We start from the raw sequence: 389,715 nt of genomic DNA, 5'->3' as shown, positions 1-389,715 counted from the left end.
TACTTCGGCGAGCGCCAACGCACCGTCGGCGACGGCCGGCGCTTTCTGGCCGACGCGATGTTCGATGTGTTCGGCGCCAACGATGTTGCGACCAGCGTGATGCTGCGCGGTATCGCCAGTTTCGGGGCAAGCCATGAGCTGCGCACCGACTTGTCGTTGAGCCTGTCCGAGGACCCTGCGGTCGCGATCGCCGCGGTCGACGTCGAGCCCAAGATTCGCTCCCTGGTCGACGAAGTCGCCGCACTGACCGGCCGCGGGCTGCTGACGCTGGAACGCGCGCGGCTGGTGACCCGGCAACGGGGTACCGACGCGCTCGGGGACTTCGGCGCGCACAACGGCGACGCCGCGAAACTGACCGTGTACGTCGGCCGACAAGAACGCGTCGCCGGGAAGGCCGCCTATTACGCGGTCTGCGACCTGATGTATCGACACGGGTTCGCCGGTGCCATAGCGCTTCTCGGTGTCGACGGCACCGCACACGGGCAGCGCCGCCGGGCCCATTTCTTCGGCCGTAACGTCAATGTCCCGATGATGATCATCGGTGTCGGGTCGACCGAGCAGGTTTGCGCTGCCGCGACGGAATTGGCCGATGTGTTGGCCGAGCCGCTGCTGACGGTCGAACGGGTGCGATTGTGCAAACGCGACGGCCAGATGTTCGCACGCCCACAGCAGCTGCCGATGACCGACGACCAGGGCCGCACCCTGTGGCAAAAGCTGATGGTGTACACGGCCGAGGCGACTCGGCACGACGCGCTGCCGATCCACCGTGCGCTGGTGCACCGCCTGATCCGGTCGGGAACGGCACGCGGCGCAACGGTGCTGCGCGGCATGTGGGGATTTCACGGTGACCATAAACCGCACGGGGACAGGCTATTTCAGGTCGCCAGGCGGGTTCCGGTGATGACCGTCATCGTCGATACACCGGAGTCGATCGCGCGCAGTTTCGATATCGTCGACGAGCTGACCGGTCGCCACGGACTGGTGACCAGCGAAATGGTTCCGGCGGTGCTGTCGCTCGATGAGACGCGACGCCTCGGCGACATCTCACTGGCACAGCACGACTACTAGGGCCAAACCCGTTCGCGGACAACCTCTTAACGGTGCGGATGACACGGCGGAATGAGCGCTTTGTCCTCATCGATCAGACGACCGACGAGGGTGTGGTACGCGGTTTGCCGCGTAAGGATTTCGTCGGTAGAAGGGTTTGCGAACGAGTCTCCGCGCGCCTCGGTCACCACCGATACCGCATCGGTGGAGATCTTGGCGATGCGTTGCAAGTGCGGCGCGAGATCGGGCGCTGACACCTGCCGCGAATAGCCGACCAGCCGATCTGACCAGTCCCGGTACCTGTTCAGGCCGGGGCCGCCCGGGGCGATCAACGAGGCGTCGAGCATCTCGGGATTCGCGTGGATGTAGTTCACGACCGCGTCGGCGGTGCGGCAGTCACGGCTCGGCTGAGCCTGCTGATACACCGCGAAGACTCCGGCGAACACGGCGACGATGACGACCGCCGCAAGGGCCAGACGAAACCGCAGACCTGGCGGCGGGGCGGCGGTGTCGTGCGCCTGGGCCAGCACCGCGAGTGCCTGCGGGCTGGCATCGGCCGCGGCACGCAGCACCTCGAGGCGTCCCGGTAGGCGGCGCGCTTTATCGATCACCCGGGCCATTCGAGCCGCCACCAGCAACGCCAATCCACTCCAGGTCAGCCCGGCCCGCATGTCGTTGCCGACGAACTCCAGCACCGCGGCCACCACCCACAGGACCGGCACGGCCCATGCCACCCGTCGCTGCCACACCGGCACCCGGCGCCGGTACGCCATCGAAAGGTCGCCGATGCGGATGGCGGCCGCCAACACGGCCGGGTCCGACGGCACCTCACCACCCCGCAGCGCCTTGACCGCTTGGGAGCGTTGGGCCAGGTCCAGTCCGGTCACGGTCCGCGCATAGCTTTGCTGAATCGGACGCCGGGCGGGGGTCGTCAACGCGGTCACGATCACGCTGAACATCAGCACCGACAGCAGCGGCCAGATCCATCCGGAGGCGGCAAAGCCGGGCAGTCCCAGCCCGCAGATCACCGAAAGTGCGATCGTGAACGTCGCGGCATTCACCAGCCACAGCACCCACCACGGCGCCACCACCAGCCGAGCCCACATGGCTACTCACTTTCGCGTAAGACAGCTCAGCTCTCGCGGGCCCGGGGCACGTCGTCGGGCGTACGCGGCAAGACGTACAAAGCCATCCGCCGGTTGGACATGTCGTGCTCGCCCAGAAAGACGCAGCCGCCTCGCTCACAGAACTTGCGCGCCAAGACGTTGCGGTGGTCGGGATCGAACATGATTCGGCGACACTGCGGTTCAAGGTTGAAGATGCTGACCAACAAGTGCGGCAGCAGATAGCTGACGTGTCCTTGACTCAGGTAATCCAAATCGGCCACGGCGACGTGCAGACCCAAATCGTGGGGGTGGTACTCATATCGGGTCGCGATGGAATCCTTTGCTGCCCGGTAGAGTTCGAGGTAGCCGCGGTCTATCCCGTCCAGGCTGGCCACCAACGGGCGAGAGAAGCTGCTCTCGAGTTGCGCACACAGGTAATGACGCCAACGCTTCGCCGGCCAGGGGTACTCCCACGATTCGGCCAGATGCGGTCGGTTCATCCACTCGGAGATCATCTCGGCATCGGTGTCCGGATCCGCCAGCCGCAAGCCGTACGGCTCGGGCAGTTGCGGCATCGGCGGCGGCGCGACATCCCGGACTTCGGCGCTGATGTCGGTCAGTTGCCGGGGCAGGATGGCTTCAGAGTCTGTCATGTCTTCCGCGCAGCCTACCCCGATCGTCGCAGGCCTAACTGCGATTCTCGATCCACCGATCGGCAAGCGCGGCAACCCAGTCGGCGACCGCATCGGCGCGCTCCGGCGGGATGACCACCAGGACCAGTTCGTCGACGCCCAGTTCAGCCAACGCGTTGACGTCGTTTTCGCGCGGATCCCGAAGCGCCACGGCCAACCGCAGCTCGGCACGATCGCGACCTGCCTCGTCGCACAACCGATCCAGTTTGGCGAGGCACTCGCGCACCGCCGCCACATCGTCGAGGTTGAACCCGTACCAACCGTCTCCCCAGGCCGCCACCCGCCGTAGCGCAGGATCACTGTTGCCGCCCAACATGATTGGGATGCGGCGGTCGCGAACCGGTTTGGGGTACACCCGAATCGAGTCGAAGCCGACGAACGTGCCATGGAAGGACGCGACGTCGTCGCGCCACACCGTGCGCATCGCGGCAACGTATTCGGCCGTGCGCGCCGCGCGATGCTCGAATGGCACTCCAAGAGCGGCGAATTCTTCCTTGGACCATCCGACGCCCACGCCAAGCGTCAGCCGCCCGCCGCTGAGCCGATCCAGGCTCGCGGCCTGCTTGGCCACCACCACCGGATTGTGCTCGGGCAACAGTAAGACGCCGGTAGCAATCGTGATCCGAGACGATGCGGCCGCGGCGAAAGCCAGCGTGACCATCGGATCAAGCCAATCCGCTTGTGCCGGAACGGCAATGACACCGTCATCGGAGTAGGGATAACGCGATGCGGATCGATCCACCATGACGACGTGCTCGCCCGCCCAGAGTGTGGCGAAACCGCATTCGTCCGCACGGGAGGCGACGGCGTCGATCACCGCCCGCTCGGCCCCGGCCCCGATTCCCAATGCGTGCAATCCGACCTGCATCGCACGATCGTCTCACGCCGAGTTTCAGCGGCCCTTGAGTAACTTCGCCAGGACCGCCGCGTGGCTTCCGTCCAGGTCGCGGGTGGCGCTGACCAGGGTCACGACACCGCGGTCGGCCAGCTTGCGCAGCTCGTCGAGCGCGGTGTTGGCGGCCAGTTCGGCCCGGTAGCGCGACGCGAATTCGTCGAAACGTTCCGGCCGGTGGTGGTACCACTCGCGGAGTTCTTTCGACGGCGCGACGTCCTTGCACCAGATGCCCACGCGGGGGTCGTCCTTGCGGATACCCCGCGGCCAGATGCGATCGACCAGGACGCGCTGACCGTCGTCGGGGTCGACGTCTTCATAGATGCGCTCGACCCGGATACGGCTTTTGGCGCCCATTCCACCAGCGTAGCTATTGCGAAAAAGGCTTGGTGATCAGCGTACCGGCGTTTATGTACACCTCACCCGGGTACGCATGGTTGGACGGCGCCCAGCCCGGCGCCGATACTTTTCCCTCACCTTGATTCCGGAGGTACCCGTGACCGACATGATCATCGAATCCCCCGACGAAGTCGTCGCATTCCTCAAAGCGCAGCACAATCTGATCGAGGACATGTTCGACGAGGTGTTGTTTGCGTCGGACCCCGCAGCACGCGGGGAACCGTTCACGGCTTTGCGTCAACTGCTGGCCGTCCATGAGACGGCCGAGGAAATGGTGGTGCATCCCCGGGTGCGGCGCGACGCCGATGCCGGCGACGCGGTCGTCGACGCTCGACTCGAAGAGGAGCACGAAGCCAAACAACTGCTGTCAAAAATCGAAGGGCTGGACATCACTTCCGACGAGTTCATCGACGAACTCGCGAAGTTGCGCGAGGCCGTTCTCGACCACGCCGAAAACGAGGAAAACAACGAATTCCCTTATCTGGAAAAGGTGCTCGATGCAGACGATCTCAAGCACATGACGATAGCGGTGAAGGCGGCCCAGGCGATTGCCCCGACGCATCCCCATCCCGGGGTGGAGTCGGCGAAGCTGAATTTCGCACTCGGGCCATTCGCGTCGATGCTTGACCGCGCCCGCGATGCGCTCCGCCACGTCATCGGCTGACTGGATGCTCGTAGTCTCGGTGGGGTGAGTGTTGCTTCGGAGATCCACGTCCCCCTGCAAGACCGCTTCGCCCGCGAACTGCCCGAGCTGGGCATACCCTGGCGATCCGAGACGACCCCGAACCCGCGGCTGCTCGTCCTCAACGAGCCGCTGGCCACCGGCCTCGGGCTCGACGCGGCGTGGCTGCGCAGCACCGACGGCCTGCGATTTCTCGTCGGTAATCTGCTGCCGCCCGGCGCGGCTCCGGTGGCGCAGGCCTACGCCGGGCATCAATTCGGCGGTCTTCAGCCCCGGCTGGGGGACGGGCGCGCGCTGCTGCTGGGCGAGCTGTCCGACGAGCATGGACGGGTTCGCGACATCCACCTGAAAGGCTCCGGCCCGACGCCGTTCGCCCGCGGTGGCGACGGCCTCGCGGCGGTGGGCCCGATGCTGCGCGAATACGTGATCAGCGAGGCGATGCACGCGCTGGATGTGCCGACAACACGCTCCTTGGCCGTGGTCGCCACCGGGCGACCGGTGCAGCGCGAGACAACCCTGCCCGGCGCCGTGCTGGTGCGGGTCGCCAGTAGTCACCTACGAGTCGGCAGCTTCCAATACGCCGCCCTCACCCGCGACCACGACTTGCTGCGGCGCCTCGCCGACCACGCGATCGCCCGTCACCACCCCGCGGCCGCGGAGACCGAACACCCGTACCGCGCACTGTTCGAAGCAGTGGTCCGGGTCCAGGCTTCGCTGATCGCGCGATGGATGCTGATCGGGTTCGTCCACGGCGTAATGAACACCGACAACACGACGATCTCCGGCGAAACGATCGACTACGGTCCGTGCGCGTTCATGGAGGCCTACGACTCCGACACGGTTTTCAGTTCGATCGACCACTGGGGGCGCTACGCCTACGGCAATCAGCCCGCGATCGCCGGATGGAATCTGGCCCGGTTCGCCGAGGCCCTGCTTCCGCTGCTGGCCGACACCATCGAGGAGGGAATCGCGTTTGCCGAGGAGACATTCGGCGTATTCCAAACCGAATACGACGCCACCTGGTCGTCGGGCATGCGCGCCAAGCTCGGCTTACCCACGACCGTCGAATCCGGGACGCTGACGTCATTGGTCGACGACTTGCTGGCCCTGCTCAAGGAAAGCCGTGTCGACTACACCTCGTTCTTCCGCCGGCTCGGCTTGGCGGCGCGCGGGGATGCCGAACCCGCCCGTGGCCTTTTCATCGACCTGGCCGGTTTCGACGAGTGGATGTCGCGCTGGCGGGCATGGGGTCCCGACGCCGAGTCGATGGATCGCGTCAACCCGATCTACATTCCGCGTAACCACCTGGTCGAGGAAGCCCTGGCCGCCGCGACGGCGGGCGACCTGGGTCCGGTGCAGCAGCTGCTCGGCGCGGTGGGGGCCCCGTATGACGAACGACCCGGACTGGAGCGCTATGCGAGTCCGGCGCCAGAAGACTTCGGTAACTACCAAACCTTCTGCGGCACTTAGCTTTACGCTATCTTGGCGACCTCGGCCCGCAGCTCGTCCAAGTGGCGGAGCGTCTCGTCGCGGGATGCGGTGGGCAGGTCCAACAAGACGTGTTCCAGCCCCAAATCGCGACAACCCGTCAGCTCTTTGGCGGAGGGTTCGCCCCCGTGGAAGTGGACGATCGGTACGTCCTGGCCGGCCACCTCGCGCAATTGGTCAATCTGCGGCGCGAGTTCCTTCGCTGATTGCGTCATCGAGAGCCAGCCGGCATTGAGCCGGGCGATCCGCTTGAAGCCCACCGGTCCCCCGCCCAGATATAGCGGCGGATACGGGTGCTGTATCGGCTTGGGCCAGCTGTAGATCGGGTCGAAGTCGACGAATTTTCCGTGGTATTCCGCTTTCTCCTGTGTCCAGATTTGGATCATCGCATCCAGTCGTTCGTCGACCACCCGTCCGCGCATCGAGGGATCGACCCCGTGGTCCGCAATTTCTTCGCGCAGCCAGCCCACGCCCACACCGAAGCGAAATCGCCCTTGCGACACCGCATCAAGCGATGCGACCTCTTTGGCGGTCTGAATGGGATCGCGCTGCACGACCAGTGCGATGCCGGTGCCCAACAGGAGGTCGCGGCTCGCGACCGCCGCCGCCGTCAGCGCCACGAATGGATCCAGCGTGCGGTAGTACTTATGCGGGATCGGGCCACCGCTGGGGTAAGGGGTTTTGGCATCGACCGGGATGTGCGAATGCTCGGCCAGATACAGCGACTCGAATCCGCGCTCCTCGAGCGCGCGGGCCAGCTCGACGGGGCCGATTCCCTCATCGGTCACGAAAGTCAGGACACCGAAACCCATGTTCGCTCCCCTCGTCGCAGTCATCAGTCAACCGCATCCGGGCTCGCGTGTCACTTGATCGGATCCCGGGTGGGCCGAAGTCGTGCGACAGTTTCTCCGATGACGAAAAATGTTGCGGTGATCGGCGCCGGGCCGAGCGGACTGGTCGTCGCGCGTTGGCTGGTACAGCAGGGATTTGAACCGACCATCTTCGAGCAGGGCCCGATGCTGGGTGGGCAATGGGCGGGCCTAAACGGGCGAAGTGGGGTGTGGCCGAGGATGCACACCAACAGCAGTCGCACCGTCACGGCCTTCAGCGACCTCGAGCACACGACGGACCATGTCTACCCGTCCAACCGCGAGGTCCTCGATTACTTGCGCCGCTATGCCGACGCGTTCGGGCTCACGCCGCGCGTCCGGCTGGGCACCCGGGTCGAACTGATCGACCGGGATGCAGCCGGCTGGGTTGTGACTAATGCCGGCGCGGCCGAACGCTTTGATCGAGTTGTGGTGGCCAGCGGGCGGTTTCACTGCCCCGCTATTCCCGCCGTGCCGGGGCTGGATACCTTTTCCGGCGCGGCGGAGGCCATCTCCACCTACCACTACCGCGACGGGTCGACGTATCGCGGGAAGCGGGTTCTCGTCGCGGGCTGCGCGATCAGCGCCCTGGAAATCGCGGCAGAAGTCGCCGAGCTCGGTGCGGCGCAGGTCGTCGTGACCCAGCGCCGGCAGCGCTATATCGCACCGAAGTTCGCCGCGGGAGTCCCCTCCGACCACCGGCTCTTTACCCGATACGGCGCCCTGGCGGCCGAGACTCTGGCCGCGGCCGATGTCGACCGAATGCTCAAGGAGATCGTCGTCGGCGCCGCGGGCAGCCCGGATCAGTACGGCGCGCCCGCACCCGACCCGTCGTTGTCCAAGGCCGGCGTGACGCTGTGCCAGCACTACCTTCCGCTCGTGGCCGAGGGCCGAATCTCGGTGCGCCCGTGGATGAAATCCGTCGCGGGCCGGATCGTGACTTTCGCCGACGAGCATGCCGAGGAGTTCGACGGGATTGTGTTCGGCACCGGCTACCAACTGTGTCTGCCGTTCCTGAGTGACGACATCCGGGCGATTCTCGACCTCGATGCGGTGCACATGGATGCCGACCGCTACACCTTTCACCCCGAGCTTCCCGGGCTGGCGTTCATGGGCCTGTGGGACCAGTCGGGCGGATACTTTGTGCCGCTGGAACTTCAGGCCAGATGGATCGCGTACACGTGGGGCGGCGCGATCCCGGCGATCCGCACGAGCGACCAAAGGTCGGCGATCGATGCGTACCGCGCCAATCGAGGGACGCCGCAGAAAACCCGGATGGATCTCGCGGCACTGACCTTCGCGCGCGCCGCCGGGGTCGAGCCCAACCTGGACGACTGGCCGCAGCTGCGCCGCGCCCTGCTGTTCGGTCCGCTGACGCCGAGTTGCTTTCGGCTCGAGGGACCGGATGCCCTGCCCGACGCGGCCGAGCGGTTCGCCCGCGATGCCGCCCGCTTCGGCGCGATCACGTCGAACGAGATGACTGAGCGCGAAGAGAGCGATTGGTCGCGGGTCCAACGCGCTGACCCGGTGCTCAGCCCGCCGGCGTCTCCACCGCTTTAGACCCGGGCCGCGCCGCGCCCCACAACCCGACACCGATGCCGACGACGGCGCCGCCCAGGCCGATCAGCCGTTGTGAGAGCTTGAGCTCGTTGTGCACACTCAGCCCGCCCAGCAGATCCGCCGCGTCGGCCCCGCCGGACGCCAGGAACCAGCCGCGAGTGTTCTTGCGACGCAACGCAGCCGACAAAAGCAGCCCGCCGATCAAGGCGTCGCGGTAGCCCATCGATCGCAGCAGCAGTCGCGCCGTCGGAGTCGGCTCCCCCGGGTCGCCCCAGAGCTTGTTCGCCCCGAGGGGATCGATGAGGAAATGGACACCTGAGGCGAGTCGGATACTGCCCGCGATAAGTGCGGCACGGTCGATCGGCATGGCCGCAGCCTATCCCTGCCTCACCGGGCCGCGGAAACCCCGCCCGCCTTCGCGCCGACGGCGTGTTTCGCAAGGCAGGCCGCACCGGGAACACAGCTTTCAACGACCGCTTGCAGTTCCTCGGCGGACAGCCGAGCAGAGGCGCCGGTGTACTTCGGGTCGATGACGCCGGCGCCGAATTCGAGCCACTTCGGATCCACCTCGACATCCAGAAAACTTGCCAGCTGCGCCAGCGACGAGCGGGTGTCCGCTACCAGATCCGCGTAAGACAGCGGAAGGTAGCGGTCCGCGGACAGGTCGGCGAGCTCGGCTTCGCCGGTGACGATCAGCTCGCTCCACATCCGGCCGAAGCGGGCGATGGGCAGGTTCTGACCCATCAGGGTGTCGACCTCGCAGGTGTCGCCGACCAGAGACGCGAGCTCGATCGGTATCGCCGTGGGATCCAGCCGCAGGCCAGGGTGTCGACGCTCCGGGTCGAGATCGAGAAGCTCCAGCGCGTCTTGAATGAGCGCCATCAAACGGAATCCGGTGTGTTCGCTCATCGACACCGCCGTGTCCGGACCGTTGCGAAACAGGTGCACGAACTTCGCGTCCGGGAAGGTCTCGCGCAGCCACGAGACACTGCTCAGCGACATGGCTGACCGCTCCACCATGACAGTCCCGCCGAAATGCTTTGCAAGCCAAGCGAAGAGCTGCTCATAGTGCATCCGCGACGTTTGCCCCGGCCACGTCGGAACCTCTGCCGCAAGCGCGTCGAACACACCGTCGGGGTCCGAGGACAGATGCGGCAGCGTCATCATCGAGATCGCGGGAATCCCGGTCGTGTTCGCGTCGAACCGGGTTCCCTGCAGTCGCGGATAAATGAACTCCGGCATGGCCGAGCCACCACGGACCATCGAGTCGAAAATCGGGTGCGGTTCGGCCAGCATCCGCCAGAACTGTTCGCCCGACAGTGGCTGGTCGGCCGCCGACGACGCGCGCACCGATAGGTAGAACTCGTTGAGGCTGAGCACATCTGGGTGAGCGGTGAGGATTCGCGACAGCGCGGTCGATCCGCTTCGTCCCACCGTGACTATGAAAGTCAAACCCCGAATCGGGCGAGCCGGGTCGGCGCCGTGCGCGGTGACGTCGAATGGACTCCCGACCGAGACCAGGGGTGCGACCGTCTCCCGGGGTTGGTGCTGCTCGGGTTTGAACGTGAGGTAGCGCTTGTACCGGCCCACGCTTCCCAGCAGATAGTCGAAGTCGACGATGGTCTCGCGGTGCGGCTCACCGATGACGGCTCGCGTACCGGTCGTGTCGTAAGTCCGGCTGTGCGCCAGGTAGGGAAAGAAGCCGCTGGCCCACCGCAGGCGTCGTTCCAGCAGATTGGGGTCCTCGATCGGGCCGTCGACCAACGTCAGCGGAATCGGCGAGAGCGCGTTGAACAGGTCCACCAGCGTTTGCACCGCGACGTCGTGGTGGTGGACGACGTGGTAAGTGCTCAGGCCGTCGGGGGCCAGCCGCATCAGGCGGACCATCTCGTCGGCGGCTTCGTCAGCGGGCATGTAGTTCAGATGGCCGTTGAGATCGCCCCTGAGCCTGATCGACATCTTGGTGCGCATTGGCCGCCCGGAGACGGAGAACAGGCGCATGCCGCTGTCCGCGGACGTCGATAGAAAGGACAGCGGATGCAGCGGGAAGTCCGGATGCGGCGGGCGGTCGACGATCAGGGCGCTCGGCCGCAGCACCACGACCCGGCGCCCGGTGCGCTGCGCCCAGTCCCGCACCAGCGACTCGGCCTCGAATTTGGACTGCTCGTAGTTGTTCTCGAAACCTTCGCCGTCCGCCAGCTCCGTCTCGCAGATGAGACCCGACCGGCGCTTCCCGGCGACGAAGGCGGTCGACACGTGGAACAGATCCGGTGCCCGTGATCCGGCCTCGGCGAGTTCGAGAATCCGGGTTGTTCCGCCGACGTTGGTTCGGCGAAGGTCGGCGAGATCCGCGTCCAGCTCAATGCTGCCGGCGCAGTGCAGGATGGCATCGGCGCTGTCGGCCAGCTCCCGGAATCGCTCGTCGGATAGCCCCAGGTTGGGCGCAGCGAGGTCCACCGCCACCACGGTGAACCGTTCGCGCAGCTCCTCCTCGGTCCACACCTGCCCGTCGGTGACAGCGAGCGGGAGGGCCTTGCCGATGCGGGTGATCGGGTCCAACGGCGGCCGGGACAGCAGGGTGAACGTATCGTCCCCGCGGAGGAGTTCACCCAGGATGTGAATACCGAGAAACCCGGTCGCGCCGGTGATCGCCCAATGCATTGACACCCGTCCTTGCGCGAAACTCCGCGCCGAAACAGCCCGATTGCCCCCCTCGCGAACTTACTGGCACATCACAGCTGCCGCCATCTGGCACCAAAGCTTGAAGCTATTACCGCAGTTCACAGGCCTAATCGGTGCGATCGAGCGCTGTCGGTGGCCGCAGGCTGTAATAGGTTTCCTGTCGCCGTCGATTCATCAATGAGAGACTTTGGAAGCGTTGCCTGGACACCACCTGCTCTCGCGGCGGGTCGACGCACCACCAGAGGAGACGAGAACTAGTGACAGCAGCTGCTGGCGCACCGGGGAGGACGGCGTGGTCCGAAGGGAGCACGCTTGATGTGAACGCCGACAACTTCTGCTGGCCGAGGGCCGCATGAGCGATCCACGGGTGGACGGCGAACGCCGCACGCCTTTCGTCGCGCGGACGATCCATCGGTTGTCTGTGGCCATCGTCTTGGCGTGGCTGGCCCTCACCGTCATCGTGACGATGGGCGTCCCCTCGCTCGAGAAAGTCGAGCAACAGCGTTCGGTATCGCTGAGCCCCAAAGATGCGCCGTCGATCCAGGCCATGCAGCGCTTGGGCCACGACTTCGGCGAATCCAATTCCGACGCGTTGGCAATGATCGTCCTGGAGAGCCAGCAGCCCCTGCGCGACGATGCTCACCACTACTACAACCAATTGCTGCAGCAATTGGCCAGCGATCCGGAGCATATCCAGCACATCCAGGACCTGTGGGGAAACCCGGTCACGGCCAGCGGCGCGCAAAGCGACGACGGTAAAGCCGCATACGTGCAGCTGAAGCTCGCCGGCAACCAGGGCACGCGCCTGGCGAACGAATCGGCTGACGCCGTGCGCGACATCGTGAACAAGATTCCGCCACCGGCAGGGGTCAAGGTCTACGTCACCGGACCCGCACCGCTGATTTCCGACCTGAACCACAGCGGCCAGAAGACACTGCTCAAGGTCACCCTGGTCAGTCTCGCGGTGATCTTCATCATGCTGCTGCTGGTCTACCGGTCACTTAGCACCGTCATTGTGCTGTTGCTGATGGTCGGCATTGAACTGCAGGTGGCGCGCCAAATCGTCGCCTTCCTGGGCAGCATCGGCGCCATCAGTCTCTCTACGTTCGCCGTCAATCTGCTGGTCACGCTCGCGCTCGCGGCGGGAACCGACTACGGAATCTTCTTCGTCGGCCGCTATCAAGAGGCACGGCAGGCCGGCGAAGATCCGGAAACGGCTTATTTCACGACGTACCGCAGTACCGCCAAGGTCGTCCTGGCTTCCGGCTTGACGATCGCCGGATCGGTGTTCTGCCTCAGCTTCACCCGGATGCCGTATTTCCAAACGATCGGTATCCCTTGCGCGGTGGGCATGTTGGTCGCGGTGGCGATTGCCCTCACGTTGGTTCCGGCCGTTCTTGCGATCGGTGGCCGGGTCGGCCTGATGGAACCCAGGCGCAGGCTCACCGATCGGCGTTGGCGGCGCATCGGCACGGCAGTCGTCCGGTGGCCCGGACCCATTTTTGCCGCGGCATGCGCGGTCACGCTGGTGGGCCTGCTCGCCTTACCGGGATATACGACCAACTACCACGACCGGGTGTATCTCCCCGACGACCTCCCGACCAACCAGGGATACGCGGCCGCGAGTCGGCACTTCCCGCTGGGCCGGATGCTGCCCGAGTTCGTGTTGATCGAGGCCGATCACGACATGCGCAACCCGTCGGACTTCCTGATCTTGGAACGGTTGGCCAAGGGTGTTCTCGCGGTTCCGGGTGTATCCCGGGTGCAATCCGTCACCCGTCCTTCGGGAACTGCGATGGCGCACACGACGATTCCGTTCCGGTTCGGCGTGATGAACGCAAGCCAATTGGTGAACCTCGAATATCAAAAAGCTCGCATGAACGACATGCTCAGGCAGGCCGATGAGCTGAACAAAACCATCGCAATCACGACGACGCTGTATCACCTGATTTTGCAGATCAACGGTGTCACCCACGACCTGGCCCAGAACACGCATGAAGTTCAGGCCATCACCGGCGAGCTACGCGATCAGATCTCGAATTTCGAGGACTTCCTGAGGCCGTTTCGCAGCTACTTCTACTGGGAAAAGCACTGCTACGACATTCCCGTCTGCTTCGCGATCCGGTCACTGTTCGATTCGTTCGACGGTATCGACGCGATCAACGACAAGCTGGGCGAACTGGTGATCAACATCGACAAAATCGATGTGCTGCTGCCGAAACTGGCCGCCGAGTTGCCGATTCAGATCGAAACCATGAAGAGCATGCGCACCATGATGCTGACCATGCACTCCACCATGACCGGGATCATCGGCCAGGCGGACTCGCAGGGCAATATCTCGACGGAGATGGGTGAGGCGTTCGACGCGGCGAAGAACGACGATACGTTCTACCTGCCGCCGGAGGTTTTCAAGAACCCCACCTTCCAAAAGGTCATGGGACTGTTCCTCTCGCCGGATGGCAAGGCCGCGCGGATGACCATTTCGGACCGGGGCGATCCCGCGACGCCCGAAGGCATCGCGCGCGTCCAGGCGATCAAGACCGCCGCCGAGGAAGCGCTGAAGTCGACTCCGCTGGAGAACACCAGCATTTATGTCGGTGGTGTTTCCGCGACCTACAAAGACCTGCACGACGGGTCCCGATATGACCTGATGATCGCCGGAATCGCCTCTCTCTGCCTCATTTTCGCGATCATGCTGATGATCACGCGGAGTTTTGTGGCGGCAATGGTGATCGTCGGCACCGTGGTGACTTCGCTGGGGGCATCCATCGGATTGTCGGTGCTGCTCTGGCAGCACATCATCGGGCTCGGGTTGGAATGGCTCGTGTTGCCGATGTCGGTCATCATCCTGTTGGCGGTGGGTTCCGATTACAACCTGCTGCTTGTCTCCCGAATGAAAGAAGAACTCGGCGCCGGAATCAACACCGGCATCATTAGGGCGATGGGCGGTACCGGAAAGGTCGTCACGGCCGCGGGCCTGGTTTTCGCCGTCACGATGGCCTCGATGGTCGTCAGCGATCTGATGGTGATCGGCCAGATCGGAACCACGATCGGTCTGGGCCTGCTGTTCGACACCCTGATCGTGCGCGCGTTCATGACGCCATCCGTCGCCGCGCTGCTGAAGCGCTGGTTCTGGTGGCCGTTGAAAGTGCGGCCGCGACCGGCCAGTTACCTGCTGCGGTCCGAAGGGACCCGTCCGCAGGTGCGCGAACTGCTCGGCACCCGGGCGCCCGACTAGCACCCCGAGTCGTCGCCGGCGGCCCGTACCATGGCCGTCATGTCCGAGCCGGTGCCTGCTACCGACAAGACCGTCGGGCTCGACGGCAGTGAGACCGTCGCCGCGCCCACGGCTGCGGAACCCGAGGCGGCCACATCGGCGAACTCGGCCGGTTACGCGTGGTCACGCGACGATGCCGACGACGATGTCCCCAGCGACGCGGCCAACCCGCGTCAATCGTGGCGTGCTACCTGGCGCACGGCCGCCGCGCTGCTCGCGGCCGGGCTGGTGATCGCCGGGGCGATCGTCCTTGGGCGTTCGCTGTTGACCAGTCATCCCAAAGCCGCGGCGCCCCCACCCACGGCGGCACCGACATCCAAGACGGCCCCGGCCCCCGCAACGGCATCGACGGCCGCCCCGTCTTCGATCGTGTCGACACCGGCTCAGGACAACAAGTACGTCCAGGATCTCAACGACCAGGGAATCTCCTTCGCCAACCCGGACGCCGCGATCTACAACGGAAAGATGGTGTGCGAGAACATCCGTCTGGGCATGACGGTGCAGCAGATAATCGCAGATTTCCGGGCGAGCAATCCCGCGCTGGGCGGCCACGCCGAGGCATACGTGACCATCTCGGTCCACGCATACTGCCCGCAGAACAGCAACCTGGTCGGCAGCGGGCCCTAACCGGCTCGCCGGGCCACGGACGGGAAGGCTACGACGTCGCGGTGAACTCGATGTGCAGTGCGTCCAGCCCGCGCAGGATGTAGAGCGGCACATACCGGAAACGACGGTTCCCCGGCGGACCATGCTGGCCTTCGTCGATCCGAATCTCGTTGAGCCGGTCCAGGATCCGCTCGATCGTGACGCGGCCCTCGATCCGGGCGAGCGGGCCCCCGGGACAGCTGTGCACACCTCGCGCGAATGCCACGTTTTGACGTGCGTTGGGCCGGTCTACTCGCAGATCGGCCGGGCAGTCGAAGTGCCGCGGGTCTCGGTTGGCGGCACCGGGCAACAGCATCATGGTGGTTCCCGCGGGCAATTCGACGCCGCCCAGCCTCGTCGAGGTGCGGGTCAGCCGGAAGTCGCTCTTGATCGGGCTCTCCAGCCGCAACATCTCCTCGACGAAATTGGGAATGCGCTCGCGGTTGCCGCGCAACGTATCCTGCAACTCCGGATCCTCGGCCAAGACGCGTAGCGCGCTTGACAGCAGCCGAGCGGTCGTCTCGTGGCCCGCGATGAACAGAAACGTGGCAATACGGACCAGATCGACGACGTCGGGTAGCGAGCCGTCCGGGAAACGTTGAGTGGCCATCTCGGTCAGGATGTCCGGGCGAGGAGCCGCGCGCCGGTCGCTGATGTACGCGGTGAACCACTTATCCAGGTAGGCAAGGGGATTCATGCTCACTGAACCGTCATCATCACGCTGGGCCCAATCCGGATCCTCCGCGGGCCCCCGGCCTGCCAACAGGTCACGGAACATCGAATGGTCGGCCTCGGGCACTCCCAACAAATCGGCGATCACCAGCAGCGGAAACGGTTGGCCGAACGCCGAGGCGAATTCACACCGCCCGTCGGCGACGAACTCGTCGATCAACTGGTCGGCGAGGCGCCACATGAACTCTTCGTTCTCCTTGAGCCGCTTCGGGGTGAACAGCCCGTTGAGCAACGCGCGATGCGCGGTGTGCCGGGGCGGGTCGAACGAGACGAGGTGCTCACTCATCGGAAATTGATCGCGGTGGGATTCGATGAGGTCCGAGATGTCGTCGCCGGCCACCTTGAACGGCAACGGGAATGGCCCCAGAGATGAGTTCACCGCGGAGTACGTGGCGCTGTCCCGGTACACCTCGACAAGTTCGTCGTAGCCGGTCACCGCGACGACGCCACTGCTGGGCACGGGCACGACCGGGCACTGTGCGCGCAAGTACTCGTAATAGGGGTACGGGTCCGCGGCCACGCCGGAATCGGTGAAGAAGTTGACTTCGCTGAAGTCCCGCATGGCGTGACGTTAACACTGCTTACAATTAGTGTAAAGTCTGTAAATGTGAACGGTCTCGGCGCGGCGGACCCGATGCGCGAACGCATCCTGAGGGCCACCTTCAAGGTGCTGTGCCGCCACGGGTACAGCAAGCTGAATTTGTCCGACGTCGCGGCCCAGGCCGGCATCTCGCGCCCGACGCTCTACAAGTTCTTCTCGTCCAAAGACGACCTGCTGTCCGCCTTCAGCGTCTTCGAATTGCGGCTGCTACGTGAGGATTTGGGCCACGCGATCGCGGACCGAAGCGGTGCCGAGAAAGTCGAGGCCCTGCTGCAGTTCCTGGCCGGCTTCCACGCGTCGTATCAGATGCGGGGACTCATCGAAATAGAGCCTGGCCTGGCACTGGGCCAGATGGCAAGAGCACTACCGGCATTGGTCGAGCTGGTCACCCCCGCGCTAGCGGGACAGGTCCGCGACCCCGAGGTGGTGGCGATGACGTTGGTGCGTCTGGCGGTATGTCACTACCTCGTTCCCGGCCACGACGATGCCCGGCTGCTCGATCAACTGCGTGCCAGCGCGGGTGTACGGTAACCGGCCATGGGCAGAGCGGGACGAGTTGAGGGCAAGGTAGCGCTGGTCACCGGCGGGGCTCGCGGCATGGGCGCTTCCCATGCGCAGGCGCTCGTGGCCGAGGGCGCGCGAGTGCTGATCACCGATGTTCTCGACGACGAAGGCAACGCGGTCGCCGAAAAGCTCGGGGAATCAGCCGATTTCGTGCATCAAGATGTTGCGGATCCCGATCAGTGGGACCGCGCCGTCGACGCGGCGGTGAAGCGATTCGGCCGACTGGACGCGCTGGTGAACAATGCGGGAATCGTCAAGCTGGGCTCGTTGCGTGGCTCCTCCGTGTCCGACTGGCACCAAGTCCTCGACGTCAACCTCACCGGCGCGTACCTGGGTATGCGCGCCGCGATCGAACCGATGATCACCGCGGGCGGGGGGTCGATCGTGAACATCTCGTCGGTCGAGGGATTGGCCGGCAGCGCCCACTTGCATAGCTACGTGGCCGCAAAGTTCGGCTTGCGCGGCATCACCAAATCGGCCGCGGTGGAATTGGCGCAGTACAAGATCCGAGTCAACTCCATCCACCCGGGCCTGGTGCACACCCCGCTGAGCCAGGGCGTCACCGAGGAATTCATGCAACCCATTCCGCTGCGCCGCGGCGCCGACCCGGCCGAGGTCTCCACCTTCGTCGTGTTCCTGGTCAGCGAGGAATCCGCGTACGCGACCGGAGCCGAGTTCGTCGTCGACGGCGGCCTGACGAGTTACGTGCCCGCCAAGATCTAGAGCACCGCGCGCCCGCGGCTCGTCGGGGCGACCGAGGCTCGCTTGCCGCGTCGCGCTTACCGCGTTCTGCCGTACGGTGAGGAATGGTTGTGTCGCGCCTAGGGATTACCCGTACCGCGCGTGCTACCAGGCCACGGTGATATGTTCCGGCCACGACGTCGCGGCCCGCCCAAGGAGGATCGTTATCCGGACGAGCATCTGGTTTCGCTGGATGGCGAGGTACGGTGCGCCGCGCGCATTCTTGGCGGTGCAGGCTCGCCGCGGACAACCGTTGGCCCGGTTTCTGCTGGGCCGGGCCCGCGGAGACGAAATGTATCGGCTGGTCGAGGACATCAGGCAACAGGGCCGGCTGGTCCGACGGCCGTTCGTGTGGGTGAGCGCCGACCACGAGATTTGCCGAACGGTGTTGCGCGACGACCGGTTTGGGGTCACCAACATCGTGAATGCGCCTCTGCCGCAGCCAGTTCCGGCCTTGCTGGACCGAACGGATCCCGGCCTGCCCAATCCGGTGGAGCGTCCGGCGATGGTGATGTCGAACCCCCCGGATCACACCCGTTACCGGCGTTTGTTCGCCCAGAGCTTCACGCCTCGGGCCATCGACAGGCTCGGCGCCCGCGTCGAAGAAATCACCGGTGAACTGCTCGACGGCTTAGAGCACAACCCGCGACCCGACCTGGTCGCCGACTTCGCGACGGAACTGCCGGTGGCCGTGATCGCCGAGATCCTCGGGTTGCCAGTCGATGCGCGCCCGCAGGTGCGCGAATGGGGCTACAGCCTGGCTCCGCTGCTGGATTTCGGTACCAGCTGGAAAACGTTCCTCCACGCCGTCGAGCGGCTGCGCGAAGTCGACCGCTACGCCGCGCAATTCATCCAGCGAGCCCGCGAGGGTGATTCGCGCGACGATCCGTTCGGCCGGGTGGCCGCCGGCGGGGAGCTGACCCATCGCGAATTCGCGGCCAACGCAGCACTTCTGGTGGGCGCCGGGTTCGAGACGACGGTCAACTTGATCGGCAACGGGATCGTGCTGCTGCTGCGGCATCCCCGTCAACTGGCCCTGCTGCGCGACGACCCGTCGCTCTGGCCGGCGGCAGTCGAGGAGATTCTGCGATTCGAAAGCCCGGTGCAGATGCTCGTGCGCACCGCACGCCGCGACGCCGACATCGCCGGGGAGCACATCCGCGCCGGCTCGATGTTCGTGCTGTTGATGGGCGGCGCCAACCGCGACCCGCGCGTGTTCAGCGACCCCGGCCGGTTCGACATCACCAGGCCCAATGCGAAAGACCACGTGGCGTTCGGCTCAGGGATCCACGGTTGCCTCGGCGCCGCCCTGGCACGAATCGAGGGCGCCATCGCCCTGCGCAGCCTGTTCGAGCGGTTCCCGGACCTGTGCCTGCACGAGCGGCCCGAACCACTCGAGCTGGTCACCTTGCACGGATTCAAACGCCTACCGGTCGAATTGCGAACCCGGCCGGCCGGAGAGGCGCGGTCCGTCAGATAGCGCCGGCCACGAAGTGCCGGGCCAGATCTACGATGACGCCGGCGGCTGGGTAGTCAGTTCCCCCGCGTGTTGGGGGCAATAGGCGTCGACCGCGATCCGGGTGAACTGGACGGGGCTGTCCCCCTTGAATGCGGGATTGCTCTCCTCCAGGTCCTTGATGACCTCGGTCTCGGACATGCCTTCATCCATCAGCTTGCATTCGCTCTTGCCTACCCCGATGGCGACGCTCGGCGTCTGGAAGGTGATGCCGGCGTTCTTCAGCTCGGTCAAAAAGTTCGAATCCGGACCCGGATCGGCCTGTGCCGGTGCGGCAACGGCGATGACAGCGGCAAAACTCGCAAAAACGATAACCCCTCGCATCGCTTCATCCTCCTACAGGCGCGCGCCCTTGTCCTGCCGACGTTTTTTGGGATCGGTAGTCGCTCCGGGTCGATGTACTCGTCGCAATCGCAAGGCCACCTAGGCGGCGAATGTGCAACAAATCGGCACAACACGAAAGGAGCCCAGCCGTGACCAGCCTCTACGCGCTCAAGCCGTGGTTCACCAAGCGACTGACACCCGTCGTCGACGCCGCCGTTGCCCGGCGAATCTCCCCGGATGTGTTCACCGCTGCCGGTGTGACCGCGGCCGCTGCGGCCGCAGTTGCGGTCGCGTTCGGATGCTGGCCGCTCGCGGCGCTGTTCATGGTGCTGCGGCTGGCCGGAGCCAACCTCGACGGCGCGGTGGCCCGCGCCCGTGGCGTGAGCCGGCCGTGGGGGTTCGTGGTCAACGAGCTCGGCGACCGCACGGCTGACCTGCTCGCGTTCGCCGGCCTGGCGGTGTGGGCGGCCCGGCAGCACGGTCCCGGGCTGCACTGGCTGTCCTGGCTGGTGTTTCAGGTCCTCGTCGCCGCGCTTGCCGCGACGCTTCCGACGTTCGCGTCGCTGGCCGCGGCCGCAGCAGGCGCAACGCGGCGCAACGGTGGCCCGCTCGGCAAGACCGAACGTTGCCTGTTCGTCGTGCTGGCCACGGCCTTTCCGGTCATCATGCCCGCACTGCTGGCGCAGCTGGTGAACGGTTCACTGATCACCACGGTGCTGCGGCTACGAGCGGCGCGCCGCGAGCTGAAGGCCCAGCGCGTCGTCTTGGTCGAGCACTTCGATGCGGTCACGCAGCCGATCAACACGATCACCCAACCGCTGAACCTCGTCACGCAACCTCTCACGGCAGTGGCGGCATGACCGCGAACCGGATGCCGAGTGTGCTTCGGCACTGGCTCTGGCGGACCGTGTGCGCCGCGTCGGGCGGCCTGAGCGTGAGCGGACGCTTTCGCGCCACCGGTGGTTGCGTGGTCGTTGCCAATCACAGCTCGCACGCCGACACCGCGGTGCTGCTGGCGGCGCTTCCACCGTCGGCTCGGCCGGTGTTCGGCGCGGCGGCCGACTACTGGTTCGACGTACCCGCGCGGCGGTTCGTCGCGACTTCGCTCGCCGGGATCCTGCCGGTACGGCGGTCCGGTGACGGCAACTATGCCGCACTGCTCGCGGCGGCCGGACCCGCGCTGAAGGCCGGCCGGACCGTCGTCATCTACCCCGAGGGGACCCGGTCGACCGACGGCACCATCGGCGCGTTTCGTTCCGGCGCAATACGATTAGCGCGCGATTGCGGCGTGCCGATCATACCCGTCGCGATCGCGGGGACCGCCGACGTGCTACCCAAGGACGGCCACTACACCCCCGCCCCGATGCACGTCCACGTGGGCGCACCCGTCGACCCGCACACCACGTCCGCGCCGCAGCTGCGGGCACGGGTGCTGGCATTGCGCGCGGACCGCGCGGCCGACGCCGCCGACCGGTATGCGCTCGCATCCTGAAATGGCGATCGTCGAGAACTACCTGTCGTTCGTCCGCCGGGATCGGCGGATGCCGCTCAATGTCGACCTCGGTCCGCTGCACATCCACCTCTACTCCCGCGCCGTGTTTCTGCTGTGGGTTACCGTGGCGATCCTGGCCTTGGCCGGCATCGTCGTACTCGTCTCCCGCAAGCCGGAACTGATCCAGAAGTGGCGCACCTGGGCGCTGATCGCGCCCGCGGTCGGCATCCCGGTGTGGATCGGTCACGCCACCACCGCCGTATTGGCGGCGGCTCTGGCCGTCGTCGCGGTGACCGAGTACGCGCGACTGGTAAGACTGCGCCGCGCGGATACCTACCTACTGATAGCAATGGCCGTGCTCTACCCGGCCGCCGCGTGGTTGCGCCCGTCGCTGCTGCAGCTCGCGCCCGTCGTCGCGCTGCTGTGCGCGGCGCCCTCGGTCCTTGGCGGCGATGTCGAACACGGCTCCAAGAGAACGGCTTTCGCCGGGTTCGCTTCGTTGTGGATCTGCTGGTCGCTGTCTCACCTCGTCATGGTGTGGCCGGACGCCTATCTGCTGTGCTTTGCCGTCGCGGCCACTGACGTCGCCGCATGGTGTGGCGGAAAGGGGTTGCGCCGCATGGCTTGGGCACGTCGGCCGTTGTCCCCGTTGAGCCCCAACAAGACCGTCGGCGGGATGGTCGGCGCGATCGTCGGCGCGTTCGTCATCCTCACGCTGTTGGGCACCATCTCGATCGGATTGCTTGTCGCGGTGTCCATCGGTGGTGTCTTCGGCGACCTCCTGGAATCGATGTTGAAGCGGCAGGCCCAGGTCAAGGACGCCGGCTGCTGGCTCCCCGGCTTTGGAGGTCTGCTCGACCGGATCGACTCACTGCTGGTGGTGCTCCCCCTGGCCTACTTAATCGGATGAGGACTCAGATGACCTGTGCTACAACTGTGATCGCCCCCAGGATCCCACCGGCAGCCACGGTCGGCGGCCTTGACGTACGCGACGTGAGCCTTACTCTCGACGGCAATGTCATTGCACTGGACCGAATTTCATTCACCGCTCGCCCGGGTACGCTGACGGCCGTGATCGGCCCGTCGGGAGCGGGCAAGTCCACTCTCGCCAAGGTGATCGCCGGAGCTACGAGGCCGACGGCCGGGGCGGTGTCGCTGGACGGGACAGCATGCGTGTTGTCGCACAACCGGATCGGGATGGTGCCCCAGGACGACGTCGTGCATGGTCGGCTGACCGTCGGGCAGGCGCTGGAGTTCGCCGCGGAACTGCGGATGCCCGCCGCAACCCCAGCCTGCGATCGCCGTCAGGTGATCGCGGCGGTACTCGAGGAACTCGAGCTGACACCCCACGCCGCGACCCGCATCGAGAAGTTGTCGGGCGGGCAGCGCAAACGGGTGTCAATTGCCTTGGAGCTGTTGACACGTCCCTCCCTGCTGGTGCTCGACGAGCCGACGACGGGGCTGGACCCGGCGCTGGACCGCACCGTCATGGCAATGTTGCGCCGGCTCGCCGATGCGGGTCGCGTGATTGTCGTGGTGACGCATTCGTTGACCTTCCTTGACGTGTGCGACCAGGTGTTGCTGCTGGCGCCGGGTGGCAAGACCGCGTTCTGCGGTCGCCCCGACGAGATCGGATCGGTCATCGGAGCCGTCGACTGGGCCGACATCTTCAGCATCGTCTGCGCCGACCCCGCCGGTGTTCAGCGCCGCTTCATGGCAAGTGCCGGATCACAAGCTGATATGACGATGGTTCGGCTCATCTGGCCCGCGGAGCCGACGGAACCCGCACGCGCCGGCCGATGGCGCCAGCTGTCGACGCTCGCGCGCCGGCAGGTCCGCCTCCTCGTCGCCAACCGCGGCTACTTGATTTTTCTCACCGTACTGCCGTTCATCGTCGGGCTGCTGCCACTGACCGTGGCCGGTCACGCCGGACTCGGTCACGCGGATGCCTCCGTGCCGTTCGAGGCCAAGCACGTGATCGCCTTGACGAGCTTCGCCGCAATCCTGATGGGCATCACGCTCACCGCGCGCGATCTCGTCGGTGAGCGTGCGATCTTCCGCCGCGAGCAGGCGGCCGGATTATGTTCCACCGCATATCTTCTCGCGAAGATCGCGGTCTTCGGCGGAGTCGCGATGACGCAGTCGGCGATCCTGGTTCTGATCGTCACGGCACCCGGGATCGGCAAGCCGGGGCCGACGGGCGCGGCGATCCTGGGTGGCCCGATGTTGGAATTGTTCGTCGGCGTCGCGGCAACGTCGGTGGCTGCGATGGTTGCCGGGCTTGCAATTTCGGCGTTGGCGCGGACCAGCGATCAGGTGATCGTGCTGCTGGCGATGACACTGATGGCGCAACTGGTGCTCGCCGGCGGGTTCATCCCAGTGACGAATCGGCCGTTGTTCGAGACCCTGGCCTGGTTCACGCCCGGGCGGTGGGGCTTCGCGGCCACCGCGTCGACGGCGGATCTGACTCACCTGGTCGCGGGAATTGCCGACGACACCCACTGGCACCGCACCGCGTCGACCTGGCTTTTCGACATGATCATGTTGGGGGTGCTGGCCGTGCTCTTCGCCGGCGTCGCGTGGTGGAGGACTCGGCGCGACGAACGCGCCTAGACGACTCAGGACCGCTGGGTGGACGGTAGCCCGCCACCACCTCCACACTGATTGAACGGCGGGGACGACGAAGAATGTGGCGGGTGTAGACATGCCCTTTGAAGATCCAACTGCGTCAGGCGTTTCGGCTGCCGAACACGCGGATTCGCTCGTCGCCGCCGCGCGCAACGACCCGGCGGCGCGGCTGGCGCTGCTACGCCGGCTCTACGAGGTCCCACGCGGTGTGGATCGGGGCTACCTGCGTTACCGGCGTGCGGCCTCGGCGTTCATGGGATGGCAGCTGCGGCGAGGGCTACTTAACCCCGAGGGCGTCTCGTGCCCGGGCAGCCCATGGTGGCGTGCGGTGAACGAAACCCTGTTGCGCGACACGGCCGAAGCTCGGGCGTTCGCATTCGGGCATCCGGGCGAACGCAGTTCAGCCGCGGTCAGCACGCACCTCGACTTCATCCGGCAACCAACCGCGCGCAATTGGTATCGCGCACACAACGCCTCGATCGCCTCAGCCTATTTGTCCAACGAGGAACTAGCCCGTCGGGAAACGCGGGTGGAACGGTTCTTTATCAACGTCGTCCTGATCCGGGTGCTCTATGCCCATGCGCTTGTCGCCGCGCCGCGGCTGGCGATGGGCTGGCTGGCCCCGTTTGCGCGCCCGCTCGGCGACCCCCGGTTGGGCATGACCGGGATTTTCTTGTCGCTTTCGCGCATCCTTCCGGACCGCTATCCGCTGGGCGACGACGTGGAAACGTACATCGCGCTCGAGCACGGCTTCGGTCACTTGCTCGACGTCGGAGTCATCCAGCCCAGATGGGGCCGCCTCTATGACTGGTCCTCGGACGAGCTGGGCCGGCCGGGACTTCGCGACCTCCTGACTGATAACACGCCCTCGTACGCGTGGGATATCGAGGACGAAGTCTGGCGATTTGCTCCTTCCCGGCTGGCCCGTGCCGCGCGGCGGATCGTCCCAGCCTGAAACCGCGGTTCTGCCAACCGTTTTCGGATCGGGCGTCACGCCTTGGCGAAGCAATACATCCGGTAGTCGGTGGAACCGCCACTTTTCATGTCCTGGTGAACCCTCCACACGAGTACGTATCCATGGACCAACAGCCACCTGTGCAAGACGGCGGGCACGAGGCGTTCGACGGCGCGTACCCACCACTGCGAATTTTTCTCCATGCCGCGCACGACCTGCTCATTGATCGTCGTGTGCGAAAGCATCCTCATCGGCGCGTTGGCGAGCTGCGCCTCCCAGTCGGCGACGGTGTCAGCGAAGCGGAAGTCGGCGTATAGGAAATGCCCGCCCGGGCGGAGCACCCGGCCCACCTCGTCGAGGAAACGGGGAAACTGTCGGTAGAGATGCGAGGATTCGATATTGATCACCGCATCGAAGGATTCGTCGGGAAAGGGCAGGTTCTCGGCGTCGCCTTTCACGAATTCCAGGCCGGCCAGCCGGTGCCTTTGTCGGCAGAAGTCGATACCGACCGCATTCAAGTCCAGTCCGGTGTAAGAGGCCGGGTGCGCCGTACGCGTCAGATAGGAGGCCCCGCCGCCGTGGCCGCAACCCACCTCCAGCACGCGCTTGCCGGTGAGGTCCACTTGGGTCGCGGTGCGGTGGTAGAGCTGGATGAAATACCGGTCGTGCTCGTCGGAGGCCCCCAGCGGCACGGCCATCGGCGGATCTTCCTCGTACCCGTAATTGAGGAACAACACATCATCCGAGCGAAGCCGACGGGTCAAGTAAGGATAAAAATACTGGTAAACGAACTGGATGAACTTCGCTTTGAGCGTCCAAAGCGGCGACGGACGAAACTCTCGGGCCTCGAGTTCCATGGACGGAGTGTAGTGCCATCGATCACCGAAATACGCGAATTCATCCGAATTCGGGTATCGGCCGCGGGGACCCGATATCCAAGCCTCAGCCGCTGTAGCTACTCACCTTCGTGGCGTATTCGTCGAGCAACCGCAGCGATTCGTCGAGGGGCCGGCTGGGCAACAGCAGTGCGACTCGCTCGAAACCCAAGCCGCCCAAGGCGTCCCAATAATCGGGGTCGGCCGGCGTGCCGAACGTCGCGAGTGCAACCTCTTTTCCGCCGCCCTCACGCATTTGATCAATCCGCTTGGTTAACCGCTCCACCGGAAGTGGGTTGGCTATCCATCCGGCGTCGTGGCGGATGACTCGTTTGACGGTGGCGTCCGAGTCACCACCGATGAAGATCGGCGGGTGCGGTTTCTGAACCGGCTTGGGGCGCTGGTAGGAAGCGTCGAAGTTGACGTACGTGCCGTGATACTCGGCGGGTTCGGTTGTCCACAGCGCTTTGATGGCCTCGATGCGTTCGTCGAGCAGGGCGCCACGGGTCTTCGGATCGGTACCGTGATCGCGTAGCTCCTCGATGTTCCAGCCCGCGCCCACACCAAACACAAAGCGGCCGCCGGAGATCAGGTCGATGCTGGCGGCTTCCTTCGCCGTAATGATCGGATCGCGTTGGATCAGCAGGGCGATCCCGGTGAACAACTCGATGGACGAAGTCACCGCGGCTGCCGCGGCCAGCGTCACAAACGGATCGAGCGTGCGGTAGTAGATCGACGGCAGCTTCCCGCCCTGCGGGTAGGGAGACTCCCGACTCGCCGGAATGTGGGTGTGCTCGGCGATCACCAGCGAGGCGAAGCCGCGCTCTTCGATCGCGCGCGCCAACGAGATCGTGTCGATGGTGTCGTCATTGACGAATGTCGAGATCCCGAACTTCATGGTCACCCCTGTCTGCCGCCGTTGGACTGCCCTCTCTCGAGAAGGGCAACACCCGCACCCACGCCGCTAATTCCTATACCCCGCGGGGGCGGTGGTCGCTGCCCGTCACACCCGCCCCACTGGTCTCTGCCGCGAGTCAGTCTCGTGCTGCCCGCCCCCGAGCGACAAATTGCAACTAACTGTCGAGGAAGGGACTCAGGCGAGGGGGCTACAGCGCCTCGCCGATTTCGGGCAGTAATGCAACTTGGAACAGGTCTTCATCGTTCCCCGACTATTGCTGCATGCGCCGAGTCGAAATACCGATCTATACGCTCTCTTTTGATCCATTCGAGCCACTTGGCCGTCGTCTCAAAATTTGCGCATTCGTCCCGACGCTGCCGCACCAACTCTTCCAGGGACGATTTGGGTTGATTCGCAAAGTCGTTGAAGTAATGCCACTTTCCCGATCGATCGTATTGGCCGTGCTGATTCGGCGCGTCTAGCGGACCGATCATCGCGTTGATCTCACCTTCCCGGGACGAATAGTAGATCTGTATCTTGCAATCATGCGAACGGAAGAACACCATGGACGCCTTTCTCCCTTGTTCAACCACGTCACGAACTTCGTCTAGCTGGAACCCCAGCTGAACAAGTCGAGGTTCGATAATACGCTGGACTAACGCCAAGAATTCGTCTGTCATTTTCGTCGTCCGGTCTTCATGCCATTACTCCGCAACCCTCGACCGCAGTGCCTCACGGGCAGCCGCGAAATGCACATTGAAGAGTGCCTCGAGCCAGGACATCACTTCATTGTCGTCCGCATCCAGCACGGGCGTCGCCAAGCCATCATGGACGTTACTGAGCAGCAACATGAACCGCCATTTCTTCGATCGGTTCAGCAAGCCGAATTTTGTTTCATCCGAAGCGTGAGACGCTCAATCTACAAACTTGAGTTCCAATACTCAGGCCCGCCCATTTCCAGAATACCTTCGTGCGCAATAGGAAAATACTTCTCGATTCGGTCACGGACAGATTCAAGCAGTTGGGACGTCGTAGGAAAATCCACGGTTAGATCGTCTTTCTTGATTTCCTCGAGCGGGACGCCCTTCCGGATGGCAAACCTGGGAAGATACTGCCACTTTCCCGACCGATCATGCGGGCCGAAGACGTTCGGGGAATTCAGCGCGGCAATCATGCAGTTGATCGTGCCGTCTCGGATCGAGTCGTAGATTTGGATTCTGCAATCTATCGAACGGAAGAACGCAACAGAACCCTTTCGTCCCCATTCATCCACGTCATCGTCGATCTCATCAAGCTGAAAGCCAAGTTCAATCAATGTAGGCTCCACGATCGACCGAACCCCTGTCAAGAACTCTTGTGTCATCCCCGGTCTCCTGCGATAAGTATCCATGAATCCCCGACTTGCCGATAGCCATACATCTCCGCATTGCTCTTCAAAAACGCAATTTCTTTAGCGGAATAAGAGTATGGATCTAATGTCATCAACTCCTCGACACTACTAACCCCCTGCGGTAAATGGTATTCAATCCGAGGGATGGCCCTCTCCATCTGGTTGCGGAGAAATTGTTCGTTGACCGGCCAGACGAGGCTGTGCTCTTCAGCTCTGCTAAGCCCGTAGGTTATCGCATCCCAAGCTGGATCGCCGGTGCTGAAATAGATTCCGCCTTGACCTCTGGCTTCGCCGATGTAACCGCCCTCCAGACCGCCGAATTTACCCAAGACGACCCGATCTGGATCGTCACCGACGTAGTGAGTCGACATATCAGCGAGTATCCGACTCAAATCTGCTGTGGGCTCTCGATGTGCGTAGGCGGCAAAAAGATCTTGCCCGGCTTGGTCTGCAAACGGGTGGAAGGGGATTGGGTGTTCGAAACCGACCGGCGTATGTGGCAAGTGTGTCGGGCCGTAATCGATTGCGGCGGCGGCATCAATGTCCGCCAGTCTGCCTACGCCTGCGACTTCCGGACCAAAGAGCATCGCGGGCAAGGAAACCGCAGCATCGGAGGCTTTACCGCCCAGGTAGTAGGCCGCGCTGGGCGAGTTCATGGCATTCTGCACTTCGCCGATCGCCGCCCCCGCCGGGTTTTGGACAGTCTCGACGGTGCCTTGGATCATTTGCTTCCACGCGTCGAGCGCACCCGGTAATCCGCGATTTCCCACCCCGAGCAGGTTGTGAACGCTCTCTTCGGTTGCAAACCAGCGGTCAGCGAACCCTTCACCAAATCCCGGCGCCGGCAACGGCTTTGGCTCGGGAGGCAGATAGGGAGGAATTCCGCCCTGGTCGATCCACCGCTGCGCGCCGGCCACGACTTCGTTCACGCGTGCCTCGATCTGATCCGGCGGCACGCCATCGCCAGCCATCACCTTGCGTAACAACGACTTAGCGCTCTCCATCTCTGCCGGGCTCGGCGCAGGCAGCGGAACGGGGCCACCGGGCAACAACATGTCCTGCAGTGACCGCGGCTTGCCCCCTTGGGCGGGAGCCGACGGGGCCCTCGGCGGCGTGCCGCCCGGCGCAGCGGCGGCGCCGGGCGGCGTCAACATCTCTTGCCACGTCTTCGGCTTACCTGCGGGCGCAGGTGGACCCTGCGGCGCCGGGGCACCCGCTGGGGCGGATTCCGCGGCATCCAGGGGGACTGCACCGACGGCGGCGCCGATCGCCGTGGCGAGCTCGTGATCGGCGGTGTGCGCGTGCGCCTTGCAGGCGTTGAGCTCCGCCTGCAGGTTCTGCAGCTTGGTCGCTAGATCGAGCCGATTCGCGGGAATCCCCCCGGGACCAAGGTCGATTCGCCAGTCCGGCGTGACGGTCCAGCCGCTTGCCTGGGCGGCCCCTTCGATGGTGTCCAGCTCGTGCTTGCAGGCGGCTATATCCGCCTCGGCGCGCGACACCGCGGCGGCCACTTGTTGGGATTCCGCGCCGTCCGCCTCGATGTCGCGGCGAATCTTGCCGATGTCGACGCGGAAAGCGTCGCCTGCCTCGCCCTGCCACTCGGCGAGCACGTTGTGGGCCTGTTGCAGGCTTTCCCCCAAGCGCTGCAACGTATTAGCGCGGCCGGTGGCTGTCTCGAACACCGCGTGAATGGCGTTCAGATCCCAGCGCTTGACATCTGCGGGAGTCAGCGACCCCACTCGCTACCCCTGTTCCCGCACCGACCTGATCATGCTGGCCGAATCGTCCTCGTTGGTGGAGTAACCGATCAGCGCTTCGGCGACGTGCGTCCCCAACCCGCCTACCTGGAGCCTGTGTTGGCTGTGCCGGGCCTCCCACCGAGCCGCGAGCCGAGCCAACGCGAGCTGCGAGGTTCCGACCCAACCCGGCGCCGCATCGGCCAGGCCGTCTTCATGGCCGACGAAGTCCACGGCGGCCTCGCCGATCCCGTTGAGCACATGGTTGCTCCCCATGTGCAGCGCGACGAGATCGACATCCAACTCATCAGCCACGATGACCCCCCTTCCGGTCCCCGGCACGGTGCCGCGAAGCTTAGCCGGTTTCGCGAAGCCACGCCCTTCACCCGGGACTATTTCCTCACTTGACTAAATATTCGGGGTGCATCAGGATGACACCAGACCCAAGAGCGAAGGAGCTCCGCCGATGCGCTTCACGTTCACGGATGTGATGACGCGTTCGGAGTACCTGCCGCGGCTCGCCGTGGCCGCCGAGGCAGCCGGCTATGACGGGTTCACGATCCCCGATTCCATTGCGTATCCCGAACATTCGGATGCCGTCTATCCCTACACGGCCGATGGCGACCGCAGCTTCCTGGAGGGCAAGGAATTCATCGAGCCGTTCGTGCTCGCGGCGTCCCTGGGAGCCATCACCGAGCGCATCCGCTTCAACACCTTCGTGGTGAAGTTCCCGCTCCGCGCACCCGTCTGGGTTGCCAAGCAAGCGTTCTCGGTCGCCAAGCTGACGGGCAACCGGTTGGGCCTCGGCATCGGTCTCGGAACCAGCCCCTACCCGGATGACTATGTGATGGCCGGTGTCGACCCGGCGCACAAGGGCGCGCGTATGGACGAGGCCATCGATGTCTTCCGGGGGCTGGAGTCGGGCGAGTTCTTCGAGTTCCACGGACGCTTCTACGACGTCCCCGCACTGAAGGTGTGTCCGGTGCCAACCCGGCCGGTGCCACTGCTCGTCGGGGGCCACTCGGATGCCGCCTTGCGACGAGCGGCGACTAAAGGCAACGGATGGATGCATGCGGGCGGACCGAGCGATGCGCTGGCGTCGATGCTCGGAAAGCTGCAGGCCTTACGCGCCGAGGCAGGAAACACCAACGAGCCCTTCGAGATTCACGCGGCCAGCCCGGACGCGCGCACCGTAGACGGGTGCAGGCGCCTCGAGGACATGGGCGTGACCGATGTCGTGGTCGGCTTCCGCAACCCCTACATCAAGGGCGACGACACGCAGCCGCTGGCCGACAAGCTAGCCAAGTTGCAGCGGTTCGCCGACGCCGTCATCAGCAAAGTCAATCCGTAAGGCGCCTCGTGAGGGACTACTTCTACTTCGACTTCCGCACCTGGTGGACGTTGGTGCGCTTGGTCCGCCGCGAGCAGAACCCCGAGCGCCGTCGCCGCCAGTACCGCACGCTGTGTGTCGTGGTGCCGGCCATGGCGCTGTTGCACGCGGTGACGTTCGCACTCGACCCGATCTTCTTTCCCGCGCTGAGACGCGCAAAGGTCGTTCAGCCGATCTTCGTAGTGGGCCACGCACGTAGCGGCACAACATATCTGCACCGCTTGCTGGCTAACGATCCCCGATTCTCCTACGTGCTGCTCTGGGAGATGTTCTTCCCGTCGCTGATCGAGAAGAAGGTGTTGCGGGCCGTGCTGCGGTGGGACCAGCGGCTGGGCGGCCGACTTCGCCGGCGCATCGACCGCCTCGACGAGCGACTGTTCAGCAAGAGTCAAAGTGTGCACGAGTCAGGGCTTTTCGCACCTGAGGAGGACGAATTTCTGCTGACGATGTCGTGCGCGTCGGGCTTTTGGATCGTGCAGTACCCGTACGTCCACGAACTCGACTTCTACTACGTCGACGATCGGTGGCCCGCCGCCAAGCGGGAGCGCGTCATGCAGTTCTACAAGGACTGCCTGCGCCGCCAGCTCGTCCTCAACGGTCCTGAACTGATACACCTTTCGAAGGCCCCCGTCCACTGCGGCCGGGTCGAAAGCCTCATTCGCACCTTTCCCGACGCGCGTTTCGTCGTGCCGGTCCGAAATCCCTACGAGACGATTCCGAGCTTGCTCAAGCTGATGCAGTTCGCCTGGTCGGCACGCAAGCGGGCGGAGGCAGATATACGGGCGTCGTTCCGGTACTTCGCGGACTCGTCGTACCACTACTACCAACACCCGCTGGAGGTACTGGCGGCGCACCCCGAGGTACCCAGCGCGATCGTGGATTACAGCGACCTCGTGACGGACCCGGCCGGCACGATGCGCCGTGTGTACGACGAGATCGGCATGGACATGGTGCCGGAGCAACAGAAGGCACTGGCCAGCGAGAAGGGCCGCGAGTACCGGTCCGGACACACCTACAGCCTCGGGGAATTCGGGCTCGACGCGGACGAGATTCGCACTCGTTTGGCGCCGCTGTTCGATCGATTCGGATGGGAGTCAGGCCATGTCGGATGAGCACGCGGACGCCCTGCGCGCCGCCTGGGACGAGATGATCGAGCAGCTGGGCCGGGCGCGCGATGCCCTCGAGTCCCCCGAACTGTACGCACCGCCGACGGCCGGACCGCGCGAGCTTGCCGAGGGCTATCGGTACCTGCTGGGCTTCGTGTACTCGGCGGTCGAGCGGGCGTTCTTCGGGGATCCCGCTTTTCCGTATTTCCGTCGCAGCCTGCAGGTTCTGGACAAAGCCACCATCGACAACAGCGACGCGATGTACCTCTCGACGCCGATCGACGGCCGCCACACCTATTCGATCACCGGCCTGGTGCAGGACTGGCGACATTGGCGCGGGCAGGCACCGGCACCGTCGGGTCCCACCGCGCCCCAGTACGTCATCGTGGAGGCGCACACCGGCTACGCCGGCGACAGTGGCGACCTCGCCGAACTGCAACCGGGCGCGCGCGGCAACACCGGCAAGCTCGACTCCTCCGAGCTGGTCGTCGGCGAGGACGGGCGCTTCGAAATCTTGCTGGCCCCCGAGCCCCCACCGGGACACATGGGCAACTTCATTGCCACACAGCGCATCTCGCGGAGCGCTGGCACGGCGTTCTACGCCGAACACGTGACCGTGCGGTTCCTGTTCCACGACTGGGAACGCGAGCAGTCGCCCGAGCTGTCGATCCGCCGCCTCGACAAGGTCGGCGAGCATCCGCCCGCGCTCGGGCCGGCCGCCGCGGCAGCGGCAATGCGGCGTGTCGGCGAAATCGTCGACAACCAGACCCGCTTCTGGAACAAGTTCTACGACGTGGTCCTGGAAGCCTACGGAGACCGCAACGGAGACGGCGTCTGCTTCATGCCGCGCAACGACCTCAACGCCCCCGCCGCCGCATCGCTGGCCACCGGCGGCGGGCAGAGCACCAATGTCTACTCCGGCGGGGTTTACGACCTGGCCGAGGACGAGGCCCTGCTCATCGACACCGAAGTGTTCGAGTCGCCGGCGTACCTGGGCTTCCACCTGGCCAACGTTTGGGGTGAGTCGCACGACTACGCCAATCACGTCAGCAGCTTGAACGGCACCCAGGCCGTCCGCGACGACGATGGCCACTACCGGTACGTCGTCGCCCACCGCGACCCCGGCGTGAACAACTGGCTGGACACCACCGGACTCCGCCAGGGCTTCATGGCCATGCGTTGGACCTACCCGCAGCCAACCGACCGGCTTCCCACGGTGAGTGTGCGAAAAGTACTGTTCGACAAGATCTTCGATCACCTGCCGGCCTCGACGCCGCGAGTATCGCCCGAGCAGCGTCGCGAACAGGTGCGCATCCGCCAGGAGCACGTCCAGCGCCGCTACCGACAATACTGACGACAGGGAACTCACCTTGAGCGACACCCTTTCCCGCCCCCGGAACCCGCTGGCTTCGTGACGCAGCAGGCAAAGAAGCGCCGCGGACCCCGCAACGACGTCGATGTGCGCGACGTCATCCTCGACGTCACCGAGGCAATGGCCGGGCACACCAACCCCGACGCCGTGTCCTTGCGCGCCATCGCCCGGGAGGCGAACGTCGCGCCCCGCGCATTGTCGTACCACTTCTCGACCAAGCGCAGCCTGCTTGAGGCCGTAATCCAGCGTCGCTCGGGCATGATCTCCGAAGCCATCAAGGAGCGTCTGGTTCCGCTGCACGACCGGGAGGGCGCCGTCACCATCCGCGAGGCCGTAGACACTGTGCTGCTGCCCGTCGTGGAACTCATCGAGCGCGAACCCGTCGCGGGCGTGCGGTGGATGCGGGTCTTCTCGACGCTCAGTCAAACCGAGGATCCCTCGCGAGTTGCGTTGGCGGGCTTCGACCCTGAGGTGATCGGCATGCTTCGTGAAGTCATGGGGCGAGCCCTCGGCGGCGCTCCCGACGCCGGTGCCCGGCACCGGATCATGCTGGGCATGCTGGGCATGCTCGAGGCGCTCACCCGCGTCGACCGGCCCGTTTACGGGCAACCACTGCGCGATTCGGGTCTCGATCCCGACTTCGTGGAACAGCTCGCCATTTTCACCAGCGCCGGCATCGCCGGACGGATATGACGCCGAAAGGGACATCATGAATTCAGAATCGGCGCTGGAGGGCCGGGTCGCCCTGGTGACCGGCGCCAGCCGGGGCATCGGGGCCGCCATCGCGAAGCGATTCGCCTGCGAGGGCGCCGTTGTCGCCGTGGCCGCTCGGAGCTTGGACCTGCCCGCCCAGGGTGTCATTCCGGGTACGTTGCGCGAGACCGTCGCCGACATCGAGGCGGCGGGGGGTCGCGCGGTGCCGTATCAGCTCGACCTCACCTCGCCCGAGTCGCGGGCCGAAGTGGTCGAGCGGGTGGTCGCCGACCTGGGACCGATCGACATCCTGGTCAACAACGCCGCGACAGCGTTTTTCATGCCGTTCACCGAGATCACGGAGAAGCGCCTGCGGTTGGTCACGACGGTCAACTATCTCGCCCCGTTCGACCTGTGCCAGCGCGTGATTCCGGCGATGCGCGAACGCGGCGGCGGTTGGCTACTGAACATCAGCTCCTATGCCGGTGACATCCCGACGACGCCTCCGCCGGACCCGACCTACCACTTTCAGGCGGCGTACGGTTCGGCGAAATCGGCCCTGAACCGGCTTACCGAGGCGCTGGCCACGGAGTTCTACGCCGACTCGATTGTCGCCAACACCCTCGCCCCGGTGAAGGCGGTGCTGACCGAGGGCGTGAAGGCGACGCTCACCGAGGAAACACTGTCTGACACAAGCATTCTCGAGCCCATCGAGGCTATGGCCGAAGCCGCCTTGGCGCTGTGCACCAGCGACCGTGACGGGCTCAACGGCGGGATGTACAAGTCCCTGACCCTGCTCGAGCGGCTGGGCGGTACTATTCGCACGCTGGACGGGAAGTCGCTTCTGGAGGTTTCGTGAGTCGGCACCATCCCCTTGACCGATACGCCGGTTCCTGGGCACTGGTCACCGGCAGCGCCGGCGAGCGTGGACTGGGCTTTGCCTATGCGCGCGAAATCGCCAGTCGCCGTGTCAATCTCGTCCTAGTGGACATCCTGGCAGAGGAGCTCGAGGTCCGGGCCACGGCGCTTCGAACCGAGTACGGCGTCGAAGTCCGCACTATCCCTGTCGATCTCGGCGACTTGTCGGTCTATCCGAAAATCATCGACCAGCTTGCCGACGTCACCGTCGATGTTCTCGTCTGCAATCACATGTACACCCCGAAGGACACACCGAAAATTCTGGACATGGCGTTGGAGGTCCACAACGCCATGATCGACATCAATGCCCGCGCGTACGTAAACCTCATCCACCCTTTCGCGCATCTGATGACGAAGCGGGGTCGAGGTGCCATCGTGATCGTTTCGTCGGGCGCCGGCCTGATTCCGGCGCCGTACACCGGCGCGTACGCGGCCAACAAGGCCTTTCAGATCGTTTTCGGTGAGGTGCTGTGGTACGAAACCCGCGACACCGGCGTCGACGTACTGGTCATGTCCGCTGGTCTGATGGACACACAGGGAGACGCATTTTCGCAGTATCCCCGGTGGCAGATCGCAGACCCGCGCGACGCGGCGGCGGAAACGCTAGGGGCCATCGGCCGCAAGCACCTCGTCATGCCCGGACGGCCGAATCGCCTCGTTACCCTGCTCTCCACCCGGATGATGCCGCGTCGCCGCGCCGTGCTGACCATGGGGCGCTTCATGGAACGTGGGCTGGGTAAGAACCCCGCATAGCCTGAATCGCGGAAAGCCAACGCCGTTGTGGTGTAGGCAATTCCGGCTATCCAATCTTGTGAATCGCACCATCCGCTAGATGCACCTCGGCAGCCGCGTGGGTGCCGTAACTGGGACGAGTATTCGAAGAACTCGATGCCAGGCGCGTCACCTGGACATGCTGGATTGGGGCCATCGAGCCGTCGAGCTGGTTGAACTTCTCGTAGAAATCTCTTAGCTGAGTGGCGATTTGCGCACGCACGCCGATGAGTTCGTCCAACTTGGCCTGCGCCTGCATCAGCTGGCCGTCGATATCGCGCTGCACGCTGGTCAACATTTCCTCGGCCGCTTCTTCGGCCTCCCGCACGATGTCCGCGGCATTGAGAGCGGCCTGCTCCCTGAGCCTGGCGATATCAACCCGCATTTGCTTGCTCTGCGTCTCCAAATCGGCTCGCAGCGAGGTCGCCGAGTCATACTCCAGTTGGGCTTCACTGATAATCCTGGCCGCACGCTCTTCGGCTTCGATCTGAACGGTCGCCGCAAACTGACGCGCCTCCGCCCGGGTCTCCTCTGCGTCGGCGGCTGCAGCATTGAGAATCCGGGACAGTCGATCGCTGAGACCCGCGATGTCGGCAGGGATCTCACCGGCCAGCTCGGTGAAGCGCGCTGAGGTCGATTCCAGTTCGGCTTGAGAACTGCACAGCTGTTGGCTGAGCGCACCGATGTGCGATCGCCTTCGCTGGGCAGACGCGTGCAATTCGTCAAACTGCTCGTCGTGCATTTCGACATGGAAACTCGAACTTTCCGAGTCCGGATTCTTGCGCAGTTTCCGGGCATAACCGTCCGGGTCCACCTCAATCGACGTCACAGGCGGGAGTGTATGGCGCACCGAGGCACGTTCATTAGCCGATGCAACAAATATTTGCCGCCCGTTAGAACAGTTGTCATAATTTACAGCTGCGTAAACGTCGTGCCCGGTTTCGCCGAAGCCGGGTGCCGCTTGACCTCAAACCTGTTCTGAGTCTTGAAATTTCGATACTTTCGCGCAGAAAGATGGCTAGCTGGGGATCTTGGCGATCTGGGCGTCGGACAGCTTCGCGACGCCACCCGGCAGGGGCCAAACGTAGGCATGAACGGATTCCAGGAACGAGGGGCTGCTGCCGTCGGTCACCGCCCAGTGGAGGAACGCCTGGAGCGTCTGCGCCGTGGTGGGATCCTTCTGGTTGCCGTAGACGATCGCGTAGAGGTAGTTCACGATCGGGTAGCCGCCGCCGGCGGGCCCGTTGACCAGCGAGATCGATTGGTTCGGCGGGGTCTGCGAGGCAAAGCTGGCGGCCTCGGCCGCAACGCTCTGGGCGTCGGCCAGCAGGAAATTGCCGGCAGCGTTGCCCAATTGGGCCTCCCCCAATCCCTTCTGGTGGGCCACGTCGATGTAGCCGGTCCCGTGGTAGGTGACACAGCCGGGGCTCGCGGCGCAGCCGTTCAGCATGCCGGCCCTGCCGTCGGCGTCGTCTTGAGCCTGCGCGCCCGGTACCGCGGGAAACTCGACGGTGGTGCCGACGCCCGGCGACTTGCCCCAACCGTCCGGATCTTGCTTCGCCAGGTACTGGGTGAACAGGAACGTATCGCCGGATCCGTCGGAACGGTGTAGCGGAATCACCGGGGTAGCAGGCAAGTTCACGCCGGGGTTGAGGGCGGCGATCTGCGGATCGTTCCAGGTCTTGACGGCGCCCCGGTACATCGCCGACAGCACTTTGCCATCCAGCTTGAGGTGCTCGGTGACGCCGGGCAGGTTGTAGCTGATGTGCAGCGCCGAGACGGCCACGGCGATGTTCATCAGCCCCGGGTGCGCAGCTAGATCATCCTCGGACAGGTAGGCGCCGGAGGCGCCGATGTTGACCGCCCCCATAGCCGCTTGCGAGATTCCGAAATCGGATACGGTGCCGTCCGTGGTGATGGTGATGTTCGGATATTTCAGGTGATAGGCCGCGGCCCACGCGTCCATCAAGGGGTAAAGATCCTTGGATCCGGTCTCCCACAACGTCACGCTTGATGTCGGGGGTGCCGTAGCGATCGTCCGGGTGGGAGCACCCGACGTACCGCCGGGCTTGCCTGACGCGCAGGCCGCCACGACCAAGACTGCCGACATAACAACCAACACCGTGCGAATTTTCACACCCTCACCATCGTTTTCAAGTCGTTGCGGGACACCTAGATTCTGCTCCGCCGGAGTCCGGAATGCGTCGCGAACCAAGGTGGCTGCGCGACACGGCCGGAATCGCCAACCGCCTCGTTTGTCGTCGCTCGTCCCTATCATCGGCTCATGCATCGGGCGCCATCGATCATCGCTTCCGCCACATACGTCGGAAGCCCGCGAGACGTTTCCACGGCATGAAGACCGCGTTCGTTTTCCTCCCGCTGTACTTCGGGCTTCTCCTTGGTTTCTTCACACACCGCGTCGCTCTAGGCCTGGTGGGTGCGGGCTGTGGCCTGCTGCTGGCGGGCTTGATACAGCCCGCCTACCGTCGATCGCGGTGGCGGCTGGGGACCGTTGCGGGAATCGCGGAGATCGATGCGATGGACGGCGTGGAGTTCGAGGACTATGTCGCCACTCGCATGCAGCGCGCGGGCTGGGAGGTCAGCTTCACCCCTGCGGTCGGCGACTATGGCGTCGACCTGATCGCGCAAAAGGATGGCCAGTACGCGGCGGTCCAGTGCAAGCGGCACGGCAAGACGGTCGGCGTCGCCGCCGTCCAACAGGTGGTTGCTGGTGCGCGTCATCACGGATGCACGCGAAGCATCGTGGTGAGCAATCAAGAGTTCACCACTGCGGCAAAGCAATTGGCTTACACACACGGCTGCCAATTGATCGGCCGTAAGGCACTGCAAAGCTGGGTCCCCGCGCCCGCTGGAAGAGCCCTGCGCGGCTGAGGGTCTACATCCCACGTCAAGGCTTTGCCACGCCATGCATAGCCACGATCCCCGGCATTTTTGGGGCGAATGCCTCATGTGCCGCCATGACGGACGGCGGACGATCACTGCATCGAAGATTCGAGACCGAATGCGAAGCCGCTCTTGCACACCGGCGGCTTCACCGCGAACGAGCTTGGGAGGCAATTGTGTTCACCATCGAGGAGTTGGCCGCTATTCCGCTGTTTTCGACACTCGGGGAAAAGGAACTCGAGTATCTTGCCGGCACCGTGGAGGACATCCGCCTGATCCCCGGAGAATACGTGGCCCACGAGGGCGAAGGCCGGTCCCTGGCAATCATGGTCGAAGGTAAGGCCGAGCTGACGAAGCTGGTTAACGGCGTCGAGCAGGTGATCGGCGTCCGGCTTCCCGGCGAAGTCGGAGGCGAGATCCCGATGACACTCGGTACCCCCTTGCCGGCCAGCATGCGAGCCGTCGAGCCTTCGCGGGTAGTGAAACTGACGGTCGAGGTGTTCCACACACTCGCCGCCATGGCGCCCCAAGTCTCCGAAACGGTCGGTGCGGCGGCGCTGGAGCGCATCGAGATGCTCAAGACCGCCACCGGGCGCCCACGCGAGCCCGCGATGTACGTAATCGGCCCGCGTGTCGACCCGGGCGTGCACAGCTGCGACAGCTTCCTCCATCGCAATCAGATTCCCTACGAACGCCTAGATCCGGACGATCCCGCGGCTCATGCACTCGCTGGAGGCCGAATCGCCGCCTACCCGATGGTGGTGGTACGCGACGGCACCCGGCTGACCAACCCGTCGATGCGTGCCGTTGCCACGGTGGCCGGACTGACGTCAGCGCCCGGGCACGACCACTACGACGTCGTGATCGTGGGCGGCGGACCGGCGGGTCTGACGGCGGCGGTCAACAGTGCGTCGGAAGGCCTGCGGACGGCGTTGATCGAGTCGTTCGCGCCCGGCGGACAGGCCGGTACCTCGACCCGGATCGAGAACTACACGGGTTTTCCGTTCGGCGTTTCCGGCGACGAACTCGCCAGCCGGGCGCTGCAACAGGCGAAGCGGCTGGGCGCCGAGATCGTCGTGACCCGCCGGGTCGAGGCCATCGACCCCGCCGATCTGACCGTCGCGCTGGACGGAGGCGATGTTCTGCGAACGAAGTCGATCGTGCTTGCGATGGGCGTGGAGTGGCGGCGTCTCGAGGTCGATTCGATCGATCGATTCGTCGGCTCCGGTGTCTACTACGGTGCGGCACGCAGCGACGCCAGCCTGGCGCAGGGCAACGATGTGTACCTGATCGGTGCCGGCAATTCCGCCGGCCAGGCCGCCATCTTCTTCTCCAACCACGCCCGATCGGTGACGCTGCTGGTACGGGGCGAGTCGCTCGCGGCAAGCATGTCGCACTACCTCATCGAGCAGATCGCAACGAAGACCAACATCCGGGTGGAAACGCGATCCGAGGTTGTCGCGGTCCACGGTGACGACCAACTCGAGGCGATCGACATCATCGATCGCAAGGCCGGCACGGTATCGCGACGGGATGCGCGGGTGCTCTTCGTCCTCATCGGTGCCGAAGCGGCGACTGACTGGCTCCCCTGCGAGATCTCCCGCGACGAGCACGGCTTCGTGTTGACGGGGACCGACGCGATGAAGGCGGGACAGTGGAAACCCGACCGCGAGCCCTTCGCGCTCGAAACAAGCGCCCCAGGGATTTTCGCGGTCGGCGATATCCGCTCCGGATCGGTCAAGCGCGTGGCGGCCTCCGTGGGCGAAGGCGGCATGGCGATCGCCCACGTGCATCGCTATCTCCAGCTGACCCGCTAGATTAGCCCGCCTCGATGGCGGCAACGGTTGCCGCCGCGTCGGGCCCACAGATGTGTTGGAGGTTGACGGGTCCTGCGGCCACCAGATCGTCGACACGGCGCTTGAGGTCCCCCGACGAAAGATGGGCGTACAAGTTCGCGCCCGGGCACGAGGTTTGGGCCAGGTCGCGATGGCCGGCCAGGGTGTTGCTGGCGACGTGAAAGGTTTGGGCGGCCCAGGCGAAAGCGAGCGCGGCGCCGTGAAGTTGGGCCTCGGAGACTACTTCTTGGTCGAAGTCTCCTTCGCACAGGACCAGGAAGTGCCCCGTCGTGTCGTAGTCCGTTGCCGTGTCGCCGGCGATCTGTGGCGTTCGCAATTCGTAGATGTTGCCGTCGCGGTCGATGCCGACGTGGTAAGCGATGTCGACCCATCCCTGCTTGTCCTGGTGGTAGCGCTGATCTTGGCGGAGGCGGCCCGGGGCATTTCGGTTGTCTCCCAAGACGACTGCTTCGTGGTGAAGCGTCATACGAGTGATGGTGTGGGGCCTGCCGCCGGCCCGGGCGGGGCGAGCGCCCCACGCATCTCGACACAACATGACAGCCGACGCCGAGTTGGGCGGCAGTGCTGATGCAGTCGCCGATTGTCCGCAGCCGCTCACGATCGCTGCTGCTCCTGCGCCGCCGGCCAGCTGGAGCAGCCGGCGACGACTAACGGGGATGACGTCGTCCATGCTCAACACCATACGAAATGTGCCGACCACTCGGGCCTAAACATGTCGGCGTTACGGGCTCGAGCGATTGGGATGCGCGTCGATCCAGTCGGAGTATCGGGTAGCGAAGATGGTGGCGTCCGCGTCGGGCGCCAGGGTGTGATCGTCGATCACCGCACCGAAATATGGTGCCTGCGCGTCAGTTACGACCCGACGTCGATCACCAACGGCGGCAAGGCCCCTGCGGACAAAGTCGTCCATCCCCATTGCTTCGGGTCCGGCTATCTCGGTTACTCCGTTGGTCGGGTGCCCGACAGCCGCGCCGGCCACGGCGGTCGCGACATCGTCGGCGGCGATGGGACGGAACAACGCGTGCGGCAACCTGACAACGTCTCCGTCTGTCGCCGAATCGGCCAAGCCAACCGCGAATTCGTAGAACGGAGTTGCTCGCACGATCGAATACGGCCGGCCCGAACCTGTGATCAGGTTTTCCTGAGCCGCTTTCGCGGTGTTGTAGCCGCTATCCGGCATGACCTGCGCGCCCACCACGGACAACGCCACATGGTGGTTGACTCCCGCTTCCTGTTCAACGGACAGAAGATTCGTGGTCGTTGTCGTGAAGAAGTGCATCACGGGTTCATCGTCGAACAACGGCGAATCGGCCACGTCGACAAGGACATCCGCGCCGGCGACGGCGTCGGCGAGACCTTCACCGGTAAGTGAATCGACACCCGACCGGCGGGATGCGGCGATCACGTCGTGTCCCTGTGCGCTGAGCTTGGACGCCACTTTCGAGCCGATCAGCCCACGACCGCCAATGACCACGATCTTCATGATGAACCTTTCAGAGTTGTCTTCGACTGGGATTTAGAACGCCGCCAGGCATTCTCAAATCGGTTCACCGGGGAATTTCGCGTCGAAGCGTTCGCAAAGCGCGGGGACGGTCTCGACATCCATCTCCAGCTGGTACCTCGCGCAGAGTTCAACTAGGTCCTGTGTCGATATGTTGCCCACACCGCCGAGGTCAGCAAGCTCGTCGAAGAACTGCTCAAATCCTGCCGGGGAAATGATCTCAAGGATGCGGGCGGGCTCATCGCCCGCGTTCCAGAAGGTATGCCACTGGCCTCGTGGCTTGAAAATGAAGTCGCCGGGTCCCCCGTAGAGCTCCTCATCGCCGAGCAAAGCGCCCACGCGCCCCTCGATGATCCAGCTGTACTCGTCCTCGTTGTGGTGGCGATGAAGCGGTGCGGCTAACGCTCGGGGTGACATCGGATGCTCGAGGACGGAGAAGCGCCCTTGCGCCCGAACCTTATCGACGATGTGGCGCACACCGACCGTCCCAAGGAACACCGACTTGCCTTCGGTGCGGCCGACAGATTCAGCCGGCGGGCCGCCTGGCCTCAAGATGTCGTCTACCGAGCGGGGCGCGGTTCGGTCGTCATTGCTGTAATCGTTTGGCACGGTCGCTCCTTCGTTGAGTGCGTAATCATCGTCCAGCACGCCAGAATCTTCCGGTCCGCCTCGCTACCGAACGATGATCCGGTCGGGTTAGTTGCGGCCGGCCATGATGCCACCGTCGGCGTTGAGAATTGCGCCGGTCACCCAGCCGGCCGCGTCAGAGAGGAGATAGGTGACCGCATCGGCGATGTCGGCAGGGGTGCCGACTCGTCCTAGAGGATGGATCGGCGCGAAAGCGTCGAGCGTGGCGTCGATCTCGTCCTTTTTGACCCACCGCTCGAGAGCGGGGGTTTTCACGGCAGCCGGTGCCACCGCGTTGACGCGGATCTTGTGCCCGGCAAGCTCGATGGCCAGGTTGTGGGTAAGCGCATGCAGGCCGGCTTTTTGCATCGAGTGCCCGGTGGATGGGGTCACACCAAGCGCCTGATGTGCCCACATGCTGCCGATGTTGACAATGGAGCCGCCCTCCCCGCGGGCGATCATGCCCGCAACCACGGTCTGCGTCAAGAAGAACAAGGCATAGTTGAGGTCCATGTACGAGTCGTAGTCCTGCGAGTCGTACTGGAGAAACATCTTCGGGATGAAGAATCCGGCCGCGTTAACCAGCAGTGTCGCGTCGCTGTGATCCGCGGCAAGAGCCCGCTGCACATCCGCTACAGCAGCACGATCCGTCAGGTCGGCGGCGATGCCCCATGCTGCGCCACGCCTGATCGTCAGCTGACCTAGGGTGTCGTCGACACGCGATTTCGAGCTTCCAATGATCACGGCGCTCCCGCCACGATCGACTATGTCGATCGCGACCTGCCGGCCCATGCCAGCACTGCCACCGACGACAATGACCTTCTTTGCCTCAAAGTGCATTCGGGGACCCTTCCTGGTTCTCCTGAAGCTCCGACCCTTCTTGGCGGTCAAGCGCCCGGAGCGATCGCACAGGCTGCAACACAGACCCAGGTGCCCTCACGCTTCTGATATGCGTCCGTGTACAGAGCTTCTTGATGCACGCCATCGGCAAGCGTGGTGTAGGTGGCCCGGGCGTGGATCAGAGCAACGTCACTGAGGATGCGGACGTTGACGTCGTGGGTAGCGAGATCCTTGAACGGACGCGGCTTAGCGATGTATTCGAGGAACTCTGCACGGTTCCGGGTAACGCCCGGAGTCTGCACGATGAAGTCCTCGGCCAGGAACTCGCTGAACCGCTTGACATCGTTGAACTGGTCGGAGTGGATGAAGTCATTGTTGAGCTGCTCGAGAATCGTCAGATCTTCGGTGGACTGCTTGGTGTCGATCACACTCTTGTTCCTTCGCTGTGCGGTGTAAGTGTTCACCCGGATCTGGTTGTACTGAGATTGCAGCAAGGCAGGATGGACTGTCATCACCCCAGACACATCTTCACCCGGGTGAGAAATGCGCTGGCGGACGTCAGCGTCGGATGCGCTCTGCCACAACCTGACTCGTGCTCACGCGAAGTTTCAGAGGCCCCGCACCCGGGGTCCGGCGGGTTCGGGGTAATCCAGGTCCGCAGCGGTAAGGCGGTAGACCTGCAGCGTGAGGCCGTAGTACTTGTCGGTCTCGCCCACCCATTCCATCCCGACCCGTCGAGCGGTGGCGACGCCACGCGTGTTGCCGGGACGCACGACGGCGAAAACTTCACTGACGCCTCTGTCGAACGCCTGGTGGGCGATCGCGTGGCCGGCTTCCGCACCGTAGCCGTGGCCCCACGCCGCGGGCGCAATCTGCCACCCGATCTCCAGGTCGTTACCGCCCGGCGGCAACGGCAGCAACGATACCGCCCCGACCACCGCCTTCGCGCGATCGTTTTCGACGGCCCAACGCCCCATTGGCAGGCCTGTCTGATCGTGCTCTGTGATCCAGCGCCCCAACACCTCTGCCATCGCGTCGCGATCGATCACGGAGGCCAACGCGGGCGCCAGCCAGCGCGTCACCTCTGGCTGGCCGAAAATATCCAGCGCGGCGTCGACGTCGCCGCGCGTCCACGGCCGCAGCCGCAGCCGTGCGGTGACCAATTCCCGAGTGCCAGGCACTCTATGCACGTGCTCGTCGCTTCTCATCGCATAGTCACCGCCTATTCGCTCCCCGCGCCCGCCGCAGCGGCTTCGTGCCTCGAATCGGGAACAGCCGGGGCGACAATCCCACCCATTTCTGCTCGTATTGAGCCTGCGGCCAGACGGGGTGAGCTGTCATCGCCCCAATCGCGTATTCACCCAGGTGAGTCATGCGATGTCGATGCGAAATCAGCAACGATTTATGGGCCCAGGGCGCGTAGCCTGACCGGTATGGCTAGAACTAAGGCCAAGACCAGGACCTGCATACATTGCGGCCACACGTTCGACCCGAACGAGCCGCAGCGCGACCTGTCCGATCCGGACTGGCAACCGGGAGCATCGGTCTATTGCTCGCACGAATGCAGTGACCAGTTCCATTGCAATCTGGGGCATTCCTGCTCGACGCACGTCAAAGAGAAAGCCCGGCGCGAAGCCGCCAAGGCGGCGCAGCGCGAACCCTAGGGCATAACGGCGCTAGGCCGGATGCTAAGTCCGCGGGGCCGCGTGCCGCGGCTGGTGCAATAGTGCGCGAACCAGCGGGCGGGGCCCGACGGACCGAAGCATCTGACTGGCCGGGCGGACCCGCACCCGCTTCGGCCACCAGAACCAGCGTCCCATCACCGTCATGATCGACGGCGTGATCAGCGATCGAACGACGAAGGTGTCGAACAGCAAGCCGATGCCGATCGTCGTGCCGAACTGTCCGATCGCGCGGAGATCACTGGTGATCATCGTGCCCATGGTGACGGCGAACACCACACCGGCGGCGGTCACCACCGGGCCGGTGACACCCATCCCGCGGATGAGTCCCGTTTTCAGGCCCGCTCCGATCTCCTCCTCGATGCGAGACACCAGCATCAAGTTGTAGTCGGACCCCACCGCCAAGAGCACGATCAACGCGAATTCGGTTGCTACCCAGTGCAACTGGAAGCCCCCGAGATGCTGCCAGATCAGTGTCGAGAACCCGAACGCGGCTCCTAGCGACATCACGATGGTGCCGACGATGACGCCCGCTGCGACCAAAGCGCGGGTGACGATCACCATGATGATGAAGATCAGCACGATCGAGGCCACCCCGGCGATCATCAGGTCGTACTTGGCGCCGTTGGCGATGTCGTAGAACGTCGCGGCCGTACCGCCGAGGTAGATGTCGGCATTCTCCAGCGAAGTGAGTTTCAGCGCCTCCTTGGCCGCCTGACGCTCTTGGTCGACGGACGCGATCCCCTTCGTCGTCGCCGGATCCACGGCGTGGGTGATGATGAAGCGAGCGGCTTTGCCGTCCGGCGACACCATCAACCGCAACCCCAGCTGAAAGTCCGGGTTCTGGAAGATCTCCGGCGGCAGGTAGAACAGGCTCTCTGTCCGAGAGTCGTTGAACGACTTGCCCATTACGGCGTTCGTGTCGGTCAGCCGGTCGAACTGATCGATCAGGCTGTCGAACGAGCTGTAGATGGTCAGCGTCGTATCGCGGATCGCCTTCGTGACCGCGATGTTCTCAGGAATGATCGCCAGCAGTTCGCGCGTGGCGGTGGCCGTGTTGTTGAGGTCGCCGGTGAGGGCGTGGAACTTTTCGGCCAGTTGATCGAACCCGTCCAAGGCGTCGAACAGGCTTCGTAGCGACCAGCAGATAGGGATGTCGTAGCAGTGCTTCTCCCAATAGAAGTAACTGCGAATCGGTCTCCAGAAGTCGTCGAAATCCGCGATATGGTCTCGGATCTCGTCCGTGATGGCCGCCGTCTCCCCCGTGGTTCTCGAGCTGTCGTCCGCGGCGTTCGCCAGCTTCTGGGTCACCACGTACTGGCGCTCCAAGAGGGCGATCTGGGTGTCGAGGAAACCCGTGATCTTCTTGATGTCGCCGACGCGGGCCTTCAGGTAATTGAGGTTGTCGCGAATCGGTGCGCTTTGCACACTGAGCTGGAACGGAATGGATCCGTCTTCAATCGGCGGGCCGAGCGGTCTGGTAATGCTCTGCACCCGCTCGATGCCGGGCACCCGGAAGATGGCGCCGGCAATCTTGTCCAAGACCAGCATGTCGGTGGTGTTGCGCAGGTCATGGTCCGATTCGATCATCAGCAGGTCCGGATTCATCCGGGCCTGGGTGAAGTGCTGATCGGCCGCGGTGTACGCCTTCACTGAGGACGCGCTCTGCGGGAGGTAATACAGATCGTTGTAGCGCGGGGTGAAACCCATCAAGCCCAGGGCACCGACGATCGCCAGGATGACAGAAGTGGCGAGGATGGGTGCGGGCCACCGCACGATGGCGGTCGCCAAACGGCGCCACCGGGTGTAGTTGAACTCGCGCTTCGGGTCGAACAGGCCGAAGCCGCTTGCGAACGCGATCAGCGCCGGCGTCAGCGTGACCCCGGCGGCCACCACCACCAGCAGGCCCACGGCGCACGGAAACGCCAGCGAACTGAAGTAGGGCAGCCGAGTGAAATGCAAGCAGGCCAGCGCACCGACGATCGTCAAGCCCGAACCCAGCACCACCTTGGTGACCCCGACGAACGTGTCGTAGTAAGCGGCTTCGCGGTCCAGCCCCCGTTCGCGACCCTCTTGATAGCGACCGACCATGAAGATCGCGTAGTCGGTACCGGCCGCGATGGCCAGTGCCGTCAGCAAGTTGACCGCGAAAGTCGACAGCCCCATGATGCCGGTTTCGCCCAGCAGGGCTACCACGCCTCGGCCGGTGGCCAGTCCGACGAACAGGATGACCATCGTCAGCAGCACCGTGCCGATAGAGCGATAGACGAACATCAGCATGATCGCGATGATGATGATGGTGATGATCGTCATCTTGGCCAGGCTCGCGTCGCCGACGACGATCGTGTCGGCGGTCAGGGCCCCTTGACCGGCGACGTAGGCCTTCACCCCCGCCGGTGGCTTGGAATCCGCCACGATTTTGCGAACCGCGGCAACCGACTTGTCGCCGACGGCTCCGCCCTGATCACCGCGCAGGTTGACCTGAACGTAGGCGGCCTTGTGGTCGTAGCTCTCGACGCCCGAGGACGTGAACCGCTGCCCCCAGAAATTCAGCGCATGCTCGACATGTTCGTGGTCCTGCTGCAGCTTCTTGACCAGATCGTCGTAGTACCGGTGAGCGTCCTCGCCGAGAGGCCGGTCACCGACCAGGGTCACCAGGACGAGGTTGTCGGAGTCGTACTCCTTGAATTTCTCCCCGATGTGCTTCATCCCGGTCACCGACGGCGCGTCGGAGGGCGAGAGCGGCACCGAAACATCCTCGGCAACCTTCTCCAACTGTGGGACGAAGACGTTGACGCCGACCGCGATCAACAGCCAGACCACGACGATGGGCAGCGCCAGCACGCGGATGGTGCGGGCCAGCCGCGGCTTCCGCTCAAGCTCGTAGTGCGGCACGACGGGGATTTCGTCCGTGTCGCTCGTGCTGTCGGTCACGCGGATTTGTCCAAACAGGAAACCTGCGCGTCGCGGGTGTTGACCTGTTGTTGATCGACCAATTTGCCGTCGACCGTGATCCGGCACCCGATGAAGGAACTGTCACCTTGGGCGACGACGTAGGCGAAGATGCCGGGCATCTCGGCGACGATCGTCTGCGACCACGGCAATGTGGTGAAGTTGGCCTTCTGCGGTAGTGACTCCGCGTCCATCCAATTGACCACGCCGGTCGTCCCGGGTGGTCCAAAGATTTCGTAGATGGCGGTCTTGGCCGCGTATGGCGGGGTCGCATCCCGGGGATCGGGCTTGGCCAGGCCGGGTCCCGGGAAGACGCCGTGGAGTCGGTCCACTGCAACGCCGCCGATGATTAGTGCGACGACCACGACCAACGGGACCCATGCACGCTTGAAGAGTCTCAGCACCGCGCCCCCGTTCACCAGTTCTCGATCGGCTGATATTAAGACATTCCGTTGCGTCCGCCACCGCTAGCGAACGCCATCGCGGTCGAATTGATTCCCGCGCTGACCGCCGGATCGATCGTTGTGTGGGCGCACGATTACTCCGGAGGGGACGGTTCGGTCGCGGTCGAGGGGCTGCTGGCGAGGGCGGGTTGCACACCGGGCCGGTCGCGGCACAACGCCGCGATGTCGCAGGGCACAGGTTGGCACCCGGCAGGGGGATTGGTTATCAACAGCGCGGCGCACAATGCGGCCAGGACGAATAGCGCGGCGCACACCTCTAATACGTGGGCGAAGCCGGCGGCGCTCGGTACGCCAACGCTGATCAGGCCGATGGATCCGATCGACACCAGCGCGGCGAGCCGCGAGACGGCGTTGTTGATCGCCGACGCCAGGCCGCTGTGCTCGGTCGGCACCGAGGCCAACGTCACCGACGTCAGCGGTGTGATGGTGGCGGCCAGCCCGATCGCCAGCACGGTCATCCCGGGGACCAGGTCGGTGATCGCGTGGAATCCGTTGGGTTTCGGGCGGATCAGGAGCAGCCCGATCCCCGCCAAGGCGGGGCCCGCGATCAGGAACGCACGCGGCCCTATCCGCGCGGCGGCGCGGCCGACATGCCGGGCGAACACGAACGACACCACGGGAATCGGCAGGGTCGCCAGTCCGGCCGCGGTGGCTGAGTATCCGCCGACCTCTTGGGTGTAGAGGGCGATGGCCAGCGATCCCAGCGTCAACGCACCGTAGACGAACGCGGTGACGAGGTTTGCGGCAGCGAAGTTGTGAAAGGTGAACAGCGGCAACGGAAGCATGGGCGACGAGCTCCGGCGCTGCCAGGCCACGAAGCCGGCCAGAGCGGCGATCCCGATCACCGATGGCCCGATGACCATTGGGTCGGTCCAGCCATGGCGTTGCGATTCGATCAACCCATATACGGTCGCGGCGAGCCCTACCGCCGACAGGCCCGCCCCGGCGGCATCGACGCGGGCGCCTTCGATCCGCCCCGACATCGGGCACAGCCAAAAGGTGAGCGCATACCCGACCGCCATGGGGATCGCTGACAACACGAAAATCCAACGCCAGCCAAGTAAATCGACGCACATACCGCCCAACAGGGGGCCCAAGGCGAAGGCGGTTCCCGTCCACCCGGTCCAGACGCCGATCGCCGCGGATTGGCGCGCCTTGTCGAACACCGTGTTGATCAGGGCCAGCGAGCCCGGGACGAGGAACGCCGCACCAAGGCCCTGGGTGAGGCGCGCGGCGATCAGCATTGCCGGCGAGGTGGCGACCGCCGCCAAAACCGAGCCCACCCCGAATGCCAACAGCCCGAACCGCATCACCGGAACGCGCCCGAACTGGTCCGAGATGGATCCGCCGGGCAGAATCGCGGCCGCCATCGCCAACAGGTAACCGTCGACAATCCATTGCTGCAGCGCCAATCCGCCGCCGAGGTCGTGCTCCGTGGCCGGCAAAGCCAGGTTGATCACCGTGGAGTCGAGGAAGGCGACCATCGACACCATCACCGCGACCACCATCGCGCGGCTGGTCGGCGCCGCGTCACGCAGCGTCACTGCGGGTCCCTTCGGGCGTGTGACGGTGGGTGAGCGGCAGACCCGTTTCGTGCGTTGGTCATCGGCGTTGTCTCAGAGCGCCTTTCGCAACAGCTTCAGCTGCACCAACGCATCGATGTCGCGGCTGGTAATCGGTTTCTGCCCGTTGTCATTGCGCCCGTCATCGGAATCGCGGGATCCGCTGCGACCCAGGGTATTACCGGGCCGCGATTCGCCGTAATCGCCGTTCATGATGGTCCTCCTTGAAATTTCGGTCGCGCTTGGGGTGATCGGCACCACCTCGGCTTGGCGGACCCGGTCACCACCGGTCGAAATGCAACACGCAGTCGAGCGGAATCCGTCTGGCGCGGCGGAATGTCGTGCCGGTGCAGTAGGCGGTGGGGATGGTCGTGGCCTCGGTCGTCCTTTCTCGTAGGCTGATTGGCGCGCTCCGACCGCTTAGGTCGGCAGGATTGCGATAACTTCTACTTCCACGCGCAGGTTGGGCCACACCAGTCCGTCGATGATGGACAGCATCGCGGCGGGTTCGTGGTGGATGATCTCTTTGCTCACCGCCAGGTAGGCGGCCACATTGTCGCGGCTGGTGAGCCATTGGCGCATGTACACAATGTCGGTGAGCTTGGCACCGGCCTTGGCGAGCGCGTTTTCGACGTTGCCCCAGCACTGTCGGGCTTCGTCGGTGAAGTCCTCAGGCGTGGAGCCGTCTGCGCGCAGCCCGGGTGTTCCAGAGACGAAAATCTGTGTGCCACTGCCGGATACGCCGATAGCGTCGGCGTATCCCGGAGCGATGTGAGCGCCCACTCCGGTAAAGATGCGAGTACTGGTAGTCATCTCAAGACTCCTTCATGTTGTTAGGCGGTGGCGGAACTAGAGGGCGCTGAGTGCTTGGAGGTCGTCATCGGTAAGGGCCACCGCCGCGGCAGCGATGTTTTCGTCGAGATGCTCCACCGAGGACGTGCCCGGGATCGGCAGCATCATCGGTGAGCGCGCCAGCAGCCAGGCCAGTGCCAACTGCGATGGGCTGGCACGGTGTGCGGCAGCGATCTTGCGCAACGGACCGTCGCTAGCAGCCAGCGGGCCGGCAGCCAGCGGAAACCACGGGATAAACGCAATACCGTACTGGGTGCAGGCGTTCACCAGAGGCTCGGCGTCGCGTGCGGTGAGGTTGTACATGTTCTGCACGGAGGCGATCGGGGTGATGTTCAGCGCCGCCTCGAGCTGATCCACGGTGACCTCGGACAGACCGATCAGCCCGATCTTGCCTTCGGCCTTCAGGTCGGCGAGCTCGCCGACCTGGTCTTCCAGGGGATAGTCGGGATCGATGCGGTGCAGCTGGAACAGCTGGATGCAGTCGGTGTCGAGCCTGCGCAGGCTCATCTCGACCTGTTGGCGCAGATACTCCGGTTTGCCCAGCGGAGTCCAGGATTCCGGCGACGGTGTGTTCGTCGGATCAGGGCGGGTCCGCAGGAATCCGGCCTTGGTGGCCACGACGAGGTCGGAGGGGTAGGGATGCAGGGCGGTGCGAATCAACTCCTCGGCGATGAACGGCCCGTAGGAGTCTGCGGTGTCAATGAATGTGACGCCCCGCTCGACCGCGCGGCGCAGGACCGCTAGCGCCTGAGCAGGGTCGCGGGGCGGCCCCCAGTTGCCGGGCCCGGTTAGTCGCATCGTTCCAAAGCCCAGTCGGTTGACGGTGAGGCGGCCACCGAGCTCCAGGGTGCCCGCGGACGCGGCGGTTGGGCGATCACTTCTCATGCAACGACCTCTCTCGATGGAATCGGGGCCGCGTCGATGCCAGCGGTGACGCGGTCATCGCGAGGCTCCTGGGGGTGATGGCTACTCCGTTGGACTCGTGTCCTGCGACGACGTCCGTGAGGGCGTGGACGGCCTGATCCAGGTTGCAGCTGCGCGGGGTTGGCATGCGCAATCGATGGCAGTCCAGTAGCGCGGTCAGGCGGTTGAGTTGAGCGCCGTCGGAACGGACGTAGACCGCGGTTACGCTGATACCGCGAGTGGGTGCGGGTGGATCGGGCGTGATGGTGGCCAGCCGGCCGCCGTCGGCAAGCGCAGTCATCGCCGCGGCAGCACCCCCGGGTGCCGCGTTGGCGACGGCCTGGATGGAGTCCTTCGCTAACGCCCTTGCGAGTTGTGGCCAAACTGGATCGCGGTAGTCGATCACCTCGCGGGCGCCATACCCGCGGACCCGGTTTCTGCTGCGCGGGCTGGCGGTGGCGAGCACATCGAGTCCGCGCATGGCGGCCAGCTGGACTATGAGCCCGCCGGTGATTCCGCCCGCGCCGTGAACGAGCAACGTTTCTCCACCACGAAGCGCCAACGCCTCGCCGACCACCTGCTCGGCGGTCAACGCCGGCACCGGAAAGATCGCTGCGGTCTCCCACGGAATCGCGGGCGGTTTGTGGGCAAGCGATCCCGCGGGTGCGATCAGTTGCGGTGCCCACGTGCCTTGGTCGCGCAGCGGCACAGGGTGGCACAGCACCGCATCGCCCACACTGAATCCGCTCAGCCGGTCGCCAACCGCCTTGATGACCCCGGCAGCCTCGACGCCGAGCGCCATCGGCGGCCTCGTGCCAACGTCCCACCCGCCGGCGCGAATGATATTGTCCCAGTTGCCAATCCCAGCGTTACGAACCTCGATGAGCACCTCGTCGGCCGCCAACGGGCGCGGATCGTCCACGTCAAGCGTCTCCACTTTGCCGCCGAGCGTGCGCACACCCGCTACGAGCATGGTCACAGCGAGACGACCGGCCAGTCGTAGGTCATTGTGGTTCCTCTCCAAGGTCGAGGCCTAACGAGATTGATAGACAACGCGATTCGCCTGAGCGTTCTCTTGTACGTTCTGTGCCCCGTTTTTCATAAGGGGGGCGAGTTCGGATTCTTCCGCGAGAAGCGGATCCCAGACCTGATTGACCGTTGGTTGTGGAGCGACAGCATGGCGTAGCAGACTCACTGGGATTTTCGCGACGATAGCCAGGGTGGCGGCTTGAACCAGTTCGGAGAACTCCGGCCCGACAAAGGTCGCTCCCAGCAGTGTGTTGGTCTCGGCGTTAATGACCAATTTCGCCCATCCATCGAAGCCATCCCGGTAAAGCGCGAGATGTGACACCGCGTCGGGATAACGAGCAGTTCGCGTTCTTACCGCGAAACCTTCTGCGCGAGCCTGACTTTCCGTGCGTCCCGCCCGGGCCACTTGGGGCTCGGTGAAGATAACCTGCGCAAGACTACCGGCATCACGGGCAGCCAGCTCGTTGTCGCACAGTTCCCGTCCCGCGGCCCGGGCCGCGATGATCTCCGCCACGAGACGGCCGTGGTACGTGGAGATATGAGACAGCCGCGCGCGTCCGGTGGTATCTCCCAGGGCGTAAAGCCAACCGCCCGTGAGGCCGACCGACTGGAGATGATCGTTCACAGAAACGATCCCGCCTGGCAGCCCAACGGTTTCCAGTCCGATGTTGTCGGTATTCGTGCGACGGCCGGCGGCCAGGACGATCTCGTCTACCTCGATGGCCTGGCGGTGGAAAGTCGCGGTAACGGGCCCGCCCGGCACGGGACGGGCTACCGCCGACAGCTCCGTCTCAAAGTGAATCGTGACGCCCTTGCTTCGCAGTGACCGCGCGACTAGCTCGCGCGCTTCGGGTTCGAAGTTAGGAAGCAGGGCGTTCCCACGCACCAGAAGTGTTACCGCGGATCCCAAACCGCTCAGGATGGTCGCGAACTCGACACCGACCGGGCCGCCACCCACCACCAGCGCGCGAGGTGGCACGTGTGTCATCGTCGTTAAGTCCCGATTGGTCCACGGGCGTGCTTGCGCCAACCCAGGTATCGCCGGCACGTTAGGACGAGTGCCGGTCGCCACAACGACCGCGTGTCGTGCAGTCAAGACGGCCTCGGTGGTATCTCCCGGGGCATAGGCCACCCGTACTCTTCGTTCGCCGCTCAACCGGCCGAACCCATGAAACACTGCTACACCGGCTTGCCGCAGTGATGCTGTTCGGTCTTCGTCCGAGAGGTGTTCTACGATGGCGTCACGTTTCGCGAAGACGGCCGCGACATCCGGTCGTTCGCCCGAACTGGCTTCTCGCACACCAGGGACCGCCTTCGCAAGATTGAACACCTCGATCGGGCGAATCAGTGTCTTGCTCGGGTTGCAGGCGAAGTAATGGCACTCGCCGCCGACCAGACGATCCTCAACGAGCGCTACCGAAAAGCCTGCGGACGCAAGCTTTCGCACGGCGGCCACACCGCCCACCCCGCCGCCTACGACGACCACGTCGAACTCTTTGCCGGTCACGTCTACTCTCATTTCCGATGGTCGGTACGTCCAGCTGCGATTGAGTGCGGATCACCCGTCACAGCGAGCCGGCTCGCGTCGGATTGTCAGTGGCCGCACCGGCTTTCGGCAGATCATTTTCTTGGGTTGTCGTCCGTGGTAAGCGGCCCGTCTCCGGTATCGAGCAGGAAGACGGCGAGTAATTCAGCGGGCTCGGTGGCGCTGGCATTCTCACTGATCGTGTGGTGCGCGCCGGGGGCTTCACTCCACGTCTCGCCGGCGTGATAGACCCGTTCCGGCTCAGCGTCGACTTGGCTTCGGATTGCTCCGGAGATCACGTATGCCATGATGAAAGCTGATTTCGCGTGGTGGTGAGCTCCGCTCTTAGCTCCGGGCGCATAGCTGACGGTCACTGCTTCAAGTGATTTGCCCGGAAGATTGGTAGGTTGATTGAAAACCTCGCGGACACCTGGGTTTTGATCCGAATTCTTTGGCGCTGGCTCGGCGTGCGCCGCAGGTGCGAGCATCACCGCAACTGTCAGTGCGGCGAATGGAATTTTTAAGGCCATTTTTGGCCGCCTTCCCTTGGGGTGTTCGACGACTAGCCGATGTGAAAGACCGATCCGGAATTACCGCACGGACCTACCGTCGAGTCATGTTGTGCGCCAGCAGGTTCGACGGATCGTTTCAGTCTTCGGCTACGCGCAGGATCGTCTTGCCAGGGATGCGCTTGCCGGGCGCGAATGCGGCGGCAGCTTCGGCGAGTGGCAGCACGGCGCCCACCACCGGCTTGAGGCGCCCATCGCGTACTCGCGCGACGAGGTCGGCGAGCCGAGCGCGATCGGGCTCGACCAGGAAGAAAAGTGCCCGCCCGTCGTGCGGCTGGTGCTTCGGTGGCTCGGCGATGGTGACGAGCGTTCCGCCGGGCCGCACCAGATCGGCCGACCGATCGAGGACCTCGCCGCCGATCACATCGAACACCAGGTCGACTTCGCCTGCGTCCTCCAGCTTTTCGGTGTCCAGGTCGAGGAACGTGTGGGTGCCGAGTTCCAGCGCGCGGTCTCGATCCGCGGCCCGGCCGGTGCCGATGACGCGCGCACCGACCTCACGAGCCAGCTGCACCGCGATCGACCCGACCCCGCCCGCGACGCCGTGGATCAGGACTGTCTGTCCGGCGGCGAGGCGGCCGTGGTCGAACAGGGCCTGCCAGGCGGTCAATCCGGAGATCGGTAGCGCCGCGGCCACCGTGTGGTCAACATCGATCGGCAGCGGTGCAAGATTGCGGGCGTCCACAGCGGTGTACTCCGCCAGTGAGCCATTGCGAGCCCAGTCGGCGAGCCCGAACACCCGCTGCCCCACGGTCAAACTCGTGGTGCCGTAACCCAATTCGGCCACGACCCCGGACAGTTCGTGGCCGGGGACGCTCGGCGTCCGGTCACGACCCGCGTGGTCGATCCAGGTGTGCGGCCAGTCAAGCTCTCCGCGGGTGAAACCCGCGGCGTGTACCCGCACGATGACGTCGTTGTCGGCCGCTTGCGGGTAAGGAAGCTCCGTCAGCGAGAAGCCGGCGACGCCGGCGTCATGATCTGAAACAGTGATGGCTCGCATTACAGGTCCTTTCTGATGTGAGTTGTTGTCGTCGGGTCGGCCGCGGGCTGCGGTTGTACGCTGACGAGCTCGAGGCCTAGCTCGCGGACCAGGTCGAGAAGTCCATAAAGCTGTGACTGGTCGCGGATTTCACCGGTGAACACGGTTTCATTCGCGCCAGCCTCGAGGCGCATCCCTTCAAATGCGCATCCGAGCCGGTCGGTCAAGCGGCCTTGAATGCACATCCGGTACGTCGTCGGCTGCATTTGTCCTCCGCTCGCGAACTGCTGAACCAGCATTTATCGTCGCGAGATGAGTCGTCATCACCCGGCGAGCTAATTCACCCGGGTGAGTACAACGCATCACTGGGCGGATCGGCAGGCAGCAGGGATTTACCTGGCAACGCCAAGAAATCCAGCTTCGAAAACCTTAGGTTTCTTGGCTATCCGGTTGCTTCGCGGATGTAGCGGCCAATCTGGCGCAGCGAGCGGATGGCTTCGGGGATCAGCGGCGCGGCGAATTGGAACACATGGATTTGGCCCGGCCACACCTGCACTTCGACTGGCACGCCTGCGGTGGCCAGTCGTTGGGCCGCCAGCTGTGCGTCGTGGAGCAGTACCTCACTACCGGACACATGGATCAACGTGGGTGGAAGGCCGGGTTCGATGTGATCGAGTGGCTCGTAGAGCGCATCGGGATGCCCAGTGGCGTCGCGGTGTGCTGCGGCGCGGGTGATCAAGCCGTGGAAGGCGTCGAAGGCTCTGGGCGCAAACATCGCATCCGAGCCGATGTTGGGGTGGGTCGTCTTGGGTTGTGTGGCCAGTTGCAGCAGCGGTGACATGGCCACCAGCGCCGCCGGTTGCTCATCGCACTCGAGCAGGCGTTGGGCCAGCGCCAGCGCCAGGTAGCCGCCGGCGGAATCGCCGGCCAGCACGATCTGGTCGGGTTGATAACCTTTTCGGCGCAACCATCGGTAGCCGTCGTAGCAGTCGTCGATCGCGTCGCTGATCGAATGTTGCGGAATCTTACGGTAATTGGGTACCAGCACAGGGCTGTCGGCGAACCTGGACAGCGTGCTCACCAGCCGGCCATGCGAGTAGGCGCCGCAGGTGAGGAAGGCCCCGCCATGCAGATACAGCACGACCCGGCGGGTGCCGTCGGCCGGTAGCACTCCGGCGGCGCGGATTAGCTGCGCGGTGCAATGCGCCAGCGCGATGCCGGCGCGCACCGTGCCCGGTGGCGGCGTGACGGCGCGGGCGGCGATCTCGACGACGCCCCAGGGCCACGGCGCCGAGGGCAGGTAGCTGCCCACACTCAAGGTGGGCCGGATCATCAGGCGGGCGCTCAGCCAGGCGATGCGACCGGCCATGCTCGGACCGTCCTGGACGACGTCGACGACGGCGCCCGCGCGGTATGAGTGCCGGCGAGCTTTTCGTGCCCCGGCTGCTCTTAGACCGGGGCGCGGTGAACCCCACGCCGTGGCGGGTGCGCTCATGTCAATACTTCCGGACCGGGCTCATCGTGCCCTCCGTTAGTTGAGGGACGGCCCGCATGCCTCGCAGAGGCGGGCGCTCTGCAGGTCACGGCGCTCCCAGACGGCGGCTCGTCCCCGGGCCAAAGCTCTCCGGCTTCGCCTGCCCGCGTAGGCCATCGCCCCGGCCGCGACCACGGATCCCGCACAAACGGCGGCGGCGATACCGAATTCGACTGGCTGACCGTTGATCAACATGAGGGCCGCGTAATCTCCGGACACCACGGCCGCGAATAGCGAGGTAACCCGTATTCGGGTCATGATTTCGGCCCCTCGGGCCCGATCGGCCGCACAGCGAAAACGCTGCGCAGGTATCCAGTGGGGCGCCCGCAGGTGGTGCAGACCGGGCGGGTGCCCCATCTGGACGCCACAGCCCGTTTGTCGCCCACATAGGTCGCCATCGCCCATTGCACGGTAGCCAGACAGTCTTGACAGAGCGTCTCGACGAGGTCGCCATCTGGGCTTAGCCCCATCTGGTCGCATCCGTCGACGGCGTGGATCTCGGCGATGGCCACCGCCGGCGCACCGCATGTACTGCCGCTCGGCACCCGCTGGGCGCTACAGATGGGCTGTAGCGCATGAAGTTGATCCTCGATCGCCGGGATGGCGTCCATCGCGGCATCTCCTTTCCAATGCGCCCAATGCCGTAGAAAGGCGGCCGCGTCACGCAATCGATGCGGCAGCCGCGCTGTTCGCGCGGGGGCTGAGCCGTATTCGGCAGGCGCGCGTTGAAATCGTCGACGCTTCATCTGGTATCTCCAATTTGTTGCGATGGCGTTCCGCGGTGATCAACGCAGCCACCGGCATCGCGACCCGTTGCTCGCTTGTGGGGACCCGAACGCAGATTTGAAAAACATGGCCGGCTCCACCCGTCCGCTCGACATCTGTTAAGCGAGCATCAAGCGATGTGGGATGAGCGGTCATCACCCGGCGAACTGATTCACCCGGGCGATTTGGCGCACGACCAGCGAGGGAGGACTCCATTTATTGTTTCGGCAACGGCGATCAGAGGAAGAAACGCCCGGAAACCGGGGCCGCTAGGAAACGAAGCCGCAAATGTTCACGCGCTACCTTGAAAGCGATTGCCCTTTCGACAAAGAGGTGCCTGCAGATGGGCTGCCCGCAATGGCACCCGCGGTGGGCCGAGTTCACACGTGGCGCCCGATTTGTCGAGACGGCGGGCATGCTGCGAATCGGAAGCGGTCAGCGGTTCATCGCGCTGCCTCAGAGACTTGCGCGACGGTTCGCGAGAATGATCGTCAGCCAATGCTTTTGGACATATAAACATAGCGGTGCTATGCCATAGCGTAGTCAAGACTCTGGGCGCCCGTCACCAAACCGCTTGGCAGATCAGGCGATTCCGTAATCCCGCATCTTGCGATAGATCGTCGCCCGCGACATCCCCAAGGCTATCGCCGCCTGCAGCTTGTTGTTGGCGTTGTCCTCCAAGCTGCGGACGATGGCGTCTCGCTCAAAGCGCCTCCAGCTGGGTGAGCTTGCGCTTCGCAAGCGATCGACACTCCGGCGGCAGCTTGTCGGCACCGATAACGCCTGAACGTTGTCGCGCAACGGTTTCCGCGACAACCCGCCGCAACTGTGCCACGTTGCCCGGCCAGGGAAGCTTACTGAGTTGACGCATCGCATCGGCTCCAAGGCGCACATCAGCGCCGGAGGTCAGCTCGCGCAACAGGAACGGCACCAGTACTTCGATGTCCTCAATCCGGTGTCGCAGCGCGGGCACGGCCACGGTGTGGGTAAACAGTGGCAGCAGCAGCTCAACCTTCGGTGAAGGCGCCGACGAACTCATCGTCGCTGCGATCCATCCGCGACTCGCACGCGATTGCAGCACCGGAACGACCGCTGCCAGCGTTCCCTCGTCGATGCAATCCACGTCGGAAATCACCGCGGCAAAGTCGTCGCCATCGGTTTGCGTCACGATCTCGGCGACGAAAAGCGCTGGCGTCGATATTGTTTCAGCCCGGATTACCCGCACCGTCTTTGTCGGATGGACGTACTGTGCGACGGCTTGAGCCAACTTGGCTCGTCCCGATCCCCTCTCGCCCTCGAGCAGTACCCAATCTCGGTCTCGACAACATCGCTCGACCTGCTCACAGCTGCGTCGCCATGCGCTGCTGCGCCCAACGAGGCCAGGAACGTGCGACGCGACCGATTGGCGAATCCCGACACGGGAAGCCGTCGCTTCGGTCGGCAGGTGCACATGGAAAACGACGTTTGTCCTGCCACGGACCTCCGCATGGTCGACGACAGAGATGTTGGCCGTAGTTCCACTCGGCAGCACCGCCAGCGGCTGTCGCGTGGCCGTGGTGTGAAGCAGATCCGAGGCGTGTTCGAGCAGAGCGATTTGGTCATTGATGTCGAGTGTCTGGCGCAGGAACCGGTTCATCAGCAACACGTCGCCACCGATCGCCAGCACACCGAGCGGGAACCGTCGCGCCTGGTCGCGATACGCCCGCAGAAGAGCGATCTCACTCGCGTGGGCCGACTCTTGCAGCCGGTCCTCGATCTGGCTGCCCAAGCTCTTGACCAACGGCAACAAGACCGGATTCGAGCGGCTGGCCCAGCAGGTGAGATCAACGATTCCGACGATCTTCTGGGTTATCGGGTCACGGATTGGCGCACCAGCGCAGGCAAGCTCGGCCAGCGGCCCAACGAAATGCTCGCCTCCACGAATGAACACGGGGCGCCCGATCTCGAGCGCCGTGCCGATCCCGTTCGTACCGGCGAATTCCTCGGCGTAGCTGTAGCCGGGGGCAAGGCTCACCGAATCCAGTGCCTCCATGAAGGCCCCTTCGGAAGCTGAGCGTTCGATCACTACGCCGTCGGCCGAGGTGAGGATGACCGACATTGCCTCGGTGGTCACGTCCTGCGTGATCCCCCGTAGCACAGGCTCTGCGGCGTGAACTAGTCGCGAGCCGGTATCCGGCTGCCGAACAAAGGGCGAATCGAGCCGGTCGGGGTGAACCCGCATCGCCTGGGACCGACGCCAGGAGTCCAGCACGCCGGAGGGCAAGGCATCCGCCGCCAAGGACCCCTCGCACAGAAACCGTTCCCGCACCCGCCGAACGTCGGTTTCGACGTCGGCCCGCAAACTCATCGACGCATGCACCTCGCTCCGACCGCGCGGTGCAGCCCGCCCCCGAATACCGGCGTCCTTTGGTTGAAACGCGCAAGCCTGCTCAGAATGAGGTGTTCAGTATACGTCCGCGGCGGTGTCATGTGTCACGTCAGTTAATCACCGGACCGGACGACATGACGGGTACGCAGGCAGCGGCATCTGGGGATCTTCCACAACTCCGTTGCGGAGAAAGATGCGACCATCTGCGTGCCATGGACCTGATTGGCCAGTATCACCTGAGCAAAGTTTTTACCAAGCTTGGCGTCAGCTGACGCAGCCAGCTGCAGACGGCATTTCGCTAGCGTCGCCGCAGCGCAGACGCACGTCGCGGGCTTTGGCGCGGCCCGGCTCAGCGAAGAGCGCGCATTCGTCAGCGGCGGCGACTAGTGCGACTATTTGGGTGAAATGGAGCTGATCGACCGATTCGCCGAGCGCACCCTGCTCGACTCAGTGCTGCACGACGTCGGGTCGGGCCAAAGCCGGGTACTGGTCCTCCACGGTGATCCGGGCGTCGGCAAGTCGGCGTTGACGGACTATGTGGCACAGCAGGCCGGGGGCTGCCGAGTGGTCCGCGCCGCCGGCGTCGAATCCGAGATGGAACTCGCCTATGCTGCGCTGCACCAGCTGTGCGCGCCGCTGCTGCATCGCCTCGACCACATCCCGGCACCGCAGCGGGATGCACTGAGCATCGCATTCGGGATGAGCGCGGGCCCCGCTCCCGACCGGCTGGTGATCGGGCTCGCCGTGCTGAGCCTGTTTTCCGATGCCGCTGAGGACCGGCCTTTGGTCTGCTTGATCGACGACCTGCAGTGGCTCGATAACGCCTCAGCGCAGATACTCGGATTTCTGGCCCGACGACTGGCCGTCGAACCGGTGGCTTTGATCATGGCGACACGCGTCATCAAGCCAGAACTGGCCAAGTTGCCGAGTCTGGAAGTCGGCGGACTACGCGACGGCGATGCCCGGGCGCTGCTGGACCGAGCGTGGGCCGCGCCGTTGGATGAGCGGGTCCGTGATCAGCTGGTCGCAGAGACGCGCGGCAATCCGCTTGCACTCATGGAGCTGCCTCGCGGACTCGCAGATAACGAGCTGGCCGGCGGATTCGGGATGCCCAGTGCGCTAAGGCTTTCCAGTCGCATCGAAGAGAGCTTTCAGCGCCGCACGGCCGCTTTGCCCGAGGAGACCAGACGACTGCTGCTGATCGCGGCCGCCGAGCCGACCGGCGACCCGATCCTATTGTGGCGAGCGGCCGGCCAGCTTGACATTGGCACCGACGCCGCCGCACCCGCTACCGAGGATGGGTTGGTCGACTTCGGTACCCGAGTGCGATTCCGACATCCGCTGGTGCGTTCGGCCATATACCAGTCTGCGCCCGTTCAAGACAAACGGACGGTGCACCGCGCCTTGGCCGATGTGACAGATCCGGATAGCGAACCCGACCGCCGCGCCTGGCATCGGGCCGAGGCGACCGCCGGACCGGACGAGGACGTCGCCGAAGAACTCGAGCGCTCGGCCGACCGCGCCCAGGCACGCGGAGGATTCGCAGCGGCGGCCGCTTTCCTCGAACGCGCGACCATGCTGACGCTGGAACCTGCTCAACGGAGTGCGCGGGCGTTGGCCGCAGCGTCGGCAAAGGTGCGAGCGGGTGCCTTCGACGCGGCGGTGCATCTTCTCGCCGTGGCCGACGCCGGGCCGCTCAGCGATTTGCAGCACGCCCACGCCGACCTGATCCGCGCACAGTTGGCCTTCGTCACCAACCGGGGCAGCGATGCACCACCACTGCTGCTCAAGGCCGCCCAACGGCTTGAGCCCATCGATGACGCGCTCTGCCGCGCGACTTACCTGGAGGCTCTGGGCGCGGCGATGTTCGCCGCCCGGTTGGCAGTAGGTGGCGGCGTTCTCGAAATCGCGCGCGCGGCTGAAGCGGCTCCGCAGCCGGCAACCCCGCGCCTGGCCGACCTGCTTCTCGATGGTTTTGGCGCATACTTCACCGGCGGATATGCGGCGGGTGTGCCGCCTTTGCGCCGTGCGGTCAAGGCTGCCCGCCGAAAAAAGTCTGCCGACGACGAGCTGCGTTGGCTTTGGCTGGCTGGTATCGCCGCATTGCACGTCTGGGATGACGAGAGCTGGGATATCGTCTCGGCGCATCACATCGACCTGGCCCGCGCCGCCGGAGCGCTGACTGAGCTGCCGTTCGCGTTGATTTCGCGTGCGGTGATGCTGCTGTTTGTCGGCGAATTGAGCGCTGCCGAATCGCTGATTCACGAAACTGAAACGATCACCGAGGTGACTGGCGACACCGTCGTCGCTCCCCGCGCCGTGTTGGGCCTCGCCGCGTTTCGCGGCCGCGAAGGCGAGGCATCGATGTTGATCGGCGCCATCACGAAAGACGTCATACGGCGCGGCGAAGGGGTCGGGCTGACCATTGCCGAGTGGGCGGAGGCGGTCCTCAACAACGGCCTCGCCAACTACGACAAAGCGATGACCGCCGCGCAACGCGCCGCCGAACACCCTACTGACATCGGCGTATCGGCTTGGGGAACGGTCGAGCTGGTTGAGGCTGCCGCGCGCAACGGTGCGCCGGACATCGCGGCTGGCGCCCTCGCGCGGCTCTGCGAAATGACCCGCACCAGTGGCACCGATTGGGCGCTGGGCATCGAGGCACGCTCCCGCGCGCTACTCGCCGCCGACGCCGAACCGCTGTATTGCGAGGCGATTGAGCGCCTTGCCCGCACCCGCCTGCGCGTCGAACTGGCCCGCACCCACCTGCTCTACGGCGAATGGCTGCGACGACAGCGCCGCCGCACCGACGCACGAGTACAACTACGCACCGCCCACGACATGTTCGACACCATGGGCATGGCCGCCTTCGCCGAACGTGCCCGCCGCGAGCTGCTGGCCACCGGCGAAACCGCTCGATCACGCACACCCACCACCAGCGCCCAACTCACCCCGCAAGAAGAACAGGTCGCGCGGCTCGCCGCAGCGGGACTGACCAACCCCGAAATCGGCGCGCGCCTTTTCATCAGTGCCAAAACGGTCCAATATCACCTGAGCAAAGTCTTCACCAAACTCGGCATCACCTCACGCAGCCAGCTTCCTTGACCTGCCTAGGGATACACGTGGGCACGGGCGCGCCGCCATTGACCAGCCAGTCTGGCGGACGGCGACCAATGACTAGTCAATGTGCTAGGTGCACCGACTAGGCATCGGCCGATGCGAACGCGGAACACCCTGTCGCATCCTTTGCTCATTAACGAAATCCTTGCTCGAGACGGGCCGACGAATCGTCTACTACGCCGACGTCGAGGCCAAGGGAGGAAACGTGTCTCAGTTTGAGACGCTCACTCACCTCATGTTGAGACGCTCACTTGCCGCCCGCGGCGGTGTCATGGATCTCGACAGCTAATACACCGGACCGGATCGGAAGAGTGACGGGGAGGCAGCGACGGCACACGCCGTCGATCACGAAGGCGGCTCGGCTGTAAGGAGATCCGACGCCGCCCATCCCGGCAAAAGCACCCGATGCGGCGCAACAACCAAACGTGACCAGCGAAAGGCATGGGGGAATGACTGTCTATCAGCTGACCGATCGCCTACATGGCCGTACCGTACGCGTCCAAGCAGATCGCATCGCGCCGACGGTGGCCTCATGGCTGGCCGAGTTGGGCGCCTGCAGTCCATTGGCAGAAGAACTCAGCCGAGCCGTGCGCGACGGTGACTGGCCTGCAACATACGGCATAGCCGACTATCTGTCGGTCAAAGTCCAGGTAGCAGCATGACATCGCGGTCGGTTGCTGCCGAGTTGGGATGGGACAGGCCCAAACGCGCTGTCCACGAGACTCCATTCGGGTTGCGGCAGTCTGGGACCACCGATGTCCGGTACTGGGTGGGGCGCGATCTGCAGACGCTTTTTGCCCTCATGCTGCGACGCTTACTCGCCGCCCTGGGCGGTGTCATGGGTCGCCGGAGCCAATACACCGATGCAAAAAGGGGAGAAATACGGTGAGCGGGCACGGCGTGAGCGCGGCTCACGAAACAAACATTGAGCCGTTGGCGGGATGCGAATCGGCAAGCCCAAACGGCCACCGCCAGCGTGCGCCGGAGATAGTGGCAGAGAACGCGTCTGATTCAATGGGGTCGGCGATCACCAGTTCACCCAAGGCAATTGGGAGTCCTGCCCGATCGCAGCGCAGAACGAGCCCGCCCGACTCCGCAGAGAACAACTGGGATGCCGAGAAGCCAGCGGCGGCGACCCAGGGCGCGATGCCGAATGTTTTCGCTCAGCCGCTGGGTTCAACGAATTCCTGGAGTTCGGACATGACCGGCTCAGATGGACGCACCGGTAGCGGCGGCGGAGAAGGCGCTGCGCGAGCAGTTTTGCTCGCCACCAAGCTGCATGTCCCGGCCGTCGGGGCCCAGCTCGTTCAGCGGGCCGCCCTGCTAGACGCACTGTCGGCGGGACGCCTGCGCAAGCTGACCCTATTGAGTGCGCCGGCGGGATGGGGCAAGACGACGCTACTGGCGCAGTGGGCCCTGGGTGCAAGCGAGGACCAGCGATTCGGTTGGCTTTCGCTTGATTCCTCCGACAACGACCCGGTGTGGTTCTGGATGTATGTGTTAGCCGCGCTGCAGAAGATCAGTCCCGGGGTGGGGGCTCGCGCGGTCGAACTCCTTGCGATGGGCGCCGATCCGGTGCAGGTCGTGCTGCCTACCCTGTTGAACGATCTGGACACGATCGCCAGCCCGATGGTGCTCATCCTCGATGACTACAACCTGGTGGTAAGTCGAGCGGTCCATGAGCAGCTTGCATTCTTCATCAGCCGTATTCCCGAAACTCTTCACCTGGTGTTGTCCACCCGATCGGATCCGATATTGCCGTTGGCTCGGCTAAGGGCCAGCGGCGAGCTCGTCGAGGTCCGAACCGACGATTTACGTTTCGGGGCTGTTGAGTCGGACCAGCTGCTGAACGATGTCCTCGGGCTGGACTTGCCTGATGCGGATGTTCAGCTTCTGCACCGACGCACCGAAGGGTGGGCTGCCGGCCTCTATCTCGCCGCCCTTTCGCTCGCCGGGCGTGCCGATGCCTCGGCGTTCATCAGAACCTTCGCGGGCGATAACCGTCATATCGTCGACTACCTGATGGCCGAGGTGCTCGACGGCCAGCCACCGCCGCTGCGGAGTTTCTTGCTACGTACCTCGGTTTTGGGACGACTCAGCGGTGAGCTGTGCGACGCGATCTTGCAAACGTCCGGCTCGGCCTCGGTTTTGCAGAAGATCGAACGCGAAAACCTGTTTGTGGTGCCCCTGGATACATCGCGGCATTGGTATCGCTATCACCAGCTGTTCCGGGAACTGCTGCGCACCGAGCTGCGGCGCAGCGAGCCCGATCTCGTCGCGGATCTGCACCGACGAGCCGCGGCCTGGTTCGAGACCGAGGGACTGATCGATGAGGCAGTCCGCCACTTGGTCGCCGGCGGTGACATCGCGCGCAGTGCCGATTTGATCGCCGCGGACTGGGTCGACGAATTCAACGGGGGCGGCGTGTCGACGGTCTCCGGCTTGCTGGATTTGCTTCCCGAAAAGGCCGTTTTACAGGATCCGCGGCTGAGCGTGGCCCGCGCCTGGATCGCCCTAAGCCTGGGTCAACTCGATGACGCCGCCGAGTGGATCGAGGCAGTCGAGACCGGATCCCCGCCCGATGATGATGCCATCAGCGCTCAGGTTGTCGTGTTGCGCGCGGTTCACTCGTTCAAGACGGCAAAGGTTGCCACGGCGCTCGAGGAGGGTCGCCGGGCGATCACCCTCGATCTCGGGGAAGCGCCGCCTGGCCGAGCAAGCGCCTACTGCATTTATGGGTCCGCGCTGTACTTCTCGGGCAACACCCACGAGGCACAAGCCGCTTTCCGGCGGGCCGCGGAACTCGCAGAAAAGGCGGGCGATCGTCGCGCCCGCATCTACGCGTTGGGTCATCTGGCGCTGATTTCGGCCGAACATGGCCAGCCCGCAGCCGCCGAACGTGACATCCGCCGCGCCTCCGGCAGCTCCCGGGACCTGGCGGATGCTGAACACCTCGTGGACACGATGGTGTCCCTTGCTGCGGCCAAACTCCTTCGTATACAAGGAAATTCGGTCGCGGCAGCGGCCGCCGCCGACACAGCCGCCAGGTCGGCCCGCCAAGGCGGGGCAATTCTCGAGGTCGCCAAGACGCTGTTGGTCAGGGCGGAGATCGCTGAGCACCTCGGCGACCACGACACCGCAGAGGCCATCCTCGAAGAAGTCGGCACCCTGGTGCGCGGGTGCGCGGACGCCGGCATCGACTCGACGCTGTTCGGTTCGGCCGAGCGGGGCACGGGCGTCACGGTGACTTCGCGCAACGACGTCGCGGTCGTCGAGGAGCTGACTCCCAAGGAGCTTGAGGTTCTTCGCTTACTTCCCACCAGGTTGTCGCGACGTGAAATCGGTGCGCGGCTATACGTTTCGCTCAATACTGTGAAGACCCACCAGCGCGCCGTATACCGCAAACTCGGCGTCGAGCACCGCAGCGCGGCGGTCAGCCGGGCGCGAGAACTCGGCCTGCTGTAATCCGCCTGCCGGCAGATATTGTCAGTGTTTGGACGTGCCTGCGCTCCACGCAGTTCTGCCGGTAGAAACAGGGAAGTCCGCGATCAGGTGCAAGCTCACCCAGGTGAATTGCGCGCGCGGATGAGGACAACTCACCCCCTGCGCGGAGATAGTAGTCCGCGATCGCGAACCGCCTGAATCACCGTCTCGACCAACCGTGCCGCCATCGAAGGCAGTGCGAGTTCGGCAGCCGATGCGGTGAAAGGACACACATGCACAAAAAGGAGACCGCATGTCACAGAAAGAGGCCACCGCCATGACGACTGATGGCCCAGGGAAGTCTCTAACGACCGGCATCGCGCCTCTGCTCGCACGGTACGGTCTAGTCATAGTCCTGGCCTGGTTCGGCGCCATGAAGTTCACTTCCTATGAATCCCACGGTATTTCGCACTGGGTGGCCAATAGCCCCCTTTTGAGTTGGGTTTACCACATCATGTCCATCGACGCCTTTGGTCGATTGAACGGATCAGTAGAATTGATTACTGCCGCACTGCTGGCCGTCAAGCCGTGGTTCCCGAAGGTTTCCGTGGTGGGCGGCATCTTCGCCTCCCTATTCTTCCTGACCACACTGAGCTTCATGATCACGACACCCGGCACCGGCGAGGCGTCGGCTGGTGGCTTTCCCGTGTTGTCCGCCGACGGGGAGTTCTTGATGAAGGACATTGCGCTCCTCGGCTTGGCGCTGTGGCTGCTGGCGGACGCGATAGACGCAACTCGCAGACAGGCGACGCTCGCCAAGATCGACTCACGCCCCCGCTGATGAGGTTGCGTAGGTTCCGTCTTTGCCGCGACATGGCGGCCGGCTGTTACGACATGGAAGGGACACTTGATAGTGAGTGAATCACCAAGGCCCATGGGCAGTATCGAACGCAGTGCCCACGATGGGCTGCGGACGATCATCACCGACAACGCTCAAGAGTGCCGGTTCGAAGCCACGGTAGGCGGCCAGGTGATCGGTCGGCAGCCCTACCGGCGCTACCGCGGCCATATCGTGTTGATGGCCACCGAAGTCGATACGCAATGGCGTGAGCGGGGCGTTTCCTCGGCGATGATCAGTGGTGTGCTCACGCTGATCCGGCAGGCCGGACACACGGTCATTCCGCGGTGCAAGATCACGGGTGACTACATTCTGCGCCATCCCGAATACCAAGACCTGGTGGCCGGACAGTATCAGGGATTGCTGCGACCCGTGTCGCGGCCCGCTGCGCCGGCGGATCCAGACAGCACCTGATCGGGGCCTTCCGACTCGACGCAATTCGAAAGGGCGGACATGCCTGAGGTTTGTCGGGTATGCGGGCCGACGACTTGCTTGTAACGCTGACCGCCGACCGGACTTCGACTATCCCGAACGTCGGCAGCCATCGAACCGAGCTCAAGGACCATGCCGATCACCCGCTCCCATCCATTACCAGAACGGAAATCGCGCCTTTGGCTTCGAAGACCGCGAGGTGAATCCGATCGGAGGTTTCGTGTCCGTGCTGTCGCAGCACGGCTTCGAGATCGGCACTGGTTAGTCCGCACCGACGCAGGTTGCGTCGGTCGACGTGTCCGTTGCGGATCAGCACCTTCAGCGGTGGATCGATGAAACGCCGAATCCCCGGAATGAAGCGCAATCTCGCTAGTACCGCGTGGGCCGCGAGAAGGCAGATGAGCGCCGTACTTGCGTTGAGCCACGAGGTGTCGCTGGCGGTAGCAGCCCGACCGACGATGGCTCCGGCGGCGACCGCAGCGATCCAGTCGAATGGAGCGAATTCGGCGAGGGTGCGGCGCTCCATGAAGCGAAACAGGACTGCGGCCGTGAGGAACAGCGCCGAGGTTTTGACGGCGGCATCGACGGCCCCGGTCGGGTTACCGATCAGGACATGAAGTATTCGATCCACGGGTGCCTCCGTTTCAGGAGTGAGCCATCGATTCTTGCCGCCTTTGCCGTCGGCGTGTCGGCTGTACTGGGGTCAGGTAACCAATGTGGAGACGTCCAAAACCATTGGCAATCGGCTCATTCGCCGACGACGTGCACGGCAGGATAGCAATGTCGGTGTCCACTTCGCGTCGTCACGAGGCGCCTCGGTGCCTCGGGACGACGCTTCACTCACCGGATCTACTTGCCGCCGGTCTCGACGATGGCGACGACTTCGATCTCGACGCGCTGGTTGGGCAGTGCGAGCGCCTCGACGCCCAGCGCGGTCCACAGCGGCAGACTTTCGCCGAATCGCTTGCGGAACTCATCCACCATCACCGACATGTGTTCACCACCAATGGAATCATCGTCCGTGGGAACGTGGTAGGAGTGGACGTTCACGACGTCGCGCCAGCTAGCGCCCGCTTCGGCGAGAGTCTTTTCGACGTTGTCGCACGCCTTGACGATCTCGTCCTGCAAAGATGTGGGCGACAAGGTGAAGTCCGCGTCCCAACCGCCTTGGCCGGAGATTTCGATGCGGTCGCCGATGCGTAGGGCTTGCCTGTAGGAGTTGCGGGTACGGGCGATCTCACCGTATCCGGGGGTGTCGAAGAATTCGGTCTTGGTCATGCGAGCGTTTCCTCTCATTTCGTGTTAGATGTGTTGTGCGCGAAGCGCGGTCGGCCAGTGCGCCAAAACTGGGTGCGCTAGCGGTTGGCCCGTCAGTTCTCATTGCCTCCCGGTGTGGTTGGGGTTTCGCCTCTGATGGCGACAATGGCCGCCGCGTCCTCCACTGCGACGTGGTTGGCGGCGCAAAGTACGGCGCGCACGTCGCCGGCGGGTACGACCGCGGCGCCGGAGGCATCGGCGAAGACGTAATCGCCGGGACGGACCGCCACCCCCGCGACCACGACCGGACGGTTCGCCTCGTAGGGCGTGACGACGTCGCCGCCCCACCGCGTTGTTTCGCCTCGGCAATAGACGGCGAGATCGTAGAGTTCGAGCTCGGCGAAGTCGCGCAGCCGCCCATCCGCGAGAATGCCGGCGAGCCGGTGGTTTCGGACACGCGACAGCTTTGCCCCACCGCCCAGTGACGCATCGGTGTGGCCGTTGCTGGCCAGCACCAGCACGCGCCCGTCGGAGCCGCCTTCGATGGCGTCGTAGAACAGTTTCTTGAAGTTGTAGCGCTCCGGGGGGAGAGCTTCCCGGCATGCCGGGAAGTAGGAGATGGTCACGGCAGGGCCGAAAAGCCGGCGTCCGGGTGTGGGGCTAACCAAGTCGAGTAGATGACACCGATGTTGGTGACGGCGCCCCATGGCGTCCACGATGTCGGCGGTGCGCACGCGCCCGGCGAGCGCGTCGAGGGATTCCATCAGCGGGCCGGGATCGGGACACGCCATGATTGGGCGCCGCGGGAGTCGAGCCACACATCGGTGGACGTTTGCACCAGCTGGGCCAGGACGTCTTCGCCGACCGGGCAGCGTGCCACGATGCCGCGCCTGCGGTGGTAGACGTGACTCTCGGCGAATGCCATTGCGCGACAAGATGTCCCGCGGGACGGCGTCGCGGTGGTGACATCAAGTCCCAGCACCTCTGCAAAGGCGCCGGCGGCCGCATTACCGTCGAGGTGCGTTGGTCCGGTCATCATTCCTCGTTCCTAGATCAGCTGCTCGGCCCGAACCGTTCGGTCCGAATGGCTGACGGCGGATGCCCCTGCTCGATCAGCTTCGTGGTCACCGATTCCACGAATCCCGTCGGACCGCAAACGTAGACGCGGGTGTCATGATCGGGGGTCCACCCGGTCCGTGCGAGGTCGCCGGGGGTGACCCGGCCGGGCGGCCGACCGGTCTCCGGTGCGGCCGTGCGGGTGTAGACCAGCGCGACCTGCAGCCACCCGCATTCGCGCTCGAGCCGGCCCAGTTCGTGGGCGTAGTACACATCGGCGGGACTGCGCACCGAATAAACCAGCCGAAAGTATGTGCTGCCCACTATCTTTCGCTGTCGTAGCATTGCCATCAACGGCACGATTCCCGATCCGCCGCCGACGAGCAGAACCCTCGCCTTTTCGTTCGGCCGCCAAACGAACCAGCCGCCGATGGGTCCGCGAAGTTCGATCTCTTCCCCAGCGGGAATCCCGACGAGGTAGGGCGAGACCTCCCCGTCGGTGATTCGCTGCACGGTGAGCTCGATGCGCTCACCGTCGACGGGTCTGCTCAGTGAGTAGCTGCGCTGCGCGCTGTACCCGTCCTCAGCGGTCAACCTGAGATCAATGTGCTGGCCGGCTAAGTGGCCGCTCCAGCCCGGCACGGTCAGCCCGATCGTTTGCGCAGAGTCGGTCTCGGGTTCAGAGTCCACCACACGCGCGACCCGCCAGCGCAACTTCGGTGTCATCCGGGTGTACACGGCCGTCCTCAATCCCCCGCGTACCGTTGTTCTTGCCACGGATCGCCGTGGTTGTGATAGCCCAACCGCTCCCAGAATCCCGGTGCATCGCTGTCGCGCAGTTCTATCGATCTCACCCACTTGGCGGACTTCCAGAAATACAGGTGCGGCACGAGCAGCCGTGCTGGGCCGCCGTGCATCGCGCTGAGCGGCTCGCCCTGGTACGCGTAAACGATCCAAGCCTTACCACCGCGAAGGTCGCTCAACGGAAGGTTCGTGGTGTAGCCGCCGTAGGAACCGACCAGTGCGAATTGGGCAGCGGTGCCGGTCGATTCGAGCAGTGTGTCCAGAGAAACGCCCTCCCACTGGGTATTGAGCTTGGACCATTTGGTGACGCAGTGGATGTCCACGGTGAGCCGCTCGCTGGGCAACGCCCTCAGCTGGGCCCAGGTCCATACGCGTTCGTCGCCACGCGGGTCGCGGACGGTGAACCGCCACTGATCGAGATCGATCCGTGGAGTCGGTCCTGCCTGCAGGACAGGGAAGTCCGCGGTCAAATGCTGGCCAGGAGGCAGCTCGAAGGCCGACTGAGCGCCGCGTCCGCGAAAGCCTTTGTTGACGATGCTCATTGGTGCTCCGCGTCGTGGTGACGATCAGACGGTGCGGCGGCCGCCAGCACAACAATGGTGTCGTTGACTGTCATTGTGCGCCTGCCGCCTCCGGTAGCCGGAAGAGTTCGCTGGCCGCGAATTCGGCGTTTGCACCGCACACGAATCCCATTGACAACACGGCGCGGGGGAAGAAGACGTCGGTGAGATATGCGAGTGCGACCGCCCAGCGGTTGACGAGCCGTGGCAGCGCGTACAGGTGATAGGCGCGGGCGACAAGCTTTGCCGGATAGCCGGATAGGTGCACGCCCAGCGGGTTGGCGACGGCGTAGCGGGGACCCAAGTCGACGACCAAACCCTGGTCGCTGTGGCGGTAGTCTTTGCGCTTGCCGTAGCCGAGGCTCGCGGCGACGTTGCGGGCCAACGTCTTACCTTGTCGGGTGGCGTGCTGGGCGGTGGGCGGGGCGATCGTGCCCGGCTTGGTCAGGTCCGGAACGGCGGCGGCGTCGCCCGCGGCAAACACTTCGGGGTGACCCGGTACCTGCAAATCGGTCCGCACCTTTAGCCGGCCCCGCTCGGTTTCCAAGCCCAGCGTGGCGATCAGCGGTGACGGGGTCACGCCAGCCACCCACGCCACCGTGTGGGTGTCGATGCGCGAACCATCGCTGAGCACCACGTGATCGGCGTGAACTTCCCTGACGGTCGTGCCGAGTCGGACATCGATTCCGCGAGCGCGCAACACGCGCATCGCCGCATCGCCGAGCTTCTGCCCCAGCTCGGGCATGACGTGGTCGGCCAAGTCCAGCAGCACAAACCGCACCGAAGCCCGATCGAAGCCCATCTGCTTTGCCGCCGCGTCGGCGAGCGCGCGCAGCTGCGCCGCCAATTCGGAACCGGAATACGACGCGCCGACAACGACAATCGTGCGCCGGGCTGCCGCGCGTGCCTCGTTTTCATCGACGTGAGCCAGTTCCAACTGCTCGATCACATGATCACGCAGATATAGCGCCTCGGCCGTCGACTTCAGCCCGTGCGCGTGGGTAGCCAAACCGGGCGTATCGAACAGCCGGGTCACCGAGCCCGGCGTCAAGACGAGTCGATCCCACGATAGCGTCCCTACCCCGCCCTCCGGATCGTTGAACGAGAGCGTATGCCGATCAAAGTCAACGCTGTCGACCCGGCCACGCACCGCCCGAACGCCCTTGAGTGTTCCGGCCAGCGGAACACAGACAAACCGCGGGTCGACCAGTCCACCGGCCACATCGGCCAGCAATGGCGTGTACTGCATGTAATCAACCGGTGAAACAATGGTCACCCGCACATCCGAAGCGCGCGCCCTGTCGAACCGCCGGGCCAGTCGGCGCGCGCACTCGAAAGCGGCGAACCCGCTGCCGACGATCACAACCGAGGTGGTCGGTTCCGTCTTCTCCGGTCGACTGTGAGCTGGGACCGCGTTCATATCTCTTCTCCTGCATTGGATTCGGGCATCCACATGGTTCCGGGGATCGATCGCACGAGGTCGCAGTGTTCCTTGGTGGCCACGGCGTCCTGGACTGCGCGCAGGTCCCGGTCCCTTCCGATCTGGGTCGTTTGCAACGCCTTTCGCGACGGCGCTCAACATGTTCTTCGTTGCAGAGGTTGGTCGGTAGTGAGCATCGCCCGACCCCGGTCCATCCGTCATCATCCCTCAAGACAATTCACCCGGGTGATAACGCTCAAGCCGCGATGGCGATGGCTGCATCAAAGCGGCTCATTGGATCCGGGGGTGCAACTTCCACGGCTATAGCCACCAGAGGATCACCGGCATTCCGACGATCGCAATCGCTCGTCGGGCGACGCGATGCGGCATCCCCACCACCGGAACCACGAGGCGTCATCGGCCTAATCGGTTCGTGCATCAATTGAGTTCATCGCGGGCTATGAGTCGGCGGGCCGCCTCGGTGATCGAGCCGGACAGCGACGGATAGATCGCAAGCGTCTGCGCCAAATCGTCAACGGTGATCCGGTTTTGAACAGCCATCGCGATCGGCAGTATCAGTTCCGAGGCGATCGGCGCGACCACTACACCACCGATAACCACGCCGCTGTCTTGCCGGCAAAATAGTTTGACGAAGCCCTGACTCAGCCCTGACATTTTCGCCCGCGCATTGGTTTTCAACGGCAGCATGATGATGCGCGCCTGAACCGAGCCGTCGTCGATCGCATCCTGCGAGACGCCGACCGTCGCGAGCTCGGGGTGTGTGAACACCGTCGCCGCGACAGTGCGCAACCTGAGCGGGTTAACGGCTTCACCGAGCGCGTGGTACATCGCGATCCGGCCTTGCATCGCTGCAACCGAGGCCAACGGCAGCTGACCAGTGCAGTCCCCCGCCGCGTAAATGCCCGCGACGGGTGTCCGCGATACCCGGTCGACGGCAATGTAATTGCCGGGCCCGGGTTCAATGCCCACGCGCTCTAGACCTAGCCGGCCGGTGTTGGGCAGTGACCCAAGAGTCATCAATGCATGGCTGCCCTCGACGGTGCGGCCGTCGGTCATTGTCACTAGAACCCCGTCGTCGGTGCGCCGTACGGATTGTGCCCGGGCCTTTTTGATCAGTTTGACCCCGCGTCGGGCAAACGATTCCTCGAGCACCCGCGCGGCATCGGCGTCCTCGCACGGCAACACCCGGTCGCGGCTGGCTACTATGGTGACGGTCACACCCAATTCGGTGTAGGCGTTGGCGAATTCGGTGCCGGTCACCCCGCTACCCACCACGACGAGGTGGTCGGGCAGCGAGTCCAGGTCGTAGAGCTGACGCCAGGTCAGGATGCGCTCGCCGTCGGGATGCGCCGACGGCAGGATCCGAGGCCTGGCGCCGGTGGCGATCAACACCACGTCGGCCTCGCGGATCGTGGTGCGGCCGTCGAGTGCGGTCACCTTGACGTGGTGATACGCCAGACCGGGAGCGGCATCAACTAGCTCGCCGCGGCCCGCGATCAACTCGACGCCCGTACTCAGCAGCTGGGCGGTGATATCCATCGATTGCTCGGTAGCGAGCGTCTTGATCCGCTGATGTATTTCTGCCAAACAGACTTTGGCGTCGTCGATGTGGATGTCGAACCCCAGGCGGGTTGCCCGTCGCAGTTCGGTGCGCAGCCCCGTAGAGGCGATAAAGGTCTTCGATGGCACGCAGTCACACAGCACCGCGGCGCCGCCGACCCCGTCGGAATCGACGACAGTGACGCGGGCGACGGCGGGACCGCGTGCGGCGGCGACCAGTGCCGCCTCGTATCCGGCCGGGCCGCCGCCGAGGATCACAATGCGGGTCACCACAGCTCAAACCTCACCTAATGGCCGCACGACAGGTCATCAGAGACGCCATCCCTCGCCGGCGCCGATGTCTTCGTCGACGACGATATGCATGGCAGCTTCCTCAGCCGAGGCGGCGCCGCCGTCGATGCCGACGTCGTGGGCAAGGTAATCCGCACCTGGATCCGTAGGGTCGACGTCGTAGGCGACCAGCCGGCCCGCGCGCATGTCGCCTACCTGATCGTCGATTCGCTCGCCGTCGCTGTCGGCGCTATCACCGATTCCGTCGCCATCCCACTGATCGGTCACGTCGGGCACCTCACGGGCCAGTCGACGGGCCAGACTTTCATGGGTACGCGCTTCCCTCGCGGTCAGACCCCACGCCAGCAGTTCACGCGGGCGTTCCGGCGGTGAGTAGCCTTCGTCGAAGTTGATGCCGGTCTGTTCTGAGTCCAGGCTTTCTTCTGGTTCGAGCAGATGGGCCTGCACATCATCGAATTCGGAAGTCCCCATCAGCGCCGTCTCCATTCCGCATCGGCGAGGTCTTGTTCGCGCCGCGACGTCTCGCGCCGCCTCGACGGTTGTCTCAACCGAGCGCCTCAACAAGTTCGCGGCAGGCTCGTTCACAACGACGGCATACGTCGGCGCATACGCGGCAATGCTCGTGCTTCGCCGCATGCCTGTCGCACTCGTCTGCGCTTGTCCTACAGGCGGTAGCGCAGGTTTGGAGCACCGTCGCAGTCAAGTTGGCGTCGTAACCCGTGTGTCGGGACAAGACGCGGCCGGTTGTCGCGCAGACATCCGAGCAGTCAAGGCAAGTACGAATGCATTTGGTTAGGTGATTGACGTCGTCTTCACTGAGGCAAGCGTCTGCACACGCTGTGCAGGCTTGGTCGCATTCAATACACGCGTCGATACATGCGACCAGCTTGGCTGTATCAATCTGGCCTAGATCTCGCGGATACGTCTCCAGCATTCTACTGGCGGCGCTCACTGTGTCCTCCTTGTTCAGGGCGATCGTTGTCTTACACCACAGAACGCGGCTGGGCGCGTGTAGATGTTGAGAGCATGGCGCCCACAGGGGTGAACTGTCGTCGCCCACCTCCGTCACTCACCCGGGTGATGGACGACAGCCTCGACCACGCGCCGGCCGCTCTTTGTGCGCAAAAAACCCAACAGTTTTCGTCATCGAAGCGCCCACCCCGGCCCCGCTCGTGAATGTTCCGGCGGCAGTTATCGCGTGTTCGCTCCTGCGCGCAGGTGGGCCTCTGTGCGCATCCGTTCGATCATGTGCGGATAGTGCAGTTCGAAGGCGGGCCGCTCAGAGCGGATGCGGGGCAGTTCGGTGAAGTTGTGCCGCGGAGGTGGGCTGCTCGTTGCCCACTCCAGGGAGTTGCCATAGCCCCACGGATCGTCGACGGTTACCGGTTCGCCGTAGCGCCAGCTACGAAACACATTCCACACAAACGGCAGTATCGAAGCCCCGAGGATGAATGCCCCGATCGTTGAGACGACGTTCAGCCCGGTGAACCCGTCGGTGGGCAGGTAGTCGGCGTATCGCCGCGGCATCCCCTGATTGCCAAGCCAGTGCTGAACCAAAAATGTTGTGTGAAAGCCGATCAGCGTCAGCCAGAAGTGCAACTTGCCCAGCCGTTCATCGAGCAGCCGCCCGGTCATCTTAGGGAACCAGAAATACACCCCGGCGTAGGTGGCGAACACGATGGTGCCGAACAGCACGTAGTGGAAGTGGGCGACCACGAAGTAGGTGTCGGTGACATGGAAGTCGATCGGCGGGCTGGCCAGCAGCACACCCGACAAACCGCCCAACAGGAATGTCACCAAAAAGCCTGTCGCGAAAAGCATTGGGGTTTCGAAGGTCAGCTGGCCCTTCCACATGGTGCCGATCCAGTTGACGAACTTGATTCCGGTGGGGACCGCGATGAGGTAGGTCATGAACGAAAAGAACGGCAGCAGCACCGCGCCGGTGGCGTACAGATGATGGGCCCACACCGCAATCGACAGTGCGCCGATGCTGATGGTGGCATACACCATGGTCGTGTAGCCGAACATCGGCTTGCGGGAGAACACCGGGATGACCTCGCTGATGATGCCGAAGAATGGCAGCGCGATGATGTAGACCTCAGGGTGGCCGAAAAACCAGAACAGATGCTGCCACAACAGAACTCCGCCGTTGGCCGGGTCAAATACGTGTGCGCCGAGGTGGCGGTCGGCGGCCAACCCGAACAGTGCGGAGGTCAGCAGCGGAAAGGCCACCAGCACCATGATGCTGGTCACCAGGATGTTCCAGGTGAAGATCGGCATCCGAAACATCGTCATGCCCGGCGCGCGCAGGCACACCACGGTGGTGATCATGTTGACCCCGCCCAAGATGGTGCCCAATCCACCGACGATCAGTCCCAGGATCCACAGGTCACCCCCCGGCCCCGGCGAGTGGATCGCGTCGGACAACGGGGTGTAGGCGGTCCAGCCGAAGTCCGCGGCGCCGCCGGGTGCGAGGAAGCCTGCCAGGGCGATCAGTGCGCCAAACACAAAGAGCCAGAATGACAATGCGTTGAGCCGGGGAAACGCGACATCGGGGGCACCGATTTGCAGGGGCAGCACCAAGTTGGCGAACCCGAACACGATCGGAGTCGCGTAGAACAGCAACATCACCGTGCCGTGCATGGTGAACAGCTGGTTGTACTGCTCGTTGGACAAAAACTGTAGCCCGGGTGCCGCCAATTCCGCGCGCATCAACAGCGCCATCAGGCCGCCGATGAAAAAGAAGCTGAAGCAGGCAACGAGGTACATGATCCCGATCAGCTTGTGATCGGTCGTCGTGATCACACGATAGATGAAGGTGCCCTTGGGGCCGATGCGCGCCGGGAAAGGCCGACTGGCACGAAGCCCTCCCAACGGGGGCGCCGAGGTGGACATGGGTCGGTCTCCTAGCCGGGTGAAAGTTGATGCCTCACGGAATCTCTAGCGTTGAAGTGCCCGCGACCAGGAGGATGCGAACTTGGACACGCCTTCATGTTCAAGTACAACGAACACATCGGGCAGATCGATACCGACAGCAGTCAGCCGGTCAACGACTTCGTGCGCCTGCGTCGCCTTGCCCGTCACGTTGTCACCGGCGGTGACACCGCGCTCGGCCACCGCCTCAAGTGTCGCCTCAGGAATGGTGCTGACCGTGTTGGGCGCGACGAGTTCGGTGACATACATCGTGTCGGGGTACGCGGTATTCTTGACGCCGGTAGAGGCCCATAATGGGCGTTGCACGCGAGCACCCGCGGCGCGCAGCGCGGCGTAGCGTGGCTCGGCTTCGAAGACCTGCCGGTAGGCGGCGTAGGCCAATCGCGCGTTGGCGACGCCCGCCTGTCCCCGCAGTGCGAGCGCCTCATCGGTGCCGATCGCCTCAAGTCGCTTGTCGACCTCGGTGTCCACCCTGGACACGAAAAGTGATGCTACCGAATGTATTTGAGATAGATCAGCGCCGGCGTGCCGGGCGGCTTCGATGCCGGCCAGGTAGGCATTCATCACCGCTCGGTGTCGCTGTACGGAAAAGATCAGCGTCACGTTGACGGAGACACCTTTGGCCAGCGCCGCGGTGATCGCAGGCAGTCCCGCCGCGGTGGCCGGTATTTTGATCAACACGTTGGGCCGGTCGACGATCTTGGACAACTCGACGGCCTGCGCGACCGTCGCATCGGTGTCGTGCGCCAGCGACGGATCGACTTCAATGGACACTCTGCCGTCGACGCCGTCGGAGGCCTCCCACTGCGGGCGCAGCACATCACAGGCCGCCCGGACGTCGTCGGTGATCGCGGTGCGGACCGCGGTTTCGAGGTCGATTCCGCGGGCCGTCAGCCCAGCGAGCTGGGCATCGTAGGAGCGGCCGTGGGTTAGCGCGCGCTCAAAGGTGGACGGGTTAGTGGTCACGCCGACAACGCTTCTCGTGTCGATCAGCCGCTGCAGCTTGCCGGATTGCAACAGGTCGCGAGACAAGTCATCCAGCCAGACCGACACCCCGGCCGCCGACAATCTAGCCAGATTCGGGCTCTGCGTCATCCGTTCACCGCACGTTATTGAGTGGGCGTGGCATGTTCTGCCGTAGCTGCCCCCGCGCCGGCGCCGTCACCGCGGCCAGGCAACGCCCACTCGGGGCGGACGTAGTGGCAGGTGTAGCCGGATGGGTAGTGTTGCAAGTAATTCTGGTGCTCGGGTTCGGCTTCCCAAAACTCGCCGGCCGGGTTGACTTCGGTGACGACTGCGCCGGGCCAGCGCCCCGAACCCTCGATCTCGGCGATGGTGTGCAGTGCGGTCTGCTTTTGCTCGTCGTCCAGATAGAAAATTGCAGACCGGTAACTGGTCCCGACATCGTTGCCCTGACGGTTCTTGGTGGTCGGGTCGTGGATCTGGAAGAAGAATTCCAGCAGTGCCCGGTAATCGGTCTCGTCTGGGTCGTAGGTGATTTCGAGCGCCTCGGCGTGGCCGGGGTGATTGCGGTAGGTGGGGTGTCTGTTGCTGCCGCCGGTGTAGCCGACACGCGTGGACACGACACCGGGCTGCCTGCGGAACAGATCCTCCATGCCCCAAAAGCACCCACCGGCGAGAACGGCAATCTTGTTGTGGTCAGTCATGATTTCTCCTCCCCGACGCTATGGTGTTGCTCCGACGCATCTTTGGTGAACAAGCCCAGATATCGCCCATAACCCTGGGCTTCCAGGTCGTCGCGGTGGATGAATCGCAACGATGCTGAGTTGATGCAGTAGCGCAGCCCGCCGGCTTCGGTGGGACCGTCCGGGAATACATGCCCCAGATGGCTGTCGGCGTGGGCTGACCGCACCTCGACCCGATCCATGAAGTGGCTGCGGTCGCGCCGCTCAACAAGGCTGTCGGCGTTGATCGGCTGGGTGAAACTGGGCCAGCCGCTTCCGCTGTCGAATTTGTTCACCGAGGCGAAAAGCGGTTCGCCAGACACAATGTCAACGTAGATGCCGGGTTCGTGGTTGTTGCAATGCTCACCGGTGAACGGAAGCTCGGTACCGTTCTCCTGGGTGACGTGGTACTGCTCGGGGCTCAGCGCGTCAACCGCGGCAGGGCTCTTGCTGTATTGGTGTGACACGGATATTCCTCCAGCGGGTTAGTTGCGGCCGGCCATGATGCCGCCGTCGACGTTGAGAATGGCGCCGGTGACCCAGCTGGCCTCATCAGACAGCAGATACGTCACGGCGTTGGCGACGTCGGCGGGGGTGCCCACTCGTCCGAGGGGATGAATTGGCGCGAAAGTGGCCAGCGTGGCGTCGATCTCGTCCTTCGGGATGAAGCTCTCGTAGAGCGGGGTCTTGACGACGGCCGGCGCCACCGCATTGACCCGAATCTGATGCCCGGCAAGCTCGATCGCCAGATTGTGCGTCAGCGCATGCAGCCCAGCCTTTTGCATCGAGTAGACCGACGAGGGGGTCAGACCGATCGCCTGATGTGCCCACATGCTGCCGATGTTGACGATAGCCCCGCCCTTGCCGTTGGCGATCATGCCCGCGACGACGGTTTGCGTCAGGAAGAACAGCGCATAGTTGAGCTCCATGTAGGAGTCATAGGACGCGGCGTCGTACTCGAGAAACGGTTTGGGAACAAAGAATCCAGCCGCGTTGACCAACAGTGTCGCATCGCCGTGCTGCTCGGAAAGCGCACGCTGCACATCGGCGACCGCGCTTCGATCCGTCAACTCGGCGGTGATCCCCCAGGCCTGGCCACCCCCGTCGGTCAGTTCGGTCACGGTGTCATAGACACGTTCTTTCGACCGGCCGACGATCACCGCGCTCCCGCCGTGAGCGACCACGTCGATCGCGACCTGTCGGCCCATACCGGCGCTGCCGCCGACGACGATGGCTTTCTTGGAATCGAAGTGCATGGTGAAACCCTTCTGCTGATCGACTTCTGCTGGCGACATCTCAGTCGCTGAACTGGCGCCAGTCTGCTGCCCGACGGGGCGGGCTGTCATCACCCCCACGTTGTTTCACCCGGGTGAGCTCTGGCGCGGCGCAGCGGCGCCTCGGGAGATAGGCGCTGCGCCGCTTCTCTGAGTTGCGAACGTGCAGCGTGGGATTGGGGCAGTCGCAGTCCTACGCGCCGATTTGGGCCTTCCCTGTCGATCGGAAGCTAGTGTCGTGAGTCGTCAATCCGCAAGGCAACGTCGAGCGTGGGGGATATGCGCGCAATTCCAGCACTTTTCGTGCATATCCCCCACGTTCGGCGAGCCAAAGCAACGCGCAATGCGAACTAACGACTGATGAAGCTAGCCTTGTCGCAACGGTCTTAATGATGGAAGCAAGCGGTGAGGACTCATCCCAGTTGACGTCCATGAAGCGTCGGGGCGCCCTGCTGGCGGAAATGCTCGCAGCGGTCGTCGTGCTGGTGCAGTGCACCTCCGCGCCGCCACCGCCCCCGAACACACCATCATCGTCTGCCACACCGTCGCCGCCGGCCGCGTCGTCGGCCAGCGCGACACCGGCACCTGCCGCTGCGACAGTAGAGCCGGTCACTGCCGCCGAACTCGGCGCGACCTGGCGGCCGGAATGTCCCGTCGAGCCGGGACAGCTGCGACGGGTCGACGTCGCCTACATCGGTTTCGACGGCCAGACCCTCCGCGGCGACCTGATCGTGCACGAAGACCTGGTGCCCGACGTCATCGCGATCTTCGAAAAGCTTTACCGGCTGCGCTATCCCGTCGAGAAGATCCGCACGGTCGATCACTATTCGGACGCCAATGACGAGCTATCCATGGAGGACAACAACACGTCGGCGTTCAACTGCCGACGCATCCCAGGTAGCGACGAATGGTCTCCACACGCTTACGGCCGGGCCATCGATATAAACACGCTTCTCAACCCGTGCCTCTACGCCAGCGGGTATTTCGAACCGGTGAACGCGGCGGCCTACCTGGACCGCAGCCGCACCGATCCGGGTCTCTTACACAGCGGCGACCCAGCGGTGCACGCGTTCACAGATCGTGGCTGGCGGTGGGGTGGCGAATGGGCGGCTCCCCTTGACTACCAACACTTCGAGCGGCCCTGAGCCCTTAAAGACCCAGAGCCCGGGCCGTCGCCGTCGCAACTTCACCTCGCAGATCCGATATCGGTGGACTGCCCCGCGTGTGGATCGAGTTCGAGAGCAGAACTAGATACGTATCCGAGCCTGGGTCTATCCAGATCGAGGTCCCGGTGAATCCGGTGTGGCCGAAGCTACCGATCGGGAAAACCATGCCCCGTGCGGAAAGGGCCGTATCGATGTCCCAGCCAAAGCCGCGCAGGTTTTGCCCGGGGATCGCCGGATAGCGCGGCGCGAGCATCGAATCCCTGGTATTCGGTCTCTTCGCGACGGCTTCTCGGGTGGCTTCGTTGGCTGCTTTGAGTTGGCCAGGGGTGTGTCCCGGCTGCTGCGGAGCCGTCATCAACTCCAAAGTTGGTTGTGCCAACGGGAATTCGCTCGGACGGCCTGCGAGCCGGTCCAGCAAGGCTTGGGCAAAGACGCCGACATCGTGGGCCGTCGAGAACACGCCGGCATGCCCGGCCACTCCACCCATGCGCCGCGCCGTCGTGTCCTGCACGGTGCCCCGGAGCAGGCGATCGAGATCGGGATTCCTATTCGGATCGGCTCTGCCCTCTTCGTCGCGTGCCGTCGGCGCGATACGGGGCAACAGGCCGGTGCTCCAGGTACCCGCGGGGCAAGCGTCCGGCGCGCCACCGGTCGGCGCGGGGGCCCAGGCGATCGCAGACCCGATCGTCGTGTGCGGACCACACGCCGTGGCGGGGGGAAGGAAGTGCGTGTCTGCCATGCCCAGCGGCTCGAATACGTGTCGCTGAGCGTAAACGTCGAGCGCCTCACCGGTGACCTTCTCGATCAGCGCACCAAGCAGAATGAAATTGATATCCGAGTAGCGAAAAACCTCACCGGGGCCCGACTCCAGCGGCGTGGTGAGCGCACGATGAATGCCCTCTGCCTTGTCGGCTCCATCGAGCCCCCACGGATCTCCCAGATTGACATCCCCCGGTTCGCCCGACGTGTGGGTGAGCAACATGCGAACGGTCACCTCTGCGCGCCGTGGGCCGTCCGCCCTGACGAAGTCGGGCAGGTATCGCTGGACGGGGTCGTCGAACTCGACCTTGCCTTGTTCGTAAAGCTGCATGACCGCGGTCGCCGTGGCGAGGCTCTTGGTCAACGACGCCAAGTCGAAGATCGTGTCCTCGGTCATGGGCTCGGCGGGTGCAGGCAGTCCGTCTAGCCCGGGTTCGCCGGCCAGCTTGCGCGAGCCATAGGCATGGCGGAAGACGACCTTGCCGCCGTGGCCGATGACAACCACCGCGCCCGGCAGCTTGTCCGCGCCGATCGCATCATCGATCAGCGTGGAGACAGGTGCGAATTCGGCTGCGGTTCCCGCGTCGGGCAGCTCGGAAAGTGTTGCGGAGTACGGTGTTTGAGCCGCCGCCGGCGTCTGCGTTGCACCCTGGGTTTGGCTTACTGTCGAGTGCGCCGCATCACCGCGCGAGCAACCCGCAGTGAGTGCAAGGAACACAGCTCCTACGGCAGCGGCTTTTCGCAAGGTCTTTCGCATCGGTCCACCGGAATCATGGCTGCTAGCCGGATGCGCGACGTCGTCACTCGGTATCGCCCGGCGCCGCCGGGGTTGCGGAACTCGTCGGCGTCGTGGAACTCGTTGTGGCCGCACGACTCGTGGTGGTCGTGGGGCTCGTTGTGCTCACGGGGCTCGTCGATGTCGTCGGTCGCACGGAGCTGGTAGGACTCGTCGGGCTGGTGGCGCTTGTCGGAGTCGCAGGAGTCGTGGGCGTGGTGGTCGCAAGTCCGGGCCCGACGCCACACCAGTCCGCCACGTCTTTCGGGTACTGCTCGAGCGGTGGCGGACAACGCTGCCCCGGCGGAAAATTGGCGCCGGCGTTGAGCAGATCACAGGGCACGTAGACCTGCTTGCCCGTTTGAGTGTTGGTCAGACACTTCGTCGGCGGTTGACCGTGGGCCTGGACGGGAATGACAGCCGCCGCCACCACCGCGGCGAGCGCCCAAGCAAGACGGCGATACGTCATGAGAGCTCCTCATGCTGGCTGCGAAAGTTCGTCACTGGAGTTGACTGGTGGTAATCCAAGCAAACGAAATACCGGCTGCGCGACACGACCGCTCATGTTATGACGATTTATGCCGATAGAGCTTAGGACGCTCCATAAATCGCGCTGACCAGCAAGAATGGGCGCCCACACCGACGTTCATCCCGCGCCGAACGCAAAGACCGTTGTCGATTCGTACGTCCGGCCCGGGTTGAGCGCGGTGGTCGGGAAGTTCGGGTGATTCGGCGAATCCGGGTAGTGCTGGGTCTCCATCGTGAATCCCGCGCCCTGCCGGTAGACATGCCCGCTGGTGCCCGCGAACGCCCCGTCGATGAAGTTGGACGTATAGAACTGCACACCGGGCTCGGTGGTGGAGACCGTCAGGGTGCGCCCCGTCTGCGGATCCTCGGCCCTGGCCGCCTCCACCAGCCCGGTGTTGTTGCCGCGGTTGATCACCCAGTTGTGGTCGTAACCGTGCGCCGACAACAGCTGCGGGTCATTCGCGCTGATACGCGCGCCGATCGGGGTCGGCGCGGTGAAGTCGAACGGCGTGCCCTGCACCGGGGCGATCTGGCCGGTCGGGATCTGCGTGGGGTCGGTCGGCGTGTAGTTGTCGGCATGGATGGTGACCCGCTGGCCGTAGATGTCGAGCGTGTCCTCGCCCGCCAGGTTGAAGTAGCTGTGATTGGTCAGGTTGATCACGGTCGGCGCATCGGTGGTCGCATGGTAGTTGATGCGCAGTTCGTTCCTCTGGTTCAGGGTGTAGGTGACGGTGGTCGTCAGCGTTCCGGGATAGCCCATTTCGCCTGCGGGACTGACATATTGGAGCTTCAGGCCCACGCCGTCGCTGGTGTTCCGCTGACTGGCCTGCCACACCTTCGTATCGAAGCCCGCGGTGCCGCCATGCAGGCTGTTGCCGTTGTTGTTGATCGGCACGTGATACTCGTTGCCGTTCAACGAGAAAGCTCCCTTGGCGATCCGGTTGCCATAGCGGCCGACGATCGCGCCGAAATAGGTCTTGGCAGATCCGGTGTTGTTGAGGTAACCGGCCAGGGTCGGAAAGCCCAGCACCACGTTGCCGACATGCCCGGTGCGATCGGGTACCTCGATCGACTGAATGATGCCGCCGTAGGTCAGGATTCGCACACGCATACCGTGGCCGTTGGTGAGCGTGTAGCGGGTCACCGGGGTTGCATCCACCTGACCGAACGGCTCGCTGGCGATCGACGGCGGCTCCGCGGGTGTGGTGGCGGTGCTGCTACATGCCGTCAAGCCCGCGACACCGGCGAGGACGATCAGCCGAAGCAGTCGATTGCCGCCCACGGGCGCTCCTCGCATTCGTTCATCGTGCGGTAAGGATCGCCCATTCGGAGCACCGGGTCGAGGCATTCCTACCCAGTCAAACGAAAAGGCCGCATCGCTGCGGCCCTTTAGTGGAGCTGCCGGGAATCGAACCCGGGTCCTACGGCATTCCCTCAAGGCTTCTCCGTGCGCAGTTCGCTATGCCTCTACTCGGATCTCCTGGTCACGCGAACTAGCCAGGATGACGATCCCAGTCGCTGTTGGTGTCCCGATGAGTCCCGCGACCGGACTCATCGGTGGATCCCTCTAGCTGATGCCGGGGTCCGGGGCGAGGGCGTTCCCGGTCCGACAGACTAGCTTCGCTTAGGCAGCGAGAGCGTAGTCGCGCTGATGTGAATCGGCGCTTATATGGTTGCAACGACGCTTACGGTGGTCTCTTGCCTGCACCGGCACGCTTCCCTTGATTCGATGCGCGAAGTCGAAACCGTTCAGCCCCTCGCACACCCTGCCGATTTTCGGCAGGACACTCCATTGTACGGCCCCATCAACCAGCGGCAACGGAATTATGTTCCCTGCCACGGCGAGCGTCGACTTGTTGGGTGCACAGCGCCACATCAGCCCAACAACTCGACGTTCGCGCGGAAATCTACCGCGGTCAGATCACGAAGTTGAGCCGCTCCACGATCCGGCCGGCGACGTCCTCGTCACCGCCGAGTTCGACGTCCTGCGGACGCGCCGGGCACATCGGCCGCCCGCCGGCAAGCCTGGTGAACTGCAGGGCATCCACCCGGACCGTCGCCGTCGGTTCCTGCCCGCCGAAGTCCTCCACCACCTGGGCGCGCCCGTCGACGCTGACACGGATGCTGCGCGCCAGCGGACCGGTCAGGTCGAAAAGGATGCGGGACCCGTCCGGCGCTTTCGCGAGTTTGCCGACGACGAAGCCCAGGGTGGCCGCGACCTCATCCAGAGACAGCCGCGAGGCAGCACCTTCCAGCTCGGCGTCCGACGACGGCCGCTGAATCGCCAGGCGGATGTCTTGCTCGTGCATCCAGCAGTCGAAGACCCGGATCCGCATGAACCGCCCATAACTTTCCGGACCCGCGGGCGTGAACGTCTCGGCGTTCCAGTCTGCCTCCGACATCGCCTGCAGGACCTTGCGACGATCCCCGGTCACCTCGCGGTAGCGCTCCAGCACAGCGCCGCTGGATTGGCTGCCGAGGTGGCGAACCCAGCACTCGTTCATCGCCCCGATGTCGTTGCGCACATGGTCGAGCGCCTTGACGTCGATGTCGGGTTCGGGCGCGGCGACGCCCTGAAGGAACGACTCGGTGCCGATGATGTGCGACACCACGCCCTGCACGTCCCAGCCCGGCAGCGGCGTCGCCGCCCGCCACTGCGCCTCGGGCAACCCGGCGAGCAGCGCATCGATCGAGTCCCAGACCGCGAACAGACCGTTCAGCACATCGGACTTGTCGAGAATGGTGACAGCACGCGTAGTCATGGTCGGATGCTAGGCCGATTAGCGGCCGATCGTCAGCCCCACTCGCGTCAGAACCAGACCGACGATCCACAGAATGCCCGACGCCGCGATCGTCCAGATCAATCCTCCGAAGGCGGTAACAAACGCTCCGAGCCCGATCACCAGCACCGCATGAACCAGGCGGGCAACGACAAAGCCCCGCTCCCGCAGGACCGACACCAGAACCGTGCGGGGTATCGCATGCAGGAGTCGGCCGAGAATGACGATCAGCGCCGCGGTGAGCACTCCGGTCGCCACGCGTAGCACCACCGTCGGATGACCGTGGTTGAACCCGACGATTTGGATCAGAACCGCCAGCACGGTGGCAACGACGGTCAACCGGCGCAGCATCTTCGCCAGCACCGCGCCGATGTTCCGGCGGACCAGATCGCCCAGCGTCGGGTCGCTGCCCGCGGCACCGAGAAACCCCCGCAGGGCGTGGCCGAACTTGCCGCGCTGCAGCCGATTGACCGCCATGTTGTTCAGCGCCGCGGCATGGTTTGCATCCAGGGCCAACGCCTGCTGGTACGACTCCGTCGATTCCGGGATGCGACCCAGATCATGCAGGATCGAGCCGCGCAGGACGAGCCCGTCGGGGCTGGCGGGGTCAAGCCGCAACGCCTCGTCGACGACCACCAGCGCCGAATGCAATTGGCGGGACTTCTGCAGCAGTCGCGCGTAAACCCGATGTTGCAGAGGCTCATTCGGGTGAGTCTTCACTCCCTGCCACGCCATCCACAGCGCATCCCCGTAACGGCCGAGGCCATCGAGCGACAACGCATAGATCCGCATGGCCAACTCGTGCTGCGGCGCGGCGGCCAATGCGGCGTATGCGCTGCGCGAAGCGCCGTCATAGTTGTCGAGCAAGTATTCGGCGCGGGCGTGTTGTGCCAGTAAGCCAGGATCGTTCGGGTTCTGCGACAACGAACGGCGCAGAATATCCCGCCCGCGTTCGTAATTCTCGGTATCGAAGTACGCCTCGGCAACGTGGATGGCTTGGTCGACACCGGGCTCCGATGTCATCGGCGGCTACCGAATTTTCCTGCGCCGCAAGTATTTCGCCAGCTCGTCGTAGGTTCCGTCGTTGTTGGCGAATTCGACGATGTTGCGGGCGGCCTCGAACCAGGGCCCGGTGCTGGGCCGGATCTGTGCTGCGGCTTCATCCACATCGGCCATCGTCACCGGACGGACCTGCCCGCTGCGCATCGACGCCGACATCGCCAATTGCGTTGCGCTGTCGCACACATGCGCAAGGTCTGCGCCCGAAAAGCCATCGGTGCGCTTGGCGATCGATTTCAAATCGATGCCCGCCACCGGCCGATCTTTCAGATGCGAGCGCAGAATCCCCGTCCTGGCGTCGGCGTCGGGCAATCCCACGAAAATCATCCGGTCGAACCGCCCGGGCCGCCGCAGCGCCGGATCGACATCCCACGGAGCATTGGTCGCACCGAGCACGTACACCCCGTCGTTGGTCGAGGTGGCCGAGTCCATTTCCTCCAGCAGGGTATTGACGACCGGCCGCATCCCGGAGCTGCCGCTCAACGCCGAACGCCGGTGTCCCAACGCGTCCAGTTCGTCGAAGAACAGCACGCAAGGTGCGTTGCGGCGCGCGCTGTCGAAGACCGAGCGGATGCTGCGTTCGCTCTCGCCGAACCAATGGTGCAGCACGTCGGCGATTCTCACCTGGTAGAAATTCGCCCCGAGTTCACCCGAAATAGCTTTGGCGATATAGGTTTTGCCGCAGCCGGGCGGCCCGTACAGCAGCAGGCCGCCGCGCGCCGAAACCTTGTAAGCCTTCATCAGCTCGGGATTGCGGATCGGGCCGAGCAGCGAAAGTTCAATCTGCCGTTTGACATCGGTCATGCCGGCGACATCGTCGAGCCGGACTCCGCTGCGCTCCAGCACGTCGAAGTCGCCCTCGTTGACGACATCGGGTTCGACGAAAGCCGGCTCGATGATGTCGGCGACTTGCCGCTCGGCGCTGGACCAATCGAACTGGGCGTCGGCGGCGGGGCGCCCGGTCGCGGGTGCATTCTCCGCTGCCGGCTGCGCCGGCGCCGCCAGCGCCGTGCTGCAGCGCTGCACCAGGCTCAAGGCGTTGGCGTTGCCGGCATCTTGGCTCAGCGCCGCGCTGCAGTGACCAAGCGCCTCCGCGTAGCGTCCGCGGTCCGCCAGCAACCCCGCCAGGTGCAACCGCAACTCCACCACGTCGGGGCTGCGTTCGACGGCAGCGGACAACTCACGAATAACCGGGTCATCACCCAACGTTTTCTCCCGACCTAGTCCCGCCCGGACCATAGTAGGTCGCGAAACAGAAGTTAGTTGGCGGCGATCATGGCCACAGATCCCATGGCCATCACCATGCCGATGCCCTGCCAGCGACTCACTCGCTCGCGCAACACCATCATCGCCAGGACGACGGTGGCGGCGGGATACAGCGAAATCATGATGCTCGCCAACGACAGCAGCCAGGACTGCAGCGCGATCAGCTGGGTTACCAGGGCGCAGATGTCCAGCAGCGCAATGGCCAGCGCCAGCTTCATCGACTTGCCGCGCGGCAGCCGCAAGGTACGTCTCGAGGCGGCGAGCGCGGTGATCACCACGGTCGCCGACAGCCGCGCGAACATCAACGGCCACAGCTTGGAATCGTGCGGCGACTGGTGCAGGAACACCAGGTCCAGTCCGAACGCACACCCGGCCAATATGGTGAGCCAGGCCACTTTGGGCGTGAACCGGAACTGTGTCTTGCCCTCGACGCCGGCCTCACGGCTGACCAGCATCACCGCGATGATGGCCAGCACGACGCCTATCGAGGCCGCGGAGCCGGGTCTCTCCCCGAAGGCGACACCGACGGCCACGGGCACGGCCGCATTGAGTACGCCCGCCAGGGGCGCGACCACCGAGATGGGACCGGAGCCCAGCGCCGCGTAGAACGCCCACATGCCGAACGCCTGACCGATGCCGTACAGGCAGCCCCAGAAGATCGCACCGGAATGGATCGGCCCGCCCGCGCACAATGCGATCAGCCCGAGCAACACGGCCTCGACCGGGTACGCCGCCAACATCACGCGCAGCGCGGCCACCCGCCGCGCTGCGACGCCGCCCACAAAGTCGCTGACGCCGTAGGACACGGCAGACAGCTGGGCGTAGGCGGCTCCGATCAGTTCATACCCTTTGCTCGTCGCCCCAGTTCGCGAACAACTTCACGCTGGGCGTCACGGCGGGCGAGGTCCTGACGTTTGTCGTACGCTCGCTTACCTCGTGCCAGTGCGAGTTCGACCTTGACCTTGCCCTCGGAAAAATACAACGACAGCGGCACCAAGGCGAGGTTACCATCGCGGATTTTTCCGATCAGTGTGTCGATCTGTCGCCTGTGTAACAACAACTTCCGATTGCGACGAGGATCATGGTTTGTCCAGCTACCGTGCTCGTACTCGGGAATGTGCAAGTTACGCAACCACACTTCGCCGTCGTCGACGGTTGCGAACGCGTCGGCGAGCGAAGCCTGGCCCAGCCGTAGGCTTTTGACTTCGGTGCCGACTAAAGCCACTCCTGCCTCGAACAACTCCTCGATCGCGTAGTTGTGCCTGGCCTTGCGATTGGTGGCCACGATCTTTTTGCCGTCTCGCTTGCCACCGCTCGTTTTGCCCCCACCGGACTTTGCGGCCACAGCTAACGCCGCACGTAGAGGCGCAGCGTCGCGTACGCCGTCAACCCGGCCATCGACACGCCGAGCAGGAACAGGATCGGAGAGATGTAAAGGATGTCGGCGTAGTCCACGCGGGCGATCAAATTAGCTTGGTAGAACTGATTTAACGCGTTGTCCAGGAACAGGGCGCGCACCACGATCAGGCCGCCGACCGCAATCGCCACGCCAAGAGCTGCCGCGAGCATCGCCTCCACCAGGAACGGAAGCTGGGTATACCAGCGACTGGCCCCCACCAGCCGCATGATCCCGATTTCGGTGCGCCGCGTGTATGCCGCTACCTGAACCATGTTGGCAATCAACAGGATCGCACCGACTGCCTGCACCAATGCGACGGCGAACGCGACATTGCTCAGGCCATCCAAGACCGCGAACAGCCGGTCGATCAGATCTTTCTGATTGAGCACCGAGAGCACTCCGGGCTGGCCCTGCATCGCCACGTCAAAGTCCTTGTGCTGCTCGGGATTGTTCAACTTGACGATGAACGAGGCGGGAAACGAATCCTTGCCCGCAACGTCCTTGTACTGCGGGAACTTTCGGATCGCGTCGTCGTAGGCGTCCTGGCGATTAAGAAAGCGAACCGATTTGACGTCATCGCGGCCCTCGATCTTCGTGCGCAACCCCTTACACGGATTGGTGCTGCACGCCGGATCGTTCGCGGAGACGTCTTCGGTGAGAAACACCTGCGTCTCGACGCGGTCGAGGTAGATAGCGCGGGAATGCTCGGCCAACCGCACCACCAGCAGGCCGCCGCCGAACAGGCCGACGGAGATCGCGGTCGTCAGGATCATCGCGACCGTCATCGTCACATTGCGGCGAAGACCGGTCAGGACCTCGTTGAGCAGGAAGCCGAAGCGCACTAGCGGTCCATCCCGTAGACGCCGCGCTGCTCGTCGCGAACCAGCCGGCCCAGCGACAACTCCACGACGCGCTGCCGCATCGAGTCCACGATGTGGTGATCATGCGTGGCCATCAACACCGTCGTCCCGGTGCGGTTGATCCGCTCCAGCAGATCCATGATGTCGTTGCTGGTGTCGGGGTCCAGGTTCCCGGTGGGCTCGTCGGCCAGCAGTACCAGCGGCCGGTTGACGAACGCCCGCGCGATCGCCACCCGCTGCTGCTCACCGCCCGACAGTTCGTGCGGCAGCCGGTTGGCTTTGCCGGACAGGCCGACCGTCTCCAGCACGTCGGGCACGACCCGGTTGATCTGATCGGCACGCTTGCCGATGACCTCCAACGCGAAGGCCACGTTCTCATACACCGTCTTTTGCTGTAGCAGACGAAAGTCCTGGAAAACGCAGCCGATCACCTGGCGCAGCTTGGGCACATGCCGACCGGGCAGCTTGTTGACGTGGAACTTCGACACCCGCACATCGCCGGTTGTCGGCGTCTCCGCGGCCAGCAGCAACCGCATGAACGTCGATTTGCCCGAGCCCGACGGGCCGATCAGGAAGACGAATTCACCCTTGTCGATTTTGACGTTGACGTCGTCTAACGCCGGACGCGCCGACGCTTTGTACTTCTTGCTGACATGGTCAAGGGTGATCATCACGGCACGCCAGTGTAGCGGTGAATTTCGCTGGACCGCGGAGATCAGCCCGCGGGTGGCGCCGATGTGGGCGCCGGCCCCGGGCCCGGCATCGGTTGCTGTTGGGGTGATGGCGTCGGGCTTGGGCTGGGCGGACAGAAGGGCGGCGGCAGCAGGCAGGGCAGCTGGAACGGCGGCGGCGACGTGGTCGTCGGGCTCGGCGGGGGTGGCGGCGGTGTGGTGGCCGTCGGGCTCGGCGGCACCGTGCTGGTCGGCGACGGAACGTAGGTGTTGGCCGGCGGCTGCACCCTGGTGCGCGGCACCCAGGTGTAGTTCGGGTCGGGCACAAAGCCCGGCGGCACCACCTGCGAAGGCGGTGCCTTGGGCGCCGGCTCCGGGCGGTTGGCGTCATACACCCACCAGACGGCGAGGAAGGCGAGGATCAACGCCACCGTCGAGGTGCGCATCCGGCCCCCGAACACATAGCGCGGCCAGCGGCGATCCTCGTCGCGGTGCTTTTCGAGGACGTTGAGGGTCAGCTTCACTTCTTCACCGACTCGTGCGCGATCTCACCCGATGCTTGGGCGGACTGCTCGACGCCGGCGTCGTCCTGAACGACACTCACCGTTGCGTCGGCCGTGGTGACAATGCCGGCGCGGGCCAGTGCCCGCATGACCAGCACCCGCAGCTGCCGGCCGGCCTCGAACTGTTTGCCGGGCAGCGTGCGGGCCACCATGCGCAGCGTGACGGTGTCGACTTCGATGCTTTCCAGGCCCATCAGGGTGGGTGCGTCGAGCAGCAGCTCACCGAGCAACGGGTTGTCCATGGCGTGGTCGCAGACGTCGTGCAAGACCTCGTTCACCCGGTTGAGGTCGGCACTGGTCGAGACGGGGATGTCGATCACCGCTCGCGCCCAGTCCTTGGACAGGTTGATGGTCTTTACAATCTGGCCATTGGGGATGGTGAACAGCTCGCCGTCCGACGAACGCAGCCGGGTCACCCGCAATGTCACGTTCTCGACCGTGCCGCGCGCCTCGGCGTTGATCCCGGCGACGGTCAACGACACCAGGTCACCGAAGCCGTACTGCTTTTCGACGATGATGAAAAAGCCCGAGAGCAGATCCTTGACCAGTTGCTGAGCACCGAAACCCAGTGCCGCACCGATCACGGTGGCAGGCGCGACCAGACCGCCCACGGAGAAGTTGAGCACGTCGGCGATCTGGACAACACCCCAGATCGCGATCAACACGATCGACACCCACTGGATCACCGACGCTACGGCCTGGCGGTGCTTGGTCGCTTCGGAGCGCACCAGGGCGTCGCTTTCGGCGAAGCCGACGTCGAGCTGCCGGGTGACCTGCTGAGCCACCCAGGTCACGAAGCGGACCGCGAGCACCGCCGCGATCAGCAACATGACGATGTGCAGACCCTGGTCGAGAATCCAGCCACCAATATGGCCGCGCCAAAAGTTGTGCCACGGCTGCGTCATCGCGGTAGCAACAAAAGTTGTATTAATCGTCATCTTTTCGGTTGCGCCACCGGATCCCCGCTTCGAGGAACCCGTCGATGTCCCCGTCCAGGACGGCCGCCGGATTGCCGACCTCGTATTCGGTCCGCAGATCCTTGACCATCTGATACGGATGCAATACGTAGGAGCGCATCTGGTTACCCCAGGAGCTACCGCCGTCACCTTTGAGCGCGTCCAGCTCGGCTCGTTCTTCTAAACGCTTGCGCTCCAACAACTTTGCTTGAAGAACCCGCATCGCCGCAACCTTGTTCTGCAATTGCGACTTCTCGTTCTGGCAAGTCACGACGATACCGGTCGGGATGTGGGTGAGTCGAACCGCCGAGTCGGTGGTGTTCACCGACTGGCCACCCGGACCGCTGGATCGGTACACGTCAACACGCAGATCGCCTTCCGGAATGTCGATGTGGTCGGTGGTCTCCACCACCGGCAGCACCTCGACCTCAGCGAACGACGTCTGGCGGCGACTCTGGTTGTCGAACGGGCTGATGCGCACCAGCCGATGGGTGCCCTGCTCCACCGACAACGTGCCGTAGGCGAACGGTGCGTGCACGGCGAAGGTGGCGCTTTTGATCCCGGCCTCTTCGGCGTAGGACGTGTCGAACACCTCGACGCCGTAGTTGTGTTGCTCGGCCCACCGGATGTACATCCGCATCAACATCTCGGCCCAGTCCGCGGCGTCCACCCCACCGGCGCCGGAGCGGATGGTGACCAGCGCCTCGCGCTCGTCATACTCCCCCGACAGCAGGGTGCGCACCTCGGCGGCCTCGATGTCGGCACGCAGGGCCTTCAGCTCGGCATCCGCTTCGGCCAGCGCGTCGGCCCCCGCTTGTTCGGAGCCTTCCTCGGCGGCCAGCTCGTAGAGCACCGGCAGGTCGTCGACCCGCTGCCGCAACTGCTCGATGCGGCGCAGCTCGCCCTGGGTGTGCGACAACTCGCTGGTCACCCGCTGCGCGTTGGCCTGGTCGTCCCACAGTTTGGGATCGGACGCCTCGTGTTCGAGCTTCTCGATGCGGCTGCGCAAACCGTCCACATCGAGCACCCTCTCCACCGTGGTCAGGGCGGAGTCGAGGGCGGCGATATCGGCTTGACGGTCGGGTTCCACAGCCGACCACGTTACCGGCGCGCCGGTCGGCGGCGAATGCTCAGGTCGCGACGCGCAGCACTTCGACCACCGGCGTGGCTTCACCGTCTAGCATCGAATCACCATCATGTGCGCCCGCGACTGCGACGCCCAGCCCGTTCTCAGCCCCTTGCGTCGCAGCCGGGCATGAACAGAAGGCTTGAGTATGCGTCGATTCCATGTCGCCATCGTCGGCTCCGGACCGTCGGGGTTCTTCGCCGCGGCCTCTTTGCTGAAGGCCGCCGATACCTCCGACGAGATCGACGTCGCGGTCGACATGCTCGAGATGTTGCCGACGCCGTGGGGGCTGGTGCGCTCCGGTGTCGCGCCCGATCACCCCAAGATCAAGTCGATCAGCAAGCAGTTCGAGAAGACGGCCGCTGATCCGCGCTTCCGGTTCTTCGGCAACGTGGTGGTCGGCGAACACATCGAGGCCGCCGAACTCGCCGAGCGGTACGACGCCGTGATCTATGCGGTCGGCGCGCAGTCCGATCGTTCTCTCAACATCCCCGGCGAGGAACTGCCCGGCAGCGTCGCCGCCGTCGATTTCGTCGGCTGGTACAACGCCCACCCGAACTTCGAGCAGATCTCGCCCGACCTGTCGGGCGCCCGGGCCGTGGTCATCGGCAACGGCAACGTCGCACTCGACGTCGCTCGCATTCTGGTCACCGCGCCCGACGCACTGGCGGCTACCGACATCGCCGATCACGCCCTGGAATCGCTGCGCCCCTGCGGCGTGGAAGAAGTGGTGATCCTCGGCCGGCGGGGACCGCTGCAGACCGCGTTCACCACGCTGGAGTTGCGCGAGCTCGCCGACCTCGAGGGCGTCGACGTCATCGTCGATCCCGCGCAGCTGGAAGGCATCACCGACGAGGAAGCCGAGGCCGCCGGCAAGACCACCAAGCAGAACATCAAGGTGCTACGCGACTACGCCGGCCGCGAGCCGCGCCCGGGACATCGCCGCATGGTGTTCCGCTTCCTGACCTCGCCGATCGAGATCAAGGGCGACGAGCGGGTCGAGGGAATCGTGCTCGGCCGCAACGAGTTGGTCGCCGACGAGAGCGGGCGGGTATCGGCCAAGGACACTGGGGAGCGCGAAGAGCTACCGGCGCAGCTGGTGGTGCGTTCCGTCGGTTATCGCGGCGTGCCCACCCCGGGCCTGCCCTTCGACGACAAGAGCGCGACCATCCCCAACACCGACGGCCGGGTCCACGGCCGCCGCAACGAATACGTGGTCGGGTGGATCAAACGCGGACCGACCGGGGTTATCGGCACCAATAAGAAGGACTCCCAGGACACCGTCGACACCCTGATCAGCGATTTGACCGGCGGGCAAGATCTGGCCGAATCCCCCGCCGATCGTGCCGATCAGTTGGCCGACTGGCTGGCCTCGCGCCAGCCGAAACTGGTCACCTCGGCCCACTGGGACGTCATCGACGCTTATGAGCGTGCGGCCGGCGAGCCGCACGGGCGTCCCCGCGTCAAGCTGCCGAACCTCGCCGAGCTGTTGCGCATCGGCCACGGCTGACTCGGTTCAGCGTCGCAGCACGATGAGGCCGGCGCCGGCCAGTAGCCCGACAATGGCTGCCGCGATAGCCCACCCGGCGCCGGCGAGCCACCAGATGACCCCCAGCACCGCGAGCGCGGGCGACACCGCGAACAGCGTCAGAACCGGGTGCTGCCGGATCACCGCAAGCGCACTTCTCGCCCGGATCGGGTCGATCTCTTTGCCCGCCATGGCTAAAGAATGCCACCTGGCAACCGCAATGCAAGCAATCGCACCGATTTCCCGGTGCCCGGCGCAGAGCGAATTCCAAAGCGTGACTCCGGGTACGGGTTATTGATCAAGCCGCGGTAATGGGCCGAATAGGGCCCCGCCACCAGCTGGTAATTTTCCGTTTTCCGGCATCGGAAATTCACTTGGCAGCTCCGAGAAATTCACTCCAAACCGCGATGGGGCGCCCCACGGCTTGGGATTTTTATGGCGTTCAGTTAGCAAAGGCGGCCCCGAATGCCCTGTGCGCACGCCCCACCGACGATTCGGTGACTGCGACGCTGCTAGCGTGGCGTCCCGCGCCGGTCACCAAAACAATTGCCGCACAAAATCTTTGCGTCTGAATCCGCCAATCGACTGTCCGAGACCACGACAAACGGCACCGACTGCCGATTGCCGTGCGGTTCATCGCGCTTACCAACGAAGGAGCTGCCACACAATGGATTTCGCGTTTCTTCCGCCGGAAGTCAACTCGGCGAGGATGTACTGCGGCCCGGGGTCAGGCCCGCTGCTGGCCGCTGCGGCCGGATGGGATTCGCTGGCCGTCGAGTTGACCACGGCCGCCGACAGCTATGAATCGGTGCTGTCGAACCTGACCAGTTTGGACTGGCAGGGTCCCGCGGCGGCCGCGATGGCGGCCACGGCCACGCCCTATGCGGATTGGCTCAGGCAGACCGCCCGGCTGGCGAAGCAGGCGGCCAGGCAAGCCTGGGCGGCCGCGGCCGCGTACGAACAGGCGTGGACGTCCATGGTGCCTCCGGCAGCGATCGATGCCAACCGCACGCTGCAGAGGTTGTTGATCGCAACGAATTACGCCGGACAAAACACCGCCGCGATCGCGGCGACCGACGCCCAGTACGCCGACTTCTGGGCCCAGGACACCGCCGCGATGTCGGGATATGAAACGTCCTCGGCCGCGGCCGCGGCGCAGTTGGCGCCGTTCCCCTCCCCCGACCCGACCACCAACGCCGACGCGCCATCCGTGCAGAACGCCGCGGTGGCCCGAGCCGTCACCGACGCCGCCTCGGCGAGTTCGACTCAACAGGCGCTGTCTGCGGTCGGGCAGACGGGATGGCTGCCCGAGAATGGATTCGTCCCCAGCGACTTCACCGCGCTCGACGGCATCCTGGCGGGCTACGGCGCGATCAACTCGACCTACAACCTGGAAAGCTTCGCCACCGGAATCATCGGGGCCGAGAGCAATTTGGGTCTGTTGCCCGGCGCGGCGACGGCGGCGCCGGTCGTGGCCCCCGCCGCACTCAGTGGGGCCACCGAAGGAACCGCCGCCGCTGCCAGCCTTGCGGGCGGCGCGGGGCTGGGTAACGTCAGCGCATCGGTTGGCGGTGCCGGCTCGATCGGGCCGATGTCAGTACCGGCGAGCTGGTGCCCACCGTCGACCGCCCCGGTCCCGCGGTTTGAACCGCTGGGCATGGTGGCGATCCCGGGAACCGAAGAAGCGGCCGCGTCCGGCTATCCGGGCTATCCCGGGATGCCGGGAGCGGCCGTCTCCAAGGGCTCGGCCCTCGGGCCGAAATACGGCATGCGGCCCACCGTGATGTCGCGCCCACTCGCAGGTGGGTGATGCCCGCCGCTGCCGACGTTGCCTGCATCGGGCCTGTGAGATGGTGGATTTCGTTCTTCTGCCGCCAGAGATCAACTCTGCGCGGATGTACAGCGGGCCGGGCGCGAGCCCGCTTCTCGCTGCCGCGGGAAGCTGGGACGCGCTGTCCGCGGAGCTGCACAACACGGCCGAGAGCTATGGGGCGGTGCTGTCCGGTCTGACCAGGCTGCACTGGCGAGGTCCTGCGGCGCAGTCGATGTCGACCACGGCCGCACGCTATGCGACATGGCTGACATGCACCGCCGAACAGGCAATGCAGACGGCTCGGCAGGCGCGAGCCGCGGCCGCGGCCTACGAATTGGCATATGCGATGACGGTGCCCCCGGCGGCGGTGACGGCCAATCGCGTCCAGCTGGCTGCGCTGGTAGCGACCAATTTCTTCGGCCAGAACACCGCAGCAATCGCGGCCACCGAGGCACAGTACGCCGAGTATTGGGCCCAGGACGCCACCGCGATGTACGGCTATGCGGCGTCATCGGCGGCCACGACGCGGTTGACGCCGTTCAATTCCCCGCGCCCGACCACCAACCAGGACGCGGCGAGCGCTCAAGACGCTGCGGTGGCTCGGGCCGTCAACAGCACCGCGTCAAACCTCTTGGCGCAGAATACTTCTGGCGCTGGCGCGCCAACGAACAGCACGTCTGCTCCCGCCGACTTCGACTTCACCGACGGCGCCCTGGCCCTCTTTGCCTCGACGGACAACATGGCGAGCCTGGAGTCTTTCCCTCAGGACATCATCGGAGCCTGCCGCAGCGCCGGCCTGCTACCCGGCTCGCGCGCGCTGCCCGCCGTGAGCGCCCCGTTACCCGCTCTTGCCACTGCCACGCCGAACGTCGGCCGCGGGTTGGGCGCTGTATCCGCGACTCTCGGCGGCGCCGGTTCGATCGGCTCGATGTCCGTGCCGGCCGGCTGGGCCGGGCCGGCAACCGGCCCCGCTGCCGTACTGCCAAGCCCGGGTTCGCCGACACTCGTGGCCACCGGCGAGCTGGTCAACAGCGGTTACGGGCTGCCGGGCGTCCCTGGCATGCGGCCGCCCTATCGCGCCACGCTGTTGGTCCCGCGGTACGGCGTTCGGGTCAGGGTGCTGCCACCCGCGCCGGCGACATGGTGACCCGAGCGTCGTTGCGCGTTACGCAAGCGACCGACGGTGATGTCACGTTCACCCGCCGCCGGGGAACCGAACCTCCGTCAGCCCGCGGACGGAGCGAACTTCCAGTTGTCGGGATTCTTCGAGGAATACACCACCTCGTGCAGTTCGCCCATGCTCGGCCACTGCTCGACGTCGACCGCCATCCGCCAGTAGACGGGGTATTCGTTGACGGTCGGTCCGTTGATCACACCGGCGATGGTGACGTATTGCTCGCCGGTGGCGTCCGGTCGCGGGCTCACCCCGGTCACCAACAACGTGCCGCTCAGCAGCTCACCGCGCGGGCCACGCGGGATGAACCGCTGGGCAATCAATCCGCCCAACACCGCGACGAGCAGAAGTAACAGAGCGAATTCCCACACGTCGCCATCGTAGGACGGCCGACGCTGCGTTCGGCCGAGTTGACCTAGGACCCTACTGTCGCACTCGGATTCGCCGTAGCGTCGTGGGTACTGGTGCGCCGACGGAAAGGTGAGGTCGATGACGGATGAGCCCGCGGTCGTCTTGTCAGAAGACGAGAGTTGGCGCAGGTTGGGCGGCGTCGCCCTGGGCCGGCTGGTGACCAGTTTCGCCGGTGAGCCGGAGATCTTCCCGGTGAACTACGCGGTGCAGAACCGCACGGTGCTGTTTCGCACCGCCGAGGGCACCAAGCTGTTTTCCGCCGTGGGTCACAGCGTCGTGCTGTTCGAGGCCGACGACCACGACGTCGCCCAGGGCTGGAGCGTGATCGTCCGAGGCCGCGCAAAGCTGCTGCGGACCGCGGCGGAGATCGAAGATGCCGCGCGCGCCCAGCTGATGCCGTGGACCGCGACGGTCAAGAAGCATTACGTCCGGGTGATCCCCACCGATATCACCGGTCGCCACTTCACATTCGGCCCGGAACCCGACCCGAACGCGAGCTTTGCCTGACCCGATCAGCTCGCGAGCAGCGCGTCGAGTTCGTCGGCGTCCACCCCGGTCAGGCGCCGGTGCATCGCCCACGCGATCCGGGCGGCCTGCACCTTGGCCCGCTCGGCCGCCGGCCCGCGATACATCTCGTCGACGGTGGCGCGCCAGATGGTCAGCCAACGTACGAAGTGCTTGCCGGACAACGGGGTTCGTTGGTGTATGACGCGGTGCACCGTGAGCGCGCTGCCTCGGTAGCGCCCGGCGCGGAAGAGCACGGTCTCCCAGAAGTCGCACATGATCGGGATGTGGGTGTCCAACCCTTCGGACCGCAACTCGGCGAAGGGCTCGATCAGAACGTCGTCGGTCAGCGCCCGGTTGTAGAAGCGACGCAACAGCGCCTCGACGTCGGCGCGGTCGACCAGATCGTTCATCGTCACACGACCAGGGATAAGGGTCCGCGGGCGTAATGATCCTTGCGCCGTTTGCTGATGGCCACCAGGCGAGCCACCGCGGCTTCGATCCCGCGCGCCAGCTCGTCAACGTCGGCGAGTCCGTCGTAGTCCGCGAGGACTCCGATGAACAGATCGTCGGCATAGCTGAGCATCGCGACGCCGGTTCGCAATTGCATCGCGATCGGCGGGACCGGGAACACGGCCAGCACCTTTTTGCCCATCACTCGCAGGGTCCGGCGTGGACCGGGGACGTTCGTGGCCACCGTCACGACGCCGCGTTGCGGCAGCCGCGTCAGCAACCCGAGCGCCCACCCGGTGAACGCGAACGGGATGTGATTCGCCATGGACACCAACGCATTTCCGGCCTGCGGTTGTCCGCCGGCCTTCGACCGGTCCAATCGCGAATGCACGATCCGCAGCCGTTGCACCGGGTTCTCTTCGTCGATCGGCAACTGCGGTAGCATCATCGAAACCCGGTTGTCGGTCTTGTCGAACGCATCGGTAGACCGCATCGACACCGGCACCAAGGTGCGCAACGAACCAGGCTGCAACCGCTCGCCGCGCTTCACCAACAGATTGCGATAGCTTTCCGTAATTGCCGCTAGTGCAACGTCGTTGATCGTCACGTCGAACGTCGCGCACACGTGCTCGACATCGGCCAGGGACACCCGCGCGCCGCTGTATCGACGCAACCCGCCGATCGGCCCGTTCAGCGAAGATGCGGCCGGACACAGCAGGCCCAGCGCGATTTCCGTGGCGCCCTGAGCAGCTCGCGCGGCGGCCGCGGCCACGGAGGTCGACATGTGCCACAGCCCACCCAGTATGGCCAGCGGATTAGCCTCCACTACAGGCATTTTCGGCACCTCGGCGACCCTGACGTGCCGGGCAAAACTGTGTCCGACGCCGTCGTCGCACAACCCGGCAAGCATATGGGCGGCCGCGATCCCGTCGGCCATGCAGTGGTGGATCTTGGTCAGGATCGCCCATCGCCCATCGGCGAGACCTTCGATGACCCAGATCTCCCACAACGGTCTGGCCCGGTCCAGCCGCCTCGCCATCAAATCGGCGACCACCCGGAACAACTCCTGGTCGTCGCCGGGTTGCGGCAGCGCCACCCGGCGCATATGCCGGCCGATGTCGAAGTCGAGATCATCCACCCATTGCGGAGCACCGAGGTCGAACGGCCGCAACCGCAACCGCTGCCCAAACCGCGGGCAGGCGCGTATCCGCTCGGCGAATGCAGACATCAACGCGCCGCGCTCGGGGGCCGGGCCTTCGATGACCGCCAGACCGCCGATGGCCAGGCTGACCCGTGGATCGGCGTCTTCGGCTTTGAGGAAACCGGCATCCAGCGTGGTCAGGCGGTTCATGATGTGCGACCTTCCGAGCTACGTGAGGCTTACTGCAACCCGCAGTTACATGATCCCGCCGCGCGGCCATGCGACGTTAGGGCCGAAAGTCCCTTCATCGCCGGGCCCCGGTTCCGTACGGTGTCGGCCCCGAAGCCGGTGTCCCCCACTGGTATTGGCCCCGGATCGGTGCCATTGGTCCCTATTGGTCAGATTCGTCGGCCAATACTGTTGCCTGCGCGGAACAACGCGCATCGGATATGCATGTGGCGTCGCCACGCGATCGAAGCCGGAACAGCCCCTCGTCCGACAGGAAGGTCGTCGAAATGGCTATTGACCAGAGCGTTCAACAGAGTTCGTCGCAACCCCTGATCGGAAAGGGCTGGCTTCAGGGTGTGGCACTGGTCATGATCTTCGGTTTTCTCGTGATGGGCATCCTGGCCTATCGCACCTACACCGCGGCAATGCCCATGCCGGACAAGGTGGTCAGCGAATCGGGCCAGTTGTTGTTCACCGGTGACGACATCACCCGGGGCCAGGAACTCTTTCAATCCCGCGGCCTGATGCAGTACGGGTCGGTCCTGGGGCATGGCGCCTACCTGGGGCCCGACTACACCGCCGAATACCTGCGCATGGCAACCAATGACGTTGCCGACCAACTGCGCGGGCAAGGGGTGACCGATCCGCGCGATCGGGTGGTCACCGAATTCCGAACGAACCGCTACAACGGCGACACCAAGACACTGGTATTCACCGACCGCCAGGCCGCGGCGTTCGACCATATCCAGAACCACTACGCCGCTTACTTCGGCGAGAACTCAACGAAATACGGGCTGCTGCCGCAGTTCATCACCGACAAGGCACAGATCCGCGACTTGACCGCCTTCTATGCCTGGACGGCGTGGGCGGCCGCCGCCGAACGCCCCGGCCACAAGTACAGCTACACCAACAACTGGCCGGCCGAACCCCGGGTCGACAACGGTCCCACCGCCCCGGTGATCGTCTGGTCGGCATTGTCGCTGATCGCGCTGCTGGGCGGCATCGGCGTGATGTTCGCGGTCTACGGGCGGTGGAGTCAGCAGGTCGGCTGGCACAGCGCCGAGGCGTCCAACCTGTCCTTCCGCCAGCCCGGTGAGGTGAGCCTGACGCCCGCGCAGCGGGCCTGCATCTGGTTTTTCGCGGTGGTGTCGGTGCTGTTCCTGGCGCAGACCCTGCTGGGCGCGGCCGCCGAGCACTATCGCGCCGACTTGTCGACGTTCTTCGGTCTGGATCTGGCCCGGGTGCTGCCCTACAACCTGGCCCGCACCTGGCATCTGCAGCTGGCGTTGTTCTGGACCGCCGCGGCATTTCTCGCGGGCGGCATCTTCCTGGTGCCGTTCATCGCCCGTCGTGAGCCGAAACGTCAGGGGCTGTTGGCGTATGTGCTGCTGGGTGCGGTCGCCGTGGTCGTGTTCGGCTCGCTGATCTGCGAGGCGCTGTCGATTTACGGCGTGATCCCCCAGGGCGGGCTGTTCTCGCAGCAGTGGGAGTACCTCGACCTGCCGAGGCTGTGGCAGATCCTGTTGGTCCTCGGGTTGTTCGTGTGGATCGCGATCATCTGGCGTGGCATGCGCGCCCGGCTCAAGGGCGAATCGAAGATGAACATGCCGTGGCTGTTCTTCTTCTCGGGGCTGGCGATCCCGGCGTTCTATGCCGTGGGGCTGCTGGCCGGCAGTGAAACCCATTTCACGGTCGCCGACTTCTGGCGGTTCTGGGTGGTGCACCTGTGGGTCGAAGACTTCCTCGAGTTGTTCACCACGGTGATGGTGGCCTACATGTTCGTGCTGCTGGGCGTGGTGCGCGAGCGAATCGCGTTGGGCGTGATCTTCCTTGACGTCATCTTGTATTCGGCCGGTGGCGTCATCGGCACCATGCACCACCTCTACTTCTCCGGCACTCCGGTCGAGCACATGGCGCTGGGCGCATTCTTCTCGGCGGCCGAGGTGATCCCGCTGACCTTCCTGACGGTCGAGGCGTGGGCGTTCCTGCAGCTGGGCGCGCGCCAGCAGTCGGGTGACGCGAACCCCTTCCCGCACCGCTGGGCGGTGATGTTCCTCGTCGCGGTCGGCTTCTGGAACTTCTTGGGGGCAGGCATCTTTGGGTTCTTGATCAACCTGCCGGTGGTGTCCTACTACCAGATCGGTACCGCCCTGACCGCCAACCACGCGCACGCCGCAATGATGGGGGTTTACGGCATGCTCGCCGTCGGCCTGGCGATGTTCGCGTTCCGCTATGTGATCCCGCCGGACAAGTGGCCGGAGCGACTGGCCCGAATCTCGTTCTGGGGCATGAACATCGGCTTGGCGTGGATGGTGTTCGCCACCCTATTGCCGCTCGGTGTGCTGCAGCTTTATCACTCGGTCGGCGACGGGTACTTCGAGGCCCGGTCGCTGGGCTACATCACCAAACCCGGCAACGCGGTCCTCGAATGGCTGCGCCTGCCCGGCGACGTCATCATGATCCTCGGCGGTGTCCTGCCCTTTGTCTGGATCGCGTGGACCGCGTTGCGCAACTTCCGTTCCGGTACGACGGTCGAGGAGTTGCCGGAGCACCCGCTCTACGCCGAGGTCGGTTCTACCGCGCCGGCGAAGGACTGACCGATGCCACCGCCGGCCACGTCGGTGTGGCTGATCGCCGGGTATTCGCTGGCATTGGTGGCCATCGGATGGGGTTTCGACACCATGGCCCGCCACGCGTCGGCACGTGCGGCGCGATGGCGCACAGGCCAATTCGTGTATCGGCCCGACCATGACGCCTGGGTGTGCCCACAGGATCATTGGCTGTGGCCGAGCTCGTTCGATCCGAAACACCGGGTGATGCGGTATCGCGCACTGCCCGTCGTGTGTAACAGCTGCCCGGTCAAGGCCCGTTGCACGACGTCGGAGCACGGCCGCGAGATCAGTCGCGACGTCGATCCCTGGCCGCATTCGGACGCCGGGCGGTTTCATCGCGGGATCGCTTGCTGCGTAGCCGCCTTGGGAGTGATCCTGCCGCTGGCAACCTCGGTCACCAACCATTCCCCGAGCGACCTGCTGGTCCTGACGGGAGCGATGCTGGTGGTGGTGGCGCTGGGTCTGCCCCTTGCCCGTCACCTGTGGAACACGCCGTCCAACGCACCCGAGCACCTGCCGCACCGCACCGCGATCGAGGACCAGGTGGCCGCCGCGATCGACCGGTATTCCACCCGCTGGGGCAGCTGGGAAGTCAACAAGGAGAAGGCAAAGTGACTGGAGTAGCAATTGCGGTTCTCGTCGCGCTGACCGTGGTGCTGATCGTCGTCGCGTGGTGGTCCCTGACGGTGCTGCGCGAATACGAGCGTGGGGTGGTGTTCCGGATGGGCCACGTTCGCCCGCTTTACCACCCCGGCCTTCGGCTGCTGATCCCGCTGGCGGACAAGATGATTCGGGTCGACCAACGACTGGTGACGTTGACCATTCCGCCGCAGGAGGTGATCACCCGCGACAACGTCCCGGCCCGGGTGAACGCCGTCGTCATGTTCCAGGTGGTGGATCCGCTGAGGGCGATTCTGGCGGTGGAGAACTACGCGGTCGCCACCTCGCAGATCGCCCAGACGACGCTGCGCTCGCTGCTGGGCCGCGCCGATCTCGACACGCTGCTGGCACACCGCGAAGACCTCAACAGTGATCTGCGCACCATCATCGAGAAGATGACCGAACCCTGGGGTGTCGAGGTTCGGGTGGTGGAGATCAAGGACGTCGAGATACCCGAGTCGATGCAGCGGGCGATGGCCCGCGAGGCCGAAGCCGAGCGTGAGCGCCGCGCGAAGGTCATCAACGCTCGCGGCGAGCTGCAGGCCTCCGCGGAGCTGCGCGAAGCGGCCGAGACCCTGTCGAAGAGCCCGGCCTCATTGCAATTGCGGTATCTGCAAACGCTGTTGGAGCTGGGCGCCGACCAGAACTCGACGGTGGTGTTTCCCCTGCCGGTCGACATCATCACGCCGTTTCTGCGTAACCCCGATGCGTTGAAGGGCGTCGTCGACAACTTCAATCACCGGGGATGACAGGCGCGGCACCCGCCATGGTAGGACTGCTGGCATGAGTCAGGACGATCTCGCACTGGCGCTGACACTTGCCGACCGCGCGGACATGCTGACTCGCGAGCGGTTCGGCGCGCTGGACCTGCGCATCGACACCAAGCCCGACCTGACCCCGGTGACCGACGCCGACCGGGCGGTCGAAGCAGAGGTGCGTGAGGTGCTGGGGCGCGAGCGGCGCGGCGACAGCGTCGTCGGGGAGGAATTCGGCGGGACCACCACCTTCACCGGCCGGCAATGGATCATCGACCCGATCGACGGCACCAAGAACTTCGTGCGCGGGGTTCCGGTGTGGGCCAGCCTGATCGCGTTGCTGCACGACGGCGTCCCGGTGGTCGGCGTCGTGAGTGCGCCGGCGCTGCACCGGCGGTGGTGGGCGTCGCGCGGTCAGGGCGCCTTCGTCTCGGTTGACGGCGGTCCGGCGCGCCGGCTGTCGGTTTCCTCAGTGGCGCAACTGGATTCGGCGAGCCTGTCGTTTTCCAGCCTCTCGGGGTGGGCGCAGCGCGGCCTGCGGGACCGCTTCATCGAGCTGACCGACGCGGTATGGCGGGTGCGCGCCTATGGCGACTTCTTCTCGTATTGCCTACTCGCCGAGGGTGCCGTCGATATCGCGGCCGAACCGGAAGTTTCGGTGTGGGATCTGGCGGCGCTCGACATCCTGGTGCGGGAGGCGGGCGGAACGTTCACCGGCCTGGACGGCACCGCGGGCCCGCATCGCGGCGACGTCGTGGCGACAAACGGCCTGCTACACGAGCGCGTACTGCGCAGCCTTGGTGTGAATTAGCTAACAAGCGCTCTTTATCTTACTCCGGAGTAAGATAGGCTCCTGACTGCATCGCCCCAACTACAGAGGCTGCTGAAATGACGGACACTGTCTCCGGCTCAAACACTTCACGGCCGCGCGGAAAACGGCGTGGCCGCAACACCGGCGTCGGGATGCAACCGCACCGCCGCACCGGGATCGACATCACCCTGGCGCTGCTGACTCCGCTGGTCGGCCAGGAATTCCTGGACAAATACCGTCTGCGCGATCCGATGAACCGGGGCCTGCGCTACGGCACCAAGGCGATCTTCTCCACCGCGGGTGCGGCTTCCCGGCAGTTCAAGCGGGTCCAGAGCATCCGCAGCGGACCCACCCGGCTGAAGTCCAGCGGCAAGGACTACTACGACCTGAGGCCCGACGACGAGCAGAAGATGATCGTCGAGACCCTCGAGGAATTCGCCGAAGAGGTGCTGCGGCCCGCGGCGCCCGACGCCGACGAGGCGGCGAGCTACCCGCCCGACCTGATCGCCAAGGCCGCCGAACTCGGCATCACCGCGATCAACATTCCCGAGGACTTCGAGGGCATCGCCGCACACCGCTCGAGCGTGACTAACGTGCTGGTGGCCGAGGCACTCGCCTACGGAGACATGGGGTTGGCGTTGCCCCTCCTGGCGCCTGGCGGTGTGGCGTCGGCGCTGACCCACTGGGGCAGCGCGGACCAGCAGGCCACCTATCTGCCCGAGTTCGCCGGCGAGAATGTCCCGCAGGCCTGTGTGGCCATCGCCGAACCGCAACCCCTGTTCGACCCCACCCGGCTGAAGACCACCGCGGTCCGCACGCCGAGCGGATACCGGCTGGACGGCGTGAAGTCGTTGGTGCCGGCCGCGGCCGACGCCGAGTTGTTCGTCGTCGGCGCGCAACTGAACGGCAAGCCGGCGCTGTTCATCGTCGAATCGGGCGCCAAAGGCCTTACCGTCAAATCGGATCCGAGCATGGGTATTCGTGCCGCTGCCCTGGGCCAGCTTGAGCTCTCCGGGGTCTCGGTGCCACTGAACGGCCGGCTGGGCGAAGACGAGGCCACCGACGAGGACTACTCCGAGGCGATCGCGCTGTCCCGGCTGGGCTGGGCGGCGCTGGCCGTCGGCACCTCGCACGCGGTCCTCGACTACGTCGTCCCGTACGTGAAGGAACGCGAAGCATTCGGCGAGCCCGTCGCCCGCCGGCAGGCCGTTGCGTTCATGTGCGCCAACATCGCCATCGAGTTGGACGGGCTGCGGCTGATCACCTGGCGCGGCGCCGCCCGTGCCGAGCAAGGGCTTCCGTTCATCCGCGAAGCGGCCCTGGCCAAGCGCCTCGGCGCCGACAAGGGCATGCAGATCGGCCTGGACGGCGTCCAACTGCTCGGCGGCCACGGCTACACCAAGGAACACCCGGTCGAACGCTGGTACCGCGACCTGCGGGCCATCGGCGTCGCCGAGGGTGTCTTGGTTATTTAGAAGTCATCTAGCTCCGCACTTCACAAGCGAAAGACCAATCATGGCAATCAATCTGGAACTGCCCCGCAAGATGCAGGCGGTGATCGACAAGGCGCACCAGGGCGCCGCGGAAATGATGCGCCCGATCGCCCGCAAGTACGACGTCCACGAGCACGCCTATCCGGTGGAGCTGGACACCTTGTCCAACCTGTTCTCCGGAGCCGCTGAATCCAACGCCATGGGACTCGCCGGCGCCGAGGCGTTCCGCAGCAGCGAGAGCAAGGAAGAAAACCGCAACGGCTCCAACATGGCTGCCGTGCTGCAGACGCTGGAGGCCAGTTGGGGCGACGCGGCGATGATGCTGTCGATGCCCTATCAGGGCCTGGGCAACGCGGCGATCAGCGGTGTGGCCACCGACGAGCAGCTGAACCGGCTCGGCCGGGTCTGGGCCGCGATGGCGATCACCGAACCGAGCTTCGGATCCGACTCGGCCGCGGTGTCCACGACCGCCAGGCTGGACGGCGACGAATATGTGATCAACGGCGAAAAGATCTTCGTCACAGCGGGTTCGCGGGCCACGCACATCGTGGTGTGGGCGACGTTGGACAAGTCGCTGGGCCGCCCGGCGATCAAGTCGTTCATCGTGCCGCGTGAACATCCCGGCGTCAGCGTCGAGCGGCTCGAGAAGAAGTTGGGCATCAAGGGCTCCGACACCGCGGTGATCCGGTTCGACAACGTGCGGATTCCCAAGGACAACCTGCTGGGCAATCCCGAAATCGAATCGGGCAAAGGGTTTTCCGGCGTCATGGAGACCTTCGACAACACCCGGCCGGTCGTCGCGGGCATGGCCATCGGTATCGCCCGGGCAGCGTTGGAGGAGCTGCGCAAGATCCTGACCGAGGCCGGAGTGGAGATCTCCTACGACAGGCCCGCGCACGCCCAAAGCGCCGCCGCGGCGGAGTTCCTGCGCATGGAGGCCGACTGGGAGTCCAGCTACCAGCTGACCCTGCGCGCGGCCTGGCAGGCCGACAACAAGATCCCCAACTCCAAGGAAGCGTCGATGGCCAAGGCCAAGGCCGGCCGGGTGGGCACCGACATCACCCTCAAGGCCGTCGAATTAGCCGGCACTACAGGCTATTCGGAGCAAACACTCTTGGAGAAGTGGGCACGCGATTCGAAGATCATGGACATCTTCGAAGGCACCCAGCAGATTCAACAGCTGGTTGTCGCCCGCCGCCTGCTGGGCCTGTCGTCCGCCGAACTCAAGTAGCGATCATGGCTTAACGCCGAACGTGCAACCATGGCGTATTTTTCTCTCCTCTTCCCCGCCAGAGTGTACGTTCGGCGAGGGTTAACCGGTGATCGGACGCGGCGGGTCGCCCCCGTCGTCGGGCCCGAGCAAATCGAGCTGCCACCACTGGACGTCGTGCCATGCGCCGAGTTTCCACCCGACGCGCTCGTAGTGACCCGCCGGCCGAAAGCCGAACGCCGCGTGCAGCGCATTGCTTGCGGCGTTCGGCTGCGCAATACCGGCGAATGCCCGCCGGTATCCACGTTCGGCCAACCGGCGTAGCAGTTCGGTGTAGAGCATCCGGCCGCCGCCGGCGCCGCGCCCGTCCTTGGCGAGGTAGACAGTCATCTCGACCGACCACAGGTAGGCGGCACGCGGATTGAACTGTTGCGCATAGGCATAGCCGACGACTCTTCCGTCCACTTCGAGCACCAGCCATTCGTGTGTCGCAAGCGCCTTGTCGATGCGTTCTGCCATCTGCGGCACCGTCGGCACGTCGTTCTCAAACGTGATCGCGGTGTCGAGCACGTACGGGCGGTAGATCTCGACGCATGCTGCGGCATCAGCTGCGGTCGCGCGTCTGACGACCGGCGGCATCAGGCAGCGACGGCGTTCAGCTGCTCCCGAGTCTCGTCATCGAGATCGATGGAAGCGACGTCCAGGTTCTCCTCGAGATGGCGCACCGACGAGGTGCCCGGAATCAGCAGCACATTCGGCGCCACGCTCAACGTCCAGGCCAGCGCGACCTGAGCGGGCGTGTGCCCGAGTTTCTCGGCGGCCGCACGTACCAGCTCGTGACCGAGCACCGGGTTGGGCTGCACGAACGAAGCCCCCAACGGAAAGAACGGAACGAAGGCGATTCCGCGCCTGGTGCACTCCTCCAGCACGGCGATCGAGTCCCGCTGAACAAGATTGAAAGCGTTTTGCACACAAGCGATTTCGGTGCGCTCTACGGCATGCAGCAGATGCTCACGGTTGATGTTGCTCAGCCCGATCCCGCCGATCAATCCCTGATCCCGGGCATCGATCATGACCGAGATCTGGTCGTCGAACAGCTGGTCGGGGCCATCGCTTTCGAAGAGCCGCAGATTGACCGCGGCCAGCCGATCGACACCGAGCGTCCGCAAATTCGTCTCGATGTCGCGGCGCAGGTCGGCCGGCTCGCTGACCGGCAGCCACGCGCCGGCCTCGTCGCGACGCCCGCCGACCTTGCTCACCAAGGCCAGGTTCTCCGGGTAGGGGTGCAGCGCCTCGCGGATGAGCTCGTTGGCCACGTCAGGGCCGTAGAACTGGGCGGTGTCGATGTGGTTGACGCCGCGTTCGACGGCCCTGCGCAGCACCGCCAGCGCCTCGTCACGATCGCGCGGCGGCCCCATCACGCCGGGCCCGGGCAGTTGCATGGCCCCGAAGCCGACACGGGCAACCGAATAGCGACCAAGCGGAAAGGGATCCATATCGGTGAGGTTAGCGTCGTGCTCCGGGTCACGAGGCGCGGCGTCGGCCGATGACACCTTCGGTCCACGCCCGCTCTTCGGTGTAGAGCGCTTCATCTTCGGTTTGCACACGCTTGCCCTTGCCGGCACCTTGGCCCTGACCGCCGGCACCACCCATCGGCATGCCGCCGCCCATACCGCCGCCTGCCCCATTCAGCTTGGCGTACGCGGCCGGGACCGGGATCCCACTACCCGCCCCCGCTGGTGCGGCGGCAGGCCCGGCGCTGGCTCCGGTGTTCGCCCAGGGTTGCAGAGGCGTCTTCGGAAGAGCTCCTCCACCGATGCCGCCGATGCCGCCGCCGAGTGACGCCGGCTTGACCGGCGCCCCTTTCGGCAGGCCCTTACCGGCCGCGGGCAGCGGCGGCACCACGGCACCGCTGGGCAGGGATGCGTTCGGCATCGTCGGCATCCCGGCACCCGGCATCGCGGGCATCGCCGGCAGTCCGGAAAGGCCGTCGCCCGAAGGCAGGCCGTCGGGCAGGTCCCCGAAATCGATGCCATCCGAGCCACCGGAGCCACCGTCGACTGCTTCTGCGGCCGCGGTCGCGGTCGGGAACATCGGCGGATTCAGCGGCGCCAATACGGTTTTGTCGCGATAAAACTTCAGCGCCGTCTCCGACTTCTTCTGCAGAATGGCATACCACTCAATCGACGTCTGAATAAGCGCCTCCATGTGGTCTTCCACACCAGCCTTGTAGGTGTTTTCGACAAACAAGATGTCACCGGGCCCCGGGTGCTCTTCAGGGATGAGGTAATTTCCGTTGAAATCTTGCGTCGCCGTCCCACTTGCAGGCCGGATTCTTACTTGAGCCTCGACGATGTCGTTGGCCTGGTCACGAAGCGTGCAGCACAGTTGCACCATCGACGCGATCCACTGCCGGTGTAGTTCGAAGTTTTGCTCGACGGCCATCCTCGCCTCCCCCTCCCATGCGGTAAACGGGCGAAACCGGCTGGCGATCTGCTGCAGCGCAAACTGGAAGGTGTGCCATTCCTGGGCGAAAGCCTTGCAGGCCGCGCCCTGGTCGCCGGCTTCGATCGCCATCGTCGCCTGCCTGACCTCGTAGTAAGGATCGTCGCCGATCGGCGGCGCAGGCAACGGCGCCGGAGGGTCCCAAGGCATGTCCGAGTCGTCGAGCGCCGATATTTGGCCATTGCCGTCCAACGCATTCGGCGTCTCGTTGGTTATGGCGTCCGCGGCTCCCTCGTCGACCTCTTCGTAAGCTTTTGCCGCTTTCCGTAGGGACTTAGCGAGTGCTTTCCATTCCCGCTCGCAGCCCTTCAGGTAGAGCCGGATTGAGTCCGCAGAAATGCCGAGTTGCGTGACGGCGTCAGAAGCCCTCGACAGAGCGCACGGAGGCTGCGGGTTGGTGGCCGGAATAGGAGGCAGCAGTTCCTCGATTTCGTTGGCCCGGGCAATCAATTCGGCATATTCCACATTGAGCGTCTGCGGCTGAGTCATGGCGGATCATCTCCCCTGCGCGAGTCTTTGGAATTGGCGTTTCGGCTTCTTCGCCGTGATCACCTATGACTATTCCGGCGCGACCGGGCGAGGTCTCTCGCGCAAACGTCGGGTTCGGTGGATGAGGTGCCCTCCCCCAATAGGGGGAGAAGGACGCTGGTGCCCGACGGCCCGGCCCGAAGCGATGCCGGTGTGGTTGGCGCAAACGCCCTCCGGGCCGATTCGGCCAAGGGAGAATGGGACGGCGCCGGTCGCGGGACGGGCGCGCCCGAGATACCCAACGGCCTGGGGAGCGCAACCGATGTCGTCCCAGTCAGAACGTGTCAAGGTCGTCGTCGCCGACGATCACCCGGTAACTCGCGAAGGCGTCGTGCGCGCCCTGAAGTCCAGCGGGCGGATCGAGGTGATCGGTGAAGTGGCCGATGGTAGGGCCGCGCTGACGGCGATCCGCGAGCTACGGCCCAGGGTGGCTTTGATCGATTACAAAATGCCCGAGCTCAACGGGCTCGACGTGGTCCGAGCGGTGGTGCGGGACGGTTTGGACACCTGTGTCGTGTTACTCAGCGCTTTCGAGGACAGTGCTGTGATCTACCAGGCGCTTGCCGAAGGCGCCGCGGGCTATTTGACGAAAGACTCCGACAGCGACGAGATCGTGGCCGCCGTGCTCAAGTGCGAGAAGGGTGCGACGTATCTGCCGACGCAGTTGGCCGGGGCGCTGGCGGGCGAGGTGAAACTTCGAGCCCGCGGCGAGGCGGCGTTGTTGACACCGCGCGAGCTCGAGGTCGTCCGGATGATCGCCGAGGGCCTGTCGGTACCTCAGATCGCGGCACGGCTTTTCGTGGCGCCCAGCACAATCAAATCGCATGTGCAGAACCTGTACGAGAAGCTCGGTGTGTCCGACCGGGGCGCGGCCGTCGCCGAGGCGATGCGGCGTCGGCTGCTGGAGTGACCTCAGCTCTGCAGCGGCCATTCCACGGATATATGTGCCCCCGTGGGAACGTCGAGGATTGTCAAGCTGCCGCCGGCGGCTTCCACCCGGGCCCGCTGCGAGGCCAGACCGATGTGCCCTTCGGCGAGGCGGCGCATCATCGCGTCAGCAGTGACCCCGATGCCGTCGTCGGTCACATCGAGACGACATGTTCCATCGCGGACCTTGAGCTTCACCGACGCCTCAGTCGCTTCGGAATGGCGGACCACGTTGGACAACAACTCGCGAACCACTCCGAACACCATCGGATCGATGGCGTTGCGGCCCGAGTGATCAACGTCGGTGGTGATCGTGATGCCCGCGCGTTCCGCGGTGAAGGCGGCCAGCTTCTCGACCGCGGCACCCAAGCCGACTTGCTCGAGTACTGCCGGATGCAGCTCGAAGGTCGCCTCCCGCAGTCGCCGGGAGGCGTCGTCGAGGCTGGCGACGGCCCGCTGCAGCGGCTCGGCGGGTGACTTCTTGGCGAAGTCCACCACGTCGCGTCGGGCCGCGAGCACATCCTGCAAAGGCCCGTCATGGATGGCTTCGGAAATTTCTCGCCGTTCGCGCTCCGAAGCGGTCATCGTCTCGGCGAGCAACGCATCTCGTGACGCGGTGATTCTTGCTATCTCGTTGACATAGCGCTGCCGAAAAATGACTGCGAACAAGGCTGTGCCGCATAGGAATCCATAGATCAGCACGAGTAGCAAGGTCTTGGGCCAACCCAGTTGGCGTGGGATGACGGGGTCTTGCAGGATCGACGCGGTGAACGCGACGAACGCGCAGCTCAGGCCGACGGTGGCGCGCCGTCCGGACAGATCCAGGGCAACCATGCGCGGCACCAGCACCATCAACAGCAGTGGGATGTGCCCGCCTGGCGACAAGAGTTTGAAACCGACGATCGCCACCACGTCGACCATCGCCAGAATGAACAAGGCACGGTCGGGGACCATCACTCGACGCGCGGGCGAATACACGAGGATGACGACGCCCAATGCGATGAGCGCGTACACCACGACCACCGCGTCGTCCGGAGCCCATCTGGGGGCCCGGTAATCCGTGTGGACCAGGACCGCCCCGATCATGATGAAGACGACGACCAACCGCTGCACCGACGCGACCCGCAAGGAGCGCCACCGGTGGATGCGGAAAACTGCGTCCAGCTCCGTGTTGGTGGTCTCGGTGATCCCGTTGCCGGGGGCTTCGCGACTGATCGCGGACTCTGACACGTGTGACGGCTGCACTGCCATCCTTAGATCTCCGCAGCGGCCCGACTCGGGTGGGGACTCGCCAAAGCCTATACGGGTTACCGAAAAGCGACCAAGCGAAAGCCAGCGCTAACGTCGGGTCAGTGTCAGGGTGAGGTTGCCGCGTAGAGCGGTGGTTGGATCCTGATCACCTGGTGTCTGGCTCGTAGCGTCGCTGCCGCCCTCGGGTTGGCGTTCATGGGTTTTGTCGGCATCAGGTGTGAAGGACCGGCCGGCGTGACTTGATAGGAGCGTGGCACCGCCCCCGACTGAGATGTGTCCGCCGACCGGCCCAACCGTCACCTCACAGTGAAGGAGGCAACCTCCATGGTTGTTGTTGGAGCCGATGTCCACAAGCGCACCCACACGTTTGTCGCCGTGGACGAGGTTGGCCGAAAGCTCGGCGAGAAGGTCGTTGCAGCCACGACTTCAGGTCATCGCCAGGTGGTGCGGTGGGCCCGCGATCAGTTCGGTGTGGAGCTGGTCTGGGCGATCGAGGATTGTCGGCACCTGTCTGCTCGTTTGGAGCGCGACCTGTTGACTACCGGTCAGAAGGTGGTGCGGGTACCACCGAAGTTGATGGCGCTGACCCGTAAGTCGGCGCGGACCCGGGGTAAGTCCGATCCGATCGACGCGTTGGCGGTGGCGCGGGCGTTCTTACGTGAACCGGATTTGCCGGTGGCCTCTCATGACGAGACATCGCGGGAATTGAAATTGTTGGTGGATCGGCGTGAAGATCTTGTGGCACAGAGAACCTCGACGATCAACCGGCTGTTGTGGCGAGTTCACGAACTCGATCCTTCCCATGCACCCAAGGCCGCTTCGTTGGATCTGGCTAAGCACCGCGACGTGCTGCGGGCGTGGTTGGACACCGTGCCCGGCTTGGTGGCCGAATTGGCTCGTGATGAGCTGGCCGACGTCACCCGACTCACCGAAGCCATCAATGCCTTGACCAAACGCATCGGCGAACGCGTCCGTGCGATCGCTCCGGCACTGTTGGCGATGCCCGGCTGCGGCGAGCTGACCGCAGCCAAACTGGTCGGCGAAACCGCCGGCGTAACCCGATTCAAGAGCGAGGCCAGCCTTCGCCCGCCATAGCGGCGTGGCACCGATCCCAGTGTGGTCGGGAAACACCGCCGGTCGGGTGCGCATGACCCGCTCGGGCAACCGGCAACTCAATGCCGCGCTACATCGCATCGCGGTCACCCAGATTCGCATCGACGGACTCGGCCAGGCCTACTACCGCAAGCGACTGACCGACGGAGATTCCAGCACCGAGGCCCTGCGCTGCCTCAAACGCCGCCTGGCCCGCGTGGTGTTCCACCACCTCCACACCGACGACCAAACCCGCAATCAGCCTTGCCAACCGGCAGCGGCTTGACATAGGAGAAACTCATGGACAGTTTTCAGGCGCTGGTGGCGCGCCAAGATGGTGACCGGATCACCGCGTCGGTCGAAACGCTCGGCCCATCAGACCTACCGCCCGGTGACGTGACGATCCGGGTGCTGTTTTCCAGCGTCAACTACAAGGACGCACTGGCGCTGACGCCCAAGGGCGGCGTGGTGCGCGACTACCCCATCGTGCCCGGCATCGACCTCACCGGCGAAGTCGTCGAGTCGCAGTCACCGGAATTCAGCGTCGGCGACCAGGTGCTGGCCCACGGGTATCAGATCGGCACCGGCCACCACGGCGGCTACGCCGAGTACGCGCGGCTGCCCGCCGATCAGGTGGTGGCACTCGGCGCGCTTAGCCCGCACGAGGGTGCGGCCATCGGCACCGCCGGCTTCACCGCCGCGATGAGTGTGCAGGCGCTGATCGATTGGGGCATCACACCCGATGCCGGGCCCGTCGTCGTCACCGGGGCTTCCGGCGGTGTCGGCTCGGTCAGCGTCGACTTGCTGGCGGCCGCCGGCTACCAGGTGGTCGCCTCCAGCGGTAAACAATCGGCCGCAGGAATGCTGAAAGATCTTGGTGCCGCAGAGGTTATCGGCCGGCTGCCCGCCGATCCGGATGCCAAGCCGCGACCGCTGGCCAAGGCGCGCTGGGCGGGCGCGGTGGACTGCGTCGGAGGCGCGACGCTGGCCGATGTGCTCAGCACCGTCGACTACGGCGGCGCGGTCGCCGCCAGCGGCCTCACCGGCGGGCCCGCGCTGCACACCACCGTGATGCCGTTCATCCTGCGCGGGGTCTCGCTGCTCGGCATGGACTCGGTGCTGATGGCGATCGCCCGCCGCCGCGAGCTGTGGGCGCTGCTGGGCAACTCGCTCAAGCCGCGACACCTGGACGCGGTCAGCAACGACGTCGACGTCAAAGACGTCGTCGGGGTATTGGATCAACTGCGCGCGGGTAGCTACTCGGGCCGTGCGGTGGTACGTGTCGCCGGCGGATTCTGAGGTGGCAGTAGGCTCGTCGACCATGCGCGCAGCACGGGTTACACGGCTAGACGGTCCGGACGCGATCGAGGTGGGCGAGGTCGACGAACCCACCGGCGACGGGATCGTCGTCGAGGTGCATGCTGCCGGTGCCGCCTTCCCCGACGCGCTGCTGACCCGCGGCCTCTACCAGTACCGGCCAGACCCGCCGTTCGTGCTCGGCGCCGAGATCGCCGGCGTCGTTCGATCGGCACCGGACGGCTGTCACGTGGGTCCCGGCGACCGGGTCGTCGGCCTGACGATGCTGACCGGCGGCATGGCCGAGGTCGCGGTGCTCTCCCCCGACCGGGCGTTCAAGCTGCCGGACAACGTCAGCTTCGAGGCGGGCGCCGGCCTGCTGTTCAACGACCTGACGGTTTACTTCGCGCTGACGGTGCGCGGCCGCCTGCACCAGGGCGAAACCGTGCTGGTGCACGGCGCTGCCGGCGGGATCGGCACCTCGACGCTGCGACTGGCGCCGGCACTCGGGGCGTCGCGGACCATCGCGGTGGTCAGCACCGAGGAGAAGGCCCAGATCGCCACCGCCGCCGGCGCGACCGACGTGGTGCTGGCCGACGGCTTCAAGGACGCGGTCAAGGAATTGACGAGCGGCCGCGGCGTGGACATGGTCGTCGACCCGGTCGGCGGTGACCGGTTCACCGATTCGCTGCGCTCGCTTGTTCCGGGCGGACGGCTACTGGTCGTCGGGTTCACCGGCGGCGAAATACCCACCGTGAAGGTGAACCGGCTGCTGCTCAACAACATTGACGTTGTCGGCGTGGGTTGGGGCGCCTGGACGGCGACGCATCCCGGCGCGCTGGACGAGCAATGGGCCGGACTCGAGCGGCTGCTCGCCTCGGGGCAGCTGGCGGCCCCGCAGCCGGAGGTCTACCCGCTGGACCAGGCCGCCGCCGCCGTCGCGTCCATGGAGAATCGCACCGCCAAAGGCAAAGTCGTCCTGCGCGTCCGCGGTTAGCCGCCGGCACGGCCTGCGCTTTGTTCGCGACACTAAAACGTCAGCGAAGACACGCCGTAGCGGGTCGCAATGGATTAAGTCTCGCGGATGACTCGGCCCGCCCGCGATTGTCTGCGCGCCCTTGCGCGCGCCCTTGCGCGCGGCCTTGTGCGCGCCCTTGCGCGCGGCCTTGTGCGCGCCCTTGTGCGCGCCCAAAAGAGAAAGTAATGTCACTTTCAGTTTTAGCGATCTGACCACCCCCACTCGGGAGTCACCATGGAATCCTTCGTTCACCTGCGCAAAGGCAAGACGCCGCATCGCCTGCACGCCGATCTCGACGGCCTCAAGGACGACGAGCTGGGCCGGGGCGGCTTCACCGGACGGACGGCCAACATCTACCGCCGCCACGACCCCACCGCCTACCGGTCGTCGGGACCGCTGCGCCCGGTCGACGTGCTGTCCAGCGAGCTCAAGCCCGGCGACGCCACCGACGCCCACGGCGGACCGCTGCTGATGTTCAGCAACGACGACTGCCGCATTCTGCTCAGCCGTCGCCACGAGCCGATGCCCCACTTCGCCCGCCACGTCGACGGCGATCTGCTGTCGTTCGTCCACCAGGGCACCGGGCTGCTGGAGACCGAGTTCGGTCCGCTGCGCTACCGGGAGGGCGACTGGGTCTACCTCCCCAAGGCATGCACCTGGCGCCAGGTGCCGGATCGCGAAACCACGCTGTTGATGATCGAGGCCACCGACGAGTTCCGGGTGCCACCGCCCGGCCCGCTGGGCCGGCACTTCCCGTTCGACCCGTCGCAGGCCACGATCCCCGAGCCCGCGCCGATCGAGGACGACGGCCGCGACGAGTACGAGGTCCGGCTCGTCCACGAGGGCGGGCCGACAACCCTTATCTACCAACACAATCCGCTCGACGTCGAAGGGTGGCGCGGCGACAACTTCGCGTTCACCTTCAATATCGACGACTACAACGTGATCACCTCCGACAGCGTCCACCTGCCGCCGACGGTGCATCTGTTCATGCAGGCCACCGGCGTCTACGTGATGAACTTTCTGCCCAAGCCCGCCGAGGGCGTTCCCGGCACCGAACGCACACCCTGGTACCACCGCAACGTCGACTACGACGAAATCGCGTTCTTCCACGGCGGCTCGCTCTACGGCATCCCGATGCCCCCGGGCCTGATTACCCATGCGCCGCAAGGGGTTCACCACGGCGCGGCGGAGAAAGCGCGCGAACGTGCCCGCCGCAAATTCGACGAGCATTCGCGCGTCGACTGGCAGGTCATCGCCGTCGACACCCGCAAGCGACTGACACCGTCACCCGAAGTACTGGCCCACGATCTAGGACAACACTGATGAGTCAAGCCGTGAGACAAGCCGTCAAGCACGACTACGAACGAATCCCGTATCTGGTTGCCTTCCAGAACAATTCCGGCGTCCGTGACGTCTACGGCGGGCTGGCCGAGATCACCGTGCTGGAGAGCTATCTGCTCAAGCCGAAAGACAAGCCGTCGGACACCGTGCTGGTGTTCATGCACCCGATCGGCGGCGGGGCGTACCTGCCGATGATCAACGCGCTGGCCCGGGCCGGCCACCACGTCATCTACTGCAACAGCCGCTTCCGCGGCACGGATTCGGCGCTGCTGATGGAGAAGGTCGTCGAGGATCTCGGCGAGTGCATCAAGGACGCCAAGAACCGGCTGGGCTACACCAAGGTGGTGCTGGCCGGGTGGAGCGGCGGAGGCTCGTTGTCGGTGTTCTACCAGCAGCAGGCCCAGCACGCGACGATCACGTCGAGCCCGACCGGCGACGGCCCGGACCTGACGAAACTGGAACTGCCCGCCGCCGACGGCATCATGCTGCTGGCCGCCCACATCAGCCGGCACGGCACGCTAACCGAATGGCTCGACGCGTCCATCCTCGACGAATCCGATCCGACCAAGCGTGATCCGGAACTGGACCTGTACAACCCCGACAATCCCAACCAGCCGCCCTATACGCAGGAATTCCTGGACCGGTACCGTCAAGCGCAGATCGACCGCAACCGCCGCATCACCGCATGGGTCAAAGAGAAGCTGGCTGAATTGACCGCTCAGGGTCGCCCCGACGACGAGTTCGGATTCGTCGTGCATGGCACGATGGCCGACCCCCGCTGGCTGGATCCCGCCGTGGATCCCAATGAGCGCACGCCGGGCACCTGTTACCTGGGTGACCCGCAGGTGGTGAACATGAGCCCGGTCGGGCTGGCCCGCTTCTCGACACTGCGCGGCTGGCTGTCGCAATGGAGCTACGACGAGGCCCGCGGCGACGGCGTGGAGTGCGGGCGCGACATCGCGATCCCCGCGCTGGTGATCGGCAACCTAGCCGACGACGCCTGCACACCCAGCCACACCCGGCGGCTGTTCGAGGCGATCGGGCACCCCGACAAGGAGATGTACGAAATCCCCGGCGCCACACACTATTACGCCGGTCCCTACCAGCGCGACAAGTTGCGCGAAGCGGTCAACGTCGTCACCGATTGGCTGGTCCGCCACGATTTCGCGAGCGCCGAATGAGCGTGAGCGGACCGCTGGATGGCATCCGGGTGCTCGAACTGGGCACCTTGATCGCGGGTCCGTTCGCCGGCCGCTTGCTTGGGGACATGGGCGCGGAAGTCATCAAGGTGGAGCCGCCGGGCGCCCCGGACCCGCTGCGCAACTGGGGCCAGGCCGAACACGAGGGACACCACGTGTTCTGGACCGTGGCCGCGCGCAACAAGAAAGCCATCACACTCGACCTGCGCCGGCCGCACGGCCGCGAGCTGTTCCTCGAACTCGTCGAGAAGTCCGACATCGTGGTGGAGAACTTCCGTCCCGGCACGCTGGAAAAGTGGGACCTGGGCTACGACGTGCTCAGCGCGCGCAACGCCGGCATCATCCTGGTCCGGGTGTCCGGCTACGGGCAGACCGGGCCCGACGCGCACAAGGCCGGCTATGCCTCGGTGGCCGAGGCCGCCAGCGGACTGCGGCACCTCAACGGTTTTCCCGGCGGACCGCCGCCCCGGCTAGCGCTCTCGCTCGGTGACAGCCTCGCCGGCATGTTCGGCTTCCAGGGCGCGCTGGCCGCGCTGTACCGCCGCAGCGTGACCGGACGGGGTCAGGTCGTCGACGTCGCGCTGACCGAATCATGTTTGGCCATCCAGGAATCCACGATCCCCGATTACGACGTCGGCGGCGTGGTGCGCGGGCCGTCGGGCACCAGGCTGGAAGGCATCGCGCCGTCCAACATCTATCGCAGCGCCGACGATTCCTGGGTGGTGATCGCCGCCAATCAGGACACCGTGTTCGCCCGGCTGTGTACCGCGATGGGGCGCCCGGAGCTGGCCGGCGACGACCGCTTCGCCACGCACACCGCCCGCGGCCGCAACCAGGACGAACTCGACAAGATCATCGGCGCGTGGGCCAGCGAGCGCGAACCGGCCGACATCGTCGAAACTCTTAGCGCCGCAGGCGTGATCGCGGGCCCGATCAACACCGTCGCGGAAGTGGTCGACGACCCACAGCTGCGGGCACGCGGCATGCTGGTCGAGCACTACGACGAACGCATCGGGCGCAATGTCCTCGGGCCCGGCGTCATTCCGGTGCTGTCCGAATCGCCGGGCAGCGTCCGCCACGCCGGGCCGGCCTGCCCGGGACAACACAACGACGAGATCTACACCGGGCTGCTGGGCAAGACCACCGACGAGCTCGAGGCACTGCGCGGTGAGGGGGTGCTATGAATACCCACGTCGACATCCGTGAGGTGGCGCTGCGCGACGGGCTGCAGATCGAAAAGCCAATCCCGTTGTCGGCCAAGCTGGAACTGCTCGCCGCGGTGGCCGCCACCGGGGTACGGGAAGTGGAGGCCACCGCGTTCGTGTCGCCGACGAAGGTGCCGTCGATGGCCGACGCCGCCGAACTCGCCGCGCAGCTGCACAACTATCCCGACATCGAATTCTCCGCCCTGGTCGCCAGCCCGAACGGCGCCAAGCGCGCCGTCGCCGCGGGACTGCGTTCGATCGAATACGTGGTGGCCGCCGACGACACGTTCAGCAAGGCCAACGTCGGGCGCACCAGCACGGAGGCCACCGACCAGATCGACGACATCGTCGCGATCGCACACAGTAGCGACGTGACCGTCGAGGTCGTCATCGCCACCGCATGGGACTCGCCGTTCGAAGGTCCCACGCCGCCGCGGCGGGTGCTGGAGATCGCCGCGGCTGCCCGCGACCGGGGGGCCGACCGCCTGTCGATCGCCGACACCATCGGCACCACCACTCCGGGACGGGTGAGTTCGCTGATCGCCCAACTGCGTCCGGTGATCGGCGACCTGCCGCTGGGCGCGCACTTCCACAACACCCGCGGCGCCGGGCTGGCCAGCGCCTACGCAGCCGTCCGCGCGGGCGTCACCCGGCTGGACGCCTCGGTCGGCGGCCTGGGCGGTTGCCCGTTCGCACCGGGCGCCACCGGCAACATCGCCACCGAGGATCTGGTGTACCTGCTGACCGACAGCGGCATCGGCGTCGACGTCGACCTGCAGGCCGCGATCGCCGCCGCCGACGTCGCGAAATCGGCTGTGGGCCACGAGCTGCCGAGCGCGCTGCTGCGCACGGGCGACCGGATCCGGGACTGATGGGTGTGTCCGCCCCCGAGCCGCTGACCTCCAAGGGCCGCCAGACCAGGGAGGCCATCGAGACCGCGGCGCGAAAACTGTTCGCCGAACGCGGCTTTCACGGCACCACGCTGGCCGACATCACGTCTGCCGCCGGAAAGTCACCGGCGGTGTTCTACCGCTACTTCGCCGACAAGGAAGACCTGCTGGCCGCGCTGGCGGAGTCTTTTTTGCACGATGTCGTGGCCCCGTCCGGGTTGAGCGTGCACCTGCCCGACTCTCCCGCCGACGACGACGCGTTCTTCACCTCGGTGGTCACCGGCTACTGGAACATCTTCAAGCAGAACATCGGCATCATGATCGCAGTCGCCCAGCTGGCCACCACCCAGCAGCGATTCGCGGCCGTGCAGAACGAGTTTCGGCGGTTCGGCATGGACATCGTGGCCGCCTCGGTGCGCCGCGCCCAGGAGCAGGGCTACGGCCGCGAGCTCAACCCGCAACACACCGCGGCGGCCATCGCGCTGCTGTTCGAGAACTTCACCACCGTCTTCGTCGGGCAGTCCGGTCTCGGAATGCAAATCAGCGACGAGGACGCCATCACCACCCTGTCGACGGTGTGGAAGAAAACTCTCTACGGCGTGTAAGGAGATCGACGTGGATTTCACCCTCCCGGAACATCTTCCGGGTGTGCTGGCCGAGATGGATGCGTTCATCGAGGCGGAGATCAAACCGCTGGAACGGGAAAACATCCAGTACTTCGACCAGCGCCGAGAGCATGCCCGCACCGATTGGGACAACGACGGCATCCCGACGCAAGAGTGGGAGGAACTACTCGCCGAGATGCGACGGCGCGCCGACAAGGCTGGCTGGCTGCGCTACGGACTGCCGGCGTCGCTGGGCGGGCGCGACGGCACCAACGTCGACATGGCAGTGATCCGGGAACATCTGGCGCACAAGGGGCTTGGGCTGCACAATGACTTGCAGAACGAGTCGTCGATCGTCGGGAATTTCCCCCAGGTGATCATGATGGAGCGCTTCGGCACCGACGAGCAGCGGCGGGTGTGGTCCGAGGCGTTGATCACCGGGGAGCGGTCCATGGCGTTCGGGCTGACCGAGCCGCAGCACGGATCCGACGCGACCTGGCTGGAAACCCACGCACGCCTCGACGGTGACAGCTGGGTGATCAACGGCGCCAAGCGATTCAACACCGGCGTGCATCGCGCCACGCATGACCTGGTCTTCGCCCGGACGTCCGGCGAGCCGGGACAAGCCCGGGGCATCACCGCGTTCCTGGTCCCGACCGACACCCCCGGATTCACGGTCCCCTACTACTGGTGGACGTTCAACATGCCCACCGATCACGGCGAAGTCGAGCTAAAAGACGTCCGCATCCCCGCCGACGCGGTGCTCGGTGAGGTCGACCGCGGACTGGAGGTCGCGCAAACGTTCCTGCACGAGAACCGGATTCGCCAAGCCGCGAGCAGCCTGGGCGCCGCGCAGTACTGCATCGACCGTGCCGCCGAATACGCCGCCAAGCGCACCGTCTTCGGCAAACCGCTGTCGGTCAACCAGGCCGTGCAATGGCCACTGGCCGAGCTGCAGACCGAAGCGCAGATGGTGCGGCTGCTGGTGCAATTCGCCGCCTGGCACTTGGACCGCGACCACCATATGGAGGTCTCGGACAAGGTGTCGATGGCGAACTATCGTGCCAACCGGCTGGTCTGCGATGCCGCGGACCGCGCGATGCAGGTCTACGGCGGCCTCGGCTACAGCCGTCACGAGCAGTTCGAGCACATCTACCGCCACCATCGCCGCTACCGGATCACCGAGGGCGCCGAGGAAATCCAGATCCGCCGAGTGGCCCAGCGGCTGTTCAAGTTTGGCAAGCAGTGACCGAGGAGCTGAACACCAAACTCCAAGCGGTGCTGGTGCCGGTACTCGGCGCGGGCACCACGATCGAGAACCTGCGCGCGCTCACCGGTGGTGCCAGCCGCACCACCTGGGCGTTCGACGCGGTTACCGGCACGGGGCGCCGCGCGCTGATCCTGCGCACCGGCCCACCCGACGACGTGCACGCCGGCATGGAGCTGGAAGCTCGCGCGCAGGCCGCGGCCGCGGCGGCCGGGGCGCCGGTCCCCCACATCCTGGTCGCCGACGATTCGGTTGCCGCACTGGGCAATCCGTTTCTGGTCTGCGACGAGATCAAGGGCGAAACCATCGTCCGGCGCATCCAGCGCCAGCTCGACGCCGACGGGCACACCCGCCGAACCGAGCTGTTGCGGCAATGCGCGCACGCGTTGGCCGCCATCCACCGGGCCGACCCGCAAATCGAAGGCCTGGCCTACGAGGACCAGCTGGTGGAATACCGCGAGCGGCTCGACGCGATGAACGACACCACCGCCACCTTCGAATGGGCGTTTCGCTGGCTGGCCGCCCACCGACCGCAACCGACGGCGACTGTGCTGGTGCACGGGGACTACCGGATGGGAAACCTCATCGTCGACGGATCCGACTTGGCCGCGGTGCTCGACTGGGAGCTGGTCCACCTCGGCGAGGCCTACGAAGACCTGGCCTGGTTCTGCATCCGCGCCTGGCGGTTCGGCGCTCCGGCCAGCCTGGGCGCCGGCGGCCTCGGCAGCATCGAGAGCTTCGTGCGCGACTACGAGCAAGCCAGCCAGACCACCGTCGACCGGGCGGCGCTGCACTGGTGGCTGGTGCTGGCCACCCTGCGCTGGGGTGTCATCTGCCGATTCCAGGCGGAGCGGCATTTGAGCGGTCAATCCCGTTCGGTCGAGCTGGCGACGATCGGTCGCCGGGTGAGCGAGACCGAGTGGGACATCCTCAATTTGCTCGAGGAGGTCCCGTCGTGATCGGTGCTTACGGGCGCCCACTGGCAGCCGAACTCGTCGCGGCGGTGGCCGAGTTCCTGGAAACCGACGTCCGGGAGGCGACCACCGGACAGGTCAACTTCCACTCCCGGGTGGCCGCGAACGCATTGCGGATCGTCGAGCGCGAACTGCTCGACGAAAGCGAGGCGGAATCTCGAGCCGCGCTGGCCGGCTTGGGTTTTGCAGACGAGGAACAGCTTGCCGCCGCCATCCGGGCCGGCGAGCTGGACGAGCGTGCCGGCGAGGTGCTCGCCGGCCTGAGAATCCTGGTGCGTAATCGGTTGGCGGTTGCCCACCCCGGATACGACAGCGAATAGGAGCCTGCCATGCCCGCCGCAACCGCTGAGGTCGTCGTCGACACCGCCGACCAGCTGTTCTCGTCGATCGTCAACGGCGACAAGGCCGCCGTCGATCGGTTGTGGAGCGACGACATCGCGGTGTGGCGGGTGGGCGCCGGCCGGGACCCCTTCAGGACGGATGACAAGACCCGCGCGCTGAAGGTCATCGACTGGTTCATCGGTGCGACCACGCAGCGCCGCTACGAGATTCTCGATCGCCGACTCTTCGACGACGGGTCGATCAGCGGCTTTGTCCAGCAGCACGTCCTGCACGCCACCGGTCATGCCGGCCAATCGATCTCCATGCGCGTTTGCATCGTGATCAGGGTGGGCACCAATGGTCTGATCGACCGGATCGACGAGTATTTCGACCCCGCCGAAATTGCGCCGCTGATGAGGTGAGATCGACGATGACGACGCTGGAAACACTGCTGAACGATCCCGTGCCGGCCGGGGTGTGGAACATCGTTGCGGACCGGTCGGCCGTCACCTTCAGGATCAGAAACATGTGGGGCCTGCTGAACGTCAACGGCCGTTTCACCGAGTTCTCCGGCGACGGACAGCTCGCCGGCGCCGGTGCGGTGTCCGGTCGCCTCGACATCAGCACCGCGTCGGTGGACACCGGCATCGGCCGCCGCGACAAGCATCTGCGCTCGGCAGATTTCTTCGATGTCGAGCGTTTTCCCGAGATCAGGGTCGTCGTCAGCGCGGTACACCCGACCGCGGGCAACGCCGCCGAGCTGCGCGCCAGCTTCACGATCAAGGGCGTCACCGCGCCGGTGGAGCTGCCGGTCACCGTCACCGAGAGCGGCGACGGTTCGATCCAGATCTCGGGCGAAACCACGATCGATCGATCCCGGTTCGACATCGGCTGGAACAAGTTCGGCATGATCGCGCCGACGGCCACGGCGGCGGCGCAGGTCGTTTTCGTGCGGTCCGCCCCATAAAGCCAGTCGCGCACCAGTAGCATCTGCACCGTGCCCGACGCCACCATCGCTCTGCGGATACTCGTCTACAGCGACAACCCCAACACCCGCGACGAAGTGAAGCGGGCACTGGGCACACGCCTGCACCCGGACCTGCCCGAGTTGAACTACGTCGAGGTGGCCACCGGTCCGATGGTGATCCGCACGATGGACGAGGGCGGCATCGACCTGGCCATCCTCGACGGCGAAGCGACGCCGACCGGCGGCATGGGAATCGCCAAGCAGCTCAAAGACGAACTCGAAACCTGCCCGCCGATCTTGGTGCTCACCGGTCGCCCGGACGACGCGTGGCTGGCGACATGGTCGCGCGCCGAGGCCGCGGTGCCCCATCCGATCGACCCGATCGTGCTGGGTCGCACCGTGCTCGGATTGCTGCGCGCTCCCGCGATCTAGCCCGCCCGCACTGCGCGCGGAGGCCGGCCGAGCATTGCCGGCTGCCCGCCGATGAGTTGTTGTCTAAACTCGGCGAAGATCACAGCCGAGTGATTACCATCACCCCGAGCACGCGTCCCAGCCACCTCAACGCTATGTTGAAGATCACTGTGATGGGCTACAGACCCAGTTCGTCACAGCAGCCCGGTCGCCGCCTGGTCGCTTTATAGGCGGCCCACGACGGATCTTGGAGCGAGTTGAACGTCTACATACCCATCCTGGTGCTAGGCGGAATCGCCGCCGCCTTTGCTGTGGGCTCGGTGGTGATCGCGAGCCTGGCCGGCCCGTCGCGGCACAACAAGTCGAAGATGGCGGCCTACGAATGTGGAATCGAACCGACCGAAACGTCGGTGAGTGGTCCGCATGCGACGCCCGGGCAGCGGTTTCCGGTGAAGTATTACCTGACCGCAATGCTGTTCATCGTCTTCGACATCGAAATCGTGTTCCTGTATCCGTGGGCGGTCAGCTACGACGCACTGGGAACGTTTGCTCTGGTCGAGATGGTGGTGTTCATGCTCACCGTCTTCGTGGCCTACGCCTACGTGTGGCGCCGCGGCGGCCTGACATGGGATTGAGGTAACTCATGGGCCTGGAAGAACAGCTACCCGCAGGCATCCTGCTCGGGACCGTCGAGAAGATCGCCGGCTACGTCCGCAAGAACTCGCTGTGGCCGGCAACGTTCGGGTTGGCGTGCTGCGCGATCGAGATGATGGCAACGGCCGGACCACGGTTCGACATCGCGCGGTTCGGGATGGAGCGCTTCTCGGCGACACCGCGCCAGGCCGATCTGATGATCGTGGCGGGACGGGTGAGCCAGAAGATGGCCCCGGTGCTGCGCCAGATCTACGACCAGATGGCAGAGCCGAAATGGGTACTGGCCATGGGTGTCTGCGCGTCCTCCGGCGGGATGTTCAACAACTATGCGATCGTCCAGGGCGTGGACCACGTGGTTCCGGTCGACATCTACCTCCCCGGCTGCCCACCCCGCCCGGAGATGCTGTTGTACGCAATTCTCAAGCTGCACGAGAAGATTCAGGAAATGCCGTTGGGTGTGAACCGCGAGCAGGCCATCGCCGAAGCCGAGCAAGCGGCGCTGGGCGCCCGGCCCACCATCGAGATGCGTGGGCTGCTGCGATGAGCTCACCGGAACACGACCCGAAGGTAGCCGCCAGCGAAGTGGGCGGCCCGGTGCCCTCCCCCGACGAAGAAGTGATCAACGTGCGCCGTGGCATGTTCGGCATTTCCGGCTCGGGTGATACGTCCGGATACGGGCGGCTGGTGCGGGAGATCACACTGCCGGGCAGCAGTCCCCGGCCCTATGGCGGCTATTTCGACGACGTGGTCGACCGGCTGACCGACGCGCTGAAGGCCGGCGGCATCGAATTCGAAAACGCCGTAGAGAAAGTCGTCGTCGACCGCAACGAACTGACGTTGCACGTGCGCCGCGAGGCACTGCCACACGTGGCTCAACGGCTGCGCGACGAACCCGAACTGCGCTTCGAGATGTGCCTCGGTGTGAGTGGCGTGCACTACCCACACGAGACCGGCCGCGAACTGCACGCCGTCTACCCGCTGCAGTCGATCACGCACAATCGCCGGGTCCGGCTGGAAGTGTCTGCGCCCGACGGTGATCCGCACATCCCGTCGCTGTATGGCATCTACCCGACCAACGACTGGCACGAGCGCGAAACGTATGACTTCTTCGGCATCATCTTCGACGGGCACCCCTCGCTGACCCGCATCGAAATGCCGGACGACTGGCACGGCCATCCGCAGCGCAAGGACTACCCGCTCGGCGGTATTCCCGTCGAGTACAAGGGAGCACAGATACCCCCGCCCGACGAGCGGAGAGCGTACAACTGATGAGCACAATCACCGACTCGACGCACGATGGCGGCGCCGAAACTGTCGTTGTCGCCGGCGGACAGGATTGGGGGCAGGTCGTCGAGGCCGCCCGCGCCGCGGATCCCGGTGAACGCATCGTCGTCAACATGGGGCCCCAGCACCCGTCGACGCACGGGGTGCTGCGGCTGATCCTCGAGATCGAAGGCGAGACCGTCACCGAGGTCCGCTGCGGAATCGGCTACCTGCACACCGGAATCGAGAAGAATCTCGAATACCGGTACTGGACGCAGGGTGTCACATTCGTGACCCGAATGGATTACCTGTCACCGTTTTTCAACGAGACCGCCTATTGTCTCGGCGTCGAGAAGCTGCTCGGTATCACCGACGAGATCCCGGAGCGGGTCAACGTCATCCGCGTCCTGATGATGGAGCTCAACCGGATCTCCTCGCACCTGGTCGCACTGGCCACCGGCGGCATGGAACTGGGCGCGATGACGCCGATGTTCGTCGGCTTCCGGGGACGCGAGATCGTCCTGACCCTGTTCGAAAAGATCAGCGGTCTGCGGATGAACAGTGCCTACATTCGCCCGGGCGGGGTGGCGCAGGACTTACCGCCGGGCGCCGAAGCCGACATCGTCGAAAGCCTCAAGGGGCTCAAGCAGGTGCTGCGCGAAATGGGCGATCTGCTCAACGAAAACGCCATCTGGAAAGCGCGCACCGAGGACGTCGGCTATCTCGACTTGACGGGCTGCATGGCGCTGGGTATCACCGGGCCGATCCTGCGTGCCACCGGCTTACCGCACGACCTGCGCAAGAGCGAACCCTACTGCGGGTACGAGAACTACGAGTTCGACGTGATCACCGCCGACACGTGTGATGCGTACGGGCGCTACATGATTCGCGTCAAGGAGATGTGGGAGTCGATCAAGATCGTGGAGCAGTGCCTGGACAAGCTCAAGCCCGGTCCGTACATGGTCGAGGACCGCAAGATCGCCTGGCCCGCCGACCTCAAGGTAGGCCCCGACGGCATGGGTAATTCGCCGGAGCACATCGCCAAGATCATGGGCGGTTCGATGGAAGCATTGATCCACCACTTCAAGTTGGTGACCGAGGGTATCCGGGTGCCGGCCGGACAGGTGTACAGCGCGGTGGAATCACCCCGCGGAGAGCTCGGCGTGCACATGGTCAGCGACGGCGGAACCCGGCCTTACCGAGTGCATTATCGCGATCCCTCCTTCACCAATCTGCAGTCCGTCGCAGCGATGTGCGAGGGCGGGATGGTCGCCGATCTGATCACCGCGGTCGCCAGCATCGACCCGGTCATGGGCGGAGTCGACCGATGACGGCGCCCATGGGAGGCAACGGCTCTGGCGAGCGGGTGTTCATCCGGCTCGGACCGCCGCCCGAAGAACCCAACCAGTTCGTGGTCGAAGGTGCGCCGCAGTCGTATTCGCCGGAGGTCCGGGCACGGCTGGAGGTCGACGCCAAGGAGATCATCAGCCGCTACCCCAACAAGCGCTCCGCGTTGTTGCCGTTGCTGCACCTGGTCCAAGCAGAGGATTCCTACCTGACACCGGCGGGCCTGGAGTTCTGCGGCGAGCAGCTCGGGCTGAGCGGCGCCGAGGTGTCGGCGGTGGGCAGCTTCTACACGATGTACCGCCGCGGCCCCACCGGTGATTACGTGGTCGGCGTCTGCACCAACACGCTGTGCGCGGTGATGGGCGGCGACGCGATATTCGATTCGCTCAAAGAACATCTCGGCATCGGCAACGACGAGACCACCGCCGATGGATCGGTCACCCTGCAGCACATCGAGTGCAACGCCGCGTGCGACTTCGCGCCGGTGGTGATGGTCAACTGGGAGTTCTACGACAACCAGACGCCTCAGTCCGCGCGGGAACTCGTCGACTCGCTGCGGGCCGGCAAGCCCAAGGCGCCCACCCGCGGTGCACCGCTGTGCAAGTTCCGCGAGACGTCCCGCATCCTGGCCGGCCTCCCCGACGAGCGCCCCGACGAAGGGCAGGGTGGCGCCGGCGCAGCCACTTTGGCCGGGCTGCAGGTGGCGAAGGAGAAGGGCATGGAAGCCCCACCGGCTCCCGGAGGCAAGTCATGACCACCCCGCTGACCCCGGTCATCAGCCGCTACTGGGACGACCCGAAGTCGTTCACGCTGGAGACCTACCAACGTCACGACGGTTACCAGGCGCTGAAGAAGGCGCTGGCGATGGAGCCCGACGCGGTGATCGGGGCCGTGAAGGACTCGGGCCTACGCGGTCGCGGCGGCGCCGGCTTCTCGACCGGAACAAAGTGGTCGTTCATCCCACAGGGCGACTCCGGCCCGGCCGCCAAGCCGCACTACCTGGTGGTCAACGCCGACGAATCAGAACCCGGTACGTGCAAAGACATTCCGCTGATGCTGGCGACGCCCCACCTACTGGTGGAGGGCGCCATCATCGCCTCCTATGCCATCCGGGCCAGCCACGCCTTCATCTACGTGCGCGGCGAGGTGGTGCCGGTGCTGCGCCGGCTGCAGAACGCGGTCGCCGAGGCTTACGCCGCCGGTTTTTTGGGCCGCGACATCAACGGATCCGGCTACGACCTGGAACTGGTGGTCCACGCCGGTGCGGGCGCCTACATCTGCGGTGAGGAAACCGCGCTGCTGGAGGGTCTGGAGGGCCGGCGCGGCCAGCCCCGGCTGCGCCCGCCGTTCCCCGCCGTGGCAGGGCTTTACGGCTGCCCCACGGTGATCAACAACGTCGAGACCATCGCCAGCGTGCCGTCGATCATTCTCAACGGCGTTGAATGGTTCCGGTCGATGGGCAGCGAGAAATCGCCGGGCTTCACACTGTATTCGCTGTCCGGGCACGTCACCCGCCCCGGCCAGTACGAGGCCCCGCTGGGCATCACGCTGCGCGAGTTGCTCGACTACGCCGGTGGGGTCCGCGCCGGACACCGGCTGAAGTTCTGGACACCGGGCGGATCGTCGACACCACTGCTCACCGACGAACACCTCGATGTGCCACTGGATTACGAGGGCGTCGGCGCCGCCGGCTCGATGCTGGGCACCAAGGCGCTGGAGATCTTTGACGAGACCACCTGCGTGGTGCGCGCGGTGCAGCGCTGGACGTACTTCTACAAGCACGAGTCGTGCGGCAAATGCACACCGTGCCGCGAGGGCACGTTCTGGCTCGACCAGATCTACACGCGGCTCGAGACGGGTAAGGGCACCCACGAGGATCTGGACAAATTGCTGGACATCTCCGACGCGATCCTCGGAAAGTCGTTCTGCGCGTTGGGCGATGGTGCGGCCAGCCCGGTGATGTCGTCGATCAAGTATTTCCGCGACGAGTACATCGCCCACGTCGAAGGAGGCGGCTGCCCGTTCGACCCCCGAGACTCCATGCTTACGGCGAACGGAAAGGCGTGAACGCGCTCATGACACGCGCCGGCGACGATGCAGAGCAAAAGAGCGATGTGGGGGCACCTCCCGCTCGCGGGGGAGAGGAGCGGCGCTCATGACCACAGCGGCCAAGACCCAGACCGGCGACGAGGTGACGCCGCCAGATATGGTGACGCTGACCATCGACGGCACCCAAATCTCGGTCCCCAAAGGAACTCTGGTGATCCGCGCGGCCGAGTTGATGGGGATCCAGATTCCGAGGTTCTGCGACCACCCGTTGCTCGACCCGGTCGGAGCGTGCCGGCAGTGCATGGTCGAGGTGGAGGGGCAGCGCAAGCCGATGGCGTCGTGCACCATCGTGTGCACCGACGACATGGTGGTGCGCACCCAGCTCACCTCCGAGGCCGCGGACAAGGCCCAGCACGGCGTGATGGAGCTGCTGCTGATCAACCACCCGCTGGACTGCCCGATGTGCGACAAGGGCGGCGAATGTCCCCTGCAGAACCAGGCAATGTCCAACGGCCGCACCGATTCTCGTTTCGAAGATGTCAAGCGCACCTTCGCCAAGCCGATCAACATCTCCTCGCAGGTGCTACTGGACCGCGAACGGTGCATCCTGTGCGCGCGCTGCACGCGGTTCTCCGAGCAGATCGCCGGCGATCCATTCATCGACATGCAGGAGCGCGGCGCCCTGCAGCAGGTCGGCATCTACGCCAACGAGCCGTTCGACTCCTACTTCTCGGGCAACACCGTGCAGATCTGCCCGGTGGGCGCGCTGACCGGCACCGCCTACCGATTCCGGGCCCGCCCCTTCGATCTGGTCTCCAGCCCCAGCGTGTGCGAGCATTGCGCCGGCGGCTGCGCCGAGCGCACCGACCACCGCCGCGGCAAGGTGCTGCGCCGGCTCGCCGGTGACGACCCCGAGGTCAACGAGGAGTGGAACTGCGACAAGGGCCGGTGGGCCTTCCGCTACGACACTCAGCCCGACGTGCTCACCACTCCCCTGGTCCGCGACGCCGACGGCACGCTGCAGCCCGCGTCGTGGGCCCACGCGATCGTGGCCGCAACGCAGGGCCTCGAATCAGCCCGCGGTCGCACCGGTGTGCTGGTCGGCGGCCGCGGTACCTGGGAAGACTCCTACGCTTATGCCAAGTTCGCGCGAATCGTGTTGGACACCAACGACATCGACTTTCGCGCCCGCCCCTCCTCAGCCGAAGAGGCGGAGTTTCTCGCGGCACGCATCGCGGGCCGGCCGCTCACGGTCAGCTTCTCCGATCTGGAATCGGCGCCAGTGGTCGTGCTGGTCGGCTTCGAGCCGGAGGACGAGGCACCGATCGTATTCCTGCGGCTGCGCAAGGCCGCACGCAAGCGCGGCGTGCCGATCTACGCGGTCGCGCCGTTCGCCACGCGTGCGCTGACGAAGATGTCGGGCCGGCTGCTCCAAACCGTGCCCGGCGCGGAACCGTCCACCCTGAACAGCCTGGCCACCGGCGAGGTGGGCGAGCTGCTGTCGAAGGCCGGAGCGGTCATCATGGTCGGCGAACGCCTGGCCACCGTACCGGGCGGATTGTCCGCGGCCGCCCGTCTGGCCGATGCCACCGGCGCGCGACTGGCCTGGGTGCCGCGACGCGCCGGCGAACGTGGCGCGCTCGAAGCCGGCGCACTGCCCGGCCTGCTGCCCGGCGGTCGTCCGGTGGCCGACGACACCGCCCGTGCCGAGGTGGCCGCGGCCTGGAATGTCGACGAATTGCCTTCTGCCCCGGGGCGTGACGTCGACGGCATTCTGGCCGCCGCGACGGACGGAAGCCTGGGCGCGCTGCTGGTCGGCGGTATCGAGCCGGCCGACTTCGCCGATCCGGATGCGGTGCTGGCCGCGCTGGACGCCGCCAACTTCGTCGTCAGCCTGGAACTGCGGCACAGCGAGGTCACCGAACGCGCCGATGTCGTGTTCCCCGTCGCGCCCACCACACAGAAGGCGGGTGCATTCGTCAACTGGGAAGGCCGATTCCGGCCCTTCGAGCCAGCGCTACGCGGCACCACCCAGCGAGCCACCCAATCCGATCACCAGATCCTCGACACGCTGGCCGACGAAATGGGTGTCTACCTCGGGATGACCGGCGTGCAGGCGGCTCGCGAGCAAATCTCGGCGCTGGGCAACTGGGAGGGCGAGCGCGCCAGCGGCGCAACGGTTCAAGCACCCGAGCCGCCGCGGCCCGGCCAGGGCGAGGCCGTGCTCACCGGCTGGCGGATGATGCTCGACAACGGTCGCGCACAAGACGGCGAACCGTATCTGGCGGGCACGGCACGCAAACCCGTGGCCCGGCTGTCGGCCGGCACCGCGACCGAGATCGGCGCGTCCGAGGGCGACACGGTCACGGTCAGCACATCGCGGGGATCAATCAGCTTGCCGCTGAACATCACTGACATGCCCGACCGAGTGGTGTGGCTACCGCTGAACTCGCCGGGCTCGGCGGTGCAGCGGGACCTGGGGGTCACCGTCGGCAGCGTCGTGAAGATCGGAGTGGGCTCATGACGACCACCTTGACCGCCTTCGGACACGACACCTGGTGGCTGGTGCTCGGCAAGGCGCTGGCGATCTTCGTCTTCTTGATGCTGAACGTCTTGCTCGCAATCCTGCTCGAGCGCAAGATCCTTGGCTGGATGCAGCGTCGGCCCGGCCCCAACCGGGCGGGCCCCTGGGGGGCCCTGCAGAGTCTGGCCGACGGAATCAAGCTGGCGCTCAAGGAGAGCATCACTCCCCGCGGCGTCGACTGGTTCGTCTACATGGCGGCGCCGGTCATCTCGACGATCCCCGCGTTCACCGCGTTCGCTTTCATCCCGTTCGGCCCCGAGGTGACGGTCTTCGGTCACCGCACGCCCCTGCAGCTGACCGACATGCCGGCCGCGGTGCTGTTCATCCTGGGACTCTCCGCGATCGGCGTCTACGGCATCGTGCTGGGCGGCTGGGCATCCGGCTCGACCTACCCGCTGCTGGGTGGGGTGCGGTCCACCGCGCAGGTCATCTCCTACGAAGTGTCGATGGGGCTGTCGTTCGCGGCGGTCTTCCTGTTCGCCGGCACCATGTCGACGTCCGGAATCATCAAGGCACAGGACGGCGTCTGGTACATATTCCTGCTGCTGCCGTCGTTCATCATCTACCTGATCTCGATGGTCGGTGAAACCAACCGCGCCCCATTCGATCTGCCGGAAGCCGAGGGTGAACTCGTCGCCGGCTTCCACACCGAGTACTCGTCACTGAAGTTCGCGATGTTCATGCTTGCCGAATACGTCAACATGATGACGGTTTCGTCGCTCGCCACGTTGATGTTCTTCGGCGGCTGGCACGCCCCGTGGCCGCTGAACATGTGGGACGGTGCGAACACCGGCTGGTGGCCGGTGCTCTGGTTCACCGCGAAGATGTGGGTGTTCCTGTTCATCTACATGTGGCTGCGTGCCAGCCTGCCCCGGCTGCGCTACGACCAGTTCATGGCCCTGGGCTGGAAACTCCTTATCCCCGCGTCGCTGGTGTGGGTGCTGATCGCGGCGGTCATCCGCACACTGCGCAACCAGGGGTACGCGTATTGGACTCCGCTGCTGGTGGTCTGCAGCCTCGTCTTCGCCGTGGCGCTGGTGATGTTGCTGCGCAAGCCGTTCAGCACACCGGGCAATCGCGCACTGGCGCGCGAGCTGCGCAAGCGTGCCGACGCCCTGCCGCCGCCACCGGCATTCCCGACACCACCGCTGCCGGGCAAAGTGCTGACGCCGGCAGTCAGTGCGAGCAAGGAGGAAGCACATGGCTAAATTCCTCGACGCCGTGGCCGGATTCGGCGTGACATTCGGGGCGATGTTCAAAAAGACTGTCACCGAGGAGTATCCGGAGAAACCCGGCCCGGTCGCCCCGCGCTATCACGGCCGTCACCAACTCAACCGGTACCCCGACGGCCTGGAGAAGTGCATCGGCTGCGAGCTGTGCGCCTGGGCCTGTCCTGCGGACGCGATCTACGTCGAGGGCGCCGACAACACCGACGAGGCAAGGTTTTCGCCGGGAGAGCGCTACGGCCGGGTGTACCAGATCAACTATCTGCGGTGCATCGGCTGCGGTCTGTGCATCGAGGCCTGCCCGACCCGCGCGCTGACGATGACCAACGACTACGAGATGGCCGACGACAACCGTGCCGACCTGATCTACGAAAAGGACCGGCTGCTGGCGCCGCTGCTGCAGAACATGCTCGCGCCGCCGCACCCGCGGACCGAGGGCGCCACCGACAAGGACTACTACCAGGGCAACGTCACCGCGGATGGTCTGCGCCGGAATCAGAACGCAGGAGACGCCCGGTGATCACCAACCTGGCCAGCGACGTCATCGCTCGCACCTCCACCGGCGAAGCGGTGGCCTTCTGGCTGCTCGGCGCTCTCGCCGTGATCGGCGCGATCGGGGTGGTCACGGCCGTCAACGCCGTGTACTCGGCGATGTTCCTGGCGATGACCATGATCATCCTGGCGATCTTCTACATGATCCAGGACGCACTGTTCTTGGGCGTGGTTCAAGTCGTGGTCTACACCGGCGCGGTGATGATGCTGTTCCTGTTCGTGCTGATGTTGATCGGCGTGGATTCCGCGGAGTCGCTGAAGGAAACGCTGCGCGGTCAGCGCGTCGCCGCGGTGATCACCGGAGTCGGCTTCGGCATCCTGCTGGTCGCCGCCATCGGCAAGGTGACAACCGGTGGCTTCGTCGGACTGACCACCGCGAATGCCAACGGCAACGTCGAAGGCCTGGCGGCACTGATCTTTTCGCGCTACCTGTGGGCGTTCGAACTGACCAGCGCCCTGCTGATCGCCGCCGCGGTCGGGGCGATGGTGCTCGCGCACCGCGAACGTTTCGAACGCCGCAAGACACAGCGCGAACTTTCCGAGGAGCGGTTCCGCTCCGGCGGCCGCCCGACCCCGCTGCCCAGCCCCGGCGTCTACGCCCGCCACAACGCGGTCGACGTGGCCGCGTTGCTGCCCGACGGTTCCTACTCGGACCTGTCGGTGTCGAGCATGCTGCAAACCCGCGGCGCGGACGGCAAACAAACTCCCCGCGCCCAAGCCATCAAAGGCGGTACGTCGTGAATCCGGCTAACTACCTTTACCTTTCGGCGCTGCTGTTCACGATCGGGGCCTCGGGTGTGCTGCTGCGCCGCAACGCCATCGTCATGTTCATGTGCGTCGAGTTGATGCTCAACGCCGTGAACCTGGCGTTCGTCACCTTCGCGCGCATGCACGGCCACCTGGACGGGCAGATGATCGCGTTCTTCACGATGGTGGTGGCCGCGTGCGAGGTCGTCATCGGCCTGGCCATCATCATGACGATTTTCCGTGCCCGCAAATCGGCGTCGGTCGACGACGCGAACCTACTCAAAGGCTAAGAACGCCACGATGACTGACTACACCTGGCTGCTGGTGGCGCTCCCACTTGCGGGTGCCGCCATCTTGCTGTTCGGCGGCAGACGCACCGACGCGTGGGGGCATTGGCTGGGCGTCCTCGCCGCCCTGGGAGCGTTCGGGGTGGGCGCCACGCTGCTGGCGGACTTGCTGAGCCGCGACAGTGAGCACCGCGTCATCCACCAGACGGTGTTCACCTGGATTCCGGTCGACCAGTTTCAGGTCGACTTCGGGGTCCAGATCGACCAGCTGTCAATCTGTTTCGTGCTGCTGATCTCCGGCGTGGGATCGCTGATCCACATCTATTCGGTCGCCTACATGGCCGACGACCCGGACCGCCGCAGGTTTTTCGGATACCTCAACCTGTTCCTGGCTTCGATGCTGCTGCTGGTCGTCGCGGACAACTACCTGGTGCTCTACGTCGGCTGGGAAGGCGTGGGTCTGGCGTCCTACCTGCTGATCGGTTTCTGGTACCACAAGCCGTCGGCGGCCACGGCCGCGAAGAAGGCGTTCGTGATGAACCGGGTCGGCGACGCCGGCCTGGCCGTGGGCATGTTCCTGATGTTCAGCACGTTCGGAACCCTCTCGTATGCCGGGGTTTTCGCCGGCGCCCCCGCCGCCGGCAGCGGCGTGCTGACCGTTATGGGCTTGTTGCTGCTGCTGGGCGCCTGCGCCAAGTCCGCGCAGGTCCCGCTGCAGGCCTGGTTGGGTGACGCGATGGAGGGCCCCACCCCGGTGTCCGCGCTGATCCACGCCGCCACCATGGTGACCGCGGGCGTGTACCTGATCGTGCGGTCCAACCCGCTCTACAACCTGGCTCCCGGAGCGCAACTCGGCGTCGTCCTGGTCGGCGCCGTCACCCTGCTGTTCGGGGCATTCATCGGCTGCGCCAAGGACGACATCAAGCGGGCACTGGCGGCGTCGACGATGAGCCAGATCGGCTACATGGTGCTGGCGGCGGGACTCGGCCCCGCCGGTTACGCGTTCGCGATCATGCACCTGCTCACCCACGGCTTCTTCAAGGCCGGGCTGTTCCTCGGGTCGGGCTCGATCATTCATGCGATGCACGAAGAGCAGGACATGCGCCGATACGGCGGGCTGCGCGCGGCCCTGCCCATCACCTTCGTCACCTTCGGCCTGGGATACCTGGCCATCATCGGCGTTCCGCCGTTCGCGGGCTTCTACTCCAAGGACGCCATCATCGAGGCGGCGCTGGGCGCCGGCGGCGTCCGCGGCTACACCCTCGGCGGGGCCGCGCTGCTGGGCGCGGGCATCACCGCGTTCTACATGACCCGGGTGATGCTGATGACCTTCTTCGGCGAAAAGCGTTGGGCGCCGGGCAGTCACCCGCACGAGGCGCCCGCCCTGATGACCGGTCCGATGATCCTGCTCGCCTTCGGCTCCGTGTTCGCCGGCGGCCTGTTCGCCATCGGGGGCACCCTGCCGCACTGGCTGGAGCCGGTCGTCGGTGCGCACGAGGAAAGCGCGCACACCATTCCGGCCTGGGTCAACACCACGCTGGCACTCGGGGTGGTCGCGGTCGGAATCGCGGTGGCCTATCAAAAGTACGGCAGGGCCGAGATTCCCAGAGTTGCTCCCGTCCAGGTGTCGGCACTCACCACAGCCGCACGCAGAGACCTGTACGGCGATGCCTTCAACGAGGAGGTATTCATGCGCCCTGGCGCGCAGTTGACCGACGCGCTGGTCGAAGTCGACGACGCGGGTGTGGACGGCTCGGTCAACGCGCTGGCCGCCCTGGTCAGCCGGACCTCGAATCGCTTGCGGGGGCTGCAAACCGGTTTCGCCCGCTCCTACGCGCTGTCGATGCTGGCGGGCGCCACCCTGCTGGTCGCGGCGATCCTGGCGGTGCAACTGTGGTGAGCTCGCGCGCCGCGACGATGCAGAGCGAAGCGATGAAGAGGAGCGGCGCTCATGACTAACGTGCCCTGGCTGAGCGTGCTGTGGCTGGTGCCGCTGGCGGGTTCCATCCTCATCATCCTGATGCCGCCCGGCCTGCGTCAGCTCGCGAAGTGGACCGGCCTGGTCATCAGCATCCTGACGCTGGCGGTCGCACTCGTCGTCACGCTCGGCTTCAAAACCGGCGGCGCCCCTTACCAATTCCTGGAAAAGCATCCCTGGATTCCGGCCTTCGGCGCCGGCTACAACCTCGGCGTGGACGGCATCGCGGTGATCCTCGTGCTGCTGACCGCGATCCTGGTTCCGCTGCTGCTGGTGGCGGGCTGGAACGACGGCGGCGAGGGCACCCGGGGCGTGCACGCCTACGTCGCCTTGACGCTGGCCATCGAGTCGATGGTGCTGATCTCGGTGATCGCGCTGGACGTGCTGCTGTTCTACGTGTTCTTCGAGGCCATGCTGATCCCGATGTACTTCCTGATCGGCGGCTTCGGCAAGGGCACCGCCCGGTCGCGCGCGGCGGTGAAGTTCTTGCTGTACAACCTGTTCGGCGGTCTGATCATGCTGGCGGCGGTCATCGGGCTGTATGTGGTGACCGCGCAGCACGGCGGGGGCACGTTCGACTTCCGCGAAATCGTGACCGGCATCTCCACGGGCCGCTTCGCCGGCGTCGACCCCGCCGTGTTCAAGGCCCTGTTCGGCGGCTTCATGTTCGCCTTCGCCGTCAAGGCCCCGCTGTGGCCGTTCCACCGCTGGCTGCCCGACGCCTGCGTCGAGGCCACCCCGGCGACCGCGGTCCTGATCACCGCGGTGATGGACAAGGTCGGCACCTTCGGAATGCTGCGCTACTGCCTGCAGCTGTTCCCTGATGCCTCAACGTATTTCCGGCCGCTGATCGTGACGCTGGCCATCATCGGGGTGATCTACGGCGCGATCGTCGCGATCGGACAAAAAGACATGATGCGCCTGATCGCCTACACCTCGATCTCGCACTTCGGGTTCATCATCGCCGGCATCTTCGTGATGACCAGCCAGGGGCAGAGCGGGTCGACGCTGTACATGCTCAACCATGGCCTGTCCACGGCGGCGGTGTTCCTGATCGCGGGATTCCTGGTGACGCGGCGCGGCAGCAGGTTGATCGCCGATTACGGCGGTGTGCAGAAGGTTGCGCCGGTTCTGGCCGGCACCTTCCTGGTCTCGGCCATGGCGACCCTGTCGCTGCCCGGGCTTGCGCCGTTTATCAGCGAATTCCTGGTCCTGCTGGGCACTTTCAACCGGTACTGGCTGGCGGGCGCGTTCGGGGTGACCGCGCTGGTGCTGGCCGCGATCTACATGCTGTGGCTCTACCAGCGGGTGATGACCGGGCCGGTGGCCGAAGGCAACGAGGGAATCGGCGATCTACGGCTGCGCGAGCTGGCCGTCGTCGCACCGTTGATGGCGCTGCTGTTCGTTTTCGGCATCTATCCCAAGCCGGTGCTCGACATCATCAATCCCGCCGTGGACCACACCATGATCACCATCGGCCAGCATGATCCCGCGCCGAAAGTGACTCGTCCGGTTTTAAGGGCGACCCCCGGTACAGCCGAAGGACCGCACCAATGACCCTTCCCACCCCCAGCATCGAGTACTTCCTGCTGTGCCCGATGCTCATCGTCTTCGGTGTCGCCGTGATCGGGGTACTGGCGGAAGCGTTCCTGCCCAGGAACATTCGCTATGTGTCCCAGGTGACCCTGGCCCTCGGTGGCTTGATCGCGGCGTTCGTCGCCGACATCGCGGTCAGCCGCTCCCTGCCGGCATCCGGTCGCAGCGGGGTGCTGGGCGCGATGGCCATCGACCGGCCGACGCTGTATCTGCAGGGCACCGTGGTGCTGGTGGCCATGATGGCCGTCATCTTCATCGCCGAACGCAGCAACATCGCCGCAACCGCCAACAAGGTAAAGGTCGCGGCGGGTGTTTCCGGCAATGCCTCCGGGTTGGACGCCTTTACCCCACAGGCTTCCGCGGTCCCCGGCAGCGACGCCGAGCGTGAGGCCGAACGAGCCGGAGCCGCCCAGACCGAACTCTTCCCGCTGCTGATGCTGTCGGTCGGCGGCATGATGGTGTTCCCCGCGGCCAATGACCTGTTGACGATGTTCGTCGCGCTGGAGGTGCTGTCACTGCCGCTGTACCTGATGTGCGGGCTGGCGCGGCACCGCCGGCTGCTGTCGCAGGAGGCGGCGATGAAGTACTTCCTGCTGGGCGCCTTCTCGTCGGCATTCTTCCTCTACGGCGTGGCACTGGTCTACGGCGCGACCGGAACACTGCTGTTGCCCGGCATCCGGGATGCGCTTGCCGCGCATGGCGATAGCTCGATGGCGTTGGTCGGGGTCGCACTGTTGTCGGTAGGCCTGTTGTTCAAAGTCGGTGCGGTGCCTTTCCACTCGTGGATACCCGACGTGTATCAGGGTGCCCCCACCCCGATCACCGGCTTCATGGCCGCGGCCACCAAGGTCGCGGCGTTCGGCGCGCTGCTGCGCGTGGTCTACGTCGCGTTGCCGCCGCTGCACGAGCAGTGGCGGCCCGTGCTGTGGGCGATTTCGATCCTGACCATGGCCGTCGGCACCGTGACCGCGGTCAACCAGGCCGACGTCAAACGAATGCTGGCCTATTCGTCGGTCGCCCACGTCGGTTTCATCCTCACCGGCGTGATCGCCGACAACCACGCCGGCCTGGCCGCCACGTTGTTCTACCTGGTCGCCTACAGCTTCAGCACGGTCGGCGCGTTCGCGATCGTCGGCCTGGTCCGCAACTCCGACGGTGTCGAAGATGCCAAGCTATCGCACTGGGCCGGGCTCGGACAGCGTTCTCCCATTGTGGGCGTGATGCTTTCGATGTTCCTGCTGGCCTTCGCCGGCATCCCATTGACCAGTGGATTCATCAGCAAGCTCACGGTGTTCAAGGCCGCCGCGCAGGGCGGTGCCGTGCCGCTGGTCATCATCGGTGTGATCGCCAGCGGGGTCGCCGCCTACTTCTACGTCCGCGTGATCGTGCTGATGTTCTTCACCGAACCGACCGACGACACCCCTCAGGTCGTCGCGCCGGGCATCCTGAGCAAGATCGCGATCGCGCTGTGCGCCGCGATCACCGTGATTCTCGGGGTCTTCCCGCAACCGCTGCTCGACCTCGCGGATCACGCCGCACAGTTGCTGCAGTAACTCGGCGACTCACGGGCGCCCCCACCATCAGATCGGATGCCTTCTCCCCGATCATGATTGCGGGTGCATAGGTGTTGCCGGTGGTGATCGACGGCATGACCGACGCGTCGGCGACCCGCAGTCCTGACACCCCACGCACCCTGAGATCCGGTGCCACGACGGCGTCGTCGTCGACGCCCATGCGGCACGTCCCGACTTGATGGTGGTAGGTGCCGACGGCACGCCGCACGTATGCGCGGAGCTGATCGCGCGTACGTGCTGCCGGTCCGGGTGCGACCTCGGCGTAGCGCCACTCGTCGAAGGCGGAACCGGCCCCTATCTCGCGGCCGATCTCCACCGCGTCGACCAGCGCTTCGACGTCATAGGGTTCGGCCAGGACATTCGGATCGCACTGCGGTGCGGTCGCCGGATCGGCCGAAGCAAGCCGAAGTGTGCCCCGCGACCGGGGACGGATGATGCCGGGCGCGATCGTATATCCGTTGCGCGGCACGGGATAACCCTCGGCCGGGTACACCAGGTGCATGAACAGCGGCTGCAGATCGGGGCCCGGACCGCGCCAGTACGCGCTGGAGGTGAACAGTTGGCACTCAAGCAGGTTGTGGTGTGGCGGTTCCATCGGCCGAGCGGCCTCATAGACGTTGCTCACCAGCAGGTGGTCGTGCAGGTTCTCGCCCACCCCGGGAAGATCGACAGTAACCTTCACGCCGATTTCGGCTAGGTGCTCAGCAGGCCCAATGCCACTGAGCATCAACAGCTTCGGTGACCCCACGGTGCCCGCACACAGCACCACTTCACTCTCGGCGGACGCCTGAAGAATCTGCCCGCGCACCGAATACTGCACCCCGACCGCGCGGCCACCGCGGACGATGACATGGTGCACCAGCGCGCCGGTGGTCACGGCCAGCCGCGGGTTTCCCCGCACCGGGGCCATGAAACTGCGCCACGCGCTGGCCCGGCGCCCGTTGCGGGTGGTCACTTGGTTGTAGCCGACACCGACCTGCTGCGGCCCGTTGAAATCATCGAGCACCTGGTGCCCGAGGGCGCTCGCCCCTGCGACGAACGCGACCGACGTCGGGTTCGGTCGGGTGATCCGCTCGACCGGCAGCGGTCCGCCCGCCCCGTGCCACCGGCCGGCGCCGTCCACGTGGTCCTCCGAGCGCAGAAACAGTGGAAATATGGTCTCGAAATCCCAGCCCTTACAACCGAGTTGGGCCCACTCGTCGTAGTCGCTGCAGTGCCCACGTATGTAGATCTGGCCGTTGAGGGAGCTGCTGCCGCCCAACACCTTTCCCCGAGGCCAATAGAGGCGCCGATTGTTGGCGTGTCGTTGCGGGGTAGTCATGAAAGCCCAGTCCTGTCCGCTGCGCAATAACGCGGGCCATCTGGAACTGGTGTGGATATCGGGGTTGATGTCGGCGGGGCCGGCCTCCAGCACATGCACCGAGTAGCCGCGGTCCAGCAATCGGCGCGCGACCACACTGCCCGACGCGCCCGCGCCCACCACGATGAAATCGGTTGTGTGTGTTCGGTGGCTCACTATGGCTCCCCTTGTCCTACGGCATCGTCTCGTCGACACCGGGTGCCACCACATCCTGCTTATCGGCGCAGCGCGCGGCCAGGACAAAAATCCTTGCAGGTGCGTCGAAGGACCTACGAAAGCGGCCGAATCCAGCGCAAACTCGCGATGACTCGCGGCGTTGTCAGGCCCGATGCGTGATCAACCCAAGAACGGGCGAGTGGCCAACACGTAGATCGCCAACACCGCGAGCGGCGCCGCCAGCGGTACCCACGGCAGCTGCAGCGGGAACGATATGGCCACCACGCCTACTACGGTAAATCCCACGGCGCCAACAAGTGTCGGCCAGCTCACCATGACGACCGCGTCCGGCATCCCGGCTGCGTGGCGCGAGACCAGATAGCCGGCCGCGCACAGCCCCGAAAGTACCGCGAACACATAGGGGCGATCGGAGACGACGATCACAACGACACACAGCAACACGGCAACCGTTGCGGCCGGCCGCAACACGACCCCGACGCCCACGGCGGCCAGCGCCGCCATCCCGGCGGCCACCGCCGCCCCGTGGCCACCCACCGCGGCCAGGCCGGTCATCAGCAGACCGAATGTCGTTGCCAGAGCATGGACCCCGAATCGCGCGCCGGTTGACATCGCTACCCCCGCAGCCGTCCACGCACCCGGCGGCGGCGATCCGGCATCACACCCATCGACTGCTCGAGGGTGTGATCGCCCCGCCAGGAGACGATGTCGACGCCGATCGTTGCCATGTCGCGATACATCGCCGAGCGCTGCATCGCCCACAGCCGATCCACCAGCGGGTCCTGTTCGTCTTCGAACGGCGAGACGTCCAGGGTGTCGACCGCGATCACGACGTGACCGCGCTTGCGCAAATCGATCAGCGCCAGCGCGAATTCGGTGTCCAGCAGGGTGGAGAACGCGATGACGATGGCCCCGGCCGGAACGGCCGCGCGCGGCGCCAGTGTGCCGGTGGTGTTCTCGAATCGGTCCCCCGCGCCGAGCACGGTATCCAGGACGCGATAGAACTGGCGCTGACCGATGTCCGCGCCGAGCCATCGCGGCCGATTTCCTCCGAGCGCGACGATCCCGGCGCGGTCGCTGTAGCGCAGTGCGGTCTGCACCACCTGAGCCGCACCGCGCACCACTCGTTCGGTGGCGTCGGTCGCCGGGCCCGCCGGCTGCCGGTACCCGTCGATCAGCACCACCACGTCGGCGGCGCGGTCGGTCAGACGCTCCGTGACGTGCAGTCGGCCGCGACGCGCGCTCACCGGCCAGTTCACCGCTCGCAGTTGATCACCCGGAACATACGGACGGATGTCGGCATACTCGACCCCGGGGCCGATATGCCTGGTCAGGTGGGCGCCAAGCCGGTCGAGCAACTCGGTTCGCGGGATGGGCGTCGACTGCGGCGGCGTCAGCGGAAACACGATCACATCCGCGGCGTCGACGATCGCGGTGCCGGTGACCAGCCCGCCGCGCGCGACCGCGTCGATGCGAGCGGGGATCGAATATCGACCCCACCGCTGCGCCACGGCCGCAACCGTTTTGGCGTGCGGGGAAGCCGAATCGAGGACTTCGAGTGACATGCCCTCGACGGCGGGAACCGTGAGTTCGACTGCCCAGGTCCTCGCCGCACCGGCGTGCTCGGTCACCGACAGCATCACCCGCACCCGCTCCCCTTCGAAGCATCGCAGTGACTCCGGTTCCCCATGCACGTGGATCGTCGGCACGGGATGCTGCCAGCTGATCGAACACAACACGCCGAGCAGAGGAGCTGCGAACGCGATGAGCTGCCAATTCGCGCCGATCACGGCGGCAACGAGCGCGACACCCGCACAAGTCGCGACGGCCCGCGTCAATGGCGCCGCGCGCCAGCGGAACTCGGCTACGCGGCCGTTCACGGCGAACTCATCCGGCGCCCTCGTTGGCGCGAGGTACCGGCAAGCGCCGCAACAGTTCCCCCACGACGTCGGCGCCCTGAATCTTGCGCACCCACATCTCCGGGCGCAGCGTGATCCGGTGCGCGACCGTCGGGATGGCAAGAGCCTTGACGTCTTCGGGGATCACGTAGTCGCGGCCGAGCAGCAGCGCACGAGCACGAGCGAGCTGAACCAGGTCGAGTTCGGCACGCGGGCTGGCACCGACGGCGACCTGCGGATGGCGCCGGGTGGCGGTGGCCAGCGATACCACGTAGTGCAGGACGTCCTCGTGCACCGTCACCTGCTCGACGGATTCGCGCATCGCCAGTAGATCCTGGGCTTCGACGACCTGGTTGACCGTCGGCTCGGCCGAGCCACGTTCGAGGCGGCGACGCAGCATGGCCGTCTCGTCGCGCTCGGACAGATAGCGCAGCTCCAGCCGCATCGCGAATCGATCCAGCTGCGCCTCCGGTAACGGATAAGTACCCTCGTATTCGATCGGGTTGTCGGTCGCCAGAACGATGAATGGCGTTGGCAGCTTGTGAGTTTCGCCGTCGATGCTGACCTGGCCCTCGGCCATCGCCTCGAGCAGGGCGGCCTGGGTTTTGGGCGGGGTGCGGTTGATCTCGTCGGCAAGCAGCAGGTTGGTGAAGATCGGGCCGGCCCGGAACGCGAAACGGCCCGACTGCATGTCGTAGATCGTCGAACCGAGCAGGTCCGCCGGCAGCAGGTCCGGCGTGAACTGCACCCGGGTGAACCGCAGACCCAGCGCGGCGGCAAAGGATCTCGCGATCAGCGTCTTGCCCAGTCCCGGCAGGTCTTCGATGAGTACGTGGCCGCGCGCCAGCACTGCGGTGAGGATGAGGGTCAGCGCGGAACGCTTGCCCACCACCACGCGTTCGATTTCGTCGAGCACCGCCTCGCAGTGTGCGGTGGTGGTACTGGCTGGCATCGCGGTCGGCATCGTGGCGCCCCCTGTCATACCTGCTCCAACCTCCGGAGGATTTCTTCGAACGCGGCCCGGCCGGGACCGGGCTGGTGGTCACCCACCCGCCTGATGTTGTTGGGGTTGACCCATTCCCACAGTTCGGTGCCGAACAGCAGGCGCCCGGTCGACTGAAATGCCGCCGGGTCCTTGGCAAGTCGCTGACCGGTCGCTATCTCGTACCGGCGAGCGAGCATCGGACGCAGATGCCGATCCCAGTCCGCCCGCGTGGACTCCGACCAGCGAATCGTCGTCTCGGTGGTGGCGAGCCAGCGGCGCAACGAATCGCCGAGATCGTCGGGGTCCGGGTCGGCCGCGGGTTCCCCCCCATGTCCCAGCAGCCGACGAACGTCGAGCAGTACCAGTGCCAGGGCGACACCCGAGGCCACCAACACCACGGACCGATCATGCCCGATCAGCACCAGCAGTTCCGCCCCGACGATGAAGCAAACACCTAGAGCTATCAGCCTTTTCATACCGCGCTCCGAAGCTCGGCGAGAACCAGCCGCAGCACCCCGACCGCAACGTCGCGGTGGCCCTCGTTCATCACATGGGGACTGAACCGCGCCTCCTCGAACAGGTTCACCAGTTGAACGGCGTTGTCGATATGCAGCGCATGGCGTTCGACCGCGCGGGCCAGCACCTCGGTCGGGGTGTCGAACTCCTGCGGAGCAGCTCCGGGAACCTGCGCGAGCTCACGTTCCATCGCGGCATAGCACGCGATGATCGCCTCGCGCGGTTCCCGACTCGGGTCCGCCATCTCGGCCAATCCCAGTTCGGCGGCCCGCACCAGGGATTCCGAAGGGGCTGCCGGCGGCACATATTCGGCGTCATCCTCTGCGACGGTGTGCAGCGTCGCGGCGCGGAATCGCCGCCGGGACATGATGAACGACGCGACGACGAGTAGCAGCATCATCGGAACCGTGGCGCCCAGCAGGATGCCCAGCATGTCGCCGCTGTCGTGGTGCGCGGGCCGGTGCTGCTGCGGCGGGGGCGCGGCCGGCTGGGGCTGTGCGCCGACGTCCTGCTGCGCGGGCGGCACCCCGTGCGGCAACCACAATCGGGCCAGCAGCATCGCGATCAACAGCCACGCGACAATCACCGCGAGCCCGATCAACAACACGCGCCAGTTCGGCCGCCCCCGGCCGGTGCCGAGCATCCCGGAGATATCGCCGGCCTTCGGGGCCATCGCGCGTGGATCGCGTAGTCGCGCGATGACCGCGACCGCGAGCAAGGCGATTGCCGCACTCAGCAAGACGACGACGAACACCATTGCCGCGCGGCCACCACCCTCGGCGTGCGTCGCACGATCACGAGCCGGAAGGTACCCGCGCAGGGCAGCGGCAACGACGATCAACAGCACGATGAGCGCAACGACGCGCCCTGTCGGCTTATCGGGCATCTGGCCACACCACTTGCCGGTTTTCCTATGCCGTTGCGGCACAGGCCTGATCCATACTTGCACGTCAGGCCGTCGTGTGACCAGGGTTCGCCGGTATCCCGCGAGGGTAGGCACACTGCGAAATCCGGCCGACTTTCTCGCAGTGCGTTTTCCCCGCAAGCGGGAGGTGCCCCCAGCTCGCGAGCGGGCGTTGTTCTAGACAGGATCGAAGGACCGGAAGCTGCCGTCCAGAACCTCGTGGTGGCCGATGGTCCGCCCGGTGACCGTCGCCGGGTCGACGAGCGCCAATTGCGCTGCGGCCAACGCGAACTCATCTTCGGTTGCGGTGTCGTCGAACGCCGTGGCGTAATACGACAGGCCGGGCGTCATGATCGGCTTCGACGGTGCCAGCGCGTTGACGGCGATGTTGTGATCGGCCAGATCGAACGCCGCGCACTGGGTCAGATGCTCGAGTGCGGCCTTGGAGCCCCCGTAACCAGGTAGGACACCGCCACTTCGCTCGGGATAGGGCCCGTCGCCGGGTAACCGCGACGCCACCGAAGTGATGTTGATGATCGAGCCGCCACCGGCCTCGATCATGTCCGGGGACACCATCTGCATCAGCTCGTAGGCCGCGAACACGGCGATGTCGAAATGGCGGCGAAACGCGGACAACGGCGTGCTGACGAACCCCGGCCAGCCGGGTTTGGCGGCGCCGGCCGGTTTGGCGGGCCGCACGCGCGGCTGTGCCCCCGGCACCGGCGGGCGCCCCGGCGCGGTGAAGGCCGCGTTGTTGATCAGAATAGTGATGGGCCCCAACGCATCTCGTGCTTCAGTTACCAGCCGGGCAACGTCGTCTCGGTCGGTCAGATCGGCACGGACCGGCACCGCGCGCCCGCCGGCCGCCGCGATGGCGGCCACGGTCTCGCCGATGGTTCCCGGCAGCCGGTCGTCCCACACCTGCTCGGTGCGCCCGGCCACCACCACCGCTGCGCCCTCGGCGGCGAGCGCCAGCGCGATCGCCCGGCCCAGCCCACGGCTGCCGCCGGTGACGATCGCCGAACGCCCCGCGAGTCGCCGCGTCATCGCGTCACCCCATGCACGACGATCGCGGTGGTCTGATCCACCCACGCCTCGTCCAGCTTCTCGTCCGGGCGCAGCAGCATCCGCAGCATGGTCGCTCCACCGATCAGCTCGATCAACCGGTCCGGGTCGACGTCGGGATGCGCTTCACCTCGGTCGACGGCCTCGCGCAGTCGCACCTGGACCGCCGCGAACAGGTCGGTGAAACGCGACATCACCCGCGCGTTGAGTTCGGGATCGGCCGACATATCCGCCACCAGCCCGGGCAGCGCGGCGCGCACCACCGGGCTGGTGAAGACATCCCGCGCCGCCGCGATCATCATCCGCAGATCGGCGGCGAAGTCACCGGCCGGCGTCTCCAGCGCGCTGGGCGCCGTCGGGAACGCCGTCTCGTGGACCAGTTCGGCCTTGCTCGACCACCGGCGATACAGCGCCGATTTCGTGGTGCCGGCCCGCTCGGCAACGGCGGCCAGGGTGAGATTCGAATAGCCGATTTCCACAAGCAGTTCCGCGGTGGCCGCGAGGATGGCAGAGTCAATACGCGGATCCCGGGGGCGCCCAGCACCTGGGGCCTTGTCAAGGTCGGACGGGTCTGCTTTCATAACGCTACCTACCGTATCGTAATTGCCGCGAAAGGTCTCAACGTGGCCAATGAACCTGTGCTCGACAACGTCGACCGACTGCAGCGCTCCAGCCGCGATGTCACGACGCTGCCGGCGGTGATGTCGAAGTGGCTGTCCACCGTCCTCCCCGACGGCGCGAAACCCGACGTCACGGTCGAAAGCGGCATCGACTCGACGGGCATGTCGTCGGAAACCATCATCCTGACCGCGCGGTGGCAGCAGGGCGGGCAGTCGATCGAGCAGAAGCTGGTGACACGGGTGGCGCCCAGCGCCGAGGACGTGCAGGTCTTCCCCACCTACCGACTTGATCACCAATTCGAAGTGATCCGCAAGGTCGGCGAACTGACCGACGTCCCGGTTCCGCCGGTGCGCTGGCTCGAACCCTCCGGCGAGGTCCTGGGCACGCCCTTCTTCGTGATGGACTACGTCGCCGGCGAGGTGCCGCCGGACGTGATGCCCTACACCTTCGGCAACAATTGGTTCGCCGACGCGGCGAAAGAGCGGCAGCGCGAACTGCAGGATGCGACCGTCGGCGTGCTGGCCAAGCTGCACTCAATCCCCAACGCGGAGAGTACGTTTGGATTCCTCACCGACGGTAAGGGCGAGACCGCGCTGCGCCGGCACTACAACTGGGTGCGGGACTGGTACGACTTCGCGGTGCCCGACATCGGCCGGTCGCCGCTGTTGGAGCGCACCTTCACGTGGCTGGAAGACAACTGGCCGGCGGAAGTGGACGCGGGTCAGCCCGTGCTGCTGTGGGGCGACGCCCGGGTGGGCAACGTGTTGTACCGCGACTTCCAGCCGGTGGCGGTGCTGGACTGGGAGATGGTGACGTTGGGCCCGCGTGAGCTCGACGTCGCGTGGATGATCTACGCGCACATGGTGTTCCAGGAACTCACCGGGCTTGCCGGATTGCCGGGATTGCCTGACGTGATGCGTGAGGAGGATGTTCGCGCCACCTACCGGCGGCTGTCCGGCGTCGAGGTGGGCGACCTGCGCTGGTTCTACGTGTACTCCGGCGTGATGTGGGCGTGTGTGTTCATGCGCACCGGTGCGCGGCGAGTGCACTTCGGCGAAACCGAGAAACCCGACGACGTCGAGTCGCTGTTCTACCACGCCGGATTGATGAAACGTCTTATCGGAGAGGACCAGTAATGCTAGGACCGCTCGACGAGTACCCGGTACACCAGATTCCCCAACCGATCGCCTGGCCCGGCTCCTCGGACCGCAACTTCTACGATCGGTCCTACTTCAACGCCCACGACCGCACCGGAAACATCTTCCTGATCAGCGGCATCGGCTACTACCCCAACCTCGGCGTCAAGGATGCCTTCGTGCTCGTCCGGCGCGGGGACTCGCAGACCGCGGTGCACGTTTCGGACGCGATCGACCAGGACCGGCTCAACCAGCACGTCAACGGCTACCGCGTCGAGGTGATCGAACCGCTGCACAAGCTGCGCATCGTCCTCGACGAAACCGAAGGCATTGCAGCCGATCTCACCTGGAAGGGTCTGTTCGACGTCGTCCAGGAACAGCCCCACATCCTGCGGTCCGGCAACCGGGTCACGCTGGACGCCCAGCGGTTCGCACAGCTCGGCACCTGGAGCGGACACATCGTGATCGACGGCGAGGAGATCACGGTCGACCCCAACACCTGGCTGGGCAGCCGCGACCGGTCCTGGGGCATCCGCCCGATCGGTGAGGCCGAACCGGCCGGCCGGCCGGCCGACCCGCCGTTCGAGGGCATGTGGTGGCTATACGTACCAATGGCTTTCGACGACTTCGCCATCGTGCTGATCATTCAGGAGGAGCCCAACGGGTTCCGCTCGCTCAACGACTGCACCCGGATCTGGCGCGACGGCCGCGTCGAGCAACTGGGCTGGCCGCGGGTCAAGATCCACTACACCTCCGGCACCCGCATTCCGACCGGCGCCACGATCGACGCGACCACCCCGGACGGCTCCCCCGTGCACTTCGACGTGGAGTCCAAGCTGCCGGTACCGATTCACGTCGGCGGCGGCTACGGCGGCGATTCGGACTGGATACACGGCATGTGGAAGGGCGAGAAGTTCGCCGAACGCCTGACGTACAACATGACCGACCCGGCGATCATCGGACGCGCCGGCTTCGGCGTGATCGACCACGTCGGTCGCGCGGTCTGCATCGAGGGCGACAAGCCTCCGGTCGAGGGCTGGGGGCTCTACGAGCACGGTGCGCTGGGCCGTCACGACCCGTCCGGCTTCGCCGACTGGTTGACGGTCGCGCCGTAACCCTTTTCGCGTCCGTGGTGCGGAGGTTCAGCGCCGGTAGGCCGCGCCCGGGTGATCGGCCGGCAATAGCGGTCCCGCGCCGCCCAGTCGCTCGCGCAAGGTGCCGCGTGCGAAGTGTTCCGGTACCCGGCCGCGTCGACGCAGTTCCGGCACAACCAGTTTCGCGAAGTCGCCGAAGGTGCCCGGCGTCGTCACGTAGGCGAGGTTGAATCCGTCGACATCGGCTTCCTCGACCCAGCGCTCGAGTTCGTCGGCGATCTCGGTGGGCGAGCCCACCAGCACCGGGCCGCGACCGCCGATACCGATCTCTTCGGCGAGTTCCCGCGCCGTCCAAGTTCGCTCGTCGGTGGCGAACGACGCTAGGGCCGAACGGTTGGCGCCGGTGCGAGCAGCCCCGCCGTCGCGTAGGTCGGCAACAGCCCGATCGCGGTCGTGACGAGGCCCATCGTCAGCAAGGCGATGACCAGAACGGCCTTGCGGCCCAACCGGTCCCCGAAGTGGCCCGACGCCACCGCGCCTATCGGCCGGCCCCGAATCCCGCCGCATAGGTGGCGAAGGAGGCCAGCGTCCCGGCCGTCGACGAAACATGCGGAAAAAACAGCGGTTTGAACACCAGCGCCGACGCCGTCGCGTACAGATAGAAGTCGTACCGCTCGATCGTGGTGCCGATCATGCTGCCCAGAGCCACGGTTCGCAGCTGTGTTCTTGTATTGGCAGTAGCGGCCGGCTCGGTGATGATCACGTGATCGCAGATTAGCCAAGGCACCCCGGTCGGCATACGGTTGCCATCGCCGAGATGCGAACACCGCTCTACCGCAGCTACCGGGCAATGCGGTTGACTAGAGGGCGTGACAAAGCCGTCGTGGACTGTCGATGTTGTGGTGGTCGGCGCCGGCTTTGCCGGCCTTGCCGCGGCGCGAGAGCTGACGCGACAGGGCCACGACGTGGTGGTCTTCGAGGGTCGCGACCGCGTCGGCGGGCGTTCGTTCACCGGTAGCGTCGCCGGATTGCCGGCCGACATGGGGGGCGCGTTCGTCGGCCCGACCCAAGACGCCGTGCTCGCATTGGCGGGCGAGTTGCAGATCCCGACCACGCCTACCTACCACGACGGCAAGAACGTCATCCACTGGCGCGGCTGGACCCGGTCCTATCACGGCACCATCCCCAAGCTTTCGCTGACCGGGTTGCTCGATATCGGCCGGCTGCGTTGGCAATTCGAGAGGATCGCGCGCAGCGTTCCGGTCGACGCACCGTGGCAGGCGCACCGCGCGCAACAGCTCGACGGCCTGTCGTTCGGGCAGTGGTTGCGGTCGGTGCGTGCCACCGCCTCGTCCCGCGACCTGATGGCCATCATGGCCCGGGTGACCTGGGGTTGTGAACTCGACGACGTGTCGATGCTGCACGCGGCGCGCTACATCCGCGCCGCGGGCGGTCTGGATCGGATGCTCGATACCGTGGACGGCGCCCAGCAGGACCATTTCGCCGGCGGCACCCAGCAGATCGCCCGGGCGGCGGCGGACGAACTGGGCGCGCGCGTCGTGCTCAGCGCGCCGGTGCGCCGCATCGAGCGGCACGGTTCCGGCGTCACCGTCACCTCCGACCGGGGCGCGGCCGATGCGGGATTCGTCATCGTCGCGATCCCGCCGGCCCATCGCGGGGCCATCGAATTCACTCCCCCGCTGCCCGCCGAGTACCAGCAGTTGGTCCAGCGGTGGCCGCAGGGCCGGCTCAGCAAGGCCTTCGCGGCGTATTCGACCCCGTTCTGGCGGGCCAACGGTTTCTCGGGCCAGGCGCTGTCCGACAAAGGCCCGGTGTTCATCACCTTCGACGTCAGCCCGCGGGCCGACGGGCCGGGCATCCTATTGGGCTTCGTCGACGCCCGGGCGTTCGATTCCCTACCCACCGACCAGCGGCGCCGCGATACGTTGCGTTGCTTCGCGTCGCTATTCGGCGACGAGGCACTGCGCCCTCTCGACTATGCGGATCATCGTTGGGGCACTGAGGATTTCGCGCCGGGTGGCCCGACCGCGGCGGTACCGCCCGGCTCGTGGACGCGGTTCGGGCGGTGGCTGCGCGAACCGGTCGGGCCCATTCATTGGGCCGGCACCGAGACCGCCGACGAGTGGACCGGGTTCTTCGACGGCGCCGTCCGGTCCGGACGGCGAGCGGCGGCCGAGATCGCCGCCCTGCTATGAGCTGATCCGCGCGACCGGCAGGGTGACGGATTCGGCCAGTAACCGCAGCTGCCCGGTGACCTCCCGGTGGTGTTCCAGCATCGAGCAGTGACCGCCGGGCAACTCGACCAGGCCGACCACGTTGGGCGCGGTGCGGGCGATCTCGCGGGATGCGGCGATCGGCGTCAGCCGGTCGTCTTGGCTGCCGATGACCAGCGTCGGGACGGCCAACCCGGACAGGTCGAGGTATTTCGAGCCCAGCGATTCGACGAGCGTCCTCGCACAGCCCCCGCGCCCGGCCGGTGCTGTCTGCACGAACAACTCGTGAATGAGCTTGGCTACGCTCGGGTCGGCATCCTTGCCGACGGCCAGCATCGCGACAAATGAGCGACTGGCCAGCAGGGCCGCACTCGGAATCGGGAACCCGCCGAACAGGTTGATCAGGTGCCGCGCGGCAATCGACCGCGCGGGCGACAGTCGGCCCGGCACCGAGAACAGCTTCACCTGGCGCACCAGGTCGCCGCTGGTCGTGTTGATCAGCGCGACGGCGTCGGCGCGACGCTGGACCTTGTGGCGATAGCGGGCCGACCACGCGGCAATCGTGATACCGCCCATCGAGTGCCCGGCGAGCACCGCCCGCTCGTGCGGCGCGACCGTCGCCTCCAACACGCAATCCAGATCGGACGCAAGGTGTTTGAGGCTGTAGCCGCAGCGCCGCGGGACCCCGCTGCGGCCGTGGCCGCGGTGGTCGTACGCGATCACTCGGTACTCGGTGGCCAAGTCGGCGATCTGGTAGGCCCACGCGCGGATCGCGCAGGTGATGCCGTGAGTCAGCACGATCGGGTAGCCGTCCGGCGGGCCGAAGACCTCCGCGTGCAGCGGGGTGCCGTCGACCGCGCGGACGGTCAGGGTGCGGCTTGGCGGCAGTGCGCCGGGCAGTGGGTCGATCACACGTGTCGATCGCCGAGCACTCATCGCCAGCTCCCCCCTCGAACACGGCCCCCTTGCCGCACTCCGGATGCGGCGATCTTATAACGGCACGGTCGTCCAACTATGGAATTTCGGCCAATCCAGCGCGCCGAATCTCAGCACACAATTCGCCGGTAACCACCAAACCCCGGCGCGGTGCCGGTTACCGTGTGAGAGGCTGATTGTCATGTTCCCGATGTCCCGTCGGGCGGTGCTCACAGCAACGATGAGCGCGGTCACTGGCGGGCTGGTGGCTGCCTGCACATCGGGTAAACATTCAGCGTCGCCGCCTTCACCGCCGGAGATCAAACCCGACACCCAGTCGGTCCTGATCGTCGGCGCCGGCATGGCGGGCCTGGCCGCCGCGCGCAAGCTCGTCGACGCGGGATGGCCGGTGCGCCTGATCGAGGCCCGCGACCGCGTCGGTGGCCGCGTCGCCACCAACCGCGACTGGGGCGTGCCGATCGAGATGGGCGCGTCCTGGATCCATGGCACCGCCAGCGATCCGATGATGGAATTGGCCCGCAAGGCGCACGCCGAGGTCATCCCGACCGACTATTACGGGTGGGCGAAGCTCGCAGTGGATCGCCGGCTGCCGCCGATGGACTACGACGCCGACCCCTGGCATCAGTTCGTCGAGCGGGCCTGTGACCGTGTCACCGGCGGGAGCCTCGGCGCCGCGATCGACGCCGCGGCCAAACGGGCCGCGCTTTCCAGTTCGGATCGCGCCCAGCTGGCCTTCTTCGTCGCCACCGAGATCGAGGACGAATACGCGGCCTGCGCAGACCAGTTGTCCGCCACCACATTTGACACCGGCGACTACGCCGACGGGGACCAGGCCGTCATCACGAACGGCTACGACGCCCTGCCGACGCTGCTCGCCGACGGACTTCAGATCGTCTTCAATGCGCCGGTCACCGCGATCACTCGACGAGACAACTCCGTCATCGTGCACGCCGCAAACCAATCCTTCGAAGGACCCGCCGCGATCGTCACGGTTCCCCTCGGGGTACTCAAGGCCGGTTCGATCACCTTCGACCCGCCGCTTCCCGACGGCCATGCGCACGCGGTGAACGCGCTGGGATTCGGTGTGCTGTCCAAGAGCTTCTTCCGGTTCGACCGGCGAACGTGGAAGACGGACAACGCCTTTTACCTCTTCCTGGGCACCGACCCGGGCGCGTGGGCGCAGTGGTTCACCCTGTCCAACTCCGCCGGACCGATCGTGGTGGCTTTCAATGCCGGCGACCGCGGCCGGGCGGTAGAGGCGTCGTCGGCCGCCGACGTGACGGCCCGTGCGCTACCGATCGCCCGCCAGCTGTTCGGCGACGACATCGCGCCGGTTGACGTCCGGACCTCGAGTTGGAGCACCGACCCGTACGCGCGGGGCAGCTACTCGTTCCACGCGCCCGGTTCCGGGCTCGACGACCGCCGGCGGCTGCGCGAACCCATCGGCGACCGGCTGTACCTGGCGGGTGAGGCCGTCGACACCAAGAATCCGTCGACCGTCATCGGCGCCTTGGTCAGCGGCCGCAACGCCGCCGACCAACTGATGCAGCGGCTGCAGAACTAGCGCGAACGCGACGCTACGCCGACGCGTTGTCGCGTCGCGTGTCCGCACCGGGGTCGGGGCCGGTCGCGGTACCGCCGGCGAGTAGCCGCAGCGCCTGGTCGGATCGCGAGCCCGGTTCGGCGGTATGGCCGATCAACGACAGGCCGCCCCCGCTGGTGATATCCAAGACGTTGTAGATCAGCGACAGTTCACCGATGTCGGGATGCCGAAATCGCTTGACACCGTGCCGATGTGCCTTGACGTTCTGCGCGGCCCAGCTGGTGCGGAATTGGCCGCTGCGGGTCGCCAGCTCGTCGACCAGGCCGGTGACGGCCGACGAGCCGGGCGAGCGTACCGCTTCGGCCCGCAGCAGCGAGACGACATCGTCGGCTTCGCGGGCCCAGTCGGGGAAGAACTGCTTGGCGGCGGCATCGAGAAACATGAATCGGACCAGGTTCGGCGTCGCCTTTGCGCCGGCGAAGACCGGTGCGTACAGCGCGCGCCCGAGTGCATTGGCGGCCACCAGATCGAGGTGACCGCTGATCACGATCGCCGGCGCGGTGACCATGCTGTCCAGCAATGCCCGCACGCCGCCGGGAACGGTTTGGTCCGTGGCGCGCCCCGGTCGGGTTCGGTCGCCCTTGCTGGTGGCAGCGCGAACAAGATCGAACAGATGGGTTTCCTCTGCCTCACCGAGTTGCAGGGCTCGGGCGACCGCATGCAGGACGTCCTCGGAGACGCCGGCCACGTTTCCCCGCTCGACCTGGGTGTAGTACTCGATGCTCACGCCGGCCAGCTGGGCGACTTCTTCGCGCCGCAGTCCGGGCACGCGCCGGCGGCGGCCCGGCGGCAGTCCGACTTGCGCGGGCGAGATTCTGGCCCGTCGGGACATCAAGAAATCCTTGATGTCCTTGGCAATGTCCATCTCCCCCGAATACCCGCACAGGCAAGCAAACATCCGCACCTGTTGACCGACTGTTGGTCTTGTAAACCGACCACTGGTCGGTTACCGTCGGATCATCCGTGAGTGGAGGTAGCCATGAGCCAGCCAGATCCGTCGCAGTTTCGTACCCGGATGTTCGCGCGCGCGTTCGGCCCGTTTTTTCTGATCGTGCCGTCCATCATCGCGGTGCGCGCGTCGTCGCAAATGCCGGTGTTACTGCACGAATTCAGCACCAGTCCGATGTGGCAGTGGGTGCTGGGGGCCGTGCTGCTGATGTGGGGCAGCGTCATCATCGCCTTTCACCAGTATTGGCGAAGCGTCGCAGCGGTTTTGGTGTCGCTGCTGGGGTGGTTTCTCGCCATCCGGGGCATCCTTGTGCTGGCGATTCCCGACGTCTACGACTCGGCCGGTAAGTCGTTGCAAGAGAACGCTATTCCGTTGGTGCGCGCCATCTTCGGCGCGATCGCATTGGTGGGCCTGTACCTGACCTACGTGGGCTGGATCGCCAAACCCGCCGAGCCGGATCGAGCGGATGCCGCGGGTAGTTAAGCATCCCGACATTCGCCGTGCCGAGATCCTGGATCGGGCCACGGCGCTGTTCGTTGCGCGCGGGTACGACAATGTCAGCCTCAACGATCTGATCGCCGACGCCGGAGTCTCCAAAGGAGCTTTCTACCACTGGTTTCCGTCGAAGGAAGCGCTCATCACCACACTGGCCGAGCGCAGCGTCCGCGGCCAGCTCGCGGTCCTCGAGGAGGCCTCCGCCCATTGCGAAGGCAACGCTTTGGATCGGCTCAACACGCTGCTGCAGGCCGGGTTCGACGTCAAGATGCGGACCGGCACACCCGAGCAATTGGCCGCGATGGTCTCGCTGCTACGGCCCGAAAACGCGCATCTGTACGGACGCATCATCGCGGTGAGCGAAGAGCTGACGCGACCGCTGCTGACCCGATTGATCTGCGACGGAGTGGCCGAAGGCATCTTTGACACCTTCGACGCCGAAGGGGTGGCCGACATGATCCAAGGCCTCGCCGCACGCCTCAACACCAACGTCGTCCAGATCATCGATGCCCCCGACGAACCCGGCAGGCAGCGCGCCATCGATGTCCTGACCGACAGATGCAGGCTGCACGGGTTGGCCGTCGACCGGGTTCTCGGGCTTCCCGACGGAAGCATCGCGGTGCTCAGTCGGGCACAGCTCGAGGCGATGGTGGCGGCTTTGCCGCGCGATTACTGAGCCCGGGATTGGGCATAGCTGATACATGACGGCTAACGATCCCCCGCAACAGAGACAGCGCTCGACGACCGACAGCATCGCCACGGTCGCCATGTTCGTGCTGGCCGCGATCGCGGGAGCCCTGTCCATCACCTTTTCCTTCTTCTTCGTAATGGCGACCGATTCGTGCGCCGGCAAGAACTGCGACACATCGGCGCTCGATTGGGCCTACGCGGTGACGTGGGGCGGTGTCGGGATCGCGGCCGTCGTCGCCGTCTGCGGCATCATCGTCGCGGCGGCGCGCAAGCGGGTCATGTGGGTATGGCCCACCATTGCGCTGGTCCTGATCGTCGTGGCGGGCGTGATCGGATCACAGCTGGCCAACTCCGTCACCACGCACCATTGATACGCGCGCTAAAGGGTTGCGCTACAGCAGAATTCGGCGCTACTTTTCCAGCGCCTTCGCGCACGCGTCCAGGATCGCGACAAAACTCGAGCGCAGCAGCCGGCGGGTGAGCGCCTCCAGCGCCTTGCCTCCGGCCGCGGCCGGATGGGTGTAGTTGGTCAGCCAGTCGACATGCGTCCCATCGCCGGCGGCCGTGAACGTCAGGGTGCCGCCGTCGTGATCGAACGGCGGGATCGACTTGACGATCAAGTAGGTGTAGCTGTGGGGCCGATCGTAGGCCGTCAGCTCTTCGCGAAACCAGCTGCCGACCGCGATCACCTCGCGCAACGCTCCCGGGCCCGGACCCGACGTGCCCTTGGCCCAGTAACCCTTGAGCGCCAACGGCGAGGCGGCCAGATTGACCGGATCGGCCAGCCAGTCGAACACTTGCTCCACCGGCGCGGCGATCGTGCGTTCCACATGAATCTCGACCATCGGCACTCATGCTAGCCACCGCCCGGGCGCGCGACTGCTGGCAACGATCAACATCTTTGCGGCGACGCAGAACACCCCAATTGTCGCCTTAGAGAAATCATAAGGAGATTTTGCTGGTACCCGCTTGAGTTGGTCACGATTAGGTCACGACGTGCGGGTACCGACAGCCAGGGCGTGACCGAGCCGAGAACTAGCGTCAACCCGCGGGTTAGCTACGCGCGCCGGCACGGCGTTGCCGACGTTGACCTCAGCTACCTTGGACTTCGGGGAGTCGGGCGTCCCCGCGAATCAATTCGGATCGAAGGGCAAGGCTAATCATGAATTTCAGCAGTATCGTCGCGCGCCGGCGGGTCGCCGGCATCAGCGCGGGCTGCCTGCTCGGGGGAATGGCCATGGGCATCGTCGCCGCGCCGTCGGCGGTTGCGGCCCCCGACTGCAGCCCCGCCGGCGTCAACGCCACGGTTTCCTCGACGCAGGACGCGGCACAGCAGTATCTCGCCGCCCACCCGGGCGCGAACCAGGTGGTGACGGCCGCGTTCAACCAGCCGCGTGGGGAGGCCGCGTCCAGCCTGCGCGGCTACTTCACCGCGCACCCGCAGGAGTACACCGACCTGCGTGGCATCCTGGCGCCGATCGGCGAAACCGAGCGTCAGTGCAACGTCTCGGCACTGCCGGGGAACCTGGAATCGGCCTACCACGAGTTCATGGCCGGCTGATTCCGCCCATAGCGACCCGCCACAACGCCGTGGCGGGTCGTTTTGCGTTTCCCGTGGACCGGTGTGAACCGCGCCATGGGCGGGTAATTCCCAGTCAGCCAATGGGTCTGGAGGTGACGATGCGGTTGCGCCGAAGCACGCTCGGCGGTCCGGGGATCGCGCGCAAACGCCGGGGCAAAGGGTTCGCCTACTACGGACCCGACGGCAACCCGCTGACGGACGAGGCCGCCCTGCAACGGATCAAAGACCTGGTGATCCCGCCGGCGTGGAAAAAGGTGTGGATCTCGCCGCACCCCAACGGCCACATCCAAGCCGTCGGCACCGATGTCGCCGGGCGCCGCCAGTATCTCTACCATTCCGCCTGGCAGCAGGAGCGAGCCGAGGAGAAGTTCGACCGCGTCCTGGATCTGTCGACCCGGTTGCCGGATTTCCGCGCCCGCATTGTCGCCGACCTCGCTCGTCGGTGCGCGACGCGGGAGCGCGTGCTGGCGCTGGGACTGCGGCTGCTGGACCGTGGCTACTTCCGCTCTGGGGGTGAGCAATACGCCGACGAACACGAATCCTACGGAATTGCCACCCTGCTGTGTGAGCACGTGACGGTGCACCGCGACACCGTCGAATTCGACTACCCCGCCAAGAGCGGCGTGCAACGCACCGTGGCGGTGCCGGACGCCGGAGTGGTCCGTGCGGTGCGTTCACTGATGCGCCGCGGTGACCGCAGCGCGCGGTTGCTGGTGTACCGCAACGCATCCGAATGGACCGAGGTTCGGGCCGAGGATCTCAATGTCCGGTTCAAGGAACTCGTCGGCGACGAATTCACGGTGAAGGACCTGCGGACATGGCACGGAACGGTGCCGGCGGCAGCGGCATTCGTCGACGCGGATCCACCCGTATCCCAACGCGTGATCAAACGCGTCGAGGCCGCGGTGATGAAGGAGGTCGCCGAGGAACTCGGCAACACTCCCGCGGTGGCACGCGGGTCGTATGTCGATCCGCGAGTCGTCGCCGCCTACGAGCAGGAAATCACCATCGCCACGGCCGCCCGGCGCGCCCAGCGCGCCCGTCGGCCCGACGTGGCGCAGGAGATCCTCGAAAAAGCGACTCGCATGCTGATACGGCGAATAGCGAAGGATGGCAACAGATCCCGGACACCCACCCTCGCCAAGACGGCCTGACCCATGCGGATGACGGCGCTAGAGCTGGTTTTCGCGACCGACGAGTGCCCAGACCGTTTTCCCCGACGACTTCGGCGTGCTGCGCCATACGCGACAAAGTGCGGAAACGATCGATAGGCCCGACAGGGTTTCGCTGCCACTTTCATCCTCGAGCCGGCCGGCCGGCACCTGGCTGTCGTCTTCCACCGCCACTACGACGGTGTCTTGCAGGCTTTCGACAATCAGCACCGGCGCGCTGTCGGTGTGCTTGAGGACGTTGTCAACGAGGACCGTGGCGATCGTGCCCGCGACGGGAATCAGACAGCTCTGGGCCGAAGCGGTAAGCCATTGCCCGATCAGGGCGCGGGCGAGCCCCAGACTGACCGCTCTTGCCGGAAGCTGGGTTCGCGCCCGCCTGCGGTCGCGCAACGGCCGCTTGATGGCGGCAGCCAGCGCCGACGGACGAGCCGGCCTGAGTCACCCTTTTCGACTACCCGTCCCCTCGGTAGGTAACCGCAGGCGATCGACGCTTCGTGCACCGGTCGATCGGCATGATTTCGCCGGCCCGGTTTCACCCCGGTCAGGCGGGGAATTCTCGCCAAGGTGTCCCATCAATGACAGGAGGGTGACAGCCGTGCCGAACCCGTCGATCAAGAACGAGAAGATGTATCGCGAACTGCGCAAACAGGGCAATTCGGAGGAAAAGTCCGCGCGAATCTCCAACGCCGCCGCGGCACGGGGCAAGTCCTCGGTCGGCCGCAAGGGGGGCAAGTCCGGCTCGTACACCGATTGGACGGTGCCGGCACTGAAGAAGCGCGCCAAAGAGCTTGGCATGTCCGGCTATTCGGGCCTTACGAAAGACAAACTGGTCGCCAAGCTGCGTAACCACTGAGTCCGCGCCGGCCTTCAGCCGGTAAGACCAAGCCGGTCGGCCAGCACCAAAAAAGCGACCGCGTAATCGTTGTCGACGGTCTGGGACCGGATGCGGCCCCAGTCGAGCCGTTCGCGAATCGCCCGCACCGCGGGCAGTAGCGTGGCGAAATCGCAGTGATGCTCGTGCAGCGCGCGCAGTTTCTGGATCAGCACCATGGTGGGCGGCAGCACCGGCATCGCGATAGCCAGTACGTCGCGCAGCTCGGCGCACTCCAGCATCGCCGAATCCACCGGTTCGCCGTTGAGTCGGTGCAGCACGTCGACCAACGTTTCGCCGATCCGCGCCTTGAAGAGCCAATCCTCCGGGGGATTCTCGATCGCGAACCCGGCGGCGCGCAGCGTCGCGGTCGCGGTCGCCACATCGGCCTCGGCGACCACCAGATCGACGTCATGACTGGGTTCGGGTGCGCCGTAAGCCCACAACGCGTAACTGCCGGCCAGCGCAAAGCGGGGCCCATCCTGCTTGAGCGCCGACGCGGCAGCACGCAGCGCCTCGCGCAGGTGCGCCCGGCAGTCCGGCGAATTCGACGAGGTCTCGGTGGGTGCCATCGTGACTAGGTCATACCCGGCCGGCCGGGCCGGCAACCCGTTTGTCATCTGTTTAAAGAGGGGCGAATTGGGCAATCGCCAGGTATGCCGCCGCCACCGCTTCGCGTCTACGATCGGGCTGTCGTGGTGGTTCCCGCCCACAACGAAAAGGCACGTCTCCCGGCATGTCTGCGGGCCGTACTGACCAGCGCGCTGTGTGTGCCGATTCCGGTCTCGGTAGTAGTGGTGCTGGACGCCAGCGACGACGACAGCGCGAAGCTGGCGGGCGAATACGGGCCGGATGTGCACTTCGTCAGCGTCGACGCCCGCAACGTCGGTGCCGCACGGGCGGCGGGTTTCGGCTACGGCTGGTCGCTGTGCCGCGACGAGGACGAGTGCTGGTACGCCACCACCGATGCCGACAGCCGAGTGGACCCCGGCTGGCTGATCCATCAGCTGGAGCTCGGCGCGGACATGGTGTTGGGCGTGGTACGGGTGGTCAACTGGCGCCACCATTCCCCCGACCTCGCCGCGCGCTATACACGGGCTTACGAGTCGAATCGGGACGGCCAGCACGACCACGTCCACGGCGCCAACATGGGTTTCAGTGCGCGCGCCTACTGGCGGGTCGGCGGCTTTCGCACGCTGACCTCCGGTGAGGACGTCGATCTGGTCGAGCGATTCGAGGCCGCCGGTTATCGCATTCACCGCGACACCGACTTGTCGGTCATCACATCGGCACGAACCCGGGCCCGGGCGCCACGCGGATTCGCGCATTATCTAAGACAATTCGGGACACCGGCGGTGGGTGATCGCGCGTGACCGCAGGGTTGATCAAACACTGGCTGGATTCCGGACGGCTCGAACTGCCGCTGCCCGCGTCGGGACGCACGCTGGAACGCTGGCAACGTCTGGCCCTGCTCGCCGAAGAAGACGTCGTCGCGGCCCGCATTGTCGAAGCCCACGTCGACGCCGTTGCGATCATCGACGAATTAGGCGGCAAGCCACCCGATCTCGGTCAACTGTGGGGGGTGTGGGCGGCCGAATCACCGGACGCCGTGGTGACGGCCACCAACGTGAAGGGCGCGTTCACCCTGAACGGCACCAAGGTTTGGTGCTCGGGCGCCGGATTCTGCACCCACGCCCTGGTGACCGCCCGACTGGACGACGGCCGGCGCGGCCTGTTCGCGGTCGCGGTCGTCGACCCTGCGGTGAAGGCACTGCCGTCCACCTGGTGGAACGCCGGGATGGCCGGAAGTGACACTCGGCCCGTGCAGTTCACCAATGCCCAAGCCGTCGCGGTCGGCGACCCGGGTGACTACCTGAACCGGTCCGGCTTCTGGCACGGCGCGATCGGCGTCGCGGCATGCTGGCTCGGCGGTGCGCGCAGGGTTGCCGAACCGCTCTATCGCTGTGCCGCAAGTGAATCAGCGGACGCGTATTCGTTGGCGCATCTGGGCGCGGTCGACGCGGCGCTCGCCGCCGGCGACGCGATGCTGACCAGCGCGGCAGCCCACGTCGATGCCGACCCGTTCGACCGGTCCGACAGTGCCGAACTGCTCGCGCGCCGGGTTCGGGCGATCGTCGAACACGCCGCCGACGAGGCGATCACCCGCACCGGCCGTGCGTTGGGGCCCGGTCCCCTGTGTCAGGACGGCCGGCATGCCCAGCGGGTGGCCGATCTGGGCATCTACATACGGCAAAGCCACGCCGAGCGGGATCTGGCCGCGCTCGGGGGGCTCGCGGGTCAGCGGCGCTGAGGGCGACGTGCAGACGCTCCCGGCTGGCAACTGCGCCAGACTTGCGGCCAAGCCGCTGACGCACAGCGGTACACCGGCACCGGTATGGCTGGCCGCCCTCGACCGAGGACCGCTGCCGCCGCTGGATCTCCGCGACTGCCCCGGTCTGGTCGTCGTCGCGCCTCACCCCGACGACGAAACGCTGGGCCTGGGAGCCACGATCGCCCAACTCGTCGCCTCGGAGGTCGGCGTGCAGGTCGTGTCCGTCAGCGACGGCGGGGCGGCCCACCCCGGTTCGACCCCGCTGGACCGGATGCGCATGGAGGCCACCCGGCAACACGAACTACGCAGAGCAACAGGAATTTTAGGGGTTTCCTCGCCCGTGTCGCTGGGCCTGCCGGACGGTCAGCTCGCTGACCACGAGGACAAGCTCACCGATTTGCTCGTCGAGTTCCTCGACGCCGCCCCGGTGCGCCCGTGGTGCGCCGCCACCTGGCGAGGTGACGGGCATCCCGACCACGAGGCAGTCGGGCGTGCCGCGGCTACGGCCTGCACCCGCACCGGCGCCGTACTGCTGGAGTATCCAGTCTGGATGTGGCACTGGGCAATTCCCAACGATGCGGCGGTGCCTTGGGACCGCGCCCGTGCAGTAGCCGCGCCGGACTGGGCGGTTGCCCGTAAACGCCTGGCCGCGCAATGCTTTCGCAGCCAATTCGAATCCAACGCCGGCTCACCGCCCGTGCTACCGACGTACGTGCTGCCTCGGCTGATGGCAGTGGGAGAGGTGATGTTCCGCTGAGTGCGCGCCTACCCGACGGGTATTTCGACCAGATGTATGCCGCCACCGACGATCCGTGGCAGCTGTCGACGCGATGGTACGAGCAGCGCAAATACGCAATCACACTGGCCATGTTGCCCGATCGCCATTATCGGCATGCCTTCGAGCCCGGCTGTTCGATCGGCACCCTGACCGCACAGCTGGCACTGCGCTGTGATCACGTGACCGCGGTGGACGTCGCTGACGCGGCCGTGCGCAGCGCGGACACGCGGCTCCGGCAAGCCGGATGCCGAGACCGGGTGACGCTGGCCCGGTCTTCTCTCGATGCGGCGTGGCCGCCCGGACCCTTCGATCTGCTCGTGCTCAGTGAAATCGCCTACTACCTCGAGGCCCAAACGCTGGCCGCGGTGCTGGACACCGAATGCGTTCGGTTGCCCACCGGCGCGAATGTTGTTGCCGCACATTGGCGCCACCCGGTGGCCGACTATCCGCTCACCGGCGATGCGGCGCATGCCATCATCGCGCGGACACCGGGCCTGACATCGCTGGGCCGATACCAGGACCGCGACGCCGTCATCGAGGTGTTCGACACCGGCGACGGCCGATCGGTGGCAGCACGCGAAAAGGTCCCCGGAGCCCAGTAGCAAAACAGTGGGTATCGAAAACGTATGCGCGTAGCGACCTTCAACATCCTGCACGGGCGCACCGTGGGCAACGGGGTCGACCCGCAGCGGCTGCGTGACTGCGTCCGGCAACTGGATCCCGACGTCCTGGCCTTGCAGGAAGTCGACTGTGATCAAGCACGTTCCACGCGCGCCGACCTCACCGCGTTGGCGGCCGAGGCGATGGGAGCCGTGGAGCATCGCTTCGTGGCCGCGATCTCCGGCACTCCCGGCGCGACCTGGATGGCCGCCACCGGCGACGAACAACCCGGGACCGCGGCGTATGGGATCGCGCTGCTGTCCCGGTTCCCGGTGGGTAGTTGGCAAGTGGTGCGCTTGCCGCGCATTCCGATGCGGTTTCCGATGTACCTGCCCGGGCCCAACCGCGTGATGATCGTCGACGAAGAACCCAGGGCGGCGGTCGTTGCCCGGCTGGACACACCATTGGGCCCGCTGACGGTGGCCAATACACATCTGTCCTTCGTGCCGGGCTGGAATCGGCGCCAATTGCGCCACCTGATCCACGATTTGCGTGGATTTCCGGGTCCGCGACTGCTGATCGGCGACCTCAACATGACACCCCCGGCGGTACGCCGCTGGTCGGGCATGCGGGCGCTGGCGGTGGCCGACACGTTTCCCGCTGTGGTCCCCGATCGCCAGCTCGACCACATCCTGACCGATGACCGCAACTTGCGCAGCGGAGACACCGAGGCCGACCCGATGCCGATCTCCGACCATCGGCCGCTGGTGGTCGACCTCGATCGCGCGTGAGTGGCCGTTTGGCGCCATAGCCAGCGGGTAGAACCCTGCATTCCCGCCCGGGGCTGCACCTACTGGAACGGCGCGGCGATGGAATCGACCGACTACGTCGATCTCGACGAAATCCCCGAAGCGGTGACCTCGCCGACCGCCGCGGCGGCGCGAAACGCCGCGCACTTGGCCCGCACCCTCAAGTCAGCGCAACTCGCCGTACGAATAATGTTGATGCATAGCTAATTTCGACCCGACCCTGCTCACTTATCTCGGATCGGTGTGTCCGGGCCGCCAATCGCAATGAGCCGTTGCCGGACCCGTTCGATGTCTTCCAGCGACGGCATCTCATGGATGCTCCGGGTGATCTCCACGCCGATATCGGCGTTGTCGACCGGACGTCCGCGTGTCGCGAGCTCGCTGACGATCTCGGCGACTTCGTCGTCGGAAACGCGGCGCGGCAACAGGGCCAGCAGCGGGAAGTAGCCCGCGGCCGGTACGCAGGTCGGGTAACCGACCCGCAGAAACGCGAGAATGGTCGACACGCGATCGCCCAGGCCCATCCTTGACTACCTCACTGCCCCTGCCCCTGCCGCGGGCGCGACGTCCGCGGTCCCTGCCAGGTATAGCCAGGTGCCGCGCGTTGAAACGCCGACACGCGATTCGTGACCGAACGTTGCCCTGCGCGCTGAATGTGGCCGGCACAACAGTGGACCGGCCCCATCCGAGACTGGGAACTACTGGTGCTCCTTCTGACGCTCCTCGGCAGCCTTGGCGCCGCCACGGGCGGCATCGGCTTGGGCTTCCTTCTTGGCGGCCTCGCGCTGAGCATCGGCCTTGTCCTGCTGGGCCTTGCCCTCCTCGACGACGTCGTCACGGCCCATCAGCGATCCGCCGACCTCCTTGGCCTTTCCCTTGACGCCCTCGACAACTCCCTTGATTCCTTCTTCCGGGCCGCTGTTGTGATCGCCCATGGCTCGATCCTCCCTCTGGTTCGTTGCGCTTGCGCTCGTCTGAGCGCGAATCGGATTGATCAGCTCGGGTCTCAATTGCGAACTGCGCAGACAAATCGCCTGCCACGTCGATCAATTCGTTCGCTTACAGGGGCTTCCCCCGATGTGGCCGGCTAAACGGCAGCCACGAAATCCCGCCCAATCCCGCCGTGTCAACGCGTCGCATCGGGCCCTGGACCACTCGGCCGGGTCTGAGCGTCCGAGATAGCCGGCTGCGAAGGCTCACCGCCGCGGCGTACCCGTGGGCGGCCGGCTCAAACGGCGGCCGACCGCGCAGGTTCGATCAGCGCCCCGGATTTCACCAGAGCCTCGATCTGGTCTGCGGTCAGCCCGATCTCTTTGAGGATCTCTTCGTTGTGCTCGCCCTGGCGGGCGGGCAGCTGGGTGGTCAGGGTGTCGTCGTGGTCGCTGAAATGCCAGGGCGGTGCGGGGATGGTGATGCTGCCGCCGTGCCGGTCGGACACTTCGCGGGTGACGCCCCAGCCCTTGGCCCAATCGGTTTCGCTGAACTCGGCCATGTCGCGCAGTTGACCGGTGGCGATCTTGGCCTCGTCGAACTGCGCGTCCAGCGAGTCCATGGAATCGAAGGTATAGATCCAGGTCTGCACGATCGCGTGCAGTGCCTCCAGGTTCTGGCGGCGTAGCTCCGGTGTGCGGAACCGCGGGTCGTCGGCGAGATCGGCACGCCGCATCGCGTGCAGGTAGAACGGGAAACTCATGCTCCCCACCAGGCTCATCGGCGAAACGAACTGGTGGCCTTCGGGACTGGTGAAGAATACGCAGTCGGTGGCGCCCAGGATCGGCGTCTCCTCGCCGAGGTCGACGTCCGAAAGGTCATAGTGCACACGCTCGTTGAGCGACGTCAGTACCGCCGCCATCGCCACGTCCACGTATCGACCTTCGCCGGTGACCCGCCGATGCTGCAAGGCCGCCAAGACCGCGATGGCGGCATGCAGGCCCGCGTAGATGTCGCCGTGTGACAACGAGTCCGACCGGCGATCGGCACCGTCAACCCCGAACTGCCGCAACGTGTTCTGGGTGAACCCGACCTCGGCCTGCACGGTGGGCGCGTACGCCATGCGAGTTCGCCACGGCCCCGTCTGCCCGTATCCGCTGATCGAGGCGTAGACGACCGCGGGGTTGCGCGCCGCCACCGACTGATAGTCCAGGCCGAATGACGCCAGCGCGCCCGGGCGGAAGTTTTCGACGATGATGTCGGCCGTATCACACAGCTGCAGCACCGCGTCGCGCGCCTCGGGCACGTTGAGGTCGATGCTCAAGTTGCGTTTGCCCGCGTTCTGTTGGGCGTAGTAGCCGCTGATCTCGTCCCGGCGCGGAAACGCCAGGCGGCTGATGTCGCCGCGGGGCGGTTCGATTTTGATCACCTCGGCGCCCAGGTCGAGCAGATGCTTGGTGCAGTGCGGGCCGGCCAGCACCCGGGTGAAGTCGATCACCCGGACACCCTCGAGCGGGAGCGCCATGACTACCGCCCCCCGAACCGCGCGGCGCCGGGGCCTTCGGCGGCCAGCGAGGCCAGCCCGATCTTGAGGTCCTCGGATTTCCAGATCTCCTTCTGCAACTCCTGCATCGCCTCGTCGGTCTCCGCTACGCCGTGCGAGACGGCGTGCGAGACAATGGCTTTCGTGGACGCGTGGGCGACGGTCGGCCCGTTGGCGAGCTCATGGGCGAGCGCACTGGTTACCGCTGCGAGTTGTTCGTCGGCGACCACGCGGTTGATGATGTTCCACCGTTCCAGCGTGCGGGCGTCATAGCGACGGCCCAGCAGCGCCATCTCCTTGGCCCGCGCCGCGCCGGCACGCTGGGTAATCCGTTGAATGCCACCCATCAACGGGTTCAACCCGAGCGAGGCCTCGATGTTGCCGATCTTGGCCGACTCGCTGGCGACGATCAGATCGCAGGCCATCGCCAACTCCAGACCGCCGCCGAGGCAAACACCATGCACGGCGGCGACGATCGGTATCGGGAGCGCGTCGAACGCGCGCAGCAGTTCGAGAACAGGAAGATCCGGGGTTTCGCCGCGTCCGGCGCTGTCGAACAAGGTGACGTCGGCGCCGGCGCAGAAATTGCGCAGGCTGCTGCGCAGCAGCACGGCACGGGCTCGGTGCTCGGTCGCCCAGTGGATCCCGTCGAGCAGCGCGTCGAACAACGCGGTACCCAGGAAGTTGTGCGGGGCGTGCTGCATGGTGAGCACGGCGACGTGGCCATCCATCTCGCGCGCCACCGGTGACGAGTCCCGGTCCGGGGCATGCACCGGCGGTATCGCAGCGGCCGGCTGATCCAGCTCAGTCATCGAGTTCCCCCATTCTTACTATGTCGTTCGTCATACTTATGACGAGAACCAGAGTAGAACTGCTTGGCGTAGATAGTCAAGAACTATGTATGATGGACGACATGCCAAAAAGGAGTGACAGCAAGGACCGGATGATCGCGGCGGCCCGACGGCTGTTCCGCGAACACGGCTACTTCGGCACCGCACTGTCCGACGTCGTAGCGGAGAGCTCGGCGCCGCGGGGGTCGCTGTACTTTCACTTCCCGGGCGGCAAGGAAGAACTGGCCACCGAGGTGGCGCTCGTGCACTCCGCCGACACCATCGCCCACATCAACCGGGCCGCGGGCGCCACGAGTACCGCGGCCGAGCTGATCGCCGCGTTCATCGGCCGCCCCCGCGACGAACTCATGGCCAGCGACTACCGCGAGGGCTGCGCCGTCGCACCCATCGTCATCGAATCCACCCCGGCCTCGGCGCAGCTTTCCGACACGGCCCGGCGCGGCTTCGGCGACGTGATCGCCACGCTGGCCGCTCGTCTTGGCGAGAAGGGCATACCCGACGACGGTGCGAGACACCTTGCCGTGAACGCCGTCACCGCCATGGAAGGTGCCCTCATACTCGGCCGGGTGCTGCGCAGCCCCGAGCCGTTCGACGCCGCCATCGCCGCGCTCACCGCCAGCGCCGAGGCGGCAGCAGGGTCACCGGCCCGATGATGACAACGACGGCAGAAGAGTTGCGCACCAAGCTGATTGGCGCCTGGACCCTGGAGTCCTACGAAAGCTGCGCGCTGGACGGGTCCGACGTGACATACCCACTGGGCGTCGATGCCCGCGGCGTCATCATGTACACCCCGGACGGCTACATGTCAGCCCAGCTGATGCGCGCCGACCGAACGCCGTTCGACCGCGACGATCCCCATCACGCGCACGACAACGAGCTTGCCGCCGCTGCCGGGGGATACCTGAGCTATGCCGGCCCGTTCTCCGTCGTCGACGACGGCCTGATCGCCCATCATGTCGAAGTCAGCTTGCTGCCCAACTGGATCGGGGGAATCCAATACCGCAAGGCCCACTTACGGGACCGCTACCTGGAACTCGGCCCGCCCGAACCGATTGTGCTCGACGGCGTGCCGCGCAACGCCAAGCTGGTGTGGCGGCGCAGCTGACGGCGGAACTACCGATGGCCTGGGTCCCGGTACTAAAGTCGGGGCAGGATCCCAGAACAAGGAGGCCGAGACGAACCCTCAGGATCCGTTCGGACACAATCCCTTTAGCCCCTTTAGCCCAGAATCCTTGAGCTACGATCCGTTGGGCCGCGCCCCCTACGCCCCACCGCCGGTCTTCGTGCCGCCACCCCCGCCGCCGCAGCCCCCGCCGGTCAACACCTTCGCGACGCTGTCGGTGGTGTTCGCGTTCGTGTTCGCCCCTGTCGGAGCGATTTTCGGGCATCTCGGCCTGGCGCAGATCCGGCGCACCGGCGAGCTCGGACGTGACCGGGCACTCGTCGGGTTGTCCTTGTCGTATGCGTTCATCACCCTCACCGTCATCGCCCTGGCGGCGTGGGCCACGCTGTCCACCCTGGCCGTCTCGCGGCCGCACCAGAGCGCCGCGCCGGCTATCACGGCCACCCCCGGCACCAGCACCGAGCCGCCGCCGCCGAAGGTGGCGCCCGATGACGTGATCAGGCTGCTGCCCAAACTGGAGGCCCTGAAAAGCCTTACCAACGACCAAAACCTGGAGGCCGGCCAAACCTGGGATCGGCCGGGTAAAGGCGACACGGACGCGGCGATCGATCGTCCGCAGTGCTGGGGCGCGGTGATGCCCGGCGCCCCGGAGGCCTACGACCTCAAGGCCATGCTGCGCTATCGCGCGGAGGCGTACTCCGACACGCAAACCCTGTTGAAGTCGATCCAGGTCATCCAGGCGGTCATGGCGTTTCGCGACTCGCCGACCGCGCAAGCACAAGTGACGAGGTTGGTCGACGGCTGGCGTGATTGCGGCGGGGCGCCCGTGACACTGACCGCCCGCGGCGGGCCCACCTACCAGCTGTCGCTCAGCCCGCCCGCCGATGCCGGCAATGGCATCACCACGATGGATCTGGCGCCCAAGGGCCTGAAGGTGCGCTTTGTCCGGGCGGCGGCGGCCAAAGCCAACGTCGTCGTCGACCTGTACGTCGTCAACCTCGGCACCACCGATGCCGGCGGCGCCCGGCAAACCGCCGTGAGCATCGCCAACTACATCCTCACCAAGATCCCCGACTAGCCGAAGTGGCGAGCGTGGGGCCTATGGACGAATTCGAGGGGTTTCCCGTACTTGGGGCCCACGCTCGGCGCCCGGCGCGGTGAGTACCCCAGTACGGTGAGCACATGAAATATCTGGACGTCGACGGAGTCGGGCAGGTCAGCCGGATCGGGTTGGGCACCTGGCAATTCGGTTCACGCGAGTGGGGCTACGGGGACGAGTACGCCGCCGGCGCCGCCCGCGATATCGTGCAACGCGCTCGCGCGATGGGCGTGACACTGTTCGACACCGCCGAGGTGTACGGGCTGGGCAAAAGCGAGCGGATCCTCGGCGAGGCGCTCGGCGACGAGCGGACCGAGGTGGCGGTGGCCAGCAAGATCATGCCGGTCGCGCCCTTCCCGGCGGTGATCAAGCAGCGCGAGCGCGCCAGCGCGCGCCGGCTGCAGCTCGACCGCATCCCGCTCTACCAGATCCACCAGTCCAACCCGGTGGTCCCCGATACCGTGATCATGCCGGGCATGCGCGACCTCCTCGACAGCGGTGACATCGGCGCCGCCGGCGTCTCGAACTATTCGCTCCAACGGTGGCAGAAGGCCGATGCCGCGCTGGGCCGTCCGGTCATCAGCAATCAAGTCCACTTCTCGCTCGCCTTTCCCAAGGCGCTCAGGAACCTGGTGCCGTTCGCCGAGCGGGAGAATCGCGTCGTGATCGCCTACAGCCCGCTGGAGCAGGGGCTGCTGGGCGGCAAGTACAACGTCGACAACCGGCCCGGCGGCATCCGCGCGATCAACTCGCTGTTCGGTACGGAAAACCTGCGGCGCCTCGAGCCGCTGCTGCAGTTGTTGCGCGACGTCGCCAACGAAGTCGACGCCAAACCGGCGCAGGTGGCGCTGGCCTGGCTGATCAGCTATCCGGGCGTGGTCGCCATTCCGGGGGCGTCCAGCGTCGAACAGCTCGAGTTCAACGTGGCCGCGGCCGATATCGAGCTGCCCATCGCATCCCGCGACGCGCTCACCGAGGCCGCCTTGGCGTTCCGGCCGGTGTCGCCGATTCGCTTCGTCACCGACCTGGTGCGGGAGAAGCTCCCCGGTCGCTGAGCTATGACTGGTTGGCCTCGGCGAACGCGGCGGGACTCGACGGCGCGCCGCGGGCAACCACGAGCGGCATCGACGTCGAGGCGTTGGTGCGCAGGATCGTGTGGACCACGTCGATCAGGTCCTCGACGGGCATCAACTTGCCCGGCATGCAGCCGCGCGAGACCCAGAGCGGATAGGCCTGCATGGTGAGGTCCATATCCCAGCCGGCGTTCATCCCGGTCGCCGCCTCGCCCTCGCCGCCGGCGCACTCCCCGACGATCAGGTTGGTGAACCCGACGTCGGGGTGTTCGGCACGCCACGCCTCGACGAGTCGTTCGAGGGCCGCCTTGCTGACGCCGTAGGCGCCCAGCCCTGGCCACACCGGACCGTACGGCCCCGCGTCGGAGGACAGATAGACCACCTTGCCCGCCGACTCGGTCAGGTGGGTCATCGCCGCCGCGGTCACCAGCGAGGCCCCGACCACGTTGGTGTCGAAGATCCGGCGCCACGTTTCGGCATCGGTGTCGACCATGCGGACCAACGGGCTGATGGCGGGGGTGTACACCACGTTGTCAATGCCGCCGAACGCGTCGGCGACCTCACCGATGGCCGACCGGCACGACGCCTGGTCGGTGATGTCGCACTCGACGGCGATCGCGCCCGACCCGGCCTCCTTGGCGGCGGTATCCAGGCGCGCACGCCTGCGGGCCAGCAGCGCGACCTGATCGCCGCGTTGGGCAAGCCCGATTCCGATACAGCGCCCAAGGCCACTCGACGCGCCGACCACCACTGTCCGTGACATATTTGCCCTCTCCTGTAACGAGCCCGCAGCAGGCACAGCGTATCTAGCAGGGACGGCATATGTAACCGCCGGGCGGATGTTCGGCCGGCGAGCGTCAGGCCTCGTTGGCCGGCAGCTCCTGCAGCACGACGGCGGTGTGCGGTTCCACGGTGAGCGTGCCCCCTCCGGGGACTTCGTCCGCGGGCGTCGTCTCCGCCGGTCCGGTGTACACCACCAGATTCCACGCGGCCCCGAATTCCTTTGGCGGAAGAGTGAATTCGAGTGCTTCGTAGTGCGCGTTGAAACACAGCAGGAACGAGTCGTCGAGCACCCGCTGACCCCGCGCATCACGGCCGGGGATGCCGTGGCCGTTGAGAAAAACCGCGACGGATTTCGCGAAACTCGCGCCCCAGTCCTCGTCGGTCATCTCGTCGCCGTCGGGGGCGAACCAGGCGATATCGGGCAGGCCGTCCCGGCCGCGGCGGCCCACCGGCTTACCGCTGAAGAACCGCCGCCGGCGAAACACCGGGTGGTTCGCGCGCAGCGCCGACACCGTGCGGGTGAATTCCAGCAGGCCGGTGTCGGCATTGGCCCAGTCGATCCAGGTCAACTCGCTGTCCTGGCAGTAGCCATTGTTGTTGCCGCTTTGCGTGCGACCGAGCTCGTCGCCGTGACAGATCATCGGGACACCCTGAGACAGCAGCAAGGTGGTGATGAAGTTGCGTTGCTGACGAGCGCGCAGTTCGTTGATACCGGTGTCGTCGGTCGGCCCTTCGGCGCCACAGTTCCAGGACCGGTTATGGCTCTCGCCGTCGTTGTTGTCTTCGCCGTTGGCCTCGTTGTGCTTCTCGTTGTAGGAGACCAGGTCGCGCAGCGTGAACCCGTCGTGGGCGATGACGAAGTTGATCGACGCCACCGGTCGGCGCCCAGTGTGCTCGTAGAGGTCGGCCGACCCGGACAGCCGGTAGGCGAACTCGTCGAGCGTGGAAGGCTCGCCGCGCCAGAAGTCGCGGACGGTGTCGCGGTATTTGCCGTTCCACTCCGTCCACTGCGGCGGGAAATTGCCCACCTGATAGCCGCCGGGGCCGACGTCCCACGGCTCGGCGATCAGCTTGACCTGGCTGACCGTCGGATCCTGTTGCACGAGTTCGAAAAACGTCGAGAGTTTGTCCACGTCATAGAACTCACGGGCCAACGTGGACGCCAGGTCGAACCGGAAACCGTCGACATGCATCTCGGTCACCCAGTAGCGCAGCGAGTCCATGATCAGCTGCAGCGAATGTGGATGCCCGACGTTGAGGCTGTTGCCCGTGCCGGTGTAGTCCATGTAGTACTGCTTGTCGTCGTCGACCAGCCGGTAGTAGGCGGCGTTGTCGATCCCCCGCATCGACAACGTCGGTCCCAGGTGGTTGCCCTCGGCGGTGTGGTTGTAGACAACGTCGAGGATCACCTCGATGTCGGCCTCGTGCAGCGCACGCACCATCGCCTTGAACTCCTGCACCTGCACCCCAGGCGAGGTACCGGTGGAGTACTTGAAGTCGGGGGCTAAGAACCCAATCGTGTTGTAGCCCCAGTAATTCGACAGGCCCCGCTCGACCAGGGTGGAGTCGTTGGCGAAGTGGTGCACGGGCATCAGCTCGATCGCGGTGACGCCCAGGCTCTTGAGGTGCTCGATGATCACCGGGTGGGCCACGGCGCCGTAGGTGCCGCGTATCTGTTCGGGAATGTCCGGATGGGTCTGCGTCAGCCCCTTGACGTGTGCCTCGTAGATGACCGTGTCGGCGTATTCGCGGCTCGGGGGGCGATCGTTGCCCCAGTCGAAGTACGGGTTGATCACCACGGACTTGGGCATGGAGGGCGCGGAGTCCTCGTCGTTGCGACTGTCGGGCTCGTTGAAGTCGTAGCTGAACAGCGCCTGGTTCCAGTCGAAGGTTCCGTCGATGGCCTTCGAATACGGGTCCAGCAGCAGCTTGTTCGGATTGCACCGCAGCCCCTCGGCGGGCTGGTACGGGCCGTAGACGCGGTAGCCATAGCGCTGACCGGGCTCGATGGCCGGTATGTAACCGTGCCAGACGAAGTAGTCGACTTCGGGCAGGGTGATCCGCGTCTCGGCGCCGTCGGCGTCGAACAAGCACAGCTCGACCCTTTCGGCCACCTCACTGAACAGCGCGAAGTTGGTGCCGGCGCCGTCGTACGTGGCCCCCAGCGGGTATGCCTTGCCCGGCCACAGTTCACCGGTGGGCGTCGGAACAGGCGCGTCGGCTGTGGTCATGGCGCACTTGATACCCGAGACATGCGGCAATCAAACCATCATTCGAAACGCCTTAGGGCACTTGCTATTTCGCGACTCCTGGCCTTTCGCCCGCTCATGGCTTGAGCACAACCTTTACGGCTCCGTCCTGCTTCTTCTGGAAGATGTCGTAGGCGTGCGGGGCCTGGTCGACCGGCAACACGTGGGTGGCGAACTCGTCGACGCCGAGCGGGTCGTCGTCGGTCAGCAGCGGCATGATGTCATCGACCCATCTCTTCACGTCGGCCTGCCCCATGCGCAGGGTCACCTGCTTGTCGAAGAGCGTGAGCATCGGCAGCGGATCGGCCATCCCGCCGTATACGCCCACCAGCGAGATCGTTCCGCCGCGCCGCACGATGTCGATCGCGGAGTGCAGCGCGCTCAGCCGGTCCACGCCCGCGGTCTGCAGCATTCGCTTGGCGATGGCATCGGTAACACCGCGGTGGCCTGCTGAGCGAACTTGGCAACCGGGGAACCGTGCGCCTCCATGCCCACCGCGTCGATCACCGAGTCCGGACCGCGCCCATCGGTCAGGGCCCGGATCGCGTCACCAGGAGAATTTTCCAGCCGCCCCATGTCGATGGTGTGGATGCCGCGCTTGGCGGCGCCCCAGTCGCTCGGGCACCAGGTCGACGGCGACGGTACCGCCGTCCGGGATGTCCGCATGCGCCACCGCCTGCCAGGCGGTCGGACCGCGCACGAGCGCGTCGACACCGCAATTCGATAGGAATCGTAAAGGCAGCCTACGATTTGCTAGCGGCGCTACGACTTCTTGCTCGGAATGACGATAATGACGATCAAGGTGAGGATGGAGAAGAACAGCCCGAGAAGTCCCCACCCTAACGGATTGCGGCCCTTCATCGCGGCAATGACACCACAGACTATTGCGGCGATCACGCTGCCTATGGCGACGAAGATGCCCTTGATCCCACGCAGAATGAGCCCCGCGGCAAGCGGATCCGAACTGGCAAGAATCACCGAATGCAACATCTCAGGTCCTTTCCGAAGCGAGAAGTCGTTACGGAATACCCTCATGACGGCGCACCAAACCGCAAATACGCCCGGCGCCTCGACCCTCCTGTTGCCCCCGAAATGACGAGCCTTTAACCGTTTGCCACGGTAGGAACGCGCTTAGAGCTCACCGGAGAAATCGGCGGTGATCCAGCGGTCCGGACGCACGGTGAACAACACATTTTCCTGATTCTCGATGCTGCTCACGAATGCGCGGCCGCCCTCCTCGCCGAGGTAGCGGATCGCGATCTCTTCCCGCACGGCCAGGGGGGTCGGCCTGGTGGTCTCGACCACGGTGCCCTCCACGACCACATATTGATACGGAGGATCTTCACGCTGCACGACCAGCGTCACCACCCCGGCCCGGTCGATGAGCTTGACCTTCCGCGACGAGGCTCCGGTGTTGATCCGGATGTTTCCGCCCGGTGCGTAGTCGTACCATATCGGGACGCTCGCCGGGGGACGGCCCTCGTCGGCGGCCACCGACAAGACGCCGACGTGCTTGGCTTCGAGGAATTCCTGACGCTCGCTCTCGGTGAAAGAACCCATGGCCGGCTGAACGCGCAACCCGCGCCGCGCTATTCCCGATCAGTTGGTAAACAAAGCCGGGATCTTCGCCACCAGCTCGTAGAGGCCATAGGTGAATGGGACGCCCACCCACAACCAGCTGACCAAGCCCAGCAGCTTGGCACGGGGCGATGTCGCCGTGATCGTTTGGTCGCTCATTGCGCAGCCTCTCCAGAAATCACGCACTCGGGCTTTCGCGTATCCACCGCCGAGACAATGAAGCTGGGCGGCCGGGGAGTACGAATCAGCTCGTTGCAGACCACGCCGATCAGCAACAGGATCACCATGATCATGAACGACCACCGGTAACGCTCGGGGCCGACCACATGAGCAGCAATGCGGTTGTCCGCGATCGCATTGACGATCACCGGCCCCAGCACACCCGCGGTCGACCACGCGGTGAGCAGCCTGCCGTGGATCGCCCCGACTTCGAGGTAGCCGAACAGGTCACGCAGGTAGGCCGGCACCGTCGCGAACCCCGCGCCGTAGAACGACAACAGCAGAATGCACACCATCAGAAACAATGGCTTGCTTGCGTTTTGCGCGATGATCAACACGGCGTAAAGGATCGCACCCACGCCGAGGTAGAGCCGGTACATGTTCTTGCGGCCGACCGCATCCGAGGCCGCGGACCACAGTAACCGTCCCGACGAGTTCGCCAACGAAAGCATCGCGACAAATCCCGCCGCGGCCGCGGTCAATGCCGCGGGAGACGCGGCATGGGGAAAGTAGTCCCGATAGATGGGTGCGGCCCGTTCCAGAATGCCGATTCCCGCAGTGACGTTGAAGCACAGCACAATCCACAGCAACCAGAACTGGGGGGTCTTGATCGCTTCATTGGCGGTGCGATCGGGCCCGGCGGCATGCGGCATCTTCGACGCGGCGACCCGGACGACGGGTGGGTCCCATTCGTGCGGTGGAACGCGGATCAGCAGGACTCCCAACGACATCAAGACGGCGTACACCACACCCATGACCAAGAACGTCGCCGCCAGGCCGTGCCGGTCGGTGCCAAACCACTTCATCAACTCCGACGACCACGGAGAGGCGATCAGCGCCCCGCCGCCGAAGCCCATGATGGCGAAGCCGGTCGCCATCCCTGGCCGGTCGGGAAACCACTTCATCAAGGTGGAAACCGGTGAGATGTAACCGATTCCGAGGCCGATGCCACCTATGACACCGTAGCCGAGGATGACCAGCCACATCTGGCCGACCTCGGCCGCCAACGCAGCGACCAGCAAACCGCCGCAAAAACACGCGGTCGCCACGAACATCGCCCAACGGGGGCCTCGACGGTCCACCGCCGTGCCGAAGACGGCCGCCGACACGCCCAGCATGACAATGCCCAGCGTGAACGGCATGGCGCTCAAAAGCCCTGATGCTCCCAGTGTTTCGTGCAGTGGAAGCTTGAAAACGCTCCAGGAATAGACGCTTCCGATCGCTAGGTGTATCGAGAGCGCGGCGGGCGGAACGAGCCACCTACTCCAGCCTGGGCCGGCAACAATTCGATCGCGCGACAGTACTCCAGCAGACTCCATTGTCCTCTTTCCACAGCGGGCTCCTCGCGCATCAGATCGCTGGGCCGTTTCCTGTCAGTAGCCAATTAGTAAGCAAGACAGAAACATCCGGCAGTGTCTTGACGATGCGTTGTGGAGCTTCTGCCGATCATTTCTCGGCACGTCCACCGATGCTAGCGACCCAAGTCACATGCCGAATTCGGGGAACTGTGATGAAAACGCCGGTAGTCAGAATGGGGCTAGCGAATCGCCCTGCCGATCAAGAGCGGATGGACGATTCGCGGCATTCCGCGCCACACGGCATTCTCGGCCGTCACAGCAAATCCGCAGGCGCGCATCAGTTCTTCGGTCGGGCGGTTGCAGCAACACCCGCCGGCGAAGGCGCGCCAAGGACGGAACAGGTAGTCCTGCCACGCCGCAAGCCACCGGGAATTCGCCCGCACGTGTTCGACGAACAACAACTGCCCGCCGGGGCGCAACACCCGAGCGATCTCGCGCAACGCGCGTTCGGGGTCCCTGACGGTGCACAGAACCAGGGTCGAGACCACGGTATCCACGGATTCATCGGTCAGCGGCAAGCATTCCGCGGGCGCATTGACGATCCGCGCCGGGCGGGCATACCGCTGCGAGCGGCGCGCAAGCTTACGGCGCATGGCCGGCTCGGGCTCCATCAGCACGAGATCATCGATGCCGTCGGGATAGTGCGCGAGGTTCAGCCCCGTGCCCGCACCGATCTCGACGACGCGCCCGCGCGCCCCACGCACCAGCGCTCGACGCCGCCCGCGCATACCTGCCAGCTCGCCGAGCCACACGAACGGGTCGTACACCAGCGCCATGATTCGCAACCAAGCCGCGGACGACGGGCGCGCTACCGGTTCGGTCGTGGTCTCTGTCATGGCGAAACCGTAGAGATGGCCGCCGGGTGTGCGCATCGCCCAACACGGCCATCTTCGGCCGATGGCCCGTTTCGGCTAGGTCAAAGAAGTCCGAGGCGCGCGGCCTCGGCGACGGCGGCCGTGCGCGAGGTACTTCCCAGCTTGCGGCGGATGTTCGCGACATGGCGGTGCACCGTATGTGGGCTCAGCACGAGATGCTCGGCGATCTCGCGATCGTGCAGGCCGCGCGCAAGGCACGCGAGGATCTCGCGTTCCCGGGCCGAAAGTTTGATGGGCTCCGGCTCGTTCGGGTGCCGCGGCGACGGTGACGGGGATCCCAGCGGCCCCAGCGCCGCGCGGCATGCGCGTGCGACGGAGTCCACGTCACCGTGCCAGGGGAAGTGCGCGCTCCCGGGCAGCGAGCTCAACGCGGCGCCCGGGATCGCGGCCGCGACCTCACGGCCCAGCCGGTAGGGCACTGCCCGATCGCCGCGTCGATGCACGACCAGCGTCGGGGAGCAGATCTTGGGAAGGTGTGCCCGTACGTCGAGGCGATAGACCAGGCCCAACAACGCGGCGGCGGCCTCGGCGGTCGCCGCCTCACGCTGCAACCGCGCAAAGCGTTCGTGCTCCACAGATTCGGCGGCACCGAGGAACATGTTGCTGAGCAGACGAGAGCCCAGTCCCCAATGCGCGCGCACCGCCGCGACGATCGCGTCGCCCACTTCGGGTGCGGTGATCGCCGAGCCGTCGGCGTAGGACCCGTATAGCACCAACCGGTCGACGCGCTCGGGATACGTTGCGGCAAAAGCGATTGCGGTGCAACTGCCACAGGACCCGCCCAGCAGCGAGACGCGCTCGTAGCCCAGCTCGTCGACAAGCGCGCGCAGCATCGCCACTTCCCCGTCCAGCGTCAGATCCGAATCTCGCACCGCGCGGTCGGACATGCCGACGCCGAAGCGGTCGTAGCGGATCAGCGTGTATCCGTCGGCGACGACTTCCCAGAATCGCCGAAAGCCGGCACTTTCCCAGTCGAGCTCGAGATGGCTGACCCACCACGCGGGAGCGACAAGCGGAGGACCGTCTCCGCGTACGTCGAACGCCACGCGGCGGTCGCCGACGCGCAGGAACCGGATCTCGGACTTCGCCAGCATCGCAACGAGCGTACGACGTTGCGGCCGGCGAACGGACCGTTATCGAAAGGCTAGAGCAGTCCGAGCAATTGCAGGTCGGTGACGTACTTGATGATGATCGGCGCCGTGACGTGCGGGATGTCGTTGTCGGGCCCGATCTTGGCCTCTTGCACCGCGGCACGGAACCTGTCGGTCGACGCCGACGCGCCGCGGATCGGCGTTGCGGGCCGCGCATATTCCGGGCCGACCGCGTGCAGTATCTGCAGCACGCTGTGCTGCCGCTGCCGATCGGGCAGGGCTCGCAGGCCTGCCTCGAACCGCCGCAGCCATTCGTCGAAATCGTGGATGCGCTCGATCGGATAGCCGGCTTCGATCAGCCAGTCCACATACTCGTCGAGCCCGATGCCGTCATCGTGCGGGTTCATCACGTGATAGGTCTCGAACCCGTCGACGGTTTGAGCGCCGAGCGTGGCGATCGCCTCGGCCACGAATTCGACGGGCAGCCCGTCGTAGTGCGCCCGTTGCCGGTTGCCGTTGGCGTCGCGCCGGTAGAACGAACCGGGCGCGACGCCGGTGGCCATCAGGCTCAGCACCATCCGCGTGACCAAGTCCGAGACGTTGAGCTGGCCCCGGTAACTGGTGCCGGCCAGGATCATTCCGCTGCGGAACACCAGCACCGGCAGCCCGAACAGCTGGTGGGCTTCACGCAGCAACACCTCACCGGCCCACTTGCTGTTGGCGTAGCCGTTGACGGGGCCGCCGTCGTTGATGCGTGTCGGGCTGATGACCCGGATGTCGGCTTCCTCGGTGAACGCCGACCGCTCGACGGGGTCGCCCACGTTGGCCGTCGACACGTAGGTGTAGGGCTTGAGTTTCGTCGTCAGCGCCAAGCGAATCAGCTCGGCGGTGCCGCCGACGTTGGGTCCGAACAGTTCGCTATAGGGCAGCACACCGTTGACCACCGCGGCCGAATCGACGATCAGGTCGACGGTTTCGGCCAGTTCCTGCCACGTCGGCCCGTCGAGGCCCAGCCGGGCTTCGGCCTTGTCCCCCGCCACGACGCGCAGATGACCGGCTGCCAGTTGCTGGAAGTGGTCCAGCAACTGCGGATCCCCGCTGTCGAAGATCTTCTCCAGGCGATGCAGCGCATCCTCATCGGACTTGCCGCGCACCAGACAGACCAGCGTGCCGTCGACCAGTTCCAGCTGTTCGAGCCATTGCAGCACCAGGTAGCGCCCGAGGAAGCCGGTCGCGCCGGTCAACAGCACGGTGCGCACCTCGGCGCCCGGGCCCGGCAATGCGTCGGCCGCGGAAAGCGTTGCGGCGTCTAGGAATTTGTCGAGGGTGAGGTCGGCGGCGTGGATCTCGGTCGCGTCGGTGCCGTGCACGGCCACATAACGCGGATCGACGGTGTGGGTGTACACCTGGTGGCTCAAGGCGCTTACCGACGGCGCGTCGAACAGGATGCGGACGCTGAGCCGGGTGTCGAGGACCTTGTTGGTCGCGGCGATCAGGCGCATGGCCGAGATGCTGTCTCCGCCGAGGTCGAAGAACGAATCGTCGACCCCCACCCGTACGAGGCCCAGGGTCTGGGCGTAAATGCCGGCCAGGGTTTCCTCGACCGCATTACTCGGAGCCCGGTACTCGGTGTGCTGGTATTGCGGTTCCGGCAGCGCGCGGATGTCGAGTTTTCCGTTGACCGTCAACGGCAATGCTTCGAGAACCACAATGGCGGCCGGCACCATGTAGGCCGGCAATCGCGTGGCCAACCGGGCTCGCGCACCGACGACGTCGACCACCCCGGTGACATAGCCGACCAACCGTTTGTGGCCCGGGCGGTCCTCACGAACCACCACGACCGCCGCTTCGACCCCATCCAGATCGCTCAGCGCCGCTTGGATTTCGCCCAATTCGATGCGGTAGCCGCGGATCTTGACCTGCTCATCGGCGCGCCCCAAATACTGCAACTGCCCGTCGGCTCCCCAGCGGACCAGGTCACCGGTGCGGTACATCCGCACCCCCGAAGCGAACGGGCAAGCCACAAATCGCGACGCCGTCAACCCGCCGCGGCCGAGATATCCGGCCCCCAGACCATGCCCGGCCACATACAATTCGCCCACCACGCCCGGCGGGACCCGGCGCAACCATCCGTCGAGCACAAACAATGCCGCCCCGGGCACCGGCGCACCGATCGGCGGCGTCCCCGATCCGGCGCTCAACGGCGCACTGACCGTCACACACAGCGTCGTCTCGGTCGGCCCGTAGGCGTTGGTCATCACCCGCCCCGGCGCCCACCGGTCCACCAACTCCGCCGAGCACGCCTCGGCGGCCACCACCAGTGCCGCGGACTCCAAACCGTCCGGTGACAGCGCCGACAGGGCAGAAGGAGTCTGATGCAACACGGTGACGTGCTCGCCAATCAGCAAGTCCTGGAAGTCTTCCGGGACCGCAGCCACCGACTCGGGCACGATCAGCAGCCGCGACCCGTGCAACAACGCGCCCCAGATCTCTTCCACCGAGGCGTCGAAGGCATACGAGTACCACTGCGACCACACCTGTCCCGGTCCCGATGGCAGTCCGACGTGCAGCGACTCCAGTAGCTGAGTCACATTGTGATGACTGGTCGCAACGCCCTTGGGCACGCCCGTGGTTCCGGACGTGTAGACGATGTGGGCGATGTCCGCGGGCATCGGCGGCGGCAGCGCGGTGCACGGCTGATCCGATACCGGATCGTCGAAACCGACGACGGGCACCCCGTACCCGTCGAACCGCTCGGCCAGCTCCGCGGCGGCCAGTGCCGCGATCGGCGCGGCGTCGGCGAGCATGAACTCGATTCGCGCATCCGGCACCGCCGGATCCATCGGCAGGTAGGCCGACCCCGATTTCAGCACCGCCAAGATCGCCACGATCGCCTCGGCCGACCGGGGGAACAGCACCGCCGCGCATTCACCCGGGCCGGCGCCCAGCCCGACCAGCAGGTGCGCCAGCCGATTAGACGACTCGTCGAGCTCTCGATACGTCATCGAGCGACCGGCGCAGCTGATCGCGACCGCCTCGGGGGTCCGAACCACCTGCGCGGCAAACAATTCCGGTATCGAGGCGCCCAGCGCCGGCCGGTCCAGCACCGCGCGGTTACCCACCGCATCCAGCCGGGCCCGCTCGGTCGCATCGAGAACATCCACCGACGACAACCTTCGCGACGGATCGTCCACCATCGCCGCCAGTATCCGTTGCAACCTATCGATAAGCGCCCCAACGCTTTCGGCATCGAACCGATCGCAGTCGTATTCGATGCTCAAGCCCATCTCGCTGCCCGGCGTGGCTTGCAGGGTCAGCGGATAGTGGGTGGATTCATTGCTGGTGAACCGCGTGATGGCCAGCTCACCCAGACCGGCGGACGCCGTGGCGTCGATCGGGTAGTTCTCGTAGACGAACAGCGTGTCGAACAGCCGGTCGTGACCGGTGCCGCGGTGGATGTCGCTGAGTGCCAGTTGTTGGTGTTCCAGCGTGTCGTTGTGGGCGCGGTGCAATTGCTCGAGCAACTCGGCCGCGGTGGTCGCCGCGGTGGTACGCGCCCGCACCGGCACGGTATTGATCAGCAGTCCCACAATCGATTCCGCGCCGGGCACGTCGGTGGGGCGCCCCGAGACCGTCGCGCCGAAAACCACGTCGTGCTGGCCGGTCAGCCACATCAGCAGCTGCGCCCAGCCGGCCTGCAAGACGGTGTTGACGGTCGTGTGGTGTGCGCGGGCGAGTTGGGCCAGCGCCTGCGTGGCCTGTTGCGACAGACGCAGCGACGCCCGCCCGCGTTGGCCCTGCGCGTCCCGCGAGCCGACCAATGTCGGTGTGTCGAAGCCCGATAGCACCTCGCGCCACGCCGTCGCGGCGGCGTCGGTGTCCCGATTGGCCAGCCAGGCGACGAATTTGCGGAACGGCACCGGCGCGGGCAGCCGCTGCCCGCGATAGCTCGCGAAGATCTCCTGCAGCACGATCGGCAACGACCAGCCGTCGAGCACGATGTGGTGATTGGTGAGCACGAACCTGTATCGGTCTGGGGCCGTGCGAATCAGCGCCGCCCGAAAGACCGGCGGGTTGGCCAGGTCGCAGACCGCGGCGCGTTCGTCGGCACACAACCGCTGGATCTGTCCCTCGATGTCGGTGCCGCCACGCAGGTCGACGTACTGCCACGCGGGCGCGGGGTCGGCGGGGATGATTTGCACGGGCGGGTCTAGGCAGAAACGTGCCGCCAAGTTGGGATGACGCGCCACCACGGCGTGCACCGCCTCGCACAGCCGGACCCAGTCCAGCTGCCCGGCCATGCTGATATCCAGCTGTGGCGCATAGGGATCGGCACCGCTGCTCTGCGCGAGGGTGGCGTGGAAGTACAGCCCCTGCTGCAACGGGGTCAACGGCAACACGTCGGCAATCGCGTGCTGCTGCTCGAGGTCGCCGATCTGCTGTTGGGTCAGCCGGGCGGGCAGGATGTCCGACGGGGTCAACCCGCCGCCACCGCGGCGCACATGCGCGCAGATCCCGGCCAGCGCCTCAAACCACAACTGGCTCAGCCGATCTACCCGGGCATGGTTCAACGCGGTGGGAGCCCACGTCCAGCTGGCGTGCAGGCGCGGGCCGTCCTCGCCCTCGAGGGTGCCGGCATCGAGCGTCAGGGTGTGGCTCAGCGGCATCGGTACCGCCGTCGCCGCGGCGACGGCCGTCGACGCGGTGACGGCGGGTCGCCACAGATCCTCGGTCAATTCGGCGAGACCGCCCAGGCGGCCGAGGTAGTTGAACGCGATAGCCGGGTCCGGCCCGCTCAGGTCCACCTCGTCGTTGAGGTAGCGCAACAAGCCGTAGGTCACGCCATCGGGTAAGGCGCGCAGCTGTTCCTTGGCATCTTTGATCACCGCCCCCAGTGCAAGCTCGCCGCCGGTCACCTGCGCCCAGTCCAGCTCACCGACACTGATCGCCACCGGGTACTTGGCGGTGAACCAGCCCACCGTGCGGGACAAATCCACCTGGGCGCCCGGCAGCTCGTGGCGGCCATGGCCTTCCACGTCGATTCCGATCGGCGCGCCCCCGGTGCCCAGTAGCTCCGCCAAGGCCAGGCCGAAGGCGATCACCAGAATGTCTTGCACGCCAGCGTGAAACGCCGCGGGCACCTCGCCGAGCAGGGTGCGGGTCGTCTCGGCGTCCAGCGTCAGCGACAGCTTGCCGGCGTTGGCGTAGGTGTCCACGTCGGGCTGCGCCGCCGGTAACGCCGCGGGGGTCGTCGCGATATTCCGCCACACCTCGGCGTGCGTCGTGACGTCCGGGTGGCGCGCGTGTTGCCCGAGCAGCGACGACCAGCGGGCGAACGATGTGCCACCCGCCGGCAATGCTGCCGGCCGTCCGCTGCGGTGCTGCGCCCAGGCAATATTGAGGTCTTCCAACAGGATTCGCCACGACACGCCGTCGACGGCGAGGTGGTGCACGACCAATGCCAGCTGACTGGTCGAGGTGATCCACAGCGCGCTGAGCATCACCCCGGCAGCCGGGTTCAATCGCGACCGCGCCTCGACCAGCGCCGCGTCAGACAACGCCGCCGTGATGTGCAGGCAGTCGTGCGCGCGCACCGAGCCCGGCTCGGGAACGTGCAGGGACCACTGCCCCGCGCCGTCGTCGTCGACGTAGAGGCGCAGCATCCCATGTCGGTCCAGCAGGGCCTGCAGCACCACGCTGACATCGGCATCGGTGACGCCGCACGGGGCTTGGACGACGATCGTCTGGTTGAACTGGTCGACCGGGCCGTCCACACCGTGCAGCCAGCGCATGATGGGGGTTGCGACGACGGGACCGACACCCTCGTCGACCACATCGTCACCGGCGGTGACGATCGTGGCCACGCGCGCCAGACCGGCCACGGTTTGTTCGACGAAGATGTCACGCGGGCGACACAGTACCCCGGCCGCTCGCGCCCGGGCCACGATCCGCATCGACAGGATGCTGTCGCCGCCGAGATCGAAGAAGGAGTCGTCGATTCCGACCCGGTCCAGGCCGAGGACCTCGGCGTAGATGGCGGCCAGAATTTCCTCGACGGCATTGGACGGGGCGCGGTACTCGGCGTCGCGGTACTCCGGTGCCGGTAGTGCGCGGGTGTCGAGCTTGCCGTTGACCGTCAACGGCAACGCGGCCACCACCACGACCGCGGCCGGCACCATGTAGGCCGGCAATCGCTCGGCCAGCCGAGTCCGCGCAGCGTCGACTTCGACCAACCCGGGAACCGCCTCGGTGACGTAGCCCACCAGACGCTTGTCGCCGGGGCGATCCTCGCGAACCACGACGACCGCGGCCTCGACCCCATCCAAACCGCTTAGCGCCGACTGGATTTCACCGAGCTCGATGCGGTACCCACGGACCTTGACCTGCTCGTCGGCGCGTCCGATGTAACGCAGCTGACCATCGGGACCCCAGCACACTAGATCTCCGGTGCGATACATCCGTTGCCCGGATGCGAAGGGGCAGGCCACGAACCGCGACGCCGTCAGCCCCGCCCGTCGCAGGTAGCCCAGCCCGACACCCCAACCGGCGACATACAGCTCGCCGATCACCCCGGGTGGCACCGGCCGCAACCGCGCGTCGAGGACGAACAGCGCCGCGCCCGGGATCGGTACTCCGATGGGTACCACCCCGGCTCCCGCCCGCAGCGGCACACTGACCGTCACGCACAGCGTGGTCTCCGTCGGCCCGTAGGCGTTGGTCATCACCCGGCCGGGCGCCCACCGATCCACCAACTCCACCGCACACGGTTCGGCGGCCACCACCAACGCCGCGGCCGCCAAGCCTTCGGGCGACAGCGCCGACACCGCCGATGGAGTCTGATGCAGCACGGTGACCCGCTCGGCAATCAGTAAGTCCTGGAAGTCATCTGGGACGGCGGCCACCGATTCGGGCACGATCAGCAACCGCGATCCGTGCAACAACGCACCCCAGATTTCCTCCACCGACGCATCGAAGGCATAGGAATACCACTGCGACCACACCTGTCCCGGCCCGGACGGCAGACCCATGTGCAATGGGCCCAACAGCTGAGTCACGTTGTGGTGCGTGGTCGCGACCCCTTTGGGGATGCCCGTCGTGCCCGAGGTGTACACGATGTGGGCGACGTCGTCGGCGGCCGGCACCGGCAAGGCCGCGCTGGATTGCGAGTCGATACCAGGATCCTCGACATCGATCACCGGCAGCGCATGCCCGCCGAAACGCCCGGCCAGCTCCGCGGTGCTGATCGCCGCGATCGGCGTGGCATCGGCCAGCATGAACTCGATGCGCGAATCGGGCACCGCCGAGTCGATCGGCAGATACGCCGCCCCTGACTTCAGCACGGCCAGGATCGCCACGATCGCCTCGGCCGAGCGGGAAAACAGCACCGCCACACAGCGACCCGGACCCGCGCCTCGCTCGACCAGCAGGTGCGCCAGGCGATTGGATGACTCGTCGAGCTCTCGATACGTCATCGAGCGACCGGCGCAGCTGATCGCGACCGCCTCGGGTGTACGAACCACCTGCGCCGCAAACAATTCCGGTATCGACGCCCCGATCACCGGCCGATCCAGCACCACCCGATTGCCCAGCAGATCCAGTCGTGCCCGCTCGTTGTCGTCGAGCAGCGCCACCTCGCCCACCACCACGGACGGATCCGCCACCAGCAGACGGTCGAAGAGCGACTCCAAACGGGCGATGTGCCGGGCGATCTCGTCGTCGGCATACCGGTCCGGATTCCACGCGAAGTGGACCCGCGGTGCGCCGTCGCCCAGCTGCGGATAGATGTTGACCGCGATGTCTTGAATGGGAAAGTTGCTCAATATGTTGCAAACAGCTTCGGACGGGCCGAAATACAGGGGTGCGGCGAAGTCGAGCACGTTGACGGTCGGGCCGAACTCGAGGTTGGTGTCCAGCCGGTTTCCCATGATGTCCGGGAAGCGCCGGAACTGTTGATGGCGCAGCGCACCCACGACGGCTTTGCCCACCCGATCGGTCAGCGCGCCGATGGTGTCGTTGTCAGCCACATCGATGAGAAGCGGGACCATGTTCGACACCATGCCCGCGCAGTTCTTCAGCGCGGCGGTGGTGCGTGCCGATACCGGCAGCGACAGCGAGACTGTTTGTCGCCCGGTCGTTTTCGCGAGGAAAACCGCCATTGCCGCGACAACCCGTGCGACGTCGAATCGGCTCTGCGGGCAGGCCAGTTCGCACACCATCGGGTGGCGCGGTGCCACCGACCGTTGCCGGCCCGACAGATCGACGACTTCGGGGGAACCACGCAGCACGCCCTGCCAGAACTCGGCATCGGTCTGGCTGCGTGAGGAACGCCGATATTTCTCGTCCGCGGCACGGATGAGGGCGAACTCCGAGAAATCCACCTCGCCGGTTTTGGCGGGCGCGCCCGAGTAGACGTCGGCAACGTGGCGCAAGAAACTGTATGCGCCGTAGCCGTCCAACAGGACGTGGTGCGCACGCACGTAGAAGTAGCAGAGCTTGTCGGAGATCCGCAGCAGCACGAAGTTGGTGAGTCGGTCCCGAATCAGGTCGACCGGCCGCCGGTAGTCGTCGTCCATCCAGCTGCGCGCGGCGGCCACCGCGTCGGACTCGGCACGCAGATCAACACAGTGCAGGGTCTGCGGCACCGCGTGGTCGAGCATGAAGACGGGTTCGCCGTCGTCGAGGTCAAGCCGCGCGCATGGTGTGCCGAACCGGGTGGCCGCCGATTCGCAGGCGGCCATCAGCTTTTCGGCATCGACATCGTGATCGATCTCGACGTAACCGGCGAAGTTGTAAGGAACTTCGGGCCGGAGTTCCTGGGCAACCCATATCGAACGCTGCGCGGGGGTCAACGACCCCAACGTGTCCTGTTGCGTACCGTAGTCGAGCATCTAGAAAAGACCGGAATCCTCAGCCGCGCAAGGGCTTTTCGTCGCTGACCACACTATGGGTGGCTATCCAGGTAGCCCCCACGCCGAAAGTATTTCTCCCCAGAGCATTCGACCCCGTCCGAGGAACGGACACGAGTGATCAGCAAGCCGCGGTTGCCCCCTCGACGCACGTCCGGCCCGCACGCCACCACACCGCCTTCCTCCTGCACCATCACCCGGCCCGGCGTACCGCCGTACCGGGCGCTCGAGACACGCGCCTCGAGAACCTCGATTCGCTCTCCGCGGTAGTAGGTGAAAGCACGGGGATAGGGGTCGGACAGCGCGCGCACAAACCGCTCGAGATCCGCTGCCGGCCAACTCCAGTCGATCAAACTGTCGCGTTCCGAACGCTTGTGGAAGTACGTCCGTTCCGCCTTGTTCTGGGGCCGAAAGACGGCGGTGCCCGACTCCAGCGCGGTCAACGCTTCGTCCAGGGCTCCCGGAATCAGGTCCATGCCCCGCATCACCAGTTCGGTGCCGGTGTCGGTCGGTCCGATCGGCAGCGAGCGCTGGACCAGGATGTCGCCGGTGTCCAGACCGTCGTCCATCCGGTGCACAGTCAGGCCGAACTCGGACTCCCCGCTGATCAGTGCCCACAGCACCGGGGAAAACCCGGTGAGTTTCGGCAGCAGCGAATCGTGAAAGTTCAAGGTGCCGTGCGGTGGAAGGTCATACAGCTCCGCCGGCATCCGGTGGTACCAGCTGTTGACGACGATGACGTCGGGCTCGAAGTGACTGACCAAATCGATGATTTCGGCGTCAACGTGCTCGGCGAAGTGCACCGGGATGCCGTGGTCGCGGGCAAGTTGGTCGACCGGCGCCGACCAGATCGCCTTGTAGGATTCGCTGCTGGCGGGGTGGGTCACGGCGAGTACGACTTCGTGCTCGAGATCGATCAGCGCCTGAAGGGTCTTGTAGCCCCACGTCTGGAACCCAAAAAACACCACGCGCATGACGCAAAACCCACTCACTGTTCGCCCCGGCCACGACGGCACTCCTCAGAGCACCATCCACAAGCACGGAAGCTTACCTTAGGCTTCCCTAAGTTTGCGAACGGGCCGGGGCGGCAACAACGACCGGCTTCTTCGGCAGGAAGGCCGCGGGGACGATCGTGCCCGCCGCCAGCGCGGCGGCCACCACAAACACCGCCGTGTATGCGGTGCCCAGGTCGTTCTGGCGATTGAGCTGATCGGTCAGCAGGACGGCCATCAACGCGGCGCCAATGGCGCCACCTAACTGGTCGGTGATGCCCAGCAGGGTGGTGGCCCGCGCGATCTGATGCGGCGCCAACGACTGCACGCACCCGGCGGACAGCGGCGTGGCGGCGCAGCCGATTCCCAGGCCCATGACCAGCAGGCCGGCCAACAGCGTCGGCGAATAGTCGGCCTGGTGGGCGACCCCGATCGTGAAGATGCCCAGCCCCGTCGCCAGCAGCGGGAAGCCGATCAGCACCATCCTGCCGGGCCCGAATTTGTCCATGACCGCCCCGGACAAGGGCGTGGCCACGACGACGCCGACTCCCATCGCGATCAGGTGCAGCCCCGACTGCATCGGCGTCTGGTGCAGCGCGACCTGGAAATAGCTTGGAACCACGAGCAAGACGCCGACGTAGGTGGCGGCGAACAGCAGCAGCGTCACGTTGGCCAACGAGACCACCGGGTTGGCGAACAGTCTCAGGTCGACGAGCGGGTGCTCGGTGCGGCGCCAGGCGTGAACGGCGAAGGCAACGATCAATGTCAGGCCGATCGCTATCGGCATGAACACGTGGGGATCGGCGAGGGTCGGATGCTCGGGAATGGACGAGACCCCGGCCAGCAATGTCGCGACGCCGGGTGAGAGCAGCAGCACGCCGACGACGTCGAGTGCCTCCGACGGCGCCGGACGATCCTTCGGAAACATGATCGCCGCAAGCGCGACAGTGGCCAGGCCGATCGGCAGGTTGATCAGGAATATCCACTTCCAGCCGTAGGTGCCGATCAGCCACCCACCCAGGATCGGCCCACCGATAGGGCCGAGCAGGAAGGGAACCGCCCCCACCGCGACCAGGCGGCCGAGCCGCTTGGGGCCTGCCTCCCGTGTCACGATCACGAAACTCAGCGGCGACAAGATGCCGCCACCGATTCCTTGAAGTACCCGAAAAGTGATGAGCAGCAAGATATTCGGTGCGATTGTGCACAGCAACGAAGCCACCGTGAAGACGGTGACCGCGAATATGAACAGCCGTTTGGTGCCGGACCGGTCGACTGCCCAGCCGGTTACCGGGACGACGGCCGCGAACGCGAGCAGGTAGCCCGCGATCGTCCACGAGACGACGGCCGGAGTGGATCCGAATTCGGCGACGAAGGTGCGCTGGGCGACGGCGACCGCGGTCGCGTCCAGAAACCCCATCAGGGCGCCCAGCCCGCATACCGCGCCGATCCGGAGCAGCCTGGCGTCCAGCTTGTCGGGGTGGTCGGCCTCACCCACGCCCGATTGCCCGATGGTTGCCGACGGCGCGTCGTTCATAGCGCTGCCGAGCATATAGACGGCAACTGAGTGCGCCGCGCCGACGTTGTCTCGGCAGCTACCCGCCGGGGTCTAGTGCCGTGAGCCAATAATTTTCATCGCACGTTGCTTTGGCTCGCCGAACGTGGGTGATATGCACGAAAAGTGCTGGAATTGCGTGCATATCACCCACGCTCGACGTAGCCTTCCAATCGCGGATTAACGACTCACGACACTAGTCCTCGGACTTGTCGGCGTCCCCGGTGTCTTCGGATTCGCCGGACTCTTCGGATTCGTCGGACTCGTCGAGCTTGTCGGCGAACTTCGTCAGGAGCCCCGCCAGCTTTCGGGCCTCGTCGGATGCCAGCGAATCTTCGAACACTTGGTCTTCGTCGTCAGAGATGCGCTCAAGGCAAACCGCGTTGCTCTTGATGCTGACGTCCCACCGGCTCCCCTCTTGAGTAGCCATTCGATCCCGCCTTCGATTGGTGACCAGGAATTAAACGCTGCCGCGTTATCGCGTCGGGTACCCACTTCCGACGGCGGCGAACAGGCGTAGCCCTGAATCGGTTCGGTGCGTTAGCGTCATCGGCGTGACCCTCAAAGACATCGCCCTGACCACGCTCGACGGCCAACCGACCACACTGGCCGAATTGTCCGACGGCGCAACGCTCGTGGTGAACGTAGCTTCCAAATGCGGGCTGACGCCGCAGTACACGGCCTTGGAGAAACTGGCCAAGGACTACGGCGACCGGGGCCTGACGGTCGTCGGCGTGCCGTGCAACCAGTTCATGGGCCAGGAGCCGGGCACGGCCGATGAGATCCAGGAGTTCTGCTCGACGACCTATGGGGTGACGTTCCCGTTGCTGGCGAAGACCGACGTCAACGGCGACGACCGCCACCCGCTGTACGCCGAGCTGACCAAGGCCGCCGATGCCGACGGCGGCGCTGGCGACATCCAGTGGAACTTCGAGAAGTTCCTGCTCTCCGCCGACGGTGAGGTGGTCAACCGGTTCCGGCCGCGTACCGAGCCCGACGCCCCCGAGGTCATCAGCGCTATCGAGGCCGTGCTGCCCCGATAACCGGCACGAAAACGGCCCCCGAAAGTGCCGGGTTCTAGCGAGTAGATCACCACCCGTTTCCGAGCACAATTCGATGAGTAGTCATGAATTTTCCTGGCACCCAGCGGCGTAGCTGATACAGCATCGCACCATCCGGGAGAACCGTGAGTTTGGATCACACCTGTCCCCGGCAGGGCGCAGAGCAAGGCCCCCACCCGACCGCTATGAGCCCGCTTGGCAGTGACTTTCCGCGCAAACCCATGTTTCGGCAAACGTCCCCAAAACGCCGCAGAGCCGGGATTCCCTAAATCGTCACTGAAAAAGGGAGACGACCGCGCCGCGCGAATGCTCATCCAAGTTAACTAGCAAACCTGGCTACTGTTTCCGGATACCGGTGCGCGCGGCACGAAAACGGCCCCCGGAAGGATCTCCGGGGGCCGTCTCGCTTGGTAGCGGGGACAGGATTCGAACCTGCGACCTCTGGGTTATGAGCCCAGCGAGCTACCGAGCTGCTCCACCCCGCGTCGGTAAATGCAAGGTTACCGAACCGGTGTCGAGGCGACCAAATCGCGGGCTCAGCGGGGGTGACGGCGTCGCTCAGTGCGAAGGCGGGTTCAGCCCGTATCGCCGCGCGATGTCGTCCATCCAGGCCGGCGCCCCGTAGGTCAGCCCGTACTTGTCGGCGAGTTCGCCGAACTCGGGCAGCTCGTGCAGGGGCTTACCCGCCGAGTCGTCGGCGTGCTCGACGAGCAGCTCACCGAGTTCCCGGAAGTAGTTCTCGAACCCGCCCGGAGTGATGATCTCGACGATGCGGCCCGGCTCGCTGCCGGCGTTCCACATGGCGTGCATCTGCCCGCGCGGCTTGGTGATGTAGCCACCGGGGCCGAGCACCACCTCGCTGTCGTCGGAGCGGAAGCCGATCTCACCCGCCAGCACGATCGAGTGCTCGTCCTCGCGGGTGTGCCGGTGCGCCGCGGTGAGCAGCCCGACCTCGAATGGGTGCTCGACGATGGACACCTCCCCGCCGTTGGTCTTGCCGGACAGTTTGAACACCGCCCCGAAACCCGGGAGCGCGACGACCTCGCCCTCCCCCGGCTGCACCACCGTCACACCGATTTGGTTCATCTCACTCACCTTCCTCGGTAAACCCTTGCGCCGCAAATCTACTCGGGCCAGCTGTTGGACAGGATGACGTCGACGAAGTTGTCGCGGGCGAATGCCGGGTCGAAGTGCGCGAGCACGTCGTCGTTGACCGTGCCGAAGGTGCTGTGCGGGCGGTGCTTCATTCCGTCGTTGAACGCGGTCAGGATGCGCTGCTTGAAATTCGGGCGCGGATGAGCCGCGGTGACCGCGTCCAGAGCCTCGGGAGACAGCTCGTCGCGCTCGATGCCCAGCACGTCGGTTTCGACACCGGCGGTCACCAAGGCGACTTCGGGCGCCAGGAATTCGGGGATGCCGGGAGTCGTGTGCAACGCGATGCTCAACCACACCTTGTCGGCGTCGGCCCGATCGACGTCGTGCTCCAGCAGGAACTCCCGTGCCGCGTTGGCGCCGTCGACCTCGAAGCGCAACATCGAGCTGCGGTAGCGCTCGGTGAGGCCGATGTCGTGGAACATCGCCCCGGCGTAGAGCAGCTCCAGGTTGGGTTCCAGTCCGCGCCGACGTCCCTGCAGGGCACCGAACAGGAACACCCGGCGGGAGTGGTCGAAAAGCAAGTCGTCTTCGGCCTCGCGGACGTGCGCCGTGATTTCGCGCACCAGTTCAGTGTCGGGTATCGCGATGCCGGCAATGGTGTCCACAAGTTGAATATCCATCGTCTGACCTCCTCGTTGGTGTTGGTTGTCAGTTTGCGGGGGTTCGGGCAGACCGACCCTTGTCGTTCCCGACGTCTTCTCCACAGAAAGCGACACAATGGTTTGGTGGCCGAAGCCGGAGCGCGTTCGAAAGTGGTGGTAATCGTCGTCTTCGACGGGGTGACGCTGTTGGATGTCGCGGGGGCCGGCGAAGTGTTCGTCGAGGCCAACCGGTTCGGCGCCGACTACCAGCTCAAGATCGCCTCGCTGGACGGCAACGACGTGACCAGCTCGATCGGGACGCGATTGGGCGTCACCGACTCCCTTTCGGCAATCGGCTCCGCCGATACCGTGATGGTCGCCGGCAGCGACAATCTGCCCCGGCAAGCGATTGATCCCGCACTGGTCGGGGCCGTCAGATCGCTGGGCGCACGGACAAGACGTCTGGCGTCCATCTGCACGGGGTCGTTCATCCTCGCGCAGGCCGGCCTGCTCAGCGGCCGGCGCGCCACCACGCACTGGCACGAAACCCGGCGATTGGCCCGGGCGTTCGGGGATGTCACCGTCGAGCCGGACGCGATCTTCGTCCGGGACGGCGACGTCTTCACCTCCGCCGGGGTTTCGTCGGGCATCGACCTGGCGCTGGCGTTGGTCGAAATGGATTACGGGACAGAGCTGGTCCGGGACGTGGCCCGGTGGTTGGTCGTTTATCTCAAACGCGCGGGCGGCCAATCACAGTTCTCGGTGTTGGTCGAGGCCGATCCCCCGGCAGACTCGCCGCTGCGCTCGGTCACCGATGCGATCGCGGCCGATCCCGCTCGTGATCACAGCGTGTCCAAGCTCGCGGCCAAGGCGTCGTTGAGCACCCGACAACTGACCCGGCTGTTCCAGTCCGAGCTGGGAATGACACCGGCGCGCTACGTCGAGTTGGTTCGGGTCGACTTCGCCCGCGCCGGGCTCGAAGCGGGCCGGACCGTCACGGAAACAGCGCATCTCGCGGGCTTCGGTAGCGCCGAAACGCTGCGCCGGGTATTCGTCAATCACCTCGGCATCAGCCCGAAAGCTTACCGGGATCGGTTCCGCACGGCCTGCGCCTGAATCAGGCCGACAAGATCGCCGCCGCCGCTTCGTCGGGGTGGGTCAGAATGCAGTTGTGGGTGCCCGGTACGACCGCGGGCCGGACACCGAGCCGCCCGGCGAATTCCGCAGCGGGCCTGGGCAACGCGCGATCACTGTCGCTGGCGATGTAGGCAGTGGGAACGTCGAGACCGTCCGCCTCGATGTCGAGGGCGTCGATGAAGTAACGACCTGGCTGAGCTGTCTGCAGCTCAGCCACCAACTGCTGAAGTTGGGGGGCGACGCCTTGCATCAATTCCCGCTCCACATACGCCAGGGTCGGTGCAATCGCGCCGCCGGGTGATTCATCGATCAGTCGTAAGATCAATTCCTGTTTCTCGGTTGGGTTTTCGTCTACCAGCGACCTACCCCGATCAGGGACATGGGCGTTGAAGTAGACCACCTTATGCACGGTGTCCTTGAGTAGATGTGCTGCGCCCGTAGCGGGATAGCCGCCCCAGCTGTGCGCGACCAGGACAACATTGTCGAGGTCGCGCACCTTTTCGACGATGTAGTCGACCGCGTCCCGCAGTCGGTAGCCCGCCGGGTCGTCGCCGTCGCGCAATCCCGGAAGCGTCATCCCGATCGTCCGATGACCCACAGCGCGAAGCCGTTTGGCTACCGGGCGCCAGGACCAGGCCGCCTGCCAGGCACCGGGTACCAGCACATACGTCGGGGGTTGCACCATGGTAGGCCGGCTCACAACTTGCGCAGTCCGCGAAGGACTCTGGCGAACGGGACGCTTGCGGCCAGGCCGCGGCCGAGGCTGTGTTGCACGCCGCTGAGATTGCCGATCACCGGATACTGCAAGCCTTGATCGCGCCATTCGGCCACCTGGTCGATGATGTCAGCGGGTGTACCGGTAAGGAGCATCTGGCGCAGCAGCGATGACGGTACGTCGGCGGTCAGCGACACCACGGCACGTTCGTCCAGCGTCTGCGGGATGATGTCCTGGGCCCCGGTGAAGTCGTCGCCAAGCGGATGATTCGCTCCGTGGGTAGCCCACAACCGTGCGGGCGCGTTGAGCGCGAACGCTCTCATCGGAGGCGAGTCCAACGCTTCGTCGATGTGGTCGTGGCTGTGACCGGTCATGACGAAGAACAAGCCCGCGGCGGTGATTGACATCGGATCGCGCCCGGCGTCGCAGGCCGCGGTCCGGACCGTCGCCAGGCCGGCGGCGTAGTCCTTCGGCCGGTGGGTGAAGGAGGCGGGAAACCATCCATCCGCATACCGCCCGGTGGCCCGCAACATGCGCGGCCCGTGCGCGGCGATCCAGACATCCGGCCACGTCCCGCGGTGAGGCGGCAATCCGAACGCGGCGTTGCGCAGTGGGAAGAAGGGCGAGTCGCGGGTGACGAGTTCACCGCCGGAGTTCCACAGCGCGCGAATTGTCGCCAGGGCTTCTTCGAAGCGCGCCACCGGCTTTGACCAATCCACGCCATATGGTTCGTTGCTTGCGCGGGCGCCCGTTCCGATTCCGAGGATCGCTCGTCCCCGGGTCATCAGATGCAACGTGGCCGCTGCTTGGGCGGTGACGGCGGGATTGCGCCGGCTGGCGTCCGTCACCCCAATCCCAAGCCGCCGCTTTCCCAACCGGTTTCGGGCGACCAGATGACCCAGCACCGTCCAGGGATCGTAGTGCGCGTCGATATTGGGCGCCAGCCGCGCACTTCCGACGTATTTCGCGGTCATCACTGCCGGAGGAAACAGTGAGTTGATGTGGTCGGGCAACCAGTACGAGTCCATCCCGGTGCCGACCGCGGTGAGATAACCGAGGCTCACCAATGCCGTCGGCGAGTAACGGGTGTGCAGCGGTTGTTCGATCAGGCCGACCTTCACGTGTTCACCTCCTGGCGGTCTGTGATGACCGCCGCCGGTATCCGTCCGCGTGCGGCGCGCGTCCCTTTGACCACCCGGGCCACGATCGAGGGCCTCAGCAGCCGAGATGGCGGGTCAATCATGTTGAGTGAGCGTAAGAACTGCTGGACAAGGGCGGGCTCGGTCTCGGCCGCGGCGAACACCCGTTCCAGGTAGGCATTGGCCACCCTCATGGTGGCCGGTCGCTTGCCCGCGATCTGGGGTAACGCCAAATCCGAACTCACGGCCGAACGCCAAGCCACGCGAATCTCCTTGGTGCAGTTGCGAAAAAACCGCCGCTGCAGCCCTCGATCGCCTCGCGATAGGCAGTCCCGCAGGACGAGCGCCTCGATCGCTGCGACGGACATGCCTTGCCCGTAAAGCGGATTGAAGTTGCACAGTGCGTCGCCGATGACGATGAGCCCGGCGGGCATCCGAGCCAATTTGTCATAGCGGCGCCAACGGTTGGAGGGAAACCGATATTGGGTGACGTCCGCGAGCGGTTCGGCGCGCCGGGCGGCCGCCAGCACGTGCGCGGGCGCCAGCTCGCTCAGGCAGCCCAGCAGTGCCGCGTGATCGGACGGCGCCCGCTGTCCGGCCACCGTCTGAACCGCGAGCATGTACGTGTCGTCCTGGCCGGCGAACATCGCGTACCCGCGCGGCCGGCTGGGCTGGGGCGCGGCGAACGCGATGAATTCGCGCAACGCGCCCGCGGGCAGGCGGACCGGCAACCCGGCGTAGGTGACGTGCACGGTCAGTTCGTCTTCCCGCGGGCGACGAAAGCCGAGCTGTTCGAGAAACACCGGTGTGCGCGAACCTCGCCCGGTGGCGTCCACGACAAGATCGGCGTTCAACGATGTCTCGGTGCCGGAGGCCCGGTGGGCCACCACCACGCCGGTCACCCGGTCACGCCGGACGGTCGATGTGAGCCTGACCGCATCGTGGCCGTCGACAATCGTCACGTTGGGAATCGCGGTCACCCGACGACGCAGGCTCCACTCCAAAAACACTCGGTGCACGTAGTACATGGCCAGGGATTCGGGGTCGGGAATTCGGCCCGATCGCTGGAATTGGTGCCCGCTGAACGTGACACACAGCCGCGACAAGTCGCCGTCGTCCCAGACTCGTGCGCCGGCGGCAACCAACTCGTCGAGAAAACCCGGGAACAGCCGATCCATGATCCGCATTCCGCGCGCCGCCGGAATGTGGGGCATGACGCCTTGCGGCACGCCGCGGCGGGGCACCGGTTGGCCGGGCAGTGTGTCTCGCTCGACGACGGTGACCTGGTCATAGGATTCGGCCAGCACCCGGGCAGCCAGCAGCCCAGCGATACTGGCTCCGAGAACGATTGCGCAACGGTGGGATTCGGGCAAGTTCGCATTCTCCTGTGACGTCAAAGGCTTACGGCGGTGGCCGTGCATCAGGTCTATCGCGGGAGAAAGACGAAGGCGTGTCGCAGGCGTGCGTGATGTACACCAGACGCGCGCCGACTAGGGTCGCGCGTGCGGTGTCGCAATTTGTGGGATAGCTGTCCTGTCTGCACCGGCTACCGAATCGCGCCGAACCCCAGAATGGGCAGCGTGACTTCGCGACATGAGGATTGCCGCGCGGGCGCGGAGCACGCACCGGCATTCATCACGCCTGAAAACGTGTCCTACCGAATGGGTTTCGCGCCCTCGGCGAGAATGACGGCTTCGAACGGCACCCTGTCGGCGGCCATCTGGCGATTCGAACACAAGTCGGAGTATGAAGTGCGTGGCCCGGCGGTCGAGAACACGGACCTGATCTCGATCACGATAAGCGGAGCCCACCACCACACCTATTTCGGCAACGGCCGCCGCAAATGGAGCCGGGTGCACCCGCCGTTTCACATGAACGTGGTGGTCGCGGGTGAGGAACCGAGAGGGATTTTCCGCTCGGAGCAGCCATTTAGCTATCTGCACGTGTATATCCCGCACGCCATGGTCGAGCGGATCGCCGTGGAGAGTGGCGCGGTCAGAGCGGGCCGGTCGGTCACCCTGATCGATCCGATGTGTTCCCGAGATCCACTGGCGGAGCAGATCTGCCGGGGGCTCGTCCGCGAATTGAAACAGCGCGACGGGTGTTCTCGCATGATGGTCGAGTCGCTCGGCCATCAACTTGCCGTGCGCCTGGTGCGTCAGCATTCGAGTGCTTCCGGGTCGACGGCTCTAGCAACGAAAACCGGCTCGCGATACCGTGATTGGCGGCTGCGACGCGCAATCGACTACCTCGAAGCGCACCTGTCGGCCGACGTGGGCGTCGTCGAGGTCGCCGACGCGGTGGGCCTGTCACCAGGCCGCCTGACGGCGCTTTTTCGCGAGGGAACGGGCGAAACACCGCACCGCTGGCTGATGAACCGCCGCCTCACCCGGGCCTGTGAATTGCTGGCCACCCCGTCATACAGCATCACCGAGATCGCACACCGGTGCGGATTCGCCAGTTCTCAACACTTGGCCACCGTGATGCGTCGACAGCTTGCGACGACACCGACCGGCTACCGTCGAAGCATCCTCGCCTGATCTGGCGAGTCGGCGAGCTACTTCGTGTTGTTGTACTTGGTGATCGCATCGTCGAGCCGCTGCAGCGCCGCCCCATAGCCGGCGAAGTCGCCCTTCTTCTGGGCATCCCGCGCCGCGTTGATGGCTGTCTGAATCTCTTGCAGGGCAGCGGCTTTCGCTGGTGACAGTGTCGTAGACCCATCCGGAGCCGGGGGCACCGCCGTGGGCGGGTTGTTCGGGCCCGGTGGCGCGCCTTGGGGCGCCGGCGGAGCCGCGGGCGGGTTCGCGGGCGCACCGGGATCGGTGGGGACGATTCCCGTCGCGGCCGCACCCGCACCGGGACCGAACAATCCGGTGAGTGCGTCGCCGACGGTGGGGCCGTAGCCGATCTTGTCGTTGTACATCATCGCCACCCGGATCAACCGCGGGTACGACGAGGCGGCGTCGCTGGCCCCGGGAGAGGCGTAGACGGGCTCGACGTATAACAATCCGCCCTGCGCAACGGGCAGCGTCAGCAAGTTGCCCCAACGTATTCGGTTCTGGTTGTCCCGCCCGATCACACCGAGGTCCTGGGACACCGCCGGGTCGGTGGTGATCGCGTTGTTGGCCAGCTTCGGGCCGTTTACCTGACCCGGGATGGTCAGCACCGTGATCTTGCCGTACGTCGCGGGATCGGAGCTGGCACTGATGTAGGCGGCCAGATAGTCGCGTTTGAACCTGTTCATCGCGCTGGTCAACTGATACGACGACGTATTGTCGTTCTTCGCAATGTTTTTCGCGACGATGTAATAGGGCGGCTGATAGCTGCTGGCCGTCGGATTCGGGTCCAGCGGCACATCCCAGAAGTCAGAGGTGGAGAAGAACGTCACCGGGTCGTTGACGTGATATTTCGCCAGCAGCATGCGCTGCACCTTGAACAGGTCCTCGGGATAGCGCAGATGCGCGGCGAGCTCGGGGGTGATGTCGGTCTTGGGCTTGACAGTGCCCGGGAACACCTGCATCCAGGCCTTCAGCACCGGATCCTGCTCGTCCTGCTGATACAGCGTGACGGTTCCGTCGTACGCGTCGACCGTGGCCTTCACCGAGTTGCGGATGTAGGACACCTGCTTGTCGGGCCCAAGTTTGTTGAACGCCACCTCGGTGGAGTCGGCGGTCGCGGACTCCAGCGACGTGAGTTCGGAGTACGGGTAGTTGTCCAACGTGGTGTAGCCGTCGATGATCCACACCAGGCGCTTGTTGACGATCGCGGGGTACACCGCGCTGTCGGTGGTCAGCCACGGAGCCACCGCCTCCACCCGAGCAGCCGGATCACGGTTGAACAGGATCTTGCTGTTAGAGCCGATCACGCTGGAAAACAGGAAGTTTCGCTCGGCGAACTTGGCCGCGAACACGCTGCGGGACAGCCAATCGCCGATCGGGACCCCGCCGAGCCCGGTATAGGTGTAGTTCTTGGTTTCGGTGTTGGTCTCGTAGTCGTACTCGCGGTCCGCGCCGTTGCGTCCGACGATCGCGTAGTCGGCCGAGGTGTTGGAGATGACCGGCCCGAAGTAGATGCGCGGCTGATCCAGCGGCGCCGGCCCATCGGACACCACGCTGCCGTTGGCGCCGACGACGTTGACGAGAAACTCCGGGTAGCCGCCGTTTTGGGTGGGATCGTTGGCGATGCCACGCACGGTGTTGGCCGGCGACGCAATGAATCCGTTGCCGTGGGTGTAGACGGTGTGCCGGTTGATCCAGTCACGCTGGTTGTCGATCAGCCTGTCCGGGTTGAGTTCTCGGGCCGCGACCACGTAATCGCGCAGCACGCCGTTGCGGTCCAGGTAGCGGTCGATCGACAGCTGGTCGGGGAAATAGTAGAAGTTCTTGCCCTGCTGGAACTGGGTGAACGCCGGGCTGATGATCGTCGGGTCAAGCAGCCGGATGTTCGAGGTCGTCGCGCGGTCGGCCGCGACCTGCTGGGCGGTGGCCTGACTGTCGCCGCTGTAATTGCGATAGGTCACCTGGTCGGACGTCAGCCCGTACGCTTGTCGTGTCGCCGTGATGCTTCGGCCGATGTATTCGCTTTCCTTTTGCGCGGCATTGGGTCTCACGCTGATCTGCTCGACGATCAACGGCCAGCCGGCGCCCACGATCAACGACGACAGCAGTAACAACACCAGGCCGATCGCCGGAATCCGCAAGTCCTTCAGCACAATCGCGGAAAAGACCGCGGCGGCGCAGATCAGCGCGATCGCCATCAGGATCAGCTTGGCCGGCAGCACGGCGTTGATGTCGGTGTAGCCGGCACCGGTGAACGGCTTGCCCCCGCGCGTGTGCGACAGCAACTCGTAGCGGTCCAGCCAATAGGCGATGGCCTTGAGCACTACCAGCGTGCCGATCAGGCTGACCAACTGGATCCGCGCCGAACGGCTCAGGGCGCCGGTGCGCCCGGACAGCCGGATGCCACCGAAGATGTAGTGCGCCAGCAGGTTCGCCACGAACGCCAAGAACACCGACACGAACAGGTAGCTCAGCACCAGCCGGTAGAACGGCAACTCGAATGCGTAGAAGCCGAGATCCTTACCGAATTGCGGGTCCCTGATCCCGAAGCTTTGGCCGTGCAGGAACAGCTGGATCCGCACCCAATAGCTCTGCGCGATGATCCCGGCCAGCAGTCCGATCGAGGCGGGGATACCGATGGCCACCAGCCGCAACCGGGACATCACGACGGTGCGATAGCGCGCCACCGGGTCGTTGTCGTTGCTCGGGACGAAGACCGGACGGGTGCGGTAGGCCAGCGCGAGCCCGGCGAACACGATGCCGCCGACCAGCAGGCCGGCGATCAGGAACACCACGATGCGGGTCATCAGCACGGTGGTGAACACCGAGCGGTAGCCGAGCTCGCCGAACCACAACCAGTCGACGTAAGCGTCGATGAGTCGCGGGCCGGCGAGCAGCAGCGCGATCACGCCGAGCGCGATCAAAATCAGCATCCGGCTGCGCCGAGTCAGCTTCGGCATCCTTGCGGTGGGCCGCATCCCCACTGGCTACGCTCCCTGATCAATGTGACCTCGACGGTCACAACTGTACGCAGAATTGCGGGCTAGCAACTCGGCGCCTGACCTCCTTGTTGGATCGCGTGCAGCGCATCCACCGCTTGCCCGAGCGTCTCGACCTTCACCAAGCGCAAGCCGTGCGGATTGTCCGAGGCCGCCTCGTAGCAATTCTTTGCCGGCACCAGAAACACCGTGGCGCCGGCCTCCTGGGCGGCAACCATCTTGTGCGTGATGCCGCCGATCTGGCCGACCTTGCCGTCGGACGTGATGGTGCCGGTCCCCGCGATGAACGTCGAACCGGCCAGATCACCGGTGGTGAGCTTGTCGATGACCGCCAGGCTGAACATCAGCCCGGCCGACGGCCCACCCACATTGGCGAGGTTGAAGTCCACCGAAAACGGCGCCCACGGTGCGTCGAGCACCGCGACACCCAGGAAGCCGTAGTCGCGGTCTTTGTTCGTGCCCAGCGTGATTTGCGCGACGCCGGCCGGCTCGTTCTTGCGACGGTAGTCGATCGTCACGGACTGGCCGGGTTTGGTGTTCTTCAGCAATCCGGTGAACTGCTCGACCGTGGTGACCGGGGTGCCGTTGACCGCGTCGATGGCGTCGCCGGACTTCAGCTTGCCCGTCGACGGACCGGGGTCGCTGACGGTGGCGACGGTGACGGCGGGCGCGTATTTCAGATAGCCCAGGGCGGCATAGGCGGCGCTGTCCTCGGAGTCTTTGAAGTCGGCGTTGTTGGCCTTGTCGACGTCTTCGCGGGACTTGCCGGGCGGGTAGATGAGGTCGCGCGGCACCAGCTGCTCCTGGCCGGAGAACCACAGCGTGAGGGCCTCTCCCAGGCTCAGTTCGTCACGCTGGGAAACCGTCGTCATGTTGAGATGCCCGGTCGTCGGGTGAGTTTGGGTGCCCACGATCGCGACCACTTGCTTACCGTCGACCTCGCCGAGCGTGTCGAAAGTCGGGCCCGGGCCCAGTGAGACGAACGGCACCGTCACCACCGCGAGCAACACGCCGAAGACCAGGATCGGCACCAGCGCGACCGCCAAGGTCAGAATCCGCCTGTTCACGCCGCTTACACTAACCGGACACCGCGGCGGCTCGTTCAGCTACAAGCGTGACGCCGGATGGCAACTTCTATTCCCGCGGTGAGTACCGTTGGGGTTATGGCTGACCTGCCTTTCGGCTTCTCCCCCGGAGAAGACCCCGAGCGCGACGAGCACGGGAAGAAGAAGCCCGAGTCCGGCTCGGGCCCGTCGGACCCGCTCGGCGCATTCGGCATGAGCGGGGATTTCAGCATGGGTGACCTGGGGCAAATCTTTACGCAGCTGGGTCAGATGTTCAGCAACGCGGGCACCGGACCGGCTGGCGGCCCCGCGTCGGGACCCGTCAACTACGACCTGGCCCGCCAAGTCGCGTCCAGCTCGATCGGCTTCGTCGCGCCGATCCCGGCCACGACGAACTCGGCGATCGCCGATGCGGTCCACCTCGCCGACACCTGGCTCGACGGCGTCACCGCGCTGCCCGCCGGTACCACCAAGGCAGTCGGCTGGAGCCCCAACGACTGGGTGGAGAACACCCTGAGCACCTGGAAGCGGCTGTGCGACCCGATGGCCCAACAGATCTCCACGGTGTGGGCGTCGTCGCTGCCCGAGGAAGCCAAGGGCATGGCCGGTCCGCTGATGGCGATGATGTCGCAGATGGGCGGCATGGCGTTCGGCTCGCAGCTGGGGCAGGCCCTGGGCCGGTTGTCCCGCGAGGTGCTGACGTCGACCGACATCGGCTTGCCGCTGGGGCCCAAGGGCGTGGCCGCGATCATGCCGGACGCGGTGGAAACCTTCGCCGCCGGGCTCGAGCAGCCGCGCAGCGAGATCATGACGTTCCTGGCCGCCCGCGAAGCGGCCCACCACCGGCTGTTCAGCCATGTTCCCTGGCTGGCCAGCCAGCTGCTGGGCGCCATCGAGGCCTACGCCAGGGGCATGAAGATCGACATGAGCGGGATCGAGGAGCTGGCCCGGGACTTCAACCCCGCCTCGCTGTCCGACCCGGCCGCGATCGAAAACCTGCTCGGTCAGGGCGTTTTCGAGCCCAAAGCAACGCCCGCGCAGACCCAGGCGCTGGAACGGCTGGAGACACTGCTCGCGCTGATCGAGGGCTGGGTGCAGGTCGTGGTGACCGCCGCGCTGGGCGACCGGATTCCGGGCGCGGCCGCGCTCAGCGAGACGCTGCGCCGGCGCCGGGCCAGCGGCGGTCCGGCCGAGCAGACGTTTGCCACGCTGGTCGGTCTGGAGCTGCGCCCGCGCAAGCTACGGGAAGCCGCCGCGCTGTGGCAGCGGCTGACCGAAGCGGCCGGCATGGACGCTCGCGACGGCGTCTGGCAACATCCCGACCTGCTGCCGGGCGCCGAGGATCTCGACGAGCCCGCCGGCTTTATCGACCGCGTCATCGGCGGTGATACCAGCGGAATCGACGAGGCGATAGCACGACTCGAGCAGGACGACCCCGGCTCCGACGGCGGACCTACCGGCTCCGCCTAGGCGGTGATCTTGGCGATCTGGGCGTCGGACAACGTCCGCACCGCGTCCGGGATCGGCCTGAGGTAAATGTGAACGGCGTCAAGGAATTTGGGGCCGCTGCCGTCCGTCAACACCCAGTGCAGGAAGGCCTGGATGGTCTGCGCGACGGCCGGGTCCTTCTGCTTGCTGTAGACGATGGCGTATTCGTAGTTGACGATCGGGTAGCCCTCCTCGGCGGGTCCGTTTACCAAGGAGATGACCTGGTTCGCCGGGGTTTGCGGGGCGGACCCGGCGGCCTCGGCCTCGACGCTCTCGGCGTCGGGCAGCACGTAATGGCCTGAGGCATTGGCCAACTCGGCCTCGCCCAGCCCCTTCTGCGCAGCCTCCGCCTGGTAGCGGGTGCCGAGGTAGGCGACGCAGCCCGGGCTCTGGGCGCAGCCGGCCACCACGGCTGCCATTCCGTTCTGACCCGACGCGCCCGGGACCGCGGGAAAGTCGACGGCGGTGGCGAAGCCGGGCGACTTGCCCCACCCGTCGGGGTCTTGCTTGGACAGGTACTGGGTGAACAGGAAGGTGTCGTTGCTTCCGGGGTCGGTGCGGTGTAGCGGCAGCACCGGGATCGCCGGCAGGTTCTGCCCGGGATTCAGGGCAGCGATCTGCGGGTCGTTCCACATCTTGATCGCGCCCTTGTACATGGCCGCCAGCACTTTTCCGTTCAGCTTGAGGTGCCCGGCGACACCGGGCACGTTGTAGTTGACGTGCAGCGACGAGATGGCCAACGCGATGTTCAGCAGTCCTGGGTGCGCGGACATGTCGCCGTCGGTCAGGTAGAGCCCGGACGCGCCGATGTTGACCGCGCCGTCGGCAGCCTGCGAGATTCCATTGCCCGACACGTCGCTGTCGACGTTGATCGTGACGTTGGGGTACTTCGCGTGGTACGCCGCAGCCCACGCGTCCATCAGCGGGTAGAGGTTGTTGGAACCGGTCTCCGTCAAGGTCACGTTGGACGTCGCCGGCGCGGTGGCGACGTGAGCGGCAGGGTTCGTCGGTTGCGAAGAGCAGGCCGCCGCGACGAGCATCACCGGCACGGCAAGCCGCAGCCCACCAAGACGAATGTTCATCAACCGACCTCACCTCTGTCCCGTTTGATTCTGTGGTCCACTACGGTGCCGAGAGCCCGCGATCACTATCGCAGCTCCGTTCTTCGAGCGCAGGAGGAGTTTCGGTAGACAACCCTCGCGCCCCGGCGCCCGCTGAGCTGTGGATGACCGATCGAAGCGCCGCCCCGGCCGTGGCACAGTCTGGATCATGCCGGGGCCCACGATGTACGCGCTGGACCCGGCGATGCCCGTGCTGCTGCGCCCCGACGGCGCTGTGCAGGTGGGCTGGGATCCCCGCCGCGCGGTGCTGGTCCGCCCGCCTCGTGGCCTGGCCGCCGCCGCACTGGCCGCGTTGTTGCGTGCGATGCGCTCACCCCTACCGCTCGCCGAGTTGCGGCGTCACGCGGTCGAGCGTGGCCTGGCCGACCCAGAGGGCCTGTCCCGTCTCGTCGCGCAGCTGGTGAACGCCGGTGTGGTGACCCCGGCATGCCGGCAGGCCGGCGGTCGGGCGGCCTCGATCCGGGTGCATGGCCGCGGCCCCCTGTCGGACCTGCTGATGGAGTCGCTGCGCTGCTCGGGCGCGCGAATCGCACACAGCAGCCAGCCGCACGCCGCGGTGTCACGTGCCGCCGTGGATCTGGTGGTGCTGGCCGACTACCTGATCGCCGACCCGCGCATGGTGCGCGACCTGCACAGCCAGGGCGTCGCGCACCTTGCCGTCCGGGTGCGCGACGGCATCGGGCTGGTCGGACCGCTGGTCATCCCGGGCGTGACCAGCTGCCTGGGCTGCGCCGACCTCCACCGCAGCGATCGCGACGCGGCGTGGCCGGCGGTCGCCGCCCAGCTGCGCGGCACCGTCGGCGTAGCCGATCGGGCCACGCTGCTGGCGACGGCGGCGCTGGCGCTGAGCCAGGTGAACCGGGTGATCGCCGCGGTACGCGGCCACGATGCCGGGCCCGATCCCGGGCCGCCACAGGCGTTGAATGCCACTCTGGAATTCGACCTGCACGCCGGCGCCATCGTCGCGCGGCAGTGGTCCACGCATCCGTTGTGTTCCTGCCAACGCGCCTTACCCCAGTGACCGTCGGTCGCGCTGAGGCCGCACTGTTGCCTAGATCAAGCCCGGGCCGGACGAGTCGTCATGGATGATGGGTGTGTGTCAGAGATCAAACGGGGCCGGGCGGCACGCAACGCGAAGCTGGCCAGCATTCCGGTCGGCTTTGCCGCGCGGTCCGCACTGGGCTTCGGTAAGCGGCTGACCGGCAAGTCGAAGGACGAAGTCCAGGCCGAATTGCTGGAGAAGGCCGCCAACCAACTGTTCCAGGTGCTCGGCGAGCTCAAGGGCGGGGCGATGAAGGTTGGCCAGGCCCTGTCGGTGCTGGAGGCCGCGATCCCCGAGGAGTACGGCGAGCCGTACCGCGAGGCGCTGACGAAGTTGCAGAAAGACGCCCCGCCGCTGCCCGCCGAAAAGGTGCACCGGGTGCTCGACGCGCAGCTGGGAACCAAGTGGCGGGACCGGTTCAGCTCATTCGACGACACCCCGGTGGCCTCGGCCAGCATCGGCCAGGTGCACAAGGCGGTGTGGTCCGATGGCCGCGACGTGGCCGTCAAGATCCAATACCCGGGTGCCGACGAGGCCCTGCGCGCCGACCTCAAGACGATGCAGCGGATGGTCGGGGTGGCCAAGCAGCTCGCGCCGGGCGCCGACGTCCAGGGCGTGGTCGACGAGTTGATCGAACGCACCGAGATGGAACTCGACTATCGGCTGGAGGCCGACAACCAGCGCGCGTTCGCCAAGGCCTATCGCGATCATCCGCACTTCGCGGTGCCGCGCGTGGTGGCCAGCGCGCCCAAGGTCGTGGTCCAGGAGTGGATCCAGGGTGTGCCGATGGCCGAGATCATCCGCCACGGCACCGTCGAGCAGCGCGATCTGATCGGCACCCGGCTGCTCGAGCTCACCTTCGACGCACCGCGCCGGCTGCAAATGCTGCACGGCGATGCGCACCCGGGAAACTTCATGCTGTTGGCCGACGGCCGGATGGCCGTCATCGACTTCGGCGCCGTCGCGCCCATGCCCGGTGGCTTTCCGATCGAACTCGGGATGACCATCCGGTTGGCCCGCGACAAGAACTACGACCTGCTGTTGCCGACGATGGAGAAGGCCGGCTTCATCCAGAAAGGCCAGCAGGTGTCGGTGCGCGACATCGACGACATGCTGCGCCAGTACGTCGAACCGGTCGAGGTGGAGGTCTTCCACTACACCCGCAAGTGGCTGCAGAAGATGTCGGCCGTCGAGATCGACCGGTCGGTGTCGCAGATCCGGACGGCCCGGCAGATGGATCTACCGCCCAAACTCGTGATCCCGATGCGGGTGATCATGTCGGTGGCGGCGATCCTGTGCCAGCTGGATGCGCACGTGCCGATCAAGGCGCTGACCGAAGAACTGGTTCCCGGGTTCGCCGACCCCGACGTCGCGGCCGTCTAGGCCGCGGCCGCGCCCTTGCGGGGGCGTCCGCGCGGACGTTTGTAGCTCACCACCGCGCCCCGCTCGAAAATCTCGCCGCCCCACACTCCCCACGGTTCGGCCCGGTCCAGCGCCGCGGCCAGGCACTTGCGCCGGACCGGGCAGTCCGTGCAGAGCGTCTTGGCGCGCTCCAGGTCGGCCGGGGTCTCGGCAAACCATAGGTCGGGATCGCCGGCGTGACATGGCAACACCGGCGTGGGCTGTCTGGGGACTGTCTGTGCCGACATGTCCTGCTCACCTGCTTCCTGGTCGGGTGTCCTTTTTTCGGTGATCCGGACCAGGTTGCGGGCTTCGAAAATCTTCGGCCCCAAAAAATTTGGCCACGGATCCTGGTGACTTCGGGTCCGTGGCCATCTGGTGTGAACGGGGCTAGGTAAGACCCCAATCCACGGACGCGTCCGTCGCGGCGGCGGCGCGATGCTTAGGCGCAGCCGCCGGCGTAGCGGCGGCGTGGGCGGCGTGGGAGGTCCACGCGGACAGCACCGCGCCGGCCACGGTTACCTCGAACGTGTCGTTGATCATCGCGGCCACCTCCTCCGGGCATCAGACAGCGAAAATGCGACTTCGAGACTAGATAATAGCCCACGGCGCTGACAACCGATTTTCTGACCTGGGCGTTTGCCGTCAGCGGCGGCGGACCATTTCCAAGACGTCGGGCCCATACTGCTCGAGTTTGCGTGCACCGATACCGGGGATGGCGATCAGGGCCGCTTCGTCGCCGGGCAGCAACTCGGCAATCGCGATCAGCGTGTTGTCGGTGAAGACGACATACGCGGGCACCTTCTGCTCCTTGGCGACGTCCAATCGCCACTCCTTGAGCCGCAGCAATAAGGCCTCGTCGATGTCGGCGGAGCACGTCTCGCAGCGCCGCAGCATGACGGCCGCCGGGGTGGTCAGGTTGTTGTTGCAGATCCGGCACCGCGACGCGCCCTGCTTGCGCCGGGATTTCCCCGGCGCCGGGTCGGCACGCGTCTGTGGCGCAATGCCGTTGAGAAACCGCGACGGCTTGCGGGTCTGCCGACCGCCCGGGCTGCGCGACAGCGCCCAGCTCAGCGCCAAATGCACTCGGGCCCTGGTGATTCCGACGTAGAGCAGGCGACGCTCTTCCTCGACGGGCTCGCTCTCCGCGCCGTGGGCCAACGCGTGCGAGATGGGCAAAGTGCCGTCGGCCAGTCCGACCAGGAACACCGCATCCCATTCCAGGCCCTTGGCGGCGTGCAACGACGCCAGGGTGACGCCCTGCACGACCGGAGGATGCCGCGCGTCGGCCCGGATCCGCAGCTCGGCCATCAGGCCCGGCAGTTCCAGCTGCGGGCGCTGCGCCACCTCGTCGTCGACCAATTCGGCCAACGCGCTCAGCGCCTCCCAGCGCTCGCGGGCCCGGGTGCCGACGGGTTCGGAGGCCGTCAGGCCCAGTGGTTCCAGCACCGCGCGGACGACCTCGGGCAGCGGGCCCTCGACGCCTCGTTCGGCGGCGCGGTGCAGGGCCACCATCGCCTGCTTGATCTCCTGGCGGTTGAAGAAGCCCTCGCCGCCGCGCACCTGGTAGGCGATGCCGGCCTCGGTCAAGGCTTCCTCGTAGATTTCGGACTGGGCGTTGACGCGGTAGAGCACCGCGATTTCGGATGGCGCCGTGCCGGATTCGATCAGCCCCGCGATCGCCTTCGCGACCGCCGCCGCCTCGACGGTTTCGTCGGGATGTTCGTGGAACGTCGGCACCGGACCCGGCGGGCGCTGGCCGGACAGCTGCAGCTTGCTGCCGGCCACCCGGCCGCGGGCCGCGGCGATCACCTGGTTGGCCAGCGAAACCACCTGCGGGGTGGAGCGGTAGTCGCGCTCCAGCCGCACCACCGTGGCGTCCGGAAACTGCCGCGAGAAGTCGAGCAGGAACTTCGGTGAGGCGCCGGTGAACGAGTAGATGGTCTGGTTGGCGTCACCGACGACCGTCAGGTCGTCGCGGTCGCCCAGCCACGCCGACAGCACCCGCTGCTGCAGCGGGGTGACGTCCTGGTACTCGTCGACGACGAAGCAGCGGTAGCGGTCGCGGAACTCCTCGGCGACCGCGGCGTCGTTCTCGATCGCGGCCGCGGTGTGCAGCAGCAGGTCGTCGAAGTCGAGCAGCGTCACGGCCTCGTCGCGCACCTTGAGGGCCTCGTAGGCGGCGTAGACGTCGGCGACCTTCTTGGCGTCCAGGGGGATGTCACGACCGGCGGCGGCGACCTCGCTCGGGTAGGCCTCCGGGCCGATCAGCGAGGCCTTGGCCCACTCGATCTCGCCGGCCAAATCGCGCACGTCGTCGGTGCTGACGTTGAGCCGCAGCCGGCTGGCCGCCCGGGCCACGACGGCGAACTTGGTGTCGAGCAGCTGCCAGCCGGTGTCGCCGACCACCCGCGGCCAGAAATATCGCAGCTGGCGATGCGCGGCCGAGTGAAAGGTCAGGGCCTGCACGGCGCCGACGCCCGATCCTATCTGTGCGTTGGCGTCCAGCGTCCGCAGTCGCGAGCGCATCTCACCCGCCGCGCGCTGGGTGAACGTCACCGCCAGCACCTGCCGGGCGGCGACATGGCCGCCCGCCACGAGCTGGGCGATGCGGTGCGTGATGGTGCGGGTCTTGCCTGTTCCGGCGCCCGCGAGCACGCAGACCGGTCCGCGCGGCGCCAGCACGGCCTCGCGCTGTTCGTCGTCCAGTCCGGCGGTCAGTGCGTCGGCGACCATCGGCATGCCGTCCATCTTGGCAGCGGTCGCCGACAAAACCGGGTGTTTCGCCACGCCGGCCCGCGCGTCGGTCCTGCGCGCCCGCTGCGCGGAACGCATCGTCGCCGGGCTACGTTATCGGGTTATGAGCAACGCTCCGATTACCGTTTACACGACGTCATGGTGTGGCTACTGCCATCGGCTCATGACCGTGCTCAAGTCCAACGGAATCCCCTACGAGACCGTCGACATCGAACACGACTCGGCGGCCGCGGAATTCGTTGGTTCGGTGAATGGCGGCAACCGCACCGTGCCGACGGTGAAGTTTGCCGACGGGTCGACGCTGACCAACCCGAGCGCGGCCGAGGTGAAAGCGAAGCTGGCTGAGGTAGCCGGCTGAACCGCGGCAAGCTCGGAGCTGAACAAGACGTCGCCAGCGCCTTACGATACGAACCATGGCGTCGAATTTGCGTTCGCGACAAACCAGCCCAGTTCGCAAATTCTGGCCGGCCGCAATCGCGTGCGGGGCAGTGATGCTGCTGCCGGGTTGCTCGCATTCGAGCACGCCGGCCAAGCCGCACACCCCCGCCACCCACGTCGACGACATGATCGTCGGCCTCGATGATGTCCGGCGCATCGCCAAAGCCGACGATCTCGACCGCGCCGAGGCGGACCTGAAAAAGCCGGCGCCGTCGGACGCCAGTGCTCCCGGACCGTGTCGGGTGGTGGGACACAACGAGCTCACCTTCGGCAACAGCTGGACGGAGTTTCGCAGCGCGGGTTACCACGGGGTCACCGACGACATCCAGCCGATGGGCCGGGCCATGGTCAACGGGGTGACCCAGGCGGTGGGACGGTATGCGAATCCCGCCGCGGCACAGGGCGCATTCCATCAGTTGGAATCGTCGCTGCACGCGTGTATGGACCTGCACGACCCCAACTACAGCTTCACCCTCGACCGACCGGATCCGTCGACGCTGCGGATCAGCGCCCACCAGTGGTGCCATCTGTACCGCACCGAGAACGCGGTGCTGGCGTCCGTCGGCGTGGTGGGGCTCGAATCCGCGGATCAGGTCGCGAGCTCGATCCTGCAGATCATCACCGATCGCATCAGCTGACGCCTCAGTCGCGCTCGGCCCAGGATTCGATGATCACCCGCGCGATCGAAATCGACCCGGGCAGAAGCAGTTTCGACTCCGACGAACTGCTCCAGTCGCCGGCGGCAAGCGCCGCGCGCACCTCGTCGCGAGTGAACCAGGCCGCCTCGGCGATCTCGCCGTCGTTGAACGAGAACTCCTCGTCGGGGTCGCCCACCGCGTGGAAGCCGACCATCAGCGACCGCGGAAACGGCCACGGCTGGCTGCCCAGGTAGCGGACATCGGTCACGTTCAGGCCGATTTCCTCCCGGATCTCGCGGGCCACGCAAACTTCGAAAGACTCTCCGGCTTCGACGAATCCGGCCAGCAGCGAGAACATCCGCTCGGGCCACACCGCCTGGCGGGCCAGCACCGCGCGGTCGCCGCCGTCGTGCACCAGACAGATGACCGCCGGGTCGATGCGCGGAAACTCCTCGTGCCCGGTGACCGGGTTGACTCGTGACCAGCCCGCCCGGGCCGGTTTCGTCGGGGAGCCGTCCACCGCGCTGAATCGCGCGCTGTCATGCCAATTCAGCAGCGCGACGGCCGACGACACCAGTTGGCTGCTGGTGTCGTCGAAGATCGGGCCGAGGCTGCGCAGGTTCAACACTTCGGTTTGGACGTCCGGGTCCTCGGGTGCTTTCAGCGCGCCCCGGATGGCCCAGACGTGCTGGTCGTTTTCGATGCGGCCGAGGAAAACCGCGTCGTGAGGCGGCTTTTCGCCCAGTTCGGCCGCGGTGCCGAGCACCACCCGGCCGTTGGCAACCAGCACCTGGTTGCGCGAATCCACCCGCAGCAGCGCCGCATCCGCCCAGCCGACGGTGGCCGCCTCGACGTCGGTGCGCAGTTGGTCGGCCCGATCGGCGCCGACGCGCGAGAGCAACGGAACACTGCTCAGCTGAAAGTCCACGCTATGCCTCCCGGTGCCGACCCGCGGCACCCGCGCTGGTGATCGCCACTAATGCCCCGCGTTTTTGATGTAGAGCAGCCGGTCGGTGGCCTCGATGGCGTCCACTTCGGGTGCGCCGATGCGAAGCAGATGTCCGTCGCGCACCACGCCCAGCACGATGTCGCGCAGGTGCCGCGGCGATCCGCCGACTTCGCTGGCCTCCACTTCGCGTTCGGCGATAGCCAGCCCGGCGTCGGGGGTCAGCAGGTCTTCGATCATCTCCACGACGCTGGGTGTGGTGGTGGCCAGGCCGAGCAGCCGGCCCGCGGTCTCCGAGGAGACCACCACCGAGTCGGCGCCGGATTGCTGCAACAGGTGCGAGTTCTCGGCTTCCCGGATCGCGGCCACGATCTTGGCCTTGGGCGCGATCTCTCGCGCGGTCAGGGTCACCAGCACGGCGGTGTCGTCCCGGTTGGTGGCCACGATGATCGACGACGCGTGCTGCGCGCCGGCCAACCGCAGCACGTCGGATTTGGTGGCGTCGCCGTGCACGGTGACCAGACCCGCGGTGGTGGCGTGCTCGAGGGCGCCGCGATCAGTGTCGACGACGACGATCTCGCCCTGGGCGGCTTCGTCGCTGACCCGGGCGGCCACGGCGCGTTTGCCCTTGGTGCCGTACCCGATCACGATGGTGTGGTTACGCACTCTGTTCCTCCAACGCTGAATTTTCCACCCCTGGCGGGACCGCTCGGAAAGCACTTCGAGCGTGGTTCCGACCAACACGACCAGGAACGCGATCCGCAGCGGGGTGAAGACGACGGTGTTGATCAGGCGCGCGGTGTCGGTGATCGGCGTGATGTCGCCGTAGCCGGTCGTCGACAGCGAGACCGCCGAGAAATACAGGCAGTCCAAGAACGTCAGCTGCCCGCCGCGGATGTCGCGGTAGCCATCGCGGTCCAGGTAGACGACGAGGGCGGCCCCGAACAGCACCAGCAGCGCGATGACCAGCCGCCGGGTGATGACGCGCGCCGGGCTGCCGTGGTCTTCGGGGATACGCAGCACGCCGACCAGCAGGTGACCGGGCTGGGTGGTCAGTCTCTCGTCGAGACCCCGCAGCCGTCGCAAACTACCCTTGGGCACAGTGGCCCATCACTGGCCGGACCACACCGCACGCCACACGCACGACTCAAATGTAACCACGATCGCCGCTCGGCAGACACTTGATCGCCTCAGACGGCGACCTCGCGCTCACCTGCGGGGGCCAGCCCCGCGAGCTCGGTGAGATCGGGCAGTTCGTCGGGGACCACGGTGACGCCGGTGCGCACGTAGTGGAACGCGGTCCGCACCGCGGACGCCGGGCATCCGGACAGCGCCGCCCACGCCAAGCGGTAGACCGCGAGCTGGACGGCGGCCTGTCGCATCGCCTCCGCGCCGCGCGGCGGTTCGCCCGTCTTCCAGTCCACCACCATGGCGCCGCCGTCGGGCTCGGCGAACACCGCGTCGATGCGCCCGCGTATCACGGTGTCACCGATCGGCATCTCGAATGGGACCTCGACGGCAACGGGTGTGCGGGCCGCCCATGGCGATCGGCTGAAGGCCTCCTGCAGCGCGGCCAATTCTTCGGTGTGGCCGAGATCGGAATCCGCCGCCCCGGGCAGATCGCCGAGATCGAACAACCCCTCGGTTCCGTAGAACCGTTGCACCCAGGAGTGAAAGGCGTTGCCCAGCAATGCATGTGGGTCCGGCCTGGTCGGCAGCCGATGCACCAGCCGCTGCACCGCACCCTCGGGATCGCGGGCCAGGTCCACCAGGCCGCTGACCGACAGCTGGCTGGGCAGTGCCCGGGCAACTCGTCGTTCGGAGCGGGCGCGCTCGGCCAGTAATGCGTCGACGTCCGCGGCCCAGCCGTCGATGTCGACCTGGTCGTGCGCCGGGCCCGACGCCATCGCCTCGGTCACCAGCGCCGCGCCGCGTTCGACGTCGCGGCGGCGCCCGGCCAGCGGGTCGGCAGGCCAGATGCCTTCGATGATCTTGTCGCGCAGTGGATTTGGCTCACCCTCGGCGGGTGCCGCAGCCCAGTGTTCCACCACCCCGCAGGGATCGCCGGCCGCGGCCGACCGGTCGATGATGTCCTTGAGTTCGCACAGGAAGTCCGACGGCCCCCGCGGCTTGATCCCGGTCGGGCCCCAGTGATGACCGGAGACCAGCAGCGTGTCCTCGGCCCGGGTGATCCCGACGTACAACAGTCGGCGCTCTTCGTCGACACGCCGCTGCTCCAGCTGACGGCGATGCTCGGCGATCTTGTCCGACAACTGCTTTCGATTGGTGACGTCCGAGAGGTCCAGCACCGGGATGCCCAGCGAGCCGGCCGACGCGCGATCGCCGCGCAGCAGTGGCGGCAGCTCGGCGGCATCGGTCAGCCAGCTGCTGCGCGACGCGGTCGACGGGAACGTTCCGCCGGACAGGTGCGCGACCGCGACGACCTCCCACTCCAGCCCCTTCGCGGAATGCACGGTGAGCACCTGGACCCGATCCCGCGCGACGGTCAACGGCGCCGGCGCCAAACCGTTTTCGACAACCTCGGCGGCGTCCAGGTAGGCCAGCAGCCCGAGGACGGACACGTCGGTCGCGTTTGTTCGTTCGGCGTAGCCGGCGACCACGTCGGCGAACGCGTCGAGGTGTTCGGCGCCGGCCCAGCCGCCATGGCCCGCCGCGGCGCGGACTTCGCAGTCGACGCCCAGCACGCGTCGCACCTCGGCGACCAGATCGGGCAGCGAATGGCCGAGATGACCGCGCAGGGCTCCGAGTTCGGCGGCCAACGCGGTGATGCGTTGATATCCCGCAGTCGAATACGAGGCGGCCGGGCCGGGATCGTCGATGGCGTCGGCCAAACACGCGGTGTCGGCTTCGATGTTGGACGGACCGGCGGCCATCGCGATCGATTCGGCCGAGGACGCGTCGGTGCGGCGTCCCGCGCCAAGGGTCACGGCGCGCTGCCAGAGCGCGGCGACATCCCGACCGCCCAGCCGCCACCGCGGCCCCGTCAGGACCCGCATCGCCGCCGCACCGGCCGTGGGGTCGGCCACCAGCCGCAGCATGGCCACCAGTTCGGCCACTTCCGGGATGGACAGCAGCCCGGCCAGCCCGACGACCTCGACCGGGACCCCGCGGGCACGAAGCGCATCGGCGATGGGAGCGGCATCGGCGTTGCGGCGCACCAGCACCGCGGCGGTCGGCGGGTTGTTGCCGTCGGCGCGTGCCCGCCGATACTCCTCGTGCAGGTGGTCGGCGATCCACTCGCGTTCGGCCTGCGCATCGGCGAGCAGCGCGGCACGCACGGTGCCGGGCGGGGCGTCCGGCCGGGACCGCAACGCGTGCACGGCCACGGATCGGCGCCGCGCCTCCGCGGAAATCGCGTTGGCGATGTGCAGGGTGCTGGGCGGGTTGCGCCAGCTGGTCCGCAGCTCCAGCACCGGCGCCGGAGTGCCGTCGGATCGCGGGAAGTCGGTGGTGAACCGGGGCAGGTTGGTCGCCGACGCGCCGCGCCAGCCGTAGATCGACTGGATCGGATCGCCGACGGCGGTCAGCGCCAAGCCGTCGTCGATGCCGCCGCCGAACAGCGCCGACAGCGCGACGCGCTGGGCGTGGCCGGTGTCCTGGTATTCGTCGAGCAGGACCACCCGATAGCGGTTGCGCAGGTCCTCCCCGACTTGCGGGAAGTTGGCGGCAAGCCTTGCCGCCGAAGCCATTTGGACGCCGAAGTCCATGACCTTCGCGGTGCGCATCCGCTCCTGCAAGGCGTCGAGCAGCGGCACCAACTCGGTGCGCTCGGTCTGCGCGGCGAGCAGCCGCAACAACCACTGGCTGGGGCCGCGGTCGCGCTGGTAGGGGCCGGCGGGCAGGACATGGACCAACCGCTCCAGCTCGAGGTGGGTGTCGCGGAGCTGGTCGGTGTCGACCAGGTGCTCGGTGAGTTGGCCCCACAGTCGCAGCACCATCGAGGTGACCGCGGCCGGCGTCTTGTCGGTGCGCAGCTGCCCGCCGTAGCCGTTGACCACATCGAAGGCCAGCTGCCACAGCTCGGTCTCACCGAGTAACCGGGTGTCGGGTTCGATCGGCAACAGCAGCCCGTGGTCGCGCAGCAGCGAGCCGGCGAAGGCGTGATACGTGCTGACCGCCGGGCTGCCCGCCGCTTCGAGGGCCGAAGAGCCGCCCGCGCCCGGGCCGATTGCGGCCAACCGGGCCAGCCGGGAGCGGACCCTGCGCAGCAGCTGCCCGGCGGCCTTGCGGGTGAACGTCAGCCCCAGCACCTGGCCGGGGTCGGCGTACCCGTTGGCGATCAGCCACACCACCCGGGCGGCCATCGTCTCGGTTTTGCCCGCACCCGCCCCCGCGATCACGACGAGCGGCCCGGGCGGGGCGGCGATGACGGCGGACTGCTCGGCGGTGGGCGGGAAAAGCCCCAGCGCACAGGCTAATTCCTCCGGGCTGTAGCGCGGGCTCATGACGCCGATTCTTCGACGTGGGCGGGGCACCACTGCCGGATCGGGCAGTGCGAGCAGCCGTCGTTGCGCCGGGCGACGAATTGCGGGCCCGCGGTCGCGTCGGCCGCGCGCGCGACGAGGTCGCGCCATTCGTCGCGGCCGGCCAGTGTCAGGGGGTCCTGCTCTCGTACGGTGGCGCCCGCCGCCCCGGTCTTGCCGATGTAGACCAGCCGCGCGCCGCCGGGCTCGTCACCGTCCGCCAGCAGGCCTTCGGCCACCGCCAGCTGATACATCGCCAGCTGAGCATGCTGCTGCGCATCGTCCTTGCTGACCGGTGTCTTGCCGGTCTTGATGTCGACGATCACCAGTCGGCCGGCGCCATCGCGTTCCAGCCGATCGACCCGGCCGCGCAACCGGACTTCGCCGCCGTGCTCGCGCGGCGCGCCGAGGACGCCGTCGACGCCGACCTCGACGCCGACCTCGCTGAGCTCGCCGCGTGTCTGCGCTCGCCACTCGACGAATGCCTCGATCATCGCGCGGTGCCGGGTCAGCTCGTTGTCCGAATGCCAACGAGCGTCGAAAGGCAGGTGCTGCCAGGCCCGTTCCAGCTCGGCCAACAGTTGCGTTTCGGTCTTGCCCGATTCGGCGATCAGCGCGTGCAGCACCGAGCCGATCGTGGACCGCAGCTCGCGCGGGTTGGTTCCGCCGTGCCGCTCGACCAGCCAGCGCAGCGGGCAGTCGTTCAGGGTCTGCAGCGTCGACGGTGTCAGCGTGACCGGATCGCCGCCGTCGCGCAGCGGATCGGTGGTGCTGACCGCGGTCAGACCGTGCCAGCCGGACGGGTCGGCGCCCGGCACACCCGCGGCGGCCAGCCGGGCCAATTGCGTTGCCGCACATTGGCGAATCGCATCGTCGACGGCGCCGTCGGGCGCGCAGACCACACCGCGCAGCCGGCCGACCAGCGCCACGGCCGACAGCACCCGTGGATCCGAAACAGGCTGTGCTACAGCGTGTTCGACGTCTTCGTCGGCCCACTGCGCGACTTCGAAGAAGAACGGCGAGGGCAGCGCGGCTCCCCCGTCCGGCCCACCGGTGTCGCTGTCGACCGCGGTCACCAGCAGCCGGCGCCGGGCCCGGCCCATCGCGGCCACCAACAGCCTGCGCTCCTCGGCCAGCAGCGGCGCCCGTACCGAGGCGTCCGGACAGACGCCGTCGATGACGTCGAGCAGCCGCTGGGTGGCCAGCACCCCGCCGCGCGGAACGGTGTTGGGCCACAACCCATCCTGCAGGCCGGCGATCACCACCATGTCCCATTCGTGTCCCAGCGCGGCGTGGGGGCTGAGCACCTGAACCTGCTCGGCCGGCGACACCGGCTCGGTCTTGGCGCTCGGCAGCTGCAACGCAGCAACGTGCTCGAGCAGGCCGCGCAACGACGCGCCGGGGGTGCGCGACACGTATTGATCGGTGACGTCGAACAACGCGGTCACCGCCGCCAGGTCCCGGGTGGCCTGGACTCCCGCGCTGCCGCCGCGCTCGGCGGCCGCCAGCCAGCGGCGCTGCAGACCGGACCGGTGCCAAGCCGCCCACAGCGTGTAGCGCGGATCTTGGCCGTCGCGGTGGCAGCGCGCGGCCGCAGCCAGTACCGCGCGCACCCGCTGCAGCGGGCGGGACGCGGATGTCGGCGCCTCGGCGCCCAGCGCGGCCACCACCAGCTCGGCGAAACTCGCTGCCGAACCGGCGGGTTCGCCGCGCAGCAGGGTGCGGCGCAGCTGCCGCAGCGTGACCGGGTCGACGCGACCGATGGGCCCGGTCAGCAATGCCAGCGCCTGGTCGCCGTCCAGGCCGTCGGCGGTCGCGGCCAGCACCGTGAGCATCGCCCGCACCGCGGGCTCCTCGGCCAGCGACCCGCTCACCGCGGGTGCGGCCACCGGCACCCCGGCGGCCGCCAGCGCCCGCGGCAGCCGGGCCCCGGCCCGTGGCACCGACCGCACGATCACCGCCATCCGCGACCACGGCACGTTGTCGACCAGGTGCGCGCGCCGCAGCGCGTCGGCGATCAGCGCGGCCTCCGCGTGTGCCGAGGCCGCCAGCCGCACCCGCACCGATCCCCGCTCGGCGCCGCTGCCGTCGATCTGCCGGCCGTCGCTGCTGCCCGGCAGCCGGCGGGCAATGCCGCTGACGGCCCGTGCCACCGCCGGGGCACACCGATGCGACTGGGTCAACGTCACCGCCGTCGAGTCGCCGTCGAGCAGACCGGCCGGCGCGCCGCCGCGGAAGCCGAACACCGCCTGGTTGGGGTCACCGGCGATCAGGGCCAGTTCGCGTCCCGCCGCCAACACCCGGACCAGGTGGGCGGCCTGCGGGTCGAGTTGCTGGGCGTCGTCGATCAGCAAGACCCGGATGCGGGCGCGCTCGGCGGCCAGCAGCTCGGCGTCGACCGCGAAAGCCTCCATAGCGGCGCCCACGAGTTCGGCGGCACCCAGCGCAGGCGTCGTCGCCTGCGGCGCCGCGGTTCCGACGGCCGCGCGCAGCAACATCACCTGCTCGTACTGTTGCGCGAATCGGCCCGCCGCGGTCCATTCCGGTCGCCCGCGCAGGCGGCCGAGGCGCTGCAGATCCTGTGGGTCCACACCGCGTTCTGCGCAGCGCGCCAACAAGTTTCGCAGCTCGGTGGCGAAGCCGGCGGTGCTCAGCGCGGGCCACAGATGCTCGGGCCACGCGCAGCTGCCCGCGCCTTCGAGGTCGCCGGCCAGCAGCTCGCGGATGATGGCGTCTTGTTCGGCGCTGGTGACCAGTCGCGGCGGTGCGTCCCCGGCGCGCTCGGCGGCCCGCCGCAAAACGGCGTAGGCGTAGCTGTGCACGCTGCGCACCACTGGCTCGCGGATCGCGGACCGGCCCGGGCCGGTCGCGCGCAGCAATGCCATCGTCAGCGCACTGCGCTGCCGCATCCCGATCCGGCCCGAACCGGTAAGCAGCAGAACCGATTCCGGATCGACGCCCGCGTCGACCGCGGCGACCGCGGCATCGACCAGCAAGCTGCTCTTCCCGGTACCCGGGCCACCCAGGATTCGGATCAGGCCTCGGGCACCCGGAGCCAACACGGCGCTCGCCTCGGCACCCCAGGTCAACGACATACCGGCATGACATCACGAGGGTCTGACAAGTCGATGCGGCTACGGCCGGCGATGTCGGCCGGGCCTGGCATCATCGACGCGTGACCACCGACCTTCACGTGCACCGCTTCGGCCCGTCGGGCCCGGTGCAAATGCTCGCCCTGCACGGACTGACCGGCCACGGCCAGCGGTGGCAGCTGTTGGGCGAGCAGTTGCCCGAAATCGCCATCGCCGCGCCCGATCTGCTCGGCCACGGCAGGTCGTCGTGGGCGGCGCCATGGACGATCGACGCCAACGTCGCGGCGCTGGCCGCGCTGCTCGACGAGGTGGCACCGGCCCCGGTGCTGGTCGTCGGGCACTCGTTCGGCGGCGGGCTGGCGATGAACTTGGCCGCGGTCCGGCCGGATTTGGTGGCGGCGCTGCTGCTGCTCGACCCCGCGGTCGGCTTGGACGGGCGGTGGATGCAACAAATCGCCGAGGCGATGTTCTCCTCGCCCGACTACCCGGATCCCGCCGAAGCCCGCATGGAAAAGGCAACCGGCTCTTGGGGGGACGTCGTTGCGGGCGTGCTCGACGCCGAACTCGAGGAACATCTGGTGCGGCTGCCCAGCGGACGCTACGGCTGGCGGGTCAGCGTGCCGGCGATGATGTCCTACTGGAGCGAATTGGCCCGTCCCACCGTGTTTCCGCCGGCGGGAACGCCGACGACCTTGGTGCGCGCGGCATGGACGACGCCGCCCTACGTCACCGACGAACTCGTCAACGGTCTGCAGGAACGATTGGGCTCCGATTTCGAGCTGCTGACCTACGAGTGCAACCACATGGTGCCCGGCGCCAAGCCCACTGAGGTCGCCGCGCTGATCCGCAAGCAACTGCGGGCGCGCTGACCGTGGCGCCGGTGACCGAGGCTCAAGTCGAGCGGGTGCGTGCCCTGGTCGCCGCGATCCCCTCCGGCCGCGTCTCGACCTACGGCGACATCGCCGCTGTCGCAGGACTTTCCAGCCCGCGGATCGTCGGCTGGATCATGCGCACCGATTCCTCCGACCTGCCCTGGCATCGGGTGATCACCGCGTCCGGACGACCCGCCCGGCATTTGACGACGCGGCAATTGGAACTACTGCGCGCCGAAGGAGTTCTCGCGAAAGACGGCAAGGTCGCGCTCGCCGAAGTTCGCTACGAGTTTCCGGACTGAAATGCGTGCCGCGCATCGAAATCGACGTAAGCGTGCGCTGTTTCGGCGTGTCGTCGCGATGGCGTCGATGTCGGCGACCCACGCCGCCTAGAGCACCAGGCGAATCAGGGCCGCGGTGCGGGCCAGGCCGGGGAATGCCTCGGCGGTCGAACGTGGATGCAGCGCATGGACAGCTAAACGAAACATCAACGCGCGCAACAACATCTGCGGCCACTCCGGCAGAGCGTTCCAGCGTTCGATCAGTCCGTCGTCTGCCTCACCCCAGGACAGCGCGTCGACGACGACCACGCCGGCAGCCCATGACGCGGGGCGCCAGTACGGCGTAATGTCGGTGATCCCCGGCGCGGCCGTGCCGACGAAGAGCACCGTCCCGTAGAGGTCCCCGTGCACCAACTGGTTGGGGCTCTTGGTCGGCTTGCGCAGGGTGGCGAGCTGGCTGATCAGCTCGACGGACCGCTCCGCGTCGGCGCTGGGCGGGGCGGTGCGCGCGCCCGGCGGGATCGACTGCAGTGGCCGCTCTTCCCAGGCGCTGCGGTCGGCGGCGATGAACACGTCGACGTCCGACCACGGCGCGGTGGGTCCCTGGGTCAGGAATCGGGGGCGCTCCAGTTTGCCGGTGGCCTCGTGCAGGCGCACCGCCGCCGAGACGACTTCGTCGTGGCGGGGCTCCGGGGTGCCGGCGACGAACGTGTCGGCTCGCCATCCGGAGACCACATAGCGCCCGTCGGTCGAGCGAACCGGCCGGGCCAGCCGCACCCCGTCGACGAACAGCGTTTCCCGCACTCGTGCAGACCAGGCCGCGCGCGCATGGTCGGCCACCACCGAGAGGACGACTTCGCCACAGCGCCAGCCGCCTTCCCAGCTGGCGCCCAGCGCGATCGGCTTCACGCCGGCCAAACCAAACGCCGAAAGCACATGCTCCGGCGGTGGTTCGACGCTCACGGGGGTTAGCCTAGCGGGGCGACGATGCACGTCGGTACGACGCGCTGAGGAGCCCGGCAATCCAGCCCAGCGGGGCGACGATGCACGTCGGCACGACGCGCTGAGGAGCCCGGCAATCCAGCCCAGCGGGGCGACGATGCACGTCGGCACGACGCGCTGAGGAGCCCGGCAATCCAGCCCAGCGGGGCGACGATGCACGTCGGCACGACGCGCTGAGGAGCCCGGCAATCCAGCCCAGCGGGGCGACGATGCACGTCGGCACGACGCGCTGAGGAGCCCGGCAATCCAGCTCAGCGGGGCGACGATGCGCGTCGGCACGACGCGCTGAGGAGCCGTCAGTACATCACCATGTCGGGCTGCACCTGCTGCGCCCACGCCACGATTCCGCCTTGCAAGTGGACGGCATCGGAGAATCCGGCCTTCTTCACTGCGGCCAGCGCCTCGGCCGAGCGCACGCCCGTCTTGCAGTACAGCACCGCCTTGCGGTCGTGTGGCAGCTTTGCCAGCCCCTCACCGGAGCTGATCAACGACTTCGGGATCAACTGGGCCCCGTCGATGTGATTGATGTCCCACTCGACGGGCTCGCGAACGTCGATCAGAGCCAGCTTCTTGCCCGAGTCCAGCAGCGCCCGCAACTCCCCCGGCGTGATCGTCGAGCCGCTGGCCGCCTGGGCCGCATCGTCGGAAACCGCCCCGCAGAACGCCTCGTAGTCGATCAATTCGGTGATCTTCGGCGTGGCCGGGTCCTTGCGGATCTTGATCGTGCGGTAACTCATCTCCAGCGCGTCGTAGATCATCAGCCGCCCCAGCAGCGGCTCGCCGAGGCCGGTGATCAGCTTGATGGCCTCCGTGCCCATCACCGACGCGATCGATGCGCAGATGATGCCCAGCACGCCGCCTTCGGCGCACGACGGCACCATCCCGGGCGGGGGCGGCTCCGGGTACAGGTCGCGGTAGTTCAGGCCCAGGCCGTCGGGAGCGTCCTCCCAGAACACCGAGACCTGGCCCTCGAACCGGTAGATCGACCCCCAGATGTAGGGCTTACCGGCCAGCACCGCGGCATCGTTGACCAGGTACCGGGTGGCGAAGTTGTCGGTGCCGTCCACGATCAGGTCGTACTGGGCGAACAGGTCGACGGCGTTGCTCGCCTCCAGCCGGAACTCGTGCAGACGCACCTCGACCAGCGGATTGATCGCGTGGATCGAGTCGCGCGCCGACTGCGCCTTGGCGCGCCCCACGTCGGCGGTGCCGTGGATGATCTGGCGCTGCAGGTTCGACTCGTCGACGACGTCGAAGTCGACGATGCCGATCGTCCCGACGCCGGCCGCGGCCAGATACAGCAGCGCCGGTGCGCCCAGTCCGCCGGCGCCGATCACCAGCACCCGCGCGTTCTTCAGCCGCTTCTGCCCGTCGACACCCAGGTCCGGAATGATCAGATGGCGGCTGTAACGCGCCACCTCGTCTCGGCTCAGCTCGCCGGCGGGTTCGACCAGTGGCGGCAACGATGTGGACACCGAACATCTCCTCGGGCAGCTTCGCGATTCAACGTCTCCAGTCAACGCTTCGATCGCCGCCAATGCTTCCCCCGGTCGGGGTTTAGGCGATCGGATACGGCCAGGGGTTGAAGCGGCAGGTCTTGCCGTCGGCCTTGACGTAGTCGGGGTCGAACTTGGCGGCGTCGTCGTTGGCGGTGGAGAACGTCTGCTGCATCATCACCGGCGCCAAGCCGCCCTGCTTGTCGCACGGTTCGTGGCGCACGTAGCCGATGGCGTGGCCCACCTCATGGTCGATCACGTACTGCCGGTACGAGCCGACATCCCCTTCGAACGGCACGGCGCCGCGCACCCAGCGCGCCTCGTTGATGAACACCCGCGCCTGCCGCTCCGGTCCGTACGCCGGGTTGTAGCAGGAAGTCTCCAACCGGAATTCGTAGCCGCATCCCTCGCGCACGGTCACCGGAGACACCAGCGAAATCCGGAAGTCCGGTTTACCGCCACTGGTTGCGTCGATCCTGACGAACGCGAACTGCGGGTTGTGCGTCCAGCCCTTGGGGTTGGCCAGCGTCTGATCGACCATCGCGGCGAATGCGTCGTCACCGCCGAACATCGCTGGGTCCAAACCGTTTTCGACTTCGACCGTGTAACGGAACACCTTGGCCGTGCCCTGCCCGATCTGCGGTGTGGTGCCCGGCACGACGTGCCAGGTCTTGTCCCCGGCCTCGGTGAACGGGCCGCCGTCCGGCAGCGTTCCGGCCGGCAGATTGGCGTCGAAGGTGGCCAGGCCGTGCGGCGGTGCGTCGAGGATCGCGGTGCCCACCGCACCGATGGCCGGCGGACCTTGGATCGCCGGCTTGCTCGCCGTCGGTGCCGGCGCGCCGACACCGGTCACCGTCTGGTAGATGACAACGGCGGTCAGCGCCACCAGAACCGGCAGCGCATACGCGCGCCAGCCGTAGGTGGAGATGAAGCGGCCCAGCCACGATTGTTTCCGCCACTGGCGGGGACGATCACGGTCGGCCCGGCTGCGTCCGGTGCCCAGCGCGATCGGGTCCCGCAGCGCGCGAAGTGGTTCTCGCCACTCGTCACGCAGCACCGGCACTCGACCGCTGCCGTGCACGGGCGGCTCGGACGTCATTGCCCCAGGATGGCACAGCCGGGACGCCGCACGTCCCTGGCGCGCCCTACGACGCCGGTTCTCCCCTGCGCCGACAGCGCCGATGCCGGTCGCAGGTACACCATGGGTAGTAATGTCTGTGCGACGAGCGGCGCGCGACGGGCCTGTCGATGTTCGATGGTCGGTCGCCACTATTCAAATGAGGACCACGTGAGCGATCTCGCCAAGTCGGCGGCACGGCGTGCCGTCAGATCGGGTGACCGCAGTCGGCCGAGTGACGGCATAGCGACCCCGAACCGGCGGGGGAATCGGTTGCCGCGCGACGAGCGCCGCGGCCAATTGCTGATCGTGGCCAGCGATGTCTTCGTCGACCACGGCTATCACGCGGCTGGCATGGACGAGATCGCCGACCGGGCGGGGGTTAGTAAACCCGTTCTGTACCAACACTTTTCGTCCAAGCTAGAGCTGTATCTGGCGGTGCTCAATCGCCACGTCGACAACCTGGTCTCGGGTGTGCAGAACGCGCTGAGCACCACGACCGACAACCGGCGGCGGTTGCATGCGGCGGTCCAGGCCTTCTTCGACTTCATCGAGCACGACAGCCAGGGCTACCGGCTGATCTTCGAGAACGACTACGTCACCGAGCCCGAAGTCGCCGCACAGGTGCGCGCCGCCACCGAATCGTGCATCGACGCGGTTTTCGCGCTGATCAGCGCCGATTCCGGGCTGGACCCGCACCGCGCCCGGATGATCGCGGTGGGCCTGGTGGGCATCAGCGTCGACTGCGCCAGGTACTGGCTGGACTCCGACCGCCCGATCTCCAAGTCGGACGCCGTCGATGGAACCGTCCAGTTCGCCTGGGGCGGGCTGTCACACGTGCCGCTTACTCGCTCTTAGCGCGCTTACCACCGGAATGCGCGCCGGTGTCCGATCCGATTCCGAAGCCGACCCGACGGCCGTCGGCGGCACCGATCTCGACGTAGGCGATCTTGGCGGAGTGGATCAGGTAGCGGCGGCCCTTCTCGTCGCTGAGGCTCAACAGACCCGAGCCTTCGCGCAGTGCGGCACTCACGGTCTCCTCGACCTCCGCAGGCGTCTGCGCACTGGAGAAGACCAGCTCGCGCGGACTGTCCGTGATACCGACCTTGACCTCCACGATGGCCCCTTCCGTTGATATTCCGTCGCAGGCGTGTCAGCAGCAGGTTAGTGGACGCCGCCGCTGCACTCCGCGTAGAGGGGTTCGCGGTGAGCGAAACACTGCCTAACGACAGATAACGATTGGCTCCCAGCTGGATCAAGGTGGCGCACGGCGCCGGTTCTTGTCCATTCACGTCAGTAACATCGGCACCATCAGAAACATGCTCGATGATCGCACCGGACCGGTCCACGCCTACCCCGATGATGCGACGTACGACGGAGCCGACTACGACGGCTACGGCGATGACGAGTACGCCGACGACGACTACGAGGAGTACGACGAGCTCAAGGAACTCCTGTGGCCCATCGGGAGCTGGCGCCCGGCGGTCGCGGTGCTCGGCGCGGTGGTGGCGATCGGCGCGATCGCGACCGCGGTGATCATCAACAGCGGCGACAGCGCGTCGACGAAGGCCACCGTGGCGCCGCCGACGCCGGAGACCGTGACCTCCGCACCGCGGACCACCAGCCCGCCCAGCGCGACGCAGCGTCCGGCCCCGAGCACCTCGCACGCACCCCAGCTACCGCCGGAGACCGTCACCACGTTGGCCCCGCCGAGCGCGACGCTGACCACTCCACCGCCGGCCGTGCCACCTCCCGCGGTGGTAGCACCAAGGGCCACAGTGAATCCGAGCACCATCTACTACAGCGTGACCGGGACGAAGACGCTGCTGGACTTGGTGAACGTCGTCTACACCGACGCCCGTGGCTACCCCCAGACCGAGTTCAACGTGTCGCTGCCCTGGACGAAGGTGGTCGTGCTGAATCCGGGCGTGACGACCCGGTCCGTCGTCGCGACCAGCATCGTGGGCAAGCTCAATTGCGCGATCGTCAATGCCCAGGGACAGGTGGAGATCGCGTCGGCCAACAACTCGAACCTGGCGACCTGCACCAAGTAGGGCTCAGCTCAGGCCGAGCTCGCGCATCCGCCGGTCGTGGGTTTGCTGCAGCCGTTCGAAGAACGCGCTGAGCTGGTTCAGGCCGCCGGTGCCCGACACCACCAGATCGACCAGCTCGTCATGGTCGGCCAGCAAGTATTGGGCCTGGGTTATCGCCTCGCCGTACAGCCGCCGGGCCCACAGCGCCAACCGGCTGCGCTGTTTGCCACTCGCGGTCACCGCGGCGCGTACCTCGGCGACGACGAACTGCGAGTGCCCGGTTTCGGACAGGGCAGCGCGCACCACGTCGGCGACCTCGTCGGGCAGCCCGTCGGCGATCTCGAGGTAGAGGTCGGCGGCCAGCGCGTCGCCGACATAGGTCTTCACCAGCGCTTCCAGCCAGGTGCTGGGCATCGTCAACCGGTGGTAGTTCTCGATCGCCGAGACGTAGCGCGACATGGCCGAGACCACGTCGACGCCGCGGCTTTCCAGGGCGGCGTGCAGCAGCTCGTAGTGCTGCATCTCGGCGGCCGCCATGCTCGCCATCGAAATGCGCCCCCGCAGGTCAGGGGCCATGCGCGCCTCGTCGGTCAGCCGGTAGAACGCGGCCACCTCGCCGTAGGCGAGCACGGCGAACAACTCGTTGACGCCCGGATGGTCCGCGGTCAGTCCCACGGCAGGCGAATCGTGTACTTGGTCGGCAGAGGAGGCCGAAGTCATGGGCCTCACTGTAGTCGGCGGACCTGGACGAAGATGGGTGTGAGCTGTCGACCGGCTATCATGCAGATAGATAGCGGCTGTATTTCTTCAAACCGCAGCTATCGGCGAAATGTGCGTGCACCGCTGGCCCGCCTCAGCAGGGCCTGGCGACTCGGCGACTTGGAGTCGGAATTCGTGCGCGCGTGACCGCGACAGAGAACCGATTCCAACCGAATAGTCACCGAAAGGTACCTCACTCACGCATGACTGCATTGACGAGCAAAACTGAACCAACCTTTGCCGAACTCGGCGTCCGCGACGAAATCGTCCGGGCACTCGCCGAGAAGGGCATCGAACAAGCCTTTGCCATCCAGGAGCTCACCCTGCCGATGGCACTGGCCGGTGACGACGTCATCGGCCAGGCCCGCACCGGTATGGGCAAGACCTTCGCCTTCGGCGTTCCGCTGCTGCAGCGCATCACCAGCGGCATCGGCGCGCGGCCGCTCAACGGCACGCCCCGCGCCCTGGTCGTGGTGCCCACCCGCGAGCTCTGCCTCCAGGTCACCGAGGACCTGGCCGCCGCGGCCAAGCATCTGATCGCCGATGAAGACCGCCGCCTGTCGGTGGTGTCGATCTACGGCGGACGGGCCTACGAACCACAGATCGACGCGCTGCGCACCGGCGCCGACGTCGTGGTGGGCACGCCGGGCCGGCTGCTCGACCTCGCGCAGCAGGGTCACCTGCAGCTCGGCGGGTTGTCGGTGCTGGTGCTCGACGAGGCCGACGAGATGCTGGACCTGGGCTTTTTGCCCGACATCGAGCGCATCCTGCGCCAGATCCCGGCCGACCGGCAGTCGATGCTGTTCTCGGCGACGATGCCGGACCCGATCATCACCCTGGCCCGCACCTTCATGGTGCAGCCCACCCACATTCGTGCCGAGGCGCCGCACTCGGCGGCGACCCACGACACCACCCAGCAGTTCGTCTACCGCGCCCACGCTTTGGACAAGGTGGAGCTGGTCAGCCGGGTGCTGCAGGCCGAGGGCCGCGGCGCGACGATGATCTTCACCCGCACCAAGCGCACCGCGCAGAAGGTCGCCGACGAGCTGGCCGAGCGCGGCTTCAAGGTCGGCGCCGTGCACGGTGATCTCGGGCAGATCGCCCGTGAGAAGGCACTCAAAGCGTTCCGCAACGGTGACGTCGACGTGCTGGTGGCCACCGACGTCGCCGCCCGCGGCATCGACATCGACGACATCACCCACGTCATCAACTACCAGATCCCCGAGGACGAGCAGGCGTACGTGCACCGGATCGGCCGTACCGGTCGCGCCGGCAAGACCGGTATCGCCGTGACCCTGGTGGACTGGGACGAGCTGCCCCGCTGGGCGGCGATCGACAAGGCGCTGAACCTGGGCTCCCCCGAACCCGCCGAGACCTACTCCAGTTCGCCGCACCTGTACACCGAGTTGGGCATTCCGGCCGAGGCCACCGGCACGGTCGGCTCGCCGCGCAAGTCGCCGGTCAAGCGCCGCGATGCCGACCGCGACGCGACCTCCCCGGAGAAGCCGGTGCGGGCACGCTCGGGTAACCGCCGCCGCCGCACCCGCGCCGGCCAGCCCGTCAGCGCCCATCCGTCCGGCAACGGCGGCGAGGGCGAGGCCACCGCGGAGACGACGTCGGATTCGGCGTCCGGCAGTAACGGCAGCAGCAACCGTCGCCGCCGTCGTCGCCGCAAGCCGGCGGAAGCCACCACGCCCGCGAACTGAGCCGACAGCCAGGCATGGTCAAACCCGAACGCCGGACCAAGGGCGATCTGTTGGCCGCCGCGGCGATCGCGGTCGTCGTCGCCGCCACCGCGTCGCTGATCTGGTGGACCAGCGATGCCCGGGCCACGATCAGCCGTCCCGCCGCGACTCCCGCGGCGAACCCGACCTTGGCCAAGCAAGTGCCGGCCAGCCTGAGGCAGCTGTGGACCGCTGCCAGCTCCGCCACCACGGCACCGGTGATTGTGGGCGGGACCGTCACCACCGGCGACGGTCGCGAGGTGGACGGGCGCGACGCCGGTACCGGCCAGACGCGCTGGAGCTACTCGCGCGACACCGACCTGTGCGGCCTGTCCTGGGTCTACCACTTCGCGGTCGCGGTGTACCGCGACGACCGCGGTTGCGGCCAGGTCAGCACCATCGACGGGTCCACCGGCCGACGCGGCGCCGCCCGCAGTAGCTACGCCGACCCACAGGTCCGCCTGTCCTCCGACGGCACGACGGTGTTGTCGGTCGGCGACACCCGGTTGGAGCTGTGGCGTTCGGACATGGTCCGGATGCTTGCCTACGGCGAGACCGACGCCCGGGTGAAGCCGTCGGCGCGGGGCCTGCACTCCGGATGCAAGCTGTACTCGGCCGCCGCCAGCTCGTTGGCGGTGTCGGTGCTGGAGAGCTGCGGTAGCCAGCCCGACCTGCGGCTGGCCCTGCTGCGCCCGGGTAAGGAAGACGACGAACCTGCCCAGCATCTGGTCTCCGAGCCCGGGATCGGGGTGAGCTCCGGCGCTCGGGTGCTGACCGTGTGGCAGAGCAACACGGCCGTGTATCTGCCGGCGCCGCAGCCCAGGGTCGACGTGATCGACGAGATGGGCACCACGGTGGCCAGCGCGCTGCTGGCCAAGCCGCCGTCGAATTCGGCGGTGTCGCAGGCGGGCAACGTGGTGACCTGGTGGACCGGCGATTCGGTGCTGGTGTTCGACGCGAGCAGCCTGCACCTGCGCTACACCATCGCCGCCGGCGACAAGACGGTGCCGTTGGGACCCGGCGCCATGATGGCCGGCAAGCTGCTCATTCCGGTCACCGACGCGATCGGCGTGTATGACCCCGTGACCGGAGCCAACGAGCGTTACATCCCGGTGCACCGGGATCCGAGCACCCGCGCGGTGGTCCCGGCGGTGTCGGGCTCCCGGGTCTTCGAGCAGCGCGGCGACACCGTGGTGGCGCTGGGCTGACGCTCAGGCGCGTACGTTCGGTGTGCGCTCAAGGCGTTCGGTGTGCGCTCAAGGCGTTCGGTGTGCGCTCCCGGCGTTCGGTGTGCGCTCCCGGCGGCGACACGCCGACCGGCCGCAGCGTCGCCGCACATTCAAAGCCGCCAACGCACACTCAGCGCCGTGGATGCACACCGAACGGCCACCGCACGGCCACCGCACACTCAGCGGCGTTCGACGCGATCGTCTAGGCCTCGACGGCGAATGTCGGCAGCGGTTTGCCGGACTTCCAGTGCTTGATCAACGCCTGCGCCAGGGTGGAGTAGGCCACCGCGCCCTTGTTCTTGCGCCCCGCCATGACCGACGAGCCCGACGCGCTGGCCTCGGCGAAACGCACGGTACGCGGGATCGGCGGAGCGAGCACCGGCAAGTTGTAGCGGTCCGCGACGTCGAGCAGCACATCGCGGGTGTGCGTGGTGCGTGAGTCATACAAGGTCGGCAACGCGCCCAGCAGCCGCAGATTCGGGTTGGTGATCTGCTGGACATCGGCGACGGTGCGCAAGAATTGGCCGACGCCGCGGTGGGCAAGCGTCTCGCACTGCAACGGCACGATCACCTCGTCGGCCGCCGTCAGCCCGTTGAGGGTGAGCACCCCCAGCGACGGCGGGCAGTCGATGACGACCACGTCGAACTGCTCGGCGACTTTGGCCAGGGCGCGCTTGAGCGCGTACTCGCGGCCGGCCCGCATCAACAGCATCGCCTCGGCGCCCGCCAAGTCAATGTTGGCCGGCAGCAGCGTCATTCCCTCCATCGTGGTGACCAGCGCCGCGTTCGGCTCGATCTCACCGAGCAACACCTCGTGCACCGACACCGGCAACTTGTCGGGATCTTGGCCGAGCGAGAACGTCAGGCAGCCCTGCGGATCCAGATCGACGAGCAGCACTCGCTTGCCCATGTCCAGCATCGCCGCACCCAGCGAGGCGACCGTCGTCGTCTTGGCGACTCCGCCCTTCTGGTTGGCGACCGCCAGTACCCGCGTCCCACTCACACCCGCCATCCTGGCACGTTCGGGGCTGGGAGCTAAGAGCGACGGGCCCGTGAGTCTCGGGCAGAATCAGTCGACATGGGCTTGCACAACCACCGACTGCTGTTGCTGCGTCACGGCGAAACCGAGTGGTCGATATCGGGTCAGCACACCGGCAGTACCGAGATCGACTTGACCGAAAACGGCCGAACGCAGGCCAAACTCGCCGGCGGCGTGCTCGGTGGACTGAGCCTGGACAACCCGCTGGTGATCAGCAGCCCGCGGCAGCGCGCGCGGGTCACCGCCGAGTTGGCGGGCCTGACCATCGACGAGATCTCGCCGCTGCTCGCCGAATGGGATTACGGCGAATACGAAGGCGTCACAACCAAAAAGATCCGCGAGACCGTCCCGGACTGGCTGGTGTGGACGCACGGCTGCCCCGGCGGTGAAAGCGTCGCGCAGGTCAGCGACCGCGCGGACCGCGCGATCGCGATGGCCCAGCAGTACATGGAATCGCGCGACGTGGTGTTCGTCAGCCACGGCCACTTTTCCCGCGCGGTGATCACACGCTGGGTCGAGCTGCCGCTGCTCGAAGGCCGCCGATTCGGCATGCGTACCGCCTCGATCGCGATGTGCGGTTTCGAGCACGGGATCCAGCAGCTGCTCGCCCTCGGGCTGACCGGTCAGACGGTGTGAACTCGGCCGAACCGCCGTTCGCCCTGTGCGGCCCGCGCGGCACACTGATTGGCGAAGGGGTGCGTACCCGGTTCCGCGAGGTGGCCGCCGCACAGGCCGCGCTGGTATCGGGATCCGCTCCAATAGTGTTGGGCGCGTTGCCCTTTGACGTAAAGCAACCAGCCGCCCTGCTGGTGCCGGACACGGTGCTGCGCAGCGACGGGCCACCCGACTGGCCGACGGGCCCGCTGCCCGGCGTTCGCATCACCGCCGCGATCCCGCCGCCGACCGACTACCGCGCCCGGGTCCGCCGCGCCCGAGACGAGCTGAGGGCACCGGGCACGCCGCTGAGCAAGGTGGTGCTGGCCCGGGCGTTGCGGCTGGCCGCCGGTGGCGCGCTGGACGCCCGCGTCATCCTGCGCCGACTGGCCGCCAACGACCCTGCCGCCTATTGCTATCTGGCCGACCTGACCGCCGCCGGCGCCGATTACGCGGGCGCGACTTTGGTGGGTGCCAGCCCGGAGCTGCTGGTCGCGCGGACCGGCGACCGGGTGAGCTGCCAGCCGTTCGCCGGTTCGGCCCCACGCGCCGCGGATCCGGCACGCGATGCCGCCAACGGCGCCGCGCTGGCCGCGTCCGCCAAGGACCGCCACGAGCATCAGCTGGTCATCGACACGATGCGGGCCGCGCTGGAACCGTTGTGCGACGAGCTGACGATCGCGCCCGAGCCGCAGCTGAGCCGCACCACCGCGGTGTGGCACCTGTGCACACCGATCATCGGCCGGCTGCGCGATAAGTCAACTACGGCAATCGATTTGGCATTGGCGCTGCATCCCACACCGGCGGTCGGAGGGGTGCCGGCCAAGGCCGCTTCCGAGCTGATCGCCGAACTCGAAGGCGACCGCGGCTTCTATGCCGGGGCGGTGGGCTGGTGCGACGGGCATGGCGACGGATATTGGGTGGTGTCCATCCGTTGCGCGCAGCTGTCGGCGGATCGCCGCACCGCGCTGGCCCACGCCGGCGGCGGCATTGTCGCGGAATCGGATCCCGATGCCGAAGTTGAGGAAACCACAACGAAATTCGCCACGATACTCAACGCGCTAGGAGCGCAGCTGTGAGCGAGAATATCCGCCGCGCCGCACCGGAAGACGCCGCCGCCATTACCGACATGATCCACGCGCTGGCCGAATTCGAACACGCCGCCGATCACTGTACTGTCACCGAAAAGCAAATCTCCACAGCGCTTTTCGGCAATTCGCCGATCGCGCACGCACACGTCGCCGAAGTCGACGGCGCGATCGCGGCGATGGCGTTGTGGTTCGTCAACTTCTCCACCTGGGACGGCGCCGGAGGTATCTACCTCGAAGATCTGTTCGTACGCCCCGCATTTCGCCGCCGCGGCCTGGCCCGCGCACTGCTGGCGACCCTGGCCGCCGAATGCGTCGACAACGGCTATACCCGGTTGGCGTGGGCGGTGCTGAACTGGAACGTCGACGCGATAGCGCTGTACGACGAGATCGGCGGCCAACCGCAACGGGAGTGGACCACCTACCGGCTGTCCGGGCCGTCGCTGTCCGAGCTGGCCGGACCGCGCTGATCGCCACCGGCGACCCAGCGCAGCGCCGGCGGGCTGAAGAGCAACAGCAACGCCGTCAGTGCCACCACGGCCAGCGGTATGCCGAAGGTCGCACGATGCGAGCCCACGGCCAGGTACCAGGCCACCGGCAGCAGCAGCAACTGGGTGAACACCGCCAGCCCGCGCCCCCAGCGCCGGCCGATCACCAGCGCGCGTCCGGCGGCGGTCACCACGCCGCCGATCACCAGGAACCACAGCGCGGTACCCAGCCCGTTCACCACTCGCTGATCGGCGCCCGCGATCGCGCGCACCACCAGGACCGCGGCCATCAGCAGCGCGGCCAGACCCTGCGCCGCGACGATGAATCCGGCGCCCCGCACGGCGGATGGGGGCGGCGGTATCTCCCGGTTACGGGCGGCGCGGTTCACAGCGTCAGCGTAGCCACGCGCTGGCCGCCGCCCGTCGGGCCGACGCTTCCCCCACAGCAAGGCCTTAACCGCCCCGCCTAAGCTCGTGCGTCATGCGAGCCGTGCTGATCGTGAACCCCGCAGCCACGTCCACCACGCCAGCCGCCCGCGATCTGCTGGCGCATGCGCTCAAGAGCCGCCTCGACCTCACCGTCGAGCACACCAACCACCGCGGCCATGGGACCGAACTCGGGCGAGCGGCCGCCGAAAGCGGGGTGGACCTGGTCGTCGTGCATGGCGGCGACGGTTCGGTGAGCGGGGTCGTCAACGGCATCTTGGGCCGTCCCGGCGCGCCGCGGCCGGCCCACGTCCCCGCCGTCGCGGTGGTGCCCGGTGGTTCGGCGAATGTACTGGCCAGGGCGCTGGGAATCTCCCGGGATCCGGTCGCCGCCACCAACCAGCTCATCCAGCTGATCGACGATTACCGCCGCCACCAGACCTGGCGGCGGATCAGCCTGATCGACTGCGGCGAGCAGTACGCGGTGATCAACGCCGGAATGGGCGTCGACGCCGAGGTGGTGGCCGCGGTGGAGGCCCAGCGCAACAAGGGCGTCGCGGTCACGCCGATGCGCTATTGGCGGGTGGCGGTGCCCGCCACGATTCGCTACAGCCGCCGCGCCCCGGACCTGACGCTGGAACTGCCCGGCCGCGATCCCGTCTCGGGTGTGAAGTTCGCCTGGGTGTCCAACACCACGCCCTGGACCTACAGCAACAGCCGGCCGATGGTGACGAACCCGGGGTGCAGCTTCGAGTCGGGCCTGGGTGTGTTCGCGGTCACGAGCATGAAGGTGATTCCCACACTTCGGTTGCTGCGGCAGATTCTCGCGAAGAACCCGCAGCCGCGAGCCGATCAACTCGTCCGCGACGACGACACCGCTTGTCTGCGAATCACGTGCGGCGGTGAGCCGATCGCCAGCCAGTACGACGGCGAGTACCTCGGGCTGCGCGATTCGATGACGTTCCGGGCGGTGCGCGATGCGCTTCCCGTCGCCGCGCCGCCGCAAAGCAGACCGTCTTGAGCTGCGGAAATGCGGAACCGAACGGCGAGAGCGGCCAAAAATCGTCGGCGGCGTAATCGGCGAGTGTAGTACAACGGAGTGAGGGCTTGACTAAGCCTTAACCAAAGTGAGATAGCCCACGCACTAACTCACGCTATTGACTTCTGTTGTGCCTGTGAAACGATCGAAAGGTTGCATGCACAGATGGTGGGGGTACCCGACGGACCCTTACTCATGCAAGCGTTAAGAGCCGAAGAATAACGCCAGTGCGCGGTGCTGCGCACATAGTGAGGAGTAATTACTTATGGATTGGCGCCACAAGGCGGTGTGTCGCGACGAGGACCCGGAGCTGTTCTTCCCGGTGGGCAACAGTGGCCCGGCGCTCGCGCAGATCGCTGACGCGAAACTGGTCTGCAATCGGTGTTCGGTGACCACCGAGTGCCTGGGATGGGCACTTAACACAGGTCAGGACTCCGGTGTGTGGGGCGGTATGAGCGAAGACGAGCGGCGTGCGCTCAAGCGCCGCAACGCCCGGACGAAGGCCCGCAGCGGAGTCTGACCCAAGGCTCTGGACAGCGCGGCCCCGACACATTGTCGGGGCCGCGCTGTTGCGTGGGTACCTACAGCAGCAGCCTGGACCGACGGCCGATCGGCACCCGCAGCACCACATCGGTCCCGCCGCGGGGAGCTTGACGCATCCCTAAGGTGCCGTCCAGCTCCGCCGCGACCAGGGTGCGCACGATCTGTAGGCCCAGGCTGTCGGATTTCTCCAGGCTGAAGCCGTCGGGCAGTCCCCGCCCGTCGTCGTGCACCACCACATCGAGCCAGCGCGCCGAACGCTCGGCCCGAATCGTCACCGACCCCTCCTGGGCGGCCAGGTCGAACGCGTGCTCGATTGCGTTCTGCACCAGCTCGGTGATCACCATGATCAGCGCCGTGGCGCGGTCGGAGTCGAGGACGCCCAGATCGCCGACCCGGTTGATCCGGATCGGCCGATCCACCGAGGCCACGTCGTTCATGATCGGCAGGATCCGGTCGATGACCTCGTCGAGATTGACCTGCTCGTCGACCGACATCGACAACGCGTCGTGGACCAGGGCGATCGACGACACCCGGCGCACGGATTCGATCAGCGCCTCGCGGCCTTCGGCGTTGACGGTCCGGCGGGCCTGCAGACGCAGCAGCGCCGCCACCGTCTGCAGGTTGTTCTTCACCCGGTGGTGGATCTCGCGGATCGTGGCGTCCTTGGAAATCAAGGCCCGGTCGCGGCGTTTCACCTCGGTCACGTCGCGGATCAGCACCGCGGCGCCGGCGCCGGCACCGTGCACCACCAGCGGCAACGTCCGCAGCAGCACGGTGGCGCCGCCGGCGTCGACCTCCATCCGCATGCTCTTGCCGCCGGCCAGCAGGTCCTGCACGTGCTCGGCCATCTCCTGGGCTTCAAACGAGTCCGAGATCAGCGGCCGCGTGATTCGGATGAGGTTGTGGCCCTCTAACTCGCTGGTCAGTCCCATGCGGTGATAGGCCGACAGGGCGTTGGGGCTGGCGTAGGCGACCACGCCGTCGACGTCGAGCCGGATGAACCCGTCGCCCACGCGTGGCGTGGAGCGCGACATGGCGACGTCGCGGACGTCGGGGAACGTGCCGTCGGCCAGCATGTGGACCAGGTCGGCGGCGCATTCGCGGTAGGCGGTCTCCAGCTGCCCGGAGTTCTGATCGGCGGGCAGCGACGTTTGGTGCTGGGTGAGCACCGCGACCACCTGATCGGCGTAGCGCACCGGGGACGCCGCGACGTGCGGCCCGGGTAGCTGCCACGAATCTTGTTGTCCTGCCGCGGTTTGCAGCTGCGCGGTGCCCGACGCGAACGCCTCGGCGACCAGCGGTAGTCGGTCGGCGTCAACGACGCTGCCCACCGAGTCGGTCTGCAGAACCGTGGGCGCGGTGTTCGGCCGGCATTGGGCCACACACACCAGCACACCGTCGTCGCGGCGAACCCACATCAGGTAGTCGGCGAACGACAGGTCGGCCAGCAACTGCCACTCCCCGACCACCGCGTGCAGGTGGTCGACGGCGTTGCCGGGCAGGATGGTGTGTTCGGCGAGAAGATCACCGAGCGTGGACATCAAATACTCCCGCGTCGTCCCACGGCGGTAGGTGCGAAGCGCCGAACGGCTAGCTGATCACGGCGATCAGGTCGCCCGCCTGGATGACGTCGCCGACGGCCACGCTCACCTTGCTGACCGTGCCGTCGACTTCGGCCAAGACCGGAATCTCCATCTTCATGGACTCCAGCAGCACCACCACGTCGCCCTTGCCGATTTGGTCGCCCTCGTTGACAACGACTTCGAGCACGCTGGCCACGATCTCGGCTCGAACATCCTCGGCCATCTTCACCCCACTCGTTTCGGCCATTGCGCATGCTGGCTGGTCCGGGCTTCCATCTCAAGCTCATGTATATCGAACCACAACATCATCGGGCATACCGGCGCGCGGGCCGCCGCCCGGTGGGGTGTGAAATAGCACGGCCCGAGCCGTGCGAGAATTGTCGGCAACTCGACGGGTGCCCGGCGCCCGGATCATGAACGAACGACGGAGGTTCTCCCGATGGCCAAGCGTGGCCGCAAGAAGCGTGACCGCAAGTACAGCAAGGCCAACCACGGCAAGCGTCCCAACTCCTAGCCGCCGGTCGCGTTGAAGCTCGCCCTTACTGCACGTCCCGGATGATCGTGGTGCGGCGGATCTCCAGCCGCAGCCGCTCCCGCAGGCCCTCGGGGGCCTTGTCGCCGCTGCACTTGGTGGCGATCAGCGCCTTGAATTGCTCTTCGATGCCGAACAGCCGCAGGCAGGGCGGGCATTCCTCGAGATGCTGCTTGAGCTTCTTCCGTGTCTCGGGGGTGCACTCACCGTCGAGCAGCGTCCATACCTCGGCGATCAATTCGGCGCACTCGGCCTTGGTGCGCGGATCCGAACTCGCTGAGGCGCCATCGCGCGAAAACTCACTCATGACGGCACCTCCTCGTGCGTCTGCTCACCCCGGATGAAGCCGCGCTCCTTGGCCACGTCTTCCAGCAACGAGCGCAACTGACGTCTGCCCCGATGCAGCCGAGACATTACCGTCCCGATCGGGGTGTCCATGATCTCGGCGATCTCCTTGTACGGGAAACCCTCGACATCGGCGTAGTAGACGGCCATCCGGAACTCTTCCGGCAGCGCCTGCAGGGCCGCCTTGATCTCGGTGTCCGGCAGCGCCTCCAACGCCTCGACCTCGGCCGAACGCAGCCCGGTCGAGGAATGCTCCGCGTTGGACGCCAGTTGCCAGTCGGTGATCTCCTCGGTCGGATACTCCGCGGGCTGGCGCTGCTTCTTGCGATAGCTGTTGATGTAGGTGTTGGTCAGGATCCGGTACAGCCAGGCCTTGAGGTTGGTGCCGGCCCGGAACGACCGAAATCCGGCGTAGGCCTTGACCATCGTTTCCTGCAGCAGATCCTCGGCGTCTGCGGGGTTGCGCGTCATGCGCAGCGCGCCGCCGTAGAGCTGATCCAGCAGGGGAATCGCGTCGCGCTCGAACCGCGCGGTCAGCTCCTCATCGGTTTCGTCAACCGGCCTGGGCTCGACGGCGTCTGAACCGGTCACGGTGTCTGGGCCATCGTTTGATTCGGCCATCTCGATTAACACGGTCCCTTCCGTCGCAGCGTCGCCACGTAGCACCCCCAGCGACACCTGACTCGCGAACAAGCGAGCCAACTGCTCCTCGCCCGTTGAACTGCCTAACAGGCTCGTCGCCGTTGACACCAGATGCTCCTCCCAATCTAGAGGCTGCGACCGACATTGTTTGCCCGGGTCGCTCACCTGCGTTTCAGAGACCGACTTGATCAACAGCGCCGGCCGACGTGCTATTTCCGGGGCGAGGTCCCCCCAACCGACCGGTTGGGACTGCGCGTTACTGTGACGCCATGTCCCACGCCAAGTCTCTCCAAGGCAAAACTATGTTCATCTCCGGCGCCAGTCGCGGTATCGGCCTGGCCATCGCCAAACGCGCCGCACAGGACGGCGCCAACATCGCGCTGATCGCCAAGACCGCCGAGCCGCATCCGAAATTGCCGGGAACCGTCTACACCGCCGCCAAGGAGCTCGAGGAGGCCGGCGGGCAGGCCCTGCCGATCGTCGGGGATGTCCGGGACCCGGATTCCGTCCAATCCGCGGTGGCCCAGGCCGTCGAGCAGTTCGGCGGGATCGACATCTGCGTGAACAACGCGTCGGCGATCAATCTGGGGTCCATCGCCGAGGTCCCGATGAAGCGGTTCGACCTGATGAACGGCATCCAGGTGCGCGGCACGTACGCCGTGTCGCAGGCGTGTCTGCCGCACATGAAGGGCCGGGAGAACCCGCACGTCCTGACGCTGTCTCCGCCGGTGCTGCTCGGGCAGGAGTGGCTCAAGCCGACGGCGTACATGATGGCCAAGTTCGGCATGACGCTGTGCGCGCTGGGAATCGCGCAGGAGATGCGCGCCGACGGCATCGCGTCCAACACGCTGTGGCCGCGCACGCTGGTGGCCACCGCAGCGGTGCAGAACCTGCTCGGCGGCGACGAGGCGATGGGTCGGGCCCGCAAGCCGGAGGTCTACTCCGACGCGGCCTACGTCATCCTCAACAAGCCGGCCAAGGAGTACACCGGCAACATGCTGCTGTGCGAGGACGTGCTGCTGGAAAACGGTGTCACCGATCTGTCGGTGTACAACTGTGTGCCGGGCGGCACCCTCGGCGTCGACTTCTGGGTGGACGGCGTCAATCCGCCGGGGTACACCGGGCCGTAACGGCCTTCTGGTGGCCGCCACGCCGGCACTGGCGGCGCTGACCAAGGCCGGGGTGCCGCACGAGGTGGTGAAGTACGACCACGATCCGCGGGAGCACTCCTTCGGCGCCGAGGCGGTCAGCGCGCTGGCCCGGGCGGGCATTGCGCCCGGGCAGATCTACAAGACGCTGGTCATCGCGGTTCCCAACGGTCTGGCCGTCGCGATCGTGCAGGCATCGGCCCGCCTCTCGCTGAAGGCGGCCGCCGCGGCGCTGGGGGCGGCCAAAGCGGCCATGGCCGAGCCCGCGGTCGCCGAGCGGAGCACCGGCTACGTCGTCGGCGCGGTCTCGCCGTTCGGTCAGCGCAAGCGCCTGCCCACGGTCGTCGACGTGCGGGCGCTCGCCTTCCAGCGGGTGTTCTGCAGCGCCGGGCGGCGCGGCTGGGACGTCGCGGTGGCCCCGCAGGACCTGATCCGGGTGACCGGCGCGGTCACCGCGGACATTCAGGCCTAACCCTTGGTGAGGGTGAATTGGGCGACGTCGGTGTAGCCCTCGCGAAACAGCTCGGCGCAACCGGTCAGGTACTTCATGTATCGGTCGTAGACCTCTTGCGACTGAATCGCGACGGCCTCGTCGCGGCGCGCTTCCAGCGCGGCAGACCAGTGGTCGAGGGTGCGCGCGTAGTGCAGCCGCAACGGCTGGTAGAGCGCAAGGCTGAAGCCGGCCCGGGTGGCGTGCTCCTCGACGGACTTCGCGTTGGGCAGGTCACCGCCCGGGAAGATCTCGTCCATGATGAATTTCATGAAGCGGATCTTCGTCATGGTCAGCGGCAGCTCACGCTCGGCGAACTCCTGATCACTGGGCTTGATGATGGTGTGCAGCATCATCACCCCGTCGTCCGGGAGCGCCCGGTAGGCCATCTTGAAGAAGTCGTCGTACCGGTCGCGGCCGAAGTGCTCGAAAGCACCGATCGACACGATGCGGTCGACGTTTTCGTCGAACTGTTCCCAGCCCTGCAGCAGCACCCGCTTGGATCGCGGCGACGGATGCTCGTCCAGACGTTGCTGGACGTGCGCCTGCTGATTTCGGCTCAGGGTCAGGCCGACGACGTTGACGTCGTAATTCTCCAGCGCGCGCATGATCGTGGTGCCCCAGCCACAGCCGATGTCGAGCAGCGTCATGCCGGGTTGCAACCCGAGCTTTCCCAGCGACAGGTCGACCTTGGCGTACTGCGCCTCTTCCAGCGAGAAATCGTCACGCTCGAAATAGGCGCAGCTGTAGGTGCGCGTCGGGTCCAGGAAAAGCGCGAAGAAATCGTCAGACAGGTCGTAGTGCGCCTGCACGTCCTCGAAATGCGGCTTCAAGCCTGGAGTTTCGTTTTCCTTCAAGGACAATGCACAACTTTCTAGATCGCGTTCGACTGGGCTTTACGGCGTGCGATCGAAGTTGACCGACTCCCCCAAATGTCACAGTCTATAGCCGCCCCGGACCGCGATCGGCAAACGAGGCACGTGTCGCTTCGGGCGGGCCCGACGACATTCGGGACGGTTCACCCCGCACAACGCCGGCCGCATAGCGACCGGCGTTGTGCTGCAAAGGATTACGTTGCCAGATCAGGCGGCCTTCGTCCGGCCGCGAACTTGCAGCGCGCTGATCACGTCGACGACGCCGATGGCGATCAGCCAGCAGCCGGCGACCAGGGTCAGCACGGCGATCGAGCGAAGCGGCGACACGATCAGCACCGCACCGCCGACCACGATCACCAGCCCGGACAGCACCTGCCAGCCGCGGCCGGGCATGTGGTCGAAGGACAACGCCGCGGCGAGCAGGGTCATCCCGCGAAACAGCCAGCTGATTCCGATCCAGATGGCCAAAAGTGTGACCGCCTCGAATTCTTCGCGGAAGCAAAAGAACCCCAGAATCAGCGACACAATGCCGGTGATAAACGTCAGCACCCTCATCGCGGCGCCGGCGTGTGAGCCGAAGGCGGCGAACACGTAGCCGACCCCGGATACCACCAGGTAGATGCCGAATAGGACACCTGCAACAAACAGTGTCTGACCTGGCCAGGCCAGCACAATGACCCCAAGCGCGATCGCCAGGATGCCGGTGAGGAGCAGCACTTGCCACGCACTGCGAGCAAGTTGCCGAAGAGGGCCTTCGAAAACGGTATCGTCGTGAATAGCCATCTCAATATCATTCGCCACAATTGGTGAAAAGAAAATGTCCGCAGCGACACAATTCAGCATCGCGAACCGGTATTGACAACAATGCTGGATGCACAGCGCTCGGGCACCGTGCGCTCGCGGTAGCGTGCAGTAACGATGAGTACCGCACTGGTGGTAGGTAGTGGACCCAACGGGCTGGCGGCCGCCATTTGCCTGGCAGCCAAGGGCGTGCAGACCACCGTGCTCGAGGCCGCCGACGAGATCGGCGGCGGCACGCGCAGCACCGAAGCGATCGTTCCCGGCCTGCTGCATGACCAGTGTTCGGCGATTCACCCGATGGCCGTCGGTTCGCCCTTCCTGAACCGCTTCGGCCTACAGCGGTACGGATTGTCGTGGCGCTGGCCGGAGATCGATTGCGTTCATCCGCTCGACGCCGGCAACGCCGGTGTGCTGTACCGCTCGGTGGAGCAGACGGCGGCCGGCCTGGGCCGCGACGGGTCGCGGTGGCGCCTGGCGTTCGGCTACTCGTCCGCCCGCTTCGACGCGCTCAGCGACGACATCATGGGGCCGCTGCTGCGCGTTCCGCATCACCCGCTGATGCTGGCCCGGTTCGGCGTGCCCACGCTGCTGCCCGGGTCGACGTTCGCGCGGGTGTTTCGCACCGAGGAAGGCCGCGCGTTGTTCGGAGGCGTTGCGGCCCATGCCTTCCGGCCGCTGCACTACCCGATGACCTCGGCAATCGGGATGGGCCTGATCGCGGCCGGGCACCGGCATGGCTGGGCCGTCGCCGAGGGCGGGTCGCGGTCGATCGCCGACGCGATGGTCACGCTGCTCAACGACTTGGGCGGTATGGTCGAAACCGGCGTCCGGGTGCAGAACACGTCGCAGCTGCCGCCGGCCGACGTCACGATGTTCGATCTGGCGCCCGGCGCCGTCGCCGGCATCCTCGGGGACCGTCTTCCCCGCCGGATTTCCGCCGCCTTCACCAGGTTTCGGCGTGGTCCGGGCGCGTTCAAAGTCGACTTCGCGGTCGAGGGCGGTGTGCCCTGGACGAACCCGGACGCGCGTCGGGCCGGCACGGTGCATGTCGTCGGCAGCTACGACGAACTGGCCGCCGCCGAGCGGGACGTCCACGCCGGGCGGATGCCCGAGCGACCGTTTGTGCTGGTAGGCCAGCAGTACCTGGCCGATCCCCAGCGTTCGGTGGGCAATACCCATCCGGTGTGGAGCTACGCTCACGTCCCCAACGGCTACACCGGCGACGCGACGGCGGCGATCATCGCCCAGATCGAGCGGTTCGCACCCGGTTTCTCCGACCGCATCGTCGGCCGGGCCGTTCGCACCACGACCCAGATGGCCACGTTCAACGCCAACTACGCCGGTGGCGACATCATGACCGGCTCGAAAGATATTCGCCAGCTCACCTTCGGACCACGAATCACGTTGTCGCCCTACACTATTGGTATACCTGGCATGTACATCTGCTCGGCGGCCACCCCGCCCGGGCCCGGGGCGCACGGCATGTGCGGCGCCAACGCCGCCCAGCTCGCCCTGGATTACCTGGCCCGCGCCTAGAAGGTCACCACCACCTTGTCGGCCGCCCCGGGCGTGCCGGCGAGGGCCAGTGCCTCACCAATGTGATCGAATCCGATGGTGTGGCTGACGATCAGCGCGTACTTCTCCCAGTTCGCGACGATGTCCTTGGTCACCTCGAAGATCTCGTCGGGATATCCCATCGAGCCGACGATCGTGATCTCGTTGCTCATGATGTTGACGAACTCGACGGGCACCGGTTCCTTGTGGACGCCAACGATTCCCAGGGTTGCGCCCTTCTTGGCGGCGGCCAGCGCGGTGTCGATGACCGCGGACGCCCCGGCGGCATCGAGATAGATATCGGTGCCGGCGCGCCCGGGCAACCCAGGAATGCCGGCCTCGCCCACACCGTGCAGTTCGATAAGCCGCTGCACGACACGTTCTTCGGCGGAGTTGATCACGGCGTCGGCGCCGACTTGCAGCGCCTTGTCCAGCCGGGACGGAATCAGGTCCACGACCACCACGTGGCTTACCCCAAGGGATTTGAAGGCCAGCGTGGCGCCCAGCCCGACCGGCCCGGCACCGAACACGACGACCTTGTCGGTCGGCTTGGGTTTGCATTGGTTGGCCCCGTGGCGAGCGACGGCCATCGGCTCGTTGAGCGCGGCCACCTCCCACGGGACGTGGGTCGGGATGACTTCGAGACTTCTTCCGCGGACGGCGTTTTCGATCAGCAGGAAGTCCGCCAGCGCACCGGTCGATCCCCCGTTGCCGATGATGTTGTCGGGCGCCGCCATTGGATTGATCACGACGTGATCGCCGACCGCGATACCGGATACCTGGTCGCCGACCTCGACGATTTCGCCGGCCGGTTCGTGCCCGAGCGGCGTGTGCCCCTGGCGCGGCGGAATGCCGCCGATGCTGATGTAGAACGCGTCGGAACCGCAGATGCCGCAGGCGCGCATCCGGACCAGCACGTCGTTGGGGCCGGCCTGCGGACGGTCGGCGTCGAGGACCTCTACCTTACCCGGCGCGGTAACCACGGACATTTTCATGGCGCCGCCTCGAGTTCGATGTCGAAGGTGTTCAGGTATTCCGCGAAGACCGGCTCGAGTTGTTCGACACTCAGGCCATACTCGTCGAGGCTGTAGGAGTTGAGCGCGAACCGGTCCTGCGGATGCTCGGCGAGCCAATTGCGCATGCGCGCTTCGGTTTCCGTGGTCAGCGGATCGCCGGCCCACTCGTAGATGCGGCGCATCACATCCATCGGGTCGCGCATCATCTCGTGGTAGTACATGTGGAAGAAGCGGTCGTCGCCGATGCGCTCGCGGGCCCGCAGCGGCCGGTTTACGTGATAGCCCATCTGCCACTTCGCATTGCGCCCCATGGCTTGCAGATCGATGGCCTCGGGTTGATGCGTCATCCCCTTGGGCAGCTTCCACAGGTTGGCCAGCGACCCGGTGGCCTTGTACGGGTCGCGATGCGCCCACACCAGCCGGGCGTCCGGGAAGACCTTCAGCAACGCCTCGATGTGCACCGAATGCGACGGCATTTTCAGGCTCCAGGCACCCGGCGCGGTGGACTGCAGCACCTGCAGATAGCGCTTCTGATACTCGTAGGTGCTCGTCATGTCGGCTTCGTCGAACAGCCATTCGGAGTACCGCGAGGTGGACAGGAACGAATCCCAGGACAGGCCCTTGAAGTCCTGGTTGTGAATGAACATGTCTTCGGTGGGACCGTCGGCGTCTTCCCAGTGCGGCAGCGGCACTTTCGCCTGCGTCACCATCTCCAGGATCTTGCGCTGCTCCTCCAGCAGGGCCAGGCAGCGCGGGTCGGTGCGCAGCGACTCGGTGGGCGCCGGCGGTATCGGGTCCACGCACTGCCAGTGCAGCAGCGAGCGACGGCCCGGGTCCTGGTCGAGCAGGTAGCTGATCACGGTGGTGCCGGTGCGCGGCATGCCGAGCACGATCAGCGGCCGCTCGACGGGCACCTCGAGCACCTCGGGATGCTGCCGAATGTAGCCGTGGACCTGCAGCCGTCGGCCCAGGGCGTCGGTCGCGTCGTTGAGGATTCGTTCCCGGCCGTACTGGGTGAACGCCGGTGAGTTGTTGACGTCGTCGAGGATGAGCTGCAATCCGTCCCGCCACGAGTCGGATTCGATTTCGGTGAGCCCGGTGCGCTGTGCCGCCAGCTTGAGGACGTCGTCGGCGGTCGCGAGGTTGTCGTATTCGCCCATCGTTCAGACCGTCAGGTATCCGCCGTCGACGGCGATCGTGCTGCCGGTGATGTACGACGCGGCATCGGTACACAAGAACAGCGCCGCGCCGGCGCAATCCTGCGGTGTTCCGGGTCGGCCCAACGGGGTGTGGAAACCGATCTCGACGTCCATGATCTCCGGAACGCCCATGGCCGGATGCGTCATTCGGGTATCGATCAAACCGGGCGCGATCGCGTTGACCCGGATTCCGTCGTTGGCCCACCGACGCGAGAGGTTCATCGTCAGCGCGATCAGGCCCATCTTCGAGGAGGCATATCCCGGGACGAAGACCGCCGAACGGAACGCCGACATCGAGACGACGCTGACGACGCTGGCGCCGCCGGGCGCATTGCTCGCCTTCAGGCGCTCGTGGCAGCGCATGGTTAACCGCATGGGGCCCAACATGTTCTGCGTCACCGACGCGACGTAGCCGTCCGGGTCGTACTCGTCGCCGGCGGGATACGGGCCGCCCGCGTTGTTGATCAGAACGTCGAGTTCGCCGAGCGAGTCCGCCAGCGCGTCGACGGCGTCGGGATCTTGGATCCGGCACTGCCGGTAGGTGAATGCGCTCAGGTCGATCTCTGGATAGTCGGCGGTCGACTCACGAGTGCCGGTCACGGTGACCGCGGCGCCCGCCTTGGCGAATTCGGCGGCGATGGCATTGCCGATGCCGCTGGTTCCGCCGGTCACCAGCACCTGGGCGCCGGTGAAGTCGAACCTGATGGAGTTCATTCTGAGGTCCTCAATTCGTTGATCGATTTGGTGAGCCAGGCCTTTTCCCAGAAGTTTTCGGTGCCGGCGAGCAGCGCCTCGTGCGCGTCGGCGGCCACCGCGCGCGCCGCCGGGTGCGCCGGTTGGGCGGACAGGATCAGGTCGGTCAGGTGGATCGCCTGCAGCGGCCGCCCGTTGTCGACGTGGGCGCGGGCCGCCTCGACCAGCGCGTCGGCGCCGGCGGCGTTAACCACATCGGCCGCAACGGAATCCGGTGGCACCCCGTAGAGCTCGGTGGTGGAGCGGTGCCGGAACCATCCGGTGTACATCTCCCAGATGGCACGCACGTTCCAGGCGGTCTTGCCGTAGCCCTCGCCGACGTCGAACTGCTGGGGCACCGTCACCTCGCGCATCGCCGTGTGCAGGTCGGTGCCGGAATTCATCAACTCGGCCGTGCGATCGTGCACGGCCTGCATGGCGTCGCGCATCGCGGTGACTTCCTCGGCGATGCGATCGGTGCCCTCGATCGGGTCGAAGTGGCCGGTGATCAGGCGCTGCGGCTCGTAATTCAGCACGGTGTTCAGCGACTCGATGTACAAAATCGGGTCGCGGTACCTGTCGCCTCGGATGGTCATCAGATTCGGCACGTGTCCGAACAGCGGGCCGAACAGATTGCCGCTGAACAGGATTCGATCCTCGGGCAACCACACCACCAGCGCGTCGGTGGTCTCGCCGCCCGGCGTCCAGGCCAGCTCGAAAGTTCTTCCGCCGAACGTCATTTCGTGGTGGCGGTCGAACGTCGTGGTCGGTTCGGGGAAGGAGAAGTCGATCGTCGCCGGATCGATGGTCTTGAAGTGCTCGAGCACGGCGTCGGAGAACTTTCCGAACGCGAACGACGTCTTGGGCACCCGATAGCCCATCAGCAGACTGTTGTCGTCGCGCCAGTACCGGTAGTTGCGGTGCATGATCACGTCGGTGCCGTCGTCGCGCAGCGTGTTGACCCCGCCCCAGTGGTCGGCATGACCCTGGGTGACGACGATGGCCCGCGCCGGGCCCGGTACGCCGGCAAAAGCCTTGCGGTGCAACGGGCCCTCGAACACCAGTCCGGCGTTGACGATGACCCGCCCGTCGTCGGTGGCGACCGCGTAGGAGTTGGAGACGCCGGGCGACATCCAGATGTCGTTGCCCAGCGGCGTCGCGGGAGTGTCGGTTGCCGCCGCGAGATCGGCTGCCCCGGGACGCTCCCGGTGGATTCCGGCCATGACTTGCGATCCTCTACAGTTCTAGAGGTAAAGTCAATATCCATGGGACTGCGCGGTTTGGCCGAACGGGTAGCGATCGTGGTCGGCGGCGCCACCGGCATCGGTGCCGCGACGGCCACCCGGCTCGGCGCCGAGGGCTGCCGGGTCGTCATCGGCGACGTCGCGGCCGACGCCGCGGAACAGACCGCCGCACGCATCGCCGCGGCCGGCGGCACGGCCGTCCACATGGCATTCGACCTCGCCGATACCGCGTCGGTGTCCGCCCTGATCGATTCGGCCGCAACGACTTACGGCGGCGTCGACCTGCTGTTCAACGTCGGTGCGGACATGAGCACGATCCGTGCCGACACCGATGTCGTCGACATCGACTTCGAGGTGTGGGATCGCGTGATGACGGTGAACCTGCGCGGGTATGTGGCCGCGATGAAATACGCCATCCCGCGCATGCTCGCCAGCGGGGGTGGGGCGATCGTCAACATGTCCTCGGCGGCGGCGTTTCAGGGTGAGCCCGCCCGCCCGGCCTACGCGACCGCGAAGGCCGGCATCGGGGCGCTGACCCGCCATGTCGCATCCCGGTGGGGCAAGGACGGCATCCGTTGCAATGCGGTGGCGCCGGGGTTCACCGCGACCGAGGCCATCCGCGCGGTGCCGCAATGGCCGGACCTGCAGGCCGGGGCGCTCAAGCGCATCCGCGGAACCCGCGTCGGCGAGCCGGCGGACGTCGCCGCCCTCGTCGCGTTCCTGCTGTCCGAGGAAGGCGAATGGATCAACGGTCAGGTCGTCAACATCGACGGCGGCACCGTCCTGCGGTGACCCATGGCAGCCGGCACCGGATCCCGCAAACGCAACGGCGACGAGCGCCGCCGCGCACTGTGTGACGCCGCGATCCAGGTGCTGGCCGAGCGGGGATCCCGCGGCCTGACGCATGGGCAGGTCGATCGCTGTGCGGGGGTGCCGGAGGGCACCACGTCGTACTACTACCGCACCCGGGCGGCGCTGTTGCGCGGCGTCGGCGGGCGGATCGCCGAAATCGACGTCGCCAACCTGCAATCGGTGATCGACGAGCCGCTCGACCCGCTCGCGCCGTTCGCGCACCTGGCCGAGCTGACCATGATGCAGGCGCACGGGCCCGGTCTGATGCTGAACCGGGCGCGGCACGAACTGCTGCTGGACGCGGTGCGCGATCCCGGTCTGGCCGAGACGTCCCAGACGTTCGTCACCCGGATCAACGCGATGGCCCACGAGGCGATCGCACACCTTCAGCCGGGCACCGACGATCCCGAACTGCTCGACACGCAGACGACGGCCGTCACCACGTTCATCGCCGGTGTGTTCACCCGCCTTGCCGGCGGAGATCGCACGATCAGCAACGCCGCACAACTCGCCCGGCTGCTGGAGGCCGTGGCCACCGCGGTGTCGCTGCAGCGGGCATAAACATCGTGGCGAAAACCCCCATACACTCGCCTGACAAGGCCTAACGTGTTGGCCATGAATACGAAGCGACTTTTCGCGGCCGGTGTGCTGGCGTGCGCGGGGTTGATGACGACCGGCCTGGGCATCGGCAACGCCGACACGATTCAGACCGAGGGCAGTTATCCGACGCGGGAGGCCTGCCAGGACGCCGGCCCGGGCGTGAAAGCCACCACGCCGGGTGGCTGGAACAACTTTTGGTGCGTTCCGGACCGCAACGCTCAGGGCAACTGGCGCTTGGTTCTGAGCAACTAATACCTGTAGAAGCCCTCGCCGGTCTTGATACCGAGCTTGCCCGCGTCGATATAGGACTGCAGCAGGTCGCGCACGTTCTTCGGCAGGTGGGGAAACTGCGCGGCGTAGTGGTTTTCGATGTCGAGCACCACGTCGAGGCCGACCAGGTCCATCATCTGGAACGGACCGACCGACACGCCCAGGGCGAGCTTGAACATCCCGTCGATATCCTCGGGCCGGGCGACGCCCTCGGCAACCACGGCCAGTGACTCGCGCTTGATGGCGGCCCAGACGCGATTGAAGATGAATCCCGTACTTTCCTTACGCGCTTCGAAGGGGTGCACGCCGAATTCGGGCAACACGGTCAGCAGGGTGTCCAGCAGACCGCGGTCGGTCTGGCCGTTCGACATCAATTCGATCGCGTTGATGTCCGGTGGCATGTAGAAGTGCATGTTGCAGAAACGTGTTTTGTCGTGCAAGTTTTCACCCATTAGCCGCGACGGTAAAGACGACGAGTTGGTCCCGAAGATGGTGTCCGGTGGTGCCGCCTGGTCGATCTCGCCCCACAGCGGAATCTTGATCTCGAGCTTCTCCGGGACCGACTCGACGGCCAGCCAGGCGTCGGCCAACGCCTCATCGAGCGACCCGGTGGCGATGACTTTTCCAACCGCGCCAAATCCACGGTCTGCCACCAACTTCGGTAGCGCTTGGGTCACGTACTGCGTGGCCTCGTCGCGCTGTTCTTGGCGCCGCGCGTAGATTCGCACGGTTCCGCCGCGGGTGGCGAACATCAGGGCGATGCGGCGCCCCAAGGTGCCCGCCCCGATCACCGCGACGGGGCGGTTTTGGATGTCGTCGAATGTGTACGTGTACGAGCCGGTCACAATACGCATGGTAGTGCTGTGCCACTTGCCCGTTGGTGAGCGATGAATCGCCATGAGTGCACGCTGATGAAATCCCTTGCGCCACTTGTGTTTCTGCAGTCGCAAAGCACGGTTTCCGTACTCCTCACCGACCGTGACGACGACGACGCGCCGTAACGGCTAGAGCAGCGTGATCTGTTCGGGCTCCGGCTCGGCCGGCTCGAGCAGCTCGGGCCCGTTGTTACGAATGCTGTTGACCAGCCTCGACACCTCGCGCAGCTCGATGCCCCGCACATCCGGGGCATGGGTCAGCAACTCGGCGTCCAGCGGGGCGTCGGGGTTCAGCCAGGCATCCCAGTCGCGCTCGGCCAGGATCAACGGCATCCGGTCGTGGATCGCGGCGAGCTCACCCACCGCGTCGGTCGTGATGATCGTGCAGCTCAGCAACGGGTCTTCTTCCTTGCCGGGTTTCCAGACCGACCACAGGCCGGCCATGAACAGCGGCTCGCCGTCCTCGCGATGCATGAAGAACGGCGTCTTGGCGGTCTTCTTGCCCGCGGCGCTGTCCGGATTGGGCCGCCATTCGTACCAGCCGTCCATCGGCACCAGGCATCGCTTGCTCTTGGCGGAACCGCGGAAGGCCGGCGACGTGGCCACCTTGTCGGCCCGGGCGTTGATCAGCAGCGGACCCTTGTTGTCGGGAGCTCCGTCCGCGTCGGCCTTCACCCATGGCGGGATCAGACCCCAGCGCATCAGCCGCACCCGGCGCGTCGGCTCGTCGTCCGGCTCGCTGTGGCGCGACACCACCGTCGCGACCGTCGTGGTGGGAGCCACGTTGTAGTTGGGCTCCGACGCACGCTCCGAGGTACCGGTGGCTTCGTCGATCGCCTTGATCTTCTCGGCCAGCAGGGCCGGATCCGTCGTGACCGCAAACCGTCCACACATGACTTCCATGGTGCCCGGTACCCACGACACCCGCCGACACGGCAGGATGAAGCCGTGAGCATCGACCCGTGGACGGCCCCGACCGCGCCGGCACCGGTGCACGCGACCGTGACCGTGCCGGGCTCGAAATCCCAGACCAACCGGGCGCTGGTGCTCGCGGGGCTGTCCAGCGCGCAGGGCCAGAGCGCCTCGACCATCGGCGGGGCGCTGCGCAGCCGCGATACCGACCTGATGATCGGTGCGCTCACCACGCTGGGACTGCGCGTGGACGGGGACGGCACCGAGCTGACGGTCAGCGGCCGGCTCGACCCCGGCCCCGGCGCCCGGGTGGACTGCGGCCTGGCCGGCACCGTGTTGCGATTCGTGCCGCCGCTGGCGGCGCTGGCCAGCACACCGGTGGAATTCGACGGCGACGAACAAGCCCGGGTCCGCCCGATCGCACCGCTGCTCGACGCGCTGCGCGACCTGGGCGTGCCGATCGAGGGCACCGGTCTGCCGTTCCGGGTGCTGGGCAGCGGATCGGTCGCCGGCGGCACCGTGGCCATCGACGCGTCGGCGTCGTCGCAATTCGTGTCCGGCCTGTTGCTGTGCGGTGCGTCGTTCAGCAACGGCCTGACCGTGCAGCACACCGGTTCCTCGCTCCCCTCGGCGCCGCACATCGCGATGACGACCGCGATGTTGCGGCAGGGCGGAGTCGGCATCGACGACTCGGTACCCAACCGCTGGCACGTGCGCCCCGGCACCGTCGCGGCCCGGCACTGGGATGTCGAACCCGATCTCACGAACGCGGTTCCGTTCCTGTCGGCGGCCGTCGTCACCGGCGGCACCGTCCGCATCACCGGCTGGCCGTCGACCAGCGTGCAACCCGCCGACGACATTCTCGATGTGTTGGGAAAGCTGAATGCCGTTGTCGCCCAGACTGATTCACATCTGGAAGTGCGGGGCCCGGAGGACGCCTACCCGGGCTTCGATGTCGACCTGCGCGCGGTCGGTGAACTGACGCCGTCGGTCGCGGCGCTGGCGGCGCTGGCCGCGGAGGGGTCGGTGTCGCGCCTGTCCGGCATCGCGCATCTGCGGGGGCACGAGACCGACCGGCTCGCCGCGTTGAGCGCCGAGATCAACCGGCTGGGCGGCGACTGCCAGGAGACGGCCGACGGCCTGGTGATCACCGCGACACCACTGCATGCCGGGATGTGGCGCGCCTACGCCGATCACCGGATGGCGATGGCCGGCGCGATCGTCGGGCTGCGCGTGCCCGGAGTGCAGATCGACGACATCGGCGCCACCACCAAGACATTGCCGCAATTCCCGCAGCTGTGGGCACACATGCTGGAGTCCAACGTTTGAGACCGGGCGACTACGACGAGTCCGACGTCAAGGTCCGATCCGGCCGGGGTTCACGACCCCGGACCAAAACCCGTCCCGAGCACGCCGACGCCGAGGCCGCGATGGTGGTCAGCGTCGACCGCGGGCGCTGGGGATGCGTACTGAACGGCCGGCCCGATTGCCGGGTCACCGCGATGCGGGCCCGCGAGCTGGGCCGCACCCCGATCGTGGTCGGCGACGACGTCGACGTGGTGGGCGATCTGTCCGGGCGGCCGGACACGCTGGCCCGGATTGTGCGGCGTGGGCCGCGGCGAACGGTGTTGCGGCGCACCGCCGATGACACCGATCCCACCGAGCGGGTCGTCGTCGCCAATGCCGATCAACTGCTGATCGTGGTGGCGCTTGCCGATCCGCCGCCGCGCACCGGTCTGGTCGACCGGGCGCTGATCGCCGCCTATGCCGGTGGGCTGACGCCGATCCTGTGCCTGACCAAGACCGACCTCGCGCCGCCCGAGCCGTTCGCAAAGCAATTCGCGGATCTGGACTTAACGGTGGTCGCCGCGGGCCGCGACGATCCCCTGCTGGCCGTGGCGGACCTGCTCGCCGGCAAGATCACCGTGCTGCTCGGCCATTCCGGCGTCGGAAAATCGACCTTGGTGAATCGGCTTGTGCCAGAAGCCGATCGAGCCGTCGGCGACGTCACCGACATCGGCAGGGGCCGGCACACCTCGACGCAGTCGGTCGCGCTCCCCCTGTCCAGCTCCGGCTGGGTGATCGACACGCCCGGCATCCGCTCGTTCGGGCTGGCCCACATCCGGCCCGACGACGTGCTGATGGCCTTCTCGGATCTGGCTGAGACCGTGCAGGATTGCCCGCGCGGCTGCGGCCACATGGGGCCACCGGCCGACCCGGAGTGCGCGCTGGACGCGCTGTCCGGCCCCGCGTTCCGCCGCGTCGAAGCGGCCCGCCGGTTGCTGGCCGCGCTCAGGGAGACTTAAGCCTGACCGTCAAGGAGGACCCATGGCCAATGACCAACCCCCGGTGGTACTGCTGCATCCGTTTCTCTTGTCAGGCGACGTGTGGCAGGACGTGTCAGCGCTGTTGTCGAGCCGGCACCAGGTGTTCACACCCAGCTTGCTCGGTCATAGCGGAGGGCCACAGGTTCGACGCCGTCCGGCCACAATATGGGATGTGATCGACGCGGCGCAGGCCTATCTCGACGAGAACGGACTGCGCCATCCGCACCTGGCCGGCAATTCGCTGGGCGGGTTCGTCGCCATCGAACTGGCCCGGCGCGGCCGGGCATCCACCGTCACGGCGTTTTCGCCGGCCGGCTTTTGGTCGACGGGGCACGGGCCGGCGCACGCGCAGGCAGCGGGCAAAATCCGCAAGATCGACGTGGGGTGTCGGCTCACCGTCCTCGCCGGGCCCGTCGGCCACTTGATGTTCAAGCCGGCCATCGGGCGTCGGTTTGCGCTGCGATTCTTCAACAGCGCCTGCCACGGCGATCGAGTGACCGCAGACAAGCTCGTCGAGCTGAATCGGACGGTCGCCGCCTGCTCGGTCAGCAAGGAGGTTCTTTCCACTGACGCGGAGCAGGTCGCCCCGCTGGATCCGCTGCCGTGTCCGATTACCCTCGCATGGTCGGAGAAGGATTCGATCTTCCCCGTCAGCACATTCGGCAAAGTCGCGCGTAAGCGCCTGCCGGGTGCGGCGTTCGAGATACTGCCGGATGTCGGGCATGTTCCCATGTTCGACGATCCCGAATTGGTGGCGCGCACCATTCTCACCGCGACCGGTGGTTGAGCAGCAGGTCAGCCGTTAGGAGACTTAGCCAGCCGCATGCCGAGCTCGTCGGACGGCACCAAATGGCCCTCGGCGCACCGAATCTCGACGCTCGCCTCGGCGCCACAACCCAGATGGGTCAGCCGCAGCTTGTGGCGGCCCGGCAGGTGGTGGCGTCCCCACTCGAACAGTGACCAGACCACCGGCATGAAGTCGATGCCCGCCTCGGTCAGCACGTACTCCTCGCGGCTGCGTTGCCCCGGCTCCCGATACGGCCGGCGCGCCAGCAGCCCGAGGTCGACCAGCTCCGTCAGCCGCGCCGAGGTGGCCGCCTTGGTGATGCCGACCCGGCGCGCGAAGTCGTCGAACCGGGTGGTGCCGTAGTACGCCTCGCGCATGATCAGCATCGCGGACTTGGTGCCGACCACGGTCATCGTCTTCTCGATCGCGCACTGACCGACCGGCGACCATTTGTCGCGATCCGCCAGGGCGCCCTGCAGAAATGTCATGTAGATCACCTCCCATCTGGGTTGATTTTAGTATACCTAGGCGTTTTGCTAAGTATATCGATTCATACCCAGGTCTCCAGGAGGAGCCATGTCCGCATTCCAAGGTCGCGACGCCGTAATCGTCGGCGCCGTCCGCACCCCGATCGGTAAGGGCAAGGCCAGCGGCGCATTGCACGACGTGCTGCCCGTCGACCTGCTGGCGCACAGCCTGCGCGAACTCGTGGCCCGCACCGGTGTGGACCCGGCGCAGGTGGACGACGTCATCGCCGGGGCCGTCACCCAGGTCGGCGATCAGGCGGTCAATATCGCCCGCAACGCGTTGCTGGGCGCGGGCTTCCCCGAGTCGGTTCCCGGTGTGACGATCGACCGGCAGTGCGGCAGCAGCCAGCAGGCCATCAGCTTCGCCGCCCAGGGCGTCATCGCCGGGGCCTACGACCTGGTGATCGCCGCCGGCGTGGAGTCGATGAGCCGCGTCCCGATGGGCACCCAGGTATTGCCGGGCAGCGACCCGTTCGGCGACGGCATGGCCACTCGTTACCCCGAAGGACTTGTGCCGCAAGGCATCAGCGCCGAGCTGATCGCCGCGAAGTGGGGCCTGTCCCGCACCCAGCTCGACGAGTTCTCCGCGGGCAGCCACGACAAGGCCGCCCGCGCCACCAAGGACGGGCTGTTCGAGAACGAGCTGATCCCGATCGCCGGGCTGTACACCGACGAGATCATCCGGCCGGCGACGACGGTGGAAACGCTGGCCACGCTGAAGCCGGCGTTCTACAGCGAGAAGATGGAACAGCGCTTCCCGCAGATCAATTGGGAGATCACGCCGGGCAACTCATCGCCGCTGTCCGACGGCAGCGCCGCGGTGCTGATCACCACCAGCGAGGTCGCCAAGAAGCTGGGCCTGCGCCCGCTGGCGCGGATTCACACCACGACCGTGGTCGGCGACGACCCGCTCTACATGCTGACCGGCGTCATCCCGGCGACCGAGAAGGTGCTGCAGCGCTCCGGCCTGACGCTGACCGACATCGACCTGTTCGAAGTCAACGAGGCCTTCGCGCCCGTGGTGCTGGCCTGGGCTCAGGACACCGGCGCCGATCTGGCCAAGACCAACGTCAACGGCGGTGCGATCGCGATCGGACATCCGTTGGGCGCCAGCGGTGCTCGCATCATGACCACGATGGTCAATGCCCTTGAGCAGCGGGGCGGGCGCTATGGCCTGCAGACGATGTGTGAAGGCGGCGGCATGGCCAACGCCACCATCATCGAGCGGCTGGGGTAAGGCGGGTCGCGGCGACTGGTTGACGAGCCGCCACCCGCCTACCCTCGGGTTGTGCAACCGATGTTGCGGGTGGATACAGCCGGTGTGCAGGCGATGGCCGACTGCTGGGGTGCTTCAGTGAGCGAGCTGACTGGCCTGGTAGCTCCGGCAGGGCTGGGGCTGTCCTGTCAGGGCAGCGCGGCCGCGGTCAACGCCGCGCATGTCGACGTCGCGGCGTTCACTGCGAAGCTTGCCGCGCGCGTAAGTGGCCGCGCCACCGCCGTCGTTCAAGCCGACATGCGTTATGTCGCGAATGAAGTGGTTTCGGCCGCCGAGGTTGCCGCTGTCGCTCAACCGGTGACTCGCGTATAGCAATGTCCGCGGTCGGGGGGATTCCCGGTCTGTCGGAGCTGTTGGCCTGGCCCACCGACCATCTCACCGAGGCCGCCGACCACTGGGAGACCGTCGGCGAGAGTAGCTACGGAGTAGTCCACCAGGTGTGGCGGGACGCGACGTCTGTTGATTGGCAAGGCGAATCCGCCGACGCGCTGCATGTCGCGACGCACGCCGACCTGACAACCACCAGTGCAGTCGTCGACCAGCTCCAGACCGCAGCCAGCGTTGCGCGCAGTGGAGCCTCGGATCTGCATGCGGCCCGCTCACGAGTGCGTTACGCTGTCGAAGACGCCCTCACAGCGGGATTCCAAGTCCACCAAGATCTTTCGGTCACCAATCGTAGAGCCGGCGGATCAGGCGCACAGCGAGCCGCTCGGTCGGTCGAGGCGCAAGCGTTGGCTGCTGATATCCGGCAGCGGGCGGCACGACTAGTCACCCTTGATGCCCAGGTAGCGCGCAACGTCACCGCGGTGGTGTCCGGCATCCGTGACACATTCGCGCCAATCGCCCCGTCGCAGAACGACCTCGTCTGCGCGGTCGATAACCACACCGTTAAACAAGCCCCACCAATGCCGCCACCACCCGACCCGAAAGATATGACAGCCACTGAGGCGCGGGCGGCATGGGCGGAGGTCAACCGTGAAATAGCTGATTACAATTCCCGATGCGGACGCACCTTCATCCTGCCGAACGAACAGGCAGCATACGACGCCTGCATCGCCGACAAAGGCCCCCTTGTCGAACGGCAAGCCCAAATCCGGGACCGACTTGGGCAATTGGGGATACCCGTAGAAGGCGAAGACCCATCGCACCCGGGGACGGCGGAGCCGCCATTTCCGCCGCCCACGCAGATCGACGGATACACAGATCATGGCCGGGAGCGGATAGAAGGCCGAGATGGGCACGGAGTCAACGACAATGCATTGCGGGACGCCGTCGAGCATCCGATTGGGCCGCCGCAGTATGCGCAAAATCAGTACGGCGGCAACTACACATACGTGGGCGAGGACGCGACAGTCATCCTTGGTAAGGACGGAAAAGTGATAACCGCATGGGCGAATAGTCGGGATGGATGGAGGAATCCATGAGCAAGGTCTTCGACGTCATCCCAGACCGCGCCCGAGCGCTAATCATCGAAGAGCTCGAACGTCGTAACCCGGTTCTCTTGGCGGAGCTGCGTACTACAGAGAGACCCACCAACGACCAGAGCGATGGCGTGGTGTTGGGTGTTCTCGCGCCGGCACTGCGAGAGAACTTCGGGCCCGACTATGTCCCAAACGAGTATGGCTTGGCAATCGAGGCCGCAATTGACGCCTACTTGGAGGCATGGCCGATACATCGGTAGTCAGCCTCTGACCCTCTCCCACCATTTCGGTGGGCGCCATACGTCGCGGCAATGTCAAGGCAATGTAGCTTTCTGCACCGATCCTGGCCTGGGCTCAGGACACCGGGGCCGATCTGGCCGAGACCAAACGTGAACGGCGGTGCGATCGCGATCGGACATCCGTTGGGCGCCAGCGGTGCTCGTATTACGACCACGATGGTCAATGCGCTGGAACAGCGTGGCGGCCGTTACGGCCTGCAGACCATGTGCGAGGGCGGCGGCATGGCCAACGCCACCATCATCGAGCGATTGGGCTAAGCCGTTCATATGACTGGCCGGTGCGTGATGGCGTTCCTACACTTGGCCCGTGCAGCCGATGTTGCATGTAGATACTGCCGGTGTGCAGGCGATGGCCAGCCGGTGGGCGATGTGGGCTACTGCCGTGACGAAGGCAGCTCACCCGCGGTCTTCGGCTTATCGACTTGCCCCCCGGTCAGGTGGACAAAGTCCGCGAACGCTGCGGCGTCGATAGGAACAGCCCATCGGCGTTCGACGGCAACAGATGGGCCCTACGAGAACGCACACCCCGAGGGCCTGGGGTCCCGGAGACTGTCGGCCGGACGCATGGTTGCATGGTTAACTTTGGAACGTCAACGACGGATGCGCGGCCCCATGGCCGTCGCCCGGTTTAGGTAGGGAGTCATGCATGGGCGACGCCGAGGCCGCATCGATCCGGGCGGCGCGAGCTGACTGGGTAGCCGAGCACCTCGAGACGTATTTGACCTCCGGTGGCACCCGAGGCCACATTCTGGATGTGAGCGCGGTGGGAGGCCGGGAACTGACCACGCACTGCTTGATCAAGTGCGTCGGCCGCAAATCGGGTAAGAGCTACATCAGACCCTTGATCTACGGCAACTACGGTGGCGAGATCGTGATCGTCGGATCCAAGGGAGGCGCCGACTCGCATCCGCAGTGGTACCTGAATATCTTGGCAAGCAAGACAATTGGTGTCCAGGTCGCCACCCAAGCCTTCGAGGCCACGTGGCGTGAGCCCGAAGGCGAGGAACGCCATCACGTTTGGGCCTACATGGCGCACCTCTACCCGCCGTACCTCACCTATCAGCAGTCGACCAGCCGGCCGATCCCCCTGGTGATGTTGTCGCCCCAGCGGCCGATCGACGTCTTCACCGCGGAAGACGCGCGCTAGAAATCAGAGCCAGCCGGTACGGGCGGCGGCAACCGGCTCAGCGGGAGCCGGGGCCAGCTCCCCGTCGCGCACGCCGTCGAGCATCCGTTTCACCGCAGCCACGATGTCCGGCGCTGCCGCGGCGAGCCCGGCCTTGTCGGCCTCAGGGACCTCATCGGGTTCGACGCCCGCGCGGGCCAGCACGGCGGCCGGATCGGCCAGCTGTTCGGCCAACCACGACACCGGGTCGGCCGACAGCTCGGGGACGAAATGCCGGCGTCCCGGTTCCCAACCCTTGAATCGGGGATGGTGATGGGCCCGGTCCAGCGTTCCCGGCGGGCTCTCGGTGGAACCGAACAGGTCCACCCGCCACACCGGGCGGTTGAAGGCGATCGGGATGCCGGCATAGATCGAGCCCCGCGGCTCGGCCCGGTCGACCACCCGGAGTTCTAGCCGGACTCCCCGTTCCGGGGTTTCCTGACCTTCGTTCGGGGTCGGGTCGACGAAGAACATGTCCCCGACGACTACGCCCAGAGTTTCGAATCCAAACGCTGCAAGCATATTTCCGAGAGTAGACCCAGGCGGCAAGCGCGTCGCGACTACGAAGCGACCGACAACGCGGCCCCGAGGAGTTCGGCCAGATGCTTCCAGTACAGCCAGTCCTCGACGGCCCTGCGCTGCGCTCCCGCGTCGGCCGCGCAGTAGGCATCGTGGACAGCGACGTCGCGGGCATGAGCTGCGTAGGCGTTGAAGGCCTTCAGGTGCGGCGCCTGACGGCGAGGATCGCTGCTGACCATGGGTTTCATCACTTGTAGCCACAGTCCGATGCGCTGATCGGTGGGCGGGTTGGCGTCCGCCGGCGGCAGCAATGCGAGCAGATTCGCGTCAGGCGTCTGCGCCAACCGCTCGGCTGCCTCGGGAGTCACCACCGCCAACCGGGACCGGCCGAACATTTCCCCGCTGTCGGGGATGTCATCGGCCTGGAGCACCAATTTGGCTGCGCCCGGGTCTGAATCGGCCAACTGTTCCGCCGTGCCGATCACCGCACGCAGCTTCGCGTCGCGCGCAGCCACCCAGCCGTGCACCGCCACCACCGGGTATGTAGCCCAGCGGGCCCGCTCGGCGGCGGCAATCGCATCATCGGCGGTGGCCATGAACACCCCCTCGGGCAACTGCACGCAGTCCGGGATATAGGCCAGCCCATAGCTGTTGGCCACCACGATCGCACCGTCGGTGGTCACGCCGGTCACCCAGAAGAATCCGAGGTCCTGCTCCCGATCATCGATGGGGGCATTCAATGCCGCCGCTATGCGCCGCGCCAGCTGCAGCGGATCGGCCCCGTGTCGGCGCGCGGCATCGGCGGTTGCCGCCTCGGCGATCGCGTCGCGTTCCAGCCGAGCCGGTGAAACCGGAATCGCCGCAACGGCATTGACTTCCGCTACCTGACCCGCATCGGTCGACGCGCGGTGCGCAACGCGATCGCCGCGTGGCGCCGGACGATGCGCCGCAGCGGCCGGCCGGACCCCGGCGGCCCGGCCGGGAGACACCCGTCCGGCTGGACCGCCCACTCCCGGCACCCCGCCGCCGCCTGGCCCGGCACCCGAAGCGGACCCGCCCACGCCACCGCCGCCTGCCGCGCCCGGTGCCATCGGCATCGCCGGCATGACACTCGCGCTGGCGGGCGCTACTCGCGGTGAATCATCTTGCTGCCCAACCCCATACGGCGCGGCGTCCGGCAGCACCGGACCGGCCGGGCCGTCGTCACTGCCATCCCGCTCCGCTGCCGCCGGGCGACGGGCCGGGCCCGGAGTTGTCGCGCCACCCGGAGTTGTCGCGCGGCGTGGCCCGCTGGCAGCAGGTGCCGCCGGCGACCAACCGGGCACCGCACGACCGGGCAGCGACGGTGGCGGATTTGCCGGCCCCACAGGTGGCGGATTTGCCGGCCCCACAGGTGGCGGCGCGGCCGGTCCTGACGGTGGCGGGGCGACCGGTCCCGGCAGGGCGGGATCGGTACTTGAGGGCTCGTCGTCCCCGGGTGTCACGGGAGGCGCCTTCTGGTCCAACAGGTCCTGAAGCGCGTTGTCGGGCGGCGTCCAGGCCTTGCTTGCCAGGATCTGCTCGGCGGTCGCGGTCATCACGCCGGCGTTTGCCTGGCGTGTCGCAATGACCACCGCGCTGATCGCTTCGGTCCGTTCGGCTTCGGTCAGCCTGAATTCGTTTGCCAGGGCGTCGATCTTGCGCTCCGCGACGTCCACATTGTCGTAGATGTCCGACTTGGCTTGAATGATCGATCTGGCGACGTTTCTGTGCCAGGTGATCACCGAGGCAAGGCCGTTTTGCAGCGTCGTCAACGCCTCGATGAGTGTTCCTAATTCGCGATCGGCCGCACCGGAGGCCCTTCCCGACCACACATCATCATTGAAGATCTCGAGCTGCTGACGCCGGCAGTTATCCGCCACGTCGCTGACCTGACGCAAAACCCGCATGTAGTGCTCGGCACAGTCGAAGTTGATGTCCTCGTCGGACTCCGGCCACGCATCCGGGGCAAGCATCTGCTCGGCATACTCACCCGTCGGCGGCGCCAGGCCCATCGATTACTCCTCTTTCCACGCCGCACACGCTGAGCGGGTGGGTACGACTGCCGTCTACTGCTTGGGGGCGTCCTTGGCGCCGCGCAAACCGATCACACCCTCGGTCCACGACCGTTCCTCGGTATACATCGCCTCCTCATCGCCTTGCACGCGTTTGCCTTTGCCGCCCTTTTCCCCACCGGCCGCGGGTGCGCCTCCCATGCCACCGCCCATCGCACCGGGCCCCCCGCCCACACCTGGGACTCCCCGGCCAGGACCGGCGGGCCCCGCCGCACCGGCCTTTCCCGTCGCCTTGTCGTCTCCCCACGACTGCAGCGGCACGCCTGGCACACCCGCCCCGCCGAACGAGGCCGGCTTGACCCCACCGCCGTGCGGAAGTTTCGGCGCCCCTTGACTTTTCAGGTCCTTCAAGGCATCGGCGAGTGCCGGGTCGGGCTGAGGTGCCGACGGCATCATCGGCATCGCCGGCATCATCGGCATCGCCGGCATCATCGGCGTTTCGCCGCCGCCGCCGTCCGGTGTCGGGCGCGGCGGAGGTACGGGATCGGGGTCTGGCGGTCTCGGTGGTGGACGCAGATTCTTTTCGTGCTTTTTCTCCAGTTCCTCTTCTTCTATTCTCTTTCGCTCGGCCTCCTCCCAGTTCCAGTAGTCCTCGGGGGTGGGCACATATGGTTTCGGTGGTTTCGGCTTCTCGACCGGGTAGGCCGCGGGGGGATCCGACGGGGTCACCTGCCCCGCGGTAGGTATGGCTTGCTGATACGTGGCGAGAATCTTCTCCGAATCCGCCGACGCCCCGGTGTAGAACGCTTTCCACCATTGCGCCCTCCCCGGCTCCTGCCAATGGTCTTGAATCCACTTTTCCAGTGCGACAAAGTCTTTGTAATCGAATCTGAAGACGCCCTCGTGCAGCCAATCGCCCGCGGTGACATGATCGTGGCGAGCCCGCTTATGCGCCTTCACAACTGGTCTCGCCTGATCAGCCAGCTGTTGACACAGGATCGCCATCGAGCTCAACCACGCCGCCTGTTGACCGAAATTGGTCTCCACCGCCTTGCACGCCCCGGTGATGTCGTCGCCGCCCCATTGCAGGAATGGCCGGAACCGCCTGCGAGCATCCCGCAACACCACTCCGTACTGCTCCCATGCATCCGCGAAGCGACTCAACGAAGCGCCCTGATCGCCTTGTTCGAGTTCCCACGCCGCTCTTTCGACGGTCTGGAACTCCTCCGGTATCGGCAGCGGGGCGCCCAGAGCTGCTGCGCCGCCCACCATTTCCGGCGGGGAATCCTCCACAACCGCGAGTCTGGGCAGGGCGGGCACGATCCCCTGCCCCACGGGCGTCTCGTTGTTGAAGGCCGCCGCGATCTCGTCGTCCACAAGTTCGTAGGCAAAGGCCGCATTGCGCAGCGACTCCGCCAGACGCTTCCGCTCCCTTTCCGCAAGCGCAAGCTTGTCTCGCATGTCGTCTGCTCCGTGCGAAAGGTCTCGGGCCGGCCGCTTTACCATCTCGAGAGCGCACGGAGGCTGGGGATTTTCGGTCGGCGGCGGTGGGAGCGGCGCCTCCAGCTCGGCGGCTCGGTCTAAGAGTTCCTGGTACACCACCGTGAGCGAGTTTGGCATGGCGATTCATCTCCTAGCGGCCACCGGGCATGGCAAAGCGAGCGGACGACACCGCTTGCTGAGATTCCACCACGGGGGCGCGGAGGCAACAGCAACGTCGGTTACCGGCCATCTCGGCGCCCCTTGGACGACGCCTCAACGTCACCGGCAGTTAGCCTTACCCGAGGTAGTGGCAGCAAATCGCACCAAAATCCGACTCAAATCGCGCGGCGGCGCCGACCGACTCGACACACGTTCGGCAACGTCCCGCCGCGGTGGGTTGGCACCGCCGCCCGGACACGAAATCCCCACGGCGCCGGGCGGACCCGGGTGCATCACCACGGCGAATTGGATCGCGGCCCTCGGGTTCGCGGTGGCGGCGCCGTATTGGTCATGCCGGTGCGCAGCCCGGTCTAGGCGCAGGGCTCAGGCCGCCAGATCGTCGGCGCCGGAGCGCAGCTGCTCCATTTTCTTCATCGCGCGCTTGTTGCGGCGCCAACCCCGAACGGTGGCGATGGCGGTCTTGAGTCCGCGGCGGCGGCCGGTCTGAGGATCGGTACCCGCGAAATCGGCGTCCAGTTCGGCGAACATCCGCTCGCTGCGGGTTTCCGGCGCGTCGTCGGCGTTGTCCAGCAGATACTTGTTGGGCAACGACAACTTGGCCAAAGTGCGCCACGTCTTGCCGTACTGCACCAGGAAAGACCCTGTGGTGTAAGGCAAGTCGTACTTGTCGCAGACCTCACGCACCCGCACCGAGATCTCGTGGAGCCGGTTGCTCGGCAGGTCCGGGTACAGGTGGTGCTCGATCTGGTGGCACAGGTTGCCACTCATGAACCGCAGCGCCGGTCCGGCTTCGAAGTTGGCACTGCCCAGCATCTGGCGCAGGTACCACTGACCCTTCGACTCCCCGATCATGTCGGTCTTGGTGAATTTCTCTGCGCCATCGGGGAAGTGGCCGCAGAAGATCACCGCGTTGGCCCACACATTGCGGATCACGTTGGCCAGGGCATTGGCCTTCAACGTGGACTTGTAGGTCGCCCCGGGCGACAGCGAGGTCAGCGCCGGGAACGCGACGTAGTCCTTGAGCACCTGTCGGCCCGCCTTGGCGAAGAACTCCTCCGTGCGCTCACGGGCCTCGTCGTGGTCCATGCGCTTCTTGACGATCTTGCCGATCTCGACGTGCTGCAAGCCGACTCCCCACTCGAAACCGAGGGCCAGCAAGGTGTTCCACACCAAGTTGAACAGGTTGTACTTGCGCCAACGCTGGTCGCGGGTGACGCGCAGCATGCCGTAGCCCACGTCGTCGTCCATCCCGAGGATGTTCGTGTACTTGTGGTGCACGAAGTTGTGGGTGTAGCGCCAGTGCTTGGACGACCCGCTCATGTCCCACTCCCACGAGGAGGAGTGGATCTCCGGATCGTTCATCCAGTCCCACTGGCCGTGCATGACGTTGTGGCCGATCTCCATGTTCTCGATGATCTTGGCCACGCCCAGGGTCACGGTTCCGGCCCACCACGCCGAACGTCGCGAACTCGCGGCCAGCAGCAGCCGGCCGGTCACCTCCAGCGCGCGCTGCGCGGCGATGGTGCGGTGGATGTAGCGGGCATCCCGCTCGCCGCGTGAGTCCTCTACGTCCTGGCGGATCGCGTCCAGCTCAACGGCCAGGGCGTCGATATCTGCCTCGGTCAAATGTGCGAATACGTCGACATCTGTGATCGCCATAGTTCTCACCTCCCGGCGGTCGTTCCTGTGGTCAGTACCTACGCTATCGTAACCTACGAAGCCGTAGGTTACCTATGAGTAGCGTCTAAATGTCGAGCACACAATCGCCGGATGCGGCCGAGATGCAGGTCTGTACGCGGCTCCCGGGCTCGTGTTCCTGCCCGGTTCGCAGGTCACGGACGTGGCCGTCCAGCAGGGGTACCACGCACGACTGGCAGATACCCATCCGGCAGCCGAAGGGCATCTGGATTCCTGCGCCCTCCCCCGCGTCCATCAGCGATGTCGCGGCGTCGGCGGTGACCGTGCGACCGCTTCGGCCGAAGGTCACGGTTCCACCGGCTCCGGCCGGTGCGGCCTTGGCCACCGCGAACCGCTCCAGGTGCAGCCGGTCGCCGATACCCGCGGCCGCCCACACCTTCTCGGCCTGGGCCAACATGCCCTCCGGCCCGCACGCCCAGGTCTGACGTTGGCGCCAGTCCGGCACCTCGTCGTCGAGCCGGGCGAGGTCAAGCCGGCCCCGCGTCCGGGTCTCGCGGACCTGCAGCCGGTATCCGGGATGCACGGACGCCAGCGCGGTCAGTTCGCTGCCGAACATCACGTCCGATCCGGTGGGCGCCGAGTGCACGTGCTGGATGTCACCGATTTGGTTGCGACGCACCAGCGTTCGCAGCATCGACATCACCGGCGTGATCCCCGATCCGGCGGTGAGGAACAGGATCGACGGCGGTGCCGGATCGGGCAGGACGAAGTTGCCCTGCGGTGCGGCCAGCCGAACGATCGTCCCGGGCTCGACACCGGCCACCAGGTGGCTGGACAAAAAGCCTTCCGGCATCGCCTTGACGGTGATGGTCACGGTGCGCTCGGGGCCGGAGCCGGACCGCGCGACTGGGCTCGACGTCAGCGAATACGAACGCCAGCGCCAGCGGCCGTTGATCCGCAGGCCGATCCCGATGTACTGCCCCGGCTCGAAGTCGAAGCTGAAGCCCCAGCCCGGTTTGATGACCAGGGTCGCGGAGTCCTCCGTCTCGCGGCGAACCTGCACGATGCGGCCGCGCAATTCCCGCGCCGACCACAGCGGATTGGCCAGCTGCAGATAGTCGTCGGGCAGCAGCGGCGTCGTGATGCGCGCGGCGATCTTACGCAGCGCATGCCAGCCGGGATGCCGCTCGGCGCCCGCGACGGTCGGCCGCTTCGTATCGACCACATTTGCGGTGAGCGATTGGTATTTCCTACCCATAACAAAGGCTACGGTACCGTAAGTTACGTTATCTTTTCCAGGCTCACTTGCCCGATTGCGTCACATTCGTCGGCCGTCACAACAGGTCGAGCAGGAACGGCAGCTCCTGGTTGGCATACCAGGCCAAATCGTGGTCCTGGGCGTCGCCGACGATCAGGTCGGCATCCTCATCCCCCAGGTCAGCGGCATCGATGGCCTCGATCGCCTTCGCGACGGCCTCCTCCGCGCCGGCATTGTCGACGTACGCCGCGATCACCTGGTCCAGCGAGACGGGCTCGGCGAGCCGGACCACCGCATCGTCGAGATCGGGGCGGCAGGTGACGTCATCGACCTCGGCCGCCAGCACCGCTCGCCGCGGCCGCGCCGTCTGATCCTCGTCGGCCGCCAGCAGTCGCAGCGAGGCCAGCGCCGCCTCACGCAGCGCGACGTCGGCGAGCTCGTCGTCGTCGCCCTCGGCGTAGGCCTCGCGCAGTGTCGGCGTCACCGCGAACGCGGTGCCGTTGACGGGCCGGAGCGAGCCGTCGGCGACGAGCTGCTGCAGCATCGCCAGCGTGGCGGGAATGTAGACCTGAATCATGATTCGATCAGGGTGGCCGCGTAGTCGTCGACATATTTCGACAACTCGCGTGGCGGACGCCGGTAGCTGCCGCTGACGACCGGACGCTGGGGCAAGTCGACCTTCGGCTCTTCGACCTCGACGTAGGAGATGCTGGACAGCAGGTGGTGCATCATGTTCAGCCGCGCGTGTTTCTTGATGTCGGATTCCACTACGTACCAAGGACTTACGGGAGTATCGGTGTGCACCATCATCTCGTCTTTGGCGCGCGAATAGTCCTCCCAGCGATACACCGATTCCAGGTCCATCGTGGACAGTTTCCAGCGCCGCACGGGGTCGTTGCGGCGGGCCTTGAAACGGCGCAGTTGTTCGGCCTCCGAAACCGAAAACCAGTACTTGCGCAGCAGAATCCCGTCGTCGATCAGCATCTGCTCGAATATCGGCGTCTGCCGCAAAAACAGCGCATGTTCTTGCGGCGTGCAGAATCCCATGACTTTCTCGATGCCGGCGCGGTTGTACCACGACCGGTCGAAGAGCACGATTTCGCCCTTGGTGGGCAGATGGGCGATATACCTCTGGTAGTACCACTCGCCCCGCTCGCGATCCGTGGGTACCGGCAATGCGGCGATGCGGGCGGTGCGGGGACTGAGGTATTCGGTGATCCGTTTGATGGCCCCGCCCTTGCCCGCCGCATCCCGGCCTTCGAAGAGCACCACGATTCGCGCCCCGGAATACCGTACCCACTCTTGCAGTTTCACGAATTCTGTTTGTAGCCGGAACAATTCGGCTTCATAGATGGCATTGGAGATTGTGGGTACGTCCTGCGCAGACGATTTCTTTTTCTTCGCCTTTGCCGGTGCGCCGTCGTTCGAGGTGCTCACATCAACGAATAGTAGATCCACATAGCGATTTTCACCGCCACCAACTAGCGGGAAGCGTCGAGTAGTTCCTCGAGTGATTGCTTCAACAACGCCGGCAGCAGGTCGACGTCACTCATCGCCTCGCGGTCGGCGTTGATTCCGAAATACAGCGTGCCGTTGTAAGACGTCACACCGATGGCCAGCGCCTGGTTGTGCAGCAGCGGCGGCACCGCATAGGTCTCCAGCAGTTTCGTGCCGGCGACGTACATCTGCGACTGCGCCCCGGGTGCATTGGTGATCAGCAAGTTGAACAACCGCGCCGAGAAGCTGGTGGCAACCCGGATGCCCATGGCGTGCAGCGTCGGTGGCGCGAAACCGGACAACGTGACGATGGTCCGGGCGTCGACCAGACGGGCGGCCGACGGATTCGATTCGGTGGCGTGCGCGATCTGCGAGAGCCGCACCACCGCGTTGCCCTCGCCCACCGGGAGGTCCACCAGGAACGGAGTGACCTGACTGATCATCTGGCCCGGGCCGGTCGAGTCGTGTTGGCCCTCGGCATACACCGACAGCGGCGCCATCGCCCGGATGGTCGCGCTCGACGACACGCCTTCCCCGCGCGACATCAGCCAGTTGCCCAGGGCGCCGGTCACGACGGCCAGCACCACATCGTTGATGTCGCAGTCATAGCGTGCGCGCACCGTCCGAAAGTCCTCGAGACTTCCGCGGGCGACGGTGAACCGCCGATGGCGTGAAACGGTCGCATTGAGCGGGCTGCTGGGCGCGGTGCCGCGCGCGACGGTGCGCGCGATGTCGAAGACCCGACGGCCGACGTTGAGCAGTTCGCCGTAGTTGGTCGCCGCGCCGGCCATTTTGGAGCCGACCGCCTGTAGCTGCGTGCCCGGTCCCATCACCCAGTCGGAGAGCGCGCCCAGCAGCAGCCGAGTCGTGCCGGGCTCGCGTTCCGGAATCCAGATGTCTTCGGGGAACGGCGCCGGCTGCCGGGTCCGGTCGGCGATCACGTGGCCGATCTCCAGTGCGGTCATCCCGTTGATCAGCGCCTGGTGCGACTTGGTGTAGAGCGCGACCCGGTTCTTGGCCAGGCCTTCGACCAGGTACATCTCCCACAGCGGCCGCGTCTTGTCCAGTGGCCGGGCGGCCAGCCGGGCGATCAGCTCGTGCAGCTGCTCGTCGCTGCCCGGCGACGGCAGTGCCGAGCGCCGCACGTGGTAGGTGATGTCGAAATCGGCGTCGTCGATCCACACCGGCCGGGCCATGCCGACGCCCACTTCGCGGACCTTCTGGCGATAGCGGGGTATTTGCGGCAGCCGCTGTTCGACGGCGGCCAGCAGCGTCTCGTAGCTCAGTCCGGTCCGCGGGCGCTGCAGGATTGACAGCGATCCGACGTACATCGGGGTGGCGGTGTTCTCCAGCCGGTAGAAGGACGCGTCCGCTGTGGACAACCGGGTCACCATTGCGGCCCTGGCCTCCTAGGTCGATCCTTGGCGTTCCCCGATGCTCTCGCTCACCGTAATCGTCCGCTAGGGCGCAACACGGTGCGGGTACGCGCGATGTCGAATTGTGCGATGATGACCGGCAATTGAAGAACCAATTGTCTGCCACTCTCCTGCAGGCCGCTCGTTCACCGACGACTTGGAGAGTGCACGTTGAGCATCAGCCCCGTAAACCCCGCTCGCGGTGACGATTTCGCCGTCCTGCCCGTCGTCGAGTATGAACCGCCGCCGCGGGAGGTGCCGCGCAACACCGCCGAATGCCGGCTGTCGACCGTGGCGCGTAAGACCGGCAGCGGGCCGCGTTACAGCGGGCGGGCCGTCAGGCGACCGGTGCCGACGGCACCGACCTGGTCGGTGCCGATGCGCCAGGCCGCGCTGTTCGCCGACGCCGCGCTGCGCCGGGTGCTGGAAGTCATCGACCACCGTCGGCCGGTCACTGCGCTCCGGCCGCTGCTGGTGCCCGGTCTCGTCGACTCCGTGCTCGCGGTCAGCCGGTCGCGCGCCGCGCGCCAGGCCGCCGCGGTGTTGCGCCGGATGCGGCTGCAACCCGTTGGGCACCGGGATCCGCAGAGCGCTGCCGAGGTGTTCGGCTGCTACAGCCGCGGGGATCGCGTCCACGCCATCGCCGCCCGGGTGGAGAAGCTGCCCACCAGCAGCGGAGTGCGGTGGCAGGTGGTGGCCCTGCACATCGGATGACGCGTCAGGCCGGTGCAGCGGCGCCCCCGGGCGGGGGTCCGCCGGAGAACCGGGCCAGCACCGGACCCAGGAGCGCCATGACGAAAACATACGTCGTCGCCAGCGCGGCCACGGCGGGGATCGTCGCACCCACCAAGCCGATGATGATCAGCGAGAACTCGCCGCGCGCGACGAGCGCGGTGCCGGCCCGCAACTGCCCGCGCCGGGCCACGCCGTCGCGCCGGGCGGCGAAGATCCCGGTGGCCACCTTCGTGGCGGCGGTGACGACGGCGAGGGCCAGGGCGACCGGAAGCATCGGAACCAGCTCGTGCGGATCCACCTGCAGGCCGATCGCCACGAAGAACGTCGCGGCGAACAGGTCGCGCAGCGGGCCCAGCACCTTGCGTGCGCGTTTCGCGGTGTCACCGGTCAGGGTGAGCCCGACCAGGAACGCGCCGACGGCCGCCGAGGCGTGCAGCGATTCGGCCAGCGCCGCCACCATCAGCGTGACGCCGAGGACCCGCAGCAACAGCTGCTCGGAGTCGGCGTTTGCCACCAGCCGGCCCACGTGATGGCCCCAGTAGTACGACGCGAAGAACGCCGCGAACAGGGCACCGATCGCGACGGCCATCCCGGCGACCGCCTCCAGCCCGGTGCCGCCCGAGGCGAGCACCGCGAACAGCGGTAGGTAGGCGGCCATCGCGAAGTCTTCGAGCACCAACACCGACAGCACGGCCGGGGTTTCGCGGTTACCGAGCCGGCGCAAGTCCTCGAGCAGGCGCGCGATCACGCCCGAGGACGAGATGTAGGTGACCCCGGCCAGGGCCAGGATCGCGATGCCGTCGAACCCCAGCAGCCACCCCGCCACCGCTCCGGGGGTGGCGTTGAGAACCACGTCGACGCCCGCCGAGGGCAGGTGGTGACGCAAGCTGGCGGCGAACTCCGTCGCGGAGAACTCCAGCCCCAGGGTCAGCAGCAGCAGCACGACGCCGATGGGCGCGCCCGTCATGAGGAAATCGCCGGCGGCGGCCACCGGCCAGATGCCGCCTTTGCCCAGCGAAAGACCGGCCATCAGATAGACGGGGATCGGCGACAGTGCGAACCGCCGCGAGACGGCGCCCAACACCGCGAGTGCGGCGAGCAGGGCGCCTAGCTGAAACAGCAGCGCCCCCGAAACTTGCACTGGCTCAGCCCTTGTCGACGATCTGCTCTACTGCGGCGATGCCCTCTTCGGTGCCGATGACGATCAAAACGTCTCGCTCCCGCAGGATCTCGGCCGGACCCGGTGAGGCGAGCACATCCTCGTCGCGCACGATCGCGACGATCGACGCCCCGGTGCGGGTGCGAGCGTGGGTGTCCCCCAACGGTTTGTCGACGAACGGGCTGCCCGGCTCGATATCGACCTGACCCGCCTCGAGGCCCGGCACTTCGCGGGTCAGCTCGGTGAACCGCTCGGCGATGCGGGGAGCGCCCAGGATCTGGGCCATGGTGTCGGCCTCTTCGTCGGTGAGGTGAAACACCGGCCGGGCCTGATCCGGGTCGTCGGAGCCGTACAGGACGACGTCGAAGTCGCCACCGCGCCGCGCGATGATGCCGATCCGGTCGCCCTGGTGGCTGGTGAATTCGTAGCGCAGACCGACGCCCGGGAGCAACACCTCCTTGACATCCATATCCGCAACATACCGGGAACCCGCGAGCGTGTAACGGCGCTAGTGTGACCGAATGGACGGAAACACGCTCAGCGTCGAGCGGGTCATCAAGGCGCCGCCGGACAAGATCTTCGCGCTGCTGGCCGACGCCGGCAAACATGCCAGCTTCGACGGTTCGAAGTCGGTGAATCGGTGTACGCAGGAGTCGGTTCCCCTGACGATGGGTTCGACCTTCCGGATGACGATGCGGGGCCGCAAGGAAACGCTGTTCGTCCCCTACCGCACCACCAACACCGTCATCGAGTACGAACCGGACCGGCGTATCGCGTGGCAGACCACCGCGATGGGCGGCCGGGTGGGTGGCCGCATCTGGCGCTACGAGCTCTCCGCGGCCGACGGCGGCACGCTGGTCCGCGAAACCTGGGATGTGTCGCAGGACAAGCAGAAGGCGATGATCACCAGCGGTTCGATGCCGAGGGGGACCGAGGCGGGTATCCGCGCGACCCTGGACCGGATCGCGACCCTGCTCGAAGGCTAGTGCTGACCCGCCGCCGCGTTCGGATGACGGCGTGTCCCCGGCACCAGCGCCGGCACCTCGCGTCGGTAGGCAACGTATTGCTCACCCAGCGCCTCGACCAGGTCGTGTTCTTCCAGCCGCAACGCGATCAGGATGTAACCCGTTGTGGCGACGCTGAACAGCAGGTGCCCGACCGTCATCACCGGCGTCGCCCAGAACGCGATCAGGAACCCCAGCATCAGCGGATGCCGCACCAGCCGGTACAGATAACGAACACGAAAGTCCAAGTCGCGGTACGGTTTTCCGCGCCAGGCCAGGTATACCTGCCGCAGGCCGAACAGGTCGAAGTGGCTGACCATGAAGGAGGAGAAGAACACCGTCGCCCAACCGAGCCAGAACAACGCCCACAGCAGCACCCGGGCCGCCGGCAGACCCACGTCCCACACGATGCCCGGCAAGGTCCGCCACTGCCAGTACAGCAGCAGTAGCGCGCCGCTTGCCAGCACCACGTAGGTGCTGCGCTCGATCGACGATGGCACAAAGCGCGTCCACCACCGCTTGAACGCGGGCCGCGCCATCACACTGTGCTGAATCGCGAAAACACCAAGCAGCCCCACGTCGATCAGCACCGCCAGGCCGGCGGGGGCCGAGAGCGCGTGGTCGACACTGCGCGGCACCCAGATGTTGCCGACGAATCCGATTGCGTAGGTGAACGACACCAGAAACAGCAGATAAGCCACTGCGCCGTAACAAACTGTCAAATATCGACTCATGTATTGAGTGTCCGCCGAATTCCGCGCAATGGAATGGGGCAGATGCCTCAATTTTTCATCGCTACCCGCTACGGGGCTGACAACCCCTGTTGCAGGGCATACATGCTGGCCCCGATGCGATTTGAGACGCCGATCTTCGCGTATGTTCTCTCCACATGATTGCGCGCGGTCTTCTCGCTGATCACCAGCGCGGCCGCGATTTCCTTGTTCGACGCACCGCGTGCGACCAGGCGAAGCACTTCGATCTCACGCGGGGTGAGCCCACCCGGACGCGGCTTGGGCCGCTGGGCGGGCTGGCCCGCGGCATGCAGTACCGCATCGGCGGCGACGGGGTCGAGTTCACCGGCGTTCACCCGCTCGCGCAGCCGCCGGGCCGCGGCGCCGGGCGACATTTCATCGCGGTACGGCCTTGGTTCACAACCGGATTGGTAGCTGACCGCGGCCGCCAGGATACGGTCGGGCAAGCTCAGTGCGGTGCCGGCAAGACCGCGTGGATATCCCGACCCGTCCAGGCATTCATGGTGGTTTCCGGCGACTTCGGCCAGCCGGCCCAGGCCGCGGACCTGGTTGAGGATCCGGGCGGTCAGATACGGATGCAGCCGCACCCGCTCGAACTCGCCCGCGGTCAAAGACCCTGGCTTGGACCAGATTTGATTCGACACACCGATACGGCCCAGGTCGTGCACGTGGCCCGCCCGCCGAGTCAGCGCCGCCGCATCGGCATCGAGGCCGGCCGCAAGTGCCGCGTCGCCGGCGAGGCCGGCCACCGCACGCGAATGCCCAAGCGTGAAAGGGCATTTGAGGTCGACGAAGTCTCCGAACGCGACGAGCAGTGCGTCCAGCGCTTTGTCGTCGAGCCGTTGGTGGCGGTCGGGCGCCTCGCGCAGCGCCGCGGCCCACGCATCGCCGGGCGCGGGGCCGGCCAGGATCGCGTCGGCGTTGTGGATGAACGTGTCGACGACCTTCGGGTCGAACTGGCCACCGCGGCGGCTGCGCGCCATCGCCACGGCGCCCTCGACACCGTAGGTGCGGTGGTGCACCTCCACCATCTCGGCGAGCTGGGCAACCCGCATCTGTATCGGAATCTCGTCGCCGTGCGCGCCGGCGGGCAGGCCGCCGCCGTCGTAGCGCTCGAAAGCGAAGACGAGCGAGGCCTGCACGTCGGGCCCCAGGCCGATGCGATCCGCCAGCAGCGCCGCGGAGGTGCAGTGCGAGTGGATCAGCCGGGACAACTGGCCGCGCGCGTTGGCGAACAGCGTCGCCATGATGGTCAGCCGCTGCGTCAACGGCTGACCACGGCCGATGTTGCCCAGCAGGAACCGCCAGTACGGCAGTCCGGACCAGTCGACCAGGTACGAGTCATGCCGCACCGCGATGTCGTCGCCGAACCACCGCGCGTATTCATGCGAGTCGGCGTGACACCCGATCCACATGACCAGAGTCGTGTAGTAGACGCAGTCCCGTTGGGCACCGGTGAGCCCCAGCCGATCCGCGAGCCGGGTCGCGATCATCGCCGCGCGCAGCATGTGCTCGGCGGGCTGTCCCAGACCGAGGTCGATCGCCACGGACAGCGCGGCCAGCAACTCGGCCCGGCTGGGCGCCTCGCCCGCCGGCGCCGGCTCGGCCGTATGCGACACCATCGGCTCATTGTCCCCTTCGGTCGCGGCCACGTCAGCAAATCGAAATAGTGCGGCGCACGGCATGGTGGCGGCTCGGGTCGAACGCCTCCAGCCGCCCACCGCCGGTCACGAAGAGCCCGCGCTGCGGCCCCCAGAAGTCGGCCAAGCGCGCCTGCTGCGGCAGTGGCGCGACCGCGCCGAGGTCGACGCCGCGCCACACCGCGCGCGACTCGATGACGGCCCAGAATCGTTTGGGGGCGATCATGAATCGCTGACCGTTGGGGGCGCTGCCGGACAGCCGCACCCGCCCGGCGCCCACCATCGGTCCGGCGATCCGGCCGAGAGCGCCGAGCGCCAACCGGTTACGCCACGTCCAGTCGGGCAACCGCGGGGCGATCCCGCTCATCAGCCTGGTCGACGGGCTGGTCCCGAGATCGAGATGCCACTCCAGCAAGCCGGCGATCCGGACGAACAACGACCACGGGGTGACCCAGGCGGCGTCGATCTCGCACTGCACGGCGTCGTTCGGCGTGGCCGCGCTGAAGAAGCGCGAGCAACTGAGCTCGCCGGGGCTCGTCGCGTAAAACGTCCACACCCCGGCCGCGTCCCGATGCCACACCGATCGGTAGCCGGGCGCGAACGACGACGTGGGTATGCAGCGCAGCGCCAGGTAGTGCCCGCTGGCGAACGGAAGCCCCAAAACCCCGAAGCCGGCGAATCTTTCGTCGTCACCGGCGGGCAACACGGCGTTGTGCAAGACGGCCGAGGCCGCATCGGCGGGAGTGTGCAACGTAGTCATGCACCGATGCTGCGCGACGACCCCGGGCCGGCGCATGAGGCTTATGCCTCAAATCGCCGGGGGCCAAGGCGACGAGCGCCCGGCTGGCCGGGCCCTGGGCGCCGAGCGTGAAGCTGGCTTCACGCTGGGCGGCTCGGCGGCCGGCCGGGGACGACGCGGGTCAGCGCTTCTTAACCGACTTCGGCGGCTTGGCACCCCTGCCTTGCTGACGGGCGGCGGCGCGGCGCTCGCGCCGGCTGGCCCCGGCGGGCACCCCGGCCGGGGTCTTCTGCGCGCCACCGCCGTTGCGCTGGACCTCCGCCGAACCGTCCTCCGCCGGACCGGAATACGTCAGCGCGGGAGCCTCGTTGTCAATACCCTTGGCGCGCAACATACTTGGAGCCTGCTCGGGCTCCGGTGCGGGTGCGGCGCCGGAGCCGCCCTCCTGCTGGGCGGCAGCGGCGGCGGCAGTCGCGAATTCGGCCAACCCGTCCGGCGTTTGCACCGGGGCGACCTGCGGCGCGGGGACAGCCTCCACGCTGACGTTGAACAAGAAGCCGACCGACTCCTCCTTCATGCCGTCGAGCATCGCCATGAACATGTCGTAACCCTCGCGCTGGTACTCGACCAGCGGGTCGCGCTGCGCCATCGCGCGCAGCCCGATGCCCTCTTTGAGGTAGTCCATCTCGTAGAGGTGCTCGCGCCACTTGCGGTCGATCACGTTGAGCAACACGTTGCGCTCGAGCTGCCGCATCGCCCCTTCGCCGGCGATTTCCTCCAGCTCGGCTTCCCTTGCGGCATAGGCCTTTTCGGCGTCCTTGATGAGCGCTTCGAGCAACTCCTCGCGGGTGAGGTCGTCATGCTCGGAGTCCGCGTCGCGACGGGTGAGCGACTCGTGTTCGATCCCGACCGGGTACAGCGTCTTCAGCGCCGACCACAACGCGTCGAGGTCCCAGTCCTCGGCGTAGCCCTCGCTGGTCGCGCCGTCCACATAGGCCGTGATGACGTCGCGCACCATCTCGAACGCCTGCTCCTGCAGGTTCTCGCCCTCGAGGATGCGCTTGCGCTCGGCGTAGATCACCTTGCGCTGCTGGTTCATCACCTCGTCGTACTTGAGGACGTTCTTGCGGACCTCGAAGTTCTGCTGCTCGACTTGGGTTTGAGCGCTCTTGATGGCGCGGGTGACCATCTTGGCTTCGATCGGCACGTCGTCGGGCAGGTTCAGCCTGGTCAACAACGATTCCAGGGCAGCGCCGTTGAACCGGCGCATCAACTCGTCGCCGAGCGACAGGTAGAAGCGGGACTCGCCCGGGTCACCCTGCCGGCCGGAGCGGCCGCGCAGCTGGTTGTCGATGCGGCGGGACTCGTGGCGCTCGGTGCCCAGCACGTACAACCCGCCGGCCTCGATCACCTCGGCGGCCTCGGCGCTGGCTTCCTCTTTGACCTTGGGCAACTCCTCGTGCCAGGCCGCCTCGTACTCGTCGGGCGTCTCGACCGGGTCCAGGCCGCGCTCGCGCAGCCGCTGGTCGGTGAGGAAGTCGACGTTGCCGCCCAGCACGATGTCGGTACCGCGGCCGGCCATGTTGGTGGCGACGGTGATGCCACCCCGGCGCCCGGCCACCGCGATGATGCCGGCTTCCTGCTCGTGATATTTCGCGTTGAGCACGTTGTGCGGGATGCGGCGCTTGGCGAACTGGCGCGACAGGTACTCCGAGCGCTCGACGCTGGTGGTACCGATCAGGACCGGCTGGCCCTTCTCGTAGCGTTCCGAGACGTCGTCGACCACGGCGATGTACTTGGCCTCTTCGGTCTTGTAGATCAGGTCGGACTGGTCTGCGCGGATCATCGGCTTGTTGGTCGGGATCGGGACCACGCCGAGCTTGTAGATCTCGTGCAGCTCGGCCGCCTCGGTCTGGGCGGTACCGGTCATCCCGGCCAGCTTGTCGTAGAGCCGGAAGTAGTTCTGCAGCGTGATCGTGGCCAGCGTCTGGTTCTCGGCCTTGATCTCCACGTGCTCCTTGGCCTCGATGGCCTGGTGCATGCCTTCGTTGTAGCGACGGCCGATCAGCACGCGACCGGTGAACTCGTCGACGATCAGCACCTCGCCGTCGCGGACGATGTAGTCCTTGTCGCGGTGGAACAGCTCCTTGGCCTTCAGCGCGTTGTTCAGGTAGCTGACCAGCGGCGAGTTGGCAGCCTCGTACAGGTTGTCGATGCCGAGCTGGTCCTCGACGAACTCCACCCCGAGTTCGTGCACACCGACGGTGCGTTTACGCAGGTCCACCTCGTAATGGGTGTCCTTTTCCATCAGCGGGGCCAGCCGGGCGAACTCGAGGTACCAATTCGACGCGCCGTCGGCGGGCCCGGAGATGATCAGCGGCGTGCGGGCCTCGTCGATCAGGATGGAGTCGACCTCGTCGACGATCGCGAAGGTGTGTCCGCGCTGCACCATGTCGTCGACCGAGTGCGCCATGTTGTCGCGCAGGTAGTCGAAGCCGAACTCGTTGTTGGTGCCGTAGGTGATGTCGGCGTTGTAGGCCACCCGCCGCTCGTCGGGGGTCATGTTGGCCAGGATCACCCCGACCTGCAGGCCCAGGAAGCGGTGCACCCGGCCCATCCACTCGCTGTCACGTTTGGCCAGGTAGTCGTTGACGGTGACGATGTGCACGCCCTTGCCGGCCAGCGCGTTGAGGTAGGCCGGCAACACACAGGTCAGCGTCTTGCCTTCACCGGTCTTCATCTCGGCGACGTTGCCCAGGTGCAAGGCGGCCGCCCCCATCACCTGCACGTCGAACGGACGCTGATCCAGCACCCGCCAGGCCGCTTCGCGGGCTACGGCGAACGCCTCGGGCAGCAGGTCATCGAGGGTTTCGCCGTCGTCGAGGCGGTTGCGGAACTCGTCGGTCTTGGCCCGCAACTGGGCGTCGGTGAGTTTCTCGACGTCGTCAGACAACGTGTTGACATAGTCGGCCACGCGCTTGAGGCGCTTGACCATGCGACCTTCACCAAGGCGCAGCAGCTTCGACAGCACAGCTAGGTCCCCTGTGGGTAGGAGTCTTGTTTTCCGATGAGGCGACTCCCATCGTAGGGGACGACCTGCTGATGGCCCCCGATCCTCAGGACAGCCTGATCAGTCCGTAGTCGTAGGCGTGACGGCGATAGACGACGGACGGCCGCTCGGTCTGCTTGTCGTAGAACAAGAAGAAGTCGTGCCCGACGAGCTCCATCTCGTAGAGCGCGTCGTCCACCGACATCGGGGTGGCCTGGTGTTCCTTGGTGCGCACCACCCGGCCCGGCTGATGGTCTCGATCCTCGTCGCCGGTGTCGTGTTGGTGTGCCGGGGCGGGCGCGTGGTTGTTGCGGAAGGCCATTTTCGGTGGGGTCACCGCGGTGGCCTCGGCCAGGGAGACGGGCGTCTTTTCGCCGTAATGCACCTTGCGGCGGTCCTTGCCGCGGCGCAGCCGGCTCTCCAGCCGGACCACCGCGGATTCGAGCGCCGCATAGAAGCTGTCGGCGCACGCCTCGCCGCGCACTACCGGCCCACGGCCCCGCGCGGTGATCTCCACGCGCTGACAGGACTTACGTTGGCGACGGTTGCGTTCATGCTTGAGTTCGACGTCGAAGAGGTAGATGGTTTTGTCGAATCGTTCCAAGCGGGCGAGTTTCTGCGAGACGTAGACGCGGAAGTGATCGGGGATCTCGACGTTGCGACCCTTGAAGACAACCTCGGCGGTCGTCGTCGGTTCCTGCGTGTCGATTCGCACCGGAGGTTCGTCCAGAAGCTGAGTGGAATCCACGGTTAGCCTTGACATACGTGACAACTCGTTTCTCTTGGCGTTGATGAGAAGCTCCGACGGGGTTGGAAGCGGTGTCAAAACAGCCACCGCCGCAGGCAGCCCGCCGTCGCAAGGTGTCGAATACTCACCCCCTCCGCAGTGCGGTCTCAACCTGGGAAATCGCGACCCGTGAGTCGGGACCGGTAGGTCCCGAAGAGTTGTTGAAGGTTGTCCTCGACGTTAGCTCGTGTTCGCCTCGCCGTGCCACCGATTTGATGAACCCGTAGCGAGTTCTTCACGTCTTCTTGGCAGTTTCACTGGTTTATCCCGAGATTCGCCGATTCAGGCCGCCGCGATAGCCAACACCGCCGTCACGCGGACTCCCGCCGCCGACAAAACCCGCACCGACTCGGCCGCCGTCGCGCCGGTGGTGACGATGTCGTCGACGAGCAACACCTCGGTGTGCGGCGGCCGGCCTCGCAGCGACACCCGGCCCGCGACATTGCGCTCGCGTTCGGCGGTGCCCAGGCCCACCGAGTCACGGGTCAGTGCCTTCATGCGCAACGCCGCGCGGACGCCGACGTCCGGATGCCGGGACACCGCGGCTTGCGCCAGCCGGGCGACCGGGTCGCCGCCGCGCCGGCGCGCCGCCCAGCGCCGGGTCGGCGCGGGCACGATCGTCAACGGGGTCTCGACGACGCCCCAGGCCAGCAGCCGGTGCACGCCGATGGCCAGCGCCTGGGCCAGCGGCGCGACGAGGTCGCCGCGCCCGTGCTCCTTCATCGCGAGAATCGCCTGGCGACGGGCACCGGCGTAGCGCCCGAGTGCGAACACCGGTGCACGCGCGCCGACGCGCGGGCTGATCAGGTGCGGGTCGTCGGGCTTGACGACGAGTTCCATGGCGCACGCGTCGCACCAGCGCACCGACGGCGTCCGGCAGCCGCCGCATTCCAGCGGCAGGATCAAATCGAGCACGGCCCCAGTGTCGCGGGCAGGACTGACATCCAGCCGTCGCTAGTCGTTTGCCTTGTCGATGATGGACTGCAGCATCTTGCGCGCGGTCCGGGCGCGATTGGGCGTCAGGTCGAACTTCTCGACGATCGCCTGATAGATGCCCTCGGCATCAGCGCGCATGCCCTTGCCTTCGTCGGTCAGGCCGACGATCACCGTGCGCTCGTCGTCCGGGCTGCGGGTTCGTTGGACGACTCCACGCTTTTCGAGTCGCTTCAGCAGCGGCGTCATCGTGCCGTAGTCGAGTTGCAGAAGTTCGACCAACTCGCCGACGGTGCGGTCGTCCTGCTCCCACAATGCCGACAGCACAAGGTATTGCGGGTAGGTCAGGCCAAGGGGCTCGAGCAGCGGACGGTACGTCGCGGTGACGGCGCGCGACGCCGCGTGCAATGCGAAGCACACCATGTCGTCGAGCCGGGCCCCGCCGGTCTCGGTCGATGACGTGACGCCCATGCCGCCCATTTTAGCCACGTTCACCAGCGATTCAAGAGACTCGCGCACAAGGCTTCTCGGCCCGTGTTGCGTTCCACATTGCCAGGCGTCCTATTACCTGGTACGCATGTACATAGTGCACACGGTAATTTCCCGGGAGGGATACCGCTCCCGGGAATGTCCGGTTTATTCGTGGACGCCGTAGAGGGAGGGCGAGACATGTCATCGAAAGTGTGGTTCATCACCGGGGTTTCGCGCGGCTTCGGTCGGTTATGGGCGCTGGCCGCGTTGGAGCGGGGCGACAGGGTCGCGGCCACCGCGCGCGACACGTCTGCGCTCGCCGATCTGAGACAACGTTTCGGCGACGCGATCCTGCCGCTCGAATTGGACGTGACCGACCGGGCGGCAGGCTTCGCCCGCGTCGCGCAGGCGCACGCCCACTTCGGACGGATCGACGTGGTGGTCAACAACGCCGGCTACGGACAGTTCGGCTTCGTCGAGGAGCTTTCCGAGAGCGACGTCCGGGCTCAGATGGAAACGAACTTCCTTGGGGCCGTATGGATAACGCAGGCCGCGCTGCCGTTCCTGCGCGAGCAACGCGGTGGGCACATCGTTCAGGTGTCCTCGACCGGCGGACTGTTCAGCGGGCCGAATGTGGGCCTGTACTGCGCATCGAAGTTCGCCCTGGAGGCTTTCAGCGATGCCTTGGCTTTCGAGGTCGAACCGTTCGGCATCCACGTGACGCTGGTCGAGCCCGGGTTCTTCGCGACGGACTGGGCCGGGTCGTCGGCCAAGCACGCCGGCCCGTTGCCGGCGTACGCCAAGCGCCATCAGGAGGCGGACGCTTTCGTGGCAAGCATTCTCGGAGAACCCAGCGATCCCACCGCCACCGCCGCGGCACTGCTGTCCGTCGTCGACGCCGAAAAACCACCGCTGCGCATCATCTTCGGGTCCACGATGCTGCCCATCGTCAAGAACATCTACCAGGGCCGGATTACCGGCTGGGAGGAATGGGACCACGTCGGCCGGGCGGCCTCGGCTGCTTCCTGAGGCGTCATCATCGGCTTCTGCCGAACACCAGGGCCGCGCAGGTGATTCTTCTTTCGGTCACGCGGTGCGGAAGCCGGGTCACCGACAGCAACACCACGTATTTGGGCAGCGATATCTCAAACAGCATTGTCAGGTCGCGCCCTCTGCGGAGAAATCAATCGACACCTGTTGCCCCCCTGAATAATTCGTGCATTCCGGTGAGGCTGCTGATCGCGGCGTGTTCACCCGCGCGGATGCCCGAGAACACGCAGTCCGCCAGCGACAGTCCGCTCACATAGGAGTTCGAGCACACACCCACCGCGGTCCGGCCGGCGGCGTAGAGCCCGCGAATGGGAGACCGCGCCTCGTCCAATACCTGACCGGTCGCCCCGTCCACCTGCAAACCGCCCAACGTCATGCCCGGAACGAAGTAGGCCAGCGATCCCCGCAGAGATATATCGATGCCGTAGTACGGCGGATATCTGAGCGGGCGGCACATCGACGGCGTCTTGTGCGCGGGATCTTCGCGTGCCGCCTCGGCGGCGTCGTTGTAGGCCGCCACCGTGGCGACCAAGCCCGATGTCGAAATTCCCAGCTCTGCAGCAAGTTCGGGCAAGGTGGCGGCCTTACGATGATCGGCACTGAAAACCAGCGACATGTGCAGTCGTAGCAGCGGCGAAGTCCGGCTCGTCACCAGCTCTTTGCGCGCCCGCTTCCACATCATCGAATCGAGGACGATGAAACCGCGTCCGCCGAACTTGGCCACCATGATGCCGGCGTGGGTGGCACCATACAGGTCTTCATTGGCGATGCGTTCGCCGCTGAGTCCGACGGCAATGCCATGCAGCATCGCCGAGGGCGGACAGGGAAACCGCCAGGCGGCCACGCTGTTCAGCTGTGCGGTCGCTCCCCCGACCCCGGTCCCGAGCATGATGCCGCTACCGTCGTCGGCCGGTGTCCCCAGCGGGGTTATACCGGCAAAGGATGGTGCGTAGCGCAGCAACATGTCGCGATTGAACGCAAATCCACCGGCGGCCAAGATCACGTTCGGTGTAACGAGCATCAGCTCGATCGTGCGCCGCCACAGTCGGGCCGCGCCGGTGGGAAACGCACGCCCGACGTTGGGAGCCCAGTTGGTCAGCTTGTCCCGAAAGGGCGTGGTGCGCCAATAGTGCTGTAGCAGCATCGGATTGAAATCCGTCACGGTACGACAACGCAGCCCCGCCACCCGGCCGTCTGCCATCACCACTTCCTCGGCACGGGTCAGGGGCAGGAACTGCACGCCCAGTCGTTCGGCAGAACGGCGCAGCGCACGATACAGCGCGCGACCGGAGCCCATGCCCTTGCCGACCTGCCGGTGTCCGCGCGGAGCCGGTGTGGCGTGCAGGCGGTAGGGGTAGGCGCGCTCGTTGCCGGAGAAAAACAGGTTATGCCGATCGTCTGTCGGGTAGCACATCTTGTTGTCGCCCATCGGGCCGGCGAACCGGGCGCCGTGCCGCTCCAGCCACGAAAGCCGTTGCGCACTACCGGCGCAGAACGTGCGCAGGGTCTCGTCGTCGACCGCACCGTCGACCTCCTGGCGCAGGTAGTCGAACATGTTCTGCGGGGTGTCTTCGAAGTCGGCGGCTCGCTGATAGCGCGTTCCGCTACCCGCGTACACCACTCCACGCGACAACGCCGTGGCACCTCCGCCCACCGACCGATCCACCACAAGTACCCGGGCACCACGCTCGGCTGCGGCGATGGCCGCGCACGCCCCTGCCCCGCCGAAGCCGACGATCACGACGTCGAAGGTGTTGTCGTCAGGAACAATCACACTCACTCCGATCCCTCAGTGGCCGGCGCTCTGGCCGCCGTCGATGTGGAGGATCTCGCCGGTGACGAAGGAGGCCATCTCGAGATACAGCGCACCGTGCACGATGTCGCTGACGGTGCCGATCCGATGCTGCGGATGCATCGCGGCGTACGCGGTGACCGCATCGACGCCGCTGTGCATGGGTGTGTCGACGACGCCGGGAGATATTGCGTTGAACCGGATTCCGTTGGCGGCGTATTCGATGGCCAGCGATTTCGTCGCCGCGATGAGGCCGCCTTTGGTCAATGCCGTCAAGGCCGAGGGTACGGCGGTGTGTGCCTGCTCGGCCAGCGTTGCGGCGATGGTGATGACATGGCCTCCTGCGCCCTGAGCGAGCAGTTGGGCGACCACCTGCTGCGTGATCCCGAAGAAGCCCGCGGTGTTCACCGAGGTGACCCGTGCGTAGTCGTCGTAGGTGTAGAGGGTGAAGGGTTTCGGGATGAACACCCCTGCGTTGTTGATCAGCGTGTCGATCCGGCCGAATCGCGCCAGCGCCTCGTCGATGATTCGCTCTGCCGTCCGCGGGTCGGCGATATCGCCTGCGACGCTGACCACTTCGGGGTGCGGCGACTCCTCGATGGCGCGCGAGTTGGCGATCACCCGGTAGTCGTGTTTGCGGTATGCCTCGACCAGGCCGGCGCCGATTCCGCGTGAGGCGCCGGTGACGATCGCGACCTTCTGCTCCGCGCATCCCATGGTCAGTACCTTTCCGCGAGGCGGTCAGCCCGCCAGCTCTTGCACGATGTCGGTTGCCGAACCGGTTCGTACGTGGCCGAACGCCGCGCCGGTCCACATGCCGACGCCGTGCGGGTCGCCCAGCTTCACCGCGGCCGCCTGGATGGGACCGGTGATCATGGCTGCCTGGGGAAACCCGAACACCGCGTGAGCGTCGTGTGTGTCGATGAATCGATTGCGCAACGCGCGGGCATACCGCCCGGTGAACGCCCGCGTCACCACGGTTTCGGTGAACTGCGGATCGCGCAATGCCGCACGGTGCACCGGGTTTGTTCCGGCCTCGTCGGCAAGCAGGAACGCCGTTCCGATTTGCACGGCCGACGCACCCGCATCCCGCACCTGCTGCACGGCGGCGGCCGTCCCCAGCCCCCCGGCCGCGACGACCGGACAGTCGAAGCAGGCGACCAGGGCCGACACCAGATCGTCGAGAGGATCGGCGGCCGGCGCGGCGATCGGGTCGAACGTAGCCCGATGCCCACCCGCATCGGGCCCCTGCGCCACCACCCCACTCACCCCAAAGCTGACCGCGATCAACGCTTCCCGCACCGTGGTCACCGTGGCCAGGGTCAGGATGCCGGCGTCACCGAGTCGAATGCACGCCGCCTCGCTCGGCGAGCCGAAAGTGAAGGAAACCACCTCCGGCCGCAGATCGCACACCACGTCGAGCTTCGCTGCGTACTCGTCGTCGTCGCCGTGCGGTTCGCCGAGCGCTACGCCGTAGAATTCGGCCTCGGCCTCGAGGGCCGCCGCGAATGCGCCCAGTTCGTCGGGAGTGGCAACCCGCGCTTGGGGCACAAACAGATTCACGCCCAGTGGGCCCGAGGTCAGCCTGCGGGCCGCCAGGATCGCGTCGGCCAGCTCTTCGGCTGACAGCAGGCCCCCGGCCAGGAATCCCAGACCGCCGCCGTTGGAAACGGCGGCCGCCAACGCCGGGGTCGACGGGCCCCCCGCCATGGGCGCCCCGAGAATTCGAACAGTCAAATCCCCCAACGCAAATCGATCAAACACCACAAACCTCCCCCATACTCACCTGTCGTACCTGACCAAGAGCGTGCCCGTCGACGATGACGATGCTGTCGTGTTCCAGACGGATCCAGCCGTTGGCCTCGAATCCGCGCAGTGTCGCGCCGATCGTCTCCGGATCGACGCCGGCCAGCGAAGAGAAGTCGTCGGCGCTGAGATCGTGCACCACCCGCACGACATCACCGTCGAGGCGGCCAAACCGTTTTCGTAGTGACAACAACCGGCTCGCGACGCGGCCCTGCGCGTCGGCAAACCCGAAGTCGACCAGCGAGTTCGTCATCGCCTTCACCCACCGCGCGAACAGCCGCAGCACCTGATCGCACACTTCCGGGCGCTCGACCATCCACGTCAAGAGCTGATCGCGGGCGATCGGCACCGCCAGAACTTCGGTGAGCGTGGTGATGCTCATGTCTTGTGGGCCCGGGTCGAAAAGCGTAATGGCACCGAATATTTCCGAAGGCCCCAGAATCTTGAGCACGATCTCGCCGCCGCCGGATCGCCGGTAGCAGACCTTGACCTTCCCGCGGACGATCACGTACACAGAGCCCCCGAAGTCGCCTCGCGCGCTCATCACCCGCCCCGGTGAGAAGTGCTCAGGATGCAGCTCCTCGGACAGGGCGGCGACCACGTCGGGAGTGGTCCTGCCGAATATTCCCGACGTGACCAGCGCCCGGCGCGCATCGTTGTCCTCCGGGCCCGGTGTCGCGGCCACGTACTCGGTGGCGCCCAGCGCCACCGGACCCAGCGCGTTTACGTCGTGCTTGGCCCTGCCGAACGTCAACCCCGCGGAACTCGTTGTCTCCCACCACAACAACGCCACCACCATCAGGATGGGCGTCAGCGCGATCGCAGCGGGGCTATGCACGCTGTTAACGTTAAGCGCGACAACGTAAATGGAGTAGCCACTGCGCGCGGTCCGCTGGACAGATTGCGTAGCGCACTCGGTACCGCGACGCTGCCAACGCTAGCGCCACAATGCGCAAACTTCCGGCCGATATGCGCAAGCGAGAAATCACCGGATGCCGCGGGCCGGCGGCCGGCGTAGCCTGGGCATCGCATGACCACGCGAGGCCGAACTGCCACATCGGACGGCAGTGCATGGACGACGGCGAAAACGCTCGACGACTTCGCCATGCTGTGCTGCCCCGAACCCCACCTCACATTGCGCAGCAACCCAGACTGGTTTTCCCTGGGCCAGCGCGCCGGTGGCGTCGGTCCGGTGACCCTCTCCGAACTTGTGGTCAGCACCGACACGTCGCTGGATTGCGGTGAGCGGTGCAGCGGCTACCGCGTCAATGTGCTGCAGTCGGGACGCTTCGAGTCGACGCACCGGGGTTCTGTCCAGGACGCGGGCGGTGGCCGTGTTGCCGTATACCTGCCGGAGGGCCACACCACGGCACGGTGGATGGCGGGCACCCGGATGCTCGGGGTCAAGCTCGACCGAAACGCTGTCGACGACGCGCTCAGCGACGCGCTGGGCCGGCAGGTGACTTCGCAGATCGACCTCGCACCTTATCTATCGACCGCGACGGCGGCGGGTCGCGGCTGGATCAGCATGCTGTTGCTGCTCTACGAACAGATCGCCCGTCCCGACAGCCTGTTCAATCAGCCACTGGTCGGCTTGCCGTTCGCCGACAGCCTGATTCGTGGATTCCTGCTCGCCGCCGACCATCCCGATCGCGATGCCGTCGCGGCAGACGCGCCCCGGCCCGCACCGCGCACCATCCGCGCCGCGCTCGAGATCATCGACGCGGAGGCGGATCAACCGTTGACGGTCTCGGTGCTGGCCGCGCGCAGCTATGTCAGCGTCCGCTCGCTGCAGCAGGGCTTTCGCGACTTCCTGGACGTCTCTCCGATGGAGTATCTGCGGCAGGTGCGGCTGCGCCGGGCACACGACATGCTGCTCGACTCGGACCCGTCGCATGTGACCGTTGCTTCGGTCGCCTATCGGTGGGGCTTCACGAACCCGGGGCGCTTCGCCACCGCACATACCCAGCGATACGGCGAATCTCCGTCAGAGACGTTGCGTCGCAAAGCTTTCCCCAAGGACCGTCGATAGGGCAGCGCGGCAGTGCGGCGAACCGCGCACCGTTATGCGCTGCGGCGCAACGTCTCCGACGGTGACTCCCGGTAACGAGCGCTGTGGACGGCAGCGAACCTGCCGAGGTTGGTGAATCCCCACCGATAGGCAACCGAAGCAACGGTGATGCGCGCCGGGTCGGATTCCAGCAGCATCTGGTGCGCTCGGCGCAGGCGGACGTCCCGCAAATAGGCCATCGGAGTGATGCCGAGGTGATGGCGAAACGCTTGCTGCAGCGAGCGGACGCTGACATAGCTGCGCTCGGCCAGCACCGAGACCGTCAACGGTTGATCCGCTTCGGCCTCGATGACGTCCAGCGCGGCCCGCACGGCGGGCGGCTCCGGCTCGGGCGCGTCGGCGTCCAATGCGGCCCGGTATGAGTGATCGGTCGCGAGCAGGAGGCCGTGGACCACGCTCTCGGCGAACGGCAGTCCGACCATGGGCTGCTGCAGCGGGCTGCCCGGCTCGAACAGCTGCTCGGTGAACAGCGTCACCATGTTGATCCAGCTGCGGGCGGCCGGAGCCGTGGTCGCCATGATGGGTTGGCAGTCGATTTGCGAAGCGATCGAACGTCCCAGTGCACCGGCGAGCGCATCTTCGACGGCTCGCCGATCGATCATCACGGCCAGCAGACGGCCCCCGTAACCGGAGATACCGGCCTTGCCCTCGGGCCGATACACGCAGACCGAACCCGGCTTCGCCGCGACGGAAAAACCGCCGGCCGTGGCGTCCGCGGGCGTCGTGACCGGCACGGTGACGTGATAGTGCGGACGAACCTCCCCGCCGTTCACCCACATGTCGTTGTGAAAATCAATGTCCAGCACGGTGATCGGGCCGAGTCGACGTATCCGGTGCGTGAATGCGAACGAGCCGTCGTCGCCGGTCGGCCCGATGTCGGGCCACCAATGAGCCGGTGAGCCCGACCGGCCGCTACGGAGCGCGGCGAAGTCCTCCAATGACCGCACCGCGACCCAGGCGCTGTTGTCTGCCATCACCTGCAGACCTCCCATTTGATCCACGATAGCCCTATCGTCCACCCACCCGGCCAACTCAAATTCGTCGCAGCTGGGAGGCGGGACCTAACACCGGCGAGCGGATCTCAGGTGAATCCGTTCTTCGGCGGTGAGGCGTTGGAACGCCCTGCGGCGCAGGGTCTCCGTCGGCGTCTCGCGGTAACGCGCGGAGTGGGCCGCGGCGAACCGGCCGAGATTGGTGAAGCCCCAGCGGTAGGCGACCGAGGCGACGGTCGCCTGCGACGGGTCCGACCTCAGCAGCGCCTGGTGGGCTCGCCGCAGCCGGACCTCGCGCAGATAGGCCATCGGCGAGGTGTCCAGGTGACGCTGAAATCCCTGCTGCAAAGTCCGCACGCTGATGTGGGTACGGGTGGCGATCGACGTCAAGGTCAGCGGTAGATGCGCCTCTTCTTCGATGATTTCGATCGCGGATCGAATCGCTCGGGGCGCGAACAGCCGAACGTCTTTGGCAAGAGCTTCGCGGTGGGGATGGTCGGCCGCGAGTAGAAACCCGCGGACCAGGCTGTCGACGAACGGCAATCCGACCAGCGGCTGGTTCAGCACACTGTCGGGCCGGAAGACCTGTTCCTTGAACAGCGCCAGCATGTTGATCCAGGTTCGGGTCGGGGCGGAATCGGTGGACATGATGGGCGAGAAGTCGGGTTGGGACATCACCTGCCAGCCCAGTGCATCGCTGAGCGCATCGTCGACGGCCGAACGTTCGAGTTTGAAGGAGATGCATCTGGTACCGGCAGCCCATTTCCCGGTAGCGCGTCCCTGCGGTGGGTACACGGTGGCCGCACCCGGCCCGCCCGCGAAGGAAAGACCCCGATAGAACCCCTCGCTGTGTCCCGTCCGCAGCACCACGATCCGATAGGCCCCGCACACCTCGCCGGCGTCCACCGACATGTCGGACCCGAGCGCGATTTCGGAGACGGTCGCCGGACCGAGTCGACCCACCCGGTGAGACATGCAAAACGAGTCGGGGTCGTCCAGCAGGTGCATGTGGACGCGGCCGCAGCACACCCGGGCAAAGTCGTCGAACGTGATACCCGGCTTCCAGATGTGCGCATTTGAAGCGTCCGCTGTCGGTGGTTCCGTCATACGGTCGCCTCCCTCCAATTCACTGATGCCCCTTCCGCAACCGCGTGCCAACAAGCTAGCGTTGCCGACCAAGGCCGCGCTATGCCGTGCTGGGGGCCGTGCGCGATCCGGCCAAACCACTGCGTAATTAGGCTAGCCCCGATGTGGGCACATACCTACCGCCTATCGTGGGTATCGTGCCGAGTGACCCGTCAATCGAAACCGGGAGTCCGCCCATGGTGCACGCTGAATCCGTTCCCGTTCAGCGCTTTTCGGATCATCAGCTCGCCGCGTTGGATGCTCGGCTGGACGGTGACATCGTGCACTGTCGGCACCCGGAGTATCAGCAAACCCGTCGCATCTGGAACGCGCTGATCGACCGGCACCCCGCGCTGGTTGCCCGCTGCCGCACCGATAGGGACGTCGCCACCGCAATCGAATTCGCGCGCGAGCACGCCATCTCACTGACCGTCAGAGGCGGCGGCCACAGCGTCGCAGGGCATTCCATGATCGACGACGGGCTCGTCATCGATCTCGGCCAGATGCGCCAGGTCGCCGTCGACCCCGATGCTCCGGCGGTACGGGTCGGTGGCGGCTGCCTGCTCGCCGATATGGATCGCGCGACGCAGATCCACGGTTTGGCAACGCCGGCCGGTGTGATGTCGCAGACCGGTGTGGCCGGGCTGGCGCTCGGCGGCGGCGCCGGCTGGCTGACCCGCAAATACGGCCTCACCTGCGATAACCTGCTTTCGGCTCGGGTGGTGCTGGCCGACGGCAGCGTGGTCCGCGCCAGCGCGAACGAGAACGCCGATCTGTTCTGGGGCCTGCGTGGCGCGGGAACGAATTTCGGCGTCGTCACCGAGTTCGAATTTACAACACACGTTGTCGCACAACCACTTCCGGTTGGTACAGCACTGTATCGCCTAGAGAATGCGGCCGATGCGATCATGCACTACGACCAGATGATGCGGCGCGCTCCCGACGACCTGAAGGTCGTGGTGTATCTGCGGCGGGCCTTCGCCGAGCCGGGGGTGCCCGACGATCTGGTCGGCGCGCCGGTGTGCGTGCTGGTGAGTGTGTGGACCGGGGACCCCGCGGCTGCCCGATCGATCAACGAGGAGTTGTGGAACGGTGCGCCGCAGGTGTTCTCGAGTATGCAGACCATGCCGTTCGTCGAGCTGCAATCGGTCAACGATGACCTGCTCGGCCCGGGCGCGTGCAATTACACCAAAGGCGGCTATCTCGGTGAAATCACCGGTGACTGCATCGGCGCGCTGATCGAATCGGCGCGGCTGCTGCCGTCGCCGATCTCCGTGCTGGAGGTCTCCTATCAGCATGGCGCCCAGGATCTGCTGTCCGAAGACGACACCGCGTTTCCGGATCGCCACGCCGATCATTTCCTCAATGTGCTCACCCGGTGGGATCCCGGGGTCGAGGGCCGTCCCCACATCGATTGGGCACGAGAAACTTTCGCCAGGACGTCCGGCTGGCACAGCGGCGGGATCTACTCGAACTTTCTGGCCTACGACGACGACGCGCGCGTGCGGGAGGCCTACCGAAACGGCAAGTACGAGCGGCTGGCCGCGATCAAGTCGAAGTACGACCCCGACAACATCTTCAACAGCAACCCAAACATTGCTCCCGACAACATGATTGAACGGCCAATCTGACGTGCACTTGGGTATGATCCCGGACGACCCGGCAGAATGGAAGGCCCTGGCGTCACGACAACTCCCGTTGCCATTCTTCGATACCCACTTCGCGTTCGGCCGGGCGCGCGCGATCATGGCGGCAACCAAACTCGGTGTGTTCGAGTCACTGCGCCACCGGGCGGCGACGCCCGCCGAAATCGCGGACCGATGCGGCACCGACACGGTGGCAACGCAGCAGCTGCTGATCGCCCTCGCCGGGTCGGATTACCTGACATACCGCGACGGCCGGTACGCGTTGACGCCGACCGCGCGCACCTGGCTACTGACGGAAAGCCCGACCTCGGTGGTCGATGCGGTGCTCTTCGCGTTCGACGAGTGGGAGCTGATGACGCACGTCGAAGACTATGTGCGCACCGGTATCCCGCTCGAGCTGCACCAGACCATGACCGGCGTGCAGTGGGAACATTACCTGCGAGCCATGCGGGCCCTGGCCGGCCTGGCGGCACACGAAGTCGCGCAGTTCATCCCGGTGCCGGGCGGTGCGACCGACATGATCGATGTCGGCGGCGCGCACGGACGCTACTCGGTTGCCGTGTGCCGGCGCCATCCCCAGTTGCGTTCGGTGGTCCTGGACCTGCCCGAGGCCGTCAGGGTGGCCGCACCGCTGCTGGCCGCCGAGAACATGGGCAATCGCGTCGTCCATCTCGAGGCCGACGCGCTGTCGCACGATTTCGGCGTCAAGACCTATGACGTGATACTGCTGTCCAACCTCGCACACCACTTCAGTGCCGCGGAGAATGCACTGTTGTTCCAACGCTTGGGGCGGGCGCTGCGACCACGTGGTGTCTTTGCGGTGGTCGAACCCTTGCGCCTCGAAACAGGTCATGGCGCAAGCCAATTCGCTGCACTCAACGAGCTTTACTTCGGGGTGACCAGCCGCTCGGGGACTCCGACCACCCGAGAGACCGCCGGATGGCAGCGTGACGCCGGACTGCAGCCCGCGGCCGAACCGATCATGCTGAGCGGCGGCGACGTCGGCTTGCAGATCGCGACGAAGTGTTAGCGGCTACCCCGGCAGCACCGGAGCGGCGCCACCGGTCATCAAGCCCGGTACCTCCGACCAGGTCTGCTGGCTTTCCGGCGCGGACGCCGAGTACTGCAACACGCCCTGCGGCGCCGCGACGTAGACGGTCGACGGATTGGCCGCGATCGCGGTCAGCGGGATCTGCAGGCCGTGCGCGGGCGCGTCGGAGTTCACCCCGTCGAGGTTGACGTACGAGACCGGATGGGCGAGGTCGTTGCGGGTCACCACCATGTCGTCGCCGGTGCGCCAGTACAGCGAGACCACCGAATTGCCCAGCCCGAAACCCAACCGCCGCGGGTAGGTCAGCGCATACTGCCCGGCCTGGGTCTGCTCGACGCCGGCGAGAATCACCATGCCGCCGATCACCATCGCGGCGCGGGTGCCGTCGCGGGACAGCTGCAGGTCGCTGATCGGCCCCGGGAATTTGCTCGCCACCGCCCCGGAATCCACCGGGAGACGCGCGGGTTGCCCGGAGGCCGGCTCCTGGATGGCCCGCAGCACGTTGTTGCCGTCCACCACCACCCAGACCGCGTCGTCCAGCGACCAGCTGGGGCGCGACAAGCTGTGCCCGTCGGCGGACTGGACGGCCTCGCCGCCGAGATCACCGATCCACAACGATTCCGCCATGTCCGGGGCGCCGCGGTGCAGGGTCACCACGGACGCCACCTGCCGGCCGCTGCGGGACAACGCGGCCAGCGTCTGGTCGCCCATCCGGCCGAACGCGCCGGGTACCGTGGTGGTCCGCTGCCCATCCAGGCCGACCAGCGACCCGTTGATCAGAGCGTGCAGGCCCGCGCCGGCACCGTCGGCCACGCCTGGGTCGGTGGCGGCGACGTCTGAGGTGGTCCACCCTTCGGCGAACCTGTCGTCCAGCGGCGCCCCGTCGGCGTTGATCACATACGGGCCCCTGATGTCCGCTCTGGCCAACGTCCAAATGATCTGTGCGGCAAGCAATTGCCGACTGTGCGGATCGGTGGTGGACAGTTTCTGCAGGTCGATGCGCGCACCGCCGTAGCCGCGCCCGATCCCGTTCTTACCGCCGTCGGCCCGGGTCACCGGCCCGCGCAGGCGTAGCGGCGGGGCCAGCAGGTTGCGAACCGTGTGCGCCATCTCCGGCCGGGGTCCGGCCAGCAGCTTGGACACGAGTTCGGTGGGCAGCTGATCGTGATCGGAGACCGCGACATAGCGTGGGTCGGGCACCACCGTCTTGCCGGTCGGGTCCGCGAAGTACAGCGTGTTGCGCTTGTAGGTGGCCTGAAACTGTTGCCAGTCCAGGAAAACCCCGTTGGGCAGCTTGTCGATTCGCCAGCCGCCGGGGGTCTTGACCAGCTCGATCGGGCCCGGGTCGGGCAGCACGCCCTCCGCCGTTTCGAACACCCCGACATCGGACAGCGAGCCCAGGATGTCGGCTCGCATCGTCGCCGAAACACGTTCGGCACCACGGGTTTCCACGAACACCACATGGTCGATCAGCAGAGCGCTACCGGCGTCGTCCCACGCGTTGGATGCCGACTGGGTGAGGAACTGCCGCGCGGCCAGATGCCGGTTGGCGGGATCGGCTGTGGCCTTGAGGAATTCGCGCAGCAACACGTCGGGATCCATACCCGGGGTGGGCTTGGGCAGATTCGACGGTGCCGGTCGTTCGACGGTGCCGATGGCCTGCGGCGCCGACGTGCTCGGCACCCCCGCACAGCCGGCAAGCACGACTGCCAGCAGCGCGACGAGCAGGCGCCGCATCACAGACTCCTCTCGGCGTGCTCGTGTTGGCGCGGGCGCTCGTTGCCCGCCGGTTGCGGGGATTCCCCGGGCGGCGGGGTGGGCTGCGGGATCGGTTTCATCGGCAACGGGCTGGTGGTGACCTTGTGGCCACGGACCAGCGGAAGCGTCAGCCGGAAGCAGGCGCCCCGACCGGGCTCGCCCCACGCCTCCAGCCGGCCCTGGTGCAGGCGCGCATCCTCGACGCTGATCGCCAAGCCCAGCCCGGTTCCACCGGAGCGCCGCACCCGCGACGGGTCCGAGCGCCAGAACCGGCTGAACACCAACTTCTCCTCGCCGGGCCGCAGCCCCACCCCGTAGTCGCGGACCGTGACGGCGACGGTGTCCTCGTCGGCCCCCATCCGGATGCGCACCGGTTTGTGCTCGGCGTGGTCGATGGCGTTGGCGATCAGATTGCGCAGGATCCGCTCCACCCGCCGCGGATCGACCTCGGCGATCACCTCTTCCGACGGCATGTCGACCAGCAGCTCGATACCGGCGTCCTCGGAGAGGTGACCGACGTTGCCCAGCGCGCTCTGCACCGTCGTGCGCAAATCGACTGCCTCCACCGACAATTCGGCCACGCCGGCGTCGTGCCGGGAGATCTCCAGCAGGTCGTTGAGCAGCGTCTCGAAGCGATCGAGCTCGTTGACCATCAGCTCGGTGGAACGTTGCAGGGTCGGGTCCAGCTCGGAACTGTGGTCGTAGATCAAGTCGGCGGCCATCCGCACCGTGGTCAGCGGCGTGCGAAGTTCGTGGCTGACGTCGGAGGTGAACCGGCGCTGCAAGTTGCCGAACTCCTCGAGCTGGGTGATCTGCCGCGACAAGCTCTCGGCCATGTCGTTGAACGACACCGCAAGCCGCGCCATGTCGTCCTCACCGCGCACCGGCATGCGTTCGGACAGATGCCCCTCGGAGAACCGCTCGGCGATCCGCGAGGCCGAGCGCACCGGCACCACCACCTGGCGCGACACCAGCAGTGCGATACCGGCCAGCAACACCAGCAACACCGCGCCGCCGGTGATCATCGTGCCGCGCACCAGCGTGATCGTGGCCTGCTCGCTGGCCAGCGGGAAGATCAGATACAGCTCCAGGTTTGCCACCTGCGACGACGCCGGCGAGCCGACGATCAGCGCCGGCCCCGAAAACCCTTCGGTGTGCACCGTGGCGTACTGGTAGGCCGCCTGCCCGGCCTTGACGAAGCCGCGCAACGAGGCCGGCACCTGGTCGACCGGCCCGGCGGCGGCCGCCGCGCGCGGGCCATCGCCGGGCACCATCAACACCACGTCGAACGCACCGGCCAAGCCGGGGCCCGACGACGGATCGGTTTTCGACGTCAGCGTGTTGCGGGCCAGCTGCAAGCTGCTGTCCAGCGAGCGCGACTCCTCGCCGTTGACGATCCCGCCGACGGTCGCGCGGGCCCGTTCGATCTGCTCGATGCCCGCCTTGACCTTGACGTCAAGAACCCGGTTGGTGACCTGGCTGGTGAGCACGAAGCCGAGCGCCAATATCACCGCCAAGGACAATCCCAGCGTCAGTGCCACGACTCGCAGTTGCAGCGAGCGGCGCCAGGCAATGGCGACGGCTCGACTCAACGCACTCATGCCCCGAGTCATGGGACCGGTTCGTCCCCAGCGGTGACCGTGAATACGTCGCCGCGAGCCCCAGATCAATGGCGGCGCTCCTCAGCATCGTGATGTCTTACACCGGCGCCGCCGCGGATCACGGAGGTCCGGCCTTGTAACCCACTCCTCGAACGGTCAACACCACAGTCGGGTTCTCCGGGTCTTTCTCGACCTTGGCCCGCAGGCGCTGGACGTGCACGTTCACCAACCGGGTGTCCGCCGGGTGACGGTATCCCCACACCTGTTCGAGCAGTACATCACGAGTAAACACCTGGCGCGGTTTGCGTGCCAGCGCCACCAGCAGGTCGAACTCCAGCGGGGTCAGCGAGATCTGCTCGCCGTTGCGGGTGACCTTGTGCGCCGGCACGTCGATCTCGACGTCGGCGATGGAGAGCATCTCGGCAGGCTCGTCGTCGTTGCGGCGCAGCCGCGCCCGCACCCGGGCGACCAGCTCCTTGGGCTTGAACGGCTTCATGATGTAGTCGTCGGCACCCGACTCCAGGCCCAGCACCACATCCACGGTGTCGGTCTTGGCGGTCAGCATCACAATCGGAACACCGGAATCGGCGCGCAGCACCCGGCACACGTCGATGCCGTTCATGCCCGGCAACATCAGGTCCAGCAGCACCAGATCGGGCCGCAGCTCGCGCACCGCGGTCAGAGCCTGGGTGCCGTCGCCGATGACCGCAGTGTCGAAGCCCTCCCCACGAAGAACGATGGTCAGCATCTCCGCGAGCGAAGCGTCGTCGTCGACGACCAAAATCCTTTGCCTCATGGAGTCCATGGTGTCACCAGATCGGGACAAAACTCGGGCGCCACACGGGCGTTTCTCTTTCGATACGGGCAAATCGTGACAAATTTGTGCTATTCGGAGGCCAAACTGGCCGCCAGGCGGCCCGGATCGACGTCCGCGTCGACCACCAGCCATCGCCCACCCCAGCCGGCGTCGGCCAATCCGGCGTACACCGCGCGGGTGCGCTGCTGCAGCCCGTCGTCGCGTTCGTAGCTGTCGCGCGGACGGCCCGGATCGATTTCGGCGCGGCGCCGGGCCCGCTGCCCGGCGAGCTCGGCGGACACCCCGAGCAGCACCTGGCAGTCCGGCGCGGGCAGCCCGAGCCGGTGGAATTCCAGCTCATACACCCACGCGGCCGCGTCCCCGGCCGCGTCCTGGTGCAGGCGCGCGGCACTGTAGGCGGCATTGGAGGCGACGTAGCGGTCGAGAATCAGCACGTCGTGATCGCGGCTCAACGTGGCCATCTCGTCGACCGCACCCGCGCGGTCCAGCGCGAAGAGCATCGCCATCGCATACACCGACGACGCCAGGTCCCCGTGCTCGCCGTGCAATGCCTCGGCCGCGATGTCGGCGGTCACCGACTGCCCGTAGCGCGGGAAGGCCATCGTCGCCACCGACTTGCCGGCGGCTTCGAAGGCCTTGCGCAGCCCCTCGGTCAGCGTCCGCTTACCGGAGCCGTCGACGCCCTCGATCGCGATCAGCACGGCGCGAGCCTAATCCCTGCGCGAGCGTGAAGTTGGTTTCACGCTCGGCGACCGGAGGTGCCTAGTAGCGGTAGTGGTCGGGCTTGAACGGGCCCTCGACGTCGACACCGAGGTATTCGGCCTGGTCCTTGGTGAGCTTGGTCAGGCGACCGCCGAGCGCCTCGACGTGGATGCGGGCCACCTTCTCGTCCAGGTGCTTGGGCAGCCGGTACACCTCGTTGTCGTACTCGTCGTTCTTGGTCCACAGTTCGATCTGGGCGATCGTCTGGTTGGCGAAGCTGTTGCTCATCACGAACGACGGGTGCCCGGTGGCGTTGCCCAGGTTCAGCAGCCGGCCCTCGGACAGCACGATGATCGACTTGCCGGAATCGCCGAACGTCCACAGGTCCACCTGCGGCTTGATGTTGAGCTTGGTCGCACCCGAGCGCTCCAGCGCGGCCATGTCGATCTCGTTGTCGAAGTGGCCGATGTTGCCCAGGATGGCGTGGTCCTTCATCGCCTTCATGTGCTCCAGCGAGATGATGTCCTTGTTGCCGGTCGCGGTGACGACGATGTCGGCGTCGGCGATGGCGTCCTCGACGGTCACCACGTCGTAGCCCTCCATCAGCGCCTGCAGCGCGTTGATCGGGTCGATCTCGGTGACGGACACCCGCGCGCCCTGGCCCTTGGCCGCCTCCGCGCAGCCCTTACCCACGTCGCCGTAACCACAGATCAAGACGTTCTTGCCGCCGATCAGGGCGTCGGTGCCGCGGTTGATGCCGTCGAGCAGCGAGTGCCGGGTGCCGTACTTGTTGTCGAACTTGGACTTGGTCACCGAGTCGTTGACGTTGATCGCCGGGAAGGCCAGGTCGCCGGCCGCGGCGAACTGGTAGAGGCGCAGCACGCCGGTGGTGGTCTCCTCGGTGACACCCTTGACCGACTCCGCGATCTTGGTCCACTTGGTCTTGTCGGTCTCGAAGCGGCGCCGCAGGACGCCCAGGAAGACCTTCCATTCCGCCGGGTCGTCATCCTCGGCGGGCGGCACCACGCCGGCCTTCTCGTACTGCGCGCCGCGCAGCACCATCATGGTGGCGTCTCCGCCGTCGTCCAGGATCATGTTGGCCGGCTCGCCCTCCCAGGTGAGCATCTGCTCGGCGCACCACCAGTACTCCTCCAGCGACTCGCCCTTCCACGCGAACACCGGGACGCCCTTGGGCTCCTCCGGGGTGCCGTGCGGTCCGACGACGACCGCCGCCGCGGCGTGGTCCTGCGTCGAGAAGATGTTGCACGACGCCCAGCGGACCTCGGCGCCCAGCGACGTCAGCGTCTCGATCAGCACCGCGGTCTGCACGGTCATGTGCAGCGAACCCGAGATGCGGGCGCCCTTCAGCGGTTGCACGTCGGCGTACTCGCGCCGCAGCGACATCAGGCCGGGCATCTCGTACTCGGCCAGGTCGAGTTCCTTGCGGCCGAATTCCGCGAGCGACAGGTCGGCGATCTTGAAGTCGATGCCGTTGCGAACTTCGGGCGTCAGAGTCATGGCGTGTCTGTTCCTTCTGCGGCTTAGGGGCTCAAATGGATTTCGTTAGCTTGGATATACGCTCGCCCGCCACTGTAATAGGCGCCGGTAAGCGCGCCAGGTCAGGGGATGTTGATGACGCCGTGACGTTCGGCAAAAGGCGTCATCAGACGGGCCAGATCGCGTGCGACGTCGTGATCGGCCTCCGGCGGCATCGAGACGTAACTCAACGCCAGCCGCACGATCGCGCGCGCCAGCACGCCGGCGTCCTCGTCGCTGGTCGCCACCCAGGTGGTGGTGAACGCCAGGGTCAGCCGCTCGGAGGCGCGCGTGATGATCGGCGCGCTGTCGGTGGTGATGATCTGCAGCAGATCGGGCTTGGCGACCCCACTGAGCAGGGAGATCACCAGGGGGTCCGACGCCGACTCGGCGAAGAACGCCCGGAAGCCCTGCAGAAACGCTTCGTACATATTGCCGACGTTGGCGTCCAGCGCGGTGTGCACGCTGTCGACCAGGCGGTCGGCCAGGCGCAGGGCGTACCCCTGCGCCAGACCTTGCCGAGAGCCGAACTCGTTGTAGATGGTCTGCCGGCTGATGCCGGCGGCCCGGGCCACGTCGGAAAGCGTGATGGCCGACCAGTCCCGCGTCAGCAGCAAGTCGCGCATCGCGTCCAGCACCGAGTCACGCAGCAGCACGCGCGAGGCCTCGGCGTATGGAATCCGCTTCACAGGCGCGACATTAGTTGTTGAGGCCCTCAGGATCGAGCTACCTCGACCATCTCGAAGTCGGATTTTGCCGCGCCGCAATCCGGGCAGCTCCAGTCGTCGGGGATCTCGTCCCACCGGGTGCCGGGGGCGATCCCGTCCTCGGGCCAGCCCTTGGCCTCGTCGTATTCGAATCCGCACTGCACGCAGACGAAAAGCTTGTAGTCGCTCATGAGTTCACTCCTGATTCTTCGAAATCGACTTTCTCGAGCACGGCACAATCGGGGCAACACCAGTTGTCGGGGATTTCGGCGAAGGGCGTGCCCGGCCGAAATCCCTCCCGCGGAGCGCCTTTCGTCTCGTCGTAGGTGTAGCCGCAGCAGGGGCAGCGGTAGACGCTCATGCCTGGACCTTCTCGGGGGCCCGGTATTTCGCCAGCACCCGCTCGCGCATCCGGGGATGGATGTTGACCTTGGTGATGTCACCGTCGTAGTGCGCCAGCACCCGGTGGTCCATCACCTTGCGCCACACCGCCGGAAAGTAGGTCAGCGCGATCATCGACGCGTACCCGCTGGGCAGGTTGGGGGCGCCCGCCATGCTGCGCAGCGTCTGGTAGCGCCGGGTGGGGTTGGCGTGGTGATCGCTGTGCCGCTGCAGGTGGTAGAGGAACAGGTTGGTGACGATGTGGTCGGAGTTCCAGCTGTGCACCGGGGCGCACCGCTCGTAGCGGCCGTTGGCGTTGCGCTGCCGCAGCAGGCCGTAGTGCTCGAGGTAGTTGACGGTTTCCAGCAACGAGAAGCCGAAGACCGCCTGGATGACGAGGAACGGAATCACGCCGACGCCGAAGGCCGCGATCAGCGCGCCGAACAACAGCACCGACATGGCCCAGGCGTTGAGCACGTCGTTGGACGCATACGTCCTGGGGTCCCAGGGGCTCTTGCCGAGCCGGCGGATCCGCTGCGCCTCCAGCTGAACCGCTGAGCGCAGGCTGCCGAAGACGCTGCGGGGCAAGAACTCCCAGAACGTCTCGCCGAAGCGGGCCGACGCCGGGTCCTCGGGGGTGGAGACGCGCACGTGGTGGCCGCGGTTGTGCTCGATGTAGAAGTGGCCGTAGCCGGTCTGGGCCAGGGTGATCTTGGACAGCCAGCGCTCCAGCGAGTCCTTCTTGTGCCCCATCTCGTGCGCGGTGTTGATGCCGACGCCGCCGAGCACACCGACCGAGAGCGCGACGCCGATCTTGCCGGCCCAGCCCAGGCCACCCTCGAAGCCCAGCCACCCCAGGTCCGACGCGGTGAACAGGTAGGCGCCCAGCAGCACGCTGAGGTACTGGAACGGGATGTAGATGTAGGTGCAGTAGCGGTAGTACTTGTCGTTTTCCAGCCGCTCCATCACCTCGTCGGGCGGGTTCTGCCCGTCCGGCCCGAACCGCAGATCCAGGATCGGCAGCACGATGTAGAGCAGGATCGGCCCGATCCACAGCGGCACCTGCGCCGCGCCGTGCCAGCCGAGGTGGTTCAGCCCCCAGACGATCGGCAGCATCACGAACAGCGCCGTCGGCGGGATCAGCCCCATCAGCCACAGGTAGCGCTTCTTGTCGCGCCACTCGGTTACCCCGGGCTGCCCGGCTTGGTGGATCTGTGTGGTCATATGCCAAACCTCCTTGTGAGTCACACCACGTTGAGATTGGACAATACCGCTAGTTGCGTCTTGTGTCTAGACAAACAATGCTGATTTGTAAACTAAACTGCGCGCCGGCTACACCGCTTGGCCGGCCTCCCGGCGGCCCTGCATCGAATGGCGATATCCGTAGCCGAGATAGATCGCGGTCCCCAGCGCCAGCCATACCGCGAACCGCACCCAGGTCAGCGCGGTGAGGTTGACCATCAGCCAGACACACGCGCAGATCGAGGCGATCGGCAGCACCGGCACCCACGGCGCCCGGAAGCCGCGCTCCAGGTCCGGCCGGGTCCGGCGCAGGACGACCACTCCGGCGGACACCAGGACGAACGCGAACAGCGTTCCGACGTTGACCATCTCCTCGAGCTTGCTGATCGGGAACACCGACGCCGTCGCCGCGATCACCAGCCCGACCAGCACGGTGATCCGGACCGGCGTCCCGCGTGAGCTGGTCTTGGCCAGTGGCCGCGGCAACAACCCGTCGCGCGCCATCGCGAACAGCACCCGGCAGCCACCGAGCACCAGCACCATCACCACGGTGGTCAGTCCGGCCAGTGCCCCGACGGCGATGATCTTGCCCGCCCAACCGATCCCGTTGGCGGTGAACGCGGTGGCCAGGTTCGCCGGCTTGCCGCCGGGCATGGTTTTGAGCTGGGTGTAGGACACCATGCCGGACAGCACCACGGAGACCGCGATGTACAGCAAGGTGACGACCCCCAGCGACGTCAAGATCCCCCGCGGCACGTCGCGCTGCGGATGTTTGGTTTCCTCGGCCATCGTCGCGACGATGTCGAATCCGATGAACGCGAAGAACACGATCGAGGCCCCGGCCAGCACGCCGTACCACCCGTAATGACTGCTGTGCGCCCCGGTCACCAACGACAGCACCGACTGGTTGATGCCGCTGGCCTCGTGCCCGGCTTCCGGCTTGGGGATGAACGGCGAGTAGTTGGAGGCTTTGATGTAGAAGACGCCGACCACCACGACGAAGATCACCACCGACACCTTGATCGCGGTGATCACGGCGGAAATCCTCGACGACACCTTGGTGCCCACGGCGACCAGCGTCGCCACCAGGAAGACGATCAGCAGCGCGCCCCAGTCGACGTTGATCGAACCCAAGTTGACTGTCCCACCGGCAAATCCGAACACCGACCCGAGGTAACTCGACCAGCCCTTGGACACCACGGCGGCACCGATTGCCAATTCCAGCAACAGATTCCAGCCGATGATCCAGGCAAGGAACTCACCGAAGGTGGCGTAGGAAAAGGTGTACGCACTGCCCGCGACCGGCAGTGTCGAGGCGAATTCGGCGTAACACAACGCCGCCAGCGCGCAGGTGACCGCCGCGATCGCGAACGATATCCAGATCGCCGGGCCGGTGATATCGCCGGCGGTCGATGCGGTGACCGTGAAGATGCCGGCGCCGATCACCACCGCCACACCGAACACCGTGAGGTCCCACCAGGTGAGAACCTTGCGGAGTCGGGTGCCGGGCTCGTCGGTGTCGGCGATGGACTGTTCGACTGACTTGGTGCGCCATCGGTTGGCCATTTGCCACCCTCTCGTTAACGTCAGCAGACATTGGACCGCACAGTACTGGGTACTCACCCCGGATGCCGGAACGCGCGGACACGCGAGACCACGCGGTAGTGGTCGGCGCGAGCATCGCGGGTCTGTGTGCTGCGCGGGTGCTTTCGGACGTGTATTCCCAGGTCAGCGTCTACGAGCGGGACGACCTGTCGCCCACCCCGGGTAATCGTGCGGCGACTCCGCAGGACCGGCATCTGCATTTGCTGATGGCCCGCGGGGCCACCGAATTCGACACCCTGTTTCCGGGCCTGCTCGAGGACATGGTGGCCGCCGGCGTGCCCATGCTGGAGAATCGCCCGGACTGCATCCACCTGGGCGCCGCGGGTCATGTCCTCGGAACGGGCCACACGCTGCGTGACGAGTTCACCGCCTATGTGCCCAGCCGCCCGCATCTCGAGTGGCAGTTGCGCAGCCGCGTCCTCGACATCGACAACGTGGAGATCCTGCGGCGATCGGTCGCCGAACCGCGGTTCGACGCGGCGCGGCAGCGGGTGACCGGGGTGCTGCTGGACCCGGTCGACGGTGGCGAACCGGATTTCGTGCGCGCCGACCTCGTCGTCGACGCGGCGGGTCGGGGCACCCGGCTGCCGGTGTGGTTGACACAGTGGGGATATCGGCGCCCGGCCGAGCAAACCCTGGACATCGGCATCAACTACGCCAGCCACCAGTTCCGCATCCCGGAGGGGTTGATCGCCGAGAAGGTGGTGGTGGCGGGCGCCTCCCACGACCAGTCGCTGGGCATGGGCATGCTGTGCTACGAGGACGGCACCTGGGTGCTGACCACGTTCGGCGTGGCCGGAGCGAAGCCGCCGACAACCTTCCCGGAAATGGTTGCACTGGCCATCGCGCTACTCCCGGCGCATTTCACCGAGGCGCTGACGAACGCCGAACCCGTTGGCGCACCGGCATTTCACGCGTTCCCGGCCAGCAGATGGCGCCGCTACGACAAGCTGGACCGGTTTCCGGCCGGAATCATCCCCCTCGGCGACGCGGTGGCCAGCTTCAATCCCACCTTCGGGCAAGGCATGACGATGACGTCGCTGCAGGCCGGTCATCTGCGGCGGGCATTGCGGTCCACAGACGGCGACCTGGCCGGTCGACTCAATCGGGCGACCGCCAAGACCACGTATCCGGTGTGGACGATGAACGCGATCGGCGACGTCGCTTTTCACCACGCCGCCGCCGGCGATCCGATCCCCTGGTGGTGGCGGCCGTCGGGAGCGCTGTTCGATCAATTCCTCGGCGCCGCAGAAACCGAACCCGTTCTCGCCGAATGGTTTTTGCGCCGGTTCTCGCTACTCGACAGCCTCTATATGGTTCCACCGCCGCGGATCATCGGCCGGACCATCGCTCACAACCTGCGGCTGTGGCTGGGTGAGCGCCGCGAATCGCGGCGCGCCGGCAGCGAGCGGGCCGTCACAAACCCACTGTCGCCCTGAACAACTTGGCGGGTTCGTGTGCGACCAGCCCCACCGGGCCGTCGTCGGCCGCGACCCAGGCGGCCATGCCGCGCTCCAGGTTGAGTGAGCCGGATTTCCCGTGCACCACCGCAGAACCCTCGGCGCACAACAAGATCTGCGGGCCGTCATGGTTTGGTGACGCGTCGACCTCGTGGCCCAGATGCTCACCCTCGAGCGTCAGCAGCGCGACCGCGAACTCGTCGGCCGGGGTGTCGTAGATCAGGCCGAGCCCCTCGCGGCGGACCTCCGGCCGCAGCTGCGCCTCGGCGGTCGGCGCGAAGTCCAGCACCCGCAACAACTCGGGCACATCGACGTGCTTGGGAGTCAAGCCACCACGTAACACGTTGTCGGAGTTGGCCATAACCTCGATCGCGAACCCGCGCAGATAGGTGTGCAGGTTGCCGGCCGGAATGTAGAGCGCCTCGCCCGCGACCAGGCTGATCCGGTTGAGCAACAACGACGCGAGCACCCCGGCGTCGCCGGGGTAGCGTTCGCCGAGTTCCAGCACCGTCTTGGCCTCGGCCGCGAATTCCGTTGCGCCGGAGCTGACGTACTGAATGGCACCGTCGATCACCGCGGACACCAGCACATCGATGTCGGGCTGCGGCGCGGTGATCCAGGTGGTGAACAGCGCGCGCAAACCGTCGGCGTCGGACTGGTCGTTCAGCAACTCGATGCAGGGATCGAGGTCGGTGACGGCCAATGCCCGCAGCAGCTCGATGGTGCGCGACGCCTGGCGAAACCCGGCGAGCGCCTCGAATGACTGCAGTGCCACCAGCAATTCGGGCTTGTGCGAGGTGTCACGGTAGTTGCGGACCGGCGAGGCCACCGGGATGCCCAACTTCTCCTCGCGCAGATAGCCCTCGATGGCTTGTTCGGCACTCGGATGCGCCTGCAGCGACAGCGGTTCGTCAGCGGCGAGCACCTTGACCAAGAACGGCAGCACGTCCCCGAACCGGTCGCGCGACGCGGAGCCGAGCTGTCCCTCCGGATCGGCGGTCACCGCGTCCAGTAACGAGAGTTCGCCCTGCTCGGTCTCCAGAAAGGCCGGATCCCCCGGATGCGCGCCGAACCAGAGCTCGGCCTCGGGGTGAGCCGCGGGCACCGGACGCCCGGTGAATTCGGCGATGGCCGTGCGCGACCCCCACGCATACGTCCGTACGGCACCGCGAAGCTGTTCCACTTGTCTATCTATCCCCGCACCAGTCTCAAGTAAACGGCGGCCATCTCCAGCCGAACGGCCAATACTGCCAGTTGCTGCTCGGGGCGGGTCGCCCGTCCCGGGGCCACCGCGTCGACCAAGCCGCCCGACCCGCCCACGCCGCCGGGCGCTTCGGGCACGTCATGCGCCGCGATCAGGTAGACCTCGTCCAGCCCGGCCACCCGAGCGGCCACCACCGTCCGGTCATCGGCCAGCGTGAACGCCAGCACCCGCAACCGCTGCGGCAACGGCCCGTCGATCTCCTCGTCGTGGAACAGAGCGTCCACCGACGACGGGCTGTCGCCGAACTCGCGCAGGGCCACCACCGCATCCGCCAGCCCGCTGGCCGCGACGACCTGATGCGCGATCCGCAGCAGCGCCGAACTGCCGTGCCGGGCCAGCGCCAGCGTCGCGGCTTTGTCACCGGCCAACGCGACCCGATGATCGGACAGCCGGGCGGCGATCGTCTTGGCCGGGTTGGTGAACAGCTCTCGGCCCGCGCTGTTGCGCAGCGCCTCGGCATCCAGCTCGTCGGCGAGCGCCGGCACGTCGATGTCCGGTCGCGGGTCCACCGTCTGCAGCGTGGCCAGGCCGGCGGCCAGGTACCGGCACATCCCGAACTCGTCGGGAACCCACAGTCGCGGCGCCAGCACCGCGGCGCGGCCGGCGGTGGAGTCGCGCAGCGGACCTTCGTACGGCGCGACAACGACCACCCGCGCCCCGCGGCGCACCCCGGTCGCGGCGGCACCGACCAGGGCGGGATCGCCGGGGTCGTCGCCCGCGACGATCAGCACGTCGAGCGGTCCCACCCACGGCGGGGCCTCGCTGACGAGCGTGATCGGCGCCGACGCCGCACCGCCCTGCGTCGCGGCCAGCATCGCCCCGGCCGTCTCGGCGGTCCCGCGCCCGGCCACCCAGATCACGCTGCGCGGGCGGTCGCCGGTGCGCAGCGAGTCCAGCTCGCCTTCGTCGGCCGCGGCGGCGATCGCGCGCACCTGCGCGCCGGCCGAGGAGGCGGACCGCAACAGGCCCTGCCGGTCGGCGGCGATCAGGCCGTCGGTGTCCTCGAGGTCGATCGCCCGGGTGGCGTTCACGGCACGCCCTCGTTGCGCTGCACCTGACCGGCGATCTCGGCGCTGATCTCGGCGACCATCGCCTCCACGTCCTCGGTGGTGCGGCCCTCCGCATTGAGCCGCAGCAACGGCTCGGTGTTGGAGCTGCGCAGGTTGAACCAGCTGCCGTCGCCCAGATCGACCGTCACGCCGTCCAAGTGATCGATGGAGTGGATCCGGCTGCCGAACGCCTTCAACACCGCGTCCACGCACAGCGCGGCGTCGGCCACCTTGAAGTTGATCTCGCCGGAGGACTCGTAGCGCTGGTAGTCCGCGGTCAGCTCCGACAGCGGCCGGTCCTGCTCGCCGAGGGCGGCCAGCACGTACAGCGCGGCCAGCATGCCCGAGTCGGCGCCCCAGAAGTCGCGGAAGTAGTAGTGCGCGGAATGCTCGCCGCCGAAGATCGCGCCGGTATCGGCCATCAGCCCCTTGATATAGGAGTGTCCGACCCGCGAGCGCAGCGGTGTGCCGCCGCGCTCGGCGACCAGTTCGGGCACCGCGCGGGACGTGATCAGGTTGTGGATCACGGTGGCACCGATTTCCCGGCCGAGTTCGCGGGCGGCCACCAGGCTCGTCACCGTCGACGGCGAGACCGGCATCCCGCGCTCGTCGACCACGAAGCACCGGTCGGCGTCGCCGTCGAAGGCCAGTCCGATGTCGGCCCCGGTTTCGCGGACGTAGAACTGCAGATCCAGCAGGTTGGCCGGGTCGAGCGGGTTGGCCTCGTGATTGGGAAACGACCCGTCGAGCTCGAAGTACAACGGCAACAACGTGATCGAGTCAATCGCGCCGAGCACCGCCGGTGCGGTGTGACCGGCCATGCCGTTGCCGGCGTCCACCGCCACCCGCAACGGCCGTAGCCCGGAGGTTTCCACCAACGACCGCAGAAACTCGCCATAGCCGCTCAGCACGTCGCGATCGGTGGTGGTCCCGGGCGGCCCGTCGTAGGTCGGGACCCCGGCGATCAGGTCCTCGGTGATCACCTTCAGCCCGGTGTCCGCGCCGACCGGCAACGCGGCGGCCCGACAGAGCTTGATGCCGTTGTAGGCGGCGGGGTTGTGACTGGCGGTGAACATCGCGCCGGGGCAATCGAGTGACCCCGAGGCGAAGTACAGCTGGTCGGTCGACGCCAGCCCGATCCGCACCACGTCCAGGCCCTGGTTCGTCACGCCGGTCGCGAAAGCGGCGGCCAGCCTCGGCGAACTATCGCGCATGTCGTGCCCGATCACCACGCGCTGCGCGCCTTCGCCACGCATCAACGCGGCGAACGCGGCACCGATATCGGCGACCAGCGACTCGTCGATCTCTTCGCCTACCAGTCCACGGATGTCATAAGCCTTGATGACGCGGTGGACGGTCGCGGCGGGCCGAGACATGCGGGGCCTCCTTGACGCCGTGGAATGATTTGCCTCTTGGCGCCAGCCTATCGGCCCGGGCGTCCTCCTAGTCGGACGGATCGGGCAACACGCGCAGGTGACCGCGGCGGCGACCGGACCGCTTTTCCGGCGGCGCGAGCACCTGGCTGCTGGGGGCGGTGGCCTGGGCCCCGGTCGGGTGGAGATTCGCGTCCGAGAAGCCGTTCAACGGCATGCCGGTGGCGTAGGGCACCGCCGCCTGTGCACCCCCTTCGCGCACGGCGTCGGCGAGCGCGACCAGGTCGTCTTCATCGGGATTGGTGGGCTCCAACGTAAGGGGGCCGGCGTGGCGCACCAGCTCCCAGCCGCGCGGCGCGGTGATGCGGCCGGCGTGGCCGACGCACAGATCCCACGAATGGGGCTCGCGCGCGGTCGCGAGTGGGCCTACAACTGCCGTCGAGTCCGAGTAGACGAACGTCAAGGTCGCCACGGCGTAATGTGGGCACCCGGGCCGGCAGCAGCGACGGGGAACGTTCACGTCGGAAAGGCTATCGTGCACAAACGCCGCCGAAGCGCCGGACACGCGCAACCGTTCGGCCCACGATGTCCAACCGTTACCATCGGCGCGTGGGTGATTCGCGCAGTTTCCCGCGGAACGGGCGGCCATCGGGCCGATCGGCTTCGCACCGGGCAACTCGGCGTGGGCGCGACATGCGCGGTCCTTTGCTGCCGCCGACGGTGCCGGGCTGGCGCAGCCGGGCCGAGCGATTCGACATGGCGGTGCTGGAGGCCTACGAACCCATCGAGCGGCGCTGGCAATCACGAGTGTCCGAACTCGACGTGGCAGTCGACGAAATCCCGCGCATCGCCGCCAAGGATCCGGACAGCGTGCAGTGGCCGCCCGAGGTCGTCGCCGACGGGCCGATCGCACTGGCCCGCCTGATCCCCGCCGGGGTGGACGTCCGAGGAAACTCGACGCGGGCGCGAATTGTCTTGTTCCGCAAACCCATCGAACGACGCGCCAAAGACACCGTCGAACTTGGCGAGTTATTGCACGAGATCCTGGTGGCGCAGGTGGCCATCTACCTCGACGTCGAACCGACGGTCATCGACCCGACGATCGACGACGAATGACGTGTCGCCTCAGATGATGCCGCGCTTGAGGCGGCGGCGCTCACGCTCGGACAAGCCGCCCCAGATGCCGAAGCGCTCGTCGTGTGCCAGGGCGTACTCCAGGCACTCATGACGTACCTCGCAACCCAGGCAGATCTTCTTGGCCTCGCGGGTCGACCCGCCCTTCTCCGGGAAGAAGGCCTCGGGGTCGGTCTGCGCGCACAGCGCGCGGTCCTGCCATTGGTCCGGCGTGAGTTCGGGTTCCGGCAACGGCTCGGGCTCGAATGCGATTGGCGCGTCAGGGACCACGGTCAGGTGGGGCCTGACAATCGGCGCGGAGCTGATCGTGGCGCGCTCGGTGCTTGGCATGACGCCCCGTAGGTGCTCGTAAGACATGCGTCGTACGCCTCCTCAGCTGGTTTTTGAGAGAGTGGTTGTGTCCCGCTGTTCTGATGTGACAGACAATTCGAACAAGTGATCGAATCTCGGTCTGCGACACCGGAACCGGCCGGCCAACCGGGAAATGACACTGATGTGATTAGACACGGGTTGATCTGCCCGGTCAAGCGTTTCGGCGTATTTCCATACCATCTCGTGATCATTTTCCGGCGTTTCTGTTATTTCGCCTCTTCGGCGTGTCCGTCACAACCGCCCCAAATCTGCTGGCCGGTACTGTCGTCGGATGTGAAGGTCACCGTTCTGGTCGGCGGCGTCGGGGGCGCCCGGTTCCTGCTGGGTGTTCAACAGTTACTCGGGCTGGGTCAGTTCGGCGTCGAGGGACAAACTTCCGAGCACGAGCTGAGCGCCGTCGTCAACATCGGCGACGACGCCTGGATCCACGGGGTTCGGGTTTGTCCGGATTTGGACACCTGCATGTATACCTTAGGTGGAGGCGTAGACCCCGAGCGCGGGTGGGGCCATCGCGACGAAACCTGGCATGCCAAAGAGGAATTGGCGCGCTACGGCGTGCAGCCGGATTGGTTCGGACTCGGCGATCGCGATCTGGGAACCCACCTGGTGCGCACCCAGATGCTCAACGCCGGCTACCCGCTCTCGGCGATCACCTCTGCGTTGTGCGACCGCTGGCAACCGGGCGCACACTTGCTGCCCGCCAGTGACGACCGGTGCGAAACCCATGTGGTGATCACCGATCCCGCCGACGACAGCCGGCGCGCGATCCACTTCCAGGAGTGGTGGGTGCGCTACCGGGCCAACGTGACAACCCACAGCTTCGCGTTCGTCGGCGCTGAAACGGCCAGCGCCACAACTGAAGCGGTCGATGCCATCGGCAACGCCGACATCATCTTGCTGGCGCCGTCCAATCCGGTGGTGAGCGTCGGCGCGATCCTGGCGGTCCCCGGCATTCGCGGCGCGCTGCGGGCGGCTTCCGCGCCGATCGTCGGCTACTCCCCGATCATCGGCGGAAAGCCGTTGCGCGGCATGGCTGATGCCTGCCTCGAGGTGATCGGTGTCGAGTCCACCGCGGAGGCGGTCGGCAGATATTACGGAGCGCGCGCGAGCACCGGGATATTGGATTGCTGGCTGGTGCACGAGGGCGACTTGGAAAACTTCGAAGCGGAAATCGACGGCGTCGCGGTGCGGGCGGTGCCGCTGTTGATGAGCGATCCGAAAGCGACGGCCGAAATGGTGCGGGCCGGACTGGATATCGCGGGCGTAGCGCCGTGACGCAATCTCCGAAGGAGCACGGCACCGCGGCGACGATCGAGATCCTGCCCGTCGCCGGGCTTCCCGAATTCCGCCCCGGCGACGATCTCGGCGCGGCCATCGCCGCCGCCGCGCCCTGGCTGCGCGACCGCGACGTCGTGGTGGTCACCAGCAAGGTGCTGTCCAAATGCGAGGGCCGACTGGTGCCGGCACCCGCGGACCCCGAGGAACGTGACGAGCTGCGGCGCAAGCTGGTCGACGCCGAGGCGGTGCGGGTGCTGGCGCGCAAGGGCCGCACGCTGATCACCGAGAACCGGCTCGGCCTGGTGCAGGCCGCAGCCGGCGTCGACGGATCCAACGTCGGCCGAAGCGAACTCGCGCTGCTTCCGGTCGACCCCGACGGCAGTGCCGCGGCCCTGCGTGCCGCCCTGCGCGAGAAGCTCGGCGTCGACGTCGCGGTGGTGATCACCGACACGATGGGCCGGGCCTGGCGCAACGGCCAGATCGACGCCGCGATCGGCGCGGCGGGTCTGGCTGTGCTGCACGGCTATTCGGGCACGCTCGACGAACACGGCAACGAGTTGGTGGTCACCGAGATCGCCGTGGCCGACGAAGTGGCCGCCGCGGCCGATCTGGTCAAGGGCAAGCTGACCGCGCTGCCGGTGGCCGTCGTGCGCGGCCTGCGCGTCGTCGACGACGGCAGCACCGCCCGGAACCTGCTGCGGCCCGGCCCAGAGGACCTGTTCTGGCTCGGCACCGCCGAAGCCATCGAGCTGGGACGCGCACAAGCCCAGCTGCTGCGCCGGTCGGTGCGCCGGTTCAGCGGCGAGCCCGTCCCGCCCGAGCTGATCGAGGCGGCCGTCGCCGAGGCCCTGACCGCGCCGGCCCCGCACCACACCCGCCCGGTGCGGTTCGTGTGGCTGCGCACCGCGGCCACCCGGACCCGGCTGCTCGATCGCATGAAGGACAAGTGGCGTGCCGACCTGGCCGGCGACGGCAAGCCGGCCGACGCGATCGATCGGCGGGTCGCGCGCGGCCAGATCCTCTACGACGCACCCGAGGTCGTGATCCCGATGCTGGTGCCCGACGGCGCGCACACCTATTCCGACGCCGAGCGCACCGCCGCCGAGCACACCATGTTCACCGTCGCGGTGGGCGCGGCCGTGCAGGCGTTGTTGGTCGCGCTGGCCGTGCGGGGGGTGGGCAGCTGCTGGATCGGCTCGACGATCTTCGCCGCCGATCTGGTCCGCGCCGAGCTTGAACTGCCAGACGATTGGGAGCCGTTGGGCGGCATCGCGATCGGTTACGCCGCGGAACCGGAAGGGCCGCGCGACCCCGTGAATCCCGGAGATCTGCTGGTCGACAAGTGATACTGACCCGGTGACGACGTTCGCCGGCAAGGCGGCCGCATCCGCCGACAAGGTTCGCGGCGGCTACTACACACCGGCGGCGGTGGCGCGATTCCTGGCGCGCTGGGTGCGCACGGCCGGCCCTCGCATCGTCGAACCCTCCTGCGGCGACGGCGCAATCCTGCGCGAGCTGGCCGCGCTGACAACGCAGGCCCACGGCGTGGAACTAGTCGCCGGCGAGGCGCTCAAGGCACGACGATTCGCCGCGGTGCAGACCGCGAACCTGTTTACCTGGGTGACCGAGCACGGGGCCACCGGCTGGGACGGGGTGGCCGGCAACCCGCCGTACATCCGGTTCGGCAACTGGGCCCGCGAGCAGCGCGAGCCGGCGCTGGAGCTGATGCGGCGCGAGGGCCTACGCCCCAGCCGGCTGACCAACGCCTGGGTCCCATTCGTCGTCGCCAGCACGGTAATGGTGCGCGACGGCGGGCGGGTGGGTTTGGTATTGCCCGCCGAATTGCTGCAAGTCAGTTATGCCGCACCATTGCGCGAATTTCTGCTCACCCGGTACCGAGAAATCACTCTGGTCACATTTCGGCGATTGGTCTTCGACGGCATCCTGCAGGAAGTCGTGTTGTTCTGCGGGGTCGCCGGCGCGGGTCCCGCGCGCATTCGCACGATCAATCTCGTCGACGCCGACGCGCTGGAGCGCGCGGACCTCGACGTCGAATCGGCGCCCGCGCTGCTGCACGAGAAGGAGAAGTGGACCAAGTACTTCCTGGACCCCGCCGCGATCGCACTGCTGCGCACGTTGAAACAGTCCGACACCCTGACGCGGGTCGGGGCCATCGCCGACGTGGATGTCGGCATCGTGACGGGCCGCAACAGTTTCTTCACCTTCACCGATGCCCAGGCCCACGAGCTGGGCCTGCGAGCGCACTGCGTCCCGCTCGTCTCGCGCAGCAGCCAGCTGTGCGGCCTGGTGTACGACACCGATTGCCGGGCAAGCGATATCGCCGCCGGCCACCGGACCTGGCTGCTCGACGCACCGGACCGGCCGGCCGACGCCGCCCTGGCCGCCCACATCCACGCCGGTGAGGCGGCCGGCGTCCACCTCGGTTTCAAGTGTTCGATCCGTAAGCCGTGGTGGCGCACCCCGTCGCTGTGGGTGCCGGACCTGTTCCTGCTGCGCCAGATTCACCTGGCCCCGCGGCTCACCGTCAACGCCGCCGCGGCGACGAGCACCGACACCGTGCACCGGGTGCGAATCGGCCCCGGCGTCGAGCCGGCCGCGTTTGCCGCCGTGTTCCACAACAGCGCGACGTTCGCGTTCGCCGAGATCATGGGCCGTAGTTATGGTGGAGGCATCTTGGAACTCGAGCCGACCGAAGCCGAGCAGCTGCCCATTCCCGCCCCGGCGCTGGCCGGCGAACTCGCCGCGGATGTCGATCTGCTGTTGAAGGCCAACGAGATCGAGAAGGCGCTCGACACCGTCGACCGGCACGTCTTGATCGACGGGCTCGGCTGGTCGCCCGAGGTCGTCGCGCGGTGCAGGACGGCGTGGCACACCCTGCGCGATCGCCGGACCAGGCGCGGCGCCCGATGAGCATCCGCGACTCGGCCATCTCGCTGCTCACCGACTGGCAGGCACCCGACCCGGCGCAGGAGTCGTTGCGGCACGCCGTGCTGGCGTTCGTGCACGGCCGCCCGGACGCCTGCCGGCGCGAGTGCGAAGCCGGCCACGTCACGGCCTCGGCGATCGTGCTGGATGACACGTCCACCCGGGTGCTGCTGACCCTGCATCCCCGGCTGGGTCGCTGGGTGCAGCTCGGGGGCCACTGCGACGAGGACGACCCCGACATCGTGGCCGCGGCGCTGCGCGAAGCCGTCGAGGAATCCGGCGTGCCCGATCTGCGCATCGCGCCGGAGCTGGCCGCGGTTCACGTCCACCCGGTCACCTGCTCGCTGGGTGTCCCGACCCGGCACCTGGATCTGCAATTCGTCGCCCACGCCCCGGCGGGTGCGCAGATCGCGATCAGCGAGGAATCCGAGGACCTGCGGTGGTGGCCGGCCGACGCGCTGCCGCCCGGCGCGGATCACGCCCTCGCGCACCTGGTTTTCGCGCGCGCTGGCGCTATAGCGCCGAGATCGACACCAGCGCGGAAAAGTTCGAGTAGGCAGCGCGCTGACGTCGATCTCGACGATAACCCCGACTGGCGAGGGCCTTGCGTGCACGATCTACGATGTCCTCGGGCCGATGCTCGGCGACGACCCGGATCACGATCCAGCCTAAATCCTGCAACTTGTCTAGTCGGCTGATGTCCTTCACGAATTGCCTTCGGTCAGTTCGGTGTTGGTCGCCGTCGTACTCCAAGGCAACCATGTAGTCCTCCCAGCCCATATCCAGCACGCCCAGTAGTCGCCAGTCGCAATTGACCGGTATCTGCGTTGCCGGTTTCGGAAAGCCGGCATCGACGAGGAGCAGCCTCAACCAGCTTTCCTTGGGTGATGCCGCGCCGCCGTCCACCAACGGCAGTACTTCGCCCAGCCGTCGCACACCACGAGCGCCTCGATACCGCTTCATCAATACGAAGACATCTTCGAAGGAGAACGGCGTCGCATGCATGAGCGCGTCGAGGCGCGCCAGCGCCTGCCCACGCGGCAAGTGACGGCCGAGGTCAAAAGCGGTGCGGGCGACCGATGTCACCGGTAACCGCTTGATGGTGGTCACCTCGTCGGCACCGAATGTCTCGTTGCGGACGATGAGTTCGCGCTGTGGCCGGGCGCTATTGGCAACGAGTTCGATTGGCGTGTTCGCGTCCACCCAGCGCGCTCCGTGCAGCGCGGACGCCGCAACGCCGGCTATTACCGCCTGCCGACGCGACCAGAGCCAGGCGGCAAGAATGCGGTCGTCCAGCGACAGCCCATCGCCCTTCGGTACGTAGACATCGGGAAAGATCCTCCGATACCACCGACGCAGCTGGTACTCGCTCAATGCGTGGCCGGCGATCGCTTCGCTGCCCAGGAACACTTCCCCCATGCCGCGATGGTGGTCCTGGCCACCGACATGCTCCCCGAGATCGACACCAGCGCGGAAAAGTTCGAGTAGGCAGCGCGCTGACGTCGATCTCGGCGCGCAAACTCCCCTAGACGTCGCTGGAGTAGCGGATCCCGCCGTCGGGAATGGACACACCGGGCCACACCCGGGCGCCGCGCAACAGCTCGCAGCGCGCGCCGATATCGGCGCCGTCACCGATCACCCCGTCACGGATCAGCGCCCGCGGACCGATGCGGGCCCCGAAGCCGACGATCGAACGCTCGACCACGCTGCCGGCCTCGATCTTGACGCCGTCGAATATCACCGCGCCGTCCAGCCGCACGCCGGGGCCGATCTCGGCGCCGCGTCCGACGACCGTGCCACCGATCAGCACCGCACCGGGCGACACCGCCGCGCCGTCGTGCACCAGCTTTTCGCCCCGGTGCCCGTTCAGCGCCGGGGACGTCACGATGCCGCGCACCAAATCCGAGGAGCCGCGGACGAAGTCGTCGGGGGTCCCCATGTCGCGCCAATAGGTGGCATCCACGTAGCCGCAGACCTTGACTCCCGCGTCCGACAGCAGCGACGGGAACACCTCGCGTTCGACCGACACCGGCCGGCCGCGGGGGATCCGATCGATGATCCTGCGCTCGAAAACATAGGTGCCGGCGTTGATCTGGTCGGTCGGTGGATCCTCGGTCTTCTCCAGAAAGGCCAGCACCCGATCGTTCTCGTCGGTGGGCACGCAGCCGAAGGCACGCGGATCGCCCACCCGAACCAGGTGCAGCGTCACGTCGGCCGCATTCGCCCGGTGCGACTCCACCAATTGGGAAAGATCGGCGCCGGAGAGCACATCGCCGTTGAACACCAGCGCGGTGTCATGGCGCAGCTTGTCGGCGATGTTGGCGATGCCGCCCCCGGTTCCCAGCGGATCCTCTTCGGTGACGTAGTCGATCTCGACACCCAGCGCCGAGCCGTCACCGAACTCCGCCTCGAACACGCCGGCCTTGTAGGAGGTGCTCAGGATGACGTGCCGGACGCCGGCCGCGGCGATGCGCGACAACATGTGGGTGAGAAACGGCACCCCGGCCGTCGGCAGCATCGGCTTGGGCGCCGACAGCGTCAGCGGCCGCAGGCGAGTGCCCTTGCCGCCCACCAGAATCACCGCATCCACTGGGGTAATCGTCAACTCAGTGCCGCCCTTCTGCCCGCTTCGCCGAACGCTGGCGGCGCGAGCTGCGCACCATCAGAGCCGACCGCAGCGCCAACGAGACCCGCAACGTCCAGCGCAGCGGAGCCAGCCACCAACCGGTATGCCGGTCGGCCAGAAAGATATAGGTACTGCGATGGTGCGCCGCGAGGTGATTGGCCGGATCGTCGCCGGTGGAGTGGCCCTTGTGGTGCAGCACCTCGGCCGACGGCACGTAGACGTTGAGCCAGCCGGCCTTGCCGAGCCGGTCGCCGAGGTCGACGTCCTCCATGTACATGAAATAGCGCTCGTCGAACCCACCGATCTGCCCGAAAGCCGAACGACGCAGCAGCAGACACGATCCCGACAGCCAGCCCACCGGCCGTTCGCTGGGCTCGAGCCGTTCCTGGCGGTACGCCGCCGTCCAGGGATTGCGCTTCCAGAACGGCCCGATCACCGCGTGCATGCCGCCGCGGATCAGGCTGGGCAGCAACCGTGCCGACGGGTACACCGAGCCGTCGGGGTCGTGGATCAGCGGGCCCAGCGCGCCGGCCTGCGGCCAGCGGGTGGCCGCCTCCAGCAGCGCGTCGATGCTGTTCGGGCCCCACTGCACGTCCGGGTTGGCCACCAGCACCCAGTCGTCGATCTCCCCGCGCTCACCCAGGTGCTCGATCGCGCGATTGACCGCGGTGCCGTAGCCGAGGTTGCCTCCGGTGCTGAACAACCGCACGTTCGGGTAGCGCTCCACGGCCGCCTGCGGGGTGCCGTCGGTGGACCCGTTGTCGGCCATCAGAACGCTGACCGGGCGGTCGGTCGCCAGCGACAGCGAAGCCAGAAAACGTTCGAGATGGTGGCCCGGCGAATAGGTCACCGTCACGACCGGCAGGACGTCAGTCACGGCGTAGAGGTTATCGGTCGTTGCACCGGGACTGGCCCCTGCGACGCGGCCAGCGCGGCGACAAGTGCAGAGCGCCAGGGCCTTAGCGGCGTCAGGCCCGCCGCCGCCGACTCCCGGCTCGACAGCGCGGAGTAGGTCGGACGCGGTGCGGGACGGGGAAATTCCGCGGTGCTCACCGGGTGCACCCGCTCGGGGTCGGCGCCACACTCCTCGAACACCGCACGGGCCAGGCCGAATCGCGAGACGACGCCCTCGTTGGCGGCGTGCAGGATCGGACCGGGCACACCTCCCCCGTCAATGAGGTCGGCCACCTGGAGCAGGGCGGCGGCCAAGTCGGCGACGTAGGTCGGCGACCCGACCTGGTCGTCGACGACCTTGATCGGGCCGTCACCGGCCGCGAGCCTGCGCATGACCGCGACGAAGTCCTTGCCGGTGCCGCCGGTGTAGACCCAGGCGGTCCGGACCACGGTGCATTGGGCGGCATCCGGCAGCGCCGCCAGCGCGGCGACCTCACCGGCGCGCTTGCTGCACGCGTAGACACCACGGGGCGTGGTCTCGTCGCTGGGTTCGAACGGGCGGGGATCGGCGTAGTCCCCGGCGAACACGAAGTCGGTCGAGACGTGGATCAGCCGGGCGCCCGCCCGCGCGCAGGCCTTCGCGATGTGCGCCGGCGCGGCCTCATTGACCGCGTACGCCCGCGCCTCGTCGCTTTCGGCGCCGTCGACATCGGTGTAGGCGGCGCAGTTGATCACGACATCGCCGCTTCGCACGATTGCCTCGGCGGCGGCCGGGTCGGTGATGTCCCACTGCGCGGACGTCAGCGCGAGGATGTTGCGACCCTGATCAGCGCCCTGTGTTGCCAGACAACCACCCAGCTGCCCACCGGCTCCGGTGATGACGATCCTGCCCGACATGGTTCGAGTCTGGCATGTCTCGAAAAGGGCAGGAAAGGACGGGCCACGCCGCTGCTGGCTACTAGGGAAGCGACTGAGCCGCAAGTAGCCTAGTGTGATGCCTGTGCAACGTGTGGTTCGTGTTGTTGCCACTGTGCTAGCGGTCGCCGTCGTACTCGGCACCGGCGTCGCGTGGAACAACGTCCGAGCGTTCGAGGACGGCATCTTCCACATGTCGGCCCCGTCGCTGGGCAAGGGCGGCGACGACGGCGCGATCGACATCCTGCTGGTCGGCATGGACAGCCGCACCGACGCCCACGGCAATCCGTTGACCCCCGAGGAGCTGGCGACGCTGAAGGCCGGTGACGAGGAAGCCACCAACACCGACACCATCATCCTGGTCCGGATACCGAACAACGGGAAATCGGCGACCGCCATCTCGATTCCGCGCGACTCGTATGTCACCGCGCCCGGTCTGGGCAAGACGAAGATCAACGGCGTCTACGGCCAAACCCGGGAAGCCAAGCGGACCGCCCTGGTCAAGGCCGGCGATTCGGCCGAGGACGCCGCCACCCAGGGAACCGAGGCCGGGCGGGAGGCCTTGATCAAGACCGTCGCCGACCTCACCGGCGTCACCGTCGACCACTATGCCGAGATCGGGCTGCTCGGTTTCGCGTTGATCACCGACGCCCTCGGCGGTGTCAATGTGTGTCTGAAAGACGCCGTGTACGAACCACTTTCGGGTGCCGACTTCCCGGCCGGCCCGCAAAAGCTGGACGGCGCCGAGGCGCTCAGCTTCGTACGTCAGCGCCACGACCTGCCGCGCGGCGACCTCGACCGGGTGGTGCGCCAGCAGGTCGTGATGGCCTCGCTCGCCCACCGGGTGATCTCCGGTCAGACGCTGTCCAGCCCCACCACGCTCAAGCGGCTGCAGGCGGCGGTGCAGCGCTCGGTGGTGATCTCCCAGGGCTGGGACGTGATGGATTTCGTCAAGCAGCTGCAGAAGCTGTCCGGCGGTAACGTCGCCTTCGCCACCATCCCGGTGCTCGACGGAGCCGGCTGGAGCGACGACGGCATGCAAAGCGTCGTCCGGGTGGACCCGCACCAAGTGCAGGACTGGGTCGCCGGCCTGCTGCACGACCAGGATGAGGGCAAGACCGAGCAACTGGCCTACACCCCCGCCAAGACCACCGCGAGCGTGGTCAACGACACCGACATCAACGGACTGGCCGCCGCGGTGTCAGACGTGTTGAGCTCCAAGGGATTTACCACCGGAGCCGTCGGCAACAACGACGGCGGCCACGTCAAGGCCAGCCAGGTGCGGGCCAACAAGCCCGACGACATGGGAGCCCAGGAAGTCGCCAAGGAGCTGGGCGGGCTGCCCGTCGTACCCGATGCGTCGCTGGCGCCGGGATCGGTCCGCGTGGTGCTGGCCAACGACTACACCGGACCGGGCTCCGGCCTGTCCGGCAACACGACGGCACCGGCGCGGGTGACGAACCAGTCGGCCACCGACCCGAATGTCCCGGCGCCCTCGCCGATCCTGACGGCCGGCAGCGACAAGCCGGAGTGCATCAACTGACCACGCTATCCGGGGCGATCCTCGATCCGATGCTGCGGGCCGACCCGGTCGGTCCGCGGATCACCTACTACGACGACGCCACCGGCGAGCGCATCGAATTGTCCGCGGTGACCCTGGCCAACTGGGCCGCCAAGACCGGCAACCTGTTACGCGACGAGCTGGGTGCGGGCCCGGCCAGCCGGGTGGCGATCCTGCTGCCGGCGCATTGGCAGACCGCGGCGGTGTTGTTCGGGGTGTGGTGGATCGGCGCCGAGGCCGTTCTCGACGGGCCGGCCGACCTGGCGCTGTGCACCGCCGAACGGCTGGACGAGGCCGACGCCACGATCGAGCCGGGCGGCGAGGTCGCGGTGTTGTCGCTGGATCCGTTCGGCCGCCCGGCACCCGACCTGCCGATCGGCGTCACCGATTACGCCACCGCGGTGCGAGTGCACGGCGACCAGATCGTCGCCGAACACCATCCCGGTGCCGCCCTGGCCGGCCGCTCCGTCGACGAAATCCTGGCCGACTGTGAAAACTCCTCGGCGGCAAGGGGTTTGACGGCCCAAGATCGAGTGCTTTCCACCGCAGGGTGGCCCGGCCCGACCGAGTTGGTCGACGGTCTGCTGGCGATCATGGCCGTCGGCGCATCGCTGGTGCAGGTGGCCAACCCCGATCAGTCGGCACTGCAGCGCCGAATCGACACCGAGAGGGTCACCCGCGTCCTCTGACAACGTATATTGATATGGCAATACATCAATGTTAATTTCGTGGAAGCATAGGGTGGACGGCGTGACACTCGGCCGGTTCCGGGGAGCGATCTGATAATGGTTGTCATTAACAACTAGGCGACGGGAAAGGATCCGGCGATGGCGGTATACGGGCTACTGGCAAAGGCGGCGGGAACGGTATTCACCGGCCTGGTCGGGGTGACGGCCTACGAGGTCGTGCGCAAGGCCGTGGCCAAGGCACCGCTGCACCAGACCGCCGTGGCGACCGCGGAACTCGGATTGCGCGGCACCCGCAAAGCCGAGACGGCCGCGGAGTCGGCGCGCCTGCGGCTCGCCGATGTGATGGCCGAAGCCCGCGAGCGCATCGGCGAGGAGGCGCCCACCCCGTCGCTCGGCGACACCCACGATCACGACCACTGATCGCTCACCATGAGCCTCGCGATCGTTGAAGACATCGCAACCGCCAAAGACCCCTGTATCGAAGTACTTTCGGATGCCGCCGGCCGCATGCGGGTTTGCGTCCCCTGGGTGCGCTGCAGCGCCCGGCGGGCCGTCGCGGTCGAAGAGGCCGTCGCCAAGCAGACCGGCGTGCGCGCCGTGCACGCCTACCCGCGCACCGGTTCGGTCGTCGTCTGGTATTCGCCGCGCCGCTGCGACCGCGCCGAGGTGATGGCCGCGATCAGCAGCGCCGAACACGTTGCCGCCGAACTGATTCCGGCGCGCGCGCCCCATTCGTCGGAGATCCGCAACTCCGACGTGCTGCGCATGGTGATCGGCGGCCTGGCCCTGAGCCTGCTCGGGGTGCGCCGCTACGTGTTCGCCCGACCACCGCTGCTCGGCCCGAGCGGCCGGGTGGTCGCCACCGGCGTCACGATCTTCACCGGCTACCCGTTCCTGCGCGGCGCGCTGCGTTCACTGCGATCCGGCAAGGCCGGCACGGACGCGCTGGTCTCGGCCGCGACAGTCGCGAGCCTGATCCTGCGCGAGAACGTGGTCGCCCTGACTGTGCTGTGGCTGCTGAATATCGGTGAGTACCTTCAAGATCTGACATTGCGACGGACCCGGCGGGCCATATCGGAACTGCTGCGCGGCAGCCAGGACACGGCATGGATCCGGCTCGTTGACGGACCACAATCCGGCACCGAGATCCAGGTGCCCATCGACAGCGTCGAGATCGGCGACGAGGTGGTGGTGCACGACCACGTCGCCATCCCGGTCGACGGCGAAGTCGTCGACGGCGAGGCCGTCGTCAACCAATCCGCGATCACCGGTGAGAACCTGCCGGTCAGCGTCGGCGTGGGAACCCACGTGCACGCCGGCTCGGTCGTGGTGCGTGGGCGCGTCGTGGTGCGCGCGCGGGCCGTCGGCAACCAGACCGCCATCGGGCGCATCATCACCCGCGTCGAGGAGGCGCAGCACGACCGCGCGCCCATCCAGACGGTCGGCGAAAACTTCTCGCGCCGTTTCGTTCCCACCTCGTTCGTCGTGTCGGCGATCACGCTGGCGATCACCGGCGACGTCCGGCGTGCGATGACCATGCTGTTGATCGCCTGCCCCTGCGCGGTGGGCCTGGCCACCCCGACCGCGATCAGCGCCGCGATCGGCAACGGCGCGCGCCGCGGCATCCTGATCAAGGGCGGATCGCACCTCGAGCAGGCGGGCCGGGTCGACGCGATCGTGTTCGACAAGACCGGCACGCTGACCGTCGGTCGGCCGGTTGTCACGAATATCGTTGCCATGCATTCCGATTGGCAACCAGAGCAGGTACTCGCGTATGCGGCCAGCTCGGAGATCCACTCCCGGCATCCGCTGGCCGAAGCCGTGATCCGCTCCACCGAGGAGCGCCACATCAGCATCCCGCCGCACGAGGAGTGCGAGGTGCTGGTCGGGCTGGGCATGCGGACCTGGGCCGACGGCCGCACCCTGCTGCTGGGCAGCCCTTCGCTGCTGCAGTCCGAGCGGGTCAAGGTGTCCAAGAAGGCCAAGGACTGGGTCGACAAGCTGCGCCGGCAGGCCGAGACGCCGCTGCTCCTGGCGGTGGACGGCACCCTGGTCGGGCTGATCAGCCTGCGTGACGAAGTCCGCCCCGAGGCCGCTGAGGTGCTGAACAAGTTGCGGGCCAACGGGATTCGCCGCATCGTGATGCTCACCGGCGACCACCCGGACATCGCGCAGGTGGTCGCGGGCGAACTGGGCATCGACGAATGGCGTGCCGAGGTGATGCCGGAGGACAAGCTCGAGGTGGTGCGCGAGCTACAGGGCGAGGGCTTCGTCGTCGGCATGGTCGGCGACGGCATCAACGATGCCCCGGCGCTGGCGGCCGCCGACATCGGGATCGCCATGGGGCTGGCCGGAACCGACGTCGCGGTCGAGACCGCAGACGTGGCGCTGGCCAACGACGATCTGCATCGCCTGCTCGACATCCGCGATCTCGGCGCCCGGGCTGTCGACGTGATCCGGGAGAACTACGGCATGTCGATCGCCGTCAACGCCGCCGGGCTGATCATCGGCGCGGGCGGGGCCCTGTCCCCCGTGCTGGCCGCGATCCTGCACAACGCTTCGTCGGTTGCGGTGGTGGCCAACAGTTCTCGGCTGATCCGCTACCGCCTGGACTGACCTGTTCTGGTGTTTGAGCGGTCCCGGAGCCGGGGACGCCGAACGGTCGCGAGACCGTATCGTTATTCTGTCTAACCAGTAATCGGCGGAAGGGGCACGTCCGTGGCACGCAGCGACAACGACACCTGGGACCTGGCGACGAGCGTGGGAGCCACCGCCACCATGGTGGCCGCCGGACGGGCCCGGGCCACCAAGGACGAACTGATCGACGACCCGTTCGCCGAGCCGCTGGTGCGCGCCGTGGGCGTCGACTTCTTCACCCGGTGGGCCAACGCCGAGATCGACGCCGCCGACGTCGACGAGCCCGGCGCGCCCTGGGGCATGCAACGGATGACCGACCTACTGGCCGCGCGCACGCGCTACATCGACGCGTTCTTCGCCGATGCCGCGGCGGCGGGTCTTCGCCAGGTCGTCATCTTGGCCTCCGGCCTGGACGCACGCGGGTACCGACTGCCGTGGACGCCGGGCACGACGGTGTTCGAGATCGACCAGCCGGAAGTCATCGAGTTCAAGACCACGACGATCGAGGCGCTCGGTGCGAAGCCCACCGCCGAGATCCGCGCCGTCGCGGTCGACCTGCGCCACGACTGGCCGTCGGCACTCAAGCAGGCCGGCTTCGATACCGGCCAACCCGCCGCCTGGGCCGCCGAGGGACTACTCGGCTTCCTGCCGCCCGACGCGCAGGATCGCTTGCTGGACAACATCACCGCGCTGTCCGCCGACAAGAGCCGGCTGGTGGCCGAGATTTTCATCAACACCGGCTCCAACCAGAATGCGTTGAACGGCGCCAGCCAACGGTGGCGGGATAACGGGCTCGACGTCGTACTCGACGATCTGGGCTTTCCCGGCGAGCGCAACGACGCGGCCGCGTATCTGCGGGACCGCGGCTGGCAGCCGGTCAGTACCCCGCTGAATCAGCTGTTGGCCGACAACGGATTACCGCAACAGCCCGACGGCGACGACGCCCCGTTCGCCAAGAACTACTACTGCACCGCAGTTTTGCACAAGGCAGGGTAAGAGGAAGGCCCCAATGATGCCAAACAGCCAGCCGCCCAAGCCACTTGACGGATACCGGGTTCTCGACTTCACGCAGAACATCGCCGGGCCGCTGGCAGGACAGATCATGGCCGACCTCGGCGCCGAGGTCATCAAGGTCGAGGCACCCGACGGCGAGGCGGCCCGGCAGATCGTCGCGGTGCTGCCCGGCCGGCCGCCGCTGCCGACCCTGTTTTTGCCCCACAACCGGGGCAAGAAGTCGGTGGCGGTGGACCTTACCAACGACGAAGCCAAACAACAGATCTTGCGGCTGGTCGACACGGCCGACGTCGTGCTCGAGGGGTTTCGCCCCGGAGTGATGGAGCGTATGGGACTGGGCCCCAACGAGTTACGGTCCCGCAACCCGAAGCTCATCTATGCGCGCCTGTCCGCATACGGCGGCAACGGCCCGGAAGGCAGCCGGCCGGGCGTCGACCTGATGGTTGCCGCCGAGTCGGGCATGACCACCGGAATGCCCACGCCGAGCGGTAAACCGCAAATCATCCCGTTCCAGCTGGTCGACGCCGCCAGCGGCCACGTGTTGGCCCAGGCGGTGCTGGCCGCGCTGCTCAACCGCGAGCGCCACGGTGTGGCAGACGTGGTCCGGGTCGCGATGTACGACGTCGCGGTGGGTTTGCAGGCCAGTCAGCTCACGATTCACCTGAACAAGCCCACCGAGCAACCCGAGCCGAAACCGGACTCGGCGCCAACTACCAAGAAGCGCAAGGGAGTTGGCTTCGCCACCCAGCCGTCGGACGCATTCAAGGCATCGGACGGGTATCTGGTGATCAGTGCGTATGTGCCCAAGCACTGGGCGAAGCTGTGCGAGATCATCGGCCGCCCCGACATGTTGGAAGACGAGCGGTTCATCGATCAACGCTCCCGCGCCATGAACTACCCCGAGTTGACCGAGGAACTCGAGAAGGCGCTGGCCGCCAAGACCGCCGCCGAATGGGTTCAGCTGCTGCAAGCGGGCGGCTTGATGGCCTGCCTGGCCTACACCTGGAAACAGGTGGTCGACACCGCGCTGTTCGCCGAAAACGAACTGGCGCTGACGGTCGGCAGCGGTGACGATGAAATCACGGTGATCCGCACTCCGGCCCGCTACTCGAGCTTCGATGCGGCCGCGGCCGAGCCCCCACCCGCTCCGGGCCAGCACAACGACATGTTTCTGGCCGAGTCCTGATTTCGCGACCCGGGTTTCTTTGAATCGCCGATGAAACGAGTTGTTGTCGAACACCGACACCTGTGTTTCTTTGAGTTGTCGATGAATCCGTGCGGGCTTATCCCGGCAATCGAGCAGTCATGGAAGGCTTCCCACACGAGTTAGCCGCAGGCGGCACAACGTCTCGTCGTTCGCCCAACTGACTTGCCTTGGTTGCCAGGGCCGGCGGGCGCGCGATTGACACGCGCCGTTCTACCGGTCATAAAGGGTCGTAAGCCCGCGGTAGCGGATAGCCGCTCGCCGACTTCCTAACCGTTGGAGTAGTCGACTTATGAATGCGCCCACAAGCAATGTCGTAGCAGCGGCCAAATCCGGGTCGCTTCTGGACAATCTGCGCCACGACATACCCGCATCGCTCGTCGTCTTCCTTGTGGCCCTACCGCTTTCGCTCGGCATCGCGATCGCTTCCGGGGCCCCGCTGGCCGCCGGCCTGATCGCCGCGGTCGTGGGCGGCATCGTCGCCGGTGCACTCGGCGGGTCGTCGGTTCAGGTCAGCGGCCCGGCCGCGGGCCTCACCGTGGTGGTCGCGGGACTGATCGATGACCTCGGTTTCCCGATGTTGTGCCTGATGACCATCGGTGCGGGCGCGTTGCAGGTCGCGTTCGGCCTGAGTCGGTTGGCGCGCACCGCCCTCGCAATTGCGCCGGTGGTGGTGCACGCGATGCTGGCCGGCATCGGTATCACGATCATGTTGCAACAGGTCCACGTACTGATCGGTGGCTCGTCGCATAGTTCCGCGTGGCAGAACCTCGTGGCGCTGCCCGACGGGATTCTGCACCACGAACTGCACGAGGTGATCACCGGTGGCATCGTCATCGTGATCTTGTTGCTGTGGTCGAGGCTGCCCGCCAAGGTACGGCTGATCCCCGCTCCGCTGGTGGCCATCGTCGCGGCGACCGCGCTGGCGATGGCGGCGGGGCTGGACACCGATCGAATCTCGCTGTCGGGCAACTTCTTCGACGCCGTCAACTTGCCGCACATCTCGGGAGCCTCCCCGAAGGGCATACCGTGGCTCGACGAGGCCGAGGACATCGGCGTCGGCATCCTGACGATCGCCCTGATCGCCAGTGTCGAGTCGCTGCTGTGCGCGGTCGGTGCCGACAAACTGCACAAGGGGCCACGGACGAACTTTGACCGGGAGATCATCGGACAGGGCACCGCGAACATGGCGTCCGGCTTACTGGGCGGCCTGCCGATCACCGGTGTCATCGTGCGCAGCTCGGCCAACGTCGCCGCCGGCGCGCGGACCCGGATGTCGGCGGTGCTGCACGGCGTTTGGATCCTGCTGTTCGCCTCGCTGTTCACCGAACTGGTGGAGCTCATCCCGAAGGCAGCGCTGGCCGGACTGCTGATCGTGATCGGCGGCCAGTTGATCAAGCTGGCCCATATCAAATTGGCCTGGCGCACAGGCAATTTCGCTGTGTACGTCGTCACCACGTTGTCGGTGGTGTTCCTCAATCTGCTGGAAGGTGTGATCATCGGGCTCGCCGTCGCCATCGGCTTCCTACTGGTCAGGGTGACCCGCGCCCCGGTTGCGGTGCAACCGATCGGCGACGAAGAATCGAAGCAGTGGCGCATCGATATCGACGGCACGCTGAGCTTTCTGCTTTTACCGCGCCTGACAAAGGCTCTCGCGTCGGTCCCCGAGGGGACGGAGGTGACGCTGAACCTGAACGCGGACTACATCGACGACTCGGTGTCCGAAACGATCGGGGATTGGCAACACGCGCACGAGGCGCGGGGCGGGGTGGTCGTCATCGTCGAGACGACGGACGCGAAGCTGCAGAACGCGCACGCGAGTCCCCCCAAGCGGCACTTCGCGCCCCATCCGATCGGGTTGGTGCCGTGGCGGTCGGCGCGCAACAGAACCCAAAACGACGGCGACGCTTCCATTCTCGACCGCGTCGACGAGTACCACCGCAACGGCTCGGCCGTGTTGCATCAGCACATCTCCGGGCTCGGCGGCGCCCACGACCCCTATGCGCTGTTCCTCACCTGCGCGGATTCCCGGATCCTGCCGAACGTCATCACCGCCAGCGGCCCCGGCGACCTGTACACCGTCCGAAACTTCGGCAACCTGGTGCCGACCGACGCGAACGACCGATCGGTCGACGCCGCACTGGAATTCGCCGCGAGCCAGCTGGGTGTGCGTTCGGTGGTCATCTGCGGACATTCGTCGTGTGCCGCCATGAAGGTGCTTCTCGAGGAGACCCCCGATCAAGCCGCCACCCCGATGGGTCAGTGGCTGGAATACGGCCGTGCGAGTCTGGACGCCTACGGGGACCACCATCCGGCCCGGGCGAGCGCCGAAGCCGTCGGATACTCGGAGATCGACCAGCTGAGCATCGTGAATGTCGCTGTCCAACTGGAAAGGCTGATCCGCCACCCGATGTTGGCCGCCGCGGTCTCCTCCGGCGACATCCAGGTGGAAGGCATCTTCTTCGACATCGCGACCACCCGGGTCTACGAGGTGACTCCGCGCGGCATCGTGTGCCCCGAAGAACCTACACGCCCGGCAGCCGAACAACCTGAAGGAAGAACTCGTCGATCTGCCGCACCGCACTGATGAATTGGTCGAGGTCGACCGGCTTGGCGACATAGGCGTTGGCGTGCAGCTTGTAGCTGCGCAGGATGTCTTCCTCCGCCGCGGACGTGGTGAGCACGACGACCGGGATGCGCGCCAGATCGGCGTCGGACTTCACCTTCTCCAGCAGCTGGCGACCGTCGTACTTGGGCAGGTTCAGATCCAGCAGGATGAGATCCGGTCGTGGCGCGCCTTCGAATCGACCCCGCTTGTAGAGAAAGTCCAGGCCCTCTTCGCCGTCGTGCGCGACGTGCAGCCGGTTCTGGAACTTGTTGTGCTCCAAGGCCTCCCGCGTGATGAGTTCGTCTCCCGCGTCGTCCTCGACCAACAGGATCTCGATTGCTCTGCTGGCGGGTGTCATTGACGCGCTCCTTCCAGGGCGGCGGGTCGTTCTGCGGCCACGGCGGCCGGAAGCGTGAACTCGAATCGGGTTCCGTCGGTATAGGTCGAGTCGATCCGGACTGCGCCGTCGTGGTATTCGACGATCTTCTTCACCAGCGCCAGTCCGACACCCGTTCCCGGATACACCCCGCGGCCGTGCAGCCGCTGGAAGATGACGAACACCTTGTCGGTGAACTCTTCGGCGATTCCGATACCGTTGTCCGACACGGTCAGCAACCATTCGCCGGTATCCCGGCGCAATTCGCAGTCGATGACGATGCGGGGCAGCCGATCGACGTGACGGAATTTGATCGCGTTGCCAATCAGGTTCTGCCACAACATGGTCAGCAGTGTCGGGTCTCCGACGACCCGCGGCAGGGGCCGGCTCGGGCGCACCACCTCGGTGCCTGATTCCTCGATGGCGACCGCGAGGTTGCCCATGGCCGCTTCCAGCGTCACGTCCAGCTCGACCTCGGTTTGCTTGCTGCCCACCCGGCCGACTCGCGAGAAGGTCAGCAGGTCGTTGATCAGCACCTGCATGCGTTTGGCGCCATCGACCGCATAGCCGATGTATTCGATCCCGTGGTCGTCGAGCTGGTCGGCGTAGCGCTTTTCCAGCAACTGGCAGAACGAGGCGACCTTGCGCAGCGGCTCCTGCAGATCGTGTGAAGCGACATAGGCGAACTGCTCGAGCTCGGCGTTGGAACGCTTCAATTCTATCGTCTGCTCGTCCAATCGCGCCCCGGCCGCCCGCGATACGTCGAGCGCCGAAACGATACGCTGTCGCATGTTCTCGACGTCGATCGCCATGTCACGGATGTCCTTGGGCCGCCGCGGCGGCGTGATGGTTTCGGTGAAGTTGCCCTCGGTGATCCGCCGGCACGACGCGGCGAGCGCCGCGAGCGGGAGGGTGATGGCGCTTCGGGTCAGCAACCCCAATGTGATGGCGAGACCGAAGAACACCAGTACGACCGCGCCGAGCACCCGGTCCCGCCAAGCCCTGATGTCCTTCAATTCGTCAGCCGCATGCGCGGACGCCGCTTCCAGATCGGAATTCTGTGTATCGAAAAGCCCCCGCAAATGGTCGAATTCGGCTTTTCCACGATCGGCGACCCGGGTGCTCACCACGTCGGGAGCGTTCGGCGTCACGCTCGCGATCAGCGGCTCGGCGGAGCTGGCCCGCCAGTTGGCAGCGGCCCGCTCGATCGCGTCCAGATCGTTGACCAGGTCCACCCGGTGACCGACCAACCGCCGGATATCCTCGGCCGCTGCGTGTTCGGCCTGCTGCCCGTCGTAATAGGGCGTCAGGAACTGCCGGTCGGCGGCGATCGCGTAGCCACGCACACCCGTCTCCTGGTCGCGCAACGCCGCCTGCAGCCCGAAAGCGGCCACCCGCGCGGGCTGAATCTCTTCGCTCAGGCCGTGCGATACGTCGTCGAAGCGATTCAGCAGCAGCGCGCCGGCCACCGCACCGGCGAGCACCAGCAAGCCCATGCTCAACAAGACGAGGAACAGCCATCCCCGGACGGTCAGCGCAGCGCGCGGGTGCGCGTCGGTGTTCATGTCGCGGTCCGCTCTACGCGCACCACGGCGATGTCGTCGGTGAGGCCGCCGCGCGGCTCCGCGAGTTCGCCGGCGCCGTCGATCAGCGCGTCGACGAATGCCGCACCGGGCAAGCCGGCGTGGGTACGCGCCAGGGCCAGCAAGCCATCCTCCCCCAGTCGCTCGTTGCCGGTTCCGGAGTATCCCTCGAAGAGGCCGTCGGTCAGCAGCAACAGCCCCTGCCCCACCGGCAGTTCCAGCTCGGACTGCGGCCAGTCGTCGGCACCCAGTCCCAGCGCCGGCCCGGCCGGCGGTTCGATCCACTCCGCCGTTGCGGCGCCTTGGCGCAACATACCCGGATGCCCGGCCCGGATACAGCTGATGCGGCCGGTGTCGGGAGCGAACTCAAGCGACAGGACCGTCGCGAAGATGCCGCTGCCCATGCGTTCGGCGTGCAGCACCCGCTCGAGCTGACGCATCGATTCAGCGGCCCGCACCCCGGCGAAAGTGAGCGCGCGCCAAGCGATCCGCAACGCCGCACCCAGCGCGGCCTCGTTGGGCCCGTGCCCGGCGACGTCTCCGATCAGGACGTACACGACCCGGTCCGGCGTCTGCACGACGTCGTAGAAGTCACCGCACAGCAGCGCGTCCGCACGACTCGGCCGGTACCGGGCCACGATCTCGACGCCCGGGTCGTCCAGCAGCAACGGAGACGGCAGCAGGCCGCGTTCGAGCAGGGCGTTCTCGCGGGCCCGAAGCTGAGTCGCGTGCAGGTCCGCGGCGATGATCTCCACGCGCTTGCGCTCGATCGCGTAAAGCAGCGCACGGCGCAGCATGCCGGCTTCGACGCGGCCCTTGACCAGATAATCCTGTGCCCCCGCCGCGACCGCCGAGGCGCCGAAGAACTCGTCGTTGAAACCGGTCAGCACCACGATCGGCACGGTCGCATCGCGTTTGGCGATGCGGTCCAGAGCTTCGATGCCGCTTGCGTCGGGTAGCTGCAGGTCCAGCAGCACGCAGTCGGGCCGTGCGGTGGCCAGCTCACGCTCGGCGTGCGCCATCGACTGCGCCCAGGTCACCCGGATGTCGTCGACCCCGCTGGAGATCAGGTCTTCGACCAGCACCGCGTCGGCGCGGTCGTCTTCGACCAGGAGCAACGACAATGTCTGCCAGCTCGCCGCCGGGGTGACTGGGCTAAGCATTCCCCACCCCTTGCCGCAGTCACCTGCTCATTTAGCGCTACGCGTGGCCGTTACCCTCCAAACGGGGCACGCTGAGCTTGGTTGTAGCGCTCGATCCTATTAGCCGAGCCGAGTTTGGGGCCATCGGGTCCCGGAAAACCGCTCAGCGCAGCAGCGCTCGCGACATCACCACGCGCTGAATCTGATTGGTGCCCTCGTAGATCTGGGTGATCTTGGCGTCACGCATCATCCGCTCGACCGGGAAGTCGGTGGTGTACCCGGCGCCGCCGAACAGCTGCACGGCGTCGGTGGTGACCTCCATCGCGACATCGGAGGCAAAGCACTTCGAGGCCGCCGAGATGAACCCCAGATTCGACTCGCCGCGTTCGGCCCGCGCGGCGGCGCTGTAGACCATCAGCCGCGCCGCCTCCACCTTCATCGCCATATCGGCCAACATGAACTGCACGCCCTGGAAGCTGCTGATCGACTCACCGAACTGCTTGCGGTCCTTGGTGTAGGCGATGGCCGCGTCCACCGCGCCCTGCGCGATACCCACGGCCTGCGCCCCGATGGTCGGACGGGTGTGGTCCAGGGTGGCCAGCGCCGTCTTGAAACCGGTGCCGGGCTCGCCGATGATCCGGTCGCCCGGGATGCGACAGTTCTCGAAGTAGAGCTCGGTGGTCGGTGAGCCCTTGATGCCGAGCTTGCGCTCCTTCGGTCCCACGCTGAATCCCTCGTCGTCGGCGTGCACCATGAACGACGAGATGCCGTTGGCACCCTTGTCGGGATCGGTCACCGCCATCACCGTGTACCAGGTCGACTTGCCGCCGTTGGTGATCCAGCACTTCGCGCCGTTGAGAATCCAGTCGTCGCCGTCGGCCTTGGCGCGGGTGCGCATCGACGCCGCGTCACTGCCGGCTTCGCGCTCGCTCAAGGCGTAGGACGCCATCGCGCTGCCATCGGCGATCGACGGCAGAACCTGCTTTTTCAGCTCATCGGAGCCGCGCAGGATCAGGCCCATGGTGCCGAGCTTGTTCACCGCCGGAATCAGCGAAGCCGACGTGTCGACCCGGGCGACCTCTTCGATCACGATGCAGGCCGCGACGGAGTCCGCGCCCTGACCGCCGTACTCCTCGGGCACATGCACGGCGTTGAAGCCCGACGCATTCAACGCATCCAGCGCTTCTTGCGGGAAGCGGGAATTCTCGTCCACGTCGCCGGCGTGCGGAGCGATTTCCTTTTCCGCCAGCGCCCGAATCGCCGCCCGTAACTCCTGATGCTCCTCGGGCAGTTGGAACAAATCGAAGTCGGGGTGTCCGGCCCATGCAGCCATCTTGAGATCTCCTTGCTACTCGCCGGTAACTTTACCCTGGAGCTCTTGCAGGGCCTCATTCTTGGCCCGCACGCTCTCGGCGAGCTGCCCCTGGAATGCCACGATCCGGGCCCGCAGCGCCGGGTCGAAGGCACCGAGAATCCGCACCGCCAGCAACCCGGCGTTGCGGCCCCCGCCGATCGAGACCGTGGCCACCGGCACGCCGGCGGGCATCTGCACGATCGACAGCAGCGAATCCAGCCCGTCGAGGCGGGCCAGCGGCACCGGCACCCCGATCACCGGCAGCGGCGTCGCGGCGGCGACCATGCCGGGCAGGTGGGCGGCGCCCCCGGCGCCCGCGATGATGACCTCGATGCCGCGCGCGGCCGCACCCCGGGCGTAGTCGAACATCACGTCCGGGGTGCGATGCGCCGAGACCACCCGGACCTCGGCCGGGATATCGAACTCGGCCAGCGCAGCGGCGGCGTCGGCCATCACCGACCAGTCGCTGTCGCTGCCCATGATCACCCCGACGCGGGGGGTTTCACTCATCGGCGCCGCTCCTCATGTGGATCCCATCCGTCCGCCCACTGCCCATGTGCCAACCAGTGTGCCGCCAGCTCGGCGCGTTCACGAAGCTTCGGCAGGTCCGCGGCGTCGTCGCCCAGGAAATTGATGTGCCCGACCTTGCGGCCCGGACGCTCGCCCTTGCCGTACAGATGCACCCGGGCATCCGGCATCCGCGCGTAGAGGTGGTGCAGCCGCTCGTCGACGGTCATCTCCGGCGGCTGCGCGGCGCCCAGCACGTTGGCCATCACGGTCACCGGCGCGATGGCATCGGTCGCGCCGAGCGGGTAGTCCAGCACCGCCCGCAGATGCTGTTCGAACTGGCTGGTGCGCGATCCGTCCATGCTCCAGTGCCCGGAGTTGTGCGGCCGCATCGCCAGCTCGTTGACCAGCAGTGCGCCGTCGGTGGTCTCGAACAGCTCCACGGCCAGCACACCGACCACGCCGAGTTCGGCCGCCAGCCGCAGCGCCAGCTGCTGCGCGGCCACGGCCACCTTCTGGGGCAGCTCCGGAGCGGGCGCAATCACCAGCACGCAGATGCCGTCGTCTTGCACCGTCTCCACCACCGGCCACGCCGCGCCCTGCCCGAACGGCGAGCGCGCCACCAGCGCCGCCAACTCGCGCCGCAATTGGACCTTCTCTTCCAGCACCACCGCCACTCCGTCGGCCAGGTACGAGCGGGCGATCTCGCGCGCATCCGCCAGGTCGCGCGCCAGCTGCACGCCCCGGCCGTCGTAACCCCCGCGGGCCGCCTTGACCACCAGCGGGGCAGCGACGCGGCGCGCGAAGGCGTCCACCTCGTCGAGGCGGTCCAGCGAGTCCAGGCCGAGATAGCTCGGCACCGCGGCGCCGAGGGCCTCCAGCTTGCGGCGCATCACCAGCTTGTCCTGGGCGTGCACCAACGCCTGCGGCGGCGGTGCCACGTTGACGCCCTCGGCGACCAGCTTCTCCAGCAGCTCCGTCGGGACGTGCTCGTGGTCGAAGGTCAGCACGTCGGCGCCGGCGGCGACCCGGCGCAGGTCGTCGGCATCGGTATGCGAACCGATCACCACATCGGGGGTGACCTGGGCGGCCGGCTCGTCGGCGGCGGTCGCCAGCACCCGCAGGGTCTGCCCCAGCGCGATCGCGGCCTGGTGCGTCATCCGGGCCAGTTGACCACCGCCGACCATCGCGACCACCGGAGTGCGTGTACTCGGCACGGCCATCATGGTGTCACGCGACCCCACGGTGTGTTGACCGGCTGTGACGCGAAATCGTTAGCTACCATTTTGCGCCGTTTTCGAGTCCGTCCGTACACTCACGTCTTGTGTCCTTCGCCGATGCCACAATCGCGCGCTTACCGCAGGTCTTTCAGCCCTATGCACAGCGCCATCATGAATTCATCAAATTCGCCATCGTCGGGGGCACCACGTTCATCATCGACTCGGCAATTTTCTACACCCTCAAGCTGACGATTCTGGACACCAAGCCGGTGACGGCCAAGGTTATCGCCGGCATCGTCGCGGTCATCGCGTCCTATGTGCTGAACCGCGAGTGGAGCTTCCGCGACCGGGGCGGCCGCGAGCGCCATCACGAGGCGCTGCTGTTCTTCGCGTTCAGCGGGGTGGGCGTGTTGCTGAGCATGGCGCCGCTGTGGATTTCCAGCTACATCCTGCAGCTGCGGGAGCCGACGGTGTCGCTGACGGTGGAGAACATCGCGGACTTCATCTCCGCCTACATCATCGGCAACCTGCTGCAGATGGCATTTCGGTTCTGGGCGTTCCGGCGCTGGGTGTTCCCCGACCAGTTCGCCCGCAACCCCGACAAGGCACTGGAGTCCGCGCTCACCGCGGGCGGAATCGCCGAGGTATTCGAGGACGAGGTCGAGTCCGGCAACGTCACCCTGCTGCGCGCCTGGCGTAACCGGCGCAACCGCATGAGTCAGCTCGGTGACTCCTCGGAACCCAGGGTGTCGAAAACTTCGTGATACAGCAGCGCGTGCACCTCGCGTAGCCGCGGAATGTTGTGGAACTCCAACGGATCTTGGGACGCCGACTCGATAATCAGGGTGCCGGTGCGAAACGGACGCTCCCAAATCTTGTCCCGGAATTCCACGCTGTTGATCCGCGCCAACGGGATGTCGATACCACTGCGGGTCAGCAATCCGTGCCGATACATCACGCGGCGATTCGTGACGACGAAATGTGTGGTGAGCCAAGTCAAGAACGGCCACAGCGTGAGCCAGCCGACGATCACCAACCAGATCCCCCAGATGACGCCGTGGATGATGTTCTTGGCCATCTGCTCCCAGTGCGTGGAGTTGACGTAGCCGGACCCGAACGCCGCCAGCCCGGTCAGCAGGATGAAAATGGCGACGGGCCCGATCAATCGCTTCCAGTGCGGGTGGCGATGTATGACGACCTGTTCGCCGGCGGCCAGGGCGTTGTCGGGATAGCTCATGTGGTGACACTAGCCCCGCAAATGCACGACGTCACCGGCGGAGACGACGACGGTCTCGTTCGCGACGTCCAGACACAGCCGGCCGTGATCGTCGATTCCGCTGGCGGTGCCGACGATTTCCCTGCCGCCGGGCAGTGCTGCGCGCACCCGGGTGCCGAGGGTCAGGCTGCGCGCCCGGTAGTCGGCGGCTAACTGCCAGTCCGCCCCGCGCGCGGCCTGCCACGCGACGATGCGGCCGCCGAGCTCGCGCAACACCGCGCGCACCAGCCGATCGCGGTCGGGGGCGGCCACGCCCAGGTCGAACAACGACGTCGCACCCGGCCCGTCGACCTCCTCGGGCGCCTGAGTCACGTTGAGCCCCAAGCCGATTACCACGACCGGCCGGGCGACCTCGGCGAGGATCCCGGCCAGTTTGCCACCACCGGCCAGCACGTCGTTGGGCCACTTGAGGCCCAGCTCGACACCGCTGCCCCGCAGCAGCGGGGCCACGGCATCGACCACCGCCACCCCGGTGGCCAGCGGCAGCCAGCCCCACCCGGTGACCGGCACGTTGACGACGCTCACCGCGACCGACATGGTGATCTGCGCGCGCGGCGACGCCGACCAGCCGCGGCCGTGCCGCCCACGCCCGGCCGTCTGGTGTTCGGCGATCAGCACCGCGCCGGCGATGTCGGTGCCGTCGGCCGCGCGGGCCAGCAGATCGGCGTTGGTGGAACCGGTCTGTTCGACGACATCTAGCCGCCGCCAACCCAATCCGGTGCCGACCAGCTCGGTGCGCAATGCGGCCGCATTCAACGGTGTTCGGAACTGATCTCGGTCGGTCACCGGACCCAGCGTAGAGGTCAGCGGCGCCGGTCTCGCATGTCGAGTGCGGCCAGGTGGCTGAACAGCATGCTGGTGCCGATCGGGTTGCCGCCGCCGGGATACGCCAGCCCGCTGGGGGCGGCCATCGTGTTGCCCGCCGCGTACAGCCCGGGAATGGGGTCACCGGCGGTGTCGAGCACGCGCGCGGCCGCGTCGGTGCGCAGACCGCCCTTGGTGCCCAGATCCGACAGCCCGAACTGCGCGGCGTGGTACGGCGGTGCATCGATGGGCACCAGTGGTGAGGCGCCCGCCGAGAACGCCCGATCGAAAGCCTCCTCGCCCCGGCCGAAGTCCTCGTCGACACCGGCGGCGGCAAAGCCGTTGAACCGGGCCACCGTTGCGGCCAGCCGATCGCCCGGCACCCCGATCTTGGCGGCCAGCTCCTCGAGGGTGTCGGCGGTGTGCCACAGGCCGGCCGCTACGTACTTCTGCGTCTCGACGATGGACACGTTGGCCGCCTTCACCGGCGGCACCTCGCCTTCGGAGTCGTCGTAGATCATCCAGTACGGCAACGACATCGAGCCGTCTTGCAGCTGCGCGATGATCTCGCGCCCGACCCGGTCGTAGGCCCGAGACTCGTTGACGAATCGGTTGCCGTGCTGGTTGACGAAGATGCCGCCGGTGAACCACAGCGCGAACGCACAGCGACCGTCGGGATGCGTCATGCCCGGTGACCACCAGGCCTGGTCCAGTAGGTCGGTGTCGGCACCCGCGGCGATGCCGGCCTGCAACGCCAGGCCGCGACTTCCCGGGCCGCCCATGGTGTCTCGGGCCGCGCCCGGCACGCCGTATGCGCGGCGCAACTCCTCGTTGGCTTCGAAACCGCCGGCGGCCAGCAGCACACCCCGGCGGGCCCGGATGGCGCGGCGCTGCCCGGCGGTCTCGACGATCGCTCCCTGCACTCCTCCTTTTTCAGGCCCGTCGGAGAGCACCAGCTCGACCAGCGCGGTGTCGCGGTGCAGCGACGCCGTCGGGTACTGCGCGATGGCCTTGAGGAATCGCGCGATCAGGGCGCGGCCGCCGAGGTAGTAGTCGGCCGGGGTTTCGGCGCCGAGCCGGTCGGTGTCCAGCGGCCCGCGGATCGCATCGCGCAGTTCGGGGGCGGCGGCCACCTTCAGCGGCTTTGCGGCGATGTGGCGCTGACCGTCCAGGCGCGCCTTCGGCGCCTTGCCGTAGTAGTCGGGCCACGGCAGCGGCACGAATTTGATGTTCGAATCTTGCTCGAGGTACTCGATCAGCGGCGCGCCGCCGCGCACGAACGTCTCCTGCAGCTCGCGGGGAGTGCGGTCACCGACCACCGCGCGGTAATAGGTGAGGGCGTCCTCGATCGTGTCGTCGGTGCCGGCCCGGACCAGCACGGGATTGCACGGGAACCAGACCCCGCCCCCGCCGGAGTAGGCCGTCGTGCCGCCGAACTTGTCGGTCGCCTCGACCAGCACCACCTCGAGGCCCTCGCGTGCCGCGGTGTAGGCGCCGGTGACTCCGCCGCCGCCCGACCCCGCGACCAGCACGTCGCACTCGTCGCTCCACTGCACCGTGCCCATAGTCAGCGCAGCCTATCCCCGCCGCTAAGCTCGACACCCATGACGAGCGTTACCGACCACACCGGTCATTCAGTGGAGCCCGCTGCCGAGCACACCATCGACATCCACACCACCGCGGGCAAGCTGGCCGAACTGCACAAGCGCCGGGAAGAGTCGCTGCACCCCGTCGGTGAAGAGGCCGTCGAGAAGGTGCATGCCAAGGGCAAGCTGACCGCCCGCGAGCGCATCCTGGCCCTGCTCGACGAGGACTCGTTCGTCGAGCTCGACGCGCTGGCCAAGCACCGCAGCACCAACTTCGGCCTGGAGGCCAACCGGCCGCTCGGCGACGGTGTGATCACCGGCTACGGCACCATCGACGGGCGCGACGTGTGCATCTTCAGCCAGGACGCCACGGTGTTCGGCGGCAGCCTCGGCGAGGTGTACGGCGAGAAGATCGTCAAGGTCCAGGAGCTGGCCATCAAAACCGGCCGCCCGCTGATCGGCATCAACGACGGCGCCGGCGCGCGCATCCAGGAGGGCGTCGTCTCGCTGGGCCTGTACAGCCGCATCTTCCGCAACAACATTCTCGCGTCGGGCGTCGTCCCGCAGATCTCGCTGATCATGGGGGCGGCCGCCGGTGGGCACGTGTACTCCCCCGCCCTGACCGACTTCGTGATCATGGTCGACCAGACCAGCCAGATGTTCATCACCGGGCCCGACGTCATCAAGACCGTCACCGGCGAGGACGTCACGATGGAGGAGCTCGGCGGGGCGCACACCCACATGGCCAAGTCGGGCACCCTGCACTACGTCGCCTCCGGCGAGCAGGACGCCTTCGACTGGGTCCGCGACCTGCTGGGCTACCTTCCGCCGAACAACTTCACCGACGCGCCCCGCTACCAAGCCGAGGCGCCGGCGGGGTCCATCGAAGACAACCTCACCGACGAGGACCTCGAGCTGGACACGCTGATCCCCGACTCGCCCAACCAGCCCTACGACATGCACGAGGTGATCACCCGGATCCTCGACGACGACGAGTTCCTGGAAATCCAGGCCGGCTACGCGCAGAACATCGTCGTCGGGTTCGGGCGGGTCGACGGCCGGCCGGTCGGGATCGTGGCCAACCAGCCGACCCAGTTCGCCGGCTGCCTGGACATCAACGCCTCGGAGAAGGCCGCCCGGTTCGTGCGGACCTGCGACTGCTTCAACATCCCGATCATCATGCTGGTGGACGTGCCGGGCTTCCTGCCGGGCACGGGCCAGGAATACAACGGCATCATCCGCCGCGGCGCCAAGCTGCTGTTCGCCTACGGCGAGGCCACCGTTCCGAAGATCACCGTGATCACCCGCAAGGCCTACGGCGGTGCCTACTGCGTGATGGGTTCCAAGGACATGGGCTGCGATGTCAACCTGGCCTGGCCGACCGCGCAGATCGCGGTGATGGGCGCCTCGGGTGCGGTCGGCTTCGTCTACCGCCAGCAGCTCAAGGAGGCCGCCAAGGACGGCCGCGACGTCGACGAGCTGCGGCTGCAGTTACAGCAGGAGTACGAGGACACACTGGTCAACCCGTACGTCGCCGCCGAGCGCGGCTACGTCGACTCGGTCATCCCGCCGTCGCACACCCGCGGTTACATCGCCACGTCGCTGCGGCTGCTGGAACGCAAGATCTCCCACCTGCCGCCGAAGAAGCACGGGAACATTCCGCTATGAGTTCAGCCAGTGACGAGGACGGCCAAGCTCCCGAGTCGACGGCGCCGCCCCGGCCGCACATCCAGATCCTGCGCGGCCACCCCACCGACGCCGAACTCGCCGCGTTGATCACCGTGCTGGGCAGCGCCGGCGGCGGGCCGGCGCCCGAGCCGCCGGAGAAGACCCGCTGGGGTCTTCCGGTCGACAAGCTGCGCTATTCGATCAGCAATTACCAGCGCATCACCCTGCAGGAACGCATCCACATGCAGCGATGACCCGCGTGGTGCTCGGGTCGGCCTCCGGCGGGCGCCTCAAGGTGCTGCGCCAGGCCGGCATCGACCCCCTGGTCGTCGTCTCCGGAGTCGACGAGGATCGGGTGATCGCCGATCTGGGACCGAACGCCTCACCCGGTGACGTGGTCTGCGCGCTGGCTCAGGCCAAGGCCGAGCAGGTGGCCGGCGAACTGGATCGCGGTGTCGCGACGGATTGTGTTGTCATCGGCTGTGATTCGATGCTTTTCCTCGACGACAAGCTGTGCGGCAAGCCCGAATCCGTCGAGGCCGCGCGCCAACTCTGGCAGTCGATGGCCGGGCGTTCCGGACAGCTCTACACCGGACACTGCGTGATCCGCATGCAGGACACCGACATTGCGCACTGCGAATCCCAAACATCAATCACCACAGTACATTTCGGCACACCAGCGTCCGATGACCTGGAGGCGTATCTGGCCGACGGTGAATCGCTGCGGGTGGCCGGCGGGTTCACCCTGGACGGCCTGGGCGGCTGGTTCATCGACGGTGTCGACGGCGACCCCTCGGCAGTGGTGGGAATCGGGCTGCCGCTGACCCGTGCGCTGTTGCGCCGCGCCGGCGTATCCATCGCGGCGCTGTGGGCGGACAATCCGCTCGGCTGAAGCCGGTCGCCGAACCGACTCCGCGTCTTCACGACCTTTTGTAAGTCCAGCTATATTGATGGCCATGTGGACGGCTGACTGCCGCACGAAATCTCCGCCGCGGTGGTTGAAGCTATGAGCCGCACCGAGCCTGGCATAGCGTTCGAAGAACTCGAAGCCAAGATCAAGGCGGGCATGAAGGCCTATGCGATTCCGGGCGTCGCGGTTGCGGTCTGGGCCGGTGGCCAAGAGTTCGTGCGGGGCTACGGGGTCACCAATGTAGACCACCCGACGCCCGTCGACGGCGACACCGTCTTCCGAATCGGTTCCACCACAAAGACTTTCACGGGCACGGTGATGATGCGACTGGTTGAGCAGGGCAAGGTGGACCTGGATTCACCCGTGCGCCGCTACATCCCCGACTTCGCGGTGGCCGACGACTCGGCCAGCGCCACGGTGACCGTGCGTCAGCTGCTCAACCACACCGCAGGGTGGGATGGCCGCAGTGGGCAGGACTTCGGGCGCGGCGACGACGCCGTGGCACGCTACGTCAAGTCGATGACACGTTTACCGCAGCTGACCCCTCCGGGAACCGCTTTCTCGTACAACAATTCGGCTCTCGCGGTGGCGGGCCGCATCATCGAGCTGGTCACCGGAACAACCTACGAGTCCGCGGTGCAGAAGCTGCTGCTCGACCCGCTGCAGCTGGCGCACACCCGCTACTTTTCCGACCAGATAATCGGTCTGAACGTGGCGGCATCACACCAGGTGATCGACGGCAAACCCGTTGTCGATACCGACTTTTGGTCATTCCCACGCAGCTGCAATCCCACCGGTGGGTTGATGTCCACGGCGCGAGATCAGCTGCGCTACGCACGGTTCCACCTCGGCGACGGCACGGCACCTGGCGGCGAGCGGATTCTGAGCCGGGAGTCGCTCGAGGCGATGCGCTCGAACCCGGGTGCGGGCGGGACACTTTGGGTCGAGCTGACGGGGATGGGCATCACCTGGATGCTGCGGCCCACCGCGCAGAACGTGACCATCGTCGAACACGGCGGCACCTGGAAGGGGCAACGCTCCGGTTTCTTCATGACGCCCGATCGCGACTTCGCCATGACCGTGCTGACCAACTCCGACGGCGGATTCGATCTGATCAACGACCTTTTCTCGTGCGACTGGGCGTTACGCAGATTCGCCGGACTCACCAACATGCCCGCCGCGCCGCTACACCTGGACGCCGTCGACCTGGCGCCCTATGCGGGCCGGTACATCGCCGAGCAAGTCTCCCAGGATGGCAGCATCGAGCAAACCATCATCGACCTCGCCGCCGGCGACGGCCGGCTCACCGGAACCATGAGCGTCGGCGACGCCCACCACACCAGGCTGGGCCTCGCGTTCTACCGGCCCGACTACGGGCTCGACCTCGGACCCGACGACCAGCCCACCGGCAGCCGCTCCAACTTCGTCCGCGCACCGGACGGCAACATCACCTGGTTATGCAGCCAGCACGGGCGCCTGTTCCGACGCCAATAGCACGCGCGGTTCACCGCAGGTGGCCGGCCACGGTCGCGGTTAGGCTGGGCGCGTGGCCCGCACCGACGACGACGACTGGGATCTGGCGTCCGGTGTCGGCGTCACCGCGACCATTGTCGCGGCCGGGCGCGCGATGGCCACCAGGGATTCGCGCGGGTTGATCAACGATCCGTTCGCCGAACCTCTGGTCCGCGCGGTGGGGCTGGATTTCTTCACCAAGATGATGGACGGCGAACTCGACATGGCCGCGATCGGGAATGTCTCACCGGCCGTGGCGCAGGCGATGGTCGACGGAAACGCGGTGCGCACCAAGTACTTTGACGAATACCTCCGCACCGCCACCGACGGCGGGATTCGGCAAGTGGCCATCCTCGCGTCCGGGCTGGACGCCCGGGCCTACCGTCTGCCGTGGCCGAGCGGGACCGTTGTCTACGAGATCGATCAACCACAAGTGTTGAAGTTCAAGACGACGACCTTGGCCGACCTGGGGGCCGCGCCCTGCGCCACTCAACACTGCGTGCCCATCGACCTGCGCACCGATTGGCCAACGCCATTGCAAGCCGCCGGCTTCGACCCGGCAGCACCGACGGCATGGCTGGCCGAAGGGCTGCTGATCTATCTCAAGCCGCAGGCCCAGGATCGACTGTTCGACAACATCACCGCACTGAGTGCGCCCGGGAGCATGGTAGCCACCGAATTCGTTTGCAGTATCGTTGATTTCGACGCTGAGCGAGCGCAAACCATATCCAGCCCATTCCGCGACCATGGCATCGACATTGACTTGGCTTCGTTGATCTACACCGGCCAACGCAACCACGTTCTCGACTACCTCGCCGCCTTGGGCTGGCGGCTCGAGGGCGTGCCGCTGACAGAACTGTTCGAGCGCAACGGCCTCGAGGCGCCCGCCACGGACGACGACACCATCTTCATCAGCGGCGCCCTGACCGGCGACAGTTAGCGCCGCGGACCCGTCGACAGCCGTGTCCCCCGATCCGGGGACACCGGCGTTCATCACCCAGGCGGGCCGATCGGTGGAGTTGCGCCGCGGCGGATCTTCCTAGTTTCGAAGTATGCGATTCGTGAATCCTGGGAGGGCGGATTTGTGATGCGTAGAGACGGCGATAGCTGGGATCTGGCCAGCCATGTCGGCGCGACCGCGACGCTGGTGGCCGCGGGCCGCGCCAGGGCCACCAACTCGGCCGGGCCGTTGATCGAGGACCCGTTCGCCGAGCCGTTGGTCCGCGCGGTGGGCATCGAATTCCTGACCAAATGGGCCACCGGAGAGCTCTGCGCGTCCGAGGTCGACGAGCCCGAGGCGGCCTGGGGTCTGGCCCGAATGACCACCGATTTGGTGGCCCGCACTCGCTACTTCGATCGATTCCTTGCCGACGCGACGGCCGCCGGAATTCGGCAGGCGGTGATCCTGGCGTCCGGGCTCGACGCGCGCGGCTACCGGCTGCCGTGGCCGCCCGGCATGACGGTGTTCGAGATCGATCAACCGGACGTGCTGCGGTTCAAAGCCGCAACGCTGGCACGGCTGGGTGCCGAGCCCACGGCGCAGCTGCGGATGGTGCCGGCCGACCTGCGGGACGACTGGCCGACCGCGCTGCTGCGCGGCGGATTCGACCCGGCATTACCGACCGCCTGGATCGCCGAAGGACTATTCGGTTACCTGCCCCCGCAGGCTCAGGATCGCTTGCTGGACAACGTCACCGGTCTCAGCGCGCCGGGAAGTCGGATGGCCACCGAGGCGTTCGTGGGATCGCCGGAACTGGACTGCGGGCGGGTCCAAGAGATCATCCGCGGCGCGACTCGCACCTGGCGTGACCATGGATTCGATCTGGACATCTGCGCGCTGAACTATCCGGGGGCCCGCAGCGAGGTCGCCTGCTACCTCGACAGCTGCGGGTGGCGGTCCACGGGGACCACGGCCGCGCAGCTGCTGGCCGATCACGGCCTTCTCGGGACGCCCGGCGACTACGCAACGCCGGCCGACCGGCCCAGCTACTACACATCGGTTCTCGCGGCCTAGTGGACGACGGGCTCTCGGATGCTCGCGGATGCGCGCACCCACGGCCCGACAACCCGGAGCTGAGTAGGCTTTGCTCTGTGCCGCTACCCCCCGATTCAAGCCCGACGCTGTCGGCCTACGCCCACCCCGAACGCTTGGTCACCGCCGACTGGTTGTCCGGCCACCTGGGCTCGCCCGGGCTGGCGATCGTCGAATCCGACGAGGACGTGCTGCTCTACGACGTCGGGCATATCCCCGGCGCGGTCAAGATCGACTGGCACACCGACCTCAACGATCCGCGGGTCCGCGACTACATCTCCGGCGAGCAGTTCGCGGAACTGATGAACCGCAAAGGCATCTCGCGCGACGACACCGTGGTGATCTACGGCGACAAGAGCAACTGGTGGGCCGCCTACGCGCTGTGGGTGTTCACGTTGTTCGGCCACCCCGATGTGCGGCTGCTCAACGGCGGGCGTGACCTGTGGCTGTCCGAGCGGCGCGACACCAGCCTCGAAGTGCCGACCAAGACCTCGACGGGCTACCCCGTCGTGGCCCGCAACGACGCGCCGATCCGCGCCTACAAGGACGACGTGCTCGACATCCTGGGCAGCCAGCCGCTGATCGATGTGCGCTCGCCCGACGAGTACACCGGCAAGCGCACCCACATGCCCGACTATCCCGAGGAGGGCGCGCTGCGCGCCGGCCACATCCCGACCGCCCGGTCGATCCCATGGGGCAAGGCGGTCGAGGAGAGCGGCCGGTTCCGCAGCCGCGAGGAACTCGAAGAGCTGTACGGGTTCTTGCAACCCGACGACAAGACCGTCGTCTACTGCCGCATCGGCGAGCGATCCAGCCACACCTGGTTCGTCCTGACGCACCTGCTGGGCAAGCCGGGTGTGCGCAACTACGACGGATCCTGGACCGAGTGGGGCAACACCGTGCGAGTGCCGATCGTTGCGGGCTCCGAACCAGGGCAGGCACCGGGAGCCGTGCCGGCCCGATGACTCTGCCCGCTCCGTTAGCCGAGGTGGTGTCCGACTTCGCCGAAGTGCAGGGCCAGGACAAGCTGAGGCTGTTGCTGGAGTTCGCCGACGACCTGCCCGACCTGCCCGACGATCTGGCCGAGGCCGCGATGGAGCCGGTGCCCGAGTGCCAGTCGCCGCTTTTCTTGCATGTCGACGCGCACGACCCGAATCGGGTGCGGCTGTATTTCAGCGCTCCCGCCGAAGCGCCGACCACCCGCGGCTTTGCCTCGATCCTGGCCGCCGGCCTCGACGAACAACCCGCCGCCGACATCCTGGCGGTACCCGAAGATTTCTACGGCGAGCTGGGCTTGGCCGCCCTGATCAGCCCGCTGCGGCTGCGCGGCATGTCGGCGATGCTGGCCCGCATCAAGCGCCGATTGCGCGAGTCGGCCTGAGAGGGACCGGGTATCAGCGCTCTGGGCGCGCCGCCTAAACTTCCCCCGACAAGACTTGTAAGAAATTCTCTTAGAGACGAAGACGACGTCCAGCCATACACAGGAGGCGCAGGTGCCTAGTCACGCCAGCTCGAGGATCTCCAAGGTGCTCGTCGCCAACCGCGGCGAAATCGCTGTCCGGGTGATCCGAGCGGCCCGCGACGCGGGCCTGTCCAGCGTGGCGGTGTACGCCGAGCCCGACGCCGACGCGCCCCACGTGGCGCTGGCCGACGAGGCGTTCGCCCTGGGCGGTCAGAATTCGGCCGAGTCCTACCTGGATTTCGGCAAGATTCTCGACGCGGCGGCCAAGTCCGGCGCCAACGCCATCCACCCCGGCTACGGGTTTCTCTCGGAGAACGCCGACTTCGCGCAGGCGGTCATCGACGCCGGTCTGATCTGGATCGGGCCCAGCCCGCAGTCGATCCGCGACCTCGGCGACAAGGTGACCGCCCGCCACATCGCCGCCCGGGCGCAGGCCCCGCTGGTGCCCGGCACCCCGGACCCGGTCAAGGACGCCGACGAGGTGGTCGCCTTCGCCAAGGAATACGGCGTGCCGATCGCGATCAAGGCGGCCTTCGGTGGTGGCGGCCGCGGCATGAAGGTGGCCCGCAGCATCGAAGAGATCCCCGAGCTGTTCGAGTCGGCCACCCGTGAGGCCGTCGCGGCGTTCGGTCGTGGCGAGTGCTTCGTCGAGCGCTATCTCGACAAGCCGCGCCACGTCGAGGCCCAGGTGATCGCCGATCAGCACGGCAACGTCGTCGTCGCCGGCACCCGCGACTGCTCGCTGCAGCGCCGCTTCCAGAAGCTGGTCGAGGAGGCCCCGGCGCCGTTCCTGACCGACGCGCAGCGCAAGGAGATCCACGAGTCGGCCAAGCGGATCTGCAAAGAGGCGCACTACTACGGCGCCGGAACCGTCGAGTACCTGGTCGGCCAGGACGGCCTGATCTCGTTCCTGGAGGTGAACACCCGCCTGCAGGTCGAGCACCCGGTCACCGAGGAGACCGCGGGCATCGACCTGGTGCGCCAGCAGTTCAAGATCGCCAACGGCGACAAGCTGGACATCACCGAGGACCCGGCACCGCGCGGGCACGCGATCGAGTTCCGGATCAACGGCGAGGATGCCGGGCGCGGCTTTTTGCCCGCCCCCGGCCCGGTGACCCGCTACGACATCCCCACCGGCCCCGGTGTCCGGCTGGACTCCGGCGTCGAAGCCGGCTCGGTGATCGGCGGCCAGTTCGACTCGATGCTGTCCAAGCTGATCGTGTACGGGGCGACCCGCGAGGAGGCGCTGGCGCGTTCCCGGCGCGCGCTGGACGAATTCCACGTCGAGGGCCTGGCCACGGTCATCCCGTTTCACCGCGCCGTGGTGAGAGACCCGGCGTTCGTCGGCGACGACAATGGCTTCGCGGTGCACACCCGTTGGATCGAGACGGAGTGGGACAACACGATCGAGCCGTTCACCGGTGGCGAGCCCCTCGACGAGGACGACGCCCAGCCGCGGCAGAAGGTCGTCGTCGAGGTCGACGGGCGCCGGCTCGAAGTGTCGCTGCCCGGCGACCTGGCGCTGTCCAACGGTGGCGGCGTGACCGGCGCCGGTGTGGTCCGCAAGAAGCCGAAGCCGCGCAAGCGCGGCGCGCACGGCGGAGCGGCGGCCTCGGGCGACGCGGTCACCGCGCCCATGCAGGGCACCGTGGTCAAGGTCGCGGTCGAGGAGGGCCAGCAGGTCGCCGTCGGTGATCTGGTGGTGGTGCTCGAGGCGATGAAGATGGAGAACCCCGTCACCGCGCACAAGGACGGCACCATCACCGGTCTCGCGGTCGAGGCGGGCACCGCCATCACCCAGGGCACGGTGCTCGCCGAAATCAAGTAGCCGACCAGGCTTCCTGGGAATCAGCTAAGTAAACGTTGTCGGTCTCCGGCACCGCGGGTAGGGTTCGAGACAGGTTGAGTTCACAGCCGCCCGGACCACGTCAGCGCCGCGCGGAAGGCGAATTCCCTACCTTCGAGTATCACTTCGTTGTTGACGTAGTCCTCACACCGATCCTCGGTTGAGGGAGTGAAGCAATGTCTGTGACCCAATCCTGGCAACAATGCCGAACGGCCCAATTCAGCGCCACGTGGAGCGCCGCGGGCACCGTCGTCACGGTCGACGGCGAGCTTGACGCCGCGAACTCCGATCAGCTCGCCAGCTACGTGCAGCGCAATGCACGCCATGCCCGGCGGGTGATCCTCGATCTACGCGCGCTGAATTTCATTGGTACTGCTGGTTTTTCAGCGCTGCACCGGATCAACGTGGTGTGCTCGGGAGCGCGGCTGAGCTGGGCGCTGGTGCCCAGCCCGGCGGTCTGCCGGCTGTTGCGGGTCTGCGACCCCGACGGCACCCTGCCGGTCACGACGCCGATCGAGGAGCCGCTGCTCGAGACGGTGTGGCCGACGGGGCCCGACGCGCGGCCGCTACTCCAACTGGTCGCGCAGGCGCGTTAGGGATTTCGCCAGCAGCCGCGATACGTGCATCTGCGAGATGCCGACTCGCTCGGCGATCTGAGTCTGTGTCATCGACTCGAAGAACCGCAGCACCAACACCGTTCGCTCGCGCTCGGGCAGGCTCTCCAGCAACGGGCGTAGCGACTCGCGGTCCTCGATGCGGTCGATGCTGGCGTCTACGTCGCCCAACGTGTCGGCGATGGCACGGGCGTCCTCTTCGTCGCCGCCGCCCCCACCGCTGTCGATGGACAGCGTGTTGTACGAGCTGCCCGCCACCAGACCCTCGACCACCTCGGCGCGGTCCATTTCCAGCTCGGCTGCGAGTTCGGTGGCCGTCGGCGCCCGGCCGAGGCGTTGCGACAGGTCGGCGGTGGCGCTGCCGAGCCGCAGATGCAGCTCCTTGAGGCGCCGCGGCACCTTGACCGACCAGCTGTTGTCGCGGAAGTGCCGGCGGACCTCACCCATGATCGTGGGTACCGCGAACGACACGAAGTCCGATCCGGCCTCGACGTCGAAACGGACCACGGCGTTGACCAACCCAACGCGCGCGACCTGAACCAGGTCGTCGCGCGGTTCGCCGCGCCCCTCGAACCGGCGGGCGATGTGATCGGCCAGCGGCAGGCACCGCTCGACGATCTTGTCCCGTTGGCGCTGGAATTCCGCCGAGCCGGCCGAGACCGTCGCCAGCTCATGGAACATATCCAAAACATCGGCGTATTCGTTTGGGCGTGACGCGCCCGAACCGCCGTCAGCTTGCGCTGTCACCGGCTAGCGGCCGCCCGTCGCGCCGTCAGCGTGATACCGAATACGCTGCCGGTTTCATTGGGTTCGCGCCCGTCGTGGAAGGTCTGCACGTCGTCGGCCAGCGACGTCAGGACATGCCAGCTGAAGCTGCCGGGCGACACCACGTCGTGGGTATCGCATGCCGCGGACGCCTCGACCACCAATTCGTCGTCGCGGGGGTCGACCACCACGATCAGCGTCGCGTCCGGAGTGGCCGAGCGGATCAACCGGGTGCATACCTCGTCCACCGCGAGCCGCAGATCCGCCACGGCGTCGAAATCCAGGTCTTCGTAGGTGCCGATCGCACCCACCAGCGTGCGCAGCATCGCCAGGTTCTCCAGGCGCGCAGCGACATGAAGTTCGACAGCTCTGTGGCCGCGCTGACGCTTGTCAGCGCGCGATCCGACATCGGTCATACGGTCTCCCGGCAACGTTTGGCTCACACTACCCCTCGCTTTGGAGCGCGCCACCGGTCGCGACGGCCCACCCCGTTAGCCCTCATCGCGGCCGGGTATGTCACTCGATATGGACGCGCCAGACACCACCGGCAAACCCGGGACACGCACACTGGGGCGCATCGCTTTGATTGCCGGAATTACCCTGGTCCTTCCGATCGTCATTGCGGTCGGCATCTACGTCGGTGCTTTCATGATTCCTCGCCGGCGCTCATCATGGTTTACACCAGATACCCACTCGAGGATGCGGATAACCTACGAATTTCGGGTAGGCAGGGCCGCGCGTCAGCTGTCGGGTGATTGCCTGGCCACCTCGGGATGCTCGAGGTACCACCGATCGAAGATCCGGCGTACCCGCCGGTGCTCGGCGGCCAGCCACACCAGGCCCACCACAGTGACGACGATCGCCGTCACACCCGCGGTCATGCCCTCGTGCTGATGTCCGGTGCCGAAGGCCGCCAGGCTTCCGCACACCGCGACCACGCCGGCCACCACCATCAGGTATCCGGGCCAGTGCAATACGTCGATCAGTGATTCGCCGGCGAGTGGCCGCGTCGTCCGCAAATGGTCGACGGGGTCGTGATAGGTGTCTCCCATGGCTGCACCATCTCCATTTGTAGGGCTCGCACCAATAATTATGCGAGCCCCAACGCCAATTATGCGAGCCCCAACGCCGGCCCGGCAATGGCCGGAACACCCATGGAGACGGTGACGATCATCAGCGTCAGCAAAAACCAGCCCGCGCCGTGCCATCCCCACCAGGTGCCTTCGATGCGCCAGACCCGGTAGGTGCGCACGAACGCCCACAGGCCGGCGGCCAGCAGGATCAGCGGCCCGCCGATGGCCAACAGGGTTCGCTGCGGCGCACCGCACGCCACGGTGTCCACGCCCGTTGCCGGACAGGTACTGACCCATAAGGCGGCCATCACGACGAATCCGACCGCCGCGGCCGTCGCCAAGACGGTAAAGCGGATCGCGGCGCGCACCTCGCCGTCTTCGTTACCCAGGCGATCACCCCGTGATCGCTCATCTGCTTTCGGCATGAGACCTCCGCGTGCTGACTGCGTCCAGTTATTCGTCCGCGACGACGGATTAGTTACGTGCGGTCAGGTACCCGCATTCACAGCCGCCAACACGTGACGCACCGCGGCAATGGCCGCGTCGATGTCCGCCCGCGACACCGTCAGCGCGGGACGGAATCGAACGCCGTCGTTCCCGGTGGCCAGCACGATCACGCCCCGCTGCCACAGCCGGCGGATCACCTCGTCGCGATCGGCGGTGGTCGGCAGGCTGAACGCGCACATCAATCCGCGGCCGCGGGGGTCGAACACCATCGCGGGGAACTCGTCGGCGAGTTCGACCAGCCGATCCCGCAGGTAGCGGCCCAGCTCGGCGGCGCGCGCGCACAGCCCGTCGGCCTCGATGACCTCCAGGATGCGGCGCGCCCGCACCATGTCGGTCAGATTGCCGCCCCACGTCGAGTTGATCCGGGAGGCGACCGCGAAGACGTTGTCGGCGATCTCGTCGACCCGCCGGCCGGCCATCACACCGCACACCTGCGTCTTCTTGCCGAACGCCACGACATCGGGTTGCACGCCCAATTGCTGGTAGGCCCAAGGGGTTCCGGTCAACCCGCAGCCGGTCTGCACCTCGTCGAAGATCAGCAGCGCGTCGTATTCGTCGCACAACCGGCGCATCGCGGCGAAGAACTCCGGCCGGAAGTGGCGATCGCCGCCCTCACCCTGGATCGGCTCGGCGATGAAGCAGGCGATGTCGTGCGGGTGGGCCTCGAACGCCGCGCGGGCCTGGCGCAGCGACTCGCCTTCGGCCGCGTCCATGGCTCGCCCATTCAAGCCCGGCCGGATGTAGGGCGCGTCGATGCGCGGCCAGTCGAACTTCGGGAAGCGGGCCACGGTGACCGGCTTGGTGTTGGTCAGCGACAGCGTGTAACCGCTGCGGCCGTGGAAGGCGCCGCGCAGGTGCAGCACCCGAGTGCCGAGTTCGGGGTCGAGGCCGTGTTTCTCGTTGTGCCGGCTCTTCCAGTCGAAGGCCACCTTGAGCGCGTTCTCCACCGCCAGGGCGCCGCCGTCGACGAAGAACAAATGCGGCAGCGCCGGGTCGCCCAGGACCCGGGCGAAGGTCTCGACGAAGCCGGCCATCGCGACCGTGTACACATCGGCGTTGCTCGGCTTGTTCAGCGCGGCTTGAAGGAGCTCGGCGCGGAATTCCTCGTCGTCGGCCAGCGCGGGATGGTTCATCCCCAGCGCCGACGAGGCGAAGAAGGTGAACATGTCGAGGTAGCGCCGGCCGTCGCGGGCGTCGACCAGATACGACCCGGAGGAGGCGGCCAGGTCGAGCACGAAATCGAACCCATCGACCAGCATGCTGCGCGACAGCACCTCGTGGACGCGGTCGGGTTCGGGCTGCACGCCGGTGAGCGCAACGGAGTTCAGGACGGCAGTCATACCGGCCATGCTAGCTTGATTTTTACGGATTTATGACGCTATCGACGTAGTTTTTACGGTATGTGTTGGCGATCACTGTAAAAAGTATTGAGAATGATGGTGCTGCGGGTCTGGACGTTGGCGGCTGTCCGGATGCGCTGCAGCAGGTCCTCGAGCGCCCGCGGGGACGCGACGCGCACCAGCAGGACGTAGCTTTCCTCGCCCGCCACCGAGTGGCACGCCTCGATCTCCTCGAGGTGCGCCAGCCGGGCGGGCGCATCATCGGGTTGGGAAGGATCAAGAGGAGTGATGGCCACGAACGCCGACAGCAGGTGCCCGACCGCCTCCGGGTTGATCCGCGCGGAGTATCCGGCCACCACACCGCGGGCCTCCAGCCGGCGCACCCGGGACTGGACCGCCGACACCGACAGCCCGGCGCTGGCGGCCAGCTCCGCGAGCGTGGCGCGTCCGTCCGCGACCAGCCGGCGCACCAGGATCTTGTCGACGTCGTCGAGCGACTCACCCATGGCCGGGAATTATCCATGAGTCCGGCCAAGAGGCTGCTGACCTGGCAGCTGCGCGAGCGCTTCGCGGCGGGGCTGTCGGCCAGGTACGCCGGCGAGGTGCCCGCCTACGGCACCCTGGTCGAGGTCAGCGGTCAGGTCAACGCCGACTACGTGGCACACCATCCCGGCGCCGAACGGCTCGGCTCGTTGGCCCGCGTCACCGCCGAACGGCACGGCGCCATCCGGGTGGGCAGCCCGGCCGAACTGGCCGCCGTCGCCGACTTGTTCGCCGCGTTCGGCATGGTGGCCGTCGGGTACTACGACCTGCGCCGTGCCCGCTCGCCGATTCCGGTGGTATCGACGGCCTTTCGGCCGATCGACGCAAACGAGCTGGCGCGCAATCCTTTTCGAGTGTTCACGTCGATGCTGGCCACCCGCGATGCCCGGTACTTCGAGCCCGACCTGCGTAGCCGTGTCGAGACGTTCATCGCGCGCCGCGAGCTTTTCGACCCCGCGCTGCTGGCGCGGGCCCGCATCATCGCCGCCGAAGGCGCCTGCGATGCCGAGGAGGCGGACGCGTTCGTCGCCGCCGCGGTGGATGCCTTCGCGCTGTCGCGCGAACCGATCGACAAGCACTGGTACGACGAGTTGTCGCGGGTGTCCGCGGTGGCCGCCGACATCGCGGGGGTGTGTTCCACCCACATCAACCACCTGACGCCGCGGGTTCTCGACATCGACGAGCTCTACCAGCGGATGACCGACCGGGGCATCGCGATGATCGATGCCATCCAGGGTCCGCCCCGCACCGGCGGGCCCCCGGTTTTGTTGCGCCAGACGTCATTTCGCGCACTCGCCGAACCATGCCTGTTCCGCGGCAGGGACGGCACCGTGAGCGCGGGCAGCCTGCGGGTGCGGTTCGGCGAGGTCGAGGCGCGCGGTGTGGCGCTGACCCCGCGCGGGCGCGCGCGCTACGACGCGGCGATGGCTCGGCTCGTGGGGGAAGCGGATCCGGCCCGGGTCTGGGGCGACTACTTCCCGTCGACCGACGAGGAGATGGCCGCGCAGCGACTGGCCTACTACCGCCGCGGCGACCCGGCGGCACCGATCGTGTACGAAGACTTCCTGCCCGCGTCGGCGGCCGGCATCTTCCGGTCCAACCTGGATCGCGACCCCAGGGCGGGGCCCAAAACCTGGCACGCCGTCGACCAGTCCGGTTACGACGCATCGTGGCTGTCCGGGGCGATCGGCCACGATATCCACGACCCCTATGTTCTCTACGAGGAGGCATCGGCATGACGACCTCTGACCAGTTGCGCGAGGCGGCCCGTCAGGCGCTGCGGGCGATCGGCGCCGACGTCAGCCTCGGCGAGCCCGGCGAGGAAGGGCTCGCGGCCGGCACGCCGATCACCGGTGAGGTGCTTTTCACCGTGCCGCCCACCGCCGACGAGGAGGCCGACCGCGCCATCGCCGCGGCCGCCGAGGCCTTTGCCACGTGGCGCCACACCCCGGCGCCGGTGCGCGGCGCGCTGGTGGCCCGGCTCGGCGAGCTACTCACCGAACACAAGGCAGACCTTGCGACGCTGGTGACCCTCGAGGTCGGCAAGATCACCTCCGAAGCCCGGGGCGAAGTGCAGGAAATGATCGACATCTGCCAGTTCGCGGTCGGCCTGTCGCGCCAGCTCTACGGCCGGACCATCGCCTCGGAGCGTCCCGGGCACCGGCTGACCGAAACCTGGCATCCGCTGGGCGTGGTCGGGCTGATCACCGCGTTCAACTTCCCGGTCGCGGTGTGGGCGTGGAACACCGCGGTGGCACTGGTCTGCGGGGACACGGTGGTGTGGAAGCCCTCGGAGCTGACGCCGTTGACCGCGCTGGCGTGCCAGGCGCTGATCGGCCGGGCCACCGCCGACGTCGGCGCGCCGCCCACCGTTAGCGGGCTGGTGCTGGGCGATCGCCGGCTGGGCGAGCGGCTGGTCGACGACCCACGGGTCGCACTGGTGTCCGCGACCGGCTCGGTGCGGATGGGCCGGCAGGTCGGTCCGCGGGTGGCCGCCCGCTTCGGGCGGGTGCTGCTGGAGCTGGGCGGCAACAATGCGGCGATCGTGACACCGTCGGCCGACCTGGATCTGGCGGTGCGCGCGATCGTGTTCGCGGCCGCGGGCACCGCCGGACAGCGGTGCACCAGCCTGCGCCGGCTGATCGTGCATCGCTCGGTGGCCGACTCGGTCGTGCAGCGGGTGGCGGCGGCGTTCGCGAAGTTGCCGATCGGCGATCCGACCGCCCCCGAGACGCTGGTCGGCCCGCTGATTCACGAGACCGCTTACCGCGACATGGTCGGCGCGCTGGAACAGGCCCGCGCCGAGGGCGGCGAGGTGTTGGGCGGCGACTTCCAGGACGCCTCGGCGGCCGGGCATCCCGGCGCCTACTACGTCGCACCGGCCCTGGTGCGCATGCCCGCCCAGAGCGACATCGTGGCGGCCGAGACGTTCGCGCCGATCCTCTACGTGCTGACCTACGACGACCTGGACGAGGCGATCTCGCTCAACAACGCGGTGCCACAAGGGCTCTCGTCGGCCATCTTCACCACCGATCTGCGCGAGGCCGAGCGATTCCTGGACGGGTCCGACTGTGGTATCGCCAACGTCAATATCGGCACGTCGGGGGCCGAAATCGGGGGTGCGTTCGGCGGCGAGAAACAAACCGGTGGCGGACGGGAATCCGGTTCGGACGCGTGGAAGGCCTACATGCGGCGTGCCACCAACACCGTCAATTACTCCTGCGAGCTGCCGCTGGCTCAAGGTGTGGAGTTCGGATAAACGCAAGCTGAATTGTCGCTCCGGGTTCGTGAGTACTATCTGACACATGCCTACGGCTAGGAGGCGGTTGTCCCCTGAGGACCGACGCGCCGAACTGCTTGCGTTAGGGGCGGAAGTCTTCGGGAAGCGGCCCTACGACGAAGTCCGCATCGACGAGATCGCCGAGCGTGCGGGCGTCTCGCGCGCCCTGATGTATCACTACTTCCCCGACAAGCGAGCGTTCTTTGCCGCGGTCGTCAAGGACGAGGCCGATCGGCTCTACGAGGCGACGAACAAAGAGCCGATGACCGGGCTGACGATGTTCGAAGAGGCGCGGATGGGCGTGTTGGCCTACATGGCCTACCACGAGCAGAACCCGGAAGCCGCCTGGGCGGCCTACGTCGGCCTCGGCCGGTCCGACCCGGTTCTGCTCGGCGTCGAGGACGACGCCAAGAACCGCCAGCTGGAGCACATCATGAGCCGCATCCAGGACGTGGTGGCCGCGGTTCCGGGGGCGAAGCTGGCGCCGGATGTCGAGCGGGACCTGCGGGTGATCCTCAACGGCTGGATCGCGTTCACGTTCGAGCTGTGCCGGCAACGCATCATGGACCCGACGACCAGTGCCGAGCGGCTGGCCGACTCGTGCGCGCACACGCTGCTCGACGCGATCACCCGGGTGCCCGAGATTCCCGACGAACTCGCCCACGCGATGGCGACCGCTCGTCACCAACCGCAGTAGGACGCTTTTGTCGGTGTCGGTTGGCACCATGGCTAGATGAGCACCGAAGCACTCGCGAAGTTCAGCGAGATAACCCGCGAGTGGTTCGGCAGCACCTTCCCCGCCCCGACCACCGCGCAGGCGGCGGCCTGGGAGGCCATCGCCGACGGCAACAACACACTGGTCATCGCCCCGACCGGGTCCGGTAAGACGCTGGCGGCGTTCCTGTGGGCCCTGGATTCCCTGGCGGGCTCGGCCGACAGGCCGGCCGGCGGCACCCGGGTGCTGTACGTCTCCCCGCTCAAGGCGCTGGCGGTCGACGTCGAGCGCAACCTGCGCACCCCGCTGGCCGGTCTGAGGCGGATCGCCGAGCGCCACGGCCTGCCCGCCCCCGATATCAGTGTCGGGGTGCGCTCGGGTGACACCCCGCCGGCGCAGCGCCGCCAGCTGATCAACTCCCCGCCCGACGTGCTGATCACCACGCCCGAGTCGCTGTTTCTGATGCTGACGTCGGCCGCGCGGGAGACCCTGGCGGGCGTCCAGACCGTGATCGTCGACGAGGTGCACGCGATCGCCGCCGGCAAGCGCGGCGCGCACCTGGCGGTGTCGCTGGAGCGCCTCGACGACCTCCGGGAAGGGCCGCCGGCGCAGCGTATCGGCTTGTCGGCGACGGTGCGCCCGCCCGAGGAGCTGGCGCGGTTCCTGTCCGGGCAGCGCCCGACCACGATCGTGTCGCCCCCGTCGGCCAAGTCCTTTCAGCTCACCGTGCAGGTGCCGGTCCCCGACATGGCCAACCTGACCGACAACACCATTTGGCCCGACGTCGAGGCCCGGCTGGTCGACCTGATCGAGGCGCACAGCTCGACCATCGTGTTCGCCAACTCGCGGCGGCTGGCCGAACGACTTACCGCACGGCTCAACGAGATTCACGCCGAGCGCAGCGGTGTGGAACTGGCGACCGAGACCAATCGAAGGGTGCCCGGCGGGGCGCCGGCGCACATCATGGGCAGCGGCCAGACCTACGGCGCCGACGCTGTTCTGGCCCGCGCCCACCACGGCTCGGTCAGCAAGGAGCAGCGCGCGCTGGTCGAAGAGGACCTCAAACGCGGCCTGCTCAAGGCGGTGGTGGCCACCTCGAGCCTGGAGCTGGGCATCGACATGGGGGCGGTCGACCTGGTGATCCAGGTGGAGGCGCCGCCGTCGGTGGCCAGCGGCCTGCAGCGCATCGGGCGGGCCGGCCACCAGGTCGGCGAGGTGTCGCGGGGGGTGCTGTTCCCCAAGCACCGCACCGACCTGATCAGCTGCGCCGTGGCCGTGCAGCGGATGCTGGCCGGGCAGATCGAGACGATGCGGGTGCCCGCCAACCCGCTCGACATCCTGGCGCAGCAGACCGTCGCGGCGGCCGCGCTGGAGCCGCTGGACGCCGACCGGTGGTTCGACACGCTGCGCCGCAGCGCGCCGTTTTCGACCCTGCCGCGCAGCGTGTTCGAGGCCACCCTGGATCTGTTGAGCGGCAAGTACCCATCCACCGAATTCGCCGAGCTGCGGCCGCGGTTGGTCTACGACCGCGACGCCGGGACGCTGACCGCCCGGCCCGGCGCGCAGCGGCTGGCCGTTACCTCCGGCGGCGCGATCCCCGACCGGGGGATGTTCACCGTCTACCTGGCCAGCGAGGCCGAAAAGCCCTCGCGGGTAGGCGAACTCGACGAAGAGATGGTCTACGAGTCGCGCCCGGGTGACGTCATCTCACTGGGGGCCACCAGCTGGCGGATCACCGAGATCACCCACGATCGGGTGCTGGTGGTTCCCGCGCCGGGTTTGCCGGCCCGGCTGCCGTTCTGGCGCGGCGACGGCGTGGGCCGCCCGGCCGAGCTCGGTGCGGCGCTCGGTGCGTTCACCGGTGAGCTGGCCGGCCTGAGTCGTGAGGAGTTCGGAAAACGTTGTGCCGCACTGGGTTTCAATGATTACGCGACCGACAACCTGTGGGTGTTGCTCGACGACCAGCGCACGGCCACTTCGACGGTGCCCACCGACACGACGCTGCTGGTCGAGCGGTTCCGCGACGAGCTGGGCGACTGGCGGGTAATCCTGCACTCGCCGTACGGGCTGCGGGTGCACGGACCGCTCGCGCTGGCGGTGGGCCGGCGGCTGGCCGAACGCTACGGCATCGACGAGAAGCCGACCGCCTCCGACGACGGCATCGTGGTGCACCTGCCCGACACTGGGCTGTCCAGCCAGGAGGGTGCCCCGCTTGGCGCCGAGCTTTTCGTCTTCGACGCCGACGAGATCGACCCGATCGTCACCGCCGAGGTGGGCGGCTCGGCGCTGTTCGCGTCCCGGTTCCGCGAATGTGCGGCGCGTGCGCTGCTGCTGCCCCGCCGCCACCCCGGCCGCCGCTCGCCGCTATGGCACCAGCGCCAGCGCGCGGCCCAATTGCTGGAAGTGGCACGCAAATACCCCGACTTCCCGATCGTGCTGGAGACCGTCCGCGAGTGCCTGCAGGACGTGTACGACGTGCCGGCGCTGGTCGACTTGATGACCGGCATCGCCGCGCGCCGGGTCCGGGTGCTCGAAGCCGAAACGGTCAAGCCGTCACCGTTCGCGGCGTCGCTGCTGTTCGGCTACGTCGGCGCGTTCATGTACGAGGGCGATTCCCCGCTCGCCGAGCGCCGCGCCGCGGCCCTGTCGCTGGACAGCACGCTGCTGGCCGAGCTGCTCGGGCGCGTCGAGCTGCGCGAACTGCTCGACCCGGACGTCGTCGCCGCGACCGGGCGCCAGTTGCAGCATCTGAGCTCGGATCGGGCCGCCCGCGATGCCGAGGCGGTCGCGGACCTGCTGCGACTGCTCGGCCCGCTGACCGAGGACGAGGTCGCCGCGCGGTCCGAGGCCACCGACGTCGGCGGTTGGCTGGAAGGCCTGCGGGCCGCCCGGCGTGCGCTGACGGTGTCGTTCGCCGGGCGCAGCTGGTGGGTGGCCATCGAGGACATCGGCCGGCTGCGCGATGCGGTCGGTGTGGCCGTCCCGCTGGGCGTCCCGGCCACCTTCACCGAGCAGGTGGCCGACCCGCTCGGTGAGCTGCTGGGTCGTTACGCGCGCACCCGCACCCCGTTCACCACGGCCGATGCCGCCGCCCGATTCGGTCTGGGCCTGCGGGTGACGGCCGATGTGCTGAGCCGGCTGGCCGGCTCGGGAGGGTCCGGGGCCCGGCTGGTGCGCGGCGACTTCGTTGCTCCCGAAAACGCGTCCAGCGGCGTCGGCGGCGAGCAATGGTGCGACGCCGACGTGTTGCGGATTCTGCGGCGGCGTTCGCTGGCCGCGCTGCGCGCCCAGGTCGAACCGGTCAGCACCGCCGCCTACGGGCGGTTTTTGCCCGCCTGGCATCACGTGTCCGCGGCCCAGTCGGGTATCGACGGCCTGGTCTCCGCGATCGACCAGCTGGCCGGGGTGCGGATCCCGGCGTCGGCGCTCGAACCGCTGGTGCTGGCGCCGCGGGTGCGCGACTATTCGCCGGCGATGCTCGACGAGCTGCTGGCCACCGGCGAGGTCACCTGGTCGGGTGCCGGGTCGATTTCGGGCAGCGACGGGTGGATCGTGCTGCACGCCGGCGATTTCCGCCCCGCTGACCCTGACCGCGCCCGACGAGATCGGCTTCACCGACACCCATCGCGCGATTCTGGACACGCTGGCCGGCGGCGGGGCGTACTTCTTCCGGCAGCTCGCCCCCGGCCCTGGCGAAACCGCGCTCAAAGATGCGCTGTGGGAACTGATCTGGGCCGGCTGGATCACCGGCGACACCTTCGCCCCGGTGCGCGCGCTGTTGACGGGCACCGGCGCGCGCAAGCGCTCGGCCCCCGCGCACCGCACCCGCCGGCCGCCGCGGCTGGGCCGGTACAGCGTCACGCATCCCCACACCAGGACCACCGACCCCACCGTGGCCGGCCGCTGGTCGGCGCTGCCAACCCCGGAGCCCGACTCCACCCTGCGCGCGCATTACCAAGCGGAATCGCTGCTGAACCGGCACGGCGTGCTGACCAGAGGCGCGGTGATGTCGGAGAATGTGCCGGGGGGATTCGCCACGTTGTACAAGGTGCTGAACACATTCGAAGAGGCGGGCCGCTGTCAGCGGGGGTACTTCGTCGAGTCGCTGGGCGGCGCCCAATTCGCCGTCGCCTCGACCGTCGACCGGCTGCGCGGTTACCTCGACGGGATCGACCCGGAGCGGCCCGAATACCGGGCGGTGGTGCTGGCCGCCGCCGACCCGGCGAACCCGTACGGCGCCGCATTGCCTTGGCCCGCAACCGATGAGGGGGCACGCCCGGGCCGCAAGGCCGGAGCGCTCGTCGTGCTGGTCGACGGCGAGCTGGCCTGGTTCCTCGAGCGCGGCGGCCGGTCGTTGCTGACATTCGGCGACGATCCCGGCGCCCACCACGCGGCGGCGCAGGCGCTGGCCGACCTGGTCACCGCGCGGCGCGTCGAGTCCATCCTCGTCGAACGCATCAACGGGGTGCCGGCGTTGCAGCCGCTGGCGGGCGGGCCCAGCCCCGCCGCAGAGGCGCTGGCGGACGCCGGCTTCGCGCGCACCCCGCGCGGCATGCGGCTGCGGTGACGACCGATGCCCGAGGGTGACACCGTCTGGCACACCGCGGCCTTGCTGCGCGAGCACCTGGCCGGTCAGACGCTGACCCGCTGCGACGTTCGGGTGCCGAAATTCGCCACGGTCGATCTCACCGGCAGCGTGGTCGACGAAGTGCTCAGCCGCGGCAAGCACCTGTTCATCCGGGTGGGACAGGCCAGCATCCACTCACATCTGAAAATGGACGGCAGCTGGCGAGTCGGACACCGACCGGTGCGGATAGACCATCGGGCTCGGATTGTTCTGGAAGCCAACGATATTCGGGCTGTCGGCATCGACCTGGGCATGCTCGAGATCCTCGACCGCGACCACGACGGCGAGTCGGTCGCGCACCTGGGGCCGGATCTGCTGGGCCCGGATTGGGATCCCGGGGCCGCCGCCGCGAATCTCGTCGCCGGCCCAGCGCGCCCGATTGCCGAGGCGTTGCTCGACCAGCGGGTGATGGCCGGGGTGGGCAACGTCTACTGCAACGAGTTGTGCTTCGTCAGCGGACACCTGCCCACCGCGCCGGTCAGCGCGATCGCCGACCCGCGCCGTTTGGTCTCGCGAGCCCGGGACATGTTGTGGGCCAATCGTTTCCGCTGGAACCGGTGCACCACCGGCGATACCCGGGCGGGCCGGCAGCTGTGGGTCTACGGCCGCGCCGGGCAAAGTTGCCGTCGCTGCGGCACGCGCATCAACGTCGACGACACCGGCGCCCGGGTGGCCTACTGGTGCCCGTCGTGTCAGCGCTAATCGCGGGCGTGCGCCAGGAAGAACTGCGCGATCGATTCCGATCCGTCCAGCGCGCGGGTGGTCGGTCCGATGACCGCCTTGGGCAGATACTGCTTGCCGCCCGGCCAGGTGTGCCCGCCGTTGTCGATCTGATAGAAGACCACCTCGGTGGCCGCCGCACACGCCGTCGAATCGATGCGGCGCACGATGGTGCCGTCGCCGACGCTGGGCAGCACCTGCACCACCGGGTCACCCTGGCAGCCGTCGGCCGAACGCCACTTGTCCACCATGCTTTTGGCCGAGATGGAGTGGCTGAGCCCGCCGCGACCGCGTACGTCGCCACCGGTGAAATGCACCAGCGGATCGGCGGTCCCGTGCGCCGCCCACACCGAAACCGGCCGCGAGGGATTGCACGCGACCCCCACGCCCAGCGTGCCCGCTACCGGCGCGATCGCCGAAAAAACATCAGCCCGATCGCAAGCCAGCCGGTTGGACATGAAGCCGCCGTTGGACATTCCGGTGACAAAGATGTGCCCCGGGGCGATGTTGTAGTCGTTGCGCAGCTTTTCGGCCAGCCCGACCAGGAAGCCGACGTCGTCGATGTGGCGGCGATCGGCGGGCGACGCCCCTCGCCCGTCGGCCCAGCTCTTGTCGTAACCGTCGGGGTAGACCACCAGCAGGTTGTTGGTGTCGGCGACGGCGTCGAAGTCGGTCAGACCCTTCTGGCCTTTTCCGCTGCCGCCGCCGCCGTGCAGGCTGAGCACCAGGCCGACGGGATCGCCCGGCGGCAGGTGCATCACGTAGGTGCGGTCCATGCCGCCGGATCGAAACGTCCCGGACAGATCGCGAGGCGTGGCCGCCGATACGTGCTGGACGCCACAGCCGACCAGACAGAACGCCAGCAGCGCCGGCGATAACCAGCGTTCGTACGGCATGGGGTCAAATTACCCACCCGGTCTCTGCGTGCCGAAAACGGCCGTGTTCAACACTTCGCCGGACTTGCTCGCGTTGGCAACGATCGCGATTTGAGAGATGATGAGGGACGTGAAAATTGCCAAGCCCGGTCCCGTGAAAATCACGTCGGGCGCCCGACTTGTAGTTGCGATGGCCGTGTCGCTCGGCGTGCTTGGCGTCGGCGTGGCCCCTGCCGCCCACGCCGACGCGAACGATGACAAATTCATTCAGCTGCTGATTTCCGACGGCATCACCCACGAGTCCGTCCCGGCTGCCATCGCGGCGGCGCGGAAGGTCTGCGAGTACCTCGCACAGGGGATGACGCCCAACGAGGTCGTCATCGACGTGATGAACAGCAGTAGCCTGCCGGACTACGACGCCGGGTACTTCGTCGGCGCGGCCATCCGCGCCTACTGCCCGCAGTACAAGCCGGCGCCGGAGCCGCCGCCTCCGCCGGCCACCTAACGAAACGGCCACAACACACCACAAAACGGCGAGCCAGCGCCGTTGGATCTCCGTCTGTGCGTACACTTTAACAAAAAGTGAACAGACGGAGGCTTACAAATGATCACGAAGATAATAATCGGTAGCGCGATCGTTCTGGGTGCCACGATTGGACTCGCCGCACCGGCCGGCGCGGACGTGGTGTTCAACCAATTCTCCTGTACCTGCGGGGCAACGCCCCCGTTCGCCAGCCCGCTGGCCGCCGATCGCATCGATCAGGGCATTCGGGACGCCCTGACCCGCGTGCTGCCCGGTGACAACGGCTAGACGAGGCTAGCCGGCCGCGCCCTGTCCCACCGCTTGGACGGACGCGTGTTGATGCAGCGCCTGCTCGGCGTTCACCGGAACCGGCATCAGGTCGAAGACGACCTCCTTGACGGTTCCGGTGAACGCGTACGGCGCGCGGTCCTGGTAATCCCGGTCGACGACCAACCCGTTGTCGCGCCCGATGTCCATCCCGGCATACGACGTGAAGGCCAAACTCACCGTTTGGGGCAGCTCGCCCTCGCCGATCATTCGATCGTCGACCCATAACGTCACGCGCCCACCGGAACCGACGACGGGCCGCGCGGATTCGAACAGCATCCGCACGGTGAGGTCGCCGACGGGCAGGGCCTCCGTCGACACCTGCCGATAGGTCTGCACGCCGAGGAACGAATACGTGTGGCGCAGTTTGCGTTCCTCGTCGACCCACAACGCGAACCCGCCCATGAAGTCGGCGTTGGCGACCAGCACCCCCTGCGCGCCGGCGTCGGGGATGTGCAGCCGCGCTTCGATCGCGTAGGAACGGCCGAAGATGCGCGGCACCATGCCGCGCTGGATGTTCTGCACGCCGCCGGAGAAACGGAATCGCGTGGTGGTCGGCAGCTGCGGCAGGTCGCCGAACATCACCGCGAGCCCGCCGAGAAGCGGTAGTACCCGGTTCTTTTCGGCTTCCTGCCACCACAGTTGGGTCAGCTCGGCGAGCTTGTCGGGATGTTCGGCAGCCAGATTGTTGGCCTGGGAGAAGTCGTCGGGCAGATAGTACAGCTCCCAGACGTCGTCGTCGGGGTTGTAGTTGCCGGGTGCGAACCGCTGCATCGTCTGCGGCGACAAGTCCCACGGCGCCTTGTCCAGCCGGGCGCAGGCCCACCAGCCGTCGTGGTAGATCGCGCGGCTGCCGAAGTTCTCGAAGTACTGCACGGTGTGCCGCTCTTCGGCGGCCGGGTCGTCGAAGGTGTGGATGAAACTGGTGCCGTCCATCGGCTCCTGCTCGACGCCGTCGACGCTGCTGGGCTCCGGTAAACCGATGGCCTCCAACACCGTTGGCGCAATGTCGATGCAGTGCGTGAACTGGTCGCGGACTTCTCCGTCGGGCCGGATCCGGCTGGGCCAGGCCACCACCATCGGATCGCGGGTGCCGCCGAGGTGACTGCCCATCTGCTTGCCCCACTGGAAGGGGGTGTTGTTGGCGTGCGCCCAGGCGCTCGCGAAATGCGGTGCGGTGTCCTCGTCGCCGAGCGCTTCGATCCCGCCGTATTGCTCGATGAGCTGCAACTGCTGCTCGGCGGACAGGTCCAGGCCGTTGATGAACGTCATCTCGTTGAACGAGCCGGTGTTGGTGCCTTCCATGCTGGCGCCGTTGTCGCCCCAGATGTAGAAGACCAGCGTGTTGTCGGACTCGCCGAGCTCGTCGATCGCGTCCAGCAGACGGCCGACGTTCCAGTCGGCGTTTTCCGAGAACCCCGCGAACACCTCCATCTGCCGGGCATAGAGTTTGCGCTGGGTCTCCGACAGGCTGTCCCACGCCGGGAACAGATCGGGCCGCTCGGTGAGTTCGGCGTCGGCGGGAATGATCCCGAGCTCCTTTTGACGTTCGAATGTCTTCTGCCGGTACACGTCCCAGCCCTCGTCGAACTGGCCGCGGTACTTGTCGGCCCACTCGGCGAACACGTGGTGCGGCGCGTGGGTGGCGCCGGTCGAGTAGTACATCATCCACGGCTTGGTGGCGTTGGCGGCACGCACGGTGTGCAGCCACTGCACCGCTTTGTCGGTCAGGTCGTCGGGGAAGTAATACGGGCGGCCGTCTTCTCCCTTTGGACTATCGGGTATGCCCAGCACGGAGTTGTCCTGGCTGATGATCGGGTCGTACTGGCCGGCGGCGCCCGACGGGAATCCCCAGAAGTGGTCGAAGCCCCAACCGAGTGGCCAGTTGTCGAACGGCCCCGCCGCTCCCTGCACGTTGTCCGGTGTCAGATGCCACTTTCCGAAAGCGCCTGTGACATAACCGTTGTCGCGCAGAATGCGCGGCAGCGCGGCACAACTGCGCGGCTTGGCCGTCGAGTAGCCCGGGTAGGGGCCCGGAAACTCGCAGACCGATCCGAAGCCGACCCGGTGATGGTTGCGGCCGGTCAGCAACGCCGCGCGGGTCGGCGAGCACACGGCGGTGACGTGAAAACGGTTGTAGGCCAACCCGCTTCGCGCCAACCGAGACAGCGTCGGGGTACGGATGGCGCCGCCGAAGGTGTCCGGGCCACCGAAGCCGGCGTCGTCGATCAGCACGATCAGCACGTTCGGTGCGCCGTCGGGCGCGGCGGCGCCGGGCACGATCGTCCAGTCGCCGACCGACTCCGCCACGGTGCGGCCGATGGTGCCGCCGAAGCTGCGCTGGGGTATCGGCAGCCGGGTGCGGTCCGGGTTGAACTTGACCATCGCCTCTGCCAGCGCCGCGCCGAAGCCACGCGGTGTCGAGCGGCCCAGCTCCGCAACCGATTTCATCGGCGATCCGGCCAGCACCTGCTCGACCGCCAGCCGTGACTCGGCCGGGGCCACGACGATGATCACGGCGCCGTCGGCGGCCATCTGCTCGCCGATCTTGTCGGACAGCCCGGCCTTGATCTTCTGGTTCAAAAAGCTCACCACGGCACCGGCACCCCACCTGGCGCCGCGACGGGCGAGACGATCGCCGCCGTCGACGAACACGCGATTGCCCTCGGCGTCCTTGCCGACCAGCACCGCGTCGCGCACCGCGAGGTTCTGGTCCGCGGCGCGATCAGTCAGCGTTTGAAAGTCGCGACGGGCGGCATCGAGGCCCTGATAGCCGGCGACGATGACCAGCGGGGGCTGTTGGCTCATGACCAGACTCCTTCTTCTCGGCGGCTGACGAACGTGCGGCGCGACCCGGCGATCGGATCGTCGAATTCGATGCGCTGGGCAAGCAACCGCAGCGGAGTGCTGAAATCGTCGGCGGGCATCTCGATCACGTTGGGGTACAACGGATCTCCGATGATCGGCAACCCCAGCGACGCCATGTGCACCCGCAATTGATGAGTGCGCCCGGTGCGCGGGGTCAGCCGGTAGAGGCCATCCGGCGAGACCAGTTCCACCAGCGTTTCGGCGTTGGGCTCTCCGGGCTCGACCACGGCCTGTAAGTGGCCGCGGCGCTTGATGATTCGACTGCGAACCACACGAGGCAACTCCAGCGCCGGATTCAGGGCCGCGGCGGCCACATACGTCTTGTGTACCAAACCCCGGGCGAACAGCATCTGGTAGGCACCGCGCACCTCGCGGCGCGCGGTGAACAGCAGCACCCCGGCGGTCAGCCGGTCAAGCCGGTGGGCGGGACTGAGCTCGGGCAGATCGAGCTCGTTGCGCAGCCGCACCAGCGCGGTCTGCGCGACGTGACTGCCCCGGGGCATGGTGGCCAGAAAATGCGGCTTGTCGACGACCACGATGTCGTCGTCGCGATACAGCACGGGGATGTCGAACGGCACCGGAACCTCGTCGGGCAGGTCGCGGTAGAGGTAGACGCTGGCGCCGGTGGGCAGCACGGTGGCCGCATCGATCACCACCCCGTCGGCGTCGACGACCTCACCGGCCAGCACCTTGGCCCGGGCCTGCTCGCCGAACCGCGCGGTCAGCTCGGCCAGCACCGGCCCGCCGTGCAGCCGTACCCGCGCGGGCCCCAATCCGTCGCGCACCGGTAGCGGCGCCGGTCTCACCAGAAACTCAATTGAGGGGCACCGGCTCGAGGATCTCGGCGCGCGCTTCGGGCGCGCTGGCCCGCAGCTCGTCGGCCGACACGTCGTCGGGCTGCGCCTGCGACAGGATCTCGGCCTCCACCCGCGCGGTGTAGTTGGCGACCTCGCGATTGACGTCGGAGCCGCTCCACCCCAGCGCGGGGGCGACCAGCTCGGCGACCTCACGCGCGCAGTCGACGCCGCGGTGCGGGTATTCGATCGAGACCCGCATCCGCCGGGCCAGGATGTCCTCGAGATGCAGGGCACCCTCGGCGACGACGGCATACAGCGCCTCCACCAACAGGTAGCCCGGCGCGTCGGTGATCGGGCTCAGCAGTTCGGGACGGTCGGCGGCCAGCGCCAGCACGTCGTCCATCAGCGAGCCGTACCGGTCCAGCAGATGGCGCACCCGGTACGGGTGCAGGCCCACCAGCTCCCCGACGTGCTCGACCTGATTGATCAGGGCGAAATACCCGTCGGCGCCCAGCAGGCTCACCTTCTCGGTGATCGACGGCGCCACCCGGGCCGGAATGAATTGCGACGCAGCATCGATCGCGTCGGCGGCCATCACCCGGTAGGTGGTGTACTTGCCGCCGGCGATCGCGACCAGGCCGGGCGCGGGCACCGCGACGGCGTGCTCCCGCGACAGCTTGGAAGTCTCCTCGCTCTCCCCGGCCAGCAGCGGCCGCAGCCCCGCGTACACGCCGTCGATGTCGGCGTGCGACAGCGGGGTGGCCAGCACGGTGTTCACGGTGGACAGGATGTAGTCGATGTCGGCCTTGGTGGCCGCCGGGTGCGCCAGGTCGAGATTCCAGTCGGTGTCGGTGGTTCCGATGATCCAGTGGCTGCCCCACGGGATGATGAACATCACCGACTTCTCGGTGCGCAGGATGATCGCGGCATCGCTGACGATCCGGTCCCGCGGCACCACCACGTGCACGCCCTTGGAGGCGCGGACCTGAAATCGCCCGCGCTGCTTGGACAGCGCCTGGATCTCGTCGGTCCACACCCCGGTCGCGTTGACCACGACGTGCCCGCGCACCTCGGTCACCGAGCCGTCTTCGGAGTCGCGCACTCGCACCCCGATCACCCGATCACCCTCGCGCAGCAACGCCACCGCCTGGGTCGAGCAGCGCACGACGGCGCCGTAATGCGCGGCGGTGCGCGCGACGGTCATCGTGTGCCGGGCGTCGTCGACGACGGTGTCGTAGTAGCGGATCCCGCCGATCAAGGACGACCGTTTCAACCCGGGACTCAGCCGCAGCGCCCCGGCGCGTGTCAAATGCTTTTGCGCGGGAACGGATTTCGCGCCGCCCAGGCTGTCGTAGAGGAAGATGCCCGCCGCGATGTAGGGCCGCTCCCACCACCGATGGGTCAACGGGAACAAGAACGGCAGCGGCTTGACCAGATGCGGCGCCAGCGTGGTCAGCGACAGCTCGCGCTCGTAGAGGGCCTCGCGCACCAGACCGAACTCCAGCTGCTCGAGGTAGCGCAGCCCGCCGTGGAACATCTTCGACGACCGGCTCGAGGTCCCCGAGGCCAGGTCGCGGGCCTCGACCAGCGCGACCTTGAGCCCGCGGGTGGCGGCATCCAGCGCGCAGCCGGAGCCCACCACCCCGCCGCCGATCACGACGACGTCGAACTGCTCGGTGCCGAGTCGCTGCCAGGCTTCCGCTCGTTGCGGCGGCCCCAGCATGGACAACAGGTCACTCACGGGAACGGACTCCTCACCTGGAAAACGCTAGTCCAGATCGTCGTGTGCCATCAGCCGGCGCGCGGCCTCGGTGATCGACCCGGACAGCGACGGGTAGACGGCCAGCGTCTGCGCCAGCTCGGTGACGGTGATGCGGTTCTGCACGGCCACCGCGATCGGCAGGATCAGCTCGGAGGCGATCGGCGCCACCACCACGCCGCCGATGACCACGCCGGTGGCCTGCCGGCAGAACAGTTTGACGAAGCCCTGCTGCAGGCCGGACATCTTGGCTCGGGCATTGGTGCGCAGTGGCAGCATGATCGTGCGGGCCGGCACCGAGCCGTCGTCGATCACCGATTGCGGCACGCCGACCGCGGCGATCTCGGGCCGGGTGAACACCGTCGAGGCGACGGTGCGCAACCGGATCGGGCTGACGCCCTCGCCCAGCGCGTGATACATCGCGATGCGGCCCTGCATCGCCGCGACCGAGGCCAGCAGCAGCAGGCCGGTGCAGTCACCGGCGGCATAGATGCCGGGCACGGACGTCCGCGACACGCGGTCCACCTTCAGGTAATCGCCCCGGCCCAGCTCGATGCCGACGCGTTCCAGGCCGAGGCCGCTGGTGTTGGGCACCGACCCGATCGTCATCAGGGCGTGGCTGCCCTCGACGGTGCGGCCGTCGGTCATGGTGACGAGCACCCCGGTCTCGGTGCGAACGACGGATTCCGCTCGGGCGTTCTTGATCAGCTCGACACCGCGTTCGGCGAACGCCTCCTCCAGCACCAGCGCGGCGTCGGCGTCCTCGTAGGGCAGCACCCGGTCCCGGCTGGCCGCCACGGTGACCGGGACGCCGAGTTCGGTGTAGGCGTGCACGAACTCGGCGCCGGTGACCCCGGAGCCCACCACGATCAGGTGCTCGGGCAGCGCCTCCAGGTCGTAGAGCTGGCGCCAGGTCAGGATGCGCTCGCCGTCGGGTTGGGCCGACGGCAGCACGCGCGGGCTCGCGCCGGTGGCGATCAGCACGACGTCGGCCTCGTACTCGCTGGTCGAGCCGTCGGAATGGGTCGCCTTGATGCGGTGCCGGGCCAGCCCGGGTTCGGGGTCGATCAGCTCGCCGCGGCCGCCGACCACCCGCACGCCCTTGCTGAGCAGGTCGGCGGTGATGTCGGCCGACTGCTCGGCGGCCAGCGCCCGGACCCGCTGGTGGACCTGCGGCAGCGAGATCTTGGCGTCGTCGATGTCGATGTCGAAGCCCAGCCGGGGCGCCCGGCGCAGCTCGGTGCGCAGCCAGGTCGAGGCGATGAACGTCTTGGACGGCACGCAGTCGTCCAGCACGGCCGCCCCGCCGATGCCTTCCGAGTCGATGACGGTGACGTCGGTGGTATCTGGGTGTGAGGTGGCGGCCACCAGCGCGGCTTCGTAACCGGCCGGGCCTCCACCGAGGATCACGATGCGGGTCACCACAGCCCCAACCTATCCAAGGACCTTCCGAACCGCCGGATGAATACCGCGTGAGCGCCCGTTGTTTAAGCTTTCATCCGTGCCGCTCTACGCCGCCTACGGATCGAACATGCATCCCGAACAGATGCAGAAGCGGGCACCCCATTCCCCGATGGCCGGAACGGGCTGGCTGCACGGGTGGCGGCTGACCTTCGGCGGCGAGGACATCGGCTGGGAGGGCGCCCTGGCCAGCATCGTCGAGGATCCCGACTCCAAGGTGTTCGTCGTGCTCTACGACATGACGCCGGCCGACGAGATGAGCCTGGATCACTGGGAGGGCTCCGAGTTCGGCATCCACAAGAAGATCCGGTGCCGCGTCGAGCGCACGTCGTCGGACACCGACACCGATCCGGTGCTGGCGTGGCTGTACGTGCTCGACGCCTGGGAGGGCGGGCTGCCGTCCGCGCGGTACCTCGGCGTGATGGCCGATGCCGCCGAAATCGCGGGCGCACCAATGGAATACGTTCACGACCTGCGGACCCGGCCGGCCCGCAACATCGGCCCGGGAACCTCTGCTTAAGGCTTTAGGAGAAGATGGCCGACTGCTCGATGATGTTGACCATCACCCGCAGTCCGATCCCCAGGGCGCGTTCGTCGAGATCGAAATTCGGCTGGTGCAGGTCCAGCTGCGGACCCTCGCCCGACCACACGCCCAGTCGCGCCATCGCGCCGGGAATCTCCTCGAGATACCAGGAGAAATCCTCGCCGCCGCCGGACTGCCGGGTGTCGGCCAGCGCCTCGGGGCCGACCCCCTCGATCGCGTGGGTGAGGATGCGGGTCGAAACCTCCTCGTTGACCACCGGGGGCACCCCCCGCCGGTATTGCATCGTGTGTTCGATGCCCAGCGGCACCAGCAGCGAATCCACCGCCTGACGGATGACGTCCTCGAGCTCGAGCCAGGTGTGTCGGCTGGCGGTGCGCACGGTGCCCGACAGCTGACCGTTCTGCGGAATGGCGTTGGCGGCCACCCCGGCGTTGACGGCGCCCCAGACCAGGACGGTGCCGTTGCGCGGGTCCAGGCGCCGCGACAGGACGCCGGGCACCCCGGTGATCAGCGTGCCGAGGCCGTACACCAGGTCGGCGGTCAGGTGTGGCCGCGAGGTGTGTCCGCCCGGCGAATACAGCGTGATGTGGATGTGGTCGGCCGCCGAGGTGATCGGGCCTTGCCGGACCGCGACCTTGCCGACCTCGAGCCGGGGATCGCAATGCAGCGCGAAGATCCGGGACACCCCGTTCAGCGCTCCGGCCGCGATGGCGTCGATCGCGCCGCCGGGCATCAGCTCCTCGGCGGCCTGAAAGATCAGCCGCACCCCGACCGGCAGCTCGGGCACCGAGGCCAGCGCCTGCGCGGTGCCCAGCAGGATCGCGGTGTGCGCGTCGTGCCCGCAGGCGTGCGCGACATTCGGCATCGTCGAGGCATACGGCGCGTCGGTGCGCTCGGCCATCGGCAGCGCGTCCATGTCCGCGCGCAGCGCGATGCGGGGCTCGTGGTCGGGGCCGAAATCACACGTCAGCCCGGTACCGCCGGGCAGCACCTTGGGGTTCAGCCCCGCGTCGGCCAACCGCTCGGCGACGAACTGCGTGGTGGCGTACTCCTGCCGGCCCAGCTCCGGATAGCGGTGGATGTGCCGGCGCCACTCGACCAGGTCGTCGTAGTGGGCGGCCAGCCAGGATTCGGCGGTGTCGACCAGGCTCATGTGGCCGCCCGGCGTTCCACCCCGGCGATGACCCGGTCGCGTTCGGCGCCGTCCTGGGCGAGGTGCACGACCGTGCGCGCCAGCATCACCGCGCCCTCGACCACCGCGCGGTCGGCGCTCGGGCCGGCGGCGGCGGTCGCGAATGCGCGCTGATGCACCGTCGCGCCCCCGGCGTCGACACCGATCACCGGGTGGATGCCCGGCAGCACCTGCGTCACGTTGCCCATGTCGGTGCTGCCCATCGGCAGCGCCGTCTCGAACTCGGGCGCCACCGGTTCGCGTCCCAGCCGGCGCATCTCTTCCCGGCAAATCTCGGCCAGCCACCGGTCGGGCCGCAGCTCGGCGTATGCCGGTGACGGCGTGTCGATTTCGTATTCGCACCCGGTGGCCAGGGCGCCCGCGGCGAAGCACGCAAACATCCTGCCCTCCAGTTCTCGCAGCGAATCCAGCTCGACGGCGCGCATCGCGTACTGCAATGCGGCGTGGCCGGGGATGACGTTGACCGCCTGCCCGCCGTTGGTGACGATCCCGTGGACCAACTGCCCCGGCGCCAGTTGCTGCCGCAGCACGCCGATGGCGACCTGCGCGACGGTGATGGCGTCGGCGGCGTTGACGCCCAGATGCGGGGCGACGGCGGCATGCGATTCCTTGCCACGGTAGTCGACGGTCACCTCGGACAGCGCCAGCGAGCGCGCGGCCGCGATATCGGTCGGCCCCGGGTGCAGCATCACCGCCGCCGCGACGTCGTCGAACGTCCCGGCCTGAAGCAGCAGCGCCTTACCGCCGCCGGCCTCCTCGGCGGGCGTGCCGACCAGGGCGACGGTCAGGCCCAGCTCGTCGGCCACCTCGGCCAGCGCCAGCGCGGTTCCGACCGCCGACGCCGCAATGATGTTGTGGCCACAGGCGTGTCCGATCTCGGGCAGCGCGTCGTACTCCGCGCAGACCCCGACTACCAGGCCTCCGCTGCCGAAATCCGCCCGAAAGGCGGTGTCCAGACCGCCGGCGGCCGCGGTGACCTCGAAGCCGCGCTCGGCCACCAGTGCCTGCGTTTTGGCGCAGCTCCGATGCTCGGCGAAGGCCAGCTCGGGCTCGGCGTGGATTGCGTGCGACAGTTCGACGAGATCGGCGCCACGACGCCGCACCGCGTCCTCGACGCGGTCCAATGCGGTGTGTGTGGGCATCCTCGCAGTATCTCACCGACCGCAGCCGCGGCCGACCGAACCGACGGCGGCTACACCCGTCCGGCGATGAAGCTGGCCGCCTGGCCGGGGTAGGGCGGGACCGAATAGTCGTGGTGCGCGTCCCGGTCGCGCCCGCCGACGACGCAGACCGGATCGCCGGCGCTGCACTCGTCGATGGCACGGCCGGCGAACTGCCCGGCCGTCGACAGCGGGGTGTTGAACCGGTTGCCGGGATTGCCGAACACGGCGACCGCCCTGACCTTGCTGGCCAGGGCCGGGTCCAGCGCCGGAGCCGACCCGAACTGGCCGATGGTGTTGCCCAGCGGGGGCACCCCGGCCAGCATCGAGACCGCGGCCGCGCCCTGCGAGAAGCCGCCCAGGATCAGGTGGGTGGCCGGGCACTGGTCGACCATCGCCGCGATGTGATCGCGAGCGTCGTTGGCGCCGTCACCGGTCTGCAGGAAGTTGTAGCTGGCCGGGTAGTTCACCGCGTAGTTGTCGAGGTTGCGTCCGCCCAGGGCGGGCTGCAGCGCGGCGAACAGCGCATCGCCGACGGCGCCCAGGCCGGGCGGCTCGTTGGTACCGCGGGCGAAAATCAGCTGGACGTCCGGGCAGTCGGCTCGTGCCGTCGGCGCGGGACCGCCTGCCAACGAAACGGCGATTGCAATGACCAGGCCAGTAACCGGCCACCTACCAAAACTCATGCGGGAAATCCTGACATATATAGCGCAGCTAAGCTCGTGAAGTGTGACCGACGTTGCATCCGAGAATTCTCAACTCGCACAACGCGCGGCAAATTCCATCCGCGAGCAAACCGGCGTTGACACCCACGACATCGCCATCGTGCTCGGCTCGGGATGGTCGCCGGCGATCGCGGAGCTGGGCTCCGCCGACGTCGTGCTGCCCCAGGCCGAGATTCCCGGGTTCGCACCGCCGCGCGCGGCCGGTCATCCCGGTGAGCTGTTGTCGGTGCGCATCGGTGAACACCGGGTGCTGGTGCTGGCCGGGCGGGTGCACGCCTACGAGGGCCACGACCTGAGCCACGTCGTGCACCCGGTACGAGCGGCCTGTGCGGCCGGGGCCGACATCGTGGTGCTGACCAACGCGGCGGGCGGATTGCGCACCGAGATGCGGGTGGGCCAGCCCGTGCTGATCAGCGATCACCTGAACCTGACCGCGCGCTCGCCGTTGGTCGGCGCCGAGTTCGTCGATCTCACCGATGCCTACGCTCTGCGGCTGCGCGAGCTGGCCCGCGGGGCCGATCCGGACCTGACCGAAGGCGTCTACGCCGGCCTGCCCGGCCCGCACTACGAGACGCCGGCCGAAATCCGGATGCTGCGGACTCTGGGCGCCGACCTGGTCGGCATGTCGACCGTGCACGAAACGATCGCGGCCCGCGCGGCCGGCGCCGAGGTGCTGGGCATTTCGCTGGTGACCAACCTGGCGGCCGGTATCAGTGGCGCTCCGCTGAGCCATGCCGACGTGATGGCCGCCGGGGCCGCGTCGGCGGCCCGGATCGGCGCGCTGCTCGCCTCGATCATCACCCGGATCTAGTTGTGACACACCAGGACTGGATCGCACACGACCCCGATCCGACGACTGCCGCCGAGCTTGCCGCATGCTCACCGGAGGAACTTCGCGCCCGTTTCTCCCGCCCCCTGAAGTTCGGCACCGCGGGGTTGCGGGGCCCGGTGCGCGGCGGCCCGGACGCCATGAACGTCGCGGTGGTGTCGCGTGCGACTTGGGCTGTGGCACAGGTGCTTACGGACCGCGGCCGGGCCGGCTCGCAGGTGATCGTCGGCCGCGACGCTCGGCACGGTTCGGCGGTATTCGCCACGGTGACCGCGGAAGTGCTTGCTGCCAAGGGTTTTTCGGTGTTGCTGCTGGCGGGTCCGGTGCCGACACCGGTGGTCGCCTACGCGGTGCGACACACCGGTGCCGCCGCCGGAATCCAGATCACCGCCTCGCACAATCCGCCGGCCGACAACGGCTACAAGGTGTACTTCGACGGCGGCATCCAGATCATCTCCCCGACCGACACCGAGATCGAAACCGCAATGGCCACAGCGCCTCCCGCCGACCAGATCAACCGCACGCCCGTCACGCCCGCGGACACCGACCTGGTCGCGCGCTACATCGAACGCGCGGGCGCGGTGCGGCGTGGCACCGGCTCGGTGCGAGTGGCGCTGACCCCACTGCATGGCGTCGGCGGCGCGGTGGCCGTCCAGACGCTGCACCGCGCCGGCTTCGATCGGGTACACACCGTCGGCGCCCAGTACGCGCCGGATCCCGACTTCCCCACCGTCGCGTTCCCGAACCCCGAGGAACCCGGCGCCGCCGACGCGCTGCTCGCCCTGGCCGCCGAGATCGAGGCCGACGTCGCGATCGCGCTGGATCCCGACGCGGACCGTTGCGCGGTGGGCATCCCGACGGCTACGGGGTGGCGAATGCTGTCCGGCGACGAAACCGGTTGGCTGCTAGGCGATTACATTCTGTCCCACGAACGACAACCGGACCAGGCCGTGGTGGCCAGCACCATCGTGTCCTCCCGGATGCTCGCGCAGATCGCCGCCCACTACGGCGCGATCCACGTCGAGACGCTCACCGGATTTAAATGGCTGGCGCGCGCCGATGCGAAGGTGTCCGCCGGCCGCCTGGTCTACGCCTACGAAGAAGCGATCGGCCACTGCGTCGACCCGGCCGCGGTGCGCGACAAGGACGGAATCAGCGCCGCGGTCCTGGTCTGCGACATGGTGGCCGCGGTGAAACAGCAGGGCCGTTCGATTCCCGACGTACTCGACGAACTCACCCGGCGATACGGCGTGCACGAAGTTGCGGCGGTGTCGCGTCGGGTCGCCGACGCCGGCGCGGCCGCCGAACTGATGGCCCGGCTGCGCTCCGCCCCACCGAGCCGACTGGCCGGGTTCGCCGCGAAACTCACCGATATCGGCGACGCGCTGATCTTCACCGCCGGCGACGACGACACGTCGATCAGGGTGGTGGTGCGGCCGTCCGGGACCGAGCCGAAGCTCAAGTGCTACTTGGAGATTGGCTGCGCCGCTGCCGACGACCCAACTTCTTCTCGGACTTACGCCGCCGCGCTGCGCGCGCAGTTGGTTGCTTCGGTGGAACGCTGGTGAAGATGCGCGGCCCGAACTGACGGTCACCGGCATCGCCGAGCCCGGGCACGATATACGCCGACTTGTTGAGGCCCTTGTCGACCGCCGCGGTGAACACTCGCGCGTCCGGCGCGATTTCCTCAACGGCCGCAAGGCCTTCCGGTGCGGTCACCACGCAGAGCAAGGTGATATCCGTCGCACCGCGACGCTGCAGCAGTTCGATGGTGTAGCGCATCGACCCGCCGGTGGCCAGCATCGGATCGAGCACCATGACCGGCCGGTGTTTGAGTTTGGCCGGCAACGACTCCATGTACGGGAAGGGCAGATGCGTCTGCTCGTCGCGGGCCACCCCGACGAAGCCGACCTCGGCCTCGGGGATCGCGGCATGCGCCTCGTCGACCATCCCGAGCCCGGCCCGCAACACCGGAACCAGCAGCGGCGGCTTGGTCAATCGCTTTCCGAGCGTGTCGGCCAGCGGTGTGCGGATCCTGACCGGCGTGGTGGCCGCGTCCCGGGTGGCCTCGTAGACCAGCATCAGCGTCAGCTCCCGCAACGCGGCCCGAAAGCCGGCGGCATCGGTGCGCTCGTCGCGCAGCACCGTCAGCCGGGTGGCGGCCAACGGGTGGTCGATCACGCGCACTTCCATGCGTCCGAGGGTATATAACGATCCGACCTCGGTTGGCTAAAGTGCGGCTGACACCCATGCGCGCCTGCCGTCGCTCACGCGTGTCGGCTCGTATGCTCCCCGGGTGTTTCGCGAGATTCGACGTCCGCTCATCGTGGTCGCGGCGGCTGTGCTGACGTGGTTGGCCGCCACCCCGCTGGCCCCCCGCGTGACCGCCGCGGCCGCGCTTCCCCGGCCCGCGCACATCGTAATTGTGGTGGAAGAGAACCGTTCTGAACCTCATATCATCGGCAGCCCGCAGAACCCCTTCATCAACGCCCTTGCCTCCCATGGCGCCAACATGGTGCAGTCGTTCGCCGAAACGCATCCCAGCGAACCGAACTACTTGGCCATGTTCGCCGGCAATACCTTTGGCCTGACCAAGGATTCGTGCCCGATCAACGCCGGCAACGCACCCAACCTGGGTTCGGAACTGCTCGCCGCCGGTTACACCTTCATCGGCTATTCCGAGGACCTGCCCGGCGTCGGGTCGCCGGTGTGCAGCGCGGGCAAGTACGCGCGCAAGCATGTGCCGTGGGCCAATTTCACCAACGTGCCGCCGACGAGTTCGGTGCCGTTCTCCGCGTTTCCGCAAGGGAACTACGCCAGCCTGCCGACGGTGTCGTTCGTCATTCCCAACAACGACAACAACATGCACGACGGCTCGATCGCCCAGGGCGACGCCTGGCTGAATCGGCAGCTGTCCGGGTACGCCAACTGGGCGGTCGCCAACAACAGCCTGCTGATCGTGACCTGGGATGAGGACGACGGCGGCAAGAACAACCAGATCCCGACGATCATTTACGGCGCGCACGTCCAGCCCGGCAGCTACAGCGAGCAGATGAGCCACTACAACCTGCTGTCCACCATCGAGCAGATGTACGGCTTGCCCAAGACCGGCAACGCGGCCAACGCCCCCGCGATCGCCAGCATCTGGGCGGGATAGGCCCACCGGCCCGACACCGGACCCGGCTGGTGGGCCGGCCGTCGCTATTCTGTGCCGCATGGCTGCTGACCTCGTACCCATCCGCCTGAGCCTGTCCGACGGTGACCGCTACACCGTGTGGGCACCGCGCTGGCGCGACTCAGGCGACGAGTGGGAGGCGTTCCTGGGCAATGAGGACGACCTGTACGTCTTCGCGGCCGTTGCCGACCTCGTCGCGTTCGTGCGTTCCGGCGCCGAGAACGACCTGACCGATCACCCGGCGTGGAAAGACCTGACCGCGGCGCACGCGCACACCTTCGAGCCCGCCGAGGCCAGGCGGTTCGACCTGGTGGCCGTCGAGGAGCTGGTGGCCGAGAAGCCGACCGAGGAGTCGGTGACCGCGCTGGCCGGCGCCCTGGCGATCGTGTCGTCGATCGGGTCGGTGTGCGAGCTGCCGGCGGTGTCGAAGTTCTTCAACGGCAACCCGACCCTGGGCACGGTGTCCGGTGGCATCGACCACTTCACCGGCAAGGCCGGCGCCAAGCGCTGGAATGCGATCGCCGAGATCATCGGCCGCAGCTGGGACGACGTGCTGTCCGCGATCGAGGAGATCATCAGCACCCCCGAGGTCGACGAAAAGGCGTCGGAAAAGGCCGCCGAAGAGCTGGCCGAAGAACGCGAGGAAGAAGAATCCCAGGAAGACGACGAGGTCGACAGCGACGCTGTCGACGAGTCCGAGGACGAGGACACCGAAGCCGAAGCCGAAGGCGAGGACGACGAAGACGAGGACGAGGCACGCGCGCCCGGCGACACCGTCGTGCTGGGCAGCGACGAGGACTTCTGGATCCAGGTGGGCATCGACCCGGTCCGCATCTTGACGAGTTCGGGCACGTTCTACACGCTGCGCTGCTACCTGGACGACCGCCCGATCTTCCTGGGCCGCAACGGACGGATCAGCGTGTTCACCTCCGAACGCAGCCTGGCACGCTACCTGGCCGACGAGCACGACCACGACCTGTCCGATCTGAGCACCTACGACGACATCCGCACGGCCGCGACGGACGGATCGCTGGCCGTGCAGGTCACCGACGAGAACATCTACGTGCTGTCCGGGCTGGCCGACGACTTCGCCGACGGGCCCGACGCGGTCGACCGCGAGCAACTCGACCTCGCCGTCGAACTGCTTCGCGATATCGGCGACTACTCCGAGGAGAGCACCGTCGACAAGGCCCTGGAACCGAGCACGCCGCTGGGCAAGCTGGTGGCCTACGTGCTGGAGCCCGGATCGGTGAGCAAGCCCGCGTCGCCGTATTCGGCGGCGGTGCGCGAATGGGAGGAGCTGGAGAAGTTCGTCGATTCGCGGCTGCGGCGTGAATAGGCCGCTACAACCCTTCGTTTGACGGGTCCTCGGGTCTCCTCTTTACTGGCGGGTGTCGCTTCCCGTGATCGGACCGCTGCCGTTCTACGGATTTCAGCGTCCGGCCTTGCTGTTGTTCGGGCTGATCCCGCTGGCCTTGCTCGCGATATATGTCGTCGTCGAGGGCCGGCGCCGGCGCCGGCTGCGCCGCTACACCGATGCCGAGGTGCCGCAATCGATCTGGCGGCACCTGCCGGTAGTCGTGTCGCTGCTCAGCCTGGTGCTGCTGACCATCGCGCTGGGCACCCCGACCCACGACATGCGCATCCCGCGCAACCGCGCCGTCGTCATGCTCGTGATCGACATGTCGCAGTCGATGCGGGCGACCGACGTCGAGCCCGACCGGCTGCGGGCCGCCGAGCAGGCCGCCAGCAAGTTCGCCGCCCAGCTCACGCCGGGCATCAACCTCGGACTCGTCGGGTTCGCCGGAACGCCCTATCTGCTGGTCCCGCCGACCCCGCGGCACCAGGCCACCATCGATGCCCTGCCCAAGCTGCAATTCGGCGACGGCACCGCGACCGGCCAAGCCATCTACACCGCCCTGCACGCGATCGACGCGAGCAACACGACCGGCGGGGACACGCCGCCGCCGGCCCGGATCGTGCTGCTGTCCGACGGCGGCGAGAACAGGCCGACGGACCCCAGCGATCCGCACGACGGCGTCTACACCGCGTCGCGGCTGGCCAAGGATCAGGGCGTGCCGATCTCGACGATCTCGTTCGGCACCAAGAGCGGCAGCATCACCCTGGACGGGGCGCAGGTGAACGTCCCGGTGTCGACGGACCAGATGAAGAAAGTCGCCCAGCTGGCCGGCGGGCAGGCCTACACGGCTTCCAACCTCGACGAGCTCACCAAGGACTACGAAGCCATCCAGCAGGAGATCGGGTATCGCACCGTGCCCGGGCCGGGCGGTTCCGGCTGGTTGCGGCTCGGCGTGCTGACCGCGTTGATCGCCACACTGTTGGCGCTGCTGATCAACCGCCGGCTGCCCACCTAGACCGTCAGGCGGGCAGCCTGCGGTTCAGGAACAGCCCGGCCAACACCGCGCCGGCCATCACGACCGTGCCGAGCAGCAACCAGGCCAGGCTCGCATCGCCCTTGACGGTCTCGTAGCCGATCTGGCGCTGCAGCGTCGAATAGACCTGTTTCAGCGACTCCAGGCTGTCGGCATGGAACGCCTGGCCATCGGTGATCTTGGTGATCTCCTGCAGGGTCTGGTCGTCGACCGGGACCGGGATCGTCGCGCCCTGGTAGAGAACGGTGCCGTCGGGCGTGCCGAAGGAGATCGTCGAGATCTGAACGCCCTCGGCCTTGGCCGCGCGCGCCGCGGTGAACGCGCCCTGCGGGGCATTGGGGTCCAGCGGCACGTTCTCGGCGCCGTCGGACTCCAGCACGATGCGTGCCGGCGGCGGACCGTCGCCGCCACCCATCACCGCACCGACCGTCGCGATGGCCTGCATCGCGGTGAAAAGGCCTTCGCCCGTAGCGGTTTTCGGCGCCGGCTGCAGGCCGTCGATCGCGGCCTTGACGGCGCCGCGGTTCGTCGTCGGAGAAACCAGCAGGGTGGCGTTGGCCGCGAACGCCACCAGCCCGAGGTTGATCGCCGGCGTCAACTCGTCGGCGAACTGCTTACCGGCCTCCTGCGCGGCGGCCAGCCGGTTGGGAGCCACATCGGTGGCGGCCATCGACTCCGAGACGTCGATGACCAACATCACCACCGCGCGGTTGAGCGGAATCCGCACATCGGTCGTCGGCCCGGCCATCGCCGTGGTCAGCAGCACCAGCGACACGGCCAGCAGAATCGTCGGGATGTGGCGCCAGCGGGACAGCCGGGTGGGCGCCACCCGTTCCAGCACTTCCATGTTGGCGAACCGCAGCACCCGACGCCGCCGGGCGAACTGCTGGAGGACGTAGAGCCCTATCACCAGCAGCACGGCCAGCAGCACCAGGAAGAACCATCCGTGCTGAAATCCCGTGAGCGACACCGGACCCAGCAGTGGCACCTTCATGGCACGTCACATTACGTGGCGTGGCGGCTACCCCGCTTACCCAGCGACGAGGTCGCGGCGCTGGGTGAATTTGATGTCGAGACTGCGCAGATGGGTCTGCAGTCCCGCGTCCTGGACGGGGATCAGGTGGGCGGGCTGATCGGTCTCGTTGAAGTGGGCGTGCCACATGCCCGGCGGAGTGGTGAACGCGCCACCGGCCTGCCAGTCCACCCGGATCGGGTCGACGATGTCGCCGCGCTCGTCGAGTCGCGTTCCCAGCAACGAGTAGCAGCCGGCCGGCGGTGCGTCGAGAATGAGGTCCAATGCGACCGACTGGTGCCGATGCGGGCGCTGCTCCTGATTGGGGGGCAGCACACCGAACATCGCCCAGAGGACGTGGGTGATGGTCAGCGTCTGCTCCTGGTTCTCGTTGGCCAGCAGCACGCTCACCCGGCTCTTGTCGTTGGCGCCGGGACGCGACGCGATCTCGTCCAGCTTGGCCACCGCGTCGGTGCGGCAGAACTTGGTCGCGGCGAACCTGGGCTCGCGCGCCTCGGCGCCCAGGTAGCGCAGCAGCGGCTCGTCGTGCACCCAGTACATGGCCACCTCGGAGTCGGCGTAGAACACCGAGCGCGAACCGGCGGGCAACGTCAGGAAGTCACCCTTCTCGAACTTGACCAGCTGGCCGTTGACCGCCGCGAAGCCGTGCCCGAACAGCACGTAGTACAGCTGCGAGGTGGCGTTGGGACTGGTGTCGACCTGCTCGCCGGCGCGGATGCGCACGAAGTTGGCCAGCAGCGCGGGGCTGGTCGCCGCGCCCGCGATGCCCAGATCCGACGACAGATCCAGCGGCACCACACCGGTCGGCTGATCCAGGTAGACCTCGGGGCCGAACTGGGTAATCGGCACCTGCGGCGCAAATCCGGAGCCGATCGGGTTGGCGGCCTTGGAGTACTCGAAGTAGCGGGCGTCGTCGGCCCAGTCGACGAAACGGCCCTCGAACCCGTACTCGGCCACGTTGGTCATCGGCGCCGGAATCGTCGGGTCCAAATTCACGGACATCGCGCATCTCCTTAGGGGCTTGGCTTGTGTTTGAATCGTATCTATCTTGTATCTCAGTGTCAATCGCGGGATCGTGTACGGTGTTGACACCCTGAGATACGACTGAGCTACAAGGGGGCGCCGTGACTCCGACCGCCAAGGACCGCGCGCTGGAGTACGTCAAGACGCAGGTGCTTACCGGCGCGTTTCCCGGCGGCGAACTGATCAGCGAGGGCGACATCGCCTCCGCGCTGGGCATGTCGCGGACCCCGGTGCGCGAGGCCTTTCTGCGCATGGAGGCCGAGGGCCTGCTGCGGCTGTACCCGCAACGCGGGGCCCTCGTCGTCCCGGTCTCGCCCGACGAGGTGCGCTCGGTCATCGAGGCCCGGCTGGTGCTGGAGCTCTACGCCGCCCGCAAGGTGATCGGGCGCGGACCCGACGTTTGCGCCGCGGTGTTCGAGCGACTGTCGGCCGAGCTGCAGCGGCAGCGCGACACCGTGGCGGCGAGCCAGTGGCGCGAATTCCTCGAGGCCGACCGAGCCTTCCACGCGATCACCCTGGACGAGTCGGGCAACGCGATTCTGTCCGGCTTCTACTCCTCGCTGCGCGATCGTCAGATGCGGATGACCGGCGAATCCGCACTGCGCCAACAAGATCGGGTCGCGACGATCCTGCGGGAGCATCTCGCGATCGCCGAGGCACTGCGCGACGGCGATCTGCCGCGGGCGCAGCAGGCCGTCCAGACCCACCTCGCCAGCACCGTGCGCGCCATCGGCCTGGCCGTCGACGCGTCGTTGATCTGACTGCCGGGCCGACACGGACTCAAATACCCGCCCAAAACCGCCCAAACCCCAATGCTGCCGTGCTAGAACTCCCTACACGGGGTCAACCTCTTCTGGCGGGGGTTCAACCACAACTGCTGTGCCGTTTTACTGATCCATCCGAAAGGCAACGACGCCATGGACTTTGGGTTGCTGATGCCGGAAATCAACTCCGCACGCATGTATGCCGGGCCCGGATCGGGCCCGATGCTGGCCGCCGCGGCGGCCTGGGATGAGCTAGCCGCTCAGCTGGAATCGGCTGCGGGCGGCTACTTTTCGGAGGTCTCGGGATTAACCGGGCAAGCATGGTTCGGCCCGTCGTCGATGCGGATGGCCGCCGCCGCCACGCCGTACGTGGCCTGGCTGCAGGCGGCAGCCGCGCAGGCCGCCCAGACCTCGGCACAGGCCTATGCGGCGGCAGCGGCCTACGAGGCGGCGTTCGCGATGACGGTGCCCCCACCGGTGATCGCGGCCAACCGGGCGCAGTTGATGGCGTTGGTGGCGACCAACTTTTTCGGGCAGAACACTCCCGCGATCGCTGCCACCGAGGCGCAGTACGGCGAGATGTGGGTCCAGGACGCCACCGCCATGTACACCTACGCCGCCGACGCGACCACCGTGAGCACCCTGGAGTCGTTCGACGAGCCGCCGCAGACCACCAACTCGGCCGGGCAGGCCGACCAGGCCCGCGCGATGGCCCAGAGCGCGGGCAATCTCACCAGCGCCCGCACCCAATCCCTGGTGCAGCAGGCGGCGGCCAACACCACCGGGCCCGGTGGCATCGACTACACCCCGCCGGCCGCACTCGACCCGTCCATCCCGCCCGGGACATCGGCCAACGTGCCGCCGCTGAGCATCATCTCCGTCGGGACCAACACGCACATGATCGTCGACGCGGGGTCGGTCACCATGGCACCCACCGGCGTCGCCGGCTTCTTCGAAGTCACTGCCCAGAGCGGTTCGACCATCACCCTCAACCCCGGCAGCGTCTTTACCGCCGGAGTCGTCCCACAGTGGGTGAACGTGGCCACCGGCACCAACGTGAGTGGCGTCGTCACCGTCGGTTCCGAAGGCCTCACCCTTACCCCCAGATTTGCGATCGGGGCCTTGGGTTTCCTCAACTCGGGCTCCGTCACGCTCGGTCCGGGAACCAGCATCATTACCACCAACGACACCGCGATCGGATTCGCCGGGCTCTCCGGCGCGACCCTGACCAACGCCGCGGGCACCGTCTCGTACATCCCGTCACCCGCGCTGGCCACGGCGGCCAGCACACCCGGGCTGGCCGGAACCGCCGGAATCCAACCGCAATTCAACGCCGAGGGGCTTGCGGACTGGGCGCGCCGCCTTGTCGCCCCCGCGGAAGAAGCCGCCGCGGCGGCCTTGGGGTAAAGGCCCGGCCACAGCGGTAGCGTCGAACTCAGTGTCAGGGTGAGGTTGCCGCGTAGAGCGGTGGTTGGATCCTGATCACCTGGTGTCTGGCTCGTAGCGTCGCTGCCGCCCTCGGGTTGGCGTTCATGGGTTTTGTCGGCATCAGGTGTGAAGGACCGGCCGGCGTGACTTGATAGGAGCGTGGCGTCGCCCCCACTGAGATGTGTCCGCCGACCGGCCCAACCGTCACCTCACAGTGAAGGAGGCAACCTCCATGGTTGTTGTTGGAGCCGATGTACACAAGCGCACGCATACGTTCGTCGCCGTGGACGAGGTTGGCCGAAAGCTCGGCGAGAAGGTCGTTGCAGCCACGACTTCAGGTCATCGCCAGGTGGTGCGGTGGGCTCGCGATCAGTTCGGTGTGGAGCTGGTGTGGGCGATCGAGGATTGCCGACACTTGTCAGCCCGCCTCGAGCGCGACCTGTTATCCGCCGATCAGAAGGTGGTGCGAGTTCCATCGAAGTTGATGGCTCAGAGCCGGGCCTCGGCGCGTACCCGAGGCAAGTCTGATCCGATCGATGCGTTGGCCGTCGCGCGAGCTTACCTGCGTGAGCCCGATCTTCCGGTGGCCTCCCACGACGAGGTGTCGCGGGAGCTGAAGCTGCTGGTGGACCGCCGTGAAGACCTTGTGGGGCAACGTACTTCGACGATCAACCGGTTGTTGTGGCGCGTGCACGAACTTGATCCGGGCCGAGCACCGAAACCGGCGTCGCTGGATCTGAGCAAGCACCGCAGGTTGCTCGGTGAGCTGGCCCGCGAGGAGTTGGCCGACATCACCCGACTCACCGAAGCCATCAATGCCTTGACCAAACGTATCGGCGAGCGCGTCCGTGCGATCGCTCCGGCGCTTTTGGCGATGCCCGGCTGTGGCGAGCTGACCGCGGCCAAGATCATCGGTGAAACCGCCGGGGTCACCCGCTTCAAAAGCGAGGCCGCCTTCGCCCGCCACACCGGGGTAGCCCCGATCCCGGTCTGGTCGGGAAATACCGCCGGCCGCGTGCGCATGACTCGCTCGGGCAACCGTCAACTCAACGCCGCTCTGCACCGTATCGCGGTCACTCAAATCCGCCTCGACGGCCTTGGTCGGGCCTACTACCGAGGCCGGCTCGCCGCTGGTGACTCCAGCACCGAGGCCCTGCGCTGCCTCAAACGCCGCCTGGCCCGTGTCGTGTTCCACCACCTCCACACCGACCACCACAACCGAATCCAGCCTTGCCAACCGGCAGCGGCTTGACATAGGAGAAACCCATGAAGCACCGCATCGTCGCAGGGTTGGCCGCACCGCTGATGGCCGGCGGCATGATCGCCGCTGCACCGCCGGCCGGCGCCGGCTGCCAGTACGGCGGACCCATCATCAGCAAGTGCGACGGCCCCATCCAGCCCGACGGCACCTGGCAACGCTGCGTGGTCACGAAGAATCTGGTGGCCAACGGGGCCAGTTCCTTCTTCGTGCCCGAGCGAACCTGCAGCGTGGTCGGCCCCGGCGGCCTGGACCCGCATATCGACGACTGAG

Annotated in this window: 371 protein-coding genes, 1 tRNA gene, 1 other RNA gene and 9 pseudogenes; 171 read left to right on the top strand and 211 right to left on the bottom strand. The window is 66.6% G+C overall.

Annotation, left to right across the window (positions count from 1 at the left end; all coding sequences use genetic code 11):
* Positions 1 to 1,068: DUF190 domain-containing protein (locus BN973_RS09765; RefSeq protein WP_051641197.1), on the top strand; the 1,068-nt coding region annotated here is incomplete at its 5' end.
* Between the two features lie 26 nt (positions 1,069 to 1,094).
* On the opposite strand, the gene BN973_RS09760 is transcribed toward BN973_RS09765, so the two are convergent.
* Genes BN973_RS09760 through BN973_RS09745 form a run of 4 tightly spaced genes read right to left on the bottom strand, consistent with a single transcriptional unit; the run spans position 1,095 to position 4,094 of the window.
* The gene (locus tag BN973_RS09760) at positions 1,095 to 2,153 is read right to left on the bottom strand and encodes a hypothetical protein (protein ID WP_036467735.1); all 1,059 of its coding nucleotides are present in this window, start codon (positions 2,151 to 2,153) and stop codon (positions 1,095 to 1,097) included.
* Between the two features lie 26 nt (positions 2,154 to 2,179).
* Positions 2,180 to 2,806: a GNAT family N-acetyltransferase gene (locus tag BN973_RS09755; protein WP_036467733.1), complete on the bottom strand. Its 627-nt coding sequence runs from the start codon at positions 2,804 to 2,806 to the stop codon at positions 2,180 to 2,182.
* 34 nt (positions 2,807 to 2,840) lie between these two features.
* Entirely contained in the window at positions 2,841 to 3,713 is an 873-nt protein-coding gene (locus BN973_RS09750; protein ID WP_036467731.1) for an LLM class F420-dependent oxidoreductase, read from the bottom strand.
* Between the two features lie 24 nt (positions 3,714 to 3,737).
* Positions 3,738 to 4,094 carry a DUF488 domain-containing protein gene (locus tag BN973_RS09745; protein WP_036467728.1) on the bottom strand — a complete coding sequence of 119 codons (357 nt, stop codon included), beginning with the start codon at positions 4,092 to 4,094 and terminating at the stop codon, positions 3,738 to 3,740.
* A 139-nt stretch (positions 4,095 to 4,233) separates the two neighbouring features.
* On the opposite strand from BN973_RS09745, the gene BN973_RS09740 reads away from it, so the two are divergent.
* Both BN973_RS09740 and BN973_RS09735 read left to right on the top strand, forming a co-directional pair.
* A complete protein-coding gene (locus BN973_RS09740) occupies positions 4,234 to 4,800 on the top strand; it encodes a hemerythrin domain-containing protein (RefSeq protein WP_036467725.1) in 567 nt (188 codons plus the stop codon).
* Positions 4,801 to 4,824: 24 nt separating this feature from the next.
* Positions 4,825 to 6,288: a protein adenylyltransferase SelO gene (locus tag BN973_RS09735; protein WP_036467722.1), complete on the top strand. Its 1,464-nt coding sequence runs from the start codon at positions 4,825 to 4,827 to the stop codon at positions 6,286 to 6,288.
* 2 nt (positions 6,289 to 6,290) lie between these two features.
* Here the strand turns inward: BN973_RS09735 and BN973_RS09730 are convergent, their stop codons facing one another.
* Positions 6,291 to 7,118 (bottom strand): LLM class F420-dependent oxidoreductase, encoded by an 828-nt coding sequence (locus tag BN973_RS09730; RefSeq protein WP_036467719.1) that lies wholly within the window; start codon positions 7,116 to 7,118, stop codon positions 6,291 to 6,293.
* 99 nt (positions 7,119 to 7,217) lie between these two features.
* Here BN973_RS09730 and BN973_RS09725 point away from each other — a divergent pair, with 99 nt between their 5' ends.
* On the top strand, positions 7,218 to 8,735 hold the full coding sequence (locus tag BN973_RS09725; RefSeq protein ID WP_036467718.1) for a flavin-containing monooxygenase: 1,518 nt from the start codon (positions 7,218 to 7,220) through the stop codon (positions 8,733 to 8,735).
* Here BN973_RS09725 and BN973_RS09720 read toward each other — a convergent pair.
* Positions 8,707 to 9,102 (bottom strand): DUF4267 domain-containing protein, encoded by a 396-nt coding sequence (locus BN973_RS09720; RefSeq protein ID WP_036467717.1) that lies wholly within the window; start codon positions 9,100 to 9,102, stop codon positions 8,707 to 8,709. The genes BN973_RS09725 and BN973_RS09720 overlap by 29 nt on opposite strands.
* A gap of 20 nt (positions 9,103 to 9,122) precedes the next feature.
* A complete protein-coding gene (locus BN973_RS29900) occupies positions 9,123 to 11,396 on the bottom strand; it encodes an SDR family oxidoreductase (RefSeq protein WP_051641196.1) in 2,274 nt (757 codons plus the stop codon).
* Between the two features lie 373 nt (positions 11,397 to 11,769).
* Here BN973_RS29900 and BN973_RS09705 point away from each other — a divergent pair, with 373 nt between their 5' ends.
* Both BN973_RS09705 and BN973_RS09700 read left to right on the top strand, forming a co-directional pair.
* A complete protein-coding gene (locus BN973_RS09705; RefSeq protein WP_036467716.1) occupies positions 11,770 to 14,655 on the top strand; it encodes an MMPL/RND family transporter in 2,886 nt (961 codons plus the stop codon).
* Between the two features lie 39 nt (positions 14,656 to 14,694).
* A complete protein-coding gene (locus BN973_RS09700) occupies positions 14,695 to 15,321 on the top strand; it encodes a DUF732 domain-containing protein (protein WP_232232058.1) in 627 nt (208 codons plus the stop codon).
* A gap of 28 nt (positions 15,322 to 15,349) precedes the next feature.
* On the opposite strand, the gene BN973_RS09695 is transcribed toward BN973_RS09700, so the two are convergent.
* A complete protein-coding gene (locus BN973_RS09695) occupies positions 15,350 to 16,633 on the bottom strand; it encodes a cytochrome P450 (RefSeq protein WP_036467714.1) in 1,284 nt (427 codons plus the stop codon).
* A gap of 45 nt (positions 16,634 to 16,678) precedes the next feature.
* Here BN973_RS09695 and BN973_RS09690 point away from each other — a divergent pair, with 45 nt between their 5' ends.
* The 3 genes from BN973_RS09690 to BN973_RS09680 all read left to right on the top strand — a co-directional run bounded on the left by BN973_RS09690 (position 16,679) and on the right by BN973_RS09680 (position 19,457).
* Entirely contained in the window at positions 16,679 to 17,203 is a 525-nt protein-coding gene (locus tag BN973_RS09690) for a TetR/AcrR family transcriptional regulator (RefSeq protein WP_036467713.1), read from the top strand.
* A 6-nt stretch (positions 17,204 to 17,209) separates the two neighbouring features.
* The gene (locus BN973_RS09685) at positions 17,210 to 17,959 is read left to right on the top strand and encodes a glucose 1-dehydrogenase (protein ID WP_084163352.1); all 750 of its coding nucleotides are present in this window, start codon (positions 17,210 to 17,212) and stop codon (positions 17,957 to 17,959) included.
* A 184-nt stretch (positions 17,960 to 18,143) separates the two neighbouring features.
* Complete coding sequence (locus BN973_RS09680) at positions 18,144 to 19,457, top strand: cytochrome P450 (protein WP_036472227.1); 1,314 nt, start codon at positions 18,144 to 18,146, stop codon at positions 19,455 to 19,457.
* Between the two features lie 27 nt (positions 19,458 to 19,484).
* Here BN973_RS09680 and BN973_RS09675 read toward each other — a convergent pair whose 3' ends face one another.
* On the bottom strand, positions 19,485 to 19,817 hold the full coding sequence (locus tag BN973_RS09675) for a DUF732 domain-containing protein (RefSeq protein ID WP_036467708.1): 333 nt from the start codon (positions 19,815 to 19,817) through the stop codon (positions 19,485 to 19,487).
* Between the two features lie 149 nt (positions 19,818 to 19,966).
* Here BN973_RS09675 and BN973_RS09670 point away from each other — a divergent pair, with 149 nt between their 5' ends.
* The 6 genes and pseudogenes from BN973_RS09670 (at position 19,967) to BN973_RS09650 (ending at position 24,892) form a co-directional block, all read left to right on the top strand.
* Positions 19,967 to 20,677, top strand: coding sequence for a CDP-alcohol phosphatidyltransferase family protein (locus BN973_RS09670; protein WP_036467706.1), 711 nt, complete (start codon positions 19,967 to 19,969; stop codon positions 20,675 to 20,677).
* Between the two features lie 74 nt (positions 20,678 to 20,751).
* A complete protein-coding gene (locus BN973_RS09665) occupies positions 20,752 to 21,309 on the top strand; it encodes a lysophospholipid acyltransferase family protein (protein WP_232232057.1) in 558 nt (185 codons plus the stop codon).
* A 1-nt stretch (position 21,310) separates the two neighbouring features.
* Positions 21,311 to 22,219 (top strand): phosphatidate cytidylyltransferase, encoded by a 909-nt coding sequence (locus BN973_RS09660; protein WP_051641194.1) that lies wholly within the window; start codon positions 21,311 to 21,313, stop codon positions 22,217 to 22,219.
* Positions 22,220 to 22,356: 137 nt separating this feature from the next.
* Positions 22,357 to 22,707 (top strand): annotated as a pseudogene (locus tag BN973_RS32185) (ATP-binding cassette domain-containing protein); the annotation flags it as partial.
* Complete coding sequence (locus tag BN973_RS09655; RefSeq protein WP_407067601.1) at positions 22,705 to 23,922, top strand: ABC transporter permease; 1,218 nt, start codon at positions 22,705 to 22,707, stop codon at positions 23,920 to 23,922. The pseudogene BN973_RS32185 and the gene BN973_RS09655, both read left to right, overlap by 3 nt.
* A gap of 91 nt (positions 23,923 to 24,013) precedes the next feature.
* A complete protein-coding gene (locus tag BN973_RS09650) occupies positions 24,014 to 24,892 on the top strand; it encodes a hypothetical protein (RefSeq protein WP_036467698.1) in 879 nt (292 codons plus the stop codon).
* Positions 24,893 to 24,927: 35 nt separating this feature from the next.
* Here BN973_RS09650 and mtf2 read toward each other — a convergent pair whose 3' ends face one another.
* The 6 genes from mtf2 to BN973_RS09620 all read right to left on the bottom strand — a co-directional run bounded on the left by mtf2 (position 24,928) and on the right by BN973_RS09620 (position 30,106).
* Positions 24,928 to 25,749 (bottom strand): fatty-acid O-methyltransferase Mtf2, encoded by an 822-nt coding sequence (gene mtf2 / locus BN973_RS09645; RefSeq protein WP_051641193.1) that lies wholly within the window; start codon positions 25,747 to 25,749, stop codon positions 24,928 to 24,930.
* Positions 25,750 to 25,834: 85 nt separating this feature from the next.
* A complete protein-coding gene (locus BN973_RS09640) occupies positions 25,835 to 26,665 on the bottom strand; it encodes an LLM class F420-dependent oxidoreductase (RefSeq protein WP_036472224.1) in 831 nt (276 codons plus the stop codon).
* 257 nt (positions 26,666 to 26,922) lie between these two features.
* Positions 26,923 to 27,345 carry a hypothetical protein gene (locus BN973_RS29895; protein ID WP_139830340.1) on the bottom strand — a complete coding sequence of 141 codons (423 nt, stop codon included), beginning with the start codon at positions 27,343 to 27,345 and terminating at the stop codon, positions 26,923 to 26,925.
* 239 nt (positions 27,346 to 27,584) lie between these two features.
* On the bottom strand, positions 27,585 to 28,028 hold the full coding sequence (locus BN973_RS09630; RefSeq protein ID WP_036467696.1) for a hypothetical protein: 444 nt from the start codon (positions 28,026 to 28,028) through the stop codon (positions 27,585 to 27,587).
* Entirely contained in the window at positions 28,025 to 29,794 is a 1,770-nt protein-coding gene (locus BN973_RS09625; protein ID WP_051641191.1) for a hypothetical protein, read from the bottom strand. Before BN973_RS09625 ends, BN973_RS09630 begins: the two co-directional genes overlap by 4 nt.
* A gap of 3 nt (positions 29,795 to 29,797) precedes the next feature.
* On the bottom strand, positions 29,798 to 30,106 hold the full coding sequence (locus tag BN973_RS09620; RefSeq protein WP_232232055.1) for an RNA 2'-phosphotransferase: 309 nt from the start codon (positions 30,104 to 30,106) through the stop codon (positions 29,798 to 29,800).
* Between the two features lie 151 nt (positions 30,107 to 30,257).
* On the opposite strand from BN973_RS09620, the gene BN973_RS09615 reads away from it, so the two are divergent.
* From BN973_RS09615 to BN973_RS09590, 6 genes are read left to right on the top strand one after another with little or no spacing between them, the layout of a single operon-like run.
* Positions 30,258 to 31,142, top strand: coding sequence for a TIGR03619 family F420-dependent LLM class oxidoreductase (locus BN973_RS09615; RefSeq protein ID WP_036467693.1), 885 nt, complete (start codon positions 30,258 to 30,260; stop codon positions 31,140 to 31,142).
* 8 nt (positions 31,143 to 31,150) lie between these two features.
* A complete protein-coding gene (locus BN973_RS09610) occupies positions 31,151 to 32,293 on the top strand; it encodes a sulfotransferase family protein (protein ID WP_036467691.1) in 1,143 nt (380 codons plus the stop codon).
* On the top strand, positions 32,283 to 33,641 hold the full coding sequence (locus BN973_RS09605) for a hypothetical protein (protein ID WP_036467689.1): 1,359 nt from the start codon (positions 32,283 to 32,285) through the stop codon (positions 33,639 to 33,641). The genes BN973_RS09610 and BN973_RS09605 overlap by 11 nt, the downstream gene beginning before the upstream one ends.
* A gap of 57 nt (positions 33,642 to 33,698) precedes the next feature.
* Positions 33,699 to 34,352, top strand: a complete 654-nt coding sequence (locus BN973_RS09600; RefSeq protein WP_036467688.1) for a TetR/AcrR family transcriptional regulator — start codon at positions 33,699 to 33,701, stop codon at positions 34,350 to 34,352.
* A gap of 16 nt (positions 34,353 to 34,368) precedes the next feature.
* Positions 34,369 to 35,211 (top strand): SDR family NAD(P)-dependent oxidoreductase, encoded by an 843-nt coding sequence (locus tag BN973_RS09595; RefSeq protein WP_036467686.1) that lies wholly within the window; start codon positions 34,369 to 34,371, stop codon positions 35,209 to 35,211.
* Complete coding sequence (locus tag BN973_RS09590) at positions 35,208 to 36,023, top strand: SDR family NAD(P)-dependent oxidoreductase (RefSeq protein WP_051641190.1); 816 nt, start codon at positions 35,208 to 35,210, stop codon at positions 36,021 to 36,023. The genes BN973_RS09595 and BN973_RS09590 overlap by 4 nt, the downstream gene beginning before the upstream one ends.
* A gap of 46 nt (positions 36,024 to 36,069) precedes the next feature.
* Here the strand turns inward: BN973_RS09590 and BN973_RS09585 are convergent, their stop codons facing one another.
* Complete coding sequence (locus BN973_RS09585; RefSeq protein WP_139830341.1) at positions 36,070 to 36,870, bottom strand: V-type ATP synthase subunit E family protein; 801 nt, start codon at positions 36,868 to 36,870, stop codon at positions 36,070 to 36,072.
* Positions 36,871 to 37,059: 189 nt separating this feature from the next.
* Positions 37,060 to 38,151 (bottom strand): phosphate ABC transporter substrate-binding protein PstS, encoded by a 1,092-nt coding sequence (gene pstS / locus BN973_RS09580; RefSeq protein WP_036467684.1) that lies wholly within the window; start codon positions 38,149 to 38,151, stop codon positions 37,060 to 37,062.
* A 242-nt stretch (positions 38,152 to 38,393) separates the two neighbouring features.
* Between pstS (BN973_RS09580) and BN973_RS09575 the strand changes: the two genes are divergently transcribed.
* Positions 38,394 to 38,933, top strand: a complete 540-nt coding sequence (locus BN973_RS09575; RefSeq protein ID WP_051641188.1) for a restriction endonuclease — start codon at positions 38,394 to 38,396, stop codon at positions 38,931 to 38,933.
* A 188-nt stretch (positions 38,934 to 39,121) separates the two neighbouring features.
* Entirely contained in the window at positions 39,122 to 40,762 is a 1,641-nt protein-coding gene (locus BN973_RS09570) for an FAD-dependent oxidoreductase (RefSeq protein WP_036467682.1), read from the top strand.
* 1 nt (position 40,763) lies between these two features.
* Here BN973_RS09570 and BN973_RS09565 read toward each other — a convergent pair whose 3' ends face one another.
* From BN973_RS09565 to BN973_RS09540, 6 genes are all read right to left on the bottom strand, one after another.
* Complete coding sequence (locus BN973_RS09565; protein ID WP_232232054.1) at positions 40,764 to 41,267, bottom strand: N-acetylmuramoyl-L-alanine amidase; 504 nt, start codon at positions 41,265 to 41,267, stop codon at positions 40,764 to 40,766.
* A 255-nt stretch (positions 41,268 to 41,522) separates the two neighbouring features.
* A complete protein-coding gene (locus BN973_RS09560; RefSeq protein ID WP_036467680.1) occupies positions 41,523 to 42,284 on the bottom strand; it encodes an SDR family oxidoreductase in 762 nt (253 codons plus the stop codon).
* A gap of 54 nt (positions 42,285 to 42,338) precedes the next feature.
* Positions 42,339 to 42,950 carry a cupin domain-containing protein gene (locus tag BN973_RS09555; RefSeq protein WP_232232053.1) on the bottom strand — a complete coding sequence of 204 codons (612 nt, stop codon included), beginning with the start codon at positions 42,948 to 42,950 and terminating at the stop codon, positions 42,339 to 42,341.
* 48 nt (positions 42,951 to 42,998) lie between these two features.
* Positions 42,999 to 43,769, bottom strand: coding sequence for an SDR family NAD(P)-dependent oxidoreductase (locus tag BN973_RS09550; protein ID WP_036467678.1), 771 nt, complete (start codon positions 43,767 to 43,769; stop codon positions 42,999 to 43,001).
* Positions 43,770 to 43,816: 47 nt separating this feature from the next.
* Entirely contained in the window at positions 43,817 to 44,197 is a 381-nt protein-coding gene (locus BN973_RS09545; protein ID WP_051641560.1) for a nuclear transport factor 2 family protein, read from the bottom strand.
* A gap of 180 nt (positions 44,198 to 44,377) precedes the next feature.
* Positions 44,378 to 44,950, bottom strand: a complete 573-nt coding sequence (locus BN973_RS09540; protein ID WP_232232052.1) for a GNAT family N-acetyltransferase — start codon at positions 44,948 to 44,950, stop codon at positions 44,378 to 44,380.
* Between the two features lie 252 nt (positions 44,951 to 45,202).
* Between BN973_RS09540 and BN973_RS30425 the strand changes: the two genes are divergently transcribed.
* Positions 45,203 to 45,433, top strand: coding sequence for a ferric uptake regulation protein (locus BN973_RS30425; protein WP_084163349.1), 231 nt, complete (start codon positions 45,203 to 45,205; stop codon positions 45,431 to 45,433).
* A gap of 24 nt (positions 45,434 to 45,457) precedes the next feature.
* Here BN973_RS30425 and BN973_RS09535 read toward each other — a convergent pair whose 3' ends face one another.
* The 15 genes from BN973_RS09535 to BN973_RS09465 form a co-directional block, all read right to left on the bottom strand.
* On the bottom strand, positions 45,458 to 48,385 hold the full coding sequence (locus BN973_RS09535) for an MMPL/RND family transporter (protein ID WP_036467675.1): 2,928 nt from the start codon (positions 48,383 to 48,385) through the stop codon (positions 45,458 to 45,460).
* Complete coding sequence (locus BN973_RS09530; protein ID WP_036472213.1) at positions 48,382 to 48,807, bottom strand: MmpS family transport accessory protein; 426 nt, start codon at positions 48,805 to 48,807, stop codon at positions 48,382 to 48,384. Before BN973_RS09530 ends, BN973_RS09535 begins: the two co-directional genes overlap by 4 nt.
* 134 nt (positions 48,808 to 48,941) lie before the next feature.
* Positions 48,942 to 50,375 (bottom strand): MFS transporter, encoded by a 1,434-nt coding sequence (locus BN973_RS09525; protein WP_051641559.1) that lies wholly within the window; start codon positions 50,373 to 50,375, stop codon positions 48,942 to 48,944.
* Positions 50,376 to 50,483: 108 nt separating this feature from the next.
* Entirely contained in the window at positions 50,484 to 50,642 is a 159-nt protein-coding gene (locus BN973_RS09520) for a hypothetical protein (protein WP_156959166.1), read from the bottom strand.
* A 207-nt stretch (positions 50,643 to 50,849) separates the two neighbouring features.
* The gene (locus tag BN973_RS09515) at positions 50,850 to 51,242 is read right to left on the bottom strand and encodes a Rid family hydrolase (protein ID WP_036467670.1); all 393 of its coding nucleotides are present in this window, start codon (positions 51,240 to 51,242) and stop codon (positions 50,850 to 50,852) included.
* Between the two features lie 36 nt (positions 51,243 to 51,278).
* Positions 51,279 to 52,166, bottom strand: a complete 888-nt coding sequence (locus tag BN973_RS09510) for an aldo/keto reductase (RefSeq protein WP_036467668.1) — start codon at positions 52,164 to 52,166, stop codon at positions 51,279 to 51,281.
* Positions 52,156 to 53,157 (bottom strand): NADP-dependent oxidoreductase, encoded by a 1,002-nt coding sequence (locus BN973_RS09505; protein ID WP_232232196.1) that lies wholly within the window; start codon positions 53,155 to 53,157, stop codon positions 52,156 to 52,158. Before BN973_RS09505 ends, BN973_RS09510 begins: the two co-directional genes overlap by 11 nt.
* Positions 53,158 to 53,217: 60 nt before the next feature.
* A complete protein-coding gene (locus BN973_RS09500) occupies positions 53,218 to 54,732 on the bottom strand; it encodes a dihydrolipoyl dehydrogenase family protein (RefSeq protein ID WP_036467665.1) in 1,515 nt (504 codons plus the stop codon).
* Positions 54,733 to 54,833: 101 nt separating this feature from the next.
* Positions 54,834 to 55,268, bottom strand: coding sequence for a cupin domain-containing protein (locus BN973_RS09495; protein ID WP_036467655.1), 435 nt, complete (start codon positions 55,266 to 55,268; stop codon positions 54,834 to 54,836).
* 118 nt (positions 55,269 to 55,386) lie between these two features.
* Positions 55,387 to 56,307, bottom strand: a complete 921-nt coding sequence (locus BN973_RS09490) for an NADP-dependent oxidoreductase (protein WP_036467650.1) — start codon at positions 56,305 to 56,307, stop codon at positions 55,387 to 55,389.
* Positions 56,307 to 56,552, bottom strand: a complete 246-nt coding sequence (locus tag BN973_RS09485) for a hypothetical protein (RefSeq protein WP_232078959.1) — start codon at positions 56,550 to 56,552, stop codon at positions 56,307 to 56,309. Before BN973_RS09485 ends, BN973_RS09490 begins: the two co-directional genes overlap by 1 nt.
* Before the next feature lie 176 nt (positions 56,553 to 56,728).
* Positions 56,729 to 57,781, bottom strand: a complete 1,053-nt coding sequence (locus BN973_RS09480; RefSeq protein ID WP_036467645.1) for an alpha/beta hydrolase — start codon at positions 57,779 to 57,781, stop codon at positions 56,729 to 56,731.
* Positions 57,782 to 58,074: 293 nt separating this feature from the next.
* On the bottom strand, positions 58,075 to 58,431 hold the full coding sequence (locus BN973_RS09470; RefSeq protein ID WP_232078960.1) for a phosphoenolpyruvate carboxylase: 357 nt from the start codon (positions 58,429 to 58,431) through the stop codon (positions 58,075 to 58,077).
* Positions 58,432 to 59,167: 736 nt separating this feature from the next.
* On the bottom strand, positions 59,168 to 59,266 hold the full coding sequence (locus BN973_RS32000; protein ID WP_269147641.1) for a helix-turn-helix domain-containing protein: 99 nt from the start codon (positions 59,264 to 59,266) through the stop codon (positions 59,168 to 59,170).
* Positions 59,267 to 59,288: 22 nt separating this feature from the next.
* On the bottom strand, positions 59,289 to 60,932 hold the full coding sequence (locus tag BN973_RS09465; RefSeq protein ID WP_269147640.1) for a sigma-54-dependent Fis family transcriptional regulator: 1,644 nt from the start codon (positions 60,930 to 60,932) through the stop codon (positions 59,289 to 59,291).
* 426 nt (positions 60,933 to 61,358) lie between these two features.
* Here BN973_RS09465 and BN973_RS09460 point away from each other — a divergent pair, with 426 nt between their 5' ends.
* From BN973_RS09460 to BN973_RS09445, 5 genes are all read left to right on the top strand, one after another.
* Complete coding sequence (locus BN973_RS09460; RefSeq protein WP_036467638.1) at positions 61,359 to 64,058, top strand: helix-turn-helix transcriptional regulator; 2,700 nt, start codon at positions 61,359 to 61,361, stop codon at positions 64,056 to 64,058.
* A gap of 464 nt (positions 64,059 to 64,522) precedes the next feature.
* On the top strand, positions 64,523 to 64,735 hold the full coding sequence (locus tag BN973_RS30415) for a hypothetical protein (protein WP_084163347.1): 213 nt from the start codon (positions 64,523 to 64,525) through the stop codon (positions 64,733 to 64,735).
* Between the two features lie 538 nt (positions 64,736 to 65,273).
* Entirely contained in the window at positions 65,274 to 67,538 is a 2,265-nt protein-coding gene (locus tag BN973_RS09455; RefSeq protein WP_036467635.1) for a LuxR C-terminal-related transcriptional regulator, read from the top strand.
* 271 nt (positions 67,539 to 67,809) lie between these two features.
* Entirely contained in the window at positions 67,810 to 68,337 is a 528-nt protein-coding gene (locus tag BN973_RS09450) for a YkgB family protein (protein ID WP_036467633.1), read from the top strand.
* A gap of 93 nt (positions 68,338 to 68,430) precedes the next feature.
* Positions 68,431 to 68,808 (top strand): GNAT family N-acetyltransferase, encoded by a 378-nt coding sequence (locus tag BN973_RS09445; RefSeq protein WP_232078961.1) that lies wholly within the window; start codon positions 68,431 to 68,433, stop codon positions 68,806 to 68,808.
* Between the two features lie 157 nt (positions 68,809 to 68,965).
* Here the strand turns inward: BN973_RS09445 and BN973_RS09440 are convergent, their stop codons facing one another.
* The 15 genes from BN973_RS09440 to BN973_RS09375 all read right to left on the bottom strand — a co-directional run bounded on the left by BN973_RS09440 (position 68,966) and on the right by BN973_RS09375 (position 81,670).
* Positions 68,966 to 69,457 (bottom strand): DUF421 domain-containing protein, encoded by a 492-nt coding sequence (locus BN973_RS09440; protein WP_036467629.1) that lies wholly within the window; start codon positions 69,455 to 69,457, stop codon positions 68,966 to 68,968.
* 218 nt (positions 69,458 to 69,675) lie between these two features.
* Positions 69,676 to 70,104: a Rid family hydrolase gene (locus BN973_RS09435; RefSeq protein WP_036467628.1), complete on the bottom strand. Its 429-nt coding sequence runs from the start codon at positions 70,102 to 70,104 to the stop codon at positions 69,676 to 69,678.
* Positions 70,105 to 70,196: 92 nt separating this feature from the next.
* Positions 70,197 to 70,847: an RraA family protein gene (locus BN973_RS09430; RefSeq protein WP_036472211.1), complete on the bottom strand. Its 651-nt coding sequence runs from the start codon at positions 70,845 to 70,847 to the stop codon at positions 70,197 to 70,199.
* On the bottom strand, positions 70,847 to 71,119 hold the full coding sequence (locus tag BN973_RS09425; RefSeq protein WP_232232051.1) for a DUF6510 family protein: 273 nt from the start codon (positions 71,117 to 71,119) through the stop codon (positions 70,847 to 70,849). Before BN973_RS09425 ends, BN973_RS09430 begins: the two co-directional genes overlap by 1 nt.
* 17 nt (positions 71,120 to 71,136) lie before the next feature.
* Positions 71,137 to 71,865, bottom strand: coding sequence for a ferredoxin reductase (locus tag BN973_RS09420; protein WP_036467625.1), 729 nt, complete (start codon positions 71,863 to 71,865; stop codon positions 71,137 to 71,139).
* Between the two features lie 20 nt (positions 71,866 to 71,885).
* Positions 71,886 to 72,485 (bottom strand): sulfite oxidase-like oxidoreductase, encoded by a 600-nt coding sequence (locus tag BN973_RS09415; RefSeq protein WP_036467624.1) that lies wholly within the window; start codon positions 72,483 to 72,485, stop codon positions 71,886 to 71,888.
* A 70-nt stretch (positions 72,486 to 72,555) separates the two neighbouring features.
* On the bottom strand, positions 72,556 to 73,923 hold the full coding sequence (locus tag BN973_RS09410) for an NAD(P)/FAD-dependent oxidoreductase (RefSeq protein WP_051641186.1): 1,368 nt from the start codon (positions 73,921 to 73,923) through the stop codon (positions 72,556 to 72,558).
* A 438-nt stretch (positions 73,924 to 74,361) separates the two neighbouring features.
* Complete coding sequence (locus BN973_RS09405; protein WP_036467620.1) at positions 74,362 to 75,777, bottom strand: NAD(P)H-quinone dehydrogenase; 1,416 nt, start codon at positions 75,775 to 75,777, stop codon at positions 74,362 to 74,364.
* Positions 75,778 to 75,813: 36 nt separating this feature from the next.
* A complete protein-coding gene (locus BN973_RS09400; protein ID WP_036467618.1) occupies positions 75,814 to 76,281 on the bottom strand; it encodes a DUF5709 domain-containing protein in 468 nt (155 codons plus the stop codon).
* A gap of 58 nt (positions 76,282 to 76,339) precedes the next feature.
* Positions 76,340 to 76,729, bottom strand: coding sequence for a four-helix bundle copper-binding protein (locus tag BN973_RS30410; protein ID WP_407067602.1), 390 nt, complete (start codon positions 76,727 to 76,729; stop codon positions 76,340 to 76,342).
* Between the two features lie 257 nt (positions 76,730 to 76,986).
* Positions 76,987 to 78,690: an aa3-type cytochrome oxidase subunit I gene (gene ctaD / locus BN973_RS09395; protein WP_036467615.1), complete on the bottom strand. Its 1,704-nt coding sequence runs from the start codon at positions 78,688 to 78,690 to the stop codon at positions 76,987 to 76,989.
* 45 nt (positions 78,691 to 78,735) lie between these two features.
* The gene (gene tal / locus BN973_RS09390) at positions 78,736 to 79,824 is read right to left on the bottom strand and encodes a transaldolase (RefSeq protein ID WP_036467613.1); all 1,089 of its coding nucleotides are present in this window, start codon (positions 79,822 to 79,824) and stop codon (positions 78,736 to 78,738) included.
* Between the two features lie 14 nt (positions 79,825 to 79,838).
* The gene (msrA, locus tag BN973_RS09385; RefSeq protein ID WP_051641185.1) at positions 79,839 to 80,396 is read right to left on the bottom strand and encodes a peptide-methionine (S)-S-oxide reductase MsrA; all 558 of its coding nucleotides are present in this window, start codon (positions 80,394 to 80,396) and stop codon (positions 79,839 to 79,841) included.
* Positions 80,393 to 80,881, bottom strand: a complete 489-nt coding sequence (msrB, locus tag BN973_RS09380) for a peptide-methionine (R)-S-oxide reductase MsrB (RefSeq protein ID WP_036467610.1) — start codon at positions 80,879 to 80,881, stop codon at positions 80,393 to 80,395. The genes msrA and msrB overlap by 4 nt, the downstream gene beginning before the upstream one ends.
* An 18-nt stretch (positions 80,882 to 80,899) precedes the next feature.
* Positions 80,900 to 81,670: an SDR family NAD(P)-dependent oxidoreductase gene (locus tag BN973_RS09375; RefSeq protein ID WP_036472209.1), complete on the bottom strand. Its 771-nt coding sequence runs from the start codon at positions 81,668 to 81,670 to the stop codon at positions 80,900 to 80,902.
* Positions 81,671 to 82,119: 449 nt separating this feature from the next.
* Here BN973_RS09375 and BN973_RS09370 point away from each other — a divergent pair, with 449 nt between their 5' ends.
* The gene (locus BN973_RS09370; protein WP_036467607.1) at positions 82,120 to 82,833 is read left to right on the top strand and encodes a M15 family metallopeptidase; all 714 of its coding nucleotides are present in this window, start codon (positions 82,120 to 82,122) and stop codon (positions 82,831 to 82,833) included.
* Positions 82,834 to 82,837: 4 nt separating this feature from the next.
* On the opposite strand, the gene BN973_RS09365 is transcribed toward BN973_RS09370, so the two are convergent.
* The 14 genes from BN973_RS09365 to prfB form a co-directional block, all read right to left on the bottom strand.
* On the bottom strand, positions 82,838 to 84,370 hold the full coding sequence (locus tag BN973_RS09365; protein ID WP_084163345.1) for a serine hydrolase domain-containing protein: 1,533 nt from the start codon (positions 84,368 to 84,370) through the stop codon (positions 82,838 to 82,840).
* Positions 84,337 to 84,636 carry a hypothetical protein gene (locus tag BN973_RS09360; protein ID WP_036467604.1) on the bottom strand — a complete coding sequence of 100 codons (300 nt, stop codon included), beginning with the start codon at positions 84,634 to 84,636 and terminating at the stop codon, positions 84,337 to 84,339. Before BN973_RS09360 ends, BN973_RS09365 begins: the two co-directional genes overlap by 34 nt.
* Before the next feature lie 398 nt (positions 84,637 to 85,034).
* The gene (locus BN973_RS09355) at positions 85,035 to 86,198 is read right to left on the bottom strand and encodes an aldose epimerase family protein (RefSeq protein ID WP_036467601.1); all 1,164 of its coding nucleotides are present in this window, start codon (positions 86,196 to 86,198) and stop codon (positions 85,035 to 85,037) included.
* A 108-nt stretch (positions 86,199 to 86,306) separates the two neighbouring features.
* Positions 86,307 to 86,673, bottom strand: a transfer-messenger RNA (tmRNA) gene (gene ssrA, locus BN973_RS30405).
* A 159-nt stretch (positions 86,674 to 86,832) separates the two neighbouring features.
* Positions 86,833 to 87,678 (bottom strand): maleylpyruvate isomerase family mycothiol-dependent enzyme, encoded by an 846-nt coding sequence (locus BN973_RS09350; RefSeq protein ID WP_036467599.1) that lies wholly within the window; start codon positions 87,676 to 87,678, stop codon positions 86,833 to 86,835.
* An 18-nt stretch (positions 87,679 to 87,696) separates the two neighbouring features.
* Positions 87,697 to 88,719, bottom strand: coding sequence for a tetratricopeptide repeat protein (locus tag BN973_RS09345; RefSeq protein WP_036467598.1), 1,023 nt, complete (start codon positions 88,717 to 88,719; stop codon positions 87,697 to 87,699).
* Positions 88,720 to 88,725: 6 nt separating this feature from the next.
* Positions 88,726 to 89,961 (bottom strand): ATP-binding protein, encoded by a 1,236-nt coding sequence (locus BN973_RS09340; protein ID WP_036472207.1) that lies wholly within the window; start codon positions 89,959 to 89,961, stop codon positions 88,726 to 88,728.
* A gap of 53 nt (positions 89,962 to 90,014) precedes the next feature.
* Positions 90,015 to 90,764: an EamA family transporter gene (locus BN973_RS09335; RefSeq protein WP_232232195.1), complete on the bottom strand. Its 750-nt coding sequence runs from the start codon at positions 90,762 to 90,764 to the stop codon at positions 90,015 to 90,017.
* Positions 90,765 to 90,856: 92 nt separating this feature from the next.
* Positions 90,857 to 91,366, bottom strand: a complete 510-nt coding sequence (gene smpB, locus BN973_RS09330; RefSeq protein ID WP_036467597.1) for an SsrA-binding protein SmpB — start codon at positions 91,364 to 91,366, stop codon at positions 90,857 to 90,859.
* 2 nt (positions 91,367 to 91,368) lie between these two features.
* Positions 91,369 to 92,262 carry a permease-like cell division protein FtsX gene (gene ftsX, locus BN973_RS09325; RefSeq protein ID WP_036467595.1) on the bottom strand — a complete coding sequence of 298 codons (894 nt, stop codon included), beginning with the start codon at positions 92,260 to 92,262 and terminating at the stop codon, positions 91,369 to 91,371.
* Positions 92,262 to 92,951: a cell division ATP-binding protein FtsE gene (gene ftsE / locus BN973_RS09320; protein ID WP_036467593.1), complete on the bottom strand. Its 690-nt coding sequence runs from the start codon at positions 92,949 to 92,951 to the stop codon at positions 92,262 to 92,264. The genes ftsX and ftsE overlap by 1 nt, the downstream gene beginning before the upstream one ends.
* Positions 92,952 to 92,995: 44 nt before the next feature.
* Positions 92,996 to 93,475 carry a hypothetical protein gene (locus BN973_RS09315; protein ID WP_036467591.1) on the bottom strand — a complete coding sequence of 160 codons (480 nt, stop codon included), beginning with the start codon at positions 93,473 to 93,475 and terminating at the stop codon, positions 92,996 to 92,998.
* Complete coding sequence (locus BN973_RS09310) at positions 93,472 to 94,452, bottom strand: mechanosensitive ion channel family protein (protein ID WP_232232050.1); 981 nt, start codon at positions 94,450 to 94,452, stop codon at positions 93,472 to 93,474. Before BN973_RS09310 ends, BN973_RS09315 begins: the two co-directional genes overlap by 4 nt.
* Complete coding sequence (gene prfB / locus BN973_RS09305) at positions 94,442 to 95,560, bottom strand: peptide chain release factor 2 (RefSeq protein WP_036467586.1); 1,119 nt, start codon at positions 95,558 to 95,560, stop codon at positions 94,442 to 94,444. The genes BN973_RS09310 and prfB overlap by 11 nt, the downstream gene beginning before the upstream one ends.
* Before the next feature lie 184 nt (positions 95,561 to 95,744).
* Here prfB and BN973_RS09300 point away from each other — a divergent pair, with 184 nt between their 5' ends.
* Complete coding sequence (locus tag BN973_RS09300) at positions 95,745 to 97,106, top strand: FAD-dependent oxidoreductase (RefSeq protein WP_036467584.1); 1,362 nt, start codon at positions 95,745 to 95,747, stop codon at positions 97,104 to 97,106.
* Positions 97,107 to 97,112: 6 nt separating this feature from the next.
* Here BN973_RS09300 and BN973_RS09295 read toward each other — a convergent pair whose 3' ends face one another.
* The gene (locus BN973_RS09295) at positions 97,113 to 97,316 is read right to left on the bottom strand and encodes a hypothetical protein (protein ID WP_036467582.1); all 204 of its coding nucleotides are present in this window, start codon (positions 97,314 to 97,316) and stop codon (positions 97,113 to 97,115) included.
* A gap of 475 nt (positions 97,317 to 97,791) precedes the next feature.
* Between BN973_RS09295 and BN973_RS09290 the strand changes: the two genes are divergently transcribed.
* Both BN973_RS09290 and BN973_RS09285 read left to right on the top strand, forming a co-directional pair.
* Positions 97,792 to 98,934 carry a PPE family protein gene (locus BN973_RS09290; RefSeq protein WP_036467580.1) on the top strand — a complete coding sequence of 381 codons (1,143 nt, stop codon included), beginning with the start codon at positions 97,792 to 97,794 and terminating at the stop codon, positions 98,932 to 98,934.
* 43 nt (positions 98,935 to 98,977) lie between these two features.
* Positions 98,978 to 100,084 carry a PPE family protein gene (locus BN973_RS09285; RefSeq protein ID WP_036472205.1) on the top strand — a complete coding sequence of 369 codons (1,107 nt, stop codon included), beginning with the start codon at positions 98,978 to 98,980 and terminating at the stop codon, positions 100,082 to 100,084.
* A gap of 77 nt (positions 100,085 to 100,161) precedes the next feature.
* Here the strand turns inward: BN973_RS09285 and BN973_RS09280 are convergent, their stop codons facing one another.
* Positions 100,162 to 100,482, bottom strand: coding sequence for a hypothetical protein (locus tag BN973_RS09280; RefSeq protein WP_036467577.1), 321 nt, complete (start codon positions 100,480 to 100,482; stop codon positions 100,162 to 100,164).
* Positions 100,483 to 100,600: 118 nt separating this feature from the next.
* Between BN973_RS09280 and BN973_RS09275 the strand changes: the two genes are divergently transcribed.
* The gene (locus BN973_RS09275) at positions 100,601 to 101,029 is read left to right on the top strand and encodes a pyridoxamine 5'-phosphate oxidase family protein (RefSeq protein ID WP_036467574.1); all 429 of its coding nucleotides are present in this window, start codon (positions 100,601 to 100,603) and stop codon (positions 101,027 to 101,029) included.
* Between the two features lie 5 nt (positions 101,030 to 101,034).
* Here the strand turns inward: BN973_RS09275 and BN973_RS09270 are convergent, their stop codons facing one another.
* Entirely contained in the window at positions 101,035 to 101,439 is a 405-nt protein-coding gene (locus BN973_RS09270; RefSeq protein ID WP_036467571.1) for a group III truncated hemoglobin, read from the bottom strand.
* 2 nt (positions 101,440 to 101,441) lie between these two features.
* Positions 101,442 to 102,830, bottom strand: coding sequence for a WS/DGAT/MGAT family O-acyltransferase (locus tag BN973_RS09265; RefSeq protein WP_036467568.1), 1,389 nt, complete (start codon positions 102,828 to 102,830; stop codon positions 101,442 to 101,444).
* Positions 102,831 to 103,135: 305 nt separating this feature from the next.
* On the opposite strand from BN973_RS09265, the gene BN973_RS09260 reads away from it, so the two are divergent.
* From BN973_RS09260 to BN973_RS09235, 6 genes are all read left to right on the top strand, one after another.
* The gene (locus BN973_RS09260; RefSeq protein ID WP_036467566.1) at positions 103,136 to 105,445 is read left to right on the top strand and encodes a nitric-oxide reductase large subunit; all 2,310 of its coding nucleotides are present in this window, start codon (positions 103,136 to 103,138) and stop codon (positions 105,443 to 105,445) included.
* 3 nt (positions 105,446 to 105,448) lie between these two features.
* Positions 105,449 to 106,075 carry a hypothetical protein gene (locus tag BN973_RS09255; RefSeq protein ID WP_036467564.1) on the top strand — a complete coding sequence of 209 codons (627 nt, stop codon included), beginning with the start codon at positions 105,449 to 105,451 and terminating at the stop codon, positions 106,073 to 106,075.
* Positions 106,072 to 106,869 carry a slipin family protein gene (locus tag BN973_RS09250; protein WP_036467563.1) on the top strand — a complete coding sequence of 266 codons (798 nt, stop codon included), beginning with the start codon at positions 106,072 to 106,074 and terminating at the stop codon, positions 106,867 to 106,869. Before BN973_RS09255 ends, BN973_RS09250 begins: the two co-directional genes overlap by 4 nt.
* Before the next feature lie 34 nt (positions 106,870 to 106,903).
* On the top strand, positions 106,904 to 107,686 hold the full coding sequence (gene hisN, locus BN973_RS09245) for a histidinol-phosphatase (RefSeq protein ID WP_036467560.1): 783 nt from the start codon (positions 106,904 to 106,906) through the stop codon (positions 107,684 to 107,686).
* 77 nt (positions 107,687 to 107,763) lie between these two features.
* Entirely contained in the window at positions 107,764 to 109,161 is a 1,398-nt protein-coding gene (locus tag BN973_RS09240) for an acyl-CoA dehydrogenase family protein (RefSeq protein ID WP_036467557.1), read from the top strand.
* A 40-nt stretch (positions 109,162 to 109,201) separates the two neighbouring features.
* A complete protein-coding gene (locus tag BN973_RS09235) occupies positions 109,202 to 110,410 on the top strand; it encodes an acyl-CoA dehydrogenase family protein (RefSeq protein WP_036467556.1) in 1,209 nt (402 codons plus the stop codon).
* Positions 110,411 to 110,491: 81 nt separating this feature from the next.
* On the opposite strand, the gene BN973_RS09230 is transcribed toward BN973_RS09235, so the two are convergent.
* The 3 genes from BN973_RS09230 to espB are packed head-to-tail and all read right to left on the bottom strand — an operon-like array spanning position 110,492 to position 113,383.
* Positions 110,492 to 111,028 carry a GNAT family N-acetyltransferase gene (locus tag BN973_RS09230; protein WP_036467554.1) on the bottom strand — a complete coding sequence of 179 codons (537 nt, stop codon included), beginning with the start codon at positions 111,026 to 111,028 and terminating at the stop codon, positions 110,492 to 110,494.
* The gene (locus BN973_RS09225; RefSeq protein ID WP_036472204.1) at positions 111,028 to 111,885 is read right to left on the bottom strand and encodes an oxidoreductase; all 858 of its coding nucleotides are present in this window, start codon (positions 111,883 to 111,885) and stop codon (positions 111,028 to 111,030) included. Before BN973_RS09225 ends, BN973_RS09230 begins: the two co-directional genes overlap by 1 nt.
* A gap of 28 nt (positions 111,886 to 111,913) precedes the next feature.
* On the bottom strand, positions 111,914 to 113,383 hold the full coding sequence (espB, locus tag BN973_RS31000; RefSeq protein WP_051641184.1) for an EspB family ESX-1 secretion system-associated protein: 1,470 nt from the start codon (positions 113,381 to 113,383) through the stop codon (positions 111,914 to 111,916).
* Between the two features lie 301 nt (positions 113,384 to 113,684).
* Between espB and BN973_RS09215 the strand changes: the two genes are divergently transcribed.
* Positions 113,685 to 114,332 (top strand): response regulator transcription factor, encoded by a 648-nt coding sequence (locus BN973_RS09215; RefSeq protein ID WP_036467551.1) that lies wholly within the window; start codon positions 113,685 to 113,687, stop codon positions 114,330 to 114,332.
* A gap of 2 nt (positions 114,333 to 114,334) precedes the next feature.
* Here the strand turns inward: BN973_RS09215 and BN973_RS09210 are convergent, their stop codons facing one another.
* Entirely contained in the window at positions 114,335 to 115,579 is a 1,245-nt protein-coding gene (locus tag BN973_RS09210; protein WP_232232049.1) for a sensor histidine kinase, read from the bottom strand.
* Between the two features lie 327 nt (positions 115,580 to 115,906).
* Here BN973_RS09210 and BN973_RS09205 point away from each other — a divergent pair.
* From BN973_RS09205 to nuoN, 28 genes and pseudogenes are all read left to right on the top strand, one after another.
* Positions 115,907 to 116,978 (top strand): annotated as a pseudogene (locus tag BN973_RS09205) (IS110 family RNA-guided transposase).
* A 14-nt stretch (positions 116,979 to 116,992) separates the two neighbouring features.
* Positions 116,993 to 117,991 (top strand): acrylyl-CoA reductase family protein, encoded by a 999-nt coding sequence (locus tag BN973_RS09200; RefSeq protein WP_036467549.1) that lies wholly within the window; start codon positions 116,993 to 116,995, stop codon positions 117,989 to 117,991.
* 22 nt (positions 117,992 to 118,013) lie between these two features.
* Entirely contained in the window at positions 118,014 to 118,985 is a 972-nt protein-coding gene (locus BN973_RS09195) for an NADPH:quinone oxidoreductase family protein (protein WP_036467547.1), read from the top strand.
* Between the two features lie 255 nt (positions 118,986 to 119,240).
* Positions 119,241 to 120,332 carry a homogentisate 1,2-dioxygenase gene (locus BN973_RS09190; RefSeq protein ID WP_036467546.1) on the top strand — a complete coding sequence of 364 codons (1,092 nt, stop codon included), beginning with the start codon at positions 119,241 to 119,243 and terminating at the stop codon, positions 120,330 to 120,332.
* Positions 120,332 to 121,531: an alpha/beta hydrolase gene (locus BN973_RS09185; RefSeq protein ID WP_036467544.1), complete on the top strand. Its 1,200-nt coding sequence runs from the start codon at positions 120,332 to 120,334 to the stop codon at positions 121,529 to 121,531. The genes BN973_RS09190 and BN973_RS09185 overlap by 1 nt, the downstream gene beginning before the upstream one ends.
* On the top strand, positions 121,528 to 122,733 hold the full coding sequence (locus tag BN973_RS09180) for a CaiB/BaiF CoA transferase family protein (RefSeq protein ID WP_036467542.1): 1,206 nt from the start codon (positions 121,528 to 121,530) through the stop codon (positions 122,731 to 122,733). The genes BN973_RS09185 and BN973_RS09180 overlap by 4 nt, the downstream gene beginning before the upstream one ends.
* Positions 122,730 to 123,626 carry a hydroxymethylglutaryl-CoA lyase gene (locus tag BN973_RS09175; protein WP_036467540.1) on the top strand — a complete coding sequence of 299 codons (897 nt, stop codon included), beginning with the start codon at positions 122,730 to 122,732 and terminating at the stop codon, positions 123,624 to 123,626. Before BN973_RS09180 ends, BN973_RS09175 begins: the two co-directional genes overlap by 4 nt.
* The gene (locus BN973_RS09170) at positions 123,626 to 124,249 is read left to right on the top strand and encodes a TetR/AcrR family transcriptional regulator (RefSeq protein WP_036467537.1); all 624 of its coding nucleotides are present in this window, start codon (positions 123,626 to 123,628) and stop codon (positions 124,247 to 124,249) included. Before BN973_RS09175 ends, BN973_RS09170 begins: the two co-directional genes overlap by 1 nt.
* 10 nt (positions 124,250 to 124,259) lie before the next feature.
* Positions 124,260 to 125,498, top strand: a complete 1,239-nt coding sequence (locus BN973_RS09165) for an acyl-CoA dehydrogenase family protein (protein ID WP_036467536.1) — start codon at positions 124,260 to 124,262, stop codon at positions 125,496 to 125,498.
* Positions 125,495 to 126,475, top strand: a complete 981-nt coding sequence (locus BN973_RS09160; RefSeq protein WP_036467534.1) for a phosphotransferase family protein — start codon at positions 125,495 to 125,497, stop codon at positions 126,473 to 126,475. The genes BN973_RS09165 and BN973_RS09160 overlap by 4 nt, the downstream gene beginning before the upstream one ends.
* On the top strand, positions 126,472 to 126,810 hold the full coding sequence (locus BN973_RS09155; RefSeq protein ID WP_036467532.1) for a DUF6285 domain-containing protein: 339 nt from the start codon (positions 126,472 to 126,474) through the stop codon (positions 126,808 to 126,810). Before BN973_RS09160 ends, BN973_RS09155 begins: the two co-directional genes overlap by 4 nt.
* Before the next feature lie 9 nt (positions 126,811 to 126,819).
* Positions 126,820 to 127,233: a nuclear transport factor 2 family protein gene (locus BN973_RS09150; RefSeq protein ID WP_036467531.1), complete on the top strand. Its 414-nt coding sequence runs from the start codon at positions 126,820 to 126,822 to the stop codon at positions 127,231 to 127,233.
* Positions 127,234 to 127,241: 8 nt separating this feature from the next.
* Positions 127,242 to 127,778: a YceI family protein gene (locus BN973_RS09145; RefSeq protein ID WP_036467529.1), complete on the top strand. Its 537-nt coding sequence runs from the start codon at positions 127,242 to 127,244 to the stop codon at positions 127,776 to 127,778.
* A gap of 30 nt (positions 127,779 to 127,808) precedes the next feature.
* Entirely contained in the window at positions 127,809 to 128,210 is a 402-nt protein-coding gene (locus BN973_RS09140; RefSeq protein ID WP_036467527.1) for an Rv3143 family two-component system response regulator, read from the top strand.
* 236 nt (positions 128,211 to 128,446) lie between these two features.
* Positions 128,447 to 128,824, top strand: coding sequence for an NADH-quinone oxidoreductase subunit A (locus BN973_RS09135; protein ID WP_036467526.1), 378 nt, complete (start codon positions 128,447 to 128,449; stop codon positions 128,822 to 128,824).
* Positions 128,825 to 128,832: 8 nt separating this feature from the next.
* Entirely contained in the window at positions 128,833 to 129,387 is a 555-nt protein-coding gene (locus tag BN973_RS09130; RefSeq protein WP_036467525.1) for a NuoB/complex I 20 kDa subunit family protein, read from the top strand.
* The gene (locus BN973_RS09125; protein ID WP_036467524.1) at positions 129,384 to 130,112 is read left to right on the top strand and encodes an NADH-quinone oxidoreductase subunit C; all 729 of its coding nucleotides are present in this window, start codon (positions 129,384 to 129,386) and stop codon (positions 130,110 to 130,112) included. The genes BN973_RS09130 and BN973_RS09125 overlap by 4 nt, the downstream gene beginning before the upstream one ends.
* Positions 130,112 to 131,437, top strand: coding sequence for an NADH dehydrogenase (quinone) subunit D (gene nuoD, locus BN973_RS09120; RefSeq protein ID WP_036467523.1), 1,326 nt, complete (start codon positions 130,112 to 130,114; stop codon positions 131,435 to 131,437). The genes BN973_RS09125 and nuoD overlap by 1 nt, the downstream gene beginning before the upstream one ends.
* Positions 131,438 to 131,445: 8 nt before the next feature.
* Complete coding sequence (nuoE, locus tag BN973_RS09115) at positions 131,446 to 132,207, top strand: NADH-quinone oxidoreductase subunit NuoE (RefSeq protein ID WP_139830197.1); 762 nt, start codon at positions 131,446 to 131,448, stop codon at positions 132,205 to 132,207.
* A complete protein-coding gene (gene nuoF, locus BN973_RS09110) occupies positions 132,204 to 133,520 on the top strand; it encodes an NADH-quinone oxidoreductase subunit NuoF (RefSeq protein WP_036467521.1) in 1,317 nt (438 codons plus the stop codon). Before nuoE ends, nuoF begins: the two co-directional genes overlap by 4 nt.
* 88 nt (positions 133,521 to 133,608) lie before the next feature.
* Positions 133,609 to 136,026 (top strand): NADH-quinone oxidoreductase subunit G, encoded by a 2,418-nt coding sequence (locus BN973_RS09105; protein ID WP_036467520.1) that lies wholly within the window; start codon positions 133,609 to 133,611, stop codon positions 136,024 to 136,026.
* Positions 136,027 to 136,034: 8 nt separating this feature from the next.
* The gene (nuoH, locus tag BN973_RS09100; RefSeq protein ID WP_169718210.1) at positions 136,035 to 137,294 is read left to right on the top strand and encodes an NADH-quinone oxidoreductase subunit NuoH; all 1,260 of its coding nucleotides are present in this window, start codon (positions 136,035 to 136,037) and stop codon (positions 137,292 to 137,294) included.
* On the top strand, positions 137,287 to 137,832 hold the full coding sequence (gene nuoI, locus BN973_RS09095) for an NADH-quinone oxidoreductase subunit NuoI (protein WP_036467518.1): 546 nt from the start codon (positions 137,287 to 137,289) through the stop codon (positions 137,830 to 137,832). The genes nuoH and nuoI overlap by 8 nt, the downstream gene beginning before the upstream one ends.
* Positions 137,829 to 138,605, top strand: coding sequence for an NADH-quinone oxidoreductase subunit J (locus BN973_RS09090; protein WP_036467517.1), 777 nt, complete (start codon positions 137,829 to 137,831; stop codon positions 138,603 to 138,605). Before nuoI ends, BN973_RS09090 begins: the two co-directional genes overlap by 4 nt.
* Positions 138,602 to 138,901, top strand: coding sequence for an NADH-quinone oxidoreductase subunit NuoK (gene nuoK / locus BN973_RS09085; RefSeq protein WP_025735676.1), 300 nt, complete (start codon positions 138,602 to 138,604; stop codon positions 138,899 to 138,901). Before BN973_RS09090 ends, nuoK begins: the two co-directional genes overlap by 4 nt.
* A 10-nt stretch (positions 138,902 to 138,911) precedes the next feature.
* Positions 138,912 to 140,798, top strand: a complete 1,887-nt coding sequence (gene nuoL / locus BN973_RS09080; protein WP_036467516.1) for an NADH-quinone oxidoreductase subunit L — start codon at positions 138,912 to 138,914, stop codon at positions 140,796 to 140,798.
* Between the two features lie 51 nt (positions 140,799 to 140,849).
* Positions 140,850 to 142,433 (top strand): NADH-quinone oxidoreductase subunit M, encoded by a 1,584-nt coding sequence (locus BN973_RS09075; protein WP_036467515.1) that lies wholly within the window; start codon positions 140,850 to 140,852, stop codon positions 142,431 to 142,433.
* On the top strand, positions 142,430 to 144,025 hold the full coding sequence (nuoN, locus tag BN973_RS09070) for an NADH-quinone oxidoreductase subunit NuoN (RefSeq protein WP_036467513.1): 1,596 nt from the start codon (positions 142,430 to 142,432) through the stop codon (positions 144,023 to 144,025). Before BN973_RS09075 ends, nuoN begins: the two co-directional genes overlap by 4 nt.
* Here nuoN and BN973_RS09065 read toward each other — a convergent pair.
* From BN973_RS09065 to BN973_RS09030, 8 genes are all read right to left on the bottom strand, one after another.
* Entirely contained in the window at positions 143,952 to 145,562 is a 1,611-nt protein-coding gene (locus BN973_RS09065) for a GMC family oxidoreductase (protein WP_232232048.1), read from the bottom strand. The two genes, nuoN and BN973_RS09065, sit on opposite strands and share 74 nt — an antisense overlap.
* A 180-nt stretch (positions 145,563 to 145,742) precedes the next feature.
* Entirely contained in the window at positions 145,743 to 146,192 is a 450-nt protein-coding gene (locus BN973_RS09060) for a hypothetical protein (RefSeq protein WP_036467512.1), read from the bottom strand.
* Positions 146,193 to 146,194: 2 nt separating this feature from the next.
* On the bottom strand, positions 146,195 to 147,460 hold the full coding sequence (locus tag BN973_RS09055) for a DUF58 domain-containing protein (RefSeq protein WP_036467510.1): 1,266 nt from the start codon (positions 147,458 to 147,460) through the stop codon (positions 146,195 to 146,197).
* Positions 147,461 to 147,467: 7 nt separating this feature from the next.
* Complete coding sequence (locus BN973_RS09050; RefSeq protein ID WP_036472200.1) at positions 147,468 to 148,430, bottom strand: AAA family ATPase; 963 nt, start codon at positions 148,428 to 148,430, stop codon at positions 147,468 to 147,470.
* Between the two features lie 26 nt (positions 148,431 to 148,456).
* Entirely contained in the window at positions 148,457 to 148,939 is a 483-nt protein-coding gene (locus BN973_RS09045) for a hypothetical protein (protein ID WP_036467509.1), read from the bottom strand.
* Positions 148,936 to 149,865 carry a DUF4129 domain-containing protein gene (locus BN973_RS09040; RefSeq protein WP_036467507.1) on the bottom strand — a complete coding sequence of 310 codons (930 nt, stop codon included), beginning with the start codon at positions 149,863 to 149,865 and terminating at the stop codon, positions 148,936 to 148,938. Before BN973_RS09040 ends, BN973_RS09045 begins: the two co-directional genes overlap by 4 nt.
* Positions 149,866 to 150,060: 195 nt before the next feature.
* Entirely contained in the window at positions 150,061 to 150,930 is an 870-nt protein-coding gene (locus BN973_RS09035) for an SDR family NAD(P)-dependent oxidoreductase (RefSeq protein WP_036467505.1), read from the bottom strand.
* On the bottom strand, positions 150,927 to 151,529 hold the full coding sequence (locus BN973_RS09030; protein ID WP_036467503.1) for a TetR/AcrR family transcriptional regulator: 603 nt from the start codon (positions 151,527 to 151,529) through the stop codon (positions 150,927 to 150,929). Before BN973_RS09030 ends, BN973_RS09035 begins: the two co-directional genes overlap by 4 nt.
* Positions 151,530 to 151,571: 42 nt before the next feature.
* Between BN973_RS09030 and BN973_RS09025 the strand changes: the two genes are divergently transcribed.
* Together BN973_RS09025 and BN973_RS09020 are read left to right on the top strand one after the other, a co-directional pair.
* Positions 151,572 to 152,705: a phosphotransferase family protein gene (locus BN973_RS09025; RefSeq protein WP_036467502.1), complete on the top strand. Its 1,134-nt coding sequence runs from the start codon at positions 151,572 to 151,574 to the stop codon at positions 152,703 to 152,705.
* Positions 152,705 to 153,820 carry a hypothetical protein gene (locus tag BN973_RS09020; protein ID WP_036467499.1) on the top strand — a complete coding sequence of 372 codons (1,116 nt, stop codon included), beginning with the start codon at positions 152,705 to 152,707 and terminating at the stop codon, positions 153,818 to 153,820. The genes BN973_RS09025 and BN973_RS09020 overlap by 1 nt, the downstream gene beginning before the upstream one ends.
* Before the next feature lie 27 nt (positions 153,821 to 153,847).
* On the opposite strand, the pseudogene BN973_RS09015 reads toward BN973_RS09020, so the two are convergent.
* Both BN973_RS09015 and BN973_RS30395 read right to left on the bottom strand, forming a co-directional pair.
* A pseudogene (locus BN973_RS09015) lies at positions 153,848 to 154,204 on the bottom strand (5,10-methylene tetrahydromethanopterin reductase); the annotation flags it as partial.
* Positions 154,198 to 154,493 (bottom strand): annotated as a pseudogene (locus BN973_RS30395) (MFS transporter); the annotation flags it as partial. The pseudogenes BN973_RS30395 and BN973_RS09015, both read right to left, overlap by 7 nt.
* A 175-nt stretch (positions 154,494 to 154,668) precedes the next feature.
* On the opposite strand from BN973_RS30395, the gene BN973_RS09005 reads away from it, so the two are divergent.
* Positions 154,669 to 156,015, top strand: a complete 1,347-nt coding sequence (locus BN973_RS09005) for a flavin monoamine oxidase family protein (RefSeq protein WP_036467490.1) — start codon at positions 154,669 to 154,671, stop codon at positions 156,013 to 156,015.
* Here BN973_RS09005 and BN973_RS09000 read toward each other — a convergent pair.
* Entirely contained in the window at positions 156,010 to 156,969 is a 960-nt protein-coding gene (locus tag BN973_RS09000; RefSeq protein ID WP_036467487.1) for an alpha/beta fold hydrolase, read from the bottom strand. The genes BN973_RS09005 and BN973_RS09000 overlap by 6 nt on opposite strands.
* Positions 156,970 to 157,189: 220 nt before the next feature.
* Between BN973_RS09000 and BN973_RS08995 the strand changes: the two genes are divergently transcribed.
* Positions 157,190 to 158,533: a flavin monoamine oxidase family protein gene (locus tag BN973_RS08995; RefSeq protein WP_232232047.1), complete on the top strand. Its 1,344-nt coding sequence runs from the start codon at positions 157,190 to 157,192 to the stop codon at positions 158,531 to 158,533.
* A gap of 13 nt (positions 158,534 to 158,546) precedes the next feature.
* Here BN973_RS08995 and BN973_RS08990 read toward each other — a convergent pair whose 3' ends face one another.
* The gene (locus tag BN973_RS08990; RefSeq protein WP_036467480.1) at positions 158,547 to 159,437 is read right to left on the bottom strand and encodes a helix-turn-helix transcriptional regulator; all 891 of its coding nucleotides are present in this window, start codon (positions 159,435 to 159,437) and stop codon (positions 158,547 to 158,549) included.
* Between the two features lie 114 nt (positions 159,438 to 159,551).
* On the opposite strand from BN973_RS08990, the gene BN973_RS08985 reads away from it, so the two are divergent.
* From BN973_RS08985 to BN973_RS08975, 3 genes are read left to right on the top strand one after another with little or no spacing between them, the layout of a single operon-like run.
* Complete coding sequence (locus BN973_RS08985) at positions 159,552 to 160,004, top strand: hypothetical protein (protein ID WP_036467477.1); 453 nt, start codon at positions 159,552 to 159,554, stop codon at positions 160,002 to 160,004.
* The gene (locus BN973_RS08980) at positions 159,988 to 160,692 is read left to right on the top strand and encodes a TetR/AcrR family transcriptional regulator (RefSeq protein ID WP_036467475.1); all 705 of its coding nucleotides are present in this window, start codon (positions 159,988 to 159,990) and stop codon (positions 160,690 to 160,692) included. The genes BN973_RS08985 and BN973_RS08980 overlap by 17 nt, the downstream gene beginning before the upstream one ends.
* A 25-nt stretch (positions 160,693 to 160,717) precedes the next feature.
* The gene (locus BN973_RS08975; protein WP_036467472.1) at positions 160,718 to 161,077 is read left to right on the top strand and encodes a hypothetical protein; all 360 of its coding nucleotides are present in this window, start codon (positions 160,718 to 160,720) and stop codon (positions 161,075 to 161,077) included.
* Positions 161,078 to 161,116: 39 nt separating this feature from the next.
* Here the strand turns inward: BN973_RS08975 and BN973_RS08970 are convergent, their stop codons facing one another.
* Positions 161,117 to 161,551, bottom strand: coding sequence for an SRPBCC family protein (locus tag BN973_RS08970; protein WP_036472199.1), 435 nt, complete (start codon positions 161,549 to 161,551; stop codon positions 161,117 to 161,119).
* Between the two features lie 317 nt (positions 161,552 to 161,868).
* Here BN973_RS08970 and BN973_RS08965 point away from each other — a divergent pair, with 317 nt between their 5' ends.
* Positions 161,869 to 162,267 carry a heme-binding protein gene (locus BN973_RS08965; RefSeq protein ID WP_036467469.1) on the top strand — a complete coding sequence of 133 codons (399 nt, stop codon included), beginning with the start codon at positions 161,869 to 161,871 and terminating at the stop codon, positions 162,265 to 162,267.
* A gap of 119 nt (positions 162,268 to 162,386) precedes the next feature.
* Positions 162,387 to 163,442, top strand: coding sequence for a DNA topoisomerase IB (locus BN973_RS08960; protein WP_036472198.1), 1,056 nt, complete (start codon positions 162,387 to 162,389; stop codon positions 163,440 to 163,442).
* An 18-nt stretch (positions 163,443 to 163,460) separates the two neighbouring features.
* Here BN973_RS08960 and BN973_RS08955 read toward each other — a convergent pair whose 3' ends face one another.
* A complete protein-coding gene (locus BN973_RS08955) occupies positions 163,461 to 163,850 on the bottom strand; it encodes an ATP-binding protein (RefSeq protein WP_051641183.1) in 390 nt (129 codons plus the stop codon).
* A 205-nt stretch (positions 163,851 to 164,055) separates the two neighbouring features.
* Between BN973_RS08955 and BN973_RS08950 the strand changes: the two genes are divergently transcribed.
* Positions 164,056 to 164,313, top strand: a complete 258-nt coding sequence (locus BN973_RS08950) for a DUF7218 family protein (RefSeq protein ID WP_036467466.1) — start codon at positions 164,056 to 164,058, stop codon at positions 164,311 to 164,313.
* Positions 164,314 to 164,327: 14 nt separating this feature from the next.
* Here the strand turns inward: BN973_RS08950 and BN973_RS08945 are convergent, their stop codons facing one another.
* Positions 164,328 to 164,903: a hypothetical protein gene (locus BN973_RS08945; protein ID WP_036472197.1), complete on the bottom strand. Its 576-nt coding sequence runs from the start codon at positions 164,901 to 164,903 to the stop codon at positions 164,328 to 164,330.
* A gap of 84 nt (positions 164,904 to 164,987) precedes the next feature.
* Here BN973_RS08945 and BN973_RS08940 point away from each other — a divergent pair, with 84 nt between their 5' ends.
* From BN973_RS08940 to BN973_RS08915, 6 genes and pseudogenes are all read left to right on the top strand, one after another.
* Positions 164,988 to 165,704: a glycosyltransferase family 2 protein gene (locus tag BN973_RS08940; RefSeq protein WP_036467463.1), complete on the top strand. Its 717-nt coding sequence runs from the start codon at positions 164,988 to 164,990 to the stop codon at positions 165,702 to 165,704.
* Positions 165,701 to 166,642 (top strand): acyl-CoA dehydrogenase family protein, encoded by a 942-nt coding sequence (locus tag BN973_RS08935; protein WP_036467460.1) that lies wholly within the window; start codon positions 165,701 to 165,703, stop codon positions 166,640 to 166,642. The genes BN973_RS08940 and BN973_RS08935 overlap by 4 nt, the downstream gene beginning before the upstream one ends.
* A gap of 7 nt (positions 166,643 to 166,649) precedes the next feature.
* Positions 166,650 to 167,420, top strand: a complete 771-nt coding sequence (locus BN973_RS08930; RefSeq protein WP_036467458.1) for a PIG-L deacetylase family protein — start codon at positions 166,650 to 166,652, stop codon at positions 167,418 to 167,420.
* A 32-nt stretch (positions 167,421 to 167,452) separates the two neighbouring features.
* Positions 167,453 to 168,043 (top strand): SAM-dependent methyltransferase, encoded by a 591-nt coding sequence (locus BN973_RS08925; protein WP_232232046.1) that lies wholly within the window; start codon positions 167,453 to 167,455, stop codon positions 168,041 to 168,043.
* 24 nt (positions 168,044 to 168,067) lie between these two features.
* On the top strand, positions 168,068 to 168,832 hold the full coding sequence (locus BN973_RS08920; RefSeq protein WP_036467456.1) for an endonuclease/exonuclease/phosphatase family protein: 765 nt from the start codon (positions 168,068 to 168,070) through the stop codon (positions 168,830 to 168,832).
* 39 nt (positions 168,833 to 168,871) lie between these two features.
* Positions 168,872 to 169,057 (top strand): annotated as a pseudogene (locus BN973_RS08915) (hypothetical protein); the annotation flags it as partial.
* Between the two features lie 17 nt (positions 169,058 to 169,074).
* Here the strand turns inward: BN973_RS08915 and BN973_RS08910 are convergent.
* From BN973_RS08910 to BN973_RS08895, 4 genes are all read right to left on the bottom strand, one after another.
* Positions 169,075 to 169,374: a DUF3349 domain-containing protein gene (locus BN973_RS08910; RefSeq protein WP_036467451.1), complete on the bottom strand. Its 300-nt coding sequence runs from the start codon at positions 169,372 to 169,374 to the stop codon at positions 169,075 to 169,077.
* 174 nt (positions 169,375 to 169,548) lie between these two features.
* Positions 169,549 to 169,785, bottom strand: a complete 237-nt coding sequence (gene mbp1 / locus BN973_RS08905) for a microaggregate-binding protein 1 (RefSeq protein WP_036467448.1) — start codon at positions 169,783 to 169,785, stop codon at positions 169,549 to 169,551.
* A 293-nt stretch (positions 169,786 to 170,078) separates the two neighbouring features.
* Positions 170,079 to 171,305, bottom strand: coding sequence for a CaiB/BaiF CoA transferase family protein (locus BN973_RS08900; RefSeq protein ID WP_036467445.1), 1,227 nt, complete (start codon positions 171,303 to 171,305; stop codon positions 170,079 to 170,081).
* Between the two features lie 2 nt (positions 171,306 to 171,307).
* Entirely contained in the window at positions 171,308 to 172,135 is an 828-nt protein-coding gene (locus BN973_RS08895) for an enoyl-CoA hydratase/isomerase family protein (RefSeq protein ID WP_051641182.1), read from the bottom strand.
* A 101-nt stretch (positions 172,136 to 172,236) separates the two neighbouring features.
* Here BN973_RS08895 and BN973_RS08890 point away from each other — a divergent pair, with 101 nt between their 5' ends.
* The 4 genes from BN973_RS08890 (at position 172,237) to BN973_RS08875 (ending at position 175,451) form a co-directional block, all read left to right on the top strand.
* Positions 172,237 to 172,827, top strand: a complete 591-nt coding sequence (locus tag BN973_RS08890; RefSeq protein ID WP_036472194.1) for a TetR/AcrR family transcriptional regulator — start codon at positions 172,237 to 172,239, stop codon at positions 172,825 to 172,827.
* Positions 172,824 to 173,279, top strand: a complete 456-nt coding sequence (locus BN973_RS08885; protein ID WP_198048907.1) for a lipocalin-like domain-containing protein — start codon at positions 172,824 to 172,826, stop codon at positions 173,277 to 173,279. Before BN973_RS08890 ends, BN973_RS08885 begins: the two co-directional genes overlap by 4 nt.
* 127 nt (positions 173,280 to 173,406) lie before the next feature.
* Positions 173,407 to 174,375, top strand: a complete 969-nt coding sequence (locus tag BN973_RS08880) for a sensor domain-containing protein (RefSeq protein ID WP_139830190.1) — start codon at positions 173,407 to 173,409, stop codon at positions 174,373 to 174,375.
* A gap of 104 nt (positions 174,376 to 174,479) precedes the next feature.
* Positions 174,480 to 175,451 (top strand): aldo/keto reductase, encoded by a 972-nt coding sequence (locus tag BN973_RS08875; protein ID WP_036467442.1) that lies wholly within the window; start codon positions 174,480 to 174,482, stop codon positions 175,449 to 175,451.
* A gap of 1 nt (position 175,452) precedes the next feature.
* On the opposite strand, the gene BN973_RS08870 is transcribed toward BN973_RS08875, so the two are convergent.
* From BN973_RS08870 to BN973_RS08815, 13 genes and pseudogenes are all read right to left on the bottom strand, one after another.
* Positions 175,453 to 176,220 carry an SDR family oxidoreductase gene (locus tag BN973_RS08870; protein WP_084163341.1) on the bottom strand — a complete coding sequence of 256 codons (768 nt, stop codon included), beginning with the start codon at positions 176,218 to 176,220 and terminating at the stop codon, positions 175,453 to 175,455.
* 106 nt (positions 176,221 to 176,326) lie between these two features.
* The gene (gene glgX, locus BN973_RS08865; protein WP_036467437.1) at positions 176,327 to 178,483 is read right to left on the bottom strand and encodes a glycogen debranching protein GlgX; all 2,157 of its coding nucleotides are present in this window, start codon (positions 178,481 to 178,483) and stop codon (positions 176,327 to 176,329) included.
* Positions 178,484 to 178,577: 94 nt separating this feature from the next.
* Positions 178,578 to 179,192, bottom strand: a pseudogene (locus tag BN973_RS08860) (MDR/zinc-dependent alcohol dehydrogenase-like family protein); the annotation flags it as partial.
* Positions 179,193 to 179,263: 71 nt separating this feature from the next.
* Entirely contained in the window at positions 179,264 to 179,491 is a 228-nt protein-coding gene (locus tag BN973_RS08855) for a hypothetical protein (RefSeq protein WP_036472191.1), read from the bottom strand.
* Positions 179,492 to 179,632: 141 nt separating this feature from the next.
* The gene (locus tag BN973_RS08850; protein WP_036467434.1) at positions 179,633 to 180,061 is read right to left on the bottom strand and encodes a pyridoxamine 5'-phosphate oxidase family protein; all 429 of its coding nucleotides are present in this window, start codon (positions 180,059 to 180,061) and stop codon (positions 179,633 to 179,635) included.
* A 39-nt stretch (positions 180,062 to 180,100) separates the two neighbouring features.
* Positions 180,101 to 180,238, bottom strand: a complete 138-nt coding sequence (locus BN973_RS31365) for an MFS transporter small subunit (protein WP_169718208.1) — start codon at positions 180,236 to 180,238, stop codon at positions 180,101 to 180,103.
* Entirely contained in the window at positions 180,235 to 181,617 is a 1,383-nt protein-coding gene (locus tag BN973_RS08845) for an L-lactate MFS transporter (RefSeq protein WP_036467431.1), read from the bottom strand. The genes BN973_RS31365 and BN973_RS08845 overlap by 4 nt, the downstream gene beginning before the upstream one ends.
* Before the next feature lie 218 nt (positions 181,618 to 181,835).
* Positions 181,836 to 182,432, bottom strand: coding sequence for a class I SAM-dependent methyltransferase (locus BN973_RS08840; RefSeq protein ID WP_232232045.1), 597 nt, complete (start codon positions 182,430 to 182,432; stop codon positions 181,836 to 181,838).
* Between the two features lie 140 nt (positions 182,433 to 182,572).
* Entirely contained in the window at positions 182,573 to 183,625 is a 1,053-nt protein-coding gene (locus tag BN973_RS08835; RefSeq protein ID WP_036467426.1) for an alpha/beta fold hydrolase, read from the bottom strand.
* Positions 183,626 to 183,675: 50 nt separating this feature from the next.
* Positions 183,676 to 192,510, bottom strand: coding sequence for an amino acid adenylation domain-containing protein (locus BN973_RS08830; RefSeq protein ID WP_084163340.1), 8,835 nt, complete (start codon positions 192,508 to 192,510; stop codon positions 183,676 to 183,678).
* A 53-nt stretch (positions 192,511 to 192,563) separates the two neighbouring features.
* Entirely contained in the window at positions 192,564 to 193,502 is a 939-nt protein-coding gene (locus BN973_RS08825) for a methionyl-tRNA formyltransferase (protein WP_036467424.1), read from the bottom strand.
* Positions 193,503 to 193,590: 88 nt separating this feature from the next.
* Positions 193,591 to 195,069 (bottom strand): DHA2 family efflux MFS transporter permease subunit, encoded by a 1,479-nt coding sequence (locus tag BN973_RS08820; RefSeq protein ID WP_036467421.1) that lies wholly within the window; start codon positions 195,067 to 195,069, stop codon positions 193,591 to 193,593.
* 199 nt (positions 195,070 to 195,268) lie between these two features.
* Entirely contained in the window at positions 195,269 to 195,502 is a 234-nt protein-coding gene (locus BN973_RS08815; protein ID WP_036467419.1) for a hypothetical protein, read from the bottom strand.
* 124 nt (positions 195,503 to 195,626) lie between these two features.
* On the opposite strand from BN973_RS08815, the gene BN973_RS08810 reads away from it, so the two are divergent.
* The gene (locus BN973_RS08810) at positions 195,627 to 196,115 is read left to right on the top strand and encodes a glutathione peroxidase (RefSeq protein ID WP_036467417.1); all 489 of its coding nucleotides are present in this window, start codon (positions 195,627 to 195,629) and stop codon (positions 196,113 to 196,115) included.
* 426 nt (positions 196,116 to 196,541) lie between these two features.
* On the opposite strand, the gene BN973_RS08805 is transcribed toward BN973_RS08810, so the two are convergent.
* From BN973_RS08805 to BN973_RS08795, 3 genes are all read right to left on the bottom strand, one after another.
* Positions 196,542 to 196,618, bottom strand: a tRNA-Met gene (locus BN973_RS08805).
* A gap of 73 nt (positions 196,619 to 196,691) precedes the next feature.
* The gene (locus BN973_RS08800) at positions 196,692 to 197,219 is read right to left on the bottom strand and encodes a cupin domain-containing protein (RefSeq protein ID WP_036467415.1); all 528 of its coding nucleotides are present in this window, start codon (positions 197,217 to 197,219) and stop codon (positions 196,692 to 196,694) included.
* A 38-nt stretch (positions 197,220 to 197,257) separates the two neighbouring features.
* A complete protein-coding gene (locus BN973_RS08795; protein ID WP_198048982.1) occupies positions 197,258 to 197,893 on the bottom strand; it encodes an HD domain-containing protein in 636 nt (211 codons plus the stop codon).
* 120 nt (positions 197,894 to 198,013) lie between these two features.
* Here BN973_RS08795 and BN973_RS08790 point away from each other — a divergent pair, with 120 nt between their 5' ends.
* Positions 198,014 to 198,985, top strand: a complete 972-nt coding sequence (locus tag BN973_RS08790) for a GlxA family transcriptional regulator (RefSeq protein ID WP_232232044.1) — start codon at positions 198,014 to 198,016, stop codon at positions 198,983 to 198,985.
* Between the two features lies 1 nt (position 198,986).
* Here BN973_RS08790 and BN973_RS08785 read toward each other — a convergent pair whose 3' ends face one another.
* Genes BN973_RS08785 through BN973_RS08775 form a run of 3 tightly spaced genes read right to left on the bottom strand, consistent with a single transcriptional unit; the run spans position 198,987 to position 202,233 of the window.
* Entirely contained in the window at positions 198,987 to 199,691 is a 705-nt protein-coding gene (locus BN973_RS08785; RefSeq protein WP_036467409.1) for an alpha/beta fold hydrolase, read from the bottom strand.
* A gap of 11 nt (positions 199,692 to 199,702) precedes the next feature.
* Positions 199,703 to 200,842, bottom strand: coding sequence for an LLM class flavin-dependent oxidoreductase (locus tag BN973_RS08780; protein WP_036467406.1), 1,140 nt, complete (start codon positions 200,840 to 200,842; stop codon positions 199,703 to 199,705).
* Positions 200,839 to 202,233 (bottom strand): FAD-dependent oxidoreductase, encoded by a 1,395-nt coding sequence (locus BN973_RS08775; RefSeq protein ID WP_036472189.1) that lies wholly within the window; start codon positions 202,231 to 202,233, stop codon positions 200,839 to 200,841. The genes BN973_RS08780 and BN973_RS08775 overlap by 4 nt, the downstream gene beginning before the upstream one ends.
* A 198-nt stretch (positions 202,234 to 202,431) precedes the next feature.
* Between BN973_RS08775 and BN973_RS08770 the strand changes: the two genes are divergently transcribed.
* Positions 202,432 to 203,400: a helix-turn-helix domain-containing protein gene (locus BN973_RS08770; RefSeq protein ID WP_051641181.1), complete on the top strand. Its 969-nt coding sequence runs from the start codon at positions 202,432 to 202,434 to the stop codon at positions 203,398 to 203,400.
* A 17-nt stretch (positions 203,401 to 203,417) separates the two neighbouring features.
* Here BN973_RS08770 and BN973_RS08765 read toward each other — a convergent pair whose 3' ends face one another.
* Both BN973_RS08765 and BN973_RS08760 read right to left on the bottom strand, forming a co-directional pair.
* Positions 203,418 to 206,402, bottom strand: coding sequence for a UPF0182 family protein (locus BN973_RS08765; RefSeq protein ID WP_036467404.1), 2,985 nt, complete (start codon positions 206,400 to 206,402; stop codon positions 203,418 to 203,420).
* A 59-nt stretch (positions 206,403 to 206,461) separates the two neighbouring features.
* On the bottom strand, positions 206,462 to 207,484 hold the full coding sequence (locus BN973_RS08760) for a YlbL family protein (RefSeq protein WP_036467402.1): 1,023 nt from the start codon (positions 207,482 to 207,484) through the stop codon (positions 206,462 to 206,464).
* Positions 207,485 to 207,562: 78 nt separating this feature from the next.
* On the opposite strand from BN973_RS08760, the gene BN973_RS08755 reads away from it, so the two are divergent.
* Positions 207,563 to 208,951 carry a zinc-dependent metalloprotease gene (locus tag BN973_RS08755; protein WP_139830188.1) on the top strand — a complete coding sequence of 463 codons (1,389 nt, stop codon included), beginning with the start codon at positions 207,563 to 207,565 and terminating at the stop codon, positions 208,949 to 208,951.
* On the opposite strand, the gene pstS (BN973_RS08750) is transcribed toward BN973_RS08755, so the two are convergent.
* Positions 208,948 to 210,051 (bottom strand): phosphate ABC transporter substrate-binding protein PstS, encoded by a 1,104-nt coding sequence (pstS, locus tag BN973_RS08750; protein WP_036467397.1) that lies wholly within the window; start codon positions 210,049 to 210,051, stop codon positions 208,948 to 208,950. The two genes, BN973_RS08755 and pstS (BN973_RS08750), sit on opposite strands and share 4 nt — an antisense overlap.
* A gap of 187 nt (positions 210,052 to 210,238) precedes the next feature.
* Here pstS (BN973_RS08750) and BN973_RS08745 point away from each other — a divergent pair, with 187 nt between their 5' ends.
* On the top strand, positions 210,239 to 211,111 hold the full coding sequence (locus BN973_RS08745; protein ID WP_036467395.1) for a hypothetical protein: 873 nt from the start codon (positions 210,239 to 210,241) through the stop codon (positions 211,109 to 211,111).
* A 60-nt stretch (positions 211,112 to 211,171) separates the two neighbouring features.
* The gene (locus BN973_RS08740) at positions 211,172 to 212,515 is read left to right on the top strand and encodes a macrolide-binding ATPase MABP-1 (protein ID WP_036467392.1); all 1,344 of its coding nucleotides are present in this window, start codon (positions 211,172 to 211,174) and stop codon (positions 212,513 to 212,515) included.
* Here the strand turns inward: BN973_RS08740 and BN973_RS08735 are convergent.
* The 3 genes from BN973_RS08735 to BN973_RS08730 all read right to left on the bottom strand — a co-directional run bounded on the left by BN973_RS08735 (position 212,512) and on the right by BN973_RS08730 (position 215,275).
* Positions 212,512 to 212,781: a WhiB family transcriptional regulator gene (locus BN973_RS08735; protein WP_036472187.1), complete on the bottom strand. Its 270-nt coding sequence runs from the start codon at positions 212,779 to 212,781 to the stop codon at positions 212,512 to 212,514. The genes BN973_RS08740 and BN973_RS08735 overlap by 4 nt on opposite strands.
* A 142-nt stretch (positions 212,782 to 212,923) precedes the next feature.
* A complete protein-coding gene (locus BN973_RS31360; protein WP_169718204.1) occupies positions 212,924 to 213,076 on the bottom strand; it encodes a hypothetical protein in 153 nt (50 codons plus the stop codon).
* Positions 213,077 to 213,178: 102 nt separating this feature from the next.
* Positions 213,179 to 215,275: an ATP-dependent DNA helicase UvrD2 gene (locus tag BN973_RS08730; RefSeq protein WP_169718207.1), complete on the bottom strand. Its 2,097-nt coding sequence runs from the start codon at positions 215,273 to 215,275 to the stop codon at positions 213,179 to 213,181.
* A 118-nt stretch (positions 215,276 to 215,393) separates the two neighbouring features.
* Here BN973_RS08730 and mrx1 point away from each other — a divergent pair, with 118 nt between their 5' ends.
* Together mrx1 and BN973_RS08720 are read left to right on the top strand one after the other, a co-directional pair.
* Positions 215,394 to 215,648, top strand: a complete 255-nt coding sequence (gene mrx1 / locus BN973_RS08725; RefSeq protein WP_025735723.1) for a mycoredoxin Mrx1 — start codon at positions 215,394 to 215,396, stop codon at positions 215,646 to 215,648.
* 55 nt (positions 215,649 to 215,703) lie between these two features.
* Positions 215,704 to 216,366: a sensor domain-containing protein gene (locus BN973_RS08720; RefSeq protein WP_051641180.1), complete on the top strand. Its 663-nt coding sequence runs from the start codon at positions 215,704 to 215,706 to the stop codon at positions 216,364 to 216,366.
* A 4-nt stretch (positions 216,367 to 216,370) separates the two neighbouring features.
* On the opposite strand, the gene nudC is transcribed toward BN973_RS08720, so the two are convergent.
* The 4 genes from nudC to BN973_RS08700 all read right to left on the bottom strand — a co-directional run bounded on the left by nudC (position 216,371) and on the right by BN973_RS08700 (position 224,891).
* Entirely contained in the window at positions 216,371 to 217,324 is a 954-nt protein-coding gene (nudC, locus tag BN973_RS08715) for an NAD(+) diphosphatase (RefSeq protein WP_407067571.1), read from the bottom strand.
* Between the two features lie 18 nt (positions 217,325 to 217,342).
* The gene (locus BN973_RS08710) at positions 217,343 to 218,413 is read right to left on the bottom strand and encodes a potassium channel family protein (protein ID WP_036467386.1); all 1,071 of its coding nucleotides are present in this window, start codon (positions 218,411 to 218,413) and stop codon (positions 217,343 to 217,345) included.
* A gap of 89 nt (positions 218,414 to 218,502) precedes the next feature.
* A complete protein-coding gene (locus BN973_RS08705) occupies positions 218,503 to 221,778 on the bottom strand; it encodes an ATP-dependent helicase (RefSeq protein WP_036467382.1) in 3,276 nt (1,091 codons plus the stop codon).
* Positions 221,775 to 224,891: an ATP-dependent DNA helicase gene (locus tag BN973_RS08700; protein WP_036467379.1), complete on the bottom strand. Its 3,117-nt coding sequence runs from the start codon at positions 224,889 to 224,891 to the stop codon at positions 221,775 to 221,777. The genes BN973_RS08705 and BN973_RS08700 overlap by 4 nt, the downstream gene beginning before the upstream one ends.
* Positions 224,892 to 224,971: 80 nt before the next feature.
* Between BN973_RS08700 and BN973_RS08695 the strand changes: the two genes are divergently transcribed.
* Positions 224,972 to 225,757, top strand: coding sequence for an alpha/beta fold hydrolase (locus BN973_RS08695; RefSeq protein ID WP_036467377.1), 786 nt, complete (start codon positions 224,972 to 224,974; stop codon positions 225,755 to 225,757).
* A gap of 2 nt (positions 225,758 to 225,759) precedes the next feature.
* Positions 225,760 to 226,062 carry an MGMT family protein gene (locus BN973_RS08690; RefSeq protein ID WP_036467375.1) on the top strand — a complete coding sequence of 101 codons (303 nt, stop codon included), beginning with the start codon at positions 225,760 to 225,762 and terminating at the stop codon, positions 226,060 to 226,062.
* 87 nt (positions 226,063 to 226,149) lie between these two features.
* On the opposite strand, the gene BN973_RS08685 is transcribed toward BN973_RS08690, so the two are convergent.
* The 3 genes from BN973_RS08685 to BN973_RS08675 all read right to left on the bottom strand — a co-directional run bounded on the left by BN973_RS08685 (position 226,150) and on the right by BN973_RS08675 (position 229,638).
* Positions 226,150 to 227,004 (bottom strand): TIGR02569 family protein, encoded by an 855-nt coding sequence (locus BN973_RS08685; RefSeq protein ID WP_036467374.1) that lies wholly within the window; start codon positions 227,002 to 227,004, stop codon positions 226,150 to 226,152.
* Between the two features lie 335 nt (positions 227,005 to 227,339).
* Positions 227,340 to 228,518 carry an adenylyltransferase/sulfurtransferase MoeZ gene (gene moeZ, locus BN973_RS08680; RefSeq protein ID WP_036467372.1) on the bottom strand — a complete coding sequence of 393 codons (1,179 nt, stop codon included), beginning with the start codon at positions 228,516 to 228,518 and terminating at the stop codon, positions 227,340 to 227,342.
* Positions 228,519 to 228,600: 82 nt separating this feature from the next.
* Entirely contained in the window at positions 228,601 to 229,638 is a 1,038-nt protein-coding gene (locus BN973_RS08675; RefSeq protein ID WP_084163339.1) for a DUF3152 domain-containing protein, read from the bottom strand.
* Between the two features lie 189 nt (positions 229,639 to 229,827).
* Between BN973_RS08675 and BN973_RS08670 the strand changes: the two genes are divergently transcribed.
* Positions 229,828 to 230,514 carry a TetR/AcrR family transcriptional regulator gene (locus BN973_RS08670; RefSeq protein ID WP_036472185.1) on the top strand — a complete coding sequence of 229 codons (687 nt, stop codon included), beginning with the start codon at positions 229,828 to 229,830 and terminating at the stop codon, positions 230,512 to 230,514.
* Here BN973_RS08670 and BN973_RS08665 read toward each other — a convergent pair.
* Positions 230,501 to 230,773, bottom strand: a complete 273-nt coding sequence (locus BN973_RS08665; RefSeq protein ID WP_036467368.1) for a DUF3107 domain-containing protein — start codon at positions 230,771 to 230,773, stop codon at positions 230,501 to 230,503. The genes BN973_RS08670 and BN973_RS08665 overlap by 14 nt on opposite strands.
* A gap of 184 nt (positions 230,774 to 230,957) precedes the next feature.
* Between BN973_RS08665 and BN973_RS08660 the strand changes: the two genes are divergently transcribed.
* Positions 230,958 to 231,710 (top strand): MmpS family transport accessory protein, encoded by a 753-nt coding sequence (locus BN973_RS08660; RefSeq protein ID WP_036472184.1) that lies wholly within the window; start codon positions 230,958 to 230,960, stop codon positions 231,708 to 231,710.
* Between the two features lie 3 nt (positions 231,711 to 231,713).
* Here the strand turns inward: BN973_RS08660 and BN973_RS08655 are convergent, their stop codons facing one another.
* Positions 231,714 to 232,409 carry a ferritin-like fold-containing protein gene (locus BN973_RS08655; RefSeq protein ID WP_036467365.1) on the bottom strand — a complete coding sequence of 232 codons (696 nt, stop codon included), beginning with the start codon at positions 232,407 to 232,409 and terminating at the stop codon, positions 231,714 to 231,716.
* A 242-nt stretch (positions 232,410 to 232,651) separates the two neighbouring features.
* Between BN973_RS08655 and BN973_RS08650 the strand changes: the two genes are divergently transcribed.
* Together BN973_RS08650 and BN973_RS08645 are read left to right on the top strand one after the other, a co-directional pair.
* Positions 232,652 to 234,154 (top strand): DEAD/DEAH box helicase, encoded by a 1,503-nt coding sequence (locus BN973_RS08650; protein WP_036467364.1) that lies wholly within the window; start codon positions 232,652 to 232,654, stop codon positions 234,152 to 234,154.
* Between the two features lie 14 nt (positions 234,155 to 234,168).
* Positions 234,169 to 235,380, top strand: a complete 1,212-nt coding sequence (locus tag BN973_RS08645) for an Rv3212 family protein (protein ID WP_036467362.1) — start codon at positions 234,169 to 234,171, stop codon at positions 235,378 to 235,380.
* Positions 235,381 to 235,603: 223 nt separating this feature from the next.
* Here the strand turns inward: BN973_RS08645 and BN973_RS08640 are convergent, their stop codons facing one another.
* Positions 235,604 to 236,404: a ParA family protein gene (locus tag BN973_RS08640; RefSeq protein ID WP_084163589.1), complete on the bottom strand. Its 801-nt coding sequence runs from the start codon at positions 236,402 to 236,404 to the stop codon at positions 235,604 to 235,606.
* A gap of 75 nt (positions 236,405 to 236,479) precedes the next feature.
* Here BN973_RS08640 and BN973_RS08635 point away from each other — a divergent pair, with 75 nt between their 5' ends.
* The 3 genes from BN973_RS08635 to BN973_RS08625 are packed head-to-tail and all read left to right on the top strand — an operon-like array spanning position 236,480 to position 238,652.
* Entirely contained in the window at positions 236,480 to 237,076 is a 597-nt protein-coding gene (locus BN973_RS08635) for an acid phosphatase (protein WP_036467359.1), read from the top strand.
* Positions 237,073 to 238,173, top strand: coding sequence for an isochorismate synthase (locus tag BN973_RS08630; protein ID WP_036467357.1), 1,101 nt, complete (start codon positions 237,073 to 237,075; stop codon positions 238,171 to 238,173). Before BN973_RS08635 ends, BN973_RS08630 begins: the two co-directional genes overlap by 4 nt.
* A complete protein-coding gene (locus BN973_RS08625) occupies positions 238,170 to 238,652 on the top strand; it encodes a GNAT family N-acetyltransferase (protein WP_036467355.1) in 483 nt (160 codons plus the stop codon). Before BN973_RS08630 ends, BN973_RS08625 begins: the two co-directional genes overlap by 4 nt.
* On the opposite strand, the gene BN973_RS08620 is transcribed toward BN973_RS08625, so the two are convergent.
* Complete coding sequence (locus BN973_RS08620; RefSeq protein WP_036472183.1) at positions 238,604 to 239,032, bottom strand: hypothetical protein; 429 nt, start codon at positions 239,030 to 239,032, stop codon at positions 238,604 to 238,606. The two genes, BN973_RS08625 and BN973_RS08620, sit on opposite strands and share 49 nt — an antisense overlap.
* A gap of 119 nt (positions 239,033 to 239,151) precedes the next feature.
* On the opposite strand from BN973_RS08620, the gene BN973_RS08615 reads away from it, so the two are divergent.
* The gene (locus BN973_RS08615) at positions 239,152 to 240,117 is read left to right on the top strand and encodes a diacylglycerol/lipid kinase family protein (RefSeq protein WP_036467353.1); all 966 of its coding nucleotides are present in this window, start codon (positions 239,152 to 239,154) and stop codon (positions 240,115 to 240,117) included.
* Between the two features lie 283 nt (positions 240,118 to 240,400).
* Complete coding sequence (whiB1, locus tag BN973_RS08610) at positions 240,401 to 240,655, top strand: transcriptional regulator WhiB1 (protein WP_036467351.1); 255 nt, start codon at positions 240,401 to 240,403, stop codon at positions 240,653 to 240,655.
* Between the two features lie 61 nt (positions 240,656 to 240,716).
* Here the strand turns inward: whiB1 and BN973_RS08605 are convergent, their stop codons facing one another.
* Both BN973_RS08605 and BN973_RS08600 read right to left on the bottom strand, forming a co-directional pair.
* Positions 240,717 to 242,219, bottom strand: a complete 1,503-nt coding sequence (locus BN973_RS08605) for a sensor histidine kinase (protein ID WP_036467349.1) — start codon at positions 242,217 to 242,219, stop codon at positions 240,717 to 240,719.
* 49 nt (positions 242,220 to 242,268) lie between these two features.
* The gene (locus tag BN973_RS08600) at positions 242,269 to 242,484 is read right to left on the bottom strand and encodes a biotin/lipoyl-binding carrier protein (RefSeq protein WP_036472182.1); all 216 of its coding nucleotides are present in this window, start codon (positions 242,482 to 242,484) and stop codon (positions 242,269 to 242,271) included.
* Positions 242,485 to 242,700: 216 nt separating this feature from the next.
* On the opposite strand from BN973_RS08600, the gene BN973_RS32180 reads away from it, so the two are divergent.
* A complete protein-coding gene (locus BN973_RS32180) occupies positions 242,701 to 242,775 on the top strand; it encodes a 50S ribosomal protein bL37 (protein ID WP_003416889.1) in 75 nt (24 codons plus the stop codon).
* Between the two features lie 25 nt (positions 242,776 to 242,800).
* Here BN973_RS32180 and rsrA read toward each other — a convergent pair whose 3' ends face one another.
* Both rsrA and BN973_RS08590 read right to left on the bottom strand, forming a co-directional pair.
* Entirely contained in the window at positions 242,801 to 243,100 is a 300-nt protein-coding gene (gene rsrA / locus BN973_RS08595; RefSeq protein WP_036467348.1) for a mycothiol system anti-sigma-R factor, read from the bottom strand.
* Positions 243,097 to 243,759: a sigma-70 family RNA polymerase sigma factor gene (locus BN973_RS08590; RefSeq protein WP_036467346.1), complete on the bottom strand. Its 663-nt coding sequence runs from the start codon at positions 243,757 to 243,759 to the stop codon at positions 243,097 to 243,099. The genes rsrA and BN973_RS08590 overlap by 4 nt, the downstream gene beginning before the upstream one ends.
* Positions 243,760 to 244,049: 290 nt before the next feature.
* Between BN973_RS08590 and BN973_RS08585 the strand changes: the two genes are divergently transcribed.
* Complete coding sequence (locus BN973_RS08585) at positions 244,050 to 244,910, top strand: SDR family oxidoreductase (RefSeq protein WP_036467344.1); 861 nt, start codon at positions 244,050 to 244,052, stop codon at positions 244,908 to 244,910.
* A gap of 10 nt (positions 244,911 to 244,920) precedes the next feature.
* Positions 244,921 to 245,400, top strand: a complete 480-nt coding sequence (locus tag BN973_RS08580) for a YbaK/EbsC family protein (protein WP_036467342.1) — start codon at positions 244,921 to 244,923, stop codon at positions 245,398 to 245,400.
* On the opposite strand, the gene BN973_RS08575 is transcribed toward BN973_RS08580, so the two are convergent.
* Complete coding sequence (locus tag BN973_RS08575) at positions 245,397 to 246,281, bottom strand: cyclopropane mycolic acid synthase family methyltransferase (RefSeq protein WP_036467338.1); 885 nt, start codon at positions 246,279 to 246,281, stop codon at positions 245,397 to 245,399. The genes BN973_RS08580 and BN973_RS08575 overlap by 4 nt on opposite strands.
* Before the next feature lie 219 nt (positions 246,282 to 246,500).
* Entirely contained in the window at positions 246,501 to 247,076 is a 576-nt protein-coding gene (locus BN973_RS08570; RefSeq protein ID WP_036467335.1) for an HdeD family acid-resistance protein, read from the bottom strand.
* A 135-nt stretch (positions 247,077 to 247,211) separates the two neighbouring features.
* On the opposite strand from BN973_RS08570, the gene BN973_RS08565 reads away from it, so the two are divergent.
* The gene (locus tag BN973_RS08565; RefSeq protein WP_036467332.1) at positions 247,212 to 248,630 is read left to right on the top strand and encodes a phytoene desaturase family protein; all 1,419 of its coding nucleotides are present in this window, start codon (positions 247,212 to 247,214) and stop codon (positions 248,628 to 248,630) included.
* Here the strand turns inward: BN973_RS08565 and BN973_RS08560 are convergent.
* The 4 genes from BN973_RS08560 to BN973_RS08545 are packed head-to-tail and all read right to left on the bottom strand — an operon-like array spanning position 248,627 to position 252,818.
* Entirely contained in the window at positions 248,627 to 249,643 is a 1,017-nt protein-coding gene (locus BN973_RS08560) for a zinc-dependent alcohol dehydrogenase (RefSeq protein ID WP_036467328.1), read from the bottom strand. The two genes, BN973_RS08565 and BN973_RS08560, sit on opposite strands and share 4 nt — an antisense overlap.
* Positions 249,640 to 250,824, bottom strand: coding sequence for a sulfotransferase family protein (locus BN973_RS08555; RefSeq protein ID WP_036467325.1), 1,185 nt, complete (start codon positions 250,822 to 250,824; stop codon positions 249,640 to 249,642). Before BN973_RS08555 ends, BN973_RS08560 begins: the two co-directional genes overlap by 4 nt.
* A 3-nt stretch (positions 250,825 to 250,827) precedes the next feature.
* The gene (locus BN973_RS08550; RefSeq protein ID WP_036467323.1) at positions 250,828 to 251,577 is read right to left on the bottom strand and encodes an SDR family NAD(P)-dependent oxidoreductase; all 750 of its coding nucleotides are present in this window, start codon (positions 251,575 to 251,577) and stop codon (positions 250,828 to 250,830) included.
* Positions 251,574 to 252,818 carry an alkyl sulfatase dimerization domain-containing protein gene (locus tag BN973_RS08545; protein ID WP_036467320.1) on the bottom strand — a complete coding sequence of 415 codons (1,245 nt, stop codon included), beginning with the start codon at positions 252,816 to 252,818 and terminating at the stop codon, positions 251,574 to 251,576. Before BN973_RS08545 ends, BN973_RS08550 begins: the two co-directional genes overlap by 4 nt.
* Before the next feature lie 42 nt (positions 252,819 to 252,860).
* On the opposite strand from BN973_RS08545, the gene BN973_RS08540 reads away from it, so the two are divergent.
* From BN973_RS08540 to BN973_RS08530, 3 genes are read left to right on the top strand one after another with little or no spacing between them, the layout of a single operon-like run.
* Complete coding sequence (locus BN973_RS08540; RefSeq protein ID WP_036467317.1) at positions 252,861 to 253,631, top strand: SDR family NAD(P)-dependent oxidoreductase; 771 nt, start codon at positions 252,861 to 252,863, stop codon at positions 253,629 to 253,631.
* A gap of 3 nt (positions 253,632 to 253,634) precedes the next feature.
* Positions 253,635 to 254,252, top strand: coding sequence for a TetR/AcrR family transcriptional regulator (locus BN973_RS08535; RefSeq protein ID WP_036467314.1), 618 nt, complete (start codon positions 253,635 to 253,637; stop codon positions 254,250 to 254,252).
* 54 nt (positions 254,253 to 254,306) lie between these two features.
* Complete coding sequence (locus BN973_RS08530) at positions 254,307 to 254,543, top strand: hypothetical protein (RefSeq protein ID WP_036467312.1); 237 nt, start codon at positions 254,307 to 254,309, stop codon at positions 254,541 to 254,543.
* Here the strand turns inward: BN973_RS08530 and BN973_RS08525 are convergent.
* Both BN973_RS08525 and BN973_RS08520 read right to left on the bottom strand, forming a co-directional pair.
* Complete coding sequence (locus BN973_RS08525) at positions 254,540 to 255,406, bottom strand: 3-hydroxyacyl-CoA dehydrogenase family protein (RefSeq protein ID WP_036472181.1); 867 nt, start codon at positions 255,404 to 255,406, stop codon at positions 254,540 to 254,542. The two genes, BN973_RS08530 and BN973_RS08525, sit on opposite strands and share 4 nt — an antisense overlap.
* A gap of 159 nt (positions 255,407 to 255,565) precedes the next feature.
* Positions 255,566 to 256,330, bottom strand: coding sequence for an SOS response-associated peptidase (locus BN973_RS08520; RefSeq protein ID WP_036472180.1), 765 nt, complete (start codon positions 256,328 to 256,330; stop codon positions 255,566 to 255,568).
* A gap of 60 nt (positions 256,331 to 256,390) precedes the next feature.
* On the opposite strand from BN973_RS08520, the gene aroA reads away from it, so the two are divergent.
* The 3 genes from aroA to BN973_RS08505 are packed head-to-tail and all read left to right on the top strand — an operon-like array spanning position 256,391 to position 259,462.
* Positions 256,391 to 257,677 (top strand): 3-phosphoshikimate 1-carboxyvinyltransferase, encoded by a 1,287-nt coding sequence (gene aroA, locus BN973_RS08515; RefSeq protein WP_139830194.1) that lies wholly within the window; start codon positions 256,391 to 256,393, stop codon positions 257,675 to 257,677.
* The gene (gene rsgA / locus BN973_RS08510; RefSeq protein ID WP_036467308.1) at positions 257,674 to 258,654 is read left to right on the top strand and encodes a ribosome small subunit-dependent GTPase A; all 981 of its coding nucleotides are present in this window, start codon (positions 257,674 to 257,676) and stop codon (positions 258,652 to 258,654) included. The genes aroA and rsgA overlap by 4 nt, the downstream gene beginning before the upstream one ends.
* Positions 258,655 to 258,676: 22 nt before the next feature.
* A complete protein-coding gene (locus BN973_RS08505) occupies positions 258,677 to 259,462 on the top strand; it encodes an alpha/beta fold hydrolase (protein ID WP_036467305.1) in 786 nt (261 codons plus the stop codon).
* Between the two features lie 8 nt (positions 259,463 to 259,470).
* On the opposite strand, the gene BN973_RS08500 is transcribed toward BN973_RS08505, so the two are convergent.
* A complete protein-coding gene (locus BN973_RS08500; RefSeq protein WP_036472179.1) occupies positions 259,471 to 259,950 on the bottom strand; it encodes a winged helix-turn-helix transcriptional regulator in 480 nt (159 codons plus the stop codon).
* Positions 259,951 to 260,038: 88 nt separating this feature from the next.
* On the opposite strand from BN973_RS08500, the gene BN973_RS08495 reads away from it, so the two are divergent.
* From BN973_RS08495 to BN973_RS08475, 6 genes and pseudogenes are all read left to right on the top strand, one after another.
* Positions 260,039 to 261,226, top strand: a complete 1,188-nt coding sequence (locus BN973_RS08495) for a thiolase family protein (protein WP_036467302.1) — start codon at positions 260,039 to 260,041, stop codon at positions 261,224 to 261,226.
* 117 nt (positions 261,227 to 261,343) lie between these two features.
* The gene (locus tag BN973_RS08490) at positions 261,344 to 261,577 is read left to right on the top strand and encodes a hypothetical protein (protein ID WP_232232043.1); all 234 of its coding nucleotides are present in this window, start codon (positions 261,344 to 261,346) and stop codon (positions 261,575 to 261,577) included.
* A gap of 2 nt (positions 261,578 to 261,579) precedes the next feature.
* Positions 261,580 to 262,689: a hypothetical protein gene (locus tag BN973_RS30390; protein WP_084163335.1), complete on the top strand. Its 1,110-nt coding sequence runs from the start codon at positions 261,580 to 261,582 to the stop codon at positions 262,687 to 262,689.
* Positions 262,686 to 262,946: a hypothetical protein gene (locus tag BN973_RS08480; protein WP_036472177.1), complete on the top strand. Its 261-nt coding sequence runs from the start codon at positions 262,686 to 262,688 to the stop codon at positions 262,944 to 262,946. Before BN973_RS30390 ends, BN973_RS08480 begins: the two co-directional genes overlap by 4 nt.
* 80 nt (positions 262,947 to 263,026) lie before the next feature.
* Positions 263,027 to 263,243, top strand: a pseudogene (locus BN973_RS30385) (steroid 3-ketoacyl-CoA thiolase); the annotation flags it as partial.
* 388 nt (positions 263,244 to 263,631) lie between these two features.
* Positions 263,632 to 264,132: a nitroreductase/quinone reductase family protein gene (locus BN973_RS08475; protein WP_036467298.1), complete on the top strand. Its 501-nt coding sequence runs from the start codon at positions 263,632 to 263,634 to the stop codon at positions 264,130 to 264,132.
* A gap of 3 nt (positions 264,133 to 264,135) precedes the next feature.
* On the opposite strand, the gene BN973_RS08470 is transcribed toward BN973_RS08475, so the two are convergent.
* The 8 genes from BN973_RS08470 to BN973_RS08435 all read right to left on the bottom strand — a co-directional run bounded on the left by BN973_RS08470 (position 264,136) and on the right by BN973_RS08435 (position 274,151).
* Complete coding sequence (locus BN973_RS08470; protein WP_036467295.1) at positions 264,136 to 264,672, bottom strand: hypothetical protein; 537 nt, start codon at positions 264,670 to 264,672, stop codon at positions 264,136 to 264,138.
* A gap of 38 nt (positions 264,673 to 264,710) precedes the next feature.
* Positions 264,711 to 266,702: a hypothetical protein gene (locus BN973_RS08465; RefSeq protein WP_036467292.1), complete on the bottom strand. Its 1,992-nt coding sequence runs from the start codon at positions 266,700 to 266,702 to the stop codon at positions 264,711 to 264,713.
* A gap of 54 nt (positions 266,703 to 266,756) precedes the next feature.
* Positions 266,757 to 268,322, bottom strand: a complete 1,566-nt coding sequence (locus BN973_RS08460) for a PPE domain-containing protein (RefSeq protein WP_036467290.1) — start codon at positions 268,320 to 268,322, stop codon at positions 266,757 to 266,759.
* A 405-nt stretch (positions 268,323 to 268,727) separates the two neighbouring features.
* The gene (locus BN973_RS08455; RefSeq protein WP_036467288.1) at positions 268,728 to 270,023 is read right to left on the bottom strand and encodes a fatty acid desaturase family protein; all 1,296 of its coding nucleotides are present in this window, start codon (positions 270,021 to 270,023) and stop codon (positions 268,728 to 268,730) included.
* 85 nt (positions 270,024 to 270,108) lie between these two features.
* On the bottom strand, positions 270,109 to 271,260 hold the full coding sequence (locus tag BN973_RS08450) for a ferredoxin reductase (RefSeq protein WP_036467287.1): 1,152 nt from the start codon (positions 271,258 to 271,260) through the stop codon (positions 270,109 to 270,111).
* 76 nt (positions 271,261 to 271,336) lie between these two features.
* Positions 271,337 to 271,837, bottom strand: coding sequence for a DUF6912 family protein (locus BN973_RS08445; protein WP_036467286.1), 501 nt, complete (start codon positions 271,835 to 271,837; stop codon positions 271,337 to 271,339).
* Positions 271,834 to 272,697 carry a polyphosphate kinase 2 gene (ppk2, locus tag BN973_RS08440; RefSeq protein ID WP_036467284.1) on the bottom strand — a complete coding sequence of 288 codons (864 nt, stop codon included), beginning with the start codon at positions 272,695 to 272,697 and terminating at the stop codon, positions 271,834 to 271,836. The genes BN973_RS08445 and ppk2 overlap by 4 nt, the downstream gene beginning before the upstream one ends.
* Before the next feature lie 44 nt (positions 272,698 to 272,741).
* Positions 272,742 to 274,151 carry a WS/DGAT/MGAT family O-acyltransferase gene (locus tag BN973_RS08435; RefSeq protein WP_036467282.1) on the bottom strand — a complete coding sequence of 470 codons (1,410 nt, stop codon included), beginning with the start codon at positions 274,149 to 274,151 and terminating at the stop codon, positions 272,742 to 272,744.
* Between the two features lie 192 nt (positions 274,152 to 274,343).
* Between BN973_RS08435 and BN973_RS08430 the strand changes: the two genes are divergently transcribed.
* The gene (locus BN973_RS08430; protein ID WP_169718206.1) at positions 274,344 to 274,886 is read left to right on the top strand and encodes an Rv3235 family protein; all 543 of its coding nucleotides are present in this window, start codon (positions 274,344 to 274,346) and stop codon (positions 274,884 to 274,886) included.
* Positions 274,887 to 274,890: 4 nt separating this feature from the next.
* Here the strand turns inward: BN973_RS08430 and BN973_RS08425 are convergent, their stop codons facing one another.
* Together BN973_RS08425 and BN973_RS08420 are read right to left on the bottom strand one after the other, a co-directional pair.
* Positions 274,891 to 276,048, bottom strand: coding sequence for a cation:proton antiporter (locus BN973_RS08425; protein ID WP_036467281.1), 1,158 nt, complete (start codon positions 276,046 to 276,048; stop codon positions 274,891 to 274,893).
* 4 nt (positions 276,049 to 276,052) lie between these two features.
* Positions 276,053 to 276,535, bottom strand: a complete 483-nt coding sequence (locus tag BN973_RS08420; protein ID WP_036467279.1) for a cation:proton antiporter regulatory subunit — start codon at positions 276,533 to 276,535, stop codon at positions 276,053 to 276,055.
* A 52-nt stretch (positions 276,536 to 276,587) separates the two neighbouring features.
* Here BN973_RS08420 and BN973_RS08415 point away from each other — a divergent pair, with 52 nt between their 5' ends.
* Positions 276,588 to 277,052, top strand: a complete 465-nt coding sequence (locus BN973_RS08415; RefSeq protein ID WP_036467276.1) for an SRPBCC family protein — start codon at positions 276,588 to 276,590, stop codon at positions 277,050 to 277,052.
* Here the strand turns inward: BN973_RS08415 and mddA are convergent.
* The 7 genes from mddA to BN973_RS08380 all read right to left on the bottom strand — a co-directional run bounded on the left by mddA (position 277,049) and on the right by BN973_RS08380 (position 285,441).
* Positions 277,049 to 277,804, bottom strand: coding sequence for a methanethiol S-methyltransferase (mddA, locus tag BN973_RS08410; RefSeq protein ID WP_036467273.1), 756 nt, complete (start codon positions 277,802 to 277,804; stop codon positions 277,049 to 277,051). The two genes, BN973_RS08415 and mddA, sit on opposite strands and share 4 nt — an antisense overlap.
* A gap of 68 nt (positions 277,805 to 277,872) precedes the next feature.
* On the bottom strand, positions 277,873 to 279,444 hold the full coding sequence (locus BN973_RS08405) for an HD domain-containing phosphohydrolase (protein WP_036472175.1): 1,572 nt from the start codon (positions 279,442 to 279,444) through the stop codon (positions 277,873 to 277,875).
* A gap of 31 nt (positions 279,445 to 279,475) precedes the next feature.
* Entirely contained in the window at positions 279,476 to 280,222 is a 747-nt protein-coding gene (locus BN973_RS08400) for a hypothetical protein (protein WP_036472174.1), read from the bottom strand.
* A 160-nt stretch (positions 280,223 to 280,382) separates the two neighbouring features.
* Positions 280,383 to 283,232, bottom strand: a complete 2,850-nt coding sequence (gene secA, locus BN973_RS08395; RefSeq protein WP_036467270.1) for a preprotein translocase subunit SecA — start codon at positions 283,230 to 283,232, stop codon at positions 280,383 to 280,385.
* A gap of 85 nt (positions 283,233 to 283,317) precedes the next feature.
* The gene (hpf, locus tag BN973_RS08390; RefSeq protein WP_407067570.1) at positions 283,318 to 283,998 is read right to left on the bottom strand and encodes a ribosome hibernation-promoting factor, HPF/YfiA family; all 681 of its coding nucleotides are present in this window, start codon (positions 283,996 to 283,998) and stop codon (positions 283,318 to 283,320) included.
* 321 nt (positions 283,999 to 284,319) lie between these two features.
* Entirely contained in the window at positions 284,320 to 284,952 is a 633-nt protein-coding gene (locus BN973_RS08385) for a ComF family protein (RefSeq protein WP_036467265.1), read from the bottom strand.
* Positions 284,953 to 284,991: 39 nt separating this feature from the next.
* The gene (locus tag BN973_RS08380; protein ID WP_036472173.1) at positions 284,992 to 285,441 is read right to left on the bottom strand and encodes a MarR family winged helix-turn-helix transcriptional regulator; all 450 of its coding nucleotides are present in this window, start codon (positions 285,439 to 285,441) and stop codon (positions 284,992 to 284,994) included.
* A 198-nt stretch (positions 285,442 to 285,639) separates the two neighbouring features.
* On the opposite strand from BN973_RS08380, the gene BN973_RS08375 reads away from it, so the two are divergent.
* Positions 285,640 to 286,470, top strand: coding sequence for an SDR family oxidoreductase (locus BN973_RS08375; protein WP_051641179.1), 831 nt, complete (start codon positions 285,640 to 285,642; stop codon positions 286,468 to 286,470).
* Positions 286,471 to 286,624: 154 nt separating this feature from the next.
* Here the strand turns inward: BN973_RS08375 and BN973_RS08370 are convergent, their stop codons facing one another.
* From BN973_RS08370 to BN973_RS08355, 4 genes are read right to left on the bottom strand one after another with little or no spacing between them, the layout of a single operon-like run.
* The gene (locus BN973_RS08370) at positions 286,625 to 288,265 is read right to left on the bottom strand and encodes an FAD-binding protein (RefSeq protein ID WP_232232042.1); all 1,641 of its coding nucleotides are present in this window, start codon (positions 288,263 to 288,265) and stop codon (positions 286,625 to 286,627) included.
* Positions 288,266 to 288,280: 15 nt separating this feature from the next.
* Positions 288,281 to 289,000, bottom strand: a complete 720-nt coding sequence (locus BN973_RS08365; protein ID WP_036467262.1) for an SDR family NAD(P)-dependent oxidoreductase — start codon at positions 288,998 to 289,000, stop codon at positions 288,281 to 288,283.
* A 24-nt stretch (positions 289,001 to 289,024) separates the two neighbouring features.
* A complete protein-coding gene (locus BN973_RS08360; protein ID WP_269147639.1) occupies positions 289,025 to 290,047 on the bottom strand; it encodes a nitronate monooxygenase in 1,023 nt (340 codons plus the stop codon).
* Positions 290,040 to 290,927, bottom strand: coding sequence for a Crp/Fnr family transcriptional regulator (locus tag BN973_RS08355; RefSeq protein WP_051641178.1), 888 nt, complete (start codon positions 290,925 to 290,927; stop codon positions 290,040 to 290,042). Before BN973_RS08355 ends, BN973_RS08360 begins: the two co-directional genes overlap by 8 nt.
* Positions 290,928 to 291,119: 192 nt before the next feature.
* On the opposite strand from BN973_RS08355, the gene BN973_RS08350 reads away from it, so the two are divergent.
* A complete protein-coding gene (locus tag BN973_RS08350) occupies positions 291,120 to 292,121 on the top strand; it encodes an AraC family transcriptional regulator (protein ID WP_084163333.1) in 1,002 nt (333 codons plus the stop codon).
* Between the two features lie 32 nt (positions 292,122 to 292,153).
* On the opposite strand, the gene BN973_RS29885 is transcribed toward BN973_RS08350, so the two are convergent.
* Positions 292,154 to 293,152, bottom strand: a complete 999-nt coding sequence (locus BN973_RS29885) for an AraC family transcriptional regulator (RefSeq protein WP_051641176.1) — start codon at positions 293,150 to 293,152, stop codon at positions 292,154 to 292,156.
* Between the two features lie 69 nt (positions 293,153 to 293,221).
* Positions 293,222 to 294,259, bottom strand: coding sequence for an AraC family transcriptional regulator (locus BN973_RS08340; protein ID WP_084163332.1), 1,038 nt, complete (start codon positions 294,257 to 294,259; stop codon positions 293,222 to 293,224).
* 215 nt (positions 294,260 to 294,474) lie between these two features.
* Between BN973_RS08340 and BN973_RS08335 the strand changes: the two genes are divergently transcribed.
* Both BN973_RS08335 and BN973_RS08330 read left to right on the top strand, forming a co-directional pair.
* Entirely contained in the window at positions 294,475 to 295,908 is a 1,434-nt protein-coding gene (locus BN973_RS08335; protein WP_051641175.1) for an FAD-binding oxidoreductase, read from the top strand.
* Between the two features lie 13 nt (positions 295,909 to 295,921).
* Positions 295,922 to 296,953 carry a class I SAM-dependent methyltransferase gene (locus BN973_RS08330; protein ID WP_232232193.1) on the top strand — a complete coding sequence of 344 codons (1,032 nt, stop codon included), beginning with the start codon at positions 295,922 to 295,924 and terminating at the stop codon, positions 296,951 to 296,953.
* 3 nt (positions 296,954 to 296,956) lie between these two features.
* Here the strand turns inward: BN973_RS08330 and lpqB are convergent, their stop codons facing one another.
* The 10 genes from lpqB to BN973_RS08285 form a co-directional block, all read right to left on the bottom strand.
* Positions 296,957 to 298,711, bottom strand: coding sequence for an MtrAB system accessory lipoprotein LpqB (gene lpqB / locus BN973_RS08325; protein ID WP_169718205.1), 1,755 nt, complete (start codon positions 298,709 to 298,711; stop codon positions 296,957 to 296,959).
* Positions 298,711 to 300,402: an MtrAB system histidine kinase MtrB gene (gene mtrB, locus BN973_RS08320; RefSeq protein ID WP_084163331.1), complete on the bottom strand. Its 1,692-nt coding sequence runs from the start codon at positions 300,400 to 300,402 to the stop codon at positions 298,711 to 298,713. The genes lpqB and mtrB overlap by 1 nt, the downstream gene beginning before the upstream one ends.
* A 49-nt stretch (positions 300,403 to 300,451) precedes the next feature.
* Positions 300,452 to 301,138: a two-component system response regulator MtrA gene (gene mtrA / locus BN973_RS08315; protein ID WP_007168097.1), complete on the bottom strand. Its 687-nt coding sequence runs from the start codon at positions 301,136 to 301,138 to the stop codon at positions 300,452 to 300,454.
* A gap of 80 nt (positions 301,139 to 301,218) precedes the next feature.
* Positions 301,219 to 301,851, bottom strand: coding sequence for a dTMP kinase (locus BN973_RS08310; RefSeq protein WP_036467252.1), 633 nt, complete (start codon positions 301,849 to 301,851; stop codon positions 301,219 to 301,221).
* A gap of 61 nt (positions 301,852 to 301,912) precedes the next feature.
* The gene (gene ahcY, locus BN973_RS08305) at positions 301,913 to 303,370 is read right to left on the bottom strand and encodes an adenosylhomocysteinase (protein WP_036467251.1); all 1,458 of its coding nucleotides are present in this window, start codon (positions 303,368 to 303,370) and stop codon (positions 301,913 to 301,915) included.
* A gap of 101 nt (positions 303,371 to 303,471) precedes the next feature.
* On the bottom strand, positions 303,472 to 304,077 hold the full coding sequence (alkX, locus tag BN973_RS08300; RefSeq protein WP_036467249.1) for a TetR family transcriptional regulator AlkX: 606 nt from the start codon (positions 304,075 to 304,077) through the stop codon (positions 303,472 to 303,474).
* Positions 304,078 to 304,103: 26 nt separating this feature from the next.
* On the bottom strand, positions 304,104 to 304,286 hold the full coding sequence (locus BN973_RS08295; protein WP_036467246.1) for a rubredoxin: 183 nt from the start codon (positions 304,284 to 304,286) through the stop codon (positions 304,104 to 304,106).
* Positions 304,283 to 304,456, bottom strand: coding sequence for a rubredoxin (locus BN973_RS30380; RefSeq protein WP_084163330.1), 174 nt, complete (start codon positions 304,454 to 304,456; stop codon positions 304,283 to 304,285). Before BN973_RS30380 ends, BN973_RS08295 begins: the two co-directional genes overlap by 4 nt.
* Positions 304,453 to 305,700, bottom strand: coding sequence for an alkane 1-monooxygenase (locus BN973_RS08290; RefSeq protein WP_036467245.1), 1,248 nt, complete (start codon positions 305,698 to 305,700; stop codon positions 304,453 to 304,455). The genes BN973_RS30380 and BN973_RS08290 overlap by 4 nt, the downstream gene beginning before the upstream one ends.
* Before the next feature lie 108 nt (positions 305,701 to 305,808).
* Positions 305,809 to 307,284: an amino acid permease gene (locus BN973_RS08285; RefSeq protein WP_036467243.1), complete on the bottom strand. Its 1,476-nt coding sequence runs from the start codon at positions 307,282 to 307,284 to the stop codon at positions 305,809 to 305,811.
* 62 nt (positions 307,285 to 307,346) lie between these two features.
* On the opposite strand from BN973_RS08285, the gene BN973_RS08280 reads away from it, so the two are divergent.
* Positions 307,347 to 308,762 carry an FAD-dependent oxidoreductase gene (locus BN973_RS08280; protein ID WP_036467240.1) on the top strand — a complete coding sequence of 472 codons (1,416 nt, stop codon included), beginning with the start codon at positions 307,347 to 307,349 and terminating at the stop codon, positions 308,760 to 308,762.
* Here the strand turns inward: BN973_RS08280 and manA are convergent.
* The 4 genes from manA to BN973_RS08260 form a co-directional block, all read right to left on the bottom strand.
* Complete coding sequence (manA, locus tag BN973_RS08275; protein WP_036467238.1) at positions 308,740 to 309,966, bottom strand: mannose-6-phosphate isomerase, class I; 1,227 nt, start codon at positions 309,964 to 309,966, stop codon at positions 308,740 to 308,742. The genes BN973_RS08280 and manA overlap by 23 nt on opposite strands.
* Before the next feature lie 8 nt (positions 309,967 to 309,974).
* Positions 309,975 to 311,078: a hypothetical protein gene (locus tag BN973_RS08270; RefSeq protein ID WP_036467237.1), complete on the bottom strand. Its 1,104-nt coding sequence runs from the start codon at positions 311,076 to 311,078 to the stop codon at positions 309,975 to 309,977.
* Positions 311,075 to 312,472 (bottom strand): phosphomannomutase/phosphoglucomutase, encoded by a 1,398-nt coding sequence (locus BN973_RS08265; protein WP_036467234.1) that lies wholly within the window; start codon positions 312,470 to 312,472, stop codon positions 311,075 to 311,077. The genes BN973_RS08270 and BN973_RS08265 overlap by 4 nt, the downstream gene beginning before the upstream one ends.
* 67 nt (positions 312,473 to 312,539) lie before the next feature.
* Positions 312,540 to 312,989 (bottom strand): DUF3499 domain-containing protein, encoded by a 450-nt coding sequence (locus tag BN973_RS08260; protein ID WP_198048906.1) that lies wholly within the window; start codon positions 312,987 to 312,989, stop codon positions 312,540 to 312,542.
* 173 nt (positions 312,990 to 313,162) lie between these two features.
* On the opposite strand from BN973_RS08260, the gene BN973_RS08255 reads away from it, so the two are divergent.
* Positions 313,163 to 313,585, top strand: coding sequence for a metallopeptidase family protein (locus BN973_RS08255; RefSeq protein WP_025737691.1), 423 nt, complete (start codon positions 313,163 to 313,165; stop codon positions 313,583 to 313,585).
* A 9-nt stretch (positions 313,586 to 313,594) separates the two neighbouring features.
* Here the strand turns inward: BN973_RS08255 and BN973_RS08250 are convergent, their stop codons facing one another.
* Entirely contained in the window at positions 313,595 to 313,960 is a 366-nt protein-coding gene (locus BN973_RS08250) for a WhiB family transcriptional regulator (RefSeq protein ID WP_330981729.1), read from the bottom strand.
* Positions 313,961 to 314,248: 288 nt separating this feature from the next.
* On the opposite strand from BN973_RS08250, the gene cofD reads away from it, so the two are divergent.
* From cofD to BN973_RS08230, 4 genes and pseudogenes are all read left to right on the top strand, one after another.
* A complete protein-coding gene (gene cofD / locus BN973_RS08245) occupies positions 314,249 to 315,250 on the top strand; it encodes a 2-phospho-L-lactate transferase (protein WP_036472163.1) in 1,002 nt (333 codons plus the stop codon).
* A complete protein-coding gene (locus tag BN973_RS08240) occupies positions 315,247 to 316,599 on the top strand; it encodes a coenzyme F420-0:L-glutamate ligase (RefSeq protein WP_036467232.1) in 1,353 nt (450 codons plus the stop codon). The genes cofD and BN973_RS08240 overlap by 4 nt, the downstream gene beginning before the upstream one ends.
* On the top strand, positions 316,571 to 318,184 hold the full coding sequence (locus BN973_RS08235) for an Eco57I restriction-modification methylase domain-containing protein (protein WP_139830184.1): 1,614 nt from the start codon (positions 316,571 to 316,573) through the stop codon (positions 318,182 to 318,184). Before BN973_RS08240 ends, BN973_RS08235 begins: the two co-directional genes overlap by 29 nt.
* A pseudogene (locus BN973_RS08230) lies at positions 318,181 to 318,696 on the top strand (NUDIX hydrolase); the annotation flags it as partial. The gene BN973_RS08235 and the pseudogene BN973_RS08230, both read left to right, overlap by 4 nt.
* A 16-nt stretch (positions 318,697 to 318,712) precedes the next feature.
* Here BN973_RS08230 and BN973_RS30375 read toward each other — a convergent pair.
* The 4 genes from BN973_RS30375 to rfbD form a co-directional block, all read right to left on the bottom strand.
* Entirely contained in the window at positions 318,713 to 319,618 is a 906-nt protein-coding gene (locus BN973_RS30375) for a hypothetical protein (RefSeq protein WP_232232041.1), read from the bottom strand.
* A gap of 106 nt (positions 319,619 to 319,724) precedes the next feature.
* Positions 319,725 to 320,804 carry a mannose-1-phosphate guanylyltransferase gene (gene manB, locus BN973_RS08220; RefSeq protein WP_036467227.1) on the bottom strand — a complete coding sequence of 360 codons (1,080 nt, stop codon included), beginning with the start codon at positions 320,802 to 320,804 and terminating at the stop codon, positions 319,725 to 319,727.
* 1 nt (position 320,805) lies between these two features.
* Positions 320,806 to 321,702, bottom strand: coding sequence for a glycosyltransferase family 2 protein (locus BN973_RS08215; protein WP_036467224.1), 897 nt, complete (start codon positions 321,700 to 321,702; stop codon positions 320,806 to 320,808).
* Positions 321,699 to 322,616 carry a dTDP-4-dehydrorhamnose reductase gene (gene rfbD / locus BN973_RS08210; protein ID WP_036467221.1) on the bottom strand — a complete coding sequence of 306 codons (918 nt, stop codon included), beginning with the start codon at positions 322,614 to 322,616 and terminating at the stop codon, positions 321,699 to 321,701. Before rfbD ends, BN973_RS08215 begins: the two co-directional genes overlap by 4 nt.
* Positions 322,617 to 322,710: 94 nt before the next feature.
* Here rfbD and BN973_RS08205 point away from each other — a divergent pair, with 94 nt between their 5' ends.
* The 7 genes from BN973_RS08205 (at position 322,711) to BN973_RS08175 (ending at position 332,326) form a co-directional block, all read left to right on the top strand.
* Positions 322,711 to 324,177 (top strand): LCP family protein, encoded by a 1,467-nt coding sequence (locus tag BN973_RS08205; RefSeq protein WP_407067569.1) that lies wholly within the window; start codon positions 322,711 to 322,713, stop codon positions 324,175 to 324,177.
* Positions 324,165 to 324,884, top strand: a complete 720-nt coding sequence (locus tag BN973_RS08200; RefSeq protein ID WP_198048905.1) for a TIGR03089 family protein — start codon at positions 324,165 to 324,167, stop codon at positions 324,882 to 324,884. The genes BN973_RS08205 and BN973_RS08200 overlap by 13 nt, the downstream gene beginning before the upstream one ends.
* 138 nt (positions 324,885 to 325,022) lie before the next feature.
* Positions 325,023 to 325,304 (top strand): DUF1490 family protein, encoded by a 282-nt coding sequence (locus BN973_RS08195; protein WP_036467215.1) that lies wholly within the window; start codon positions 325,023 to 325,025, stop codon positions 325,302 to 325,304.
* Between the two features lie 9 nt (positions 325,305 to 325,313).
* Entirely contained in the window at positions 325,314 to 327,500 is a 2,187-nt protein-coding gene (ctpC, locus tag BN973_RS08190; protein ID WP_036467213.1) for a manganese-exporting P-type ATPase CtpC, read from the top strand.
* Positions 327,501 to 327,602: 102 nt separating this feature from the next.
* Positions 327,603 to 328,517: a class I SAM-dependent methyltransferase gene (locus tag BN973_RS08185; protein ID WP_036467211.1), complete on the top strand. Its 915-nt coding sequence runs from the start codon at positions 327,603 to 327,605 to the stop codon at positions 328,515 to 328,517.
* Between the two features lie 16 nt (positions 328,518 to 328,533).
* Positions 328,534 to 329,721 (top strand): CoA transferase, encoded by a 1,188-nt coding sequence (locus tag BN973_RS08180; protein WP_036472160.1) that lies wholly within the window; start codon positions 328,534 to 328,536, stop codon positions 329,719 to 329,721.
* Positions 329,722 to 330,031: 310 nt separating this feature from the next.
* A complete protein-coding gene (locus BN973_RS08175) occupies positions 330,032 to 332,326 on the top strand; it encodes a SulP family inorganic anion transporter (RefSeq protein WP_051641172.1) in 2,295 nt (764 codons plus the stop codon).
* Here the strand turns inward: BN973_RS08175 and BN973_RS08170 are convergent.
* The 6 genes from BN973_RS08170 to BN973_RS08145 all read right to left on the bottom strand — a co-directional run bounded on the left by BN973_RS08170 (position 332,265) and on the right by BN973_RS08145 (position 338,535).
* Positions 332,265 to 332,705 (bottom strand): response regulator, encoded by a 441-nt coding sequence (locus BN973_RS08170; protein WP_036467209.1) that lies wholly within the window; start codon positions 332,703 to 332,705, stop codon positions 332,265 to 332,267. The two genes, BN973_RS08175 and BN973_RS08170, sit on opposite strands and share 62 nt — an antisense overlap.
* Positions 332,702 to 334,288, bottom strand: a complete 1,587-nt coding sequence (locus tag BN973_RS08165) for a sensor histidine kinase (protein ID WP_036467207.1) — start codon at positions 334,286 to 334,288, stop codon at positions 332,702 to 332,704. The genes BN973_RS08170 and BN973_RS08165 overlap by 4 nt, the downstream gene beginning before the upstream one ends.
* On the bottom strand, positions 334,285 to 335,469 hold the full coding sequence (locus BN973_RS08160; protein WP_051641171.1) for a PP2C family protein-serine/threonine phosphatase: 1,185 nt from the start codon (positions 335,467 to 335,469) through the stop codon (positions 334,285 to 334,287). The genes BN973_RS08165 and BN973_RS08160 overlap by 4 nt, the downstream gene beginning before the upstream one ends.
* Before the next feature lie 142 nt (positions 335,470 to 335,611).
* Positions 335,612 to 336,781 carry an acyl-CoA dehydrogenase gene (locus BN973_RS08155; RefSeq protein WP_036467203.1) on the bottom strand — a complete coding sequence of 390 codons (1,170 nt, stop codon included), beginning with the start codon at positions 336,779 to 336,781 and terminating at the stop codon, positions 335,612 to 335,614.
* A 15-nt stretch (positions 336,782 to 336,796) separates the two neighbouring features.
* A complete protein-coding gene (gene purE, locus BN973_RS08150) occupies positions 336,797 to 337,312 on the bottom strand; it encodes a 5-(carboxyamino)imidazole ribonucleotide mutase (protein ID WP_036467202.1) in 516 nt (171 codons plus the stop codon).
* A complete protein-coding gene (locus BN973_RS08145; RefSeq protein WP_036472158.1) occupies positions 337,309 to 338,535 on the bottom strand; it encodes a 5-(carboxyamino)imidazole ribonucleotide synthase in 1,227 nt (408 codons plus the stop codon). The genes purE and BN973_RS08145 overlap by 4 nt, the downstream gene beginning before the upstream one ends.
* Positions 338,536 to 338,633: 98 nt before the next feature.
* Here BN973_RS08145 and BN973_RS08140 point away from each other — a divergent pair, with 98 nt between their 5' ends.
* Positions 338,634 to 339,293, top strand: a complete 660-nt coding sequence (locus BN973_RS08140; protein ID WP_036467199.1) for a GtrA family protein — start codon at positions 338,634 to 338,636, stop codon at positions 339,291 to 339,293.
* On the opposite strand, the gene BN973_RS08135 is transcribed toward BN973_RS08140, so the two are convergent.
* Genes BN973_RS08135 through BN973_RS08125 form a run of 3 tightly spaced genes read right to left on the bottom strand, consistent with a single transcriptional unit; the run spans position 339,248 to position 342,174 of the window.
* The gene (locus tag BN973_RS08135) at positions 339,248 to 339,766 is read right to left on the bottom strand and encodes a PH domain-containing protein (protein WP_036467196.1); all 519 of its coding nucleotides are present in this window, start codon (positions 339,764 to 339,766) and stop codon (positions 339,248 to 339,250) included. The two genes, BN973_RS08140 and BN973_RS08135, sit on opposite strands and share 46 nt — an antisense overlap.
* 9 nt (positions 339,767 to 339,775) lie before the next feature.
* Positions 339,776 to 340,591: a biotin--[acetyl-CoA-carboxylase] ligase gene (locus tag BN973_RS08130; protein ID WP_036467193.1), complete on the bottom strand. Its 816-nt coding sequence runs from the start codon at positions 340,589 to 340,591 to the stop codon at positions 339,776 to 339,778.
* A gap of 17 nt (positions 340,592 to 340,608) precedes the next feature.
* Positions 340,609 to 342,174: an FAD-binding protein gene (locus tag BN973_RS08125; protein ID WP_036467190.1), complete on the bottom strand. Its 1,566-nt coding sequence runs from the start codon at positions 342,172 to 342,174 to the stop codon at positions 340,609 to 340,611.
* A gap of 39 nt (positions 342,175 to 342,213) precedes the next feature.
* On the opposite strand from BN973_RS08125, the gene BN973_RS08120 reads away from it, so the two are divergent.
* From BN973_RS08120 to BN973_RS08075, 10 genes are all read left to right on the top strand, one after another.
* A complete protein-coding gene (locus BN973_RS08120) occupies positions 342,214 to 343,863 on the top strand; it encodes an acyl-CoA carboxylase subunit beta (RefSeq protein WP_036467188.1) in 1,650 nt (549 codons plus the stop codon).
* A complete protein-coding gene (locus tag BN973_RS08115) occupies positions 343,860 to 344,117 on the top strand; it encodes an acyl-CoA carboxylase subunit epsilon (RefSeq protein ID WP_036467187.1) in 258 nt (85 codons plus the stop codon). Before BN973_RS08120 ends, BN973_RS08115 begins: the two co-directional genes overlap by 4 nt.
* Positions 344,114 to 344,755, top strand: a complete 642-nt coding sequence (locus BN973_RS08110; RefSeq protein ID WP_036467184.1) for a Maf family protein — start codon at positions 344,114 to 344,116, stop codon at positions 344,753 to 344,755. The genes BN973_RS08115 and BN973_RS08110 overlap by 4 nt, the downstream gene beginning before the upstream one ends.
* Positions 344,756 to 344,869: 114 nt before the next feature.
* A complete protein-coding gene (locus BN973_RS08105) occupies positions 344,870 to 346,267 on the top strand; it encodes a serine hydrolase domain-containing protein (RefSeq protein WP_051641170.1) in 1,398 nt (465 codons plus the stop codon).
* A 52-nt stretch (positions 346,268 to 346,319) separates the two neighbouring features.
* Complete coding sequence (locus BN973_RS08100; RefSeq protein ID WP_036467181.1) at positions 346,320 to 347,225, top strand: class I SAM-dependent methyltransferase; 906 nt, start codon at positions 346,320 to 346,322, stop codon at positions 347,223 to 347,225.
* A 144-nt stretch (positions 347,226 to 347,369) separates the two neighbouring features.
* Positions 347,370 to 348,299: a class I SAM-dependent methyltransferase gene (locus tag BN973_RS08095; RefSeq protein WP_036467180.1), complete on the top strand. Its 930-nt coding sequence runs from the start codon at positions 347,370 to 347,372 to the stop codon at positions 348,297 to 348,299.
* A 77-nt stretch (positions 348,300 to 348,376) separates the two neighbouring features.
* Positions 348,377 to 349,282 (top strand): sulfurtransferase, encoded by a 906-nt coding sequence (locus tag BN973_RS08090; RefSeq protein ID WP_036467178.1) that lies wholly within the window; start codon positions 348,377 to 348,379, stop codon positions 349,280 to 349,282.
* Positions 349,279 to 349,698: a SufE family protein gene (locus BN973_RS08085; RefSeq protein WP_036467176.1), complete on the top strand. Its 420-nt coding sequence runs from the start codon at positions 349,279 to 349,281 to the stop codon at positions 349,696 to 349,698. The genes BN973_RS08090 and BN973_RS08085 overlap by 4 nt, the downstream gene beginning before the upstream one ends.
* Before the next feature lie 112 nt (positions 349,699 to 349,810).
* A complete protein-coding gene (locus BN973_RS08080; RefSeq protein ID WP_036467175.1) occupies positions 349,811 to 351,607 on the top strand; it encodes an acetyl/propionyl/methylcrotonyl-CoA carboxylase subunit alpha in 1,797 nt (598 codons plus the stop codon).
* A gap of 194 nt (positions 351,608 to 351,801) precedes the next feature.
* Entirely contained in the window at positions 351,802 to 352,221 is a 420-nt protein-coding gene (locus tag BN973_RS08075; RefSeq protein ID WP_036467174.1) for an STAS domain-containing protein, read from the top strand.
* Here BN973_RS08075 and BN973_RS08070 read toward each other — a convergent pair.
* The 6 genes from BN973_RS08070 to BN973_RS08045 form a co-directional block, all read right to left on the bottom strand.
* Positions 352,192 to 352,986 (bottom strand): RNA polymerase sigma factor SigF, encoded by a 795-nt coding sequence (locus BN973_RS08070; protein WP_036467173.1) that lies wholly within the window; start codon positions 352,984 to 352,986, stop codon positions 352,192 to 352,194. The genes BN973_RS08075 and BN973_RS08070 overlap by 30 nt on opposite strands.
* On the bottom strand, positions 352,983 to 353,420 hold the full coding sequence (locus tag BN973_RS08065; RefSeq protein WP_036467172.1) for an ATP-binding protein: 438 nt from the start codon (positions 353,418 to 353,420) through the stop codon (positions 352,983 to 352,985). The genes BN973_RS08070 and BN973_RS08065 overlap by 4 nt, the downstream gene beginning before the upstream one ends.
* Positions 353,421 to 353,744: 324 nt before the next feature.
* Positions 353,745 to 354,056: a protein UsfY gene (gene usfY / locus BN973_RS08060; RefSeq protein ID WP_036467171.1), complete on the bottom strand. Its 312-nt coding sequence runs from the start codon at positions 354,054 to 354,056 to the stop codon at positions 353,745 to 353,747.
* A gap of 59 nt (positions 354,057 to 354,115) precedes the next feature.
* Positions 354,116 to 354,502 carry a hypothetical protein gene (locus tag BN973_RS08055; protein WP_036467170.1) on the bottom strand — a complete coding sequence of 129 codons (387 nt, stop codon included), beginning with the start codon at positions 354,500 to 354,502 and terminating at the stop codon, positions 354,116 to 354,118.
* Positions 354,503 to 354,565: 63 nt separating this feature from the next.
* The gene (lat, locus tag BN973_RS08050) at positions 354,566 to 355,924 is read right to left on the bottom strand and encodes an L-lysine 6-transaminase (RefSeq protein WP_084163587.1); all 1,359 of its coding nucleotides are present in this window, start codon (positions 355,922 to 355,924) and stop codon (positions 354,566 to 354,568) included.
* Between the two features lie 53 nt (positions 355,925 to 355,977).
* A complete protein-coding gene (locus tag BN973_RS08045) occupies positions 355,978 to 356,430 on the bottom strand; it encodes an Lrp/AsnC family transcriptional regulator (RefSeq protein ID WP_036467168.1) in 453 nt (150 codons plus the stop codon).
* Between the two features lie 15 nt (positions 356,431 to 356,445).
* On the opposite strand from BN973_RS08045, the gene hglS reads away from it, so the two are divergent.
* The 5 genes and pseudogenes from hglS (at position 356,446) to nei2 (ending at position 365,290) form a co-directional block, all read left to right on the top strand.
* On the top strand, positions 356,446 to 357,705 hold the full coding sequence (gene hglS / locus BN973_RS08040; protein ID WP_036467167.1) for a 2-oxoadipate dioxygenase/decarboxylase: 1,260 nt from the start codon (positions 356,446 to 356,448) through the stop codon (positions 357,703 to 357,705).
* Positions 357,702 to 359,225, top strand: coding sequence for an L-piperidine-6-carboxylate dehydrogenase (gene amaB, locus BN973_RS08035; protein ID WP_036467166.1), 1,524 nt, complete (start codon positions 357,702 to 357,704; stop codon positions 359,223 to 359,225). Before hglS ends, amaB begins: the two co-directional genes overlap by 4 nt.
* Positions 359,226 to 359,271: 46 nt before the next feature.
* A complete protein-coding gene (locus BN973_RS08030; protein WP_036467165.1) occupies positions 359,272 to 359,943 on the top strand; it encodes a TetR/AcrR family transcriptional regulator in 672 nt (223 codons plus the stop codon).
* A gap of 36 nt (positions 359,944 to 359,979) precedes the next feature.
* Positions 359,980 to 364,528, top strand: a pseudogene (locus BN973_RS08025) (ATP-dependent helicase).
* A 6-nt stretch (positions 364,529 to 364,534) separates the two neighbouring features.
* On the top strand, positions 364,535 to 365,290 hold the full coding sequence (gene nei2 / locus BN973_RS08020; protein ID WP_036467164.1) for an endonuclease VIII Nei2: 756 nt from the start codon (positions 364,535 to 364,537) through the stop codon (positions 365,288 to 365,290).
* Here nei2 and BN973_RS08015 read toward each other — a convergent pair.
* Positions 365,287 to 366,204, bottom strand: a complete 918-nt coding sequence (locus tag BN973_RS08015; protein ID WP_036467162.1) for a CE1 family esterase — start codon at positions 366,202 to 366,204, stop codon at positions 365,287 to 365,289. The genes nei2 and BN973_RS08015 overlap by 4 nt on opposite strands.
* 109 nt (positions 366,205 to 366,313) lie before the next feature.
* Here BN973_RS08015 and BN973_RS08010 point away from each other — a divergent pair, with 109 nt between their 5' ends.
* Positions 366,314 to 366,688 (top strand): DUF732 domain-containing protein, encoded by a 375-nt coding sequence (locus BN973_RS08010; RefSeq protein ID WP_232232040.1) that lies wholly within the window; start codon positions 366,314 to 366,316, stop codon positions 366,686 to 366,688.
* Positions 366,689 to 366,787: 99 nt separating this feature from the next.
* Positions 366,788 to 366,994, top strand: coding sequence for a hypothetical protein (locus tag BN973_RS08005; RefSeq protein ID WP_036467160.1), 207 nt, complete (start codon positions 366,788 to 366,790; stop codon positions 366,992 to 366,994).
* A 6-nt stretch (positions 366,995 to 367,000) separates the two neighbouring features.
* Here the strand turns inward: BN973_RS08005 and BN973_RS08000 are convergent, their stop codons facing one another.
* The 4 genes from BN973_RS08000 to BN973_RS07985 are packed head-to-tail and all read right to left on the bottom strand — an operon-like array spanning position 367,001 to position 373,882.
* Positions 367,001 to 369,841 (bottom strand): arylsulfatase, encoded by a 2,841-nt coding sequence (locus BN973_RS08000; protein WP_036467158.1) that lies wholly within the window; start codon positions 369,839 to 369,841, stop codon positions 367,001 to 367,003.
* On the bottom strand, positions 369,838 to 370,707 hold the full coding sequence (locus BN973_RS07995; protein ID WP_036467157.1) for a pseudouridine synthase: 870 nt from the start codon (positions 370,705 to 370,707) through the stop codon (positions 369,838 to 369,840). The genes BN973_RS08000 and BN973_RS07995 overlap by 4 nt, the downstream gene beginning before the upstream one ends.
* A 7-nt stretch (positions 370,708 to 370,714) precedes the next feature.
* Entirely contained in the window at positions 370,715 to 372,421 is a 1,707-nt protein-coding gene (locus tag BN973_RS07990) for a glycerol-3-phosphate dehydrogenase/oxidase (RefSeq protein ID WP_051641550.1), read from the bottom strand.
* Between the two features lie 45 nt (positions 372,422 to 372,466).
* Entirely contained in the window at positions 372,467 to 373,882 is a 1,416-nt protein-coding gene (locus BN973_RS07985; protein ID WP_036467155.1) for an NAD(P)H-quinone dehydrogenase, read from the bottom strand.
* A 76-nt stretch (positions 373,883 to 373,958) separates the two neighbouring features.
* On the opposite strand from BN973_RS07985, the gene BN973_RS07980 reads away from it, so the two are divergent.
* On the top strand, positions 373,959 to 374,438 hold the full coding sequence (locus tag BN973_RS07980; protein WP_036467154.1) for a gamma-glutamylcyclotransferase: 480 nt from the start codon (positions 373,959 to 373,961) through the stop codon (positions 374,436 to 374,438).
* Between the two features lie 4 nt (positions 374,439 to 374,442).
* On the opposite strand, the gene BN973_RS07975 is transcribed toward BN973_RS07980, so the two are convergent.
* The 3 genes from BN973_RS07975 to BN973_RS07965 are packed head-to-tail and all read right to left on the bottom strand — an operon-like array spanning position 374,443 to position 377,500.
* Complete coding sequence (locus BN973_RS07975; protein WP_036467152.1) at positions 374,443 to 375,615, bottom strand: amidohydrolase; 1,173 nt, start codon at positions 375,613 to 375,615, stop codon at positions 374,443 to 374,445.
* The gene (locus BN973_RS07970) at positions 375,612 to 376,796 is read right to left on the bottom strand and encodes a M20 family metallopeptidase (RefSeq protein WP_036467150.1); all 1,185 of its coding nucleotides are present in this window, start codon (positions 376,794 to 376,796) and stop codon (positions 375,612 to 375,614) included. Before BN973_RS07970 ends, BN973_RS07975 begins: the two co-directional genes overlap by 4 nt.
* Before the next feature lie 50 nt (positions 376,797 to 376,846).
* Positions 376,847 to 377,500 carry a cutinase family protein gene (locus BN973_RS07965; RefSeq protein WP_036467149.1) on the bottom strand — a complete coding sequence of 218 codons (654 nt, stop codon included), beginning with the start codon at positions 377,498 to 377,500 and terminating at the stop codon, positions 376,847 to 376,849.
* 43 nt (positions 377,501 to 377,543) lie between these two features.
* On the opposite strand from BN973_RS07965, the gene BN973_RS07960 reads away from it, so the two are divergent.
* Positions 377,544 to 378,350 (top strand): purine-nucleoside phosphorylase, encoded by an 807-nt coding sequence (locus tag BN973_RS07960; protein WP_036467147.1) that lies wholly within the window; start codon positions 377,544 to 377,546, stop codon positions 378,348 to 378,350.
* Positions 378,351 to 378,352: 2 nt separating this feature from the next.
* The gene (locus tag BN973_RS07955) at positions 378,353 to 379,936 is read left to right on the top strand and encodes a phospho-sugar mutase (RefSeq protein WP_036467146.1); all 1,584 of its coding nucleotides are present in this window, start codon (positions 378,353 to 378,355) and stop codon (positions 379,934 to 379,936) included.
* On the opposite strand, the gene upp is transcribed toward BN973_RS07955, so the two are convergent.
* The gene (gene upp / locus BN973_RS30370) at positions 379,827 to 380,561 is read right to left on the bottom strand and encodes a uracil phosphoribosyltransferase (RefSeq protein ID WP_084163328.1); all 735 of its coding nucleotides are present in this window, start codon (positions 380,559 to 380,561) and stop codon (positions 379,827 to 379,829) included. The genes BN973_RS07955 and upp overlap by 110 nt on opposite strands.
* A gap of 133 nt (positions 380,562 to 380,694) precedes the next feature.
* Here upp and BN973_RS07945 point away from each other — a divergent pair, with 133 nt between their 5' ends.
* The 3 genes from BN973_RS07945 to BN973_RS07935 are packed head-to-tail and all read left to right on the top strand — an operon-like array spanning position 380,695 to position 383,918.
* Positions 380,695 to 381,525: an alkaline phosphatase family protein gene (locus BN973_RS07945; RefSeq protein ID WP_036472156.1), complete on the top strand. Its 831-nt coding sequence runs from the start codon at positions 380,695 to 380,697 to the stop codon at positions 381,523 to 381,525.
* Between the two features lie 58 nt (positions 381,526 to 381,583).
* Positions 381,584 to 382,882, top strand: a complete 1,299-nt coding sequence (satS, locus tag BN973_RS07940) for a protein export chaperone SatS (RefSeq protein ID WP_036467141.1) — start codon at positions 381,584 to 381,586, stop codon at positions 382,880 to 382,882.
* Positions 382,883 to 382,934: 52 nt separating this feature from the next.
* Positions 382,935 to 383,918 carry a VWA domain-containing protein gene (locus BN973_RS07935; protein WP_036467138.1) on the top strand — a complete coding sequence of 328 codons (984 nt, stop codon included), beginning with the start codon at positions 382,935 to 382,937 and terminating at the stop codon, positions 383,916 to 383,918.
* Between the two features lie 4 nt (positions 383,919 to 383,922).
* Here the strand turns inward: BN973_RS07935 and BN973_RS07930 are convergent, their stop codons facing one another.
* Together BN973_RS07930 and BN973_RS07925 are read right to left on the bottom strand one after the other, a co-directional pair.
* Entirely contained in the window at positions 383,923 to 384,930 is a 1,008-nt protein-coding gene (locus BN973_RS07930; protein ID WP_036467135.1) for a VWA domain-containing protein, read from the bottom strand.
* Between the two features lie 36 nt (positions 384,931 to 384,966).
* Complete coding sequence (locus tag BN973_RS07925) at positions 384,967 to 385,971, bottom strand: cupin (RefSeq protein ID WP_036467132.1); 1,005 nt, start codon at positions 385,969 to 385,971, stop codon at positions 384,967 to 384,969.
* 122 nt (positions 385,972 to 386,093) lie between these two features.
* Between BN973_RS07925 and BN973_RS07920 the strand changes: the two genes are divergently transcribed.
* The 4 genes from BN973_RS07920 to BN973_RS07905 all read left to right on the top strand — a co-directional run bounded on the left by BN973_RS07920 (position 386,094) and on the right by BN973_RS07905 (position 389,714).
* On the top strand, positions 386,094 to 386,753 hold the full coding sequence (locus BN973_RS07920) for a GntR family transcriptional regulator (protein WP_036467130.1): 660 nt from the start codon (positions 386,094 to 386,096) through the stop codon (positions 386,751 to 386,753).
* Between the two features lie 156 nt (positions 386,754 to 386,909).
* The gene (locus BN973_RS31995; RefSeq protein ID WP_051641168.1) at positions 386,910 to 388,163 is read left to right on the top strand and encodes a PPE family protein; all 1,254 of its coding nucleotides are present in this window, start codon (positions 386,910 to 386,912) and stop codon (positions 388,161 to 388,163) included.
* A gap of 235 nt (positions 388,164 to 388,398) precedes the next feature.
* Positions 388,399 to 389,436: an IS110 family RNA-guided transposase gene (locus BN973_RS07910; protein ID WP_198048904.1), complete on the top strand. Its 1,038-nt coding sequence runs from the start codon at positions 388,399 to 388,401 to the stop codon at positions 389,434 to 389,436.
* A 14-nt stretch (positions 389,437 to 389,450) separates the two neighbouring features.
* The gene (locus tag BN973_RS07905; RefSeq protein ID WP_036467128.1) at positions 389,451 to 389,714 is read left to right on the top strand and encodes a CDGP domain-containing protein; all 264 of its coding nucleotides are present in this window, start codon (positions 389,451 to 389,453) and stop codon (positions 389,712 to 389,714) included.
* Position 389,715: the final 1 nt, after the last annotated feature.

This window comes from Mycobacterium triplex (genome assembly GCF_000689255.1).
Lineage (GTDB): Bacteria > Actinomycetota > Actinomycetes > Mycobacteriales > Mycobacteriaceae > Mycobacterium > Mycobacterium triplex.
The sequence above is the reverse complement of the archived record's forward strand: the minus strand, read 5'-3'. Positions and strand labels throughout refer to the sequence as shown.

What these genes read in the sequence shown, in the direction of transcription:
- BN973_RS09760 (WP_036467735.1), bottom strand. Translation starts at nt 2,153, where the DNA reads ATGTGGGCTCGGCTGGTGGTGGCGCCGTGGTGGGTGCTGTGGCTGGTG.
- BN973_RS09755 (WP_036467733.1), bottom strand. Translation starts at nt 2,806, where the DNA reads ATGACAGACTCTGAAGCCATCCTGCCCCGGCAACTGACCGACATCAGC.
- BN973_RS09750 (WP_036467731.1), bottom strand. Translation starts at nt 3,713, where the DNA reads ATGCAGGTCGGATTGCACGCATTGGGAATCGGGGCCGGGGCCGAGCGG.
- BN973_RS09745 (WP_036467728.1), bottom strand. Translation starts at nt 4,094, where the DNA reads ATGGGCGCCAAAAGCCGTATCCGGGTCGAGCGCATCTATGAAGACGTC.
- BN973_RS09730 (WP_036467719.1), bottom strand. Translation starts at nt 7,118, where the DNA reads ATGGGTTTCGGTGTCCTGACTTTCGTGACCGATGAGGGAATCGGCCCC.
- BN973_RS09725 (WP_036467718.1), top strand. Translation starts at nt 7,218, where the DNA reads ATGACGAAAAATGTTGCGGTGATCGGCGCCGGGCCGAGCGGACTGGTC.
- BN973_RS09720 (WP_036467717.1), bottom strand. Translation starts at nt 9,102, where the DNA reads ATGCCGATCGACCGTGCCGCACTTATCGCGGGCAGTATCCGACTCGCC.
- BN973_RS29900 (WP_051641196.1), bottom strand. Translation starts at nt 11,396, where the DNA reads ATGCATTGGGCGATCACCGGCGCGACCGGGTTTCTCGGTATTCACATC.
- BN973_RS09705 (WP_036467716.1), top strand. Translation starts at nt 11,770, where the DNA reads ATGAGCGATCCACGGGTGGACGGCGAACGCCGCACGCCTTTCGTCGCG.
- BN973_RS09700 (WP_232232058.1), top strand. Translation starts at nt 14,695, where the DNA reads ATGTCCGAGCCGGTGCCTGCTACCGACAAGACCGTCGGGCTCGACGGC.
- BN973_RS09695 (WP_036467714.1), bottom strand. Translation starts at nt 16,633, where the DNA reads ATGCGGGACTTCAGCGAAGTCAACTTCTTCACCGATTCCGGCGTGGCC.
- BN973_RS09685 (WP_084163352.1), top strand. Translation starts at nt 17,210, where the DNA reads ATGGGCAGAGCGGGACGAGTTGAGGGCAAGGTAGCGCTGGTCACCGGC.
- BN973_RS09675 (WP_036467708.1), bottom strand. Translation starts at nt 19,817, where the DNA reads ATGCGAGGGGTTATCGTTTTTGCGAGTTTTGCCGCTGTCATCGCCGTT.
- BN973_RS09660 (WP_051641194.1), top strand. Translation starts at nt 21,311, where the DNA reads ATGGCGATCGTCGAGAACTACCTGTCGTTCGTCCGCCGGGATCGGCGG.
- BN973_RS09650 (WP_036467698.1), top strand. Translation starts at nt 24,014, where the DNA reads ATGCCCTTTGAAGATCCAACTGCGTCAGGCGTTTCGGCTGCCGAACAC.
- mtf2 (WP_051641193.1), bottom strand. Translation starts at nt 25,749, where the DNA reads ATGGAACTCGAGGCCCGAGAGTTTCGTCCGTCGCCGCTTTGGACGCTC.
- BN973_RS09640 (WP_036472224.1), bottom strand. Translation starts at nt 26,665, where the DNA reads ATGAAGTTCGGGATCTCGACATTCGTCAATGACGACACCATCGACACG.
- BN973_RS29895 (WP_139830340.1), bottom strand. Translation starts at nt 27,345, where the DNA reads ATGACAGACGAATTCTTGGCGTTAGTCCAGCGTATTATCGAACCTCGA.
- BN973_RS09630 (WP_036467696.1), bottom strand. Translation starts at nt 28,028, where the DNA reads ATGACACAAGAGTTCTTGACAGGGGTTCGGTCGATCGTGGAGCCTACA.
- BN973_RS09615 (WP_036467693.1), top strand. Translation starts at nt 30,258, where the DNA reads ATGCGCTTCACGTTCACGGATGTGATGACGCGTTCGGAGTACCTGCCG.
- BN973_RS09605 (WP_036467689.1), top strand. Translation starts at nt 32,283, where the DNA reads ATGTCGGATGAGCACGCGGACGCCCTGCGCGCCGCCTGGGACGAGATG.
- BN973_RS09595 (WP_036467686.1), top strand. Translation starts at nt 34,369, where the DNA reads ATGAATTCAGAATCGGCGCTGGAGGGCCGGGTCGCCCTGGTGACCGGC.
- pstS (WP_036467684.1), bottom strand. Translation starts at nt 38,151, where the DNA reads ATGTCGGCAGTCTTGGTCGTGGCGGCCTGCGCGTCAGGCAAGCCCGGC.
- BN973_RS09575 (WP_051641188.1), top strand. Translation starts at nt 38,394, where the DNA reads ATGAAGACCGCGTTCGTTTTCCTCCCGCTGTACTTCGGGCTTCTCCTT.
- BN973_RS09565 (WP_232232054.1), bottom strand. Translation starts at nt 41,267, where the DNA reads ATGACGCTTCACCACGAAGCAGTCGTCTTGGGAGACAACCGAAATGCC.
- BN973_RS09560 (WP_036467680.1), bottom strand. Translation starts at nt 42,284, where the DNA reads ATGAAGATCGTGGTCATTGGCGGTCGTGGGCTGATCGGCTCGAAAGTG.
- BN973_RS09550 (WP_036467678.1), bottom strand. Translation starts at nt 43,769, where the DNA reads ATGCACTTTGAGGCAAAGAAGGTCATTGTCGTCGGTGGCAGTGCTGGC.
- BN973_RS30425 (WP_084163349.1), top strand. Translation starts at nt 45,203, where the DNA reads ATGGCTAGAACTAAGGCCAAGACCAGGACCTGCATACATTGCGGCCAC.
- BN973_RS09525 (WP_051641559.1), bottom strand. Translation starts at nt 50,375, where the DNA reads ATGGTGGTCGCGGTGATGGTGTCGATGGTCGCCTTCCTCGACTCCACG.
- BN973_RS09520 (WP_156959166.1), bottom strand. Translation starts at nt 50,642, where the DNA reads ATGAACGGCGATTACGGCGAATCGCGGCCCGGTAATACCCTGGGTCGC.
- BN973_RS09515 (WP_036467670.1), bottom strand. Translation starts at nt 51,242, where the DNA reads ATGACTACCAGTACTCGCATCTTTACCGGAGTGGGCGCTCACATCGCT.
- BN973_RS09510 (WP_036467668.1), bottom strand. Translation starts at nt 52,166, where the DNA reads ATGAGAAGTGATCGCCCAACCGCCGCGTCCGCGGGCACCCTGGAGCTC.
- BN973_RS09505 (WP_232232196.1), bottom strand. Translation starts at nt 53,157, where the DNA reads ATGCTCGTAGCGGGTGTGCGCACGCTCGGCGGCAAAGTGGAGACGCTT.
- BN973_RS09500 (WP_036467665.1), bottom strand. Translation starts at nt 54,732, where the DNA reads ATGAGAGTAGACGTGACCGGCAAAGAGTTCGACGTGGTCGTCGTAGGC.
- BN973_RS09495 (WP_036467655.1), bottom strand. Translation starts at nt 55,268, where the DNA reads ATGGCCTTAAAAATTCCATTCGCCGCACTGACAGTTGCGGTGATGCTC.
- BN973_RS09490 (WP_036467650.1), bottom strand. Translation starts at nt 56,307, where the DNA reads ATGCGAGCCATCACTGTTTCAGATCATGACGCCGGCGTCGCCGGCTTC.
- BN973_RS09485 (WP_232078959.1), bottom strand. Translation starts at nt 56,552, where the DNA reads ATGCAGCCGACGACGTACCGGATGTGCATTCAAGGCCGCTTGACCGAC.
- BN973_RS09480 (WP_036467645.1), bottom strand. Translation starts at nt 57,781, where the DNA reads ATGAGCGCACCCGCCACGGCGTGGGGTTCACCGCGCCCCGGTCTAAGA.
- BN973_RS09470 (WP_232078960.1), bottom strand. Translation starts at nt 58,431, where the DNA reads ATGGACGCCATCCCGGCGATCGAGGATCAACTTCATGCGCTACAGCCC.
- BN973_RS09465 (WP_269147640.1), bottom strand. Translation starts at nt 60,932, where the DNA reads ATGAGTTTGCGGGCCGACGTCGAAACCGACGTTCGGCGGGTGCGGGAA.
- BN973_RS09460 (WP_036467638.1), top strand. Translation starts at nt 61,359, where the DNA reads ATGGAGCTGATCGACCGATTCGCCGAGCGCACCCTGCTCGACTCAGTG.
- BN973_RS30415 (WP_084163347.1), top strand. Translation starts at nt 64,523, where the DNA reads ATGACTGTCTATCAGCTGACCGATCGCCTACATGGCCGTACCGTACGC.
- BN973_RS09455 (WP_036467635.1), top strand. Translation starts at nt 65,274, where the DNA reads ATGACCGGCTCAGATGGACGCACCGGTAGCGGCGGCGGAGAAGGCGCT.
- BN973_RS09450 (WP_036467633.1), top strand. Translation starts at nt 67,810, where the DNA reads ATGTCACAGAAAGAGGCCACCGCCATGACGACTGATGGCCCAGGGAAG.
- BN973_RS09445 (WP_232078961.1), top strand. Translation starts at nt 68,431, where the DNA reads ATGGGCAGTATCGAACGCAGTGCCCACGATGGGCTGCGGACGATCATC.
- BN973_RS09435 (WP_036467628.1), bottom strand. Translation starts at nt 70,104, where the DNA reads ATGACCAAGACCGAATTCTTCGACACCCCCGGATACGGTGAGATCGCC.
- BN973_RS09430 (WP_036472211.1), bottom strand. Translation starts at nt 70,847, where the DNA reads ATGGAATCCCTCGACGCGCTCGCCGGGCGCGTGCGCACCGCCGACATC.
- BN973_RS09425 (WP_232232051.1), bottom strand. Translation starts at nt 71,119, where the DNA reads ATGACCGGACCAACGCACCTCGACGGTAATGCGGCCGCCGGCGCCTTT.
- BN973_RS09420 (WP_036467625.1), bottom strand. Translation starts at nt 71,865, where the DNA reads ATGACACCGAAGTTGCGCTGGCGGGTCGCGCGTGTGGTGGACTCTGAA.
- BN973_RS09415 (WP_036467624.1), bottom strand. Translation starts at nt 72,485, where the DNA reads ATGAGCATCGTCAACAAAGGCTTTCGCGGACGCGGCGCTCAGTCGGCC.
- BN973_RS09410 (WP_051641186.1), bottom strand. Translation starts at nt 73,923, where the DNA reads ATGAACGCGGTCCCAGCTCACAGTCGACCGGAGAAGACGGAACCGACC.
- BN973_RS09400 (WP_036467618.1), bottom strand. Translation starts at nt 76,281, where the DNA reads ATGGAGACGGCGCTGATGGGGACTTCCGAATTCGATGATGTGCAGGCC.
- BN973_RS30410 (WP_407067602.1), bottom strand. Translation starts at nt 76,729, where the DNA reads ATGCTGGAGACGTATCCGCGAGATCTAGGCCAGATTGATACAGCCAAG.
- ctaD (WP_036467615.1), bottom strand. Translation starts at nt 78,690, where the DNA reads ATGTCCACCTCGGCGCCCCCGTTGGGAGGGCTTCGTGCCAGTCGGCCT.
- tal (WP_036467613.1), bottom strand. Translation starts at nt 79,824, where the DNA reads ATGACGCAGAGCCCGAATCTGGCTAGATTGTCGGCGGCCGGGGTGTCG.
- msrA (WP_051641185.1), bottom strand. Translation starts at nt 80,396, where the DNA reads ATGACTGACCACAACAAGATTGCCGTTCTCGCCGGTGGGTGCTTTTGG.
- BN973_RS09375 (WP_036472209.1), bottom strand. Translation starts at nt 81,670, where the DNA reads ATGCACTTCGATTCCAAGAAAGCCATCGTCGTCGGCGGCAGCGCCGGT.
- BN973_RS09370 (WP_036467607.1), top strand. Translation starts at nt 82,120, where the DNA reads ATGAAGCGTCGGGGCGCCCTGCTGGCGGAAATGCTCGCAGCGGTCGTC.
- BN973_RS09365 (WP_084163345.1), bottom strand. Translation starts at nt 84,370, where the DNA reads ATGCGAAAGACCTTGCGAAAAGCCGCTGCCGTAGGAGCTGTGTTCCTT.
- BN973_RS09350 (WP_036467599.1), bottom strand. Translation starts at nt 87,678, where the DNA reads ATGACTACGCGTGCTGTCACCATTCTCGACAAGTCCGATGTGCTGAAC.
- BN973_RS09345 (WP_036467598.1), bottom strand. Translation starts at nt 88,719, where the DNA reads ATGACATCGGAGCCCGGTGTCGACCAAGCCATCCACGTTGCCGAGGCG.
- ftsE (WP_036467593.1), bottom strand. Translation starts at nt 92,951, where the DNA reads ATGATCACCCTTGACCATGTCAGCAAGAAGTACAAAGCGTCGGCGCGT.
- BN973_RS09310 (WP_232232050.1), bottom strand. Translation starts at nt 94,452, where the DNA reads ATGACGATTAATACAACTTTTGTTGCTACCGCGATGACGCAGCCGTGG.
- BN973_RS09300 (WP_036467584.1), top strand. Translation starts at nt 95,745, where the DNA reads ATGCGTCGATTCCATGTCGCCATCGTCGGCTCCGGACCGTCGGGGTTC.
- BN973_RS09295 (WP_036467582.1), bottom strand. Translation starts at nt 97,316, where the DNA reads ATGGCGGGCAAAGAGATCGACCCGATCCGGGCGAGAAGTGCGCTTGCG.
- BN973_RS09290 (WP_036467580.1), top strand. Translation starts at nt 97,792, where the DNA reads ATGGATTTCGCGTTTCTTCCGCCGGAAGTCAACTCGGCGAGGATGTAC.
- BN973_RS09275 (WP_036467574.1), top strand. Translation starts at nt 100,601, where the DNA reads ATGACGGATGAGCCCGCGGTCGTCTTGTCAGAAGACGAGAGTTGGCGC.
- BN973_RS09270 (WP_036467571.1), bottom strand. Translation starts at nt 101,439, where the DNA reads ATGAACGATCTGGTCGACCGCGCCGACGTCGAGGCGCTGTTGCGTCGC.
- BN973_RS09265 (WP_036467568.1), bottom strand. Translation starts at nt 102,830, where the DNA reads ATGAACCGCCTGACCACGCTGGATGCCGGTTTCCTCAAAGCCGAAGAC.
- BN973_RS09260 (WP_036467566.1), top strand. Translation starts at nt 103,136, where the DNA reads ATGGCTATTGACCAGAGCGTTCAACAGAGTTCGTCGCAACCCCTGATC.
- BN973_RS09255 (WP_036467564.1), top strand. Translation starts at nt 105,449, where the DNA reads ATGCCACCGCCGGCCACGTCGGTGTGGCTGATCGCCGGGTATTCGCTG.
- hisN (WP_036467560.1), top strand. Translation starts at nt 106,904, where the DNA reads ATGAGTCAGGACGATCTCGCACTGGCGCTGACACTTGCCGACCGCGCG.
- BN973_RS09240 (WP_036467557.1), top strand. Translation starts at nt 107,764, where the DNA reads ATGACGGACACTGTCTCCGGCTCAAACACTTCACGGCCGCGCGGAAAA.
- BN973_RS09235 (WP_036467556.1), top strand. Translation starts at nt 109,202, where the DNA reads ATGGCAATCAATCTGGAACTGCCCCGCAAGATGCAGGCGGTGATCGAC.
- BN973_RS09230 (WP_036467554.1), bottom strand. Translation starts at nt 111,028, where the DNA reads ATGCCGCCGGTCGTCAGACGCGCGACCGCAGCTGATGCCGCAGCATGC.
- BN973_RS09225 (WP_036472204.1), bottom strand. Translation starts at nt 111,885, where the DNA reads ATGGATCCCTTTCCGCTTGGTCGCTATTCGGTTGCCCGTGTCGGCTTC.
- espB (WP_051641184.1), bottom strand. Translation starts at nt 113,383, where the DNA reads ATGACTCAGCCGCAGACGCTCAATGTGGAATATGCCGAATTGATTGCC.
- BN973_RS09215 (WP_036467551.1), top strand. Translation starts at nt 113,685, where the DNA reads ATGTCGTCCCAGTCAGAACGTGTCAAGGTCGTCGTCGCCGACGATCAC.
- BN973_RS09200 (WP_036467549.1), top strand. Translation starts at nt 116,993, where the DNA reads ATGGACAGTTTTCAGGCGCTGGTGGCGCGCCAAGATGGTGACCGGATC.
- BN973_RS09195 (WP_036467547.1), top strand. Translation starts at nt 118,014, where the DNA reads ATGCGCGCAGCACGGGTTACACGGCTAGACGGTCCGGACGCGATCGAG.
- BN973_RS09190 (WP_036467546.1), top strand. Translation starts at nt 119,241, where the DNA reads ATGGAATCCTTCGTTCACCTGCGCAAAGGCAAGACGCCGCATCGCCTG.
- BN973_RS09185 (WP_036467544.1), top strand. Translation starts at nt 120,332, where the DNA reads ATGAGTCAAGCCGTGAGACAAGCCGTCAAGCACGACTACGAACGAATC.
- BN973_RS09180 (WP_036467542.1), top strand. Translation starts at nt 121,528, where the DNA reads ATGAGCGTGAGCGGACCGCTGGATGGCATCCGGGTGCTCGAACTGGGC.
- BN973_RS09175 (WP_036467540.1), top strand. Translation starts at nt 122,730, where the DNA reads ATGAATACCCACGTCGACATCCGTGAGGTGGCGCTGCGCGACGGGCTG.
- BN973_RS09170 (WP_036467537.1), top strand. Translation starts at nt 123,626, where the DNA reads ATGGGTGTGTCCGCCCCCGAGCCGCTGACCTCCAAGGGCCGCCAGACC.
- BN973_RS09150 (WP_036467531.1), top strand. Translation starts at nt 126,820, where the DNA reads ATGCCCGCCGCAACCGCTGAGGTCGTCGTCGACACCGCCGACCAGCTG.
- BN973_RS09145 (WP_036467529.1), top strand. Translation starts at nt 127,242, where the DNA reads ATGACGACGCTGGAAACACTGCTGAACGATCCCGTGCCGGCCGGGGTG.
- BN973_RS09130 (WP_036467525.1), top strand. Translation starts at nt 128,833, where the DNA reads ATGGGCCTGGAAGAACAGCTACCCGCAGGCATCCTGCTCGGGACCGTC.
- BN973_RS09125 (WP_036467524.1), top strand. Translation starts at nt 129,384, where the DNA reads ATGAGCTCACCGGAACACGACCCGAAGGTAGCCGCCAGCGAAGTGGGC.
- nuoD (WP_036467523.1), top strand. Translation starts at nt 130,112, where the DNA reads ATGAGCACAATCACCGACTCGACGCACGATGGCGGCGCCGAAACTGTC.
- nuoE (WP_139830197.1), top strand. Translation starts at nt 131,446, where the DNA reads ATGGGAGGCAACGGCTCTGGCGAGCGGGTGTTCATCCGGCTCGGACCG.
- nuoF (WP_036467521.1), top strand. Translation starts at nt 132,204, where the DNA reads ATGACCACCCCGCTGACCCCGGTCATCAGCCGCTACTGGGACGACCCG.
- BN973_RS09105 (WP_036467520.1), top strand. Translation starts at nt 133,609, where the DNA reads ATGACCACAGCGGCCAAGACCCAGACCGGCGACGAGGTGACGCCGCCA.
- nuoI (WP_036467518.1), top strand. Translation starts at nt 137,287, where the DNA reads ATGGCTAAATTCCTCGACGCCGTGGCCGGATTCGGCGTGACATTCGGG.
- nuoL (WP_036467516.1), top strand. Translation starts at nt 138,912, where the DNA reads ATGACTGACTACACCTGGCTGCTGGTGGCGCTCCCACTTGCGGGTGCC.
- BN973_RS09075 (WP_036467515.1), top strand. Translation starts at nt 140,850, where the DNA reads ATGACTAACGTGCCCTGGCTGAGCGTGCTGTGGCTGGTGCCGCTGGCG.
- nuoN (WP_036467513.1), top strand. Translation starts at nt 142,430, where the DNA reads ATGACCCTTCCCACCCCCAGCATCGAGTACTTCCTGCTGTGCCCGATG.
- BN973_RS09060 (WP_036467512.1), bottom strand. Translation starts at nt 146,192, where the DNA reads ATGTCAACCGGCGCGCGATTCGGGGTCCATGCTCTGGCAACGACATTC.
- BN973_RS09050 (WP_036472200.1), bottom strand. Translation starts at nt 148,430, where the DNA reads ATGCCAGCCAGTACCACCACCGCACACTGCGAGGCGGTGCTCGACGAA.
- BN973_RS09045 (WP_036467509.1), bottom strand. Translation starts at nt 148,939, where the DNA reads ATGAAAAGGCTGATAGCTCTAGGTGTTTGCTTCATCGTCGGGGCGGAA.
- BN973_RS09040 (WP_036467507.1), bottom strand. Translation starts at nt 149,865, where the DNA reads ATGCCCGATAAGCCGACAGGGCGCGTCGTTGCGCTCATCGTGCTGTTG.
- BN973_RS09035 (WP_036467505.1), bottom strand. Translation starts at nt 150,930, where the DNA reads ATGACGCGGCGACTCGCGGGGCGTTCGGCGATCGTCACCGGCGGCAGC.
- BN973_RS09030 (WP_036467503.1), bottom strand. Translation starts at nt 151,529, where the DNA reads ATGAAAGCAGACCCGTCCGACCTTGACAAGGCCCCAGGTGCTGGGCGC.
- BN973_RS09020 (WP_036467499.1), top strand. Translation starts at nt 152,705, where the DNA reads ATGCTAGGACCGCTCGACGAGTACCCGGTACACCAGATTCCCCAACCG.
- BN973_RS09000 (WP_036467487.1), bottom strand. Translation starts at nt 156,969, where the DNA reads ATGAGTGCTCGGCGATCGACACGTGTGATCGACCCACTGCCCGGCGCA.
- BN973_RS08995 (WP_232232047.1), top strand. Translation starts at nt 157,190, where the DNA reads ATGAGCGCGGTCACTGGCGGGCTGGTGGCTGCCTGCACATCGGGTAAA.
- BN973_RS08990 (WP_036467480.1), bottom strand. Translation starts at nt 159,437, where the DNA reads ATGGACATTGCCAAGGACATCAAGGATTTCTTGATGTCCCGACGGGCC.
- BN973_RS08985 (WP_036467477.1), top strand. Translation starts at nt 159,552, where the DNA reads ATGAGCCAGCCAGATCCGTCGCAGTTTCGTACCCGGATGTTCGCGCGC.
- BN973_RS08980 (WP_036467475.1), top strand. Translation starts at nt 159,988, where the DNA reads ATGCCGCGGGTAGTTAAGCATCCCGACATTCGCCGTGCCGAGATCCTG.
- BN973_RS08975 (WP_036467472.1), top strand. Translation starts at nt 160,718, where the DNA reads ATGACGGCTAACGATCCCCCGCAACAGAGACAGCGCTCGACGACCGAC.
- BN973_RS08970 (WP_036472199.1), bottom strand. Translation starts at nt 161,551, where the DNA reads ATGGTCGAGATTCATGTGGAACGCACGATCGCCGCGCCGGTGGAGCAA.
- BN973_RS08965 (WP_036467469.1), top strand. Translation starts at nt 161,869, where the DNA reads ATGAATTTCAGCAGTATCGTCGCGCGCCGGCGGGTCGCCGGCATCAGC.
- BN973_RS08960 (WP_036472198.1), top strand. Translation starts at nt 162,387, where the DNA reads ATGCGGTTGCGCCGAAGCACGCTCGGCGGTCCGGGGATCGCGCGCAAA.
- BN973_RS08945 (WP_036472197.1), bottom strand. Translation starts at nt 164,903, where the DNA reads ATGGCACCCACCGAGACCTCGTCGAATTCGCCGGACTGCCGGGCGCAC.
- BN973_RS08940 (WP_036467463.1), top strand. Translation starts at nt 164,988, where the DNA reads ATGCCGCCGCCACCGCTTCGCGTCTACGATCGGGCTGTCGTGGTGGTT.
- BN973_RS08925 (WP_232232046.1), top strand. Translation starts at nt 167,453, where the DNA reads ATGTATGCCGCCACCGACGATCCGTGGCAGCTGTCGACGCGATGGTAC.
- BN973_RS08920 (WP_036467456.1), top strand. Translation starts at nt 168,068, where the DNA reads ATGCGCGTAGCGACCTTCAACATCCTGCACGGGCGCACCGTGGGCAAC.
- BN973_RS08910 (WP_036467451.1), bottom strand. Translation starts at nt 169,374, where the DNA reads ATGGGCCTGGGCGATCGCGTGTCGACCATTCTCGCGTTTCTGCGGGTC.
- mbp1 (WP_036467448.1), bottom strand. Translation starts at nt 169,785, where the DNA reads ATGGGCGATCACAACAGCGGCCCGGAAGAAGGAATCAAGGGAGTTGTC.
- BN973_RS08900 (WP_036467445.1), bottom strand. Translation starts at nt 171,305, where the DNA reads ATGGCGCTCCCGCTCGAGGGTGTCCGGGTGATCGACTTCACCCGGGTG.
- BN973_RS08895 (WP_051641182.1), bottom strand. Translation starts at nt 172,135, where the DNA reads ATGACTGAGCTGGATCAGCCGGCCGCTGCGATACCGCCGGTGCATGCC.
- BN973_RS08890 (WP_036472194.1), top strand. Translation starts at nt 172,237, where the DNA reads ATGCCAAAAAGGAGTGACAGCAAGGACCGGATGATCGCGGCGGCCCGA.
- BN973_RS08885 (WP_198048907.1), top strand. Translation starts at nt 172,824, where the DNA reads ATGATGACAACGACGGCAGAAGAGTTGCGCACCAAGCTGATTGGCGCC.
- BN973_RS08875 (WP_036467442.1), top strand. Translation starts at nt 174,480, where the DNA reads ATGAAATATCTGGACGTCGACGGAGTCGGGCAGGTCAGCCGGATCGGG.
- glgX (WP_036467437.1), bottom strand. Translation starts at nt 178,483, where the DNA reads ATGACCACAGCCGACGCGCCTGTTCCGACGCCCACCGGTGAACTGTGG.
- BN973_RS08855 (WP_036472191.1), bottom strand. Translation starts at nt 179,491, where the DNA reads ATGTTGCATTCGGTGATTCTTGCCAGTTCGGATCCGCTTGCCGCGGGG.
- BN973_RS08850 (WP_036467434.1), bottom strand. Translation starts at nt 180,061, where the DNA reads ATGGGTTCTTTCACCGAGAGCGAGCGTCAGGAATTCCTCGAAGCCAAG.
- BN973_RS31365 (WP_169718208.1), bottom strand. Translation starts at nt 180,238, where the DNA reads ATGAGCGACCAAACGATCACGGCGACATCGCCCCGTGCCAAGCTGCTG.
- BN973_RS08845 (WP_036467431.1), bottom strand. Translation starts at nt 181,617, where the DNA reads ATGGAGTCTGCTGGAGTACTGTCGCGCGATCGAATTGTTGCCGGCCCA.
- BN973_RS08840 (WP_232232045.1), bottom strand. Translation starts at nt 182,432, where the DNA reads ATGGCGCTGGTGTACGACCCGTTCGTGTGGCTCGGCGAGCTGGCAGGT.
- BN973_RS08835 (WP_036467426.1), bottom strand. Translation starts at nt 183,625, where the DNA reads ATGCTGGCGAAGTCCGAGATCCGGTTCCTGCGCGTCGGCGACCGCCGC.
- BN973_RS08830 (WP_084163340.1), bottom strand. Translation starts at nt 192,510, where the DNA reads ATGCTCGACTACGGTACGCAACAGGACACGTTGGGGTCGTTGACCCCC.
- BN973_RS08825 (WP_036467424.1), bottom strand. Translation starts at nt 193,502, where the DNA reads ATGCGCGTGGTGTTTTTTGGGTTCCAGACGTGGGGCTACAAGACCCTT.
- BN973_RS08820 (WP_036467421.1), bottom strand. Translation starts at nt 195,069, where the DNA reads ATGCTCGGCAGCGCTATGAACGACGCGCCGTCGGCAACCATCGGGCAA.
- BN973_RS08815 (WP_036467419.1), bottom strand. Translation starts at nt 195,502, where the DNA reads ATGGCTACTCAAGAGGGGAGCCGGTGGGACGTCAGCATCAAGAGCAAC.
- BN973_RS08800 (WP_036467415.1), bottom strand. Translation starts at nt 197,219, where the DNA reads ATGAACCAAATCGGTGTGACGGTGGTGCAGCCGGGGGAGGGCGAGGTC.
- BN973_RS08785 (WP_036467409.1), bottom strand. Translation starts at nt 199,691, where the DNA reads ATGGTGCAACCCCCGACGTATGTGCTGGTACCCGGTGCCTGGCAGGCG.
- BN973_RS08770 (WP_051641181.1), top strand. Translation starts at nt 202,432, where the DNA reads ATGGGCAGCGTGACTTCGCGACATGAGGATTGCCGCGCGGGCGCGGAG.
- pstS (WP_036467397.1), bottom strand. Translation starts at nt 210,051, where the DNA reads ATGAACATTCGTCTTGGTGGGCTGCGGCTTGCCGTGCCGGTGATGCTC.
- BN973_RS08745 (WP_036467395.1), top strand. Translation starts at nt 210,239, where the DNA reads ATGCCGGGGCCCACGATGTACGCGCTGGACCCGGCGATGCCCGTGCTG.
- BN973_RS08740 (WP_036467392.1), top strand. Translation starts at nt 211,172, where the DNA reads ATGGATGATGGGTGTGTGTCAGAGATCAAACGGGGCCGGGCGGCACGC.
- BN973_RS08735 (WP_036472187.1), bottom strand. Translation starts at nt 212,781, where the DNA reads ATGTCGGCACAGACAGTCCCCAGACAGCCCACGCCGGTGTTGCCATGT.
- BN973_RS31360 (WP_169718204.1), bottom strand. Translation starts at nt 213,076, where the DNA reads ATGATCAACGACACGTTCGAGGTAACCGTGGCCGGCGCGGTGCTGTCC.
- BN973_RS08730 (WP_169718207.1), bottom strand. Translation starts at nt 215,275, where the DNA reads ATGCCGATGGTCGCCGACGCACTGACCGCCGGACTGGACGACGAACAG.
- mrx1 (WP_025735723.1), top strand. Translation starts at nt 215,394, where the DNA reads ATGAGCAACGCTCCGATTACCGTTTACACGACGTCATGGTGTGGCTAC.
- BN973_RS08720 (WP_051641180.1), top strand. Translation starts at nt 215,704, where the DNA reads ATGGCGTCGAATTTGCGTTCGCGACAAACCAGCCCAGTTCGCAAATTC.
- BN973_RS08705 (WP_036467382.1), bottom strand. Translation starts at nt 221,778, where the DNA reads ATGAGCCCGCGCTACAGCCCGGAGGAATTAGCCTGTGCGCTGGGGCTT.
- BN973_RS08700 (WP_036467379.1), bottom strand. Translation starts at nt 224,891, where the DNA reads ATGTCGTTGACCTGGGGTGCCGAGGCGAGCGCCGTGTTGGCTCCGGGT.
- BN973_RS08675 (WP_084163339.1), bottom strand. Translation starts at nt 229,638, where the DNA reads ATGACGTCCGAGCCGCCCGTGCACGGCAGCGGTCGAGTGCCGGTGCTG.
- BN973_RS08655 (WP_036467365.1), bottom strand. Translation starts at nt 232,409, where the DNA reads ATGACTTCGGCCTCCTCTGCCGACCAAGTACACGATTCGCCTGCCGTG.
- BN973_RS08650 (WP_036467364.1), top strand. Translation starts at nt 232,652, where the DNA reads ATGACTGCATTGACGAGCAAAACTGAACCAACCTTTGCCGAACTCGGC.
- BN973_RS08645 (WP_036467362.1), top strand. Translation starts at nt 234,169, where the DNA reads ATGGTCAAACCCGAACGCCGGACCAAGGGCGATCTGTTGGCCGCCGCG.
- BN973_RS08635 (WP_036467359.1), top strand. Translation starts at nt 236,480, where the DNA reads ATGGGCTTGCACAACCACCGACTGCTGTTGCTGCGTCACGGCGAAACC.
- BN973_RS08615 (WP_036467353.1), top strand. Translation starts at nt 239,152, where the DNA reads ATGCGAGCCGTGCTGATCGTGAACCCCGCAGCCACGTCCACCACGCCA.
- whiB1 (WP_036467351.1), top strand. Translation starts at nt 240,401, where the DNA reads ATGGATTGGCGCCACAAGGCGGTGTGTCGCGACGAGGACCCGGAGCTG.
- BN973_RS08605 (WP_036467349.1), bottom strand. Translation starts at nt 242,219, where the DNA reads ATGTCCACGCTCGGTGATCTTCTCGCCGAACACACCATCCTGCCCGGC.
- BN973_RS08600 (WP_036472182.1), bottom strand. Translation starts at nt 242,484, where the DNA reads ATGGCCGAGGATGTTCGAGCCGAGATCGTGGCCAGCGTGCTCGAAGTC.
- rsrA (WP_036467348.1), bottom strand. Translation starts at nt 243,100, where the DNA reads ATGAGTGAGTTTTCGCGCGATGGCGCCTCAGCGAGTTCGGATCCGCGC.
- BN973_RS08590 (WP_036467346.1), bottom strand. Translation starts at nt 243,759, where the DNA reads ATGGCCGAATCAAACGATGGCCCAGACACCGTGACCGGTTCAGACGCC.
- BN973_RS08585 (WP_036467344.1), top strand. Translation starts at nt 244,050, where the DNA reads ATGTCCCACGCCAAGTCTCTCCAAGGCAAAACTATGTTCATCTCCGGC.
- BN973_RS08570 (WP_036467335.1), bottom strand. Translation starts at nt 247,076, where the DNA reads ATGGCTATTCACGACGATACCGTTTTCGAAGGCCCTCTTCGGCAACTT.
- BN973_RS08565 (WP_036467332.1), top strand. Translation starts at nt 247,212, where the DNA reads ATGAGTACCGCACTGGTGGTAGGTAGTGGACCCAACGGGCTGGCGGCC.
- BN973_RS08560 (WP_036467328.1), bottom strand. Translation starts at nt 249,643, where the DNA reads ATGAAAATGTCCGTGGTTACCGCGCCGGGTAAGGTAGAGGTCCTCGAC.
- BN973_RS08555 (WP_036467325.1), bottom strand. Translation starts at nt 250,824, where the DNA reads ATGGGCGAATACGACAACCTCGCGACCGCCGACGACGTCCTCAAGCTG.
- BN973_RS08550 (WP_036467323.1), bottom strand. Translation starts at nt 251,577, where the DNA reads ATGAACTCCATCAGGTTCGACTTCACCGGCGCCCAGGTGCTGGTGACC.
- BN973_RS08545 (WP_036467320.1), bottom strand. Translation starts at nt 252,818, where the DNA reads ATGGCCGGAATCCACCGGGAGCGTCCCGGGGCAGCCGATCTCGCGGCG.
- BN973_RS08540 (WP_036467317.1), top strand. Translation starts at nt 252,861, where the DNA reads ATGGGACTGCGCGGTTTGGCCGAACGGGTAGCGATCGTGGTCGGCGGC.
- BN973_RS08535 (WP_036467314.1), top strand. Translation starts at nt 253,635, where the DNA reads ATGGCAGCCGGCACCGGATCCCGCAAACGCAACGGCGACGAGCGCCGC.
- BN973_RS08530 (WP_036467312.1), top strand. Translation starts at nt 254,307, where the DNA reads ATGAATACGAAGCGACTTTTCGCGGCCGGTGTGCTGGCGTGCGCGGGG.
- BN973_RS08520 (WP_036472180.1), bottom strand. Translation starts at nt 256,330, where the DNA reads ATGTGTGGACGGTTTGCGGTCACGACGGATCCGGCCCTGCTGGCCGAG.
- BN973_RS08505 (WP_036467305.1), top strand. Translation starts at nt 258,677, where the DNA reads ATGGCCAATGACCAACCCCCGGTGGTACTGCTGCATCCGTTTCTCTTG.
- BN973_RS08500 (WP_036472179.1), bottom strand. Translation starts at nt 259,950, where the DNA reads ATGACATTTCTGCAGGGCGCCCTGGCGGATCGCGACAAATGGTCGCCG.
- BN973_RS08495 (WP_036467302.1), top strand. Translation starts at nt 260,039, where the DNA reads ATGTCCGCATTCCAAGGTCGCGACGCCGTAATCGTCGGCGCCGTCCGC.
- BN973_RS30390 (WP_084163335.1), top strand. Translation starts at nt 261,580, where the DNA reads ATGTCCGCGGTCGGGGGGATTCCCGGTCTGTCGGAGCTGTTGGCCTGG.
- BN973_RS08480 (WP_036472177.1), top strand. Translation starts at nt 262,686, where the DNA reads ATGAGCAAGGTCTTCGACGTCATCCCAGACCGCGCCCGAGCGCTAATC.
- BN973_RS08475 (WP_036467298.1), top strand. Translation starts at nt 263,632, where the DNA reads ATGGGCGACGCCGAGGCCGCATCGATCCGGGCGGCGCGAGCTGACTGG.
- BN973_RS08470 (WP_036467295.1), bottom strand. Translation starts at nt 264,672, where the DNA reads ATGCTTGCAGCGTTTGGATTCGAAACTCTGGGCGTAGTCGTCGGGGAC.
- BN973_RS08465 (WP_036467292.1), bottom strand. Translation starts at nt 266,702, where the DNA reads ATGGGCCTGGCGCCGCCGACGGGTGAGTATGCCGAGCAGATGCTTGCC.
- BN973_RS08460 (WP_036467290.1), bottom strand. Translation starts at nt 268,322, where the DNA reads ATGCCAAACTCGCTCACGGTGGTGTACCAGGAACTCTTAGACCGAGCC.
- BN973_RS08455 (WP_036467288.1), bottom strand. Translation starts at nt 270,023, where the DNA reads ATGGCGATCACAGATGTCGACGTATTCGCACATTTGACCGAGGCAGAT.
- BN973_RS08450 (WP_036467287.1), bottom strand. Translation starts at nt 271,260, where the DNA reads ATGGGTAGGAAATACCAATCGCTCACCGCAAATGTGGTCGATACGAAG.
- BN973_RS08445 (WP_036467286.1), bottom strand. Translation starts at nt 271,837, where the DNA reads ATGATTCAGGTCTACATTCCCGCCACGCTGGCGATGCTGCAGCAGCTC.
- BN973_RS08435 (WP_036467282.1), bottom strand. Translation starts at nt 274,151, where the DNA reads ATGGTGACCCGGTTGTCCACAGCGGACGCGTCCTTCTACCGGCTGGAG.
- BN973_RS08420 (WP_036467279.1), bottom strand. Translation starts at nt 276,535, where the DNA reads ATGGATGTCAAGGAGGTGTTGCTCCCGGGCGTCGGTCTGCGCTACGAA.
- BN973_RS08415 (WP_036467276.1), top strand. Translation starts at nt 276,588, where the DNA reads ATGGACGGAAACACGCTCAGCGTCGAGCGGGTCATCAAGGCGCCGCCG.
- mddA (WP_036467273.1), bottom strand. Translation starts at nt 277,804, where the DNA reads ATGAGTCGATATTTGACAGTTTGTTACGGCGCAGTGGCTTATCTGCTG.
- BN973_RS08405 (WP_036472175.1), bottom strand. Translation starts at nt 279,444, where the DNA reads ATGGTGTCGCATACGGCCGAGCCGGCGCCGGCGGGCGAGGCGCCCAGC.
- BN973_RS08400 (WP_036472174.1), bottom strand. Translation starts at nt 280,222, where the DNA reads ATGACTACGTTGCACACTCCCGCCGATGCGGCCTCGGCCGTCTTGCAC.
- BN973_RS08380 (WP_036472173.1), bottom strand. Translation starts at nt 285,441, where the DNA reads ATGGGCGTCACGTCATCGACCGAGACCGGCGGGGCCCGGCTCGACGAC.
- BN973_RS08375 (WP_051641179.1), top strand. Translation starts at nt 285,640, where the DNA reads ATGTCATCGAAAGTGTGGTTCATCACCGGGGTTTCGCGCGGCTTCGGT.
- BN973_RS08365 (WP_036467262.1), bottom strand. Translation starts at nt 289,000, where the DNA reads ATGGGATGCGCGGAGCAGAAGGTCGCGATCGTCACCGGCGCCTCACGC.
- BN973_RS08350 (WP_084163333.1), top strand. Translation starts at nt 291,120, where the DNA reads ATGACCACGCGAGGCCGAACTGCCACATCGGACGGCAGTGCATGGACG.
- BN973_RS29885 (WP_051641176.1), bottom strand. Translation starts at nt 293,152, where the DNA reads ATGGGAGGTCTGCAGGTGATGGCAGACAACAGCGCCTGGGTCGCGGTG.
- BN973_RS08340 (WP_084163332.1), bottom strand. Translation starts at nt 294,259, where the DNA reads ATGACGGAACCACCGACAGCGGACGCTTCAAATGCGCACATCTGGAAG.
- BN973_RS08335 (WP_051641175.1), top strand. Translation starts at nt 294,475, where the DNA reads ATGGTGCACGCTGAATCCGTTCCCGTTCAGCGCTTTTCGGATCATCAG.
- BN973_RS08330 (WP_232232193.1), top strand. Translation starts at nt 295,922, where the DNA reads ATGATCCCGGACGACCCGGCAGAATGGAAGGCCCTGGCGTCACGACAA.
- lpqB (WP_169718205.1), bottom strand. Translation starts at nt 298,711, where the DNA reads ATGCGGCGCCTGCTCGTCGCGCTGCTGGCAGTCGTGCTTGCCGGCTGT.
- mtrA (WP_007168097.1), bottom strand. Translation starts at nt 301,138, where the DNA reads ATGGACTCCATGAGGCAAAGGATTTTGGTCGTCGACGACGACGCTTCG.
- ahcY (WP_036467251.1), bottom strand. Translation starts at nt 303,370, where the DNA reads ATGACTCTGACGCCCGAAGTTCGCAACGGCATCGACTTCAAGATCGCC.
- BN973_RS08295 (WP_036467246.1), bottom strand. Translation starts at nt 304,286, where the DNA reads ATGAGCGACTACAAGCTTTTCGTCTGCGTGCAGTGCGGATTCGAATAC.
- BN973_RS30380 (WP_084163330.1), bottom strand. Translation starts at nt 304,456, where the DNA reads ATGAGCGTCTACCGCTGCCCCTGCTGCGGCTACACCTACGACGAGACG.
- BN973_RS08290 (WP_036467245.1), bottom strand. Translation starts at nt 305,700, where the DNA reads ATGACCACACAGATCCACCAAGCCGGGCAGCCCGGGGTAACCGAGTGG.
- BN973_RS08285 (WP_036467243.1), bottom strand. Translation starts at nt 307,284, where the DNA reads ATGGCCAACCGATGGCGCACCAAGTCAGTCGAACAGTCCATCGCCGAC.
- BN973_RS08280 (WP_036467240.1), top strand. Translation starts at nt 307,347, where the DNA reads ATGCCGGAACGCGCGGACACGCGAGACCACGCGGTAGTGGTCGGCGCG.
- BN973_RS08265 (WP_036467234.1), bottom strand. Translation starts at nt 312,472, where the DNA reads ATGTCTCGGCCCGCCGCGACCGTCCACCGCGTCATCAAGGCTTATGAC.
- BN973_RS08255 (WP_025737691.1), top strand. Translation starts at nt 313,163, where the DNA reads ATGCGCGGTCCTTTGCTGCCGCCGACGGTGCCGGGCTGGCGCAGCCGG.
- BN973_RS08250 (WP_330981729.1), bottom strand. Translation starts at nt 313,960, where the DNA reads ATGTCTTACGAGCACCTACGGGGCGTCATGCCAAGCACCGAGCGCGCC.
- BN973_RS30375 (WP_232232041.1), bottom strand. Translation starts at nt 319,618, where the DNA reads ATGGGGGAAGTGTTCCTGGGCAGCGAAGCGATCGCCGGCCACGCATTG.
- rfbD (WP_036467221.1), bottom strand. Translation starts at nt 322,616, where the DNA reads ATGTCGGGCAGGATCGTCATCACCGGAGCCGGTGGGCAGCTGGGTGGT.
- BN973_RS08195 (WP_036467215.1), top strand. Translation starts at nt 325,023, where the DNA reads ATGGCGGTATACGGGCTACTGGCAAAGGCGGCGGGAACGGTATTCACC.
- ctpC (WP_036467213.1), top strand. Translation starts at nt 325,314, where the DNA reads ATGAGCCTCGCGATCGTTGAAGACATCGCAACCGCCAAAGACCCCTGT.
- BN973_RS08180 (WP_036472160.1), top strand. Translation starts at nt 328,534, where the DNA reads ATGCCAAACAGCCAGCCGCCCAAGCCACTTGACGGATACCGGGTTCTC.
- BN973_RS08175 (WP_051641172.1), top strand. Translation starts at nt 330,032, where the DNA reads ATGAATGCGCCCACAAGCAATGTCGTAGCAGCGGCCAAATCCGGGTCG.
- BN973_RS08170 (WP_036467209.1), bottom strand. Translation starts at nt 332,705, where the DNA reads ATGACACCCGCCAGCAGAGCAATCGAGATCCTGTTGGTCGAGGACGAC.
- BN973_RS08165 (WP_036467207.1), bottom strand. Translation starts at nt 334,288, where the DNA reads ATGAACACCGACGCGCACCCGCGCGCTGCGCTGACCGTCCGGGGATGG.
- BN973_RS08160 (WP_051641171.1), bottom strand. Translation starts at nt 335,469, where the DNA reads ATGCTTAGCCCAGTCACCCCGGCGGCGAGCTGGCAGACATTGTCGTTG.
- BN973_RS08155 (WP_036467203.1), bottom strand. Translation starts at nt 336,781, where the DNA reads ATGGCTGCATGGGCCGGACACCCCGACTTCGATTTGTTCCAACTGCCC.
- purE (WP_036467202.1), bottom strand. Translation starts at nt 337,312, where the DNA reads ATGAGTGAAACCCCCCGCGTCGGGGTGATCATGGGCAGCGACAGCGAC.
- BN973_RS08145 (WP_036472158.1), bottom strand. Translation starts at nt 338,535, where the DNA reads ATGATGGCCGTGCCGAGTACACGCACTCCGGTGGTCGCGATGGTCGGC.
- BN973_RS08135 (WP_036467196.1), bottom strand. Translation starts at nt 339,766, where the DNA reads ATGAGCTATCCCGACAACGCCCTGGCCGCCGGCGAACAGGTCGTCATA.
- BN973_RS08125 (WP_036467190.1), bottom strand. Translation starts at nt 342,174, where the DNA reads ATGGGCACGGTGCAGTGGAGCGACGAGTGCGACGTGCTGGTCGCGGGG.
- BN973_RS08120 (WP_036467188.1), top strand. Translation starts at nt 342,214, where the DNA reads ATGACGAGCGTTACCGACCACACCGGTCATTCAGTGGAGCCCGCTGCC.
- BN973_RS08115 (WP_036467187.1), top strand. Translation starts at nt 343,860, where the DNA reads ATGAGTTCAGCCAGTGACGAGGACGGCCAAGCTCCCGAGTCGACGGCG.
- BN973_RS08110 (WP_036467184.1), top strand. Translation starts at nt 344,114, where the DNA reads ATGACCCGCGTGGTGCTCGGGTCGGCCTCCGGCGGGCGCCTCAAGGTG.
- BN973_RS08105 (WP_051641170.1), top strand. Translation starts at nt 344,870, where the DNA reads ATGAGCCGCACCGAGCCTGGCATAGCGTTCGAAGAACTCGAAGCCAAG.
- BN973_RS08085 (WP_036467176.1), top strand. Translation starts at nt 349,279, where the DNA reads ATGACTCTGCCCGCTCCGTTAGCCGAGGTGGTGTCCGACTTCGCCGAA.
- BN973_RS08075 (WP_036467174.1), top strand. Translation starts at nt 351,802, where the DNA reads ATGTCTGTGACCCAATCCTGGCAACAATGCCGAACGGCCCAATTCAGC.
- BN973_RS08065 (WP_036467172.1), bottom strand. Translation starts at nt 353,420, where the DNA reads ATGACCGATGTCGGATCGCGCGCTGACAAGCGTCAGCGCGGCCACAGA.
- usfY (WP_036467171.1), bottom strand. Translation starts at nt 354,056, where the DNA reads ATGGGAGACACCTATCACGACCCCGTCGACCATTTGCGGACGACGCGG.
- BN973_RS08055 (WP_036467170.1), bottom strand. Translation starts at nt 354,502, where the DNA reads ATGCCGAAAGCAGATGAGCGATCACGGGGTGATCGCCTGGGTAACGAA.
- lat (WP_084163587.1), bottom strand. Translation starts at nt 355,924, where the DNA reads ATGACTGCCGTCCTGAACTCCGTTGCGCTCACCGGCGTGCAGCCCGAA.
- BN973_RS08045 (WP_036467168.1), bottom strand. Translation starts at nt 356,430, where the DNA reads ATGGGTGAGTCGCTCGACGACGTCGACAAGATCCTGGTGCGCCGGCTG.
- hglS (WP_036467167.1), top strand. Translation starts at nt 356,446, where the DNA reads ATGAGTCCGGCCAAGAGGCTGCTGACCTGGCAGCTGCGCGAGCGCTTC.
- amaB (WP_036467166.1), top strand. Translation starts at nt 357,702, where the DNA reads ATGACGACCTCTGACCAGTTGCGCGAGGCGGCCCGTCAGGCGCTGCGG.
- BN973_RS08030 (WP_036467165.1), top strand. Translation starts at nt 359,272, where the DNA reads ATGCCTACGGCTAGGAGGCGGTTGTCCCCTGAGGACCGACGCGCCGAA.
- nei2 (WP_036467164.1), top strand. Translation starts at nt 364,535, where the DNA reads ATGCCCGAGGGTGACACCGTCTGGCACACCGCGGCCTTGCTGCGCGAG.
- BN973_RS08015 (WP_036467162.1), bottom strand. Translation starts at nt 366,204, where the DNA reads ATGCCGTACGAACGCTGGTTATCGCCGGCGCTGCTGGCGTTCTGTCTG.
- BN973_RS08005 (WP_036467160.1), top strand. Translation starts at nt 366,788, where the DNA reads ATGATCACGAAGATAATAATCGGTAGCGCGATCGTTCTGGGTGCCACG.
- BN973_RS08000 (WP_036467158.1), bottom strand. Translation starts at nt 369,841, where the DNA reads ATGAGCCAACAGCCCCCGCTGGTCATCGTCGCCGGCTATCAGGGCCTC.
- BN973_RS07990 (WP_051641550.1), bottom strand. Translation starts at nt 372,421, where the DNA reads ATGCTGGGGCCGCCGCAACGAGCGGAAGCCTGGCAGCGACTCGGCACC.
- BN973_RS07975 (WP_036467152.1), bottom strand. Translation starts at nt 375,615, where the DNA reads ATGAGCCTGGTCGACACCGCCGAATCCTGGCTGGCCGCCCACTACGAC.
- BN973_RS07970 (WP_036467150.1), bottom strand. Translation starts at nt 376,796, where the DNA reads ATGCCCACACACACCGCATTGGACCGCGTCGAGGACGCGGTGCGGCGT.
- BN973_RS07965 (WP_036467149.1), bottom strand. Translation starts at nt 377,500, where the DNA reads ATGAGTTTTGGTAGGTGGCCGGTTACTGGCCTGGTCATTGCAATCGCC.
- upp (WP_084163328.1), bottom strand. Translation starts at nt 380,561, where the DNA reads ATGGAAGTGCGCGTGATCGACCACCCGTTGGCCGCCACCCGGCTGACG.
- satS (WP_036467141.1), top strand. Translation starts at nt 381,584, where the DNA reads ATGGCTGCTGACCTCGTACCCATCCGCCTGAGCCTGTCCGACGGTGAC.
- BN973_RS07930 (WP_036467135.1), bottom strand. Translation starts at nt 384,930, where the DNA reads ATGAAGGTGCCACTGCTGGGTCCGGTGTCGCTCACGGGATTTCAGCAC.
- BN973_RS07925 (WP_036467132.1), bottom strand. Translation starts at nt 385,971, where the DNA reads ATGTCCGTGAATTTGGACCCGACGATTCCGGCGCCGATGACCAACGTG.
- BN973_RS31995 (WP_051641168.1), top strand. Translation starts at nt 386,910, where the DNA reads ATGGACTTTGGGTTGCTGATGCCGGAAATCAACTCCGCACGCATGTAT.
- BN973_RS07905 (WP_036467128.1), top strand. Translation starts at nt 389,451, where the DNA reads ATGAAGCACCGCATCGTCGCAGGGTTGGCCGCACCGCTGATGGCCGGC.